This window comes from Shewanella sp. 1311 (genome assembly GCF_059338235.1).
This window is the reverse complement of the sequence record NZ_CM181686.1, coordinates 1,382,585-1,843,957: the sequence shown is the minus strand read 5'-3', so window position 1 is coordinate 1,843,957 and position 461,373 is coordinate 1,382,585. Positions and strand designations below refer to the sequence as shown.

406 protein-coding genes, 1 tRNA gene, 1 other RNA gene, 10 pseudogenes and 2 riboswitches (2 of these 420 only partly in view) are annotated in these 461,373 nt (G+C 46.2%); of the genes and pseudogenes, 227 read left to right on the top strand and 191 right to left on the bottom strand.

Annotated features, from left to right (window positions below):
- Together ggt and AC5YB3_RS08355 are read left to right on the top strand one after the other, a co-directional pair.
- Positions 1-1,125 carry the 3' portion of a gamma-glutamyltransferase gene (ggt, locus tag AC5YB3_RS08360; RefSeq protein ID WP_494526935.1) on the top strand. 588 nt of this gene lie to the left of the window's left edge, so only the last 1,125 of its 1,713 coding nucleotides appear in the window; its start codon lies beyond the left edge, outside the window; it ends in the stop codon at positions 1,123-1,125.
- 246 nt (positions 1,126-1,371) lie between these two features.
- Positions 1,372-2,307: a Dyp-type peroxidase gene (locus AC5YB3_RS08355; protein ID WP_011845757.1), complete on the top strand. Its 936-nt coding sequence runs from the start codon at positions 1,372-1,374 to the stop codon at positions 2,305-2,307.
- Positions 2,308-2,379: 72 nt separating this feature from the next.
- Here AC5YB3_RS08355 and AC5YB3_RS08350 read toward each other — a convergent pair whose 3' ends face one another.
- Complete coding sequence (locus AC5YB3_RS08350; RefSeq protein ID WP_220591134.1) at positions 2,380-3,282, bottom strand: LysR family transcriptional regulator; 903 nt, start codon at positions 3,280-3,282, stop codon at positions 2,380-2,382.
- A gap of 106 nt (positions 3,283-3,388) precedes the next feature.
- On the opposite strand from AC5YB3_RS08350, the gene AC5YB3_RS08345 reads away from it, so the two are divergent.
- A complete protein-coding gene (locus AC5YB3_RS08345; RefSeq protein WP_006084142.1) occupies positions 3,389-4,021 on the top strand; it encodes an NAD(P)-dependent oxidoreductase in 633 nt (210 codons plus the stop codon).
- A gap of 140 nt (positions 4,022-4,161) precedes the next feature.
- Here the strand turns inward: AC5YB3_RS08345 and argR are convergent, their stop codons facing one another.
- A complete protein-coding gene (argR, locus tag AC5YB3_RS08340; protein ID WP_006080175.1) occupies positions 4,162-4,632 on the bottom strand; it encodes a transcriptional regulator ArgR in 471 nt (156 codons plus the stop codon).
- Between the two features lie 294 nt (positions 4,633-4,926).
- Here argR and mdh point away from each other — a divergent pair, with 294 nt between their 5' ends.
- Positions 4,927-5,862 carry a malate dehydrogenase gene (gene mdh, locus AC5YB3_RS08335; protein ID WP_494526934.1) on the top strand — a complete coding sequence of 312 codons (936 nt, stop codon included), beginning with the start codon at positions 4,927-4,929 and terminating at the stop codon, positions 5,860-5,862.
- Between the two features lie 96 nt (positions 5,863-5,958).
- Here mdh and AC5YB3_RS08330 read toward each other — a convergent pair whose 3' ends face one another.
- Positions 5,959-6,357: a thiol-disulfide oxidoreductase DCC family protein gene (locus tag AC5YB3_RS08330; protein ID WP_107403709.1), complete on the bottom strand. Its 399-nt coding sequence runs from the start codon at positions 6,355-6,357 to the stop codon at positions 5,959-5,961.
- A 284-nt stretch (positions 6,358-6,641) separates the two neighbouring features.
- Between AC5YB3_RS08330 and folM the strand changes: the two genes are divergently transcribed.
- The gene (gene folM, locus AC5YB3_RS08325) at positions 6,642-7,388 is read left to right on the top strand and encodes a dihydromonapterin reductase (protein WP_494526933.1); all 747 of its coding nucleotides are present in this window, start codon (positions 6,642-6,644) and stop codon (positions 7,386-7,388) included.
- A 31-nt stretch (positions 7,389-7,419) separates the two neighbouring features.
- Here the strand turns inward: folM and AC5YB3_RS08320 are convergent.
- From AC5YB3_RS08320 to AC5YB3_RS08310, 3 genes and pseudogenes are all read right to left on the bottom strand, one after another.
- Positions 7,420-8,128 (bottom strand): annotated as a pseudogene (locus AC5YB3_RS08320) (5-formyltetrahydrofolate cyclo-ligase).
- A gap of 8 nt (positions 8,129-8,136) precedes the next feature.
- Positions 8,137-8,317: non-coding RNA, 6S RNA (ssrS, locus tag AC5YB3_RS08315), on the bottom strand.
- A 117-nt stretch (positions 8,318-8,434) separates the two neighbouring features.
- A complete protein-coding gene (locus AC5YB3_RS08310; RefSeq protein WP_006080182.1) occupies positions 8,435-8,737 on the bottom strand; it encodes a cell division protein ZapA in 303 nt (100 codons plus the stop codon).
- Between the two features lie 235 nt (positions 8,738-8,972).
- Here AC5YB3_RS08310 and AC5YB3_RS08305 point away from each other — a divergent pair, with 235 nt between their 5' ends.
- The 6 genes from AC5YB3_RS08305 to gcvP all read left to right on the top strand — a co-directional run bounded on the left by AC5YB3_RS08305 (position 8,973) and on the right by gcvP (position 17,255).
- On the top strand, positions 8,973-9,548 hold the full coding sequence (locus AC5YB3_RS08305) for a UPF0149 family protein (RefSeq protein ID WP_006080183.1): 576 nt from the start codon (positions 8,973-8,975) through the stop codon (positions 9,546-9,548).
- 256 nt (positions 9,549-9,804) lie between these two features.
- Positions 9,805-11,031: a 2-octaprenyl-6-methoxyphenyl hydroxylase gene (gene ubiH / locus AC5YB3_RS08300; RefSeq protein ID WP_494526932.1), complete on the top strand. Its 1,227-nt coding sequence runs from the start codon at positions 9,805-9,807 to the stop codon at positions 11,029-11,031.
- 44 nt (positions 11,032-11,075) lie between these two features.
- A complete protein-coding gene (locus tag AC5YB3_RS08295; RefSeq protein WP_259563378.1) occupies positions 11,076-12,284 on the top strand; it encodes an FAD-dependent monooxygenase in 1,209 nt (402 codons plus the stop codon).
- Between the two features lie 450 nt (positions 12,285-12,734).
- Positions 12,735-13,829 carry a glycine cleavage system aminomethyltransferase GcvT gene (gene gcvT / locus AC5YB3_RS08290; RefSeq protein ID WP_494526931.1) on the top strand — a complete coding sequence of 365 codons (1,095 nt, stop codon included), beginning with the start codon at positions 12,735-12,737 and terminating at the stop codon, positions 13,827-13,829.
- A 25-nt stretch (positions 13,830-13,854) separates the two neighbouring features.
- Positions 13,855-14,244, top strand: a complete 390-nt coding sequence (gene gcvH / locus AC5YB3_RS08285; protein ID WP_494526930.1) for a glycine cleavage system protein GcvH — start codon at positions 13,855-13,857, stop codon at positions 14,242-14,244.
- A 122-nt stretch (positions 14,245-14,366) separates the two neighbouring features.
- Positions 14,367-17,255 (top strand): aminomethyl-transferring glycine dehydrogenase, encoded by a 2,889-nt coding sequence (gene gcvP, locus AC5YB3_RS08280; protein ID WP_494526929.1) that lies wholly within the window; start codon positions 14,367-14,369, stop codon positions 17,253-17,255.
- 374 nt (positions 17,256-17,629) lie between these two features.
- On the opposite strand, the gene AC5YB3_RS08275 is transcribed toward gcvP, so the two are convergent.
- Together AC5YB3_RS08275 and AC5YB3_RS08270 are read right to left on the bottom strand one after the other, a co-directional pair.
- On the bottom strand, positions 17,630-20,701 hold the full coding sequence (locus AC5YB3_RS08275; RefSeq protein WP_494526928.1) for a TrlF family AAA-like ATPase: 3,072 nt from the start codon (positions 20,699-20,701) through the stop codon (positions 17,630-17,632).
- Positions 20,702-20,868: 167 nt separating this feature from the next.
- A pseudogene (locus AC5YB3_RS08270) lies at positions 20,869-21,783 on the bottom strand (nuclease-related domain-containing protein).
- A gap of 332 nt (positions 21,784-22,115) precedes the next feature.
- Between AC5YB3_RS08270 and AC5YB3_RS08265 the strand changes: the two are divergent.
- Complete coding sequence (locus AC5YB3_RS08265) at positions 22,116-22,931, top strand: substrate-binding periplasmic protein (protein WP_311890187.1); 816 nt, start codon at positions 22,116-22,118, stop codon at positions 22,929-22,931.
- 61 nt (positions 22,932-22,992) lie between these two features.
- Here AC5YB3_RS08265 and AC5YB3_RS08260 read toward each other — a convergent pair.
- Positions 22,993-23,061 (bottom strand): annotated as a pseudogene (locus AC5YB3_RS08260) (DUF3297 family protein); the annotation flags it as partial.
- 222 nt (positions 23,062-23,283) lie between these two features.
- Here AC5YB3_RS08260 and thrS point away from each other — a divergent pair.
- Complete coding sequence (gene thrS, locus AC5YB3_RS08255; RefSeq protein WP_494527174.1) at positions 23,284-24,537, top strand: threonine--tRNA ligase; 1,254 nt, start codon at positions 23,284-23,286, stop codon at positions 24,535-24,537.
- A gap of 91 nt (positions 24,538-24,628) precedes the next feature.
- On the opposite strand, the gene AC5YB3_RS08250 is transcribed toward thrS, so the two are convergent.
- Positions 24,629-24,874: a DUF3297 family protein gene (locus tag AC5YB3_RS08250; protein ID WP_006080205.1), complete on the bottom strand. Its 246-nt coding sequence runs from the start codon at positions 24,872-24,874 to the stop codon at positions 24,629-24,631.
- Between the two features lie 137 nt (positions 24,875-25,011).
- The gene (locus AC5YB3_RS08245; RefSeq protein ID WP_342899208.1) at positions 25,012-25,638 is read right to left on the bottom strand and encodes a short chain dehydrogenase; all 627 of its coding nucleotides are present in this window, start codon (positions 25,636-25,638) and stop codon (positions 25,012-25,014) included.
- 99 nt (positions 25,639-25,737) lie between these two features.
- On the opposite strand from AC5YB3_RS08245, the gene AC5YB3_RS08240 reads away from it, so the two are divergent.
- Both AC5YB3_RS08240 and AC5YB3_RS08235 read left to right on the top strand, forming a co-directional pair.
- Entirely contained in the window at positions 25,738-26,625 is an 888-nt protein-coding gene (locus AC5YB3_RS08240; RefSeq protein ID WP_342899207.1) for a LysR family transcriptional regulator, read from the top strand.
- A gap of 168 nt (positions 26,626-26,793) precedes the next feature.
- Positions 26,794-27,210, top strand: coding sequence for a ribosome recycling factor family protein (locus AC5YB3_RS08235; protein WP_259569401.1), 417 nt, complete (start codon positions 26,794-26,796; stop codon positions 27,208-27,210).
- A gap of 31 nt (positions 27,211-27,241) precedes the next feature.
- Here AC5YB3_RS08235 and AC5YB3_RS08230 read toward each other — a convergent pair whose 3' ends face one another.
- Positions 27,242-27,421, bottom strand: coding sequence for a DUF6435 family protein (locus AC5YB3_RS08230; RefSeq protein WP_126492738.1), 180 nt, complete (start codon positions 27,419-27,421; stop codon positions 27,242-27,244).
- 249 nt (positions 27,422-27,670) lie between these two features.
- Complete coding sequence (locus tag AC5YB3_RS08225) at positions 27,671-29,335, bottom strand: methyl-accepting chemotaxis protein (protein WP_494526927.1); 1,665 nt, start codon at positions 29,333-29,335, stop codon at positions 27,671-27,673.
- Positions 29,336-29,644: 309 nt separating this feature from the next.
- On the opposite strand from AC5YB3_RS08225, the gene AC5YB3_RS08220 reads away from it, so the two are divergent.
- Complete coding sequence (locus AC5YB3_RS08220) at positions 29,645-29,875, top strand: hypothetical protein (protein ID WP_259577923.1); 231 nt, start codon at positions 29,645-29,647, stop codon at positions 29,873-29,875.
- 259 nt (positions 29,876-30,134) lie between these two features.
- Complete coding sequence (locus tag AC5YB3_RS08215) at positions 30,135-32,324, top strand: OsmC domain/YcaO domain-containing protein (RefSeq protein WP_494526926.1); 2,190 nt, start codon at positions 30,135-30,137, stop codon at positions 32,322-32,324.
- A gap of 161 nt (positions 32,325-32,485) precedes the next feature.
- On the opposite strand, the gene AC5YB3_RS08210 is transcribed toward AC5YB3_RS08215, so the two are convergent.
- Positions 32,486-33,394, bottom strand: coding sequence for a GGDEF domain-containing protein (locus AC5YB3_RS08210; protein WP_071939913.1), 909 nt, complete (start codon positions 33,392-33,394; stop codon positions 32,486-32,488).
- A gap of 378 nt (positions 33,395-33,772) precedes the next feature.
- On the opposite strand from AC5YB3_RS08210, the gene AC5YB3_RS08205 reads away from it, so the two are divergent.
- Positions 33,773-34,243: a cupin domain-containing protein gene (locus AC5YB3_RS08205; protein WP_006084120.1), complete on the top strand. Its 471-nt coding sequence runs from the start codon at positions 33,773-33,775 to the stop codon at positions 34,241-34,243.
- Between the two features lie 226 nt (positions 34,244-34,469).
- Positions 34,470-35,249: a prolipoprotein diacylglyceryl transferase gene (lgt, locus tag AC5YB3_RS08200; protein WP_494526925.1), complete on the top strand. Its 780-nt coding sequence runs from the start codon at positions 34,470-34,472 to the stop codon at positions 35,247-35,249.
- Between the two features lie 83 nt (positions 35,250-35,332).
- Here lgt and AC5YB3_RS08195 read toward each other — a convergent pair whose 3' ends face one another.
- Positions 35,333-36,250: an alpha/beta hydrolase gene (locus AC5YB3_RS08195; RefSeq protein WP_494526924.1), complete on the bottom strand. Its 918-nt coding sequence runs from the start codon at positions 36,248-36,250 to the stop codon at positions 35,333-35,335.
- Positions 36,251-36,637: 387 nt separating this feature from the next.
- Between AC5YB3_RS08195 and AC5YB3_RS08190 the strand changes: the two genes are divergently transcribed.
- Entirely contained in the window at positions 36,638-37,999 is a 1,362-nt protein-coding gene (locus AC5YB3_RS08190; RefSeq protein ID WP_494526923.1) for an MATE family efflux transporter, read from the top strand.
- A gap of 58 nt (positions 38,000-38,057) precedes the next feature.
- Here the strand turns inward: AC5YB3_RS08190 and AC5YB3_RS08185 are convergent, their stop codons facing one another.
- Positions 38,058-38,483 carry a CBS domain-containing protein gene (locus AC5YB3_RS08185; RefSeq protein ID WP_445782281.1) on the bottom strand — a complete coding sequence of 142 codons (426 nt, stop codon included), beginning with the start codon at positions 38,481-38,483 and terminating at the stop codon, positions 38,058-38,060.
- A 255-nt stretch (positions 38,484-38,738) separates the two neighbouring features.
- On the opposite strand from AC5YB3_RS08185, the gene AC5YB3_RS08180 reads away from it, so the two are divergent.
- Positions 38,739-40,505, top strand: a complete 1,767-nt coding sequence (locus AC5YB3_RS08180) for an alkaline phosphatase D family protein (protein WP_259483001.1) — start codon at positions 38,739-38,741, stop codon at positions 40,503-40,505.
- A gap of 285 nt (positions 40,506-40,790) precedes the next feature.
- Positions 40,791-41,357, top strand: a complete 567-nt coding sequence (locus AC5YB3_RS08175; RefSeq protein WP_006080219.1) for a phosphoribosyltransferase — start codon at positions 40,791-40,793, stop codon at positions 41,355-41,357.
- A 91-nt stretch (positions 41,358-41,448) separates the two neighbouring features.
- On the opposite strand, the gene AC5YB3_RS08170 is transcribed toward AC5YB3_RS08175, so the two are convergent.
- Positions 41,449-42,726 (bottom strand): glycerophosphodiester phosphodiesterase family protein, encoded by a 1,278-nt coding sequence (locus AC5YB3_RS08170; RefSeq protein ID WP_494526922.1) that lies wholly within the window; start codon positions 42,724-42,726, stop codon positions 41,449-41,451.
- A 370-nt stretch (positions 42,727-43,096) separates the two neighbouring features.
- Here AC5YB3_RS08170 and AC5YB3_RS08165 point away from each other — a divergent pair, with 370 nt between their 5' ends.
- Entirely contained in the window at positions 43,097-43,399 is a 303-nt protein-coding gene (locus AC5YB3_RS08165; RefSeq protein ID WP_006080221.1) for a DUF3622 domain-containing protein, read from the top strand.
- 366 nt (positions 43,400-43,765) lie between these two features.
- Positions 43,766-44,950 carry a DUF3103 domain-containing protein gene (locus AC5YB3_RS08160; RefSeq protein ID WP_268649770.1) on the top strand — a complete coding sequence of 395 codons (1,185 nt, stop codon included), beginning with the start codon at positions 43,766-43,768 and terminating at the stop codon, positions 44,948-44,950.
- Positions 44,951-45,049: 99 nt separating this feature from the next.
- Here the strand turns inward: AC5YB3_RS08160 and azu are convergent, their stop codons facing one another.
- From azu to rihA, 3 genes are all read right to left on the bottom strand, one after another.
- Positions 45,050-45,526: an azurin gene (gene azu, locus AC5YB3_RS08155; protein WP_006080224.1), complete on the bottom strand. Its 477-nt coding sequence runs from the start codon at positions 45,524-45,526 to the stop codon at positions 45,050-45,052.
- Positions 45,527-45,853: 327 nt separating this feature from the next.
- On the bottom strand, positions 45,854-46,765 hold the full coding sequence (gene rbsK, locus AC5YB3_RS08150) for a ribokinase (RefSeq protein ID WP_494526921.1): 912 nt from the start codon (positions 46,763-46,765) through the stop codon (positions 45,854-45,856).
- Positions 46,766-46,784: 19 nt separating this feature from the next.
- Positions 46,785-47,741, bottom strand: coding sequence for a pyrimidine-specific ribonucleoside hydrolase RihA (rihA, locus tag AC5YB3_RS08145; RefSeq protein WP_494526920.1), 957 nt, complete (start codon positions 47,739-47,741; stop codon positions 46,785-46,787).
- A gap of 301 nt (positions 47,742-48,042) precedes the next feature.
- Here rihA and AC5YB3_RS08140 point away from each other — a divergent pair.
- The 3 genes and pseudogenes from AC5YB3_RS08140 to AC5YB3_RS08130 all read left to right on the top strand — a co-directional run.
- Positions 48,043-48,441, top strand: a pseudogene (locus AC5YB3_RS08140) (RCC1 domain-containing protein); the annotation flags it as partial.
- A 215-nt stretch (positions 48,442-48,656) separates the two neighbouring features.
- Positions 48,657-49,325 (top strand): hypothetical protein, encoded by a 669-nt coding sequence (locus AC5YB3_RS08135; protein WP_226058182.1) that lies wholly within the window; start codon positions 48,657-48,659, stop codon positions 49,323-49,325.
- A gap of 136 nt (positions 49,326-49,461) precedes the next feature.
- Positions 49,462-49,695: riboswitch (cobalamin riboswitch) on the top strand.
- A gap of 109 nt (positions 49,696-49,804) precedes the next feature.
- The gene (locus AC5YB3_RS08130; RefSeq protein WP_494526919.1) at positions 49,805-51,766 is read left to right on the top strand and encodes a TonB-dependent receptor; all 1,962 of its coding nucleotides are present in this window, start codon (positions 49,805-49,807) and stop codon (positions 51,764-51,766) included.
- A 62-nt stretch (positions 51,767-51,828) separates the two neighbouring features.
- Here AC5YB3_RS08130 and AC5YB3_RS08125 read toward each other — a convergent pair whose 3' ends face one another.
- The gene (locus AC5YB3_RS08125) at positions 51,829-53,043 is read right to left on the bottom strand and encodes a hypothetical protein (protein WP_012588534.1); all 1,215 of its coding nucleotides are present in this window, start codon (positions 53,041-53,043) and stop codon (positions 51,829-51,831) included.
- 688 nt (positions 53,044-53,731) lie between these two features.
- On the opposite strand from AC5YB3_RS08125, the gene AC5YB3_RS08120 reads away from it, so the two are divergent.
- The gene (locus AC5YB3_RS08120; protein ID WP_006084102.1) at positions 53,732-54,460 is read left to right on the top strand and encodes an HDOD domain-containing protein; all 729 of its coding nucleotides are present in this window, start codon (positions 53,732-53,734) and stop codon (positions 54,458-54,460) included.
- 100 nt (positions 54,461-54,560) lie between these two features.
- Here AC5YB3_RS08120 and AC5YB3_RS08115 read toward each other — a convergent pair whose 3' ends face one another.
- Positions 54,561-55,466, bottom strand: coding sequence for a LysR family transcriptional regulator (locus AC5YB3_RS08115; RefSeq protein ID WP_494526918.1), 906 nt, complete (start codon positions 55,464-55,466; stop codon positions 54,561-54,563).
- 200 nt (positions 55,467-55,666) lie between these two features.
- On the opposite strand from AC5YB3_RS08115, the gene metE reads away from it, so the two are divergent.
- Positions 55,667-57,937, top strand: coding sequence for a 5-methyltetrahydropteroyltriglutamate--homocysteine S-methyltransferase (gene metE, locus AC5YB3_RS08110; RefSeq protein WP_494526917.1), 2,271 nt, complete (start codon positions 55,667-55,669; stop codon positions 57,935-57,937).
- A 216-nt stretch (positions 57,938-58,153) separates the two neighbouring features.
- On the opposite strand, the gene queG is transcribed toward metE, so the two are convergent.
- A complete protein-coding gene (gene queG / locus AC5YB3_RS08105) occupies positions 58,154-59,356 on the bottom strand; it encodes a tRNA epoxyqueuosine(34) reductase QueG (protein ID WP_259569392.1) in 1,203 nt (400 codons plus the stop codon).
- Between the two features lie 175 nt (positions 59,357-59,531).
- Here queG and AC5YB3_RS08100 point away from each other — a divergent pair, with 175 nt between their 5' ends.
- Positions 59,532-60,329 carry a substrate-binding periplasmic protein gene (locus AC5YB3_RS08100; RefSeq protein ID WP_494526916.1) on the top strand — a complete coding sequence of 266 codons (798 nt, stop codon included), beginning with the start codon at positions 59,532-59,534 and terminating at the stop codon, positions 60,327-60,329.
- On the opposite strand, the gene AC5YB3_RS08095 is transcribed toward AC5YB3_RS08100, so the two are convergent.
- Positions 60,326-62,248, bottom strand: a complete 1,923-nt coding sequence (locus AC5YB3_RS08095; RefSeq protein WP_494526915.1) for a tetratricopeptide repeat-containing diguanylate cyclase — start codon at positions 62,246-62,248, stop codon at positions 60,326-60,328. The genes AC5YB3_RS08100 and AC5YB3_RS08095 overlap by 4 nt on opposite strands.
- A 155-nt stretch (positions 62,249-62,403) precedes the next feature.
- Here AC5YB3_RS08095 and AC5YB3_RS08090 point away from each other — a divergent pair, with 155 nt between their 5' ends.
- Both AC5YB3_RS08090 and AC5YB3_RS08085 read left to right on the top strand, forming a co-directional pair.
- On the top strand, positions 62,404-62,928 hold the full coding sequence (locus AC5YB3_RS08090) for a phosphatase PAP2 family protein (protein WP_106651592.1): 525 nt from the start codon (positions 62,404-62,406) through the stop codon (positions 62,926-62,928).
- Between the two features lie 36 nt (positions 62,929-62,964).
- Positions 62,965-63,399 (top strand): DUF3069 domain-containing protein, encoded by a 435-nt coding sequence (locus AC5YB3_RS08085; protein ID WP_006084096.1) that lies wholly within the window; start codon positions 62,965-62,967, stop codon positions 63,397-63,399.
- Positions 63,400-63,527: 128 nt separating this feature from the next.
- Here AC5YB3_RS08085 and AC5YB3_RS08080 read toward each other — a convergent pair whose 3' ends face one another.
- The 4 genes from AC5YB3_RS08080 to AC5YB3_RS08065 all read right to left on the bottom strand — a co-directional run bounded on the left by AC5YB3_RS08080 (position 63,528) and on the right by AC5YB3_RS08065 (position 68,074).
- Complete coding sequence (locus tag AC5YB3_RS08080) at positions 63,528-65,216, bottom strand: NAD-dependent malic enzyme (RefSeq protein ID WP_006084095.1); 1,689 nt, start codon at positions 65,214-65,216, stop codon at positions 63,528-63,530.
- Between the two features lie 275 nt (positions 65,217-65,491).
- The gene (locus tag AC5YB3_RS08075; RefSeq protein WP_006080239.1) at positions 65,492-65,956 is read right to left on the bottom strand and encodes a YehS family protein; all 465 of its coding nucleotides are present in this window, start codon (positions 65,954-65,956) and stop codon (positions 65,492-65,494) included.
- Positions 65,957-66,108: 152 nt separating this feature from the next.
- Positions 66,109-67,383, bottom strand: a complete 1,275-nt coding sequence (locus AC5YB3_RS08070; RefSeq protein WP_494526914.1) for an Nramp family divalent metal transporter — start codon at positions 67,381-67,383, stop codon at positions 66,109-66,111.
- 151 nt (positions 67,384-67,534) lie between these two features.
- Positions 67,535-68,074, bottom strand: coding sequence for a PH domain-containing protein (locus tag AC5YB3_RS08065; protein WP_310801807.1), 540 nt, complete (start codon positions 68,072-68,074; stop codon positions 67,535-67,537).
- Between the two features lie 243 nt (positions 68,075-68,317).
- Between AC5YB3_RS08065 and AC5YB3_RS08060 the strand changes: the two genes are divergently transcribed.
- Positions 68,318-70,903 (top strand): TonB-dependent receptor, encoded by a 2,586-nt coding sequence (locus tag AC5YB3_RS08060; RefSeq protein ID WP_006084091.1) that lies wholly within the window; start codon positions 68,318-68,320, stop codon positions 70,901-70,903.
- Positions 70,904-71,047: 144 nt separating this feature from the next.
- Positions 71,048-71,680 (top strand): glutathione S-transferase family protein, encoded by a 633-nt coding sequence (locus AC5YB3_RS08055; protein WP_006084090.1) that lies wholly within the window; start codon positions 71,048-71,050, stop codon positions 71,678-71,680.
- Positions 71,681-72,090: 410 nt separating this feature from the next.
- On the opposite strand, the gene AC5YB3_RS08050 is transcribed toward AC5YB3_RS08055, so the two are convergent.
- From AC5YB3_RS08050 to AC5YB3_RS08030, 5 genes are all read right to left on the bottom strand, one after another.
- Positions 72,091-72,591, bottom strand: a complete 501-nt coding sequence (locus AC5YB3_RS08050) for a DUF4447 family protein (RefSeq protein ID WP_006084089.1) — start codon at positions 72,589-72,591, stop codon at positions 72,091-72,093.
- A gap of 30 nt (positions 72,592-72,621) precedes the next feature.
- Positions 72,622-73,029 carry an SMI1/KNR4 family protein gene (locus AC5YB3_RS08045; RefSeq protein ID WP_011845817.1) on the bottom strand — a complete coding sequence of 136 codons (408 nt, stop codon included), beginning with the start codon at positions 73,027-73,029 and terminating at the stop codon, positions 72,622-72,624.
- Positions 73,030-73,203: 174 nt separating this feature from the next.
- Positions 73,204-73,989, bottom strand: a complete 786-nt coding sequence (locus AC5YB3_RS08040; protein WP_259522501.1) for a RelA/SpoT domain-containing protein — start codon at positions 73,987-73,989, stop codon at positions 73,204-73,206.
- A 226-nt stretch (positions 73,990-74,215) separates the two neighbouring features.
- Positions 74,216-76,300, bottom strand: a complete 2,085-nt coding sequence (locus AC5YB3_RS08035) for a M13 family metallopeptidase (RefSeq protein ID WP_342899191.1) — start codon at positions 76,298-76,300, stop codon at positions 74,216-74,218.
- Positions 76,301-76,551: 251 nt separating this feature from the next.
- The gene (locus tag AC5YB3_RS08030) at positions 76,552-77,106 is read right to left on the bottom strand and encodes a sugar O-acetyltransferase (RefSeq protein ID WP_126492718.1); all 555 of its coding nucleotides are present in this window, start codon (positions 77,104-77,106) and stop codon (positions 76,552-76,554) included.
- Positions 77,107-77,183: 77 nt separating this feature from the next.
- Between AC5YB3_RS08030 and rsuA the strand changes: the two genes are divergently transcribed.
- Entirely contained in the window at positions 77,184-77,936 is a 753-nt protein-coding gene (gene rsuA / locus AC5YB3_RS08025; protein ID WP_172599642.1) for a 16S rRNA pseudouridine(516) synthase RsuA, read from the top strand.
- 76 nt (positions 77,937-78,012) lie between these two features.
- Here rsuA and AC5YB3_RS08020 read toward each other — a convergent pair whose 3' ends face one another.
- From AC5YB3_RS08020 to AC5YB3_RS08010, 3 genes are read right to left on the bottom strand one after another with little or no spacing between them, the layout of a single operon-like run.
- Positions 78,013-78,969: a DUF4097 family beta strand repeat-containing protein gene (locus AC5YB3_RS08020; RefSeq protein ID WP_494526913.1), complete on the bottom strand. Its 957-nt coding sequence runs from the start codon at positions 78,967-78,969 to the stop codon at positions 78,013-78,015.
- The gene (locus AC5YB3_RS08015; RefSeq protein ID WP_432358725.1) at positions 78,966-79,550 is read right to left on the bottom strand and encodes an anti-sigma factor; all 585 of its coding nucleotides are present in this window, start codon (positions 79,548-79,550) and stop codon (positions 78,966-78,968) included. The genes AC5YB3_RS08020 and AC5YB3_RS08015 overlap by 4 nt, the downstream gene beginning before the upstream one ends.
- Positions 79,550-80,083 (bottom strand): RNA polymerase sigma factor, encoded by a 534-nt coding sequence (locus tag AC5YB3_RS08010; RefSeq protein ID WP_071938775.1) that lies wholly within the window; start codon positions 80,081-80,083, stop codon positions 79,550-79,552. Before AC5YB3_RS08010 ends, AC5YB3_RS08015 begins: the two co-directional genes overlap by 1 nt.
- A gap of 438 nt (positions 80,084-80,521) precedes the next feature.
- Between AC5YB3_RS08010 and AC5YB3_RS08005 the strand changes: the two genes are divergently transcribed.
- Entirely contained in the window at positions 80,522-82,384 is a 1,863-nt protein-coding gene (locus AC5YB3_RS08005) for a methyl-accepting chemotaxis protein (protein ID WP_494526912.1), read from the top strand.
- 198 nt (positions 82,385-82,582) lie between these two features.
- Here the strand turns inward: AC5YB3_RS08005 and AC5YB3_RS08000 are convergent, their stop codons facing one another.
- The 3 genes from AC5YB3_RS08000 to lolB form a co-directional block, all read right to left on the bottom strand.
- On the bottom strand, positions 82,583-83,530 hold the full coding sequence (locus AC5YB3_RS08000; RefSeq protein WP_006080255.1) for a ribose-phosphate pyrophosphokinase: 948 nt from the start codon (positions 83,528-83,530) through the stop codon (positions 82,583-82,585).
- A 112-nt stretch (positions 83,531-83,642) separates the two neighbouring features.
- The gene (gene ispE / locus AC5YB3_RS07995) at positions 83,643-84,497 is read right to left on the bottom strand and encodes a 4-(cytidine 5'-diphospho)-2-C-methyl-D-erythritol kinase (protein ID WP_006080256.1); all 855 of its coding nucleotides are present in this window, start codon (positions 84,495-84,497) and stop codon (positions 83,643-83,645) included.
- 1 nt (position 84,498) lies between these two features.
- On the bottom strand, positions 84,499-85,143 hold the full coding sequence (lolB, locus tag AC5YB3_RS07990; RefSeq protein ID WP_494526911.1) for a lipoprotein insertase outer membrane protein LolB: 645 nt from the start codon (positions 85,141-85,143) through the stop codon (positions 84,499-84,501).
- 253 nt (positions 85,144-85,396) lie between these two features.
- Between lolB and hemA the strand changes: the two genes are divergently transcribed.
- The 3 genes from hemA to prmC are packed head-to-tail and all read left to right on the top strand — an operon-like array spanning position 85,397 to position 88,604.
- The gene (gene hemA / locus AC5YB3_RS07985) at positions 85,397-86,647 is read left to right on the top strand and encodes a glutamyl-tRNA reductase (RefSeq protein ID WP_012090153.1); all 1,251 of its coding nucleotides are present in this window, start codon (positions 85,397-85,399) and stop codon (positions 86,645-86,647) included.
- Between the two features lie 14 nt (positions 86,648-86,661).
- Positions 86,662-87,753: a peptide chain release factor 1 gene (gene prfA, locus AC5YB3_RS07980; protein ID WP_012090152.1), complete on the top strand. Its 1,092-nt coding sequence runs from the start codon at positions 86,662-86,664 to the stop codon at positions 87,751-87,753.
- Positions 87,754-87,755: 2 nt separating this feature from the next.
- A complete protein-coding gene (prmC, locus tag AC5YB3_RS07975; protein ID WP_259582250.1) occupies positions 87,756-88,604 on the top strand; it encodes a peptide chain release factor N(5)-glutamine methyltransferase in 849 nt (282 codons plus the stop codon).
- 134 nt (positions 88,605-88,738) lie between these two features.
- Here prmC and AC5YB3_RS07970 read toward each other — a convergent pair whose 3' ends face one another.
- Entirely contained in the window at positions 88,739-89,152 is a 414-nt protein-coding gene (locus AC5YB3_RS07970; protein WP_311987346.1) for a GNAT family N-acetyltransferase, read from the bottom strand.
- 118 nt (positions 89,153-89,270) lie between these two features.
- Between AC5YB3_RS07970 and AC5YB3_RS07965 the strand changes: the two genes are divergently transcribed.
- The 6 genes from AC5YB3_RS07965 (at position 89,271) to AC5YB3_RS07940 (ending at position 95,531) form a co-directional block, all read left to right on the top strand.
- The gene (locus AC5YB3_RS07965) at positions 89,271-89,666 is read left to right on the top strand and encodes a SirB2 family protein (RefSeq protein WP_006080263.1); all 396 of its coding nucleotides are present in this window, start codon (positions 89,271-89,273) and stop codon (positions 89,664-89,666) included.
- Positions 89,666-90,454, top strand: a complete 789-nt coding sequence (locus AC5YB3_RS07960) for a SirB1 family protein (protein ID WP_006080264.1) — start codon at positions 89,666-89,668, stop codon at positions 90,452-90,454. The genes AC5YB3_RS07965 and AC5YB3_RS07960 overlap by 1 nt, the downstream gene beginning before the upstream one ends.
- A gap of 154 nt (positions 90,455-90,608) precedes the next feature.
- Positions 90,609-91,856 (top strand): DUF819 family protein, encoded by a 1,248-nt coding sequence (locus AC5YB3_RS07955; protein ID WP_494526910.1) that lies wholly within the window; start codon positions 90,609-90,611, stop codon positions 91,854-91,856.
- A 64-nt stretch (positions 91,857-91,920) separates the two neighbouring features.
- Entirely contained in the window at positions 91,921-92,769 is an 849-nt protein-coding gene (gene kdsA, locus AC5YB3_RS07950; RefSeq protein WP_006080266.1) for a 3-deoxy-8-phosphooctulonate synthase, read from the top strand.
- Positions 92,770-92,964: 195 nt separating this feature from the next.
- On the top strand, positions 92,965-93,837 hold the full coding sequence (locus tag AC5YB3_RS07945; RefSeq protein WP_494526909.1) for a DMT family transporter: 873 nt from the start codon (positions 92,965-92,967) through the stop codon (positions 93,835-93,837).
- Between the two features lie 173 nt (positions 93,838-94,010).
- Complete coding sequence (locus AC5YB3_RS07940) at positions 94,011-95,531, top strand: EAL domain-containing protein (RefSeq protein ID WP_494526908.1); 1,521 nt, start codon at positions 94,011-94,013, stop codon at positions 95,529-95,531.
- Positions 95,532-95,698: 167 nt separating this feature from the next.
- On the opposite strand, the gene AC5YB3_RS07935 is transcribed toward AC5YB3_RS07940, so the two are convergent.
- The 4 genes from AC5YB3_RS07935 to AC5YB3_RS07920 form a co-directional block, all read right to left on the bottom strand.
- The gene (locus tag AC5YB3_RS07935; protein ID WP_259582246.1) at positions 95,699-97,012 is read right to left on the bottom strand and encodes an ammonium transporter; all 1,314 of its coding nucleotides are present in this window, start codon (positions 97,010-97,012) and stop codon (positions 95,699-95,701) included.
- Positions 97,009-97,347, bottom strand: a complete 339-nt coding sequence (locus AC5YB3_RS07930) for a P-II family nitrogen regulator (RefSeq protein WP_006080270.1) — start codon at positions 97,345-97,347, stop codon at positions 97,009-97,011. The genes AC5YB3_RS07935 and AC5YB3_RS07930 overlap by 4 nt, the downstream gene beginning before the upstream one ends.
- 351 nt (positions 97,348-97,698) lie before the next feature.
- Entirely contained in the window at positions 97,699-98,634 is a 936-nt protein-coding gene (locus AC5YB3_RS07925; protein WP_494526907.1) for a ketopantoate reductase family protein, read from the bottom strand.
- A gap of 49 nt (positions 98,635-98,683) precedes the next feature.
- Positions 98,684-99,046, bottom strand: a complete 363-nt coding sequence (locus AC5YB3_RS07920) for a VanZ family protein (protein WP_494526906.1) — start codon at positions 99,044-99,046, stop codon at positions 98,684-98,686.
- A 155-nt stretch (positions 99,047-99,201) separates the two neighbouring features.
- Here AC5YB3_RS07920 and AC5YB3_RS07915 point away from each other — a divergent pair, with 155 nt between their 5' ends.
- Positions 99,202-99,687, top strand: a complete 486-nt coding sequence (locus AC5YB3_RS07915; RefSeq protein WP_006080274.1) for a YajQ family cyclic di-GMP-binding protein — start codon at positions 99,202-99,204, stop codon at positions 99,685-99,687.
- A 120-nt stretch (positions 99,688-99,807) separates the two neighbouring features.
- Here the strand turns inward: AC5YB3_RS07915 and AC5YB3_RS07910 are convergent, their stop codons facing one another.
- From AC5YB3_RS07910 to AC5YB3_RS07895, 4 genes are all read right to left on the bottom strand, one after another.
- Positions 99,808-101,223: an AmpG family muropeptide MFS transporter gene (locus AC5YB3_RS07910; protein ID WP_259519873.1), complete on the bottom strand. Its 1,416-nt coding sequence runs from the start codon at positions 101,221-101,223 to the stop codon at positions 99,808-99,810.
- Positions 101,224-101,532: 309 nt separating this feature from the next.
- Complete coding sequence (locus tag AC5YB3_RS07905; RefSeq protein WP_006080276.1) at positions 101,533-101,853, bottom strand: hypothetical protein; 321 nt, start codon at positions 101,851-101,853, stop codon at positions 101,533-101,535.
- 73 nt (positions 101,854-101,926) lie between these two features.
- On the bottom strand, positions 101,927-102,511 hold the full coding sequence (locus tag AC5YB3_RS07900; protein WP_494526905.1) for a peptidylprolyl isomerase: 585 nt from the start codon (positions 102,509-102,511) through the stop codon (positions 101,927-101,929).
- 29 nt (positions 102,512-102,540) lie between these two features.
- A complete protein-coding gene (locus tag AC5YB3_RS07895; protein ID WP_006080278.1) occupies positions 102,541-103,107 on the bottom strand; it encodes a YajG family lipoprotein in 567 nt (188 codons plus the stop codon).
- A gap of 146 nt (positions 103,108-103,253) precedes the next feature.
- On the opposite strand from AC5YB3_RS07895, the gene AC5YB3_RS07890 reads away from it, so the two are divergent.
- The 9 genes from AC5YB3_RS07890 to AC5YB3_RS07850 all read left to right on the top strand — a co-directional run bounded on the left by AC5YB3_RS07890 (position 103,254) and on the right by AC5YB3_RS07850 (position 111,575).
- Positions 103,254-103,817, top strand: coding sequence for a porin family protein (locus AC5YB3_RS07890; RefSeq protein WP_494526904.1), 564 nt, complete (start codon positions 103,254-103,256; stop codon positions 103,815-103,817).
- Positions 103,818-104,039: 222 nt separating this feature from the next.
- The gene (locus AC5YB3_RS07885; protein WP_268649751.1) at positions 104,040-105,071 is read left to right on the top strand and encodes a DUF2804 domain-containing protein; all 1,032 of its coding nucleotides are present in this window, start codon (positions 104,040-104,042) and stop codon (positions 105,069-105,071) included.
- A gap of 143 nt (positions 105,072-105,214) precedes the next feature.
- Positions 105,215-106,081, top strand: coding sequence for a sterol desaturase family protein (locus AC5YB3_RS07880; protein WP_494526903.1), 867 nt, complete (start codon positions 105,215-105,217; stop codon positions 106,079-106,081).
- 169 nt (positions 106,082-106,250) lie between these two features.
- Complete coding sequence (locus AC5YB3_RS07875) at positions 106,251-106,874, top strand: hypothetical protein (RefSeq protein ID WP_494526902.1); 624 nt, start codon at positions 106,251-106,253, stop codon at positions 106,872-106,874.
- 198 nt (positions 106,875-107,072) lie between these two features.
- Positions 107,073-108,464 carry a UDP-N-acetylmuramate:L-alanyl-gamma-D-glutamyl-meso-diaminopimelate ligase gene (gene mpl, locus AC5YB3_RS07870; protein ID WP_494526901.1) on the top strand — a complete coding sequence of 464 codons (1,392 nt, stop codon included), beginning with the start codon at positions 107,073-107,075 and terminating at the stop codon, positions 108,462-108,464.
- Between the two features lies 1 nt (position 108,465).
- Positions 108,466-109,125 (top strand): flavin prenyltransferase UbiX, encoded by a 660-nt coding sequence (locus tag AC5YB3_RS07865; RefSeq protein WP_006080284.1) that lies wholly within the window; start codon positions 108,466-108,468, stop codon positions 109,123-109,125.
- A gap of 7 nt (positions 109,126-109,132) precedes the next feature.
- Positions 109,133-109,663, top strand: a complete 531-nt coding sequence (hpt, locus tag AC5YB3_RS07860) for a hypoxanthine phosphoribosyltransferase (protein ID WP_011845844.1) — start codon at positions 109,133-109,135, stop codon at positions 109,661-109,663.
- 206 nt (positions 109,664-109,869) lie between these two features.
- Positions 109,870-110,808 carry an ABC transporter ATP-binding protein gene (locus tag AC5YB3_RS07855; protein ID WP_006080286.1) on the top strand — a complete coding sequence of 313 codons (939 nt, stop codon included), beginning with the start codon at positions 109,870-109,872 and terminating at the stop codon, positions 110,806-110,808.
- Complete coding sequence (locus AC5YB3_RS07850; protein ID WP_006080287.1) at positions 110,805-111,575, top strand: ABC transporter permease; 771 nt, start codon at positions 110,805-110,807, stop codon at positions 111,573-111,575. Before AC5YB3_RS07855 ends, AC5YB3_RS07850 begins: the two co-directional genes overlap by 4 nt.
- Before the next feature lie 66 nt (positions 111,576-111,641).
- On the opposite strand, the gene AC5YB3_RS07845 is transcribed toward AC5YB3_RS07850, so the two are convergent.
- The 3 genes from AC5YB3_RS07845 to rluA form a co-directional block, all read right to left on the bottom strand.
- Positions 111,642-115,520, bottom strand: coding sequence for a S8 family serine peptidase (locus tag AC5YB3_RS07845; RefSeq protein WP_494526900.1), 3,879 nt, complete (start codon positions 115,518-115,520; stop codon positions 111,642-111,644).
- A gap of 204 nt (positions 115,521-115,724) precedes the next feature.
- Positions 115,725-116,186 (bottom strand): transcriptional regulator AsnC, encoded by a 462-nt coding sequence (gene asnC / locus AC5YB3_RS07840; RefSeq protein ID WP_006080290.1) that lies wholly within the window; start codon positions 116,184-116,186, stop codon positions 115,725-115,727.
- 95 nt (positions 116,187-116,281) lie between these two features.
- Positions 116,282-116,959, bottom strand: a complete 678-nt coding sequence (rluA, locus tag AC5YB3_RS07835; RefSeq protein WP_494526899.1) for a bifunctional tRNA pseudouridine(32) synthase/23S rRNA pseudouridine(746) synthase RluA — start codon at positions 116,957-116,959, stop codon at positions 116,282-116,284.
- A 216-nt stretch (positions 116,960-117,175) separates the two neighbouring features.
- On the opposite strand from rluA, the gene AC5YB3_RS07830 reads away from it, so the two are divergent.
- The 3 genes and pseudogenes from AC5YB3_RS07830 to AC5YB3_RS07820 all read left to right on the top strand — a co-directional run bounded on the left by AC5YB3_RS07830 (position 117,176) and on the right by AC5YB3_RS07820 (position 120,465).
- Positions 117,176-119,092, top strand: a complete 1,917-nt coding sequence (locus tag AC5YB3_RS07830) for a peptidase U32 family protein (RefSeq protein ID WP_494526898.1) — start codon at positions 117,176-117,178, stop codon at positions 119,090-119,092.
- A 198-nt stretch (positions 119,093-119,290) separates the two neighbouring features.
- Positions 119,291-119,665 (top strand): annotated as a pseudogene (locus AC5YB3_RS07825) (PH domain-containing protein).
- A 32-nt stretch (positions 119,666-119,697) separates the two neighbouring features.
- Positions 119,698-120,465 carry a CPBP family intramembrane glutamic endopeptidase gene (locus AC5YB3_RS07820; protein ID WP_014615380.1) on the top strand — a complete coding sequence of 256 codons (768 nt, stop codon included), beginning with the start codon at positions 119,698-119,700 and terminating at the stop codon, positions 120,463-120,465.
- A gap of 3 nt (positions 120,466-120,468) precedes the next feature.
- Here the strand turns inward: AC5YB3_RS07820 and AC5YB3_RS07815 are convergent, their stop codons facing one another.
- On the bottom strand, positions 120,469-122,985 hold the full coding sequence (locus AC5YB3_RS07815; RefSeq protein WP_494526897.1) for a toxin-antitoxin system YwqK family antitoxin: 2,517 nt from the start codon (positions 122,983-122,985) through the stop codon (positions 120,469-120,471).
- A gap of 180 nt (positions 122,986-123,165) precedes the next feature.
- Here AC5YB3_RS07815 and AC5YB3_RS07810 point away from each other — a divergent pair, with 180 nt between their 5' ends.
- Complete coding sequence (locus AC5YB3_RS07810) at positions 123,166-123,483, top strand: cupin domain-containing protein (RefSeq protein ID WP_494526896.1); 318 nt, start codon at positions 123,166-123,168, stop codon at positions 123,481-123,483.
- A 27-nt stretch (positions 123,484-123,510) separates the two neighbouring features.
- On the opposite strand, the gene AC5YB3_RS07805 is transcribed toward AC5YB3_RS07810, so the two are convergent.
- The 4 genes from AC5YB3_RS07805 to AC5YB3_RS07790 all read right to left on the bottom strand — a co-directional run bounded on the left by AC5YB3_RS07805 (position 123,511) and on the right by AC5YB3_RS07790 (position 128,018).
- Positions 123,511-124,683, bottom strand: coding sequence for an AAA family ATPase (locus AC5YB3_RS07805; RefSeq protein ID WP_494526895.1), 1,173 nt, complete (start codon positions 124,681-124,683; stop codon positions 123,511-123,513).
- Between the two features lie 83 nt (positions 124,684-124,766).
- Positions 124,767-125,933, bottom strand: coding sequence for a membrane dipeptidase (locus tag AC5YB3_RS07800; RefSeq protein ID WP_413494575.1), 1,167 nt, complete (start codon positions 125,931-125,933; stop codon positions 124,767-124,769).
- A gap of 187 nt (positions 125,934-126,120) precedes the next feature.
- Positions 126,121-126,567, bottom strand: a complete 447-nt coding sequence (locus tag AC5YB3_RS07795; protein ID WP_494526894.1) for a SufE family protein — start codon at positions 126,565-126,567, stop codon at positions 126,121-126,123.
- A 113-nt stretch (positions 126,568-126,680) separates the two neighbouring features.
- Complete coding sequence (locus AC5YB3_RS07790) at positions 126,681-128,018, bottom strand: cysteine desulfurase (protein ID WP_494526893.1); 1,338 nt, start codon at positions 128,016-128,018, stop codon at positions 126,681-126,683.
- A 347-nt stretch (positions 128,019-128,365) separates the two neighbouring features.
- Between AC5YB3_RS07790 and AC5YB3_RS07785 the strand changes: the two genes are divergently transcribed.
- Positions 128,366-130,066 (top strand): methyl-accepting chemotaxis protein, encoded by a 1,701-nt coding sequence (locus AC5YB3_RS07785; RefSeq protein ID WP_494526892.1) that lies wholly within the window; start codon positions 128,366-128,368, stop codon positions 130,064-130,066.
- A gap of 58 nt (positions 130,067-130,124) precedes the next feature.
- Here AC5YB3_RS07785 and AC5YB3_RS07780 read toward each other — a convergent pair whose 3' ends face one another.
- Positions 130,125-130,454 (bottom strand): ClpXP protease specificity-enhancing factor SspB, encoded by a 330-nt coding sequence (locus AC5YB3_RS07780; RefSeq protein WP_494526891.1) that lies wholly within the window; start codon positions 130,452-130,454, stop codon positions 130,125-130,127.
- A gap of 457 nt (positions 130,455-130,911) precedes the next feature.
- Between AC5YB3_RS07780 and AC5YB3_RS07775 the strand changes: the two genes are divergently transcribed.
- Entirely contained in the window at positions 130,912-131,355 is a 444-nt protein-coding gene (locus AC5YB3_RS07775) for a hypothetical protein (protein WP_014358102.1), read from the top strand.
- A 406-nt stretch (positions 131,356-131,761) separates the two neighbouring features.
- Here AC5YB3_RS07775 and AC5YB3_RS07770 read toward each other — a convergent pair whose 3' ends face one another.
- On the bottom strand, positions 131,762-134,038 hold the full coding sequence (locus AC5YB3_RS07770) for a TonB-dependent receptor (protein WP_494526890.1): 2,277 nt from the start codon (positions 134,036-134,038) through the stop codon (positions 131,762-131,764).
- 54 nt (positions 134,039-134,092) lie between these two features.
- Positions 134,093-134,389, bottom strand: coding sequence for a hypothetical protein (locus AC5YB3_RS07765; RefSeq protein ID WP_012197631.1), 297 nt, complete (start codon positions 134,387-134,389; stop codon positions 134,093-134,095).
- Between the two features lie 458 nt (positions 134,390-134,847).
- Between AC5YB3_RS07765 and AC5YB3_RS07760 the strand changes: the two genes are divergently transcribed.
- Genes AC5YB3_RS07760 through AC5YB3_RS07745 form a run of 4 tightly spaced genes read left to right on the top strand, consistent with a single transcriptional unit; the run spans position 134,848 to position 138,076 of the window.
- Entirely contained in the window at positions 134,848-135,687 is an 840-nt protein-coding gene (locus AC5YB3_RS07760) for a MipA/OmpV family protein (RefSeq protein WP_494527173.1), read from the top strand.
- Positions 135,688-135,697: 10 nt separating this feature from the next.
- Positions 135,698-136,081, top strand: coding sequence for a DUF3019 domain-containing protein (locus tag AC5YB3_RS07755; RefSeq protein ID WP_006080305.1), 384 nt, complete (start codon positions 135,698-135,700; stop codon positions 136,079-136,081).
- A gap of 1 nt (position 136,082) precedes the next feature.
- Complete coding sequence (locus AC5YB3_RS07750) at positions 136,083-136,787, top strand: response regulator (protein WP_006080306.1); 705 nt, start codon at positions 136,083-136,085, stop codon at positions 136,785-136,787.
- The gene (locus AC5YB3_RS07745) at positions 136,784-138,076 is read left to right on the top strand and encodes an ATP-binding protein (RefSeq protein ID WP_494526889.1); all 1,293 of its coding nucleotides are present in this window, start codon (positions 136,784-136,786) and stop codon (positions 138,074-138,076) included. Before AC5YB3_RS07750 ends, AC5YB3_RS07745 begins: the two co-directional genes overlap by 4 nt.
- A gap of 210 nt (positions 138,077-138,286) precedes the next feature.
- On the opposite strand, the gene AC5YB3_RS07740 is transcribed toward AC5YB3_RS07745, so the two are convergent.
- From AC5YB3_RS07740 to AC5YB3_RS07730, 3 genes are all read right to left on the bottom strand, one after another.
- The gene (locus AC5YB3_RS07740; protein WP_006080308.1) at positions 138,287-138,745 is read right to left on the bottom strand and encodes a CC0125/CC1285 family lipoprotein; all 459 of its coding nucleotides are present in this window, start codon (positions 138,743-138,745) and stop codon (positions 138,287-138,289) included.
- 21 nt (positions 138,746-138,766) lie between these two features.
- The gene (ompV, locus tag AC5YB3_RS07735; protein ID WP_012090121.1) at positions 138,767-139,540 is read right to left on the bottom strand and encodes an outer membrane protein OmpV; all 774 of its coding nucleotides are present in this window, start codon (positions 139,538-139,540) and stop codon (positions 138,767-138,769) included.
- Between the two features lie 362 nt (positions 139,541-139,902).
- Positions 139,903-140,943: an NADP(H)-dependent aldo-keto reductase gene (locus tag AC5YB3_RS07730; protein ID WP_494526888.1), complete on the bottom strand. Its 1,041-nt coding sequence runs from the start codon at positions 140,941-140,943 to the stop codon at positions 139,903-139,905.
- A 454-nt stretch (positions 140,944-141,397) separates the two neighbouring features.
- On the opposite strand from AC5YB3_RS07730, the gene AC5YB3_RS07725 reads away from it, so the two are divergent.
- The 6 genes from AC5YB3_RS07725 to nqrF (AC5YB3_RS07700) all read left to right on the top strand — a co-directional run bounded on the left by AC5YB3_RS07725 (position 141,398) and on the right by nqrF (AC5YB3_RS07700) (position 147,329).
- Positions 141,398-142,771 carry a Na(+)-translocating NADH-quinone reductase subunit A gene (locus AC5YB3_RS07725; RefSeq protein WP_259508160.1) on the top strand — a complete coding sequence of 458 codons (1,374 nt, stop codon included), beginning with the start codon at positions 141,398-141,400 and terminating at the stop codon, positions 142,769-142,771.
- Complete coding sequence (locus tag AC5YB3_RS07720) at positions 142,771-144,003, top strand: NADH:ubiquinone reductase (Na(+)-transporting) subunit B (protein ID WP_494526887.1); 1,233 nt, start codon at positions 142,771-142,773, stop codon at positions 144,001-144,003. Before AC5YB3_RS07725 ends, AC5YB3_RS07720 begins: the two co-directional genes overlap by 1 nt.
- On the top strand, positions 143,993-144,799 hold the full coding sequence (locus AC5YB3_RS07715; RefSeq protein ID WP_494526886.1) for a Na(+)-translocating NADH-quinone reductase subunit C: 807 nt from the start codon (positions 143,993-143,995) through the stop codon (positions 144,797-144,799). Before AC5YB3_RS07720 ends, AC5YB3_RS07715 begins: the two co-directional genes overlap by 11 nt.
- On the top strand, positions 144,796-145,416 hold the full coding sequence (locus AC5YB3_RS07710) for an NADH:ubiquinone reductase (Na(+)-transporting) subunit D (protein WP_006080314.1): 621 nt from the start codon (positions 144,796-144,798) through the stop codon (positions 145,414-145,416). Before AC5YB3_RS07715 ends, AC5YB3_RS07710 begins: the two co-directional genes overlap by 4 nt.
- Before the next feature lie 9 nt (positions 145,417-145,425).
- Complete coding sequence (gene nqrE, locus AC5YB3_RS07705) at positions 145,426-146,034, top strand: NADH:ubiquinone reductase (Na(+)-transporting) subunit E (protein WP_105250116.1); 609 nt, start codon at positions 145,426-145,428, stop codon at positions 146,032-146,034.
- 77 nt (positions 146,035-146,111) lie between these two features.
- Positions 146,112-147,329 carry an NADH:ubiquinone reductase (Na(+)-transporting) subunit F gene (gene nqrF / locus AC5YB3_RS07700; RefSeq protein WP_413494589.1) on the top strand — a complete coding sequence of 406 codons (1,218 nt, stop codon included), beginning with the start codon at positions 146,112-146,114 and terminating at the stop codon, positions 147,327-147,329.
- A 96-nt stretch (positions 147,330-147,425) separates the two neighbouring features.
- Here the strand turns inward: nqrF (AC5YB3_RS07700) and AC5YB3_RS07695 are convergent, their stop codons facing one another.
- Complete coding sequence (locus AC5YB3_RS07695; protein ID WP_071938528.1) at positions 147,426-147,821, bottom strand: hypothetical protein; 396 nt, start codon at positions 147,819-147,821, stop codon at positions 147,426-147,428.
- Between the two features lie 1,164 nt (positions 147,822-148,985).
- Here AC5YB3_RS07695 and AC5YB3_RS07690 point away from each other — a divergent pair.
- The 4 genes and pseudogenes from AC5YB3_RS07690 (at position 148,986) to AC5YB3_RS07675 (ending at position 154,877) form a co-directional block, all read left to right on the top strand.
- Entirely contained in the window at positions 148,986-150,233 is a 1,248-nt protein-coding gene (locus AC5YB3_RS07690) for a beta-barrel domain-containing protein (RefSeq protein WP_494526885.1), read from the top strand.
- Complete coding sequence (locus AC5YB3_RS07685; protein ID WP_494526884.1) at positions 150,233-152,410, top strand: peptidase domain-containing ABC transporter; 2,178 nt, start codon at positions 150,233-150,235, stop codon at positions 152,408-152,410. The genes AC5YB3_RS07690 and AC5YB3_RS07685 overlap by 1 nt, the downstream gene beginning before the upstream one ends.
- A 582-nt stretch (positions 152,411-152,992) precedes the next feature.
- A complete protein-coding gene (locus AC5YB3_RS07680; RefSeq protein WP_494526883.1) occupies positions 152,993-153,562 on the top strand; it encodes a hypothetical protein in 570 nt (189 codons plus the stop codon).
- 192 nt (positions 153,563-153,754) lie between these two features.
- Positions 153,755-154,877, top strand: a pseudogene (locus tag AC5YB3_RS07675) (IS3 family transposase).
- A 507-nt stretch (positions 154,878-155,384) separates the two neighbouring features.
- Here the strand turns inward: AC5YB3_RS07675 and AC5YB3_RS07670 are convergent.
- Complete coding sequence (locus tag AC5YB3_RS07670) at positions 155,385-156,434, bottom strand: bifunctional helix-turn-helix transcriptional regulator/GNAT family N-acetyltransferase (RefSeq protein ID WP_494526882.1); 1,050 nt, start codon at positions 156,432-156,434, stop codon at positions 155,385-155,387.
- Between the two features lie 4 nt (positions 156,435-156,438).
- A complete protein-coding gene (gene yjjX / locus AC5YB3_RS07665; protein ID WP_494526881.1) occupies positions 156,439-156,999 on the bottom strand; it encodes an inosine/xanthosine triphosphatase in 561 nt (186 codons plus the stop codon).
- Between the two features lie 244 nt (positions 157,000-157,243).
- Between yjjX and AC5YB3_RS07660 the strand changes: the two genes are divergently transcribed.
- Together AC5YB3_RS07660 and AC5YB3_RS07655 are read left to right on the top strand one after the other, a co-directional pair.
- Positions 157,244-159,808 carry an acylase gene (locus AC5YB3_RS07660; RefSeq protein WP_494526880.1) on the top strand — a complete coding sequence of 855 codons (2,565 nt, stop codon included), beginning with the start codon at positions 157,244-157,246 and terminating at the stop codon, positions 159,806-159,808.
- 449 nt (positions 159,809-160,257) lie between these two features.
- Positions 160,258-161,553, top strand: coding sequence for an SLC5/6 family protein (locus AC5YB3_RS07655; RefSeq protein ID WP_006080322.1), 1,296 nt, complete (start codon positions 160,258-160,260; stop codon positions 161,551-161,553).
- A gap of 127 nt (positions 161,554-161,680) precedes the next feature.
- On the opposite strand, the gene AC5YB3_RS07650 is transcribed toward AC5YB3_RS07655, so the two are convergent.
- Positions 161,681-162,124, bottom strand: a complete 444-nt coding sequence (locus tag AC5YB3_RS07650; protein WP_006084032.1) for a GNAT family N-acetyltransferase — start codon at positions 162,122-162,124, stop codon at positions 161,681-161,683.
- Between the two features lie 216 nt (positions 162,125-162,340).
- Between AC5YB3_RS07650 and AC5YB3_RS07645 the strand changes: the two genes are divergently transcribed.
- Complete coding sequence (locus AC5YB3_RS07645) at positions 162,341-162,637, top strand: hypothetical protein (protein WP_126493531.1); 297 nt, start codon at positions 162,341-162,343, stop codon at positions 162,635-162,637.
- Positions 162,638-162,846: 209 nt separating this feature from the next.
- On the top strand, positions 162,847-164,181 hold the full coding sequence (locus AC5YB3_RS07640) for a dicarboxylate/amino acid:cation symporter (RefSeq protein WP_259575998.1): 1,335 nt from the start codon (positions 162,847-162,849) through the stop codon (positions 164,179-164,181).
- A gap of 109 nt (positions 164,182-164,290) precedes the next feature.
- On the opposite strand, the gene AC5YB3_RS07635 is transcribed toward AC5YB3_RS07640, so the two are convergent.
- Positions 164,291-164,707: an META domain-containing protein gene (locus AC5YB3_RS07635; protein WP_006080326.1), complete on the bottom strand. Its 417-nt coding sequence runs from the start codon at positions 164,705-164,707 to the stop codon at positions 164,291-164,293.
- Positions 164,708-164,778: 71 nt separating this feature from the next.
- On the opposite strand from AC5YB3_RS07635, the gene AC5YB3_RS07630 reads away from it, so the two are divergent.
- Complete coding sequence (locus AC5YB3_RS07630; RefSeq protein WP_006080327.1) at positions 164,779-165,009, top strand: hypothetical protein; 231 nt, start codon at positions 164,779-164,781, stop codon at positions 165,007-165,009.
- Between the two features lie 100 nt (positions 165,010-165,109).
- On the opposite strand, the gene AC5YB3_RS07625 is transcribed toward AC5YB3_RS07630, so the two are convergent.
- Entirely contained in the window at positions 165,110-166,126 is a 1,017-nt protein-coding gene (locus AC5YB3_RS07625; RefSeq protein WP_494526879.1) for a GGDEF domain-containing protein, read from the bottom strand.
- 168 nt (positions 166,127-166,294) lie between these two features.
- Between AC5YB3_RS07625 and AC5YB3_RS07620 the strand changes: the two genes are divergently transcribed.
- Complete coding sequence (locus AC5YB3_RS07620) at positions 166,295-166,837, top strand: GNAT family N-acetyltransferase (protein ID WP_311989897.1); 543 nt, start codon at positions 166,295-166,297, stop codon at positions 166,835-166,837.
- Positions 166,838-166,917: 80 nt separating this feature from the next.
- Positions 166,918-167,268, top strand: a complete 351-nt coding sequence (locus tag AC5YB3_RS07615) for a hypothetical protein (RefSeq protein WP_494526878.1) — start codon at positions 166,918-166,920, stop codon at positions 167,266-167,268.
- Positions 167,269-167,306: 38 nt separating this feature from the next.
- Here the strand turns inward: AC5YB3_RS07615 and AC5YB3_RS07610 are convergent, their stop codons facing one another.
- The 4 genes from AC5YB3_RS07610 to metK all read right to left on the bottom strand — a co-directional run bounded on the left by AC5YB3_RS07610 (position 167,307) and on the right by metK (position 171,499).
- Entirely contained in the window at positions 167,307-167,711 is a 405-nt protein-coding gene (locus tag AC5YB3_RS07610) for a GNAT family N-acetyltransferase (protein WP_259565902.1), read from the bottom strand.
- 713 nt (positions 167,712-168,424) lie between these two features.
- Positions 168,425-169,066, bottom strand: coding sequence for a hypothetical protein (locus AC5YB3_RS07605; protein WP_107948990.1), 642 nt, complete (start codon positions 169,064-169,066; stop codon positions 168,425-168,427).
- Between the two features lie 122 nt (positions 169,067-169,188).
- Positions 169,189-169,416 carry a hypothetical protein gene (locus AC5YB3_RS07600; protein WP_107948988.1) on the bottom strand — a complete coding sequence of 76 codons (228 nt, stop codon included), beginning with the start codon at positions 169,414-169,416 and terminating at the stop codon, positions 169,189-169,191.
- Between the two features lie 931 nt (positions 169,417-170,347).
- Positions 170,348-171,499, bottom strand: a complete 1,152-nt coding sequence (gene metK, locus AC5YB3_RS07595; RefSeq protein WP_006080333.1) for a methionine adenosyltransferase — start codon at positions 171,497-171,499, stop codon at positions 170,348-170,350.
- Between the two features lie 400 nt (positions 171,500-171,899).
- Between metK and tkt the strand changes: the two genes are divergently transcribed.
- The 9 genes from tkt to AC5YB3_RS07550 all read left to right on the top strand — a co-directional run bounded on the left by tkt (position 171,900) and on the right by AC5YB3_RS07550 (position 183,274).
- A complete protein-coding gene (gene tkt / locus AC5YB3_RS07590; protein WP_006080334.1) occupies positions 171,900-173,894 on the top strand; it encodes a transketolase in 1,995 nt (664 codons plus the stop codon).
- Positions 173,895-174,010: 116 nt separating this feature from the next.
- Positions 174,011-175,027 carry an erythrose-4-phosphate dehydrogenase gene (gene epd, locus AC5YB3_RS07585; protein ID WP_011845920.1) on the top strand — a complete coding sequence of 339 codons (1,017 nt, stop codon included), beginning with the start codon at positions 174,011-174,013 and terminating at the stop codon, positions 175,025-175,027.
- A 137-nt stretch (positions 175,028-175,164) separates the two neighbouring features.
- On the top strand, positions 175,165-176,340 hold the full coding sequence (locus AC5YB3_RS07580; protein WP_006084021.1) for a phosphoglycerate kinase: 1,176 nt from the start codon (positions 175,165-175,167) through the stop codon (positions 176,338-176,340).
- Between the two features lie 251 nt (positions 176,341-176,591).
- Positions 176,592-177,659: a class II fructose-bisphosphate aldolase gene (gene fba / locus AC5YB3_RS07575; RefSeq protein WP_006084020.1), complete on the top strand. Its 1,068-nt coding sequence runs from the start codon at positions 176,592-176,594 to the stop codon at positions 177,657-177,659.
- A 205-nt stretch (positions 177,660-177,864) separates the two neighbouring features.
- The gene (locus AC5YB3_RS07570) at positions 177,865-178,602 is read left to right on the top strand and encodes a DUF481 domain-containing protein (protein WP_012090103.1); all 738 of its coding nucleotides are present in this window, start codon (positions 177,865-177,867) and stop codon (positions 178,600-178,602) included.
- Between the two features lie 242 nt (positions 178,603-178,844).
- Complete coding sequence (gene nhaD, locus AC5YB3_RS07565) at positions 178,845-180,314, top strand: sodium:proton antiporter NhaD (RefSeq protein ID WP_226059532.1); 1,470 nt, start codon at positions 178,845-178,847, stop codon at positions 180,312-180,314.
- A 166-nt stretch (positions 180,315-180,480) separates the two neighbouring features.
- Positions 180,481-181,230 (top strand): winged helix-turn-helix domain-containing protein, encoded by a 750-nt coding sequence (locus AC5YB3_RS07560; protein WP_310796199.1) that lies wholly within the window; start codon positions 180,481-180,483, stop codon positions 181,228-181,230.
- Positions 181,223-181,777 carry a hypothetical protein gene (locus AC5YB3_RS07555; protein WP_494526877.1) on the top strand — a complete coding sequence of 185 codons (555 nt, stop codon included), beginning with the start codon at positions 181,223-181,225 and terminating at the stop codon, positions 181,775-181,777. Before AC5YB3_RS07560 ends, AC5YB3_RS07555 begins: the two co-directional genes overlap by 8 nt.
- A 93-nt stretch (positions 181,778-181,870) precedes the next feature.
- Positions 181,871-183,274, top strand: a complete 1,404-nt coding sequence (locus AC5YB3_RS07550) for a hypothetical protein (protein WP_012090100.1) — start codon at positions 181,871-181,873, stop codon at positions 183,272-183,274.
- On the opposite strand, the gene AC5YB3_RS07545 is transcribed toward AC5YB3_RS07550, so the two are convergent.
- From AC5YB3_RS07545 to AC5YB3_RS07520, 6 genes are all read right to left on the bottom strand, one after another.
- Positions 183,255-185,492 (bottom strand): PAS domain-containing protein, encoded by a 2,238-nt coding sequence (locus AC5YB3_RS07545; protein ID WP_494526876.1) that lies wholly within the window; start codon positions 185,490-185,492, stop codon positions 183,255-183,257. The two genes, AC5YB3_RS07550 and AC5YB3_RS07545, sit on opposite strands and share 20 nt — an antisense overlap.
- A 190-nt stretch (positions 185,493-185,682) precedes the next feature.
- Entirely contained in the window at positions 185,683-186,390 is a 708-nt protein-coding gene (locus AC5YB3_RS07540; protein WP_071938513.1) for a TatD family nuclease-associated radical SAM protein, read from the bottom strand.
- A gap of 249 nt (positions 186,391-186,639) precedes the next feature.
- Positions 186,640-189,831 (bottom strand): efflux RND transporter permease subunit, encoded by a 3,192-nt coding sequence (locus tag AC5YB3_RS07535; RefSeq protein WP_494526875.1) that lies wholly within the window; start codon positions 189,829-189,831, stop codon positions 186,640-186,642.
- Positions 189,831-191,042: an efflux RND transporter periplasmic adaptor subunit gene (locus AC5YB3_RS07530; protein ID WP_494526874.1), complete on the bottom strand. Its 1,212-nt coding sequence runs from the start codon at positions 191,040-191,042 to the stop codon at positions 189,831-189,833. The genes AC5YB3_RS07535 and AC5YB3_RS07530 overlap by 1 nt, the downstream gene beginning before the upstream one ends.
- Positions 191,043-191,405: 363 nt before the next feature.
- Positions 191,406-192,665 carry an ATP-dependent RNA helicase SrmB gene (gene srmB, locus AC5YB3_RS07525; RefSeq protein WP_006080348.1) on the bottom strand — a complete coding sequence of 420 codons (1,260 nt, stop codon included), beginning with the start codon at positions 192,663-192,665 and terminating at the stop codon, positions 191,406-191,408.
- A gap of 236 nt (positions 192,666-192,901) precedes the next feature.
- Positions 192,902-193,618, bottom strand: a complete 717-nt coding sequence (locus AC5YB3_RS07520; protein ID WP_494526873.1) for a tRNA1(Val) (adenine(37)-N6)-methyltransferase — start codon at positions 193,616-193,618, stop codon at positions 192,902-192,904.
- A 528-nt stretch (positions 193,619-194,146) separates the two neighbouring features.
- Here AC5YB3_RS07520 and brnQ point away from each other — a divergent pair.
- From brnQ to AC5YB3_RS07490, 6 genes are all read left to right on the top strand, one after another.
- Positions 194,147-195,559, top strand: coding sequence for a branched-chain amino acid transport system II carrier protein (gene brnQ / locus AC5YB3_RS07515; protein ID WP_006084009.1), 1,413 nt, complete (start codon positions 194,147-194,149; stop codon positions 195,557-195,559).
- A 114-nt stretch (positions 195,560-195,673) separates the two neighbouring features.
- Positions 195,674-196,576, top strand: coding sequence for a site-specific tyrosine recombinase XerD (gene xerD / locus AC5YB3_RS07510; protein WP_006080351.1), 903 nt, complete (start codon positions 195,674-195,676; stop codon positions 196,574-196,576).
- 140 nt (positions 196,577-196,716) lie between these two features.
- Positions 196,717-197,442 (top strand): bifunctional protein-disulfide isomerase/oxidoreductase DsbC, encoded by a 726-nt coding sequence (gene dsbC / locus AC5YB3_RS07505; RefSeq protein WP_006080352.1) that lies wholly within the window; start codon positions 196,717-196,719, stop codon positions 197,440-197,442.
- Positions 197,443-197,536: 94 nt separating this feature from the next.
- Positions 197,537-199,261, top strand: a complete 1,725-nt coding sequence (gene recJ / locus AC5YB3_RS07500) for a single-stranded-DNA-specific exonuclease RecJ (protein WP_041411287.1) — start codon at positions 197,537-197,539, stop codon at positions 199,259-199,261.
- A gap of 83 nt (positions 199,262-199,344) precedes the next feature.
- The gene (locus tag AC5YB3_RS07495; protein ID WP_006080355.1) at positions 199,345-199,767 is read left to right on the top strand and encodes a GNAT family N-acetyltransferase; all 423 of its coding nucleotides are present in this window, start codon (positions 199,345-199,347) and stop codon (positions 199,765-199,767) included.
- Positions 199,768-199,819: 52 nt separating this feature from the next.
- The gene (locus AC5YB3_RS07490) at positions 199,820-200,062 is read left to right on the top strand and encodes a DUF4287 domain-containing protein (protein WP_432370077.1); all 243 of its coding nucleotides are present in this window, start codon (positions 199,820-199,822) and stop codon (positions 200,060-200,062) included.
- 262 nt (positions 200,063-200,324) lie between these two features.
- Here the strand turns inward: AC5YB3_RS07490 and ahpF are convergent, their stop codons facing one another.
- The 4 genes from ahpF to AC5YB3_RS07470 all read right to left on the bottom strand — a co-directional run bounded on the left by ahpF (position 200,325) and on the right by AC5YB3_RS07470 (position 205,601).
- On the bottom strand, positions 200,325-201,911 hold the full coding sequence (gene ahpF, locus AC5YB3_RS07485; protein WP_494526872.1) for an alkyl hydroperoxide reductase subunit F: 1,587 nt from the start codon (positions 201,909-201,911) through the stop codon (positions 200,325-200,327).
- A gap of 161 nt (positions 201,912-202,072) precedes the next feature.
- Positions 202,073-202,642: an alkyl hydroperoxide reductase subunit C gene (gene ahpC, locus AC5YB3_RS07480; RefSeq protein ID WP_006080359.1), complete on the bottom strand. Its 570-nt coding sequence runs from the start codon at positions 202,640-202,642 to the stop codon at positions 202,073-202,075.
- Between the two features lie 593 nt (positions 202,643-203,235).
- A complete protein-coding gene (locus AC5YB3_RS07475; protein ID WP_259569339.1) occupies positions 203,236-204,768 on the bottom strand; it encodes a leucyl aminopeptidase in 1,533 nt (510 codons plus the stop codon).
- Between the two features lie 89 nt (positions 204,769-204,857).
- A complete protein-coding gene (locus tag AC5YB3_RS07470) occupies positions 204,858-205,601 on the bottom strand; it encodes a spermidine synthase (RefSeq protein ID WP_037390879.1) in 744 nt (247 codons plus the stop codon).
- A 106-nt stretch (positions 205,602-205,707) separates the two neighbouring features.
- On the opposite strand from AC5YB3_RS07470, the gene AC5YB3_RS07465 reads away from it, so the two are divergent.
- Entirely contained in the window at positions 205,708-206,253 is a 546-nt protein-coding gene (locus AC5YB3_RS07465) for a mechanosensitive ion channel family protein (protein WP_006080363.1), read from the top strand.
- Positions 206,254-206,481: 228 nt separating this feature from the next.
- Here AC5YB3_RS07465 and AC5YB3_RS07460 read toward each other — a convergent pair whose 3' ends face one another.
- The 3 genes from AC5YB3_RS07460 to AC5YB3_RS07450 all read right to left on the bottom strand — a co-directional run bounded on the left by AC5YB3_RS07460 (position 206,482) and on the right by AC5YB3_RS07450 (position 210,772).
- A complete protein-coding gene (locus AC5YB3_RS07460; protein ID WP_494526871.1) occupies positions 206,482-207,258 on the bottom strand; it encodes a PepSY domain-containing protein in 777 nt (258 codons plus the stop codon).
- Positions 207,255-207,920, bottom strand: a complete 666-nt coding sequence (locus AC5YB3_RS07455) for a peptidase (protein ID WP_494527172.1) — start codon at positions 207,918-207,920, stop codon at positions 207,255-207,257. Before AC5YB3_RS07455 ends, AC5YB3_RS07460 begins: the two co-directional genes overlap by 4 nt.
- Before the next feature lie 137 nt (positions 207,921-208,057).
- Positions 208,058-210,772, bottom strand: coding sequence for a TonB-dependent receptor (locus AC5YB3_RS07450; RefSeq protein WP_494526870.1), 2,715 nt, complete (start codon positions 210,770-210,772; stop codon positions 208,058-208,060).
- Between the two features lie 241 nt (positions 210,773-211,013).
- On the opposite strand from AC5YB3_RS07450, the gene AC5YB3_RS07445 reads away from it, so the two are divergent.
- Positions 211,014-211,418, top strand: a complete 405-nt coding sequence (locus AC5YB3_RS07445; RefSeq protein WP_220591020.1) for a DUF1801 domain-containing protein — start codon at positions 211,014-211,016, stop codon at positions 211,416-211,418.
- A 218-nt stretch (positions 211,419-211,636) separates the two neighbouring features.
- Here AC5YB3_RS07445 and AC5YB3_RS07440 read toward each other — a convergent pair whose 3' ends face one another.
- From AC5YB3_RS07440 to fccA, 3 genes are all read right to left on the bottom strand, one after another.
- Positions 211,637-212,374 (bottom strand): dienelactone hydrolase family protein, encoded by a 738-nt coding sequence (locus tag AC5YB3_RS07440; RefSeq protein ID WP_494526869.1) that lies wholly within the window; start codon positions 212,372-212,374, stop codon positions 211,637-211,639.
- A gap of 68 nt (positions 212,375-212,442) precedes the next feature.
- Positions 212,443-213,432, bottom strand: a complete 990-nt coding sequence (locus AC5YB3_RS07435; RefSeq protein WP_063884133.1) for a 2-hydroxyacid dehydrogenase — start codon at positions 213,430-213,432, stop codon at positions 212,443-212,445.
- A 266-nt stretch (positions 213,433-213,698) separates the two neighbouring features.
- Positions 213,699-215,489 (bottom strand): fumarate reductase flavoprotein subunit FccA, encoded by a 1,791-nt coding sequence (gene fccA, locus AC5YB3_RS07430; protein WP_259509530.1) that lies wholly within the window; start codon positions 215,487-215,489, stop codon positions 213,699-213,701.
- A gap of 498 nt (positions 215,490-215,987) precedes the next feature.
- Here fccA and AC5YB3_RS07425 point away from each other — a divergent pair, with 498 nt between their 5' ends.
- The 3 genes from AC5YB3_RS07425 to AC5YB3_RS07415 are packed head-to-tail and all read left to right on the top strand — an operon-like array spanning position 215,988 to position 217,271.
- The gene (locus tag AC5YB3_RS07425) at positions 215,988-216,398 is read left to right on the top strand and encodes a hypothetical protein (protein WP_006080374.1); all 411 of its coding nucleotides are present in this window, start codon (positions 215,988-215,990) and stop codon (positions 216,396-216,398) included.
- Between the two features lie 5 nt (positions 216,399-216,403).
- The gene (locus AC5YB3_RS07420; protein ID WP_411356855.1) at positions 216,404-216,949 is read left to right on the top strand and encodes a class I SAM-dependent methyltransferase; all 546 of its coding nucleotides are present in this window, start codon (positions 216,404-216,406) and stop codon (positions 216,947-216,949) included.
- Between the two features lie 31 nt (positions 216,950-216,980).
- Positions 216,981-217,271, top strand: coding sequence for a hypothetical protein (locus AC5YB3_RS07415; protein ID WP_012090084.1), 291 nt, complete (start codon positions 216,981-216,983; stop codon positions 217,269-217,271).
- An 86-nt stretch (positions 217,272-217,357) separates the two neighbouring features.
- Here AC5YB3_RS07415 and AC5YB3_RS07410 read toward each other — a convergent pair whose 3' ends face one another.
- The 3 genes from AC5YB3_RS07410 to ohr form a co-directional block, all read right to left on the bottom strand.
- Positions 217,358-217,543, bottom strand: a complete 186-nt coding sequence (locus tag AC5YB3_RS07410; protein ID WP_006080378.1) for a hypothetical protein — start codon at positions 217,541-217,543, stop codon at positions 217,358-217,360.
- A 122-nt stretch (positions 217,544-217,665) separates the two neighbouring features.
- Positions 217,666-219,111, bottom strand: coding sequence for a cytochrome C biosynthesis protein (locus tag AC5YB3_RS07405; protein ID WP_411356856.1), 1,446 nt, complete (start codon positions 219,109-219,111; stop codon positions 217,666-217,668).
- A 492-nt stretch (positions 219,112-219,603) separates the two neighbouring features.
- Positions 219,604-220,029, bottom strand: coding sequence for an organic hydroperoxide reductase Ohr (gene ohr, locus AC5YB3_RS07400; protein ID WP_006080380.1), 426 nt, complete (start codon positions 220,027-220,029; stop codon positions 219,604-219,606).
- A 138-nt stretch (positions 220,030-220,167) separates the two neighbouring features.
- Here ohr and ohrR point away from each other — a divergent pair, with 138 nt between their 5' ends.
- From ohrR to AC5YB3_RS07375, 5 genes are all read left to right on the top strand, one after another.
- Entirely contained in the window at positions 220,168-220,665 is a 498-nt protein-coding gene (ohrR, locus tag AC5YB3_RS07395) for a transcriptional regulator OhrR (RefSeq protein ID WP_012090082.1), read from the top strand.
- 133 nt (positions 220,666-220,798) lie between these two features.
- Positions 220,799-221,974, top strand: a complete 1,176-nt coding sequence (locus AC5YB3_RS07390; RefSeq protein ID WP_012090081.1) for a glycerol-3-phosphate dehydrogenase/oxidase — start codon at positions 220,799-220,801, stop codon at positions 221,972-221,974.
- Between the two features lie 107 nt (positions 221,975-222,081).
- On the top strand, positions 222,082-223,254 hold the full coding sequence (rlmC, locus tag AC5YB3_RS07385) for a 23S rRNA (uracil(747)-C(5))-methyltransferase RlmC (RefSeq protein WP_012090080.1): 1,173 nt from the start codon (positions 222,082-222,084) through the stop codon (positions 223,252-223,254).
- Between the two features lie 200 nt (positions 223,255-223,454).
- Positions 223,455-224,603: a chromate efflux transporter gene (gene chrA, locus AC5YB3_RS07380; RefSeq protein ID WP_494526868.1), complete on the top strand. Its 1,149-nt coding sequence runs from the start codon at positions 223,455-223,457 to the stop codon at positions 224,601-224,603.
- A gap of 126 nt (positions 224,604-224,729) precedes the next feature.
- On the top strand, positions 224,730-226,394 hold the full coding sequence (locus tag AC5YB3_RS07375; protein WP_259524386.1) for a methyl-accepting chemotaxis protein: 1,665 nt from the start codon (positions 224,730-224,732) through the stop codon (positions 226,392-226,394).
- A gap of 176 nt (positions 226,395-226,570) precedes the next feature.
- Here AC5YB3_RS07375 and fdhF read toward each other — a convergent pair whose 3' ends face one another.
- Positions 226,571-230,848, bottom strand: a complete 4,278-nt coding sequence (fdhF, locus tag AC5YB3_RS07370) for a formate dehydrogenase subunit alpha (protein WP_494526867.1) — start codon at positions 230,846-230,848, stop codon at positions 226,571-226,573.
- A gap of 538 nt (positions 230,849-231,386) precedes the next feature.
- Here fdhF and prfB point away from each other — a divergent pair.
- From prfB to AC5YB3_RS07340, 6 genes are all read left to right on the top strand, one after another.
- Positions 231,387-232,485, top strand: a protein-coding gene (gene prfB / locus AC5YB3_RS07365) for a peptide chain release factor 2 (protein ID WP_006080387.1) whose coding sequence is annotated in 2 segments (ribosomal slippage) — positions 231,387-231,461 and positions 231,463-232,485 — 1,098 coding nt in all. Because the reading frame shifts where the segments join, the coding sequence is not laid out codon by codon here.
- Between the two features lie 28 nt (positions 232,486-232,513).
- Positions 232,514-234,016, top strand: coding sequence for a lysine--tRNA ligase (gene lysS, locus AC5YB3_RS07360; protein WP_006080389.1), 1,503 nt, complete (start codon positions 232,514-232,516; stop codon positions 234,014-234,016).
- Positions 234,017-234,707: 691 nt separating this feature from the next.
- Positions 234,708-236,180, top strand: coding sequence for a carbon starvation CstA family protein (locus AC5YB3_RS07355; RefSeq protein ID WP_411356863.1), 1,473 nt, complete (start codon positions 234,708-234,710; stop codon positions 236,178-236,180).
- 311 nt (positions 236,181-236,491) lie between these two features.
- Complete coding sequence (katG, locus tag AC5YB3_RS07350) at positions 236,492-238,657, top strand: catalase/peroxidase HPI (protein WP_494526866.1); 2,166 nt, start codon at positions 236,492-236,494, stop codon at positions 238,655-238,657.
- A 184-nt stretch (positions 238,658-238,841) separates the two neighbouring features.
- Complete coding sequence (locus tag AC5YB3_RS07345) at positions 238,842-239,276, top strand: PaaI family thioesterase (RefSeq protein WP_012090074.1); 435 nt, start codon at positions 238,842-238,844, stop codon at positions 239,274-239,276.
- A gap of 450 nt (positions 239,277-239,726) precedes the next feature.
- Positions 239,727-241,415: an OpgD/OpgG family glucan biosynthesis protein gene (locus AC5YB3_RS07340; RefSeq protein ID WP_494526865.1), complete on the top strand. Its 1,689-nt coding sequence runs from the start codon at positions 239,727-239,729 to the stop codon at positions 241,413-241,415.
- Positions 241,416-241,512: 97 nt separating this feature from the next.
- Here the strand turns inward: AC5YB3_RS07340 and AC5YB3_RS07335 are convergent, their stop codons facing one another.
- The gene (locus tag AC5YB3_RS07335) at positions 241,513-242,229 is read right to left on the bottom strand and encodes a type 1 glutamine amidotransferase (protein ID WP_494526864.1); all 717 of its coding nucleotides are present in this window, start codon (positions 242,227-242,229) and stop codon (positions 241,513-241,515) included.
- An 84-nt stretch (positions 242,230-242,313) separates the two neighbouring features.
- Here AC5YB3_RS07335 and AC5YB3_RS07330 point away from each other — a divergent pair, with 84 nt between their 5' ends.
- The 3 genes from AC5YB3_RS07330 (at position 242,314) to AC5YB3_RS07320 (ending at position 245,830) form a co-directional block, all read left to right on the top strand.
- Positions 242,314-243,129 carry an AraC family transcriptional regulator gene (locus AC5YB3_RS07330; RefSeq protein ID WP_006080397.1) on the top strand — a complete coding sequence of 272 codons (816 nt, stop codon included), beginning with the start codon at positions 242,314-242,316 and terminating at the stop codon, positions 243,127-243,129.
- Positions 243,130-243,377: 248 nt separating this feature from the next.
- Positions 243,378-244,847 carry an inorganic phosphate transporter gene (locus AC5YB3_RS07325; protein WP_126493529.1) on the top strand — a complete coding sequence of 490 codons (1,470 nt, stop codon included), beginning with the start codon at positions 243,378-243,380 and terminating at the stop codon, positions 244,845-244,847.
- Positions 244,848-244,981: 134 nt separating this feature from the next.
- Positions 244,982-245,830 carry an isocitrate lyase/PEP mutase family protein gene (locus tag AC5YB3_RS07320; RefSeq protein ID WP_012197605.1) on the top strand — a complete coding sequence of 283 codons (849 nt, stop codon included), beginning with the start codon at positions 244,982-244,984 and terminating at the stop codon, positions 245,828-245,830.
- 73 nt (positions 245,831-245,903) lie between these two features.
- Here the strand turns inward: AC5YB3_RS07320 and AC5YB3_RS07315 are convergent, their stop codons facing one another.
- A complete protein-coding gene (locus tag AC5YB3_RS07315; protein ID WP_494526863.1) occupies positions 245,904-246,857 on the bottom strand; it encodes a DUF72 domain-containing protein in 954 nt (317 codons plus the stop codon).
- Positions 246,858-247,151: 294 nt separating this feature from the next.
- Here AC5YB3_RS07315 and AC5YB3_RS07310 point away from each other — a divergent pair, with 294 nt between their 5' ends.
- On the top strand, positions 247,152-248,618 hold the full coding sequence (locus tag AC5YB3_RS07310; RefSeq protein ID WP_259569324.1) for a GGDEF domain-containing protein: 1,467 nt from the start codon (positions 247,152-247,154) through the stop codon (positions 248,616-248,618).
- Positions 248,619-248,755: 137 nt separating this feature from the next.
- Here the strand turns inward: AC5YB3_RS07310 and AC5YB3_RS07305 are convergent, their stop codons facing one another.
- The 7 genes from AC5YB3_RS07305 to AC5YB3_RS07275 form a co-directional block, all read right to left on the bottom strand.
- Positions 248,756-250,648 carry a methyl-accepting chemotaxis protein gene (locus AC5YB3_RS07305; protein ID WP_494526862.1) on the bottom strand — a complete coding sequence of 631 codons (1,893 nt, stop codon included), beginning with the start codon at positions 250,646-250,648 and terminating at the stop codon, positions 248,756-248,758.
- Between the two features lie 480 nt (positions 250,649-251,128).
- Complete coding sequence (pepN, locus tag AC5YB3_RS07300) at positions 251,129-253,762, bottom strand: aminopeptidase N (protein ID WP_014358096.1); 2,634 nt, start codon at positions 253,760-253,762, stop codon at positions 251,129-251,131.
- Positions 253,763-254,016: 254 nt separating this feature from the next.
- Positions 254,017-254,610, bottom strand: coding sequence for a penicillin-binding protein activator LpoB (lpoB, locus tag AC5YB3_RS07295; protein WP_006080406.1), 594 nt, complete (start codon positions 254,608-254,610; stop codon positions 254,017-254,019).
- Positions 254,611-254,679: 69 nt separating this feature from the next.
- On the bottom strand, positions 254,680-256,083 hold the full coding sequence (locus AC5YB3_RS07290) for a COG3014 family protein (RefSeq protein WP_494526861.1): 1,404 nt from the start codon (positions 256,081-256,083) through the stop codon (positions 254,680-254,682).
- Positions 256,083-256,640, bottom strand: coding sequence for a peptide deformylase (def, locus tag AC5YB3_RS07285; protein ID WP_494526860.1), 558 nt, complete (start codon positions 256,638-256,640; stop codon positions 256,083-256,085). Before def ends, AC5YB3_RS07290 begins: the two co-directional genes overlap by 1 nt.
- 64 nt (positions 256,641-256,704) lie before the next feature.
- A complete protein-coding gene (locus AC5YB3_RS07280; protein ID WP_006080410.1) occupies positions 256,705-256,917 on the bottom strand; it encodes a SlyX family protein in 213 nt (70 codons plus the stop codon).
- Between the two features lie 9 nt (positions 256,918-256,926).
- The gene (locus AC5YB3_RS07275) at positions 256,927-257,877 is read right to left on the bottom strand and encodes a WD40 repeat domain-containing protein (RefSeq protein ID WP_012090064.1); all 951 of its coding nucleotides are present in this window, start codon (positions 257,875-257,877) and stop codon (positions 256,927-256,929) included.
- Positions 257,878-258,031: 154 nt separating this feature from the next.
- On the opposite strand from AC5YB3_RS07275, the gene fkpA reads away from it, so the two are divergent.
- From fkpA to katB, 6 genes are all read left to right on the top strand, one after another.
- Entirely contained in the window at positions 258,032-258,805 is a 774-nt protein-coding gene (gene fkpA / locus AC5YB3_RS07270) for an FKBP-type peptidyl-prolyl cis-trans isomerase (RefSeq protein ID WP_006080412.1), read from the top strand.
- Between the two features lie 619 nt (positions 258,806-259,424).
- The gene (gene exeM / locus AC5YB3_RS07265) at positions 259,425-262,037 is read left to right on the top strand and encodes an extracellular exonuclease ExeM (protein WP_494526859.1); all 2,613 of its coding nucleotides are present in this window, start codon (positions 259,425-259,427) and stop codon (positions 262,035-262,037) included.
- A gap of 110 nt (positions 262,038-262,147) precedes the next feature.
- The gene (locus AC5YB3_RS07260; RefSeq protein ID WP_172481140.1) at positions 262,148-262,603 is read left to right on the top strand and encodes a hypothetical protein; all 456 of its coding nucleotides are present in this window, start codon (positions 262,148-262,150) and stop codon (positions 262,601-262,603) included.
- A gap of 105 nt (positions 262,604-262,708) precedes the next feature.
- Entirely contained in the window at positions 262,709-263,146 is a 438-nt protein-coding gene (locus AC5YB3_RS07255) for a PaaI family thioesterase (RefSeq protein WP_006080418.1), read from the top strand.
- Between the two features lie 101 nt (positions 263,147-263,247).
- Positions 263,248-263,490: a YgjV family protein gene (locus tag AC5YB3_RS07250; protein WP_006080419.1), complete on the top strand. Its 243-nt coding sequence runs from the start codon at positions 263,248-263,250 to the stop codon at positions 263,488-263,490.
- 339 nt (positions 263,491-263,829) lie between these two features.
- Positions 263,830-265,305 (top strand): catalase KatB, encoded by a 1,476-nt coding sequence (gene katB, locus AC5YB3_RS07245; RefSeq protein WP_494526858.1) that lies wholly within the window; start codon positions 263,830-263,832, stop codon positions 265,303-265,305.
- 406 nt (positions 265,306-265,711) lie between these two features.
- Here katB and AC5YB3_RS07240 read toward each other — a convergent pair whose 3' ends face one another.
- Positions 265,712-266,266, bottom strand: a complete 555-nt coding sequence (locus AC5YB3_RS07240; RefSeq protein WP_006080423.1) for a TMEM165/GDT1 family protein — start codon at positions 266,264-266,266, stop codon at positions 265,712-265,714.
- A 411-nt stretch (positions 266,267-266,677) separates the two neighbouring features.
- A riboswitch (cyclic di-GMP riboswitch) is annotated at positions 266,678-266,777 on the top strand.
- Positions 266,778-266,899: 122 nt separating this feature from the next.
- Here AC5YB3_RS07240 and gbpA point away from each other — a divergent pair.
- The 3 genes from gbpA (at position 266,900) to AC5YB3_RS07225 (ending at position 272,538) form a co-directional block, all read left to right on the top strand.
- Positions 266,900-268,345, top strand: coding sequence for an N-acetylglucosamine-binding protein GbpA (gene gbpA, locus AC5YB3_RS07235; protein ID WP_494526857.1), 1,446 nt, complete (start codon positions 266,900-266,902; stop codon positions 268,343-268,345).
- Positions 268,346-268,910: 565 nt separating this feature from the next.
- Positions 268,911-270,086, top strand: coding sequence for an aromatic amino acid transport family protein (locus tag AC5YB3_RS07230; RefSeq protein ID WP_494527171.1), 1,176 nt, complete (start codon positions 268,911-268,913; stop codon positions 270,084-270,086).
- Positions 270,087-270,381: 295 nt separating this feature from the next.
- Positions 270,382-272,538, top strand: coding sequence for a S46 family peptidase (locus AC5YB3_RS07225; protein ID WP_494526856.1), 2,157 nt, complete (start codon positions 270,382-270,384; stop codon positions 272,536-272,538).
- A gap of 826 nt (positions 272,539-273,364) precedes the next feature.
- Here AC5YB3_RS07225 and AC5YB3_RS07220 read toward each other — a convergent pair.
- Complete coding sequence (locus tag AC5YB3_RS07220; protein WP_107948879.1) at positions 273,365-273,832, bottom strand: hypothetical protein; 468 nt, start codon at positions 273,830-273,832, stop codon at positions 273,365-273,367.
- 145 nt (positions 273,833-273,977) lie between these two features.
- Positions 273,978-274,445, bottom strand: a complete 468-nt coding sequence (locus AC5YB3_RS07215; protein ID WP_107948877.1) for a hypothetical protein — start codon at positions 274,443-274,445, stop codon at positions 273,978-273,980.
- A gap of 779 nt (positions 274,446-275,224) precedes the next feature.
- Between AC5YB3_RS07215 and AC5YB3_RS07210 the strand changes: the two genes are divergently transcribed.
- Positions 275,225-276,682 carry an OmpA family protein gene (locus AC5YB3_RS07210; RefSeq protein WP_494526855.1) on the top strand — a complete coding sequence of 486 codons (1,458 nt, stop codon included), beginning with the start codon at positions 275,225-275,227 and terminating at the stop codon, positions 276,680-276,682.
- Positions 276,683-276,844: 162 nt separating this feature from the next.
- Here AC5YB3_RS07210 and AC5YB3_RS07205 read toward each other — a convergent pair whose 3' ends face one another.
- Both AC5YB3_RS07205 and AC5YB3_RS07200 read right to left on the bottom strand, forming a co-directional pair.
- Positions 276,845-277,555 (bottom strand): 23S rRNA pseudouridine(2604) synthase RluF, encoded by a 711-nt coding sequence (locus tag AC5YB3_RS07205; RefSeq protein WP_494526854.1) that lies wholly within the window; start codon positions 277,553-277,555, stop codon positions 276,845-276,847.
- 130 nt (positions 277,556-277,685) lie between these two features.
- The gene (locus tag AC5YB3_RS07200; protein ID WP_494526853.1) at positions 277,686-279,020 is read right to left on the bottom strand and encodes a Na+/H+ antiporter NhaC family protein; all 1,335 of its coding nucleotides are present in this window, start codon (positions 279,018-279,020) and stop codon (positions 277,686-277,688) included.
- A gap of 724 nt (positions 279,021-279,744) precedes the next feature.
- Here AC5YB3_RS07200 and AC5YB3_RS07195 point away from each other — a divergent pair.
- Entirely contained in the window at positions 279,745-280,590 is an 846-nt protein-coding gene (locus AC5YB3_RS07195) for an FAD:protein FMN transferase (RefSeq protein ID WP_432333693.1), read from the top strand.
- Positions 280,591-280,932: 342 nt separating this feature from the next.
- Here the strand turns inward: AC5YB3_RS07195 and AC5YB3_RS07190 are convergent, their stop codons facing one another.
- Positions 280,933-282,564, bottom strand: a complete 1,632-nt coding sequence (locus AC5YB3_RS07190) for a methyl-accepting chemotaxis protein (RefSeq protein ID WP_494526852.1) — start codon at positions 282,562-282,564, stop codon at positions 280,933-280,935.
- Positions 282,565-282,728: 164 nt separating this feature from the next.
- Complete coding sequence (locus AC5YB3_RS07185; RefSeq protein ID WP_494526851.1) at positions 282,729-283,619, bottom strand: DMT family transporter; 891 nt, start codon at positions 283,617-283,619, stop codon at positions 282,729-282,731.
- 380 nt (positions 283,620-283,999) lie between these two features.
- Here AC5YB3_RS07185 and AC5YB3_RS07180 point away from each other — a divergent pair, with 380 nt between their 5' ends.
- Both AC5YB3_RS07180 and AC5YB3_RS07175 read left to right on the top strand, forming a co-directional pair.
- On the top strand, positions 284,000-284,776 hold the full coding sequence (locus tag AC5YB3_RS07180) for an AraC family transcriptional regulator (protein WP_011845984.1): 777 nt from the start codon (positions 284,000-284,002) through the stop codon (positions 284,774-284,776).
- Positions 284,777-285,122: 346 nt separating this feature from the next.
- Positions 285,123-286,084: pseudogene (locus tag AC5YB3_RS07175) on the top strand (IS5 family transposase).
- Between the two features lie 516 nt (positions 286,085-286,600).
- Here AC5YB3_RS07175 and AC5YB3_RS07170 read toward each other — a convergent pair.
- From AC5YB3_RS07170 to AC5YB3_RS07155, 4 genes are all read right to left on the bottom strand, one after another.
- Entirely contained in the window at positions 286,601-287,002 is a 402-nt protein-coding gene (locus AC5YB3_RS07170; protein WP_011845985.1) for a GreA/GreB family elongation factor, read from the bottom strand.
- A 735-nt stretch (positions 287,003-287,737) separates the two neighbouring features.
- The gene (locus tag AC5YB3_RS07165; RefSeq protein WP_494526850.1) at positions 287,738-287,872 is read right to left on the bottom strand and encodes a DUF2474 domain-containing protein; all 135 of its coding nucleotides are present in this window, start codon (positions 287,870-287,872) and stop codon (positions 287,738-287,740) included.
- Between the two features lie 181 nt (positions 287,873-288,053).
- Entirely contained in the window at positions 288,054-289,061 is a 1,008-nt protein-coding gene (cydB, locus tag AC5YB3_RS07160) for a cytochrome d ubiquinol oxidase subunit II (protein ID WP_107403925.1), read from the bottom strand.
- A gap of 60 nt (positions 289,062-289,121) precedes the next feature.
- Positions 289,122-290,456: a cytochrome ubiquinol oxidase subunit I gene (locus AC5YB3_RS07155; RefSeq protein WP_413489314.1), complete on the bottom strand. Its 1,335-nt coding sequence runs from the start codon at positions 290,454-290,456 to the stop codon at positions 289,122-289,124.
- A gap of 157 nt (positions 290,457-290,613) precedes the next feature.
- On the opposite strand from AC5YB3_RS07155, the gene AC5YB3_RS07150 reads away from it, so the two are divergent.
- Positions 290,614-292,026 carry an aminotransferase-like domain-containing protein gene (locus tag AC5YB3_RS07150; RefSeq protein WP_494526849.1) on the top strand — a complete coding sequence of 471 codons (1,413 nt, stop codon included), beginning with the start codon at positions 290,614-290,616 and terminating at the stop codon, positions 292,024-292,026.
- 222 nt (positions 292,027-292,248) lie between these two features.
- On the top strand, positions 292,249-293,547 hold the full coding sequence (locus AC5YB3_RS07145; protein WP_012090043.1) for an O-acetylhomoserine aminocarboxypropyltransferase/cysteine synthase family protein: 1,299 nt from the start codon (positions 292,249-292,251) through the stop codon (positions 293,545-293,547).
- Positions 293,548-293,667: 120 nt separating this feature from the next.
- On the opposite strand, the gene AC5YB3_RS07140 is transcribed toward AC5YB3_RS07145, so the two are convergent.
- Positions 293,668-296,880 carry a DUF2339 domain-containing protein gene (locus AC5YB3_RS07140; protein WP_494526848.1) on the bottom strand — a complete coding sequence of 1,071 codons (3,213 nt, stop codon included), beginning with the start codon at positions 296,878-296,880 and terminating at the stop codon, positions 293,668-293,670.
- 330 nt (positions 296,881-297,210) lie between these two features.
- On the bottom strand, positions 297,211-298,347 hold the full coding sequence (locus AC5YB3_RS07135) for a methyltransferase (protein WP_494526847.1): 1,137 nt from the start codon (positions 298,345-298,347) through the stop codon (positions 297,211-297,213).
- Positions 298,348-298,531: 184 nt separating this feature from the next.
- Here AC5YB3_RS07135 and AC5YB3_RS07130 point away from each other — a divergent pair, with 184 nt between their 5' ends.
- The 17 genes and pseudogenes from AC5YB3_RS07130 to dinB all read left to right on the top strand — a co-directional run bounded on the left by AC5YB3_RS07130 (position 298,532) and on the right by dinB (position 316,473).
- Positions 298,532-299,257 carry an alpha-ketoglutarate-dependent dioxygenase AlkB family protein gene (locus AC5YB3_RS07130; protein WP_494526846.1) on the top strand — a complete coding sequence of 242 codons (726 nt, stop codon included), beginning with the start codon at positions 298,532-298,534 and terminating at the stop codon, positions 299,255-299,257.
- 170 nt (positions 299,258-299,427) lie between these two features.
- A complete protein-coding gene (locus AC5YB3_RS07125; protein WP_107948851.1) occupies positions 299,428-299,748 on the top strand; it encodes a BolA family protein in 321 nt (106 codons plus the stop codon).
- 286 nt (positions 299,749-300,034) lie between these two features.
- A pseudogene (locus AC5YB3_RS07120) lies at positions 300,035-301,149 on the top strand (TRAP transporter substrate-binding protein).
- Positions 301,150-301,316: 167 nt separating this feature from the next.
- The gene (gene luxS, locus AC5YB3_RS07115) at positions 301,317-301,826 is read left to right on the top strand and encodes an S-ribosylhomocysteine lyase (protein WP_006080460.1); all 510 of its coding nucleotides are present in this window, start codon (positions 301,317-301,319) and stop codon (positions 301,824-301,826) included.
- A gap of 165 nt (positions 301,827-301,991) precedes the next feature.
- On the top strand, positions 301,992-304,046 hold the full coding sequence (locus AC5YB3_RS07110) for a TonB-dependent receptor domain-containing protein (protein WP_413471941.1): 2,055 nt from the start codon (positions 301,992-301,994) through the stop codon (positions 304,044-304,046).
- 401 nt (positions 304,047-304,447) lie between these two features.
- Positions 304,448-305,782 carry a Na(+)-translocating NADH-quinone reductase subunit A gene (locus AC5YB3_RS07105; RefSeq protein WP_006080462.1) on the top strand — a complete coding sequence of 445 codons (1,335 nt, stop codon included), beginning with the start codon at positions 304,448-304,450 and terminating at the stop codon, positions 305,780-305,782.
- Entirely contained in the window at positions 305,782-306,981 is a 1,200-nt protein-coding gene (locus tag AC5YB3_RS07100) for an NADH:ubiquinone reductase (Na(+)-transporting) subunit B (RefSeq protein WP_006080463.1), read from the top strand. Before AC5YB3_RS07105 ends, AC5YB3_RS07100 begins: the two co-directional genes overlap by 1 nt.
- Entirely contained in the window at positions 306,974-307,762 is a 789-nt protein-coding gene (locus tag AC5YB3_RS07095) for a Na(+)-translocating NADH-quinone reductase subunit C (RefSeq protein WP_006080465.1), read from the top strand. Before AC5YB3_RS07100 ends, AC5YB3_RS07095 begins: the two co-directional genes overlap by 8 nt.
- On the top strand, positions 307,762-308,394 hold the full coding sequence (locus tag AC5YB3_RS07090) for an NADH:ubiquinone reductase (Na(+)-transporting) subunit D (RefSeq protein WP_006080467.1): 633 nt from the start codon (positions 307,762-307,764) through the stop codon (positions 308,392-308,394). Before AC5YB3_RS07095 ends, AC5YB3_RS07090 begins: the two co-directional genes overlap by 1 nt.
- A 5-nt stretch (positions 308,395-308,399) precedes the next feature.
- Entirely contained in the window at positions 308,400-309,008 is a 609-nt protein-coding gene (gene nqrE, locus AC5YB3_RS07085) for an NADH:ubiquinone reductase (Na(+)-transporting) subunit E (protein WP_006080469.1), read from the top strand.
- A gap of 46 nt (positions 309,009-309,054) precedes the next feature.
- Positions 309,055-310,311: an NADH:ubiquinone reductase (Na(+)-transporting) subunit F gene (gene nqrF / locus AC5YB3_RS07080; protein ID WP_006080471.1), complete on the top strand. Its 1,257-nt coding sequence runs from the start codon at positions 309,055-309,057 to the stop codon at positions 310,309-310,311.
- A gap of 98 nt (positions 310,312-310,409) precedes the next feature.
- On the top strand, positions 310,410-311,456 hold the full coding sequence (locus AC5YB3_RS07075; protein WP_006080472.1) for an FAD:protein FMN transferase: 1,047 nt from the start codon (positions 310,410-310,412) through the stop codon (positions 311,454-311,456).
- A 15-nt stretch (positions 311,457-311,471) separates the two neighbouring features.
- Positions 311,472-311,696: a (Na+)-NQR maturation NqrM gene (nqrM, locus tag AC5YB3_RS07070; RefSeq protein WP_006080474.1), complete on the top strand. Its 225-nt coding sequence runs from the start codon at positions 311,472-311,474 to the stop codon at positions 311,694-311,696.
- Positions 311,697-311,956: 260 nt separating this feature from the next.
- Entirely contained in the window at positions 311,957-312,430 is a 474-nt protein-coding gene (gene bfr, locus AC5YB3_RS07065; protein WP_006080475.1) for a bacterioferritin, read from the top strand.
- A gap of 9 nt (positions 312,431-312,439) precedes the next feature.
- Positions 312,440-312,907, top strand: coding sequence for a bacterioferritin (gene bfr, locus AC5YB3_RS07060; protein ID WP_006080476.1), 468 nt, complete (start codon positions 312,440-312,442; stop codon positions 312,905-312,907).
- Positions 312,908-313,203: 296 nt separating this feature from the next.
- Positions 313,204-315,207 (top strand): methyl-accepting chemotaxis protein, encoded by a 2,004-nt coding sequence (locus AC5YB3_RS07055; protein ID WP_259569303.1) that lies wholly within the window; start codon positions 313,204-313,206, stop codon positions 315,205-315,207.
- A 189-nt stretch (positions 315,208-315,396) separates the two neighbouring features.
- Positions 315,397-316,473, top strand: a complete 1,077-nt coding sequence (dinB, locus tag AC5YB3_RS07050; RefSeq protein ID WP_494526845.1) for a DNA polymerase IV — start codon at positions 315,397-315,399, stop codon at positions 316,471-316,473.
- 43 nt (positions 316,474-316,516) lie between these two features.
- Here the strand turns inward: dinB and AC5YB3_RS07045 are convergent, their stop codons facing one another.
- Positions 316,517-317,416 (bottom strand): LysR family transcriptional regulator, encoded by a 900-nt coding sequence (locus AC5YB3_RS07045; RefSeq protein WP_063884093.1) that lies wholly within the window; start codon positions 317,414-317,416, stop codon positions 316,517-316,519.
- A gap of 92 nt (positions 317,417-317,508) precedes the next feature.
- Here AC5YB3_RS07045 and AC5YB3_RS07040 point away from each other — a divergent pair, with 92 nt between their 5' ends.
- Positions 317,509-318,441 (top strand): DMT family transporter, encoded by a 933-nt coding sequence (locus AC5YB3_RS07040; RefSeq protein WP_494526844.1) that lies wholly within the window; start codon positions 317,509-317,511, stop codon positions 318,439-318,441.
- A gap of 137 nt (positions 318,442-318,578) precedes the next feature.
- Here the strand turns inward: AC5YB3_RS07040 and AC5YB3_RS07035 are convergent, their stop codons facing one another.
- The 3 genes from AC5YB3_RS07035 to AC5YB3_RS07025 form a co-directional block, all read right to left on the bottom strand.
- Positions 318,579-320,225, bottom strand: a complete 1,647-nt coding sequence (locus AC5YB3_RS07035) for a methyl-accepting chemotaxis protein (RefSeq protein ID WP_494526843.1) — start codon at positions 320,223-320,225, stop codon at positions 318,579-318,581.
- Between the two features lie 95 nt (positions 320,226-320,320).
- Positions 320,321-320,875 (bottom strand): cache domain-containing protein, encoded by a 555-nt coding sequence (locus tag AC5YB3_RS07030; RefSeq protein ID WP_006080485.1) that lies wholly within the window; start codon positions 320,873-320,875, stop codon positions 320,321-320,323.
- A gap of 257 nt (positions 320,876-321,132) precedes the next feature.
- Positions 321,133-322,593 (bottom strand): aminoacyl-histidine dipeptidase, encoded by a 1,461-nt coding sequence (locus AC5YB3_RS07025; protein WP_259590246.1) that lies wholly within the window; start codon positions 322,591-322,593, stop codon positions 321,133-321,135.
- 219 nt (positions 322,594-322,812) lie between these two features.
- On the opposite strand from AC5YB3_RS07025, the gene AC5YB3_RS07020 reads away from it, so the two are divergent.
- From AC5YB3_RS07020 to AC5YB3_RS06985, 8 genes are all read left to right on the top strand, one after another.
- A complete protein-coding gene (locus tag AC5YB3_RS07020; protein WP_494526842.1) occupies positions 322,813-324,351 on the top strand; it encodes a M17 family metallopeptidase in 1,539 nt (512 codons plus the stop codon).
- A gap of 1,399 nt (positions 324,352-325,750) precedes the next feature.
- Positions 325,751-326,734, top strand: coding sequence for an alpha/beta hydrolase (locus AC5YB3_RS07015; protein ID WP_494526841.1), 984 nt, complete (start codon positions 325,751-325,753; stop codon positions 326,732-326,734).
- A gap of 298 nt (positions 326,735-327,032) precedes the next feature.
- Positions 327,033-327,518: a hypothetical protein gene (locus AC5YB3_RS07010; RefSeq protein ID WP_494526840.1), complete on the top strand. Its 486-nt coding sequence runs from the start codon at positions 327,033-327,035 to the stop codon at positions 327,516-327,518.
- On the top strand, positions 327,481-327,741 hold the full coding sequence (locus AC5YB3_RS07005; RefSeq protein ID WP_494526839.1) for a hypothetical protein: 261 nt from the start codon (positions 327,481-327,483) through the stop codon (positions 327,739-327,741). Before AC5YB3_RS07010 ends, AC5YB3_RS07005 begins: the two co-directional genes overlap by 38 nt.
- A 117-nt stretch (positions 327,742-327,858) precedes the next feature.
- Positions 327,859-328,047 (top strand): hypothetical protein, encoded by a 189-nt coding sequence (locus AC5YB3_RS07000; RefSeq protein WP_259576141.1) that lies wholly within the window; start codon positions 327,859-327,861, stop codon positions 328,045-328,047.
- A gap of 148 nt (positions 328,048-328,195) precedes the next feature.
- A complete protein-coding gene (locus AC5YB3_RS06995) occupies positions 328,196-329,485 on the top strand; it encodes an NCS2 family permease (protein ID WP_006082801.1) in 1,290 nt (429 codons plus the stop codon).
- Positions 329,486-329,695: 210 nt separating this feature from the next.
- Complete coding sequence (gene proB, locus AC5YB3_RS06990; RefSeq protein ID WP_006082800.1) at positions 329,696-330,814, top strand: glutamate 5-kinase; 1,119 nt, start codon at positions 329,696-329,698, stop codon at positions 330,812-330,814.
- Positions 330,815-330,826: 12 nt separating this feature from the next.
- Complete coding sequence (locus AC5YB3_RS06985) at positions 330,827-332,104, top strand: glutamate-5-semialdehyde dehydrogenase (RefSeq protein WP_494526838.1); 1,278 nt, start codon at positions 330,827-330,829, stop codon at positions 332,102-332,104.
- 109 nt (positions 332,105-332,213) lie between these two features.
- Here the strand turns inward: AC5YB3_RS06985 and AC5YB3_RS06980 are convergent, their stop codons facing one another.
- The 3 genes from AC5YB3_RS06980 to AC5YB3_RS06970 all read right to left on the bottom strand — a co-directional run bounded on the left by AC5YB3_RS06980 (position 332,214) and on the right by AC5YB3_RS06970 (position 334,294).
- Positions 332,214-332,516, bottom strand: coding sequence for a hypothetical protein (locus AC5YB3_RS06980; protein WP_006083921.1), 303 nt, complete (start codon positions 332,514-332,516; stop codon positions 332,214-332,216).
- A 210-nt stretch (positions 332,517-332,726) separates the two neighbouring features.
- Positions 332,727-333,203, bottom strand: coding sequence for a Cys-tRNA(Pro) deacylase (gene ybaK / locus AC5YB3_RS06975; RefSeq protein WP_011847568.1), 477 nt, complete (start codon positions 333,201-333,203; stop codon positions 332,727-332,729).
- A 164-nt stretch (positions 333,204-333,367) separates the two neighbouring features.
- Positions 333,368-334,294, bottom strand: a complete 927-nt coding sequence (locus tag AC5YB3_RS06970; RefSeq protein ID WP_494526837.1) for a DMT family transporter — start codon at positions 334,292-334,294, stop codon at positions 333,368-333,370.
- Between the two features lie 288 nt (positions 334,295-334,582).
- Between AC5YB3_RS06970 and dnaK the strand changes: the two genes are divergently transcribed.
- A complete protein-coding gene (gene dnaK, locus AC5YB3_RS06965; RefSeq protein ID WP_011847566.1) occupies positions 334,583-336,502 on the top strand; it encodes a molecular chaperone DnaK in 1,920 nt (639 codons plus the stop codon).
- A gap of 110 nt (positions 336,503-336,612) precedes the next feature.
- Positions 336,613-337,746: a molecular chaperone DnaJ gene (gene dnaJ / locus AC5YB3_RS06960; protein WP_006082793.1), complete on the top strand. Its 1,134-nt coding sequence runs from the start codon at positions 336,613-336,615 to the stop codon at positions 337,744-337,746.
- Positions 337,747-337,767: 21 nt separating this feature from the next.
- Here dnaJ and AC5YB3_RS06955 read toward each other — a convergent pair whose 3' ends face one another.
- From AC5YB3_RS06955 to AC5YB3_RS06925, 7 genes and pseudogenes are all read right to left on the bottom strand, one after another.
- Positions 337,768-337,965, bottom strand: a complete 198-nt coding sequence (locus AC5YB3_RS06955; RefSeq protein ID WP_494526836.1) for a ubiquitin family protein — start codon at positions 337,963-337,965, stop codon at positions 337,768-337,770.
- A 62-nt stretch (positions 337,966-338,027) separates the two neighbouring features.
- Positions 338,028-338,378: pseudogene (locus AC5YB3_RS06950) on the bottom strand (IS110 family transposase); the annotation flags it as partial.
- 84 nt (positions 338,379-338,462) lie between these two features.
- A protein-coding gene (locus tag AC5YB3_RS06945; RefSeq protein ID WP_173244624.1) for an IS3-like element ISSba5 family transposase occupies positions 338,463-339,640 on the bottom strand; the annotation gives its coding sequence in 2 pieces (ribosomal slippage) (positions 338,463-339,382 and positions 339,382-339,640; 1,179 coding nt in all).
- Positions 339,641-340,417: 777 nt separating this feature from the next.
- The gene (locus AC5YB3_RS06940; RefSeq protein ID WP_203432103.1) at positions 340,418-340,672 is read right to left on the bottom strand and encodes a hypothetical protein; all 255 of its coding nucleotides are present in this window, start codon (positions 340,670-340,672) and stop codon (positions 340,418-340,420) included.
- An 835-nt stretch (positions 340,673-341,507) separates the two neighbouring features.
- Positions 341,508-342,518 (bottom strand): sugar-binding protein, encoded by a 1,011-nt coding sequence (locus tag AC5YB3_RS06935; protein ID WP_494526835.1) that lies wholly within the window; start codon positions 342,516-342,518, stop codon positions 341,508-341,510.
- A gap of 343 nt (positions 342,519-342,861) precedes the next feature.
- The gene (locus AC5YB3_RS06930; protein WP_006082790.1) at positions 342,862-343,140 is read right to left on the bottom strand and encodes a hypothetical protein; all 279 of its coding nucleotides are present in this window, start codon (positions 343,138-343,140) and stop codon (positions 342,862-342,864) included.
- A 415-nt stretch (positions 343,141-343,555) separates the two neighbouring features.
- A complete protein-coding gene (locus AC5YB3_RS06925) occupies positions 343,556-343,681 on the bottom strand; it encodes a hypothetical protein (RefSeq protein ID WP_311987123.1) in 126 nt (41 codons plus the stop codon).
- Between the two features lie 49 nt (positions 343,682-343,730).
- On the opposite strand from AC5YB3_RS06925, the gene AC5YB3_RS06920 reads away from it, so the two are divergent.
- The 8 genes from AC5YB3_RS06920 (at position 343,731) to AC5YB3_RS06885 (ending at position 354,423) form a co-directional block, all read left to right on the top strand.
- On the top strand, positions 343,731-345,062 hold the full coding sequence (locus AC5YB3_RS06920) for a DEAD/DEAH box helicase (protein ID WP_494526834.1): 1,332 nt from the start codon (positions 343,731-343,733) through the stop codon (positions 345,060-345,062).
- A 137-nt stretch (positions 345,063-345,199) separates the two neighbouring features.
- Positions 345,200-345,784: a GNAT family N-acetyltransferase gene (locus tag AC5YB3_RS06915; protein WP_494526833.1), complete on the top strand. Its 585-nt coding sequence runs from the start codon at positions 345,200-345,202 to the stop codon at positions 345,782-345,784.
- A gap of 586 nt (positions 345,785-346,370) precedes the next feature.
- Positions 346,371-347,180 carry a M48 family metallopeptidase gene (locus AC5YB3_RS06910; protein ID WP_494526832.1) on the top strand — a complete coding sequence of 270 codons (810 nt, stop codon included), beginning with the start codon at positions 346,371-346,373 and terminating at the stop codon, positions 347,178-347,180.
- A 217-nt stretch (positions 347,181-347,397) separates the two neighbouring features.
- The gene (bamJ, locus tag AC5YB3_RS06905; protein ID WP_006083907.1) at positions 347,398-348,015 is read left to right on the top strand and encodes a BamJ family beta-barrel-assembly machinery protein; all 618 of its coding nucleotides are present in this window, start codon (positions 347,398-347,400) and stop codon (positions 348,013-348,015) included.
- Positions 348,016-348,086: 71 nt separating this feature from the next.
- Positions 348,087-348,899: a 4-hydroxy-tetrahydrodipicolinate reductase gene (gene dapB, locus AC5YB3_RS06900; RefSeq protein ID WP_006082785.1), complete on the top strand. Its 813-nt coding sequence runs from the start codon at positions 348,087-348,089 to the stop codon at positions 348,897-348,899.
- 168 nt (positions 348,900-349,067) lie between these two features.
- Positions 349,068-350,228, top strand: a complete 1,161-nt coding sequence (gene carA / locus AC5YB3_RS06895; protein WP_126492600.1) for a glutamine-hydrolyzing carbamoyl-phosphate synthase small subunit — start codon at positions 349,068-349,070, stop codon at positions 350,226-350,228.
- Positions 350,229-350,255: 27 nt separating this feature from the next.
- Positions 350,256-353,480: a carbamoyl-phosphate synthase large subunit gene (carB, locus tag AC5YB3_RS06890; protein ID WP_494526831.1), complete on the top strand. Its 3,225-nt coding sequence runs from the start codon at positions 350,256-350,258 to the stop codon at positions 353,478-353,480.
- Between the two features lie 208 nt (positions 353,481-353,688).
- Positions 353,689-354,423, top strand: coding sequence for an RluA family pseudouridine synthase (locus AC5YB3_RS06885; protein ID WP_311990777.1), 735 nt, complete (start codon positions 353,689-353,691; stop codon positions 354,421-354,423).
- 80 nt (positions 354,424-354,503) lie between these two features.
- Here AC5YB3_RS06885 and AC5YB3_RS06880 read toward each other — a convergent pair whose 3' ends face one another.
- From AC5YB3_RS06880 to AC5YB3_RS06865, 4 genes are all read right to left on the bottom strand, one after another.
- Positions 354,504-355,277: a substrate-binding periplasmic protein gene (locus AC5YB3_RS06880; protein ID WP_011847556.1), complete on the bottom strand. Its 774-nt coding sequence runs from the start codon at positions 355,275-355,277 to the stop codon at positions 354,504-354,506.
- A 215-nt stretch (positions 355,278-355,492) separates the two neighbouring features.
- Positions 355,493-356,581, bottom strand: coding sequence for a methyl-accepting chemotaxis protein (locus AC5YB3_RS06875; protein WP_494526830.1), 1,089 nt, complete (start codon positions 356,579-356,581; stop codon positions 355,493-355,495).
- A gap of 293 nt (positions 356,582-356,874) precedes the next feature.
- Entirely contained in the window at positions 356,875-358,248 is a 1,374-nt protein-coding gene (gene mgtE, locus AC5YB3_RS06870) for a magnesium transporter (protein ID WP_494526829.1), read from the bottom strand.
- 19 nt (positions 358,249-358,267) lie between these two features.
- Positions 358,268-358,975, bottom strand: a complete 708-nt coding sequence (locus AC5YB3_RS06865) for a hypothetical protein (protein WP_494526828.1) — start codon at positions 358,973-358,975, stop codon at positions 358,268-358,270.
- A 785-nt stretch (positions 358,976-359,760) separates the two neighbouring features.
- Between AC5YB3_RS06865 and AC5YB3_RS06860 the strand changes: the two genes are divergently transcribed.
- On the top strand, positions 359,761-360,972 hold the full coding sequence (locus AC5YB3_RS06860) for an endonuclease/exonuclease/phosphatase family protein (protein ID WP_494526827.1): 1,212 nt from the start codon (positions 359,761-359,763) through the stop codon (positions 360,970-360,972).
- Positions 360,973-361,083: 111 nt separating this feature from the next.
- Here the strand turns inward: AC5YB3_RS06860 and AC5YB3_RS06855 are convergent, their stop codons facing one another.
- The 3 genes from AC5YB3_RS06855 to bufA2 all read right to left on the bottom strand — a co-directional run bounded on the left by AC5YB3_RS06855 (position 361,084) and on the right by bufA2 (position 363,349).
- Positions 361,084-361,896, bottom strand: a complete 813-nt coding sequence (locus AC5YB3_RS06855) for an HvfC/BufC family peptide modification chaperone (RefSeq protein ID WP_494526826.1) — start codon at positions 361,894-361,896, stop codon at positions 361,084-361,086.
- Positions 361,893-362,792 carry an MNIO family bufferin maturase gene (gene bufB, locus AC5YB3_RS06850; protein WP_494526825.1) on the bottom strand — a complete coding sequence of 300 codons (900 nt, stop codon included), beginning with the start codon at positions 362,790-362,792 and terminating at the stop codon, positions 361,893-361,895. The genes AC5YB3_RS06855 and bufB overlap by 4 nt, the downstream gene beginning before the upstream one ends.
- A gap of 104 nt (positions 362,793-362,896) precedes the next feature.
- Positions 362,897-363,349, bottom strand: a complete 453-nt coding sequence (gene bufA2, locus AC5YB3_RS06845) for a BufA2 family periplasmic bufferin-type metallophore (protein ID WP_006083895.1) — start codon at positions 363,347-363,349, stop codon at positions 362,897-362,899.
- Between the two features lie 505 nt (positions 363,350-363,854).
- On the opposite strand from bufA2, the gene AC5YB3_RS06840 reads away from it, so the two are divergent.
- Positions 363,855-365,045 carry a class I SAM-dependent rRNA methyltransferase gene (locus AC5YB3_RS06840; protein WP_006083894.1) on the top strand — a complete coding sequence of 397 codons (1,191 nt, stop codon included), beginning with the start codon at positions 363,855-363,857 and terminating at the stop codon, positions 365,043-365,045.
- Between the two features lie 256 nt (positions 365,046-365,301).
- Here the strand turns inward: AC5YB3_RS06840 and rpiA are convergent, their stop codons facing one another.
- A complete protein-coding gene (gene rpiA / locus AC5YB3_RS06835; protein WP_006082772.1) occupies positions 365,302-365,964 on the bottom strand; it encodes a ribose-5-phosphate isomerase RpiA in 663 nt (220 codons plus the stop codon).
- A gap of 251 nt (positions 365,965-366,215) precedes the next feature.
- Here rpiA and AC5YB3_RS06830 point away from each other — a divergent pair, with 251 nt between their 5' ends.
- The 4 genes from AC5YB3_RS06830 to AC5YB3_RS06815 are packed head-to-tail and all read left to right on the top strand — an operon-like array spanning position 366,216 to position 369,313.
- Positions 366,216-367,151, top strand: coding sequence for a DUF808 domain-containing protein (locus AC5YB3_RS06830; protein ID WP_494526824.1), 936 nt, complete (start codon positions 366,216-366,218; stop codon positions 367,149-367,151).
- A gap of 48 nt (positions 367,152-367,199) precedes the next feature.
- Positions 367,200-368,150: a 3'-5' exonuclease gene (locus tag AC5YB3_RS06825; protein WP_494526823.1), complete on the top strand. Its 951-nt coding sequence runs from the start codon at positions 367,200-367,202 to the stop codon at positions 368,148-368,150.
- Positions 368,147-368,305, top strand: a complete 159-nt coding sequence (locus AC5YB3_RS06820; RefSeq protein WP_226059909.1) for a hypothetical protein — start codon at positions 368,147-368,149, stop codon at positions 368,303-368,305. Before AC5YB3_RS06825 ends, AC5YB3_RS06820 begins: the two co-directional genes overlap by 4 nt.
- Before the next feature lie 48 nt (positions 368,306-368,353).
- Entirely contained in the window at positions 368,354-369,313 is a 960-nt protein-coding gene (locus AC5YB3_RS06815; protein WP_494526822.1) for a hypothetical protein, read from the top strand.
- A 111-nt stretch (positions 369,314-369,424) separates the two neighbouring features.
- Here AC5YB3_RS06815 and AC5YB3_RS06810 read toward each other — a convergent pair whose 3' ends face one another.
- A complete protein-coding gene (locus tag AC5YB3_RS06810; RefSeq protein ID WP_006083889.1) occupies positions 369,425-369,763 on the bottom strand; it encodes a PBPRA1643 family SWIM/SEC-C metal-binding motif protein in 339 nt (112 codons plus the stop codon).
- Between the two features lie 367 nt (positions 369,764-370,130).
- Here AC5YB3_RS06810 and AC5YB3_RS06805 point away from each other — a divergent pair.
- A tRNA-Trp gene (locus tag AC5YB3_RS06805) sits at positions 370,131-370,207 on the top strand.
- Positions 370,208-370,299: 92 nt separating this feature from the next.
- Here the strand turns inward: AC5YB3_RS06805 and AC5YB3_RS06800 are convergent.
- Positions 370,300-371,316 carry a tyrosine-type recombinase/integrase gene (locus AC5YB3_RS06800; RefSeq protein ID WP_259566037.1) on the bottom strand — a complete coding sequence of 339 codons (1,017 nt, stop codon included), beginning with the start codon at positions 371,314-371,316 and terminating at the stop codon, positions 370,300-370,302.
- Positions 371,309-371,536, bottom strand: a complete 228-nt coding sequence (locus tag AC5YB3_RS06795; protein ID WP_011625439.1) for a DUF4224 domain-containing protein — start codon at positions 371,534-371,536, stop codon at positions 371,309-371,311. The genes AC5YB3_RS06800 and AC5YB3_RS06795 overlap by 8 nt, the downstream gene beginning before the upstream one ends.
- 316 nt (positions 371,537-371,852) lie before the next feature.
- Between AC5YB3_RS06795 and AC5YB3_RS06790 the strand changes: the two genes are divergently transcribed.
- Positions 371,853-371,993, top strand: a complete 141-nt coding sequence (locus AC5YB3_RS06790; RefSeq protein ID WP_259566039.1) for a hypothetical protein — start codon at positions 371,853-371,855, stop codon at positions 371,991-371,993.
- A gap of 401 nt (positions 371,994-372,394) precedes the next feature.
- On the opposite strand, the gene AC5YB3_RS06785 is transcribed toward AC5YB3_RS06790, so the two are convergent.
- Positions 372,395-372,967 carry a hypothetical protein gene (locus tag AC5YB3_RS06785; protein ID WP_494526821.1) on the bottom strand — a complete coding sequence of 191 codons (573 nt, stop codon included), beginning with the start codon at positions 372,965-372,967 and terminating at the stop codon, positions 372,395-372,397.
- Positions 372,968-373,045: 78 nt separating this feature from the next.
- A complete protein-coding gene (locus AC5YB3_RS06780) occupies positions 373,046-373,360 on the bottom strand; it encodes a hypothetical protein (protein WP_494526820.1) in 315 nt (104 codons plus the stop codon).
- A 617-nt stretch (positions 373,361-373,977) separates the two neighbouring features.
- Here AC5YB3_RS06780 and ltrA point away from each other — a divergent pair.
- Positions 373,978-375,327 carry a group II intron reverse transcriptase/maturase gene (gene ltrA, locus AC5YB3_RS06775; protein ID WP_494526090.1) on the top strand — a complete coding sequence of 450 codons (1,350 nt, stop codon included), beginning with the start codon at positions 373,978-373,980 and terminating at the stop codon, positions 375,325-375,327.
- Positions 375,328-375,417: 90 nt separating this feature from the next.
- Here the strand turns inward: ltrA and AC5YB3_RS06770 are convergent, their stop codons facing one another.
- Together AC5YB3_RS06770 and AC5YB3_RS06765 are read right to left on the bottom strand one after the other, a co-directional pair.
- Positions 375,418-375,909 carry a hypothetical protein gene (locus AC5YB3_RS06770; RefSeq protein ID WP_494526819.1) on the bottom strand — a complete coding sequence of 164 codons (492 nt, stop codon included), beginning with the start codon at positions 375,907-375,909 and terminating at the stop codon, positions 375,418-375,420.
- Entirely contained in the window at positions 375,906-376,886 is a 981-nt protein-coding gene (locus AC5YB3_RS06765) for a hypothetical protein (RefSeq protein ID WP_494526818.1), read from the bottom strand. The genes AC5YB3_RS06770 and AC5YB3_RS06765 overlap by 4 nt, the downstream gene beginning before the upstream one ends.
- A gap of 353 nt (positions 376,887-377,239) precedes the next feature.
- Here AC5YB3_RS06765 and AC5YB3_RS06760 point away from each other — a divergent pair, with 353 nt between their 5' ends.
- Entirely contained in the window at positions 377,240-378,196 is a 957-nt protein-coding gene (locus AC5YB3_RS06760) for an IS1595-like element ISSod11 family transposase (RefSeq protein ID WP_311899235.1), read from the top strand.
- A 364-nt stretch (positions 378,197-378,560) separates the two neighbouring features.
- Here AC5YB3_RS06760 and AC5YB3_RS06755 read toward each other — a convergent pair whose 3' ends face one another.
- The 3 genes from AC5YB3_RS06755 to AC5YB3_RS06745 form a co-directional block, all read right to left on the bottom strand.
- Positions 378,561-380,654 (bottom strand): hypothetical protein, encoded by a 2,094-nt coding sequence (locus AC5YB3_RS06755; protein ID WP_494526817.1) that lies wholly within the window; start codon positions 380,652-380,654, stop codon positions 378,561-378,563.
- Positions 380,654-381,025: a hypothetical protein gene (locus AC5YB3_RS06750; protein ID WP_494526816.1), complete on the bottom strand. Its 372-nt coding sequence runs from the start codon at positions 381,023-381,025 to the stop codon at positions 380,654-380,656. The genes AC5YB3_RS06755 and AC5YB3_RS06750 overlap by 1 nt, the downstream gene beginning before the upstream one ends.
- 61 nt (positions 381,026-381,086) lie before the next feature.
- Positions 381,087-381,674 (bottom strand): hypothetical protein, encoded by a 588-nt coding sequence (locus AC5YB3_RS06745; protein WP_494526815.1) that lies wholly within the window; start codon positions 381,672-381,674, stop codon positions 381,087-381,089.
- A 422-nt stretch (positions 381,675-382,096) separates the two neighbouring features.
- On the opposite strand from AC5YB3_RS06745, the gene AC5YB3_RS06740 reads away from it, so the two are divergent.
- The 5 genes from AC5YB3_RS06740 to AC5YB3_RS06720 all read left to right on the top strand — a co-directional run bounded on the left by AC5YB3_RS06740 (position 382,097) and on the right by AC5YB3_RS06720 (position 385,267).
- Positions 382,097-382,663, top strand: a complete 567-nt coding sequence (locus tag AC5YB3_RS06740) for a hypothetical protein (protein WP_494526814.1) — start codon at positions 382,097-382,099, stop codon at positions 382,661-382,663.
- An 11-nt stretch (positions 382,664-382,674) separates the two neighbouring features.
- Positions 382,675-382,800, top strand: coding sequence for a hypothetical protein (locus tag AC5YB3_RS06735; RefSeq protein WP_259566045.1), 126 nt, complete (start codon positions 382,675-382,677; stop codon positions 382,798-382,800).
- A gap of 243 nt (positions 382,801-383,043) precedes the next feature.
- Positions 383,044-383,277, top strand: a complete 234-nt coding sequence (locus tag AC5YB3_RS06730) for a hypothetical protein (protein ID WP_259566047.1) — start codon at positions 383,044-383,046, stop codon at positions 383,275-383,277.
- A complete protein-coding gene (locus AC5YB3_RS06725; protein WP_494526813.1) occupies positions 383,274-384,095 on the top strand; it encodes a hypothetical protein in 822 nt (273 codons plus the stop codon). The genes AC5YB3_RS06730 and AC5YB3_RS06725 overlap by 4 nt, the downstream gene beginning before the upstream one ends.
- Before the next feature lie 815 nt (positions 384,096-384,910).
- A complete protein-coding gene (locus AC5YB3_RS06720; RefSeq protein WP_169547499.1) occupies positions 384,911-385,267 on the top strand; it encodes a hypothetical protein in 357 nt (118 codons plus the stop codon).
- Between the two features lie 396 nt (positions 385,268-385,663).
- Here the strand turns inward: AC5YB3_RS06720 and AC5YB3_RS06715 are convergent.
- Together AC5YB3_RS06715 and AC5YB3_RS06710 are read right to left on the bottom strand one after the other, a co-directional pair.
- Positions 385,664-386,841 (bottom strand): IS3-like element ISSba5 family transposase gene (locus tag AC5YB3_RS06715; RefSeq protein WP_086010626.1). Its coding sequence is split into 2 segments (ribosomal slippage): positions 385,664-386,583 and positions 386,583-386,841, totalling 1,179 coding nucleotides; the frame shifts between segments, so codons are not numbered across the junction.
- 58 nt (positions 386,842-386,899) lie between these two features.
- On the bottom strand, positions 386,900-387,274 hold the full coding sequence (locus tag AC5YB3_RS06710) for a hypothetical protein (RefSeq protein WP_494526812.1): 375 nt from the start codon (positions 387,272-387,274) through the stop codon (positions 386,900-386,902).
- Between the two features lie 106 nt (positions 387,275-387,380).
- On the opposite strand from AC5YB3_RS06710, the gene AC5YB3_RS06705 reads away from it, so the two are divergent.
- Together AC5YB3_RS06705 and AC5YB3_RS06700 are read left to right on the top strand one after the other, a co-directional pair.
- Positions 387,381-389,207: a hypothetical protein gene (locus tag AC5YB3_RS06705; RefSeq protein ID WP_494526811.1), complete on the top strand. Its 1,827-nt coding sequence runs from the start codon at positions 387,381-387,383 to the stop codon at positions 389,205-389,207.
- A gap of 729 nt (positions 389,208-389,936) precedes the next feature.
- Positions 389,937-390,398, top strand: coding sequence for a hypothetical protein (locus AC5YB3_RS06700; protein WP_494526810.1), 462 nt, complete (start codon positions 389,937-389,939; stop codon positions 390,396-390,398).
- Positions 390,399-390,818: 420 nt separating this feature from the next.
- Here the strand turns inward: AC5YB3_RS06700 and AC5YB3_RS06695 are convergent, their stop codons facing one another.
- Together AC5YB3_RS06695 and AC5YB3_RS06690 are read right to left on the bottom strand one after the other, a co-directional pair.
- On the bottom strand, positions 390,819-391,766 hold the full coding sequence (locus AC5YB3_RS06695) for a retron St85 family RNA-directed DNA polymerase (protein WP_494526809.1): 948 nt from the start codon (positions 391,764-391,766) through the stop codon (positions 390,819-390,821).
- A complete protein-coding gene (locus AC5YB3_RS06690) occupies positions 391,757-392,785 on the bottom strand; it encodes a retron St85 family effector protein (RefSeq protein WP_494526808.1) in 1,029 nt (342 codons plus the stop codon). The genes AC5YB3_RS06695 and AC5YB3_RS06690 overlap by 10 nt, the downstream gene beginning before the upstream one ends.
- A 1,292-nt stretch (positions 392,786-394,077) precedes the next feature.
- On the opposite strand from AC5YB3_RS06690, the gene AC5YB3_RS06685 reads away from it, so the two are divergent.
- From AC5YB3_RS06685 to AC5YB3_RS06675, 3 genes are all read left to right on the top strand, one after another.
- Positions 394,078-394,368, top strand: coding sequence for a DUF2607 family protein (locus tag AC5YB3_RS06685; RefSeq protein WP_071938423.1), 291 nt, complete (start codon positions 394,078-394,080; stop codon positions 394,366-394,368).
- A gap of 85 nt (positions 394,369-394,453) precedes the next feature.
- Positions 394,454-396,601 carry a TonB-dependent siderophore receptor gene (locus AC5YB3_RS06680; RefSeq protein WP_494526807.1) on the top strand — a complete coding sequence of 716 codons (2,148 nt, stop codon included), beginning with the start codon at positions 394,454-394,456 and terminating at the stop codon, positions 396,599-396,601.
- Positions 396,591-397,901 (top strand): acetyltransferase domain-containing protein, encoded by a 1,311-nt coding sequence (locus AC5YB3_RS06675; RefSeq protein WP_494526806.1) that lies wholly within the window; start codon positions 396,591-396,593, stop codon positions 397,899-397,901. Before AC5YB3_RS06680 ends, AC5YB3_RS06675 begins: the two co-directional genes overlap by 11 nt.
- A 140-nt stretch (positions 397,902-398,041) precedes the next feature.
- On the opposite strand, the gene dpsA is transcribed toward AC5YB3_RS06675, so the two are convergent.
- Positions 398,042-398,509 (bottom strand): DNA starvation/stationary phase protection protein DpsA, encoded by a 468-nt coding sequence (dpsA, locus tag AC5YB3_RS06670; RefSeq protein ID WP_006086968.1) that lies wholly within the window; start codon positions 398,507-398,509, stop codon positions 398,042-398,044.
- A gap of 253 nt (positions 398,510-398,762) precedes the next feature.
- Between dpsA and AC5YB3_RS06665 the strand changes: the two genes are divergently transcribed.
- The gene (locus AC5YB3_RS06665; RefSeq protein ID WP_494526805.1) at positions 398,763-399,128 is read left to right on the top strand and encodes a hypothetical protein; all 366 of its coding nucleotides are present in this window, start codon (positions 398,763-398,765) and stop codon (positions 399,126-399,128) included.
- Between the two features lie 90 nt (positions 399,129-399,218).
- Positions 399,219-399,782, top strand: a complete 564-nt coding sequence (locus AC5YB3_RS06660) for a GNAT family N-acetyltransferase (protein ID WP_494526804.1) — start codon at positions 399,219-399,221, stop codon at positions 399,780-399,782.
- Positions 399,783-399,975: 193 nt separating this feature from the next.
- On the opposite strand, the gene lipA is transcribed toward AC5YB3_RS06660, so the two are convergent.
- The 14 genes from lipA to leuS all read right to left on the bottom strand — a co-directional run bounded on the left by lipA (position 399,976) and on the right by leuS (position 414,188).
- On the bottom strand, positions 399,976-400,941 hold the full coding sequence (lipA, locus tag AC5YB3_RS06655) for a lipoyl synthase (RefSeq protein ID WP_063883372.1): 966 nt from the start codon (positions 400,939-400,941) through the stop codon (positions 399,976-399,978).
- Positions 400,938-401,591, bottom strand: coding sequence for a lipoyl(octanoyl) transferase LipB (lipB, locus tag AC5YB3_RS06650; RefSeq protein WP_063883405.1), 654 nt, complete (start codon positions 401,589-401,591; stop codon positions 400,938-400,940). Before lipB ends, lipA begins: the two co-directional genes overlap by 4 nt.
- A gap of 92 nt (positions 401,592-401,683) precedes the next feature.
- Positions 401,684-401,950 carry a DUF493 family protein YbeD gene (gene ybeD / locus AC5YB3_RS06645; protein ID WP_006082758.1) on the bottom strand — a complete coding sequence of 89 codons (267 nt, stop codon included), beginning with the start codon at positions 401,948-401,950 and terminating at the stop codon, positions 401,684-401,686.
- A gap of 121 nt (positions 401,951-402,071) precedes the next feature.
- Complete coding sequence (locus tag AC5YB3_RS06640) at positions 402,072-403,247, bottom strand: serine hydrolase (RefSeq protein WP_012089944.1); 1,176 nt, start codon at positions 403,245-403,247, stop codon at positions 402,072-402,074.
- Positions 403,248-403,388: 141 nt separating this feature from the next.
- Entirely contained in the window at positions 403,389-404,222 is an 834-nt protein-coding gene (locus AC5YB3_RS06635; protein ID WP_259213394.1) for a septal ring lytic transglycosylase RlpA family protein, read from the bottom strand.
- The gene (gene mltB, locus AC5YB3_RS06630; RefSeq protein ID WP_494526803.1) at positions 404,206-405,276 is read right to left on the bottom strand and encodes a lytic murein transglycosylase B; all 1,071 of its coding nucleotides are present in this window, start codon (positions 405,274-405,276) and stop codon (positions 404,206-404,208) included. Before mltB ends, AC5YB3_RS06635 begins: the two co-directional genes overlap by 17 nt.
- A 16-nt stretch (positions 405,277-405,292) precedes the next feature.
- A complete protein-coding gene (gene rodA, locus AC5YB3_RS06625; protein ID WP_006082754.1) occupies positions 405,293-406,399 on the bottom strand; it encodes a rod shape-determining protein RodA in 1,107 nt (368 codons plus the stop codon).
- Complete coding sequence (mrdA, locus tag AC5YB3_RS06620; RefSeq protein ID WP_006082753.1) at positions 406,396-408,252, bottom strand: penicillin-binding protein 2; 1,857 nt, start codon at positions 408,250-408,252, stop codon at positions 406,396-406,398. The genes rodA and mrdA overlap by 4 nt, the downstream gene beginning before the upstream one ends.
- Positions 408,253-408,313: 61 nt before the next feature.
- Positions 408,314-408,784 (bottom strand): 23S rRNA (pseudouridine(1915)-N(3))-methyltransferase RlmH, encoded by a 471-nt coding sequence (gene rlmH / locus AC5YB3_RS06615; protein WP_494526802.1) that lies wholly within the window; start codon positions 408,782-408,784, stop codon positions 408,314-408,316.
- Complete coding sequence (gene rsfS, locus AC5YB3_RS06610; RefSeq protein ID WP_006082751.1) at positions 408,784-409,113, bottom strand: ribosome silencing factor; 330 nt, start codon at positions 409,111-409,113, stop codon at positions 408,784-408,786. The genes rlmH and rsfS overlap by 1 nt, the downstream gene beginning before the upstream one ends.
- 107 nt (positions 409,114-409,220) lie before the next feature.
- On the bottom strand, positions 409,221-409,871 hold the full coding sequence (gene nadD / locus AC5YB3_RS06605; RefSeq protein WP_494526801.1) for a nicotinate-nucleotide adenylyltransferase: 651 nt from the start codon (positions 409,869-409,871) through the stop codon (positions 409,221-409,223).
- Positions 409,872-409,895: 24 nt separating this feature from the next.
- Positions 409,896-410,927 (bottom strand): DNA polymerase III subunit delta, encoded by a 1,032-nt coding sequence (gene holA / locus AC5YB3_RS06600; protein ID WP_494526800.1) that lies wholly within the window; start codon positions 410,925-410,927, stop codon positions 409,896-409,898.
- A 17-nt stretch (positions 410,928-410,944) separates the two neighbouring features.
- A complete protein-coding gene (locus tag AC5YB3_RS06595) occupies positions 410,945-411,439 on the bottom strand; it encodes an LPS-assembly lipoprotein LptE (RefSeq protein WP_494526799.1) in 495 nt (164 codons plus the stop codon).
- A 169-nt stretch (positions 411,440-411,608) separates the two neighbouring features.
- The gene (gene leuS / locus AC5YB3_RS06590) at positions 411,609-414,188 is read right to left on the bottom strand and encodes a leucine--tRNA ligase (RefSeq protein ID WP_006082747.1); all 2,580 of its coding nucleotides are present in this window, start codon (positions 414,186-414,188) and stop codon (positions 411,609-411,611) included.
- A gap of 121 nt (positions 414,189-414,309) precedes the next feature.
- Between leuS and AC5YB3_RS06585 the strand changes: the two genes are divergently transcribed.
- Positions 414,310-414,810, top strand: a complete 501-nt coding sequence (locus tag AC5YB3_RS06585; RefSeq protein WP_006082746.1) for a zinc ribbon-containing protein — start codon at positions 414,310-414,312, stop codon at positions 414,808-414,810.
- A 99-nt stretch (positions 414,811-414,909) separates the two neighbouring features.
- On the opposite strand, the gene AC5YB3_RS06580 is transcribed toward AC5YB3_RS06585, so the two are convergent.
- The 8 genes from AC5YB3_RS06580 to AC5YB3_RS06545 form a co-directional block, all read right to left on the bottom strand.
- A complete protein-coding gene (locus AC5YB3_RS06580) occupies positions 414,910-415,569 on the bottom strand; it encodes a class I SAM-dependent methyltransferase (protein WP_006082745.1) in 660 nt (219 codons plus the stop codon).
- 198 nt (positions 415,570-415,767) lie between these two features.
- Entirely contained in the window at positions 415,768-416,271 is a 504-nt protein-coding gene (locus AC5YB3_RS06575; RefSeq protein WP_494526798.1) for a pilus assembly FimT family protein, read from the bottom strand.
- Positions 416,272-416,281: 10 nt separating this feature from the next.
- Entirely contained in the window at positions 416,282-417,856 is a 1,575-nt protein-coding gene (gene lnt / locus AC5YB3_RS06570) for an apolipoprotein N-acyltransferase (protein WP_014358084.1), read from the bottom strand.
- Between the two features lie 6 nt (positions 417,857-417,862).
- Entirely contained in the window at positions 417,863-418,738 is an 876-nt protein-coding gene (corC, locus tag AC5YB3_RS06565; RefSeq protein ID WP_006082742.1) for a CNNM family magnesium/cobalt transport protein CorC, read from the bottom strand.
- 40 nt (positions 418,739-418,778) lie between these two features.
- Positions 418,779-419,240, bottom strand: a complete 462-nt coding sequence (gene ybeY, locus AC5YB3_RS06560; RefSeq protein ID WP_012197522.1) for an rRNA maturation RNase YbeY — start codon at positions 419,238-419,240, stop codon at positions 418,779-418,781.
- Positions 419,230-420,276, bottom strand: coding sequence for a PhoH family protein (locus tag AC5YB3_RS06555; protein WP_006082740.1), 1,047 nt, complete (start codon positions 420,274-420,276; stop codon positions 419,230-419,232). The genes ybeY and AC5YB3_RS06555 overlap by 11 nt, the downstream gene beginning before the upstream one ends.
- Positions 420,277-420,478: 202 nt before the next feature.
- Entirely contained in the window at positions 420,479-421,903 is a 1,425-nt protein-coding gene (gene miaB, locus AC5YB3_RS06550) for a tRNA (N6-isopentenyl adenosine(37)-C2)-methylthiotransferase MiaB (protein ID WP_006082739.1), read from the bottom strand.
- Positions 421,904-421,988: 85 nt separating this feature from the next.
- Positions 421,989-422,396 carry a hypothetical protein gene (locus tag AC5YB3_RS06545; protein ID WP_413489277.1) on the bottom strand — a complete coding sequence of 136 codons (408 nt, stop codon included), beginning with the start codon at positions 422,394-422,396 and terminating at the stop codon, positions 421,989-421,991.
- Positions 422,397-422,590: 194 nt separating this feature from the next.
- Between AC5YB3_RS06545 and AC5YB3_RS06540 the strand changes: the two genes are divergently transcribed.
- A complete protein-coding gene (locus AC5YB3_RS06540; protein ID WP_494526797.1) occupies positions 422,591-423,079 on the top strand; it encodes a hypothetical protein in 489 nt (162 codons plus the stop codon).
- A gap of 32 nt (positions 423,080-423,111) precedes the next feature.
- Here the strand turns inward: AC5YB3_RS06540 and AC5YB3_RS06535 are convergent, their stop codons facing one another.
- The 17 genes and pseudogenes from AC5YB3_RS06535 to AC5YB3_RS06455 all read right to left on the bottom strand — a co-directional run bounded on the left by AC5YB3_RS06535 (position 423,112) and on the right by AC5YB3_RS06455 (position 431,590).
- Entirely contained in the window at positions 423,112-423,363 is a 252-nt protein-coding gene (locus AC5YB3_RS06535; RefSeq protein ID WP_263169155.1) for a SigE family RNA polymerase sigma factor, read from the bottom strand.
- On the bottom strand, positions 423,360-423,539 hold the full coding sequence (locus tag AC5YB3_RS06530) for a hypothetical protein (protein ID WP_494526796.1): 180 nt from the start codon (positions 423,537-423,539) through the stop codon (positions 423,360-423,362). Before AC5YB3_RS06530 ends, AC5YB3_RS06535 begins: the two co-directional genes overlap by 4 nt.
- Positions 423,536-423,709 carry a hypothetical protein gene (locus AC5YB3_RS06525; RefSeq protein WP_494526795.1) on the bottom strand — a complete coding sequence of 58 codons (174 nt, stop codon included), beginning with the start codon at positions 423,707-423,709 and terminating at the stop codon, positions 423,536-423,538. The genes AC5YB3_RS06530 and AC5YB3_RS06525 overlap by 4 nt, the downstream gene beginning before the upstream one ends.
- A gap of 2 nt (positions 423,710-423,711) precedes the next feature.
- Positions 423,712-424,533 carry a hypothetical protein gene (locus AC5YB3_RS06520; protein WP_494526794.1) on the bottom strand — a complete coding sequence of 274 codons (822 nt, stop codon included), beginning with the start codon at positions 424,531-424,533 and terminating at the stop codon, positions 423,712-423,714.
- Positions 424,533-424,658 (bottom strand): hypothetical protein, encoded by a 126-nt coding sequence (locus AC5YB3_RS06515; protein WP_012587972.1) that lies wholly within the window; start codon positions 424,656-424,658, stop codon positions 424,533-424,535. Before AC5YB3_RS06515 ends, AC5YB3_RS06520 begins: the two co-directional genes overlap by 1 nt.
- A complete protein-coding gene (locus AC5YB3_RS06510) occupies positions 424,655-424,987 on the bottom strand; it encodes a hypothetical protein (RefSeq protein ID WP_115334963.1) in 333 nt (110 codons plus the stop codon). Before AC5YB3_RS06510 ends, AC5YB3_RS06515 begins: the two co-directional genes overlap by 4 nt.
- A gap of 8 nt (positions 424,988-424,995) precedes the next feature.
- Positions 424,996-426,753 (bottom strand): DNA cytosine methyltransferase, encoded by a 1,758-nt coding sequence (locus AC5YB3_RS06505; RefSeq protein ID WP_494526793.1) that lies wholly within the window; start codon positions 426,751-426,753, stop codon positions 424,996-424,998.
- On the bottom strand, positions 426,750-427,247 hold the full coding sequence (locus tag AC5YB3_RS06500; protein ID WP_494526792.1) for a hypothetical protein: 498 nt from the start codon (positions 427,245-427,247) through the stop codon (positions 426,750-426,752). The genes AC5YB3_RS06505 and AC5YB3_RS06500 overlap by 4 nt, the downstream gene beginning before the upstream one ends.
- Complete coding sequence (locus AC5YB3_RS06495; protein WP_494526791.1) at positions 427,244-428,215, bottom strand: phage N-6-adenine-methyltransferase; 972 nt, start codon at positions 428,213-428,215, stop codon at positions 427,244-427,246. Before AC5YB3_RS06495 ends, AC5YB3_RS06500 begins: the two co-directional genes overlap by 4 nt.
- Positions 428,216-428,358: 143 nt before the next feature.
- Positions 428,359-428,598, bottom strand: a pseudogene (locus AC5YB3_RS06490) (hypothetical protein); the annotation flags it as partial.
- Positions 428,595-429,299, bottom strand: a complete 705-nt coding sequence (locus AC5YB3_RS06485) for a hypothetical protein (protein WP_494526790.1) — start codon at positions 429,297-429,299, stop codon at positions 428,595-428,597. The pseudogene AC5YB3_RS06490 and the gene AC5YB3_RS06485, both read right to left, overlap by 4 nt.
- On the bottom strand, positions 429,296-429,880 hold the full coding sequence (locus AC5YB3_RS06480) for an ead/Ea22-like family protein (RefSeq protein WP_494526789.1): 585 nt from the start codon (positions 429,878-429,880) through the stop codon (positions 429,296-429,298). The genes AC5YB3_RS06485 and AC5YB3_RS06480 overlap by 4 nt, the downstream gene beginning before the upstream one ends.
- Positions 429,877-430,401: a Mu-Gp12 family protein gene (locus AC5YB3_RS06475; protein WP_494526788.1), complete on the bottom strand. Its 525-nt coding sequence runs from the start codon at positions 430,399-430,401 to the stop codon at positions 429,877-429,879. The genes AC5YB3_RS06480 and AC5YB3_RS06475 overlap by 4 nt, the downstream gene beginning before the upstream one ends.
- Before the next feature lie 42 nt (positions 430,402-430,443).
- Positions 430,444-430,791: a hypothetical protein gene (locus tag AC5YB3_RS06470; RefSeq protein ID WP_494526787.1), complete on the bottom strand. Its 348-nt coding sequence runs from the start codon at positions 430,789-430,791 to the stop codon at positions 430,444-430,446.
- A gap of 27 nt (positions 430,792-430,818) precedes the next feature.
- Entirely contained in the window at positions 430,819-431,076 is a 258-nt protein-coding gene (locus AC5YB3_RS06465; RefSeq protein WP_259213832.1) for a pyocin activator PrtN family protein, read from the bottom strand.
- A gap of 1 nt (position 431,077) precedes the next feature.
- Positions 431,078-431,248 (bottom strand): hypothetical protein, encoded by a 171-nt coding sequence (locus AC5YB3_RS06460; RefSeq protein WP_259544839.1) that lies wholly within the window; start codon positions 431,246-431,248, stop codon positions 431,078-431,080.
- Positions 431,249-431,590 (bottom strand): hypothetical protein, encoded by a 342-nt coding sequence (locus AC5YB3_RS06455; protein ID WP_494526786.1) that lies wholly within the window; start codon positions 431,588-431,590, stop codon positions 431,249-431,251.
- A 186-nt stretch (positions 431,591-431,776) separates the two neighbouring features.
- Here AC5YB3_RS06455 and AC5YB3_RS06450 point away from each other — a divergent pair, with 186 nt between their 5' ends.
- Positions 431,777-432,667 carry a BRCT domain-containing protein gene (locus tag AC5YB3_RS06450; protein WP_494526785.1) on the top strand — a complete coding sequence of 297 codons (891 nt, stop codon included), beginning with the start codon at positions 431,777-431,779 and terminating at the stop codon, positions 432,665-432,667.
- Between the two features lie 66 nt (positions 432,668-432,733).
- Entirely contained in the window at positions 432,734-433,054 is a 321-nt protein-coding gene (locus AC5YB3_RS06445) for a hypothetical protein (RefSeq protein ID WP_494526784.1), read from the top strand.
- 10 nt (positions 433,055-433,064) lie between these two features.
- Here the strand turns inward: AC5YB3_RS06445 and AC5YB3_RS06440 are convergent, their stop codons facing one another.
- Positions 433,065-433,754, bottom strand: coding sequence for a S24 family peptidase (locus tag AC5YB3_RS06440; RefSeq protein ID WP_494526783.1), 690 nt, complete (start codon positions 433,752-433,754; stop codon positions 433,065-433,067).
- 105 nt (positions 433,755-433,859) lie between these two features.
- Here AC5YB3_RS06440 and AC5YB3_RS06435 point away from each other — a divergent pair, with 105 nt between their 5' ends.
- From AC5YB3_RS06435 to AC5YB3_RS06275, 33 genes are all read left to right on the top strand, one after another.
- On the top strand, positions 433,860-434,054 hold the full coding sequence (locus tag AC5YB3_RS06435; protein ID WP_494526782.1) for a Cro/CI family transcriptional regulator: 195 nt from the start codon (positions 433,860-433,862) through the stop codon (positions 434,052-434,054).
- A 34-nt stretch (positions 434,055-434,088) separates the two neighbouring features.
- Complete coding sequence (locus AC5YB3_RS06430) at positions 434,089-434,709, top strand: toxin YdaT family protein (protein ID WP_494526781.1); 621 nt, start codon at positions 434,089-434,091, stop codon at positions 434,707-434,709.
- Positions 434,709-434,906 (top strand): hypothetical protein, encoded by a 198-nt coding sequence (locus AC5YB3_RS06425; protein ID WP_263265886.1) that lies wholly within the window; start codon positions 434,709-434,711, stop codon positions 434,904-434,906. The genes AC5YB3_RS06430 and AC5YB3_RS06425 overlap by 1 nt, the downstream gene beginning before the upstream one ends.
- Positions 434,903-435,229, top strand: a complete 327-nt coding sequence (locus AC5YB3_RS06420) for a hypothetical protein (RefSeq protein WP_494526780.1) — start codon at positions 434,903-434,905, stop codon at positions 435,227-435,229. Before AC5YB3_RS06425 ends, AC5YB3_RS06420 begins: the two co-directional genes overlap by 4 nt.
- A 122-nt stretch (positions 435,230-435,351) precedes the next feature.
- Positions 435,352-436,128 carry a helix-turn-helix domain-containing protein gene (locus AC5YB3_RS06415; RefSeq protein ID WP_413486275.1) on the top strand — a complete coding sequence of 259 codons (777 nt, stop codon included), beginning with the start codon at positions 435,352-435,354 and terminating at the stop codon, positions 436,126-436,128.
- 2 nt (positions 436,129-436,130) lie between these two features.
- Positions 436,131-436,868 carry an ATP-binding protein gene (locus AC5YB3_RS06410; protein ID WP_494526779.1) on the top strand — a complete coding sequence of 246 codons (738 nt, stop codon included), beginning with the start codon at positions 436,131-436,133 and terminating at the stop codon, positions 436,866-436,868.
- A 2-nt stretch (positions 436,869-436,870) separates the two neighbouring features.
- Positions 436,871-437,095 carry a hypothetical protein gene (locus AC5YB3_RS06405; RefSeq protein WP_494526778.1) on the top strand — a complete coding sequence of 75 codons (225 nt, stop codon included), beginning with the start codon at positions 436,871-436,873 and terminating at the stop codon, positions 437,093-437,095.
- Positions 437,095-438,360, top strand: coding sequence for a tyrosine-type recombinase/integrase (locus tag AC5YB3_RS06400; protein ID WP_494526777.1), 1,266 nt, complete (start codon positions 437,095-437,097; stop codon positions 438,358-438,360). Before AC5YB3_RS06405 ends, AC5YB3_RS06400 begins: the two co-directional genes overlap by 1 nt.
- 55 nt (positions 438,361-438,415) lie before the next feature.
- Positions 438,416-438,634 (top strand): helix-turn-helix transcriptional regulator, encoded by a 219-nt coding sequence (locus AC5YB3_RS06395; RefSeq protein WP_115335513.1) that lies wholly within the window; start codon positions 438,416-438,418, stop codon positions 438,632-438,634.
- A complete protein-coding gene (locus AC5YB3_RS06390) occupies positions 438,621-438,998 on the top strand; it encodes a hypothetical protein (protein WP_494526776.1) in 378 nt (125 codons plus the stop codon). The genes AC5YB3_RS06395 and AC5YB3_RS06390 overlap by 14 nt, the downstream gene beginning before the upstream one ends.
- An 8-nt stretch (positions 438,999-439,006) precedes the next feature.
- A complete protein-coding gene (gene orn / locus AC5YB3_RS06385) occupies positions 439,007-439,621 on the top strand; it encodes an oligoribonuclease (RefSeq protein WP_259576816.1) in 615 nt (204 codons plus the stop codon).
- A 695-nt stretch (positions 439,622-440,316) separates the two neighbouring features.
- Positions 440,317-440,676, top strand: coding sequence for a DUF4406 domain-containing protein (locus AC5YB3_RS06380; RefSeq protein WP_311988450.1), 360 nt, complete (start codon positions 440,317-440,319; stop codon positions 440,674-440,676).
- 189 nt (positions 440,677-440,865) lie between these two features.
- Complete coding sequence (locus AC5YB3_RS06375; RefSeq protein ID WP_259213798.1) at positions 440,866-441,057, top strand: hypothetical protein; 192 nt, start codon at positions 440,866-440,868, stop codon at positions 441,055-441,057.
- 199 nt (positions 441,058-441,256) lie between these two features.
- Positions 441,257-441,790 carry a lysozyme gene (locus AC5YB3_RS06370; RefSeq protein ID WP_494526775.1) on the top strand — a complete coding sequence of 178 codons (534 nt, stop codon included), beginning with the start codon at positions 441,257-441,259 and terminating at the stop codon, positions 441,788-441,790.
- Complete coding sequence (locus AC5YB3_RS06365; protein WP_494526774.1) at positions 441,771-442,274, top strand: hypothetical protein; 504 nt, start codon at positions 441,771-441,773, stop codon at positions 442,272-442,274. The genes AC5YB3_RS06370 and AC5YB3_RS06365 overlap by 20 nt, the downstream gene beginning before the upstream one ends.
- Positions 442,156-442,404, top strand: a complete 249-nt coding sequence (gene lysC, locus AC5YB3_RS06360) for an Rz1-like lysis system protein LysC (protein ID WP_227257123.1) — start codon at positions 442,156-442,158, stop codon at positions 442,402-442,404. Before AC5YB3_RS06365 ends, lysC begins: the two co-directional genes overlap by 119 nt.
- Entirely contained in the window at positions 442,385-442,720 is a 336-nt protein-coding gene (locus AC5YB3_RS06355; RefSeq protein ID WP_012586805.1) for an HP1 family phage holin, read from the top strand. Before lysC ends, AC5YB3_RS06355 begins: the two co-directional genes overlap by 20 nt.
- A complete protein-coding gene (locus AC5YB3_RS06350; RefSeq protein ID WP_494526773.1) occupies positions 442,674-443,207 on the top strand; it encodes a terminase small subunit in 534 nt (177 codons plus the stop codon). The genes AC5YB3_RS06355 and AC5YB3_RS06350 overlap by 47 nt, the downstream gene beginning before the upstream one ends.
- Entirely contained in the window at positions 443,182-445,179 is a 1,998-nt protein-coding gene (locus AC5YB3_RS06345) for a phage terminase large subunit family protein (protein WP_494526772.1), read from the top strand. The genes AC5YB3_RS06350 and AC5YB3_RS06345 overlap by 26 nt, the downstream gene beginning before the upstream one ends.
- A 29-nt stretch (positions 445,180-445,208) precedes the next feature.
- Positions 445,209-445,418 (top strand): DUF6148 family protein, encoded by a 210-nt coding sequence (locus tag AC5YB3_RS06340; RefSeq protein ID WP_494526771.1) that lies wholly within the window; start codon positions 445,209-445,211, stop codon positions 445,416-445,418.
- A 46-nt stretch (positions 445,419-445,464) separates the two neighbouring features.
- Positions 445,465-447,039 carry a phage portal protein gene (locus AC5YB3_RS06335; protein ID WP_012196682.1) on the top strand — a complete coding sequence of 525 codons (1,575 nt, stop codon included), beginning with the start codon at positions 445,465-445,467 and terminating at the stop codon, positions 447,037-447,039.
- On the top strand, positions 446,948-449,017 hold the full coding sequence (locus AC5YB3_RS06330) for a ClpP-like prohead protease/major capsid protein fusion protein (protein ID WP_494526770.1): 2,070 nt from the start codon (positions 446,948-446,950) through the stop codon (positions 449,015-449,017). Before AC5YB3_RS06335 ends, AC5YB3_RS06330 begins: the two co-directional genes overlap by 92 nt.
- A gap of 80 nt (positions 449,018-449,097) precedes the next feature.
- On the top strand, positions 449,098-449,421 hold the full coding sequence (locus tag AC5YB3_RS06325) for a DUF2190 family protein (RefSeq protein ID WP_494526769.1): 324 nt from the start codon (positions 449,098-449,100) through the stop codon (positions 449,419-449,421).
- A complete protein-coding gene (locus tag AC5YB3_RS06320) occupies positions 449,414-449,752 on the top strand; it encodes a hypothetical protein (RefSeq protein ID WP_494526768.1) in 339 nt (112 codons plus the stop codon). Before AC5YB3_RS06325 ends, AC5YB3_RS06320 begins: the two co-directional genes overlap by 8 nt.
- Positions 449,753-449,771: 19 nt before the next feature.
- Positions 449,772-450,329 carry a hypothetical protein gene (locus AC5YB3_RS06315; RefSeq protein WP_494526767.1) on the top strand — a complete coding sequence of 186 codons (558 nt, stop codon included), beginning with the start codon at positions 449,772-449,774 and terminating at the stop codon, positions 450,327-450,329.
- A 16-nt stretch (positions 450,330-450,345) separates the two neighbouring features.
- On the top strand, positions 450,346-450,771 hold the full coding sequence (locus AC5YB3_RS06310; RefSeq protein WP_494526766.1) for a hypothetical protein: 426 nt from the start codon (positions 450,346-450,348) through the stop codon (positions 450,769-450,771).
- The gene (locus AC5YB3_RS06305; protein ID WP_106649474.1) at positions 450,768-451,487 is read left to right on the top strand and encodes a phage tail tube protein; all 720 of its coding nucleotides are present in this window, start codon (positions 450,768-450,770) and stop codon (positions 451,485-451,487) included. Before AC5YB3_RS06310 ends, AC5YB3_RS06305 begins: the two co-directional genes overlap by 4 nt.
- A 92-nt stretch (positions 451,488-451,579) precedes the next feature.
- Positions 451,580-455,860, top strand: coding sequence for a phage tail tape measure protein (locus AC5YB3_RS06300; RefSeq protein WP_494526765.1), 4,281 nt, complete (start codon positions 451,580-451,582; stop codon positions 455,858-455,860).
- A gap of 38 nt (positions 455,861-455,898) precedes the next feature.
- A complete protein-coding gene (locus AC5YB3_RS06295; protein ID WP_494526764.1) occupies positions 455,899-456,270 on the top strand; it encodes a hypothetical protein in 372 nt (123 codons plus the stop codon).
- Between the two features lie 7 nt (positions 456,271-456,277).
- A complete protein-coding gene (locus AC5YB3_RS06290; RefSeq protein ID WP_494526763.1) occupies positions 456,278-458,716 on the top strand; it encodes a hypothetical protein in 2,439 nt (812 codons plus the stop codon).
- A gap of 12 nt (positions 458,717-458,728) precedes the next feature.
- Positions 458,729-459,730: a hypothetical protein gene (locus tag AC5YB3_RS06285; RefSeq protein WP_494526762.1), complete on the top strand. Its 1,002-nt coding sequence runs from the start codon at positions 458,729-458,731 to the stop codon at positions 459,728-459,730.
- 1 nt (position 459,731) lies between these two features.
- Entirely contained in the window at positions 459,732-460,016 is a 285-nt protein-coding gene (locus AC5YB3_RS06280) for a hypothetical protein (RefSeq protein ID WP_494526761.1), read from the top strand.
- Positions 460,013-461,373 carry the 5' portion of a hypothetical protein gene (locus AC5YB3_RS06275; protein WP_494526760.1) on the top strand. The gene runs 400 nt beyond the window's last position, so 1,361 of the gene's 1,761 nt are visible here — the first part of the coding sequence; its start codon is at positions 460,013-460,015; its stop codon lies off the right edge, out of view. Before AC5YB3_RS06280 ends, AC5YB3_RS06275 begins: the two co-directional genes overlap by 4 nt.

Below are 461,373 nucleotides of genomic sequence, written 5' to 3'. Positions count from 1 at the left end.
GGTTTTAAAGAAACTTATATGCCTAATGGCAAGATGCCAGCGGTGGGCGAAATCTTTAAAAACCCAGCGCTTGCTAATACCTATGAGAAAATTGCCAAAGGTGGCCGCGATGCTTTCTATAAAGGCGATATCGCCAAAAGTATCGATAAGTACATGAAATCCCAAGGTGGTTATTTAAGTTATGATGACTTAGCGAGCCATACTAGCGACTGGATAGATCCGGTTTCGGTGAACTACCGTGGTTACGATGTATGGGAGTTGCCGCCCAATGGTCAAGGGATTGCGGCGCTACAAATCTTAAAAACCATGGAACCCTTTAATGTGGCTGCGATGGGCTTTAATAGCCCCGAATATGTGCATTTATTTGTCGAAGCCAAAAAACTCGCCTTTGCCGACAGAGCTAAGTTTTATGCCGACATGGCCTTTAACAAAGTGCCAGTTAAAGAGCTGATTTCGCAGCAATACAACTACGACCGTGCCAAGCTCATCGACTTAAACAAGGCGGCTAAGAGTGTCGATGCGGGTAATCCTGCGTTGCAACGTGGCGATACTGTGTACCTGACCACCGCCGATAAAGACGGCAACATGGTGTCACTCATTCAAAGTAACTACCGTGGTATGGGGTCGGGCATGACACCGCCAGATCTCGGTTTCGTGCTGCAAGACCGTGGGCAAATGTTTGATTTAACTGAGGGGCGTTTTAATACCTACGCACCGGGCAAGCGTCCATTTCATACTATTATTCCTGCTTTTGTGACCAAAGACGGTAAACCTTGGCTCAGCTTTGGGGTGATGGGCGGCGCGACTCAACCACAAATGCACGCGCAGATTGTATTGAACCTGATTGATTTTCAAATGAACTTGCAAGAAGCGGGCGATGCCCCCAGAATTTTGCATATGGGTTCAACTGAGCCCACCGGCGAAGTGATGAATGATGGCGGCTACGTCAGTCTGGAATCGGGCTTCCCTGTGGAAACTCGCCGCGAGCTTATCAAGAAAGGTCATGTGCTGCGTGACGGCCTTGGCGATTTTGGCGGCTATCAAGCCATTGGATTTAATGCTGAAACGGGCGTGTATCGTGGCGCTTCTGAGAGCCGTAAAGATGGTCATGCCGCGGGTTATTAACTTCAGCGCCACGCTAAGGTAAGCTTGAGGCAGAGTAAGCTTTGCTTCATTTATTCGATTAAACTGATTGACGAGACTTTTACAGTCTCGTCAATTTTTATATTTAGGGATCTTGGGCGCGATAACGCTGCGTAATGAGCATTATCATGATAAACCAGAACAAACTGTGCGTTAGTTAATGTCATTTTCAGGTAAAGTTGCGGATAATATTGCCGAAAATGAATTTAGAAAAAGGGTGATAACCAAATGGATATACAAAATATGCCGCGTGAACAGTTGGGTGTGTGTGCAGAGGGGAACTTACACAGTGTCTATTTGATGTTTAATGCCAATGACAATGTAGAGTCACAATTACGTCCCTGTCTTGCCAACGTTGCGCAGTATATTTATGAGCTGACAGATCAATACTCTGACAGTGCATTCAATGGTTTTGTGGGGATTGGCGCTAATTATTGGGATAGCCTCTACCCCAATGCTCGCCCTGAAATGCTCAAGCCTTTTCCTGCTATGCAAGTCGGCAGCCGCGAAGCGCCGGCCATTGAATATGATTTGTTCGTGCATATCCGCTGCGACCGTTACGATATTCTGCATTTAGTCGCTAATGAAATCAGCCAAATGTTTGAAGACTTAGTGGAACTAGTCGATGAAGAACGTGGCTTTCGATTTATGGATAGCCGCGATTTAACCGGCTTTGTCGATGGCACTGAAAACCCTAAGGGGCGTCACCGTCAGGAAGTCGCTCTGGTTGGCGATGAAGATCCAGAGTTTAGGGGCGGCAGCTATATTCATGTGCAAAAGTATGCCCATAACCTGAGTAAATGGCATAGATTACCGGTTAAAAAACAAGAAGATATTATCGGTCGCACTAAGCAAGATAATATCGAATATGAGTCAGAAGATAAGCCACTGACCAGCCATATCAAGCGGGTGAATCTTAAAGATGCGAATGGTCAGTCGATGGAAATCCTGCGCCAGAGCATGCCCTATGGTTCACTAAAAGAGCAGGGATTGATGTTTATTTCTAACTGCCGCACGCCTGAGCATTTTGAAAAGATGCTGCATAGCATGATGTTTGGTGATGGCGAAGGTAACCATGATCACTTGATGCATTTTACCAAAGCGATGACAGGCTCATCCTTCTTTGCCCCCGCATTGGATTTTATGCTGCAATTCGACGAATAAGCTTTCAATATTTGAGCAGATTCAGCATCAATGAAACGCACTTACGCTAACGCCTGAGTGCGTTTTTTTATGCTAATGCGCAGGGAGCCATTTTTTGATATCGAGTTGCCATTGCTGTGCGGTGTAATCGATAAAGGCGCGCACCAGATTTTGCTGATAACTGCGGGACAAGTACACAGCCCACAGGGTTTGGCCTGGCGTCGTAAAGTCGGGCAACACTTCTTTGAGCTGACCGCTAGCAAGGTATTGATTTGCTAAGTCGCAGGGCAAACGCACTATGCCATGTCCCCGCAGCGCAGCACTCACCAGCACGCCCATGTCGTTAGCTTTAAGATTACCTGTGACTTTTACATGCTCGGCTTGCAGCTCTTTCAGGAAAGGCCAATTTTGTTGCGCCGAGTGTATCAGGCAGTTGTGAGCCAGCAGATCTATCGGCTCGACAAGTGGTGTGTTGCTATCAAGGTAGCTTGGCGCAGCGCAGATCACGGCATCTATAGTCATTAAACGCCGCGCAATCAAATTATCATCCGGCTGCTCGGTATAGCGCAATGCCACATCGACTCGCTCATCCACCAATTGCGCAAAACTGTCCGACATCACCAGCTGAATACTGACCTTAGGGTGAATTTTAATAAAGCGATCGACAACATCGAACAGGCTGTGCTGTCCAAGGCCAATTGGTGTGGCGATACGAATACTGCCCACCAGTTCACTGTTATGGCTGTGGGCGCGGCTTTCCATGGCGGCTACTTCACTTAATATCCGCTGGCAAAATTGTAGCGCTTCTTCGCCTTGTAAGGTCAGGCTGACGCTGCGGGTGGTACGGTGGAGTAAGCGTAAACTCAACCACTGCTCAATTTCTTGAATATGGCGGGACACCTGCAGGCGGCTGAGGTCTAAATGCTCGGCAGCTTTGGTAAAGCTGCCACAGTTTGCCACTTCGACGAAACTGCGTATTGCGGCAATTTTATCCATATTAGTACCTCAAACTGAAACAATCATGCTCATTTATTGATGTTTATCACGGGAACCACTGCAAGTAAACTGGCTTCAATGTAAATCATCAGAGAGAGTTAACGAAATGAAAATCGCAATTTTAGGTGCAACAGGTTGGATTGGTGGTGCAATTTTAAAAGAAGCATTGAGCCGTGGGCACCAAGTAACAGCGCTAGTGCGTGATCCGAGCAAGTTATCCGCTACTGATGTGGCTGTGCATGCTGTGGATTTAGAGCAGCCATTAGTTGCGCAAACCTTTGCTGGCGTAGATGTTGTCATTGCCGCTGTTGGTGGCCGCGCACAACAAAATCATGACCTAGTGGCGAGTACGGTTCAGCATTTACTGGATGTGCTGCCTAACGCTAAGGTGCCACGTTTATTGTGGGTTGGTGGCGCAGGGAGCTTAGAAGTGGCACCGGGTGTGACTCTGGTTTCTAGCCCAGATTTCCCCGCTGCATATAAAGATGAGGCGTTAGCTCAGGGTGAAGCTTTGCAGGTATTCCGTGCGGCGCAAACTGCAATTAATTGGACCTTTGTGAGCCCCGCCGCTGAGATTTATCCTGGCGAGAGTGAAGGCCCATATCGCCTTGGTGGCGACAGCTTCTTTACCGATGCTAATGGTCGCAGCCGCATTTCTGTTACGGATTACGCTAAAGCCATGTTAGATGAGGCCGAACAGGGCACTCACGCAAATCAGCGCATCAGTGTGGCTTACTGACCTTAGCGTATAAACATCGGTGCGCGCGAGATTGGCTTAAATGTGTAACGTAATCGGGACAATGGCCAAATAATCAGCGCAAGATTGGACAGAAATGCGTACAGATGAAATAGAACAGGTCAGCAAGCTGACCTGTTTTTTTATTCTGCGTAATTGAATAAAGATTTGATGGTTTCTAAGGTATCGGCGATATCTTGGATGCTCGATGGACAAATAAAGATAGTGTCATCACCGGCAATCGTGCCCAAAATGCCTTCTGGTTTACCGATAGAATCCAATAAACGGGCAATCAGCTGCGCGGCACCTGGGCTAGTTCGCACGACAATCATTGCTTGGTTATGATCGACGTCGAGTACCAAATTCTTCAGCGGGCTACCCGCGGTGGGTACGCCTAATTCGGCCGGCAAGCAATACACCATCTCTTGCTTAGCGTTGCGAGTCCGCACTGCGCCGAACTTGCTGAGCATGCGTGATACTTTTGATTGGTTAATATTACCAAAGCCTTCAGCTTGCAAGGCGGTGACGATTTCACTTTGAGAGCCAAAGCGCTCTTCTTTTAAAATCGACTTAAAAATTCTAACAAGGTCATCCTGATTCTTGGTCGTTTGCATAATATTATTATTCGTTATTCAAAAAAACAGGCCCATTTTGAATATTTTTAGAAAAATTGTCAACAAATAACCAGATTGGTTGAATAAAAATTCACTAATCCCCTGTGGTTAAGCGTTTGCTGGGGGCTTAAAAATACCAATTTGAGTAATTGTTCTACATTGCTTCTAAGTTATTCCGGAATTCTTTTGTCCCACGACTAAGGGATAATTGAAATTGTTGTGACATTCCAGTAATGTGACGCCAACGTAAATTAGATCCATGTCACACATATCCGAGAAATAACGGAGATAACTATGAAAGTTGCTGTACTTGGTGCTGCTGGTGGTATCGGCCAGGCTCTTGCCCTACTGTTAAAAACTCAACTGCCTGCGGGTTCACATTTGTCTCTATATGATATCGCACCGGTTACTCCGGGTGTTGCGGTTGACTTGAGCCACATCCCTACTGCTGTTGAAATCAAAGGTTTTGCTGGTGAAGATCCAACGCCTGCCCTAGTGGGTGCTGACGTTGTTCTAATTTCTGCTGGTGTTGCGCGTAAGCCTGGTATGGATCGTTCAGATCTGTTCAATATCAATGCTGGTATCGTTCGCAACCTGATCGAAAAAGTAGCGGCAACTTGCCCTACGGCTTTGGTTGGCATTATCACTAACCCAGTCAACACTACTGTCGCTATCGCTGCAGAAGTGATGAAAAAAGCGGGTGTTTACGATAAGAACCGTCTGTTCGGTATCACGACATTAGACGTGATCCGCTCTGAAACCTTCATCGCTGAATTAAAAGGCCTGAATGTTGCTGACGTTAAAGTCAATGTGATCGGCGGCCACAGCGGCGTGACCATTCTGCCATTACTGTCTCAAGTAGAAGGCGTGATTTTCACTGACGAAGAAGTGGCAAGTCTGACTACTCGCATCCAAAACGCGGGTACAGAAGTGGTTGAAGCTAAAGCCGGTGGCGGAAGCGCGACTCTGTCTATGGGTCAAGCGGCTTGCCGTTTCGGTCTGTCTTTGGTTCGTGGTCTGCAAGGCGAAGCTAACATCGTTGAATGCGCCTATGTTGACGGCGGCAGCGAGCACGCAGAGTTCTTCGCACAACCTGTGCTGTTAGGCAAAAACGGTATTGAAAAAGTACTGCCTTACGGTGAAGTGAGTGCATTCGAAGCTAACGCTCGTGATTCTATGTTAGATACGCTGAAAGGCGATATCAAACTAGGCGTTGATTTCGTTAAATAATCTTTCGGATAATCTTTTTAGATTATGACGAATTAAAAAACGGAGCCATTGAGCTCCGTTTTTTTATGCCTGCGTTTTACACTTTCTAAAGCTCATTCAGCGGCGTTTGGTGGGAATTTGGCAGTTATCGTCGCAGCGGGCTTTGCCCGTCAGTAAATAGGAGATGCGGTATCTGTGTTTAGCAAAGCGCAGGTAAGTCCAATCGGCGACAGTTTTAATCACGGGCAGGCGTAACAGTTGGATCCAAGCGCGCGTCCCTGTCAGTGCCCACGCTTTACACGTGACATCTAACCCGAGTAACACTTCGCCCGTTGCGGTTTCACCGTGAAGAATAGTATTGGCGTAGTCTCTATCGATATGGCTGAAACGCTCGCTAAAGTCGGATGCATTTAAATCCTCAAGCGCAATCAAGTTGTTGGGATCGCGCGCTTTCAGTTGACGCATTTCGGCGCTACATAATGGGCAGTTACCATCATAAAAAATCCGCAGTTCCATCGGGTCCACCTCTGATGACTTGATCACAATACTTGGTCTAAGCTCTTGGCTTGTGCACTTAAGCTTGGTTTCTTATAGCCTATACGCAGAATAAAGGGTTTTAGATCGCAGCTGATTTTAGATCAACGCTGATTTTAAATTGAATCCGCGCCTCATTTGGCTTTTTGTTAGGTTAAATTCAAATGAGTGCAGTAACATCTTGGTTATTCATCAGTTTAACTTGATTGCTGATTTTTAAGTGAACAAGGTAAAGCCTGACAAATAACCGACTCAAAAGGATAGGTATGACATCTCCCATCATAATCACAGGCGTGGGTAAACGCATAGGTTACGCCTTAGCCAAACATTTTCTCGCCCAAGGTCAGCAGGTGATTGGTACTTATCGCAGCCATTACGATAGCATCGATGAGCTGAACGCTTTAGGCGCGACTCTGTATCCCTGCGATTTTTATGACGATGCCCAAGTGCAAGCCTTAATTGATGAGTTAACTCAACTGCCTCAAATTCGCGCCATTATTCACAATGCTTCGGACTGGCTGCCTGATCCTGTTCTTACAAAGAATGAGCCTTTAAAGAGTACTTCTTTTACACCGAGCCAAGTGCTGCAGCGGATGATGCAAGTGCATGTGAGCGTGCCCTATCAGCTGAACTTGGCCTTAGAGGTGCAGCTACGTGCCGCTGCTGGCGATGAAATCGGCGGCAGTGATGTGATTCATATTACCGACTACGTGGCAGAGAAGGGCAGTCAGAAGCACATAGCCTATGCCGCCAGTAAAGCCGCGCTGCACAATATGACGCTATCCTTTGCCGCCAAATTCGCGCCCGAGGTGAAAGTCAATTCGATTGCACCAGCGATGATCCTATTTAATACGGGTGATGACGCCGCCTATCAGCAAAAAACCTTAGCCAAAGCGCTGTTGCCGAAAGAGGCGGGGAATGCGGAGATTATCGAACTAGTGGACTACCTGCTTAATAGCCGTTACGTCACCGGTCGTTGCCATAATGTCGACGGCGGTCGCCAGTTAAAATAGTCATTTGATTTTTCGAGCAACAGCTAATGGCTTAAAACGTCAGTACGCGACTTGGGGTGATGATGAATGGCAAAGGCACATCCCAATGCTCGCAGGGTAAACTCACCACTTGCTGGCAGTCGTGGGCGTAACCCATAGGCAAAGGTTTACCTTTAAGCTGCCAGTTTGCCAGCGTCCTATCGTAATAACCGCCGCCCATGCCCATGCGATTCCCCATTAAATCAAACGCCACCAAGGGCGTGATAACCACATCTAGCTCAGTTACTGGGATAATGGCGCGCACATCTAACTTAGGCTCTAAGATGCCGAATTGATTCGCCTGCATCGGCGTGTCAGCACTGTAATGCAGGAATAACAGTTGCCCTGCATTGAAGGGATGCAACCTTGGCAGATAGGTGTGAATGCCCAATTGCCACAGCGCAGCGATCAGCGGCGGCGTGGCGAGTTCGCCATCGTGGGTGAGATACAGCGCCACATGTTGCGCATTTTGGGCCTGCAATGCATCGAGCATTCGTTGACTGGCGCTTAAGCTTGCTTGGATTTGCTCGGTTTCCTGAAAGAGATTTGCGGGCGGTGCGAATGCTTTTGCGTAACTGATTGCGGTTTTCTTGCGTATGAATGGCGATAACTGCCGCATGGCTTGCGACATCAGTCATTTCACCAACAGTAGCAACCTCTACGGCAAGGTGCGCCGTGTCGCTTTGGGTATTCAAATGAGAAAGTTTGGAGGATGTAGACATAAATTAAGATGCTCCCCAGAATGCCGCTACCGGTGTAGCCCTTGAACCGTAGGTTCAAGGCGGGTAAATGATTACCTCCTAAGGCTTCTCGGTACAAGCCGAGCATGCACAATGTCAGTAAAGCATTCACCCTGAGATAAAAATTATCGGCACAGGGACATTACCAGTTGGCATGCATCCCAGGGAGCAAAACGGTATTGAATCGCTAAAGCATTGGTTTATGTAGATAATCCAGTTTAGCCATTCACTGTGCGTCAGTCGGTTTAACTCAAATGGTGTTAAATCACCAAGGCGCACAGTTTAAATCTATTTAGTTGAACGCTCAACTAAGGCATTTTCGAGGGTAGACTGCAGCAAGCTGATCCTGTCGTCCATCTGTTGCATATAATGCTTATTTTTTTGCTTTTCTTGGAACAACTCGTGTCCAATATTCAGCGCCGCCATAATGGCAATTTCTTCGCGGCTTAGGCTATTGGTTCGGGTTTTTAACGCTGTGAGTTGTTGTTCAACTCCCAACGCTACCGTACGTAAGGCATCCTCTTGACCTTTCGGGCAAGCGATAGAGTAGGTGCGCCCAAGTAGGGTAATTTCAACAGCACTGTTACTCATGTCGCGGGTGATCCTTTCGTTAGCCTCTTAGGGCGGACTATATAGGGCTGATATTAAAAGTGCAAGGTAAGCCGCAAATGGATTGGTCTTTGGCGGTTTTGTTTGCTGTTTGTGTGAGCAGTTGGATAATTTTTTATCAGGGTGTGGCCGATTTCGCCATTATTGGGATTCAGTATTGGTTCAAGTCTTTATCTCTGCTAGCATTGCTGCTGGAAAAATCTTATTGGGATCTGACATGGCAACCCCTCCTTCGTTACGTATCGACAGCTTAAAACTCGCCTTAGATGCGGCTGAAATCGGCCAACATCCGGTAGAAGTTCACGGTGCTTTAGTCGGTTTAATTTGCGGTGGTGTAGCGCAAACTGGCGACACTTGGATCAAGCCTTTATTTGACTTGATGAACGATGGTCAACCTTTGCCAGCGCAGTTGCACCAATTAGTGTGTGATTTGTTTAATGATTCTGTCGCGCGTTTAGTGGATTTTGAATTTGGTTTCATGCCGCTGTTGCCCGAAGAAGAAGAGCCGCTCAGCCAACGAGTTGAAGCCTTGTCCCTTTGGACCCAAAGCTTTTTGACTGGCATGGCAATTATTCAGCCGAAACTGAATCAAGCCTCGGCAGAAGTGCGTGAAGTGATCAAAGATTTGGCAGAAATTGCTCAAGTGGAATTTGATGTTGCCGACGATGAAGAATCCGAAGCCGCTTACACTGAACTACTCGAGTTTGTGCGTATTGCCGCCATTATGTGTTATTCGGAGTTTGGCCCTGAGATCCCGCTGGGCGAGACCGACGATACTGCGGTGGTGCATTAATTTACCGCGATTGTTTAGCGCTTAAGTTAGTGCTTAGGTTTAATGCTTAGGTTAAATGCTTAGGTTAAATGCTTAGGTTAAATGCTTAGGTTAAATGCTTAATAAGTTAACGCAGTAGTGGCTTCATTTGATATCAAAGGCGGGCAAACCTGCCTTTGAATCCATAGCACTGGTGTTTTTGAGTGCATAGCACTGATGTTTACATCTCTTATGTTTACATGCTTTAGTGCCATGCCAAAGCTTGAATGAGATCCCCATGACGGCCACAAATCACATGGATACTTCAGTTCAACACGTCGACATCGCGATTGTAGGCGGTGCGATGGCGGGGGCGACTCTCGCGTTGGCTCTCGCGCGTCTTTCTTTATCCGCAGCTAGGCCGCTTTCTATCGCCTTAATCGAGGCGCACCTTCCCGATAAACAACACCCCGGATTCGATGCTCGCTCCATCGCTATCGCCCACGGCTCAATTTTCGAATTGTCCCGTTTAGGCCTCTGGCCAAAGCTCGCCCATTTGGGCACGGCGATTGAAAATATCCATGTATCGGATCGCGGCCACTTTGGCATGACAGAACTCAATGCCGCGCAGTTTCATTTAGAGGCCTTAGGCCAAGTGGTCGAGCTTGAGCGTGTCGGCCAAGTGTTGTTTAACGAGTTGAATAAGAGCGAGGTAAAACTCTATTGCCCCGCCAAGCTTGCCCAAGTGGAACCCGCCGTTGAAGGCCACACCTTAGTGCTCGACACGGGCGAGCGCCTTCAAGCCAAACTCGTGGTCGCCGCCGATGGTCTGCAATCCAAAGTGCGCAGCAGTTTTGCTTTGCCCGTGACCCAAGTGGCCTTCGAGCAAACCGCGATTATTGCCAATATTCAAACCGACAAGCCGCATCAACATTTGGCCTATGAGCGTTTTACCCAAACGGGTCCCTTAGCGTTATTGCCTATGGGCGATAGCCAAGGTCAACCTCGTTTATCCCTGGTGTGGGCGCTCGATGATGCACGGGCTAAACAGATACAAACCGCGCCTAAAGCGGAATTTTTAGCGGCGCTGCAACAGGCCTTTGGTTATCGAGCAGGCACGTTTATCGATGTCAGCGCGCGCCATGCGTATCCGCTTAATTTGTCGTATATGCCAAGGCCAATCCATCACAGATGTGTGTTTATCGGCAATGCGGCGCAGACGCTGCATCCTATTGCGGGGCAAGGATTTAACTTAGGGCTGCGGGATGTAGTGAGCTTGCTTGAGGTGCTCAAAAAGGCGCTAGTGCAGGGTGATGATATCGGCTCCGCCGCCGTGACCCATGCTTATCTCAATGCCCGCGAGCACGACAGAAACAGCACTATCCGGAATATCGAATTTTTAGTCCGTGGCTTTTCAAACCAATACTGGCCGATGGCGCTGGGTCGTAACTTAGGCTTGCGCTTATTATCTTGGTTTCCGCCACTTAAAACCCCCGTTGCTCAAAAGGCGATGGGCTGGAAATAACTCGCTTTTCATTACTGGTATCGCAACGCGAAAAGGATGTACCCATGTTAAGTTCACAAGCCTATGACATCGCCATTGTGGGTGGCGGCATGGTGGGACTCGCCACCGCGATTGGATTGGCACAGGCCAATCTTAATGTCGTCGTTATCGATGCGGGCCACACGGATGCCGTTGTCGGCGAGCCGCGTTTACGGGTGAGCGCCATCAATAAGGCGAGTCAGCGCTTGTTAGAAAACTTAGGTGCATGGACTTATTTAGACACTTCCCGCGCCACGCCTTATCAAAAAATGGCGGTGTGGGATAAAGACGGTTTCGGCAAAATTGCCTTTGACGCCAACAGCATCAGCGAAACCAGTCTTGGCGCGATTATCGAAAACGATGCCATTAGCTTTGCGCTGGCGAAACGCGTCGCTGAGTTTGACAATATCACTCATATTGAAAACCAACGCTTAGAACGCATTGCCTTTGGTGAGCGCGAAGCTTGGCTGACCCTCGCCAATGGCGACAACGTCAGTGCTGCCTTGGTGATCGCCGCCGATGGCGCCAACTCTTGGGTGCGCGAGCAATGCAAGATCCCGCTGACATTTTGGGATTACGGCCACCACGCAATTGTCGCGACGATCCGCACCGAAATGCCGCACCTTGCCACCGCCCGCCAAGTGTTTTTAAAGGACGGCCCGTTAGCATTTTTACCCCTGTATGAAGACAATCTCTGCTCCATCGTCTGGTCGGTGCCGCCCGAGCGCGCCAATGAATTATTGGCGATGGACAAAGTGCAATTCGAGCGCAATTTAACCGCGGCTTTCGACGGTCGTTTGGGGATTTGCCAGCTGGAAAGCGAGCGCCAAGCCTTTCCATTACGGATGCGCTACGCCCGCCATTTTGCCCGCCACCGTTTAGTGTTGGCAGGCGATGCCGCCCACACTATCCATCCGCTGGCTGGCCAAGGGGTGAACCTTGGCTTTTTAGATGCGGCCAGCATCATCGAAGTCATCAGCGAATTACAGCAAGCGGGTAAAGATATCGGCGATTATGCCCAGCTGCGCGCACTGGAACGTTGGCGTAAAGCCGATGCAATGGAGATGATTGCGGCGATGGAAGGCTTTAAACGCTTATTCGAAGGGACGAATCCGCTGAAAAAAGCGATCCGCGATCTGGGCTTAAATCTGGTTGATAATGTCGCTGGGCTGAAAACAGTGTTCATACAACAGGCCATGGGCAATAAGTCGGCGCTGCCTAAGTTATGTCGTTAGCCTCGGTTGCGCTAATGTGATCAGAATTGCCGCTAATATCAGCATATTGACTGCAAGCTGCGCAAATCTGGTCTTCGCATGTAAAAAAATTACATGTTAAAGATGAGAAAATCTAATGACACTGACTTCGGATTAGAAAAATCTCCTGTATACAAATTTGTGACGCAAGGTATAATTTCGCCGCATTTTAGACCCTAGTATTTATAACAATCACGATAAATATCTGATTAGTTCAGAGCCAATCAGGCGTTTCAATTCAAGACGCATTGATGCAGAAAGGGTCAATTCCTTTCAAGCAAATGCAACGCAGAAGTGAAATGTGTGAGTTGCTCCCGAAGGGCGGCTAATGGTAAACATTGGCAAATCGCTGCAATAGCCAGATATTTAACCGGATTGATATTACCCTACACTAGGCAGAGACCTGAAAAAGGCCGCAAAAAAGGGATAACAATGGCTAACAAAACTATTCTGTTTAACAAGCACTTAGAATCAAACGCTAAGATGGTCGACTTCCACGGTTGGGATATGCCCCTCAACTATGGTTCACAAATCGAAGAACACAATGCCGTGCGTCAAGACGCGGGTATGTTCGACGTTTCCCACATGACTGTGGTTGATGTGATTGGTAACGACGCTTGTACATTTCTGCGTAAGTTGCTGGCAAACGATGTGGCTAAGCTTAAAGTTCCAGGTAAAGCCTTATACGGCGGCATGTTAGACGAAAATGCTGGCGTCATCGACGACCTCATCACTTACTATCTCACTGACACTAACTACCGCGTGGTAGTGAACTCAGCGACCCGCGAAAAAGATCTCGCTTGGATCGCCAAGCAATCCCAAGGTTTTGATGTCACTGTGACTGAGCGTCCAGAACTGGCGATGATCGCCGTTCAAGGTCCTAACGCTAAAGCGAAAGCCGCTGCCGTGCTCAGTGCCGAGCAAAACGCCGCCATCGAAGGCATGAAACCTTTCTTCGGTAAGCAAGCCGGTTCTCTGTTTATTGCGACTACGGGTTACACTGGCGAAGCAGGCTACGAAATTATCGTCCCAGAAGACGAAGCCCAAGCTATGTGGCAAGCATTGTTAGATCAAGGTGTTAAACCTTGTGGTCTCGGTGCCCGTGACACACTGCGTCTTGAAGCCGGTATGAATCTCTACGGCTTAGATATGGACGAAACCATCAACCCATTGGCCGCCAACATGGGCTGGACCATCGCATGGGAACCAAGCGACCGTGACTTCATCGGCCGTAAAGCCCTCGAAACACTTCGCGATGCCGGAACCGACAAACTTGTTGGTCTAGTGATGGAAGAAAAGGGCGTGTTACGCCATGATATGCCAGTATTTTTCACCGACTCAGCCGGTGTTGAGCACCAAGGCGTGATTACCAGCGGTACTTTCTCGCCAACATTGGGCTATTCTATTGCGATGGCGCGTGTTCCTAACTCGATTGGGGATACGGCGGAAGTCGAAATGCGTAAAAAACGTGTGGCTGTTAGAGTAGTAGCGCCAAACTTTGTGCGCAACGGTAAACAAGCATTTTAAAAAAACGGAACAAGGAACAAGAACAATGAGCAATATTCCGACAGAACTGAAATACGCCTCTTCACACGAATGGATCCGCAAGGAAGAAGACGGCAGCTACACAGTTGGTATCACTGAGCACGCCCAAGAGCTGTTAGGTGACATGGTTTTCGTTGAACTCCCAGAAGTTGGCGACACTGTAACTGCGGGTGAAGACTGTGCTGTAGCTGAATCAGTAAAAGCGGCGTCTGACATTTATGCCCCAATTTCTGGCGAAGTGATTGCCGTGAACGAAGCGCTGGAAGATTCTCCAGAACTCGTTAACAGCAGCGCTTACGGCGAAGGCTGGTTCTTCCGCGTAATGCCTTCTGACGAATTAGAAGTCGACGCCCTGCTGGATGCCGAAGGCTACCAAGCTGTAATCGACGAAGATTAATCGTCGACGCTAACGAAGCCCTGAGGGGCTTCGTTTGTTTTAGCGCAAGATTGACATAACAACAGCCCGTTAATCAGTACCCTACAGTTCTGAATTTCGGCAAATCTGGAACAAGGTTTATCATGACCAAGCAAACCCTCACTCAGTTAGAACAGCACGATTTATTCTTACGTCGTCATATCGGCCCAGATAGCAACCAACAGCAAGCGATGCTGAATTTTGTTGGTGCTGAGTCACTGGAAGATCTGACCGCGCAAATCGTGCCTGAGTCGATCCGTTTAAGCCAAGACCTGAGCATTGGTGATTCCTGCGGCGAAGCCGAAGGCATTGCCTACATTCGTGGTTTAGCGGACCAAAACCAAGTATTTAAGAGCTACATAGGTATGGGTTACTACGGCACTCAAGTGCCAAACGTGATCCTGCGTAACGTATTTGAAAACCCAGGTTGGTACACGGCTTACACGCCATATCAGCCAGAAATCGCCCAAGGCCGTTTAGAAGCCATTCTAAACTTCCAACAAGTGTCGATGGATTTAACGGGTTTAGATTTGGCTTCTGCTTCTTTGTTAGATGAAGCAACCGCTGCTGCCGAAGCGATGGCGCTGGCAAAGCGTGTTTCTAAAGCGAAAAAAGCCAATATCTTCTTCGTTGCCGATGATGTGTTCCCGCAAACCTTAGACGTAGTAAAAACCCGCGCTGAGTGTTTTGGTTTTGAAGTGGTGGTTGGCCCTGCAAGCGAAGCCGTTAACTACGAGCTGTTTGGTGCTTTGTTCCAATATACTAACCGTTTCGGTCAAATCACTGACTTCACCGAATTATTCGCAACCCTGCGTGCGAAGAATGTGATTGTGACTGTGGCCGCCGACATTATGTCCTTGGTATTACTGAAATCACCGGGCTCTATGGGCGCCGATGTGGTATTTGGTAGTGCACAGCGTTTTGGCGTGCCAATGGGCTTTGGTGGTCCACACGCGGCTTTCTTCGTTGCCCGTGACGAACACAAACGTTCTATGCCTGGCCGTATCATTGGTGTGTCAAAAGACGCCCGTGGTAACCGCGCACTGCGTATGGCGATGCAAACTCGCGAGCAACATATCCGCCGCGAAAAAGCCAACTCAAACATTTGTACTGCACAAATTTTGTTAGCGAACATGGCGTCTTTCTACGCCGTATTCCACGGCCCAGATGGCCTGAAAACTATCGCATCACGCATTAACCGTTTTGCCGATATTTTAGCGGCTGGTTTGCAAGCGAAGGGCGTGAGTTTAGTTAACAGCACTTGGTTTGATACCATCAGCATCAAAGGCTTAGATGTCGCAGCTGTTAATGCACGTGCACTGGCTGCTGAAATGAACCTACGTTTCGATGCCGACGGCACTGTGGGCGTGAGCTTAGATGAAACCACATTGCGCACAGATATCGACGCGCTGTTTGATGTGATCTTAGGCGCTGGCCATGGTTTAGATGTTGCCGCGTTAGACGCGCAAATCGTGAGCCAAGGTAGCCAATCGATTCCTGCTGCACTCGTGCGCCAAGATGCGATTTTAAGCCACCCAACCTTCAATCGCTATCAAAGCGAAACCGAGATGATGCGTTATATCAAACGTCTCGAAAGCAAAGACTTAGCACTTAACTACTCGATGATTTCACTGGGCTCATGCACCATGAAGTTAAACGCAGCGGTTGAAATGCTCCCTGTGAGCTGGCCAGAATTTGCCAACATGCACCCATTCAGCCCACTGGATCAAGCCAAAGGCTACACCCAGTTGATTGAAGAGTTGTCGACTTGGTTAGTGAACATCACAGGCTACGACGCTGTGTGTATCCAACCTAACTCAGGCGCTCAAGGTGAATACGCTGGCTTGTTAGCCATCAAGAAATACCATGAGTCACGCGGCGATGCGCACAGAAACATCTGTTTGATCCCGCAATCTGCCCACGGTACTAACCCAGCATCGGCGCAATTAGCCGGTATGCAAGTGGTGGTGACGGCGTGTGACAAGCAAGGTAACGTCGATTTAGACGATCTGAAGACCAAAGCCGCCGAAGTGGCTGAAAACCTGTCTTGCATCATGATCACTTACCCATCGACCCACGGTGTGTATGAAGAATCTATCCGCGAAATCTGCGACATAGTGCATCAGCACGGCGGTCAAGTGTACTTAGACGGCGCCAATATGAACGCGCAGGTTGGCTTAACGTCTCCTGGCTTTATCGGTGCCGACGTATCACACCTTAACCTACACAAAACCTTCGCGATTCCACACGGCGGCGGTGGTCCAGGTATGGGCCCAATCGGTGTGAAATCACACTTAGCTCCATTTGTTGCGGGTCACGTTGTGGTTAAACCGGGTCGTGAAAGTGACCACAACGGCGCTGTATCTGCTGCACCTTACGGTAGCGCTGGTATTCTGCCCATCAGCTGGATGTACATTAAGCTGTTAGGTTCACAAGGCCTGAAAAAGTCGACCCAAACTGCGCTGTTAAACGCTAACTACGTGATGAAGAAGCTGTCTGAACACTACCCAGTATTGTTCCGTGGCCGTAACGATCGCGTCGCGCACGAATGTATTATCGACCTACGCCCACTGAAAGAAGCCTCAGGCGTGACCGAAATGGATATCGCTAAGCGTTTGAATGACTACGGTTTCCACGCACCAACCATGAGCTTCCCTGTTGCGGGAACCCTGATGATTGAGCCGACGGAATCTGAGTCTAAGGTGGAACTCGATCGTTTCATCGACGCTATGGTGTCAATCCGCGCTGAAATCGCCAAAGTGGAATCAGGTGAATGGCCAGTGGACAACAACCCGCTGCACAACGCACCGCACACTATGGCCGATATCATGGACCCAGAGTTTGATACGCGTCCATACAGCCGCGAAGTGGCCGTGTTCCCAAGTGCAGCAGTGCGCACTAACAAGTTCTGGCCAACTGTGAATCGTATTGATGATGTCTACGGCGACCGCAACCTAATGTGTAGTTGTGCGCCGATGGAAGACTACGAGTAATTGCTGGTTTGGGCTTGCGACAGCAAGCCCTTATTGGGAGTTAGCTTCGGCTGCAATGCGATTATGAACGTTAAAAAGCGACCTTAGGGTCGCTTTTTTGTTTTATGCGTATTCTCTCTGGCGAGCTTAGTGGTGCGAATGGGCCAATTTTGTGGCTTCTGGCAACTGTACTTCCTAATTGCCTGCCGCAGGCTCTCGCACTGTTACACCAGTGACTCGCTGTAAATACATCCCTGTAAGCTCTGCTAAAACATCCATGTTTTAGAAGGTCACTGGTGCAACAATGCTGTATTTGGTGCAACTTTTGACTAATGTGTAATTTTTAGCTCAGATTTCCATATCAATAAGTTAGGCCAATTACAGACAAAATAGCATTACAAATACTTCATTCTTCTGTTATTGAATGCTGGCATCGTGCCTTCGAGAACATCAACGACTTTACTATTGATTGCGCTACATTCTATTGCACCTGAAGTATATTTGATTTTATGGCCATTTGTTCGGTCGAACTCACTATGAATAATCTGCTCAGCATCACAGACAACAGCAAGGTTAGGGTTATGCGTGACCATTATAATTTGTCTTTTTTGTTTAGCTTCAGTCAATACAGGGACAAGCAAGCTAACAATTGTTTCATTGTCTAAATTTTCTTCGGGTTGATCTAAGATAATAGGTGTGTCACCTTTATCAACAAGTAGATAGAAAATTAAAAGTAATGCTCCTCTCTGTCCTGGTGATAACTGCTCTATTTGTGCATCTTGAAACATTAAAGTATATCGAGGTTCAATGTATTCTAAGCCATAAATTAGGTCATAAACTTCATCAGCAGTCCGATCTTTTCTTAGCAATGAAGATATTCCAACTTGATTTTTTGATGCAATCTCTAACTTTTTATGTAATTCTTCAGTGAAACTTAGCATAGATTCAACATCATTCAGATCATGCTTATCCATTAAATCTTTTATGACAGATATACTTTCTAGCTCACCTCTAAACTCTCCTGATGCTTGCTTTACTAAAGAGAATAATTTGTTTGATATGAGGTCGCTAGTTGTACTTAGCTCAGCTCGAAATTGTAATTTATATTCATTACGTATAAGGGCATTACTTTGAATTAGGGATTGAACCGGAGAAAAAAGTGCTTCTCGGTAAGCTTTTTGCTCTTCGAGGGCGCTAAAGATCTGACGAGTCAAATCTAGTCTCTGTTCATGCAAAATTTTTCGTTGATTAGGTAGTTGTTCCAATTGAATTTTTCTATGTCTTAGCCCCTCAAGAGTATCAGGATCTTCATTTGTTCCTAGCAGTGCGCTTTTCTTTTCATTCCAAGATTTAAGTTGATCTTGATATTGCTGAAAAGCTTGTTGCGGAGCATTCAATTGAGCACTTAATGGAACTTTTCTTTCTATCAGTTCCAGTTTTTCAGTGTTCAGTCTAAGCTGGGCTTCTTTTAGTTCACTGTCCCTATTGATATTTTGAATTTCAATAGAAGTAATTGGTTTTTCATCTACTTCTATTTTTACTAGCTGATCAATTTGTAAGCCAAGAGTTGTTGCGTCAGATAAATAATCAGAGTGAAATTGGTCAATTGCTCGTTTTAAAATTTCAAAACCTGTTTTTATATTCTTACATGCTTTGTTTTTAACTGCTAAATTGGTCAATTCAATTTTATTTAATTCATGTTTATTATTTATTTCTTCCAGTTCTTGATTGATAGCAGCAAGTTGATTAGATACTTGTTGTTGTTCTGGACTAAGATCTGTATTTGGTTCTGGCACATCTTCAGGTTTAGTGTTGGCTAACTCATCTAGCAGTCTTTGCTTTTCAGATAATAGTTCTTCTAATGTTTTCCGTACTTCATCAGTTAACTGATTTTCTATGAATGCAGTTTGCTCATTTATTTTGTGCAGTTGACTACTACAACTTTCAATTTGGCTGCGTAATGAACTTTCTTGCTGCTCTATTAATTGCTCAAAATCGAAGGCACCCAATCTTATTGAGTCATCAGCATGTGAGAAAATAACAGCTCTAAGCTCATTTTCGAATGCGTCGGATTGACCTGAAACATGTGCATTACAAAGTTCTTCAAAATGGCCTTGAGGAATATACTTTACTAGTTCTACATTTTCTGTAGCAGGATTTTCATTTAGGTTTTTAGCCAGTTCTTTTGTATCCCCCCATGTTACTTTTGCATTGAAGTGGATTGCTGGTTCGCCAGTTTTCCCTCTAAATCTGTTTGCTTTTAAGAAGGAAAAATGATGGCTTTGTTTGGAGTTACCTAGTAATGCGACAATATCTGCCAAAGCACTTTTTCCACTGCCTTTGTTACCAATAATGGCGACTAAGTCATGGTTTAATTGAAGCTTTGTTTTATCAAGCCAAGAGTCTGCAAATGTTGAGTTTTCAGTTTTATTCACTTCTAAAGTTTCGATAAAACGACTTCGATTTTCATTTACTAGCTGTATCTTCGATGGTGTTTTTCCTATAAACGAACGCTTTGCAGGTTCTTTTATAGCTTGTTTAAGTCCTTCGAATGTTGGATTTGCTTTGATCCAAGTAGCTTTTTCAGAGGGATAGTCACCATATCCTCTGCAATCGTTATTACCTTTGACACCTACAAATCTATGAGCATCACTACCTGAAACTGCAAGTCTAGGTATATTACTTAAAGCAGCTTGAAAATTACTGAACCAATGTGAGTTTGTCTCTGTTTCGATACCAGTAAATGCAGCCCATAGATCAGGATTTCTAGTCTCGAATATTGGCGATGAATCGAACAGACCAAGAACGTAGGAATAATGTTCTTTCCACTTTACTTCAGCTAAACCATCGCTAGTATCAAATGGCATGAAGCCAAGCGCCATTTGATTTGGAACATTTCGTATTGCTTTCTGGTAACTGTCACAGGTGATCTCTGCAATAGTAGAACCCGCTCTAAGAGCGCTCTCATCATTCTGGTCAACATCATTTTTGCTGAATCCTTTTTCTCTTAGTAAATCTGCACCGACATGCCGTGCTAGGAATTTTAATGAGTGATCAGATAGAGGCCGGTTAATAAGCGCAACATTTAGTCCAGTTTTAAAATCCTGTAAATCTTGGTCATCAATTTTATCTGAAAACAAAACATGAGCATTCAAACGCCCTTCCATAGGTGCGACTAATCTCAATTCAATTCCTGGAAAAACGGTTTTTTTTAATTTTGGTGCATCAGGTTGTGCTAGGCGTTTCTTTAAAGCAAACCATCCATCAAAAGTCCAATAGTCCATAATGGCGAATACAGCAGGCTCTGCTTCATTCAAGGTCTTAATCATTTCGTCAATAAGTCGAGTGTTTTCAGGTGAATTGGGATCGGCGTTAAATTTTTGTCCATCCCAGTGAAATGATGCTGGTGAGTGAATATGTAGATCCCATTTACGCCACTCTGAGCCTCGGGGGTATATATTAGCCATTTACACTTCCTTATTATTTTGAAGTTAACGCCTATACCCTACTGGCGAGTATAGAAATATTACTATTCGAGTTGCTTCCATGACCATACACTTATAACTATTTAGATATTCAAGATGAAAGCCTCAGATTAATTTCAATTAATAGTGTTAGAAACATTCCATGGATTTCATTTCCTCGCCTCGCTTTTACTTAGGCATCTTTGGGCGACTTGGTAGATGATGGTGTCGACCTGTTGCTGGGTAAGATCTTGGGTTTTCAGTTTCGGGATCGTTCCGACTCATTGTTTGTGGTTGAGGATCGGAAACGGTGGTTTCGATTGACTTGTGACATACCAGCCGGGGAATACTAGGACTGGGGTTGATGATACTGATGTCCCTGTAGCCTTGGTTAACCATTGGCTGACCCACTTGGCTTGGCGCTGCGCTTGTTCGATTGGTTTGGTTTCTGTCCACGAGGGGAAGTTTAAGCGCCCGTCTTTGTAAAATACTTGTTAGCCTTTTTTACCAGAGCTTGAGCCATTTCCATTGGTTTGGAGTAGGTCTTTGTTCCGTTTATGGCGGCCTTTGGTTTCAATGGCGAATACACCATTTTTGCCTACGACAAGATGGTCGATGTTAAAGCCGTCGGCTTGGATATCGTGAAATACTTGATAACCCAATGCTTGTAAGCCTATGAGCTCATTGGCTGTGGCGATTTCTGCGGTATGGCCGAGGCGTAATTTGATTAGTTTGGAAAAGAGTTTCCAGGTTTTAATGCCGAAGTAAATTACTCCTATTAAACCTGTTAAGGCGAACAACCAAGGGAATTTTCCGACTGTGATATGCGCTTGGATGCTGCTGGCGGCAAATGGAAGGCAAACAATCAATAGTCCCATCATCATGCAGCCGATTAAATCTAATTGCAGATCATGGATTTGCTCTTGTAAGCCATAGGCGGGGATACGGGTCAGTTGCTCACGATCAACGGGCAACTTGACGGTTGCATCGCGATGTTTGAGCAACACATACATCACACCCACTGTGACAAGAAGGCCAGAGAGAAGTATCCCGTAGGATAAAAGAATGCTGCTGAAATCGGTCATTTACGTCCCTGAAGTAATGCGAGTCAATAGTTAACCCGATGACATAACCCGCTAATAAAATGTACTTATTATTTTGGAAAGTGGTGGCAGACTTGTCTGCTTAGAGTTTGGGCGCACATTGCTGATTTGCTTCTTCTTCCCTAAATGGCGTGCTCGATGATTGAGTTCGAGTTTGCCCTGCATTTTCCTTAAGTGGTCACACTTTAACCCGCTCTGTGCAGTTTAATCAATGCGCTTTATCACAATTACAGGCTGGGCCTATGTTTTATGCACTTTAGTTTTCGATTTTTTGAGTTATGCTAAATGCAACATATAAATTCGCGGGCATCTCTATGTATTTTAAAAGTATCCTTGTTTCGTTGCCTTCTGTTTACGCAATTTTGTGTGTGCTTGGTTGTGGTTTTTTCGCGGACATCATTGTCGCCGCTGAGCTGCAATCGGCTCCTTTTTCTAAAGTGCTGCGTGCCGATTTTCGGCATCGTCCTCCTGAGATGGTGCTTGATGAGCAGACTAATACTATGACGAGTCCATTAAAGGATATTCTTGAGGAAGCGGCGGCTAAGGTCGGTTATCGCGTCGAATGGAGCGCGCGTCCTTTTGCACGCAGCATTCATGAGTTGCGGGTCGGAACGGTCGATATTGTGCCGCGCACCATACGAGACGATGAACGAGAGGCATTTGTACGGTTTCTTGGTCCTATCGCCACGCAAACTCGTGATATTTTGTTTCTCGTAAAAGCCGGCGAGGAAGGACGGATTAAGTCCTATGAGGATTTGTATCAGGTTACTGTAGGGGTTAAACGGGGCACAGTTTATTTTGAGCGTTTTAATACAGATCCCGCGCTACGTAAAATTGAGTCTACCGATGATGAAAACATGGCTCGCATGTTTATCATGGGGCGTTTTGACACTATGGTGGTGCTCGATCGTGCCGCCATTGAGAATGCCTTCAAGCAGCTCGGTTACGATCGTTTTAGCTATGCCGATTACCGTCAGTCGAATCGGATCGAACATTATTTTGGTATGTCCCGTAACTCTACCCATGCTGCTATTTTCGATGAACTTAATCGGGCGCTGCTTGATATGGCTGCATCGGGCCGTGTAAAACAGATTTACCAGGCCTATGGTTTAGCCGCAGAAGTAGAATAGGCAAACAAAAACGGCCAATATTAATTGGCCGTTGTTATGATCCCGCTCTTTGCGCTAAAGCTTAACGATAAAAGGCTTCAACTGTGCCTTTTACTGTGAGCAAAAGAGGTTGGCCGCGACGGTCCAATAATTCATTATGGATGGCCATTTATTTTGTCTTTATTTTGTCTGTCATTTATTTTTTTATAAACAAAATGCTTGCTGCGATAGGGATGATTTGTTATTACTGACGCATGAACAAAATATACGTAAGCGCAATTAACACCACCACTACCACCACGAGAATACTCGGGGGGTAGTTTTTTGCGTCTTAAAAAAAACCCTCTGAGCGACATCGCCAGAGGGTTTTTTTATACCTTGGTTTTGTATTTCGCTCAGATATTACTCAGATATAACTCAGGAGAGCATGATGAAAACACATCGCGAAATTGCAGAACAACTTGACCTATTTCACTCTGAACCACAGGCGCCAGGTATGATTTTTTGGCACCCGAATGGTTGGGCGTTATTCCGAGAGATTCAACAGCACATAAGGCATGTGTACCGCCGCAATGGGTTTGAAGAGGTAAATACACCTGTGTTTATGAAGAAGGAGTTATGGCAGACTTCTGGGCACATGGACATGTTCGCAGAGAACATGTTTTTCGGTGGCGGAAAAGAAAACATGGATGAATATGTTTTAAAACCTATGTCTTGTCCTGCCCATATTTTGCTGTTTAAGCGCGGGGTACATAGCCATAGAGATTTGCCACTGCGACTATTTGAGTTTGGCTTGGTGCACCGTAATGAATCCTCAGGCTCGTTAAATGGTTGCCTGCGCGCACGCCAGTTCACTCAGGATGATGCCCATGTTTTTTGCTGTTGGTCTCAGGCAGAGGAGGAGATACGTGGTTTTCTTCAACGGGCAAAGCAGGTTTATGGTGATTACGGCTACCATAATTTAGACGTAAAAATATCGACTAAACCTGAGAAGGCATTAGGCAGCGATGAGCAATGGTGCCGAGCACAAAAGCTACTGGATTCAGCCTGTCAGATTGAGGGCTTTGATGCCGAGTATCAAGCTGGCGAAGGGGCTTTTTATGGTCCCAAAATTGAATTGTCACTGACAGATTCTATGGGAAGACGCTGGCAGTGTGGCACTATCCAGTTTGATTTTAATTTGTCTGAAAGGTTCGATGTTCAGTACGCAAATGAGCAAGGTGAATTCGAACGGCCAGTGATTATGCATCAAGCTATGTATGGGTCTATCGAGCGTTGGTTGGGGATTCTCTTGGAAGTCTCACAGGGTAACCTGCCGGATTGGTTGCATCCCGTGCCTGTTGCTATCGCTTCAGTGAATGAGTCAAACAGCCAATTTGTCCGTCAGTTAGCCGCACTATGTTTAGCACGAGACATGCGAGTGTTGATTGATATCAGTCAAAACTCAGTTGCCCGCAAAATGAAACGTTTTCACAAGCAAAAAGTGCCTTATATCTTAACGGTTGGGGATAAGGAGGAGGCTGAAAATAGGGTTTCAGTTAAGTGCCGCAAAGACGGTGTGATGACACACATCCCTCTTTTTGAATTAGCTGACTATCTTGCGGATAAACTAGTTAGAAAACAATAATATAAGGGGGTGGTGTTTGCTATTTAAGGCTAGCTAGGGTTCCCACGGCTAGCCTTTACTCATTCTATGATCCCGCTCTTTGCGCTAAGGCTTAACGATAAAAGGCTTCAACTGTGCCTTTTACTGTGAGCAAAAGAGGTTGGCCGCGACGGTCTAAGGATTTGCTTGGTACTTTTACCCAACCTTCACTGATGCAATATTCTTCGACATCAAAACGCTCTTTGCCGTTGAGCTTAATACCGATATCGTGCTCGAAAATTTCTGCCACATGGTGTGGGCTGCGTGGGTTAACGGAAAGGCGATCCGGTAAAGCGGGTAATGATGTTGTGTCGGTCATGGTCGTGATCTGTCATTGTCTATAGTGAAAAAGCGTGCGCTATTGTAGGCAATCCCAGCGCAACGCTCAAGACTTTAACTGTGACTGATTACGCGCCTTGCGTTACAAGGTTAGGTTGTCCTGTTAGGACACTGCTGTTAGGGCAACACTGTGCCGCAGCTGGAAAAGGCTTTCAGCACTCGGCCGTTTTCTCTGCCCATGACTGAGCGCAAATAAACCTTGGCTAATGTGTCGGCATTGATTGCACTAAAACCGGGGAAATAGTCCTGATAGCTCGCTAACGACTCGCTTAATACCGTTGGGCTGACAATGTTTATTCGCTGCTGTGCAGGTAATTCTCCCGCGACGGCGGTAACAAAATGCTCAAGTGCGCCATTGATTGTGGCGGCACTGATGCCATCTTTTACTGGGACATCGGCAATAATGCCACTGGTTAGCGTAAAACTGCCCCCAGCGTTGAGGTATTGGCTACCTATTCGCACTAACTGTATTTGCCCCAATAACTTACTTTGGAGCCCTGTGTACCAGTCTGCTTGGGTCATAGCGTTGAAGGGTTTAAACACGACGTCACCCATGGCCGAAATAATTGCATCGACTTTACCGATTTTTTCTAGCCCTTGATGGAGTGAATGTTCATCCCGAATGTCTATCAGGACATCCCCCGTTGTTCGCCCTACCTGAATAACTTCATGCTGAGTTGAATGAAATAAGCTGACTATGGCTTGTCCGATTGTGCCTGATGCACCTACTACGACTATTTTCATGACATGCTCCTAAATTGAGTACGAATTGAGGATAGTCTGGTTAATTAAATAGAAAAAGCGCATATAATCACCACATTGTTTCGTTAATGGATTTAATTGATGAATCTCACCCATCTGCAGTCATTTATGCTGGTTGCCAAAATGCACAGTTTTAGCGCTGCGTCTGAACAACTCGGCGCTTCTAAAGGCTTGGTGTCGCGCCATGTTAAATCCCTTGAAGATGAAATGGGTTGTCAATTACTCCACCGAACCACTCGGCGAGTATCAATGACCGAAGCAGGGCAAGCGTTATATGGTAAAGCCTGCGAAATCGAGAGGCTGGCCAATGAAGCAGGGCGTTTAGTGCAGGATTTAACGCAGGACTCCTGTGGCGCTTTAAAATTTACCGCCCCAACGGAACTGGGCAAAAAATTGCTGAGTCCTATGCTGCTTCAGTTTATTGCTGCGTATCCTCAAGTGAAACTCGAACTGTGTTTTGAGCAGAATATTCAAGATGTTGAGTTCGGCAAGTTTGATCTCGCCTTAAGAACAAGCATTGCGCACAGCGATAATCTGATCGCCAAATATCTTGGCAGAATTCGCCATGTCTTAGTGGTTTCGCCCGCACATCCCGCAGCCGCAGAAGTTCGTCACCCTGATGATTTACGCCATTATCGTCTATTGTCTTCGGGCGAAACACAGTGGGTGTTTGAACCACTCGCGGGGGACAGTCTCACGCTCACTTTTGAGCCTGCACTGTGCAGTTCAAACTATGCCACTACACATCTTCTTACTTTGAGTGGTACAGGTATCGCTAGCCTGCCTTATTATTTGGTAGAGGAGGATATCGCTCAGCACAAACTCACTTTGCTCGTTCCCCAATGGCAATGCTATCCACATGAGTTGTATATGGTTTATGCCAAGCAGAGCCATTACCCAAAGAAGCTGCGCGATTTACAACATAAGCTACAAACTTGGTGCGAAACTCACTCAAAATATGTGGGTTAATGAGTAAAAGCATAATCGCATCAAATCTTATCCGGCAGGTGGCGGAGCTTTTAGAATAAAGTGAGGCAGAGTACACTGCCGCGCATTGAATTTTTGTATTTGAATGTAAAGTCGAGCAGGCTTTTCCCTTTATCCATGCAGGCATCAAAGAGCGGTTAACCAAGCGTTATGAACGACGACATTAGTATCTCGCTGCCTTCGCTTATTCATCGAATTGGGCGGGAGGCGGTTAAACAAGCTCAAGCGATTGCAACCCAATATGATTGCGAGCTTAAGCGTGTGCGACGTTCGAGGAATTGGTGCATGGTGGGCGGGGCGATTAAGATCCAATCCTGCAGTGCGCATTTACAAGCAGAGTCGTTGCTAGCGAAGCAGTTAAAGGCTAAAAATGGCCAGTTTGGTTATCTTATCAAAAAGTTGGAAACTGCCTTGCTGCAACATGCGGATAAGCTAGAGCCCTTAGACGCTAAGTTGATTCGGCTTATCACAGACAATCCCGCGATCACTTTAGGTGAGTTGATGCAACTGACCCAATGCACTATCACAGAGGCCAGATTGGCACGTTTTCAAGCCGACTCTTGGTAGTTTGCTTGCTTCGCGTTCTCGCTATGCGCCTCTATTGCTGGGTTGCTTTTTCTAACACTTTTATTTGATTTTCGATTTGCTCGGCTTCAGCGGTCAGCATTGAGTAGGATCGAATATCGCCTTTTCTCTGTGCAAGCATCGCTTCTTCAAGCTTGGCATTGTATTGCTGAGTTAACTTTTTTAAAGGGTTTTTCTTAAAGATTGAAAACATGGCCACTTCTACTGAGTTGAGTATTTTGGTTATATACGTAGGTAACGGGATTTAAGTTTTACTTTTTTAAATTAAAAGCAGTGCCTCCAATTCTTAATCAATAATCAATAATCAACAATCAACAATCAACAATCAACAATCAACAATCCACAGCCATCGGCCTCAGCAAGGCTGGGACGTAATCCCACATTTTCAGAAAATGAATGGGTTGCTATGTCTTATTTAACTTGCAACCCATTGAAAATAAGCTTAAATCTTAAACTGGCCGACGAGTTTGCCGAGGTTAATCCCTTCTTGCGATACGGTTTGGCTAACTCTGGCAGCATCTTCACTGGAATGAAGTAACTCATTCACAATCTCTTGGATGGCGAACACGTTGCGGTTGATTTCTTCGGTCACAGAGCTTTGTTCCGTAGCCGCCGTTGCAATTTGGGTGCTCATGTCGTTGATTGCCGTTACCGCCGATGTCACTGAGCCAAGGCTTTCGGAGATTGCGCGAGAAGAGTCTACCGAGCGTACGCAGCTTTGCTGACTTTCTTCCATCGTTTTCACCGCTAGCGCCACAAGCTTGTGCAGTTCTGATAGCATCTCGTTGATTTCTAGCGTGCTTGATTGAGTTCGGCTCGCTAAGTTGCGCACTTCATCGGCCACCACGGCAAAGCCTCGGCCCTGTTCTCCGGCGCGAGCGGCTTCGATGGCGGCATTTAATGCTAATAGGTTAGTTTGCTCGGCGATGCCGCCAATAACAGATAGCACGTTATTGATTTTCTTCGACTGTTCGCTCAAGGATTGAATATTGCCAGCCGCATTGTTGATTTGTGCCATGAGCGCGGATATTTCTTCTAAAGAAGCATCGACGCAACGCTGGGCATTGGCCACATCGCCTGTTGCGGCATGGGTCGCTTCGGCCACTTGCGTGGTATTTTGCGCTACTTCGCTGGCGGTGGCTGACATTTCAGTAATAGCGGTAACCACTTGATCGGTTTCATTGTTATGGCTGATGAGCTGGCTCGACATGACTTTGGTTTGATCGTGAATCGCGTTGGCCGCGCTTTTAACTTTAGCGGTCGCGTTTGCCACATCGCCTATGATGGTTTGGAGCTTATCGACAAACAGGTTAAAGGATCGACCTAGTTGTGCAATTTCATCTTCACCTTTCACAGTGAGGCGTTTAGTTAAATCGCCTTCGCCTTTGGCGATATCGTTTAAGTTGTCCGCCATATTTTTAATCGGTGCCACCATGCGCTGGGCGGTGGCGAGAATAACGACGGCAGTCATCGCAGCGAGTAACAGTGCAATTAACAGAATGGCATAGGACTTATCGATCATTTGCTCAGTGACAGTTGCACGATAATCCTCAACGACAGCGTCGATATCATCGATATAAGCTCCTGTGCCTAGCATCCAATCTGTGCCAGGGATCATCATGGAGTAACCGATTTTCTCAATTTGCTCATTGGTATTGGGTTTTTGGAAATAGAACGAGAAGTTACCGTCACCCTTTTTAGCTGCATCGAGTAAACCAACAATGATTTTTGTGCCGCGGGGATCTGTCATATCAATTTTATTTTGCCCTTCGAGGTTGGGCATGACGGCATGGAATAGGTTTTTGCCTTGGGAGTCGTAGATAAAGAAGTAGCCTGAACTGCCAAAACGGATATCACGGAGCGCTTGGTTCACATTACCATTTTCTTTTAAAGACAACTGATATTGCACTATGCCAGCGGCAATTTCGGTGGCTTCTTTTATTTGGGTTTTACGTTCACCGATAAGCTTAGTTCTAAACGTTGTGACTTCGTCGGCAAGGGCGCTTTGTTCGACGTAGTAAGAAACTGTCATGAGTATGCACAGGGTCAAGATTAACGGGAACAGCGATAACAGCAGCAATTTGTTACGTAAACTGAAATTAGACATGCTTGATGACTCCGTGATGAACATCCTTTTATTGCAGGGCAGTATAGCTAATTCCCCATATTCTTAAGTGCTTAAGTTAACAAAAATATAATGTAAATGACAAAAAGCACGCTTTTTTCTTATGCCTTATGGGTTAAGTTGGGTCACTTTGGTTGATCTTAATCAAGGCCCTATGTGGAAAATGCGTTCACTATATTAGTTAAACTTGATGCAAATGGCGGCTAGACATTCGCGAACCTTGAGCAGGTATCTAAACTTGCAGCGGGTCGGCAGCAAAGCTACATAGCGGCGAAGGGTAAGGGCGAAACAGTGACGAATGAAAAGCTGATTTTAACGCTGAAAATCTGCATTAGTGTGGGTATTTGTCTTATTGCGCTGGGTATTTATCTGCATAACTTTAATGAAACCGTTGAGGCGATGGGCGTGCAGGGGATTATTCTCAGTGCTATGTGTGTCGCCTTTGGCATGGCGTTGTCATTACCGACTAAGATGTATTTAACCTTTATGTTGGTTAAGCGAGAGACTGAAAAACATCAATAATTTGTTCTTGTACTTGGTTTTACTCTGCGATCAATTGGCTTACTTGGCCTTCCTGTTATTCAATCTCAGTTCAAAGTCAAACCTGCTATTCAACCCACTAAGCTAAGCCGCAAATGCCCCGATTGTGGTTTTTAACATAATTAACCCAAGACTAATGGGCTAAAAACACCGATAATTCCCCCTTAATGACTCATTACCAATGACGCGACTTGGTCGATGAGCTGCTACAGACTCGCATATTTAGTGGAAATCATATTCAATGGAAATCAAAGTTAATTTTCTCGACAATCTTAGACTTGAAGCCAAGTTTGATGATTTTACCGTTACCGCCGATCAGCCGATCCGCTACAAAGGTGATGGTTCTGCTCCTAGTCCGTTTGATTATTTCTTAGCGTCGTCAGCCCTGTGTGCGGCCTATTTCGTGAAGGTGTATTGCAAAGCCCGCGATATTCCAACGGATAACATCAGACTGTCGCAGAACAATATTGTCGATCCTGAAGATCGCTACAACCAGATTTTCCAAATTCAGGTTGAATTGCCAGAAGATATTTCCGATAAAGATCGCGAAGGTATTTTGCGTTCAATTGACCGTTGTACCGTTAAAAAAGTGGTGCAAACGGGACCAGAATTTAAGATTGAAACCGTTGAAAACCTAGACGCAGACGCCAATGCCATGCTGATGGGCCAGCCTAATGGCGCATCGAGCACCTTTATTCTGGGTAAAGATCTGCCACTGGAGCAGACCATTGCCAATATGACGGGCATGCTCGCCGATCTTGGAATGAAGATTGAGATCTCATCATGGCGTAACATAGTGCCGAACGTGTGGTCACTGCATATTCGTGATGCCGCTTCGCCAATGTGTTTTACCAATGGTAAAGGCGCGACCAAGGAAAGCGCGCTGTGTTCAGCGCTCGGCGAGTTTATTGAGCGTTTAAATAACAACTTTTTCTATAATGATCAATTCTTTGGGACTGAAATCGCTAATAGCGAATTTGTGCATTATCCCAATGAAAAGTGGTTTGCGTTAGAGGAAGACGATGCGTTGCCTGCGGGTATTCTGGATGACTATTGTTTAGAGATTTATAACCCAGACGACGAGCTGTGCGGTTCGCACTTGATTGATACTAACTCGGGCAATATTAAGCGCGGCATTTGTGCGATTCCTTACACCCGTAAATCTGACGGTGAAACGGTTTACTTCCCATCGAACCTGATTGAAAACCTGTTCTTAAGTAATGGCATGAGCGCGGGCAATAACCTGCAAGAAGCGCATGTGCAGTGTTTGTCAGAGATTTTTGAGCGTGCCGTTAAACGCCAAATCATTGAGCAAGAAATTGTTCTGCCAGATGTGCCAATGCAGGTACTTGAAAAATATCCAAGTATCCTCGCGGGTATTAACGGCTTAGAAGAGCAAGGTTTTCCGGTTGTGGTCAAAGACGCTTCACTCGGCGGTCAATTCCCTGTGATGTGCGTGACCCTGATGAACCCGAAAACCGGCGGCGTGTTCGCCTCATTTGGCGCGCACCCAAGCTTTGAAGTGGCATTAGAACGTAGCTTAACTGAGCTGTTGCAAGGTCGCAGTTTCGAAGGCTTAAACGATGTGCCAAAACCGACCTTTAACAGCATGGCGGTCAGCGAGCCAGAAAACTTTGTTGAGCACTTTATTGATTCAACAGGGGTAATTTCATGGCGCTTCTTTAGCAGTAAATTCGATTATGAATTCTGCGAATGGGATTTCTCTGGCACCAGTGAAGAAGAGGCCAGCGGTCTGTTTGGCATCTTAGAAGAGTTAGGTAAAGAGGTGTATATCGCTGAATTTACCGATTTAGGCGCATCGGCATGCCGTATTTTAGTACCTGATTATTCTGAAATTTATCCAGTTGATGACTTGATTTGGGATAACACCAACAAGGCGCTGGCATACCGTGAAGATATCCTAAATCTGCATTCGTTAAGCACTAAGCAATTGGCTAATTTGGTTAATCGTTTAGAAGAAAGCCAACTCGATAACTACACGGATATCCGCACCTTAATCGGCATTGTATTCGATGAAAATACCGTTTGGGGTCAGCTCACGATTATCGAGCTTAAGATCCTGATTTATTTGGCACTCGGTGCACATGAAGACGCGATTGAGCTAGTCGGTGAGTTCCTGCAGTTTAACGACAATACCGTTAAACGCGGCCTGTTTTACCAAGCCATGAATGCTGTGCTGGAAGTGACCTTAGATGAAGAGTTAGAACTTAATGATTTTATCCACAACTTCAATCGCATGTTCGGTAAAGAAGTGATGGACAATGTCGTTGGCTCAGTCAAAGGTAAAGTGCGTTTTTATGGACTGACTAAGACCAGCATGCAGCTCGAAGGCATTGAGCCGCACTTAAGATTGATTGAAAGCTATAAAAAACTGCATCAAGCCCGTAAAGCTGCGAAAGACGCGAATTAATTCTGTTATTTGGCATTAGCTTAATGTGTTTAAAAGCGAACCTTAGGGTTCGCTTTTTTGTTGGCTGCCGTTGTTATCCGATCTTGTGATAAGTATTTGTAAATATTGTTTATTCAGAGAAATTGTCATTGCCGCTGCTAGTTTTAACGACTTAAATCCGCTTAGGCTGTATTTGATATAACTCGATTTTTGCCATTACGTTTAGCTTGATACAGGGCCGCATCGGCCCGCTTAAGCGTGTCTTCATAGGAGGTATCCAATGCTTCTATGCTGGCAACCCCGATACTTACGGTGGCAAACAAGCCGTTAACCGCATGTTGTTGCAGTGCCGAGTAAAAACAATCGCAGAGGTATTCTGCAAATTTAACCGCCTGAGACTGTTCGACACCGGGCAGGGCAATCACAAATTCATCCCCACCAAAACGATACGCGCTATCGGTTTTTCTAAATTGAGTGCGACAGGTTTCGGCAACGGCGATGATAATTTTATCGCCAGCATGGTGGCCTAACTGGTCATTGATAGACTTTAAGTGGTCTAAATCGAGGATCAAGATTGAGGTGGGCGTACGGTGGCGCTGAAAAGTGTCGAATTGAACGGTTAAGTCGCGTTCTAATCGGCGGCGATTATATAATCCTGTGAGCTGATCGGTATCGCTGAGCTGACGCAGCTGCAGTTCAAGCTCATGTCGCTGTGAGATATTACTGGCGACCCAGAGCACCACAGGCTCATCATTGACGAGAAAGTCTAGCGCTTGAATTCGTCCCTCAAACCAAATGGGTCGATCTGGGCCCGCGTCAGGTAAGCCTTTGACATCTTTATTACTGAGTTCATATTCTTCAATCAGTAATGCTCGGCTAGCTAAGGCTTGTTCGATAATGCCTAAGAAGTAATTTGTTTTATCGGGGTTTAATACATCAGCAATGTACAAACCGACTAAGCCACTGCCATCGTGGTAATAACGCCCATCTTTACCGCCGAATACAGCCACGTACCGACCACTTTTTGACAATATTAAGGCAGGATCTGGCAGTGCATCGAGGATTAACGCCATCTGTTCAATATTGATCATCAATTAAGATCCCTGTGGAAAATCACTTAACTTTATGTCTGCGTGTCCAAGTCATCATTACGAGCCGCTCTTTGGAGCTTTAGCCGCCAATGAATCCCGCTAACTCATAATAATCTAGCCGCTTTTGGTGGGAACAACAAACCATAACGACACGCCGTACAATTTATTTGTCGTCACGATTTTGCCAAGTCGCTAGCGCGATTGATGCCACAAGCCATAACTCTCTCTTTCCTATTGTAACGAGTCAAAAGTGATATGTTGAACTTTGGCGTGTGTGCTTATGTTCAAAAAGCTAAACTGCAATGCTTAGTGAGCAGATGTTTTTCGAGTAGACTCTAGAACCTGAATTGTGGTTTTAATTTTACCCAGGGATTTATAATGCATACAGCCGATGATTTTATTGAACATTTAGCACTAGAACAGCATGTAGAAGGCGGCTATTACCGTTCATCCTATCGTTCTGAAACGCCGTTTGATCAGACTCGGGCATTATGGAGCAGCATCTATTTTTTACTGCGCACGGGTGAAGTTTCCCACTTTCACCGCCTAACCGCCGATGAAATGTGGTACTTCCATGCAGGACAATCGCTCACCATTTATATGATTGCCCCTGATGGCGTGTTAACCACGGCGCAATTGGGACTCGATTTAGCGGCGGGCGAGCGACCACAATTTTTGGTGCCTAAGGGCTGTATCTTTGGTTCGGCGATGAATCAACCCGGCTTTTCGCTCGTGGGCTGCATGGTGTCCCCTGGTTTTACCTTCGATGATTTCGAGTTATTTAGCCAAAAAACATTACTAGCCCACTATCCGCAGCACAGCGAAATCATCAAGCGTCTGAGCCGATAGTGGTATAAAAAAAGCGCGTTCATTAGAGCGTGAATTAACCCATTAATGAGTGAGAGTTCGATTCGGTCGAAATAACATCATTCGGCTAAATCAATGCTACTCAGTGTCGTTAAATTTGGCTCAATAGTAAGATATCCCCGCGACAAGGCTTGTCTATTGGCGTTTAACCACGTAAAACAGGCTTTTTGGCGTACCTCTATGTACCAAGTGTTAGGAGTAATTGAATTTGGAACACTTAGTGTGGGAGCTCGATCCTGTATTAATCTCGTTTATGGGACTAAAAATACATTGGTATGGAGTCTTGTTTGCTGTTGCTATCACTGCCGGTTTTCAGGTGATGAAGCGGATTTATATCAAGGAAAACCTCGATGTCGAGTCCCTTGATAATCTACTGATTTATTGTGTGGTTGGCATCATAGTGGGCGCGCGTTTGGCCCATTGTATTTTTTATGATCCGGCTTATTACTTTGCCCATCCGCTGAAGATTTTGGCGATTTGGGAAGGTGGGCTCGCCAGCCACGGTGGGGGTTTAGGGGCGATTCTGGCGCTGTATTATTACCAACGCAAAGTGAAGCTGCCCTTCCTGTTTTTGTTGGATAGACTCGCGATCGCCACCGCCATTTTTGGCTTTTTTGTGCGTATGGCGAACTTTGCCAACTCAGAGATTTTAGGCGATCCAACGACTCAACCTTGGGGCATTATATTTGCCCGTGTTGATATGTTGCCAAGGCATCCGGCACAGCTTTATGAGGCTTTTGCCTATTTGGCTATCTTTGTCGCGCTTTATGCTCTGTATCAATTTACGCAGATTAAACAACGGCATGGAGCGATTTTCGGCTTGTTTCTGGTGTCGGTATTTAGTGCGCGAATTGCGATTGAATCGATTAAAGTCAGCCAAGCGGCTTACTCTGAATTAGTGCTAAGTGCGGGACAACTTCTTAGCTTACCGTTTTTAGCCGTTGGCATAGTCTTGTTGTTTTTGGCGTATCGAAAGAAAGCCGTTTAAGTCTGAATATCAAACGGTTTAAAAAGGCTTTCTATCTAGATAGAAAGCCTTTTTTATGAAGGAATTAATCATCAAGGATGACGTTAGGCTGTCTTCACTATATTACTCACTTGCACCATGGCATCCCGAGCGGAACGGCTCACTCCCGAGAGTTGGAAGAAGCCATGGATGACCCCAAGATAGCGGCGGCAGTGGGCATTCACGCCAGCCTCTAATAGATGCCTAAATAGCTGTTCTCCTTCATCGACGAGCGGATCAAATTCAGCTGTGATGATATGGGTTTCGGGCAGTCCCGCTAAGTCAGTGCTTCGCAGCGGACTGGCTTCGGCATCGGTTCTGGGGTGCCAATCTAAATACAGATCAAATCCAGTGAGTAAGGTGTCGCGGGTGATGATGTATTTCTCGCCATTGTCGCTATAGCTTTGGCTTTTAGCGGTGGCATCGAGCATTGGATAGATAAGTACTTGCTTTTGTGGCAACCATTGCCCTTTGGCTTTTAAACGTAGGCAAGTGACTAGGGCTAAATGGCCGCCAGCGCTGTCGCCCATCAGGGTAATCTTGTCCTTATCGCCACCCCATTGTTGGCAATGCGCATATATGACCTCGGCGGCATTGCAGGCATCGTCGTGGGCGGCGGGGTAAACATGTTCAGGGGCGAGACGATAGCTAACGGCAATCACCAGTGCGCCAGCATCATTAGCGAGTTTACGCAGTTGTTGATTGTGGGTTTCAACGCCGCCACTGACAAAACAGCCGCCATGGTAGTAAATGACAACGGGTAAATCGTTTGCCGCCGAAGGTTTGAACAGGGTCAAGTCTGCGCCATCGATGGAAACTGCGCGCACCTCGAACACGTCTTCCGCTTCACCTGCGAGTACCGTGCTGGCGATATAACCTTGCCTACGTTGCTCAATGGTTTGCTCTCGCACCGATGGGCAACCCGCCGCGATAAACTCGCTAACCAATTGTTTAATTCCCTCTTCTAAATAGAGTTGGCTCATTTAATACTCCCTCAATGTTCAGTGTGCTTAGCAGTTCTGCAATGGGCTGAGTTTATCGGCAGTTTAATTGAAATGGTAGCCGCAGTGATGAGTCCTGTTTTTAGCTCTGCCATCAACTCAGTAATGAATACGGTTGCAGTCGGCATATTTTCATTAATACAGATTGAGTTGTATGGTGACTTGTAAGAAAATTACCAACTCAATTGACCATTAGGCGGAATGCGCTTAAATTTCCGCCTGATTGTGTGTTGGTTAGCACTAGGTTGTCTATTTGTGAAAGTTGCTTTCAGTATCTTGGCTAAAATATAGGTTGCCAAGATACCGTTTGAGCGACACATTGAGCCAGCGCTCACATCGTTATCCGTACTCTATTTGCAGGAATTCTCCGTGGCTAAAGCACCCAAAACATTGCAACAACGCATGAGCATAGTCGCCCTCACTTGGCCGATTTTTGTCGAGACCTTGCTGCAATCACTGCTTGGGATCAGCGACATTTTTATGCTCAGCCATTATTCCGATAACGCGGTTGCAGCGGTGGGACTCACGACTCAGCTGATGTTCTTCATGATGGTTATGTCGATGATGGTGAGCACAGGTGCGAGCATTTTGATTAGCCAGAACAATGGCGCAGGCCAGTCGCAACAGGCTGTCGATATCGGGGTGGCAAGTGTCGCATTGAGTTTAGGACTCGCCTTGATCATGGGCGCCTCTATGTTCTTCGGCGCGAAGGGGATTATCGGCCTATTTGCACTTGAACACGATGTGGCAGGCTTTGGATATGACTACTTAGTGATTTGCGGCAGCTTGAGTATAGGCTTGGTCATGAACATTGCTTTTGCCGCGATTTTAAGGAGTTACGGCTTTACTCGCTCGGCCATGTTAGTTACTTCAAGCACAGGCTTGATGAACGTCATCGGTAACTATATTGCCCTGTATTCTCCCTTTGACTTGCCTGTTTATGGGGTAACAGGGGTGGCAATTTCCACCGTCACCAGCCAGATCATCGGCGCTGTGATCATGCTGATGGTGATCCGCTATAAAAAGATCCCGCTGCCACTGCAACGGCTTAAATTATTACCGCGCAGCACCTATTGGAGTGTGATGCGTATCGGTCTACTCAATGCCGGTGAGATGTTGTCTTACAATGTGGCGCAGATGACCATCATCTATTTTATCAGTCAAATGGGGACTTTATCGCTCACGGCTTATACCTATGGCCTAAACATCAGCCGGTTTATTTATTGTTTTGCGGTGGCGCTCGGGCAGGCGACGCAAATTCAGACCGGATACTATGTCGGCAAACAATGGTTCGATGAAATCACTGCGAGAGTGCAACGCTACTGTCTGGTGGGTTTTATCACTTCGCTGGTCATAGTGTTAGTCTTCTACTGGCAGCGATTCACTATTGTTGGCTGGTTAAGTGAGAACGAGGAAGTCATCCAACTGACGGCGTTATTACTGGCAGGTTCTATCGCGCTTGAAACGGGGCGGGTGTTTAATCTGGTGATTATTTCGGCATTAAAAGGCGCGGGTGATGTGGCGTTCCCTGTGCGGGTTGGCCTCTTTAGCATGTGGGGCATTGGCGTGCTATTGGCATGGTTCTTTGGATTGCATTTAGGTTACGGCGTGCTTGCAGCATGGCTTGCCGTTGCGGCAGATGAATGGATCCGCGGCCTGATTATGGTGTATCGCTGGCGCTCGTGCCGCTGGCAGCGTTTTACTCGAATACCGCCTGCGACTGCAGTGTAGTTTTGGTGAGATGAATGGAAGCGCAGCAAATATTGGCCGCGCTTTTTGCTCGATAAGCTTAACTTTGCTGTTGCAGCAGGGTACGACACAGCTTAATAAAGTCCGATGAGGTGACGATACCGAGTACCTTTTTATCAACATCGACAACGGGCAAGCAGCCGAGTTTGTTTTCGATAAAATATTCCACCACCACAGTTAAGGGCTCGTCGGCGGTAAGATGCTGATAGTCTTGGTCCATCACAGTTGTGATCGGCGTGTATCGTTCTTTGCGCTCGAGCGCGCCTTGGCCGTACTTGTTCAACATAGTCATCACGCTGGCGATCATCTTTTTATGGGTGAGTACGCCAACGAGGGTGCCATCAATTTCAGAAATCACGGGTAAGTGGCGTACGGCACGGGTTTGCATCAGATGGTGGGCATCTTTCAAACTGGCGCCATCGCTGATGCAGATGACTTGATCACTCATAATATCGCTGACTTTCATTGTTAAATTCCTTTTCTTGCCATTCTTAGGCGTGCATTTAACACGCTGCGTTAGCCTGCACCGATGTTAGCAGCTTCCTTGTTCGCTGCGCCAGCCCTGCTTAAATAAAGTACGCCATTCAGTATAAGTATTTGAATTGATAGAAATCATAAAAGGCTGACAAAGATGTCACAAATGTGTAACAGTGATGTCTCACAATCGGGGTCTCATTAGACCTCATACCAGTGAAGCCTTATCTAACAAGGAATAATAATAATGAATCGTACCGTAACTCGTCGTGACTTTTTGGCTATGTCGGCCAAAGGTGTTGGCGTTGCTGTGATCTCTTACGGCTTGATGGGCTGTAGCGATAGTAATGATGATAATTCTGTACCTGCGCAATTTTTACATGGGATTGCCAGTGGCGATCCTGCGATTGATGCTGTGATCCTTTGGACCCGTGTCACGCCTGAATCTGAGGGCGATGTAAAAGTGAGTTGGCAAGTGGCAAGCGATGCGGCCTTTAGTCAATTAGTGACCACGGGTGAGATGGTCACTAATGCAAGCCGTGACTACACGGTTAAGATTGATGCCCGCGGCTTACGTGCTGGCCAAAACTATTTTTACCGCTTTATGACAGGTGACAAAACCTCTGTCGTGGGTAAAACCCGTACTCTGCCTGAAGGCGATGTGAGTTCTGTCAAACTGGCGGTGATGTCCTGTGCGAACTTTCCAGCTGGATATTTTAACGTCTATGAGTTAGCGGCGGCGCAGGATGACTTAGATGCTGTGGTGCATTTAGGCGATTACATCTATGAATATGCCCGTGGCGGTTATGCCAGTGAGCATGCTGCAGAGCTTGGCCGTGAAGTATTACCGGCCACTGAGTTGCTGACATTGGGCGATTATCGCACCCGTTATGGGCAGTACCATACCGATGCGAGTCTGCAAAAGTTACACGCGAAAGTGCCTTTTATCACAGTGTGGGATGACCACGAAGTGGCCAACGATACTTGGCGTGATGGCGCTGAGAATCATAATGAAGGCGAAGGCGATTTTGCCGTCCGCAAAGAAGCGGCACTGCAAGCTTATTTCGAATGGTTGCCTATTCGTCCATGGCGCGAAGGGAACCATGAAGAGATTTACCGCAGCTTCAGTTACGGCAATCTTGTCGACCTGCACATGCTCGATACCCGCGTATTGGCCCGTGATAAACAGCTCGATTATGCCGATTATATGGATCCGACAACGGGTTCGTTTGCGGGCGAACGTTTCCTTGCCGATGTGACTTCGACCACTCGCACTATGCTGGGTCTGACGCAATTGTTATGGCTGCAGGGCACTCTGCTGCAAGCAACGGGCAAGTGGCAGGTGTTAGGGCAACAGATTTTGATGGGCAAGATGTCATTGCCGGCGGCGATTGCGACGCAGCAGATGAGCATTCCCCAATATGCCATGTTAGGCGCGTTAGCTAAGTTAGCGGCGCGTGCGGCGGCAAATGATCCCACGCTGACCGCCCAAGAGTTGCAATATCTTCAGGCTAATCAAGCCTTATTAACCCCAGAAGTTATCGCACTGCTGCAATTACCTGCCATTCCATACAACTTAGATGCTTGGGACGGTTATGCCTATGAGCGTGAGGTGATTTTAGGTACGGCTAAATCGAAAAACCTCAACCTAGTCGTGATCGCGGGTGATACCCATAATGCCTGGGCTAACGAACTTAAAGACGTGAATGGCGATACCGTTGGGGTGGAGTTTGCGACCAGCTCAGTGTCTTCACCAGGTCTTGAGTACTATTTGAATCTGCCCGCTGAGCAGATCCCTGCGACTGAGGCGGCGATCGTCGAGTTAGTGCCAGATCTTAAGTACGCTAACTTAAGAGATCGCGGCTTTATGACGCTCACTTTCACCGCTGATGAGGTGCGCAGCGACTGGCATTATGTGGATACCATTCTATCGAAGGATTTCCAAGCGGCAACGGCACGTGGTTATAGTGCCAAGGCAAAAGTGGGCGAGCATGTGATTACCCCTATCGTTTAACGCAGGTATTTATTCGCTGTTTTTAGGCCACCTTAGGGTGGCCTTTTTGTTGCTTTTTGCCTAAAAAGGTAAAATAAATGTCTGTTGTCACGCAAGTTCTTACTATTACTGCAGCACATCGCATTTTTTTGGTATAAAATTCGCTCCCAAAATTCGGCGGCTGCCTACACTTGCTAAGGCCAAGCTGTTTTAGTGTTTTGGGAACCTTTACCCGCCGAACAGACCTTACAGGGGTCATAAGCTTTAACGACCTAAGAATAAAATCAATGTGATGGGGACTGTGTCATGTCAGAAAAGTATTTTGTTACCGCGCAGCAATTGCTGGAAGATTCATTTTTATTAGCTTCGCAAGTGTATGAGAGTGGCTTTCGTCCGCAGTTTATCGTGGGTATTTGGCGTGGCGGCGCTCCAATCGGGATCGCGGTACAGGAATTTTTCGACTTTAAACAAGTAGAAACCGATCACATTGCCGTGCGTACTTCTTCCTATTATGGGATTGGTACCGACAAGCAAAGCAAAGAAATCAAAGTTCACGGCCTGCATTACATCGTTGAAAATGCGAACGCAAGCGACGGTTTATTGATTGTGGATGATGTGTTTGACTCTGGCCGCAGTATCCATGCATTAAAAGAAAAACTCGGTCAGTTGATGCGTCTGAATATGCCAACCGATATCCGTATCGCTTGCCCTTATTACAAGCCAAAAAATACCGCAGTGCCTTTAAAGCCTGACTATTACATCCATGCCTCTGAAGACTGGTTAGTGTTCCCGCATGAAGTCACAGGTTTAACACCGGAAGAAATTGCCGAAGGCAAGGGCGATTTAAAGAATATCCAGCACCTGTTTAAATAGCTTGCTCGCGGCGAAATATAGACTATTTTCGCAATAAAAAATGCGTTAACGATTAATCGTTAACGCATTTTTTGTTTTCTATATCGACGACTTATAAATCCATACAGTTCGCATAGTAAGTCACAGTGGCGGGCCAGTCGGAGAATACTCCAATCACACCGACATCTTTAGCTAACACATCGAGTAATTCAAAGGTATCGCCTTCGTTATCTATGGCTTCGGTAATGCTTTGATAATAAAAGCCGCCGCCATTTTTTAATAAACCAGAACGTTCCAGCGACCAAGTGATGATCTTAAGCCCAGCGCCTTTGGCGGCCTTAGCGTATTCCGAAGGAATGATTTTCTTATCCGCATCTAAGGCGACTAAAACCCAGAGTGGCGGCGCAATAATTTCGACACCTTGGGTCTTCAAATCCGCCATTGATGGTGACCAAGTGGCAGAGTTTTGTGGATCGAAGGCGCTGTTATAATCGTATCTGTCATCGAGAAAAACGGCTTGTTTCGCAAACTCAGGTGCGTTGGCGACCCAATATTTAATGTCATCTAAGATAAATGATTGAGGGAATACTTGCGAAGCATCGACGCCAGCCGCCGTGTATTCATCTAACATTTTTTGAGCGTAATCCTGCTGAGTAAAACCATCGAATGGCATAGATACGCTGGCGGCTTTGAGCTCTGGCGTCATCTTCACGCCAGCTTTTTTAAACATTTCAATACTTTCAGCATGGGTCATCAAGGTGCCATTGCCAGCGTAGAGATCGGTGCGCCAGCTTGGAGTGCCATTGATGAATTCGGCCGCAGTGGTCGCTTTAGGATTGCTGCCTTCCATCTTACCCTTGAGGGTTTTAAATTCGGCGAGGGTGATATCGCTGGTGCAACAGGTCGCCGATGCGTTGACGCCATTGGCTGCATCAGCCGGAGTGAATGGGCTCGAACATTTATTGGCCAGTTCAGGCACGGCTAAAATGTTGGTCGTGCTGGCAAGATCGCACTGTGAGTGGCGGCACACTAAGGCTTTATCGGCGGTGAAGGTGACATCACATTCAACTATGCCAGCGCCCGAATCGATAGCCGCTTGGTAGGATTCCTTTGTATGCTCAGGAAATTGCATTGGTGCGCCACGGTGGCCGATGGAAAACTCGCTGCGATAAAAATTGTCAGTGGTGCATTGTTCTAAGCGGGTTTTAAGTGTGCTGTCTTGCATTTGACGCACGAGGAATAAAGGTCTTTCTCCCACTTGAGCCGGAACAGGTTTGCTGGCAGGTGGCGTGACTTCTGTGTTGTTATCGTCACTATTGCAACCAGCTAATAAAGCGCTGGTGGCAATTAACAGGCCGAGTGAGAGCGACGAAATAGGGCGTAGTTTCATCAGATTTACCTATGAGTAATGATGTAAATTATTAATATTAATCAGAAACTCTAAAGTGTTAATGTGACTAAAAAAGCCTATTTTTATGACATAAACAAGAATATATACCGTTTGCACGACGATTATCTAAAGCACGCTAGCTCGCGATAAACAGCCATCAATAGAGGGTGAGCGGGATATATGCGCAGTGTTGTTTTAGACTTGAGAATTGACTCCACTGGGCGAGTCGATGAAACTGGCATGAATATTTTCATCTGGGCGATCTTTCTGGGCCGAAATCAAGTACACTGCGCTCCTTTTGTTTTATGATGAGCGTTTGGTTCGCTTGATAAGACAAACGTGACAAGCATCATTTAGGAAATAGAGCAGAATGAGCAAGGGCAAAAAATACGATTTTCGCGTGACACAGGGCGACAAAGGTTGGAAAACTGAAATCACTCGTCGCATGACATCAACTAAAACGGTTGTGTCTAAGAGCCATGATGGTTTTGCGACCGAAGCTGAAGCGCAAGCTTGGGGCTTGACTGAATTACAAGTGTTTTTAGGTACGTTAACTGAGCGCAACAAACGTCGTTCAGAGAAACAAGCTAAAGCAAAATTAGCCGCAGCATTAGCGGCTGAAGCGGCAACTGATGCCGAAGATCTTGATGAAGATGATTTCGACGAAGAGTAACACTCACTCGTTTAGTATTGTCTTATCAAGCTAGTGTGACTGTTAGGGCGCGCATGACGCGTTATGAAACGTCACTCTGGCTATAAATAACAAAAGGCGGATCTTAGGATACGCCTTTTGTGTTTTTGTCGCTCAACCTCTTTGAGCTTATCAACTCATTTTTTCCTGTTCACTCCGCACGTTTTGGTCGATTGAGAGCCGTTATCGCTATAGTCTTGTTTTTAGAGAGTTTCAGCGCTATTGCGTATTCTATACCATTAATAAATAACGATAATTATTATCGTTTGGTTTACTTGGATTCGGGTCTGTGCTCATATGTAGAGAATTCGAACACACGTTTAATTTTATTAAGGTAAGGGAACTCCTATGAAACTACTTCAATCCAGTTTATTACTGTGTTTGTCGGCTTCGGCAACCATGAGTTATGGCCAAGCCTTAGATGGAGAGGCGTTACGCTTGCTACAGGCGTCGCTAAAGGATTCGACTTTAGATGCACAAGCTCAGTTAACCAATACTAAGCGGGCATTGGCGTTAGATTTGAGCCATCAATATGCGCAGCTTGCGCCTATCTTACAGACTGAAATAAACCAGTATCAGTTGGCAGTAAATGCCGATGACATTCTGTCTCAGCATAGGCTCAATGATAATGTGATCACCAAAGCCGATGCGTCGATTCGTCGAGTGAAGGGCCTAAGTGCCAAAGCAGATTCTCTGGTGCAAGTGCGTCTAGCAGATGAAACCATGTTAACCCCATGGCAGCAAGGTGAGTCTCCTTTATTTGCCTATGAGCCCGATGGTGACGAGAGTCAGTGGGATTATATTGAAGCCTTTGATATTCATGGGCAAGTTCATCAATTAGACGTGTATAACCTACCGCAGCAGCCGGTATTTGTGGTCGGTATCGATAGTAAAAAAGCCTTTGTGGCTGGCTTAGAGGTGATGCGGGCGACATTTGCCGAAGCACAATCGGCGAAAAAAAATGGTGCGCTACTGAGCCGTGCGCAAACACAGGCGGTGGCAGACAAGCCTATTTCCACCACAGTGATCAAACAAATATCCTTGAAGGATGATCATGAGCCGTGGATTTCTGGTCGTGCCGAGATTTACGGCATAGTGACAGGGATTGACCCGAGCCGTGAAGAACCTGTGCTCGATATCGTCGAAATGCCCTATTTAGATTATGCGGATACGACCTATTACCCGAATCAAATCATCATCCATTGGGAGCGTTATCGTTGGGCGGCTGCGGACATGATCCTAATGGAGCATGACGATGGCACTAACTATAAAGTGTTGGCCACTAAGTTGTTGGAAGCGGCGGAGCAGATCTTAAAGTCGATCCCCGATCCTGAAGCTCAGGGTTATGCGCTGATCCCGCAAATCACCAATGGTATTTTAAGTGTGATGCCGGATGCTTGGTTCACCAATGACGATGACTTTGTCGACGTGTATTACACCTTACAGGAAGGGGTTGAATACCCTAACTTGAACGGGGCTAACGGTAATGCGATGACGAGCTTTGCGCCATTAGTCATCCAACCAAGACCCTGATGAATCATAGCGGCTAAATGCAATGGCTGGAATGTAAAAGCGGATCCTAAGATCCGCTTTTTTGTTTTTATCACTTAACGTTAGGCTAAGCCATTCACCTTAAGCTTTTAGCTTGAAACTACCTTGCATAATCGCCCAGTGGCCTGGGAAGCTACAGAAGAATTGGTAGGCTTCAGTAGCGCTCATGCCAGCAGTGCTAAAGGTGATAGACGTTGATTCGCCGCCGCCCACTAATGGCGTGTGAGCGATAACGCGAGTATCACCTGCTTTGACATAGGCAGCATCAGGACCGGCACTCATACCTTCGGTCGCTACGGCTGACATATCGGCTGCCTTAGTTAATACCCAGTTGTGGCCCATAGCTGCTTTTGGCAAAGTGCCTGAGTGGGTTAAGGTTAAGGTCACTTCTTTACAGCTTGCAGGTACAGACAGCTCTTTAGTGTCAAATTGCATTGCATCAGTGGCGGCAATTTTCAGTTCACATTCGTTGGCACTCGCTTGGCTAGCGAATAATAATCCGAGGCCGATTAGGCTAGTGCTTGTCACGTTACGTAAAGCTGTGCTTTTTGCTTTCATCTGGTACTTCCTTATTTGAACAAGGGTAGCCGAGTCCTTTTGACTCGGACATGCGCCTGCCAGCATAAGCAATCTTTATTAAATGGGAATGAAATCAGCGTGTAAATTATGTATATTCAACTTTCGTTTGAGTGCTTCATTCTCAGTGACTGCAAAATTCTGTAACGGCAAAATCGCTAGCGGTAAACATAGACGAGCGAGTACTTAGCTGGAACCAACTAAATACTCGCGGATTATCATTAATGGCTTTGATTTATAACTTTGATTTATAAATGATAATTTAGAAAGTCTGACTCCGGGCGTCTAACTCAAAGTCGCTTACTTTTTTTAGTACGAAAGCTCCTGTCGATAGGGGATAGCACGCTGTGCGCCTTGGCGAGTCACAGTAATGGCACTGGCCGCATTAGCAAATCCAACGGCGGCGGCAATCGACATGCCTTCGCTCAAGCCAACGACTAAGGCGCCGTTGAAAGTATCTCCTGCGGCGACTGTGTCTATGGCTTGCACTTCAAGCGCGGGCACTAGCCCGGTAAAACCTGGGCTGCTGATATATGCGCCGCGACTGCCTAAAGTGATCACCACAATCCCTACACCTTGCTGGTGGAGGAGCTGCGCAGCCATTTGGGCATCATCGAGATGATTAATTTCAACGCCTGTTAAGGCTTCTGCTTCTGTCTCATTAGGCGTAATAACATCGACCCACTTGAGTACATCGTGCCCAAGGGCGGTCGCTGGAGCGGGATTTAATACCGTAGTCACGCCAAAGGTTTTGGCCATTTGTAATGCTTTTTCCACTGTGGCAGCAGGCGTTTCTAGTTGAATTAAAAGGAATTGAGCACGGGAAAAAAGAGCATAGTGATTTTCTAAATCATCGGGTGAAAGAGTGGCGTTGGCACCCGCAGCAACACCAATGGTATTTTCACCGTTGTCACCGATAAAAATCATCGCGGTACCGGTACTCTGCTCCGCTACTTGGCTAATTCCTTCTGTACTTATGCCATCTTTAATCCAGCTTTGACGCATATCATCGCCGATACTGTCTTGGCCGAGGTGGCAGATAAAGTCAGTGCGGGTGCCTGATTTAGCTAAGCGTGCGCAGGCGACCGCTTGGTTGGCTCCTTTACCTCCCTGTTCGAGTCGATAGTCTCGGCTCATCAAGGTTTGCCCTGCTGCGGGCAGGTACTCAAATTTCATCACATGGTCGGCATTCGCACTGCCGATAACGAGTATCTGGCTCATAGAAAACTCACTGTTATTTTCATCTGCGATTGAGATAAGTTGGATCATAGACACGTAAACTGTCTACCAGTAAATCGACAAAACCGAGTCTGTCGAGCCCAAACAGCACAGTCGCATTGGCGGGTTTGCCAGTGAGTTGATAGCGATCAACCACTGTCATGCCTAAGGTCAGCTCGCTTTGGGTTTCAATCCCGACCCAACAATCTTGTGCTTCAAACAGTTCAGGTTTGAGCAACCAAGCGATAGTGCAGGGGTCGTGCAGAGGTGCACCAATAAAGCCCCATTTAGGATCTCTGTGGTAAATCATAAAGAAATCCAATAACTCGGCGACGCACTGAGCAATTGGATTTGGGATGGCGCGAATCCGTTCTATGTCTGCATCCATGATTTGCGCTTGATGGGTTACATCGAGCCCGCACATAGTGATGGGAATGCCTGACTTAAAGACAATATCGGCGGCTTCGGGATCGACAAAAATATTAAACTCGGCAGCTGGGGTCCAATTACCGACACCCGCAGCGCCGCCCATCAGCACAATGCGCTCTATTTTAGGGTGTAGCTCGCTATGACTCGCCAGTAAAAGAGCAATGTTCGTCAGCGGCCCAGTGGGCACTAAAGTCACTGGCTGAGTGCTTTGGCGGATTTGCTGCGCCATCAGTTCAACGGCCGTTATGGCTTGTGGGTTGAAGCTCGGTTCGGGCAATGCGGGGCCATCGAGGCCTGTCTCGCCATGAACATTGTCAGCGATAATCAGTTCACGTGTTAGCGGCTTAGTGGCACCGCCCGCGACGGGGATATCACCACGGTTTAACAGGGTTAAGATCCGCAGTGCGTTGTTGAGGGTTTTATCTGGGGTTTGATTGCCTGCGCTAGTCGTGACGGCAAGGGGAACAAGGTCTGGGTGAGCTAAGGCTAAGATCAGCGCGATAGCATCGTCATGGCCGGGATCGCAATCAAGAATGATGTGACGAGTCATACTGTTACTCCTTTAAACAGCGGTACTGGATGCTTAGAATAGCATGCCATCAGTTAGGCGCTAGCCTGTGGAGGGTACTTGCAGAGCAAACTGTGAGCGTTTTCGTCTTTTTATCAACAAGCTGCTAGAATTCTGCCCGTTTTTGACACTAGGCGATGTTAGGTAAATCCATTCTCGCTCTGTCCGCTGCACAACATTGAATGACATATCCAAGCAAATACAAGGAAATAAGTAATGCTCACTCATCGAATCACTTGGCCTAAGGCTTTACTCGCGGGCATGGTTGTCATGCAGATCTCTGGCTGTAGCGATCCTCAATCGATATTGGCAGGAGGGAAGCAAAATAATCATAGGTTCAGCATCATTTGTATTCACCCGTCCTGACGGCAAAGTCGTGCCAGTAGGCTATAGGGCTAACCTAGAAAATGTCGAGAAGCTCATAGAACGCATCCCGCGATTAACTTGGTTAGCGAGGGCGGGTGAGGGTTATGTCGGGATCAGTGAAAAGGGGGAATGGGTCTCTTGGTCGATGAATAACGAGATGCTCGCCAAATCTCCGCTGCAGCCAGCCGATTCGTTGGTGATTAAGCCGCTGGATTTTGCCCCTGTTGCCCAATGCGAAACGCCAGAGCAACGGCAGGCGATTCTGAGTCAGGAAAGGCCTAAACCTGAAGTAAAAATGTGGTTGTTTAGCGAATAGCACTAACCTCTTTTACCATCACGGCGCAGATAAACGGAGTATTTCTCTGTTATTTACGCCGTGACAGTGATTATTTCTTTTAAAGTGGCAGTTAATCTAGGCTTTTGACTGTTTTCAATCTGGGTTATTAGCTAGAATGCTGGGTGTTTTCTGTTCAATTTCATGATGTCGTATTAATTAGTATTAGTTATAAGTGCGATACAAGGATGATAAGTATGAAATTAGCATTGTGTTCACCTATTGGATTATTTCAAGGTGCCAGTGTGTTGTTACTCTGTAGTTTAATTGGCTCAGAGCCTGTTCAAGCCACATTAGATATGCCCCGGAGCGAAAGCGGCGCTGCTCATACCCATGTATTGCCCGTATTTGGTCAGCAATTAGGGTTCAATCTGCCAGCGGGCTGGAAGCAGGCTTATCATGAGGAGCAAGCAGGCATGTTTATGGCAGAGTTTGTGCCAGAGCAGGAAGCATTAACCCAGTGGAGTGCGCTATTTTGCGTGCAGGGCTTTAAGGATATGGCCGAGAGTATTAGCCCTGAGCGTTTTTTAGATGCGATGGCCGAGACCTATAAATCGACCTGTGACGGCGAAGTGGTGTACCAGAAGCTCGGTGACAACGAAGTCGATGGGCACGCTGGATTTCATGCGATTCTAGGCTGTACAGCCATGCCCAATATGCACGGTGTGACGGCACTGAATTCCAAAGCCTATGCTTCAACTCCTCAAGGGGAAATTGGCTACTATACGGTTGTTAGTGGCAATAAAGATTTGTATCTGTTGCATAAGTCGATGCGAGGTGCCGTTTTTTCTGCCGATAAACCGCCGCTGCAGGCGGATAATAGCCAAGATTTTATCTCCACTTTAGTCCCATTCTCCTTGAAGTAGGCTGTAGACGCTCGCTTGAGTTTGATGGACTTTCATCCGTATAGACGTCTATAATGCGCGCGCTCAGGCTCTATAATGTGCTGAGCCTTAAGGGAGTATCGCTGTTTTATTGATGGCTGTACCCTATGAATCAAATTTTTAGTCAACCTTCTGAGGTGCTTGCGTGCGAAAGCCGCGAGATAATCGGGAAGCCAGTGGAATTCTGGCACTGCCCCCGCAACGGTAAAAGGTGAGAGAAGACCGCGTTTGATTGGTGAGTTCAAGACTGAACCCGATAGTCAGAATGTCAAAGGTCAGTCTCGCGTTAATCCCATTTTTAAGGGATTAACATAGCCTAAGTCCGGAGACCGGCCCTAAAGGTGTTTTTGAGATTTCGGTGGGCAGATCTCAAAATGCGATAGTCACTGTCAGTATCTTTTACTGAATGAACAGTATCGTGGCGCTAATGCCCCGTTTTCCTTGCAGGAGTTAAAGGTAAAATGGGAACAAATCCAACAAAAATCGCGCTGCTGATCGGTAGCCTTTGCAGTTTTTCCGTTATCGCGCCCGCTATGGCGGCTGACGCTACCAGCACAGCGAAAGTCGACGAGCATCTTGTCGTGATCGGCCGCTCTGACAATACCCCGTTAAATATTGCCGCGAATGTGAATGTGATTGACGCTGCGGCGATTGAAATGAGCGGTGCCACTAGTGTGACTGAAGTTTTACGCGGTCAAAGCGGTATTCAAATTTCGGATAATAACATCGGTACTAGTTTTGCGATGCGTGGCTTTAGCGCCAGCACTGCCGTTAATAACACGCTGATTTTACTTGATGGTCGTCGCCTCAATAATATCGATATCGCTGCTCCTAGTCTTAATGCCATACCGCTTAACCAAGTCGAGCGCATCGAAATTTTATCGGGTAGTGCGGGTGTGCTCTATGGCGATCAAGCGGTAGGCGGCGTGATCAATATTGTCACTAAATCTCCTGAAAATACTGGTGGTAGCGTGCAGTTATCCGGCGGCAGCTTTGATACCTATGAAGGTCGTGGTGATGTGTCTGGCGCGATCAACAAGGATTGGCGTTACTTTTTCACTGGTAGCTATAACCAAGGTGACAACTACCGCAAGCATAATGCCAATGAAACAGGGTCGATTTTAGGTCGCATTCAATATAAAACGGCCACAGATTCGTTCTTTATTGAAACCAGCTATTACGACGATGACCGTGAAAATCCTGGCTCATTGACAGAAGAACAGTTCAATAAAGACCCACGCCAATCTTTCAAGAGCAGCGAATATGTCCATGAGATGACCACTGCGGCGCGCACGGGTTATCAGCATCAGCTTAATCAAAATTGGGCTTTAGCAGCGGATTTAGATTATAGCGATACCTTAGTGTCTTCTTTTAATTGGGGGGCGAACAGCCATAACACGCGCTCACTGTTGATGTTTAGCCCTAAAGCGTTAGCGAACTACAGTACCCGTCAAGGTGAGCTAAATCTAGTCACAGGCTTAGACATCAGCCGTGGTAAGGCTGATTTTGACACTATGGCGCGGAGTAATGTACAACAAATGCAAAGCGCCTATCTACAAGCCACTGTGCCATTAAGCCATACCCTAAGTTATGTTGTGGGTGGGCGATATGCGCGGGTGACCGACGAGTTAGTCGATGGTAATGTCTATCCTAATGGCATGGATTTAGATGAAGATGCGACAGCATTCGAGTTTGGTCTGAACTACCGTCCTAGTACAGAGCACAGATTCTATCTACGTGGCGATGAAAACTTCCGTTTTGCGAAAGTGGATGAGCAAGCTTATACCTCTAAAAATGTGTTTGGCTTAAAGCCGCAGACGGGCCGCTCCTACGAAGCGGGTTGGGATTGGACTCTTGCGAGCCAAACTTTACGAGTAAGCCTATACCGTCTCGATTTGGAAGATGAAATTGTCTTCGACCCAAGTGCGGAAAAACCTGAACTTGGCAGTTTCCAAGGTGCGAACGTTAATGCCGACGCTTCTCGTCGTTATGGCGCGAGTGCCGATTGGGATTGGCAGGTGACTCAAGCAATGCAACTCGGGTTAGAGTATAACTATATTGATGCTGAATTTACTGACGGTATCAATGATGGCAAGGAGCTGTCTTGGGTGGCAAAACACACAGGACGCGGTTATGTCAGCATGGATTTTGCTGAGCATTTCCAAGTATTTGCCGAAGCAATTTATACTGGTAACCGCTTTATCGAAGGCGATAACGCTAACGAAGGTGATAAGCTGGCCAGTTACGTGCTCGGCAATTTAGCCTTGAACTACAATCGTGATGCCTGGCTTGCCAGCCTGCGTATCGATAACCTATTTGATAAAGACTATGTTAGCGCAGGCTATTATGGTGGTGGAATATATAATGGTTATTACTCAGGCCGTGGTCGCGATATTCGTTTAACCCTTGGTTATCGTTTTTAATATCTGACTAAATGAGCTAATTTAGCAGCCTTTAACTGAATATAAAGGCTGCTTGTTTGCAATTATTTACTCTTAAATTGTTTATCTTGTTCTTCTTTATTTAGCGGTTTAATACCAAGATAATATTCATAGCTATTTTTATCGCTGTTATCGACAGTCGTCTCATTTTTTATATTAATTTCTTTCGATGTACTGTCTTCTTTATTTGCATACATAGTTAATTTAGGCTTAGTCTGATTAGGCTTAGTCTCATCAGCAGTTGACTTATTCGCTATGCTCTTAATTTCTTCATTATCAGTAGCGGATTTATCTTCTACCTTGCCAAATTTATAGTTAAAAATTGCATTGGTTTCTACTGTTTCAATGGTTGATTTTTTCATGGTTTTGTATGATGCAACAATGCCATGCTTACCTAAGGTAACTTCGGGGTAAATTTTCTTACCTGTACCAACCTTAGCACCATCGACATACCAGTCTGCATCAACGTTACTCGTAAGGGTAATGACTGTGGACTTCAGGCCCAGTTTTTCATTGAGTAATGATTCTATTTTGTTGTTATATGACGGTTTAAACGTCATATTGACTCTGTAATGCAGTTCACCATTCATATTCATACTTGCATCAATAACCTTGTATGATAGCAGTACACTTTTATCACTAAGGAATGGATCTGAATTAATCGTGTTTTTAACTGTATACTTTTCGGTATCTTTTAAACAATCATTTATAGATTGAAATTTAGAACAGGTCATGGAGCTTTCTAGGTCAACTAACTTAACACTATCAACACTAGATAACTCAGCAACAATACGATTAACAATTTCTTTTTTTAATGCAAAAAGCTGTGCGCTTCTTTGGGTGCGTTGACTATTAACAACTTCGTATTGTTTTAATATATCTTGATAGTTTTCTTTATTTTTAACTTCGTCATCGACTGATTTCTTTTCAAGTGAATCAATGTTTTTTACTAAGGTTTCGATTCCTTTGAAGTAATTGCTCGGGTCACTTTCTGTTAAAATAGCATTGGGTAATGCCAATATTGCCTTGTTATAATTCTCTTTCTCGTTTTTGATGTTTGTTAATAGTGATTCATAATCATATTCACTTTTCTTATGATTAGATAAACGATCATTTATAGATATTAACAAGTTATCAATATCAAACTTTTGTTCGATTTGGTTTACTGTTTGGTTTTCAGTTGCTGTTATCAACTCTAAGGCGTACGAGTTACTTGCACACAAGCACAACAAAGCAATGGTAAATTTACTGTATCTCACGTTTCTCTCCGATATTTTATCTGAAACAGTCAAAACTGCTTACTATTTCCGTGCTTTGAGCAAAAAACTCTACGTTTTGACCATGATACTTAAGTTGATTTTTCTTTTCAAATGGATTGTTTGTTTGCTAATTTCAAACGAAGACATTTCCACTTTGATATCAGTTTGAGGCTGAATTGTACCCCCTTTGATTGTGTCACCTTATATTGGCAAGATTCACGAGGTCTTGATACTAAATGATGGCCATGACAGAAGAAGTGCAGCTAAAACTGTGACATCTGGCTGATGAGTAGTAATGAGCCAAAAAGTCTACTATATAGCGGGAATGCTATGCTTCAATACTTATGTTGAACTGGCAATGTAATGGAAGGCATATTGCAATGAAATGCGAATAGGAATTGTTGAGTGTGGCTCACCCGCGTTGAAGAAATAGAGATAAATCATTAGACGGGATTGTTCGCGACTACTAAAGAATGGAAATGTTAAAATTGTTTTAAAACATGTGATTATAACTCCATATCCTGCACTTTATTTGCTTCGCCATTTGACGTTACATATAAGGTAGTCATTTTTTTATTATTTTCGTTAGGCTATTGTGCGACTTAGTACTGAAATTCTTTAAATTTTGGGTATGATGTGAAGAGTAACCGAATCATCTTATTGCTAATAAACAGGTGCAAAGTGTCTTATGACAGATCTTGAGCAACAGGTTTTTACTCAAGTTAGAGCTATCATAGCGAATGAAGAGCAAGTGATTGGCCGCCGAGGGATTTTAATTCCACTCAAAAAAGCGATCCTCGCTGAAGGCGACATTCGTAACGTGATCGACATTATCTCGAGCGATCCCGCATTAGCGGCGCACATGTTAATGCGCAGTAATTCCGCACAGGCATCTGGGGTGATTAACCCTAAGACGCGCTCTTTGAAAGAAGCTTTGGTCCGCTTAGGTCAAGTTAATATTTATCGCTACGCCTTTACGTTCTATTTAAAAGAACGCCTCGATGAACTACCACAGCCCTATAAAAAGTTGGTCCAAGGTTATTGGAAGCTGACTGAAGATATTGCAACTGATGCGGTGGATAGTTTAGCGGAGATGGAAGGTGTGGAGGTTGATGCTGACGAAGTACAAACCTTAGCTCTGTTCAGTGTGTTCGGGCAAATTATCGCACTTACGGCCTTTGCCTATTTAAATGCTAATGCCGAACAGTCATTTCCTTTAAGTGTGATTAAGTCATTGATTGATAATCAACAACAGACCTTAACCATCGAAGCGTTCGAGGCGTTAGATCTCGATCAGGATCTGCGTCAAGAATTTATGATCGCCCATAATTTGCGTCAGACCCGTAATCCTAATTCATCAGGGTTGATACTGCGCCGTGTCTTGTCTATGCGTGGATTGTTGATGAATCCGCTGTAATTTTGAGATTCGCTAAACAGCTGCTTGATCCTATGAAATAATCATACAATTCAATAAGAAAGCCTGCATCAGCAGGCTTTTTTGTTAGGTTTCACCTGTGTTAATTTGTCTTCTGCTGGCGGGATAAACCTTCACTCGCCACCAGTTGTAACCAATTTTGGATCAATGTTGAGTTACCACTATGGCGGCGATAGGCGCCAAATAGAGGCCGTTTTAAGCCTTCTTGTCCTAGCTTTACCGTAGTAAGGCTTAAGCCGTGACCTTCATTTATCGACCAGTTCGGCAGGGCAGCGATACCATCTTTGCAGGCGATACGTTGCAATAACATCATGGTCAAATCACAGGTTTTTTGCTCACCCGCTTCTATGCCCGCAGGTTCTAAAAAGTGGCGATAAATGTCTAAACGCGTCAGCGGTACGGGATAGCTAATTATCGGTAAACGCGCTAATTGCTTAGGGCTGACATAGGCTTCTTTTGCTAGAGGATGATCTTTAGCAACCACTAACTTCACTTCAAAATCAAACAAATGCTGATAAGCGAGTGAATGCCCAGGTACAGGATCTGAGGTCAGCACTATATCCAGTTCACCCATTTCCAAGGCATTGAGCGAGTCGAACAAGTGACGGCTCGACAGATCTAACTCCGCTTGGGGATAGTCTTGTCTAAATTGCTCCATCACAGGCATTAACCAGCGAAAACAGCTGTGGCACTCAATGCCGACACGCAACTGATTGGTTTCGGTTTCAAGGCCATTCTTAAGATCTGTCTCGGTTTCTAACACCTTAGGCAAAATCTCTTCCGCGAGATGAAGCAGGCGTGCACCTTCTTGGGTGAATGACAGCGGCTTACTCTTACGCACAAAAATAGGCGAGTTAATCCTTTGCTCCAACTCCTTAATTTGGTGGGAGAGTGCGGATTGAGTGACAAAACGTTTTTTGGCTGCGCCCGCCAAACTGCCACTTTCCTTCAGGGCCATTAAGGTTCGCAGATGTCTTAGTTCGATCATGTTCACTCCAGGTGAAATTCGCTCATGTTGTGCTTGAAATCAATTCGGTTGCTGGAATAGAGACTAACACAATAAACTTCTAGACGTCCAGACGCCCATTGTTGTTTATCAAGGCGGAAATGTTGAAAAGTGCCAAGAGAACACAATCTGGTGGGTGCAAGTGCCGAATTTGGCTTATCTCAAATAAAGGAAGATAGGGTATGCAATTAAATAGTCTTGGGTTTCCCCGCATCGGGCGTCGTCGTGAATTGAAATTTGCCTTAGAAAAATACTGGCGTGGTGAGATCACTCAAGCTGAACTGCGTGAAGTGGCGAGCGAACTGCGCCGTACCCATTGGCAGTGGCAAACCGCAGCGGGCATTGAGCAAGTGCCCGTGGGGGATTTTGCCTTTTACGATCAAGTACTGACCCTAAGTGCGACCTTAAATGCCATTCCTGATCGCCACCGCGGCGAAGGCGCTATCGATCTCGATACTCTATTCCGTGTTGCCCGCGGCAGAGCGCCAACGGGCCAAGATGCGCCAGCTTCTGAAATGACCAAGTATTTTAATACTAACTATCATTATCTGGTGCCTGAGCTGACGCAAAACCAAGAGTTTTCGATTGCTTACGAGCAGTTTTTTGATGAAGTCAGCGAAGCGCAAGCGCTAGGCTATAAAGCCAAACCTGTTCTACTCGGCCCAGTCAGTTACTTATACCTTGCTAAAACCGTCGGCCAAGAGTTCGATAAGTTAAGTTTATTACCGAATTTATTAACGGCTTATGCTGACATTCTGGCGCGTTTCGCCGCCCAAGGTGTGGAATGGGTACAGTTAGATGAGCCTGTGCTGGCATTAGAATTAGACCTGCATTGGCAAGCGGCGATGACTCAGACTTATCAAGCATTAAGCACTGCTAACGTTAAGGTTCTCTTAGCGAGTTATTATGGCGGTATTACGCATCATCAAGCCCTCGTATCTGCCTTGCCTGTTGCTGGTTTGCACTTAGATTTAGTTACAGCGCCAGAACAACTGGCTGTGTTTGCAAATGCGTTGCGCAGTGAGCAAATTTTGTCGGCGGGTGTGGTCAATGGCCGTAATGTGTGGGCGGCAGAAATCGATTTGATTGCCGAGCGTATTGGCGCTGTGGCGCGTGATTTAGGCGATCGTTTGTGGATTGGCACATCATGTTCATTGCTGCACAGCCCAGTCGATTTAGATGTTGAAGCCAAACTATTACCTGTGCTGCGCAAGCAGTTGGCCTTTGCTAAGCAGAAACTGTTGGAATTGAGCAAAATTCGCCAATTATTGTTGGCGCCTAGCTCGGATGAAGCACAGAAAATCAGTGCTTTTTGTATCGCTCGTCGCCAAGCCAAAGCGCAGGCTGCAGATAAACAAGTGATTGATCGCGTTGCCGCATTAACTGCTGCGGATTATGAGCGGGCAAATGATTTCAGTGTGCGCCAAAGCGTGCAGCAGCAAAAATACCATTTACCTCTGTTACCCACCACGACCATAGGTTCGTTCCCACAAACACCGGCAATCCGCGGACTACGCAGCCGCTGGCGCAAGGGTGAGCTTAACGATGCTCAGTATAATGAGCAGTTACAGCAAGTGACCCGCGATACTATCGATCGCCAACTCAAACTGGGTATCGACGTACTTGTGCACGGTGAAGCCGAACGTAACGACATGGTGGAGTACTTTGGCGAGCAGTTAGCCGGCGTTGGTTTTAGTAAAAATGGCTGGGTACAAAGCTATGGCTCACGTTGTGTTAAGCCACCCTTGATTTACGGCGATGTGAGTCGTCCAAAAGCCATGACGGTCGATTGGGCTGAGTTTGCCCAGAGTCTCACCGACAAGCCCGTAAAAGGCATGTTGACGGGGCCAGTGACGATTTTGCATTGGTCATTTGCCCGTGAAGATATCAGCCGCGAAGCTATTGCGACACAACTGGCGCTGGCTATTCGTGATGAAGTGGTCGATTTACAAAATGCGGGGATTGGCATTATTCAAATCGATGAACCTGCCTTCCGTGAAGGTCTGCCATTGAAGCAAAGTGAGTGGCAAACCTATTTAGATTGGGCGGTGAATGCCTTTAAACTCAGCGCTGCTGGCGTGACTGATGAGACTCAAATCCACACTCACATGTGTTACAGCGAGTTTAACGACACGATTGGCGCGATTGCTGCCATGGATGCCGATGTGATCACTATCGAGACTTCGCGTTCACGGATGGAGTTACTCAACGCCTTTGAAGATTTTGAATATCCAAATGAAATTGGCCCCGGTGTATATGACATCCACTCACCAAACACCCCAAGTGTGGAGGCCATGGTGCACTTAATCGAGAAAGCCGCGCAGAAAGTACCTGTGCGTCAACTGTGGGTCAACCCAGATTGTGGCCTAAAAACCCGTACTTGGGATGAAGTCGAACCTGCATTGAAAAACATGGTCGATGCTACCCGCGAACTGCGTCGCCGCCTTGGCTAATATTTATGCTTGAGTGAGAGTTTTAAACTGAGCTTAATGAGTAAAAAGACAACGGATGCCTATGCATCCGTTGTCTTTTATCACTTGCGAATAAGGCAAACTCGAAGGTCGATTGGTAATGTTTAATATCAAGGTTCAATTGGCGTGCTGAGCAAATAACGACTCTAGCTTTATGATGATGAATCAGTGGCATCGGTATTGATTGGCGAGGACATCTTAAGCATCTCGAGGTAAACCCTTTTCAACAATACGCACCATGCGTTCGGTTTTGCGGCGCGCTTTTTGTTGCTCAGTTGCAGCGGTGTCGGCAAGGCGCGATTGCTGAGCATTGAGCGCCCATTCGATATGTTCACGCACTATCTCATCGATATCTTCGTTGTCATTGCGAGCGTTAAGCGCGGCAATAATGCTTGGGCTTGCGGGGGCGTTACCCAGCGCGACTGCGATATTACGTAGCCAGCGTTTATGGCCAATTCGGCGAATGGCGCTGCCTTCGGTTTGCTTTAGAAATTCGGCCTCGCTCCAAGCAAAAAGACTGAGAAGGTCAGGCTGCTTTAACTGCGGGCGAATATGGAAGTCGGTTTCGGCAGTGAGCGGCGCTTGGCGATTGATGGGGCACACGAGCTGACAATCATCGCAGCCATAGATGCGATTGCCCATGAGTGGCCTAAATTCTTCAGGAATGGCGCCTTGCAGCTCGATGGTGAGATAGGAAATACAGCGTCTGCCATCAACCACATAGGGTTCTACGATTGCACCTGTTGGGCAGGAGGTGATGCAGGCGACGCAACTGTTGCAGCCTTCTTGAATGGGAATATCCACAGGCAGAGGCAAATTGATCAGCAGCTCACCTAAAAAGAACCAACTACCCGCCTCATGGTTGAGTATGAGTGAGTGCTTACCTGTCCAGCCGATACCGGCTTTTTCGGCTAATGGGCGCTCGAGCACGGGCGCTGAGTCGACGAAGGGACGGAAATCGGCGGCATCGAAACCGAGAGCAACTAACTCTGCACTGATTTGATCCCCCAGTTTTTTAAGCCGAGCGCGGATCAACTTGTGATAGTCGCGGCCCCCTGCATAACGGGAGATATAACCTAAGTTGGGATCCGTGAGATTAGTGGCAAAGCCTGCTTCGGGTGGTAAATAGTCCATCCGTACGGATATCACTCGCACTGTGCCCGGATGCAATTCTTGCGGTCGAGCGCGCATCATCCCGTGGGTGGCCATATACGCCATTTCGCCATGAAATCCTTTGTCTAGCCATGCTTGGAGTTTGGCTTCCTCGGCCGTTAAATTTGTATCGCAAATGCCAACTTGTGCAAATCCGAGTGCTTTTCCCCACGTTTTTATTTGCAACGCGAGCCGCGACAGTGTGCTGGCATAGGATTGGTTGGGGATTTGATTGGCTAAAGTCGACATGGATTCATTGCAGTGAGGCTCTTGGCTAGGTGGCAATATGATAGCAAGTTTTCACTTGTTACGGACGAGTTTGCTCAGTGAGCGTGAATGAGAGGCTATTTTCTTTGGGCATATGTTTATTTGCAGCAGGGATTGAGTCTATGATTAGGTTTAATGTTTCCCGTTTGGTATCCGTATGCTGAGTGCGTTTCCCCTTAGGGCGTGTTTTCTTGCGATGAGCTTACTAGGCCTGATGCCTAATCTTGTTTTTGCGGCGCCTGATAAGTTGAAATTGGTGACCGAAGCTTGGCCTCCCATGAGTTACGAGCAAGATGGCGTTCCCCAAGGTTTTGCGGTGGACTTAGTCAATATCTTGCAATCGAGACTGGGCCAGAGTGAAAAAATTGATGTGTTACCTTGGGCACGGGCGTATTCGATTGCTAATACTTTGGCGAATGTCTTACTTTTTGCGACGTCTATTAATGACGAGCGTGAAGATCATTTCGATTTTATCGGCCCGATTGCAACCAGCAAAATTGCTTTGTATGCGAGGGCGGCAGATCCCATTGCACTCGATCAACTTGCCGAACTTCAATCTAAAGATATTGTGGGGGTTTATCGAGAATCTGCAGGGGCGCAGCTGTTACAACAAGCGGGCGTGGATAATTTGCTGGTGGCGAGTTTTCCGCAGCAATCGGCGAAGCAATTACTGTTCTCTCGAATTCGTTTCTGGTGCCAAGCGGATCTTGCGGTAAAGCAGATACTCGAAGAAGTGGGCGCGAGTGAGGCCGATATACGCCAAGTGTATGTAGTATCTGAGATTAATCTGTATTTAGCCTTTTCTAAAGGGACGTCGGCGGCCACGGTCACGAGTTGGCAAACTGAGCTTGAGAAAATGAAAGACTCAGGGGAGTTTAGTCGTTTATATCAGACATGGTTTGGTGCTCTGCCACCGCCCTTACAGCATCAAGTGTTTTGGCATAAAGCTGTTTAACTCTCGCACGTAGCCTCATTTTTGGCAGCTTTAACACAATTCCTTCCCGCATTTTTAGCCTCATAAAGGGCATCGTCGGCACGTTTCAGTAGGCTGGCAAAGTCTCTGTCTTGATAAGTATTTTCAGTATTTGGTTGCGGCGCTAAGGTTGCGACTCCTGCGCTAACGGTCAATTTGAGTTCAGCGGGTAAATCCTCTGCACCTAGGCGGCTAATATGAGCTTGCAACTGATGGGCAAGTTCACAAGCACGTTCAGCATCCGTGTTGGGTAAGAGAATTAAAAACTCTTCACCACCGATACGGCCAATAAGATCTTTATTACCTGTTAGGGCTTTACCTGCGCTTGCGATCGTCAGTAAGGCGCGATCGCCCAGTTCATGGCCGAAGTTATCGTTAATTTTCTTGAAGTGGTCCGCATCAAAGATTATCACCGAAAAAGGGCTTTGTTGTTTTAAGGCTTGCTGAAAATACTGCGCGGCTTGGGCATAAATATGCCGACGATTAGGGAGTTTGGTGAGGTAATCTGTGAGGGCGATGACCTGCAGTTGGCGATTTCTCTGTACTTGTTTATACGCAAATATCGACACTATTGTCAGGATAAAGCCCGTCAATAATAAAATAATGTGTTGTAATGATTTATTCTTCTCGAGTAGCGCGAGTTCTTGTTCTTTAAGGTTTTGGTTTTCAATCAAACGTTGATTTTCAGATTCAATCCTAGTGGTATCAAACTTCACTTTTAATTCTGTGGTTTGATGTGAGAAGGAGTTGTCGTCGATCTTTTTGGTGAGGGCGACAAATTCCTGCAATGCGCCATAGGCCGCAGGTAAATTATTCATGGCCGCATAGACGTCACTTTTTAGCTGTAATAGTTGAGTGAGTCCCCGATCATTTTGCAGGGTTCGAAAGGCTTTTTCCCCTTGTTCGAGTTCGGTAAGCGCTTCTTTATAACGTGCTTGCTGAAACTTGATATTGCCCATAAAGAGCTTCATAAAGCTATAAGCGGCATGATCTTTTTCGTTAATCACAGCTGCGGCTTCAGTTAAATATTTTTCCGCTTCATTAAGACGATGGAGTTTGATTAAGCTAAAGGCAATATCCGTCGCCATAGTGGCGGCCACTTTTTCCAGCTGATGTTCCTTAAAGTATTGGTAGCTTAGCAAGAAGTGATCAATAGCTTGTTGATGTTCACCTAGTTCATCTAAGGCCAGGCCTATCTCTGAGGTGACATTCATTGCCTGTTCTTGGTTATTGTTCTTTAAATAAACTGCTTTAAGTTTAGTGTAATAACGGATCGCACTTTGGGGATCGCCATAACGTCTAAAGCTGGTGGCCATATCGGCAAGATTGATGTTAGCCCAGCCGGTTAAATTCAGTGACTCGTAGAGATCTTGTGCAGTTATCAGATCGTCTAATGCCGCAGAAAAATCGCCAATATAGGAATACAGAGCGCCGCGAAGGCTGCGTGAGTCGGCAATGAGTTTAAGATCCTCATGCTCATAGGCACGCTTAACGCTGAGGTTATAGCCTTCCATTGCGCTATCTACATCACCATTTAACTGCAAAAACCAAGAATGACAAAGCATGAGGTCGGTGATGAAATGCGCGGAAGCCGTTGGTGGAATAAGGGTGAGTGTTTGACTCGTATTCTTAACTGCCTGTGCTATGTCTGTATCCGTTTCGGCACTTTGATCCCAGCATTTTAGTAGCTGTAGCTTTTCATTGCGGAGTACATCGTCGGTTGCAATCAGTTTGCTTAATAATGCTAGATTGCTTTCGATTTCTTCACGGGTCATGGGTTCACCGCTTTCAAATCTCTCAAATATTTTATCAACCTGAGTCTGTTCTTCTGCCATAGCGAGACTGAGCGGCAGTAAGAGCAGCAACAAGGTACATGATAAGTATCGGAATGGACGTAGCAAAAAAGGTTTCCTGTTCGCATTAAAATCAATAGCTAATAATGAGCTTAGCATAACTTGTTTGTTCATTTTGAATATAGATGTATCGCAATTTTGCATTCGGCTAGTGATCAAGGTATAAACTTCGCCTTGAAAATTATTCTAAAAAGGAATCACCCTTGAAAAAATTACTTTGTGCTGCCCTACTTATGATAAGCAGCAATAGTTGGGCGGGTTCAGATTTAGAAACCTCGGGCGATGTATTGCATTTATTGCTCCCCGCAACGGCAATGGGCGCGACGTTATTTTATGAAGACGGTTACGACGGTAGTTGGCAGTTAATTCAGGCGGCAGTATCGAGTCGATTAATTGTTGAAGGCCTAAAATATGGCGTGAGTAAAGACAGACCCGACGGTAGTGGCGATGATTCGTTCCCATCGGGTCATACCTCTGACAGCTTTATGGCGGCGACGTTTATTCAGCAACGTTATGGCTGGCAGTATGGTTTACCCGCCTATGTCGCGGCATCGTATGTTGGCTATACCCGAGTGGCGAGCGATCAACATTACCTAGAAGACGTGTTAGCGGGTGCTGCAATTGGCGCACTAGCGGGTTGGTATTTTACTCAGCCATATGAAGGAATTACTGTCACACCGATAGCAGGTAACGGCGTTTATGGTTTATATGTGAGTGGTCAGTTTTAAGTCTATTTTTTGAATGAATGTTAATCGAGATTTTTTATGAGTGAATTATCAGCTGTTTACCGTGAAACTGCCGAGCAGATTTCTTACAATGTTGCGAATAAAGTGCTGCCAATGGCAAAACTTCCGGATGGATTATTGGCTGCATATCAAAGCCTGTGCGCTGAACTGTTGGAAGACAGAGAGGGCAAATTTAGCCAAGCTTGGGCATCTTTGCCTGCTAGCGCGCGTAATCTTATGGAGCAAGCCGCATTCCACGGTTTTTATATTGCGAATGCTTGGTTGCAGTTGAGCCGTGTTGCCCAAGAGATTTCTGAGCAGGCTGATACAGATGGTGAAATCCAAGAGCAAGAATATAACGGTATCTTCACCCGTTTAGCCGATGAGTCGCTCAAAGAAAGTCTACGCAAATTGAAAAAAGCACGTACCGATCGCTCTATGCTCAATAGCTTTAAACAGGTGATGGCGCCTTAGTTTTTATTGAAATAAGCGCTGAGTCTGAAAATCAAAAAGCCCGTCACTTTGCAGTGACGGGCTTTTTGCTGGCACAAACCCTTAGCTAAAGCTGCGTTGCCACGACTTAAGTCGCGGCAACGTTATGCTTAGAACGAAGTGCGTTTGTAGCGGCGATATTCTGGACTCCAGAAATTGCCTTCAATTGATTGTTGTAAGATTTCATCGCTCATTGGCAGCGTTAAACCTTGTTCAACTGCGACTTTACCTACGGCGAAAGCAATGTGCTTGCTGACCGCGTGGATATCTTCCAGTTTCGGCAATAATGGGCCGCTACCGTCGATTGCCAGTGGCGAGCATTCTGCAAGTGCGCGGCTTGAGGCCATTAACATGGCATCGGAAACGTGGCGGGCACCAGAGGCTAAAACACCTAAGCCAATACCTGGGAAGATAAAGCTGTTGTTACACTGGGCAATCTCATAGGTTTCACCATCGACCACAACGGGCTCGAACGGACTACCCGTGGCGACGAGTGCTTGACCTGAGGTCCAATGCAAAATGTCCTTTGGCGTCGCTTCAACACGGCTGGTTGGGTTCGACAGTGGGAAAATAATCGGGCGGGCACAATGGCTGTGCATAGCGCGAATAATTTCTTCGGTGAACAGACCCGGTACGCCGGACACGCCAATCAGCACGGTTGGCTTAGCGTTGTTAACCACATCCAATAACGAAATATTGTCGCTGAAATTACTCCAGTTTTGGATATTGGTGCATTTCTGCGCCAATTTTTGCTGGAATGGCAACAGGTTAGGCATGTTGTCTAGCAATAAGCCCCAACGGTCAACCATGCACACTTGAGTGCGAGCTTGCTCGTCGCTGATCCCTTCGGACACCATTTGCGCCACGATAGCTTCGGCGATACCGCAACCCGCGCTACCCGCACCAAGGAAGGCAATACGTTGTTGATTTAATTCAGTACCTGCAGCTTTACAAGCGGCTAGCAATGAACCGACGGCAACGGCAGCGGTACCTTGAATATCATCGTTAAAGCAGCAATAGCGATCTTTATAACGCTCTAAGATCGGCATGGCGTTCTTTTGGGCGAAGTCTTCGAATTGGATCAAAGTGTCTGGCCAACGCACATGTACAGCTTGCATAAAGGCTTCGATAAACTCGGCGTATTCTTCGCCACCGATGCGCGGATGGCGCCAGCCCATATACATAGGATCTTCTAATAACTGCGGATTATCTGTGCCTACGTCTAATGTAATAGGCAGAGTATAAGCCGGACTGATGCCACCACAGCTAGTGTAGAGTGACAACTTACCGATAGGGATCCCCATGCCGCCAATACCTTGATCGCCAAGACCTAAAATACGTTCACCGTCGGTAACAACGATGATTTTAACTTTTTGGCGAGTCGAGTTATTGAGAATGTCATCGATCCTATCTTTGTTCGGATAAGAGATAAACAAACCACGGTTGCGGCGATAGTTTTTCGAGAAACGTTCACAAGCCAAACCTACCGTCGGCGTATAGATGATAGGCATCATCTCGCTGATGTTATTTTGCACTAAACGATAAAATAAGGTCTCGTTAGTGTCTTGGATATTACGTAGGTAAATATGCTTGTCTAAGTCGTTGTTGAAACTTCTAAATTGATCGTAGGCGCGGGAAGCCTGCTCCTCAATCGTTTCAATGGCATAGGGAACTAAGCCTTCGAGGTTAAAGAAAATACGCTCTTCTTCAGAAAATGCACTGCCCTTGTTAATCAGTGGGGCTTCAAGAATGGCAGGTCCTGCAAACGGAAGATAGAGGGGGCGTTTATTATCGTCCATGGGTAACCTTTTGAGTTATTGTTTAAGTGGTCAATACGTGCTGTAAGTCACGTAAGGTTATCATGAAATGTGATCTTTGTTGTCCGTGGGACGAGGTATTTGTGGTTTTTTTTGCAGCAGTAAAAAAGTCAGCTGTTTTAAACAGGATTTATGAGGTACTTCAGATGGAATTGTTATGCTGTTGTTTATGCCTAAGCAACTTTAGGTATAGCTTAAATTGGATATAAAAAAACGCAGCCTAAGCTGCGTTTGATGTGACAAACTTATGTTTTGCGTTATTCACCACGATACTTAAGTGATAAGCCGCGAATAAAGTTACGCAGGATTTGATCGCCACACTCTTTAAAATTCTTATGATCCGGATTGCGGAACAGCGCGCTCAGTTCTGATTTTGACATTTGAACTTCGGCTAGAGCCAAGGCTGCAACTATGTCTTCTTCACGCATTTCGAGGGCAACTCTGAGCTTTTTGAAGATTAAGTTATTGTTTAAACGCGATACTGGCGCTGGGATTTCTGCACCTTCACGTAGGCCACGCTTTTCGATGATAAGGCCGTCTAGGAACTGACATAAAGTGGTGTCATTACAGGCTTTGTAACCTTCTTCCTCTTCTTTGTGCAGTAGAGCAATGATCTCTTCTGTCGGCACTTCTCTTCCAGCTTTGGCAAAAATTTTAATCATTTTGGCATTGTTGAAATCAAACACGAAGCGCAAACGGCGCAAAATATCATTATTAATCATGGTCATCTCTTGGCGCGGCTGCGCTGTCTGGTTTAAGAGGCGGTATTATATACCCAAACCGCCTCAAAAGCAGAATTTAGCCGGAATTTAACGCAGCGTAGCGAATGCTATTTATGATTCTGGCATAAATAGCTGTCATGACATCTTAGCAATCAACCTTTAATGACGTTGTACCAATAGATAAACAGTGCCGCGAAAATCAGCAGATAACTTATGCCAAACCAAGAGAGTAGCTTCATCTTAGTGCCATACCTATCGGCTTCGGGGAGCTGTTTGCTGGTCATTAAGCGGTAGTTTAACCAAGCAAAAATGACAGTGGTCATAAAGGCCAAAATCATCACAAACTCAAGTAGCGGCAACAGTGCGCCTTTAAAGAAGAGGATCAGCAATAAGCCAAAGGCACTGATGGCGAGCATGATCCCTGTGAGGCGTTTGTCTGAACTGGCCTTTGAGGTGAGTAATTGCCAGCCCATATCTAAGGTGCGGCTGTAGCCATCGATAACGGTTACTGTGGTGCTAAAAATACAGAGAAAAGCCACAATCCCAATAAGATAACGACTTTCACCACCCATCACTTGGCTGTAAAGGTTGATCAATTGATTAGCAAATTGTGCGCCTGAATCAGAAAAGTGCTCACCACTGCCGTGCATCACTAAGGCGCCCAAGGACAGAAACACGATCGCGAGGATCGCGGTGATGATGTAGCCTAAGTTAAAGTCGAGCAGCGCCTGCGCTTTTGTGACCGTCTGGCTTTTTTGTTTTTCGAGCAACCAGAGGGAGTTCCAAGCGCTCACTTCAATCGGTGCCGGCATCCAGCCCATCATGGCGACCAAAAATCCCACATGGGCCCATTGCCAAGGTGAGGGAGAAACAAAATTGCTCGCTAATGGCTGAGCATGATCCCAAGCTAAGGCCACAGCAATCAAGGTAGTAAGGGTTAGGGCGAACATGATGATCTTAGTAAGTCTATCGAGTAGTTGATAATGGCCTAAGATCAGCAAAGCCAATGAACTCAGCAATACCAGCAGGGCTAACCAATCGATGGGAAGCGGAATAAATTGGGTCAACATAGCGGCGGTGAGCATGCAAACACCCGCTGTGCTGGCGACTGCGGCAATCACATTCAGTCCGGTAAATAGCAGCAAATAACCTCGGCCCTGTTTGAGGTAACCGTGCAGTAAACTCTCCCCTGTGGCGGCGGTGTAGCGTGCGCCAGCGGCAAAGAAGGGATACTTAAGTAAATTCACCCCTAAAATGACCCAAGCCAATTGCCAGCCAAATTCGGCGCCAGCCCGAGTCGAGGCAACTAAATGCGATGCACCAATCGCCGCTGCGGCCATAAGCACACCGGGCCCCATAGCTTTAATGCCAAGCGTCAGGTGTGCCATCCAAGAAGATGAAGGGGAGGTTGTCGAGGATTCAGTCATGTCGTTATTAAAATTACCTGTTGAAAATTAATCTGGGGAATCGAACAAGCCCTTATGTTAAGGCTGCGCTCATGCTAAAGCTGTGCTAACGCTAAGTGAGTGGCTCAACATTAAAGGGAAAGTGATTGAACTGAAAGTCGTTTTATTCAATTTATCTATTTAATTTTTGGCTGAGCAAGGCTTCAATTCGTTTTAGGCTTGCTGCCATCTCGACTACGTTTTGTAATAACGCATCATCAGGTTGTACAGATGGACTCGCTGGATGTGGGCGCTGAGTAAGACGCTCTTTTTGTTCTAATACGCGGGTTCTAAATTGAGGCGCATTAACTATGCCGACTAAGCTTATCAAGGCACCTGCGCCCGATTGCCCTGCGGTTTCTACCGTGAGTTTATGCAGACCAAATAGGCGCATAATTGGGCCTTGGATCAATGCCATATCGGTAATTTTGTCCAAAGGCACTGTATTTTCGGTACGAGTTAATATTCCGCGGCGCACAATCAACTTATTACTGGTGAGCTCGGCACTCATATTACGAATATAGCGGCGAGTTCCCCACAGCCCGATTGGAAACCAAAGCAATAACAAGGGAATGCCGACTATGCTGAGGCTGAAATAGGCGGCCCCTGAAAGCAACCAATACAAACCTAGATTGGACTCAAACTCTGCTTGATGAATGATCTTGTCTTCCATGTTTCTTCCTTAAATTCTGATATTCAAGTACCACGATTTGTCTCGTTAGTTGAATTTTCTAGTGCCTAGACCTTTTTGATTCTCGCAGAAGGAAAGCATATTGTCTCAACATGTAACAAAAGTTTAACTTTCATTATGATCCCATTGACTTTGGTTTGTAACTCATTACCTTGTGTATTGTTAATTTATGGTTTTCTAATGGTTAATGTAATTTTAATAAAATAGATAAAACAAGGGATATGTATGAACAGACCTCAGATTCTACCCAGTGCTTGTGCCATCGCTATTGCTTTAGCATTTGCGCCAACAATAGCCCATGCTGCCGATAAAGGCGCAGAAAAAGTTGAACGTATTGAAGTGACGGGTTCTCGTATTAAACGTACAGATATCGAAGGCCCTTCCCCGATCCAATCGATCAGCAAAGACGATATTGCTAATATGGGATTCGATAACCTACAGCAATTGCTCGAACGTATGCCTGCGAACGGTGCTGGTGCGTTTTCTACCCGTGGTAATAGCCAAGATTCAACTGCCAACGGTGGCGCGTCTATCAGTTTGCGTGGTTTAGGTCCTGATGCGACCTTAGTGTTGATTAACGGTCGTCGGGTTGCTGCGAGTGCTTTTGCTGAAGGTATTACTAATTCTTTCGTTGATATCAATAATATCCCTGTTTCAGCGATCGAACGTATCGACATACTCAAGGACGGTGCATCGGCTATTTATGGCTCTGATGCGATTGCCGGTGTGGTCAACATTATCCTGAAGAAAGACATTGAGGGTATTGAAGTCAATCTCGGCTACGGTGATGCTTCAGGTACGGGTTACGATGAAACCACTGCGAACATGGTTTGGGGGATGAAGTCTGATAAGGGCAGTGCCTCCGTTATTCTCGATTATTTTAAAAATGGTACCTTAGCTGCGACTGATTTAGGCCGTTTCGGCAGTGCAGATCAGACTCCTTATGGCGGTGAGGATTTCCGTTCTTCCCGTGGTTTTCCTGGTTATTTTTATGTTGATGGGGTGAAAACCATAGATCCAGCCTGTCCACCTGATCGGGCGACGCCAAGCGGCAGCTGTGTATTTGATTATGGGCCATATAACCTTGTTATTCCTTCTGCAGAACGAGTGGGAGCTATTGGGCAATTCGAATATCATTTCAATGATGATTTAACTGCTTTCCTTGAATTAGCTGCCCAGCACAACACGTCGGAAGCGGGCGGTGCACCAACACCTCTTGATGAGGATGCAGGCTTAACCGTACCAGGAACTCACCCAAATAACCCTTGGGGGAAAGATATTGAAATTGGTCGCTTCCGCACCGTTGATGCGGGTGCGCGTCGTTGGGATATCGAGTCTGATACTCTTCGTTTAGTCGCAGGTTTGCGTGGCGTAGTTAAAGATTGGGACTGGGAAGCTTCGGTGCAAAAAGGTCGCAGTGAGTCCACTCAAACGGGGGATCGCAGCCAAGGTTGGGTCAGAACCGATTATTTACAACGTGAAATCGATGCGGGTCGCTATAATCCTTTCGGTGGCACCATGAACTCCCAAGATGTCATTGATGACATTACCACTAGTTTAGTGCGCCAAGGTTTGTCAAACATGACTTCCTATGCAGCTAACATTTCAGGTCAAGCATTTACCCTTGCTGGTCGCGATATTATGATGGCGGCTGGAGCTGAATATCGTGAAGAAGATGTCAGCGATGTGCCCGATGAACAGTTCCAACGTGGATTGATTTTTGGTACTGAAGCAGTCTCTGCGGCGGCATCACGTGAGCAATATGCAGCTTATGTTGAATTATCTATTCCGGTAACGGATAACTTCGAGCTACAACTTGCTGGTCGTTATGATCACTATAGTGATTTTGGTTCAACGACTAACCCTAAAGTTGCCTTCCAATGGGGAGTGACTGACGAGATAACGGCGCGTGCTTCTTGGTCTACGGGTTTCCGTGCACCTTCTTTAGCACAAATAGGTCTTGGTCCATCGCGTGAAAGTAGTTTCTTCATTGATACTTACCGCTGCGCTGCTGATAGTGTTGATTGTGAAGCTTTAGATTACAACACTGAATTTGAAGGCAACTCGGAGCTGGATGCTGAGGAATCCGAAACTTGGAACGTCGGTATGATTTGGGCGCCAAGCCAGAAATTCGATGTTGGTTTTGATATCTATAGCATTACACAAGATAACAAAATCGATAAACAGCCGTTAGGCGATATCTATACCGCAAATTGTAATGATCAAAACAGCACTGTATGTGAGCGTTTAGCTCCACAGGTGGGTCAGACTTTAGGTCCAATCAGTATCATCCATTCAAGCTTTATCAACCTAAGCTCACAAGATGTGCAAGGGATGGATGTTTCGAGTCATTATGGCGTTGAGTTGGATAGCTATGGTGATCTGAAATTTGGACTTGAGTACAGTTATTTACATAGTTTCGAAAAAGATGGCCTAGATTACACCGGTGAGTACAAGTTCCCTCAACATCGCTGGTTACTTACTACTAACTGGACTATGGATAACTTTGCCGCCAACATTAATCTGAGTTATATCGGCGAGTTTGAAGATACACCAGATATCAATTTTGATGGCGTCCTCGACTTCGAAAGCAACAAGTCTCGTATGGTTGATGCTCAAATCTTAGTCGACATGTCAGGTACTTATCGCTTCAATGAAATGTTCAAACTGACATTGGGTGTAAACAACGTATTTGACGAAGAGCCACCATTTGCGATCGGTGACGGTGATACCGACCTTTACGGCTATGTTATTTCAGTACATAACCCTATGGGTCGCTACATCTACACTAAACTCACTATGAACTTCTAATATTAAGCCTACGTGCTTTATATCAAAGTGTAGTGAAATCGAAACGGCGCATTAAGCGCCGTTTTTTATGGGCAGATTTGCACTAACGCAAACTCAGTGTATCTTCGTTAGGACACGAATTAACCGGACTAAAAGGACGTTGCAATGATCACTTTATATGGCACACCGCGCAGTCGCGCATTACGAGTTGCTTGGGTGTTGGAAGAGTTGGGCGTTGATTGGGATTTTTCCTTTGTGGATATGACCAAAGGTGCGCATCGCAGCGCGGCATTTTTAGCGATAAACCCCTGCGGTAAAGTGCCTGTGCTAACTGATGATGAGCTAGTGTTATCCGAATCTGCGGCGATTTGCCTTTATCTAGCAGAAAAGTATGGCGGGGGTAAGTTGTTGCCACCCGCGGGGAGTAACGCATCGGGTTTGCACCATCAATGGGTGAGCTTCATCATTACTGAGCTTGAGCAGCCGCTTTGGACTTTGGGTAAGCATAAGTTTGCTTTACCGGAGGAGCAGCGTCATCCGCAGATCATGCCTTGTGCGGTATGGGAGTTTGATAAGGCGGCTGCATTGGCCGAAGCCATGTTGCCTGAAAGTGATTTTTTGCTCGGTGATGACGTTTCGGTGGCGGATATTTTATTGGCCCATACCTTAATGTGGGGCACATTGTTTGAACAAGCCATTCCACCTAAACTCGCCGCTTATCGCGATAGGTTGTCTGCGCTGCCGTCGCGTCAATCGGCTTTGCAGAAGATGGATGCTGTGGTGGCTGCTAAGGGTTAATCAGGCAGAGTAGCTGATTATTTTAGCCTTGAATGATTCAGGTGCATTCCCACCATTATCTGAAAATCATTATGAGAATACCAATCACATTAAATATCTAACCAGTTCAGAGCCTCACAGGCATCTCAATCCAAGGCGCATTGACGCAGAAATGGTTATTCCCTTTTAAGTCAATGCAACACCGGAGTGGGATGCCTGTGAGGCTCCCGAAGGGCGGGTTTCAACGCGCTTTATACTGCGTTTAAGGCTTTCGACAGAGCACCACTATGCCTTCAAGCCTTCGTCTTGTCTAAAGCGCGTTGAACTCCCGCTGAATGAACAGATATTTAATACGATTGGTATAAAAAAGGGCAGATAGTGATATCTGCCCTTGCTGTTAATGCGAGTACTAAGCTTCTGGATTTACACGCTTATAGCTGAGTCGCGGCCCATTTAGCACGGCTTTCACGGCTTTCGCTCATTTTGGTCGGTTCACGGAAGGCTTTATAGGCTTCCACGTCCAGTGCGACTAAGCTGACGTCGACTTCTAGGACCAGTTTGCACTCTTTCTTGATGCGCCAAGCTGCCGTGTTGTACAGCTCAGTAAAAGGCAATGAACTTAAAAATTCGGGGTTGTATTGAGTGTAAGTGGCTTGAGTGGGGTACACCACGAAAGCTAAATGACGCTTAGGTTCTTTTTTAAATAATTCTTCAATGCCATCGCAGGTGTTAAGTACTTGCATCTCAATGATGTCATCAATATCGAGCAGTTTCTTTTGCGCCAGCTCAGGTGCCGCTTGTTCGCCACTTTCCCAGGCTAATACATCGGCTTCGCTATGGTTAGTTAGCGTGCCAACTTGAGCCGCACTTAAGCTCAATGATTGGCGTAAGTAGCTCATTTCGATGGCATTCAAGCCAATGTTTTTAGACATAATCGTGTTCTCAATGCAGTGAAAGTAAAATTAGTATTTAATCTTTAGCCAGATTTCTTCAACCCATTCCCAGAACGACTCCCAATAGATATCGGTAAAGCCGCCGTTTTTCCAGAAATGCACTTGGCCATCTTGGTCGATACAGTAAAAGGCATCGCCCTGCTGACAAATGGCAATCATGTCCCTTGGCATGCCGATAGACCAAGCATAACAAGTGACTTCAGGCAGATAGGTGTGTGAGTAGGGATCCGATGCAGTTACTGGCTCTATCGTGCCGTAAATCACATCACTGGCATACAGCAGGTATTCTTTTAGCTCCCGCGGCAATGAAATCAGGATTTGCTCTTCGACTTCGACGAGCTGCTCAAATGTGGGTAATTCGAGTGGTACAGGAACAGTTTCGCTGCGTTCTTGGAGTTGCTCAATGATGTCGTGCATGGCGTTTCCTGCTGATAGGGCTATGGCGCGGGATTATATACTTAAAAAGACGTTCGATGCGAGAGAGTGCTTTTTTCAGCTTATTTTTAATATGGTTTTTCAGGCGCTGTAAAATATTAATAAAGCGCTGGCACCTTTGCAGGATACCAGCGCAACAGTGGAAGTGGTTGTGGGTTAAGCGACTGAGACTCTTAATAAACTGGCTTCATCGACCCTTTTATAGTTAAGCCATGCTTTGTGGTACAGCTTGTGTGATTCTTGGCGTAATTTAGCAATCTGCGCGAGTTCAAACTCACTGAGTAACCTTTGCTGTTTACGGGCATTAGCTTCAATCGTCTGCACTTTTTCATATACCTTGTGCTCTGGGCCGTTTTTGATATCGGCGATATCCTGCAAATGCAATTGCACCTCGGCAATCATGCCCGATTGGGGTAAACGCACCAGCAAGTTGAGATCGCGATAGCCAGATGCTTTGGGCTCAGCAAAGCGGTTTTTCTGTTTCACCACTTGGGTCTGTTCGTTCAAGGCTTGGTAAGCCTGCATCAGATCTTGAATGCTGTCGGTCACGATACTTGCCCTTGCCAGGTCGGTAATTTGGCTGGCGTCACCGTTAAATTTTGTCGCCACTTTATCTGCAGCTCTTTGATAACTCTTCACAGGAGGAATAATCACTTGCGTCTGTGAATGATGGGCAATTCGGGTAAGCAACTGAGCCAGCTCAGCTTGAGCATCATAGGCTTGGTGATAGAGAACGGATAAGTCATTCGAGGTTTGACGAGGCGCATCAAAGGTCTGACTGCTGAGTGCGTATAGACCTTGTAGATCGTGGCTTTGTGCCTGTCTTGCACTGTAATTACCACGTTCTGTTTTTGTGTCACTGACGTCAAGAGAATTTGCTACACCAGCGCGGCTCGATAATAAGAGTAGAAAAATAAAAAAGGTACGAAATAACTTAGTCATGCGGCCTACTTCCTTATGGGTGAGTTGTACAGGTCACCCATCCACCATAGGCTTCTTTTGCTTAATTAAAGCTGAATCAATCATTAAGACTTGTTCATCTTGCGCATGGGTTTACATTCATCACTCAGGATTGAGGAGTTTAGCCAAAAAAAATGGCGCCACCTGTGACAGTGAGCGCCATTGTTGTTGCTCAGCTTATGCAGCCGAGCGGCGATTTAAATCTGGCTTACCAAATTTTTACGCGTTTTTCTGGTGCGATATACATAGCATCACCGGGTTTCACATCATATGTGGTGTAGAACTCAGGCATGTTAGACAGAGCACCCAGAGCACGGAATTCCGCAGGTGAGTGTGGATCGGTCGCTACGCGGTTACGCATCGCTTCTTCTTTGGCCTTCGCGCGCCAAATTTGAGTGAAACCGATGAAGAAACGTTGATCGCCCGTTAAGCCATCGATGACCGGCGCTTCTTGACCATTGAGTGATTTCTTATAGGCGCGGTATGCGATAGTCACACCTGATAAGTCACCAATGTTCTCACCTAGCGTTAAACCACCGTTGACGTGCAAATCGTCAAACACAAAGTAACCGTCGTATTGTGCAATCAGCGCTTGGCCGCGGGCAGAGAACTCTTTCAAGTCTTGCTCAGTCCACCAGTCACGCATGTTGCCTTCGCCATCGAACTTAGCACCTTGGTCGTCGAAACCATGGCCCATTTCGTGACCGATAACGGCACCAATACCACCGTAGTTGACTGCATCATCAGCCGCCAAATTGAAGAATGGCGGTTGCAGAATGGCCGCAGGGAAGACGATTTCGTTCATGGTTGGGTTGTAGTAAGCATTAACCGTTTGTGGGGTCATGTGCCATTCGTCTTTGTCGATTGGCGCGCCCAGTTTGGCTAATGATTTAGCATGTTCAACTTCGCTGGCACGAACAGCGTTACCGATTAAGTCGTCAGCTTTAATGCTCAGCTTGCTGTAATCTTCCCACTTGTTCGGATAACCGATTTTCGGGTTGAATTTTGCTAACTTATCCGCCGCAGCCACTTTAGTGCTGTCGCTCATCCAGGTTAAATCTTTGATGCTGTCGCCGTAAGCGCCACGAAGATTTTCCACCAGTGCTTGCATGCGGTCTTTGGCTTCAGGCGTAAAGTGACGTTTAACGTACACTTTGCCGACAACTTCACCCAGCATACCGTTAACAGAGGCTACGCCGCGTTTCCAACGTGGTTCTTGCTCTTCTTGACCGTTTAAGGTTTTAGAGAAGAAATCGAAGTTTTCGTTGTCTAGCGCTTCACTCAAATAGTTCGCTGCATGCGTCAGCACTTGCCATTGCATGTAGGTTTTCCAAGTAGCTAAATCGGTCGTTTTTAACACCTCGTTCAGACCTTGGATATAGCTAGGCTGGTTAACAATGATGTCGGTTTGCTTATCCGCACCCAGCGCTGTTAAGTAAACAGTCCAATCGATATCCGGTGCCAATGTTGGCAGATCTTTCACTTGATATAGATTGTAAGTTTTCGTGCTATCGCGGTTTTCAACCACATCCCAATGCTTAGAGGCAATGGCCGTTTCTAGGGCAAGAATAGACTCAGCGCTGGCTTTAGGATTAGCAAGACCCGCAAGAGTAAACATCTTTTCTATGTGGGCTAGGTAAGCCTTACGGATATTAACGAAGCGTTCTGACTCGTTAAAGTAGTAGTCTTTTTCTGGTAGGCTTAGGCCATATTGATAGAGATGAGTCGCGTAACGGCTAGAGTTTTTCGCATCGATATCGATATAAAATGCCATAGGTGTACCCGCACCAGCGATTTGGCTGTGGGCGAAGTACTTCACCAATTCATTCTTATCTTTTAAGGCGTTAATAGCATCGAACTCACCTTGGATTGGTGTCACGCCCAGTTTGTTGAGCGTGTCAGTATCCATAAATGATCGATATAAATCGGCCACTTTTTGCTCGTCTGTGCCAGTGGCCAGATTGGGCGTTGCTGCCACTTCTTCGATAATGGCTTTTACGTCGTCACGTGATTTTTCACGTAAATCGTAGAAAGCGCCAATGCTAGTACGATCGGCTGGGATCTCAGTGTTTTTCAGCCAAGTGCCGTTAACATATTTGTAGAAATCGTCCTGTGGGCGAACCGCTTTATCAAAATTAGCGAATTCAATACCAGAGCCCAGTACCTGAGTCACAGCAACTGCGGTGGCTGTTTTAGCGGTTTCAGGTGCTTTAACTTCGGCTGGCTTGTCATTACAGGCAGTCAGGCCTGCGATAAGTGAGGCACACAGTCCCCCAATGAGTACTTTTCTCATGTCGTTTCCTTCGAGTTTATTATTGTGCCCATTATTGGGGCTGTTATTTTTTGCAAAATGGGATTGCTTCAGGCGCAATGAACTATGTTAATGCCTTACTAGGAATCTAAACAAGGTCATTACAGTTTTTATCTTGAGTCATATGTAACTAAAGGTTACCAATTACAGTCTTAAGCTCATTAGCGGCAAAGTTACCGTATGCAAGCCTTTTCAGGTAAGCGAGCACTTAGCTTTCGCTTTTTTACACGCAATCAAATTAGCTGCCGGATCGGCTTTGCGGGGTTACCTGCGACCACGGTTTTTGCGGCTACATTTTTTGTAACTACGGCGCCAGCGCCTATGATGGCGTCATCACCAATAATGACGCCTGGCATTATGATAGCGCCGCCACCAATCCATACCCGTTTACCGACCTTAATTGCTTTAGCGGTTTCTAAACCTGAGCAACGCAGCTCGGCATCGAGTGGGTGACTCGAGGTATAAAACTGTGCATTGGGGCCGACCATAGTCTGCTCATCAATAGAAATAGGCGCATTATCCTGCAAGGTGACATTCACATTGATAAACACTTTGTCAGCAAGGGATAGGTTGGCGCCATAACTGATAAAAATCGGCGTGGATATCGTTGCGGCTGGTGATTTATGGGGAATGAGCTGCTGACTGAGTTGGCTGTACTCTGGGGTATCTTGGTCAATTATTTGATTTAATTGTCGATTCAGCCGTTGCTGTTGAGCTCGTAAACTTAATAGTTCGCTGGCAAGGCAATCATATTCTTGGCCAGCGATCATCTTTTGGAATTCAGTCATGTCATCTTTCCCTAGGGTGACTGTCGTAAATGCGTAAGGGCTAAATAGAAACACATCGCTTGCTGAGCAGCAATTCTTTGCCCTTTGAAGTGGTCGGCCTCATAATATGGCAGTTTTCTTTATTGAAGTTGAGTATTAACGTGCGTTTAGACAAATTTATCTGTGAGAGTACCCCACTGACTCGCTCATTAGCGAAAAAAGCCCTGCATCGCGGTGACATCACTTGCGATGGCATAGTCGTCAAAGACTCGGGCTTTAAAGTGACTGAAGGTATGCGTGTTTGTCTCCAAGGCGAGCCTATTGCCTTAGTGGGCGTACGTTATTTAATGCTCAACAAACCGGTCGACACCATTTGTTCAACGATTGATGAAACCTATCCATCGGTATTGAGCTTAGTGGATGTGCCCAAGCCTGAAACCTTGCACATTGCTGGTCGTTTAGATGCTGATACCACAGGGCTAGTGCTGATCACTACCGACGGCCAGTGGTCGCATAAAATCACTTCACCGAAGAAAGAATGCGGTAAACGCTATTTAGTGCAACTCGCCGATCCTGTGGATGCCGGCTTGATTGCAATATTTGCCGCTGGCGTTGAATTACGCGGTGAAGATGGCTTAACTAAGCCTGCATTGCTGGAGATTATTGAGCCGCAATTAGTGCGACTCACCATCACTGAAGGTAAGTACCATCAAGTGAAACGTATGTTTGCTGCTGTGGGCAACCACGTGCAAGGGTTACACCGTGAAAGTGTGGGCCAAATTGAATTAGATCCCGCCTTAGCGCTGGGTGAATGGCGTTATTTGACCGCCGAAGAAATAGCATCAGTTTAACTCAAGGAATCTACAGAAATGCCGCCCGAGTTTGACTCGTGGCGGCATTTTTATTGGTGCGATAAAATCTGACTGATTACTGCTTCTTTAAAACCAAATCACCGCTGATAGTGTTCATTTTTACACTGGCTGCACCCGAACCGGTTTGGAATGACAGCTCGGCGCGTGGCACGTATTTCTGCTTTTTAGGTTCATCTTGGGTTAAGGTATTTTTGATCTTGCCACCTGGGCCGCCGTCTAAGTCAAAGCTGGCATCTGGCATATCGGCAAAAGTCACTATGATATCGCCACTCACACTTTCTAAATTGGCTCTGTTGAAGTTTTTTGCCAGTGACACTTTTGAGTCACCGCTGACGGTTCTGAGTATGATTTCCTTAGCGAGGCTAAAGTTAGCATTCACTTCGCCAGAAACTTGTTCAACCATCACTTTTTCGGCCTGAGTTTGACTTATTAAGTCACCACTTACGAGGCGATAGTTCATTTCCCCTTTACTGTCAGTGTCTTGAATCGTGCCTGATACTGTCTCTAATTTCACTTTACCATCGAGTGCTTGAGTGATGATGTCGCCTGAGACTGTGTGTAACTCAGGTTTACCACTAAGGTTGTTAGCTTTGATATCGCCACTGACGGTATTCAAATCGAGTTCACCTTGGGCTTCTGCGACTTGCAGATTCGCTGAAATAGTATCCGCACTGAGTTTTACTGTCTTTGGCACTTTAATGGTGAGCTGCGAGCCTTTGTCATTACTGCCATTGTAGTGGCGGGGCATTTTGTCTTCGATATTGAGGCTGTTTCCCTGTTGCTCGAACACAAAGCCTTCGCTCAATTCATCGAGTGTACCTGTGACGCTGACTTCACTCTTATCCCAGGTTTGAATCGTCACATCGCCGCGCTGTACTTTGATCTGCAGTTGGGTGTCGCTACTAATATTAAGCTGTTTATCAACACTTTGCGCTGCGAACACATTGCCCATCAAACCTAAATAGAGTGTCGAAAGCAATAGACTGGCTTTAGTGAGATTGAGGTTACTCATAGGGTGTTTCCTTGTGTCGAGTTTCTAATGGGTAGTTTTTGGCCCTGTTGCAATAGGTCGAGCTCACGTTGCTGCACCCAAAGCCAGAGTTGCCAAAGTTGTTTATCGGTTGGATTTGCTTGTAAAGCTTGGTAAATCTGGGTTGCCGCGCGTCTTAGTTCCGCCAAACCTTGCTCAACGGGCGCGCTGAAACTGCTGGTCTGCCAAGCTAGCGCATTCGTTGTCTGCTCTAGGTTATCCACTTGCGCTTGGTGCGATGCCGCGATTTGGGTTAACAGTAACTGTAAGGCCGCATCCCCTTGTTGCTCTGGCATAGCTGAGTTTTGGGCAAGCTCTGGCTGCTGTGTGGTTAATTGATTGAAATAAGGCAATTGGCTATATCCCAATGCCACTAGCATGATAAAAGAGGCTGCTATCGCCCACTGTCGGCCGCTCTGGGATTGGCGTGTTTGGGAAACCAGCGGTTTGTCCATACGCTTTTCAATGCCTTGCCACAGATCATGGGTGGGCGGCATTGCGTTGGGAGCACTATTGATCAGTTGCTCAAGCTGTTGTTCACGGGAAAGCGGCGTTAACGTCATTACAGCATCTCCTGTAGTAGTTGCTTAGCTCTATGGTATTGGGTCTTGCTAGTGCCGACGGCAATGCCAAGCAAGTCAGCGATTTCATCGTGTTGATAACCTTCGATGGCGCAGAGTACGAACACCATGCGTGCCCGCTGCGGCAGTTTGAAAATCAACTTATCTAATCCGCTATAACTTTCATCTGAACTCATAGGTTCAGTCTCATTTTCCAGTGGGATAAATCGTGCCCAGAATGATTGTTGTTTACGAATACTGCTCAAGGCTTGATTGACACAAATGCTGTGTAACCAAGTGGAAAACTGACTCTCACCTCGAAATTGCGGCAACTTCTGCCACACTAAAATAAAACACTCTTGGGTAATTTCTTCCGCCATAGTTTTATGGCCGCAAAGGCGCAGTGATAGGGCATAAATACGTTGGTGATGGCTCTGATACAGCAGTTTAAATGCGGCTCTGTTGCCTTGGCTGGCTAAGGTGGCCAGTTCAAAGTCAGACATTGCGCTATTGAGTGGGAGTATCCCTGCCGTCACTGTCATTCCCTGCCATAATTATTAAGTGTTGTAGTTTTGACGCACTGAATGCAGCAAAAGGTTTGGAACTGTAAAAAATATATTTTATTAAGATTCATTATCCAGCGTAACATTTTTGTAATCTGTAGTAGAATCCGCCCGAAAATATACAGTTAAGCTAATGAAGTTATTCATTTTATACCAATTGGTATGGTGACATTTATATCAGCGTTGAGACGGTATATTTAACAAAATTAACACGCATTACTTTGAAAAATATGTCGGCATCATCTTGATGAACTAAGCTAAAAATAATGAGGTGCTCACGATATGAGAGCTTAAATCCACAGATTGTCAGAGTATTTGATATGAACTTTTCATGTATTGCTACACTTGCGCTGTTAAAGGCTTAATTTGCAGCTATCTTTTTAAGATAGATTATTTATTCGGGGACTTTCTATGCTAATCCGCTCAAAGTTGTTACTCAGCGCAGCTGTGTCTATCTCGGCATTAGTTGCCATGTTTGGATTACAACTCCATTCAAATTCGGTTAAGTCGGAGCTCTCCCATGCCGTTCAAAATGTGCTTGAGTTAGAGCGCGATGTCTTAATTCTGCGTAAAAACGAAAAGGATTTCTTCGCGCGTAAGGATTTAAAATATGCCGAGCTACATAAGCAAAGCCACATGGCAATCGACGGTATTGTCCCAGAATTAGAGAAAGTCTTTAAAGAATACGGTGTGTCCAAGGCATCGCTTGAAAGTTTTGATAGTAATTTAAATCAGTATCAAGCTGCTTTTTCTGAAGTGGTGCAGCTACAGCAGGAAATTGGCTTAACGCCTAAAACAGGTTTGTACGGCACATTGCGTACGGCGGTGCATAATGTTGAAACGCTGCTGAAGCAATACAATCAGCTCGAACTCGAAGTGGCTATGCTGCAACTGAGGCGTAACGAAAAAGATTTTATGCTGCGTCGAGAGCTAAGTTATGTTGAAACCTTTGATGCCAACATTGGCAAGTTTAATGACAAGCTACGTTCATCGAGCTTAGATGCCGATACCCAAAATAAAATTGCAGAGCTTATTACTCAGTATCAGAAAGATTTTAAAAGCTTAACCAATAAAGAGCAGCAACTCGGTTTGACCGAGAAAGATGGCACTATGGCGCGTCTTGTCGCTGCCAACCTACAAATTGAAAGTAGCGCGAATGACTTACATAACCTAGCGCTTAAGGCGATTGATGATGCTGAGAGCAGCAGCGTTAATGTAGGTATTGCTGTGTTTATCTTTATCACGTTGCTGCTATCTATCATTACCTATTTGATCATCCGCAGTATTATCGCCCCGGTTGAGCGTATCACGCAGATCATTGCTCGTATCGAAGTGAGTAAAGATCTGACCTTGAGATGCGATGCATCAACGCAAGATGAACTTGGCGAAATTGCACAGCACTTCAATAGTATGGTGAGTAGCTTCCAGCAACTGATTGAGCAAGTGATAGAGTCGGTCGCGACAATTAACACCTCCTGTAAGCGCGTATCCGAAAATGCCATGCTTGCCTCTGAAGGCGTAGGTCAACAGCTCAATGAGACTGACATGGTTGCAACGGCGATCACTGAAATGGGCGCAACCATTGACGAAATTGCTAAAACAACTGAGTTAGCGGCATCAAAAGCGGGCCAGACCCACGATAATGCGCAAAGTGGCCAATTAGAAGTTGAGCAAACGATTCATAAAATCCAGTCACTTGCTGAGCAGCTCAATAGCTCGGCTGCGGTCGTTAATGAGCTGGAACGTGACAGCGAGACAATCGGTAGCGTGTTAGATGTGATCCGCGGTATTGCTGAGCAGACCAACCTCTTGGCCTTGAATGCGGCGATTGAAGCGGCGCGTGCGGGTGAGCAGGGCCGTGGTTTTGCCGTGGTTGCCGATGAGGTGCGTAACTTAGCGATGCGGACTCAATCGTCAACCCAAGAGATTGCGAACATTATTCAGACCTTACAGACGCGTACTCGCTCGATTGTGCAATTGATGGAATCGAGTCAAAAACAAGGTGTTGAGAGTGCGGAGCAAGCGGCGAGTGCCGGTGCGTTACTCAAGCTTATTAATACTGATGTGCGTAACATCATGGACATGAGTACTCAAATTGCCGCGGCGATTGAAGAGCAAAGCATGGTGGCGGCAGAAGTGAACAAGAACGTGGTGGTGATCCGCGATATCGCCGAAGAATCCTCCCATGCGGCAGATGCCAATGCGTCGGCATCGGATGAGCTGAAAGCGCAGGCTGAATTCTTATTCCGTGCGGTCAGTAATTTTAAAATCTAATATTTAAAAGCCAACTCTAATCTAATGAGCAGAAGCTAGCTTAGAAAATACACTAACAAAAACGCACTCCGAGGAGTGCGTTTTTATGTCTGAGTGATTAGCTCTGCAAGCTTAGTGATTCGTTAAAACAGCACACTGTGCATTGGAACCACTCAGATTAGTCAGAACGTTCAGTGACTATAATGATTGACAGAACTATTAGTGACGGAACATGGCAGAGATAGACTCTTCGTTGCTTACGCGACGAATTGCCTCAGCCAGTACCGCAGACATAGTTAACTGAGTCACTTTAGCCACTTTCAACATTTCTGGGCTTAAAGGAACAGTGTCAGTCACAATCACTTCATCAATCACTGAGTTAGCGATATTTTCAGCCGCTTTGCCAGAGAACACTGGGTGAGTTGCGTAAGCAAATACGCGGTTCGCACCATGTTCTTTTAAGGCTTCAGCCGCTTTACACAGAGTGCCGCCTGTGTCGATCATATCGTCAACGATAATGCAGTCACGACCTTGAACATCACCAATGATGTGCATAACTTGAGCAACGTTCGCTTGTGGGCGACGTTTATCAATGATCGCTAAATCAGAATCATCCAACAGTTTTGCTACTGCGCGAGCGCGAACAACACCACCGATGTCTGGAGAAACAACGACTGGATTATCTAAGTTCTTCGCTAACATATCTTCTAGCAGCACTGGGCTACCGAATACGTTATCAACAGGAACGTCGAAGAAACCTTGGATTTGCTCAGCGTGCAGGTCACAGGTCAGAACGCGGTCAACACCCACGCTAGACAGGAAATCGGCAACGACTTTTGCAGTAATCGGTACACGGGCGCTACGAACGCGACGGTCTTGACGAGCATAACCAAAGTAAGGAATAACGGCTGTGATACGGCCAGCAGATGCACGGCGCAGCGCGTCAACCATCACGATGAGTTCCATCAGGTTGTCGTTTGTCGGCGCGCAAGTGGATTGGATGATGAACACATCGGCACCACGTACATTTTCGTTAATTTGGACACTGATTTCACCATCGCTGAAACGACCAACCACTGCGTCTCCGAGTTTGCAAAATAGACGATCGGCTATCTTTTTAGCGAGACTGGGGGTGGCGTTCCCAGCAAAGAGCTTGATGTCGGGCACTGTATGAACCTCAGGCGTTTGCTTTATATTTTAGTGGCTAGAGTAACGACGATATAGGGACGGGAGGAACCCGAGGCGTTATCGTTAAGTGGTTACTCTAGAAGAAAGTAGTTTAAGGGTGACTGAGTCGCGTGATGAGCGGCGAAAGATTCATCCCTTGTGCAACAAATCCTTGCATTTCAGACGGTAATTTCGCCAAGGCTGCGAGAGCTTGCTGCTGTTGTGTGAATTCCCCGAACACGCATGCGCCTGTTCCTGTCATTCTCGACGGCGCATATTCTAGCAGCCAGCCTAATGCCTTGGCAACTTGAGGGTATTTAGAAACGACTAGTTTTTGACAATCATTTGCCCAAGGTTGGCTCATTAAGGTATCTATGGCCAGTTTCGGGGTATCACGCGGTAAAAGTGGATCTTGGAATACGTCTGCGGTGGAAACATGGGCATCGGGTGCTATGACTAAGTACCAAGGCTCACTCGGATTTACTGCTTGTAAGCGTTCACCCACACCTTCGGCAAAAGCGGCGAAACCATGAATAAAAACAGGAATATCGGCACCCAATTTAAGGCCGATTTTAGCCAATTCTTCGGTCGATAATTGGGTGTGCCATAACTTGTTCAATGCCACTAATGTGGTCGCTGCATCGGACGAGCCGCCGCCTAAACCGCCGCCCATGGGCAGGCGTTTATCCAGCCAGATCTCTGCGCCACCGTTAAAGCCCGTGGTTTGCTGTAATGATTTTGCGGCTCGCAGAATTAAGTTATCGCTGTCAGCGACAACGCCCGACATATTGGAGTGCAAAATCAGTTCAGGGGTTTCAGTGACCTTAAAATCGAGCATGTCGCAGCAATCGATAAACTGAAACAAGGTTTGCAGTTCGTGGTAACCGTCGGCGCGGCGGCCATTAATGTGTAAAAACAAGTTGAGCTTGGCTGGCGCAGGCCAATTGCGGGAAATTGCAGCGGGCATGTTAAGGTTGTTCTCCGACTAAGATCGCGGGCTTGCCAAGAGCTTGCCATTGATTCAGTTGTAGTTTGAGTTGTAAATCACCACGTTCAAGCTTTAATTGATGGGGCACACTGGCGCCGCTCTGGGATTGCCAACTTAAAAATGCGACCTGCCAAGGTGGCGGGGTTTGAGTATTGGTTAGCTGTTTAGGTTTGCCTTGGCTATCACGTGCGATGACCTGATCATTGGGGCCAACTTGGCCAGTGATCCACAAAGGTAAATCGGCCAAGGGGATGGACCAACCGCTGACACGCTCGAGTAAACGTTGGGCATTATCGTCGCGAAAGTCTTTGTCATCGATATGCAAATGGGCCGAGTTCGGGGTTGAGTTAAGCGTCAACACAGTCGTACCTAGCATAGTGGTGAGTGTCAGTTCGTCGCGATCTTCACTGTGGCGCCAGTAGATATTAGCGCTGAGCTTATCGTCAGGAGTTTTTATCGCCAGTTTACCCTGTAATTCCCAAGCGGTTGCTTGGCGCGCATCCGTGACTGTGATTGGGCTTAGGTCAGTCATCGGCGGCAAGGTTTCACACCCCGCCAGCAAGAGTAGGGCGCTTAAGGTAAAACAAGAGAAAATGGTTTTTGTGAGGCGCTTCAAATTATTCATCTATGACTGATATACCAAAGTCCTTATGATACGAGGGCTTGGAAAGAATACCAATGCCAAACGTAAAATTTCCATCGGCGGTCACTTAGATTTGTTCCTTCGGGGCAAATCCAGCCTTACCTATCATTGATAGAAAATTTAGGTAAGAAGTTAGACCTTTATTCGGTTTTGTTAAGCGTATTCTGTTTTTAGTTGGGCCGATTCAGTAGAATGCCCTTATTAAGAGAGTCGCCAAGAATCTAGAAAGAGTCAGATGAGCCTTGTAGCAATCGGTATTAACCATAAAACAGCCACGGTAGACCTGCGCGAGAAAGTTGCCTTCTCTCCGGACAAAATTCATGACGCTATGAAGAGTCTGGCCAGTCGTACACGCTCGGGTGAAGCCGTTATTGTCTCGACCTGTAATCGCACTGAGTTGTATTGCAACAACGGCGATGAGGCCGACATTATTGCGTGGCTTGAAGAATATCACGGCCTTGATCATAAGGACGTCGCGCCTTGTCTCTATAATTATCACGGTCAGGATGCCGTCAGGCATTTGATGCGTGTGGCCTCTGGGCTCGATTCGTTGATCTTGGGTGAGCCGCAAATTCTCGGCCAAGTAAAACAAGCATTTGTTAAGGCCAAAGAGGCTGGTACGGTTGCGCTAACCATAGATAGACTCTTTCAAAATACCTTTTCTGTCGCCAAAAAAGTCCGTACCGATACTGAAATCGGCGCCGCCGCAGTGTCTGTGGCATTTGCCGCGGTTAGCATGGCGAAACATATTTTCTCGTCGATATCGACCACGAAAGTGCTGTTGATTGGCGCGGGTGAAACCATAGAGTTGGTTGCTAAGCATCTTAAAGACAACGGCGTGGCGTCTATGGTCGTAGCAAACCGGACTCTTGAACGTGCCCAAGGCATGTGTGAAGAGTTTGGCGCAACAGCAATTACACTGGCACAGATACCAGATTATCTCCCAAAAGCCGATATCGTGATATCCTCTACCGCCAGCCCTCTGCCTATCCTAGGTAAAGGCATGGTCGAAAAAGCGCTAAAGCAGCGTCGCCATCAACCTATGTTATTGGTTGATATAGCAGTTCCCCGGGATATTGAGCCGGAAGTCGCCGATTTGGATGACGCGTTTCTGTATACAGTGGACGACCTGCATAGCATTATTGAACAGAATATGGCTTCTCGAAAAGAAGCCGCCGAGCAAGCTGAAGTAATTACTGAAGAACAATCTTTCCTATTTATGGATTGGATCCGTTCTTTAGAGTCGGTCGACAGTATTCGCGAGTATCGCAGCCAGAGCATGGCGGTAAAAGATGAGTTAGTGGAACGCGCCCTGAATAAATTAGCCCAGGGCTCAGACACTGAGCAGGTATTGATTGAACTAGCCAATCGCCTGACCAATAAACTTATCCACGCACCGACACAGGCCCTCACGGCAGCGAGTCGTCAGGGCGATTTGAATACTCTCGGTCAGTTAAGATCAGCGCTTGGATTAGATAAACACTAAGGTTAGCGAGTTAAATGAAGGAATCCGTTATCCGCAAGCTGGAAGGCTTGCTCGAGCGCAATGAAGAAGTCATGGCTTTGCTGGGTGATGCTAGCGTCATTTCGGATCAAGACAGGTTTCGCGCGTTATCGAAAGAATATGCCCAGTTAGAAGACGTTGTTGCTGGCTTTAAAGCCTATCAGCAAGCGCAGGCTGATCTCGATTCTGCCAAAGAAATGCTGGAAGAAGACGATGCTGAAATGCGTGAAATGGCGCAGGAAGAGATGAAAGCCGCTAAGGCCAAACTCGAGCATCTTGAAGATGAACTGCAAATTCTTTTACTGCCAAAAGATCCCGACGACGATAAAAACGCCTTCGTTGAGATCCGCGCAGGTGCAGGCGGTGATGAAGCCGCGATTTTCGCGGGCGATTTGTTCCGTATGTACAGCCGTTATGCCGAAGCAAATCGCTGGCAGATCGAAATCATGAGCTGTAACGAAGGTGAACATGGTGGCTTTAAAGAAGTGATCATGAAGGTGAGCGGTGAAGGTGTATACGGCAAACTTAAGTTTGAATCCGGCGGTCACCGCGTACAACGTGTGCCAGAAACCGAATCCCAAGGTCGTGTGCATACTTCTGCGGTGACTGTGGTTGTACTGCATGAAGTGCCTGAAGCTGAAGCGATTTCAATCAATCCTGCCGATCTGAAAGTTGATACTTTCCGCTCATCGGGTGCGGGTGGTCAGCACGTTAACAAAACTGATTCTGCCATTCGTATTACCCACATTCCAACAGGGATAGTGGTGGAATGCCAAGATCAACGTTCGCAACACAAGAACCGTGCCCAAGCCATGAGTGTACTGGCCGCACGTATTCAAGCTGTTGAAGACGAAAAACGCCGTAGCGCCGAAGAATCGACCCGTCGTAGTCTGGTTGCCAGTGGTGATCGCTCCGAACGTGTACGTACTTACAACTTCCCGCAAGGCCGCGTGAGCGAACATCGCATCAACTTGACTTTATATCGCTTGAACGAAGTGATGGAAGGCGATCTCGATGCCATTTTATTGCCTCTGATGCAAGAGCATCAAGCCGATCAGTTAGCCGCACTGGCTGACGAGCAGGGGTAGTTTTGTCAGATCAATCTAGCATAGCCGAAGCCCTGCAATGGGCTTATGTGCAGTTAGCATCAACCTCTGAATCCGCCCATCTGGATGCAGAGGTTTTGCTGTTATATTGCCTCAATAAAAGTCGCAGCTATTTATACACTTGGCCTGAAAAATCCCTGACGGTTGAGCAGTGGAAACGCTTCCAGCAAATGGTACAGAAACGTCAAAAGGGCATGCCTGTGGCACATATTGTTGGTGAGCGTGAATTTTGGTCGCTGCCTTTTATCGTTAACGACACGACTTTGATCCCGCGTCCTGACACGGAAATTCTGGTCGAAACCGCTTTGAACCTGCCGCTTTCAACCTATGCCAAAGTGCTCGACTTAGGTACTGGCACTGGGGCTATTGCGTTGGCGTTAGCGTCTGAGCGTGAGTCATGGCAAATCACCGCGGTCGATAAAGTCGATGATGCCGTGGCTTTGGCTATCGCGAACCGTGAGAATTTAAAGCTGCCGCAGGTCGACATTCTTCAAAGCGATTGGTTTAGCGCGGTAAAGTCGCGTGACTTTGACTTAATCGTCTCAAACCCACCTTATATTGATGAAGCAGACGAACATTTGCACCAAGGTGATGTGCGTTTCGAGCCCCAAAGCGCGTTAACCGCCGCCGAGGAAGGCTTTGCCGATCTTTACTATATTGCCAACACTGCTCGAGATTACTTAAAGCCTAACGGCTATATCCTGCTCGAACATGGTTTTGAACAGGCGGTAAGACTCAGAGCTAAGCTTATCGAACTGGGCTATGAAAATGTCGCCACAGTGCGAGACTTTGGCAGCAATGACAGATGCACTATGGGTAAATGGGCAGAATAACGCGTTGCTTTAAGTGAAGGTATTTACCCTGTTATACCGATTTATCGAACGCCATTGGTTATTGCCAATGGCGTTTTTGTTTTCTAAAGAGTCAGTTTAAGCAGATGTAAGGTTAAAATCGCCAACCTCAAACATTACAACACTTTCACCATAAAGAATTTACTGCCGGTTTCTGGGTAGGCTTGTTGTATCCACTGTACGCGATAGCCGTGGCGCTCATAGAAGGGCTTAGCTTGAAAATCTAAGGTATCGAGCAGGGCAAATTGGCAGCCGCGCGCTTTTGCTTGGCTTTCTGCCTCTAATAGCAAGCGCGTGCCGATTTTTTGGTGTCTTAGGGTACCATCGACCCACAGGTAATCAATTAACAACCAATTGCCGAAGGTTTTGCCGCTTATTCCCGCTAACAGTTTACCTTCGGTATCTTGTAATTTGAGGCCGAGATTTTTACGGCTAAGCCCTTGCCATTGGACTTGGTTGAACTCGATGATTTTTTGTTTTATGGCATCGGCGAACTCGGTTGATTCATCGTTAATTAAGCTTAAATTCATCGTCTATTCTCGTTTGATTTTTTATGTTGTTAGCTCTGACTATCAGGCTGATAGGCATTGGTATGCCGTCACGGATTAGGGTAAACTAGCGCCTTTGTCACTGACCATAAGTATCGTAATGGAAACTTTTTACAGTCTATATCCTGCGGTTAAACATCTGCATTTTACCTTTATCGCGTTGAGCGTGTTGCTGCTTACCGTGCGCTTTGTTCTGCATCTGCGCCAATCAGCTTTGATGGAGAAGAAACTGCTCAAGATAGCGCCCCATGTTATCGACACTTTCTTATTGCTGTCGGGTTTAACCCTGTGTTTTATGATCCAACAATTTCCTTTTGTGGATCCTTGGATGACCGAAAAAATCGGTGCTGTAGTTGCTTACATTGTCCTAGGTGCGATTGCCATAAAGGCAAACAGAAACAAGTTGTTCAAAGTATTTGCTTACTTAGGCGCGATAGGCTGGTTGGTTTATGCTGCTAAATTGGCTCATTTTAAACAAGCGGTCTTATTGGGTTAATGGGTAACTACACTCTGCAAGATGGCATTTCATTGCCCGAGTCGGCATTGGATGTAGGTGCGCACCTTGGATTTTCTAAACTAGAAGCCGCTAAATGGGCTTGGTTTGAAATGGCGGGAGCCGTATTAAGTCATTACTTGGTTGACCAACAACAGCGTTTTAATGCGCTGTTGCATTGGTTTTACGAGGATTTAGGCTTTTGTGTCCGCGATAATTACTTTAGTACTGAGGCAGCGGATTTAGGCACTTGCTTGATTAGCCGCCAAGGGAATAGCACTACGCTGGCAACTGTCTTGATGTTACTGGCGAAGCAGTTAGATCTTGAGCTTGAACCAATATTGCTACCCGGCAATACGGTGCTGCGTTGCAAGATTGCCGGTGAAGTGAGTTATCTGGACCCTTTGACGGGCAAGGAGCTCAGCCGTCACCAGTTGCATGTGCTAGTGCGCGGCGAGTTAGGCAATGCGGCCGAGCTTAAGGCGAGTTACTTAAAACCTGCAACGGTGAAAAAACTGCTGACGCGTATGCTGCATGAGCTAAAAGCCGGTTGCATAGTGTCGCATCAATTTGAGGCGGCGATGGAATGTTGCAGTCTCCTGTTGCAATGGCATAGCGATGATGTGCACCTCAATCGTGAGCGAGCCTTTATCGCGCAGCAGCTGGGTTGTATCAATGTGGCAGCTGCTGATTTGCAGCATTTTGTCGATAACAGCCCCCACGATCCCGTGATCGAAATCGTGAAGATGCAGCTCAAAGAATTAAACGAGCATGCCGAGATTTACCATTAAAGCAGAGCCTTTCGGGGCTCTTCTTATTTATCAACTGTTCAATCCAATCAGCAAAAATAATAATACTGGGCAGATGGAAGTTTGACCCAGGGACTTAAAGGTTAAGTCTCTAATAAAAATAAAATAATAACTGTATTAACAGGGAGAAATTAGCATGACAAGCACGGCCTTAGTGACGAACGATGCCACGGCGTTAGGGATACTCGCGACAATTCTAGGTTTTGTATTTTATACCAGCAGCAGTAGTCATCCTTTTTGGCAGAAGTTTTATCGTTTTATTCCCGCCCTTTTGTTGTGCTATTTCTTGCCATCATTATTGAATACCTTTGGGGTGATCGACGGTAATACCTCACAACTGTATTTTGTGGCGTCACGTTATTTACTGCCAGCGTGTTTAGTCTTATTAATTTTAAGCGTTGATTTAAAAGCTATTTTAAGTTTAGGGCCGAAAGCCTTAATCATGTTTTTAACCGGCACTGTCGGCATTGTCATCGGTGGCCCGATTGCTTTGCTATTAGTGTCTGTTATCGAGCCTTCTTTGATCGGGGTAGATGGTCCCGATGCAGTATGGCGCGGTATGACGACTTTAGCTGGAAGCTGGATTGGTGGCGGCGCAAACCAAGCGGCGATGAAAGAAATCTATGCGGTAGGTGGCAATATTTTCTCTGTGATGGTGACAGTCGATGTGATTGTCGCCAATATCTGGATGGCCGTGTTGCTATTTATGGCCTCAAAGGCGAAAGAAATCGATGCCAGAACGGGTGCCGATACCTCAGCAATTGAAGCGTTAAAAGAAAAAGTTGAAAAGTATCACGCTGAAAATGCACGCATTCCTAATCTGCGCGATCTTATGCTGATTGTCGCCGTTGGCTTTGGGATCACAGGTATCGCCCACATGGCCGCCGATTTTCTTGGGCCATTTTTTGAAGCGAACTACCCTTGGACCGAAGATTACAGCTTAACTTCTAAGTTTTTCTGGTTAGTGGTGATAGTCACAACCATTGGTTTGGCGATGTCCTTCAGCCCAGTACGCCATTTAGAGGCGGCGGGGGCATCGAAAGTGGCGTCGGCCTTCCTTTACATCCTAGTGGCGACGATTGGTCTGCATATGGATGTGAGTAAAGTGCTCGACACACCTTTGTACTTTTTAATCGGTATTGTGTGGATGATAGTGCATGCTGGCTTTATGTTATTGGTGGCTAAGTTGATAAAAGCGCCGCTGTTTTACATGGCCGTGGGTAGTCAAGCAAATGTCGGCGGTGCGGCATCTGCCCCTGTTGTTGCTGCGGCATTTCACCCCGCTTTAGCGCCTGTTGGTGTGTTGTTAGCCGTATTTGGTTATGCGTTAGGGACTTACATGGCGTGGCTCTGTGGTCAACTTTTACAGCTAGTTGCAGCATAGCGGTCTTAGCCCTATATTCAGTTCATCGCTGGGAAAGGTTCCAGCATTTTAGAGAGAAGTTGCGATGAGTAATAAAATCATAAACCTAGGTTCAATCGAGATTGCTAACGATAAACCTTTCGTGTTGTTTGGTGGCATGAACGTGCTTGAGTCTCGCGATCTCGCTATGTCGATTGCTGAAACCTACGCCGAAGTGACCCAAAAACTGGGTATTCCTTATGTGTTTAAGGCGTCCTTTGATAAGGCGAATCGCTCTTCAATCAACTCTTACCGTGGCCCTGGCATGGAAGAAGGTTTGAAGATTTTTGAAGAAATTAAAAAGACCTTTAACTTACCTTTGATCACTGACGTGCATGAAGTGCACCAGTGTGCGCCTGTTGCTGAAGTGGTTGATATCATTCAGTTGCCAGCATTCTTAGCCCGCCAGACTGATCTGGTTGTCGCTATGGCAAAAACCGGCGCTATCATCAACGTGAAGAAGCCACAGTTTTTAGCGCCGCACGAAATGCGCCATATCATCACTAAGTTTAATGAAGCGGGTAATGACGAGATCATCCTATGTGAACGTGGTTCAAGCTTTGGTTATAACAACTTAGTCGTTGATATGTTGGGCATGGATGAGATGAAGCAATCTGGCTACCCAGTGATTTTCGATGCGACCCATGCGCTGCAACGTCCTGGTGGCCGTGCCGATTCTGCTGGTGGACGTCGTGCACAGGCGACCGAGTTAGCGCGCAGCGGTATGGCGCTGGGTTTAGCGGGTCTATTCATTGAAGCCCATCCCGATCCTGATAACGCTAAGTGCGACGGCCCATGTGCCTTACCTTTGCATCAGTTAGAAAATTATCTGAAGCAGATGAAAGCGATTGACGATTTGGTTAAATCTTTCGAGCCAATCGATACCAGCAAGTAATCGCAAGCTAAGACTTAATGAATTAGTGACTTAATGATTTAATCCCAAAGCCTCGACTCGTTCGGGGCTTTTGTTTTTCAGCTGAAATAATCCGATGGCTATAACCCTGTAGCTATCTGAAACATTAATGTTTTATGATGAGGTTTGCCTAACCCTCGTCTTTATTGCCGACCTCATTCTTTACGGAATACCTTCATGTGGATCTTACTAACTTTGCTGGCGGCATTTATGCAGGCTTGGCGTAATGCGTTTCAAAGCCAGCTGAGTAAAGAGGTGAGTGTTGCGGGCGTGACCTTAGCGCGTTTTATTTGGGCTGGGCCCATTGCCGCCGTGTATCTGGTAGGTTTATATCTTTGGCAGGATGTCGGAGTCCCCGATTTTAGCGGCCGTTTTATCGGTTTTATCTTAGGCGCCTCGGCGATGCAAATCCTCGCGACGGGTTTGATGGTGAAACTGTTTAAGCTGCAGAATTTTGCTATTGGGGCTGGGCTGGCTAAGAGTGAAGCTGTGGTTGCGGCGATATTAGGCACAGTGTTTTTTGGCACTCATTTATCACCATTAGGTTGGTCGGGTGTATTACTGGGTGGTGTGGCGATTTTTCTGATGAGTGCCAAACAAGGCCTGCGAAGTCTGTCGCTCAATACAGCATTGATTGGTTTAGCCTGTGGTACTTCGTTTGCGCTGACATCGCTCTGGGTGCGGGAGGCGAGTTTGTGTTTGAATATCGGCTTCCCCCATAGCGCCGCTTGGGTGCTGTTATTCGTGATTAGTCTACAGACCTTAGTGTTAGTCAGTTATCTGTTACTTAAGGATAAATCCACACTGGCCGCGTTATGGCAGCGACCTAAGCTAACCTTACTCACTAGTACCGCCAGTTGTTTAGGTTCTATCGGCTGGTTTAGTGCTATGTCGTTGCAGGCTGTGCCTTATGTAAAAACCTTAGGTCAAGTTGAAGTCTTCTTTATGATCTTAATTGCCACCTTTTGGCTGAAGGAAAAAGTGAAGATAAAAGATATGCTTGGATTAATCCTTATTGCTATCGCCGCCATTTTAGTGATGTGGGAATAGTTTCAAACTCATTGATACCATGTCGATTTTTTATACTAGAATAAAATGCGATTTAGCCAGTTTATATCAAGCTGATATGAACTGAGATACAAACATATACATACCTTGCAGCTTAGATTTTGATACCATTTTTAACCGAGTGCTGTGCGAGTTAAGGAACTAAACAGAGAACTATGCGAAGAAAAATAGCAAAATTAAATCTGCCATTGTGGCAATGGCTGGCAGTGATATTGTTTCCCATTGGGGTTGCTGTGGTCGCAAGTTATCTCTTAGCACAGAATTTTTTGGAAGATAAAGCCAAAAGTATGGGGGCTATTTATGTCGGCCACATTGATACTTTGATCTCACATGCAAATGAGATAAACCATTATGCCTTGGCGCTGAAGGAGACTGAATGCAGAGAGTTATACAACTATATGTTGTTCCAACCTTACTTTCGCTCGGCTTTAATATTTGATCCGCAACGTTTTTATTGTTCATCTAAAAGAGGTGATATCGATGTTCCTTTAGGTAGACTTAGTACTACTGAAAATTTTGAAATATCTAGCCAGTTTATTGTTGGCAGCACGCCTTATATGCCTGAGGTACCAGCGATAGTGACATTAGACTGGGAACCGATATCTAAGCACGGCGCCGCTGTGATTATTGAAGGGCAATATTTATTAGACTCCTTTGCACAGCCCAATGTGTTTCCCAGCGCAGTGATCAATGTCGCTTTATCTATAAATGGTAAAACGATTCCTGAGTCACCCGAATTTAAACAAAATGAGGTGATGACGCTCGATTCTGATAAGCACAATTTTTCAGTGTTATTAGCAATGTCACCTGCCTTTTTCTGGCATTTCTTCTGGATATTTTTGGCCATTTCTTTGCCCGTTAGCATAGTCTTGATTACGGGTACTATCCTATTTGTGCTCTATTCAAGGGTTACTCGCCATTCCCTTGCCGATGACATTCGCAGTGGGATAGAAAACGAAGAGTTTTTCTTAGTTTATCAGCCTGTGATTTGTGCCGAGGATGGTAAGGTCAAAGGCGTTGAAGCATTAGTGCGTTGGCAGCATCCTCAAATGGGCTTAGTGCGGCCTGATTTGTTTATTCCCATTGCCGAAGAGGGCAAGTTAATTGTCCCATTGACCAACTATATTTTTGAGCGGGCATTAAAAGATTTTGCCGATATGAAGGTCGAACCGGGCTTTAGAGTTGCGTTTAACGTGGCGCCAGAACACTTTACGCAGGATGATATCGAGTCGAAATTTATTCATCTGCGGGATTCCCTGGAGCGTATTGGCGTTAAGCCCTTGATTGAAATCACCGAACGGCAATTGTTAACGCCGGATATTTGCCAGTGTATTGAAAGCTTGCGACAGTTAGGAATTCTTGTGGCAATCGATGACTTTGGTACTGGGCAAACCACTTTATCCCTGCTGCAAACGATGCCGTTAGACTATCTGAAAATTGATAAATGCTTTATCGATACCATAGGGCAAGATTCTGTCACTTCCCATGTGCTCGATACTATTATCGAGCTCTCCCACAAGATGAACTATATCGTGGTGGCAGAGGGGGTTGAGACGCAGGAGCAGGCGGATTATTTAACCAGTCGCCAAGTGCATTTTCTGCAAGGGTATCTCTTTGCTAAGCCGATGAAACTCGCTGATTTAAAGCTATGGTTAGTCGAGCATTTTAAACGTTAGCATCATAAAATCAGTCAGCAATAAGGGCACTTAGGTGCCCTTATTGCTGTTCAAGCGTTATAGCTAAAAGTGCGTGCTAAAGGCTTTGGTTTAAGCCTCTGGTTGAAAGCTTAGCGTTAAAGTCTCTTTTTAAAGTTTCTGGTTAACAGCTCTGGCTAGAGGCTTAATCAAAGACTATAGCCAGTTTCTTCATGTTCCGATAAATCTAAGCCGTTAACTTCTTGTTCTGTGCTGACACGAAGGCCGCCAAGTAGTTTACGGATGATCACGAACAGTAACCAAGTGACCACAGCTGTATAAGTGAATGTTGCCGCGACCCCGATAATCTGTACCCCAAGTTGGTCTATCATGGTTTCGTTCACGGCCGCAAAACCGTAGCCGCTAAAGACGCCTAATTGGGTCGAGCTAAACACACCGGCCAAAAGGGTTCCGAGAATACCGCCGACCCCGTGCACGGGGAAAACGTCTAAGGAGTCATCGATCTTAAGTTTCTGTTTGATATAAACCGTTGAGTAAAAACACACGATCCCGCCGAGTAAACCAATTACTAAGGCACCCGCTGGGCCAACATAACCAGACGCCGGCGTGATAGTGCCTAAGCCTGCTACCATGCCTGTGACTATGCCAAGGGCGCTGGGTTTGCCAAACTTAATCCACTCGATTGCTGCCCAAGTCATCGCGCCCATAGAAGCGGCGAGATGAGTTGCTAGAATCGCCATGGCTGCAGTGCCATTGGCGCCAAGCGCGCTACCACCATTAAAACCGAACCAACCGACCCACAGCATGCCCGCACCTGTGACTGTCATGGTGAGGTTGTGTGGCATAATCGCTGAGTTTAAAAATCCCTTGCGCGGACCTAGTACTTTAGCGGCCACGAGTGCTGCAACCCCGGCGGTAATATGTACTACGGTTCCGCCCGCGAAATCATATAGTCCTAGCTGGGCTAACCAGCCTCCGCCCCACACCCAGTGGGTGATCGGCGCATAAACCAATAATAACCAAGCCCCTGAAAAGATGAGCACAGCTGAGAATTTCATTCGCTCGGCAAAGCCACCGATGATTAAAGCTGGCGTTATGATGGCAAAGGTCATTTGAAATAGCATAAACAGGGGCTCAGGAATATCCCCGCTGAGACTATCTCGGCCAATGCCAGACAGTAATGCTTTATTTAAGCCACCGATAAATCCATTGCCCGCATCGAAGGCGAGCGAATAACCTATGGCAAACCATAAAACTGAGACAAGGGCGGCGATAGAGAAGCATTGCATCAATATCGAGAGTACGTTTTTACTGCGTACTAAACCGCCGTAAAATAAGGCTAATCCGGGTAAGGTCATCAACAACACCAGCGCGGATGAGCTTAAGATCCACGCAGTATTCGCGGCGCTGAACTGACCCTCATCGGCGACAGCATTGGTCGCCAACATACTGAATAATATCAATAGATATTTAAAACTAAGTCTGAAGTTCGCTAGTATCATAGGGCATCCACTCCTTCTTCCGAAGTGCGAATGCGCACGACTTGTTGGAGTTCGGTCACAAAGATTTTGCCATCGCCCACTTTGCCTGTATGGGCCGCGGCAATAATGGCTTCGATAACGGCTTCTTCTTGATCGGAGTGAATGGCGACTTCGAGCTTCATCTTAGGCAAAAAGTCCACTGCGTATTCGGCGCCACGATACAATTCTGTATGGCCCTTTTGGCGGCCAAAGCCGCGCACTTCAGTGACAGTCATGCCATGGACGTTGAGCTGAGTTAAGGCTTCACGTACATCGTCTAATTTGAACGGTTTAATGATTGCGGTGACCAGTTTCAATTTTCTCTCCAACAAACTTCAGACTCAATTTATTGGAATAAAGCAGGAATCAGGCCATATAAACAAAGCATTTATTATCATTGCGTTAACATTCAGTCGCACCGAAATAGCATCAAGAATTGATGCAAAACGGTGCAAAACAGAATCAAATCGCCCTGATTTGGTGCGTTTTATTGGTGCAAGATGAGTTCTGCTGGCAAGTATCAGTGCAGATAGTGTCGAGTGGATATAAAGCGAGGGGAGTCAGCGTTTTAATACGCTGCATGAGTGCGGGAAATTAAATCGCGATTTACAGGTTATCCTTATTAATCAATTTATTGCCTTTAACTTAACTAGGCTGGTTGTGCTCGCTTAAACTGCTAGCTGTTTGACTCGCGCCCAAAGCTCGGCATTGACTGGCGCACTTAAACCGTGCGCTTGTGCACGCTCACAGATATAGCCGTTAATTTGGTCTATCTCGGTTCGCCTTTGATGCGCAATATCTTGGTGCATCGACGAGAAGTTCCCCGCAGTGAGGCGGATCACTTGGTAGACCCTGTCGTGCAAAAATGATTGATCAAGCGACACGCCATCATGTGCGGCAACCATGACCAACTCATCGAGAATACCCTTAATCATTTCACTAAAATCTGGCTCAGCTAGTTTGCCATTGGGGCATTGATATAGCGCCGTGAGCGGATTGATGGCGGCATTGACTGCGAGTTTTTGCCACAGGCAAGGCACAATCGCATCGACCCATTCACTGCTCGGAATGGCAGCCAGCAAAGCGTTGCGATAATGCTCCGTCAGTTCAGCGCCTGTGAAATGCCCCAGCTGAGTCAGCCCTTGTCCGGTTTGCTTAATCAGCCAAGGGGCTTGGCGTAACACCCCTTGGGACGTTGTCCCTAGGCTTAGCCCTCTGCCATTGGCTTGCGCATTAATCAGCGGTGCCAGCGCTAAATGAGGTCCCATGCCATTGTGTAATAACAAAATATGGCATTGGCTAGGCAGTTGCTTGAGCAAGGGAGAGAGCGCATTGAGCACTTGATAGGCTTTAACGCAGACAATCACCAGACGGATATTGTCGAGCGCATCGGCAGTTAAGATAGGCACCGAATACGGGATAGCTTGTATCTGTTGATGGTCATCTGCAGACGCTAATGGGGTGAAACTCAGTACTTGCTGGCCAGATTCGAGGGCATTACGGCCGATAAAACCGACATTCATGCCCGCAACTGTCAATTGGCGACAGATCAGTTGCCCAACGGCACCTGCACCTAAAATGGCAATATCCACAGCATGAGTCATATTCGCAGCCTTAAGGTTTCTGTATCAGTGCCAATTGAAAGCGTTCGGATTAATCTTCCCGCAACTGCGCCGCACGGAAGTATTTGCCATAGGCCCAATTACAAAAGTAGAACAGCGCTATGCCCGCAAAGTCGGCAATGACATCCGCCACAGAGGCGCTACGGTAGGGTAAACGCGATTGCACTAGCTCAATTAAAATGGCATAGCTTGCCAATGTGAGCGATAGCCAATACCACTTAGGTTTGAAAGCGAGGTAGGAGAGATAGGAGAGGCAAAAAAAGCTCCCAAGATGGCCTACCTTGTCGATATTCGGAATACTTTGCGAATAGGTTGGTCTGGAAAATACCAGATAACTGATCACGACAAAGGCTACGGCTAAAGGCAGCTTAAATAGGGTATTTTTAGTTATCACAAATATGTTTGCATTAGCTTAGAGTGGGGCAATGATAGGAAAATCCACCACTAAAGTCATCCATGATTACGCTTTTATTCTAGGCTTTACCTTCAACTTAGGCCTGTGTGTGGGTAAACTAGCTGCATATTAATTTGATATGGGACATAAAAACTATGCCTTCAATGGATATTGTGTCAGAAGTGAATGAAGTTGAACTGCGTAATGCGGTTGATAATACTAAGCGTGAGCTGGCGACACGTTTCGATTTTCGCGGTAAAACGGCTGACGTGGAATATAAGGATCATGTGGTCACGTTAACCGCTGAAGATGACTTCCAATGCCAACAATTAGTGGACATTTTACGTATGCAACTGAGCAAACGTAATGTGGATCCGTCTTCGATGGAAGTCGATGAGAAAGCCATCCACAGCGGTAAAACCTTCTCCCTAAAAGTGAAGTTTAAAGAAGGTATAGAAACCTTAATCGCTAAAAAACTGGTCAAGCTAATTAAAGACAGCAAACTTAAAGTGCAAGCGTCTATTCAGGGCGAGAAAGTACGAGTTACAGGTAAAAAACGTGACGATTTACAAGCTGTCATGGCGTTGGCACGTGAATCTGAGTTAGGCCAGCCTTTCCAATTTGATAACTTTAAAGATTAATCGAGCAGAATTGGTTTAACGTGATGCAGTATCGCGTTAGCCATTTCGTCTTTAAATGTAAAGCCCTCACACTAAGGTGTGAGGGCTTTTTTATATTGATGGCATAAGTGCTATGAGACCTTAATCCGATTTTGCTGGTGCACTTTTTGACGAATCATCCATTAATGATGTGCTGGGGTGCGGTGCATACTTGTTGACTAAGATAACCAAAAACAACACAGGAAAACCAATCACACTGGCGGCGACAAAGAAGTTCACATAGCCAAATGCGTCGACATAAGCCCCCGAGAAGCCCGCGATAAATTTAGGGAACAGCAGCATAATCGAAGACAGTAAGGCATATTGCGTTGCACTGTAGCCGCTGCTGGTGAGACTCGATAGATAGGCGATAAAAGCCGCCGTGGCGATTCCGGCACTAAAGTTGTCTACGGAAATGGCAAAGGTTAAAAAGGGTACGTTGTAGCCAATCACTGCCTGCCACGCGAATAACAGATTGGTTACGGCAACCAACAAAGCGCCAAGGAAAAGGATCTTCATCGTGCCATAACGCGCTAACAAAACACCGCCGAAGGCTGCGCCGACTAAGGTCATGATCAGGCCATAGATCTTACTCAAATAGGCAATTTCTTCCTTAGTGAAGCCCATATCCACATAAAAGACGTTCGCCATAATGCCCATCACAATATCTGAGATCCGGTAGCAAGAAATCAGCAATAGGATGAGGATAGCGCTGCGGCCATAGCGTTTGAAAAAGTCGATAAAAGGCAAAATACTGGCCGTGTATACCCATGACATGCCAGCGGCGATAACTCTTGGATAAGTGGCGCTTAAGCGTTGCTTTAAGGCTAATTCGGTGGCATCGGCGGCGCGGGTATCGACTTCGGGCTCACGGCTAAAAAGTGTGGTCAAAATCCCCACGGACATTAATCCCGCCATAATCAGATAAGAGGTTTGCCAGGCGACTAAGTTGTATGCTGTGTTACCGGGTTCGACCCAAGCCGCTATGGTGAGTGCACCTGCGGTGGCGATAATCATGGCGCTGCGGTAACCCACTTGATAGGCGGCGGCTAATGCGGCTTGCATCTTTTCTGGGGCGGATTCAATTCGAAAGGCATCAATCACAATATCTTGGGTGGCGGAAGCAAAGGCGACCATTAACGCGAACAGTGCCAAGCGTTCGAGATCCTTGAGCGGATCGCTGAACGACATACCTAAGATAGCCCCCACCAATAACAGCTGAGCGAACAACATCCAGCTGCGGCGTCGGCCTAGAAAGCGAGTTAACAGTGGTATCGAGAGTCGATCGACTAAAGGCGACCAAGCCCATTTAAACGCATAGGCCAAGGCTATCCAGCTGAAATAACCGATTGAAGTGCGATCAACACCGGCTTCACGCAACCAAAAGGATAGCGTTGAAAATACCAGCATTAATGGTAGACCAGCGGAAAAACCCAGTAATAACAGGATCAAAACCCGCTTGTGATAATAGACACTGAGCGCATCGAGTGTACGTTGAATAAAACCTGTTGCGGACATAGGTATGAGTCTAAGTGTTTAATCCGCCTAGCTTACGGGTAAGGTGCCATAGGGTTCAAGGGCTAATGGCATTCCTTTTGTATAAGGCTCTCGTTTGGCGCATTTTGGTGATTGAATATGGCTTAAGCGTTAATCTTCTGTTGCTAAGCGTTTACAGCGGTTTTTATCGTCAGCATTAATTGTCGGCATTGATTGCCTGTATTAATACCTTGAGTAAAAGAGATCACAAAAATGAAGGGGGAGGAATTAATTGCGCGATAAAAAAGGCCCTGATAACAGGGCCATTTTCTATCGATAGGAATGCTGAACTTAAGGTCTTATCCCGACGCATCCCTGCGGCACTCGGCCGCCTAAACTCAAATAGTCACAGCAATCATTTACTTGCTTACGCAGATATTGATTACCGCGGATCACACAGTCAGGCCACCTGTTAAAGCTGTGGAGCAAGTGCCAAAACACTTTTTCAGTTTCCGTTTGCGCTTCGCCAGTCGAATTCAATTGTTGCCATTCTTCTAACGTGTCCCATAAGTAAAGTTGCACTTCATGGAAGTCGAGTTCTTCACTCAAAAACGCTTTTCCATAAAAGGCGAGTTGGGGCGCTTTATTATCGATGAACTCAGTTGCCGTCATCGTTTGCCTCCTTTCTGTTTGCTGTAACAGTATAGATGCAAAATTAGCGCTTTTGCTCGAAATTATTTTTGGATTACTGTTTAGGTAATAACTTAGCGGTTTTCAATACTATAGGTGTCACAGGGACGTCAGGCCAATTGAGCTTAGTATTCGTGCCTGTCTCAACGACAGCCATGGCTTCGAGGACAGTTTTACCTTCAATCACTTCACCAAATACGGCATAACCCCAACGGCGTTTGGATGGGTCGAGCTTAGTATTGTCGGCCACGTTGAAGTAGAACTGGCGCGTGGCTGAGTGCGGCTCGTTTTCCCGCGCCATGGCGATAGTGCCTATGCTGTTGGTGAGACCATTTCCTGATTCGTTGATTATCGGCTTGCCGTCTGGCAACTCTTCATACCTAGGGGTGAGTCCACCGCCTTGCACCACAAAGTCACTGATCACACGGTGAAATATCGTGTTGTCGTATTCGCCTTTGACGACATAAGTTAAAAAGTTATCGACAGTGATAGGTGCGCGTGTCCTATCTAGCTCGACCACTATTTTGCCTAAGCTAGTGTCAAACTCGACTCTGGGATACAAGGTATCTGCCTGAATGTCGAGTGCGAGGCTATTGTGACTCATAAAGAGAAATAAGAGGGCTGATATCCAACGGAGCATATTGATTTCCTTATAATAAACTGACGCTGTTATTGTTGTAGAAACTGATTAAGCTCAGGATCATTGAGAATTTCACCTGTGAGTTGGCCGAGTAATTTATTCATATCCAGCTCTAAGGTCGCAAAATCGGGCGTTAAAGGGCCTTTCAAGGTGCCTTTTGCCTTATAACGTTTAACCAGTTCTTGGGTTGAGTTTTTGGCTTGCACTGCGATTAACACACTGTGTTTTGCCTCATAGCCAAAAGTCTTTTTAGTGACATCCATTTGCAATTCTTCTAATTGAATTTGCACTGAATTAGTCGCGCTAGGATCGATTTGATAACCCGCTTGGCTAAAGCCGGCGCGGAATACTTCATCGAGCAGCAATTTAGGCGGTTCACTCGGGCCGACCAAACGTGTTTTTGTCCCTTCTTCAATAAAGCGCGCCACGTAATCGACGGTGCGTGTATCTACGGTTTCAAGAGAGATAGGAACACGTTGTGCAGTTTGTTGGCTGATATTGGGCACTTGGGGACTGAAAGCCATATGAGTCGGATTTTGGCTGGCACAGCCCGCGAACAGCAGGGGAAAAGTCAAAGTCAGTAATAGCCGTTTCATGGGATCTCTCGTACAAGTAAAAGTGGCTACAGCATACCAGAAATCACTTTTGATGCCACAGAACACCTCGATTCAGTTGGAGTACAGCTTTTAGTGATAATATCCAGCGTTCACTATGGGTTAGTTCATTTCTTTAGGTGCAAAATATGCCAAAACTGTCGTTAATTTCGTTCATTGTGGGCCTGACACTGGCGTCAAGCATCATGAGCACCAATGCATTCGCGGGGGATTCTGCCCATATACTCGGCGGCAGTTTAGGTTACGGTAGCCAAGAGTTTGAAACTAAGAATGGTAAATATGATGCCGGTGACACCCTGAGTGGCGACTTATATTACCGTTATATGCTCAACGAGAATTTTGGGGTTGAAGCGGGTTATTTAACGGGGACGGGTGGAGTGGCGAGTGCACTTATTAGTGGTATCAGTGAAATCAAAGATTTACATTACCAAGGTATCAGAACCACTGCTTATGGCGAATATGCGTTGTCTCGTGGTAATAGTCTGTACGCCAAGCTCGGCGCCGCTTATACCAAAGTGAGTTATGAGATGGATAAGCAAGAGATGGATTCGGATGATGTAGGATTTTACGGCGCTGTAGGTTGGCAATATCGTTTTCGCTCTGGCTTTGGACTCAATCTTGAGTACCAATATGTGCCAATGAAAGAGTTAGAGCTGCAAGGGGTCAACTTTGGCGTGAGTTATCGATTCTAACTCGCAAATATTATCAATTAGCCTCAATTAAGCGCCCTTGGCGCTTTTTTCGTTTTAGAACCTTGGATATTAGAGCTGTAAACAGAATACTCGCCCGCAACAAAGTGACAACATTTTAGCCTTGCACTCTTTTAATGCAAAGGGGGACAGGTTAGAGTAAAAATTCGATGTTTAGAATGAGAGAGCACAAATGCTCCCGCGTCCTTTCTGTAAGGCTTAGTCATGTTAACGATAGCAACGCAAATCGCCCCAGATAGCCTGATCAATCCCAAGGGCTTACCCCATTTCGGCCATTTTGATGGCATAGTTAAAACCTTAGGTTTAGTGGACTTTGCTTACTTCGATACTATGGATAAACCCGCTTCAGCGTGGGCCAAGCATTTCGATTATAAACAATTTCAGTTTGTCTCTTTGGTCACACCGCGTTATGTCCTTGGTATCGCACTTGCCGATATTGCTTACGTCGGCAGTGCGTTTTGTTATTTATACGACATAAAAACCAACACTCTCACTCAGCTTGATTGGCTAAAACCTTTAAGATTTGGCTATCAAATGACGCCATCACCCGCTGAGGGTAAAAGTCGTATTGGCCGTAAAGGGGCGCAGTTAAGCTTTGAGATTGTAGAGGGCGGTTGGCGGTTAATGATTGATACTAAAAATATTCAAGCCGATGTGACTTTGCACTCAGCACCCTTAAGTTTGCCTATGGCCATGTGTAGTCCTACTGGATATAACGGCTGGACTTACACACAAAAGCATAATGGTTTGACGGTTAAAGGTAGTTTGACTGTAGCCCATGAGCCGCAGCCGCTGAATCACGCTTTAGCTGGTTATGATTTTTCGGCGGGTTACATGCGCCGCGATACGAGTTGGCGCTGGGCGTCGATCAACGCGCGGATCCATGAGGGCATTATGGGGCTTAATTTAGCTGCGGGCGTCAATGAAACCGGCGCTACTGAAAATGTCTTTTGGATTAATGGCGAGCGTCATTTACTCGGACCAGTGCAGTTTGAATTTGATCGTCACGCCACGCTCGGCGCCGAAGTCTGGCGAGTTTACAGTCAAAATGGCCAAGTGGATCTACAGTTTGCAGCGCGTAATTGCCGCAGTGAAAAGCGTAATTTGCTCTTGCTTAAGAGCAATTTTCGCCAATTCATCGGTCATTTCAGCGGCACGATTACCGATAATCAAGGGCGCAGTTACCAGTTGAATAATGTGCTGGGACTTGCCGAAGATCACTATGCCCGCTGGTAACCGAATGCAGGTCGTCAAACGCGACTAATCGACCACTTTTGTCTGTGTTGTTGCGTTTAATGCGGATTATAAAATTCGCTCAGAATCGATATAAAAAACACTAAAAATAATCATAAAACAACAAGAGAACAGGACGACCTTATATGGATATCGCCTCGCTGATCCAGCACCCCGAAGTGTTACTGCTCGTGCTCGCGCCGTTGTTTTTCGTGTGTATTTTGCTGGAATGGTATTTTGGCGATAAAAGACAAAAGCTACCGTTAACTGCACGCTATCGCGGCCAAGAAGTGCTGTGTAATTTCAGCCTCGCGGCCATGCATCAAGGCGCCGATCTACTCACTGGCTTGTTGATCGCTAAGCTGTATCTGGCGATGTTTGGTTGGAAGTTATTCGATATTGAAATGGGCCCATTAAGCTTTATTGCTTTGATGATCGCGCAGGACTTTTGTTATTATTGGTTCCACAGGGCGAGCCATAGAGTGCGCTGGATGTGGGCGGCTCACGTGGTGCACCATAGCTCTGAGAATATGAATTTTAGCACTGCGTTTCGCCAGAGTTTAATGTATCCGTTTGCGGGCATGTGGGTGTTTTGGTTGCCGCTGGTGGTCATAGGTTTCGACCCAAACTGGGTGGTGTTTGTGGTATTACTCAATCTGGGATTGCAATTTTTTGTGCATACCCAAGCGATTAAATCACTCGGACCGCTGGAATGGGTCTTCAATACGCCGTCACATCACAGGGTGCACCACGGTCGTAATCCCCAATATATAGATAAAAACTATGCGGGTGTGCTGATTATTTGGGACAAGCTGTTTGGCACTTTTGAGCCCGAAGTGGAGACAGTGATCTACGGTATCACTAAGCCTGTGAATAGTTTTAATCCCCTTAAAGTGACGTTTAGCGAATGGCGAGACATGTTTGCTGAGGTTACCGCGGCAGGCTTGAGTGTTAAACAACGCTTACGTATCTTGTTTGCTCCGCCTAACAGCAGTTTAAAAAGTGAGGAATAACAATCCACTGTATTTTCCAAGTTAAATAGCGCAAATGGCTAATAGAGTCTTGAATTTAGCCTTGCTAGCCTATATTCCCTTTTTTGCCAGTATTTTGGTGTAAAAATGTACAACATCATACTTTGGTGGTACTTTTTGGGGGAAGGCATTTAACTTGGGAGGACTTATCATGATGGATGAACCTCGATTATCCGCGGAGGAGCTTGCTTGTTTTAGTGAACTTTTTTCGCCGACTCGTGTGGGCACTGCCTTGACCAACGATCCCCTAGTCAATCATGTACTCACAGTCACAACTGAAGTGCCGCAAGTTATCGCTTCGATTTTGGGTAAGGCAAAACTCACGTTATTGGCCGAAGTCGGGCCCTATAAACTCTGGTTTCCGCTACTGATGAAAGTGGATGACTTTGGACAGTTTCAACCTACTTTAGGTGTGCCTGAAGTGCTCGATGCCTCGGGAGTGGAACGCAGTTGGCGGTTAACCCAAGCCGATGACGTGTGGATATTCGACCACGACCAAGGTGAGCAATGGTCTGTTGTCTCGTTATCCAGTTCTGGTATGGCTATTCGCGCTAAATCACAGCAGCAATTTAAGCAATTGCTAGGCAGTAAAGAGCTGCAATTACAATTGCCTAATGGCGAGACTTTACGTATCGATATTGAGCCTATCCGTAGTGAGAAAGGTTTGGCCTTTGTTAAGTTTCAGGCCGAAACCGAAGAACGTGAAGCGTTACGTCAATTCTTATTTAGTCGTCACCGTAGCCAGCACGCTCAACTCTATCGAGACTTACGTTAGTACCTGCATTGCAACAGTTTTCGGCCTTGTGTTAGTTTTCCTGTTATCTAAAAATCTCAGTTCTGCAACTCGAATGTGAAATCCACGGATTTAAAAACTGTCATTTGCGATTGCAGTGCTTTTCCCCGATTGTTACCTGCCAATCTGTCGCCCGATGGATTAGAATGGCATTGAATTCAAAACATCAGAGCGAGCGGTATGCACGTACATATTTTAGGAATTTGTGGAACCTTCATGGGTGGTCTAGCGTTATTGGCTAGGGCAAAAGGGCACAGAGTGACGGGCTCGGATGCCAATGTCTATCCTCCAATGAGCACGCAACTAGAGGACCAAGGCATTGAGCTTATTCAAGGTTTTGATCCCAGCCAGCTGGGTGAAGCAGGGCATTATCCTGACTTAGTTGTCATTGGTAATGCCATGAGCCGTGGTAATCCTTGCGTGGAAGCCGTGTTGAACATTGGCATCCCTTATACCTCTGGCCCGCAGTTTTTAGCCGATCATATTTTGCCTGAGCGTTGGGTACTGGCAGTGTCTGGTACTCACGGTAAAACCTCGACTTCTAGTATGTTAGCTTGGATTTTAGATGATTGCGGTTATGAGCCTGGGTTCTTAATCGGTGGCGTACCGCAAAACTTTGGTGTGTCGGCGCGTTTAGGCAAGACGGCTTTTTTTGTGGTTGAGGCCGATGAATACGACAGTGCCTTCTTCGATAAACGTTCGAAATTCGTGCATTATCATCCACGTACCTTAGTGATCAACAATCTTGAGTTCGATCATGCCGATATTTTTGCCGATCTGGCCGCGATTCAAAAACAGTTTAATCATTTAGTTCGCACTGTACCTGGCGAAGGAAAGATCGTTTGGCCCGCCGATTCCCATGCTGTTAAGCAGACGATTGATATGGGTTGCTGGAGCGAGCAAGAAACCTATCATTTAGCCGAATCTGCCAACGGTTGGTATGGCAAAGCCTTAAGTGATGATTGCCATCGCTTTGAAGTGTTTTTTGATGGTGAGTCCCAAGGCATTCTCGAATGGGATTTGATTGGTCAGCACAATATTGAAAACGCCATGATGGCCATTGCTGCTGCGCGTCACGTGGGCGTTAAGCCGAGTGCTGCAATTGAAGCCTTAGCTAAGTTTATGCCACCTAAACGTCGACTCGAATTACTCGGAACCGTTAACGGCGTGAGCGTTTACGACGACTTTGCCCACCATCCAACGGCGATTGCGACCACGTTAAAAGGCATGCGGGCTAAGGTCGGTCAGAGCAAGATTACTGTGGTACTCGAGCCGCGCTCAAATACCATGAAGAGCGGTGTCCATAAAGACACTTTAGCTTTTTCTATGATGCAAGCCGACGAAGCCTTTTTATATCAAGCCGATACCATCGACTGGAATATGAAAGAAGCCATGGAAGTGGCGGTGATCCCTGTGACTGTGTTACATCAAATTGATGATGTGGTCGCCAAAGTAACGGCAACGGCCAAAGCGGGCGACACCATAGTGGTTATGAGTAATGGCGGTTTTGGCGGGTTACATAAGAAGCTGCTGGCCGCATTAGAGCAGCGTTCAACTGTAGAGTTGGTTTAAGATGAGCTACACAAAGTCGACAAAGGCAATTAGCTTAGCTTGGACGGGCGCCTCGGGCGCCCCCTATGGCCTTAAGTTGCTCGAGTGTCTGTTGGTATCGGGTTATCAAGTGTTTTTGATGATTTCCAGTGCCGCTCGCGTAGTATTAGCGACTGAACACGGTTTGCAGTTAAGCGCCAACAGCGACAAAGCCCATGCCCAGCTGTTGGCTTTGCTGCACGAAAAAGGCGTGATTATCACTGGCGAGTTAGTGGTGTTAGGCAAAGATGAGTGGTTTTCACCGCCCGCATCGGGCAGCGCCGCACCTAAACAAATGGTGATTTGCCCTTGCTCGACGGGGACGTTAGCGGCAGTGGCTACAGGAATGAGTAATAATTTACTCGAACGCGCCGCCGATGTGGTGATTAAAGAGCGCGGCCAACTTATCCTAGTGCCGAGGGAAACTCCTTTTAGTGCCATACACTTAGAGCATATGTTGAGCCTTTCTCGCCTCGGCGCGACCATTATGCCCGCCGCCCCCGGTTTTTATCACAATCCCAAATCGGTTGAAGATCTGGTAGACTTCATGGTCGCTCGAATTCTCGATCATTTGGGCGTTGACCATGCATTAACGAGTCGCTGGGGTTATGACAAACAGTCTAACCGCGACCTCGACAATTGAGACTTATATGAAACACACCACCGAAGTGATGATCTCTGCGGAAGAGATAAGCCAGAAATTGGATCAAATGGCCGAGCTAATCAATGCCCATTATGCCCACAGCGAACGTCTGCTGATGGTAGGCTTGTTAAAAGGCTCAGTGGTCTTTATGGCTGACCTGTGTCGCCGAATTAAAGGCCATGTTGAAATCGATTTTATGTCGGTTTCCAGTTATGGCAATGCTATGACCAGCTCACGGGATGTGAAAGTGCTGAAAGATGTGCAATCAGATATCGCCGGTCGCGATGTATTGATTGTGGAAGACTTGATTGACTCAGGTAACACTTTAAGCAAAGTGCGCGAGATGCTGTTACTGCGCGAGCCTAAGAGCCTTGCACTGTGCACCCTGCTGGATAAACCTGAACGTCGTGAAGTGGATGTGAAGGTCGATTTTATCGGTTTCACTATCCCTGATGAGTTTATCGTGGGTTATGGTATTGATTATGCAGAGCAATATCGCAATCTACCTTACATCGCGAAAGTCGTGCCACTCGATTAAGTGTCCGATACCGTTTAAAACTCCCGCAACAGGCGGGAGTTTTGCTTTTTACGGTTATATAAAAAATAGTATAAATAATTGAACCATTAAAGATTGGTTTTTCAATCGATTAGCTAATTTTTTGCTTTAGTTCTGCAACCCATCATTGTAATTGTGTTTTTTAGCACCATCTTATTACTTTCTAATGTGTAAGGAACGGTACAAATATGGCGAATATTACCCATGCTCTGGTACTCGAAGGGCTTAAAAAAACCTATAAAGGCGGCGTCGAAGCGGTCAAAGGCATCAGCCTCACCGTCAATCAAGGGGATTTCTTTGCCTTGCTCGGCCCCAATGGTGCGGGTAAATCCACCACGATTGGTATTATTAGCTCCTTAGTGCAGAAGAGTTCAGGTTCGGTCAAAGTCTTTGATTATGATATCGATAAGCAGCTAGAACACGCCAAGCTTTGTATTGGTCTAGTGCCGCAAGAGTTTAACTTCAACCAGTTTGAAACCGTACTGCAAATCGTGGTGAATCAAGCGGGTTACTATGGTGTGCCTAAGCCTGTTGCCCTTGAGCGCGCCAAAAAATACTTAAGCCAACTGGATTTGTGGGAAAAACGTAATAGCCAATCGCGGGAATTATCCGGCGGCATGAAGCGACGGTTAATGATCGCCCGCGCTCTGATGCACGAACCTAAGCTGTTGATTTTAGATGAGCCTACCGCAGGCGTAGATATTGAACTGCGTCGCTCTATGTGGGAGTTCCTCAAACAAATTAATCAGCAAGGCGTGACGATCATCCTGACCACCCATTACCTTGAAGAGGCTGAAATGCTTTGCCGTAATATCGGCATTATCGACAAAGGCATTTTAGTGGAATGCACTAGCATGAAGGCGCTGCTCAGTAAGCTGAATATGGAGACGTTTATTCTCGATCTGCGTCACGATACAGCAACGGCACCGGTACTCGATGGTATGACTTGTCGCTTAACTGACTCTCATACCTTAGAGGTGGATGTGGTTAAAGAGCAAAATCTCAACGATGTCTTTAGCCAATTAAGTGCGGCTAATATAGAAGTGCTATCGATGCGTAACAAGTCTAATCGCTTAGAAGAACTCTTCGTCGAACTCGTGAAGAAAACTCAGGGAGTCTCTGCATGAACCAGCTCTACTTTATCGCCTTTAAAAGCATCTTAAGCAAAGAAATCAATCGTTTTACGCGAATTTGGATCCAGACTTTAGTGCCGCCTGCGATTACCATGACCTTGTATTTTTTGATTTTTGGTAACTTAGTCGGCAGCCGAATTGGAGAGATGGGCGGCGTATCTTATATGGAGTTTATCGCCCCGGGTTTGATCATGATGTCGGTGATCACTAACTCTTACTCGAACGTGGCGAGCTCATTCTACAGTGCTAAGTTTCAGCGTAATTTAGAAGAGCTGATGGTGGCACCTGTGCCCCATTATGTGTTGATTGCTGGCTATGTTGGTGGCGGTGTGGCGCGCGGTTTGTGTGTCGGCCTAATAGTGACGCTTGTGGCCATGTTCTTCGTCGACATTAGCTTGCATCATGCCGGTTTAGTGGTAATGACAGTGTTTTTAACCTCAGTGCTATTCTCCTTAGGTGGTTTGATTAACGCTGTTTTTGCAAAAAGTTTCGACGATATCAGTATCATCCCCACTTTTGTACTTACCCCATTAACTTACCTTGGCGGGGTATTTTATTCCCTGTCACTCTTGCCCCCTTTCTGGCAAGGCGTGTCGGCACTCAACCCTGTGGTCTATATGATCAACGTGTTCCGCTATGGCTTTTTAGGCTTCGCCGACATCAGCGTGCCATTGTCCATCGCCATTATGATCGGTTTCTGCGTCGCCCTGTGGACCTTAGCGTATTACTTAGTCTCGCGCGGAATAGGGTTACGTTCGTAAACATATTTATTGAGCATATTAAAAAAGGGAGCCATTAAGGCTCCCTTTTTACTGTTTAACTTCTCGTTACTTCATACGACGACGCATTGCCGCCAGAGGTAACAACAATACAGTTAACCAACCAAGTGCACCGCCATCATCTTTTTTAACTGGAGGAGGCGTTGGTTTGGCAGTTACTTTAACAGTCACTGTACCAGGCACACTTTCTAATTCTCCATCAGATGCTGTTACAGTGAAGACCAGATCTTGTGCTCCACTAGGTGCCGTGAAACTTATAATCTCTCCACCGTTTGTGAAAGTCACTGGAGTTCCACTTGTCTGAGTCCAGGTATAAGTCAAGGCATCTTGATCTATATCTGCGCCATTAGCTTTTGCTGTTAACACAGAACCTTCAACACCCGTTGAACCGACTGGAGCGACTGTTGGTGCGTCATTCACATTTTTTACGTCAATTGTAACAATTGCTGCAGCGCCAGTATTGCCATCTTCGTCTGCTGATGTATAGCTAAGCATATCTGGACCAAAGTAATTCTCAGCAGGTGTGTAATCAATTCCACCCGTTGAATTGATGACAGCAGTGCCGTGTGTAGGTGCTTGTACAATAGCTAAGCTGCCTAATGCTCCTTTTGGCATGACATCAATAATGCGTTGGGCATTTGCCGTAATGCCATCACCTGTAATTGATACACGAGCAACCTTCATATCTGGCTTGATGTCATTTTTTAAGACATCTATAGATACTAAAGTTTCCTCATTGGTTTCTATTGCATCAGCTTGTCCAACATTGAGTGACGTAGCTGTAACATCGTAGTTAATTGTTACATTTCCAGCAGTTGTATTTTTTAACGTTAATGCATCACCAGTAGCAATACTGCCACCAGTACCATTAAAGTTATAAGTCGTCCCAATGGTTCCGCCTACGTTCTCTGCACCAATAGTGATGCTTGCAGGCATATTTGGAATATCGATATAGTTAAAGACAACCTCTTCAGTATCACCGGTCCTAATCCAAATACTGAATGTATAAGATGTACCTGATGTGTCGCCATAGAGTTGGCCTTTATTCCACTCTAATGCTAGCCACTTCACCCCAGCGCCATCTGTGAATACACCAACTGCTAAGTCACCACCGCCAGTATCGCCGACAGACTTATCGGATAGGTCGAAATCTGACCAGAAGGGGGCCAAAATATTATTTGGGTTACTGCCATCTGGTAATTGTTTATTTGCAAAAGTACCACTTGCGCTTCCGCCACCAACAATAGCTAATCCATTATCTGAAATTGTTATTTTACTGTAGCTCACACCGTTGTATTTAAAGCTAGGAACTGTAAAAGTAAAGGCTTGTTCATCACAGCCGTCAGGGCATGTAACAGGTGTTACACCTAAATCTACAATACTTGGGAATCTCTGAGCACCTTTTGTAGTGGCCATTTTAGGTAAATTTAGTTGGCCTACCCATGTCACTAAGCCTAAATCTTCATTTACCTGCAATCCATTTTGTGTCGCACCCGCTAAAGTGACTTTAACATCATCTTTTGAGGTTAGCTTAGTTCCTTTAGGTGCTTGTGCTGTTACAGTAACTGTATTTGCAAATACGTTATTATTTACAGTAGCGACCAATGGGATTACATCACTTGCTGTAATGTCTGTTTTTGTCGTCTGAGTGGAGATTAATGATGCGTTACTTGACTCTTTAGCCAAAACTGCTAGAGGTAAGTGAGCATTTTGTAATCCTTCAGTGCTGTTTATCAATACGTTACCGAAGATCCACTCACCATACGTAGCGAAAGTTGAGTCAACGGTTACAGTAAACGTGGCTGAAGCTCCTGCAGCAAGTTCTAAGGTAGAGGGGGATACTGTGATTCCTGTGCTATCGGATGAGGTTGATAAGCTCCAAGATGTTGTTGCATCGCTTTTGTTATAGACAGTTCGAGTGAAGGTACATGGACCAACGCAAGAGTCTGAAGCTATTGAAGGTTTGTCAAAGGTTAATACTGCCTTAGCTGCAGCATCTAAATCCATCCGACCTGCGCCCATGTCAAAAGGAGTTGCTGGAGTTACCGCATCATCATCGAGAATACCTTCAAACTTGGCTGTAGAGGTAAGAGCGGTTTTAATATCATTTGCACTCCACTCTGGGTGCAATTGGCTCATTAGGGCTGCAGCACCTGCAACATGGGGGCTTGCCATACTGGTGCCAGAGATCATATTGAAGTCTTCACCACCATCATCAGGAGAAAAGGCTGACAGAATGTTGGTACCAGGTGCCGCGATATCCGGTTTAAGGATATTTTGGTTGCCATCGGGACCGCGTGAACTGGTGCTATTTAGATTATCAGCAAGTTCAGAAACCATGATACGTTTAGTTTTTGCAACTATGGTGCCTGTTGTTACGGTATCTCCCATAGCTTCAATTACGGCTAAACCTGCATCTTTCGTAATCATTACAGCTGGGAATGGCTCACCAGGCATAGACATAGTAGTCGGTGCGCCTGCCGCATTGTTATAAACAACAAGGGCTTTAGCGCCTGCAGCTTTTGCGTTTGTTGCTTTTAATGAAAAGTTACATGTTCCACGAGAAATCAATGCAATACCATCTTTGAACGAATCAGCAGCAAAGGCATCACAACCATTGGCATTTTCAGCGTCTAAATTAACGGCGGCAATAACTGGAGCGGTAATATCTTCTGAAAGGACTGCATCAGAACTTGGTATAGCAAGTAAATCATCACCACCTGCATTAAAGCTATTCGCAAAAAAACGCCCAGTTGTAGTGTTAGCAACGGTAATTCCTGATTCAATACAAGCTGGACAGCCAATAGTTTGAGGGCCATTACCATCATTACCCGCAGCCGTAACGACAACAACACCCGCAGCTTCTGCAGCTTCAAACATTGTTTTGTATGGGCTGCTGGCTGGGTCGCCACCTGCGCCACCACCCCAAGAGTTGTTGATTACATCTGCGCCATCATTCACTGCATGTTCGAGGGCTTCCATCAACATAATGTTGGAACCACTACCACCAGTACAGTCAGCTTTACTATACAGAGCTTTATAAACCATTAGGTAAGCAGCTGGAGCAACACCTGATAACTCAACCGGAATTTCTTTGAAGGTTGTTGATACTTTATTACCAACAGCCGTTCCTGCTACGTGAGTACCATGACCACCAAAACCGAGTGGGCTCATATATTCATCAGCGCAAACAGGGAAGGTAGGTTGTGACCAACGCGCAACGATCAGTTTGTTATTACAGAAAGATGCATCAACAGTCGAGCAATAGTCATCCGATGGTAAATTCCCACTTGGTGCAGTAAAGCCAGCGTCAGCAAACATGGGGTTTTCAGGACGAATACCACCATCAATTACTGCGACTTTAACGCCTTTTCCGGCATTTTCCATTCCTGATACAGCATCCCACATCGCTTGCGTATTAATAATTTGATGTGATGCATCCATGCTAATTTCATACATGGTTTCTGGATAGACTGATTTAACACCTGGCATTTGAGCCAGTTTTTCAGCTGTTAATCCCTGACCAACAACAGTGACACCATTAAATAAAGTTTGGAAATGGCGTTCAACTTTGGCATTAGGTACTGTTTTAGCTAGAGCAGAAGCAAAATTGTTTTGCTCTTTTGTAAGATGATTGGCGTAGTTTTTTACTTCAGCTGACTGTACGTTAATTTTTTGACCTTCTTTTGCTGAAGCTGTCGCCGCAAATGAGCCAATACCACCTTGGTATTTAGCGAGTGCAGGAGATTCCATTTCAACAATAAAACGTTGCGGTGCACCTAAATTTGTTGTCGCCACATTAGGTTTGCTAAATTTATCGTGAGATGTGATCTCGGGTGAGTAGGGTTTAAAAGTAAATTCACTGTTAGCAATAGCTGCGCTTGATAGTAGTGCAGCGGAGATCGCGATCGATAGTTTTGTCTTCACAACTTCTTCCTTGTCAATTAATGCTTTCAGCACTTTATTGATGTGCTTGTAGCTGAATTGTTATAGTTTTTGCTGCACTCTTTGATGTCAGCAATGAAGTTGTAACACAAAAATACCGTATGGTTAACACTTTCGCGGTTAAAAAGATGTTAATCACACTTTGCCATGCGTAGTTCCGTTTGTTTGTGCTTGCTGTTTTGTAGCCTAAGGCTTAACCGCTCTGACTATTGGATTTTGTAGGCTGATTAAGGTTTCTGTTGACTGGATTTCATCAATCGATTGAATGCGATTGATGAGTACGTGCTGTAAACCATCGATGGATTGGCACATTACCTTTACGAAAATACTGTAGTTACCTGTGGTGTAATAGGCTTCGACGACTTCTTCGAGTGCGTTGAGTTTGGCTATGGCGGCAGGATAATCGCCAGCACTTTTAAGATTGATACCGATAAAACAGCAGACGTCATAACCTAAGGCTTTAGGATTTACTGTGATCTGCGCGCCTGTGATTATCCCCGCTTGCTTCATTTTTTCTACCCGAACATGGATAGTGCCAGCGCTAACGCTAAAGCGTTTAGCGAGTTCGGCAAAGGGCGTACGAGCATCCTGCATTAGGGCTTCGAGGATATGATTATCGAGTTGATCGCGCTGAAATGCGGTATCCATAAATAAACTCTCTATAACGTAATGAATTGTCATAAAGTTACGTTTTTTTATGGGGAATTGCTACCGATTTTGCCCGTCTTAGTTGATTTTAGTGATCATTGTTCGCCCAAAGGCTCACAAAAAGGTACTTCTGCGCTAAAAGTCATACTGACATCCGTGTAGGGATGTTTGATGGTGAGTTCTGCTGCATGCAGTAATAGGCGAGGGGCTAAGGATTTGGCTAATGGGTCGGCATAAAAACCATCGCCTAAGATCGGATGACCGAGCGCCATCATATGTACCCGTAATTGGTGTGAGCGGCCTGTGATTGGCGTGAGTTTCACCAGCGTCGAGCGTTTGGCACGACTTATTACTTGGTAGTGAGTCAAAGACGGTTTGCCCACAAGATGATCGACTTTCTGTTTGGGGCGATTCGGCCAGTCGCAGATCAGCGGATAATCAACACTACCCGTATCATTTTTGACATGTCCAGCGACCCTTGCAAAGTAGGTCTTGCTGGTTTCTCTATCGTGGAACTGACGTTTTAACTCACGCTCGGCGCTACGAATAAGGGCGACAACGATCACGCCTGAGGTGGCCATATCGAGGCGGTGGACGATTTGGCTATGGGGATGTTCAGCTTTTACCCGAGCATAGACACTGTCGTAATGGGCTGGATCGCGACCGGGCACAGACAACAATCCCGAAGGTTTGTTTATGACGATAATGTCTTTATCTTGATAAAGAATATCGAGCCAAGGAGTTGTCGGTGGTTGGTAAATAAAATCAGTCATAATGAGGCCTATTCGTCAATGCGCCGCAAAGATACTCTGCTAGGCTTGAGGGTGCAAGTGCGACGCCCAAAGATTGCCTGTGGCATGAACTTTTCTGAGATAACTAAAGCGCTGAAGTAAAGCGCATTAGTTGATGATTTGCTGATAGAGCTGGATTTGAGTTCTTGCTATAATTACGCTCTTTTTTGTTAATGACCCTGTTGAGCCTTTGAAGCCATGAGCCAGCCAGAGATATACACTCCCGAGAATCTTTCTCACGTCCATAACCGCCTTGAGTTATTGGCGCCTGCAAAAAATGCTGACTACGGTATTGAAGCCATACGCCATGGTGCCGATGCGGTATACATAGGGGGGCCCGCATTTGGTGCGCGGGCAACGGCAGGTAACAGTGTTGAAGATATCGCGCGACTCTGTACTTATGCTCATCAATATCATGCTCAGGTATTCGTCGCCCTCAATACCATTTTGATGGATAACGAACTGGCCGACGCCGAAAAACTCATTTGGCAATTGTACGAAGCCGGTGCCGATGCGCTGATTGTGCAGGACATGGGCGTATTGCAGCTCAATTTACCGCCGATTGCCCTGCATGCCAGTACCCAAATGGATAATCGCAGCCCAGAAAAAGTGGCATTCTTAGAGCAAGTTGGTTTTTCACAGGTGGTGCTCGCCCGCGAATTAGGCTTGAGCCAAATCCGTGATGTGGCCGCACATACGAATATGCAGCTCGAATTCTTTATCCACGGCGCTCTGTGTGTGGCTTACAGTGGTTTGTGTAACTTGAGTCATTCCTTTAGTAACCGCAGTGCTAACCGCGGCGAATGCTCGCAAATGTGCCGCTTGCCGGGCAATCTTAAAACCCGTCAAGGCGATGTGTTAGCGCAGAATGAACACTTATTGTCTTTAAAAGACAATAACCAAACCGAAAACCTCGAAGCGCTCATCGACGCGGGCATTCGCTCGTTTAAGATTGAAGGTCGCTTAAAAGATTTAAGTTACGTTAAAAACGTCACCGCGCATTATCGCCAAAAGTTGGATGCGATTATGGCGCGTCGCCCTGAGTTTAAGGCTTCGTCCCACGGCCGTTGTGAACATACTTTTATCCCCGATCCTGAAAAGACTTTTAACCGTGGCAGCACAGATTACTTTGTTAACGAACGTAGCCAAGGCATTAAAGATTTCCGCTCGCCAAAATATATCGGTGAAGAAGTCGGCAAAGTGGTCAGTATAGGCAAAGACTTTATCCAAGTGAGCTCAACCCATGAGTTTAATAACGGCGATGGCTTAGCGTTTTTCCCTGCGAATTTTGCCATGGCTAAACAATCCGATGACAAGCTGCAAGGCCTGCGGGTTAACCGTGCCGAAGGGTTAAAACTGCATATATTGCAGGTACCAAAGGATTTAAAAGTCGGCATGACTTTGTACCGTAACCATAACCAAGCCTTCGAAGCCCTGTTATCGAAAGAATCTTCTAAACGGATTATCGGCGTCGATTTACGGTTGAGCGACACCGAAGACGGACTGGCGCTGACCTTGACGGATATCTATGGCCTTACAGCCACAGTCAATTTAACGGTCGAGAAGACACCTGCGACAGATGTCGACAAAACCCTACAAAATACCCGTACTCAGCTGGGTAAGCTCGGCAGTACTGACTTTGTTGCCCGTAGCATTAGTATCGATACGGCCCAAGCTTGGTTCTTGCCAGCGTCTGTACTCAATGGTCTGCGCCGTGATGGTGTGGCCGCCTTAGAGGCTGCTCGTGTGCAAGGCTATGTGCGTCCACTGCCGTGGAAGCATAATCAAGATGCAGTCTATCCCGTCAAGCATTTGAGTTACTTAGGCAACGTTGCCAACGAAAAGGCCAAGGATTTTTATCAACGCCACGGCGTAATTGAGATCCAAGACACCTATGAGAAAAATGGCGTCACCGAAGACGTGCCATTGATGATCACTAAGCATTGTCTGCGCTTTAACTTTAATTTGTGTCCGAAGGAAGTACCAGGCATCAAGGCCGATCCTATGGTGCTTGAAATCGGTAACGATGTGCTCAAGCTGGTCTTTGACTGTCCTAAATGCGAAATGATGGTGGTCGGTGAAAACCGTCAAGTGCGAGGCCAGAAACACCTTTAACATCTGTCATTTGGAGCATTGCAGAGTGTAATGCTCCTCACACCCATTCAGCCTGCATCCGCGCGCTTAATTTGTCTACCTATATCTATGTTATCCTCACCATAGCTACTCCCATATTTTCATCAAAGCCCAATATTGCACATTCGGTTATCAGCAGATATCTTATTGAAAATAATATCAATAATAAGGGATGTTAAAATGGGACTGTTAGACGGTTTACTCGGTAATGCTGCTGAGGTTGATTTACAGTAATTAGCCGAAGAATTAAGGCCTATTATGGGCATTCAAGAAGAATTAAAACTCGCCTACAAAGTGATCCGCGATTTGTTTATTTTCACCAATAAACGTTTGATCTTAATTGATAAGCAGGGGCTTACTGGCAAGAAGGTCACCTACCATTCCATACCGTATAAATCCATTACCCATTTTGAAGTGGAAACCACTGGCCATTTTGATTTAGATGCTGAGCTCAAAATCTGGATCTCAGGCCAGAGCGAACCTTTAGTCAAAGAACTCAAGCGTGGCACGGATGTCGTCGGTATTCAAAAGACTATCGCCACTTTTGCACTTTAGTTTTTTAGCAGAGTAAATCGGAGATCGTATACATGGAAGTAAAAGTTATGAGGTTAAATCTAGCGTTATTCTTTGTTGGTTTTTTAGGGATAATGTCGGTTATCCCTTTTGTTTCACAAATTTTAGCTATGCAGCAAGGGGAATTACCCATGCCCTTATTTTTGCTGAAAATTATTTCGGTAGCGCAGTCGTCGCTGATGTTACTTTTGATGGTTTTTATGGGTTCTATTTTTGCTAAAAAAGTGGGATTAACCGCTCCTGTGATTTCGGCTATGGTTCATTCAAATAGTATTTACACAGCATTAAGGCCTCAGCTTATTCCTGCTTTAGTGGGTGGAGTTCTCGGAGGGGTCTTTATCCTTGTTTTTCTGGGGATGCTATCGGGTTATCTTCCTGCAGATTTTATTCAAGCAGGAGCAAAATTAGCACCTCCTTGGTATACAAAAGTATTGTACGGCGGCATTACAGAAGAGCTCCTGATCCGCTGGGGATTGATGTCATTTCTTGTATGGTGTAGTTATCGCCTTACCCAAAGAAAGGGAGCTGACATTAAGGTGCATAATTATGTTTTAGCTATTATTCTTTCTGGAATTATATTTGGTGTTGGGCATCTTCCGGTCGCTTTTGCTTTAACTTCAGAAGCCACTATACCCTTAGTTCTGTACATTATTTTAGGTAATGCAGGCTTTGGATTTATTGCTGGATACCTATATTGGAAGTACGGTTTAGAGTGTGCAATGGGAGCGCATATGCTCGCACATGTGACCATGATTATTTGTGCACTGCTTGTTCCGCTATAGCACCTAGTTCAACAATATCGCATTCGTGCTGGTGGTGTGCTCTATCGGCTCTCCTGCCATAGTGTAGGTTTCGGAGAGTTTGAGCTTACCTTGCTCGTCGTATTGATTGTGGATACCGACCCAGAGTTGTTCTTCTCCTTGGATCTGTAAATTACCTTCTTCGGCAATATGGCTATTGGGATGATAGCGCTTCATTGAATAAAGCTTACTTTCGTCGTCAAATTTTAAGTGGTAAGACAATATCGGCTCTTTGGTGTCGACATCCGCTGCGGCTTGTGTTTGTGCTTGTTTCGCTGTGGTATCGCCATTGAGTCTGTGATACTTGTTGCGGGACAAATATGCGCTATTGCTACTATGGCTAGCGCTATGTTCACGGTTATCTGAACGCTGGTTTAGCCCGTCATTTTCCCAATCAGCACGATCATAATCAAAGTCATCGCTCTCGTCTTCGCTTTCATCATAGTCACTGATGTCGCAACAATCGTAGCCATCATTAAGGGGCTCTGCGTTATCCCACTCTGCTTCGTCATTATTTTGAGTCGATAGAGGCTGATTAACATCAAAGTAGTGACGACTTTCTATAAGTTGGCCTTCTTCATCTAGCCAAACTTCACGATACACTTGTCCCTGGGGCGTAAAACGCTGCCAATGGCCAACATCGAGGTAACGGCCATCGGTAATTTGGATTGTGCCAGTTTCTAAAATTAAACCTTGAGGTGATAAGGATTTAGAGCTAAATAAATCCCCTTGCGTACGGGTGAGTAACCAGCGAATGGCGCCATCTTCGTAGTATTCGATGCGAGTGTCGGCAATACCGTCTTGATAGTATTCCCTTTGATTATTCTCAAGATGATAGCCGCAGCGGGTATTCGAGTGGCTCTGATAGGATTCGAGGATCCCCTTTTTGTTATAAAAGCTGGATTCTCTGAGGTAGCCTTGGCCGTCGCGCACTTCATATTCTGAGATAGTGCGTATCGTGCCATCTTCATAAAACCAGCGAGCCGTGCCGTCACGGTTGCCTTGGGTGTGCGGTAAATACATTTGAACTTGCTGGTTTTCGTAATATTCGATAAAGGGCGCTACCGAGAGATTATTTTGGTATTGGCCTTCTCCCGAAAGCACGCCGCTTTGGTAATAGCTTTTAAACAGACCTTCTCTAAGTCCCTTTTCAAGGTAGATCTCAAGGGCGAGTTGGCCATTATCATGGTACCAATAGGCAGTGCCTTGTTCTTTGCCATTCTCGAAGGGGATTTTCTCTTCGAGCTGACCATTGGCATACCACTTTTCTCGATCGCCGTGGGCAATACCGTTAGTGAAGTTGAGTTGTTTGGCGAGCTTTCCATTTGGATGCCATTCTTTACGCTCCCCTTCAATCAAACCTTCAGCATTGAACTGCTCTCGCCATGCGATATGACCGCTTTCGTAGAAGGTTTCGACGCTTTTACCCATGTCATTAATGAAGATAGTTTGCTTGATCAAGCCATTGGTGTGAAACCAAAACTCTTGCACTATATGGCCATGCTCATGAGTAATTTCGGCTTGTAGGGCGCCACATTCGTAGTACATATATTCAATGCCGTGGATTTTATTCGCCACCATAGGGCGGTTAAGCCATAAATTTCCCGATTCGTAAAAACGCGCCAAGTTGTTGATATAGCTGCCACTGCGGTCGAGTTCGGCGGTTTCTCTTATTTTACCATTCGTATGATAACGGGTGACATACATGCCATTCGCGTGGCGATCTTCACTTTGCGTTTTCTTGCCCTCATGGTCGTACCATGTTTGTTTGCCGAGTTGTAGGTCATTAACAAAGTGGCCTTCAAAAAGCAGTGTCCCTAGGGCGTCGAATTGGCGCGAAATCCCATTACGCTCGCCAAAGTAATTTGAATCGACGGCTTGGGTGAGTCCTGGGCTTTGGGTGATAATTCTCAGCATACCCGCGCCGTCTTCAGAATGGAGTTGATGGTAAGTGCGATGCAGTTGGCCCGTTAAACTGGCGTAATCTTGAATGTCGCCTTGTACTATATTGTCTGCATCGAGCGTAAAGTGGCTTATCAATAAAGCCTCTAGATTATTAAGTTCAACCTGCCACAACTCTTTTACTAAGTCGCTCTTTTTGGGGATGATACTGCAGACTTTTTCTTTGCCGAGCCAAAAGTGTTGCTCGGGAAAAGGGGATTGATTGCCGATTTCGAGGCGGTCGAATTCGGCTTGGTGAAAGTCGCAGCATTCATTGGCATTTTCCCAGCCTAAGAGTTCTATGACTTGGGGCGTATCGTAGTAATAGAGAGTTAAGCCGTGGTTGGCATTTTCTTCACAAGCGGTAGCGTCTGCCTTTGTCGCATGGATTTTTAAGCTGAAGTGACGCTGGAATAGCGGCGCAGCGACTAACGGCTCCTGCGTTTGCTCTTGTGCTTGGCTGGGGGCTTGTGGTTCAGTTTGAAGATGAATGTCTTTTGGATCGCGGCTAGTTTGGCTTGAGGGAAATAATTTGGCTTTTAGTGCGCGAAACAACGACATTGGGGGAAATCTCCATATCCATATGTAAAACAATAAGCTTATCTGATGGATACTCATGGCCCTTGAGTATTTCAGTGCGCATATCATAGCGGTTAATGGTTTCGTTTCTCAATGTTTGATTGTTAAAAATACAGTTTAATCAGCAGAGAGAGCGAATAAAAGCAGAGGAATAAACACAAAATGCTTGATAACTTTTTTGCAAAATTACCCACTGATTTATCGGTGGAAGTGTTTGAAAAACTGGCGGGTAATGACACTGTGACCATAGATCGCATCGTTTCCAATGGGCAAGCTACGCCCGACGGTCAATGGTACGATCAAACTCAGCATGAATGGGTGATGTTACTTAAAGGGGAGGCGACGCTCGAATTTGAACAAGGTGAATCCGTTACGTTAACCCCGGGTGATTACTTAACGATTGTGCCCCATCAAAAACACCGCGTCGCTTCGACTTCTAAAAGTTCAGAAACCCTATGGCTCGCGGTATTTTACGATTGATGAGGGCAATCGCGTTAACACCGCCGACTAACGATTCTGCCATAGCCAACTGGGCGTATTGAGCAAGTCTTGGCCTTGGATCTGCGTTTGTCCTAAGGTCTTGTCTAAGGCCAAGGTATTGCAGTGTTCAAATTGGCTTAAGGCATTGATAAGCCGATTGGCGTGGGATACCACCCACAGCTGACACTCCTCTGATACCTTAGCAATTAAGCGTGCCAGCGCGGGCAATAAATCTGGATGCAGACTGGTTTCTGGCTCATTTAACACCATAAGCTCTGGCGGTCTTGGGGTCAGTAGGGCGGCGATTAACAGCAAATAACGCAGGGTGCCGTCCGACAATTCACTGGCATTGAGTGGCCTTAATAAACCATGCTGATGAAATGCGAGCACTAAAATGCCGCCCTCTTGAGGCTCGATTCGAACCTTAGCACCGGGAAACGCATCGCTGACCGCATGATCGAAAGCGGTTTTATCACCAATCTCAAAAATGGTTTGAATTGCCGAGGCTAAATCACGGCCATCGTGGTGCAATACTGGTGTGGCCGTGCCTAATTGTGGGCGCCGTGCAGGGGCTTCGGCATCGGTTCTGAAGTGATCGTAAAAGCGCCATGCGCGAATACTGTCGCGAAGCTTGAGCACTTCTGGGCAGCGCTCGGGATCGGCAAGCTCGGTAAAAATACTGTCGCCAGTTTGCAGGTGGGCGCCTAAGATTATCCAGCCTTTTCCATCAGCACTGCGGCTTTTCACCATAGGACCACGGCGCTCGACTAACACTGTAGAGGGGCGATACTTAGGTCCGTTCCAAATGGCTTCGCGCTTGATTTGTGGATCTAAGCCAAACAGCGTAGTGGCGTCGGGTTCAGGTAAACCGAGTTCAATAAGATAGCTAAAGTCCTCGCCGGCAAAGCCGAGCTTTAAGCGTTTTGGCGCTTGCCTGACGGTGGCTTCAATGGCTGTGTCGCCCGCTAACATGCTTTTGGTGAAGTTTTCTGGCCCCGCCCAAAAGCTGGAGTCGAGTCCGCCTTCTTGGGCTAATGCGTTGACGACGCCGCCTTGTGCCGTTTGTGCCAGTAAACGTAGCGCCTTGTATAGATTCGATTTACCACTGCCATTTGCCCCTGTGATCAAATTGAGTTGCCCTAGGGGCAAGACGATTTCACGCAGAGAGCGATAATTGAAAATGGCGAGTGTGGTCAGCATAGAATATCCAAGACTGAAGCGAGCAGATAAGCCCGTAAATTTATCGACAACGTAAATTAAATAGGGCGATAAAACAATGCTATTTACAGTAGTACTTTATTGAGCACGCGTTGCCAGTTGCCACCCATAAAGCGGTCGCGGTCGGTGGCTTTAAAGCGTGCCTTGGCTAAGGCATCGTCGATACGGCTCATGCGATCGATATGATTTAGCTCGGGGATCACGACATGCCTTGGCTCTGCATCAAAACCTAGCACGCCTTTTGCCCTCAGGCTGTACCACCATTCTTGATATTCTTTAATGCCTTGGGCGTTATTGTTATCAAGAGCCAGTAAGTTTTCTTGGCCACGCAGTGGGAAGTCGTTGGCGATTGCCACACTATCCACACCGCCGACACGCGACACATATTCCAGTTGGCGAATATAGTCATCGATCGTGGGCACGGCATTATTGGTGAGCCAGAAGCTCATCATAAATACGCCGAATACGCCGCCGCTATCGCCGATGGCGCGGATCACTTCATCGGGTGAACAACGGGCATGGTTAACTATGCCGCGCGCTGCACCGTGACTCTGCACTATGGGAGACTTCGTGATCTTAGCGACATCTAAAGCGGTTTGGGCGCTGGAGTGACTCACATCGACCAAGATATTGGCATGATTGAGTTTGGCGATAAGTTCGCGTCCATGGGCGGTGAGCGGCTTGTTGAGTCCGCCATTGGCATCACTGTCTAAGGCGCCGCCGGCGAAGGTGTTGCCATAGTGGTGGGTGAGCTGTAATACGCGCAGCCCTTGTTGATGGAATTCATCCACCCGTGCCCACTGATTAGCTTCACTGTCTTCTTCGACACAATCTGCGCCTTGGATTTGAAAGAACACCGCAGTGCGTTGGCTGTCGCGGGCACGTTGAATATCGCGCCCCCTCAGGCCTTGCAGTAAAATATCGGGATGATCGCTCACTCGTTTAGCGGCCTGCTTAATGCTTTCCATGCAAGCTTTATAGGTGCGTTTGTAGTTTTGAGTGCCATCGGCTTGTTCTATGGTCTCAATCGCCGAAATATCGCATATATAAGCATCGAGTTTAGAGGCGGTTACATCACTTAAGTCATCGGGAAGGAAGGATAAACCATCGACATATATCCGCCTTGGTTTGGCGGCAAAGCTTGGCATACTGGCGAGTGGACTTAATAGTGTTGCTGCGCCAAGACCTTTAAGAAGAGTACGACGGTGGTGATTGACTGCCTTGATGGGCATGCTCGGTTCCTATCAATAACTCAAATGTAACTTCTTTATACCTTTTTAGGGCGTAGAAGTCTTTGATTAAATCCCTTTTTTGGCCTTTATCCCCGAGCTGGAGTTGTGATGATTTGTTATTGCCAAGCGGTTTCAATTATCGCTGGTCGCAGTAAATGAAAACCCTTGGCCTGTGGCTATCGTGAAGCTATAGAGTGGCTTCAAGCATAGCTTTTGCGAGTGAATTAAGGCCGTTGGTGCGTGATGGGCTGAGCTGACCTTCTAACCCCAATTGTTTGAAGTAAGCTGTAGGATCAAATGCTTGGATCTCAGCGCGACTTTTGCCATGGCAGGCGCCAAGCAATAATCCGATCAATCCCTTAACAATGCGGGCATCGCTGTCGGCTAAATAATAGTGCTTCCCAGCCTGTTCGAGATGATAAATCCACGCATCACTTTCACAGCCTTTTACCTGAGCGGCTTCGACGCGAAGTTCTGGGCTTAAACTCGGTAAGTCTTTCCCTAACAACATAATTTGGCGATATCTTTCCTGCCAGTTTGCTGCCTTGGTAAAGCGCGCCAGCAAGGTCTCGGCATCTTGCACTGAATAGTGAAAGTCGGCCTCATTTGGCATAGGGCTAGTTGAATCTGTCATAGGGCTAAATCCTGTCTCACTTATTTGAGCGTAACTTGTCTTGAGCGTAACTTATCTGGGACGTAACTTATTTTGAGCACATGAGTCGCGTGGTTCAGTGGCTAAAGACTGGATCACAGCAGCAAGTCTTTTACCGAGACCAACGCGGCAACAAAACGGTCGATATCGTCTTTATTGCTGTAGATACCGATAGAGGCGCGGCAACAGCCCTTAAGATTCAAACTCTGCATTAATGGCATGGCACAATGATGGCCGCAGCGCACGGCAACCCCTTGTTGGTCCAGCAAAATCCCCACATCTTGATGATGTTCATCGGCAAGATTAAAGGCGACGACACCGATATTGTCATCAAAAGCGCCGTATAAATGCACTTCACCGAGCGCGCGCAATTGGCTTTGTAAATAGTTAACCAGTTCAGCTTCATAAGCTTGAGCCTGCGGTGTGAGCTCGGTTTGTAAAAATGTAATGGCCGCGCCTAAACCTATGACTTCGGCAATCGGCGGTGTGCCCGCTTCTAAGCGATTCGGTAGGCTGCCAAATTCTGTCGCCTCAAAACTCACGCGTTTAATCATCTCACCGCCAGTTAATAATGGCGCGAGATTATCTAACACGTCGAAACGGCCGTAAAGCACGCCAACGCCAGTGGGGCCATACATTTTATGCCCCGAAAAAACGTAAAAATCACAATCGATTTCAGCCACATCCAGCGTTAAATGCGCCACTGCCTGCGCACCATCGACTAAGGTTATTGCACCTTGGGCTTTCGCTAACTGAACTAACTGAGCCACGGGATTGACTGTGCCTAGGGCGTTGGAAACATGGCAAAGCGCGACGATTTTTGGCTTTAACTCGAGCAAGGTTTTATAGGCGCTGACATCTAAGCGGCAAGCTTGATCGAGAGGGATTGGCTTAATCACAGCGCCCGTGCGTTTTGCCAGCTCCTGCCAAGGTACGATATTGGCGTGGTGGGCGGCGGCGTCGATTAATATCACATCACCTGCGCTTACGTGTGCAGTGAGTCCAAAGGCGACTAAGTTGATTGATTCTGTGGTGCCGTGGGTAAAGATGATTTCTTCGCGGCGTTCGGCCTTTAAAAATAGCTGCAGTTGATCGCGCACTTTTTCATAACTTAAGGTCGATCGCGCCGATAACTGGTGCGCCGCGCGGTGTACATTAGCATTGTCGTTAGCGTAAAACTGCGCCATGGCATCTAACACCATTTGCGGTTTCTGGCTGGTGGCTGCGGTGTCGAGATAACACAAGGGATAGCCATCAAGCATTTGATGTAACGCTGGGAATTGCGACCTAATTTTAGCATTGCGCTGCTCCGCTTCTAATGAACAAAGAACCGCAGTGGCATCAGGCGCGGCACTTGCCGAAGGATTTGAGGCAACAGTATTCGTCGCTGTATGAGTCACAGTATTTGGCGTAGGCGATGCAGGTTGAGTCATAGATGAGGCTAAAGGCAATGAAAAAGGCCAAGGGATCTTCTGTGATCTGCCATGTTAATGCAAGTTTTAGCGGTTTGTTGAGGCGTTGACATCGGAAGGCGGTATTGAGCGTCTAATTACACTAACGTTTGTTCAAACTTCCGCCCTCTGGTATTTCGCGCGCCTTAAACGGGTTTTGACTTTCTAACATGTCATCGAGCTTAGCTATAATGCGATTTTTCTAATGTTTAAGTTTTTCTTTTAAATTCAGCTAATACTTTACGCTCAATTCAACCACCCAAAGTGAAAACTGCGACTATTCTAAATGGGACGTCCTTTGATATCGGTGTTTGTTGGAGACCCGTTTTATGGTGCAGTTTTTAAAAGATTTACGGATTAAACATAAGATGATCGCCCTCGTTGGGGTGATGTTAGTGCTGATCCTGATTTTGTCTGGTTTTAGTTTGTTGAAAATGCAGCGAGTTTCTGAGGAAATCCAAGGCATTGCAAAGGAAAATATTCCATTAGTGAGATTATCAACCGACGTCACCATTAAGCAGCTCGAAAGCTCGGTCATTTTAGAAAAAGCGTTTCGTGCGGCGGACATTGAAGCCGCATCGAGTCAGCCCATTTTAGCGGCGTTTATTGCGGATGTGATTCAGCATAAAGAAGACATTAATAAGGAGTTACTCTCGACTCAGTCTATGCTCAGTGAGGCATTAAAAGAGGCTAAAAATCCGCAATTACATGAAAAAACGCAGCAGTTAAATCAAGATATTGGCACGATTATTCAACGTTTTGGTGACTATGAAGCTTTACTTGCCACTGTCATCACTGGAATCCAGCAAAAAGAAGAACCAGCCGCCTTAGCTAAGCGGGTTGAATCCTTAGAGGTCACGCAAAATGAATTTAATACTGAGCTAAGTCAGTTCGTTGAGCGTTTAGAGCAAATGACCCAAACCGCGGTTTCTGTGACTGAGGACGAAGAGCTTAGGGCGATTTATGGCTTAACGATTATTTCTATCGTGTCTTTAGTCATAGGCTTATTGATTGGCATCGCTTGCAGTCAATACATGGTCAAATCTATCAATCGGTTACGTAATTCTGCCGCTAAGATGGAACAGGGTAACTTTAACCAAGAGCTGCGCGTCGATTCTAAGGATGAACTGGGCGAACTCACCGTCAGTATGAATCAAATGGCGTGGACCTTAAGTAAAACTGTCGGCCAAGTGATTGCTCGAAGTGAAGAAATTGCCTCTATGGTGACCGAGCTTAATGCGGTGGCCGAGAACAATCGTGAGGCCATGTTAAGGCAGCAGGATAATACAGATCAAGTCGCCGCCTCTATGACCCAAATGGCGGCAACGATCACTGAAGTGGCGAGCAGTGCCGAAACCGCTTCGTACTCAGCGGGACAAGCCGAGCATAAGGTGAAAGAAAGTTGCGAGGTTGTCGATGCGAGCGAAAAAATTTCCAAACAGTTAGTCGCCAGCGCCCAGTATTCGAATCAACTTATTCAACAGGTTCAAGCGAGTACCGGAAAAATCCTCAACTTTGTCTCTGTAGTCGATGCGATAGCGGGGCAGACGAACTTGTTGGCCTTGAATGCATCGATTGAAGCGGCGCGGGCGGGAGATCAAGGACGTGGGTTTGCTGTGGTCGCCGAAGAAGTGCGGGCGCTGGCAACTCGTAGCCAAACCGCCACGCAGGAGATCAGCGATCTTATCCAAATACTCGTGAAAGATGCTAAGTCCTCAGTCGAATCCTTCGCTAATAACGACAAGCAAATCAGTGAGTCGTCACTGCTCGTTAATCAAGCCAAGCAGCACCTATTTGAGATTTTAGATGCCTTAACTGAACTGACTCAGGCCAATTCTCAAGTCGCGACCGCAAGCGAGGAGCAAGCCGTCACCGCTGAGGATATCAGTGAGCGTATTAATGCGATTCGAGATTCAGGGGAATTGGTACTTGGCAGCGCCAATGAAACTGCAAAAGCCAGTGAGTCACTGTCTCAGCAGGCCAATTCACTAAGGGAAACCATGCAGCAGTTTAAGGTACGCGCTGTTTAGTCATATGATATAAAAAGGTAATTCTCTTAATCCTAATTCTCTTTCTTATATTGGAGAGTTAATGTGAGTTATCTTCACCGAATTCGATACCTATCCCATCTTCTTTGGCGTACAAGGCTTTGATCGCGGTAATTGGCACAATGACTTCTGTACTTATTTTATCAAAGGTTGCATAAAATTTGAGCGCATTTTTTTGATAGTGAGCTCTCCTTATCGCGGCAGTGTGTATGCCCAGTGTTATTTCATCTCTCAAATAATCTATTTTCGATTCAGGTACCGAAACACCATAATGATTTGTATCGATAATAATATAAGGCGTTTTGCTGGCTTTAATGATATCAGAATAAATTAGATAGAATTTTCTGGCATTATCAGTACCTTTTAACATATCTCTCATTCGGTATAAGTTAAGGTGTGTTGACCAGGGAAAGAATCGATTCCGTTTATAAAAAATAATCATGAACTGCAGTATTAACAAAGTGATTAAAATTAGTTCCATTAAATTTTATCCTGCATTTTTCGCTTTTATGTTCACAGTGAGATATTTTTTTATCGTTTTGTTCTTCAGCGCCCATGGCACCAAGTCATTGAACTTTAGGCGTTACTATCTGAAAAATAGTCTTTTAATAGGTATGTTGAGTTAACTTAAGTGTTCCACTATCGACATTTAATGCCGCTAGATGCTCATATACAAACTAACGTATTAGCTGATTTTTTCGCTGCTCATGTATGATAAGAAGATTCAGAAGGGAAGAAAAGTTTAGTTGCTGATAATCGACGTTGGTGAACTGACTTTACTCTGGTATTTGAACATTAATTGCCAGTTTTTTAAACGGAGATTTATCATGGCAGGAAAAAATAAAGCATCTTTGAAAAGTCTGTTCAAGATTGAGACTCAAGAACAGTGTCAGTCTGCAATTAAAAATGGTTGGATAGTGACATTAATCTCACTCAGCATAACATTAGTTTTTAGTACCATTGGTTTCTTTACCCAAACTGAAAACGCGACGCTGAATTATTTCCTTGATCCATTTCTTATGATCGATGTCGTGCTAATGGCAGTGATGGCTTTTTTTATCTATAGAAAATCGAGAATAGCAGCCACTTTGATGTTCTTTTATTTTGTGTTATCTAAGATTCTTCAATGGAGCGATCTGGGTAATGTTCAAGGTCTTCCGTTAGCCATCGTTTTTATGTTCTTCTATTTTAATGCCATGCGCGCGACTTTTGTATGGCACTCAAAATATAAAATAGTTGATGAATCGTTATCCCTCGATACTGACATTTAACCAGATCATACCTTGCAATCTAGTGGCTTATATTGCGTGGTGCATTCTATAGTATTGATTAATATTACTTATTTTTATGTTTCCATGGCGATGATGTTAAATGTAGCGTTATAACGACCTAACGGGTCTCAACGTTAACGGTTATTGCCAGAGAAACGTATTTTGGACAGTTCATTGAAGTTGTTTATTGGCCGTGTCTGGCTGGTTACTTGTCGATAATCTGATTTGGTCTAAATTGATGTAAACTTTTTGCTAAATCAGCCTCGCGATAATAGCCGCTGTGATTTGCTGCTGATGTGAATATGCCTGTAGCAACTTGTCTTACTGTAGTGACCAATAGAAAAATAAAAGCGAAGTCTAGGACTTCGCTTTGAGCTTAATTTATTGTCTTTTACAACTACTTTTTTTAGAAGTTATAGGTGACACCTAACATAAAGTTGCGTCCCATCAGTGGGGCGTAATCTTTGAGTAACGAGGTGTGTGGCCGCGCGTCTTGGTCGAGTAGATTTGTGCCTTTGACATAGAACAGCATGTCACCCGCAGAAGTATATAAACGGTAGGTGACGGCGGCATTCACTAGCGCATAGCCTGCTGTTTCGGTTTCATTTTCGGCGGTATCCGTTTGTTTAGCATAGCCAATTGCGCCGACTTCAGCGTGCCATTGTTGTTGGTCAAAGTTTAAAGTTGAACCGATACGCATGGGCGAAATGAGTGGCAAGTTACCACCATCGACCAACTTGCCGCGGGTGTAATCGCTGAACATATCCAATGACCAAGTATCGTTGAACGGGATACTGGCTTGGGCCTCGAGGGAATAAAGCTCGGCATCGCCTTGGGTGTATTGGTAAACCGGTAAATCACCTTCAGCATCGCCGTTGACTATATCAGAGGCGATTAAGCCCGTATTTTTCTCGTAATAGAAATTATTGACTCGGTTGTAGGCCATGCTCAACGAGCCTGTCCACGCACCCTCTAATTTGCGCAGGGTTAAGTCGATATTATTGGCGACCTCTTTATCGTTATTGCCACTATTAGTGATGATTTGACCATTTTCAACGCTGAACTGCGAACCAAGCTCGAAACTTTGGGTGGCATCGTGGGGACCATAGCTGTAAAGCTCTTCGGCGGTGGCCGAACGTTGGGCGCGGGTGAGCGACAGTCCCAAGTTATAGGCGGGAGCGAAGTCCCACACCATGCCCGCCGATACGGTGAGATCATTATCGACTAGGTCTTCGGCTTGGTAGGTTTGTTCGCCATTTAGTGTGTCTAACGTCATGCTGTCTGGCGCTAAGCGGTAATGCTCTAAGCGGCCGCCAAGCTCGAAGCGAAAATCTCCGACCTTACGTTCTTGCACGATAAAGGCGGCTAAGGTATCGGTTTTGCTGTCTGGTGTCAGCGCTTCTTCGCCTTCAACGGCAAAATCACGGTGTACAGCATGCAGCCCCATAGTGCCTTGCCACTCACCCCAAGGACGATTGTTAAGGCTTAAGCGCGCTTCACTTTGCTTGTTAAAGAAAGTCGTGCCGGCAACCCCATCTTCTTCCTCAGCATGTTGATAATCGGTATAGCCCGCATCAAAACGCAGTTTACTGAAGCCAGCAAATGGATCTAACAAACCACTGTGCAGCTGCCATGCGGTTTTCTTTAAATCTATGGTGATATCGGGCGCATCGGCTTCGCCGCGGCCGGGAATACCGTAATTCGATTCAGTGCGCGCGCCGGATACGCTGACAAATCCCGTGTCACCGGTATAGCCAACACCTGCGGCATAGTCGTCGAGTTTTTGGTTACTGTTCGCCAGTTTTCCATGGGTTTCGGGCAGATTGGCAATGGCATTTCCCGGAATATCGACATCGTCGGTGATGCGGTGGGTGCCATCTACATGCCAATTGAACTGACCATTGCCGCCATCGATATTACCGTTAAAGGTACGGCCATTACTGGCTGTGTCGTAGCGAGTGCCAAATTGCCCCGACAGCTCATCGACTGGGCTCTCGTGGTAGCGCTTATCCACCACATTGATCACACCGCCAATGGCGCCGTTCCCGTAAAGCAATGTGCCTGGGCCGCGCAGGATCTCAATTTGCTGCGCCGAGGCGGCTTCTGCTGTTACCGCGTGATCGGCCGATACCGTCGATGCATCACCAACAGACAGGCCATTTTCAAGCACTTGTACTCGAGGACCGCCCATGCCGCGAATGATGGGGCGACTCGCCCCCGCGCCAAAGTGGGAGGCTTGAACGCCGGGCAATTTTTCTAAGGTGTCACCTAGCGTCGGCTCGATATTGAGCTTGAGTTGATCTTCGGTTAACACACTGATTGGCGTCGTGCTTTCGAGCGCAGAGCGGGCGAGCGGCGATGCGGTCACGACAATGTTTTCCATCGCCGTTTTGGTTAGTGAAATATCCTGGGTCATCGCGCCAGTGGTTATCTGCAAATCCCTATCAACATGCTTAAACTCGGCATCGCTAATGTGGAGATGGATATGACTATTGTCGGCGACAGTTAACTGATACTGGCCCTGTGGATTTGTGCTTGTGCTCGTCCCACCGTCGATGCTGACAAGGGCGCCAGCGATAGGTGCGCCTTGCAGATCGGTCACTTGACCTTGTAATTGAGCGGCCATAACCGGTGAACACACGCCAGCCACTGCTAGCGCTATTGAAGATAGTGCAAGTTTCATTGTGCCTTTCCTTTAGATAAGCAAAAAATAGATTTTTTAAATGATTGAATTTGCTTAAAACAGTAAGGGCGGTGCGCGCACGTTGAAGTGACGTAACCAAGGTAAACTCGGTTGTTGATAAGGTTTCTGCGGGATGCTTTCTGCTTGCTGCAATCCCATCGGCGGCATAAGCACTGACGATGGACCTGCATTTTGCTCATGACCAAAATCGCACAGGAAACAGTGGGCATGCTCATGTTCCAAACTGTGTTCAGCAGAATGCGACAGCGCAACCGATTGGATGACAATCAGCCACACGCCGAGCAGTAGCCAAAGCCACTTTCTGTGAGTTGGGGAACTTGAGTGAGTCATTATTCTTCTATGGGTCAGAGTTATCTTAGCGTCGTACAAGTCGAACGTGAGATACAGTTGATCCTAATTTGTGACCCGACCCTACTTGAATTGTCAGTCTTGGGTCTAGTTAACTTTTGTTAACCAAGAATGTTTAATCGGTTTCGATGATGGGATGATTTAAGCTATTAACTTGTTTTTATTATTGATTTTAATCATTTCAATTTATGTGGATTGACGAATATGAAGGTTTTAAGACCCTAGTTACATCCTCAATTGATTCAGCTGATAAGCGTATTGGGCGCGAAGTTTCCCCCCTTGCTTAGGTTCACTTCCTTGCGCTTTGCTGACAGTTCTTGCTATCTGACGATTTTATCGTCGCAAAAAAGTCACTGCTTGTGCAGTGGCGGATAAAAAGACTAACAAACTGTTGTAATATGTAGCGCTAAATAACGACTAGAAATGTGGATTAAATGGGCATGCGTATTCTTTGGTTTTTTGTGTTAACGCTCAGCATTCTTCCCGGTACCGCTGCCGCATCTGATATTGCTAGCAGTGTCAACGGAGGTTCAAATCGCCTTGCCGACGGCGGTGATTTTGAACTGGGTATGAGTGTTTACGGGATCAATCAAATTGATGTTCGGCAAACCGGTTCCGGCACTGCGCAGTTGTCGTTGTTGATTAGTGGCATGTATCAGTACAAAGGCATGTTTGTTGAGATGATCCACCAATCTCAGGATGGGGTTAATCTTGGGGTGAATCTTTGGAGTTCAGAGGATTGGTCCTTTGATCTGTTATTGGCGAACTTACAAGGTTCATGGTCTCGTCCAGATGTGGACCCCAGCACACTCGATGAAGCTGGTCGCAATGCTTATCTACTATCGGAAGATTCGCTCTATATTGGCGCAGGTTTTCGTGCCACGCGTTACTGGGGCGATAACTACGTTTTCCAGTACAGATTAGTATCTGATTATTATGATGATCAGGGTATTCAGAGTTCCGCCAGATTGGGTAAGTCCTGGCAGGTACGTAATTGGAATTTTCACGTATTGGGGAGCGTGGGCTACTCATCAGCCACCTTGAATCGTTATCTTTTTGGTGTCAGCAAAGAAGAAGCAACTGAACTCTTTCCCGAATATCACCCTAGCAGTTCTTTTAGTTACGGCATGGAGCTCGGTGTTGCCTATCCGCTGAGCGAGAGTTTTGTGTTTCGGGCCATGTATCGCTTCAATGTATTATCCAAAGAAGTGACCGATAGTCCCTTTAATCAAGCCGGATATGCATCGTTTTTTAATGCCTCTATCAGCTATGTGTTTTAGGGGCGTGGGCATGAAGCGATTTTATTTATGGCTAGTGTTACTGAATGCGCCTTTTTTTGCTTGGGGTCAGGACGATTCGGTAATTTTTACTGCGACCCCAGAGCGCTGCATTGCGCTCCATAAAGGGCAAACTTGCTATCAAGATGTGTTGTTTCGATGGCAAACACCGACGAGCGGCGAGTACTGCCTCATACTGACTGACCGCCAGCACCAGCTAATCTGCTGGAGCGGCAAAGCCATGCAAGAATACCAATATAGTTTTGAAGGCGATAAAACGGCGACCTTTAGTTTGATCCGTAATGATGATGTGCAACCGCTGGCGCAGGTCAAAGTGGTGGTGACTTGGGTTTATAAGGCCCCTAAACAGAGTCAGTCAGGTTGGAGGTTATTCTAATATGTCAGTTGAAAAGCACATCTTAGTGGTCGAAGACGATATCTCGCTGGCAGAGTGGATCAGTGATTATTTACTGGATCACGGTTACGAAGTCACGGTTGCCAGCCAAGGCGATTTTGCCTTAGAGATGATAGCCGAAGAGATACCTGATTTAGTGTTACTCGACGTGATGTTACCCGTTAAGAATGGTTTCGATGTCTGTAAGGAAGCGAGGGCATTTTATGCTGGGCCCATTCTATTTATGACGGCTTGTGTTGAGGATGGGGATGAGATCCGCGGATTAGATGTCGGGGCAGATGATTACCTGACTAAGCCGATCCGGCCACAGGTGTTGTTAGCGCGGATAAAAGCCCTGTTACGCCGTGTGGGTGATGAGGAACAAAAACAGCAATTAGTATTTGATTCTCTGGTACTCAATGCGACGGCAAAATCGGTCACTATCGATAAACAGCCGCTGGATTTGAATGCCAATGAGTTCGATGTGTTGTGGCTGCTGGCATTGAAGGCGGGCACGATAGTGAGTCGTAATGAACTGGTGGCTCAGCTTCGAGGCATTGAATACGATGGCCTAGATCGTTCAGTTGATATTCGCATATCGCGTTTACGCAAGAAATTGCAGGAAGCCTTGAGTCAGCCCTATAAAGTGAAAACCATTCGTGGCAAGGGATACCTTTTTTGCCGCGACGAGGGTGAGCAAGCTTTATGAAGAAGTTGATGACTTCTCTGGTGTTGGTGGTGCTGGTGGCCATTGCGAGCCTAGGCTGGTCGATAAGCGAGTTTGCAACCCTTCTGGACTCTGAAAAAGAAACACCCAGTCCTGCCACTCACCTCGCCGCATTAAAACTACTGGGCGGCACACTGGCGCAAACGCTCGATAACGATAGCGTTAACAATCAAAGTTTTATCGCAAACTGGAACCAGCTTAATTCAGAGCAATTGTCTTTAGCGAGTGAAGCCGATTTCGTTTTACCCTCAGCCCTAAAAACCGCATTTTATGCCGGGGAATCACTGCTGCTGGAGTCCGATGACGGCATCTCCTTGCATTATTTACTGCCAAAAACGGGGCAGGTATTGAACATTAACACCGATATCGTCACGCCCACCGATGTCAGCTTTGACTTGAATAAGCTGTATACCATGCTTTTTTATGGCGGCGTGGTGCTGATTTTGTTGGTGTGGGTATCACCCTTGATCCGTCAGCTGGTTAATCTCAGTAAGGCGACCCAAGCGTTTGGCATGGGGGAGTTGCAGCAGAGAATTCCTGTTAGAAAAACGTCGTACATAGGCACTATTGAAAGCGAATTCAACCGCATGGCGGATCGTATTCAGCAATTGATCGATGACAACAAACTGCTCAGTCGAGCTGTTTCTCACGATTTAAAAACCCCGATTGCACGGCTAAGATTTGGCATTGAGGCGCTGGAAGAAACCCAAAGCGAACAGCTTAGAGTGAAGTATTTCCAGCGCTTGAACCGCGATCTAGACACTATGGAAGACTTGGTGATGACGCTGCTGAGTTATGCCCGCCTCGATGAAGCGAATATCCAGCCCGATTGGCAGTCGATTGAGCTCAATGCTTGGCTACTCGAAAAGTATCAAGGCCAAGTGTACCCCGATTTTTCAGTTGAACTGGTTCCCTATCCCACAGCACTCAAGATCAAGACAGACCCTAAGTACTTATCAATGCAGGTGAATAATTTGCTCAATAATGCGCTGCGTTTTGGTAAGGCAAAGATTCGGCTGACGTTGGCAGTCGAGGAGGGCGCGACCTGGTTACACGTTGACGATGACGGTCCAGGCATAGACGAACTGGAGTCTGCGCAGGTGATTAAGCCTTTTGTGCGTGGTCAGCACAGTCGTGGAAATTCCGGTCATGGCATGGGATTGGCGATTGTCGACAGAATTGGTTGTTGGATGAATACCCCATTACGTATTGGACGCTCCCCTGAGCTCGGTGGCGCTCGCATGTCACTAAAATTTAAGGCTGAAGTTTAACGCTGAGTTTAAGGCTGAAGTTTCGGACTGGAGATTTAGACCGGAATTTAAGGCTGAATTTTAAAGCGGAGTTTAAGGCAAGAGTTTAAGGCAAGAGTTTAAGACTGGATTTTAACGCTGCATAACCATCAGACAAAGCGAGCAATGTCATGATGTAGCGATAAAACAGCACCAGCCTAGGAGCTAGGCTGGTGCTCGTTTGATTCGCAATTAACCTTTCACATCGACATTGTTAAGTATGTAATCCGTGTCGTAGATACGTGAGTTCGTATTTTCTGGTTTGCTGTGTAAACCTGTGACTTCGACCATGACAGAAGTTTCTTGATTCATCGTAGAACTCCCCCACAAAATGTCGTTACTGCTGTTCTTTCCTACCCCAAATTGGCCCACTGCGTCACGATCGGTTTGTTCGCGAGTGAAAGTGAAGTAGCTATAACCAGCCTGTTTGCATAACTCAGCCGATTTACGCATGACGTACTTTCGGGCCAATGCGCGGTCAGTGTTGGTATTGCCAACAAAGCTAATCTGCCAGCTATCGGGTGCAATCTGTGCGGTTTCAAAGCCTTTACCGAAAGACCAAAATTGTTTTTCGGTATCGTATGAAGTGGCGCAAGCTGAAAGCATCAGGGCTAATCCAGCACATAAAAACGTTTTTTTGATCGATGTCATGGTCTCGTCTCGTCAGGTTGGTTAGAAGCTATAGCTCACGCCAAGAGTAGTAACCCACTGGTTGCTACTGTCGATTAGCGGAGAGTCAGCCATGTTGGCAGCTATGTGCGAGTAACCAGTGGCTTGAGTAATGTCTAAATGCTTAGTGACTGGAATAACCAAAGCGTAACCTAGCTTATATGCGAAGGTGCCGTCGGCTTGATAAGCAGGGCGCTGCGCAGTGGCTTCAGATGACGTCACACCAGTGTAGTAGTTTGCGAAGTCTTTACTGAAATAGTGCACACCCGCATAAGGCACCAGATCCCCAAAGCCCAGATTTATTGGATGGTAGTAGGTGATATCAGCTTGAAAACCATCATAAACATTTGTCACATCGTGTTGGAATTTGGTTGATAACGTGCCTGTGCCTAAATGAATGTCGGCGTTTAAACCCAGATCGCCACTGAATTTACGATCCTTCATGCCAGTTAAAATATCGGCGTCATTGGCATCAAAGCCGGGATTGGCAACCACAAAAATGCTGAAGTTAACGGCACTGTCGTTGGTGCCTAAAAAGCGGTAGTTGATACCGGACAGATCGGCGTTGAAGTCCTCACCGTGGTAGCCGCCATTGAGGTAGATACCTGTCTGGTGATCTTGACCCTTATAAAACTGACTGCCAGTAGCAACACCTGCGCCAGCAAAGAACTGATCTTGATGACTATAGATATTACCATTACGAATGTAGGTATTGCTTTCAGCAAGCGCGTGGCTCGACATCAAAACACTTGTGATTACAAAGCAAAGTTTTTTCATTTTTTGATCCTTAAGACATCTGTCTAGTGACTGTGACGCCACTATATTTCAGTTCTTAACAGGACTCTGTATCCGAATGTAACCTGAAGCATTTTGCCAGAGGAGCGTCGAAGGGTATCGGGCTGAGTATGCTGCTGCGAGTTTAACGGGGGTAATACGATAGCTTTGTGTTTGGTCAGTACAAGAGAGTTTGGGGCTGATGGCTACCCGTTAACCCAAAGCGAGGTGCGACAAGGAGGCGGTATTTAGAATGGGAAAGCGACGTTGAGCTGAATGAAATCAATAGCATCAGGTGTATTTACCTGATGCTATTGGTAATTCAAACGACTCGCCGACTAAGCCTAGGGGCTGAGATTCGGGGGCTAAGGGCAAGGTAATCTGAATTTATCGGACAGTTCGTTTAATCGCACTAATAGCTCGGGCGATAAGGTGACTTTCAGGCTGTCGATATTTTCTTTAAGTTGATACAAGTCGGTGGCACCAATGATATTTGAGCCAACAAATTTACGTGAGTTAACAAAAGCTAACGCCATTTGCGCTGGCGAGAGTTTGAACTCGCGGGCCAAATCGACGTAGGCTTGTGTGGCCTCCAGTGCCAGTTGCGAACCCGTGTAGCGGGCGAAACGCTTAAACAAGGTCAGGCGCGCACCTTCGGGCCATTGGTCGTTGCAATATTTGCCGGTTAGGGCACCAAAGGCTAGGGGCGAGTAAGCGAGCAGCGGCAGGTTTTCACGGTGGCTGATTTCGCTCATGCCGACTTCGAAGCTGCGATTGAGCAAGTTATAAGGGTTTTGCACACTCACAATACGCGGCAAGCCGTGTTTTTCGGCCAGTTGCAGGTACTTCATCAAGCCCCAAGGCGTTTCGTTCGACACACCGATATAGCGCACTTTACCTTGGCGAATGACTTCGGCGAGGGCTTCTAGGGTTTCGAGGATCGGCGTTTGATGTTCTTGATCCTGTTGATCGTAAAACAGTTCACCAAAGAAGTTGGTATTTCGGTCGGGCCAATGGATTTGATAAAGATCGATAGTGTCGATTTGGAGGCGTGCTAAGGAGGCATCGACCGCTTGATGGATGTTGTTCCAGTCCAGCGCCATATTCTTGCGAATATAATCACTCTTACCACCCGGTGCGGCAATTTTAGTGGCAATCACTAGGTCGTCACGGTTGCCGTGTGCCTTGATATATTGCCCCAGAATACGCTCGGTTTCCCCTTGGGTTTCGGGCTTAGGTGGGACGGGATACATTTCCGCCGTATCGATAAAGTTGATGCCATTTCCTATGGCGTAGTCCAGCTGTGCAAATGCTTCGGCTTGGGTATTTTGTTCGCCCCAAGTCATAGTGCCCAAACAGATTTTGCTGACCTCGAGATTAGAATGCGGTATGCGTCTGTATTCCATCTATTTCTCCTACGAAAACTCTCTTAGTTTGAGGCTACCAAGCTTTTGCTGTAAAGCAAAGGTTAAACCATAGGTTGAAATGTTAGTGCGCTAAAAATAGCCAGCCCGCTAAAGGGTATTGCGCCCTGTTGAGGCATGCCATTGGTTGAAGTTTGTTCTCTGAGTCGCGCTTTTAACGGTTTTATCGCTTTGCTGCACTGAGATGGGGATTTTGGCTTATTTTTGTAAACCTTAGGTATGACTAAATCAGTAATAACGTATTTATGAATAAATTGTTATAAAACTACATTTATAGATCGCGGCGAGTTTGGAAGTGAACCTGCGTCACAAAACGGCGTAAATTTACGTATCTAACTTACGAATTTACGGCGGAATGTGACGCCAATATCGGAAACTGGGTTAACAAATCTCTACCCTGAATTTATCTAAAAATTTTTCATGGTTGATATTTGTGATGGCAGATTTTTCAAACCAAATTGTAACGATCAAAAAAGGCCTCGACTTGCCGATTGCTGGCGAGCCGCGACAGGTCATTGAACTCGGTGCTAAGCCATCCCAAGTGGCTGTTCTGGGTGAAGAATTCGTTGGGCTTAAGCCGACGATGTTGGTCGAAGAGGGCGATTGGGTTCAAAAGGGCCAAGCCCTGTTTGAAGATAAAAAAACACCGGGCGTGTTGTTCACTGCACCCGCTAGTGGCCAAGTCGTAGCAATTAACCGCGGCGAGCGCCGAATTCTACAATCGGTTGTCATTCGTTGTGATGACGGCGAAAACCGCGATGGACAGATTTCTTTCGAGATCCATCAAGACATCGCCGCTTTAGCAAGGTCAACCGTTCAGGCGCAATTAGTGAAAAGCGGTCTATGGACTGCACTGCGTACGCGGCCTTTCTCGCGCGTGCCTGCGCTCGATAGCACGCCCGCAGGGATTTTTGTTACCGCAATTGATACTAATCCACTGGCCGCCGATCCGCGTTTGATCATCGCCGAGCAAACCGAGGCTTTTAAAGCTGGCTTGCTGGTGTTGAGCCGCTTAACCGAGGGCAAGGTTTACCTGTGTCAGGATAAGGGCGAAGCGATTGTGAAAGAGGCATTGCCGCAACTTGAGCTGCGCCGCTTTGATGGGGTTCATCCAGCTGGTTTAGTCGGCACTCATATTCACTTTACTTTACCCGTGAGTTTAGAGCGTCAGGTATGGCATATCGGCTATCAAGACGTGATTGCCTACGGCAAGTTATTCCAAACCGGTGAGTTATATACCGACCGCATCGTCGCCTTAGGTGGCCCGAGCGTGCTAAATCCGCGTTTACTGCGCACTCAGTTGGGCGCCGAGTTAAGTCCTTTAGTCAGTGATGACATCAAACCCGGCCAAAACCGCGTGGTATCGGGCTCAGTGTTATCAGGCCATACGGCGGTTGGTGTGCATGACTTTTTAGGCCGATTCCACAACCAAGTGTCAGTGTTGAGTGAAGATGCGCAGCACCATGTGCTTTCTTGGGTACGGGGTGGCTCGGATAAATTCTCTATTACCCGCGCGGTGACATCACGTTTGTTTGGTGCCACTAAGTTGTTCGAATTTACCACCCATCAGGGCGGCTCAGCTCGCGCCATGATGGCCTTTGGTCAGCTAGATCGCGTGATGCCACTGGATATTTTACCCACCTTGCTCGTTCGAGACTTAGTGGTGCGTGATACCGATGAGGCGCAGGCCTTAGGTGCATTGGAGTTAGATGAAGAAGATCTGGCGCTGTGTACTTTTGTGTGTCCCGGCAAATATGACTTTGGTAAAGAATTACGTGCCTGTCTAGATGTTATCGAGAGGGAAGGTTAATGACTAAGCAAGTTAAAAAACCTGAATTACAGCAAGCCCCAGATTTACAAGAAGAATACTACGCGACGGGTAAGTCGATGAAGGGCTTTTTGCGTTCACTCGTCATTGCCAGTGGCCACAGCACTAAGGGTAAAGTGCATGTGCGTGACGCGATTGACGTGAAACGTACCATGACGCTAGTCGGTTTGTGTTTACTGCCCGCCATTTTATTCGGTCTATATAACATTGGCCTACAGGCACAGCTTGCGCTTGCGGGTGGCTTATCGACCCCAGATGTTTGGAAGTTGGAAATCTTTAATACCCTGTTCGGCGGCCTTAGCCAAGACACTGGGATATTAGGTTTATTCCTCTATGGTCTTAGTTTTTATTTGCCGATTTACCTGACAGCGCTACTCACCAGTTTGTTCTGGGAAGTGGTATTTGCGCGGGTTCGCGGCCAAGAGTTGCACGAAGGCTTCTTCGTGACGGCGCTGCTGTTTACCTTAATCTTGCCAGTATCGACTCCGCTGTGGCTGGTGGCCATGGGGATTTCCTTCGGTGTGGTTGTGGCTAAAGAGCTGTTTGGCGGCATGGGATATAACTTCCTTAACCCTGCGCTGGCGGGCTTGGCTTTTATTTATTTCGCCTATCCCTCTGAAGTTGCAACCATTAAACAGCTGGTTGCCGTTGATGGTTTCTCTGGTGCGACTGCACTGGCGCAAACCGCAGCGGGTAAGCTGAGCTTTGCCGATTACGCTTGGTTTAGCGCCTTTAGCGACCCTAATTGGTGGAATAACTTTTTTGGCTTCACCGTGGGCGCAATTGGTGAAACCAGCACCTTAGCCATTTTGATCGGCGGTTCATTACTGCTGATCAGCCGCTTAGCCGACTGGCGCATTGTGCTCGGTGTGCTGCTGGGCATGATAGCGACTGCAACGCTGTGTAATTACATCGGTTCTAGCAGTAATGACATGATGGCAATGCCGTGGACTTGGCATCTAGTCACTGGTGGTTTTGCGCTAGCGATGATGTTTATGGCCACCGATCCTGTGACCACTTCCTACACTCGCCAAGGCAAATTTGCCTACGGTGCTTTGATTGGTTTTATGACAGTGCTTATCCGTGTCGCTAACCCCAAAATGCCTGAGGGCGTGATGTTAGCCATTCTGTTCGCCAACCTTTGGGCGCCGCTGTTCGATTATCTGGTGGCCCGCGCCAACATCAAACGGAGATTAAAACGTCATGGTCTTTAAGAAAGATACTGTGGTGGGGACCATGATCTTCACCATCACGCTCTGCCTCCTGTGCTCGTTTATGATCACAGGCACAGCAGGCATATTGAAAGAACGTAAAGTCGCCAAAAAACGTGACGAAGTGAAGCGTTATGTGTTGATGGCAGCCGATGTGAACTTAGGTCAGGAATCTGATTTTAGAGAGATTTTCGCTAAATCGGTTAAGCCATTATTGATCAACCTAGACACAGGTAAGGTGGATTCAGACGCTAACGTGCTCGATTTCGATGAGCGTATGGCGGCGATTAATCCTGAGACCTCTAGCGCACCGAAAAAGGATATCGCCAAGATTAAAACCCGTGCTAACGATGCCCGCGTATTCAAAGTGCTCGATGCCGATGGCAAGTTAGACAGTGTGGTTGTGCCTTTCTACGGTAAAGGTCTGTGGTCGATGATCTACGGCTATGTGGCGGTTGAACCCGATTTCAACACCATTAAAGGGCTAGTGGTGTACGAGCACGGTGAAACCCCAGGTATCGGTGACTTTGTGACGGATCCCCATTGGTTATCGCTGTGGAAGGGTAAGCAATTATTTGATGAAAAAGGCAAATTTGCTATGCGCCTCGTTAAAGGCGGCGCTAAAGAAGGCGATGTCCACGGTGTCGATGCTGTGAGTGGCGCGACCATGACAGGCCGCGGCGTGCAGCGCGCAATGGAGTTTTGGTTTGGGGTTGAGGGTTTTCAAACCTTCTTCAATCAGCTGAAAGCGACGGCCGCGCAGGGTGAATTGCAAGGTGAGATGGGAGAGGCAAAATGAGCAACACTTTATCCATGCGTGACATGTTAACGGGGCCAGTGTTTGCCAATAACCCCGTCGCGATGCAAGTGCTGGGCGTATGTTCGGCGCTGGCGGTCAGTAATTCAATGCAAACCGCTGTGGTGATGACGCTGGCAGTGACCTTTGTGTTGGTATTTTCCAACCTGATTATCTCTGCCATTCGTAACTTTATCCCAACCAGTGTGCGGATTATCGCGCAGATGACGGTTATCGCCTCTTTGGTGATTATCGTCGATATGGTACTGCAGGATGTGGCTTACGAGTTATCTAAACAACTTTCTGTATTCGTTGGGTTAATTATCACTAACTGTATCATCATGGGCCGCGCAGAAGCCTTCGCCATGAAGTATCCACCGCATTTAGCGGTCGTTGATGCGCTCGGTAATGCGACAGGTTATGGCTTGATTTTGATCAGCGTTGCCTTTGTACGCGAGCTGTTAGGAACGGGCAATTTATTCGGTCATAGCGTGTTTACCACCATTGAAAATGGCGGCTGGTACTTGCCAAACGAAATGTTCAAGTTACCACCGAGCGCCTTCTTCCTGATTGGCGTGCTGATCTGGACTATCAATGTGATCCAGCGGAAACGGGGTTAAGGAGCAGATATGGAACACTATATAAACCTATTTTTGCAGGCCACTTTTATCGACAACATGGCGCTGTCGTTCTTCTTAGGCATGTGTACTTTCTTGGCCGTGTCTAAAAAGGTGTCAACCGCCTTTGGTCTAGGCGTCGCCGTGATTGTGGTCATGACCTTAGCCGTGCCGTTAAACCAGCTGATTTACGTCAAAGTACTCGCACCTGGTGCATTGTCTTGGGCGGGATTACCCGGTATCGATTTAAGTTACCTGCAGCTGATCACTTTCATCGGTGTGATTGCGGCGTTAGTGCAAATCCTTGAAATGTTTTTGGATAAGTACATTCCTAGTCTGTATGACTCCCTTGGGATCTTCTTACCTTTGCTCACAGTGAACTGCGCGATTTTTGCTGGGGTGATCTTTATGGCGAACCGTGATTACAACTTCGGTGAGTCAGTGGTGTTTGCTATGGGCTCGGGTCTTGGCTGGGCGGTGGCGATTGTGCTGCTGGCGGGACTGCGCGAAAGAATGAAATTCAACGCGATTCCCGAAGGCTTACAAGGTATTGGTATCACCTTTATCACAACAGGCTTGATGGCGCTGGGCTTTATGTCTTTCTCGGGTATCTCGCTGTAAAGCTACAGTAGGCGAGCCAAGAGTTGAGAAAGTGAATCCAGATTCTTTTTAGAAAAGAGCTAGAAAAGGGTAATACGATGGAAATGGCAATTGGCATAGGTATGTTCACGCTAGTGGTCTGTCTATTGGTGATAGTGATTCTAATCGCCAAAAAGCAATTAGTGGCTACGGGTGAAGTGACGATCAGCATCAACGAAGATGCCGAAAAAAGCATTCAAGTTGCGGCGGGTGACAAGTTACTCGGCGCCTTGGCGAGTCAGAGTATTTTTATTCCGTCAGCCTGTGGTGGCGGCGGAACCTGCGGTCAGTGCCGAGTGAAAATCAAAGCGGGCGGCGGTGATATTCTGCCGACTGAAATGGGCCATATCACCAAGAAAGAGGCTAAAGAAGGTTGTCGTCTCGCCTGCCAAGTCTCAGTGAAAACCGATATGGAACTTGAGCTCGACGAAGAAATCTTTGGGGTGAAAAAGTGGCAATGTCAGGTGATCTCTAATGATAATAAGGCGACTTTTATCAAGGAGTTATTGCTTGAGTTACCGGCAGGTGAAGATGTTCGCTTTAAAGCGGGGGGTTATATTCAAATTGAAGCGCCAGCCCATGTGGTGAAATACGCTGACTTTGATATTCCTGAAAAATACCGTGGCGATTGGGACAAATACGGCCTGTTTGATATAGTCTCGACCGTCAATGAAGAAGTATTGCGCGCTTACTCTATGGCCAACTATCCCGATGAAAAGGGCCGCATTATGCTGAACGTGCGGATTGCGACGCCGCCATCGGCCAATGTGCCAGCGGGCAAGATGTCATCTTACATCTTCAACCTGAAAGCGGGCGATACAGTGACGATTTCTGGGCCATTCGGTGAGTTCTTTGTGAAGGAAACCGATGCGGAAATGGTGTTCATCGGCGGCGGTGCGGGCATGGCACCTATGCGTTCACACATTTTCGATCAGCTTAAGAGTAAGAAAACCACACGTAAAATGAGCTTCTGGTACGGCGCACGTTCGACCCGTGAAGTGTTTTACCAAGCGGATTTCGATGCCCTAGCGGCCGAGAATGACAACTTCGTTTGGCATGTGGCGTTATCTGAGCCATTGCCTGAGGATAATTGGACTGGCTACACTGGCTTTATTCATAATGTGATTTATGAGAATTATCTTAAAAATCATAAGGCACCAGAAGACTGCGAGTACTACATGTGTGGTCCTCCAATCATGAACTCTTCAGTGATTAAGATGCTCGAAAGCCTAGGCGTTGAGCCAGAAAACATCCTACTCGATGACTTTGGTGATTAGCAGTTAAACTTAAGCTAGAGCTTAATCAGAGCTTCAATTAGCGGTTAAAGCTTGAAACTCATAACTCGCGTTAAGGCAACTTAACGCGAGTTTTGTTTATTGCTTGTTAGCGTTTTTAAGTTCAAAGCCTCTAACAATGACATATGCGATAAGGGCAAATATGAATACGATAAGGTACATCCATGCGATACTTTGCAAAGTTTCAATAATTGTTCGATATATCTCAATAGTCCAACGCTCTAGTGTTAGCTGTAGAATTTCTACATCTTTATGTCGAGCGGAAATGTAGCGCTCTAAATCATAAATCCTAACCCCACCAGAAATGCCCACAACGTATGTGGCAAAAATAATATATTTTTGCCAAGCGGCACTGATTGAATCTTGAATTATTCGAGAAAATATTTCTCCCAGTGGTTTTTTGAAAATCGAAACAACTAGAAATGAAACGGTTATAGATAGTGCAAATGTAATAAACAGTAATGTAAAAAACATGCTCTCTCCTTAGAACAGATAATCAAATTGAAAACTTTACCAGCCATTTAAAATCAACAACATAATCTGCTTTCGGCTTACGTCCAAGCGAATAGTCATTGAGGTTGCTTTAAGGATTGGGGTCAAAGTTACTTCCACATTACTCCTGAATAGGCTCGCCATGGCATTGGCTTATCGACACGGTGAATAGAAACCTAGGGTTTCTGATCTTATGAACGAGAGCCATGGACGGCGAACTGGCAGTTAAACAGGGATGTTGTTCAAGTCCGTCCTTGGATGCTCGACCGCCCCGTCCATGGGGCGGACGGTCGCCTCGCCAATCACCATGGCGCACCTTTCGAACATTCGCGTAATCTGTAGATTTACAAGACATACGCAACATATTTTGGGACAAAACCTTGTTAAATAATTCACCCTTATTAGCCAGATTTGGATTAGCTATTCTATTAGTAATGCTTCGTTTGGCTACAAACTAATCAACGTTCGATATAACCCAGTCGGAATAGGCATAACAGGGACATAAATCAGTTCTCTAGAGATTTGATTCATCTTAAGGGAAAAAACCGCCCCAGAATAGCCGCAAATGAGGCGCTAGAGCGGGTTTTAGAGGTTAGCGTGAATCAGTCTGGTGTAGAGTGATTCACGGGCTCACTTTTGGAACTGAATGAATTAAGCAAAGTAATCCAATTTAGGAATAAATTCACATGTGATATCGCATTGATGTGCGTAACCTTCCAATTCACAATTCCAGCGCGTTCTTCGAATCTTCGCCATCGTATCAACGAACTTTTCTGGGCACTCAAGCATCGGAGTGTGAGATACACCTTTTAACTCTATCAACCTGAGTGTGCCACTATACAAAGCAGAAGCCACCAACGAAAATATAATTAAATGAAACAAATAAGAAACCAAAAAAAAACAACAAATTCAGCAAATAAAATAACAAAATAAAACAATTTGCACATAATAAAAAAACAATATGGCCGCGAAATATATTTATTTATTATTGGATAGTAATAAATTTAAGTCATAAAAAAGAATTGGCACTAAAGTATTATTTCAATTTGATACATTTGAAACTAATGTGATTCAAATGTTCAACGTGTAACACCATTGCAACTGCTAATTATTCAAGCCAAAATGATGCAATTTTAAAGGGAGCTTATGTCAAATTTATTTCGTCAGCAGGTTGTAGACGAACAAAAAAAACGGCTTTATGGAGATATATCTTTAGCTCAACCTCTTTCAATATATACCGTATCCCTATCTATATTATTAATAGTTACTGCGATTATTTTATTTTTATATTTTTCACATTATGCTCGAAAGGAAACGGTTCGCGGATATTTAGTTCCAGATAAAGGTGTGATAAAAACCTACGTTAATCGCAGTGGCAATGTGGATATCTTGCACGTAAAGGAAGGTAGTGATGTCAATACGGGAGATCCATTAGTAACAGTCATAATAAGAAGCAGCATGGCATCTGGTTTTGAGTTAAGCGAAACACTGATAAGTGAGTTAAAACAACAGCAAAGTATTTTAAGTGAAGAGTTAGATAATAATGTAGAACTGAATACAGCCGAGACTCTTAGGCTCGAAAAAAGGTTGTCTGACTTATCAGAATCGATGAAGGTATTATCTAGACAAAAACAGTTGTTAGCAGAAAAATTAAACATACAAGTTGCACAGAAAAAACAACACGACAAGCTCTACAAAGATGGTTATTTATCAGAGCTTGATTATCAGCTTCAATTATCAAAATTAATTGAAGTAAAGCAAGAAGTGGAAAACTTAGAGTCGAACAAAATATCGATTGACCGCGAGTTAAATCAAACTCACTCTGAATTAGTGAGCTTACCGTTCCAATTTAATTTAAAACAGTCAGATGTTCATAAGCGCCAATCTGATATTCAAAGACAATTAAATGAAGCGGAGAATAGTTACAAATTTGTTATACGCGCTCAAGAATCAGGTACTGTGGCGGCAGTAAGTGTTGTTGAGGGCGAGTTTATTGCAAGTAATCGTCCATTAATGAGCATTATCCCCAAAGGCTCTTCATTGGTAGCAGAGTTACTATTGCCGACAAGAAGTGCAGGATTTGTTAAGCAGGGTGATGAGGCTAGATTACGCTTTGATGCATTTCCTTATCAACGGTTTGGTTTTCTGCACAGTGAGGTATTGCGTGTAGATAAAGCATTACTACTCGATGGCGAAGCCGATTTACCCGTTAAGTTATCAGAGCCTGTTTACCGTATAAGAACAACCTTATCCGCGCAAGACATGCAGGCTTATGGTGAAGCATTCCCCCTTAAAAGCGGTATGCTCTTAGAGGCTGACATCGTTCTAGACAGACGCACGTTGCTCGATTGGCTACTTGACCCAATTTACAGCCTGCGTGGAAGGATGAGTTAATGGCAATTGCAACTGACAAACATGCCGCCTTGATGGCAAGCGAGAGCAATAGTCCCGTTGACTTACTTGAGTTCTCTGGCAATAAGCGTGTGCCACTTATTTTACAAGCTGAAATGGCTGAATGTGGCCTTGCCTGTATGGCGATGATAGCAAGCTTCAACGGTCACAAGTTAGACATGGGGGCGTTACGCAAGCGCTTCACCGCTAATTTAAAAGGGATGAATTTACAGCAGTTAATTGCGCTAGGTGATTCCATTGGCCTTTCAAGCCGAGCGCTGAAATGCCCACTTGAAGACATAGGGAAATTAGCTTTACCTTGTGTCCTTCACTGGGATATGAACCACTTTGTTGTACTGACAGGTGTAACCAAGAAGAACATCAGCGTAAACGATCCTGCTGTAGGCAAGCGCACTTTATCGCTACAAGAGTTTGCCAAGCATTTTACGGGTATTGCGCTTGAACTGACACCGACGAAGGCATTTGTAAAGCAAGATGAGCGCCAACAAATGCGCTTAAGCCAATTGTGGACCAAAATCAGCGGTGTAAATGCTGCATTAGTTACGCTATTTGTGCTGTCAGTGCTGCTACAAGTATTTTCTTTAGTCACACCTTATTACATGCAATGGGTGGTTGATGAGGTATTAGTAAGCCAAGACCAGCCTTTGCTTATTGTACTGGCAATTGGGTTTAGCCTACTGGTGGTCATTAATGTATTTACCACCAGTGTGCGTAGCTGGTTAGTGTTGAGAGTATCGAGTCTACTGAATATGCAAATGGGGGTAAATTTACTGCGCCGCCTCCTGCGCTTACCCATGAGCTATTTTGAAAAACGTCATATTGGTGATTTAGTGTCTCGTTTTGGCTCGCTGGCACAAGTGCGAGAACGGCTAACGACGGGTCTAGTTGAAACGGTTGTTGATGGTGTGATGTCAATTGCGGTTTTGGTAATGATGCTGATTTACAGCGTAAAGCTGACACTGGTCGTTATAGCTGCAGTGGCATTATACGCCTTGATGCGTTTTGCATTATATCGCCCACTACACAGAGCAACCGAAGAGTCGATTCAAGCGCAAGCTAAGGAGCAAAGTAATTTTTTAGAAAATATCAGGGGTATTCAAACAATTAAGCTGTTTACCTGCGAGAGTGCGAGACAAGGTATTTGGCAAAATCGTTACAGTGAAGTCATTAACGCAGATATTCGTTTAGGTAGGCTAAAAATCAGCTTCGATGCGATGAACAAACTGTTGTTCGGTATTGAAAATATCATTGTGATTTACTTGGCGGCAATGATTGTCATGAACGGTGACCTCACAATCGGCATGGTATTAGCCTTTATCGCTTACAAAAATCAAATGACTGAGCGAGTGGCAAGTTTAATTGAACAGTTAATTATGTTTCGTATGTTGCGATTACACCTTGACCGTATTTCTGATATCGCTCTTCATGAACAAGAGGCGCATCAAGAGAGCTTTACACAGCTCAACATCGTTAAAGGACGCTTAAGTTTAGAGAATGTCAGCTTTAGTTACGGAATGAATGAACCTGAAGTAATTAGCAACCTCAGCCTTGATATTCAGGCCGGTGAATCGGTAGCTATTGTGGGGGCCTCAGGTTGCGGCAAGACTACCTTAGTGAAGCTGATGCTGGGCTTGTTAATACCAACGAATGGACGTGTTTTGCTCGATGGTCAAGACATAAACCATATTGGCTTAACCCAGTATAGGCAACAAATCGCAGCAGTTATGCAGGACGATACCCTACTATCAGGCTCAATTGCTGACAATATTACGTTTTTTGACCCAGAGCCTCATTACGTGAAGATGCAACAATGCGCGCAGCATGCAGCGATAGATATGGATATTGCACGTATGCCAATGGGATATAACAGTTTAGTGGGCGATATGGGTAACCAATTTTCCGGTGGGCAAGTGCAGCGCTTATTGCTTGCGAGAGCCTTATATCAGTCACCCTCGATTTTGTTTATGGATGAAGCAACAAGTCATCTGGACATTATTAATGAAGCAAAAATCAGTGAGCAGATAAAAGCACTGAGCATGACGCGCATCATCATTGCCCATAGACCAGAAACCATTAAGCAGGCAGATAGAGTGGTTGTTATGCATCAGGGTAAAATGATGAGTGCAGAAGAATTACAGCAAGCCCAGTCGGCATCGTAAATGCCCAGAGAATGGTTTTAAGATAGAAAAGACAATAATTTTAGACTGTTAGATTGCGTTTAATATCGGAATTTAGCAGGTTAAAACAAAGGCTCGGTGACTTTTGCCGGAAACCGAGCCTTTGGAAAGCCGCTAAGCGGTTAGACCGACTTAGCAAACATAACTATGAAATTGTAATGGAAGGAAATCATTATGCAAGAATTAACAATGAAAGAAATTGAGCAAGTGAATGGCGGTTGGGTAGTTCCAGTTGCAAGAGGCCTATTTCTTTTAGGTTGCCTGCTGTACGCTTCTGAAGTCCAGTAACACTCTAAATTTAAGTGAGTTTAACAAGCGAGAAATCAATCTCGCTTGTTATTTTCGACATTATAATCGAGAGATACATTAAATAAAATGACGGTTAATAACATATACTTGTTACCATTTAAAAAGAAGTGTGTAGGCATACTTGGCATAATTTTCCCGCTGCCGAGCAGAAATAAAACCTTCATTAGTAACATACGTTCTTTACTGGAATTTTGCTTTAGTGTTTTCATCATAATTTATCTATTGCTGTTTATTTATACACCTTACTCAGTTAGTGTGAATGCATGTGAAAGTGAGTATTTCTCTGAAAAAAAAAGACAATTTAAATGCGAGGATGTTGATGTCAAAATTGTTGAAAGCTTACCTGTATTTTTGATTGTTAGCTTAAGTTTTAATGAGGACGTTTTAGGTATCAATAGCTTTTTCAACACTATTTTTATAAATAAAAACAGTGTTGAAAAGTTTAACCAGAAAATTAGTGACATTCTAAAACATGAGTTAGAGCATAGTAACCAAAGAATGGAACTGGGTTTGATAGGTTTCTATCTGACACCGAAATGGTTAATTGAAGGTTCCGCAGATTACATCAGAGGAAAACCTACAATTGGCTATTGTCGTGGCATTGCTTCTTGGGGAGATGGTTCCAGTAAGCAATTTTATTTTGAATCTTGGGCTAAGGTATTTTATCTTTTACAATTCCAAGGTGTCAGTTATGATGAATTATATAAAAAGGATATTATTTTACAAGTGAGTGATAATGAAATAAAAAACAAATTGGCAGATTTTTTTTGCTTAAATGAAGAAAGTACTTATGATACTAGTGCCCATAACTTTAATATTCGTTAACATATTTGCCATTGCGATATGCTTGCGAAAAAAAAGTAAAACACTTGCACTTTATGCAGTGCTTGAATTGTATTTTTCAGTAGTTGTAGTTGCCTCGTATTTACAAAGTAAATAGGTACATTGTCAACTGATCCGTACCAGCAATTTTGGACATCTTGATAAGTGAGAAAAATCATTTAACGAGGTGAAACCATGTCAACACACAAAATACGTAAAATCCATACCGCTGAATTTAAAGTAGAAGCATTAAGGCTCGCCGATAAAATTGGGGTGGCCGCAGTGGCCAGAGAACTAAAGTTATATAACTGGCGCAGTGCATCAGAACATAAAACAACTTCCTGTGAACGTGAAGCTGAGTTGGCCGCAGAAGTTGCCCGCTTAAAACGTCAATTAGCAGAACAAACGGAGGATTTAGCCATCTTAAAAAGGCGGCTACCTATTTCGCGAAGAATCAAAAATAGCCAGATTTGAGTTTATCCTTGAGCATCAGCACCTGTTCACTCTTAAGCGAATGGTGCTGGTACTTCAGGTATCGCGTAATGGGTATTATGCTTGGCGTAAGGGGGCTCAGACTCAGAGTTCAAGGGCACTGAAGTGCTCTGAAGGTGATAGTAAGATAAAGGCGGCATTTTGGGCGTCGAAGGAACGCTATTGTGCGAGGCGTATTTAAGCTGATTTAGCAGAGCAAGGTGACAAGCTTGACATAAAAACAATACGCAAGGGCATGAAGCGTCAAGGGTTAGTATCTAAGGCTACCCGTAAGTTTTAGGTCACGACGGACAGTAATCACTCGTCCCCAATCGCTCCCAATGTGCTTGAGCAAGACTTTACCACGACAAGCTCAAATCAAAAGTGGGTCGGTGATATTACCTACTTGATGACGAGTGAAGGCTGGTTGTATTTGGCGATAATTATTGACCTACATTCACGTGCAGTTATCGGCTGGTCAATGAACAGTAGAATGACAGCTGAACTGGTTTGTGATGCGCTTAAAATGGCATTATTCCGCCGAGGCTTCCCGAAAAAGTGATTCTTCATAGTGATCGTGGCAGCCAATACTGCTCGCATGATTATGGGTATTTGATAAAAAAATATTAGCTGATACAAAGCATGAGTCGTAAAGGAAATGGCTGGGATAATGCCTGTGCAGAGAGTTTCTTTCATTCACTGAAAGTGGAAGCGTTGCAGGGTGAGCCGATCATGACGAGAGAAAGCATGCGCCAGCGTGTATTTGGTTGATTACAACAAAACGAGAAGGCATAGTTCGCTTGGCTATCTTAGTCCTGAGAACTTTGAATTAAAGAATAGTGCTTAGCAAAGTGTCCATTGCTACTGGTACAGATCATGTCAATTAGCACCGTTAACCATATATATCCATCATCGTTCCATCACCTTTCATACTCACCTAATAATGTTACTCGTGAATTTTATGCGTCAGTAGGTATATGCATAACTCACTTTTGGGCAAAAATTTGTTAGCCCAAAGCTCATGAAAAATGATCGCGTTCAGCGCGTGAATCAGACTAGGCAAGTCTGATTCACAGTAACGATTTTTGACCCCCTCATGGTCAGGTCATACTTTTGGGTATTCATTACTTTATGTATCTCAAACTATCAGACTAAGCAAGAGCTAGCCTTCGAGGTGTGACACTTTGGGCAATAGCTTTTTAGCTAAACGAGCAGCGAGAGGGTTAGTTAAAATTGGCATTGTTGCAGCAGTGACCGTTGGCGACATGGATGTCGCCGTCGAGCCTCAGGGATGCTTCTTTTAAAAGAAATAGACGGCGAGTCACTGAGAGAGTAATGACAATGAATACAACAACTAACGATGCAGTTCTAGCAGCATTGGCATTTCGCAGGCGTCGTGGCCTGTGTTGCCTAGGGGAGCGGATAGATGTACAAAGCCCAATTTCTCATAGAGTTTTACGGCTTCATTTAACGCGGCTGTGGTTTCTAAATAGCAGCTTCGATAACCCGTTTCGCGGGCGAAATCGAGTGCCATTAGCGCTACACGTGTTGCGAGTCCTTTACCGCGAATTTCGGGCATAAAGTACATTTTCTGCAATTCACAAACACCCTCATTGTTGGCTAACGGCGCAATGCCGGCGCCGCCTAGAATGCGACCCTCTAATTCAATAATCCAATAGTTGGCGCCCGCTTGGGAGTAAATCTGGCTGAGGCAATCTAAGGTCGGGTCGGCCACGCTATAACCTTTATCTGCGGTTAAGCCGTATTCGGCCGAGACATCGCGGATGACTTTGGCAATCGCGGCATCATCTTGGGCTGTGGCTTGGCGAATGTGGCAGCCACTTTGGTGTTTGGCGTTATGTACGGCTTGGTTATATAACATGAGTGCCTCTTCAATTTGTGAGGTTTGTGTCGGAGTCAGTTGGGCTAAGATCTCTTGAAATAATTGATTTTGCTGAGTATCTAATTTCAGGAGTAACTTCTTCCCCGCGGGCGTGAGTTGTACGACTAAACAGCGACTGTCCCGTGGGTGTATTTGACTCTGGGCAAGATTTTTATCAATCAGATGCTTAATGGCTCGGCTCGCATTGGACTTATCTATGCTGAGTTTGCAGGCCAGCTCTTTGATGGTCAGCGGCTGCTTGCCTATCTCAAACAAGGCGTGGGCTTGCACTGGCGAGAGGGGCAAATCTCCAAAGGCGGCGTTGAGCATGCCTAAATTCCTCACCAGATAGCGAGATAAGTGCCTGAGTTGGGCGGATGAGCCTGACTCCGCCGTTTGCTTAGCGTGAGTCAGAGGCTTAGCTGGATCTGGAGTCGGTGGTGCGTCTGTTTGAGCCATAGTCGAATGGGTTTGGTTGCATGTCACAACTAAGTTAGCGGGCTTCAACTGCGCTTGCAACATGTTACTAACAAGTTTGTGCGTAAATATCGGGATTTAATAGCGGCGCCATGGCGAGAATAATCGCTTGGGTGTAATTACTTTCACGGGTCGCGTGGCCGTGGGTGAGCAAACCTATGGCACCGCCTTTTTGTTTGATATTGACGGTATTGAACAATCTATCCATCACATGCCCGAGTTCTTCACCTGCTTCTAATGCCCGATAAACCTGCATTGGCAGAGGCAAAATTGCGCTGCGGCCAATGGCAAGTTGGTCTTTATGCCCAATGGCGATATAGGCGAATGTGGCTGGGCCAAAGTCGAAACAATCGACACCGCCTTCCATCGCAAAATAGTAGTCGGCTTGAGTATCTTGTTGATCCTGTTGTTGACAGTAGCGCACCCGATTAATCGCCCCTTGGCGAGTGTCTTTATCTGTCATTGGCTGCGCCGCAACACCTGAAGGTGCATCCATACCGCTGGCTTCTATGATGCTGTCAGGGAACAGTTGTGCCATCGCTTTGGTTGCCGCGTTGATTTTTACTGGGTTTTTAGAACCCACTTTTATCTTGATAATGTTTTGTTGCATATAAGTTGTTTATTTCAGCTTTTAATGTGGACGCTCGTTTGAATCATTGCTTAAATGGTTTGAGGTGTCTAAGCGTTTGGGTTTTCTATTCTGCCACAGTCGTCGGCGAAGCTCAGTAAAAAGCCAACAGTAGGGGAGGCAATAGCCAGCCTTAGGGACTAGGAAGCGACATATGACTATTGCTCCTTCAGTTATGTAGGCTGGGATAGGCAATTGAAGGAACCAAAACCAAGAGATAATAATAATGAAATTCAACAAACTCGTGATCGCTATGGGGATGGCCTGCGGTGTAATACTCGCCGGCTGTAACGATAGCGAAGATAGCACTACGCCCACCGAACCCGAAACTCAACTGCAAGCTTTTGCTCCCAACGGTTTACTCAAAGCCAATATTCGCCGCACCACCTACGGCGTGCCACATATCCAAGCCGATAACTTAGAAAGCTTAGGTTTTGGTAGTGGTTATGCGCAGGCACAGGACAATTTATGTGTGTTAGCCGATGGCTTTATTAAGGCTAACTCGCAGCGTTCCATGTACTTTGGCCCCCATGCGTCGATTGACTTCACTACGGGCCAACCCACAGCGGAAGATAACGGCAACTTGATCTCTGACTTTGCCTACAAAGCGTTAAAGATCAGAGCGCAAGCCGAAGAGAAATGGCCACAGTTTAGTGAAAACTCTCGGGCGCTGATCCAAGGTTTTACCTCTGGTTATAACCAATATCTTGCCGATGTCGAAGCGGGTAAACAAACGGCAGAACCTTTCTGTGGCGGTCAGCCTTGGGTCAAACCTATAGTGCCAGAGGATGTGGTGACTTATCTGTTTTCAATCGCTTTGTTACCGGGCGCAGCTAACTTTCTCGATTTGATTTTTTACGCAAACCCGGGAGATGCGCAGGAATATATGCCGCGTATCGTAGGGCCTGCGCCCAGCCAAGACCAAACCGCATTTGTGGCCGATATGCAGTCTAAGTTGATTGCCCGCGCGGCCCGCATCACCACGCCAGAGACCAATCCCCGAGGATTAGGCTCTAATGGTTGGGGTTTAGGTAAAGATAAAACCGAAAACGGTAAAGGCATGGTGCTCGGCAATCCGCATTTCCCACACACGGGTAACCTGCGTTTTTGGCAATCCCATATTACGATCCCTGGGCATTTAGACATGATGGGCGGCTCGCTTGTGGGTATGCCAGGGCCGATTAATATCGGTTTTAACAAAGATTTAGCGTGGACTCATACCTTCTCAACCGCCGAACATTTTGTGATGTATAACTTAGAGTTAGTCTCGGGCGATCGGATGCAATATCTGTTCGATGGTAAACCTATGCCGATCACCAAAGAGACGGTATCGATTCTGGTGAATGCTGGTCCTGCCGGCATGTTAGTGGCCGAGAAGGATATTTACACCACGGCAAAAGGCCCTATGGTTGAAGCGCCACCTGCTTTAGCACCTTTTGGTTGGGATGATGGCAGCGCCTTTATGATCCAAGACGCCAACATGGGCAATATGGACCCCGTTGACCATTGGTTAGCGATGGACATGGCGACCAATAAAGAAGAGTTCCAACAGGCCTTCAAGGATTACGACGGCGTTATCTTCAATAACACTATGTACGCCGATAAAGAGGGCAATGCTTTCTACATCGACGACTCGACAGTCCCAGGATTGTCTGAATCGGCAGTGGTGTTGTTAAAAACCTCGCCAGACATTAAAGCGGCTAAGGCGCAGGCCGGATTTACGATTTTACCCGGCAACACATCGCTGTTTAGTTTCGATGGCCCAACACCCTATGCCCGCGCGCCAAAGCTTGAGCGTACTGACTTTGTGCAAAACTCCAATGACTCATTCTGGTCGACTAACTTGAATGAACCGCTGACTTATTTCTCGCCCATGTATGGACCAGAAGCAGGGCAATTGTCGCTGCGAACGCGTATGGGCTTGAGCTTAATGCAGGATGCGGCTGGGGCAGATGGCAAGTTTAGCTTGGAAGAACTCGAAGCGGCGGTGTTGTCTAATCGCAGTTATCTTGCTGAGTTAGTGCTGCCTGATTTGATTGCCCAGTGTGATGCCCAAGGCAGCACGCCTGTTGTGGTGTCGGCGAGTTTATCTAAGGATGTCACTTCGGCGTGCACGGCGTTAAAAGCGTGGAATGGTAAGCAAGATAACGACAGCAAAGGCGGTGCTTTACTGCGTGAGTTTGCCCACCAATTCAACCAAACGACCATGTTGACCCAAGGATTCGATCCCGCCAATGCGGCAACGACACCTAAAACCTTGACCACAGATGGCAGCGCCTTAGTGGCTTTAGCCCACAGCGCACTGAATCTTGAGGCAGCAGGTTTTGCCTTAGATGCGCCATTGGGTGAGGTGCAATTCGTGGAGAAATCGCTGCCGGACGGTACGCCAAGCGGGTCGCGTTTACCTTGGCCGGGTAACCACAATGCCGAGGGTGGATTCAACGTGTTCTCGACCAGTCTGTCGGGTGACGACACTTTAATCCCGCAGCACAAGTACGCACCTGTGATGGACGTGGTTACTGGTAAGGCGATGAGTTCTGGCTTAACGGCGAAGGGATACCAAGTGCGTTACGGTTCGAGCTGGATGATGGCTGTGAACTTTACTGACGAAGGGCCAGTGGCGCGGGGAATTTTAACTTACTCTGAGTCGAGTAATATCCTAACGCCTGCGTTTGCCGATCAAAGCATCTTGTACTCAAGCGAGAAAAGTTTCCGTCCGTTGTTGTTCAAAGAGGCCGATATAGCGCCAGCCGTGGTGTCGACCACTGAGCTTATGCTACAGAAACCTTAAGTCTGATTTTGCGCTAATCGTTAACGGCTCACTTCGGCGTTGGTTCCGCAGTGAGCCGTTTTTTAAGGCGTTTGCGACTGATAGCGATTTGTAAAAATTTAACATTAGCGGATGTGATCTTGATCGACTTTAGCTGTCGATATGCGGCATTGGGTCTCGTTTTATGGCTTTTTGTGATCCAGATCCAATCCGGTGTTTTTCTCGGCGCTTATGCTATGTCACTGGTTTTGGTTTGAGGTAAAAATATTGTGTCTTTAGGTGGTTTTTCATGTGCTTTTTTTGCTGCTGTATTGAAAACTTATTACATTAAATCAGCGATCTAGATCTCAATATCAGTTTATTATGAAATTCCCTTACATAAAGCCGAGTCAGATCAACTTTTATGGGCTTTTTTTGGTTATCCTTACGACGAATTTATTATGCTAGTCACACCGTAAGGTAACTTTTATATGCAAAAAGATGCGACCAGTGTTCTTGGAACACCTCAAAGCACACAGAATCTAGATTCAACGAAACACTTACCTTGGACTCGCCAAGATACGACTTGGATGTTGAGTTTATTTGGCACAGCCGTTGGCGCTGGAATTTTATTTTTACCCATCAATGCGGGCATGGGCGGCTTTTGGCCTCTCGTACTAATGGCAGTGATCATCGGTCCTATGACCTATCTTGCCCACCGCGGTTTATCTCGTTTTGTTTGTTCATCAAGCATTCCCGGCAGCGACATCACCCAAGTAGTAGAAGAACATTTTGGTGTGGGTGCGGGTAAAGCCATTACCATACTGTATTTCTTCGCCATCTATCCGATTGTATTAATTTACGGTGTGGGTATTACCAACACAGTCGATAGCTTTATCGTCAATCAGTTGGGCATGGCATCGCCACCACGCTTTATTTTATCGGGTGTATTGATCCTCGGTATGATGGCTGTGATGGTTGCGGGCGAGAAATTCATGCTGAAAGTGACACAATTGCTGGTATATCCGCTGGTGGGTATTTTGGCCTTTATGTCGTTCTACCTGATCCCAGAATGGAAAATGGATGCCTTGCAAGTTGTGCCAGAAGCGGGTGCATTTTTAGGCACAGTGTGGTTGACGATCCCAGTATTGGTGTTCGCCTTTAACCATTCTCCTGCGATTTCACAGTTTTCAGTGTCACTGAAACGTGACCACGGCGCCAATGCTTCTCGTAAAGCTGACGTGATTTTACGTAACACTTCGATGATGTTAGTGGGCTTTGTGATGTTGTTTGTGTTCTCTTGTGTGCTGTCGTTATCGCCAGCCCAATTGGCAGAAGCGAAAGCGCAGAACTTACCGATTCTGTCTTACTTAGCTAACGTGCATTCAAGTGGTTTTGTGAGCTACTTTGGTCCGTTAATCGCCTTTATCGCGATTGTGTCCTCTTTCTTCGGCCATTACATGGGCGCGACAGAAGGCATGAAAGGCGTGATCGTTAAGCAGTTACGCTCAAGCGGCAAATCAGTCACGGATGCTAAGATCAACAAGTTCATCCTAGGCTTTATGTTTGTCACTATCTGGGCTGTAGCTGTGATCAACCCAAGTATCTTAGGCATGATTGAAGCCTTAGGTGGCCCAATTATCGCGGCTATCCTGTACTTGATGCCTATGTATGCCGTGTATAAAGTGCCAGCGTTAAAAGCCTATCGTGGCCGTATCAGCAATATCTTCGTGATCATTGCAGGTTTACTGGCGATGACGGCGATTCTGTTTGGTTTCTTCCGTTAAGTTTTACGAGTGCAGTGAAGCTTAACGAGGAGTTAGCGTTAGGTTTTTAATCTGAATCGTGACTCGTAAAAAAAGGATCGTGCCATTGGCCCGATCCTTTTTTATTGCGAATAAGCAATTGAGGGACTTATTTTTCTTCGTACATTAAGTAGTAACTCTGCTTCATCCCTAATGCTTGATAGGTCTGCTGGGCGGCGAGGTTTTCTTGCTCAACATATAAACGGAAGCTGGCGGCACCACCATTGGCTTCGGCCAGTTGTTTGACTTCACTGTAGAGCTTGCCATAAATGCCTTGGCGACGATTTTGCGGGCGAATATACACACTCTGGATCCAGTAATAATCCTTGGCGCGCCAATCGCTCCATTCAAATGTCACCATAAGCGAGCCGACTATTTCACCTTCAATTTCGGCGACGAGGTAAAACCCTTTTTGTGGACTTTCAAGTAGCGTGCCTACGCCGCGGGTTAGTGTTGCTTCATCTAAGGCTAAGCCTTCGGTTTCTTGGGCCATCGCCTGATTAAATTGGACTAAGGCACTGAGGTCCTGAGCCTTAGCTTTACGGATCAACATACAACAACTCCTAGGCGGTTATTGAGTAATACCGCTCTTGTTTAGTGAACAACCATTTTGTGGCTCACTTTAGCATGGAACATTGTGGGATAACGAGTTCGACAGTCGCGGTTTTGGCGGAGTGAGCTTAATTGATACTGCGGATTTTTGTACGACTAAAGTCTTGTCTGCTAGGCTTGTCTTTAGTGCCCTTTTTCTGAACTAAGTGAGCCTATGATGGGATTCGTTAAGTCGACACGCCGCTATAAACTTAAGGTGTTGCCCGTTGTTGATCTGATTGCTGATGAGCAAATAAACCATCGGCTGCATTTTATCTTAACTTTGTTGAGTTTTGGTTTGTGGGGACTCGTTTGGTGGTGGTTGATCCTAAAAGCCAAGGGTAAATCGGACTTTATTTTCAGTGGTTTTGATGACGATTACTGGAGTTATTTGATTGAACGTGAGCAACCGCCAGCAGCGCTTTATCGTCAGCAAATTGCGCCAAACAAAGTCACAGAATATTTTGATGCTTAAGCAGAGAAACTAACATTTAAGCGGCAAATTTAACAAAGTCAGTTTGGTTAATGTTACTGATTTTAAGACAGTTTAGCTCAACGTGACCCAGATCATCCCTCGATTAAAACCCCTCTGCTAGACTCGGCGATTGCCTCATGTAGACTGAGAAACTAGTGCGCTAGTTTTGGTCTTTGCCCCATCATAGTTTCGAATTCAAGGTTATGAATATGACAAAACCTAAGTCGTCGGCATTAGGCCGTGTTTGGTCTCGCTGGATGTCAGTGCCGCTGTGGCTGCAAATTGTTATTGGTATGGTGCTAGGCATTATTGTCGGCGTTATTTTTGGTGAGCAAGCCACTTGCCTAAAGCCGCTCGGCACCTTGTTTGTTAATGCCATAAAGATGCTGATCGTGCCACTGGTGTTTTGCTCGCTGATCGTGGGCGTTACATCGATGCAAGACACGGGCAAGATGGGGCGAATCGGCATTAAATCCTTTGGGTTTTATCTGTTTACTACTGCTATCGCGATCAGTATCGGCCTGCTTGTTGGTTATGTGCTGCAACCCGGCGCTGGCTTAGGATTAACGCTGGCAGAAGGCGCGACTCAAACCGCCAAAGCTGTGCCTTCATTAGTCGATACCTTGGTTGATATAGTGCCGACAAATCCGATTGCGGCCATGGCAAGCGGCCAAATTTTGCAAGTCATCGTATTTGCCATCGCCTTAGGCATCGCGTTAGTACTGATTGGCGAGCACGGTAAACCTGCGATTAAAGTGTTCGAAAGCCTCGCCGAAGCCATGTACAAACTGGCTGACATGGTGATGAAACTCGCGCCCTACGGCGTCTTTGGGCTAATGGCTTGGGTGGCGGGGGAGTATGGTATTGATATGCTTTGGCCCCTGATCAAAGTCATCATTGCCGTATACCTTGGTTGTATTATCCACGTGCTGGGTTTCTATAGTTTTTTACTGCGCGGATTTGCGAAGTTAAGTCCGCTGCAGTTTTTTAAAGGCATCAGCAATGCCATGTTAGTGGCGTTTACCACGTCGAGCTCTGCGGGTACGCTCCCTGCAAGCATGAAGTGCGCGAGTGAAAACCTAGGCGTTCATAAGAAGATTTCTAGCTTCGTGTTACCGCTGGGCACTACCATCAATATGGACGGCACTGCATTGTACCAAGGCGTTACTGTGTTGTTTGTGGCGCAGGCGTTTGGCATCGACCTGACTGTTGTCGATTATCTCACCATTATTTTAACCGCGACTTTGGCTTCTATTGGCACTGCTGGTGTGCCCGGTGCGGGTTTAGTGATGCTGACGTTAGTGCTGACAACCGTAGGGCTGCCCTTAGAAGGGGTGGCATTGATAGCGGGAATTGACCGTATTTTAGATATGGTGCGTACTGTGGTGAACGTCTCCGGTGACTTAGTGGCGACAACTGTGATTGCTAAGTCTGAAGATGAGCTGGATATGGCGCATTACAATGCCGACACGGAGCAAAGCGCCGTACTCGCCGAGCAAAATATCGCCCTTGAAACGGCGGCTGAGAATAGCGCCAAAGTCTAGTTGGCTTCGTCTAGTTGGCTTCAGTTGCTGGCTGTGGAACTAAAAAACCGCCATTGGCGGTTTTTTTATGCGGACAAATTTTACTTTGCGGAAGCTTACTTCACTGGGTTTACTTCAGTTGGCTCAAGATTAGCACTGGCTTGTCGTCGCTGTTGAGTAGCGTCAAGCGACCTTGCACTAGCTTAGCTTTAGCCACTAATGGCATTGCTTGCATCACTTTGTGCTCTTGCTGCATTAGCGCATCAACACAGGCTTTCATTGTGCTACCGGCAGGAGATAGCTTAAGCTCTTGGCCTTGCTGAGTATATTGACCGAAAAAGTTATTACAGCTGTTGTTGCCGTGTAATTTGCCTTCGGCCTCAAAGGTGATTTGTGCTGGGCTGTAATCGATAGTCGGTTGGCCTTGAACCATCTCAATATGCCAGCTGCCCTCTAATGGAATGGTCTCATTTTGGGCGACATCGGTACTTTGGCAGGCGGTGAGTCCCAACAGTAGCGCACCTAAGATGAATGTTTGTTTTAACATCGTTACAGTTCCTTTTTCCATGGTTATGGTCATAGTGTGACAAGTTTTACTCAAGATCTAAAGAGGTTTATATGACGGACTCATTTAAAAGTACTATGAATTTGTTGAAGTTTTTACATTGGTTAGGTGTATTGATGCTAGTTTGTGGACTTGGGTTCTATATGTTGACGCAATGGAGTCTAGAGATAAGCGGCATGTTACTGATCTCAAGCCTGATTGGCTTAGGGTTGGTTCTAATGTCACCCTATCCCGTGGTGCTGTTTATCCAGTGGGCGAAGCGTCAGGATGAGCAATCGAAGTGATTTCTTGCTGCGTAATTAAACCCAAAACTCGTTAACTCGCCACTTCGTTAAATCAAAGCTCGGTTAACCTATCGCTTCGTTAAATCAATGCTTCATTAACTTAAAGCGCTGCCGAATCTGCGGCGGGATTATCGTATAAGCTTGAGTCTATGGCGGGCTTAACTGGCGCGTCTTCAACCTCTGGCTTTGGTGGTTGCATTGAATCGAGTTTGCCCCGCGCGAGTTCCATCATGGGCGCGAGTTTGGCGCTGGATTCCGGGGTGAAAAAACTGTAGCTCGCATCGAGTTTAAGCTGGTGGTTTTGCTGTTCTAACTGTTTTTCTACCCGCTTCATAATATGTTGAATATCCCGCTCACCATCCACAAAAGCCAGTACCACAAATTGCGTGGTGTTGTAGTGGGCGGCTACGTCGGCGGTCCGTATCGTATCTTGGATCAACTTGCCTAACAGCCTGTGGTGATTATCTTCGAGGGGGATGGGCGTGTTATCCGGACTCAGTAATTCAAAGAAAATGATGCCTGCATGGGCACCAAAGCGGCGGCCTAAATTGAGTTGTCTTGGCGCCATCATCAAAAAACCATAATGATTGAGCATGCCGGTTTCTTGGTCGCGCATCGAAAGGGATTCAATGCGATGGTTCTGGCACAGCAGAGATAATTCCTGTTGCAGCAATATCTGAAACGGTTCGAGCATAGCGGCATTGGCTAGCGGCTCTGCCATATGTGGGTTGAGTACGCACAGGGCGCCAAATTGGCTGCCATCGGGCCAAGCGATTGGGCGCGAGAGAATGTGCTGAATGCCATCAAAATCCCGTGGTAAATCATCCAACATAAAGCTGCCGAGGTTTTGATATAAACCGTCGGGTTGGCTATTTTGTATCTGTTGAAAAAGTTCGAGTTCTGCGGAGTACAAAGTGCCCGCAGTAAATTGTGGTGTTTCAGTGATTGCGCTGACAATGATCTCAAATCCTGCGCTGGTCTTTTGGAATATAAAAACCGTGTTAGCGTTGTAATAGCTGTTGATTAGCTCACATTGGTGCATCCAGCGAGTGAGATTCACTTGTTGATTGTCGCTATCAAGTAAACTCAAGTTGGGATTAATGGTTTCGGGCAACATACAAACGCCTAACTAGGGCTAAATATTCATTAAGTTTGGGAAATAAAAGGGGATTTAGCAAATCAAGGCACTAAATAATACCTTGTTCTAGCTGTGCCTATTAATCCAACCGAGTATACTGACGGCCTTAAATTGGGCCTAAAGCCAAGATGATGCCGTGAGAACACTGTGAAGATTAGATTAGCCTTACCCCAAGATGTTGATTTATTAGCGATGCTAGAGAAAAAACATCTTAATGACGAATTAGCCTCCGCCAATATGGGACTGCAAGGGCAAGCTTTTTCCCACAGTGAATTGAGCGAATTAGTGCAGCATCATTGGGTCGTAGTGGCGCAGGTTGAGCAGCAGATCGTCGGTTATGTGATTGCCGGCCGCTGGGGATTTTTCGAACATTGGCCCATTTACCGCACTTTGTTGAATCGTTTGCCACAACTCGATTGGGATGGACCAAAATTAACTAAGGCCAACTCTTGCCAATACGGGCCGATTTGGGTACAGCAAGCCTACCGTGGACAAGGGATTTTTGAGGCATTAGTCAGTGAAATTCGTCGCCAAGTTGCCCCGCATTTTAGCTATATGTTGACCTTTATCGCCGAAGATAATGAACGTTCCTTTGCCGCCCACTCGGGAAAAGCGCACATGCAGGTAGTGGATTTTTTCACCGTCTCAGCGCGGGATTACTATTTAATGGCGGCAGCGACCCAAGCTTAGTTGTTCGATGATAGAAATTAAGGATTTAATCTCTACTGTGTAAATAACCCGAGTTCAGGTTAAATAACGGAGATAAATACATGAATGTACAATTTGTTGAGTCACTATTAACGGCCTATGCCGAAGTCAATTTATCGGCTTGGGACAACTTGAGATTGGTCTTATCTGAATGCTCCCACCATGAATATGAGGCGAGGGGATTTGAAGTCGAGTTTGTCTTAGACTCAGGGCAAGCGCAGCATTATTGGGTACAAGTGGGGAATATTTGGCTCGATTGTGGCCGAACCAATACCTATTCGGCGACGATAACGCAACTGAGCGATGAACAAGTCAGCCGCGCGAATACAAAAAAGGCGCTGGAGTGCGCCATTTTATCCCAAGAGCAGATTGGTCTACTGTGCATGCAAAACGCCCATTTCGACCATTGCTAAGTGCGCTTACTCAGTCCGTTTCTCAATCGCTTTTTTGATCAATACTTCTTCATCAGAAAGATGCGCTGAGGGGTAGTGGTGACTGTACCTATGATCTCAAACCCTTGTTTTTCATAAAACACAGGGGCTTGAATCGATAAGGTATCCACTTGAGCTACTAGGCAACCGCGTTGTTTCGCCTCCGCTTCGGCAAGCGCCATCAGTTTATGCCCAAGCCCTGTGCCTCTGGTTTGGTCATCAACCCAGACAACATTGATTAAGAAGTTTTTATAGATAGTCCGTCCACCCACACCCCCTATCAACTTGCCCGTTTCATCACGTGCTATGACAGTCAAAGGCACTGATTTCTCAGGCCCTAATAGCCCAGCATTAAATTGCCTAACGCCGTCTACCAGCGCATCCACAATTGCGTTATTTTCTTCATGAATAACTTCAAATTTCACTTAAATTTTTTCCTTAAAAATATTTTTTTGCTTTTAAATCATATAGCAACTATCAGTAAACTCAATGTTGGACAGAAATGTGTTGGAAAGTAGTGTCGGGGGAACTGTCACTTTAGTTGTTAGCAGTTTAGCGTTTGCTGATATCCACTCACACAGGCTTGCCATGGCATTCACTCGTCAGTCCTTGGATACTCAACCGCCCCGTCCATGGGGCGGACGGTCGTCTTGCTATCACCATGGCTCACTTTTTTGGTATTAGCGGAACCTGTGGATTGAAAAGATTACACAACATACTTTTGGACAGAAATGTGTTGGAAAGTAGTGTTTTGGGAGCAGTAATTTCAGTTGTTAGAAGTTTAGCGTTTACGGGTATCCACTCACACAGGCTTGCCATGGCATTCGCTCAACGACACGCAGCAAGTCCGTCCTTGGATGCTCGACCGCCCCGTCCATGGGGCGGACGGTCGTCTCGCAAATCACCATGGCTCACCTTTTTGGCATTACTGTAACATGCGAGTTTGAAGGAGATACCCAGCACGCTTTTAGACATTTTTGAGTTAGTTTGTTTACTCTATCAAATGAGTTCAGGATAAAAATTTCTATGGATTATCGCCCCGTTCACCCTACTGAGAGCGTTTTTGTGTAAAGTGGTGCACAGCGACACATAAAAACGAACGTAGCTGTATGTGTCGGCGTGCAGCGGTTTGTTAGGTTTATTTTTTGTCTGTAATTGCTTTTACGCCCTTAATTGACAACTTCCGCGAGTATAAAGGAGATTTATGATATGCAGGGCTAATTTTTTGTGCAGAAGAGATAAGGTTACGCATAGCCTCTTCTAGACCTTCTTCTTTATAAGCAGTCGATGGCTCACTTTGATATGGTAGATCTGGATTGTTTGTTACGCATGGAACTGAAGGATGATTTATTTCTTCCAAGTAGCTATAAAATGCATCTTTTGATATTACAGTACCGAACATTCTCCAAGCGTATTTTTTACCCCAATAGTAACCATCTTTTGCTTTGTATGTAACACGCTGGTCATTCTTAGCTTTTTCTGCAGGTTTATTTTCCCGAGCAATTTGTTGTGCAAATGCATAGCTAAAAAAGGGGTTAACCTCAGCTGTTTTCGAAAGAGCAGACAACTCAATTACATTTCTTCCGTTTTTATCTGTAGAAAACCCAATATTATAACGCTGACCTTCCTCGATAACGGGAGCACTATTGGCCTCAAATTCATACAAAGTATTCGTCGTTTTAGGAGTGAAACTATGAAGAAATTTACCGTTTGGAAGTTGGCTTATTTTATAATTGCTAGCAATCAGATCGTGTATTGTAAAAAGGTCTCTTGATTTCATATTCTTCCCTTGTGTGTGCTGATTCCGAGTAAACGTAACGCCGCGCAGCACGCGCGGCTTTGTAGTGAAGGCGCAGCCGCAACGAAAAAGCTATCTCTGCGACTGCGATTATTAATGGCTACTTACCTGATTTTCCTAGCATATCCCTTTTTTACTACTCTACCGATATAGCTATTTAAGCCTTGCCCAGCTCTTGCCAGCTTATGCATTTCGTTGATGCTGGCTGCACCAGCACTTTGATTCGTGTAAAGGTAGACTGAACCATCTCCGAACTGAACGGTGATTTCGCCTGCTCCAATTTCGTATGCAACCACATTCGAGTTACCACCCAAATTTTTATAACGTTCCATCATCACTTCCTTTTTAGTTGATACTACTTTGATTTGGAGCTAAAGCCCCTTAACGTCTTAGTATTTATGCGCTGCGCTGTTTGCAGGGCATAAATCGTTTGTTGACTAAATCTCAAATATGGCCGCAGCTACATCCGTGTAAATGGGTATAAATGATGCTATAGGAATTTACTTTTTTGCGGTAGCTATTTTTTATACAGCTTTGACACTAATCACTTGATATCGTTTTAGCTTTCTCATTTTTAGCGCTTATTTTTTGCTGATGAATCGCTATCTAACGACTCAAAACTTCAAGGAATACACCTCCCCTCGGAGTTGCCGCAGGGCGAATAGACAAATTGCGTGAGTTCGGTCATGGATGACCGACTAGCTTTCGCAGGTGCAGGGACGCATCCTTCGGAAGCGATAGCAAATTTGTCAATGAGCACAAGGGGCTTTCAACTCCGTTGGGGGCGTCTTGGAGCATCCAAGGAGGATAGGACGAGCAGTCCTCCTTGGTCGGGTGTGGGGTGAAGCCCCACGACTTTGATTTTGATTAAAGCACTCAAGCTACGAAAAGATGGGATACTTAACTTCTAAGTCGAACCATCAACTTTTCTATAGGCAAAGCTTTACTTGGCCAATTCCTCTTTTGAACTGCGAAACACACTTTGGGGCAATAGCTTTTTAGTTAAGCTATCAGCGAAAAGGTTGGCAAAGATTGGTATTGTTGCACCTGTGACCTTCTAAAACAGGATCTTTTAGTTGAGCCCTCAGGGACGCTTTTTGTTAAACAAAGAGGTGGTGAGTCATAGGGGAAACAATGACAATGAATGCTGCACAACTGAAGATACCATTATCTTGCTTTGGGGAACCAAATTGCAGGCATAAAAAAACCGCTGGGTAGCGGTTTTTATATTTTGCAATCTTAACGGGTTTTAATCGAAACCGATTATAGACCCGCGTCAGCGCGCAGTGCTTCAGCTTTGTCCGTCGCTTCCCATGGGAATTCATTACGACCAAAGTGGCCATAAGCGGCGGTCGCTTGATAAATCGGACGAGCTAAATCTAGCATGGCCGTTAAACCGTATGGACGCAGTTCGAAGTGTTGACGTACTAACTTGATCAACAAATCTTCAGACACTTTACCCGTACCGAAGGTTTCGATGCTGATAGAAGTCGGCTCTGCCACACCAATAGCGTAAGACACTTGGATTTCACAGCGATCAGCAAGACCTGCTGCAACGATGTTTTTTGCCACATAACGGGCAGCGTATGCCGCGCTACGGTCAACTTTTGATGGATCTTTACCAGAGAATGCGCCACCACCATGACGGGCCATGCCGCCGTAGGTATCAACGATGATCTTACGACCGGTTAAGCCGCAATCGCCTACTGGACCACCGATAACAAAACGACCAGTTGGGTTGATAAAGAACTTAGTGTCTTTGTTTAGCCATTGAGCCGGTAATACTGGCTTGATGATGGTTTCCATCACGCCTTCAATTAAGTCGGCTTGTGAAACGTCATCTCTGTGCTGAGTCGACAATACGACAGCATCGATACCGACAATTTTGCCATCATCATAGGCAAATGTGACTTGGCTTTTCGCATCTGGGCGTAACCAAGGCAGGGTGCCGTTTTTACGCACTTCAGACTGACGCTTCACTAATGCGTGGGCATAAGTGATAGGCGCTGGCATGAGGACGTCGGTTTCGTTGTTGGCATAGCCAAACATTAACCCTTGGTCGCCTGCACCTTGCTCAGCAGGGTCAGCACGGTCTACACCTTGATTGATATCAGGTGATTGCTTACCAATGGCGTTTAATACCGCACACGAGTCTGCATCAAAACCCATATCTGAGTGGGTATAACCAATTTCACGCACCGTTTTACGGGTGATTTCTTCAATATCAACCCAAGCAGAAGTCGTGACTTCGCCACCGACTAATACCATGCCAGTTTTGACATAAGTTTCACACGCCACGCGTGCTTTTGGATCTTGAGCCAGAATTGCATCTAGCACAGCATCAGAAATCTGATCTGCAATCTTATCGGGATGACCTTCTGAGACCGACTCAGAAGTAAACAAGTGCTTTGCCATAGTAGGAAAATCTCGTCGTTAGCATTCAAACGTGTAGAAGCATCTACATCTAGACGGCTATTTTAGTTTAAATCCGATTGCCGATCACCCCCAGTGAGAAAAAATCCTCTCAGATTGTGACCTGAAAACGACTATGTTCAGTCTTGAAATGGTTATTTTACTTATATTTCATAGCATTAAGTTTACTCTTTTTTTGAGAAATTTATTTCTCCATTACAAGTGATCCTTGCGAGGCCGACTCAAGTAAACGCCAGTAAAGTGACTAGTTTGTTTCTGCGAGTTTACGATTCGGCCATCTTTTGCTGAGTGAATGATAATTTTAGTTTGCGTCACACTGGCATGTAGGGGAAAATATGCATCCAAATTGCCCGCTAGACCCCACAAACAAGCAGGAGAGAGCATGTCTTCCCGTAAAGTACTCGCAAACGCAATCCGTGCGTTAAGTATGGATGCAGTTCAAAAAGCAAATTCAGGCCATCCCGGCGCCCCAATGGGTATGGCAGATATTGCTGAAGTGCTGTGGAATGATTTCCTTAAGCACAACCCGACCAATCCTAAATGGGTAGATAGAGACCGTTTCGTCCTTTCTAACGGTCACGGTTCAATGCTGATCTACTCTTTACTTCACCTGACAGGTTATGAATTACCAATCGAAGAACTGAAACAGTTCCGTCAATTGCATTCAAAAACCCCGGGTCACCCAGAATACGGTTACACCCCAGGTGTTGAAACCACAACGGGTCCACTCGGCGCGGGCATCAGCAATGCAGTCGGTATGGCGATTGCTGAAAAAACCTTAGCGGCACAGTTTAACCGTGATGGTCACGATATCGTTGATCACTACACTTACTGCTTCGTCGGCGACGGCTGTTTGATGGAAGGTATTTCCCACGAAGCCTGTTCATTAGCCGGTACTTTAGGTCTAGGCAAACTGGTCGCATTTTGGGATGACAACGGTATTTCTATCGATGGCCATGTTGAAGGCTGGTTCACCGATGATACGCCAAAGCGTTTTGAAGCTTACGGCTGGCATGTGATTGCCGGTGTTGACGGTCATGATAGCGCGGCAATCCGTGCTGCTATCGAAGCGGCTAAAGCGGTGACCGATAAACCAACCATGATTTGCTGCAAAACAATTATCGGTTTTGGTTCACCCAACAAATCTGGCAGCCACGATTGCCACGGCGCGCCATTAGGCGATGCGGAAATCGCAGCAGCCCGTGAATTCCTTGGCTGGCCATACGCACCGTTTGAAATCCCTGCTGACGTTTATGCCGGTTGGGATGCCAAAGAAGCCGGTGCTGCCCGTGAAGCAGCATGGAACGAGAAGTTTGCGGCTTATAGCGCAGCTCACCCAGAACTGGCTGCTGAATATGAGCGCCGTGTACTAAAAGGTGAATTACCTGCTGATTTTGAAGAAAAAGCGCAGGCATTCGTGCAAGCATCACAGGACAAAGCCGAAGGTATTGCGAGCCGTAAAGCCTCACAAAATGCCATCGGTGCTTTCGGTGCTATGTTACCTGAACTGTTAGGCGGCTCTGCTGACTTAGCGGGTTCTAACTTGACACTGTGGTCAGGTTCTAAAGGTATTCAAGACGATCCAGCTGGTAACTACATTTACTACGGCGTGCGTGAATTCGGCATGAGCGGCATTATGAACGGTGCTTCGCTGCATGGTGGTTTCATCAACTACGGCGCAACTTTCATGATGTTCATGGAATACGCCCGTAACGCAGTTCGTATGTCGGCGCTGATGGGCATTCAAAACATCTTCGTTTATACCCATGACTCTATCGGTCAAGGTGAAGATGGTCCAACGCATCAGCCAGTTGAGCAATTAGCTAACCTGCGTATGACGCCAAATATGGCTGTATGGCGCCCATGTGATGCGGCAGAAACGGCGGTTTCTTGGAAAGCTGCGATTCAACGTCGCAATGCGCCAACGTCACTGATTTTCAGCCGTCAAAACCTCAAAGCCCAAGCGCGTACCGCTGAGCAATTAGCTAACGTGGCTAAAGGTGCTTATGTACTGCAAGACTGTGCGGGTACACCAGAACTGATCCTGATCGCAACCGGTAGCGAAGTACAATTGGCGATGGATTCTGCGGCTGCATTAACTGAGCAAGGTAAACAAGTTCGCGTAGTCTCTATGCCATCGACAACTGAGTTCGATAAGCAAGATGCCGCTTATAAAGAATCGGTATTACCACGCGCTGTGACTAAACGTGTGGCTATCGAAGCGGCGCATACCGATTTCTGGTACAAGTACGTCGGTTTTGAAGGCACTGTTGTTGGCATGACCACTTTTGGTGAGTCAGCGCCGGGTAACGTGTTATTGAATCACTTCGGTTTCACCGTTGAAAATGTGCTGAATGCTGCAAAATCATTGGGCTAATCGCTCAAGGGATTAGATTCAATACAAAAGGTTAAACTTTTTAAGTGTTAATCTGTATAATGCGGCCTGCAATCTTTTGCAGGCCGTTTTTGTATTTAGAGGAAATTGAGACCTCAATGATCCGAGTCGCTATCAATGGTTATGGCCGTATCGGCCGCTCTATTCTTCGTGCTTTGTACGAGTCAGGAAAACGGCAGCAAATACAGATTGTCGCGATTAATGAATTAGCTAAACCTGAAGCCATTATTCATCTGACCCAGTACGACACCACCCACGGTCGGTTTGCGCACAAAGTGAAACTCGTCGATGATCACATGCTGATTGGCGACGATGCGATAAAAATTCTCCACGAGCCCGATCCCACAAAACTCCCTTGGCATGAAATGGACATAGACATTGTCTATGAGGCAACTGGTGTATTACTCGATCGTCAAAGCTGCGAAGCCCATATTCATGCTGGCGCTAAGCAAGTGCTGATAAGCCATCCATCCTCAGCCGATGTCGATGGCACGATTGTCTATGGTGTGAATCACGATTTACTCCGCGCCGAACACACAGTGGTTTCCAACGCATCTTGTACGACTAACTGTATCGTGCCAGTGATCGACGTACTCGATCGCCATTTCGGCGTTAAAAGCGGTGCCATTACCACTATTCATTCGGCGATGAACGATCAGCAAGTGATTGATGCTTATCATGATGATTTGCGTCGTACCCGCGCCGCTGGTCAATCGATTATCCCTGTAGACACTAAGCTTGCCCGCGGTATTGAGCGGATTTTGCCGCACATGAAAGATAAATTTGAAGCGATTTCGGTGCGCGTACCGACCATCAACGTGACCGCAATCGATTTGTCTGTGACGCTTGAGAAAACCGTCGATATTGCCACTGTGAATCATGTGCTGGAGTCGGCCGCCAATGGGCGATTTAACGGCATTTTGGGTTATACTGATGAGCCCTTGGTTTCATGTGATTTCAACCATGATCCGCGATCCAGTATTGTTGACGGTACCCAGACCCGTGTCAGCGCCGGTCAGCTGGTGAAGTTACTGTTGTGGTGCGATAACGAGTGGGGTTTTGCCAACCGTATGTTAGATACGAGTTTGGCGATGATCGCGGCCAAGCGAGGCTGATAAAAAGTAGATTATTCACCGGTGGGTCACTCAGTTATATGCCAATTCGACGGGATGTCGAGCGCCTAGCGGCAGTAAACTGATACCGGCCATGTGTGAAACCAGTTTGTTTTTTGATTATAAAAGGAAGCGTTACTATGGCAATTATCAATATGTCAGATTTGGATCTACAAGGTAAGCGCGTGCTTATCCGTGAAGATCTCAATGTGCCTGTTAGCAACGGCGTCGTCACCAGTGATGCACGTCTGCGCGCCTCTCTACCGACTATCGAGTTGGCCCTTGCTAAAGGCGCCGCTGTGATGGTGATGTCGCACTTAGGTCGTCCGACCGAAGGTGAATACAATCCCGAATATTCTATGCAACCTGTGGTTGACTACTTGGCTAAAGCCTTGTCGTGCCCTGTACGTTTAGCGACGGATTATTTAGACGGCGTCGACGTAGCCGTCGGTGAAGTGGTTGTGTTCGAAAACGTGCGTTTCAACGTGGGCGAAGGCAAGAACAATGAAGCCTTATCGAAAAAAATGGCGGCGCTGTGTGATGTCTATGTTATGGACGCCTTTGGTACTGCACATCGCGCCCAAGCATCGACCCACGGCGTTGGCATGTTTGCCCCCATCGCCTGTGCTGGTCCATTACTGGCGCAAGAATTAGATGCCTTAGGCAAGGCATTAGATAACCCTGCGCGTCCTATGGTGGCGATTGTCGGTGGCTCTAAAGTATCAACTAAGCTGACTGTGCTAGAAAGCCTTTCAGGCATAGTCGATCAGTTAGTGGTTGGCGGCGGTATTGCCAATACTTTCATTGCAGCGGCGGGCTACAATGTCGGGAAATCGCTGTATGAAGCGGATTTGATCGACGAAGCTAAGCGTTTAGTGGCTAATGCTAAGAGTCGTGGCGCCGATATTCCTGTGCCGACCGATGTAGTAGTGGCAGGCGAGTTTAGCCCAACGGCAGCGGCAACCTTAAAATCAGTTAGCGAAGTTGCTGATGGCGAAATGATTTTTGATATTGGTCCAGATAGCGCTGAAGCTCTAGCTAAAATCATCGAATCTGCAGGCACTATCGTGTGGAACGGCCCTGTTGGCGTGTTTGAATTCGACCAATTTGGTGAAGGTACTAAGCGTATCGCCCAAGCGATTGCCGATTCAAAAGCCTTCTCTATCGCAGGCGGTGGTGACACTTTGGCTGCGGTTGATAAGTACGGTATTGCCGATAAAGTGTCTTACATTTCGACTGGCGGCGGCGCTTTCCTCGAGTTCCTCGAAGGTAAAGAATTACCGGCTGTGGCTATGTTAGAAAAGCGCGGCGCTTAATCATTAAGTTTTAAAATACGCGGCGCATAAGACGCCGCGATAAGCTCTGATATCATCAAAGCTTGATAATAAATAAAAGAATTATAAAAAAACCGCCCGTGTTTATTTTAGATATTTTTTCAGGTACTTATTTTAGGTGCTTGTTTAAGGTATCTATCTGAATACGGGTATAAAAATCCATCCAAACGATAGTGACCTCGGTGACCAAGCGTTGCAGAATGTGACAGTCACCCTATTATTGGAGTTAAAAAATGGCGTTAATTTCCCTACGACAACTACTCGACCACGCGGCAGAACATGGATACGGTGTGCCTGCGTTCAACGTTAACAACTTAGAGCAGATGCGTGCCATCATGCAGGCCGCTGAAGCAACAGACAGCCCTGTTATTGTGCAAGCTTCTGCTGGTGCGCGTAAATATGCTCGCCCACAGTTCTTAAAATATCTGATGGCAGCGGCCCTTGAGCAGTACCCAGATATTCCTGTGTGTATTCACCAAGACCACGGTACCGATCCTGATATCTGTCAGCGTTCTATCCAATTAGGCATGTCATCAGTGATGATGGATGGCTCTTTGATGGCTGATGGCAAAACCCCTGCATCGTATGACTACAACGTCGATGTCACCCGTCGCACAGTGGCATTTGCCCATGCGTGTGGTGTGTCAGTTGAAGGCGAAATCGGCTGTTTAGGCAGTTTAGAAACTGGCCAAGCAGGCGAAGAAGACGGTATTGGTGCAGTGGGTACATTAAGCATGGATCAAATGTTGACTACTCCTGATGAAGCGGCGCGTTTCGTTGCCGATACTCATGTTGATGCATTAGCCATCGCTATCGGTACTAGCCACGGTGCTTACAAGTTCAGCCGTAAACCTACGGGCGATGTACTGCGTATCGACCGCATCAAAGAAATCCATGCGCGTATTCCTAATACTCACTTAGTGATGCACGGTTCATCTTCAGTGCCACAAGAATGGTTACAGATCATCAACCAATACGGTGGTCAGATCCCTGAAACCTACGGCGTGCCATTAGAAGAAATCGTTGAAGGTATCAAGCACGGTGTGCGTAAGGTGAATATCGATACTGACTTACGTTTAGCATCAACAGGTGCGGTACGTAAGTTCTTAGCGGAACACCCAAGTGAATTTGACCCACGTAAATTCTTGAAAGCGTCAATGGAAGCCATGGCAGACATCTGTACTGTTCGCTACGAAGCTTTCGGTTGTGCTGGTCAAGCATCTAAGATTAAACCATTGTCTTTACAAGCAATGTACAAAGCGTACCAGTCTGGTGCCTTAGATCCTAAGATCAACATGTAAGCGTTATCGTTAAGGCAAAAACCCGCTGATGCGGGTTTTTTTATGGATGAAATAGCGGTCGTTTTCATTTTTTAAGCGCAAATGTTAATATTGCGCGGATTTTCAGGGGAAAAAACTAACCCATATTAATATGTGCTTATTCAGCTTCGCTGGGACGAACAGATATTTATAGGGATTGGATTTAACGGAACAGGAACGATTAAACATGAAAAAAGTACTGACCGCAGCACTATTAATGACTGCACCTTTTATGGCGACAGCAGGGGCCGATTTTGTAAAAGGCGACAAGACATTCGCTGGTGAAGCTGAGTTAGGTGCCACCTTAACCACAGGTAACACTGAAACCTCATCATTTAAGGGACGTTTAAATCTTAAGCATGAGCTTGGCGATTGGGAAAATCAGTACTTACTAGAAGGTTTATACAAAGAAGATACCGGTTCTGTCACCGCGAAACGCTATTTAGCAGGCGCACAGGGTAACTACAAGATGACAGACCGTAGCTACCTGTTTGCGAATGCCAGTTATGAAGTCGACCCGTTTACCGGTTATGACTACACCCTATCTGGCGCAGCGGGTTATGGTCATAGACTGTATGACACCAGCAAGACCTTTTTAGATGTTGAAGTGGGTCCCGGTTATATCTATCAACGTCTCGATACTGAGCAAGCGCTTATCGAAGGTTATGACACCAACGACAGCGTTGTTGCCCACGGTGTGATCAACTTCGAAACTGAAATCACTGAGACCTCTAAATTCCAACAGCGTTTCGTTGCCGATTACGGTGACAAGTTAGATGCCCGTTCTGAAACCTCATTAACGGCAAATATTATCGGCGCATTGGCGATGAAGTTTGCCATTATTGTGCGTTACAACAGCGAGCCGCTTGATGATAAGAAAAGCACAGATACCGAAACCAATATGACCTTGTTATATGCTTTCTAATGCTGTGACACTGATTTAAAACAAAAAAGCACCTTCGAGGTGCTTTTTTATTGGCTGTTTTTGGACTAAGTTGAATATACGTTAAGCTTTTCTTTATTAGTAACATCTGTAGTTATACGAAAATTAATGTTTTAAATGCCTTTGGTTATAGGGTAATGCATAGAAAGTTGCGTTTTATCAACATTTGCTATGCCGAAGCTATGGTAATTTTCGACTAATTTCCTACGTAGAGATGAACTTTAATGAAATTACAGCGGTTGTTTAAAGGCAGTGGAATGGCGTTGTGGAGTCTATTCTGCGTTGCAATATTGAGCGGATTCTCACCTGCAGCATGGGCTATGACAGAAGGGGCAGATCGGCTTAATTTAACCGCCGCGAGCGTGGGTTATGTCGCCGTCTGTGTGTTTGTGCTGGCTTATATACTTGTGATGGCGGAGGAGACATTACACTTACGCAAGTCGAAACCTGTGCTCGTTGCGGCAGGGATCATCTGGGGCATGATAGGTTTTGTCTATATGCAAAACGGCATGTCCGAAGTGTCGGAAGCGGCATTCAAGCAAAACTTGCTCGAATACGCCGAGCTACTGCTCTTCTTGCTGGTGGCGATGACCTATATCAATGCCATGGAAGAACGTAATCTGTTCGATGCGATCCGCGGCTGGCTAGTGGGCCGTGGTTTTAGCCTGCGAACCGTATTTTGGTTAACGGGCTTTATGGCGTTTTTCATCTCGCCAGTAGCCGATAACTTAACCACTGCTTTACTGATGTGCGCTGTGGTGATGAAGGTTGGGGCAGGGCAACGCAAGTTTATTACCCTTGCCTGTATCAACATTGTCGTTGCCGCCAACGCGGGTGGCGCGTTCAGCCCCTTTGGTGACATCACGACCTTAATGGTATGGCAAAAGGGCCTAGTGCACTTTGGCGATTTCTTTAATCTGTTCATTCCCGCCCTCGTTAACTTTGCCTTACCCGCCGCCATTATGAGTGTGTTCATCCCGCATTTTGTGCCTGAGCCTGAAAAAGAGCATGTGTACACTAAGCCCGGTGCTAAGCGTATTGTAGGGCTGTTTTTACTCACTATTGCTACGGCAGTGTGTGCCCATTCCTTCTTAGGTATGCCGCCTGTACTGGGTATGATGACGGGATTAGGCTTCCTGCAATTCTTTGGTTTTTACCTGCGTAAAACCTTCAATCGTTCCGTTGCTCGCGAACGTGAAAAGGCGGAATTAAGACAAGACAAATTACGCCTGCAGCAACTTGGTAGTGTGGTGCCATTTGATGTGTTCAGCCGCATTTCCCGCGCCGAGTGGGATACTTTGCTGTTCTTTTATGGCGTAGTGTTATGCGTCGGCGGCCTAGGTTTTATGGGATATTTGAGCTTAGTGTCTGAGGCCATGTACTCGCACTGGGATGTCACCTATGCCAACGTTGCCGTGGGTTTACTCTCGTCAGTGATTGATAATATTCCTGTGATGTTTGCGGTATTGACCATGAATCCCGATATGGCATTGGGACAGTGGTTATTGGTTACCCTGACAGCGGGAGTGGGCGGCAGTTTGCTCTCGATTGGCAGTGCGGCAGGAGTTGCCCTGATGGGGCAAGCGCGCGGCATTTACACCTTTGGGGCACATCTACGGTGGACACCTGTGATTGCCTTAGGTTATGTGGCGAGCATTTTAGTGCACATGTGGTTAAATGCCGCGATGTTCTAACACTGCGTTAGCTTGATTGTCGTTTATCGAGACATGCCGTTTATCGAGACAGGCTTGCGGCTTGTCTCACGAAAATTAACTATTTGCTGGCTTGGGTTAGCAAGATCACATTAATCATTGGTTGGCTTGCATAGACTTAACTCCGTGTTTTTATGGAGTTGAGTTAATGTGTATGCAATTGGGAGACTGCAGGTTTGATCGAGAACGAGGCATGCTGATTGAATTGTCTCGCGATGAATCTTGGCATCTTTCTCGGGCCGAGTTACAAGTGCTCACGTTATTGCTTGCACACCAAGGTCAGTTAGTTTCAAAGCACATGCTAAAAACGGGGGATGGACAAGGTCCGCCATTAACCGATGCCTCTGTGTCCCGCGCTATATCCACGCTCCGCTCCTTTCTAGGGCCTCAGCACGAGGGCTTGATCGAAACCGTTAAAGGCCAAGGTTATTTGTTGCGGCCATCAAACGGCAGCGAATATCGAGGCGTCAATTACCTCAGACTACACACTGTGCCTTTGTGGAGTGCCTTAGTGTTATTCGGGGTGATGTTGGCGTTTTCGGTGTTTTATTTGAAACACACAGATCACAGCAAGCCTACCCAAGCTTTGATGACGTCGATACTGTCGTTAGCCTCGGGTCAGCAAGTGCGCTTGAACTTATATGCCGACTCCAGTGCGAGTAACACCTTACTGTTCGAAATGGGCGAGCGCTTAAGTGCGGGCCTCATTGCCTGTGGCAAGAGCGATTGGGCGGATGTTTATGCGTCTTTATCCCATGATAAACAGGTGTTAAATATGACGTTTCGCGGTGAAAAACTCGACCAGTCAGTGCTCCGCAATATTAGTATCAGCGATTTTTCTCGCCCCAAAGCATTCATCGACTCAGCCTGGCTACGCGAGGTGGATATCTGTGGCTAAATGGCTCAAGTGGACCATCAATATTGTTATTTTGTCGGCCTTGATTGCGGCTTGCGGGGGGATTTATAAACAGTCGGCAACGAGCCGGACCATGATGTTGAGTTGCAGTTCAGAATTGTTTGATCGCCACTCGAGTGCGAATCCAAGTGTCAGCGCCAGTGCTGGCAGTGACAATAAATTTTACCTGCTTGTGGACGTATTGATTGCCGCCGACAAAGCGCAAATTAACTACCGTTACTTTAATTTTGATGGCACCAGTGCGGGCCATATTTCGATGCGTGGCAAGGTCGACAGCATTGAGGCCAATAGCATGACCTATAGGGTGGCGGTGGAGACTAAAACGGAATCGGAAATGGAAAAGCAAAAAAATTGGCCAGAACACATGAAATATCTATCTAACATCAGCAGTTTACCGTTTCGCGATTCTGGGGTGAATAATTTCAGTATTGAAGTGTTAGATATGGATGACACTAAGGATTATGCCGTGGTGTTATTCCAACCCAGCAATACGATTTGTGGATGCCGAATCGTAAATAGTCGAATTTAATCAGTGAATTTGAGTTTATTTCAGTTAAGATTAGTGCTCATTGATTTATGTCTACTGCGATGAGTCTCTGTGAGGGCTCATGAAAAGGGTGTTGTGTCTAAGATACGTGTAAAGCAAGAAGAATCCCTGTCGATTAAGTTCAGCCACCAGATGGAAAAGGGCGATAATCGTCAGCTCGATCTCTATTTCTTTTTACCAAAGGAAATGGGCATAGGCTCGCACACGCTCAATGAAGAAGAGTACTACTACAGCGCGATTGTCGGCCGTCGTTCTTACTATTCAGAAGGCTTGCACTTACCTTTGGTACAGGGCCGCTTTGCTAGTTTAAATCGCCGCACCGTTGAAGAATTCAGATTGTACTTGAATCTGTTCGCCTATCAGTTTGCCGTTGCAGTCGAAAACGACGTTAAAGAACTCAATCAAATCACAGATGTAACCCATTTCTATTTTGCCCTCGACGAATTACGCGAACAAGTTGGCCAGTTGCTGAAAAAGTTTCGCCGTAACGAACCGGGCGATCCTAAATGGAAATCCTACTTCGAAAATGCCGACAACTACCTGTCTTGGTTCTGCGAGCAGCAGTTACTAAAAGTGCTCGCCCATGCTACACGAACCAGTGATTTCAACGATATCCAAGAACGGGTGCTAACACTGTGTCGCAATGAGTGTGCCTATCGGGATGAGCATAACTACAACTCGGCGCAAACTAAGCAAGATCCTAACCGCATCTCAAACAAGATGTTGTTGTTACGACGTTTAATCCAACAAGGTGTGGTACTCAAAGAAGAGTTAAAACCCTTAGGGATTGGCCTTAAAAAGTTCACGACGGGACTGGCGACGGCGTTAGTGATGTTGGTGGTGTCGGCGTTGATAATTCAAGCGCAGGGCGCCTTCAGCGGCTTTACCATTGCCTTAGTGCTGACCTTGGCGGTGATTTACGGTTTCAGGGAAATCTTTAAGGATGACGTGCGTAATGCCATGTGGCGTTTTATTCAGCGGGGCAGGCCACGCTGGAGCCGGATTTTGCGTGATACCACTAGTCAGGCGGTGATTGCTAAGCAGTTGGTATGGCTTGAGTTTATGCGCCAGCAAGATCTGCCCGATAAAGTCAGCGAAATTTTAAAGCACAGGCATAGCCAAAATAAGGTCGATGCGGAAATCCTGCACTATAAAATTGCCACTAAGGTGAATCAGAGCGAGTTCCAAGCGGGATACTCCACCATTCAAGAGCAAGTTAACTTTAGTTTAGTGCCCTTTGCCCGCTACTTAGAGCGGGGTAAGGCGAAGATTTATAAGGAAGTTGAAGGCAAAATCAGTCACGAATCGGTTGAGCGGCGCTATCAAGTTAACTTGATTTTAGTGCTACGCGATGGCCGCGAAGCCCCGCAGTATATTCGCTACAAAATCACCATGAACCGCTCGACGATTATTGAGATTACCCAGAGCCAATTGCCCGATTCGGTCAACATGCCCGAATCTACGATTGATGACGAGTAAAGGCCTGACCGATATTTTGATCGTTATTCTGTTTCGCCCGTTTTAGGGCGACTTCGGCATTATTTAGATACTGCTCAAGTGTTTGGCCTTCTTGATAACCCGCAATCCCGATACTGATCCCTTCGCCTAAGCCATTGCCATTGAGCTTTTCCATCATATTGAGGGCAAAGTTGTGCGCATGGGTCGCATCTGTGTCAGGTAACATCACAATCAGTTTCCCGAGTTGCCAATGCAAAATCTGATAATTAGCAGGAATTTCAAGTAGTAATTGAACTTCGACTTCCTGCTGGCGGTTTGCCAGTTGATCGATATCACTCATGTGGCTCAGCAAACCTTCGGGGTTGATATCCATTAGCAGTAAGCTTGAACTCAGGCGGCTTGGCGGTGGCAGCGAGTTAAAGTAACGCTCTAAATCAACTAAGCTCAGCAGAATCGTGCTGCGATGGGGCACAAGGCTGCGTTTCTCTGTGCCTCGGCCGCGTTCGGCGGCTTGTTCTAAGGTACAGACGATATAATCAATCTCACCATCGGCGGCCACATGGCCCTTTAAGGTGGCTTGTAAACAATTGGAGTGCGCCTGTTTAGGTGAGCACAGAATTTGCCCCTGCCACTGACCTTGCATGGCGATTTGAGCACTAATTCTTTGCCATTGATTATCTAAATCGTTGGCGAGCAGCGAGGCTAAATCTTGATTTAAATCGCCATTGAGTTGCATTAGCGCATCAAATACGGGGTTGATTTTAATCAGTTTACCATTGGCATCAGTCAGCGCTGTCGCCACAGTGCTATCGCATAAAAGCTCACTGAGAAATGCTTGTTCTTTACTGCTGACTAATTCACTGATGTCTTCAAGGGTGATCAATAGATGCGGTGACCCTCGGCTCGCCCTTGGCGCTTGGCGGATATGCACCCGCAGCGTTGGGCCATTGATACTTTCTAGGCTGATTTCACCAGACCATTGACCGGTTTTATGCACTTGCTCCATCAGCTCGGCATAGGTTCTGTCATCGAGGCATAAGGTGCGTTGTAGACTGCGGTCTGTGAGTTCATCCAGTGGCACTAAGGTCGCTTCTGCTGCCTTGGTGTTGGCGCTGATCACTCTGGCGTTTTCGTTGACCATCATAAAGCCTATATCACTGTTAAATAAGCCATTGGCGACATCGATACTGTATTGGCGTGAACGCTGTTGTAAGCGATACATGTGGCTGAGTAGCACAACCCAAGCGGCGAGTACGGTTAAGATTAGCGATGCCACTATGACAATGTTTTGCCACTGGGAAAAACGTGCGGCTATGTCGGAGTTACGCACATAGGAGAGTAAAAAGTATTCTCTGCGGGTTTCTGGCTGGGCTGTAAGCTCGATCTTAAGGTAAACAAAGGTGGCTTCTTCACCGTGGAATTGACCAAAATTACTCATGGACATATCACGCCACAGAGCGGGATAACTTTGTCTTAAACTTGCCCCTAAGGTTTCTGGCATATTGCTTAACGGGGCGAGATCGCTCGCGCCAGCATAGAGTAATCCCTGCGTGTCGAGCACTAACATAGGCGATTTGTTACTCGAAAAAGCCGGCTTGATGGCTTCGAGCATTTGCACCATAGAGTTGTATGTCACTAGATAACCCATAGAACTCTGATCGGGCTTTTCGAGCCACGCCATTTGATACATATAAGGTTCTAGCATGCCTTCAATTGGAACAAACTCCAGTGGAGAGGTGTAAACCTCTTTACCGCCCATATTACGACTCGCGCCAAGCAAGGTCGGCGGTAAGGCATCTTTACTGAAATTAGAAGGGGTAGAGAACTTATAATTGCCTTGGGGATCGTACAGCGCAATGCCGAGCAGTTCAGGAATATGCTTCACCAGATCTAGCCAAGCTTCCTGTAATTTGAGTTGCTGCTTGGCGGTCGGATTGCTCAAGTACTGCTTTAGCAGCTCACCATTGGCAAAAATTTGGGTGCGAAATTGCTGGAAAGACACTTTATCTGTGATCAGTGTGCCTATGGTTTGCAGTTCACTGTATCTCTGCGTCGCCCATTCTTCCTGTAGACGTCGCTCACCTAAAGTAATGATTAAGTTGGTTAAAATGATCATGCCAATCACCAGCATAGAGAGCTGGCTTGCAACGGCTAATAAGCGTTGATGCGACCAATGGATCCCTTGAGTTAAAGAGAGCAGTGGCGCTAGGGGATACGTGCTTGGGTTATTCTTCAGCATGAACCGATTATGAGTGGGTGATCTGTTAATTTCGCTATGTTAACACGAAAGAATTGTTACGACAGTGCCAAGTTACTAAGCAAGATTTCCTTAGTAAAGTTAAGACAGGTTTACATCTCTACTCATTCGCTCAATGGCGAGTTATTGCGGCTCAGTGCTTCAGTCGATTTTGGCAGTATTGGAATGGTGTTTAGCCTAGAGCGCCTAATACACGATGCTTAAATTCACAGCCGTAGGACTCCACTTGTTCACGGCAAATATCGATATCGACGCCCGCTAATCCTTCGATGGCAGAGACTTGTACTGTTTCAATATAGTGTGGTGCCAAGGCGATAAAGGCATGCACGGCGGCGTAGGAACCCGCGAGTTTTGGGCGGCAGTGTTCAATATAGGCGGCTTCATTATCCGCATTGAGTGAAATCGATAAGCTATCAACGCAGTCGGCAAGCTCTGGTAGAATATTGCGTCTATGGACCAGATTGCCTAAACCATCGGTATTAATCCGTACTCGTCCGCCTCTGCGTTTGATCTCTTTTGCCACAGTGAGTAGCGTTGGAAGATTTAAAGTGGGCTCGCCATAACCGCAAAACACGTATTCTTCGAAGTCTTTTACATCGCCAAGCAGAGGGATAATTTCCTCTGGCTTAGGTTGATGGCACAGGGCAAGTTGGTATTCGTGGATTTGTTTACTGCCATTATGTTTTGGGCAGAAAGCGCAGCGCAGGGTGCAGCGACCTGTGATATTGAGGTAACGACTGCGGCGAATATCATAGACTAGCGTTTCGGTTGCACAGGTTTCATTCGTGCAAACTTCATCTGTGATGTGACCGTTCGCTAGGGTTTCAGTGGTGACAACGTGCGGGTTATCAAGGTGTTGCTTATGCAGATGCTCAGACATAATGATAGGTTCATTCTAACGATAACTGACGACTTGGGCACAGTGTAGCGAAAGCCCGATGGTATAACTGTCAGCTAGATCGCAACTTGAAAGCTCAAACCCACTCACGGCATAGTGACTTTGATGCTGATGTGGAATTGAGTGAACACAGGCAATAAAAAAGAGAGCCTAAGCTCTCTTTTTAAGGATAAGACATTGATTAACTGTCTATCGCTAACTGCCTATCGCTAACTGTCTGTCGTTAACAGCCTATAAATAGTCTTTCTTATAGTCAGTCGTGACAGCTTGCTCAAAATCCGGATGCTTAACGTCCTCATCATTGGTTTTTTTAGGCTGCCACCACCAGTTGAAGAAGCGGCTGCTAGAGCGGCTAACATCGTCGAGTATGATGTACAGCAGCGGCACTAAGATCAGCGTCACTACGGTCGAGAACAGGATACCGAAGGCGAGGGACGTCGCCATAGGGATCACAATTTGCGCCTGCAAACTGCGCTCGAGAATAATAGGCACTAAGCCGACAAAGGTAGTGAGTGACGTTAAGATGATCGCCCTAAAGCGATAACAGCCCGAATCCACTGCCGCCTGTCTAACCGATTGGCCTTGTTCCCGCGCACGGTTAACAAAGTCGACCAAAATCAAAGAGTCGTTTACCACCACACCCGCGAGTGCCACTATGCCGCAGAGACTTAACACGCTCATCGCGAGTCCCTGAATCAAGTGACCGAACAGTGCGCCGATAATCCCGAAGGGGATCACCGACATGATGATCAACGGCTGACTGTAGGATTTTAGCGGGATTGCCATCAGTGCATAAATGGTAAACAGCGCAAAGAAGAAACCTTGCATCAAACCGACCATAGCATTCTGTTCATCCAAACTGCCGCCATCTAACGCGGTTTGGATTTTAGGATACTTGGCCTGTAATTGTGGCAGGTAATCTTTTTGGATTTCCTGTACCACTTTTGAAGGTTCGACTATGTTTTTGTTGGCATTTGCCGTGATGGTGATCGCCCGCTTACCGTCAACACGGGTAATTGAGGCGTAGGATTCGCCTTTCTCAATTTGTGCCACAGTCGAGAAGGGAACCGAGGTGCCCGTTGGCGTGCGGATCAACATGTTTTCCAGATAACCCACAGTGCGGCGCTGCTCTAATGGATAGCGCACCATTACCTTGATTTCTTCTTTATTACGTAAAATACGTTGGGCTTCATAACCATAGAAACCGTAACGCACTTGGCGGGCTAAATCGGAAAGGGTCAGGCCAAGGGCTTCAGCCTCTGGACGTATCTTCAGGCGAATTTCATGGCTGCCCGAGGAGAAGTTGTCGGCAATATCGTACACGCCTTCGTAGCTGGCGAGTTTTTGCTTCAACTCTTTAGAGGCAGCGGATAGTTCATCGAGATCGCTTGAGGTCAACCTGAAGGAAATATCGCCACCGGCATCATTGGTGCTCGCGTTAAAGCTGAGTTTTTTGACCGATAAAAGCTCGGGCAATTGTTCACGCCACGCGGCAGCAATCGTCACACCGTCGACTTCGCGGTCTTCGCCTTTCGTCAGTTCGGCAAAAATAAAGGCAGAGGTGCGGGAGCTCATATTGATAAAGCTGTGCTTCACCACTTGATAGCCGTTATCTTGCTCCATTTTGTCATTCATCTTGTACAGGGCTTCTTCTATGCTCTGCACCACTTTCAAAGTGTTCTCTTCCGAGCTGCCTTCGTCCATCTCCAGCTGAACTTGAATGAAGTCTGAGGGAATATCAGGGAAGAATACCCAACGCACTTTGCCACTGGCGACTAAGGCAATGGAGAGGATCAACACACCGATAAAGGCCGCGACCACGTTGTATCTTTGCTTGATACAGCGCTCGAGGAAGTTACGATAACTGTGGTGAATAAAGTGCTGCACTCTGTCGTTAAAGTTGGCTTTGAGGCGACCAAAGAATCCCCTTGGCGCACTGGGCTTTTTAAACTTCATGTGCGCTAAATGCGCCGGCAGGATGAACTTAGATTCGACCAGCGAGAAGGCCAAACAGAGGATGACTACCATGCCGATGGATTTCCAGATAATCCCCATAGGGCCAGAAACCATTAACATGGGAATAAAGGCCGCAATCGTGGTTAATACCCCGAAGGTCGCGGGCATTGCCACCTTTTGCGCGCCGCGGATCACGTTTTCTACCGAGTGACCGTGGCGTTCGACTTCTGTGTAGGCGCTTTCGCCGATGACAATCGCATCGTCCACCACTATCCCGAGCACTAAGATAAAGGCGAACAGGGTCAACATGTTGATCGTCATCGAGAAAGGTTCGAGCGGCATGATCAGCATAGTGCCGAGGAAGCACACCGGCAGACCCATCATGACCCAAAACGCCAACTTAAGATCGAGGAACATAGCTAGGATGATAAACACCAACAAGGCACCGTAAAACATGTTCGACATCATCATGTTTAAGCGGCCCTTGAGGTAGTGAGTCATATCACCCCAAGTATCGAGTTGCGCGTTGGCAGGAAGCGTCGCGCGGCGATCCTCGACGTATTGTTTTACTTGAGCGGCAATGTCTAAGGCATTTTGATCATCAACACTGGTGACTTCGATAATCGCGGCTGGTTTACCGTTAAAGCGGGTGTATTCCAACCGTTCTTCAAAGTCATCTTTGATAGTCGCCACTTGCGGCAACATCACCCGGCTACCGTCGGGGCGAGTGGTGACGACGATATTGGCAAAGTCATCACCCGTGTAGGCTTGGCCTTTGGTGCGCAGCAGGATGTCGCCATCTTGGGCGCGAATCGAACCGCCGGGTAAGTCAAAAGAAGAGTTTTGCACCGCTAACGCGACCTGTGTAAATGTTAGGCCGTATTCGCGTAGTTTATCTTCTGATACTTCGATGGCGATTTCATAATCGCGCACCCCAGTCACCTTGGCACGGGTCACGGCTGGCAGTTGGGTTAAATCGTCACGCACCGACTTAGCCAACTCCTTCATATCGTGCAGTGTCATATCGCCATAGACAGACACCCAAATGACGTTATTTTCAGGTTTAATCTGATAGATATTGGGTTTTTCGATGTTCACTGGGAAGGTCGAAATCGCATCCAATCGCAGTTTGGCTTCATCGAGCACGGTTTGCACTTCGTAACCGTCTTCGACTTCAACCGTAATCGAGCCTACCCCTTCACTAGCCACTGACGTGACCTTCTTGATACCGTTGATATCTTGGATGGCTTCTTCAATCTTGATGTTGATGCCTTCTTCGATTTCCTGTGGCGCCGCGCCTGGATAGGCGACGGAAATATTCAGTAAATTGAGTTCGAAAGAAGGAAAAACCTCTTTATTGATCAAGACAGTGCTGAACAAACCGCCGACGAGTAATGCCCACATTAACAGGTTCGCGGCCACACTGTTGCGGGCGAACCAGGCTAAGATCCCTTTTTGAGTGTCCATTATTTCACTCCAGTGGCCGCAAGACTCGACTCAGGCGTGTCTTCTTTTGGTGTCTTAGTCGGCAATGCCGCTTCACCTAAGACCTTGACCAGTTGACCGTTTGCCATGCTGTTGAAGTGAGTGGTGGCGACGCGCTCGCCCGTTTTTAGACTGTCCTTGATATACACATTGTCGAGATCGCTACGAACGATATTTACATAGCGCATTTCAACAATATTTTTGTCATTCACTAAGGCGACGTGATCGTTACGAACCACATGGCGGGGTAGTTTAACTATGCCATCGACGGTGCGACCTTTGATGACTGCATTGACGAAGCTGCCATATTTAAGCGGCAAGCTGCCAGCAACTTTATTAGCGCGCAGGTAAGGGTCTTTGATTTCAGCGACTAAATACACCATGCGATTTTCAGCATCGATCACGCCTTCGCTGCGGATAATATTGCCATCCCAAGTATTTTCCTTACCCGCCAAAGAGGCGCTCAGCGTTACTTGAGTATCAGGATTATCGACCGACTCTAGATAGGCTAGATCGTCATTGGAAATCGGTAAGCGGATCTCAGCAACACTAGTGTCGTAGAGTTCTCCTAGATTTGTACCTAAGCTAACATACTGACCTAAATCGACATTGCGACCTTTGATTATGCCATCGAACGGCGCGCGGATAACCGTGCGCTCAAGGTTACGTTGGGCACGCGCCAGTGCTGCCTGCGCATATTTAACGTTGGCTTGCTCTTTTTTAAGCTGTGGAATACGCAGACCTAACTCTGGGGGTAAGCCTTTGTCGTAGCCTTTGAATTCGATTTTTGCGACTTCACCGCGGGCAATTTCTTCGTTCAGTGCAGCGGTGGCTTGGGCCAGTGTCGCTTCGGCTTGCATTAAATCAGCCTCGTAATCTGAGGGCTCGATCTGCGCGAGTTGTTCGCCTTTCTTAACTATGCCGCCCGCAACAAAATTAGGGGAAATGGTCAGCATTCTGCCCTGAACTTCGGTTACCAGTTGGGTTTTATATTTTGGATTAACCACACCGTAGGAAGGTAAGTTTAGCGATACCGTTTGCTGAGTCACTTGCGTCACATCAACGATAGGAATCGGCATCTCTTCAGGTTTTTGTTCTGGCGCTTCCTTGGTTTGCATTAATATTTTTGCGCCTAAGCCAAATAGCAGCAAAATTAATAAAGGAGATGTTCTCCTCAGTAGAGTCTTCATCATATTATTGTTACATCCATGCTAATCGCGTAATGGGGTTAAAGTAGCAGAGTCGGCCGCGCCAATAAATTTATTTTTGTAAATTAAATGTGTCTAAAAGTGATGTTTTGACACATGTGCTCACTAGGTACCGACATTTTGGCGAAAATTAGAGCAGGAAAATGATGAAAGGTTCACTTAGGTGATTGGAATATATTGAAATAATAATGAATACGTTTGTGAGTTTGTAGATCTAAATTGGCCGTATTTCATGTTCTATATTTTATGATTAGCTTTTACTCGCCAGTTGATTTATTGCATTGAGTTAAATTTAGGTAATAAAAAAGCCGCATATAGCGGCTTTAGTTGGATTATTTCAAGCTGAGGTTACTTCTTCTTGCGGGCGATTTTACTCGCTTTCTTTGCCGCTTCTTTCTTGCTGGTTTTCTTCGCTGCTTCTTTCGCTTTCACTTTGGCTTTTTTCTTACCCGGTGTCCGCGCTTCTTTGTTCTTAGGGCGTAGCTCTTCGATCACGCGGCGTTTCAAAGGTTGCTCGATATAACGCTCAATTTTACCGACGATACGCATATCGTGTGCTTCGGCCAACGAAATCGCAGTACCTTTTGCGCCAGCGCGGCCAGTACGACCGATACGGTGAATATAGGTATCGGCAGAGCGTGGCATGTCGAAGTTGATCACATGGGTGATATCGTCGATATCGATACCGCGTGCAGCCACATCGGTTGCCAGCAAGACGTTCACTTCACCTTTGGTAAAGCGGCTCAAAGCTTGGAAACGTTTTTTCTGTTCCATATCGCCACGCATGAAAGCGCAGGCAATACCGACTTTAAGTAACTGGCCTTCTAAGCTAGAAACGATGTCGCGGGTTTTTACAAACACGATAGTTCGTTTAACATCTTCTTGGCGCAGCAGATGACATAGCAGGGCAAATTTATGCTCTTTATCATCGGCTAAGTGGATCCATTGGTGGATCTTGGCTTTTTCGCTGCGAGGTGCTTCAACATCGATTTCAATCGGGTCGTTTAACACTTCACGGGCAAAACGTTGAACACCGCCGCCTTCTAAGGTGGCAGAGAACAGCATGTTCTGTTTGCGGCCTTGGGCTTCGATAGCAATCGCTTGCACCACAGAAGAGAAGCCCATGTCTAGCATGCGGTCGGCTTCGTCGATAATTAAGATATCGACTTCTTGGGCGTTGAAATTGCCTTTGTCTAAATATTCCATTAGGCGGCCAGGGGTCGCGACCAGAATATCGACGTTGCCCGCTAAGGCTTCTTCTTGTGGTCCGTAAGGCACACCACCGGTCACGATCGCTATGTCTAAACCTTGGCCTGTGGCTAAGTGACACGCATAACGGTGGATTTGGCTGGCTAACTCACGGGTTGGCGTGAGGATCAGGATACGTGCTTGCCCTGCAAAACGGCGGGGGAAGTCGATTAAATGTTGCAGCGATGGCAGTAAAAAGCTCGCTGTTTTACCTGTTCCTGTCGGGGCGCGCGCGAGAATATCTCTTTGCTCTAGGGCATAAGGGATAGTTTCTTGCTGAATAGTGGTGGGTGAATGATGCCCCATGGCATTAAGCGACTCTAATAAGCTAGGGTCAAGCTGGAAATCTTCAAATTGCATGCGCAGCGTCTCGACGGATAATAGCGAAGCATTATAAAGGTTATGGCGGTTAACTTAAATAACTTATCTAGATCTCCGGTGTTTATCTTCTTAGCCGGTAAAGTTTTATGGTAATAGGCATAAGTTAATTACTTTAAGGTCAATGTATTAGCATTTAATTTTAGGGGAATTGGCCCCTTCGTTACCTTTGCCAAACTTAGCGGCCTTTACTTAACGTGTCAGGGCTGGGCTCGATATCAGTATTTAAGGTAAAAATCTCGGATCAATTGCACCATGGTTTGGGTGTATTGGCCTGAAAGTTCTCGAATAGTGATATCACTGATCTTCGTGGCAATTTGAGGGTGAGTCTTGTGTGCGAGTACGCAGAGTACTCTATTAGCGCTTTTCCCTACGATGCTAATAAGGTTAGTTATTTCTATCAAACTAAGCTGTGAATGCGCCAAAATCTCATTGAAACGCTCCATGCTCTGCATTGGTAATATGAGGCTTGCGTTTCCTTGCGGTGTTAGGCACACATGAATGGCATCGAGTAGCGCGGTAAAACTTAAGCTATCTGTGTGACGGGCCATAGCGCGCTGGGATTGTATCGCTTGTGTGCCTTGCTCAAAATAGGGCGGATTACAAATGATGTGATCAAAATACTCTTGATACTCAATCTGTTGGCAAAAGTCTTGGATGCTGCTGTTGACTAAAGTGAGTCGATTCGCCCACGGACTATTGTGGAAGTTATGCTGGCAAGCCTCGGCTGCACTTGTGTCTAGTTCGACACTGGTAATGTGTGCTTGGCTGCGCTGCGCTGCCATTAAACTGAGTAAGCCGCTGCCAGCACCAATATCTAAAACTGTTTTTGCTGCGGTCAGTTGAGCCCACGCGCCTAGGACGACACTGTCTGTGCCTACGGCCATGCCGCAATTCATATCATCGATATGAAATTGTTTAAAAGTGAATGCCATGGAGAGTTAATTTTTGCCGTTCTAAGGTGGTTAGGCCCAATATTGGGCGGGCAGTATTCTAATTCTAGCCCTTGTTTTTAGCCAATGCTTTTAAACAGAAGATGTTGCGCTAGATGTATGAATTTGTGTCGGCATAAGATTTTATTTTTTACGGCGCAATACAGATTTTACTTAATTAACGCTTTATTTTATTGCATTAGAAACCTTTTCTTAGCAGTTAATTAGCATTATTTCGCTTTTTTTATCCTAACGGTCTTGTTGTCTTGTATTAGCACTTTAAGTCTGGTATTAGTTTCGCCCCCATTTTTAATCACTTTTATGATTAACGGATAGGTAAACGAGTTTGGTGGTGAATTAGTAGTCAGTGTGGCTGCGCAAAAGTTTGTCATAGATTATAAACTCGACAGATATCGAACATATTTACCACGGAATTGTGTAAACAAAGATTTGCACTCCGGATGGGCTTTGTTTTAGCTATGGCTAATCGACACATAATCACTTAAGTTTGTAAAAAAACAATAAGACAAGATGGGGCTTCCAGTGCAAGACAATCAGATGAGTATCGCAGATACATTGGGCTTAGGTTTTATGACCTTCGCATTCTTTTTAGGGGCAGGTAACCTAATTTTTCCACCGTTCGCGGGAATGTTAGCGGGCGGTAATATGCCCCTCGCCATGTTGGGTTTTTTGATTACCGCCGTAGGTTTACCTTTAGTTGGACTGATTGCTGTCGCTAAGGCTCAAGGTAAGGTTATGGCTATGCTGCCAGTATTTGCAGCAACGACATTGGCTATCGCGATTTATATCATTATCGGCCCTGCGTTTGCTGCGCCGCGTACCGGTTTAGTGGCTTACGAGATTGGCGCTAAGCCCTTTATCGATGACACCACGGCCACATTTTTACTGGGCAGTTTAGAACTGAACCTGTCGCAACTGCTATACACCATGTGTTTCTTCACTGTCACTATGTTATTGGCGCTTTTCCCTGGCAAGCTGCTCGATAGCGTAGGTAAAGTATTAACGCCTATTTTATTGATCTTGTTAGTTGGATTGGCTGCATCTGTGATGTTTTTACCCGCATCCGAAGTCGGCCAAGCCGTAGGCGATTATCAAAACCATCCGCTGACCAAAGGTATTTTGGAAGGCTACAACACTATGGATACGTTAGCGTCCTTGATGTTTGGTATGCTGATTATCGATATCCTGCGCAAAAAGGGGATTGATCAACCGAGTGCTCAAACTAAATATCTGATCCGCGCCGCCTTTATCGCTGCCGCTGGTTTAGCCTTTGTGTATGTGTCGCTTTTCTTTTTAGGTGCGACCGCAGGCGATATCGCCATCGGTGCTAAAAATGGCGGCGAGATTTTAACGAACTATGTGACCCGTGAATTTGGTGATTTAGGCTCTGTCTTACTGTCATCGGTTGTGACTTTAGCTTGTTTAACCACAGCGGTAGGCCTTGTAAGTGCATGTTCTGAGTTCTTCAATGAGCTGATGCCTAAACTGTCTTACCGTTTCCTAGTGATCTTCTTAAGCGTGATTTGTGCCGTGATCGCTAACGTGGGCCTTACGCAGCTTATCGCCATCAGTATTCCTGTGTTGATGACGATTTATCCTGTGGCAATCGCCTTAGTGGTCATCACTTTCTTGACCGCTTACTTTGCGAATCCGCAGTTTGCACACCGTGCAGTACTGAGCGTGGCACTGTTTTTCGGCATCTTCGATGGCCTTAAAGTGGCGGCGAGCAGCCTGACTGGCGCTGATGGTCAAGCGGTGAATGGCTTAGCGCAGGGCTTTATCCATGTCGTGGATGTGATGTCTCCCGTGTTATCTAAGCTGCCACTCTATGAAGAAGGCATGGCTTGGTTACTGCCAACGATTGCAACCATAGTACTGTGTTTAGTGTTTGGTCGTGGTCGTGATCAAACGGCTGCTGCTTAAGCCTTGTGCTCGCGTTTTTACGCGGGACTCAGTTAAGCTGATGTAGGCTTGAATGTAGTTAAGTTAATATCAACGGCGTATCATTTGATGACGCCGTTTTTTTATGGAGTTTTTGTGCCTAAGACATATCAGCCCGACCCGCTCATTGATGTTTTTCTTGATGATCTCTGGTCGAGCAAGGGACTGAGTGACAACACGTTATCGGCCTATCGCACCGATCTGCGCCATTTTGATCGTTATCAAGCTCAGCAAGGGGTAACGCTGCTTGCGGTTTCTCAGGCCGATGTCAGAGCGTATTTAGCCTTTAGAGTCGAGCAGGATTTTGCGCGCACCAGTAGTGCTCGGCTGCTCAGTAGTTTGCGGCGTTTCTATACCTATTTAGTGCAGACCAAGCAGATTTCAGCCGATCCTATGGCCCTAGTCGAGTCGCCTAAATTAACCCGCCATTTACCCGATTCATTGAGTGAATCACAGGTCGATCGCTTGTTGTCTGAGCCCAATGTGGAAGATGCCGTCGAATGTCGTGACAAAGCCATGCTAGAGCTGTTGTATGCCACAGGCCTGAGGGTGAGCGAGCTCGTTGGCCTAACGATGGAGCAGATGAGCCTGCGCCAAGGCTTAGTGCGCATTGTGGGTAAGGGCGGCAAAGAGCGTCTCGTGCCACTGGGTGAATTAGCGATTACCGAAGTCGAGAGCTACATGAAGTTTGCCCGCCAAGAGTTGCTTGGCAATAAACAATCCGATGTGGTGTTTCCGTCAAAACGCGGGCAGATGATGACGCGGCAAACCTTTTGGCATCGAATTAAGTTGTATGCCCTTCGTGCGGGGATTGAAACCGCATTATCACCGCACACATTACGCCATGCTTTTGCTACCCATTTGCTCAATCACGGTGCCGATCTGCGGGTAGTGCAATTGCTGTTAGGCCATAGCGACCTGTCGACCACGCAGATTTATACCCATGTGGCGCGGGCAAGGTTGCAGGAATTGCATCAACAGCATCATCCAAGAGGCTGAAAAAGGATTTAGTTACAGCATAAATTTGCTTTCCGCGCGGCTTGTCTGTAACTTTTTGCCACCATACGGGGTCTATTAAGTATATCGCGTTTGAACGACCCCAAAATCTCCTCGTCGAGACCCAATTTATAGGATGTCCCATGAAGTTAACCCGAGCATTATCTTTAATTTTTGCCCTTGTTGTAGCTCCTCTTGCTCACGCCGCAACAGCGACCTCGCCAGATACCGCTGCTATTAAGCAAAAACTGACTGAGATGTTGGATGTTGAAGTCATTTCTATGCAGGATTCGCCGATTGAGGGTTTGTATCAAGCCATGACCAACCGCGGCGTGCTCTATATTAGTCGTGATGGTTCAAAACTGTTCCACGGCAGTTTGTATGACCTAGATAAAGGCATGAAAAACCTAACGGAAGCGGCATTAGCTGGCCCACGTTTAGAAATGATGAAGCCGCTTGAAGACCATATGTTGGTTTACAAAGCCAAAAATGAAAAACACGTGGTCACTGTATTTACCGACGTCAGCTGTGGTTATTGCCGTAAATTGCACAGCCAAATGGCCGATTACAACAAGCTTGGCATTACCGTGCGTTACTTAGCCTTCCCGCGTGCGGGCGTGCCGTCAGCCAACGCCGACGAAATGCAAGCCATCTGGTGTGCTAAAGATCCATTAAAAGCCATGACAGACGCTAAAGCGGGCAGCAAAGTGGCCGCAGCAACATGCGATGCTAAAATTGCCGAGCAATATGCTTTAGGCACCACCTTTGGTGTGAATGGTACGCCTGCAATCGTGTTAGAAGATGGCAATATGATCCCAGGTTATCAACCCCCTGCGGACTTATTACGCACCTTAGAAGCGCGTCAGTAACAGTCAAAATAGTAAAATTTATCCCACGAAAGGTGAGCTTAAGGCTCACCTTTTTGTTATCTTATCGCCACGATTTCATGAGAGTTTGAGTCCCTTGATCCATAAGATTGTCCGTCGCCCAACCGTTGATGATAGCCATTTACCTGCTCATCTTTCGCCGCTATTGAAGCAGCTTTACGCTCGCCGCGGTGCGCTCACCCACGAATGCGAACTTGTCCTTAAGGGTCTATTAAGACCTGAAACCATGAAAGGCCTGCCCGAAGCTGCGGCGCTAATTGCCGATGCCATGCAGGCGAATAAGTCGATTTTGATCGTCGGTGATTTTGATGCCGATGGCGCGACCTCAACCAGCGTATGTATGCTGGCGCTACGGATGATGGGCGCAGTTAAAGTGGACTATTTGATCCCCAATCGCTTCGATTACGGTTACGGCTTAAGCCCTGAAATTGTTGCGGTTGCGGCGTCTAAACAGGCTGAAATGCTGATCACTGTCGATAACGGTATTTCATCGATTGATGGCGTTGCTGCGGCCAAAGCCTTTGGCATGCAAGTGGTGATTACCGACCATCATTTACCCGGCCATGAGTTACCTGCTGCCGATGCGATAGTGAATCCGAATCAACCCGATTGCCCCTTTGCGAGTAAATCGATTGCCGGTGTCGGTGTCGCCTTTTATTTGATGACAGCATTAAGGGCTGAACTGCGAACGCGAAACTGGTATCAAACGCGCGGTATTGCTGAGCCTAATTTAGGGACGCTGCTCGATATCGTTGCCCTCGGCACAGTCGCCGATGTGGTATCGCTAGATGCCAATAATCGCATTTTAGTCGAAGCAGGTTTGCAGCGCGTGCGAGCGGGTCGTTGCCGTGTGGGGATTACCGCGCTGCTTGAAGTCGCGAAGCGAAATCCTGCGCGTATTGTTGCATCCGACTTTGGTTTTGCCGTGGGCCCAAGGCTTAATGCCGCAGGCCGGCTGGATGAAATGGCGCTTGGGGTCGAAACCTTACTCTGTGAAGACATGATGTACGCGCGGCGTATGGCGGCCGAGCTCGATGGGTTAAACCAAGAGCGTCGTGAGCTGGAAGTCGGCATGCAGCAGGAAGCCTTAAAAAGCCTTGAGCACTTAAAGCTCAACGAAGACGAGTTACCTTGGGGTATCGCGCTATTTCAAGAAGATTGGCACCAAGGCGTCATTGGTATTTTGGCCTCGCGCATTAAAGACAAATACCACAGACCCGTGATCGCCTTTGCCGATGCCGGCAATGGTCAAATTAAAGGCTCGGCGCGTTCAATCAAAGGCTTGCATATGCGCGACTTGCTCGAGCTGGTCAACACGCGCCACCCAGGACTGATTATCAAGTTTGGCGGTCATGCGATGGCGGCGGGCTTATCACTCAAAGCTGGCAGTTTTGCGACATTTGCCAAAGCCTATGATGATGCGGTGCGTGAACTGCTCAAACCTGAACTGCTAACTGGCGAGCTGTGGTCCGATGGTGAACTCACTCCCACGGAACTGAATCTTGAGATGGCCCAGTTACTGCGCAATGCTGGGCCTTGGGGACAAGCCTTTGAAGAGCCACTGTTTGATGGCTATTTTACGATAGTGCAGCAACGCCTCGTCGGCGAGCGCCATCTTAAGCTCGTGCTCGAAACCCAGTGCGGCACTGTGATGCTCGATGCGATTGCTTTTAATGTGGATTTACACACTTGGCCCGATGCGACCATTCACCATGCTCGTATCGTTTATAAGCTTGATGTGAATGAGTATCGCGGTAATTTCTCGCTGCAACTCATGGTTGAGCAGATTGAAGCTATGTAGTTGCTGTAATGAATAACGTGGTTATAGCCTAGATATTGAATGCCAAATGCTGCACTTAATTGGTGATAAAAGGGAGTTGAGTCATGCCGACATATAGTGTGAGTTGTGATCAAGCGGAAATGGATTTTGAGGTTATTCATGGTTTTATCAGTAACAGCTATTGGGCGCAGGGCATGCCAAAGGCATTGTTGCGCAAAGCGCTAGCCAATAGCCTGTGTTTTGCTGTGCTTGATAGTGAAGCTAAACAAGTGGCTTTTGGCCGCTTAATCACAGATAAAGCCACCTTTGCCTATCTTGCCGATGTGTTTGTACTTGAGTCGCACCGTGGCTTAGGCTTAAGTAAGTTAATGATGACATCAATTATGGAACATCCTGATTTACAGGGATTAAGGCGCATAATGCTCGCCACCCGCGATGCCCATGGACTCTACGCCCAGTTTGGTTTCAACGCTGTCGATACGCCTGAAACCTTAATGCAAATTCGGCTTGAGAATCCCTACCTTTAGGCTAGATTTTATTGACGTAAATTCTATAAATATCAAGATAAGGACATCTGTTATGACAGGAAAAAATCACCCAACGACAGTAGCAGATAGCGTAAAAGTGAAAGGCCCCGCATCTTATTTCCCTTCTATCGAGAAAACCTATGGTCAGCCGATCGCCCACTGGCTAACGCTTTTGCAAGGTCTCGAAGGCAAAAAGCATATGGAAATGGTGGCTTGGCTTAAGCGTGAGCATCAACTTGGTCATGGGCATGCCAATGCGCTGGTGGCGTATTTTATTAACGAAAAAAGTCGATAGCGGTACCTAGCATGACACAATTACAATATGCCTATCTTGCCAGTTTTTCTGTTTCGTCTGCCTTTCTTAATTGGTTACTTGATGGGCAAGTGCCTTGGGTGAGGCTGCTTTGCTTAATCTTGTTGCTTTCAACCATGGGATTTGCCTGTTTGTACCATAGTTTAAAGCGTTCGATAAACTCACCAGACTCGAAATAAATCCTATTAAAAACAAGAAGCCAGCGTGCGCTGGCTTCTTAGCTTATGCGGTTAATTTTTAACGATTAGGCCGCTTTCGTATCTGTGGTTTTCGTCTCGGCGATTTCTTCATCGCTGTGACGAATTAAGTAATCAAATGCGCCCAGTGATGCACTCGCGCCGCTGCCCATGGCAATGATAATTTGCTTGAACGGCGTGTCAGTGACATCGCCTGCCGCAAATACTCCAGGGATGGATGTTTGACCGCGGGCATCGACAACGATTTCCCCACGTGGTGTCAGTTCAACCACACCTTTTAGCCACTCGGTATTCGGCACTAGCCCAATCTGTACGAAGATACCTGCAAGTGCGACATGGTGACTCTCGCCTGTTGCTCTGTCTGTGTAGTTCAGGCCATTAACCCGAGTACCATCGCCAGTCACTTCTGTGGTCATGGCTTGGGTAATAATCTTGATGTTACCCATAGACGCTGCTTTACGTTGTAGCACATCGTCGGCGCGTAGGGTTTTATCAAACTCCAGCACAGTCACATGTTCTACTATGTTGGCGAGATCGATAGCCGCTTCGATACCTGAGTTACCGCCGCCAATTACCGCCACACGCTTGCCTTTAAATAACGGGCCATCGCAATGTGGGCAGTATGCGACACCTTTACCACGGTATTCTTTCTCGCCGGGGACGTTCATTTCACGCCAGCGTGCCCCTGTGGCTAACAATACGGTGCGGCTTCGTAATTTAGCGCCGCTAGCCAGTTCAAGCTCGAACAAGCCATCTGTGCCTAACGACACGGCTTTTTGGTTGTCCATTATGTCGACTTCGTAGTCTCGTACATGGGCTTCAAGGTTTGCCACTAGCTTGGGACCTTCGGTCGCTTTGACCGAAATAAAGTTCTCGATACCAACGGTTTCAGCCACTTGGCCGCCAAACTTATCGGCAACAATACCAGTGCGAAGGCCTTTACGTGCGGCATAAATAGCTGCCGCTGCGCCCGCTGGGCCGCCGCCCACCACTAAGACTTCAAATGGCGCTTTTTCATTAATTTCATCGGCTTTGCGGCTTGCGGCATTGGTATCCAGTTTATTGAGGATCTCGCCAATGCTGATACGACCGGCTGCAAACACTTCGCCATTTAAGTAGACAGAAGGCACGGCCATAATGTTACGGCTCGCCACTTCGTCTTGGAACAGGGCGCCGTCGATCATCACGTTGGTGATATTCGGGTTAATCGCCGCCATCATGTTCAGTGCCTGTACTACGTCTGGGCAGTTTTGGCAGGTCAGTGAGACGTAAGTTTCAAAGACATATTTGCCCGGCAGATTGCGGATCTGCTCGATAATGTCATCGCTGAGTTTGATTGGGTGTCCACCCGTGTGCAGTAAGGCCAACACAAGTGAGGTAAATTCGTGACCCATAGGCAGACCAGCAAAGCTGATTTGCGTATTAAGTTGTGGGTTTATCACTGTCATCGCCGGGGTGCGTTCGCCCTGAGTTTCTTTCAGGCTCACCAGAGAAGATAGGCTGACAATGTCTTGCGCTAAACTTTTTAATTCTTGAGACTTTTTGCTCTCATCTGCAGACACGACAAGTTCAACTGGTCTCTTGAGGTTTTGCAGATAGGTTTGCAGTTGATTTTTTAAATTCGCATCTAACATGTGATGACTCCAAAATCGCGTAAAAGGGAGAGATAAGGGGGCCAGTCTAGGCCCTTGCAGGGGCGGGCTTAATCCTTTGCTGCGTGGCGCTACAACTGTGTTGGCTGTAACGCCAATCAGCTTGGGACGCTAGACTGGCGGGGTTGACGCTTTGGGCTAAATTAGATTTTGCCAACTAGGTCTAAAGACGGTGCTAATGTGTCGTCACCTGGTTGCCATTTAGCTGGACAAACTTCGCCATCGTGAGTTGCAACATATTGAGCTGCTTGAATTTTACGAACTAGCTCTTGAGCGCTACGGCCGATGCCTAAATCGTGAACTTCGCTGACCTTGATTTGGCCTTCTGGGTTAATCACGAAAGTACCACGCAGTGCTAAACCGTCTTCTTCAATCATCACGCCGAAGTTACGGCTGATAGTGCCTGTTGGGTCAGCCAGCATTGGGAAGTTGATCTTCTTGATGGTGTCTGACGTGTCATGCCAAGCTTTGTGAGTGAAGTGAGTGTCGGTTGATACTGAGTAAACTTCAACTCCCATGCCTTTCAGTTGCTCGTAGTAATCAGCCATGTCGCCTAATTCAGTTGGGCAAACAAAGGTGAAGTCAGCAGGGTAGAAGAATACAACTGACCATTTACCTAACAGGTCTTGTTCCGTTACTGGAACGAACTCACCATTGTGATACGCAGTGGCTTTGAATGGTTTGATTGTGCTGTTGATAATTGATTGAGTCATTTTATGCTTCCATTTAGTTGATGATTGCTTAAGTTCATAACAGGACATTTGCTTACGTCCTGTCGATGTGAAGCATATTACCGACTCGCTTAAAATTAAGATAACGGATAAAAACTATTATCCTAATCGATTTAATCGAATTCTAATGCGATTCGGTCGGACTCAATCGGTTTTTCCACGGTTGCTGCGGGTTGGCGTGCTTGGGATTGGATCTGGATTGTATGCGATGACTTTTCAGTGGATAGATTGAGCTAAATCTCAGGCATAAAAAAGGGATATCAATGATATCCCTTAAATATAAATTCAATTAAAACAAGGCCGCGTTGCGAATGCCGAGGTGTTCGGCAAGTGAGCTGTGATTACTTAACCTGAACTCGGGATAACGAGTGTCGAAAAATCTAAATTTAACAAAACTAAATCAATGCTATAAATGATTAGTTTGAAAAGAAAATCTATTTCCTGACTGAATGCGCAGATTTTTGCGCATATCAAGGCGCTCTGTCGTACGCCATAGCGAGCTATGGTTAGACAGAGCAACGCAGAGAGGCCCGAAAAGATGCCTATTCAGCGGCTCTGCTTATCCCGAGCTCAGGTTACTTAGCTTTAGGTTGAGTTAACCAAGTGCTGAGCAAGCGCACGCCGTAACCTGTGGCGCCCGCAGGCACAACGGCGGTATCGGTGGCGGTTAAGGCATTACCCGCGATATCGAGATGTGCCCAAGGCTGTTCGCCCGCAAAGCGTTTTAAGAACATGGCCGCAGAGGAAGCGCCCGCGCTGCCTTCTTTACCTGTGTTTTTCAGATCTGCGATAGTGGATTTAAGCTCATCATCGTAGGCTTGATCTAAGGGTAGACGCCATACTTTCTCGCCAACCTGTTGTCCCGCATAGGTTAACTGCTGAACCAAGGTCTCAGAGTCGGTAAACAATCCCGCATATACGCTGCCGAGTGCGCCGACTTTAGATCCCGTTAAGGTCGCGACATCCACTATGATGGAAGGCTTATAGTTTTCTCTGGCATACCAGAGGCCATCGGCCAGCACTAAGCGACCTTCGGCATCGGTATTAAGCACTTCAACGGTGAGCCCTTGGGCAGTTTTAATCACATCCCCTGGGATCATTGCGTGGCCAGAGATCATGTTCTCCGCCATCGGCATAATCGCGACTACGTTGACTGGTGCCTTTTGGAGTGCCATGGCTTTGATGGTGCCAAGCACAGTGGCTGCGCCCGCCATGTCTGACTTCATCCGTGCGATAGAAGTGCCCGTCGCCTTAATGTTGTAACCGCCAGAGTCGAAGGTGATACCTTTACCGACCAGTGCGATTGGCGCATCTTTGCTGCCCGGCCAATGGGCGACCACTAACTTAGGTGGGCGTTCGCTGCCTTTACCTACTGCCGCCAAGGCGCCCAGTTGTAGGCGTTCGATATCTTTAGCTTCTAATACTGTGACTTTAACGCCGAGGGATTTGAGTTTTCTCGCCTCATTGGCAAAGCTGTCGGGATACATAATGCCCGCGGGCGCATTGGTGAGATCGCGTGCTAAAAACACTCCAGCTTCAACCGCTTGCAGGTTTTTATGGTGTTTCTGGTTGCCACTTAAATCATCGACGGCGATTTGGTAGTTCTTCTCGGCATGGGTACTCGCCTTGAACTGAGTGTAGCGATAACTGCGCAGTTCAATACCGTGGGCCAGCTCTGAGGCAAATAACGGCGCGGCCGTTAAACCTTGGGTGAGTACGCGTACTGTAGCTTGGGGAACAGTATCGAGTTTGGCAGCAACATTACCGCCGATTGTATTGATATCACCGGGCGTTAGGTTTTTTGCATCGCCAATGCCGACCAGTAAGACCCGCTTAGCATCGATTTCGCTGGGCACTAAAATCTCGAGGATTTCACCTTGTTTACCGGAAAAGCTGTTATCTGCCGTCGCTAGGTTTAATTGGTCTTGGGTTGACTGAGGTAAAAAATCGATCCCATAGGTAGTAGTATCAGCGCTTTGGAATAGCACTAATGTATCTGAATTCAGTGAGCTACGAGTGTCAAAACTAAAAATCTCGGCGTTAGCATTGAGAGAGTTAAGGCACGCCAGAGCCATAACGCTTAACATAAATTTGTGCTTATTTTTCATGGTGACAGCTCATATCATAGGAGTGTGAGAAGAATATCAAAGCTCAGCCTTAGGGTTAACTAATTTAAGCTATTTTGCTGATATTAATATTAAATCCAAGGCCCAAAGCGTGTCAGTGATCGCTCAAGGGCAAAACCTAATTGTTGCGACAAAGATTGAGCCTGACTTTTTAGGGCCGACGTGCCTAAAAGCTGTGGCGATTGGCTTGCAAATATCACCCAATTACCGCCGCCAGTGAGACAAGCATTCACATGGGCAAAGTGCTGTTGTAAGTCGGCTAATAATTCGCGATTTTGGCTATGCTCTTTCCAACAGTTCAGCACTAAATAACCGTTGGGTTTAATGAGGTTAGTGCATTGCTCAAGGAATACTGGCGAAAGCTGTCCCGTTTCAACGCCTTTGGCTGTGTAGATATCGGCAAAAATCACATCGACTTTTTTATGATCGCCTGCGGCCAAAAAGGCGATGGCATCATCATTGATAAGATTCAGTTTTTTACCTATCGGCAGTTGAAAATAGCGCTTAGCTAACTCAATCACCGCGGGGCGTAATTCCACCGCCGTTAACTTTATTGCCGCGTCGAAATTGCGCAGAGAATGGATAATCGAGCCGCCGCCTAAACCTAATACGATGGCGCTCTTGGGCTTACAAAACAGCAAAACCAACAACATGGCTTGCACATAAGTGTGCTGGGGAATGTGGGGCGCAGCCTTGAGTATTTTACTCTGCTCGTCGTTATCCCCAAAGGACAGGATCCGTGAGTCGTCGTAATCGATTACGCGGATAGGGCCTAGTGCGTCTTGGGTTTCATGTAAGAGGGTAGAGTCGGCCATATTGGATTTATTACTCGGTTTAGCTGTTTGGCTCGCTTGCACAGGCTATAACTGCTCGCGCAAAAAAGTTAGAATTCAGACAGTTTTAGTTAATTGAGCCGCTATTATGACAAATCAAATCCTGCTTGCCTGTATTTATCTTGCAGTGTTTCTCTTTTTACAGCGCGCCTTAACCCATTGGGTGAGAAAACTGGCGCAAATGAAGCAAGTGAGTGTGGCGCGGACCAGTTTAGTGACCCGTTTTATTTCCTATGTGATGTTTTTTATTACCTTGTCACTGATGGCTGTATCGCTTGGGCTGGGCTATCAAGATGTGTCGCTATTCGTGTCATCTGCCTTCGCTGTAATGGGCGTGGCATTAGTCGCCCAGTGGTCGATATTGAGTAACTTAACCGCAGGCGTGCTGATCTTTTTCGTGTTTCCTTACCGTATCGGCGAGCGTATTCGAGTGGTTGATAAGGATGAAGATATTAGCGGCGTGATCATCGAAATCGCGTTATTCCATGTGCTGATCCATCGCGATAATGGCGATACCATTACTTATCCCAATAACTTGATGCTGCAAAAGGCAGTGTTAAAGCTAGCCGATCAGACTCCCTTAGCCGAACGTCAGGCGTTACTCGAAGGCAAGAAGAAGTTTGATCCTGAGTAGTGCATATAACGACGCAGCTGTGTATTGATTATCGAGCTGTGCTGAGTGCTCGCGGGCGCTCTCAGTCCTATTATCGTCTCATTAGGTGTGTTTGCTTACGTACTATTGATGAACAAATAGCAACTGACTAACCTGTAGCGGCGCACGATGAGATGAATAAAATCGCTATTGCCGTTCTAGTCACTCAACTAGCTCCCAGCTAACACTTAACTAACAACTAAATAAGACTCAACTCAGGCTTAATCGATAGCGCTTGAGTACAAGATTATCAACAACCCAATACAGGCCAGATAGGGATAGCAACAAGGTCAGTATGCCCAGCAGCCAGCTAAAGGGGTTGTTGAAGCTGCCTTGATTGAGGTAATCCATAAAGTGCAATTTAAACATCAAGTCGGCGATATCTGTGTGGTCATTTTTATGGCCAACTAATTCGCCATTAACCGCATTGATGTAAATCCGCGTCGACAGCTCATCATCCATACCTATTTGCCACAGTGAATTGCACTGGGTTGGCCATTCGCTAATGGGGGCTGAGATTTGCTTAACTTGGGTAATCTTGCCTGGGCCGGTGTAACTTTCAAGCGCCAGTTGTTGTGCGCTTTGTTTATCAATGAGTAAGACATTGCCTGTATAAGCATCAATCAAGGTTTGCTGCTGGCACTGGTGTGCATAGCGCTGCACCTTGGCATCGAGTAAATATACGGGTTGACCTGCGAGCGCCATTAATGTCAGGCTTTCTACTTGAGTGTGCTTAGCTAGCAAGGGAGTTATATCTACAAGCTTTTGTGGCTCAAACGCTTGCCTTTGCGGCTTAGGATGATGGCTCAGCTGGTACTCCATTCCCTTGAGTTCATCATGGGGCGTCAAATTGAAATAGACCCCAGTAACCAGCCAAAGTAGCAGTTGAATGCTAACTATGGCACCGAGCCAATAGTGAGCGATTTTGACCCAGCGTTTGAAGCGTTTACTTTGAGGCTTAGGCTTAAGTTTAAGATTCGGTATCATCTCAGATACCTCCTTCTGCGCTGCCAAAGTAAAACGAAGCCAGCTAATACAGCCACAATAGAGACTAGAGCCGTGCTCAGTAGTAGAAGATTGTCGATGGCTTCACCTTCGTCGTAATCCATAATGTGCCATTTCCAAAAGAGATCGAATAAACGCCAATAGTCATGTCTACGCGTGACTAACTCTCCCGTTGTCGCTGATAGGTAAAGGCTTGTAGCAGTGCTATCGTTAAAATCCATTCTCCAAACTGGCAAGTATCGCGGCGCTAATTCTGCAGGGGCGATATCGGTGAACAGGGTTGCACTAACAAGCTTAGCCTCGACGGCTAAAGACCCGTGATGCTGATAGTTTGAAGCTATCATTCGGGCTTGTTTCTCCGTTATTGAAGGCAATAACTTACCCGAATCTGCGTTCACGAGAATGGACTTATCGTTCAGTTTAATCCGGTAGTAGAGGCTATCAGTAACTGAGGTTAACGTGATTGCTTGAGCCTTGGGGAAACGTTCATAAACCGCTGCCATTGGGTAATGGATCTGGCTGGGATCGATATGCTGGGAGTCTTGCTCTTTAATATGATCGCCACGGATAAACCCAAGATCCATTAAGACGAAATAGCTGCCGGTGACTGACCAGATCCCAATCGGCAGTACCAGCAATAGCATCAACCATCTGTGCAGAAAGTGCGCCGATGAGACTCGTTTAAGTGTGTTAACCCGCTTCAAGTTGATGACTCACCTTTTATTTTGATAACTAATTTAGCCTGCTTGCTTAAGAGGGGCAGCCCCTTAAGCTCAAAGCACTACAGAGCCCATTTCATCCCGACATAGTAACGACGTCCCATTAGGTCGTACGTCATAGTGTTGGTATTACCGTCGGTATAGCTTTGATGATATGGCGCTTGCTTGTCGAACAGATTATCGATACCTGCTGTGAACGCAATATTGTTGTCCATTTGATAATGAACCTGTGCGTTATGGTAAGTGATCGCATCAACTGAGTCGCCTATCTCTCCGGCATTGGCATATTGATCATCCGCCGCGCCGATATATTGAATGTTGTAGCTAAAGCGCCAATTGTCATTAGTGACATCAAAATAGAGGTTTGAGCGCCATTTGGTATAGCTACCATCATAACCAATGGTGCCTGCTCGAGATTCAACGGGGGCGCCGGCGTAGGTTTGCAGATCGTATTGATCTAAATAGCTCAGCTCCCAAGTCGTATTAGTCACAACGCTGCCCATCTCTTTCTGGTAAAACATTGCCATATCAATACCTGAAACCACTTCGTTGGCGGCGTTGCCCAGTTGTGTTTGTAAATAGGTGATGTTGCCTGTCATTGCGTCTCGCACAAAGTGCTCGTCGCTACAGAAAGGATGTGTCATCCCTTTGCTGTCGTAACAGGCGGCTAATTTGCTCGAACCATTGACTGAGTTAATGGCGTTATCAATCTCAATTTTGTAGTAATCGAGCGTGATATTGAGCCCTTCAATAAACCCCAAATCCCAAACAATACCGGCTGTAAAGGTATTGGCTTCTTCTGGTTCAAGTTCAGCATTGCCACCACGGTCGGTTAATATTGTGCCTTCTTGTTTATAATTCGTTGGCACGTTTGATGCCATACAATTAGCGTATCGATTCGAGCTAGGGTCGAGCTTGGTCCACTCGCTACAAGGATCTGTGGTATTCATGGAACCTTGATCTATGCCGCCAAACAACTCAGGAATATTCGGTACTCTGAATGCCGTTGATTGGGTGGCCCGCAGCGTCACTGCGTCATTGATGACCCACAGCAGCCCCATTTTATAATTGGTATCGCCACCGAAGGTATCAAAATAGGAATATCGCAACGCCGCAGTTAATTCGACCGACTTGGCAAAGAGCAGGCCGCTTAACATAGGTAACAAGGCTTCAAGATAGATTTCGTCGGCAGTATAACGACCATCAATCGGATCTTGCTGGGCAGTGTTTGCTTCACCACTGATTTTAAGTGGGTCAGGATTATTCCATCCTTTCTCGTTTCTGTGTTCTAGTCCTGCGGCAAAACTCATCATGCCCGCGGGTAACTGCCATAGATCGCCCGTGATATTCGTTGTTAGGCTAAACTGCTCATTGCCGCCGCTATCACGCATATTAAACAGAAAATAGTCCAGCATTTCAGGTGTGAGTGAGCCTGCTCCCCAAAAGTCTGCGCAGGGGACATTGGGATCAAGATGACAACTGCTATAGTCTGTCGCCTCGGCAAGACGAGCCTTATTAATGACATTGGTCACTTCATAGGAACCACGGTTACTGCCGAAGTTAACCGCAGCATCCCATTGCCAACCGTTGTCTAAATCCCCTCTAAAACCTGTCACTAAGCGCCAAGTATCCGCTTGAATATTAAATTGTCGGGGCGCTTCAGCCAGTCTGCGACTCTGGAGCAGAAAGTCTGCATCGGTCGGATTTGACTCATGCCAAGCAGGAATGACTATTCCTGACACCGATTGCGGGGTTGCGGGTAATTGTGAGCTACGGTGAGTGTACATGGCCTCAGCAAACACTTGGCTGCTCGCCGTTAAGTCATATTCACCGTAGGCAAACAGATTGACTCGCTCGTTAGGTTGAACCGCATTAAAATACTGATAAGTATTATCTTTATGGCTACTTGTGTATGGGGCGCTTCCCGTTGGCAACAGCATTAACGGATCGCCGATTGGATTACCATTGGTATCAATGAAATGGCCTCTGCCTCCCGGCAGCGCCGAGCTACCGCCACACACTAGCTCACCATTAACCTCCTCAAGCGGACAAGGTGCGCGACTCAGCATATCGACGGCTTGGGTTTTATCGTAACTCATCGCCACATATGCACTGCCACGCTCACCTATATGACCGAGGGCAAGGTCGAGCTTGTACTGTTCACCATCATTTTGCTCGGTTATGCCCGTTCGTGCTTGAAACTCAACCCCTTCGATTTGTTGCCGAGTGATAATATTGACCACGCCTGCAACCGCGTCGGCACCATAAATGGCGGATGCGCCATCTTTTAAGACCTCGATTCGTTCAACCACGCTAATGGGAATAGTATTAAGATCAACGGAGGAGTTTGCCCCAGAGCCACTGTTCAGCATACGTCGACCATTGAGCAGTACGAGTGTGCGATTCACCCCTAATCCACGCAGATTAACTTGGGTTGAACCATAGCCACCTTCAGTCCAATAGGCATTTGTTTGATTACCCGCAAACCCCGCAGAGGCCGTCATTCTTTGCAGCAATACCTCAACTGAGGTGGCACCGGTTTTCTCGATATCTTGCGCGGTAAAAACGGTCATAGGCGCGGTGGAAGCCATCTCTTCCCTTTGAATTCGACTCCCTGTAATGGCTATTCTTTCGATAGCCGTGGGAGTCGATACTTGAGGTTTAATTGCAGATGCTGGCAACATTGCTTCAGTTTCGGCTTCGGCTGCTATCCCTGAAAACGTGGCCATGCTGGCTAGGGTTATTGCCATTGAAGTCATTACTGCGGAGCGGGTCATAATAAGCCTATGAAAGGTCTGTTTAAATAATGGTATGTTTTATATAGGATTAAGTGGGTATCTCAATAAAAACTCAACGACCTGCGACACTGTGTCACACCCCTAATGCGCGGTTTATAATAAAGTGCTGATATAATCGCCGCTCACTAAAGGTTTGGAAGTTCAACCATGTGGGCCCGCAGCGTGTTTTTTGTTTTACAGATATGATGATTCGGCATGGCGTAAATGGGAGGATAAGAGCATGCAAGCGCAAGTACAGAACAAGTTTGAACGCTATCCTGAGCATATAACACCCTTGCTATTACGGATCCGAACTTTGGTTTTTGCGATTGCTGAAGCGCAGGATTTAGGTGCGGTGGAAGAAAGCTTAAAATGGGGCGAGCCGAGTTATTCAGTTAAAAATGGCAGCACAGTAAGATTTGATTGGAAGCCTAAATATCCCGAACAATACTGCCTATTCTTTAATTGTAAAACTAAGCTGGTTGATACATTTCGAGAGCTACATTCCCATGCGCTGCAGTTTGAAGGGAATCGAGCCATAGTGTTAAGTATCCATGATCCCTTGCCAATAACCGCAATTTCTCAATGTATTGAATTATCGTTGAAATACAAAAGTATCAAACATCTACCTTTACTAGGTGCTTAGTTTCATTAAATAAAAAGATGATGAATCACTAAAACCATAATGTTTATTAAGGTTTTAGCTTGCTTCAGTGAGCGTGTTTTAGTGGTTTATTAAACGTAAATAGTGCGGCGAGTTAAGTCTTTTCGGACAACCCGCCACACTATTTGAGCGATACAATAAAGGTTTAACGATGTAATTAAAGATTGCTGACTTTTTGTGGTAAGCCGTTTCAAAGCTAATTATCGCAGCACCCTGTGAAAAAACGCTACCGCTTGCAGGTACATTTGCAGCGCGAGTGCGGGATCGTAGCGTTCGCCTTCATCACGCATAAAGGCGTGTTGGGCGTTGACTTCAAGCCAAGTGAAGTTACGGTTCAGCGCCATTAATTGCTGGTGGATTAACACTCGGCCTTCCGCTGATACATGGGGATCTTGCTTACCAAACACTAACACTAATTCCCCTTGAATATCACCGCTGCGGCTCAGAGAGCCATTGCCGTAGGCGCAGGGCAGGGTGTTGGAGTGAATGTCAGTCGGATAGAGACAAAATGCACCTAAAATAGCGGGGTTGAGTGCGGCGCGGTAGGCTAAGTGGCCGCCGATACACACGCCCATGCTGCCCACTTTGCCATTGCAGTAGGCTTGTTGATTGGCAAAGTCGATGAGCGCTTGGGTGTCGCTGTCGTGGTGTTCTAAAGGTTTCGCAAATTTATCGGCGTTGCCTTTGTCTTTACCCGGTTCATCGTAGGCGAGCACTGTGCCTAAAGGATTGAGTTCATGGAACACTTCCGGCACAAACACGACAAAACCGTGGCCAGCAAGAATTGTCGCAGTGCGCGCAATAGGTGCCGTTTGCTGAAATATCTCGGAATAAAAGATGATGCTTGGGAATTGCCCCTGTGCTTCTGGGCGGTAGATATAGGTGCGCATTAGCCCTGAAGGCGTGGAGATATCCTGAGTTTCCTGAGTGACTAACATATTTAGTTCTCTCTGTGAGGCTTCAAACGTTGAAGCCTCACTTTAGCAGTCAGGATTTTATCTGTCAGTTAAAACAATTCGTTACCTGAGCGTTCCCCTGCACATAGCGCTTTTACATTGCTCAAGGTTGTTTGGGCGATGGCGCCTAAGGCTTCTTCGGTGAGGAAGGCTTGGTGACCGGTAAAAATCACGTTATGGCAGGCAGATAATCGACGGAATACATCGTCTTGAATGATCTCATTCGATTTGTCTTCGAAGAATAAGCCTTTTTCGTTTTCGTACACATCGAGTCCGAGTGAACCTATTTGGCCGAGTTTTAAGGCTTCCATCGCATCAAAGGCATTGAGTAAACCACCGCGACTGGTGTTGATCACCATGACGCCGGGTTTCATCTTGGCGAAGCTGGCTTGGTTGAGTAAATGGCGGTTATCGGCCGTGAGCGGGCAATGCAAGCTGATGATATCGCTGTTGGCATAAATCGCATCGAGATCTTGATATTCAACATCTAGCGCAACAACCGCTGGATTGATAAAGGGATCGTAGGCGATGACTTTACAGCCAAAACCGAGCAAGACTTTAATGGTGGCCACGCCGATTTTACCCGTACCAATTACGCCGACGGTTTTGCCGAACATGTTAAAGCCGACTAACCCCTCGAGGGAGAAGTTGGCATCGCGGGTGCGTTGGTAGGCTTTGTGGATTTTGCGATTCAGCGTCAACATCAGCGCGACTGTGTGTTCGGCCACGGATTCAGGAGAATAAGCGGGCACATTGACGACTTGCATGCCTAAGCGTTTAGCGGCAACTAAATCGACGTTGTTAAAGCCAGCGCAGCGCATGGCGATAATTTTTGTGCCACCCTTAGCGAGTTCGACAAGGACTTCTTCACAGAGTGAATCGTTAACGAAGGCACAAACGATTTCAAACCCTTCAGCAAGTTTCACTGTTTGCATGCAAAGGCGATAATCGAAATACTCAATTTGTGCACCAAACGCGGCATTTGTGCGGTTAAAATGCTGCATGTCGTAATGTTTTGCGCTAAAGAATCCAATTCTCATTTCAGTCACCTAACGGATTTTGATGTAGTTATCAGCCAAAGAGTGTAAGTGAGTTAGGGCTTTTTGTCCTTAGCCTTAGAAAATTGACTATTAAAAGAGTGAGCTTTGTCATCAATTAGCTAAAACGCTTGATAAAAAAAGCGAGCCCTGATGACTCGCTTATGGATTGACTAGCAGTGCTTGAGTTATTCAAGCTAGGGCTCTCATATTTAAAACCGTGCTTTGAGAGTCAAGGGTTAGTCCGTTAACCCTTATACGGTTTGTGACTAGTGATCTTTAGCGAATTTAGCCGCTTCAGCACCGGCGATACGGCCGTAGGTCACAATGTCAGATACTGCGTTACCGCCTAGACGGTTAGCACCGTGAACACCGCCAGTCACTTCACCTGCGGCATATAAGCCTTGGATTGGTTTACCGGTTTTTTCGCTCTTCACTTCGGCTTTAGTATCAATCACAACGCCACCCATAGTGTGGTGAACAGCGGGTGCGATTTCTAATGCGTAGAAAGGTGCAACTGCTAATTCGCGTGGTAGGTTTGGACGTTCAAATTGCGCATCCTTACCTGATTTCACGAAACCGTTGTATGCCGTGATGGTTTTAGCCAGTTCAGCGGCGGGCACATCGATTTGTTTTGCTAACTCTTCGACAGTTTTGCCTTCTTTAACAATGTTCAGATGCACATAACCTTCAATCGCTTTTAAGCTCTTACGGATTGAGTCATCGAACACTAGATAAGCACTTTCGCCTTTTTGTTGCAGAATCGCGGCAGACGCTTTATCACGGGTAGTGATTTCGTTCATAAAGCGGTTACCTTCACGGTTAACCACGATAGCACCGTTACCACGTACCGCTTCGGTGATCATCACGCCACCTGCTGGTGAGTAAGTTGGGTGAGCTTGAATGAACTCTAAATCGCGAGTTGCTGCGCCAGCTTGTTGTGCTACGTCTAAGCCATCACCGGTTGCACCTGGGTGGTTAGTGGCTTTAAAGCCTTTTAACTTAGGATCGTATTTAGCTACGCGGTCGTTGTTTTTCGCAAAACCACCGGCAGCAATAACCACTGCATCGGCTTTGATTATGTAGTAGCCAGTGTATTCGCCTTTAACGAGTACGCCAGTCACATTGCCTTTCGCATCTTCAAGAATACGGACAACACGGCTGTTTAAGCGGATGTCAGTACCACGTTTTACTGCGTTGTCCCACAGTACTTGCGCTACGTGTGCACCTACGCCAGCACCACCGGTTGGGCGGTGACTACGGTTAACACTTGCACCACCCATACGGCCCACGTCAGTCATGTCGGCACCCATAGAGGTTAACCAATCGATAGAGTCAGATGAGTTATTTGCAAGCACTTTCACTAATTCAGGATCGTTAATGTTACGGCCACCTTTCATGGTGTCGTCGATCATGATTTGTTTCTTATCTTCAATACCTAACTTAGTTTGCGCCTTCGTTTCGGCAGCGTTCATACCGCCAGCGGCCAACTTAGTGTTACCACCTGGGACAGGTTCTTTTTCGAGCAGAATCACTTTCGCGCCAGCATCACGGGCAGAGACGGCAGCAGCAAGGCCTGCACCACCTGAACCGATAACAACCACATCAGTGGTTTCTTTTACGCCAGCAGCAATGGCTTTATCCTGTGCTGCTTTGTCTGCATCAACAGGAACAAACTTACGTTCCCATTTACCGCCGTAAGGCATATCGAAGCCGAAGCTGTGGCAAGCATCGCAATAGGCGACTGATTTTTCATGACCTTTATGGCAGCTCGTACAAGCAATTTCGCCAATCAAGTGAGATTTATGGGGTGAGACTTTGTCTTTAGGTGCGGCGGCGGCCAGTTCTTTTAAATCGCCGTGGCAGCTAACGCATTGGGCATTTTCATGGCTAAGGTTGTCATCACTGACGCCACCTTTGTCTGAGACGTGGCAGCTGTCGCAACTGCCCATTTCACCGTGAAAATCGGCTAGCACTTCTGGTGCAGCATAGGCAGTTCCTGCCATTGCGCCAGAGATCAGCATGGCTAGTGCTGTTTTTTGAATCTTTCTTGTGAACATGGTAGTTCCTCCGCCGTACATTCATCTACTTAATAAGGGTTATTCATCGTGGCGTGATATTTATTTTTTACGTCATTCACGCACTGTTAGAGCATTCTCCATTTGCAAATTTATCACTATCTAAAGAGGTATATATGTGTTCAGGTCACATAACCTTTGTTACAACGGAAATAACATATTTAAAATGTGCAATAGTGCGGAAAATATGAATCAAGTTGAAGCTAATCACTGATTGAATGCGGTATAACTTGCGCGAGTTAACATGTTGAATGGATTGGATTTAACTTTATGAAATAAAAGTGGTATTGATTGTGGGTTTTGCGAGGTATTTTATCTATTTGTATTTTATAGATATTATAATGTGACTTTGCATATTAATAATTTCAATTATTTATTTTTGAGTATTCTATAAATAATGTTATTTATCCAGCCTTTATTGTATAGAATTATATTATTAGTTTAGTTAAATGTTACGTAGTTGATTCTTAAGGGGATGTAATGCAGAAACAAGGCATATCAGAAAAACGTTTTTGGATTCAACGTTTGAGTAAAACCAGTTTAAGGGCATTGCATATTTTAGGAATAGTCGGTGTTGGCGGTGGCATTTTATTAAGTGTAGATAAAACGCAATGGCTGAATTATTGGTATCTCGCCATGACGACGGGCAGCATATTAATGTTGTGGGAAATTGTGCGTGATTGGCGTTGGTTAATTCAGCTTAAGGGTGTGTTAACCTTAGTAAAAGTAGGCTTACTTGGTCTGTTTGTACCCTTGGCTAATTTCAAGCCTGAGCTGTTAATTGTGATACTCTTTTTGTCCGTGATTGTGTCCCATGGTCCTGCTGGACTGAGGCATTATTCTATTGTGCATCGTCGGCAAATCGACTCGAAAAAAGAAATTAAGGGCTAATTCTAATGTCTGTAATCCATGCGCCAATCGTGACACCCGCAGCCTTAATCACTGAGTTTGCTTGGCCTGTTTCTCGCTTCGATGGACTTAAAGTGCTCGATCTTGCCTGCGGCTCTGGGCGTAATGGCTTGTGGTTTTTAGCGCAAGGGGCTGAGGTGACATTTATCGACAGAGATTTGTCTGCCATGTCGCACATTGAGCATGTGAACGCCCGCAAATATCAATGGGATTTAGAAGCCGAGGCTGCGCCATCGCTACCGATTGAAGAGTACGACATAGTGTTAGTATTCAATTATCTGCATCGGCCATTATTGCCGCAAATTGCCAAGGCGGTTAAGACTACAGGCCTTACCGTCTATGAAACCTTTACCACACAACAGGCTGAGAGTGGGCGGCCACGTAACCCCGATTTCTTACTCACTGAAAATGAACTCAAATCAGTGTTTGCTAACTGGCAACCTTTACATTACTTTGAAGGTCGATTATGTGATCCGCAGTCCACTCACAGCAGTTATAAAGCACAGTTGATTGCGCGAAAACCTAAAACGTAAGTTTACCGATTGAGACTCAAGAGGTCGTAGGATGTTTCCCTATCCAGAGCAATATCGCATTGCAACACCACCGCTAACGACCGCTGTCATGGTGGCTTGGGCTTTATTAAGTCATAGCCTGTTTTCCGATGCCAGCCCTGTCGCTCTGTATCCGCTATTAGCCCTGTTCCCGCTGGTAATTGGATTACACTTGTATTTGATTTGGTTAGCAAAAGGAATGGGACGACTCGATCAGTTTTTCTATGCCTTAGTGCATATCCCACTGGCGTTCGTGGTGTGGACATTTACAATTATGCATGTGAATGGCAACGCTTTTTCTTAAATTCGCCTGACGTTTTATAGAAAAATAACAAAAAAAAAGCGCCCTGATAATCAGAGGCGCTTTTTTAAATGCTGTATTGCTAACAATTAGGCCGTAGTGTTGATGTTGTGGCCTGCATTACCTACCGGTTTTGGCGCCGCAGCTGCAATTAAATCTACCGCGATTTTACCTTCGGCTTTTTGCTGCTCTTTGGCTAATTGAGCAACCTTAACGCCAACTGCACCATTTTCTAGATTAGGTGCGATAGCTTGGGTGTTCAGTGAAATAGACATAACTAACCTCGATTGTAAGCTGGATCCCTTTATCGGCAAACCCAAGGTTAACTTTAGTCGTTAGCCATAAATTTGCCAATCATCCATTATTTCACCAATTATTTAGCCAATTGTTTCGCCAATTACTTAGCCTTGGCCGAGAACAGTTTGCGGCCGATGACAATAATGGCTGTAATCCCCAATGAGCCTAAGATCAACCCCAGTGCCAGCGCCACATTTTGCAGTGCGGTAGGGTCGATAACCAGCGCGATACCCATACCCAACATCATCACACCTGACATGAGTTTTAGGGCTTGGCCTTCTTTTTCAGTCAGTTTACGTTTACCTAAGGTCGCGCTGAAGACGATAACGATAATCGCCAGCGGGATCACGTAAACAATGTTATATAAAACCAAATACATATAGCGTTCAATGTCTGGCAGATTGTGCATAGAGAGCACGCTGGTGTAGATCATCGGGAAGCCCGCGGTGCAGAGCAGTTCATAGGCGTTGGCGAGGACTGCTAGTACGGTCGATCCAATAAGTAAGGCACCTAAGCTACTCGAATTTGACAGTTTACCCATGCGCTTTATCAAGCTCGTCCGGTTTTCTGCCGACATCGACAGCGTCACTTCCCCCTTAGTAAAGAAGTAATCTTTGATGTTGATGACTCCAGCGATTAAGGCTAAACAACCCGCCGCTAAGATGATCATGCCGCCATCACTGCCTGCGCCCAACAGCTGGAAGATGTTCAGCCATGCGGTCATAAATAGGAAATAGATAAAGCCAGAGAAGAACACGAAAATCCCGCCGACGAGTAACATGCGGCTGCGACTCTTAGCATTAACCATGATCGACAATAAAAACAGTAAAACGAAGAAAGCGCAGGGGTTAAAGGCATCCACGCCTGCGAGCACTAAGGTGAGCAGCGGCAAAGACATAGTCTCAGGTGTCACTACGCCCACTAAAGGTAACTCAACGGGCTGCACTTCAGATTGCACTGGTGATGCTTTTCTAGCGTCACCCAAGCTGGTGGCATCGCAGGTGCCTTCGCCAGTATCTGTGCCGCAGGTGCCAAATAGCGGCGCATCGGTTTCTGTACTCGCGCTCGTACTGACAACGCCTTTGGTGGGCAAGTCCGCTTCGCTGAGTTTACCGCCAAGGGATAAATAGCAATTTTTCAGTCGATTGACGAGAAACTCGCCGGTGACTGCTTCGCTCGAATAGCCCACCACGGCTTTTTCGCAGCTGGCCATATAGGGCACAGAACGCGCCTCTGTCGTAGTTTTTGCGGCGATAGTTTGCCAAATATCCTGCACGCCTGGAGCTGACACCATATGGGATTCGAGTTCAATCCAAGGGTATTTTTGCGGTAATGAATCAATAAAAGGATGGGCCTCTGCACAATGTGGGCAGGTTTTGGACCAGAAGAAATACAGTTTAATTTTGAGCTCACCCTGAGCATTCACATAATGCCAAGTTTGATCCGCTGAGCTTGCTGGCGCTGTTTCGGCCCAGCTCGGGATGGAAAAGGCAAAAAGGAATAATAGGGAGCAAAACAGCGAGATTTTAGATAGATATTTTGTCATAGCGCCTCCCACTGAGAGTGGGTTTAAGTATCGTCAAACGGTTCGATTAACTCTTACTCTACTTAAATCAATCATTTTGATTAAATTAGATATTAAGAAGTGTTAGTTAACTCGCGAATAACAATTTTTTGGGAACTGAAACAAGTTTATCTTTGGTAAACGTTTAGCTAGGGCAGAAATTCTAGGGCAGAAAGAAATTTAGGGCAGAATTAGGGTAGAATTAGGGTAGAAATAGTGCGGTGCACACTTTGGCTCATCATGCTTTAGCGGGTCACATTCTGGGCCTCGAACTTGGGTTTACTATTATTAGGTTTGCCACTCTCAGGCTGATTCTGAACTGCGGTTAGCCGCTTTCACAACGACTTACACAGCGGCTCTCATATAGGCTTTTACAATCTGAGTAGTACTGACTCTGCCAGAATCGTTATTGATTAATAAAGATAAAGCACCCTATATAACATAAGGTGCTTTATTGCTGGCTCGATGATGGGGTTAACCTAACGCTACGCCATTTACGCTCAGTTTCACGTCGATATTATTACGTGTAGCGTTCGAGTATGGACAAACTTGATGCGCATGACGCACTAATGCTTCAGCGGCTTCTTGCGGTAAATCTAAGCTAACTTCTAAAGCAACCGCTAATGCAAAACCGCCGGCATCATTGGCACCTATGCCAACAACCGCACTGACTGGCGCTTCGGTAATATCCACTTTGCCGATTTTAGCGACATGCAAAACGGCGTTTGAGAAACAGGCAGCATAACCTGCGGCAAACAGTTGTTCTGGGTTAGTGGCAAGTCCGCTACCGCCCATGGCTTTTGGATAGGCTAACGCCACATCCAGTAAACCATCATCAGTGCTAACTTGACCCTGACGACCCGCTTTTGCTGTGGCACGTGTTTCATAAAGTGTTTTCATAATATTGACCTTCTTAGATTAAGGATTAAGTAAATTGATTTGAATTGTGCGCAATTCAATTGTGATAAACTATAATTCGATCTTTGGTGTGAATGCAAGTATATTGTGCACAATATATTTAATTTGTCGGATCTTCCTATGGCAACAACTCAACCCAACATGCGTGTTAATCCTGTCGATATGGCCGAAAATACCAGTGCAGATAATGCCTTATGCCTTGAAAACCAAGTGTGCTTCTCACTTTACAGCGCCGCGAATGCTATGGTGCGAGCCTATCGCCCTTTGTTAGATAAATTGGATCTAACCTATCCGCAATACTTGGTCATGCTAGTGTTATGGGAAGAGCAGGGCATTAGTGTCAAAACCTTAGGGGATAAACTCTTCCTCGATTCAGGCACGTTAACGCCATTGCTAAAGCGGTTAGAATCCAAGGGATTAGTGACTCGTGGTCGCAGCGAACAGGATGAGCGCGTGAGAGTGCTCGCGTTAACGGCCGCAGGAATTGCCCTCAAAACGCAGGCAAGTGAAATCCCTCACTTGATGCGTTGCAAAGTCGGCGGTGAGGCGAGCGAGTTACAAGCCTTAAAGGCCATGTGCGATCAAGCACTTAAACAATTACATGCCAGTATTGATTAAACTCTTATCGTCGAGATTTGATCTAAGACTAACTTATTGACATATTAACGCTTATTAGCTGTTCGACTGAGCTTGATTGAATGCATAAGGCTCAGTAGGTCGGTCGTCTATGGAACGTTAGCGAGAGTGAGTTATGGCCAGTTTCGATATAGCCATTATTGGCGGTGGGATCAGCGGTGTCGGCATTGCCCAATATGCGGCAGCGGCGGGCTATTCCACCTTGCTGATTGAAAAGGGCGAAATTGGCGGCCAAACCTCGGCTAATTCCAGCAAGCTTATCCATGGCGGCTTACGCTATTTAGAAACGGGGCAAATCAATTTAGTCCGTAAGTCCTTGCTTGAACGGCGCCATTTACTCAATCTTGCGCCCACTCTGGTTAAAGCTGTGCCTTTTTATATTCCAGTGTATGACAACAGTCAGCGCAGTCCCTGGACTATTCGCGCGGGCTTAAGCATGTATGCGCTGCTGAGTGAGTTTGATCCCTTGGGCCAATTTGTGTCTGTGCCTGCCGTGCATTGGCATCGTTTTAAAGGATTGAAACTCAAAGGATTAAAGGCGGTGTTTCAGTATTGGGATGCGCAGACCGACGATAAGTTGTTAACTCAAGCGGTGGCGCGCAGCGCGCAGGCACTGGGCGCCGAAGTCTATGCCGAGGCTGAATTTTTTGAGCTGGAACATAGGCGCGAAACTTGTGAGCTGAGTTTTAGCCACGGGGGCGAAATCCATAAAGCCGAAGCGAGTCTAGTGATCAATGCTGCCGGCCCTTGGGTGAATGCGGTTTTAAGCAAAGTCTTGCCTCCACTAGCTGGTGTTGAACTCGATTGGGTGCAAGGCGCCCATGTGCTACTGGATATTCCTGCGCCCGATGGCATCTTGTATTTAGAGTCTTGCTTCGATAAGCGGGTCATATTTGTGATGCCTTGGTATGGGCAAACTTTGGTTGGCACCACAGAAACGGAACTGGCTTCTTTAGATAAACCACCCGAAGCGACTGAGTCTGAAATTAATTATCTGCTTGGTATTTATAAGCATTACTTCCCGCTAACGCCGGAGATTGATGAGCTTAAGACAAAGATAACTCAAACCTTCTGCGGCATTCGGGTTTTACCAAAGCAAAATAGCCAAGCCTTTGAGCGCCCGCGGGATACCTTGATGAAAACATCAATTTCCCATCCGCGCATCCTCAGTTTATACGGCGGTAAGTTAACGACGTTTCGCAGCACCTCGGCAGAAGTACTTGAATGGATTGAAACGGCCCTTGGTAAGCGCGAGGCGATTGCCGATGTTGATAAACTCAGCTTGTCTTGAATAAACCTAAAATTGCGCCCTTGGTACTGGTTGAGTGCGTTTCGAGATGATTTTTACCCGTAAAACCGCTACAGTGTGGCGCTTTTTTACTGAATCTAGGATCTGTCGTGAGTGCTGCTATTGTGAATGCCGTTAAGCAATGTGGTTATTTTAATCAAGGTCAGTGCCTTTCTTGCCGGCATATTCAGCAGCCTCTAGCGCAGCAAGTAGCGGTTAAAACCCAAACGTTACAGCAATTACTCGCGCCTTTTATTCCCGCAAATTCGGCAGAACTTTTTCTGCCTCCCATTACTGGCGATGACAGCGGCTTTCGTAATAAAGCCAAAATGGTAGTACTCGGCGCCGCCCATGAACCCGTGTTAGGGATTGTAAGCCCAAGTGGTGAGGCGGTAGATCTTTGCGACTGCCTGTTATATCCCGGTGATATGCAAGCCTTGTTGCACCGTTTAACCCGCTTTGTGCAGCAGGCGGGGCTTCCTCCCTATCGGGTTGATAAAGCCAAGGGCGAGCTTAAGTTTATTCTGCTGACACGCAGCCAAGTGCGCGGCGAATATCTGCTGCGTTTTGTGCTGCGATCACACAATGGCATTGAACGTATCGAACGCGAATTACCAGCATTATTGGCGGAATATCCGCAAATAAAAGTCGTGTCAGTCAATATTCAACCGATTCATATGGCGATACTTGAGGGCGATGAAGAGATTTTTTTAACTGAGAATACCCGTCTCGAAGAACGTTTTAATCATGTGCCTTTGTTCATTCGGCCTAAGAGTTTTTTCCAGACCAATCCGCAGGTTGCGGCTCAGTTATATCAAACCGCCCGTGATTGGGTTGCCGAGTTTTCTCCTCGCTCGTTATGGGATCTGTTTTGTGGCGTCGGCGGTTTCGGACTGCACTGCGCATCCAATGACATTACACTCACAGGGATTGAAATTGAAGCCGAGGCGATTGCCTGCGCGCAAATGTCAGCGCAAATGATGGGGCTCGAAAACGTGCAATTTATGGCGCTCGATTCCACCGACTTTGCCAAGGGCAAAAGTGCTGCCGATAAGCCGGATTTGATCATTGTTAATCCGCCAAGGCGTGGCATTGGCGAGGCTTTATGCCAGTCATTAAGCGAGTTTGCGCCTAAGGCGATTCTCTATTCCAGCTGTAATCCCAAAACCTTAGCGAAAGATCTTGAGCATATTCAAGGTTATCACTTAACCAAGGTGCAGCTATTTGATTTGTTTCCCCATACGGATCATTTTGAAGTCTTAGCTATGTTGGTGAAGGATTAATCTTTTAGCCCATCAATTTATCAGTAAGAATTTGTTCTTACTCGCTTTATTATTCTTGAAATCCGCTCAAACTATCTTAAGGGCTCTGCTGTGTGGGGCCCTTGTTATGCTTTTATCTGCGTTGCTCGCGTGAAACTTCATCAAAATGTCTTTTTAGTGGCATAATCTTCAGCACTTTATGCATTGAATGGCGGCGATTTATGCTACAGATTTTCCTACGCTTTTTTACCTTAGGCTTGATGAGTTTTGGCGGACCTGCGGCGCACATTGGTTATTTTCGCCAGACCTTTGTTAATGAACTCGGTTGGCTCGATGATAAGCGTTACGCCAGTCTCGTCGCCTTAAGCCAATTTATGCCGGGGCCAGGGTCGAGCCAAGTGGGCTTTGCCATTGGTTATCAAAGAGGCGGGCTGGTGGGTGCGCTTGCAGCCTTTACTGGTTTTACGCTACCTTCCTTTATTTTGATGTACTTACTGGCGGTAACAACGTCGGCGTGGCTCGCTAATTATTATGTTCAAGGGATGATTTATGGGCTTAAGTTAATGGCCGTCGTTGTGGTTGCCGATGCCGTTTTTGCCATGTTTAAACAATACTGCCAACGCAAATCCGCCCGTTTGCTGATGCTCGTCAGTGCTGCGGCGATTTTGATTGCGCCATTTATGTGGACGCAAATCCTGCTGTTACTCGGCGCTGCGACTATCGGTATTTATAAATTGAGTGCGACGCAAGATGACACTGCGCCGCTTGCACCGATTCGCTTGAATTATCTCTATTTACTGCTCTTTTTCGTGCTGCTCATCGGCAGTTTTTTTATGGTGGATTTCGGACCTGAGGCTTGGATCTTCAGCGAGTTTTACCGCGTAGGGAGTTTAGTGTTCGGTGGCGGTCATGTTGTGCTACCTCTGCTAGAAACAGCAGTGGGCGATACCATAGGCGGCGATCGTTTTCTGACGGGTTATGCCTTTGCCCAAGCTGTGCCTGGGCCTATGTTCACATTCGCGACCTTTTTAGGCGCCGAAGTCATGCTAGATAAACCTTTCATGGGGGCTTGCATCGCGACTGCGGCCATTTTTTTACCCGGATTTCTCCTTATGCTGGTGGGCCTGAAAAGTTGGCATGCGATTGCGGCAAGACCGAAAATTGCTGGTGCGATAGCTGGCGTCAATGCCTGCGTTGTTGGCTTACTCGCGGCTGCACTTTACCAACCGGTTTTTTCTCAGGCGGTATTCTCGGGCAAAGATATGGCCTTGGTATTGCTCGGTTTTGGTGCATTGAAGTTATTTAAACCACCCATGCTGGTGCTGGTTTTAGGCTTTAGCTTGTGTGGGATCTTGCTAAATGTATTTTGAACTGAGGGCGATTAATTGCAGATTTCTTGAGCAAGATTAAGATTTTGTTACTTTAAGCGCATAGAGAAATAACAATGTTAGCTATACTCCAAAGATACAAGTTGTATTCCTTTGGAGCATTCAAGCATGTCTAAGTTGAGTTTACGCAATAAATTACTATTGCTATCGCTGTTCCCTTTGATCCTCGCATTACTCATATTGATGTCGGTTTCCTATTATGTCGAACAAGATGCACTTGCCGCTGAAGTGGTCACTTTTAAAACTAAGCTCGTCGGTGAGCGTAAACAACAAATTAAAGAAGCCACCGAAATTGCCGCAGGCATAGTGAATTATCAATTATCACTAAAAGAGCAAGGCAATGTGAATCAAGCACTCAGAGACATACGTTTCGGTAGCGCAGGTTACTTTTTCATGTATGACTCTCAAGGTAAAAATATCTTTCATGCCCTAATCCCAAGTTTAGAAGGGCAAAATAAGATTGATATGACAGATCCCCGCGGCACTAAAATTATCGTCGGCCTGCTCGACGCCGCTAAACGTGGCGATGGTAGTTTCTCCTACTACTATCAAAAACCTAATACCAATGAGCAGATTGAGAAGATCAGCTACGCCATGATGATCCCAGGCACAGACTGGATGTTAGGTACTGGGGCCTATATCGATGATATCGATGCCGTTGTTGAGGAATATCGCGCCACAGTGACAGAACAAATGGCAGATAAATCCTTCGCCATTTTACTGATAGCACTGTTCCTTACGGGTATTACTGGCTTTATCATCATGATCGCTGCCCACCGTATGGTCGTGCCAATCAAGAATATGGCTGATAACTTGAATGATATCGCTAAGGGCGAAGGGGATTTAACCAAACGACTCGCCGTAAAAGGGGAGGACGAAATCGCTCAACTTGGACGTTCCTTTAACCTCTTTGTCGATAAGCTGCAAAATATCATCGGCGATGTGGCGACGGCGACCGCTAAAGTGAAAACAGCGGCTAATGCGATTCATGCGCAAACTAAAGTTATGTCGAGTCAGTTAGTCAGTCATAACAATGAAACCGATCAGGTGGTGACGGCGATTACTGAGATGTCGTCCACCGCTAACGAAGTGGCAAAAAATACCACTCAAGTGGCTGAGGCGACCCACGCAGCAACGGGCGATGTGGCTAATGCCCAGCGCTGTGTTGATGCTTCGCTTGAGGAGATTGCGTCTTTAATGTCGCAAATCAATAATGCGGCGGGCAGTATCAAATCACTCAGCGAGCAATCCCAGAAAATCAACAGCGTACTGTCAGTGATTGGTGGTATTGCCGAGCAGACCAACCTATTGGCATTAAACGCCGCCATCGAAGCGGCCCGTGCCGGTGAACAGGGCCGAGGTTTTGCTGTGGTCGCCGATGAGGTGCGTAACTTAGCCAGCCGCACTCAAGCCAGTACGTTAGAAATCAATGAGATGTTATCGGCATTACATAAGCTAGTGACCCAAGCCGTGAAAGCGATGGAAGAGAGTCAACAAAGCTGCGTGCGTTCGGTGGATTCTTCTCGCACGATTTCCGACAGTCTGGGTTCAGTGACTTCGGCTGTGACTGCGATTAACGACATGAGTACCCAAATTGCGGCAGCGGCGACAGAGCAAAGCTCAGTGACCGAAGAAATTAACCGTAACGTGTATGCCATCCAAGAGATTGTGAATGAGCTACTGCACTCCAGTGAAGATGCGGCCAGAGTGAGTCTGACGGTATCAGAGGAAGGTATTAACTTAGGTAAATTAGTGGGACAGTTTAGGATTTAATTACATCAATCTAAATAAAAAACGGGAGACTTAAGGTCTCCCGTTTTTTATTTGGCTCGTTTATTTTTTAAAGCGTTAACCGTTAATTCAGTTTAGTTAATTCATCCAAGCTAACTCGTGTTAGCCAATCCACTTTAGCCAATGCACGTTAACCCATTCACCTTAGCTCACTTCCTTTAATCAATCTTCTCGGCAACCCGTTCTACCCTCACCGAGCAGACCTTATATTCTGGGATAAAGGCCACAGGATCGAGCGCATTGATGGTGAGTTTATTCGCAGCAGCCTCAACAAAATGGAAGGGCAGGAATAGCACGCCTGCTTGGGCTCTTTTCGTCACAAAGGCGTCGATTTCAATTTCGCCGCGACGGGTAGTGAGTTTGATTTTATCGCCATTGCCTATCCCGAGTTGCTCAGCGTCATAGACTGAAATCATCACTTTAGGCGAGCCGAGTAAGTCGAGCCCCGCTGTTTTACGGGTTAAGGTGCCTGTGTGGAACTGTTCCAGTAAACGTCCGGTTGAGAGGGTGAGCGGGTACTCACTGCAGGGCATTTCTGCGGGTAAGCGATAACTCACAGGCGTGAACTTACCTAAGCCGCGGGTGAATTGATTTTGGTGCATGATAGGCGTTCCCGGATGGGTTGCATCTGGACAAGGCCATTGAATGCCTTGGGGAATTTTGCCGTCATCTCCAGTGTTTAATCGCTGCCAAGTAATGCCACGATATTGTGGTGTCAGCTCATTGATTTCCTGCCAAATCGCTTCTTCATTGGGGTAATCCCAAGCGGCGCCCATCGCATTGGCAATGGCTTGGACAATTTGCCAATCGGGCAGGGCTTCGCCTGGCGGTAACAGGGCCTGTTCGAGTCGCTGCACTCGCCGTTCTGTGTTAGTGAAATGACCGCGTTTTTCGACAAACGCGGCGGCGGGCAGAACCACATCGGCAAGCTCGGCAGTTTCGGTGAGGAAGATGTCCTGCACCACTAAAAAGTCGATAGCGTTAAGGGCCCTAAGCACATGGGCTTGGTCAGGATCGCTTAATACGGGGTTTTCGCCCATCACATACAAAGCTTTGATTTTCCCTTTGGAAATATCATGCATCATGTGGGTTGCTGTTACGCCAATCTCCCCCGATAACGGCGTTTGCCAATGTGCCTCGAAACGCATTCTTGCATGAATGTCGGTGACTTTTTGGTAACCACTAAAGAAGTTGGGCAGAGCGCCCATGTCGCAGGCACCTTGCACATTACTTTGTCCACGAAGTGGGTTAATCCCCGCACCTTCAACCCCAATATTGCCGCACAGAAGTTGTAGATTGGATATGGCGGTGACATTATCGTGTCCCGTCGTGTGCTGAGTAATGCCCATGGCATAGTAGATTGCGGTTTTATCGGCCGTGCCTATGGTGCGGGCGATACAGGCTATATCTTCGGCTGTAACGCCAGTTATCAAGGCCGCGTTTTTTAGACTGTAATCTGCTTTTGCGAGTTCAGCGTAGAGGGCATCCACGCCTTCGGTGCGTGCGGCAATGTAGCTTTTATCCTGCCAGTCGTTGCGGATGATTTCCGCCATAATCGCATTGAGTAGCATGACGTCAGTGCCGGGTCTGTGGGCGACATAGAGCTGTGCACTGTCGGCAATGGCGACACGTTTAGGATCGGCCACCATTAATTTTGCACCATGCAAAGCCACGGCTTGTTTGATTTTCGAGGCAATGATCGGGTGGGCGCTGCTGGTGTCTGAGCCTATGATAAAAATCACATCCGATGCTTGAATGCTCGGAATGTCATTGGTCATAGCGCCACTACCAATACTCTGCTGCAGGCCTGTGACAGTGGATGAATGACACAGACGAGCGCAGTGGTCGATGTTATTGGTGCCGAGTATGCTTCTGACAAATTTTTGCAGCAGGAAGTTTTCTTCATTGGTGGCTTTTGCCGAGGCCAAACTTGCCAGTGCATTGCTGCCATGTTGCTGTTTTATTTGCTGTAAATGTTCGGCCACATAGGCGATGGCTTCAGGCCAACTACTTGGCGTGAGCTGGCCATTTTTACGAATGAGTGGCGTGGTGAGGCGTTTTTCACTGTGAATAAAATCGAAACCAAACCGGCCTTTCACACATAACATGCCTTGGTTAACCACAGACTCTTTATTGCCTTCGATATGTCGGATCTGATTCGTGCTGGCATTGATTTTAAGGTCGAGCCGACAGCCTACGCCGCAATAGGTACAAATCGTTGAGGCGGTTTTGAGTGGCGTTTCATCGCCTTGGCGTTTATCCCGCGCATCGACGAGTGCACCCGTTGGACAAACTTGTACACAGTTGCCGCATTGCACACATTTGCTGTCGGCCATGCTGGCGCTAAAGCCGACTCTCGGTGCGCGGCGCGTGGCGGTTTCGCTTAGGTCTTGCGGCAGTGCTTGATAGGAATCATGGGCAAATTGAATCGCACAATGGCCACTCTGCAACTGGCAAATATCGACGCACTTACCGCAGCTAATACAACGATTTGCATCAAATTGAATGAACGGACTCGATTTATCGACCGAAAACTTGCGCGCGCTTTGAGTGTTGAGTGACTTAGGTTCGACATGGTAGTCGGTCGCATAGTCCCTTAATTTACAATCAGTATTGGCTTGGCAGGCGCATTCGAGGCATCGCGCGGCCTCTTGCATGGCGGCATCGGGAGCAAAGCCTAGCTCGACTTTGCCGTAGTTCAGTAAACGCTGCACCGCACTCAGCTCGGGCATGGTTAAACGGGCTTTACGCGGTACGGCGGGATAAAGATCGGTTGCGGGCAAGCCTTGTGTTACCGCTTTGCTGATGGCTTTAGCGGAATTAAATGCATTGGCATGCAGCTCGCAACTTAGGCCTTTTTTGAGTAATTTATCTATGGCTATGGCGGCTTTATAGCCATCACCTATGGCGGCAACTGCGGTGGCAGGACCACGGCGCGCATCCCCCACCACAAAGAGTTTTTCAACCCCGGATGACATAGTGTGCTCGCAGCCAATGAAGGTATTCCAGCGGCTAAGGGCAAGTGTGCCTTGGCTTAAAGGACTCGCGGGATCTTGCATAAAACTCATGTCGGGAGTTTGCGATACTGCGGCTATCACAGTATCAAAATCCTGAGTAAAGGTTTCACCGGTATCAACGGGAGCGCGTCTGCCAGAGGTATCGGCTTCGCCGAGCGCCATTTTGGCAAAGGTGACGGCGTGGACTCTGCCTTGCTCATCGCTATGGTTTTCAAGCGGATTGGTTAAAAAATGAAACTTCACCCCTTCAACTTCGGCCTCGTGTACTTCGTAAGCTTCTGCGGGCATTTCTGCGCGGGTGCGACGGTAAATTAAGGTGACATCGCAGCCTTCACGCACCGCAGTGCGGGCGCAATCAATAGCCGTATTGCCGCCACCAATGACGGCGACTTTTTCGCCCAGTACGAGTGTCTTGTCGAGGCAATGATCTTTTAAATAATCAACGCCTAAGTAACAACCTTTGAGCGTGCTGCCGGGATAATCCATAGGCACGGCTTTTTGGGCGCCAATAGCAAGACAGACGGCATCGAAATCTTCAACTAATTGATTTAAATGCACCTCATGGCCGAGGCGCGTTTCTGTGTGTATGGTTAAGCCGTTATGGCACAAGAGTGCGATTTCTTTATCGAGTATCGCCTTAGGTAAACGATATTCAGGAATGCCATAGCGCAGCCAGCCACCTGCCTGTGGCATAGCTTCGAATATCTCAACGCTATGGCCTTGGTTTGATAAGTAATATCCTGCACTTAATCCTGCTGGGCCCGCCCCAATAATCGCGACTTTTTTGCCCGTGTCGGCTTGGCGTGGCGGCACATAACTCGTGCCGCCTTTTTCGCCATCGGCGAGATCGAGATCGGCTGCGTGGCGTTTGAGTTGACGAATGGCGATGGGCTCATCGACCAGTCCGCGGCGACATTGCGCCTCACAAAAAGCGGGGCAAACTCGGCCAATAGATAGCGGCAGTGGCAAGGTTTGTTTAATGACTTTTACGGCTTCATTATGGTTGCCTTGGGCGATGTGATACAGGTAACTCTGCACATCGACGCCCGCAGGGCATGCCTGTTGGCAGGGGGCTTCGCAATCGGCAAAATGATCGCTCAAGATCGCTGTCAGTGCTTGTTTGCGTGTTTGGCTTAAGAATTCAGACTGAGTTATGACTCGCATGCCGACGGTGGCGGACGTTTCACAGGCGCGTACGCAGCGCAAACTGGCATCGGCATTTTCAATTTGGACGACACACAAATTGCAGGCTTGCTTGTCTGCTTGTGCGTGAGTGTGTGCATGAGTGCCTAATTGCTGCGAGGCCGCGCTGGGATCACATAAGCTGGGTATGGCTATGCCCGCGGCATGTGCCACTTGCAGTAGGTTATCGGTCGGGTTAACCGACAACACTTGGTCATCAATTCGAAGTTCTATCATCCCATGGCCTTTTTATATGTAGGGTGCTTAGCTGCTATAGCGCGGGGCTGCAGGCTTAGGTTGCTTCGAGTATACCTAGACAGCTTTAGAAGACGCTTATGGGCGAGGGAAGTTTGCAACAGAATTGCAGCTTGAATCACAAACCTAGTGCAGACTGTGCGCTGATGAATGTTTGTTCGAATTTAGCCGTGATTAGGTTGGTGGTATTTGGGCTTTTTAGTGGTAATTTCATTGATATTACGAATGTTTTCTTGGCAGGTAAGTGGTACTTTGGGCCGCGTTTGGCCTACTGAATCACTTGGCTTGGCTAAATTTAAGTAAGATCACAGTCTTAACTCTGCGCTTTTTGTTAGTCTCGGCTGTGGCAATGTGGTCTTTTAGGCCGGAAAATAATCCTTGTTATCCCATTTAATGAACAGTGCCCCCCTAGGTTTACCAGCCTGGTTAGGTTAAAATGCGCGGTTGCAAATACTGTTAATCATCGCCTCTTTTAGTGGAAGATCAATTAAAGCGGCCAAATAAAGAAAGTTGAAAATTCATGTTTGAAGTTAATCCAGTAAAATTCAAAATTAAGGAGCTTGCCGAGCGCACGCAGCTTCTTAGGGGGTATCTTTGACTACGATGCCAAAAATGAGCGTCTAGAAGAAGTTACCCGTGAGCTTGAAAGTTCAGAAGTGTGGAACGACCCAGAGCGCGCCCAAGCCTTAGGCAAAGAGCGCGCCAGCCTAGAAGCTGTGGTCAAAACCATAGACGATATGGACTCAGGTCTTGAAGATGTTGAAGGCTTACTCGAGCTGGCTATTGAAGAGGAAGACGAAGACACGTTCAACGAAACCAGTAAAGAGCTGGATTATCTAGAAAGCCGCCTTGCCGATCTCGAATTCCGCCGTATGTTCTCCGGCCCGCAAGATGCGTCAAACTGTTATTTAGACATTCAGTCTGGCAGTGGTGGTACCGAAGCCCAAGATTGGGCCAACATGGTGCTGCGTATGTACCTGCGTTGGGGCGAAGCCCATGGTTTTAGCCCAGAGTTGATGGAAGTGACCGATGGTGACGTGGCCGGTATTAAAGGCGCGACCATTAAGTTCACTGGCGAATATGCGTTTGGTTGGTTACGTACCGAAACGGGCGTGCACCGCTTAGTGCGTAAGTCGCCATTCGACTCATCGGGTCGTCGTCATACGTCATTCTGCTCTGTGTTCGTTTATCCAGAAATCGACGACGATATCACAATCGATATCAACCCATCGGATCTGCGTATCGACACTTACCGCGCTTCGGGCGCGGGTGGTCAGCACGTTAACAAAACAGAATCGGCGATTCGTATTACCCACTTACCGACTAACACAGTCGTGCAGTGTCAGAACGACCGTTCACAGCACAAGAACAAAGATGCTGCGATGAAGCAGCTGAAAGCAAAACTGTTTGAGTTAGAAATGCTCAAGCAAAATGCCGACAAACAGGCCGCTGAAGACGCTAAGTCTGATATCGGCTGGGGCAGTCAAATTCGCTCTTATGTATTAGACGATGCCCGCATTAAAGACTTACGCACAGGCGTTGAAAACCGTAGCACTCAAGCGGTACTCGATGGCGATCTGGATAAGTTTATCGAAGCCAGTTTGAAATCTGGGCTGTAATTAATTCAAGGTATAGACGAGAAATAAGATGACTGAACAAGTAATTGATGAGAACAAACTGATCGCCGAGCGCCGTGCCAAGCTAGAAAGCATCCGCCCAAACTGTAGTGCTAATGCGCATCCAAATACCTTCCGTCGCACCCATAAAGCGGCTGAACTGCAAGCACAGTATGGTCAAAACACTAAAGAAGAACTTGAAGCCTTAGGTTTTAAGACCAGCATTGCTGGCCGCATCATGGCAAAACGTGGTCCTTTCTTAGTGATCCAAGACGTGTCTGGCCGTATTCAAGCCTATGCTGAAAAAAGCGTACAAGCTGATTTGAAAGAGCGTTTTCAAGGTCTGGATATCGGTGACATTATCGGTGTAACCGGTCAGCTGCACTTGTCTGGCAAAGGCGACTTATACGTCAACATGGAGCAGTACGAGCTACTGACCAAAGCACTGCGTCCATTGCCTGCGGACTATTATGGTCTCGCCGATCAAGAAATGCGCTACCGTCAACGTTACGTGGATCTGATCGTTAACGAAGATTCACGCAATGCTTTCATCATGCGTTCTAAAGTGGTTTCTGCAATCCGTAACTTCATGATCAAAAAAGAGTTCATGGAAGTTGAAACCCCTATGATGCACGTGATCCCAGGTGGTGCTTCGGCCCGTCCTTTCATCACTCATCACAACGCCTTAGACATGCCAATGTACCTGCGTATCGCGCCAGAATTATACCTGAAGCGTTTAGTGGTTGGTGGTTTTGAGCGTGTGTTCGAAATCAACCGTAACTTCCGTAACGAAGGTCTGTCGCCACGTCATAACCCAGAATTCACTATGATGGAATTCTATATGGCTTATGCAGACTACAAAGATCTAATGGACCTCACCGAAGAAATGCTCAGCTCGATTGCTATCGAACTGCTCGGCAGTGCGCAAATGCCATACGGTGAGCACACAGTCGATTTCGGCGGCCCATACGCACGTTTAAGCATGTTAGAAGCGATTCAGAAGTACAATCCTGATAACGCCACTATCCAAGCGATGACCTATGAGCAAGTGAAAGATGTTGAATTCATGCGTGATTTAGCGAAAAGCTTAGGCATGAAGATTGAGAAGTTCTGGACTTGTGGTCAGCTGCTTGAAGAAATCTTCGGTGAAACTGCTGAATGGCAATTGATGCAACCAACGTTCATCACTGGCTACCCAGCGGACATTTCACCATTGGCACGTCGTAATGATGACAACCATTTCATCACTGACCGTTTCGAATTCTTCATCGGTGGCCGCGAAGTGGCTAACGGCTTTAGCGAGCTGAACGATGCTGAAGATCAAGACAACCGCTTTAAAGCACAGGTTGACGCGAAAGATGCCGGCGACGATGAAGCTATGTTCTACGATGCAGACTATATCACTGCACTAGAGCACGGTTTGCCACCCACGGCAGGTCAAGGTATTGGTATCGACCGTTTAGTGATGTTGTTCACTAACACTCATACTATCCGTGACGTGATCCTGTTCCCAGCGATGCGCCCACAGGCGTAATGCAGTCGAACCAGGCATTTCGTCGTATATCTTCTTGCATTAGCTCTTAGCCACGCGACTTTTAGTAAGTCGTAACAGGTTAAGTTTGCAGTGATTGATTTAGGTATAACCAAACCATCACAGTGATGAATGCCCCCTAAAAGAACCAGCCATTTGGCTGGTTTTTTGTTTTCTAAAATAGCTAAAAATGATGCGTGCTAGAGTCGAGCTATTAGTGACCTAAAAATAGGTTAGATGAACATCATCAAGTGGCATGTGAGTTTCAGGTTGTGACTATCGATTGTAGTGTAGATTGCGGGTTTAGTTTGTGAGTGTCGATTGTGGCTTTAACTTGGGGTTTCATATTGCGATGTCAGGAAACACTCGCCAAGCTGCGGGCATCCAGTCACCAGTTACACACGATATTGGCTGTGTTCATTTCATTATTGGTAGAGAATATTTACGTGAAGACCTAGATGAAGGGGTTAAGACGCGGCAATCAGTGAATGCCAAAATAGCAGGCTGCATCACTGACGTTATAAACAGTACGATGAACTATTTTCAAACGCATTTATTCAGCTATACCCACTCCTGTGGCTGTTTCAGATAATCAACCCGACATTAGTCTAATAGTGTGTTGCTTGACCTCAGTAGCTAACTCAATGAAACTCTCCATTAAATCACCTCCTACTAAAGTATGGATAATTAAATAATGTTAATTTTCTTTATTTGTATCGCACTCTTAGTGCTTGCATACAAGTTTTATAGCCCCTTTGTTGAACGTCAAGCGGGTATCGATCCTAAAGCTAAGACGCCACAGGCAAAATTCGAAGATGGTGTTGATTATGTGCCTGTTCATCCAGCTAAAGCGTTTCTGATCCAATTCCTCAATGTTGCGGGTGTGGGGCCTATTTTTGGTCCGATCCTCGGTGCCTTGTACGGTCCCATTGCCTTAGTGTGGATTGTGTTGGGGAACATTATTGGCGGCGCGGTGCACGATTATTTTTCTGGCGTGCTCAGCATTAAAGAAGACGGTAAGAGTTTGCCTGAGATCGCTGGTCACTACTTTAACATCTACTTTAAAGGCGTGATGTTGCTGTTTACCGCCATGCTACTGTTTTTTGTGGGCGTGGTCTTTATCATGAGCCCAGCAGGTTTGCTGAGTAATCTCGATTATTTCAAAGACACCATCTTTGGCAATAACACCTTCTGGGTGTTAGTGATTTTAGCCTATTACTTTTTGGCGACTATGCTGCCGATCGATAAAATCATCACTAAACTGTATCCCGCATTTGGTTTGTTGATGATAGTGATGACGGTTTCTATCGCAGTTGCCCTGATGCTCAATGCGCCGCAGTTACCTGAAATGGGTGATGTGTTTGCTTATTTTGATCACAGCCACTACAACAACGAGTTACTTGAGCCAAATCCAGACGGCTTACCAGTATGGCCACTGTTGTTTGTGACTATTACCTGTGGTGCGATTAGTGGTTTCCACTCGACCCAAGCGCCTATCATGGCCCGTTGTTTGACCAACGAGAAGTATGTGCGTCCCGTGTACTATGGCGCTATGGTTGCTGAAGGTATTGTTGCTTGTGTATGGGCAACGGCCGGTATTGCGGCTTTCCCTGGTGGTTATGTTGAGCTTAAGAGTCTGCTCGACCAAGGTGGCCCAGGTTTAGTGGTTAACCAAGTGGCGACGACTTATCTCGGTGTGGTGGGCGGCATTATGGCGATTGTGGCCGTGGCTATCTTCCCGATCACCTCTGGTGATACCGCGTTCCGTTCGTTGCGACTGACGATTATCGACGCCTTCCATATTCCGCAAAGCATGCGTAATCGTTTACTTGTCGCGGTACCTATTCTCACGATTGCGTACTTTATGACGAAGATCGATTTCTCCTTGATTTGGCGCTACTTTGCCTTCTCAAATATGCTGCTATCAACCAGTGTATTGTGGTTAGCGACTAAGTATTTGTTCGATCGCGGGACCTTCCATTGGATTGTCAGCCTGCCAGCCATTGGTGGCACCAGTGTCACAGTTTCTTACATTATGACTGCGGGTATTGGTCTTGGTTTACCACAACCTTTGAGCCAGCCTGTGGGTATCGCAGTCGGGGTTATCTGTTTAATTGCGCTGATCATTGCGCACAACCGCCGCAAACTTGTGGCAGACGTGAAATAGTCCGTTACGCTTAGTTGGACCCGATAGACACAAGGGCTGCATTTTGCAGCCCTTGTTTTTTTATGATCCGCAGTAACTTGACTATCCTTTAATATCATAATTTATAAAGGGGAATGTTTGCTGAACATTATTTAATGGGATGATTCATCGCGTTTCATCTAGAGGTAAGGTAAGGTCGTTAGACTGGTTTTTGTTTCTCTATTGAAACGATTAGTCGGTGATAGAGAACGTTATGCAGTACAAACATGCAGCAAAAGTCATTTAGTTTTTATTTATTTGAATATTTTTTGCGAACAGAAGGAGAGCACGTTATGTCTGAGAACAAATGTCCTATGCATCATTCTGCTGGTGGCACCACGAATCGAGATTGGTGGCCTAAACAGCTGCGGCTCGATATTCTGCACCAGCACTCTTCCTTGTCGAATCCTATGGGTGATGACTTCAATTATGCTGAAGCCTTTAAATCCCTCGATTTGGCCGCGGTAAAGCAAGACCTCCTCGCATTAATGACTGATTCACAGGACTGGTGGCCAGCGGACTTTGGCCACTATGGACCACTATTTATTCGTATGGCTTGGCACAGCGCTGGCACCTATCGCACTGGTGATGGGCGCGGCGGAGCGGGCAGTGGTAATCAACGTTTCGCGCCGTTAAATAGCTGGCCTGACAACGTCAGCCTCGATAAAGCCCGCAGGCTTATCTGGCCGATAAAGCAAAAATATGGCAATAAAATCTCCTGGGCCGATTTGATAATCCTCACGGGCAATGTCGCGCTGGAATCTATGGGATTCAAAACCTTAGGTTTTGCCGGTGGGCGGGTGGATATTTGGGAACCCGAAGCCGATATCTACTGGGGAGCCGAAGATAAGTGGTTAGACGATAAGCGTTATTCTGGTGAACGGGATCTTGAAGATCCCCTCGCCGCAGTGCAAATGGGGCTGATTTACGTCAACCCAGAAGGACCCAATGGCGATCCCGATCCCTTCGCTGCCGCCGTTGATATTCGCGAAACCTTTGCCCGTATGGCGATGAATGATGAAGAAACTGTGGCGCTGATTGCCGGTGGCCATACTTTCGGTAAAACCCATGGGGCTGGTGACGCGGCATTAGTCGGGCCTGAGCCTGAAGCCGCTAGTATTGAGCAGCAAGGGCTAGGCTGGAAGAGTAGCTACAAAAGCGGTAAAGGTGGCGATGCTATTTCCAGTGGTCTTGAAGTGACTTGGACCTCAACGCCAACCCAATGGAGTAATAATTTCTTTGAAAATCTATTCGGTTATGAATGGGAACTGACTAAGAGCCCTGCGGGCGCCCATCAGTGGATACCTAAAAATGGTGCGGGTAAAGGGGTGATTCCCGATGCGCACGACGCCTCAAAACGCCATGTGCCGGCCATGTTAACCACTGACCTTGCACTGATCTTCGACCCTGATTACGAGAAAATATCGCGTCGACTCTTTGAAAATCCTGATGAGTTTGCTGAGATCTTTGCAAAGGCTTGGTACAAGCTGACGCACAGGGATATGGGGCCATGTACACGCTATTTGGGTCCTGAAGTGCCAGCAGAAGCGTTTCTTTGGCAAGATCCCATCCCAGCGGTTGATCATCCCTTGGTTGATGAGCAGGATATAACGGATCTTAAACTTAAGATTATTGGCTCTGGATTAACGATTTCAGAAGTAGTATCAACTGCTTGGGCCTCTGCTTCGACCTACCGTGGTTCTGATATGCGCGGTGGTGCGAACGGGGCCCGAATTCGCCTCGCGCCGCAAAAAGATTGGCCAGTGAACCAGCCTGAACAACTTGCTAAGGTGCTGAAAGTACTTGAGAGTATTCAGTCTGAGTTCAACAAAGGCGGTAAAAAAATCTCCCTTGCTGATTTGATTGTGCTGGCAGGTTGTGTCGGTATTGACCAAGCGGCCAGAAATGCGGGGGTTGAAGTGACCATTCCATTTGCGCCAGGTCGTATGGATGCCACGCAAGCGCAAACGGATGTGGAATCTTTTGCGGTACTGGAACCGGTCGCCGATGGCTTTAGAAATTATCATCCCACTCAATTTTCGGTATCTGCGGAGGAGTTATTGGTCGATAGGGCACAATTACTGACCTTAACTGCACCGGAAATGACGGTACTCATCGGTGGATTGCGGGTGTTAGATACTAACGCTGATCAATCTAAAACGGGTGTATTGACCGCGCGTCCTGAGTTTTTGACCAACGACTTTTTCGTTAACTTACTGGATATGGGCACGACGTGGAAACCCACCTCAAAAGCGGAAGATAGGTTTGAGGGCGTGGATCGCGTTAGCGGCCAGCCCAAATGGACGGCGTCGCGGGTTGATTTGATCTTTGGTTCTAACTCGCAGCTACGTGCGCTTGCAGAAGTGTACGCGAGCAGCGATGCACAGCTGCGATTTATCGATGACTTTATCGCGGCTTGGACTAAGGTGATGAACTTAGACAGGTTTGATCTCCGCTGAGCCTAGCTTTAACTGATATTGTTAGTCTTATTTTAGTGGTTAATGGATCCAATTTCAGCCTTGTCGTGTTGAAGGTTGGCTTAGCGCTTAAGTGGATTGTCAGTCAAATGATCGCCTAACCCTCTGTGGTTACGCGGTCATTTTTATTAATCTGTAATGGTGTTTATCAATTTAGGATAGGAATATGAACATTCAGCAAATGTCGGGTTTAGCTATTTTACAGGCGATGGCAAAGGGCGAACTGCCCGCACCTTCGATCACCCAGACTATGCCTATGTCCTTGGTTCAAGCCGAAGAAGGTTCAGTGCTGTTTCATGCGACAGCCGATGATAAGCATCTGAATCCGCTGGGCGGCGTTCATGGTGGTTTCGCTGCCACTGTACTGGATTCGGTTACAGGTTGCGCCGTGCATACATTGCTTGAAGCGGGTGTGGGTTACGGTACTATCGATTTGAATATTAAAATGATTCGACCTGTGCCTAAGCATCAAGTGTTAGTGGCCGAGGGCAGAGTGATTAATCTGTCTAAGTCCTTAGGGATTTCGGAAGGCACGCTAAAAACGCAGGATGGAAAATTACTGGCTACCGCCACGGCGACTTGCATGATTTTAAGGCCGTAAACCGATTCAATACGCTCATGCAATCTTATCTGTGTTGCACTTTGCCTTGGCTTTTCCATCGCGTGCTGCGGCGATACGGCCTCTTCGAGTTTAAGCCATGGATTGATTAGTTAACTCATGCCGAATCTGAGCGCTAGCATCTGCAATCAAACATCGCGCTAGCACCAGCAATCAAATCGGTAATTGCCTTGTTAGCTGTAAGGATTTATATAGATGTTAATTCAGTAAATAACGGAATTTTTTAATCATATTTTCATAAATAGGTTTCAAGATTGAAAATAGCTAGCATGCGATATTCCATTCGACAGAAAGTATGCTAGATTCTGGCGAATTGTTGCTGATCGCTGTATTGTTACCTCTGTCATCAACAGTTCTCCACAGGGCCATCACTGCAATTTGGTTAGATTTGCAGGGAAGTGTCAGGAAGTTACACCAATTCAGAGTCTGCTTATGCAATCCAATTTATTTCCCGAACAAAGAAACGTTTACCAACAATCGATGGTGACAGTACCTTCGATTGAAGCCCAATCCTCCTCTCGTCGCGGCCGTTTGCAGCGCATGGTTGGCAGCGTATTGTTAACCTGTAGCGTATTGCTGAGTCTTTCGGCGTGTGCGGCGGGTAAGCAGGCGTCACCACAAGAAGGTGAAGAGTTCAGTTACGCTTGGCTTAAGGGCTATGCCCGTACTATGGCTGCACAACCCTATGAAAGCCATAAAGGCGAATTGCCTAAAAGCCTTCAGGGCATGAGCTGGGATGATTACCAACAATTCCACTTCAAGAAGAAAGCCGCACTGTGGCGCGATCAGGACTCGGAGTTTCGTGCCGAGCTGTTCCACCTAGGGCTGTATTTCGACACGCCAATTCACATCTATGAGTTGAATGAAGGCAAGGCTAAGTTAATCGACTATTCGCCTTCTATGTTCGATTACGGCAAGTCAAAGGTGAAAGGCAGTCAGTTGCCTAAGGATCTTGGCTTTGCGGGTTTCCGTATGCAGTTCAATACCGATTGGGAACGTGACGTTGTCGCTTTCCTTGGCGCCAGCTATTTCCGCGCTGTGGGTCATGAGATGCAATACGGCCTGTCGGCTCGTGGTTTAGCAGTGGATACTGCGCTGCCAAAACCTGAAGAGTTTCCAATGTTCACCGACTTCTGGTTAGAAAAACCTAAACCAGGATCGAACATCACGACTGTGTATGCCTTATTAGACTCTCCGAGTGTGACAGGTGCTTACCGTTTCGATATCGAGCCGGGTGAGCGTTTAAAAATGAAGGTGGATGTGGCTGTTTATCCACGTAAAGCGATTGAACGTTTAGGCGTAGCGCCATTGACCAGTATGTTTATGGTGGGTGAGAACGATCGCCGCACCGGTTACGACTGGCGTCCAGAAATCCATGATACCGATGGCTTAGCCATGCACACGGGTAATGGTGAATGGATTTGGCGTCCGCTAGGTAACCCAGAAAACCTGCGATTCAACGCCTATAGCGATGAAAATCCAAAAGGTTTTGGTTTACTGCAACGTGACCGTAACTTCGATCACTATCAGGATGACGGCGTGTTTTACGATAAACGCCCAAGCCTGTGGATTGAACCAACCAGCAGTTGGGGCAAAGGTTCGGTGCAGTTAGTTGAAATTCCAACACTGGATGAAACCTTCGATAACATAGTGGCTTTCTGGAATCCTGCTGAGCCGATTGTTCCGGGTCAAGAGCTGTTGTATAGCTACAACATGTATTGGGGCGGCATTCCACCGGTTCAATCACCCCGTGCTCGCGTTGTTGATACCTTCACCGGGATTGGCGGCGTAGTTGGCCAGAAACGCAAATACTACAGTAAGCGTTTTGTGGTGGATTTCGCGGGCGGCACTTTGCCTATGATAGGCAAAGACACCCAAGTAAAAGCTGTGATCACTGCATCTGAAGGCAAAGTCGAAATTGAATCTGCCCGTCCTCTAGCGTCCATTAATGGTTACCGCGCTATGTTTGACGTAGTGCCACCCGGAGACGGCACTGAGCCGATTAACCTGAGAGTCTATTTAGAAGTCGATGGCCAGCCATTGTCTGAAACTTGGATGTATCAGTGGAATCCGCCTGCAAAGGATGATCGTGAATTGCATAATGCGGGTCATCTGCAATAAGCGATTTGTGAGTTATTAATCTAAAACGCCAGCTAAGTTAGCTGGCGTTTTTGTTTTGGCTTAGCTCACTTAATCCTGCCTCTGCAGGTTTTTGGGTTTATACGGCTTGATAGGCTAAGACTAGATTATCTAAAAAATGCCCCAGCAACTGATTCATTCGAGTCGTTGATTGCCCCAGTATGAACTCAGGGCTTTGAATATAGGGTATTTTCTGTGTGCTAGAAAAAGCACTTTCTTGGGCAATTAATGGTGTTAATTGGCTACTGATAAATTCAAGATGGCATTGAAATCCAAAAACTAAATGTGTGTAACGTATAATTTGCCGTGGGCAAGCTTCACTTGTGGCGAGCACTTCGCAATCGGGAGTGAGGCCTGGCATGTCGTTATGCCAGTGGCCGACCACTTCAGTTGTCGAAAATGACTTAAGGCTAATATCACTTCTTCCTGCCGCAGTTAGTTCAATGGGGAAGTAACCAATCTCGGCATGTGGACTCTTTTGATAACGGGCACCTAATGCTTCGCCTATTAACTGTGCCCCAAGACAAACCCCCACAACGGCTTTATTTGTCTGGATAGCTTGCCTGATAAGTCTTTGTTCTGCTTGGCTATCAAAATATGGACAATCACTTTGGCATGTCGCGGGAGACTGGGGGCCACCGAGGATAATTAACAGATCAAAACCATCACTATTGTCGGGTAAAGCTTCACCTAGATAGACTCTGCTAAAGCTCATTTTGTAGTTTTTACTTGCGGCCCAATCGCTAAAATAGCCTGGACCTTCATAGCTTTCATGGATAATGCAATGAATCTGCATTGAGTTTTCCTGTGTCATTTATGGGATAACGCTATGCTACAATCCTTTTTATTTGGCTGAATAACGTTATATGGACAAGTAATAATGCTAAGTCGCCAACTCGATTCGATTAACGCCATTATTGAGCAAGCGCCTAATATGCCTTCTTTTGTAAAAACGATTGAGATGCAGAAGGGTTATGTGGATGTTTTACACCAGCACTGTTGGCATCAGCTTATTTTTCCACTTCAAGGCCTGTTACAGACAGAGGCAGATGGCGCACTGTTTTTAGTTCCCCATACCACAGCGCTTTTTGTGCCAGCAGGGGTGATACATGAGTCTGTTGCGATTACAGATACCTGCTTTATTGGCGTCTATCTGAATCCTATGTATGGTCGAGATTATGGTGCCATGATTAAACCCGTCGCTATGAGTGCTTTTCTAAGGGAGTTAGTGTTAACACTCAGAAAACAATGTGCTTTTAATACCCCAATAAATGTTGAGCCAATGGTTCAGGCGCCAATACTGCGTTTGCTTGAGGTGCTATACGATCAAATTAATAGTGCGGGAGGACAGACTTTTAAGTTACTGATACCCCAAGATAGGCGCTTAAAATTGATTTTTGAGCATTTAACCCAAACGCCAGCTTTAGATTTCTCTTTAGTGAAATGGGGAGAGAGGGTTGGGGCATCGGAACGAACATTGTCGAGGCTATTTGTGAGGGAGTTTGGTTCTTCATTCGTATTATGGCGTCAACATTTGCGGCTGATCTATTCGCTGTCGTTATTGGCTACTGACCTATCAATACAAAATGTGGCCCACCAAATCGGTTATCAAAATGATTCATCCTATATCAAAGCTTTCAAGGAGCGTTTTGGGATGACGCCACAGCGATTTCGGTTAGGCGATCATGGGATATAACCCTGTTACGATTTATGGCGTTTAACACTATTTTTAGTTTGATTATTTAACATTTAATCAATGCTTTACACCTTTTAGCAGCACAGATATTCATTTGGCCGAATAAAATCAAGCCAGTGTTAATTGCAAGCATGCTACTGAGTTATTGAGGACTAATTCACTTTTTGACAATCTAAATAATTTTTCACTGTAAAAGAGGCCAAACTTGGGCGTAATCTGTGGGCGTTCTCGCCATGGGTCAGTATTTTATGTTTGAAATGTTCACAACGTTAGGCTTTGCTTGGTCTGTGGGTTTAGTGCTTGCGATACTGTTTGTATTGGCATATGAATTCATTAATGGCTTCCACGATACGGCCAATGCGGTGGCTACGGTTATCTATACCAAGGCTATGCCAGCCAATCTTGCAGTTGTTACTTCTGCGCTCTTTAACTTTGCGGGTGTGCTACTAGGTGGCTTAGGTGTGGCCTATGCGATAGTGCATTTGTTGCCCGTAGATTCCTTGCTCGGCATGGATTCGACCCAAGGTTTGTTGATGGTCTTTTCCCTGCTGTTTTCGGCAATTATCTGGAACTTAGGCACTTGGTATTTTGGTATACCGGCATCGAGTTCCCATACCTTGATTGGCTCGATAATGGGCGTAGGCGGCGCGTTCGCTTGGATGAATCATCAGCCTATCTTGCAGGGTATTAATGTCTCTAAAGCCTCGCAGATCATGTTGTCCTTAATCATTTCGCCGACCTTAGGCTTTGTGATGGCGGGGATTTTTCTACTCATCATGAAATACGTCTGGCAGAAACATAAAATTCACCGCACTCCCGATGAGCAGATGCAGATTAATGGCAAAAAACACCCGCCATTTTGGGCAAGGGCGAGTTTAATTGTCTCTGCTATGGGGGTGAGTTTTGCCCATGGTTCGAACGATGGCCAGAAGGGTATAGGTCTAGTGATGCTAGTGCTGATTTGTATGGCTCCGGCGTATTTTGCCTTGGACATGGGCAGTCAACCCTATGATTTGGAACGAACTCAAGATGCCAATCGGCGCATTATGGCGATTTACGATCGTAACCAAGCCGTGATCGCGGATGTGATCGACTTTAGCGCTTCAGCAAACGTCCCCGAATATATGCTGGCGCATTGCTCATCTGAAAATGTATTACCTGCGATGTCGCTACTTGACCGCCGCTTGGCAAAAGTCTCGACTTACAAAGACATGGATGTACAAGAGCGGCGCGAGGTGCGACGATTACTCCTGTGTATCGATGATACTGCTCGCCAAGTGGCGAAGTTAGAGCTCCCCGCGAAAGATCTAACCTCATTGGCTAAATGGCGCAAGGATCTCACCCGCACCACTGAATATGCGCCTCTTTGGGTGATTATTGCCATTGCGACTGCGCTGGGTTGCGGCACGTTAGTGGGCTGGCGACGGATTGTGTATACCGTGGGGGAGAAAATTGGTTCATCGAGTATGACCTACAGCCAAGGCATTGCCGCACAGGTCACCGCTGCCGTATCGATTGGGATTGCCAGTATGACGGGCATGCCTGTGTCGACGACTCATATTTTATCTTCCGCCGTTGCGGGCACTATGGTGGCTAATCGTTCGGGGCTACAGATCCAAACAATTAAGCAAATCATGCTCGCTTGGCTGCTGACGCTTCCTATTACTATGTTGCTCTCTGCGTGCGTGTTTATCCTTGCCAATGCACTTTGGGGTTAGCCAAGAATACCCAAGTTGAATACTCACATAGCCAAGCCTTGAGCGCTTGGCTTTTAGGTTCAGTGCCGTTTTCCGCGATAATGACCTAAGCCATCTTGTTAGAGTTGAGTTTTCAACACCAACAAGGACATAAGATGGCTGAGCAATTGAGAATACTTTTCAAAGCACTACACCAACAATCAGAGCCGCTGATATTAACCAATGTTTGGGATGCCGCCAGTGCGGCCATCATCCAAGCATCGGGCGCTCGTGCGATTGCGACCAGTAGCGCGGCATTGGCTTGGTCGCTCGGTTATCCCGATGGCCAAGCGCTACCTAAAGCGGCCTTATTGGACGCAGTGAACAATATCCTACGGCTGAGCCGAGTGCCAGTGACGATAGATATTGAATCTGGTTATAGCCAAGATCCCGATGAGGTTGCTGCTTTTGTTGCACAGCTCGCTGAGCTTGGCGTAGCAGGGATTAATATTGAGGATGGCAGTGCAGGTGTTGCTGAGATGGTGGCAAAAATTAAAGCTATTCGCGCCCATCCTCGTTGCCAAGGATTATTTATTAATGCGCGAACCGATGTGTATTTACTGGGCTTAGCCAGTGGTGATGCCGCTGTCGCTATGACAATCGATAGGTTAACTCAATATCAGGCTGCGGGCGCTGATGGCGGCTTTATCCCTGGCGCTAATCAGGTCGAGACCGCCAAGCGCTTGTCTGCCGCTGTGGATATGCCACTGAATTTTATGCTATTGAATGAGCAGATGGATATCGACGAGTTATTTGGTGCAGGTGTGCAGCGTTTTTCCACCGGTCCGGTTTCATTTTTACAAGCCTATGACACTTTGCTTAATCCAATTTTGTTAAATTCAATTAAGGCAAAGCCGTTTCAGCAACAGCCAAAAGATGCGGTTATTGCTGCTGATAATGGCTTCATATATAAAGTCATTGCCCTTGATTTTGAACGAATGAATAACTTATTTATCCCGAGTTAAAGCTGTTTTTAATCTATACCCACGGCGAGCTTGCCGTGGGTTCCTTCTTACGTCCGTTTTACCTCGCGCCCTTTTACCAAGCAAGTCCCATCTGCGTACTTGTCTCCTCAGGTATCTTCTCAAGTAGGCTTAGCTCGGCGAGTTGAATGTGCGCTGCAATTTGGCTGCGCAATGTTTGATAGAGACGGATGGCCAGTTCAGGCGCGGTTTCATTATCGGGAGTATGAATAAACAGATAGGGCTCTCGACCTTCTGCGAGCCATAGCGGGAGTTGGGTGAGCCAATTATCAAAAAAGGCATCGTTATCCTTAGGCAAAGCGCTTACGCCTTGCTGCGCGAGTTGTGCTACGGCATCGTCTGGTTGGCCGATAAAGCGCACCACAGGATTGTTGGCGGTGGCAATCGCATGCACTGGCACCCGCGGTTTTTTCTTGTGGGCGTCGATAATGGCGGCGTTGCTGGGCGGCAGGGCAAACAAGGGTCTGCTATCCATGATGATGCGATTCACTTTTTTATCGATAAGTAATCGATTAAGTGCACGCTCGGCTTCTCCCTTCGCAAAAAACGCTGCATGCCTGACTTCAACGCCATAGGTTAATCCTTGGGGGACTTGATTGAGAAATTGCGCTAACACAGGTAAGTTTTCTGGGCCGAAATGGGCGGGAAGTTGAATTTTCCAGATCCCCGTTTTATCGATTAATGGCGCCATTACTTGGAAGAAATCCTTCAACTCTTGGCCGCAGTGTTGCAATAGTCTTTGGTGAGTAATGGTTTGCGGCAGCTTGAAAGTAAAGCGAAAATCATCGGGCGTGGCACTGTGCCAGTTCATCACGGTTTGCAGTGCAGGCGTCGCGTAGAAGCTGGTATTACCTTCGACAGTGTTGAATATTGTGGCGTAACGGGCGAGTCGCTCCGCTTGTTTAATCCCATGGCCATAAACACTCTCTTGCCAATTCGAGTGTGACCACATGGCTAGGCCAAGGCGAAAATGGCTGGGTTTATCTAACCCAGAACGCAACTCATCCAAAAATAAATTCCTTAAATTTTATTCACATTTGCCCCCAAACCCTAGCCTTATGTAGGCTAGGGTTTGGGGGCATTGTGCCGATACTAATAGTCTAGAGTCAAATCGAGCCGCTGATGGCTTGAGGTATTGTATTTGATTTTGTTGTGCATTTAATCCTGTAAAAGCTGGACTTAACTTGGCCAACTCTGGAATGACATTGAAAATTAACCTACTCTAATAGTGCGTTATTACTATTTTTATGCTTATGATCGAATTTAAGACTTAGCCAAAGACAGACGTTTATTGGAGAACTGCGTGAATAATGATGGCTACACTTCCCTAAGCAATTTTATCGACCTTCTCTTGGATGCTATTTGCGTCGTCGATAAAGCTGGGCGGTTTGAATTTGTCAGTGCCGGGGCAGAACGCATTTTTGGCTATACCCCAGAAGAAATGATTGGCATGCAGATGCTCGATCTTGTTATTCCTGAGGATAGAGAGCGCACACTCGCAACCGCCAATGAGATTATGACTGGCCGCTATAAGGTCGATTTCGAAAACCGTTATGTGCGTAAAGACGGCGTCATTGTCGATATTTTGTGGTCCGCACGCTGGTCCGATGCTTACCAACAACGCGTCGCGGTCGCCAGAGATATCTCTAAGAGTAAAAACGCCGAACGCAGACAAGCTGCACTGTATGAGATTTCTGAAGCTGTGCATGTCGCTGAGGACTTGCTAGCCCTATATCGCCGTATCCATGAAATCATTGCTAAATTGCTGCCCGCGGCAAACTTTGCCATCGCATTGTACGATCAAGATTTAAATGAACTCAGTTTCCCTTACAAAGCCGCTGCGGGTGATAATTCACTGGTCGATATTGCAAGTTTCAGCCTGTTCACCGAACAAGTGATCCACAGTGCAGAATCTTTACTCCTGTGTCCCGTGACCTTATCTGAGTATCCCCAAGCCATTCGTGAAGAGCTGGGTAATGGCAATTTAAGTTGGCTGGGTGTGCCGCTAAAGCTGCAAAAAGGCGTTATCGGTGCCTTGATGATGCATAGCTTGCCTACTTCGGCTTCTTATACGCACCAAGACCGTGAGCTATTGGAGTTTGTTTCTACGCAAATTGCCTTTGCGATTGAACGCCGACAAATGCTTGCGCGATTAGAGCATATTGCGCTGTATGATCAGCTAACCCTGTTGCCCAATCGTGAGCTTTTTTACGACAGGTTTCAAAAGGCACTATCCCGAGCCCATAGGGAATCAAGTTATTTCTCTTTACTTTATTTAGACTTAGATAAGTTTAAGTGGGTGAACGATAACTTTGGTCATAGTGTGGGTGATTTATTGCTGCAAGTGACAGCACAACGTATTGTCAGCTGTGTAAGGGGCTCTGATACCGTAGCGCGTTTCGGGGGCGACGAGTTTGTCATCTTACTTGAGCGCGTTGATTCGGCACAAAATACCCTGTTGGCTGCGCAAAAAATATTACAAGTGCTCAATCAACCCTTTGAGCTTACCGATCAGCAAATCCATATTTTACCGAGTATCGGTATTGCCCTGTATCCAGAGCACGGCACGGACGAAAAACAGTTACTTTCCTGTGCGGATGCAGCCATGTATAAGGCCAAGAAGAATGGGGGCAATCGCATTGAAATGGGTTATCAAGGGCTAAGAAACCTGCATGCAGATCCTTTGACAGCGGCTCCTGAGTTAAAGAGCACTGAGTTAGAAGACACTGAGTTAAATAACCTTGAAAACAAGGCGACTAAGATAGTGTGAGTTTGATTGAGACGTTCAAGCGCAAGAGTTTGAATTACTGGAATGTGTAAAGAAATGCCCGCGAATGTCAGTGACATTCGCGGGCATTATTGTATGTAGCGGTTTTACGGCATCAGGGTATAGAGTCCGTGATGACTCTACAGTTTGAAGCGATTCACTTCCTGCTGTAATGACGCGGCTAAGTGGGCGAGTTCCTGCGCTTGCACCATAGAGGTTTGCGCCTCAATCGACAGATTCTCCGACACTTCACGAATCGACTCCGTATTGCGGTTGATTTCGCTGGTGACTGAAGTTTGCTCTTCAGCTGCCGTGGCAATTTGGCTCGCCATATCTGAAATATCATTAATGGCTTTACTGATCAGCAACAGACTTTCGCTGGCGGAATTGGCGTCGGCCACACTGGTTTCTGCCATTTCATGACTCTGGGTCATAGATTTAACGGCTTTACCGGCGGTTTGTTGGAGGGTTTCGATCATCGCTTGAATTTCTTGGGTCGATGAATGGGTTCGTTGTGACAGTACTCGAACTTCATCGGCAACCACAGCAAAACCGCGGCCCTGTTCACCCGCGCGCGCGGCTTCAATGGCCGCGTTGAGTGCGAGTAAGTTGGTTTGTTCGGCGATGCCACTGATTGTTAACAGAATACTGTTGATCTTCTGTGAGTGCTCATTCAGTTCACCGATAATTCGCCCTGCAGTTTCAACTTCACTGGCTAAATTACGGATAGATTGCTGACTCTGGGCGACTTGTTTGTGGCCATGATTCGAAAGCCCGACTGCATTTTGCGCCGTTTGTGCTGTGTGCTCGGCGTTGCTGGCAATCTCTTCGGTGGCACTGGCCATTTCGGTGACAGCCGTGGCGACCATAGTCACTTCATCTTGTTGGACTTCAATGCGTTGGCTGTTGTCTGTGGCCGAAGCGCTGCTGCCTTGAGCTTGATGCTCCAATTGACCTGCAATCTTGTGCATACGGGAAATCATGCCATGGAGACGTTCCACAAAGCGGTTAAAGCCCGATGCCAACATACCAATTTCATCGTGACTGTTGGCAGTATGAATGCGTACCGTTAGGTCGCCATCACCTTCGGCGATATCATTGAGTGCTTGGGCAACGCGTTCGAGATCTTTGAATTGGATTTTGAAAATCGCGATTAAAATCAAGCCAAATAGCACTAATAGGGCGACACCTACGGCCGACATCCACCAGGCAAGATCGGTTGCCTGTGACATGATTTCTTTTTTATCCATCACGAAAATCAGCGCCCAGTCTGTCGAGGGAATTGCCGCCACATAAACTAACTTAGTGGCGCCATCGAGGGTGCGTTCTTCCATGGTATTGGCATTGGTGCGCTGTGATAACCAGCTATTACTAAAATCACTATCAATTTTCGTGAGTTGTTGGGTATTGAGCTGGCTATTGGGATGACTGATGATGAGTCCTGCATTATCGACCATCAAGGTATAACCTTCGCCCGGCACTTCGAGGCGCTGCACCGCATCGGTCAATTGATCTATGGTTAAGTTCGCTGCTGCCACGCCTATCAGCTGGCCCGAACTCATTACAGGTTCTGCAATTGTCACAACTTGTTTTTTCAGTGTGGCGCTGACGTAGGGCGCTGTCATGATCATTTTACCGGCAGCTTTAGCGTCCATATACCAAGGGCGAACGCGGGGATCATAATTCGCGGTATTCAGAGACGGATCTTGACGATACATGTTGCCTTGCTCGTCGCCATAATAGGTGAGGCCAAAGTCAACCGCTGTATGCGCTTGCAGCAAATGAGGGGTAACGTTTGTGCTCGGATCGGCTTCAATGGCTTGTTTTAGGCTGGTAATGGCCATTTTTCTGTCTTGCATCCACTGACCAATTCCGGATGAAAAGGTATTCGCCAGTTGGTCAATTTCATGTTGAGTGTTTTCTAACGCATTATTTCTAATGAAATAACTAGAGATACTTACGAGTACAGCAATAGTGATCAGTACAGCGGAAAGACTGCTGAACAGCAGCCGTGTTTTGAGTGTCGATCGCATAATCTATTCCTTTATATTCCGTTAGCTCTCTAACGTTGTTTTAGTATAGCGGCAGCAAGGGGGAAAACATTAAACCATGAGTGAATTATAGTAATAAATTTAGAAGTGACTCCCATAATTTAAAATTTTTATAATCGCATGATTTCTATGTTAATAACGATTGAGTGAGCCATTCTTTATTAATGGCTACTCGATAAAACTGAGAAGATTGAATCGAGGAGGGATGAATAATATTCTACAAATGACAAATATCATTCTTTATCGTCAGTAGACCGTTAAAATATACTCGTTCTCGCTAACGATATAATTAAATATGTTACCGTTTTACGAGTTATTATTCAGAATGACAACTTGTTTATTTGAAGGCTAAGTTTCTGTGGGGAGTCTTGTTGTTCTGCTTCGTGCTTAGGCTTCATTTATTACTGCACATAAAAAAGGAGCTCCTAGAAGCTCCTTGTTAATTCTAAAATGGCCTTAATCTCATTGGGTCATTTTATTTTTGATCAGTACACAGCGCTGTTCCATTTGACGGGTTTCTAATAGATTGCGGCGAGTGAGATTCGATAATCCAGTTTGGCTATCAAGCACTTTATCCAATGCCGCTATGCTAGTGTAGTTACAATCAGTAGGAATCAAGTTGTGAGCGTAGTTACGCATAAACACAGGGCCTTTTTTATCCATATCCCTCAAGCTCGCCAGACGTTCTTCCGCCGTAGCCGCGCTCAATAGTTTCTGCTCCGCAGGATAAAGATTTTCCATAATGATCCGTTGCTTGGAGAAAGGCAGGCTGTCTTGATGAACCTTGCTTAACCAGCGACGTTTGGCCGCCGCTTCTGGGCGGATCACTTGCGCCGCAAGCGCAGCTTTTTCGCCTGAGTCCGAATTATCCTTGGCCGCTTCTTTGGTTAAACGTTGCTGCGCGTTAGGGAAATCATAGCGATTGAGCTGGGTGATAATCGCCCAGCGTAAATCTTGATCTAAGGTTAACCCCTTAATTTTTGTTTCACCGTCAACGAGTTGCGCTAAATGGCGCAATGAATCCCTGTCGCTGGCTAAACTGACATACGCATCGAACCAAATACGTTGGAAGTCATTATCGCCTTTGCTTTCCATCGCTTTTCTAAGGCTCATCTGGCTTAAGCCTTTGATTGCATTCTCAGCGTAGTTTTGCTGAATAGGTGCGATTTGTGCGAGATACTGCTTCGAGCGCAACATGCTATCGATGATCTGACCAACAATCGTGTAGTCCGTCTCAGCAGGCGCGTTAACAAACACTGTGCTTAGGTATTGATCTAAGCTCAATTTACCTTCACGAACGCTGTCCCACAGACTTTGCCACAGCATAGAGCGCAGCAGTGGATCTGACACATTACTCAACTGCTGTTTTGCGGTGTTAAAGGATTTGTCATCTAGCTCGACTTTCACAAAGCCCCAATCATCAAAGTTTGGGTAGACTAAGTCTGGACAGCGCTCACCAATCAGTTGTTTGACTTCGGTACGCTCACCCTTGTAAGTGACTGGCACTGTGACGTCATGACGCAAATCGAAGCGGCCTTGGGTAAAGAGTGCCACTTGGACTTTTTGTTCGCGTAATGTTGGCAGCTCAGCGCTTGCAGGGAGCTGTATCAAGCTAAAGTCGCTGATACGGTTACCTTCACAGCGATATTCCGCCTTGATGGTGTTAACGCCCGCGCTGTAGAGCCATTCTTGAGTCCATGCGCTTAAATCACGACCAGCGGCTTTGCCTAGGCTATTGATAAAATCATCTAACTCGGCATTTTGATAACTATATTGTTTTAAATAATTGCTGACTCCACGGCGAAACACCATGTCGCCCAGCAAGTGGCGCAGTTGTTTCAGTGTCGATGCGCCTTTTTGATAAGTGATCGCATCGATATTGTCGAAGGCGTTTTGGGTTGTTGCCACTGGCACTTCAATTGGATGCGTAGTGACTAAGCTGTCCTGCTCATAAGCTCTTTGTTTGCCTTTGGCGTAAAAAGTGCGCCAAGCATTGGTGAATTCGGTCGCCTCCTGAGTCGCAAGCGTGCCCATAAAGGAGGCAAAGCTTTCATTGAGCCACAGGCCATTCCACCATTTCATGGTCACGAGATCGCCAAACCATTGATGCGCCATTTCATGCATGATCACGCCGGCTAGGCTTTGTTTTTGATCTGCCGTCATGGCTGCTTTATAGAGGAAATGATCTTCGGCAAAGGTCACCGCACCCGCGTTTTCCATGGCGCCATAGAGGAAATCAGGCACCAGAATTTGATCATATTTCTTAAAGGGATATGGAATGCCAAAGTAGTTATCGAAGAAGGTTAACCCTTGTTTGGTATAGTTAAACCAATCCTGCGGTGTGACTTGATTCGCCACAGATTCACGGGCGAACAGGCGCATCGGATAGCGGCCCGAGTTGTCCTGCCACATGTGGTAAGGGCCCGCGTGCATAGAAAAATTATACGGACTGAGTTTCGGCGTATCAGGGAAGGTCCAACGATTGTAAGCGCCCGCTGGAGTGATTTGGCTTTCACGCATAGTGCTAATCACTTGCCAATCTTTGGGCGCTGTGACCGTAATCTGATAGTTGGCTTTGATATCCGGTTGGTCGAATACGGCAAACATTTGCTGCGCGGCGGCGGGTTCAAAATGCGAATAGAGGTAGACCTTGCCATCGACCGGATCTTTAAAACGGTGCAAACCTTCGCCGTTGGTGCTGTGAGGGCGGGTAAACTGCACTTCAACCGTGTTTTCACCCGAGGTCAGCAGACGCGTATTTAAGCTAATGTAAGCGCCATTATAGTTTGGATATACAGCGGTGCCGTTGATGATAAAGCGTTTTATCTGTGCCTTGTTTAAATCTAAGCTCAGTTGTTTTGGTATTTCACTTAATTGAAAGGTCACTTTGGAGGTGGCGGAAAACTCGGCTTCCCCTGTGAGCTGAAAATCCAATTCATAGCGAACATCGGAAATGATCTGCGAGCGCAGCGCAGCCTGATACTGGCTAATGTAAGCACTGGCGTCACGTGGACCCGTATTAAGAGTGCTTTGGGTGGCACACGACATCAATGCGCCGCAGGCAAGGGCAACAAAACTGGCTTTAAACAAGTTCACAACTGAATCCTTCAACAATTTGTTTTGTTTTCTGCTTGGATATTTGCTTTCAATATCGGGAGTTTGGGGTTGCCTGAGTGGCAAATGATCCCTCGCGTCAGCGCCGATTTGAGCCAGTATCATTGCAGTGTATTTTGGCCGAGTACACTACCTTATTTACCTTGGATAACCAATGTTAAAAATGTAAAAAAAAGCCAGCGTTTAAGCTGGCTTCTTGGGATCTCTGTTTGGCGGTAGTAAGCGCCAATAGACAATTACATGCCTAAGAAAGACTTAGACTTCATCTTACGGATTTCTTTTTCATCAGACCATTCGATCAGGCCTGTTTCTAAATCCATTAAACGCATTGTCATCTTGTAGTACACATCTTTAGTGCTACCGTCTTGCTTAACTATGCTAGATAAATTGCCGTATAACATGTATTGCGCGCCGATTTGACGACCAAATTTGATGGCGGTTGATGGATCAACCATGCCAGTGTTGTTTTGGTAATCCAATTGCTTACGGACTGAATCTACTTTAGTCATGTCGATAAAACGGAACTTGCCTGAGCGCAATAGTTTGTTGCTGATAGAGTCAGTAACAGACTCAGTATCAATGTGCTCTGAGGTTTTGTTCTTGATGCTGTCGACAAATAAAATCGGACGGCTATTGGCTGTCATGGCCACGATAGGAGGGAAAGTCATCATGCTATCCACCATCTTGGCTGCAATAGCTTGTAGATCCGTTGAGCCAAAATTCTCATTGACGGTTTCAACTTCGGTGGCATCGCCATACTCGACTTTAGATTGACATGCAGCCAGACCCATAACGGCAGCCAGCACAAAAATCAGTTTAAATTGTTTCATAGTCAGTTCCATTTTGTGATTGTATAAACTTAATGACACTCGTCTTATTCAAATACCACAACCGCTAGGCTAAATGATTATTGAATAAATTCGGGTGTAATTACCAGTATCAATTGCCCAGACTAAGGTGGTTTTGCCTGCTGCAACGTCAATTTTTGCCGGTGGCGCTTTATCTAACTGCAAAGTGTACTCACCCGCACTTAAATAGCGCCGTCCGATCTGTGCTTGTTTAGGCAGCGTCAGCCAACTACGGCGATCCGCTTGCTCTGTTACTACGTTAAAAATCTGCATCGCAATACTGCCAATATCGGCGGCATTGTTTCCGGGTCTGCCACTCTTCTCAACCTGATAGGCCATCTCGGATTTGGCATAGACCCTTGCGACTTGGCGAACCAAGGTTGCGGGCAGATCTTCCTTGAGTGCTGTGATGGCTAAGGCATCGATATTGGCAATAGGTTCAGTTTTCAGCACTGTACCTAAACCTTGCACTTGCGTCTCTGGCACAAAAGTATTGTTTGGCATGTAAGTGGCTAGCGACACGGTTTGCCAATTGCCATGGATGGTAAAAGGCACTGTGAGGGCCTGTTTGGCCGGTACAAAACCGCGTTCAACCATCAAAATCACTTGGCCATCTTTGGGGTTAGGCAGCTTTGCATCGCCCCAACGGCGTTTAAATTCGTCATATTGTGGCATGCCAAGTTGTTTGGCGAGACGCACCAGATCTTGTTGTAAATAGGTGTTGTTTGGGGTGATTTGTGCCGCTTTACGATAATCGATATAGGCATCGTTCGGCTCACCCAGCACTTCATGTAATACGCCAGTGGTGTAATAGCTGTAAGCGTTTAAGAAAGAACTCGTCACAGTGCCTGCGGCTTGGCCTAGTTTGTTGACCTCGGCATCGATAGTCCCGTTCGCCATGGCTTGCACCGACTTTTGCGATTTTTGATAGCGCTCTTGCTCGCTGCTTTGTAACTCGTTACTGCGACGAACTTCGACTAAAGCGCCTTGGTAATCGCCACTAAACAAATAGTTAAGGGCTTGGTATTGGTGCAGCATGATGCGTTCATACCCAGGACCACGGTACGGAATCGCATTGTCGTTTAACACTAAGCTGCTGGCTGTGGCACTAATGTCGCTGACGCTGACTTTGGCCTTATCATCAAAGGCGGTGTAAGCATCGACCGCTTGTTGATAGTACTTTTTACTGGCCGCAAAATCGCCGGCGACTTGAGCAATACGGCCCGCTTCTTGAGCATAGAGTAGGCCGTCGTTACCAGTGATATTGCTGGCAAGTTTGTCGATATCGGCCAAGGGTGTTGCACTATTCAACTCTTGTTTGAGCGGTTCAATCTGTGAAGGGTAATTAATGAAAATACTGTTGTAGGCACAGCCCGATAAACTTAACACCAACCCCATTGCCAAAGCGGGAGCGATAAAAACGCGAGATAAAGGTGTAACCAAAGACAGTTTCATTATTGCGCTTCACCTTGTTCGATGGACTGGGCTGAAATCGACTGAGCCTGTTCAGGCATACGTGAGCGCTCGAGTAAGGTGATCCCTTGTAGGTGATCAAATTCGTGTTGAAAAATCCGCGCAATAAAGCCTGTTAATTCGGCCTGTTCCCACTCGCCTTGTAAATTCTGGTAGCGCACTTCAATGGCTTGATGTCTTAGTATGTTAAATCTTTGGTCGGGAACGGACAGGCAACCTTCTTCGCCGCCGACTAAGTCACTCGATGCATGAATGATTTGTGGATTAACCACGACTACAGGCGCCATATTGGGTGCGTCGGGATAACGTTCATTAGGTCGAGAAGCCATAATAAATAAAGCTAAGGGACTGTGAACCTGTGGCGCCGCGATGCCAACGCCTTTGGCGGCTTCCATGCTGGCAGACATTTGCTCTGCAAGGTGCGCGAGCTCGGCATCGAAATGATGCACTGCAATTGCACTCTGCCCTAGGATAGCTTCACCCACTAACGCTATGCGTAATAAAGGCGGGGTTTGTTTTGGCATCAAATGTTTAAACATCGCATTCCCTGGAGATTTTGCGGTAACCGTCTTTGAATCAAAGTCTTATTTTAAAGCGTCAGTATTAGTAATGTGGCGGCGGCGTTTCTTCAGCCTGAGTCGCCATATTACTCGGTTCCATGTCCTGTAACTTACCAATTAACATGTGAATTTGGTGTTGCTGGTGAGCCACAAGTCGATTCAATTTGATCACTTCTTGATTTAACTCTTCGACTGTGAGCTCTTGAAAAGCCAATTTGGTTTCTAGATCTTCAATTTGTGCTTGTACGCCTTGCATGACTAACCTCTATTGCTGCCAAGTCTCAACTAAGCCTTGGCTACTGATACTTACGACTTTATTGGTATCTCTAATTGCCACAGAGTATACAACGGCTCCTCGATTTTGGCTGTTTTTAGTGAGTGCAACCTGCCATTTTTCGATTTCTTTACCCGAATCGCGTTGCCACAATATGACTTCCCGCGCCGGCGTTCCCGTTAATATCTGGCTGTCTTGTTTGATAAACCTCACAGCAGAAAAGTTCATCTGCCGACGTGTAATATCTAACTGATTTAACAGCTTACCGCTAGTGTTATCCCAGATTTTGGCTTCATTTGTGCTGCCATTGGTAAAACTTAGTGTGCCACTGTCGTTAAGCGCCACTTTAGTGATACGGCTGCCTAAGGTCCAAGTATGAAGCGGCTGACCCGTTTGCGCCTGCCAAAGAATCGCCTGCATATCATTCGAACCCGTTAATGCTAAACGGCCATCCGCGGAGAGGGCCACGCTATTGACGCGATCTTTATGTCCCAGAAATTTGATTAAGGCACTTTGGGCTGCATTGAGCGACATAACTGAACCATCATTTAAACCAATGAGTAGCGCGCCATTATCAGCTACCGCCACGCTTTCACCGGATGAAGGCAAAGACCACCATCCTAGGGATTTTCCGTCGGCTATTCTCCACATGGCAACTGAATCTCGGCTTAACGACGCAGCAAATAGCCCGTTGGGCGAAATCGCCGTACCTGTGACGCCAGTATTGATATCGCCATGTATCCATTGGTATTTAAGTGTATGAGTACTGAGGTCCCAGCATTGGACTCCACTACTTTGGGTGGCGACTAAGGCGAATTGTCCATTGCTCGACAGACTCGCGCTATAGCTAGGTTCCGTGGTGAGAACGCTAATGTCTTCCGCTTTAGGATGGCAAGCTGTCAGAAAAATTGTGCAAATTACCAGCAGTAGATTTTTCTTCATGAACTTGCTCCCTAAGTTGCTGTCTTTAGACTTGATCAAGTGACATTAATCACTGTTAACCCATAAAGAATCTAGTTGGTATAACCGAGATAACTAGTATAAAGTTGTCTCGCTTAGGTTATTGTAACCGCTTGAGGATGCTGAGGAAGCTTTAATGAAATCGATTTATAAATTATCGTTAGTTGCATTGGCTGTTATTGGCCTATCTGCTTGTAATCAAGAAGAAAAAGCAGCTGCTGCGAGTACAAGTGTTGAATTAACGACAGAAGCTCAAAAAGAAGCTTATAGTGTAGGCGCTTCAATCGGTCGTTACATGTCTGGCCATATCAAAGAGCAAGAAGAATTAGGCCTACCAGTTGATCGCACTCTGATCGTCACTGGTTTCACTAATGGTCTGAATGACCAATTAAAATTAACCGAAGAAGAAATGCAAACCATTCTTCAAGGTCTAGATAAAAAGTTAAACGATAAACGTCAGGAACAAGCTACTGCGATTTCTGCTAAGAACATCGAAGACGGTAAAAAATTCCTTGAAGAAAATAAGGCTAAGTCTGGCGTAGTGACAACTGAGTCTGGCTTGCAATACGAAGTATTAACACCAGGTACTGGCGAAAAACCTGCCGCAGAAGACACTGTAGAAGTGGATTATGTGGGTACGTTAATCGACGGTACTGAGTTCGACAGTTCATACAAACGTGGTCAAACGGCTAAGTTCCCACTGAACCGCGTGATCCCAGGTTGGACCGAAGGCGTTCAATTAATGCCTGTTGGCGCTAAGTACAAGTTTGTTATTCCTGCAAACTTAGCCTACGGCGAGCGTGACACTGGTACTATTCCACCAAATTCCACACTGGTTTTTGAAGTTGAATTGAAATCAGTTGAGAAAGCGTCTGCAACGCCAGCCGCTGAACCAGCAGCTAAAAAGTAATGAATTAACTGCCGCGTTTAATACTCAGTAAGTGGAATACCGCTCCTAAATGGGCGGTATTTTTTTGTCTGTAAAAATCACATTATTGTTTTAATGCTTAATTTATTGCCATGCTATACAAGGTTTGCAGTCTTTAGTCATGTTTAGTTTTGTATAGCAACCATCAATATCTATCGGATATGCCAATGGATGAGATTAATCATTAAATCCAGTCCGTTTTAGCGTTGGATTTATTTCAAAATGATGAAGACTAAATTACGTTTTAATGATATCGGTCATCTGTTAAAGCGCCGCGTTCTTTATATTTTATTGGGTATCACATACTGAATAATATCATCAAAATATCACATTAAAATATTGGTTATTATTTGTTCGCGCTAGTGCTTTGGCTGAGCATATGTGTATTACTCTTACTGTTTGTTTTTATTTGGCTAATACTTTCGAATTATCACCTTGTTCTGCTAGGTGAACAGTGTCATGTCCATAATCATTTACTCATCAATGTGTTACATTGGCAATGTGCGATCTTGCCCTCTTTTTTTAAGCATTCAACTCTGAAATAATCCGCCCGCACGTTAATAGAAGTTAGCGGCAATATTATAATAATGGGGTTGATGATATGGATAATGTTAATAAGTTAACGGCGATTTCTTTAGCTGTCGCAGCAGCTTTGCCTATGATGGCAAGCGCAGATGTGATGATTACCGAATATGTTGAAGGTAGCGCAAACAATAAAGCAATTGAACTGTATAACAGCGGCGATACGGCAATTGATCTCGCGGGTTATAAACTGGTTCGTTATAAAGATGGGGCAACTGTTGCATCAGATATGGTGGCATTAGATGGCCAATCCATTGCGCCTAAAACGACTAAAGTCATTTTAAATTCTAGCGCTGTGATCACGCTTGACCAAGGTGTTGACAGTTACTCTGGCAGTTTAAGTTTTAATGGTGGTGATGCGGTCGCACTCGTTAAAGATGATGCGGTTGTCGATATTATTGGCGATGTACCAACACCAACGGGTTGGGGATTAGACGTTACCCTAAAACGTAAATTAGATGCGTTAGTGGCGAATACGGTATTTAATGCCGCCCAGTGGGAACAATTACCTAAAGATACCTTCTCAGGATTAGGTTATCTAGAAGCCCCAGCAGAGCCAGAAGTGCCGCTCTTTAGCTGCAGCGGCGCTAAAATAGTGCCGATTTATCAAGTACAAGGTGCGGGTGAATCTAGCCCTTACGTTCCAGAAGGTGCATTTGAGTCTGAAGCTGAAGTTACAGTGCGCGGTGTCGTGACTGCCCGTGGTGAAAGCTTGTTTAAAGGTTTTTATCTACAAGAAGTGAAAGGTGATAACTCACCGTATACCTCTGATGGTGTGTTTGTATTCTTAGGTGAAGCGGTACCTGAAGCGATTCAACCTGGGGTTGAAGTTTGTGTACAAGGTAAAGTGAAAGAATACTTTGGCTTAACTCAAATCGATATTAAAGCCGATAAGAAATTTGAAGTCGGCGCTAAGGGTGAAGTTCCAGTTGCCGCGCCTTTCTATGTCGCCGATGGCGAAACCTTAGCGCAAGCATTAGAGCGTTATGAAGGCATGAATGTGGCTTTAGATGCGGGCAGCGATCTTAAGATCAGCCGCACCTTCAGCTATGACTACGCTGGCCGTCGCAACAACATGTTAGTGTCTTATAAAGAACCGCTAATGAAGTCGACACAGCTTTATCCCGCACTTTCTGCTGAAGCGACTGCGTTAGTTAAATCTAACCTCGAAAACCAACTCTTTATCGAATCTGATTACAAACCTGCCGACGGTGTAATTCCATACTTCCCTGATTTCAATGTGGAAACGGGCTACATCCGTGTGGGCGACCAACTGACTAATCTGCAAGGCGTGATTGGTTACAGCTACGGTGCTTATCGTTTAGTGGCAACTAACACTATTACTGCGGGTGATTTTATCCGTGGTGATGATAGAACTGATGCCCCAAGCGTCGCCACTAAGGGCGATTTGCGCGTGGCTAGTTTTAACGTGTTGAACTTCTTTAACGATGTTGATGGTGGTGATACCAATCCATCAGGTAATAACCGTGGCGCCCTAACGCTGGAAGAAATGGTGCTACAACGTACTAAAATCGTTAGCGCTATTACTGCCATGAACGCCGATATCGTCGGTCTGATGGAAATTGCCAACAACGGTTTTGGTGAGAAGAGTGCGATTAAAAACTTAGTCGATGCACTGAACGAGAAGCAAACGCCTGAAAACGCTTATAGCTTTGTTGAAATCACCGACGCCGACAAGTATGACGGCAAGTATTTTGGCACAGATGCTATCACTGTGGGCATGTTATACCGCGGCGGCAAAGTGACCTTAGCAGGTGCTGCTCAAGCTATCGATACTCCTGAGCAACATGCCAGTGCTGGCAGCGTGACTCGTACTAAAGATGGCAAAACTGAGACAAACCCAGGTAACGATGCTTACCAACGTCACAGCTTAGCGCAAACCTTTAAAATCCATGATGAGTCGCTGACCGTAGTCGTTAACCATCTGAAATCTAAAGGCTCAGGCTGTTTAGAAGATTGGGCTAACTTCGAAGAGTCAGTCGATCCTGCCGATCAACAGGGCAAGTGTAATGCTTTCCGCGTATCTGCTGCCAAAGTCTTGGGTGAAACGCTAAAAGACGTGAAGGGCGACTTACTGATCATCGGTGATATGAATGCCTACGGCATGGAAGATCCTATCCGTGTGCTGACCGACTTTGATGCGAGCAAGTCAGATCGTGACATCATGACCGCTTCGTGGACGACGCTCGATGGCAAAGTATTTGAACGCCAAGGCAGCAAGATTGAAAAAGGCTATGGCCTGATCAACTTGAACACGAAAGCCCACGGTGCAGGCACTTACTCTTACAGCTATAACGGCGAGCTAGGCAACTTAGACCACGCTTTAGCCAATGCTAGCTTAGCCAAACGTTTAGTGGATATTGAAGATTGGCACATCAACTCAGTGGAATCTAACCTGTTTGAATACGGTAAGAAGTTCTCTGGTGATCTGGCTAAATCTGAAAATGCGTTCTCTGCATCGGACCACGATCCTGTGATCGTTGCCTTAAGCTACCCAGCGCCAGTAGTGCCACCAAAACCTGATCCAACGCCTAAAGATGATGGCGGTGCTTTGGGTTATTTAGGTTTAGCACTGATGTCCTTGTTTGGTTTACAACGTCGTCGCCGTTAACCTGTGTAACGGGTGAACTCACAAGTGTTATTTGTGAGCTAGACTGAAACGAAGGGATGGTTCGCCATCCCTTTTTTAGTTGTTTTTTTCAGTTTTTATTAGGAGTGAGTATGGATACAGTCTCAAATCCGCTGAAAACCATTAAAGCGAAAGCGCCACTGTGGTTTTACTTTGTCGCAACGCTCAGTTTATTGTGGAATATCATGGGGCTGATGGCCTTTGTGATCCAAATGACCATGACGCCGGATGCCTTGGCGCAAATGAGCCCAGATCAAATCAAACTCTATGAAACCACGCCGGCTTTCGTTGATGCGATATTTGGCTTTGCTGTGGTGTCGGGCGTTCTAGGCTGCCTATTGTTGTTTTTACGAAAATCCCTTGCCTATAAAGTGCTGGTTGCCTCGCTTATCGCGGTTTTGTTGCAAATGAGCTATGTGTTTTGCATTCAACAAGCGGCTGTGGTGCTGGGGGCTGACGCGTTAATCATGCCGAGTGTGGTGGTGATTTGGGGATTGTTTCTCGTCTGGTTTAGTCGGCTGAGTGTTACTAAACAATGGTTAGTTTGAGTCTTATTTTTGCCGAGATTGACGGGACTGGCTTAGCGCAAACTAGTTGAACTTCATCCACTTCGCAGTAAACTGCTGATTGGTTTTATTGACTAGGAAGTTGCAATGAGTATTTGGTTTAGAGCTGTCACGTTAGAGGATTGCGCGCGTTTAGATGCCGGTATGGGCGGCAAAGGCACCTTGATGCAGACCTTAGGGATTGAGATCAGTGAGATTGGCGACGATTACATGAAGGCAACTATGCCAGCCAGTCCAGCAGTACATAACCCTTTGGGGATAGTCCATGGCGGCGCGAATGTCGCGCTTGCTGAAACCGTTGCTAGCTATGCGGCAAATTTCGCGGTGGATTTTGAGCAGTACTATTGTGTCGGTCAAGAAATTAACGCTAACCACTTACGGGCTTCCCGTAATGGGCTATTAACTGCCACGGCTAAGCCTATTCATTTAGGAAAACGCAGCTCTGTATGGGAAGTGTTAATCCATAACAGCGCCGGTGAACTGACCTGTATTTCACGGATGACGGCGGCTGTCGTTAAACGCTAAATGCTAAATGCTAAGTGCTAAGTGCAATAGCCCGGCCTATTTCTTGTGGTGAATGGCGTATCAATCGTTTGATTTAAATAATATATAAATAAGGATTGGATATGGATAACGCGACAATTTGGGAATGGGTTGGTTATTTAGCGTCTGTGGTCGTCGCAATATCACTGATGATGTCGAACATCAAAAAACTGCGCTGGTGGAATCTCATCGGCGCGGCTTTATTTGTGGCCTACGGCGTGGCAATTGGGGCTTATCCTGTTGCCTTAGTGAACTTTTTTATCGTGCTGATTGACACTTATTATCTGGTTAAGCTTTACCGCGAAGCCGACTCTCCCGCCAGTTAATGGCAACGCATCATCTTTCTCCGCTTGCTTGTACCGCACTTTGCTTTACAGCACTCCGCTTCATCGCAGCGAGCAGCCATGTTGGTTTTCAACCGCATCTTAAATGATGTGAGCGAATCATTGGCTGTGAGTCCGCGCAATCGTTTATCTACTTTGCTATCTCGCTTCTAATCTTTTTTGTAGATTGCATGAATCTAGTTTAATCGTTTTATTCTTTGTTGGTAATTATCTATTCTTGCTCCATCGACAACACGTCGCAGCCAAGGAGATAAACCATGGCCACCATTTACGATTTAATTGAAACCTGGTTAACCAGCAATCAAGACTAAGGAGCAGGGCATGAGTCAACAACATCAAACAAGTCAGTACTTAACGAGCCAAAGTGGTGCCCCAGTGGCCGACGATCAAAACTCACTGTCGGCGGGTGAACGTGGTCCTTTGCTATTACAGGATTGGCATTTAATTGAAAAGTTAGCCCATTTCAACCGTGAGCGTATCCCTGAACGTATCGTGCATGCCAAAGGTACCGGTGTTTACGGCACATTTACTCTGACCAAAGATTTAAGCGATTACACCATTGCCGACCATTTCAATGGCGTTGGTAAGCAAACTGAAACCTTCATTCGTTTCTCGACCGTAGGTGGCGAAATGGGTTCAGCCGATGCTGAGCGCGATCCACGCGGTTTTGGTTTACGTTTCTATACAGCTCGCGGTAATCACGATATTGTGGGTAATAATACGCCGACTTTCTTTTTGCGTGACGGGATTAAGTTCCCAGACTTTATCCATACGCAAAAGCGTAATCCCCAGACAAACTTAAAAGATCCACAAGCCATGTGGGACTTTTGGTCATTGAACCCTGAAGCCATGCATCAAGTGACCATTTTGATGTCGGATCGCGGTATTCCGGCCAACTACCGTCAAATGCACGGTTATGGTTCACACACTTTCTCGTTGTGGAATGCTAAGGGCGAGCGTTTCTGGGTGAAGTTCCACTTTAAGTCCCAGCAAGGCGTGGTCAACTTAACCAACGAACAGGCTGATAAATTAAAGGGGATAGATCCCGATTCATCACAGCGCGATATGGTGGTGGCGATTACCGATGGCAATTTCCCGCGTTGGACTGTTAACGTGCAGATCATGCCTGAGGCGGATGCCAATATTTACCATATCAATCCATTTGATTTAACTAAGGTTTGGCCACATAGCGACTATCCATTGCTTGAGATTGGGGTGTTAGAGCTGAATCGTCTGCCACAAAACTACTTTGCCGAAGTTGAGCAAGTGGCATTGGCGCCCAGCAATTTGGTTCCCGGTGTTGGAGCTTCACCCGACAAGATGTTGCAAGCGCGTTTATTTGCCTATGCTGATGCCCAGCGTTACCGCATTGGTGCCAACTACAACCAGTTACCGGTGAACTGCCCACATGCCGCTAAGGCAAATCACCATCAACGTGCGGGCGCTATGGCGGGCACACAATGTCCTTACCATGGCAGCCAAACGGGTGCCGATGCCACGGCAAACTATGGCCCGAACAGCACTGCGGATGCTCTGGTTGAACCGGTAAACTTTACCGAGCCACCACTGCGTTTAGAAGGCGAGGCGGCGCGTTATAGCCGTTATAACCAAGACGACTACACCCAAGCGGGTAATCTGTATCGTATTTTCTCAGAAGCGGAGAAAGCACGCTTAGTGGCAACGATTTCAGGCTCACTAAGTCAAACAAGCTTAGATGTGCAGCAACGTATGCTGGCACATTTCGAACAAGCCGATGCGGATTACGGTCAACGTATTAGAACGGCATTAGGATTATAAACTGCGTTTCTAAGAAGTTAAGCTTCTAAGTCGACACTGTTTATCTCAATAAAACCGTCGTAAGTAGAAAGGCCAGTGATGTTTATCACTGGCCTTTTTGTTGCGGCAATTCAAGCTTTAAAGCATTTATACCAATCACATTAAATATCTAATCAGTTCAGAGCCTCACAGGCATTTCAATCCAAGGCGCATTGACGCAGAAATGGTTATTCCCTTTTAAGTCAATGCAACACAGGAGTGGGATGCCTGTGTTGCTCCCGAAGGGCGGCTGATGTTAACGGCATGGCAACGCGCTTTATACTGCGTTTAAGGCTTTAGACAGAGCACCACTATGCCTTCAAGCCTTCGCCTTGTCCAAAGCGCGTTGAACTCCCGCTGAATGAACAGATATTTATTACGATTGGTATTAGAACAACAGAGTGACAACGCCTAAGAGTGCGAACAATACGGCGCAGCCGCGGTGTATCCACAACATAGGTAATTTTTCGGCGCTGAAATGGCCTGCGATCACCACAGGTACGTTGGCAAGCAGCATGCCTAAGGTTGTACCTGCAACCACCATAGTTAATGAATCGTATTTTGCAGCTAACACTACCGTTGCGATTTGCGTTTTATCCCCCATCTCGGCGATGAAAAACAGGATAAAGGTGGCGAGGAAGGGGCCCATTTTATAGAAACGGCTCTCTTCAGCATCGACTTTATCTGGGATTAACACCCAAAGGGCTATCGCGAAGAATGACGCGGCAACTAAATAGCGGGCAAGATCTGGGCTGACCCAGTTAATCGCCCATTGGCCAATCCACGCGGCGGCAAAATGGTTGAATAACGTTGACAGAAAAATGCCTAAAATAATGGCGGTTTTATTTTTAAATCTTGCGGCGAGAATAAGTGCAAGTAATTGAGTTTTATCGCCAATTTCGGCAATAGCAACCGTAAAGGTTGATGCAAGTAGGGCTTCCAAGTGTGATCCTTTAGGGGTGGTTAAGACATAAGCACAATAAACCGTCCACCCCTAGGTGCAGTCATTGTGCTCAGGTCTTGCTGGGCAAATCGATGATTTGCTGTGAACACCATGGCGTGTGGCCAAGTATGTTGATGTTCACCCTAGATGACGATGGCTCGAAATCCAGTTAGCTACTCCCCCGAAGCGAGGTGGGCATTATACCTAAGTGAACTTCGGTTTCAAGCACGAGTTTATCGCAGTAGGCACGAATGGATGTTTGACAGGTGTCAGAAAAATACCGCGCAACATTCTGTAATTATCTGAATGTAAATGGGTTAATTTTTTGACAGCGTTGTCTTTTGTTGCTAATTTAGCCAAGTCATTTCTACTTGATTACATACTATTAACTCGTAGTGATTCGATGACACCTACCGTATTTGGCAAACTAATTGAAAAGTTAGGACGCAAAGCTTCCGGTCTAAGGTTGTAAATGGATTTTTTAGTGAACTAAGATAGCGGAGTTGCCGCAGAATTCGATTTCTGTGAAAGATAAACGACTGCTGTTTAATGCTGTTGTTTGCCCAAATACCACTTTTATACCTAAGCCCAAGCCAATACTGGCAAAGATGGGTGCAAATGGAGTGCATTAAAGTGGCAAATCCTACTTTTTTTTCCCCTGTTTCTAAATTGAGTTTATTGGCCGCCGCAGTGATGGCGGCAAATACATTTGTGAGTATTTCTGTACAGGCACACGGTTATGTTGTGGCGCCAGAGTCACGTTCCTATGCCTGTAAAACCGGCAATAATACCAACTGTGGCGCGGTGCAATGGGAACCGCAAAGCGTTGAAGGACCATCGGGTTTTCCTGAGTCAGGTCCTGCGGATGGCAAACTGGCGAGTGCGGGTAATGGTGCTTTCTCGCCTTTAGATGAACAGAGTCCCAGCCGTTGGTCAAAGACAGATATTAAAGCGGGCTGGAATAAGTTCAGTTGGCAGTTCACTGCCAATCATGTCACCCGCAATTGGCGTTATTATTTAACTCGCCAAGATTGGAATCAAAACCAAGCTTTAAGCCGTGCGAGCTTTGACTTAGCGCCATTCTGCGTAGTCGATGGTGGCATGGTGCAGCCGCCTAAGTTAGTGACCCATGACTGTTATGTGCCAGAAGGTCGCAGCGGTTATCAAGTGATTCTAGCCGTGTGGGAAGTGGGTGATACCACCAACAGTTTCTACAATGCTATCGATGTGAACTTAGATTCGGGTCCCGTCGTACCGGGTGAATGGCTCGATGTGGGCGACATCAATCCGTCACTCGATCTCAAGGCGGGCGATAAAGTGATGACCCGAGTGTTCGATGCCAATGGTGAGCAACCGGCTAAACAAACAGTCATTACCATTAGCGATGCGACTCAAGGTGATAAACAAAATTGGCCTTTCCTATTAGCGAGCGCGATTAATGCCCAGCAGTCTCAGTTAAAAGCGGGACAAAAAAATGCATCAGGTGTGATTGAGCCTGTGTATGGCAAAAACGACATTTTTACTGCGACGACTTCAGGTATTGAGCGTGTCGAAGTGGGATTTGATCTGGCGCCCGCACCGGGCAACAGCTTAGAAGTCACTTCACTTGCCGACGATTATCAAATTATCGACGGCGCGGCGCAGGTTCGTTTTGACGTCACCAGCAATGCTGAAATGTTAGTGTCTGCGTATTTGTTTAGCCACGATGGCACGGCTGCCGGTTTTGTCAGCCAAACCGTTAACAATACCAGCGCGAGCTTAGTGTTAGACGTGGTTGCGCCTAAAGCTGGACATTATCACTTGCAGGTTAAAGCTGAGCCTAAACAAGGTGATGTTATTCAGCAGAACTTTGATCTCTTCTTAAAGGATCAAGCACCAACGCCGGAAGCGGATTTTGTCTTCCCTGAAGGGGTGAAAGGTTACGTTGCGGGCACCACAGTGTTACAGCCTAAAAATGGCAAAGTGTATCAATGTAAGCCATTCCCCTATAGCGGCTATTGCATGCAGTGGTCGGCTTCTGCCACAGGATTTGAGCCAGGTGTTGGCGCTTCTTGGACGATGGCGTGGACTGAGCAGTAAATTAACATGTTGAGTTAATCGATTCCCAACATGATGTGATTGGGCTTAAACACAGCGAATATGTTTAAGCCCATATTCAGCGCGTTCGCGACAGTCAAAATATACGTTTTACCTCGATTCACCACAATGCGGCATCCCACGTATTTCCAACAAAGGTAGCGATTTTGTTGGCTTGTATGTTTTCGTTTACCACAGCGCTATTAAGTTGTTACCGTACAGTGCGCGACTTATCTTTGTTCACAACTGGCTTGCCCACTGGGTTTGGCTCTGTTAATGTCCCAAACTATCTATTTTACCTATGTTGTTATTAGGATTATCACAATTGAAAGTCATGCCACTTTTATGCAACCGATTTAGTTAGCCTCAATGGCTACTGGGTTGAAATATTCAAAAGCTATTGGGGCCAATTGATCTGCAGGAATGAGATCCGATTGGATGCTTTTTGAAGCTGCTTTAAGTGATGTGTTGCTTATTTCGATTTAAGACGCAAGGCTTTATCGGTTCAAATCTTACTCAAATAAAATAATAATTAATCATTGAACAGGACTATTGTGTGAATTCAAAAATGTTAGGCTCGATCGCCATCGTTGCCGGGACGGCCATTGGCGCAGGCATGTTAGCCTTACCTTTAGCCACCGCGGCTTTAGGTATTATTCCAGCGTTAGTGTTACTCGTCGTTATTTGGGGCGTATCTGCCTATACCTCATTATTGATGCTCGAAATTAACTTACGCACTGGCGTAGGTGATAACGTGCATGCCATTACGGGTAAATTGCTGGGTAAAAAAGGCCAGATAATTCAAGGCGCTTCTTTCTTAAGTTTATTATTTGCCTTGACTGCGGCTTATCTAACCGGTGGGTCATCGCTATTAGTGCTTAAAGCGAAGAACATGTTCGATATCGTACTCGATAATCAAGTCGCCGTATTGTTGTTTACCTTAGTGCTGGGTGGGTTTGCGGCGCTCGGTGTGGCTTGGGTCGATAAAGTGTCCCGCTTCCTGTTTTCGTTAATGATTTTACTGCTGGTGGTTGTGGTGTTATTTCTCCTGCCTGAAGTCAGTATTGCCAGCATGGCAACGGGCGCGATTGCCGAGTCTATGACCAGCAGTTGGATGGCGGCGATTCCAGTAGTGTTTACTTCTTTTGGTTTCCACGTTTGTATCGCCACTTTAGTGCGTTATCTGGATGGTGATGCAGTTTCACTGCGTAAGGTATTGTTAATCGGTTCGACGATTCCACTCGCTTGTTATGTGCTTTGGCTATTGGTGACCTTAGGCACAGTAGGCGGCTATGAAGTGAGTGGTTTCGAAGGTTCATTACCGTCATTGGTGACGGCATTGCAGGATATTGCCCATACGCCTTGGATCAGCAAATGTATTTCGTTATTCGCCGATTTAGCCCTAGTGACCTCATTCCTCGGGGTGACCTTAAGCCTGTATGACTTTGTCGCCGAGTTAACCCGTGCTAAAGAGACGTTTGCCGGCCGTATACAGACCTGGCTGTTGACCTTCATTCCGCCAGTATTATGTGCTCTGTATCTGCCAGAAGGCTTTGTGGCGGTACTGGGATTCGCAGCCGTGCCATTGGTGGTGATGATCATCTTCTTGCCAATCGTGATGGCATTGCGTCAACGCCAAACACAACCGGGCGGTTATCAAGTGTCGGGTGGTTCTGCGGGCTTAGTGATGGCAGGTTTGTTAGGCGCTGTGATTGTGGGCGCCCAGCTATTTGTTGCAATCTAACGGCTTGGTATTTAGCTCGCAGCTAGCGTCAGCATTGTAGCGAACACCGCGGGGTAACTTTGATGGAATGTAGCTGATGGAATGTATTTGCTTTGTAAGCGAATTTTTCTGAGTCTGTTATAAAGTGTATCCGATGTGATAAAGTCAGGCCCCGGCCTGACTTTTTGCTTTTTAGGTTTTAAAGCGAGTGATGCTGGGTTTTAATACAGTGACTTAAGATAAAAACAACACGATTAAAACGAGAACATGGCCCAGCTTGCGCGTGGCTTCATTCACATAAAACGGACTTAACACAATGAAAAAATGGTTACTCACAGTTGCCGTGGCCGCCAGTTTTGGCGCTCAGGCTGACGAAGGTATGTGGCAGCCCCATCAGCTGCCCGCTATGGCCGATGAGCTTAAAGCAAAAGGGCTAGAAATTGATGCAAAATCGATTTCAAAACTCACTGAATTCCCAATGAACGCAGTGATCAGCCTTGGTGGCTGTACCGCGTCATTCGTATCGCCAAAAGGCTTGGTGGTCACTAATCATCACTGTGCCTATGGTGCGATTCAATACAACTCCACCCCAGAAAAAAACCTGCTGCAAGATGGTTTTTTAGCTAAGACCTTCGCCGATGAATTACCTGCCACACCGGGTTCACGTGTGTACGTGACCGAAGATGTGACCAATGTGACTGAGCGCGTTAAAGGCGGGCTTGAAGGCAAAATGGGCAGTGACTTCTATCAAGGCGTTGAAAGCCAAGAAAAAGCCTTAGTGGCTGAATGTGAAAAAGAAGACGGCTACCGTTGCCAAGTGTATAGCTTCCACGGCGGTCTTGAATATTATCTGGTTAAACAACTGGAAATTCGCGACGTCCGTTTAGTCTATAACCCAGCCGCTAGCGTGGGTAAATACGGCGGCGACGTCGATAACTGGATGTGGCCACGTCACACCGGCGATTTTTCTTTCTACCGCGCTTATGTGTCTAAAGCGGGCAAACCTGCCGATTTTAGTAGCGATAACGTGCCATACGAGCCAAAAAGCTTCTTAAAAGTATCGGCTAAAGGCGTGAGCGATGGCGATTTTGTCATGGTGGCTGGCTACCCAGGTCGCACCAACCGATATCGCACCGCCAATGAAGTACAAAATCAATTCGAGTGGGCTTATCCAGAAGGTAAGTTATTGCGCGAGCGCTTTATTGAGATCATTAAAGATACCGCGCCAGAGGGCAGTGACGAGCGTATTAAGTACGAGAGTCAAATTGCTGGCCTTGCAAACTACGCGAAAAACTTCACCTCGATGATCGAGTTTTATGGCAAATCCACCATGCTGGCGGACCGTAAAGCCCGCGAAGCTGAGCTTGCAGCGTGGATCGCTAAAGACAGCAGCCGTGAAGAGAAATACGGCAAAACCTTAGCAAAATTAGACGCGTTAATTGCCAAGAGTAAAGCGCATCAAGAGCGTGACATGATCTTAAGCTACATTGGTAGCACGACTATGTTGCCAACGGCGCGCAGCTTGTATCGCTTAGCGAACGAGAAACAACTGCCGGATATGCAGCGTGAACCTGGCTTCCAAGAACGTGATATGACTCGCCTCAAAGCAAGCATGGAGCGTATCGATCGTCGTTATGCGCCAAGCGTCGATAAAGCCGTGTTGTTCGATATGCTGAAACGCTACGCCGCACTGCCAGAAGACAAACGTCTACCTGCATTGGATAAAGTCTTTGGTATCGATAAGAAGTTCAGCGAAGCTAAGCTTTCGAAAATCTTAGACAAAATGTACGCCAAAACTGAGTTAGGCAAAAAAGACGTGCGTCTGGCGTGGATGGATAAATCCGTTGCCGATTTTAAAGCCTCTAAAGATCCTTTCATTCAATTCGCCGTGGCTATGTATGACACAGATATGGCTGAAGAAAAGAAAGAAAAAGAACTGGATGGCGAGCTGATGAAAGTGCGTCCTCAGTACATGAATGCCATCATTGCTTACAATCTTGAGCAAGGTAAGCCAGTGTATGCCGATGCGAACTCAAGCCTGCGTGTCACTGTGGGTCATGTGAAAGGCTACTCGCCAAAAGACGGTTTAGTGGCTGTGCCATTCACTCGCCTTGAAGGCATAGTGCAAAAGGACACAGGTGTTGATCCTTTCGATGCGCCGAAAAAAGAGTTAGAGCTGATCAAGCAGAAGCAATACGGTGATTTCTATGTGAAAGCCATCGATTCTGTACCCGTTAACTTCCTGTCGACGTTAGACACCACCGGCGGTAACTCAGGTTCACCCACCCTAAACGGCCGCGCTGAATTAGTCGGCCTGCTGTTCGATGGTGTGTATGAAAGCATTATCGGCGACTGGGCATATGACGATAACATCAACCGTTCTATCCAAGTGGATAGCCGCTATATGTTGTGGGTAATGAAGTATTTAGATCATGCCGACAATCTATTAGCTGAGATGGAAATCGTTAAGTAATCCATTGCCGCATCAGCAATGATGCAGCCTAGCGTTATTAGGATTACTGGCATTCAAGCGCAATTTAGCGCTCTTTGAATGCAGCGATAACAAGACAATAAAATAGCGATAAACTCACTGGGTTTATCGCTATTTTTTGATGCAAGGCCTTGCTGATAGCTATTGAGATTGCAGCTTTGATAGGTGCGCCATGGCATTAGCTCAACTTTTTAGCATTAGCGTAACTTGTGGATTGAAAAATATACGCAACATATTTTGGGGGCTGAAATGTGTTGGAAAGTAGTGCCGGAGGACCTGCATCTTTAGTTTTTAGTGGGCTAGCATTGGTTGGTATCCACGTATATAGGCTTGCCATGGCATTGACTCGTCGACACGCAGCAAGTCCATCCTTGGATGCTCGACCGCCCCGTCCATGGGGCGGACGGTCGTCTCGCCAATCACCATTGCTCACCTTTTGGGCACTAGTGTAACCAGTCTGTATGAAGGAGATACCTAGCAAGCTTTGGGACAAAACCTTGTTAGATAATTCACCCTTATGAGCCAGATTCGGATTAGCTATTCTATTAGTAATGCTTCGTTTGGCTACAAACTAATCAATGCTCGATATAACCAGTCGGAATAGGCATAACAGGGACATGAATCAGTTCTCTAGAGATTTGATTCATCTTAAGGGAAAAAACCGCCCCAGAATAGCCGTAAATGGGGCGCTAGAGCGGGTTTTAGCGGTTGGCGTGAATCAGTCTGGTGTAGAGTGATTCACGGGCACGATTTATAGGCAAATTGACCATTATAACACTGGACTAAGTCGTGAATTAGTTAGCTTTTTTCAACACAATTTATGTAAGTCAGAAGCAATGAGCTCCCAAGTTTCAAATACATAGTTCAAGTTATTACCAGCCAAAGACAACTGATTTTTGTCAAATGTATACATTTCCACATGATAGTCTTCAGATCGGCCTTGAACTTTGCCTATGCTCATTTTATCGGCATCATAATTTTCAATCACACCATGGGCACATATATCTCTAACTTGTGATGTACCTTTTGTCAGTCGAATTATCTCATCGAGGTCTGATATACAAGATATATCCTTTGGTAAATTTTCTTTTATATAGTTTAATTTGTCAGCCAACTTCATTAGCTTTTTGCCATTACTTTTGGTTGACTTGATAATAACTACGCACTCATCAATTTTTCTCTCCACACTTGACCACATAACTGTAATTAAACCAATAACACACAACCATGGTTCTAACATTTCTTTATTTTCTTCTAAGCTAAATGCAGAACTCATAAACACTCACTTTAATATTGGGTGATTTGCCAGCTGATTTTTGGAAAATTTAGTTACGAAAACAATGATTTTTGACCAATATAATACAAGATGATTTCTCATGCCCTTTAACGCCGAAATCAGATTTTACATCGTACAATATATTTTAGCTCCTCATGGTAATGGCACTTATAATGACCCCTATAAATGTTATTACAGCAATAAATAATGTAATTTTTTTTGAACTATTATTTATACGAAAATTATCTATTTCACGTTGTTCTTTTCTTCCTATAGCAGCATCCTCCATACTTGAAAGCCATTGTTCAACAAATAGTTTTTCATAGTCTTTATAACTACTACATTCCAACTTTTTTTTTACTAAAGAATACCCTTCAGCCTTTAACTGCTCAAAAAAAGAACGTTTAAATTCCTTAATAGCTTCCTCTTCTACACTTGTATCTTTTATGGAAATATATCCATTTTTAATTCTTCTTAGGATTCCTGGCTGTATCTTTAAAGCCATCCACTGACGAATATCTAGCGGATTTTCACCATCATTAATGGTGATTTTTCCCTCTGACGTTTCTACTTCAGTGTCCGCTGGTGCTTTATGAATTATAGTAACCATCATCAAATGCCATCCTAAATATTTAAGTTTCTATTTTCGAAGCATACCTCAAAAAAGATTCCACCACAAACATTAACACATATAAGGCATTGAATAATAACAATAAAACGATAATGTGTTTTCGCTTCTCTTGGCGCGTATTCATTAGGGCCAATATTGCTGGAAGATTAAATCTAAGTTCAGGTGTGATTAAAGTGGTTTCTAGATATAGCATTAGCCTAGCTATGCAGAATGCCGCAGAACATTTGTCTTAAGTGATTTTGGAGCAAAAATTGGTTAGCCCGACGCTCATGAAAAATGATCGCGTTCACGCGTGAACCAGACTAGACAAGTCTGATTCAGTGCAATGATTTTTGTAATCCCTCATGGTCAGGTCTTACTTTTGGGTGCCCATTACTTTATGTATCTCAAATTATCAGACAGCAAAGAGCTGACCTTCGAACCGTGGCAAGCTTTGGGGCAATAGCTTTTTAGCTGAACGAGCAGCGATAGGGTTAGTGAGGATTGGCATTGTTGCAACTGTGACCGTTAGCGGCAGAGCTGCTCTTTCATATTCGTATGATCGCGGCATCTCCACTTCTGTGTGCTATTGAAAGATGGGGGGCTTTATATTTCTCTCTTTATTTCTTCGGTGTATTTTCTGTATTTCCTTTTCAATAAAAAGTATTACTTTTATGCCGTTTAATACCTAGGTAAAAATTTTTATCGTATTATCCCATCACTATTTCTCTATCTATCTAGTTGGTTCGCGAAAGCTAGATTCCCCACAGAAAAGGATTTTTATGGGACATAAGACGTTATTGAGTGCTATATTTTTGACCGCGACCTGCGGTATCGCCACTTTTGCGGTGAATGCTGAATCGCTGTTTACTCCCTTCCCTGACTCCAAATCTCCTGAAGAAAAGCGTATCCACTTTACGCCCTTTGAGCTCATCACCGCAGTGAATGGTGACAAATTCACCGCGTTGCCAGTGTCTGGGCGGTTGACCCGACAAAGCGTTGAGCTTCCCGAGAGTTATAGTCCTGAGCATGTTATCAATAATTATTTGGCACAGCTAAAAAAGCTGAATGCTGAAGTGTTATTTAGTTGTCAGGCCGTCACCTGCGGTGATGGTCAAGCCATGCAAACTCAGCTAAAGCCGCTTAAAAGCGTGAATGCCGACTATCACAGTGCTTACGTGGCGGCAAAACTGAAAGGTACTCGCGGTGAGGTTTACACCAGTATCTATGTCGTCAATCGCGAGGACAGATATACCTATCTGCAAGTCGATATCCTCGACGCTATTCCTGAGCCGCTGGACTTAATCCAAGCGAATAGTGACTTTTTACAGCAGGCGCCGAAGAACATTGAGATTAAAGATAGGCGTAGTGACGATGCTCAAGGCTCGACAGACCATCCTTTGCTGGGACGTATGCCCGGCAGTTATATTACAAGTTACAAACAAACTAACTTTACCCAAGTGCCTGTATTAGTGGGGATCTCGGGCGCAAATTATCAAACCAAATCGCTGGACGCCAAGCTTACCCAAATAAGTTATCAGATGCCTGAAAGCTATTCGTTGTTTGAAATCAACAGCAATTATGCCGCAGCCGCACAAAAGCTGGCAGCAGAGCGGGTATTCCATTGCAAAGGCACGGCTTGCGGCGACGATGATAGCCTGATTAATGCCATCAAATTAATCAAGGACGATAAAGAGGACGAATGGCAGGAGTATCAGCTGTTTAAGCTTAGTCACGCAAAGGGCGATGTTTACTTCGATATCTATTCCCAAGGATATTTCGATGGCACACCTGCCGATACTACCCTCAGGGTAATGGAACTCTCTACTCTGAAGGATGATCGAGTGGCGATTGACCTCAATGCTTTGACCGATGCGATTAGCCAAACTGGCAAGGCGACGTTGGAGGGATTGCTGTTTGATTATGACAGTGAGCGTATGTTGCCTGAGTCCAAACCTGTACTCGACGTACTCGCAAGCTATCTTAAGCAGCATCCGGCACTGAGTTTCTATGTGGTCGGACATACCGATGACAAGGGCGAGCGGAGTTACAATCAAAGCCTGTCGGAGCGCCGCGCCGCAGCTGTGATTAAGCAGTTGAGTGACGGGTTTCAAATTCCGTCGGCCCAATTAACCGCCCACGGTAACGGGGAATATAGCCCTGTCGCCAGCAATACTAATGACGCCGGACAAAAACTGAATCGCAGAGTGGAGTTAGTACTTCGTTCCGATAAAAAGTAGCTCATATTAATAAGCTTGAAAGGGGAGCTTAGTTTTATAGAAACGCCTGAGTCATCTCAGGCGTTTCTATCTTCATTGGAGTTCATTGGAAGATATTGTTCGCGCGGGCATTTGTCTAAAATTGAGGTTAGTAGCTTGAGTGTATTCACCACTTGTCTTTCTCTAAATTGTCACTGCGGCTTTAAGCACTGCAACTTCCTTTGGGGTGAGTGGCCGCATCGCTCCTTCGGCTAAGGATTTTAGCGTTAATGTCATTAATGTGACGCGCTGTAAGTCAATCACCTTATAGCCTAAGGCGCTGGACATACGCCGAATTTGTCGATTTAGTCCCTGAGTCAGCACGATTTCAAAGCTGTCCGAACTGAGACGGCGGACTTGGCAGGGCAGGGTTTGTAGGTCTTTATAACGTACTCCACTGGCCATTTGTTCAACAAACTCATCAGTGAATGGCCGGTTGAGGCGCACATGGTAGGTTTTGCTGTGGGCAAAACTGGGGTGCATGAGTTTATGGGTCAGCTCACCATCATTAGTTAACAGCAGTAGGCCGCGGGAATCTTTATCGAGCCTGCCGACGGGATAGAGTCTTGGCGCTTTGGGAAGCAAGTGTACAAGACTCGTTTCATCCTGCTCCAGCAGGCGGCAATCTGTACCTACGGCTTTGTTCAATATCCAGTAGGCGAGGGTTTCGGTTTTTGTGATGGGTGCGCCATCAAGCTCAATACTGTCGAGGCAGTTTAATGACTCGTCCAAACGGATGGGATCTGTGTGGCGGGCGATATGGCCATTGAGTGTAATGCGTCCGGCCTCAATTAAACGGCAGGCTTCACGGCGTGAGCCAATGCCACATTGGGCGAGGTATTTTGCGAGGCGCATATCAATCCAAGGTTGATGAATTTAAACATAAAAAAAGGAGCCGAATTCGGCTCCTTCAATTGTACTTATCAGCATCTTAATTAGCTATTTCAACCTGCTGTTTAACACGCGATAAATACAGTGCGACTTATTAATGACGTTTACGGAAAATCACAATCGCAACGGCTACTACGGCTAAAATCATACAGTACCAAGCGTGTGATACCGCAGCCAATGGGGTGATGCTAAAGGTCGATGCGATCAGTAGGGCTTGTGCGCCATACGGGATCAAACCTTGGATAATACAGGCGAAAATATCGAGGACGCTGGCGGCACGTTTGGGGCTCACGCCATGTTTCTCGGCTAAGTCTTTGGCAATATCACCGGTCACAACGATAGAAACCGTGTTGTTAGCCACACAAGTGTTAGTCACTGCGACTATGCCAGCCATCCCCAGTTCTGCGGCGCGGCATGATGCTTCACCTTGTGCCTTTGAAAAACGCGTGATCAGCTTTTCAATCTGTTTGCTCACAAAGGCAAGACCACCTTGTTGCTGCATAAGTGCCGCTAAACCACCGACCAGCATAGACAGAATGAAAATCTCCTGCATATTGCTAAAGCCAGCATAAATATCTTTACCAAATTGGATCACGCCGTAATCCATAGTAAACAGACCCGTAGCGCCTGCTAATAAGATACCTAAGGTTAAGACCACAAATACGTTCAGACCCGCCACAGCTAAGATCAAAATGGTCAGATAAGGAATGACCTTAATGAGATCGATGTTCTGCGTCGCTAATTCCGCTTGGCCTTGGCCTGCAAATACAAAGGCTAACAAGGTAAGCAGTGATGCTGGGATAGCGAAAATCAGGTTTTCACGGAATTTATCTTTCATATCACACCCTTGAGTACGGGTGGCTGCAATCGTGGTATCTGAAATAATCGATAAGTTGTCACCGAATAGTGCACCAGACATTACCGCACCTGCCATCAGGGCGTAGTCGATTTGCGCTTGGTCGGCCACGCCGAGGGCGATGGGGGCGACAGCAGCTATGGTGCCCATTGAAGTCCCCATGGCTGTTGCTATAAAGGCCGCAATCACAAAGAAACCGGGTAACAACAAGTTTGATGGGATCAGTGATAAACCCAGAGCAACGGTGGCATCGACGCCGCCTGTGGCTTTAGCGACCGCCGCAAAGGCGCCTGCTAATAGATAAATCAAACACATCGCAATAATGTTGCTGTGACCAATACCGCCAATAAAGGTATCAATCGATTGATTCAATTTCTGCTTTGATAAAATCAACGCCAGAATAATCGCAGGTAAAATGGCGATAACGCTCGGTAATTGATAGAAGGCGAAGTCGACACCTTGGCTTTGGAAATACACACCCGCGCCAATGAAAAGACCAAGGAAAACAAATAATGGCAACAGGGCAATGAAAGATGCCGGACTGTGCTGTGTTGCTGGTTTTGGATTGCTCAAATGTTATCTCTCTTTCGCTTAGAGTTCTTTCCGCTGGATCCTTAGCAGTCAAACTCGCTTAAATTTAGTGTCGCTTCGGCATCGTATCTTAGCAACTTGAGGCAAAGCATATTTGATCCCCGCCAACCTGTCAATTTAGACGTCTAGATGTTTTTACTTCCGTTGTGATCGCTAGGTTATTAATAGGTTGTATAAGATGAAGATCAGTCTACATTTGAATTTATAATCAATGTGTTATCAGTTTGCATTCAGGTTAAGTTAGCGGGTTTTTATCTGATTTAGAGTGTATTGCGACTGAATGGAATAGCGTAAAATTTAAACTGTGGCCCGGGGTGATGGGATAAGTTGGCTATTTATCGCCCCATTGAGCTTGAGTCATTGATGGGTAAGTCAGCATAAATAACGTAAATGATGAGTGGCATTAATCAATAGGGCTCATTTGAGGACGTATTGACTGAGTTCGCTTGTACAGCGTTGCCATAGCAATGGCACGTCAAATAACTTTAACAAAGCCTTAATAAGCAATCTATTGTTTTTAAATGTAAAACGGTGTTAACCATCTAAAATCCCCATAAAAAATAATGATAACAATTTGTATTGAAGTAGAGACTTTACTAGAATCCGCACAAATTATGTTAATTCCTCTTAGTGCTTTGTTTAAATTTAACTGGATGAAGCGTTTATTGCTGATCCCTCAGATCTTACTACCACAGTAGGTATTATCATGATACGTCGCGCTAAGCCATTACTCGGGACGCTGGTGGAAATCGCTGCCGAGTCACTGCCACATCAAGGCGGTGAGGCACAACTTAAAGATAAAGCCTTGGAAACTGCTATAAGCGCGGCTTTTTCGCGTGTGACGCATATTGGTCGGTTACTGAGTTTTCATCAGCAAGACAGTGAGTTAAATCAACTAAATCGCCAGCCGGGGACATGGATTCGTGTAAGCCAAGACAGTTTACGAGTGCTCAAGTTAGCTAAGTGGCTAGGCAAGGCGAGCAACAACTTGTTCAATTGTACCGTCGGCGGGGAAATGATGTCCCGCGGCGCTTTGCCTGCCTATCTTGGTATGCCTTTGTTATTGCAAGGCGAGTGGCAAGATATTGAAATAAAAGATAATCAAGTGCGATTAGCTAGACCACTCATTTTGACCTTAGATGGCATAGCCAAAGGTTATGCGGTCGATATGGCGGTGAGTGAGCTGCGCCGTGCGGGTGTCGGCGGTGGTTGGGTGAATGCCGGTGGCGATTTAAAAGTCTTTGGCAGTGCCTCTTTAAATGTGCTCTGCCGTGGCCCATTGGGATTGAGCCAAAAGATCTGCGTGAGCAATATGGCGCTGGCGAGTTCGCGAGTGTCACAAACTTTAAGCCATGATTATCCGGCGTTATTACTGCCAACGGGCAATGTTACTGATGTGAATATCGATACTGAACGTGAACGTATTGTCAGTGTGAGTGCGCCCTTTGCTTGGCGCGCCGATGCGTTGACTAAGGTTGCGGGTTACCTAAGCTCTGACTCCGCCGCTGACAAAATTGCTCACTTAGGTGGTCGATTAGTCAGTTTTGATTGATGTATCTTTTGGTTGTTTTTTGCCAGTGTTTTTAATTATAAATTAAACAGTTACCGTAAGTTAGTATTAAAGGTTCGTACCGTTATTCGCGTTTTTATTGGGTGAAGCTATATCACTTGGGCTTGGTATCGTTATGGGCCTAGTATTGTTACAGTTATTCGTAAGATGCATACGGCAGTGGCGCTTGTGTTATTTTCAGGCTTTGTTTCGCATGATTCCTATTAAATTATTTCTATTAAAAAGAGTGCCTTATTGGGCACTCTTTTCGTTTTAGCTGTTTGTTGCTAGTGGCTTGTCATTAACCGCTTGTCGCTAACTATGTGTCGTTAGCAATCAGTCAGTTTAGGCGACTTTAAATCGCGCCACTTCTTTTTGTAGGTTACTGCAAATAGCCTTAGTGTTGACGACGATTTGTTGGGTCTCTTGAATGACTAAGTTGCAGTATCTTGTTTTATCGGATAATTCAGTCAAGTTACGGTTAATTTCTTCGGTTACATGGGTCTGTTCTTCGGTCGCCGTTGCCGTTTGAGTGGACATCTCACTGACCTTAGAGGTGGAGTTTAGGATTTCATCCAATGCATCTTGGGTTTGGCTGGCGAGGGTGACGGTTGATGTGGTCAGGCTGGCGCCCGATTCAATGCTTTTAACTGCATCATTTACGCCGCGTTGTAACTCTTCAATCATACGCTGAATATCTTGGGTCGAGGTTTCGGTGCGACTCGCCAGTGTACGCACTTCGTCGGCGACCACGGCAAAGCCGCGGCCCTGTTCGCCAGCGCGCGCCGCTTCAATGGCCGCGTTAAGGGCGAGTAGGTTAGTTTGCTCGGCAATAGAGCGGATCACATCGAGCACTGAGGCAATATTGGCTGAATTGACTGAGAGCTTTTCGATAACCGTTACGGCATTCTTAACCGATTCAGACAGTTGCTGAATATGATTAACGGACTGGGATAGGATATTTTTGCCTTCCACCGTTTGGTCGTTCACCTTAGTGATTTCGGTCGCCGTGTGCAGGGCATTGCTGGCGACTTCTCTTACGGCCGCACTCATTTCATTGACTGCTGTGACTATGGTATCCACAAACTGCTCTTGTTCATGGCTGATGTTGATTGTGGTGGTGGACTTAGTCGCAAGGCTTTCAACGGTGTGGCTTACATCCTTGGTTTGACCAATAATCGAGATAACCATCTGCTGCAGTTGTTCTACAAACAAGTTAAAGGCATGGGCAAGCTCACCGATTTCATCCTGTCGTTTGATGGGGATCCGCTGAGTTAAGTTACCGTCACCATCAACAATGTCATTGATCCTGCTGGTGATATCTTTAATAGCATTAACGATGATTTTAGGACCGAAGTAGGCAATCAACAGGGCGACTATGGCCACTAAGCTGGCTATGGTGAGGGATATTTGGGTTTGGGTGGTTGCCTGTTCAGTTGCTTGTAAGTCCAGCTCTTTTACGCGGTTATCGGCCGCTTCCCCAGCCGCATTGTAGATGCTTCTTAAGGCCTTAAACTCTTGCTTGGATTTGGTCTCGTGAAGCTGTTTCGCCCGCGCAAAGTCGTTACTTTTGACTGCGTTAATGACTTCAGATGAGGCTTGATACCAAAGGGAAAATTGCGCTTCAAAGCCATTGGTGGATTGCAGTACGAGCAGGTGATCTTTAAGGATTTTTTTAAACTCGCCCATTCTGTCACGGGCTTGGTCGACGTTTTCTTGCCAGTTATCAATTTCACTCTTGCGATTCTCGGCTGATAATTCTTCCCTCAATAACACTTCTTCACTGAGCTGTGCTTGGTAAAGATCGCGGTCTGCATTGAGAATTGCCGAAATCGCAGGATTAAATAACTGACTGAACTCTTGCATCTGCTTTACCGTCGCACGGCTTTGCATGGCGTCTGTGACGGCCATAACAATGAGCGCTGTCGCCATAATGGCAAACATCAACGAAAACTTAACGCGAATACTGTTAAACATAGGAACATCTCCATTAATAACTTAATAAATAGCTTAGCCGTTATTTATGAAATTGCTTTTACATGCAGTAAATTGCGGTGGGATTCAGTGCGAAGTTTTGTGCCCATTTAAAGAAGATGAATCGCCCCGACTTTGCAGCCAGGGCTTTGATATTTTAGCTTATGTTATTCGGGGCAAGCTAAGGTGGGTATGGCTTTTGGCTTAGGCTTTATCTGCACTAGCATGACGCCCATGATGACCATAGAGCCGCCAATGTAATGATAAATGGCCAAGGTTTCATCTAGAATAATGGTCGCCAGTATCGCCGCAATAATCGGCATTAAATTAAAGAACACGCTGGTGCGATCGGCGCCGAGTTTGCTGATGCCATTGATCCAAGCCCACGGTGCGAGCAGCGAGGCCGCAACTGCCGCATACAGTATCAGTGGTGCCGATTGCGTGCTGATCGCCATACTCGGGCTACTGAACAGCAGCGGTGTCAGCATAAATACAGCTATGAGTCCTTGAATATAAACCGATTCCCAAGTGGGTAGTGGTAATTGCCAGCGTTTCAGTAATACACCATAGAGTGCATATACAAAGGCGCTGATCAGCAATAACAAATCACCTTGGGTGACGCCGATGGCAAGATTCATCATATCGCCGTAGCTCAACATAAAAATTAAGCCAACGAGGGAGATCAGCGTGCCACCAAAGGTTAATGGCGACAGCTTCTGCTTGAGTAAGGGCACGGCTAAAAACAGGCTGATCATGGGCACGAGTGAGGTGATCAATGCCATATTCGTCGCCGTGGTGGTGGCCGCCGCAAAATAAGCCAGACTCTGGTTGAGCACCATACCTAGCATGGCCAAAGTCGCGAATTTAGGTAACAGCGGCAGTATCATTTGGCGCTTTTGCCACACACGACCCGCGACAAAGGGCGTTAATAGCAACATAGCGAAAAACCAACGGTAAAACGCTATGGCTTCAGGATCGATAATCCCAAATGAGAGTTTGTTAACTATCGAGTTACCTGCCCAAATTAATACGGCCAACAGGGGAAACAAATACAACATGATCTTGCCTTTCGATACTGGCTTACGTGGCTGGGCATGAATGACTGAACATAAGCGACTGAGTCTACATGGCTAACTCTAAATGACTGAGCATGAGTGACTTAGAATTAGTGACTGAGAATGAGAAATTCTGCTTATGACCTAGCACTTATGCATCCAGATAATAATTGCTGGCAATTATCCATGGTCGGTTATGATATAGATATCGCTTATCAGACAAGGTCAGTTCCCCGGCGGACAGAGTGCTATGGGATAGTAAAATCGCTTGAGCGCGATTAAACCAGTGCTATTAAATCAGGATTGCTTGAGAGCTATTAAACCAGTTGAGCACTATTAAACGAGAGAATGTATTGAGCTAGAAGGCTTTGAGGACAGACAAAATGCGTACGGTTTACCATCCCCTCACGGCAGAGCAAGGGCCAGTTGCGGATATCTTCTTTAACTATGAAGCTTTCCTGCCTAATACGGTGACGCCTAAGCATCAACACTCATGGGGACAATTGCAGTTAATCAGCGGTGGCATCATGGAATTACATGCCGCTGGGCAACGGTTTTTATCGCCGTCGCAATATGCGATTTGGGTTCCTGCGGGGATAGAGCATGAAAGTTATACTCGGCGCAGTATCCATTATTGTTCGATGAATATCGTTGCCGAGCGAGCTGCGGCGTTTCCCCTAGAGACCTGTTTGTTAGCTGTGACTCCTATTGCCCAATCGATCGTTAACGATCTGCGAGAGCGGCAAGTTCGAGTGGCAAACTCGGCGGCGGATAAGCGCCTCGTTGAGGTTTTGCTCGATCAGCTCACTATCGGCCAAGCCCTGCCGCAATTTTTGCCCACAGTTTCAGATAAACTGTTACAGCCGCTGTTGCTGGCACTCGAAGCCGATCCCGCAAGTCCTAAGACCTTTAAATCTTGGGCAAGTGAATTACATACCACAGAGCGTACCTTAGCCCGTCGTTGCCAAGAAGCGCTGGGGATGAGTTTTACCGAGTTAAGGCAAAGGCATAAGTTTATCTATTCATTACAATTGCTGCGTCAGGGACTGGCTATAAAAGAGGTGGCATTAACGCTCGGCTACAACCAAACCTCACCTTATATCGTGATGTTTAAAAAGTATGCCCAGTGCTCGCCAGAGCAGTATCGCCGTCGATTGTGATGGCGCATAGGTTTGTGTTGCAAAATGACAGTGTGTTAAGTCGAACGCTAGTCGGTGTTGTGAAGCGATAAGCTGATAAAACCGAGAAATAAAATAGGGTGCCAAAGCATTTAGCACCCTATTCTCGGCCTATTTAAAGAGAGGATTTAAGGGATTTTTACATTGTTGGATAAATTAGTCGGATGCTTTTTGGCGGTTCCGTTTATCCTGACGCTTCTCTTTTAAGGTTTTCATTGGCGATTTTTTGTTTTTTTCTTTACTCATAGATATGGCGTTGTTGCACAAATCAGTGAACTAATCGGTGTTGCCATGATCAGATCTCCTGACTCACCTTCAGGACGGCAACATGGGCAAATCAATACGTAAAATCGTTAATTGGAAGCAATACAACCAAGCGTTAGTGAACCGTGGTTCGCTCACCTTCTGGGTGGATGAAGCTGCAGTAAAAGCGTGGTACTGCCATGAGCATCATGGCGGGCGTGGACGCGGGTTTAGCTATAGTGATGTGGCGATTGAAACCGCGTTGATGGTCAAAGGCATCTTTAATTTATCGTTGCGTGCGCTAGAAGGCTTTCTCAACTCATTATTTACATTGATGAATGTTCCACTAACATCACCTGATTACACCTCTATCAGTAAACGCGCTAAGACAATCAATATCAAGTACCGCAACCCCAGTCGCGGACCGATAACGCATGTGGTTGTCGATGCCACGGGCCTGAAAGTGTTTGGTGAAGGGGAATGGAAAACGCGCAAGCATGGCAGCGAAAAACGCCGCACATGGCGCAAGTTGCACTTAGCCATAGATGCAAGCACTCACGAAGTCGTTGCAGCTGAAGTCAGTCTTGTGTCAGTAGGCGATAATGAAGTATTGCCGACCTTGCTCAATCCTTTACGGCGAAAGATAACGCAGGTATCGGCAGATGGGGCTTATGATACAAAGGGTTGTTATCAATTACTGCGACGTAAAGGCTGTAAAGCTACCATCCCACCGCGCTCAAATGCGGGGTTATGGGAAAAGGGGCATCCACGTAATGAAGCGGTAGAAGCACTGAAAGCGGGTCAGCTGAAACAATGGAAAATCGATAACGGCTATCACCAGCGCTCTCTAGCAGAGACCGCCATGGGCCGATATAAACAGTTGAATAGTCCAATGCTAAGTTTACGTGATTACAATGGGCAAGTTGCAGAGGCGTTGGCTGGTGTGAAGGCGATGAACAAAGTCATTAGACTGGGTATGCCCGTTCGCCAGCAAGTTGCTTAATCGGCAGAAGTCTTGGAACGATTACGTTCTATGAAATGATTTAATCAACAACGCCCATAGATATAGACTCCAAAGTGAAGGTCACTATCCGAATCCGCGCCGCAATTCGGTTTCGATAGTTGGGCTCAATTTTTATTTCAGGCTTAAATTGAGTCGGTTTATTTATAAAGGACACATAAAAATGAATTTAACGATTGAGGCGCCGAACCTAAACCTCTTAACCCTTTTGCTGTTTTACCTTAAAGCGCTGCCATGACTTAGTGTAAATAGTGGCAAAAGGCGTTAATTACGGTGTCAAATTCATTTAATAGCTGTCTTTAATAAATAACGCGGCCAGTTAATGACTTCAAAATAACATTCCTTCTTATTGTATTCTGTTGAAAATACCGCTAGAAGCCGCCGCTAATAGCGAGTTGAAGCATGTTGTCACGGAGTTGAACACACTTTATCTTTAAAATACGTCATCTAAAAATGGCTTAACACTTGAACGAACTTCGGAGTTGAATTCGGGCATAAGCTGCTAAATGGCCATTAAAAATAACGCTACTTGAATCAGCTGGCTACTTAGCTTTTTTAGGTTTTTTCGCTAGGCTGACATCTTTAATCATAAATAGCACCGGCTTGCCTAAAATACTCACTTCAGCCAGTTCGCCCTTTGACCGCCCAAGTAAGCTGACGCCTAAATCGGATATAACAGAGAAGCGTCCTGCACTGGGTTTGTGCTTTGGTGGATACACGAGTTCAATTTGATACTCTTGCTGATCCTGCAGATTAACTAAGCGGATCTCGCGCCCTACAGTCACTTTATCATTCGCCGTATCATGCTTGAGCTGCTCAAGCTTGCTAATCACCCCAGCCAAAGCTGTTGGGCGCAGGGAGGCATTAAAACTGTTCTGTAAATAATAGGTTTCGGTTTTTAGAATAAAATTCTGAAATAGACCGCTAAAAAATGAATATGTCATTCCTGCCTCTGAAATAACCAAGTAAAAGTACAAGCAAAGAATTTTAAAAGAGTGATAACTGTATTCAGTGCTTATTTAACAAGAGTATTAAAGTTCTGCCGAGCGCGAGTGACGCTCGGCTTAGACTGGGAATTTGAGAGAGAAACGGAATGATTTAGCCAAACAGCACGTTGAGCTAAGAGTGCTAGCTAATACATGGGAAAATAGTGATGAAAATGCAGTGACAAACATAGTTTTACATCTCCAGTCAAAAAGTGTGTGCGATGAATTGCTTTTTTAATCGTTCAATATGGCGAATAACTTAAACTTAAAGTGTTAACTAAATAAGCCATGTTTACTTGCTTGATACCATAGGCCAAGTGAAAAAATAATGCAAGCCTAACCAAGTTTATATTGCTGAGTATACTTATCTACAGTAAATGTTTTACTTAACACTAAATTAACTATTTTGATGTTAACGCTAACCTTAGTCAATTTAATCCTGGCACGCGTAAAATAAATCGAGCACTGTGAGCTTAGCGATAAAATACGCATTAAGTAAATAGCACACTAATTAACTCAAATAGCTCACTAAAATAGCTGACTCAAATAATGCACTCACTCACAATGTACGCTCGAATAATACCTTAGCTCGGTGATTGTGATGCTTAAGTATATTTTAACGCTATGCTATGCAAGCTAACTGAATTAAGCCTTAATATTCGCTTTTAAAGTTGTAAAGTACTGAGTATCCACTTAGGTGGTTAATTCCGCACCTTTCAACAGTATTTTAATGCACATGGAGACGAGGAACAGGCAGCTGACGCTCGTGCACCAAATGAGCACTAACCAGCCGAGTCGATAGCTGAGAGATTTAGTTGGGGTCGTCATGTTTATCTCCTAGGTGTTCGCCAGTGTTTCAATTCAACCTGTGTCTGAATTGAACCAGTGTTTGAATTGAAGTCTTAATCGAATTTATTGCCTAAAGTGAACTCGCCGTTTAAATAGAGTCCGCTGCCTAGGCCGAGTCGCTTCGGCAGCATTTTGAGGTCATGTTTTACCAGAACAATCGTTAGTGATAGCCTGCATCTTTAGTGACTTTGCCGCGGAACACGTAGTAGCTCCAAAAGGTGTAAACCAAAATCAGCGGGATGATCATCAGCGCGCCGACGAGCATAAAGCTCAAGCTGCTATCGGGTGCTGCCGCCTGCCAAAGGCTGATATTGGGGGGAATAATGTGTGGCCAAATACTGATCCCTAGTCCACTAAAACCTAAAAAAACTAGGCATAAGGTGAGTAGAAATGGCTGATAGTTATCATCGCGGCGCAAGGATTTCATCAAGGCCCAGCCACAGGCTAATACCAGTATGGGCACTGGGGCGAAATAGAATAAATTCGGCAAACTAAACCAGCGCAGGGCAATATTAGGTTGCACAAAAGGCGTCCATAAACTGACTAAACCTATGGTCATAAGTAAGCATAAGGTCAGTGCTCTGCCGAGTTGTTGCATGGTCGTTTTAAGCTCGCCTTGGCATTTTTTTACCAGCCAAGTCGCGCCTAGCAAAGCATAGGCCAGCATAAGGCCAAATCCACAGAAGAGTGAGAAGGGCGTTAACCAATCGAAACTTCCTCCGCTAAATTGCTGCTCGCTGACCGAAATGCCTGAGATAAACGCCCCCAGTACTACGCCCTGTGAAAACGTGGCCGTGATAGATCCGAACATAAAAGCTTTATCCCAAAAGGGTTTAGCTTCTGCGCCCGACTTAAATCTAAACTCAAATGCCACGCCGCGAAAAATCAGTGCCAGCAGCATGATGAGCAGCGGTATGGTCAGTGCTTCGAGCACTATGGCATAGGCGAGGGGAAAGGCACCGAGCAGGCTGGCGCCGCCGAGCACTAACCAGGTTTCGTTACCATCCCAAACGGGGGCGACGGTATTAACCATAATGTCCCTGTCGTCCTCGTCGTGAATAAAGGGAAACAGTATGCCTATGCCGAGATCAAAGCCATCCATCACTATATACATTAAGGTGGCAAAAATGATGATCCCGAACCAAATCAAGGGTAGATCGAATTCCATGGTGAGCCCTTAAATATGTTTAAGATTGAATAAGTAAAACTAGATTTATTTACTTTAAAATTAATAACTTTTCGCCGCGATATCTGGCCCTTTGCGGATGAGTCGCATCATATAGCTATAACCCACGCCGAAGATGCCGCAGTAACTGACGATGAAAATCCCTAGGCTGATACTCAGGTGGGTAACGCTGTGGGAAGACACGGCATCCTGAGTGCGCATCAATCCTTGGATCACCCAAGGCTGGCGGCCAAGTTCAGTCGTGAACCAGCCTGCCAGTGTCGCGAGCAGTCCGGCTGGGCCGAGCAGCAACACAAAACGCAGAAAGTGTTTATTGCTGTAGAGTTTGTCTTTGTGTCTGAGATAAGCGCTCCACAGTCCGGCAAAAATCATCAATAGGCCTAAGCCGACCATGACCCTAAAACTCCAAAACACTAACAACACATTGGGTCTGTCCTCGGCGGGATACTCAGTCAAGGCTGGTACTTGCTTGCTTAAATCGTGCTTTAAAATCAGGCTCGCCAGCCCTGGGATTTCGAGGCTGAAGTGGTTTTTCTCTGCGTCCATGTCAGGAATGGCAAACAAGATCAGCGGTGTGGGTTTATCGCCCTCATTACGCCAATGGCCTTCCATCGCCGCTACTTTTACAGGTTGATATTCAAGGGTATTTAAACCATGGAAATCACCAATCACAGCTTGCAGCGGCGCGACAATTAACGCCATCCACATCGCCATAGACAACATCTTACGGATTGCTGGCGTGTCGTTACCTTTGAGTAAATGCCACGCCGCCGATGCGCCCACAAAGAAAGCCGACGAAATAAACGCCGCCACTGTCATATGGGCTAAACGATAGGGAAATGAAGGGTTAAACACTATCTGAAACCAATCCACTGGAATGACGCGATTGTTTACAATTTCAAAACCTTGGGGCGTCTGCATCCAACTGTTTGAAGCTAAGATCCAGAAGGTCGAGATAATCGTGCCTGTGGCGACCATGCAAGTGGCGAAGAAATGTAGGTTTTTGCCGACCTTCTGCTGACCAAATAGCATGACCCCCAGAAAACCCGCTTCGAGGAAGAAGGCGGTAAGCACTTCATAGGTGAGTAGCGGCCCAGTTACGCTGCCCGCGAAGGCAGAAAATGCGCTCCAATGGGTACCAAATTGGTAGGCCATAACAATGCCAGAGACCACGCCCATGCCGAAGTTAATAGCAAAAATCTTCGACCAAAATTGATAGAGTTGTTGGTACACCTGATTCGCCGTTTTCAACCATAAGCCTTCTAATACCGCTAAATAAGTGGCGAGGCCGATAGTGATGGCGGGGAAAATAATGTGAAAAGAGATAGTAAAAGCGAATTGGATCCTAGCAAGTACAGTGGCATCAAAATCAAACATAATTTCCTCGAGAGATAATAGTCTCGTTACAAAGGCATTCATTAATGCAGTGTCCACTGAACCTAATATTGGCCCAGCGGTGAAAGCTTGTGTGCCATTAGAGCATGGGATAAGCTGGCTATAACAGACACAGAATATATTGATTTGGCTATAACAGATGGCGAAATATGAACAGTTAGCGCAGGAATTAAAGACACGAATAGCCCAAGGCGTCTGGCAGGCGGGGGACAAGTTGCCGTCGCTGCGCCAAACGGTGGCTGATTCGGGTTTGAGTCTGATGACAGTGCTTAATGCCTATCAGCTATTGGAAAGCCAAGGCGTGATTACGGCGCAGGAAAAATCGGGTTATTTAGTGGCGCCGCAGCCAGAAACCTTTCGCTATCCCGACCGTCAGCGGCAGATTTATCTCTCTGATAAAGTGGATATTAACGAGTTCGTCTTCTCTGTTTTACAGGCGTCAAAACAGGCGGGCATAGTGCCCTTTGGCTCAGGTTTTCCCGATCCCAGTTTATTCCCGCAGCAAGCGTTGGCTCGCTCGTTAGTTAAGGTCACTCGGCACATGTCACCGTCTTTTGCTGCCGATAATTTACCGCCGGGGAATGCGGGGCTGCGTAAGGCGATTTCCCAACGTTATGCCAAATTGGGCATGAGCATTTCACCCGATGAAATCATTATTACCTCGGGGGCCATGGAGGCGCTGAACTTGAGTTTAGCGACCCTAACTCAAGCGGGGGATTGGGTAGTCATTGAATCCCCGACCTTTTATGGCGCGATGCAGGCGATTGAGCGGCTTAAACTTAAGGCCATTGCGGTCGTGACGGATCCACAACTGGGGATTGATCTCGAGGCGCTAGCGGAAGTGTTAAAAACCTACCCAGTGAAAGCCTGCTGGTTGATGAGTCAACATCAAAATCCCCTAGGCTGTAGCTTGTCGGATACTAAAAAACAGGTGCTTTATCAGTTACTAAACGAGCATAAGGTCAGTCTGATTGAGGATGATGTTTATCAAGAGCTTTATGTCGGCTCCAGTGCGCCAAGGCCTGTAAAAGCCTTCGATACCGAAGGACGGGTGCTGCACTGTGGCTCATTTTCTAAGTCTTTGATTGCAGGTTATCGTGTCGGCTGGGTGGCGGCGGGACTGCATGCGCCGAAGCTACAGCGCTTGCAAGTTATGTCGACGCTATCGACCAGCGCGCCCATGCAGCTTGCTATCGCCGATTTTATTCAGTCGGCACAATATGAGCGCCATTTGAAGCAGTTACGTAAAAAGTTAGCCGATCGCAAATTGGCCATGTATCAGCTATTGCGCGCGCATCTGCCCGAGTCTGTGGGAGTTAACTTTGCACAAGGCGGCTATTTTCTCTGGTTAGCGCTGCCTGCACACATGGATGCCACACAAATTTATTCTGAGGCGATTGAGCGTGGGATCAGTATTGCTCCCGGAAATCTCTTTAGTAATCAGGTCGAGTTCCGCCATTTTATGCGCTTGAATGCCTCATACGAGTGCTCGCCAGAGATCGTCTCTGCTGTCGTAGCGCTGGCCGAACTTATCCGCAACTATTCGCACTAGCTCATTATGCTAGCTCGTTATATGAGCCTGTTATGTTAGCTTGTTAGGTTAGTCCGCGAGGTTAGCCCGCTTTGTTGTTTGAGGTATGGGGACAGAAGTTAAATGCTGAGGTAAAAAGTTTTAGACTTCCAGATGTCTATCTGTTAGCTTGTTGAGTATGCACAAATCTTGTGCAATCCTTTGGGTTGGATCAAGGACAGCACTCTGTTGAAGGAAGGTTAAATGAAGCTTGAATCACTGGCATTACACTACGGTTATGAGTCAGAAGCGACCACGAAAGCGGCCGCGGTACCTATCTATCAAACCACCTCTTATACCTTCGATGATACCCAGCATGGTGCTGATTTATTTGACTTGAAAGTCGCAGGTAACATTTATACGCGGATCATGAATCCCACGACTAGCGTGCTAGAGCAGCGTCTCGCAGCTATAGAAGGCGGCATAGGTGCACTGGCCGTGGCATCGGGTATGGCGGCGATTACCTATGCTATTCAAGCCTTGACTCAAGTTGGCGATAATATTGTCAGCACCAGTCAGCTTTATGGTGGCACTTACAATCTGTTTGCCCATACGCTGCCGCGCCAAGGCGTAGAAGTGCGTATGGCGGCCTTCGATGATTTTGAAGGCCTCGATGAGCTGATCGACGACAAAACTAAGGCCTTGTTCTGCGAATCGATTGGTAATCCGGCGGGCAATATTGTTGATTTACAACGTTTAGCTGAGATTGCCCATAAGCATGGCGTGCCTTTAATTGTCGATAATACGGTCGCAACCCCAGTGTTATGTCGCCCGTTTGAGCATGGCGCCGATATCGTTATCCACTCTTTAACCAAATACATTGGTGGCCATGGCACAACGATTGGCGGGGTGATTATCGATTCAGGCAAGTTTGATTGGGTCGCGAATAAGGAAAGATTTGCCTTACTCAACCAAGCCGATCCTTCTTACCATGGCGTGGTTTATACCGAAGCCTTTGGCCCTGCGGCGTTTATTGGTCGCTGCCGCGTGGTACCGCTACGTAATACTGGCGCCGCGCTTTCACCGCACAGCGCATTCTTACTGTTGCAAGGCCTTGAAACCTTAAGCCTTAGAATGGAGCGCCATTGCTCGAACGCGCTAGCATTAGCCGAATATTTGGTGTTGCATCCGGCGGTGAGTTGGGTGAACTACGGCGCGTTGCCAAGCAGCCCTTATCAGGATAATTGCCACAAGATCACTGGCGGAAAAGCCTCTGGGATCATTAGCTTTGGGATTAAAGCGGCCACGCCTGAAGAAGGTAAAATTGCCGGTGGACGTTTTATCGATGCGCTGCAGATGATCCTGCGTTTAGTGAACATCGGCGATGCGAAATCCTTAGCCTGTCACCCTGCGAGTACCACGCACAGACAGCTCGATGCCGATGAACTGGCAAGGGCGGGCGTGTCAGAAGATCTTATCCGTATCTCGGTTGGGATTGAGCATATCGACGACATCATTAACGATGTGGCGCAGGCGCTCGATAAGGCACTGGTTAGCAAGTAGTTCTTATTAAGTAGCCCATGTCGAATAGCTGATACCCCATCGATTTATTAAATCATTAACAGTAAAAAGCCGCCATCGATTCAATTCGATGGCGGTTTTTTTAGTGCTTTAAAAACGATGTTAATCTTGCTGCAATCGATTTCTCGCCTTCTGATAGAAGTAAGACACTGTCAGCAAAATAACCCCGATCAGCATAAAAGCAATGACCTTTTGCACTAGCTCGAAGGACGCCATATCCAGTAATAGCACCTTGAGCGTCGATAGGATAAATAGCCCTGCGGCGAGGCGGATCATATCGGCATTTTGTGGTTTTAAGCTGATAAACATCAACACACTGCCATGGATAACTAATAAAATCGCGCTGAGTGGGGCGGCAATCATGTTATCGAAACTATAACTCCACATGAAGTAACTCAAGGCAAGTAACAGATGCCAACCCCACTTAAGTCCTTGTAATGGCATGATACGTCTATGCAAGCGTATTGCTGCGCCGTGCTGCAAGATAAGCCTTGCTAGGAGTGCCAGCGATAAAAACTCGATTAACACAAACGAGGCATTATCACGATTAAGCCCGAGTGTTAGTTCAAAATGCAACATGATGGGCAACAGGGCTAAGCCTAACGTTAGGCCGTAGGCGAGATGGTAGCTTTCCTTTATTGCGGCTTGAATTTCGGCTACTGGGGTTAATTTCATGCTATGTGAGGCTTGGCCTTCAGCTCTTTTTCTTAAACTTTTTTGGATAAGCAATGCAAAATAACCACTTAAGGCTAATGCTGTCATCGCTATTCCTACTAGCTCTGAATGATTAAAACCATAAACGATTACGGCCAATACCAGTGCAAAGTAATAAGGGCTCAGTTGCCATTGTAGCTGCAGCAAGGGGCGCCATGTCTCGGGTAATTGGCGATAACTAAGCAGGGTGAAGCCCATAAACAGGGCGCCAACGGTCAGCGCCGCGAGTCCTTGCCAAGCGTGAATAAGACATAGCGAGGCTGTCATCATAACCGCTAGCCAAGTGAGGATTTTGGCCTCTATGTTCAAACTCTTATGCTTAACAAAATAGGCTAAACCTAGGCTCATAAAGGTGCTCAGCCAGAGGGCGATAGCGGTATATTCCCAATAGTTGCGGATAACTTTGGGCAGCAGAATAAGCGGCAGCAGCAAATAACAGCAGATTTGCATGCTATAAGCGGCTTTGGCAAATAGGGCATCTTTATAGTGGCGGCGATACCAATAATGGGTCAAGAGTAAGGTGGTAAATAACTCAATTCGTGCCAGTTTGGCCATAAGCGGCTGGGCGCTAAAGCTAAAACTGTCCGCGAGCGTTATGCCTTCAACGACCTTAAAGAGCAGCGGTAATAGCAAGATCCAAGCGGCAAATTCGCTGATAACGAGTTTGTCCTTTGCGCTTAAATACAGCAGTAATAGGCTGACCAGTGGCAAAATGGCGAGGTAGTAATCGCTGCTCAAAAGGTAAGCCGCGAGGATAATTGTCGCCACATAAAAACCGCTTAATAGTTCTTTTAGTATTCTACAAAGCTGATGTTCTAACGCAGAAAGTGGCGCATTTGTGAATGTTAATAGTCGAATGGCAAAGACTAAGGCGGCGCAACTTAAGGCCAGCGCTATCAGCGAAAAGCCAAAGGCCGATAAAGGTGAAATCGCTAAGGCATCTAATATGCTGGATTCTAACAGTGCCATGCTATCTAGCACGCTAAACGCATTTAGCCCTAATCCCATTAGCAGTAATAAATAGGCTTCGGCGCGCACTGAAACCAGCTCTTCCTTGGTGCCAATCCATAACAGTAATAAGGCTTCGAGCAGTAAGACTAAGCCGAGGAAATCATGGCTTAGTAAATACAGCGCCGCGAATCCGGCAAAACTTCCTGCAAAGACTAACAATAAGCCGCTGCGGGCTTTTTCTAAGCGGCTTTTTAGCTGCCAATAGAGGGCTGCACAAATCAGCGCGTTGACTGCAAAAATTTCCCCTGCTAACTCAGTAAATTGCGTTAATTCGAATAGCACAAAGGCGAGCAATGCTATCGGAAGGGCGAGTATGCGATGGCTTAGCGTATTACTTGGTTGTTTATCTTGATGGGTAAATTGATGGGGAAATATTAGGCCGGTGATGCCGTAGAGATAAAAGGTCGCATTAATACTGATAAGCGCCAGCAGACTGCCGCCGCCAAAGTCGGTGAGTGGCAATGGCACAAAATAACTAAAGGCTTCGATGCAGCCAATGTGCAGCAGGGCGGTGATTTCCACTAATAGCGGCCACTTTAACTTACGACTCTGGGCAAGGGCGCCTGCACCAATAAGAAGTAAATAAGGAAGATACAGTAGCGGCGCATAGCTTTGGGATAACAGCATCATAGGCGCGGTCGAGCCGCCGACTAAGGCAATGACGGCAATGACTTTGGCATCTAAGCGCATTGAAAGGCCATAACCTGCCAAAGTGATCAATAACAGTAAGATAAAACTCGCGCTATTGGGGATGATTTCAAAATATGGCCCAATAAAGTAAGCGCAGAGAAAGTTTAGGATAAGGCCTAATCCGACTATCCCTGAGCCAAAGTCCGCCATGCCCGCGCGTTTTTGGCGAATAAAAATCCCGCCGGCTATGATAGCGTTCGCACTGGCAAACCCGAGTAGGGCTTTGCCCAGTTCAGAGAACCAATGGTTGATGGAATATTGCAGTAAATAACCCAAGCCTAAGGTCAGGGTGATGATCCCTGCAACTGTCATCAAGAAGACTGGCCCTAATCCCTTAGCTTGATAATGATGGTAGAAGGATTTGATTTGTTCGGTAATTGCGCCAAAGGGCGCCATGATGGCCGCTAATCCTTGGGATAGCAGATCATCAAATTGACTCGCCACTTGCACGCTTGCCTGTAATTTAACTTCATCACTCAGTTGTTGACCCTGTGCGTGGCGTTCGGTTTTAGCGACTTGTTCTGCCGAGGTATTTTTTGTGTTTCTTTGCCAAGGGTCTCCTTGCACAGCGTTTTGCTGCCATGGGTTGGGTTCTGCAGGAACTGGCGCTACGGGAGCGGACTCAAGGATTGGTGTGTGTATCGCATAGGTTAATGTGGGCGCGTTATCGGCGGCGGGAACCACTGCCGCAATCGATGCAGCACCCGCTGTCATACTATCTGCCGCCATACTAAGACTGGTATCAGAGGCATCTTCAGTCGCAATTTGCTGACTTAAGGTATCGAGCTTAGTTGAAAATTCTGCCAATTGACGGCTGAGCGAAGATTGCTGCGATAAATGCAGCGACTGTAATTGTGCCAGCTCAGCTTTTAGTTGGGCGACGTCATCCTTTAACGGCATATCTCAATCCTAGTTAAGTGCCTAATTGCTGTAGAAGCTTAGTGTTTAACCATTAGTGCTTAAGAATTCGTGCTTAAGAATCTAATTGCTAGAAAACAAACAGCTTAAAAACTAATAGCTTAAAAAAATTTAGCGCTTAAGAATTTAAGTACTTAAGCACCTTTGCAATAGGATTGTACTTGCGGCAGGGGATTTCGGCTAGCCATAGCGAGTGTCACAAAGTGCTGATAGTGGAGTAGATCAAAATGTTAGCGGGTGCAGTTTAACAAAGAGCCAGACATTGCTGGCCCTGATTAAAGTACTCATTAGTGGCAGGAATTAGCGGCAGAATTATTTCTTTTGCGCCTGCAGGATCACAAATTTACCGTTGGAGGCGACTGTGGTGCAGTTTTTAAATAAGCGCTGCAATTTCACATGGTAAGCTAGATGGCGGTTGCCGACGATATGTAAAATGCCGCCGTCTTTTAAGCGACGGCGAGCGTCTAAAAACATCTGCCACGCGATATGATCGGTAATGGCTTCACCTTGATGGAAGGGAGGATTACACAGCACCAGATCCGGTTGCACTTCTTCTGGCAGATGCGTCATGCAGTCGTCCCAATAGAAGTGGCCTTTATCTGCAGGTAATTGATTACGTGCCCAGTTTGCCTTGGCGGATGCGACCGCCATTTCGGAATCGTCGATAAAGTGGATATCAGCTTCAGGGAATAACTGAGCGGTTCGCAGTCCCAGCACGCCATTGCCACAGCCGAGATCGACAATCGACTTGAAATCCCCTTTCGGCAAATTTTCGAGCATGATGCGTGCGCCAATATCGAGTTTGTTGGCGGCAAACACATTACTTAAGTTGCTGATCTCAAGTTGATATTCAGGTACGGTCCAAGTCACTTCTTTGGCTAATGGTCTGGGTTTACCATCACTGACACAGGTAATTACTCGCGTGTTTTTCCACGCTAAACTAGCGCTTGCTGGGCCTAAATGCTTAGCAAAGACATCGAGCAAGTCGCCATTAATCGATTTGGCTTTGGCTGCCACTAATATGCGAGTGCCAGTGGGTAACACTTGCGATAAGCGTGTTAGCTGGTGGGCAAAGTAGCTTAAGTTCTTAGGCAACTTCATCAATACTAAGGCTAAGTTTTCTGGCAAGGTATCGCGGCTGGTAAACCATTGCAGGTTATCCAGCGGCAACTGATTGCGGCCATGGTTTTGCTCTGTGCCTAAAAAGCTGGTTCTGGCATCGGTTTCAACACACAGTGGCCAACTTGGATTCAGTTTTGATACACCACAGCTTAAGGCGCCGAAACTGTCGTTGATAATGGCGGTTGGCACGGCGGCTTGCTCTGACTCAATAAGGCTTTTGAGTAAGTGTTCATCGGCGGCATCCCAAGCTTGAAGATTAGATTCCTGCTGAGCTGGATACCGTAAAAGTTCGAGTTCAACACCCGCTACTGAAAATTGTGTTGTCATGTGCCACACTGCGCCAATAAATTAAGGCGCAGATTATCGCAGATTTCATGGCGCAGTGCGACGGCTCTGCATTAAGGATGCCTAGCCCTGATATATAGGCCTAATGTATCGTCCTAAATGCAGCCCTGCTGTGGACGAAGCGGTAATTAAACTGCCGGATAGGAGAGGGTGCTGAACAAGCAAGATGATGACTAAAGATAATGATCTGACTAACAACCAAGGTGGCGGCCAAAGGGTTGACTTGTTTTCTGAACTTGAGCTTGAGTTTGATGCAGCGTCGGATCCTGATTTGCAGTTAAGTTTGAGCATGGTCGAACAAGGTTCGAAAAAAGCTGGGCAACCCATACCGCCCATCACCTTAGTGCGGGGTTATCTTAATGCTGAGCAGCAAGCTGCGCTGATGAAAGAAGCGCAGACTTACCCCTTAAGTCGCCCCGAAATCCAAGTATTCGGTCAGTTTCACGCGATTCCCCGCCAGCAAGTGTGGTTTGGCGACTCGGGCTGCGACTATTTATATTCAGGACTGTTTATCCGCGCCTTACCTTGGCCTAAATATGCCCATAAGTTGAGGGAAAAGTTAACGCGGGATTATGGATTGACCAGCAATGGGGTATTAGTCAATCGCTACGCAGATGGTAAAGATTGCATGGGAGCCCACAGCGATGATGAACCAGAAATTGCCCATGGTAGCCATATTGCGTCTATTACCTTAGGCGCCACGCGGGATTTTGTGCTTAAGCATAAACACAGCCAAACCAAGTACAACATCAGTTTGCACAGCGGCGATCTGCTGATCATGCATTGGCCCATGCAAAACGACTGGTTACACAGCTTACCTAAACGCTTGAAAATAAAAGAGCCCCGCTGGAACTACACCTTTAGACAACTCATCGTTAATTTCCATGGCTAAATGCCCGTTGTTAAATGCCTACTGTTAACTGTTTGTGGCTGCGGACTGCCTGCCAAATAAGGTGAGATATAATGTGGTCGTAGATCAGCAAACTGAATAAGTGAATTTGATCTTTTCCACCTGAAGCAGTACTCTGCGGCCACTGGATTTCCCCATTCTGAGACTCGAATATGTCCAATACTCATGCCCAGGGCACAGTGGCTAACACTATCACGCAGAAGTTAACCGAAGGCTTCTCGCCGACGCACTTAGAAGTGATTAACGAAAGTAATCGTCACCATGTGCCCCCGAATTCAGAAACCCATTTCAAAGTTGTGCTCGTGAGCGATCAGTTTGATGGTTTACGCCTCTTGGCCCGTCATCGATTGGTTAACACTCACTTAGCCCATGAGCTAGCTAATGGCGTGCATGCCTTGTCAATTCACACTTTCACTCAAAGTGAATGGGATGCGAATGCACAAGTGCCTAATACGCCAAATTGTCGCGGTTAATTAAAAATTATTGCAGTTAATCAATAGACTAATTAATCCGCTCTACAAAGTTAATTAGTTTAGAACCCAAGGCCACTCCTCATCGAGTGGCTTTTTGTTTTAGGTCAAACTAAGGCCATTTTCTGGTTTCCTTGCCCGAGTTTCTGGTTTCCCTATAGGCGTTTCTGTGTTAACAATATGTTTTATTTTAAGGGTTTGGGTGATGCGATTGCGGAGCTCTGTCCTGAGAGCATGTTCACGTCTGTTAGAACCATGGGCTCGTTAGATGTCAGGGAGAGTATTAAAAATGCGTAAGTTTGGGAGTGTCCTCATCTTAATGCTGCTGATGGGGCTGAGCGGTTGTAACCCCGCAGCCAGTGACGCGCAAAGCGTAGCCGTTTCCCATGCCGCAACGGATGACCCCCAAGCTATTCCCGTTATTGAATGGCGCCTTGCGACCTCTTGGCCCAAAAACTTCCCCGGTTTAGGTATGGCTCCAGAACGCTTTGCCCATTTAGTGAATGACATGTCTAACGGTCGGTTAAAGATCCAGGTTTATGGCGCGGGTGAGTTAATGCCAGCGTTTGCCGTATTTGATGGTGTGAGTCAGGGTAAAATTCAAATGGCCCATGCCGCTTCTTATTATTGGAAAGGCAAGGCACCCGCGGCGCAGTTTTTTTCATCGATTCCCTTTGGTATGACGGCGCAGGAAATGAACGGCTGGCTTCACTACGGCGGTGGCATGGCGTTGTGGGATGAAGTGTATCGCCCCTTTGGCATCATTCCCCTCGCGGGTGGCAATACGGGCATGCAAATGGGCGGCTGGTTCAATAAACCGATTAATACGATTGCCGATTTTAAGGGATTGAAGATCCGTATGCCGGGCTTGGGTGGCGAAGTATTAAAGCGTGTCGGCGCTATTCCTGTGAATATGGCGGGGCGTGAACTCTATGGTGCACTGCAAACGGGCTCGATTGATGCGGCTGAGTGGGGCCATTGAACGACCTTGCCTTCGGTCTACATAAAGTGGCGAAGTACTACTATTATCCTGGTTGGCATGAGCCGGGTTCTAATATGGAATTCTTGATTAATAAAGCCGCCTTCGAGAGTTTACCTCAAGATTTACAAGCCATAGTTAAAGTCGCGGCGAGAGCCATTAATCAAGATATGCTCGATGAATACACGACCCGAAACGTTGCCGCCCTTGAAACCTTAGTGAATGATGAAGGGGTGGTGCTTAAGGCGTTTCCACCGAAAGTGTTGTTGGAACTTGAGAAAATCTCGAAAAAAGTGATTGAAGAGCAAGCTAATCAAGATCCCTTAATGCGCAAAGTGTACGCCGCCTATCACGCCTACGAGCAAGGTGTGCGCCAGTATCATAAAATATCTGAGGATGCTTACAGCCAACAGCGCCAACACTAAATGCGTGCTGTTTTTAGCACTCACTGTCACATTAACAGCTGATTTATATGAGATGATTTCATCTTAAATTATCTTGTTATCTGCTTAATTCATTTGGTGTTATGCTTGCAAGCCATAAATAGACAGTTACAGTGCGTTGATGTCGCCCTGAGAATTTGGAGATCCCTATGCCATTACTTGATAGCTTTACCGTCGATCATACTCGAATGAATGCCCCAGCAGTTCGTGTTGCTAAGCACATGAGCACGCCAAAGGGCGATGCGATTACGGTATTTGATCTACGTTTTTGCGCACCGAATAAAGATATTCTCAGTGAGCGTGGTATTCACACTCTGGAGCATTTATTCGCTGGCTTTATGCGTGACCATTTAAATGGTAGCAATGTTGAGATCATCGATATTTCGCCAATGGGATGCCGTACCGGCTTTTATATGAGTTTGATTGGTGAGCCGACTGAGCGCCAAGTGGCCGATGCGTGGTTAGCTGCGATGGAAGATGTGCTTAAAGTGGTTGAGCAGTCTGAAATCCCTGAGCTGAACGAATACCAATGTGGTACGTATGAGATGCATTCGTTAGAGCAGGCACAAGATATCGCCCGTAATATTATTGCGGCTGGCGTGAGTGTGAATCGCAATGATGATTTGAAATTAAGCGACGAAATTCTAGGTAATCTGTAACGGTTTGCACTCTTAGTTGTATAAGAGTGCCTAGCCAGTAAATTCAGTTTCCTGAAGTTAATGAGAGAAAGCGACGAGAGTCGCTTTTTTTTTCAAACAAATTCAGCTATTTTACAAGTTAATAACAAAAACACCGTACGCTAACAAAATTTTTGGGAGCTTGGTATGCCTAGTCGTTACTTCACAGTATCACTCTGTGCAATTTCTGTATCTCTTGCCTGTTCTAACACAACGTTCGCCGATGATTTCCACAGTCAAATGCTTGAACTGAACCAGCTCAATGACACATTCCACTCCACTGCTGACAGTTTAGCGTTAGGCCAGTTAACGGCTTTGACGGTTTTACCTGCGGATCTTAACGGAAATCCAGCAAGCATTAGTATGCGCAGCGCGAGTCAAGGCGTGGCCGTATTGCAAGATAGAGTGTATTTCTCACCTGCGCCTTATTCTGCACCGCAATTACAACTATTACCCAATCTGCTGCAACAACAGAGTGTCACTGTCACGCCAATGGCGAATATGGCTGTCGGTGGGCAAGGGGCGTTTGGGGTGGTGAGTTATCAAACCTTACCTGTAGCCGAGCAAGCGGAAAACAGTAAAGTGACACTCGAAGGCAATACGGATGCTGACTACAGTGTCGATGTGAATTGGGGCGTGAAGCAAAAAGAATACGGCATGATACTCGCGGTTAACTACAGCGATGGTAGCGGCGCCGAGCACTTGCTCAATGGCCAAGATACTGACCGTCAAACCACTGATATCTTATTTAAAATCAACGCCGCGAGTTTACTCGGCGCCAGAAGTCCACAGGTGACTGAGTTTACCTACCAGTTCCTCGATGATGATAGCTATCGCTCCCAACTCGGCTTAACGCAGGCCGATTGGCAACAAGACCCGGCGAGTTTGTATTCGGCCACGGCTGGAGATAAGCATCAAGGGCGACACCATAAGTATCAACTGTCGCACCAAGTTGCGCTTAGTGGTGGGCATAAGGTCATCACGGACTTTTACTATCAATCCTATTCGCAGCAATTAAATCAACTCAATCAATTTGATGGGCAAATGCTCGATGCCCAGAGTTTCGCTGCGCTGGCCGCATTTGAACGGCAGCCGACAGTCGATGGCGTCGCGGTCACCTCGTTACAACAAGACAATGATTTCAGCTCCTTTGGGGTACAAACTGAGTCCGTGAATCAGTATGGTGCTCATCAAATTAGCTTGAGTGCCCGTTACCATACAGATAAAGCCGAGATGCATCTTGGCGATCAGCAGAGTCTATGGCAGCAGGACTTGAGTGTAGTGAGTGATGTACCCAATGCGCTGTTGGCTTATACCGATGATGCGACGGCATTCACTTCGGCCATCGACTCCTTGTTTAATTGGGATGGATTGCAGCTCAAACTCGCGCTCGCCTATGAAAAAGTGGATGTTAATCGCAAGGTCAATTTAGCTTACGCCGGACTCGAAGCGGCAGATTTTTCCGACAGCGATTGGATGCCACAACTTGGCGTTTTATATCATGCTGGAGATTGGCGCTTTAGTACGGATATTCGACGTTCATGGACCGCCGCGAGTGCGGGGAATCTTGAGCAAGAGGCGCAAGTGTCGCTGCAATATCAAGTCAGCGCCCAATATGCCAGCGAGCATTTTAGTGCTGACATCAAAACCTACGTCCAAGATTTTGATAATCTGCATGTCAATTGCGATGCGTATACCCAATGTGCCGACAGTCGTTTGTGGGGTCAAGGCAATGTCGTGGATGTGCTGACCAAAGGGGTTGAGCTGAATCTTGGCTATCAATGGGAACTGGGCAGTGTGCAGTTACCTTTAGCGTTAAATTATCAGTATTCAAATGCCGAGTATCAAACCAATAGCTGCAACGAAATCCAAGGCTGTGTTGTGGCTGGCGATAGGGTGGCTTGGTTACCCGAGCAGCAACTGCAGTTGAGTGCTGGGATGAAATACGCAGAATATGAACTGCATGCGAATGTCTTTTATCAATCGGAGCGCGAAATGGGCCAATTTGGCGCCCAATTACAGCCTGTCGCCGCACAATGGCGGGTAGATTTAGCGGCGAATTATCATTTTAACCGTCACCATGAGATTTATTTTCGGATAGAAAACCTCTTAGATGAGACATTAGTCACAACAGCATCAAATAGCGGAATTCGATCGGAAAATGGACGTATTAGCTATTTAGGTTATCAATGGCGCTTTTAAGTTGAATTTTATTTCGTTTGAATTTAAATCAATTGAAACAAATAAGATCGATTTAAGCCGTGTTTAGTAGATGTTTCGACTTTTTGCTAAATTAAATCTTTAATTATTAATGCTATAGTACCCAGTGGCCGTAATATTCTCTCTTTCTGATCAGTCACTAGGTCGGAAGGTGAACGCCGTAGCGCATGATTCTTTTCAATTCGTATTTTAGGTTTGAAATCACCTATAATTTTCGTGGCGATGCCAAGTCAATTGGGGTAAAATGCGCGCGACCAGCGTGATTGCGATCGCATTTCTGTGATAAATCTGCGCTAGCTCAATGCAGTAGGTTTTGTTTAAAACCTAAGTATTTAGCAGGAACGCGGCGCATTGTCTTTCCTTCAAACGTAGTGCTTGTGGATATGATTACAATTAAGAAAGGATTGGAACTGCCTATAGCAGGCGGACCAGAGCAAGTTATCCATAATGGCCCAGCCATTAAACATGTAGCTACTTTGGGTGAAGAGTATATTGGCTTACGTCCAACGATGAAAATCAAAGTGGGCGATAAAGTACAAAAAGGCCAGGTTCTTTTTGAAGATAAGAAGAATTTAGGCGTTAAATATACGGCTTTAGCCAGTGGTACTATATTAGACATTAACCGGGGCGCCCAGCGTGTTCTGCAGTCTGTTGTCATTGAAGTGGAAGGAAACGAAAGCGTTGCCTTTGCTAAATATGATGCCACTGCACTCGATACGCTCGACTCGCAGTTAGTCCGTGACAATCTGATCGAATCAGGTTTATGGACTGCTTTGCGTACTCGTCCTTTTAGCAAAGTTCCTGCTGTAGACTCTTCTGCTGCTGGTATTTTTGTAACCGCAATAGATACTCAACCTCTTGCCGCTGATCCCGTTGTGGTGATCCGTGAGCATAAAGAAGATTTTGCTAATGGTCTTAAGGTCTTAGCAAGACTTACTGACGGTAAAGTTTACCTTTGTAAAGCGCCTGGCGCTGATATTCCTGCCGCAAACGCCCAAGTTGAAGAATTTGCCGGTGTGCACCCTGCAGGATTAGTCGGTACTCATATTCACTTCTTATTGTCTGCCTCTGCAAAACGTACCGTTTGGCATATTGGTTACCAAGATGTAATAGCAATTGGTCAGCTATTTACGACGGGTGAACTCAATACCGAACGTGTTATTGCGATCGCAGGCCCTAAAGCGGCTAAGCCAAGACTCGTACGCACTGTTGTGGGCGCGAGCATGACTGAATTAACCGCAGGTGAAGCCTTAGATGGCAATGTTCGTCTGATTTCAGGATCTGTTCTGAATGGTCGTACAGCCGTTGGCCCACAAGGGTATTTAGGTCGTTACCATGTTCAAGTAAGTCTGTTAGAAGAAGGTACAGAGAAAGAGTTTTTAGGCTGGGTATTACCAGGCTCAGACAAATATTCTATCACTCGTGCATTCTTAGGACATCTTGCTCCTTCTCGTCTGTTCAGTATGACGACCAGTACAGGTGGTTCAGACCGCGCTATGGTGCCAATTGGTAACTATGAGCGTGTAATGCCATTGGACATTCTTCCTACTATGTTGTTGCGTGACTTGATTTCAGGTGACTTTGACGGTGCTGCTACGTTAGGCGCGTTAGAGTTAGATGAAGAAGATCTCGCACTGTGTACGTTCGTATGTCCAGGCAAGTATGACTACGGTTCATATCTGCGTGACTGTTTAGATACGATCGAGAGGGAAGGCTAATGAGCTTGAAAGATTTTTTCGAACGTATTGAACCCGACTTTGAAAAAGGCGGTAAATACGAAAAGTTTTATGCCCTATTCGAAGCGGCATACACAATTTTTTATACCCCAGGTAAAGTGAACAAGGGCAAAACCCACGTTCGCGATAACCTCGACCTAAAACGTATGATGATTACGGTTTGGGCTTGTGCTTTCCCAGCGATGTTCGTGGGTATGTACAACGTAGGTTTACAAGCTCAATTAGCTTTAGTGGCTGGTTTTGCTACCCCTGACGTATGGCAAGTGAGCTTGTTCAGCATGTTCGGTACCGAACTGACGGCAAACTCTGGCTGGCCTGCGCTAATGTGGTATGGCGCCTGTTTCTTCCTACCTATCTACGCGGTGACCTTCGCCGTCGGTGGTATCTGGGAAGTGCTGTTTGCCTCTATCCGTGGCCATGAAGTCAACGAAGGTTTCTTCGTTACCTCTATCCTGTTCGCTTTAACGCTGCCAGCAACTATCCCATTATGGATGGTGGCGCTGGGTATCACCTTCGGTGTGGTCGTGGCGAAAGAAGTGTTCGGTGGTACAGGGCGTAACTTCTTAAACCCAGCACTAGCGGGTCGTGCCTTCCTGTTCTTCGCTTATCCGTTGAACATGTCGGGTGATACCTCATGGGTTGTGGCTGACGGCTACTCAGGTGCGACTGCACTGAGCCAAGCTGCTGCGGGCACATTAGATTACGCAATTAACCAAAACTGGTGGGATTCGTTCTTCGGTTTCATTCCAGGTTCTGTTGGTGAAGTGTCTACATTAGCGATTCTGTTAGGTGGTTTGGTCATCATCTACACGCGTATCGCTTCATGGCGCATCGTTGGCGGTGTAATGGTAGGTATGATTGCCATTTCTACTCTGCTGAACGTTGTCGGTAGCGACACTAACCCAATGTTTGCAATGCCTTGGTACTGGCACTTAGTGTTAGGTGGTTTTGCGTTTGGCATGATGTTTATGGCGACAGACCCTGTGTCAGCGTCATTCACTAACCAAGCTAAATGGGCATACGGTATCTTGATCGGTGCAATGGCTGTGTTTATCCGCGTGATTAACCCTGCATTCCCTGAAGGCATGATGTTGGCAATTTTGTTTGCTAACTTGTTCGCGCCATTGTTCGACCACTTCGTGGTTCAGGCAAATATCAAGCGGAGGATTGCCCGTGGCTAGTAATAAAGATTCGTTCGGCAGAACCTTATTTATCGTCGTTGGCCTATGTCTAATTTGTGCGATATTTGTGTCTACTGCAGCAGTGTTACTGAGACCGACTCAAGCAGAAAATAAACTGCTCGATAAGCAAAAGTACATTCTGGAAGCCGCTGGTCTTATCGATACTAAAGCTGGCAAGGTCACCAAAGCGCAAATTCTGGATACATACGGCAAACACATCGAAGCTAAACTGGTCGATTTGAAAACGGGTGCTTGGGTTGATGGTGTTGATGCTGACACTTATGATCAACGTAAAGCGTCTCGTGATGTGAAAACCTCATTTGTACCTGAGAACGACATTGCTTCTGTGAAACGCGTAGCGGATAACGCTGTGGTTTATCTCGTTCGTGATGAACAAGGTAAATTGACCAGTGTGATTCTGCCAATCCATGGTTATGGCCTTTGGTCTACTATGTATGCCTTCCTTGCTATGGATGCTGACCTAAACACAGTGCAAAGCTTAGTCTACTACGAGCAAGGCGAAACGCCGGGCTTAGGTGGCGAAGTGCAAAATGCTCAGTGGAAAGCGAAATGGCATGGCAAAAAGTTATTTGATGAGCAAGGTAAACTCGCTATCAGCGTAACGAAAAACCCAGCTGTTGCTAGCACTGAATACGGTGTAGACGCATTATCTGGCGCAACCTTAACGAGTAACGGTGTGCAACATTCACTGACATTCTGGTTAGGGAAAGAAGGTTTTGCGAGTTTCATTGAAAAAGCACGCAATGGAGGTCTCAACTAATGTCTGACGCTAAAGAACTGAAACAGGTTCTGACCGGACCTATAGTCAACAACAACCCGATTGCTTTACAAGTACTTGGTGTATGTAGTGCATTAGCGGTAACGAGCAAGCTCGAAACTGCATTGGTAATGGCGTTGGCGTTAACTGCGGTAACAGCGTTTTCGAACCTGTTTATCTCAATGATCCGTAATCATATTCCAAGCAGTGTGCGTATTATCGTACAGATGACCATTATTGCCTCTTTGGTAATCGTGGTTGACCAATTGCTGCAGGCTTATGCTTATCAGATCTCTAAGCAGCTGTCGGTATTCGTGGGCTTAATCATTACGAACTGTATCGTAATGGGTCGCGCCGAAGCCTACGCGATGAAAACACCGCCAATGATGAGCTTTATGGATGGTATCGGTAACGGTTTAGGTTACGGTGCAATTCTGTTAGCTGTTGGCTTCGTACGTGAACTGTTTGGTAACGGTTCTCTGTTCGGTGTTGAAATCCTGCACAAGATCTCTGATGGCGGCTGGTACCAACCAAACGGTCTGCTACTACTGCCTCCGAGTGCGTTCTTCCTGATCGGTGTTTTGATTTGGATTATTCGTACCTATAAGCCAGAGCAAGTTGAAGCAAAAGGGTAAGTGCGATGGAACATTATATTAGCCTGTTAATTCGCTCTGTTTTCATTGAAAACATGGCACTGGCCTTCTTCCTAGGTATGTGTACTTTCTTGGCTGTGTCTAAGAAAGTCACCACAGCCATGGGCCTAGGGATTGCGGTAGTTGTAGTGTTAACTATCTCTGTCCCAGCAAACCAAGTTATCTATCAAGGGCTGCTAGCTCCTGGTGCACTTGCTTGGGCTGGCGCACCTGAAGCTGACTTAAGCTTCTTGAAATTCATTACCTTTATCGGTGTGATTGCGGCTTTGGTTCAAATTCTGGAAATGGCACTGGACAAGTACTTTCCACCTTTGTACAACGCATTAGGTATTTTCTTACCTTTGATCACAGTGAACTGCGCGATTTTTGGTGCGGTATCATTCATGGTTGAGCGTGACTATAAGTTAGGTGAGAGTGTGGTGTTTGGTTTCGGCTCAGGAGTGGGTTGGGCATTAGCTATCGTATTGATGGCCGGTATCCGTGAGAAGCTGAAGTATGCCGACGTGCCTAACGGCCTACGTGGTTTAGGTATTACCTTTATCACTGCTGGTTTGATGGCCTTAGGTTTCATGTCGTTTTCTGGTGTGTCTCTGTAAGAGACACATAACGGCTTCTTGAATTGGACCTTCTAAGGATAAGTTAATGGATATTCTTGGTATTTTTAAATCTACTCCGCTCGAGGTTTACCTCGGTGTGAGTATGTTTACTGCTATCGTCCTCATCTTGGTATTAGTGATTTTATTCGCTAAGTCTAAGTTAGTGGCTAGCGGTGACATCACGATCGGCATTAATGACGATCCTGAAAAAGCAATTACAACCGGTGCTGGCGGTAAGTTGTTAGGCGTTTTGGCTAACAGCGGTATCTTCGTATCGAGTGCGTGTGGTGGCGGTGGCTCATGTGGCCAATGTCGCGTGGTGATTAAGTCTGGCGGCGGCGATATTCTGCCAACAGAACTTGACCACATTAGCAAAGGTGATGCCCGTAAAGGCTGTCGTCTTTCTTGTCAGGTTAACGTTAAGAACGATATGGAAATCGAGCTTGACGAAGAAATCTTCGGTATCAAGAAATGGGAATGTGAAGTTATCTCTAACGATAACAAAGCCACTTTCATTAAAGAACTGAAGCTGCAAATTCCTGATGGCGAATCTGTACCATTCCGTGCTGGCGGTTATATTCAAATCGAAGCACCTGCTCACCATGTTAAATATGCAGATTTCGATGTACCTGCACAATACCGTGGCGACTGGGAACACTTCGGTTTCTTCAATCTTGAATCTAAGGTTGATGAAGAAACTATCCGTGCATACTCAATGGCTAACTATCCAGAAGAGTTCGGTATTATCATGCTGAACGTGCGTATTGCTACGCCTCCACCACGTAACCTGACACTGCCTTGCGGTAAGATGTCATCTTACATTTGGAGCTTAAAAGCTGGCGATAAAGTGACAATTTCTGGTCCATTCGGTGAATTCTTCGCGAAAGATACCGATGCAGAAATGGTGTTTATCGGCGGTGGTGCGGGTATGGCGCCAATGCGTTCGCACATCTTCGACCAACTGAAGCGTCTTCAGTCTAAACGTAAGATGAGCTTCTGGTACGGTGCACGTTCTAAGCGTGAAATGTTCTACGTAGAAGATTTCGACGGCCTCGCGGCTGAGAATGATAACTTCGTATGGCATGTGGCACTTTCAGATCCTCAACCAGAGGATAACTGGGATGGTTACACAGGTTTTATTCATAACGTATTGTATGAAAACTATCTGAAAAACCATGATGCACCAGAAGATTGTGAGTTCTACATGTGTGGACCTCCAATGATGAACGCTGCCGTAATTGGTATGTTGAAAAATCTTGGTGTCGAAGACGAAAACATCTTGTTGGATGACTTCGGCGGCTAATGTTCATTAGTCCTAGATAGAAAAGTTGCAGATGTTGAGGATAATCTCTCATCTGCAACTTTTGCATTTAAGGGCCCAAATAAGAGTAGTAGGTCACTATGTTTCAGACCTTAAAGATCAATACCTCAGCACTAAAGCATTCATTTAACTGGCTAGTCCTCGTAGGGCTGGCCTTTTTTGTTTCAGCCTGTTCTAAGCAGAACGAAGTCATTTCGTTAGCGGGCAGCACTATGGGGACGACTTACCATATTAAAGTCGTGCCGAATGAGCAGATGCCGACAGCGCAGTTACTTCAAGCGGAAATTGATTTAGCCCTTGAGCTTGTCAATGACCAGATGTCGACCTATCGCCCTGATTCAGAATTATCCCGTTTCAACCAGTTGCCATTGGAGCAAAGCGTTGAAGTCTCACCGGATACCATCAAAGTGGTGCAAGAGGGAGTACGTTTATATCAAGTGACGGATAAGGCACTTGATATTACCTTAGGTCCTTTAGTTAACCTGTGGGGATTTGGGCCAGATAAGCGTCCAACAAAGGTCCCTAGCCAGGCCGATATTGATGCGGCAAAAGCCAAAACCGGTATTAGTGAACTTTCCATTGAAGGTAACCGTCTAACTAAGCACAACGCCCATTTATACGTAGACCTATCGTCGATTGCCAAAGGGTTTGGGGTTGATAAAGTGGCTTCCATTCTTGATAAATATCACGCGACTGGGTATTTAGTTGAAATTGGTGGTGAGCTCAGCATTAAAGGTGCTAAAGGCGATGGTAGCTCTTGGCGCGTTGCCATAGAGCAACCAACAGATGACGGTTCTGAAGCCGTACAGCAGGTTATCTCACCAGGTACTATGGCGATGGCGACCTCGGGCGATTATCGTAATTATTATGAGGAAGACGGCCAACGTTTTACCCATATAATTGATCCGCGTACCGGTTTGCCAATCAATCATAAGCTAGCATCCGTGACCGTATTGCATCAAAATTGTATGACGGCCGACGGTTTTGCGACGGCTATGATGGTTTTGGGCACAGAAGCATCATTGGAGCTTGCCAAGAAGGAACACTTGGCGATAATGCTTATCGAAAAGCAAGGCGACGGATTTAAGGTCTACTATAGTGACGCCTTCAAGCCTTTCCTTATTTAGTTTTTGGAGTAAACCATGACCTCTTTTATCGCGGCATTTGTGATTTTGTTATTATTTTTTTTGCTCATGTCGATTGGTTATCTCATCAAGCGCAAAGCCGTTGAAGGAAGTTGTGGCGGTTTAGGTGTTCTAGGGATTGAGAAAGCGTGCGATTGTGATGACCCTTGTGACAAACGTAAACGTCGTATGGCCGCTGAAGAAGCGCGTCGTGAGAAGTTAACAAAAGACCGTATTATCTAACATTCTCTACATCGTCTGTTTCGACAATAGCCTCCCATCTGGAGGCTATTTTTTTGCCTGAAACTTATCAGCCTAGATGATTCACTTAAATTTATCCTTGGGATATGAGGGAGATAGCGCGCTAATCTAAGCGGAAATGAGAATGGTTGTTATCATTAAGTAGGTGAAATATAAAGATAATTTGAGTTGGCTGCTGAATTGTACTAGGCTAGAAGCTTGATTTAGATCAATCTTTTCACGCTTACCAAGGATAGTAACTTATGAAAGGTCATCCTAAAGTGGTTGGGCAACTGAATCGGGTGCTTACCTGTGAGTTGACCGCCATCAATCAATATTTTCTCCATGCCCGCATGTTTAAGCACTGGGGCCTTGAGAAGCTAAATCACGTCGAATACAAAAAATCCATCCAAGATATGAAGCATGCCGATAAGCTCATCGAGCGCGTACTGTTTTTGGAAGGCCTGCCAAATCTGCAGCAACTCGAGAAACTTCGTATTGGTGAACATAGCCAAGAAATGCTCGACTGCGATCTGGCCATGGTGCAAGAGCAGCTTACATTGCTGCGTGATGCGATTAGCCTATGTGAAGCCGAGCAAGACTATGTGAGCCGCGATCTGCTGGAAGACATTCTCGAAGATGAGGAAGAGCATTTAGATTGGCTCGAGTCGCAGCAAGAGCTCATTACGCTAACCGGTATTCAAAATTATCTTCAATCGCAGATTAGCGACCAATAGGAGCGGGATATGAAAGGCGATAAAGACGTCATCGATGCGTTAAATCGACTCCTAACGGGAGAACTCTCGGCAATGGATCAATATTTTGTCCATGCCCATATGTACGAAGATTGGGGCTTGAATGAACTCTATGAGCGTATCGCCCATGAGTCAGATGATGAGAAAGCCCATGCGGCCAAATTAGTACAGCGCATTTTATTCCTCGAAGGAACGCCTAATGTTGCCGCCCGTGAGGCGTTGAACATAGGTAAAGATGTGGAAGAGATGCTGCGTAATGATCTCGCCTACGAGTACAAGGTCGCGGACGATTTACGCCAAGTGATTGCCCTGTGTGAGCAGAAGCAAGATTACCAAACCCGCGAAATCCTCGAAGTGTTACTCGACGATACTGAGTCGGACCACATGTATTGGCTCGAAAAACAACTCGGACTTATCGACCGTGTCGGGCTGCAAAACTACCTGCAAACTAAGATGTAATCGCTAAATCAAGATCAGCGAGGCTAACTCGCTGATCTTATTTCTACCGCTTCCTATTTTTCGAATCCCTATATAGTCTATATGACTGTAAAACTTTGCCTCTACAAACTCATCCTCTGCAATCCGCCTTAAATTTAGCGAATCCTGTTATACGTTCAATATCCTTTCTTTACAAATACTTATTTACGTTTTTTATGTCGATTTCATCTGTTGTTAACAGGTAAAAATTGTTACCGTGTAAAACTATTTTTGCGAGCCATATTGTTAAGTTGTTGGTCAGCCAGACGGGAAGATTGATGGGATATATGAAACGTTCTCTAAGTTTGCAGTTAGTGGTTACTATCGTTGGTGCGCTTGCAGTACTGCTTACCTTAGTCGCCGCTTTGTTGGTGACGAAAGAAAGTGATAACACGCGAAAGCAGGTCGATGCGGATATTTCGGCGTTAGTTGCCTTAAAAGCCAATGAGATTAGCGGTTACTTTATTGCTAAGGGCCAAGTGATCCATTCAGTGTTTGCCGAGCCGGGTTTAGTGAAGTGGTTTACTCAGTATCACGCCCGTGGCAGTCACCTCGCGGCTGATCGCCAGTACCAAGACATTATTGGTTACTTTAAGTCTTTCTCTGATCGCGATAGTGATGTTAAATCGGTGTTTTTTGGCTCGGCCAATACCTTCGAGTACTTTGACCTTAATGGCCGTTTTGATGGCGATCCAGATTACTACACCAACAAACGACCTTGGTGGCAGGAAGCGATCGATCAAGCCGGGCTCTTTGTTGGCGATCCAGCGGTCGATGCGAACGATGGTTCAATTTCTGCCACGGTTAAAACCCCCGTTTATGCGGCGAATGGTGAGCTGATTGGTATCGGCGGCATGGATATCTTGATTGATACTATTGGAAAATCCCTGCTGGCACCGATTAAATACCGTGATTTTGGCCAAGCTTTCTTAATGACAGACGAAGGCAAGCTAGTGTATTTCCCTGGTTTTTCCGAGCGTTTCCCGCCGGGCTCCTTGGCGAATCAAGTGGATACTCAGTTTAAGGACACATCAGGATTTTCCGCCTTAAGACAACAGATGCAAAGAGAAGCGCAAGGGTTTGCTAATGTTACATTTAATGGCGTTCCCCAGCGGGTGAGCTTTGTGACTGTGGGCGGCGATTATCCCAAACAAAAGTGGCACTTAGCCTTTATGTTGCCTCACGAAGTGATTGAAGCACCAGTGACCGCCGCGTTCTGGAATGCCAGTATGGTTGCCATAGGTATCATGCTGCTAATGGGCGTGACCGTGTGGTTGATGTTGCTGCCCTTTAGACGCCAGTTAGCTAAGTTATTGGATGCGATGGAAGATATCGCCGAAGGTGACAGTGATTTATCAAAACGTATTCTAATGGATCGAGAAGATGAGTTAGGTAAACTTGGCGATGCTTTTAACCGCTTTGCCGAGAAAGTGCAGCATATGTTGTTGGATACACGCAGCTTAACCCAAGAGGTTGGCACGGGCGTTATCGATGCGCGGCAAATCTGCGACTTAGCCGTGTCGTCGGTCTCATCGCAAAAGCAGCAGATAGATTCGGTTGCCACCGCCGCAACGCAAATGGCGCAAACCAGTCAAGAAATGGCTGTCAGTGCCCAGCGGGCGAATGATTTTGCCCAGAAGGCGCAGACTCAAGCCCACGATGGTACACAGATTGTTTCCCGTGCGACCGAAGGGATGAAGGCACTGTCGCAACAAGTGATTGCGGCGGCGAAAGTGATTAAACACTTACGCAATAGCTCAGAGCAAATCGGTGAAGTCTTGAGCGTGATCCGTAACATTGCCGAACAAACCAATCTATTGGCATTGAATGCGGCGATTGAAGCGGCGCGTGCGGGTGAGCAAGGTCGCGGCTTTGCTGTGGTGGCCGACGAAGTGCGCACGTTGGCATCGCGTACCCAAGATTCTACCGCTAACATTCAAGGCATTATCCAAACCTTGCAACAAAGCGCATTGCAGGCTGAGCAAGTGATGGAATCGGGCGTTGAGCAAGCGAAAGCGGGGCAAGAGCTAACGACTCAGGTCGAAGCGGCACTGAATGATATTGCGACGGCGATTATGTCAATCCAACAGCAAACGGTTGAAATAACCGTAGCAATCGATCAGCAAGCCGTGGCAGCCGAGGAAGTGGCGCTCAATGTCGATAATGTGCGGGGGTTGTCGGATCAGTCTTTGCTTTCGAGTCAGGACTTGTCGCAAAGCTTGCAAGGCTTTGAAGATATGACCCGCGCACTTACTCGCAATATCGGCCAATTTAAGATTTAAGCCTGAGCTGGTCAGTGAACTATTCGCTCACTGATCATCAGCTCAATCACGGCATCACTCATAGTGCACTCACAAAAGGAGCTTAGGCTCCTTTTTATTTTAGGTTTCCCGCCCGATCCTCGCTAAATTGATGACGAACACTTGATTACTGTTTTTATATACAGTATTTTGGCGTTGGAGGAATTCAACGTGCGAAAAATTATTCACATCGATATGGACTGCTATTTTGCGGCAGTGGAAATGCGCGACTTTCCCGAATACCGTGGCAAGCCTTTAGCTGTGGGCGGCAGCAGCGATCGTCGTGGTGTTATTAGCACTTGCAGTTATGAGGCACGTAAATTCGGTGTGCGTTCGGCGATGGCGACCGCTTATGCCTTTAAGTTGTGTCCCGATCTCATTTTGGTTCCTGGGCGGATGCAGGTTTATAAAGATGTGTCGCTGCAAATTCGTGAAATCTTCTCCCGTTATACCCCATTGATTGAGCCGTTGTCCTTAGATGAAGCCTATTTAGACGTGAGTGAGTGCCAACAATATAAGGGCTCGGCGACCTTGATTGCGCAGGCCATTCGCAGCGATATCTTAGCCGAAACTGGGTTAACCGCTTCGGCAGGCATAGCACCGGTGAAGTTTTTGGCTAAAGTTGCCTCGGATTTGAATAAGCCAAACGGCCAATATGTGATTACTCCAGAGACACTTCCTGATTTTGTTAAAACCTTATCGCTGCGTAAAATTCCCGGTGTCGGCAAAGTCACCGCCGAAAAGCTCTCCTCGCTTGGGCTCAATACCTGTGGTGATGTGCAAGCCTATTCTAAACCTGAGTTATTGGCGCGATTCGGCAAGTTTGGTGGCGTCTTGATTGAGCGTTCCCAAGGCATCGATGAGCGGGGCATTTCCGCTGACAGGGAACGTAAATCAGTGGGTGTTGAAACCACGCTGGCGAAGGATATTTATAGCCTAGAGCAGTGCCAACAAGTGATGCCGGGATTGATCCAAGAATTAGCCCTACGTTTGAGCCGCAGCGCTAAAGAGCGCAAAATTCACAAGCAAGTGGTCAAGCTCAAGTTTAATGATTTCAAGCAAACCACCATTGAGCATCGTAGTGATGAAGTCTCGATTGTGATGTTTTATGATCTACTCGCACAGGCGATGGCAAGGCAAGAGGGGCGCGGCATTCGTCTATTGGGTATTTCGGTAGGACTCGCCGATTCTATCCTCGCAGTGCCCGAAATCCCAAATGCCCAGACTCAGCTTGATTTAGCGCTCTAGCTGTTTACTGAGTCGATACGCCGCAGACTCATGCCTGAATGGCTCAATAAGCCTCGGGTGGATTCGCCAACATAAAATCAATTAACAGTCTGACCCGCAAGGGTAAATTGTCCCGATCGCGATACATCAAGTAGGCGGTGCGCGGAATACCTTGCCATTCTGGCAGTATTTGAACGAGCTTGCCGCTTTGTATCTGTTCACTCGCCATGCTGATGGGTAATAGCCCAATACCGAGTCCCGCCACTACAGCCTGACTGGCGATCGCCATATCATCGACGGCTAATTTGATATTCCCCCTCGGCTCAAACTCGAAATCTTGTCCTGTGATATTGTGTTGTAAGCGCCATGTTTTTACGGGCTTTGCGATGATAACCGGATGTTGTTCGAGTGCTTCTATGGCTTGCAGTGTATGCCACTGGGTTGCCGATGTGCTGGCGCAAAGCACAAAGCTAATCGTGGTGAGCGGCCTTGCAATCCAATCGGGATCTTTAGGTTCACCCACTCGAAAGGCGATATCGATGGCGTTTTCACTGACATCGATATTCATGTTCGACAGGCTTAAATCGATGTCGATATTGGGATAATGCCGTTGGAAGGCGTTGAGTGATTCACCTAGCCAGCGATAGGTTGTATTGATAGGCGCCGAGATCCGCAGTTTGCCAACCGCTTGATGTTTATCCGCATGCAACTCACCGGATACCTGGTTTAACTCGATAAACAGCGGGCCACAGCGTTCGAGATAACGCTGACCTGTGGCGGTAAGGTTGACTCTATGGGCGTCTCTGTGCAGTAAACGCAGGCCTAATGATTGTTCTAACAGATTGATTCGACGGCTTAAGGTTGAAGGTGGAATGCCTAAGTGTTGCGCCGCGAGCTTAAAGCTCCCTTGTTGTGCCACCACCCAAAATAAGCGCATATCGTCTAAGGAATAATTAAGTTTCATATTTGGAATTTAAGCTCTCAATCTTGTAGGTTTTAATAATATATGAAACTTATAAACTAAGCTCAATCCCAATTATCTCCCTAGAGTCCGATATGAAATCCCATACACCTTACATGACATTCGTTTGTCTACTTATTTGCGTTTTTAGCTGGGGCAGCGTGTTTCCCATAGCTAAGCGAGTGCTGGAGGATATGTCAGGTGAATCCCTCGTATTCTGGCGTTTTACCATTGCGGCGGTGACTCTGGCGTTATATATCGTTTTCACTCGTCAAGCTTGGCCCAAATTGAGTTTGGCACAATACACTGTCATAGCGCTGGTGGGCGTGATTGGTGTGGGCGGCTTAAATCTGGCGTTATTTAATGGGCTGCAGCACACCTCTGCCGCCAATGGCGCCTTGATTATGGCGCTCAGCCCGCTAGTGACTTCAATCGTCAACGCGCTATTACAGCGTGAATGGCTCAGCAGACAACAAGTGTTCAGCTTAGTCGGTGGTTTGGCGGGCGTACTGCTAGTGATCACCAATGGCAGTGTGCAGCAGTTGCTCAACTTTAGTTTTAACCAAGGTGATGTGATGATTGCCGCCGGCATGTTGGCGTGGAGTGGTTATACCATTTGTTCGCAACGGGTCGGCCATTGGTTGCCTGTGTTGCCATTTACCTTGCTGAGTATGATAGCTGCTAGTGTGTCTATGTCCGTTGTTGGGCTAGGCCGTGGTGAGTTTCACGCTTGGCAGGAGTTGATGGGGCTGTCGACGATGGCTTTGTCTAGCGTGCTCTACATAGGTTTATTCGCTACTGTGCTCGGTTATCTGTTTTGGATTAACGGCGTTAAAGCGCTTGGCCCCGCTAAGGCATCGATCTTTTTTAATCTCGTGCCCGTTTTTGCAGCATTAACGGCGTTAGCTATGGGGCAGGCGGTAACGGAAATTCAATTGGTAGGGATGCTGATAGTAATCCTTGCGTTGATGTTACCTATGTTAGTCAACCTACGCGCGGCAAGAGGCTTAGTGGTTAAGCGCTGCTAATCGATGCTAGCTTTGCTGTTTAAATATAAGGGAGCACCTGAATTCAGATAATCACTGCGACAGGTTTATGCTCCCTTATTCGTTGGATGCTACTTAATTAAAACGTCACATATTTGCAAGCTTCCACTTTCAACAACTTACAGTTTAAAACGACTGACTAGCGCCGTGAGGTTACCCGCCATTGACGAGAGTTGTACGCTTGCTGCGTAGATTTCATCAGTGTTGCGTAAACTGTCCTCCGACTGTTCGGCAATGTGTTGAATATTTTGATGACTCTCATTGGCCATAGTGGTTTGCGCTTTGGCAGCGAGGGCGATTTGATTATTCATTTCGCTGATCTGACTCACCATTTCTGCAATATGCGCTAAGGCTTCACCGGCATTACTGGCGGCTTCGACGCTCGAAATCGCTTTTTCATTACCAATATTAATTGCCGCCACAGCGCTTTGGGTGCCATTTTGCACATTGGCGATCATCAATTTAATTTCTTCGGTGGATTGGTGGGTCTTAGAGGCGAGGGAGCGCACTTCATCGGCAACCACAGCAAAGCCGCGTCCTTGCTCGCCCGCTCGCGCCGCTTCAATCGCTGCGTTAAGGGCTAATAGATTGGTCTGTTCGGCAATAGATTGGATCACCTCAAGTACGCGGCCGATATGTTGGCCTTCTTGTTCGAGTTTGTTGATTTGCATTTCTGCCGAGCCTACATCCCCCGCGAGTTCTCGAATTACATTGATGGTTTTTTTCACTCTTTCTTGGCCATCGGCGGTAAAGACATCGGCTTGTTTGGCGGCATCGGCGGCATGACTGGCACTGACTGACACTTCTTGCACAGAGGCAGCAATGTGATCACTGGCATCGGCGATTCTGTGGGTGGCTGCCTGTTGATCCATCAAGGTATGTTTTGCCGTGGCGCTGGTTTTTGCTAGCCCTTCGGCGGCGACATTAAGCTCCGAAGTAGATTGTTTAAACTGCGAGATAATGCCATGTAAGTTATCGAGAAAATGATTGAATGCCTTGGCGAGATCACCAAGCTCGTCCTTAGAGGTTAGCTGGACTCGCTCGGTCAAATCACCATCACCATCGGTAATGTCGTGGATTTTCGCCAGCAAAACTGCGAGCGGCTTACTGATGAGTTTAGGCAAGGCAACGATGAACAGAATGCAGATCAGGATACTAATCGTTAAAGCAATTAACTGCATCTGCTGCCCACGATAGGCGTCATCATCCACTTGGGTGACAGCTGCTGCCGTGTTGCTGTTTAAGTCATCGATCAGCTGATTAATATTTTGATGCAGCTGCTCGAATTGCGTCGCTGCTTGACCAAAACTCAGATCAATTGCTGTCGTGCGACCGTTACGGCCATTTTGGGTGCGCTGATTGCTGATTTCAGAGGTGGTGGTTCGCCATACCTCGAAACTGCGATTTAATTCATTGAGTTTTTCTTTTGCGAGGGGACTTGTGGTCACATCGGCAAACTGATTAAGGTGTTCTTTGACCAGAGATATACTATTAGTATGCTGTTTTAGAAGGCTATTATAGGAGTCCGTGCCCACGTTAACGAACATCAGGCTACGTTCGGCGACTTGCGCTTGGTAAAGCTCTTTATCAGCTTGCAGTAGTTCAGATTGGCTCGGTAAGTATTCGAGTGCGAGCGTATTTGCGCTGCTATTTAATGCTTTAAGCCCTAAGATGCCAGTTGAAGAGGCGAAGATGACTACGCCAGCGAGTAGCAGACTCGGGTAAGTCAGTTTCTGGTTAACGGAAAGATCTTTATACCATTCCATAGTCACGCCCTCCTTGATTGATGCATTGAAAGGTGAGGGCCGCGATAACCACTGAATAAAAGCGGATGCGGCCCATCACTGGCGTTCTCTGGCAATTAGAGTCCGAATTGATCTAGGTTGATCCCGATGGTGATAGCACCAATTGCGGCATCGCCATCCATGACGGGTATCGAAATTTGTACCAGATAAGCTTGGGAGCTAGTGTCAAATTTGACTGGACCTATGTGCTTATCGCCTTTGCCATTGGCAAAGGATTTTTGCCATTTATCCTCGTCACCCTGCCAGTAGTCTGAGGTTTTACTGGTCATGGCGACGTTCGCACCTTGATTATCCATGAGGAAAATTTCTTGGTAGTAAGGTTGGCTGGCTTCGAAGGTGGTGAGAAACTTGGCCGCTTCGTTGTTCATCAAGGACGACATAAAGTCATCAATCCCTGCGGTGGCGATCCATTTTTCATCTAATGTTTTGATCGAATCTAAACTTTTGCCTTGAGCATTTTGCGCTTTAACGGCATTCACCAGCACCACTTCTTTACCTAATGGCATCAGTGAATCGGCTAGATCGATAACGGCTTGGGGGACTTCTTCTGCGAAACTGAGGTTACTGCTGAGCAGTAGTGCGGCGGCTGACAAGATTTTACCAAATTTCATGATCTCTATTCCTTAAGGTCACAGTATTGAAGGGGAAAGCGGCTATCTCTAAAAGCGCGACAAGCAAAAATACGTTCGAGTTAGACAGAACAACTATAGTAGAAAATTCAAGTTATTCAGTTCTTTCATAAAAATTTTATCAATGGCATTTCTGCACACAAATAGAAGGCGCGATAAAAAATAAGGCCACATCTGACTTGAGCAGATGTGGCCTTGAATTAAGTGCCAATTGAGTGAGCTAGGCTATCATTCGGGCGTTACGCCTTAACTGGAATACGCTCGAGTACGGCTAATAATAAGGTCCAGTATTGGCCGACTGTGGTGATGTTCACCATCTCGTCTGGTCCGTGCGGATAACGAATCGTAGGACCAATCGAGACCATATCCATATCTGGATAAGGTTTCTTGAATAGACCACACTCAAGACCCGCATGGATCACCATGATCACTGGCTCTTTTTGGTAAATGTCTTGATAGGTTTCGCGTACTATCGCCATCACAGGTGAGCTGTTATCTGGTTTCCAACCTGGGTAAGCGCCGCTTAAATCGATATCGGCTCCGGCTAAGTTAGTTAATGCAGTTAACATGCCTTCGACTTGAGTTCGGCCAGAATCAATCAGTGAGCGAATAAGACACAGGATAGTGACTTGTTCATCGTCAGTGCTGATGACGCCTACGTTGAGCGAGGTTTCAGTCACACCTTCGACTTCATCACTCATGCGGATCACGCCGTTCGGGCACACATGCAGCAAATCGATCAGGGTATTTTGGCTGTTTTCGCTCATCACACGTTTTGGCGTGGGGATAGTGTTTAACACTAAACGCATATCAGGATCGGCAATGGCGAGTTCAGTGCGGATAAGCGCTTCAAACTCAGCGACTTTTTCGTTTAAGGCACCGACGTTTTCTTCTGGCAACATAAAGCTGATGTTGGCTTCACGTGGGATCGCATTACGCAATGAACCGCCGCTAAATTGTGTCAGCTCTAACGCTAAATCATCTGCATTTTCAAATAGGAAACGCGCCAATAACTTATTGGCATTGCCGCGACCTAAGTGAATGTTCACTCCAGAGTGACCGCCTTTTAAGCCAGATAAATGCAGGCTAAAGGCAGAGTAACTTTGCTCAGACGCTTGCCAAACCATAGGCAGGGTGATTTGAGCATCGACGCCACCGGCGCAGCCCATGTAAATTTCACCTTCTTGCTCAGAATCAGTGTTGATCAGGATCTCTGCATCTAACATGCCCGCCTGTAAACCGAAGGCGCCCGTCATGCCCGCCTCTTCATCGATGGTCAGCAGCACTTCTAATGGACCGTGCTTGATGTCATCAGAGCCCAAAATGGCCAGCGCCGATGCCATACCAATACCGTTATCTGAACCTAAGGTCGTGCCTTTGGCTTTAACCCAATCACCATCGACATAAGCTTCGATAGGATCTTGGGTGAAGTCGTGTACTTTGTCGGCATTCTTCTGCGGCACCATATCGATATGGGCTTGAATGACCACGATTTTACGATCTTCCATTCCAGGCGTAGCCGGTTTGCGGATGATCAAGTTGCCAACGGCATCTTCAACGACGGCAAGTTGTTTGCTTTTTGCCCACGCTTGAATGTGCTGGCTTAAGGCTTGCTCATGCTTAGATGGGTGGGGAATAGCGCAGATTTGTTCAAACCATTGCCATAATGGCTGTGGGTATAACTGACTTAAAGCTGTCACAGAAGTGTCCCTCATAAGGTCTTGTGGGTATAGGGCAAATTTGCGGCCATTCTACCACATTCTGCGCAGCCAATTAATCTCAGCATCACAGGCTTTTGTTACGCTGGCAGCCAAAGTTTCCAGTTGGGATTTTTCAGAGGGTCTCGATACCACTTTTAGATTGGTAATTAGGCGATAGAGCGGGAATAATGCAGACACAATAATGAAAAAGGATGGGTCATGTTTCAAGTTAACTTCGTTGATGTAAAAGCAGAAAATGCCATTTTTGATGGTGAAGGTTGGGATGCAGTTGTGGTGGTAACGCCAGATCTGGATACCATAGGTTTTGATGAGATCAGTTTATTGGCTCAGCACGGTGCCCACGTGGATAAGCGCGTAGGTAAGAGCCCTACATTACTGTTTGCCCCGGGTCTGGCAGGAGGCCGCTTGATCATTGCGCCTGTCACCCAAGTGAACGACGAGTATGTAGATGTGCGTGTATATGCTGATGCCGCAAGGGCGGCGATTGCCATTGCAAAAGAGGCGGGCGCCAAACGTCCGTTGTTATATGTGGTGCCATCGAAGGATTTGCGTTTTGGTTTTGCCTCTGAAGTCGCGGCGTTAGCCTGCGGTCAAGAACTGTGGCAAACCTTAGAGCTGCGTGAAGCGACGGGCTTAACGCCTACATTTGAGGCCATAGGGTTATTATCTTCATCAACCCATAACAGCAATTTACTCAATGCGTTAGAAGCGGGCCGCGTATTAGCGCGGGATTTATGTGGTACAGAACCTGAGCGCATGTCGGCTAAAGCCTTTGCTGACTATTGTCTACAATCCTTAGCGGGCAGCGTGATCAAAACCGCAGTGGTAGAAGACAGAGATATTTTAGAGCGTGACTATCCGCTGCTCAGTGCAGTAGCGCGTTCCTCTTTTGCCGTCGGTCGTCATCAACCTCGGGTGGTGAAATTAGAATATCTGCCAGAGGGTGAAGTGACTCGCACTTTCCTGTTCGCGGGTAAGGGCGTGATTTACGATACCGGCGGCGCCGATCTGAAAGTCGGCGGTTCTATGGCGGGCATGAGCCGTGATAAAGGCGGCGCTTCAGCTGTGGCGGGGCTATTCAAAACCCTGTCAATGCTCAAGCCTAAGGGCATTCGAGTGATTGCCGAGTTAGGTTTAGTGCGTAACAGCATAGGCAGCGAAGCCTTCGTGACCGATGAAATCATTACCAGTCATGCGGGTGTACGAGTACGGATTGGTAATACGGATGCCGAAGGGCGCTTAGTGCTGGCAGATTTACTGAGTCATTTACGCATCAAAGCCGTGTCGGCGGTGAAGCCTGAAATGTTTTCGGTAGCAACACTCACGGGTCACGTAGTGCGCTGTTATGGCAGTTATCCTGCGGCGGTGGAAAACTCAGTGGCGAGTTCGCAGCAATGCGCTGTCACTTTACAACAGCAGGCGACTCAATGGGGCGAACCCTTTGAAGTGTCTACATTGCGACCTGAAGACTTCGCGAAGATCCGCGATGTGTCGGGCGCTGCTGAAATGTTATCTTCAAATAATGCCCCATCATCGATTACCGCGCGCGGACATCAATATCCGGCGGCGTTTTTACTGAAAGCGTCGGGGCTATTTGACCATGGTGTAACCGCCCCGATTCCCTTAGCTTATATGCACTTAGATATCGCAGGCAGTGCGACAGAAGGCGATCCGCTCTACGGTAAACCTACGGCCAGTCCGCTGGTGGGCTTGTATCAATATCTGATCAATCGCTAACGGGTAGGGCGTGTTGACGTTTCAGGGTTATTTTTGCAGCGAGTTGGCTGGCTTTTATGCAAGGTAAAGCCCGTGCGGTGTCGTTATTCTACATAAACGGGCGATAACGCAGCAGAAATGCCAGCCAAACGCTGCCCGAAGGGTTCGTCTGGCAAGCTCTTGCTCTTTGTCACTCGTCATTTGAGTAGAATAACTACACGTCACTCCTCGTTTCGCGATCACGAGCTTGCCAGAGCGAACAAAATTTAATCTCGAAACGTCAACACGCCCTAGTAACAAAAAGAAATAATTCTGTAATATCTTACTTATTAGATGCTTACAGGATTATTTCTGTTTTTATGTGAAGCAGATCGCCATTAACCCTACTATAATTGTGTAATTTAATTACATTAAAAAGCCTTAATTAAAAAAATTACAAATAAAGGTTGTAATAAAACTACAAAACCATATAATTGCTTTCGTGGATTAGGCGCTATGCCTTTCCTCTCTAGTCTATCCAGGATGGATATTTTTCTCCAAGGACCTGAGTGACAAGTCGTCTCAACGGATATGAGAATCTCTAGTTCCAGGGAACCGAGCCAAGCTTCACTAGAGTACTTAATCACAACTAATTTAGGAGTATTGACTATGTCTTATACAGGCAACAACCATTTTTATTGGCAGAACACTTGGTTTAACACTGATGTTTTGCGTGGCGGTTTATTCGCCATGAGCTTTAAGGCTTAACCCTCCTTAAAGTTTAGTTTCCATCATCCATCAACCTTTGTATCGCCTTTTTTGGCGTGTTTAGACTCAAGTAGTATATCGATGTTTTTGCATGGATATGCCAGGTTTTTCCCGCTAGCGCGGTAATGTACTTCCCCGAAAGGGACGCTTGAAATATGTCTTTGCCTGCTCATTGAGCAGGCTTTTTTTTGCCTTTTTTTTATCTAAACCTTACCTAAGTGATCAACTGAGTTAATAACATTTTGACTCACATCTTACTGATATATCGCCGTCGATTTGTATTTATCAAAAGCTAAACAGAATACGAGATGCTGAACCAATGGTATTGATTTGGCGGTTTTATTGATTCAACTACTGATGAGTGGGAGTGGATGCCGTGGGTGTACAAATCTGAGTTTAACGCCGAACACGATGAGTTAGATTCTAAGCCTGTCAAAATTAGGTGTCATTGGAGGTACAAGCTGAAACGATATCAAGTGATGACTGCCTTAGCTGTATACATAGCTATATAAAAACTGCTACCCCATAAAAGCAAATGTCTATAGCATGAAAATACCGTTTCTATTATTCGAGAGATAGGAATGGGTAGCGGTCATTCGTGAAAAATAAGTCAATCCACGACTTATGCCTTGCAGACAACCAGCGCATAAATACTAAGACGATAGGTATCAAAATGACAATGACGCTCCTTACATCATTATTGGCTATACCCTTTTGCTACTTAGCGCTTGCATCATTATTGGTATGTATACCCGTTAGAAAACAGCCTGTCGTTGATAGTCTAGATTTTGATGTTTTAAATGGTAAAGCAGATAACCTTCAACTAAGTGAGCAAACGTATGCTTCGCGTAGCGGAAGTGAGTTGTTTTACAGATTTATCGCCGGCAAGACGAATACGATTCTGGTTCTATTACATGGTTCTGGAGCGGAAGGTCGGTATTTGCTGCACCCAGCTCAAAAATTATCCATTGCAACTGAGATCAGTGTGGTTATTCCAGATCTGCGTGGCCATGGTCGATCAGCACAAAAGACATTGGGAGATATCGATTATATAGGACAGTATGAGGATGACTTGGAGGATCTTAGGCTGCATCTTAGTCAACAATACCCTAATTCATCTATCATTCTCGGAGGACACTCATCCGGTGGCGGCTTAGCGATAAAATATGCAGGAGGAGATCATGTCGCATTTGATGGATATCTGCTCCTCGCTCCTTATCTTGGCTATCGGGCACCAACTGTAAGGCCAAATTCGGGAGGATGGGTTCAGGTATCGACTAGACGTTATATAGGATTGACGATGTTAAATAATGTTGGAATTAAGCTGTTTAACTCTCTACCTGTGCTATTTTTTAACCGCCCAAAAGAATGGAGCGACCCATTACAGGCTGAAAGCTACTCTTACAGGTTAAATGAATCTTTTTCACCTCAAGCGTATGAAAAGAATCTGCAAAAAAATAATAAACCTGTATTAGTCTTAGTGGGTGCAGATGATGAAGCATTTTACGCAGAAAAGTTCGAAGCCGTTTTTAGTAAAAATGCTCCTCATGCGCTCGTCAAAATCATCCCAAAGGTAAAGCATTTAAACCTGCCAAATAATGACGATACGATCAACATTATGAGTAGCTGGATAAATAGTACCTATCAAGGGCATTGAGAGTACGCGCAAAGTGGCGATGTTCACTTCCCAACCTTTAACGTCATAGTTTTAGCTTCTATTACTGCCAAAATGTCTATGTACCTAAGTTCGTTTAGGCAATTAATCCCGTTTTAGGCATACATGTATACCCACGAAAACAATTTTGACCTTCTTGCTTTTATTCAGACTAACTGCTTATTGTCATAACTGGTCGCTGCCAGTAAATTGCTGAATAAAATGTTATTTATTTTCATTGGTTTAAGTGTAGTTGTCAGGACTATCGTTGATAGACTGTTGTATGCCAAAAGGAATCGGTATGGCTAAGTTTTTAAATCTATTTTCTTTAAGTTTGATTTTTACCAGCACATTTTGCTACGCAAATGAGCCTACTCAAGTGTTCTTAGACGGTGATAAGATTCACTATCAAGGAGGGTTAGCAAAAGAAGCCAATGAAATGGTGTTTGAAATATTTAAGAAAAATACTTCAAAAATAAAATGGCTAGCCATTAAGAGTGTTGGTGGTGAAGTTAATTTAGGCCTTGATTTAGCCGAGTTTATCAACAAGAACAGCTTAAACGTTGAGGTGACTGAGTATTGTTTATCTTCATGTGCTAACTACGTTTTCCCTGCTGCACATGAAAAAAGAATCACGAACCATGCATTGATAGGCTTTCATGGTGGAACTTCTGGCATGGCTGCTGGAGTCGCTGAATTTATCAAAACCTTACCTGAATCTGAGCGTGAGGCCACTCAAAAACACTTTGATGAATATGGTGAAAAAAACGCTGGCAAGAGAAGCTGAATTCTTTCAAAAATTAGGCATTAATTCTAACATCACCACACTTGGCCAAAGTTATGAGTACAAGAAATATGAAGATGCGGGTAGTTATGTCGGTTGGTATTACGCCATCAGCGATCTGAATAAACTTGGCGTCAAGAACATATCGGTACTGAATCCACCTTGGGTATTTAAACAGCTTTCAGAAAAGAGTCGGTTTTATAAAGTTGAAGTTATCGGAAGTTAATATCTAAATTCAACTCCAAAGTGCCACTTTCGCTATTTAAGCTACTAATTGATTACCGCTTCGGTCACGCATATTTCACGCTATTGGTGCCATGCATTAGGACTTAAAAGGATCTGTATGAAAGCACTATTTAAATTAAAAAATCCTTTAAAAATTGCATCCTTGGTCTTTTTTATGGGGGCAATATACAACGCGTATTCAATGGATATCATCGGTCTGGTGTGCTTTCTCGTCGCTGCTTTGGTGTTCTTCGTCCTAAGTATTTTCCGTACTGGTAAAAAAGCTACAGCAAGCAAGATTAGTTAACATTTCCCCTCATTATTTTTCCGTACGACAGCCTCTCCTCTGGCCTGACCAGCCTAAACTCCCTATAATCGGCTGCAAATGTCATCACGTTACATAGTGTTTACATCTAACTACCCTACATACTTAAAATAAAAAGGAACCTTGTTCCATGTTAGAAAAACTGTTCAAACTGAAACAAAATCAAACGAGCCTCAAGCAGGAAGCGGTCGCAGGTTTGACAACATTTATGACGATGGCCTACATCATTTTTGTGAATCCAATGATGTTAGCCGATGCGGGCATGGACCATGGGGCTGTATTCGTCGCGACTTGTTTGGCTGCGGCTGTCGGCTGTTTAGTTATGGGCTTGATGGCGAATTATCCTATCGCACTTGCACCCGGCATGGGGCTGAACGCCTTCTTTACCTACACAGTTGTGGGCGAAATGGGTTACAGCTGGGAGACAGCACTTGGCGCGGTATTCCTGTCGGGTATTTGCTTTTTAATCTTATCTTTAGTGCGCATTCGAGAGTGGATTGTAAATAGCATTCCCATGTCGCTGCGTATTGGTATTGCCGCTGGTATTGGTCTGTTCCTTGCGCTGATTGGCCTTAAGAGTGCCGGTATTGTGGTGGCAAGCCCTGCAACCTTAGTGACCTTAGGCGATATCACTGCATTTCCGGCGGTGATGGCTGTGTTAGGCTTTTTCCTGATCATTGCTATGGTGCAACGTGGAATGAAGTCGGCGGTTATCCTAAGTATCTTGATTATCACAGCGCTGGGATTAGTGTTTGGCGATGTGCAGTATCACGGCATTGTGTCTATGCCGCCGTCGATCATGCCAACATTTTTGAAGATGGATTTATCCCAAGTCTTTGAAGTCAGCATGTTATCTGTGGTGTTTGCCTTCTTATTCGTCGATCTTTTCGATACCTCTGGCACTTTAGTGGCGGTTGCGCAGCGCGGTGGTTTCCTCGATGAGAAGGGACGTTTACCGCGATTAAACCGTGCCTTAACCGCCGACAGTTTAGCGACTATTGCGGGCGCCGCTTTTGGTACGTCGACGACCACAAGTTATATCGAAAGTACGGCGGGTGTGAGCGCGGGTGGTCGTACTGGTTTGACGGCAGTTGTCGTGGGATTACTCTTTATTGCTGCGTTATTCCTGTCGCCTTTGGCGGGCATGATCCCAGCCTATGCGACGGCGGGTACACTGTTTTATGTGGCGATTCTGATGATGTCAGGACTCGTGCATGTCGAATGGGAAGATTTGACTGAAGCCGCACCGGTAGTCGTTGTGTGTATTTTAATGCCGCTGACGTTTTCTATCGCCACAGGCATCGCCTTTGGGATGATCTCTTACGCCGCAATTAAATTACTCACAGGTCGTTTTAGCGATCTCAATGTGGGCATTGTCGTCTTGGCTGCGCTGTTTGTAGCTAAGTTTATCTATGGCTAAGGCTGTCGATTAGTGGCTCGTGTAGTGCGAGCTCACAACGTAGATTGTCTACAATAGACAATATTTTTTGAGGGTCATCTCATCGATGGCCCTTTTTCATGCGTGATTCCAAGCAAAATCGAAAATTTATCTCGAGTTAATAACTCCTTGCTACCAATTACCCAACGGATTAGGTATAAGGATTGTTCGGTTATTTTTTACAAATGAATAATGAACTTAAGTGAGATTGCGTATCGCCGCGTAGTAGTGAAATTGGGGACGAGTGTGCTGACTTCTGGCAGTAAACAGCTAGATAAAGCTCACATGGTTGAGCTTGCTCGTCAAATGGCCGCACTGATGAAGTCAGGGGTCGAAGTCGTATTATGCACCTCTGGGGCCATTGCTGCTGGGCGTGAACATCTCCAATACCCGACACTGCCCGACACTATGGCCAATAAGCAATTGTTAGCCGCTGTCGGGCAAAGTCAGTTGATCCTCGCTTGGTCACAACTCTTTAGTATTTATGGGCTGCATGTCGGCCAATTGCTGCTGACCCGTGCCGATTTGCAGGATAGGGAGCGTTACCTCAACGCCCGTGACACGCTCAATGCCTTGCTGGCGAATAATATTGTGCCGATCATCAATGAAAATGATGCTGTTGCCACTAATGAAATCAAAGTCGGTGATAACGACAATCTGTCGGCCCGTGCCGCACTGCTGTGTGATGCCGATTTATTGATTTTATTGACGGATCAAAAGGGCTTATTCGATGCCGATCCGCGCACGAACCCGAATGCTAAGTTGATCTCCCAAGTCGTCAAGATTGACGACAGCCTACGTATGTTGGCGGGCGGATCTGTATCGGGTTTAGGTACGGGCGGAATGTCGACTAAATTGGAAGCGGCGGATATTGCTCGCCGTGCAGGCATCGAAGTGGTTATCGCTTCTGGCCATCACCCCGATGTGATCAAAAAAGTGGTGAGCAAGGAATCGGTTGGGACACATTTTAGTGCCATCGAAAACCCGCTCGAAAGCCGTAAACAGTGGATTTTAGCCGGCCCTGCGACTCAAGGTTCTTTAGTGCTCGATGCCGGTGCGGTCAAAGCAGTGACAGACAAGGGCCGCAGCCTATTGTCTAAAGGTATCGTCGGCGTTAAAGGCCAGTTTGAGCGCGGCGCAACGCTGCAATTAGTTGATCAACAGGGTAAAGTGATTGCTAAAGGGATGACACGATACTGCGGCCAAGCCCTCAGTTTGATCGCGGGCAAGCATTCCGACGAGATCGAGTCTTTACTCGGTTACGATTATGGTGACGCAATCGTGCACCGCAACGACATGGTTGTCTTATAAGCGAGGTCTGTTTTGAGTCAAATTAATCAAGATCAGTATTTACAGCAACTTGGTAATAATGCCAAACAAGCAAGTTATGCCTTAGCTAACTTAACGGCGAGCCAAAAGGCCGATTTGCTTGAAGCCATCGCCGATGCGCTGACAGAAAACGCCGCCGCCATTTTAGCCGCGAATGCTAAAGATGTTGCCGCTGCTAAAGCCGATGGATTAACGGATGCGATGATCGACAGATTGTTGCTCGATGATGCGCGTCTGGCGGGCATTATTGGCGATATTAGCGATGTGATTCGCCTTGCTGACCCGGTAGGCGAAGAATTTGGCAGTAAATTATTAGATAACGGTTTAAGGCTGACTCGCCGCCGAGTACCACTTGGGGTTATCGGGGTGATTTACGAAGCTCGGCCCAATGTGACTGTTGATATCGCGGTACTTGCCCTTAAAACCGGTAATGCGGTGATCCTCCGTGGCGGTAAAGAAACCCTTGAATCGAATAAGCTTATTAGTGACGTGATCCGCGGCGCGATTGTCGCTCAAGGTTTACCGATAGATGCGGTGCAATTTATTGATTCTTCAGACAGAGCTTTAGTAACTGGTTTACTTAAGCTCGATCAATATGTCGACATGATAGTGCCCCGTGGCGGTCAAGCACTGCAGCGCTTATGTGCTGAACAGGCGACCATTCCGGTGATTTTGGGCGGCATAGGTATTTGCCATTTATATGTCGATAAAAATGCCAATCTTGAACGGGCTCTCGAGGTGATCGCTAACGCCAAAGTGCAGCGTCCAACTGTGTGTAATGCGCTTGATACCTTGCTTGTGGATGAGCGCGTGGCGAGCACATTTGTGCCGCAAATTGCCGAGTATCTGCATCGTTTAGGCGTGCGTTTTTCAGTTTGTGACACAAGCTTTAGTCTGCTTGATGGTTTAGGGTTTGATGTGACGCTCGCCAAGGCTGAGGATTTTGGCATCGAATGGTTGTCGTTAACCTTAGGCATTAAAGTGGTGAGCGATATCGATGCCGCCGTTAGTCATATTCGCCAATATTCTAGCGGCCATTCGGAAGCGATTTTGACCGATGACATTCACGCAGCGGCGCACTTTATGAACGAAGTGAACTCAGCGGCTGTGTATGTCAATGCCAGCACGCGTTTTACCGATGGCGGTCAGTTTGGCCTTGGCGCCGAAGTTGCTGTGAGCACGCAAAAACTCCATGCTCGCGGCCCAATGGGGCTTGAGGCATTAACCACATATAAGTGGTTAGCATGGGGTGATTACACTAGCCGTGTTTAGCGGTTAAAAACCATAAAATTAAAGCCGTTAACACACTGTGTTGACGGCTTTTTTGTTCGCAGTGTTTGATTGTAAGTGCCAATTTGCAGAGTTTATTGATGGCAGTGCTTCAATGGAGAAGCGGCGTATAGGTGGCAAGTAACCAGATACAGAAGAATAGCGTCGACATGACGGTAGTGAACTTACGAAAGGCCTTGATGTATTCCAAGGTATAAATAAAGTACTTTTCCTGCACTCTGCGGGTGAGTAATACCGAGGGCAGCATAAAACTGCAATAGAGCATGACCACCATAGTGGTAAAACTGTTTCCCCAGAAATGCTCATAAATAAATAAGGCGATGCAGAGTAGCATAGCGCACCAGCTTAGTGGGCTGATGCTATTTTCCGGGGCCCATTGGGTTGATTTTTCCATCTGACTATCCTTAGTCGATTTGTACCTCAGTACAATTTATAGACGCAAGTCTAGGCATTATCAAACGCTTTCTACTGTAGACCCAGTTCGCAGAGGCTAATTTGTTGTTGCTAGGGTCTTGTTTGCGAGTTATCCAACATGAGCGCGTGCTATTTAATGGAGTGGATTACTTAACGTCGAATGACTTGTGCTTAATGTGGTCGATGTGGCTTAAAGCGTCTTGATATCGGCAAATTCGCCTTTGCAAAGCTGGGCTAAGTCAGTGGCCGCTAAGCTTATCTCCAAACCGCGTCTGCCCGCGCTGACATAAATCCTCTCGAAGCCTTGAGCGCTGTCATCAATTAAGGTCGGTAACTGTTTTTTCTGCGCTAGCGGGCTAATGCCGCCAACCAGATAGCCCGATGATTTTTGCGCGAGTTCGGCATCGGCCATTTGCAGTTTCTTTTGTCCTAGGCATTTTGCCACGGCTTTTAGATTGAGCTGATGATCGACGGGTACGAGGGCGACGGCAATTGGCGCATGGGCTTTGTCGATGGCAACTAAAAGGGTTTTAAACACTTGTGCGGGTTCGAGTCCTAAGGTGTTGGCAGCTTCTTCGCCGTAGGCGGCGCAGTGTGGATCATGACTGTACTCTAGGATATCAAACGTAATTTTGGCTTTTTTCGCCAATCGAACGGCCGGGGTCATTCTATACTCCTTCACAAAATGGGTGATATTAGCGCTTAATTTTGATGTAAAACGTTAGCCACTTCGGTTTTTACGTTCTTTAATTGGCTCATTGCAGTGAGCCAAGTTTATTTCAGGCGACGATTCAGTGATGACTCTGCCATCACTCAGCTATCTCTCAACCATCATTCAGCGAGTTTTGGCTTTGGGCCTATTTTACTTTTGCGCTCGGTATAACGGGGCCAAAGTTGTTGCAACATCATCCCTGACAGAATAAACGCCAGACCGAGATAGGTCGCCATCGCAATTGTTTCCTGCAAAATCCACGCGATAAAACCAATCGACATTACAGGGGATAAAAACACCATAGTGCTGATGTTCGCGGTGCGAGTGGCGGTTTTCAGCGCCATTAACCAAAGCACGAAGGTAATGCCCATCTCGAACAAGCCCACATACATACCTGCAAATATCGCCTTAAGACTAAAGCTGGGTAGGGTATCTGTCAGCACTAAAGTGACGGCGATAAAAGGTAAGCCGATAAGAAAACTCAATAATAAACTCACCACGGGATCGCCTTGATCTTTAGTGTTGACGATCCAATATAGGCACCAGAGTAAGGTGCTGGTGAGGGCAAGGCCGATCCCGAGCGGGCTATCAAAACTAAAGCCGCTGATATCGCCGCCGGTGGCAATGATAAATACCCCAGTGTAGGCAATCAGCGCCGCAGCAATGTCGCTCTTACGCAAATGTTGCTTTAACAAAGGCGCAGCCAATAACGGCAGCAATACCGCCCAAGTGTAATTGAGTGACAAAGCTTGCTGCGCTGGTAGTAAGGAATACGCCTTAAACAGCACCACATAGTAAAGGAAGGGATTGATGAGCCCTGTAACTAAATAAAATGCAGGGCGGCGTAAAAACTGTTGCTTGAGTAAGGAAAGCTTCTTTTGCCAGGCGAGAATACCGCCAAGGGCAATAATCGACGTGAGCACGGCAACAAACACCAGTTGCAGTGGCGTGTAGTAACTCAAGGCAATCTTAAAGGCCGTGGCTACTGTAGACCAGAGGAAGACCGCCGCCATGCCATACACGTACGCTAAATTCGAAGACTTCACTCTGCTACCTTACCTGGATAAACATCCGCCAAATGTGGGCAGATTGAATAACAGCTTGGGTTGATAAGCAAGACTATTTTATGTGCTTGGATATTTTATCCCGTAGCGGATGCGAGAAAGATAAATCAGAAAATTTTTTTGTTCGCCCTTGTAATTAAATTCCCTGTCCCAATATAGGTATCAAGGCAGAGAAGGTGGCCAACGATGGACTTGATATTTTAACCGTCTAGCCCCATATCAAAACCAACTAAACAAATTTAGATTGAATGAAATTTTTCGGAGGACCTCATGGGTAAAATTATTGGTATCGACTTAGGCACAACAAACTCTTGTGTAGCTGTCCTCGATGGTGGCAAAGCACGTGTGTTAGAAAACGCTGAAGGCGATCGCACAACCCCGTCAATCATCGCTTATACAGATGATGAGACCATTGTCGGTTCGCCAGCAAAACGTCAAGCTGTGACTAACCCGACTAACACATTCTTCGCGATTAAGCGTTTGATCGGTCGTCGCTTTAAAGATGACGAAGTCCAACGTGACGTGAACATCATGCCATTCAAAATCATTGCAGCCGACAACGGTGACGCATGGGTTGAATCGCGTGGCAACAAGATGGCTCCACCACAAGTTTCTGCAGAAATCTTGAAAAAGATGAAGAAAACCGCAGAAGACTTTTTAGGTGAAGAAGTAACAGAAGCGGTTATTACTGTTCCTGCTTACTTCAACGATTCACAACGTCAAGCGACTAAAGATGCGGGTCGTATCGCAGGTCTTGATGTTAAGCGTATTATCAACGAACCAACGGCAGCAGCATTAGCCTACGGTATTGATAAGAAACAAGGTGACAACATTGTTGCGGTATACGATTTAGGTGGTGGTACATTCGATATCTCTATCATCGAAATCGACAGCAACGATGGCGACCAAACATTTGAAGTGTTGGCAACCAACGGTGACACCCACTTAGGTGGTGAAGACTTTGACAACCGTTTGATCAACTACTTAGCTGATGAATTCAAGAAAGAGCAAGGCTTAGATCTGCGTAAAGATCCATTAGCAATGCAACGTCTGAAAGAAGCAGCAGAAAAAGCGAAAATTGAACTTTCAAGCACCAACCACACTGAAGTGAACCTGCCATACATCACGGCAGACGCAACAGGTCCTAAGCATTTAGTGATTAAAATCACTCGTGCTAAATTGGAATCACTGGTTGAAGACTTGATTCTCCGTACATTAGAGCCACTGAAAGTTGCCCTGGCTGATGCAGATTTATCTGTAACAGACATCAACGAAGTGATTCTAGTGGGTGGTCAAACACGTATGCCTAAGGTTCAAGAAGCAGTGACAAACTTCTTCGGCAAAGAACCTCGTAAAGACGTGAACCCAGACGAAGCGGTAGCCGTAGGTGCTGCAATTCAAGCGGGTGTTCTGTCAGGCGACGTGAAAGACGTATTACTGTTAGACGTAACACCACTGTCTCTTGGTATCGAAACCATGGGCAGCGTGATGACTAAGTTGATTGAGAAGAACACCACTATTCCTACTAAGGCGCAGCAAGTGTTCTCAACAGCCGATGACAACCAAAGTGCAGTGACCATTCACGTACTGCAAGGTGAGCGTAAGCAAGCGAGCGCGAACAAGTCATTAGGTCAGTTCAACTTAGACGGTATTGAGCCAGCGCAACGTGGCCAGCCACAAATTGAAGTGATGTTCGACATCGATGCCGACGGTATTCTGCATGTGTCTGCTACAGACAAGAAAACCGGCAAGAAACAAAACATCACCATCAAAGCATCTTCTGGCTTAAGCGAAGAAGAAGTGGCGCAAATGGTACGTGATGCCGAAGCTCATGCAGATGAAGACAAGAAGTTTGAAGAGTTAGTGCAATCACGCAACCAAGCTGACGGCTTAGTTCACGCAACTAAGAAACAAGTTGAAGAAGCGGGCGATGCACTGCCAAGCGAAGATAAAGAGAAAATCCAAGCTGCGATGGATGCTGTTGACACTGCTATCAAAGGCAATGACAAAGAAGCCATTGAAAAGGCAACTCAAGAACTGATCGAAGCATCTGCTAAGCTGATGGAAATCGCTCAAGCTAAGTCTCAAGCTCAAGGCGGCGACAATGCCGACGCGGGCAAACAGGCTAACGCTACTGCCGATGACGTTGTCGATGCTGAATTCGAAGAAGTGAAAGACGACAAGAAATAATGACTTGTTTTCAATCGAATAGATTGATTTCAAAGCGTTAATTTCTAGGCGGGCGTTACGGGGCAACCCTAACGCCCGTTTGTTCAACACCAGCTGAGAAGCATGAGATTATGTCAAAGCGAGATTATTACGAAGTATTAGGTGTCAGTCGTGACACTAGCGAACGTGAAATTAAAAAGGCCTACAAACGTCTGGCCATGAAATTTCACCCAGATCGCAACCCAGGCGACAAAACCGCAGAAGCTAACTTTAAAGAAATTAAAGAAGCCTACGAGATCCTAACCGACGCCGACAAAAAAGCGGCCTACGACCAATTTGGTCATGCGGGTGTGGATCCTAATCGCGGTGGCGGTGGTTACGGTGGTGGTCAAGGCGATTTCGGCGATATTTTCGGTGATGTCTTTGGCGATATTTTCGGCGGTGGACGTCGTGGCGGTCAACGCCAAGCGGCCCGCGGCTCAGATTTACGTTACAACCTAGAGTTATCACTGGAAGAAGCCGTAAAAGGCTTAACCAAAGAACTGCGGATTCCAACACTGGCGACTTGCGATCTGTGTGAAGGCAGCGGCGCGAAAAAAGGCACCTCTGCAACCACCTGTGGCACCTGTCACGGCCAAGGCCAAGTGCAAATGCGCCAAGGTTTCTTTGCGGTGCAACAGCCTTGTCCAACCTGTCATGGCCGCGGCAAGATCATCAAAGATCCTTGCACTAAGTGTCATGGCGATGGCCGTGTTGAAAAGAGCAAAACCTTATCGGTTAAGATCCCAGCCGGCGTTGATACGGGCGACCGTATTCGTTTAGCGGGTGAAGGTGAAGCGGGTGAGTTTGGCGCGCCAGCAGGGGATTTATACGTTCAGGTCAGTGTGCGTGAGCATGCGATTTTTGTCCGTGATGGCAACAACCTTTACTGCGAAGTGCCGATATCCTTCAGTAAAGCGGCTTTAGGCGGTGAGATTGAAGTGCCAACACTGGATGGTAAAGTCAGCCTGAAGATCCCAGCCGAAACGCAAACGGGCCGTATGTTCCGTTTACGTGGCAAAGGCGTCAAGTCGGTTCGCAGCCATGCGGTAGGCGATTTGCTCTGCAAAGTGGTTATGGAAACCCCAGTTAACTTAAACGATCGTCAAAAAGAACTGTTACGCGAATTTGAAGCCACCTTAACTGGTGAGTCGAAAAAACACAGCCCAAAGGCTGAGGGCTTTTTCGATGGCGTGAAAAAGTTCTTTCAAGATCTGAATAGCTAACTTGTTTTGATGGCGCTGCTGTTATGTTAGCAGCGCGTTAGATGAATAAAGCCCCGTAGTGTTTAGCGCTAGCGGGGCTTTTTTATGTTCGATTGAATGCTCAGATTTTGAGAGAGTAGTGCGCAGTAACTGATTAAGCACTGTCATTCCAGTGACTCGCCATGAACTCATCCCTGAGGGCTCGACGACGGCATCCATGCCGTCAACGGTCACTTCCATGACAGTGCTTAATTCCTTTTAAGTCCTGCGTATACCTGATAAATGTTATGCCTGTCCGATCTTTCCCTTTGCGTGACGCCTTTGGGTTTTACAAACCGCATGTTGGGTCGCTGCGCAGCTTCAGCGATGGCTAAGGCATCGTTGTAGTCATTTTTATTACCTTGCCGAAAAGGCACCACAAATTGAGGTGCGATTAGCTTGACGTTATGGCCCAACAGCTCAAATTCTCTGGCCCAGTAATTTGCCCCACCACAGGCTTCCATCACAATCAGACACGGTTCAATTTGGGCGACAAAGGGGAGCAAGTCCTTACGTTTAAGCATTTTCTTTTTGAGTAACTTACCCGTTTTATCGACACCAACAAGATGAAAAACAGACTTTGCGATATCTAAACCGATTGTAGTAATCTTCATAGGTGGACCCGTCCTCTTTCTGATGAGTTTTAGCGACTACATCGTGGCCCATTGCGAGGCCGATTTAAAGTGGATGTGTAGTGGTCAAGTAAAATTGGCCACGGTTTTAGAGTCATTCCAATATAAACGTTCTGACTCATTTGGCGTTAACCCACCATTATATTGATGGGGTCTTGTCTCACTGTAATATCCAGTGATGTAATTTGTGATCTCTTTATCTGCTTCTGTAAAATTCCCATAACCACTGGCAGGTATCCACTCAGATTTCAAACTTCTAAAGAAACGCTCCATTGGTGCGTTATCCCAACAATTCCCGCGGCGACTCATACTTTGCTCAATCTGAAGACGCCATATTAATTGTCTGAATTTCAAGCTTGTGTAATGCGAACCTTGATCGCTGTGATATATCACATTCTCAGGCTTACCCCTTAACTCAAATGCCATTTTCAAAGCTTTACAGGTCAGCGCACTATCTGGTGATAATGACAAAGCCCATCCAACAGGTTTGCGGGAAAATAAGTCTAAAACAACGGCTAGATAGGCCCAGCGATTACCGACCCAAACATACGTCACGTCGCCACACCACACTTGATCTGGTTGAGTTACTGCAAACTGTCGATTAAGCGTATTGGGGATTGCAACATGCTCTTGTGTCGCTTTCCTATAAGAATGCTTAGGCTGCTGACAGCTTAATAACCCAAGTTTTTTCATTAGATTACGGGCTCGATAACGACTGAGACCAATCCCTTTGTTAGTCACTAATTGCGCTATCGTTCGCGCACCGGCAGAGCCATGACTAATACGATGTGCGGCCTTCACTTCACTGCATAAAATAGTAAAGTCTGTATCAATATGTTCTTTTCTTTTTAGCCAATACTTATAGCTACTTCGATGCACTTTGAATGCATTACAAATTGTGAGAATAGAGTGGCTCTGCTTGAGTGCGCTGATTAGCGTAAATTGTTCATCGAGTCTGACATCAAGAGAGCGGTAGCCTTTTTTAGGATAAGATTGTGCTCCTCAAGACGAGCTATTTGCTTCTTCAGCTCACGGATTTCAATTTGTTCAGGGGTAATCGGAGATGCTTTTGGTGTGCCACCCTGGCGTTCTAGTTTTAACTGTCTCACCCATTTATCCATAGTGGACTTACCTACGTTCATCGCCTTTGCAGCTTCGATGATGCTATGGTTTTTATCGAGGACTAATTGGGCTGCTTCAAGTTTGAATTCAGCACTAAATGTTTTTCTGGTTGTCGATCTCATGTTTTCACCTAAAGTCATCTACGAGGTAATAATATCACCTCTATTTAGGTGGCCAAAATTAGTGTGCCACTACAATGGGTCCATTCCATTATCCATGGCAAGACTCACGCAATTTGTCTATTCGCCCTGCGGCAACTCCGAGGCGATGGTGTATTCTTTAGACTTTGGTGTGATCGGTAAATTGTTCAGGTATAAAAGCTATGCCTGTCCGGCCTTTTGTGCTTGGCTTGGCAGTCAAAGCTGCTGATAAAGCAACGTAATGTGCTCTAAAACCAATTTATAGGTTTGAGAGTCTATAAAGATAGGCATTTAAACCTGCTGAAGTTTGACTGGCTAGTAGGAATAAAGACGCTGTAAGATTTAATCAGGAAGCTACAAGCATACTATTAAATTCGTGGGGGCTCTCAGACTCTAATCCCACTTATTTATGCCCCAAAAGATCACTTTAGGTAAGAAAAAGCCCCAACAGAATGAGGCTGTTAGCACAAAGTGTTATGCTTGTCCTGAAAGAAAGAGATATTTAAAGTACAGTACTAATATTCATCAAGATTATGAGTACATACTATTTAGTTATTAACTAGTTTTGTTCATCGGACAATTGCGGGCATCATGATTCCGGCCATTACAAATGCTACATCGTCTAGCATCAGGGCAAGTTTGAGCATTATGTCCAGACTTGCCACAAACTGAACACCTATTAACATTTGGACAATTTCGCGCAGTGTGATTACCTGCACCACAATTACTACAAGACAAAAGAGTACTCCTCAAATAGTTTTATCGATTCATTTGCATGTGGGTACGTAATTCATCTTCAGTGTAGCCACGATTTAACAACTCTCTCCTTGCCGCACCAGCTTTTAATGGGGAATGTTTAAAATCTCGCACCATAATGTTTTTTAGTGAGCTATCTGATTCACCTTGCATCTGTTCTTTATATTCATTAGCACGCTGACCTGCTGCTTTAGCTTCACTTGCTACTGCACTACCAGCTTTCATTGCTAGATCACCAACGGATTTCCAAAAACTCATGCTTTGCTCCTTTTTAAGCGTTTATGTTTTTAGTAAAAATCAATGTACGATAACTAACACTATAGAGGGAATTGTTTTGATACTCGCTCCATGAGTTTGATGCATATTTTTTAAAGGTTTTAATCCCATATATTAATGGGAAATACAATCTCTTACCGTATAGAGAAATAACATACTCGATTTTAAAGTATTAGTAAATAAATCCCCACAATAAGAAAAAGAAAGGATATATATGGTCACCTCGGGTTTAGCAAGGTCAATGTCCTACTTTGAGTAGTGTTCAAATTTCTGTGTCATTTCTTTAAGCTATACCAAAAATTTGATTAAACAACTTAAAAGAAGAACAGGCAGATTTCTTTTGAGACTAACAGCTAAGACTGCAACTACAGGAGTTCGCTTTTCCCTGCGAAGTTGTCGAAATATGGAGATAGTTCTTAGTTGTTTGGGTGGGGCCGTGGCGACATCATGGATGATGGCGCAGGCTCGGGGACACATGGATGTGCCATCTAAGCCGTTAGGCTATTTTTGTTGGAGTATGAGACTACTAACTAATGCATGTAACTTCGCTAGGGTGAGTGCTGCGTAGCAGCGTTTCGAACGAGAGCCTGGGATGGCGAACTGGCAGTTAGACATGGACGTTGTTCGCCGCGGGATTTCCAAAAGGGGAACAGGCGCTTTTTCCCTTTTGGTAGGGTGTGGGGTGAAGCCCCACGACTTTGATGTAGATTTTGATTTAAAAATCCAAACGAAGTTTGGAAATGGGGTATGCGTGAGCCATCAATTATAATCAATGGCTCCTTTGAGATGTGTACTGGCTTAATCCATCATTTTGGCGTCACATTCCGGTACGCTTATCGCAGGTATCAACGTTCTGAGGAGTACAAAACGTAACAGGTGTGTAGATTGTTTCTTCATACTTTTGTTTTGTGACAATTTTATAAAGCGTCAAAATTGCCTGTCTTCCCATTTCATATGGATTTTGGCCCACATTGACATGAGCAAGACCATCTTTCAGCATAGTTAACTGCTCTGGAGATGTATCGGTAATAATAATGACGATTTCTTTGTTATTAATTTTTTCTTGGTATGGAGTAATCATTTCACGATAGAGCGCATCATTATTTTGCGCCCAACCACCAACTGCGATAAAAGAGTCTGCTTTCACAGGCTTACCTTTCATTACTGATTCCATTTGTTTAACGGCTTGACTAAGCTGATCAAAGTTAAACAAAGGTTCTCTAACTTCTGTCCAGCCTAAATCGCCATCGAGTAATTCGCCAGGAGGAGCATCGTATTTTTTTCCTGATAAGGCGGAGCGTACACCCATAAGTCTTAAATTCAGATTGGGAGAATCTGGCCGCCCAGAATGCATTATTAACGTTCCGCCATTTGGCCGTAGTTTTTTTAACTGTTCACCCAATGACTTACCCAGTTCAAAATTGTCTGTGCCTATATAAGCTAGGCGTAAATTCTTAGGTTCTTCTTTGATAGAAGCATCAAAATCAGAGTCATAAGTAACAACCGGAATTCCGGCTTCTTTGGCTCTTTTTAGGCTATTTTCAACGAGGTATTTAGATTGTGTAACAGCGACAGCGATACCATCGATACCTTCATCAATCAGTTGATTTATTACCTGATCTTGCAATCTAACACTGCTAATTTCAGGTCCTCGATATACACATTCTACGCCTTCTATTTGTGCAGCAGCATCTATACAGCCCGTTTTGCTTTGATCAAAAAAAACACTATAAAATTTTGGCACTACGGCAAATTTCAGTTCTTTTCCATAGACTGATGTTATTAGTAATTGGCTTAATGCAATGAACAACAAAAATAATCTGATCACACTTCCTCCTAAAAAATAATCAGACAGCAACTTAACGCTTTACAATCGAATGTAGCAAAGGAATAGATTTAAAGATATGAGATACATCCGTGTTATTGAACATTATTGTTCAGAATCAGTAGTTCACAATACAATGGCGAACAGGCAGTTAGACATGGAGGTTGTTCGTCAAGGGAGCATCTAAGGAGGATAGGACGAGCAGTCCTCCTTGGTCGATTCTCTAATAAAAATCAGGGGTGAAGCCCCACGACGTTGATTTTGATTTGGATTTAAAAATTCAAACGAAGTTTGGAAATGGGGTATGCGTGAGCCATCAATTATAATCAATGGCTCTTTTGAGAGGTTACTCTTCTGGAACAGTAAATGCGGCTTCGGCTTTCTCTAACTCTTGCTCGGTTTTAAGCTGAAACGCTTGCTGCTTTTTAAGTTTGGCTTCTTCTTCAAGTGCGGCTTCTCTTTGTTTAAATTCGTGCCTCTCTGGTTTAGTCAGAAACTTAAACGCGAGCTTGTTGCCCAGCACGTAGGCGACCACGTCTTCGCCTTTTGTGCGGCGTTCATCGACACGTTGTGAAAAACGGGCGTTATCGCGGGCTTTACGTTCTTCGGCATTTAACTTACTCATAATCTGTTCTCCTCATTTAGTTAATCACGGTAGTGTTCCACTACGTTCAGTTAAACAAATGAGTTGTGTTGCACATTCATAAAGCTGATTGGGCGGGATTCTACCATAAGCGCTCACGAAAGCTGTGGGATTAAAATCTACCATCCCATCACCTGCGTTAACTTTGCGCACATAAGAAAGATGCGGCTGGAGTCTCTTTTAAGATACACCACGAACACCGAAGCCACCGGAATTAGCCTATTCCTGCGAACTGGCCGTTAGATATGGACCTTGTCGGCAAGGGAGAGCCAAGAGCGGATTACAGTTGAGCCTCTCTTGGTCGACTCTTGATTTAACATCTGGGGGGGAAGCCCCACGACTTTGATGTCGATTTTGATTTGATATTCGGTTTAGCAAATTCAAACGAAGTTTAAAACTAGACTTTCTTAACGGCGTAACGTAAATGCCGTAGCAGTATTGTTGCAAACAGTACCGTGGTAAAGAGTACCGTCGCAAACTGTACCAAGGCTTGCGTAAAAGCCGAAACAACATTGGTATTCACTGCCAACTCTCAGTAAACTTTCGCTCCCATGTTTTGATCCGGTGCTGTGATGACCTTTCCCGAGCTTTCTTCTTCCCCTGAGTCGTTAACTTTTGCTGAGCTTGGCTTAAATTCGGCGTTACTTAAGGCTTTGCCTGCAAGTCTTAAACATCCGACAAAGGTGCAGCAATTGGCGATTCCGGCCATTCTTGCGGGACGGGATTTGTTAGCCTTAGCACAAACCGGTAGCGGGAAAACCTTAGCTTTTGGTTTGCCACTTCTACAACAACTTTTGTTGCAACAGCAAACACAGTTGCAGGGTGCCAAGTCGGTGCAGGCCCTAAATGCTCTGGCGTTAGTGCTGGTGCCTACGCGGGAATTAGCGCTGCAAGTGACTGAAGCGTTGCAAGCGGTGGCAAGTCCGTTATCGGCTTCGTTGAACATTCAGCTTCTGTGTGGTGGCGTCCCCTTGGAAGACCAATTAGTAGAACTTGCAACCAAGCCGCAGGTATTAGTGGCAACCCCTGGGCGTTTACTGGATTTATGCAAACAGTCCCACGTCAGCCTCGATTCGATAAAACATCTCGTGCTGGATGAAGCTGACCGCCTGCTGGAAATGGGATTTTGGCCCGATGTGCAAAAGCTGATGGCGTTCATGCCTAAACTTAAGCAAACCTCGTTGTTTTCTGCCACTTTGCCCGAGGCGTTGGATACATTAGCGGGCAAGCTGCTGGTGAATGAGCCGTTACGGGTCGAAGCCCACAAAGTGAATTCAGTGGCTGCTGAAATCGAAGAACAACTCTATTTAGTCAACAAGGGCAGTAAAGCACAGGCACTGATTGCGCTGTTAAAACAATATCAATGGCCGCAGGTGCTGGTGTTTATCAGCGCCCGTGATGATGCCGATGCCGTCGCTAAACGGCTCGCCAAAGCGGGGATGAAAGTCGCCGCGCTGCACGGTGAAAAAGATCAAGCCGTGCGCAGCCAAACCTTGGCCGACTTTAAAGCTAATCGCATTCAAGTATTAGTGGCGACTGACTTGATGGCGCGCGGCATTCATGTCGATGCTTTGCCAGTCGTTATCAATTTGGATTTGCCCATGAGTGCGCCTGTGTACGTGCACCGCATTGGCCGCACCGCGCGCGCTGGCGAAAAAGGGCTGGCGATTTCCCTCGTGTGCCACGGTGAAATGGCGACCTTAACGGCGATCCGCAGTTTGACTGCGCGGGAGTTACCGCTGGCATTATTGGCTGACTTTCCAGTAACGGATAAGCCGAGTGAAAATACCAGCGATGGCACCGCAGATAGCAAGGTTGAGCGTAAGCGACCACCGCGGGATAAACAGGCGAATCGCCGTAGCATCAATAAGCACAGCGCCAAAGAGTTTAAAGGTAAGCGCTGAGCTTGAAGCTATTCATAGCGTTCAAGCTTGGCGTGCCATAATCACTAAACAGATAACAGAATAAAGCGCATTGGCTGCTGTTAACGCTTTCGCTCTGGGTGTAACTTAGTGACTTATTTACATTAAGGAGCTAAGTTATGGCATCGACATTGGCGTTAAGCAAAGCACTTCATAAAGTGGTGAGTAACGGTTTAACGACCGAGCACTTTGTACTTAGGCCATTCCAGCGAGCGGATCTCGAGGCCTTTACCGCCTATCGAGCCGACCCTAAGGTCGCTAAATATCAAAGCTGGACGGATTACCGCTATAGCGATGCAGTCGCGCTGTTCGACAATATGGATTACGCACAATTTGGTGCGGCGGATACGTGGTTTCAACTTGCGATTGTCACTGCCACGTCGGGAGCAACACCGACCGCGCTCGTTGGCGATCTGGCGCTGCACTTTATTGATGAGCAGCAGGTGGAAATCGGCTTTACGATTGCGCCTGAGCATCAAGGTAAACAGGTTGCTTTTGAGGCGGTCAACGCATTGCTGGATTACCTCTTTATTGAATTACATAAGCATCGCGTTATTGCGATCACAGACGCACAAAATCTTGCCAGCTGTCGCTTACTCGAAAAACTCCATTTTAGGCGCGAAGCCCATTATGTGAAAAACATCTTCTTTAAAGGCGCGTGGGGCGATGAGTATCTCTACGCTTTGTTAAAAGAAGAGTATTAATAAACTAAGGCAAAAACAAAACCGCATAAAAGAATAACGGCACAAAGGTAGCTAATGCGTTTTTCATTTCGGGTAAATTGACTAAGCCTTGGATCATCTTGTGTAGAGAGAAAGCCATGTTGTAGTGACTCGTGAATGTAGGCACTTCTGGCTGTTCTGAGTCGGGTTTTCATCGGATTCGCCGAAGCTTTATGCCATTCTTCTGGATAATACTTTTCAACGTGGCGCTGGATGTTAGCAAAATTTTTAAATTGAACGACTAACAGAATAGTTATACATAGGTTCGCTATTACGATGAAATACATGATGGTAAAGAGTTTATTTAATAAAGACAGATAGCTAACTTAATCTAATACAGGCTTAAAAATCTAGCCGTAACGGTTTAGGTCGTTAAAGTCCGACTTTTGCATGAGCCATATATGAGCCATTGACCTGCGGGTTTTGTACTTGGTGTAGAGTATGAAGCCAAGCAGAATGCTCAATCCCATTTTGCTTATCTTGTCTATCTCAGTAAAATCTTTCCATTAGTTGAGCCTTTGTTGGCTCAAGGATCTTCACGTCCGTCATGGGATTTAAGGAGTGCCACATGAAATCAATGCGTTTAGGCTTAGTGGGTTTGGTGGTCGGGCTCGGATTATCGGCCTGCGCGACCACGCAATCGCCAACGGGGCGGGGGCAGACTTTGCTCTTTTCAGCGGCGCAGATGCAGCAGATGGGTGATGCTTCTTTTGAAGAGATGAAAAAGCAGCAAAAGGTGAGTAGCGATAAAAAGCTGACGCAATACGTGAATTGTGTCGCTAATCGGGTGACGGCAGTGCTGCCGGATCAAACCCAGCGCTGGGATGTCGTCTTGTTTGACTCTGAACAAGTTAACGCCTTTGCACTGCCGGGCGGCCACATTGGTGTCTATAGCGGCTTACTTAAGGTCGCCAATGGTCCTGATCAGCTTGCCACTGTGCTCGGTCACGAAGTGGCGCACGTGTTGGCGCAACATGGTAACGAGCAGGTTTCTCGCGGACAGTTAACGGGCGTCGGTATGCAAATAGCCGATGCGGCGTTGGGGGCGAGTGGTGTGTCGAATCGCGACTTATATATGTCGGCCTTGGGACTCGGTGCTCAGGTTGGGGTGATTCTGCCCTTTGGCCGCGCTCAAGAGAGCGAGGCCGATGTGATGGGCTTAGAGCTGATGGCGCGAGCCGGTTTCGATCCGGCGCAAAGTGTGACCTTATGGCAGAACATGTCGAAGGTGGGCGGCAGTCAAGGGCCAGAATTATTATCGACTCATCCATCGAACAGTAATCGCATCGCTCAGTTGCAACAACTGCAAGGGCAGATGCAGCCACTCTATGCCAGTGCTAAAACCCAAGTGAAGAACCAATGTGTGGCGCCGAAATAAGCTGCACGCTGCATAGCGAAGTGCCACTTAGCTGAGTGTTAGCGGTTGTTTTCTGGCCGATATGCGTCCTTAGCCTATTTACGCTTTTGGATAAATACGCAATAAGTGTGTAAAAAAGCCGCCTTAGTTAAATAAGCAGTCAGTTTATCAGCATAGATGGCGGAACTATGGTAAACTGGCGCGCAAAATTCCACTGATAAATTGAGAGTCGTTAATTATGTCTGATAAATTCAGTACTGTTGAACAGCAAGCAAGCTACGGTGTAGGCCGTCAAATGGGTGAGCAACTGGCCGCCAATTCTTTTGATGGTGTGGATATTCCAGCCGTTCAAGCGGGTTTAGCCGATGCGTTTGCCGGTTTAGAAAGTGCTGTGTCTATGCAAGATCTGCAAGTTGCTTTCACTGAAATCAGCGGTCGTATTCAAGCTGCTCAAGAGCAAGCTGCTGCAGCTGCGTCTGCTGAAGGCGATGCGTTCTTAGCTGAAAATGCTAAGCGTGATGGCGTGACTGTGACTGACTCTGGTCTGCAGTTCGAAGTATTAGTCCAAGGTGACGGTGCTACTCCAACTTACGAAGATACAGTGCGTACTCACTACCATGGTTCTTTCATCAATGGTGATGTGTTCGATAGCTCTGTAGTTCGTGGCCAACCCGCTGAGTTCCCAGTATCTGGCGTTATCGCTGGCTGGACTGAAGCACTGCAACTGATGCCAGTAGGCACTAAGTTGAAATTATTTGTTCCACATCACCTAGCTTACGGTGAGCGTGGCGCGGGGGCATCGATTCCTCCTTATTCAACTTTGGTATTCGAAGTTGAATTATTAGATATCATCTAATATTGATAAAACGCCTAAGCCTGTCTTAGGCGTTTTCTTATGGAAGACAAAGAAAGATTGAGGAGATTGAAATGAGTGGACAAGTGAGAGTGGCAATCGTCGGTGCCGGTGGTCGTATGGGACGCACTCTTATTGAAGCGGCTTACAATCACGACCATATATTGCTGGGTGCCGCTATTGAGCGCGCTGGTTCTAGTTTAGTGGGCGTGGATGCGGGTGAGCTAGCTGGTGTGGGTAAATTAAAGGTCATGATCATGGATTCGCTGGATTACGCGACCGATGATTTTGATGTCTTGATTGATTTCACTGCGCCAGACGCCAGTATTGTCCATTTAGATTGGTGTGTGCGCCATAAGAAAGCCATGGTGATTGGCACAACCGGTTTCAATCATGCTCAAAAAGAACAGATCAATGCTTTTGCCGAGCAAACGCCGGTAGTGATGGCGCCGAATATGTCTGTGGGTGTCAACCTGATGTGGAAATTGCTCGAACTGGCTGCCGAAGTCATGGGTGATTACACCGATATCGAAATTATCGAAGGTCACCACAGACACAAAAAAGATGCGCCGTCGGGCACTGCCCTGAAAATGGGTGAAGTGATTGCTAAGACCTTAGGTCGCGATCTTGAGAAATGTGCCGTGTATGGCCGCGAAGGGATCACGGGTGAACGCGATCGTGAAACCATAGGTTTTGCGACTATTCGTGCCGGTGACTTAGTCGGTGAACATACGGCCATGTTTGCCGATATCGGTGAGCGTTTAGAGATCACCCATAAAGCCTCGAGTCGTATGACCTTTGCTAACGGCGCTATGCGCGCCGCCCACTGGCTAGTGGAGCAAAAACCGGGCTTGTATGATATGCAGCAGGTTTTAGGTTTGCATTAATATTAAAAACGCCGATATGGCGTTTTTTTTTGCACCCAGATACCAATGGGTGGACGGTTTCGTGTTTTTCCTGTAAACTCGCTGGAATTTGTCAAAATTTCGTAAATTAGCGGAAATTGGTATCTTAACATAACATAAAAACATTATATTTCAGTGGCTTGGCTCTTTATGGAGGTCGCGTTGACAAAGTCTGCCTTACTCGTACTCGAAGATGGAACTGTATTCTCTGGCACAGCAATTGGTGCCGATGGTCTCTCTGTTGGTGAAGTTGTTTTTAACACTTCCATGACAGGTTACCAAGAAATTTTAACTGATCCATCCTACTCACGCCAGATTGTAACATTAACCTACCCACACATAGGCAACACTGGTACCAATGATGAAGATGTTGAATCCGATGGGGTTCACGCTTGTGGTCTTATCATTCGTGATCTTCCGCTCATCGCAAGTAGTTTCCGCAATCAACAAAGCTTAAGTGATTATCTCAAAGCGAATAATGTCGTTGGCATAGCAGATATCGATACCCGCAAGTTAACTCGTATTCTCCGTGAAAAAGGTGCACAAGCCGGTTGTATTATGGCTGGTGCAGACTTAGACGAAGCAAAAGCGCTCGCCGCTGCCAAAGCCTTCCCCGGTTTAAAAGGCATGGATCTCGCTAAAGAAGTCACAACTAAAGCTGCCTATCCATGGCGCAAAGGTAGTTGGCGTTTAGTGGGCGGTTTACCTGCAGATACGCCAGCAAATGAGCTTAAATACAAAGTAGTAGCCTACGACTACGGCGTTAAGCAAAACATTCTGCGTATGTTAGTGGACCGCGGTTGCGACGTCACCGTAGTGCCAGCTAAAACCTCTGCCGCCGACGTGCTGGCGATGAATCCCGATGGTGTGTTCCTTTCGAACGGCCCTGGCGATCCAGAACCATGCGATTACGCGATTGAAGCGATTCAACAGATCCTGAAAACTGACACACCGATTTTTGGTATCTGTTTAGGTCATCAGTTGTTGGCTCTGGCCTCAGGTGCAAAAACCTTAAAGATGAAGTTTGGTCACCACGGTGCAAACCACCCAGTGAGCAACATCGAGAAAGGTAACGTGATGATCACCAGCCAAAACCACGGTTTTGCTGCCGATGAAACCACGCTACCCGCCAACATTAAGGTGACGCATAAGTCGCTGTTTGATGGTTCACTGCAAGGTATCCATCTTACGGACAAACCTGCGTTCAGCTTCCAAGGTCACCCTGAAGCGAGCCCAGGCCCGAACGATGCCGCCCCGCTGTTCGATCACTTTATCGAGCTAATCGACATATACCGTCAGAACGCCAAGTAGTACGCTAGCTAGGAGAAGAGAGAAGCAATGCCAAAACGTACAGATATAAAGAGTATTCTTATCCTAGGCGCCGGCCCAATCGTGATTGGTCAGGCATGTGAATTTGACTATTCTGGCGCACAGGCGTGTAAAGCGCTGCGTGAAGAAGGCTACCGTGTCATTCTGGTGAACTCTAACCCTGCCACCATTATGACTGACCCAGAAATGGCCGATGCTACTTATATCGAGCCGATTCACTGGGAAGTGGTCCGTAATATTATTGCTAAAGAACGCCCAGATGCGATTCTGCCAACCATGGGCGGCCAAACCGCACTGAACTGCGCATTAGAACTCGAAGCTAAAGGCGTACTGAAAGAATTTAACGTCGAGATGATTGGCGCGACCGCCGATGCCATCGATAAAGCTGAAGACCGTAGCCGCTTTGATAAAGCGATGAAAAGTATCGGTCTTGACTGTCCACGTGCGGGCATTGCCCACAACATGGAAGAAGCTTACGGCGTACTCGATCAAGTGGGTTTCCCTTGTATTATCCGTCCATCCTTTACTATGGGTGGCTCGGGCGGCGGTATCGCCTACAACAAGGAAGAGTTCGAAGAGATCTGTTCACAGGGCTTAGAGTTATCGCCAACAAGTGAACTGCTGATCGACGAATCACTGATCGGTTGGAAAGAATACGAGATGGAAGTGGTACGTGACCGCAACGATAACTGCATTATCGTCTGTGCCATCGAAAACTTCGATCCTATGGGTGTACACACTGGCGACTCTATTACCGTTGCGCCAGCGCAAACCCTGACTGACAAAGAATACCAAATCATGCGTAACGCCTCTATGGCCGTACTGCGTGAGATTGGTGTTGAGACAGGCGGTTCGAACGTACAGTTTGGTATCAACCCGAAAGATGGCCGTATGGTTATCATCGAGATGAACCCACGTGTATCGCGCTCTTCAGCATTGGCATCAAAGGCAACAGGTTTCCCGATTGCGAAAATCGCCGCTAAGTTAGCGGTTGGTTTCACCCTTGATGAGCTGATGAACGACATCACTGGCGGTCGCACGCCAGCGTCATTCGAGCCTGCTATCGATTACGTTGTGACTAAAGTGCCACGCTTTAACTTTGAAAAGTTTGCTGGCGCCAATGATCGCTTAACCACACAGATGAAGTCTGTGGGTGAAGTGATGGCGATTGGCCGTACTTTCCAAGAGTCACTGCAAAAAGCTTTACGTGGTTTAGAGGTTAGCCGTAACGGTTTGGACCCTATCACTGACATGTCTAAGCCTGAAGCGATGGCGCGTATTCGCCTTGAACTGAAAGAGCCTGGTTGCGACCGTATTTGGTACATAGCCGATGCGATGCGTGCGGGGCTGAGCTTAGATGAGATCTTTAAGCTGACCAATATCGACCCTTGGTTCCTCGTGCAAATCGAAGAGCTGGTTCAGCTTGAAGGCGTATTAGCTGACGCGGGTCTGGCGGGTCTGGATATCGACTTACTGCGCAAACTGAAACGTAAAGGTTTTGCTGATGCGCGTCTGGCCGATGTATTAGGTGTGAACGAAGCCGAACTGCGTAAGCTGCGTGATAAGTTCGACCTGCACCCAGTCTACAAGCGTGTGGATACTTGTGCGGCAGAGTTTGCAACAGACACAGCTTACATGTACTCAACGTACGAAGAAGAATGTGAAGCTAACCCATCGACCCGTGACAAAATCATGGTGTTAGGTGGCGGGCCAAACCGTATCGGTCAAGGTATCGAGTTCGATTATTGCTGTGTGCACGCGGCGTTAGCGCTACGTGAAGACGGTTATGAAACCATCATGGTGAACTGTAACCCTGAAACCGTTTCAACCGACTACGACACTTCAGACCGTCTGTACTTCGAACCCGTCACACTGGAAGACGTACTAGAAATCGTCCGTATCGAGAAGCCAAAAGGCGTTATCGTGCAGTACGGTGGCCAAACGCCATTGAAATTGGCCCGAGCCTTAGAAGCCGCTGGCGTACCTGTCATTGGTACTAGCCCAGATGCAATCGACCGCGCCGAAGACCGTGAGCGTTTCCAGCAAGCGATTCAACGCTTAGAGATGAAGCAGCCTGAAAATGATACCGTGACTACGGTTGAAGGTGCAGTGATTGCCGCTGAGCGTATCGGTTATCCGCTAGTTGTGCGTCCATCCTATGTACTGGGCGGCCGCGCGATGGAAATCGTCTACGACAAGCAAGATTTGCTGCGTTACTTCAACGAAGCCGTCAGCGTATCGAATGCGTCGCCAGTACTGCTCGATCGCTTCTTAGATGATGCGATTGAAGTGGATATTGATGCAGTATGTGACGGTGAAATCGTGGTAATTGGCGCGATTATGGAGCATATCGAACAAGCGGGTGTTCACTCAGGTGACTCAGGTTGTTCGCTGCCGCCATACACGCTAAGCCAAGAAATCCAAGATCGCATGCGCGTTCAAGTCGGCAAGTTGGCGATGGAACTCGGTGTTGTCGGCCTGATGAACGTACAGTTTGCCGTGAAAGATAACGAAATCTATATGATTGAAGTTAACCCACGTGCTGCCCGTACTGTGCCATTTGTGTCTAAAGCAACGGGTGTGCCTTTAGCTAAGATTGCCGCGCGTGTGATGGCGGGTCAAAGCTTAACGTCGCAAAACTTCACTAAAGAAGTGATCCCACCTTTCTACTCAGTGAAAGAAGTGGTATTGCCATTTAACAAGTTCCCGGGTGTTGACCCACTGTTAGGCCCAGAAATGCGCTCTACCGGTGAAGTCATGGGCGTGGGCGATACGTTCGCCGAAGCCTATGCCAAGGCGCAGTTAGGGGCCACTTCTGAAGTGCCTAAGTCGGGTCGTGCATTATTGTCTGTGCGTAACAGCGATAAGAAACGCGTTGCCGATTTAGCGGCTAAGTTAATCGAGCTCGGTTACCAAATCGATGCCACTCACGGTACTGCGATTATCCTTGGCGAAGCGGGTATCAACCCACGTCTAGTGAACAAGGTACACGAAGGTCGTCCACACATTCTCGATCGCATCAAGAATGGTGAATACACTTATATCGTGAACACTACCGAAGGTCGCCAAGCGATTGAAGATTCTCGTCAATTGCGCCGCGGTGCACTGCGTTACAAAGTTAACTACACGACGACCATGAACGCTGCATTCGCCACTTGTATGGCCCATGCCGCTGATGACCGTACTAACGTGACGTCAGTACAAGAACTGCATTTACGCGTACTGGCTAAATAAGCCACAGCGTTAATGCCGTGAATTAGAGGGCCGCATAACTTAGGTTATGCGGCCTTATTATTTAGGCCCGTGTCTGTTTTTCTAAGTTAATGAGTCTGTTTTATCGAATTATTGGGTCTATTTTATTTAGCCTGTTTTATTGAGTTGTGCAGTTTGTTTTGAGTATGACTTCACTCATTTTATTGCCCATTTAGGTAGCCTGAAAACTATGTCTGCTCCTGCCGATAGCCCTGCCAAAGTTGATACTTTTATTGCGCCGCCTTGCCTCGGGCAAATACGCGTGCTTTATCAAGATAGCGACATTCTGCTGATTGATAAGCCGAGCGGATTATTGAGTCTGTCGGGGAAGAATCCGCTCAATCTCGATTCAGTGCATTATCGCTTAGTGCAGGATTTTCCGACGGCCACTTTGCTGCACAGGCTCGATTTTGGCACTTCGGGCATCATGCTGGTGGCGCTGAATAAAAGCGTGAATGGCTTGCTGACCAAGCAGTTTCAGGCGCGCACGGTCGAGAAGCGTTATACCGCCTTGCTGCACGGACATATCGCCGCTGACAGCGGGGTGATTAATCTGCCGATCGCTAAAGATTGTGACCATTTCCCACTACAAAAGATTTGCCACAGCACAGGTAAACCTGCGATCAGCGAATATCGGGTGCTGGAACGGTTAACCGACCCTTTCGCCACGCGGGTCGAATTTACTCCGGTTTCTGGCCGAACCCATCAACTGCGGATCCACAGTCAGCAATTTGGTCACTCAATTCTGGGGTGCGATCTCTATGGTGGCGTAGGTGAGAGTGTGGCTGATAACGCTGCTGCACCTGAACCAGACATCACTAAGATGACGAATAACAGCAGATTAATGCTGCATGCGACCCGCTTAGCGTTTGATCATCCTATCACGGGTGAGCGTATCGACTGGATTTGCGAGTGTCCTTTCTAAGAGTTTGCTAAAGAGTGATAGAGTTTTGCACTTAGCACTTAGAAATCAAAACTTAGCACTTAAAACGTAGAACAATCGATTTAGTTGCCCAGCCCGATACGTTCGGTCTGCATTGGCGGCGCATCGTTGGGGAGCCAAGTATGGTAAATCGTTGCGAAGGTGCCATCCGCTTTTATCGCTTCTAGGGCGCTTTTCCACTGCTCGATCACCTCATTGGGCGTGCCTTGTGAGAAGGCAATGTAGAGATGATTAGCGCTAATCGTGAAGAGGGACTCTACATCATCAATACTCGCGCCCGCATCCGACAAAATACTTGGCGCGGTGAGATTGGCATTACACCAAAGGTCGATGCGGTGCTTCATCAATTGTTTCGCACTCAACAAGGGCGTTGATGAGGCGGCGACATTGGTAAAGCCGTGTTCGGTAAGCAAGCGCTCTTCCACTGAGGCACGATAGACACCAATCGCCTTCGCCGTTTTAGCATCTTCTATCGAGGTAATTTTTATGCCGCTATTTTTTAAGGCATAAAAATTGGTCGTACCGACAGCAACGGGTCCTATCATAGTAAACATCTGTTCCCTTTCTGCGGTGCGCGTCATAGTGAACAACACAGTATTGGGCTGCTCGGTCAGCATTTTCCAGCCGCGAGCCCAAGGTACGACTTTAATTGGATCTGGGTTCTTGATGCGTTTTTGAATTTCTTCTACGACTTGTACCGCTAAACCAGCAGGTTTGCCATCGATAGAGAAACTGATCGGTGACCATTCTTCTGTATAGATGTTTAGCGGCTGTGCGCGCAGGGGAAAAGCGCCGCAGAAGATAAGTGATAGCAAAAAGCTTGTGACTAGTTTCATTAATAACCCTAAAAATTAGAATGTTATAATTGAGTCTCACTGCTTGCTCTTGAAACGATTAAAGATGAACGCTGTGTTCAAATCAAGTATAGCTAGGGGTTCATTTTCTAAGAGTAAATTTAATATACCGTTTTGAACGATAAAAAAAGAGCGCGAGTATGGCGCTCTTAGGTGGGTATTTTTATCAATGCTGACTTAAGCCTGTTCGATAAACATCAGGCTCGATAAACGTCACGCATCAGATTATCAATGCAGTGGACAACACGCATACTGGCGTCTTCCATCGAATGCAGTTGTTTAACCATTTCAGGCAGATTACCTTTTTGCCTGGCATTGAGCGCAGCTTTACCCGCTTCGTGCACCGCTTTATGTGGTGCATCTAAGGCTTTGAAGTTACTCAAATGCTGATAATTCTCAGCGCCAAAACCTTTGAAGTACCATTGTCCGAGACGGCACTCAGTGTGTGAGTTTACACTGTGGTTATGCTGTGGTTTTTCAATTAATTGATAAACGCTGCTTTTCCAGACTGCGTGGTCGAGCTTAGTGGTATTTAAGAATGACGCGGTAGCAGCGTTATGGATAACCTGCTGCATTTGCTTTGAGCGATGCAGTACATCTTCAACCACTTGGCCGATTTGGGTAGAAGAGCTGGCAACATCGATAGCGCTGCTTTGATTGTTATGGACAATTTCTTTAATTTCAGCTGCTTGAATGACGATTTGTTTCACGAGTTTTTCAATGTGGCTACTGGCTTCGTGGGCTTTACTGGCAAGTTGGCGCACTTCATCGGCAACTACTGCAAAACCGCGTCCTGCTTCACCTGCGCGGGCGGCTTCAATGGCGGCATTCAATGCCAGCAAGTTCGTCTGTTCTGAGATACCTTGAATTGCGGCAACAAACTGGTTGATTGAAGAGGTCGTCGCATCTAGCTCAGTAACGGCTTTCATGCTGCTCGACGCTTGCTCATTAATATAAGTCGCCCGAGTGCCTAAACTTGCCACGGCGATGCGGGTTTGATCAAAAATCTTATCAAGTTCTGACAGTGAATCCTGTTCGGAGGTCAGTAATTCGGCGCTGTTGGCTAAACCTTCGCGCACCGCATTGAGCATTTCTCCACCTTGGTTTTGGCAGGCTATCACCTCAGTGTAGTGATCCGCATTTTGCCGCGATTGCTGCTGCATAGTCTCATTTTCATGGATCATGCCACGCAGTTCGTCGATTTCATTTTGGCGTTGTTGTTCTAGTTGGATAAGCCGCTCTTTAAGCGCCTTATTTTCAGCTTTGAGCTGGGAATTAAACCACATAAAAAGACCTCTAGCGTCGCAAGGACTATGGCTATTGCTTATCGACTTACAGTGACTAGGCTCAGCGGTAAATACTGCAATGTTAATAAGAAGTAAAACTATTCAGGTGTTGAAATATTAACTGATCCTTTGGTTTTATTCTTAATTTTTTTGAGGTTATTGTCGCTTTTATGCGTTGGCGCAAATTAACCTTATTTTTCGAGTGAAAAGTGAACCAAGCTAAGGCTACATCTGGGCCAAGTTAGCTGGTTCACTTTGAGGTTTTCGGCTATTGATTAGCGCTATGTCAGGCTCTATGGCATAGGTAAGTCGAGCACCACAGTGGCTATGCTGAAATACACGAGTACACCTATGATATCGGCGATGGAGGTGATGAGTGGCGCACTCGCCGCTGCAGGATCCATCTTCAATTTGCTCAGTAAGAAGGGCAGAGACATACCAATCAAGCTGCCAATAATCACCACGATTTGCATAGTGAGCGCGACAACCAGTGCGATTTCAGGCCCGCCACGCCAAAATCCTAATAAGGACACTGCCGCCGCCATGCTGGCACCTAATAATCCGGCGACAAATAACTCACGGCCTAACATAGATAGCCAGTCCTTGAGTACCACTTCCCCTGTGGCTAAACCGCGTACCATTAAGGTCGCCGATTGTGATCCCGCATTACCGCCGCTATCGATCAGTAGTGGCAGGAAGAAGACTAAGGACACATAACTGGCGATGGTATCTTCGAAAAACGCGATACCCGCTCCTGAGAAGATATTACCAAACACCAAAATCACCAGCCAAACCACGCGCTTGCGGTAGAGTAAGCCTATGCTGGCTGTCTTAAGGTTATGGTCAATATTGCCGATGGCCGCTGTTTTCGTGAACTCAAGATCCGCCTGTGAGCTGGCAATATCCATAGCATCATCATAGGTGACGATACCGACAAGCTGGCCTTTGCCATTGACTACAGGCAGTGCCATCAAGTCGTAATGGGCGATCATCTGCACCGCTTCTTCGCGAAATGCATTGGCATCGAGCGCGACGGGATCGGGTTTCATAAAGTCGACCACTCGCTCGTGCGGCTGCGCCAGTAATAGCTGCCTTAGCGATACAGTTCCTATTAAGCGGCCTAACATGTCCACCACATAGGTTTGATAAATGGTTTCCTTATCGGCGGCCTCAGTGCGTAGGGTATCAATGGCTTCTGCCGCAGTATGGCGGCTATTGAGCAAGGTGTAATCCGAAGTCATGACCGCGCCGACCTTCGCTTTGTCATAGGCGGCGAGGGTGCGCATATCTTCCCGTTTGGCCAATGCGAGCGCAGGTAAAATGGCCGCTTGCTGTGTTTCATCGAGCAGATTGTAAAGGTCGGCACGTTCATCGGCCGCCATGTGCACGAGCAGCGCAGAAAGCGTGGTTTTGTCTAGCTGCTGAACTAAGCTCGCCTGCAATTCGTCGGTCAGGTAGCGAAATAGATTGGCGCAAACCTTAGGTGATGCAAGTTGCAACAATAGGACTTGTTGATCTTGATTAAAGACGTTAAATACGGCTGCAATATCGGCAGGATGGCGCTTTTCGGCTAATTCAGCCATGGCGCTAACACTGCGTTGTTCGATAATCATTTGCAGGTTATGGATGATTTTTTTAGTGTTGTTTGTGCTGTTATTCATGTTCATAGTTCATTCTCTCAACGATCTAGTGACCAAAGTAAAAGGTGATGTCTGCGCCAAGTTGCAGCGCGTTACCACTAAGGGCATTGCCTAAGCTCAATTCCAGCTGTAGCTGTCGTTGCGGCGTGTGTTGATAGGCGAACTGATAGGCCGCCTCACTTAACTCTTTTTGGTAAAGCTCGGCTATCAGGCGATGGTGACTAGTGAGTTCATAGGCCGCCGCGATGCCCGCAAGTAATTGGGTCGATTCATTAAACTCATGGGTGAAACCTAAGTTGGCATACAGGCTGACATCGGAATCGCCTAAGGTTTTGCCAACAATGCCGAAGGCTTCGGTGGCAAATCCGTTGCCGTTATCGAGGTTTTTCTGCAAGTTGATCACCACTGCGCTGTGCCAATCATCCTGTTGTCTATCTGAATCGGAATGGGAGTTTACGTTGAGCGGTAGCTTGATACCGACTTCAGCTTGCTCCTCACGAATAGCGTCATTGGCATTGGACGCTAATCCTAAATGCCATTCCCATTGATTGCGGCTACAAGTCGTGGTTGTGTTAAATTGTGGGCGAGCATGATCCGACCTAGGTTGTTGCCAGCCGAGTTCTAATTCGCAGTGTTCTGCGAGGGCAGGATCATCCACTTCAAGATGGGATGCTGCCGCACTCATGCTGTAGTACAAGCTGAAACTTGCACAGGATAAAGACCGCAAAATTGCTGCGTTGTTTATGTAAGCCATGTTAAGGCTCCTCAGGTGTAAACCCTTAGGTGTTAATCCATCGGGTAAACGGAGGGTACTGAGGCAAAAACTTGCTTTGAGATGCAAAAAATACACATAACTGAACCCCAGCGAATATGCTGGAATTGCTAAAGCGCAGCCATAGGCTCAGGCTTTATGGTTTGTGATTGATATTTTGGGGGAGGCGGAGTGAAGAATGGTTCACACTACTACCCTGCTTAGCAGGTAGCAGCAAAATATTGCGGGCTAGTGCTAGGCGTTAAATCCTGTCTTTTGGACAGGGCATCTACTGTCGCTTATGTGTGTGCCCACAGTGGGTCTCCGCAATGATTAAAAGTCGCCATCATTCTAATGGGCCAAAAGTTAAAGTCAACCGCACAAGTCGTTACCTATGTTTTTGTTTAAATTTAGATTTTAATTAAATGTTAACATTATGATGCTGCTTAGGTCTGTGTATGGTTATTGGACTGCTTGATGAATTTATGTGCAGTGGCTTGTTGTTGATTTGTTTGTTTTATGGGCGTTGGCTGTAATGCTGCCTCTATGAGGTGTCTTTTAGTGGTATCGGATATCGGATATCGGGCATTGGGTATTGATATATCGGGGCTCGGATATTGATGCGTCGATTAAGTTTGGCTAACACCTTATCTCAAATGGATTATTTGGCATTGATGCGCATCGGGTATACCCTTGTAGTGTCTGTACCTGTGAGTCAAGGTGATCATTCAGACAGGTTCAGACAGGTTCAGACAGGTCGCCGTATTCAGATTTGGAGGTATTAAGCTGTGGCACACAATATCGATGTTGATGAGTTGGACTCCATAGCTGTGGCTGTTGAGCATAATGATATCGCCCAGATGAGAGTCGCCAATATCAAGATCGCCAGTATCAATCTGTTTAACTTTATTGAACCGCCTTTGGCTTACTACGACTTTGAAAATATCTATAGCCATGGTCAGTGGCAGAAAAAGTGCCAATGGCTGAGTGAGTTTCTCGCCCATCGTCAGCCCGATATTGTCGGATTTCAAGAAGTGTTTAGCCCTGAACCACTCAAACGAATCGCCAGCGAGCAAGGGCTAGTGCATTTTGCTGTCATTGATGCGCCAACTCTTATCAGTGATTACATTTATCGTAGCCCAGTGGTCGCGCTTGCCTCCCGTTATCCCATAGTGGAAATCAGCAGTGTCGAACCTGATGCGCGCTTAGTGGCGGCGATGGGATTATCGAGTGAATTTACCTTTAGCCGTAAGGTGCTGCGCGCAACCATTGAGGTGCCGCACATTGGTAAGTGTGATTTTTATGTGGTGCACTTTAAATCAAAACGCGCTGGATTAGCGCTCGAGCCTAAGCTAATTGAACCTAAGCGATTTGAAAATCAGCCACTTGGTTTAGATAACTCGGCGCCCGCAGCGAGCATGAAACTGCATTCAGAAACCCAATTACTCACCGAGCAAGCCTTAGGCCGCTGGGCATCAACCATGCAGCGCGGCGCGGAAGCTGCGTTATTATTCAATGGCATATTAGTACGCAGGCAAGCATCTAAACATCCCGTCATAGTGATGGGTGACTTTAATGACAGTCTGACGATGGGCGCTTTAGATGCGCTAACGATACAGGGCGAGAGCCTTCACAGTAATGATATTAAAGCCGCTGGCCTTGGGCATTTATCGGATGCGGCGTTAGCGGCGGTGTTTGCTCAATATCAACTTAAAGATGCCTATGAGTTATTTATTGAAGCGAACTTGAGGGACAGTTTGACGGGCAATACCGCTTACCATAGGGATCACAGAGCGGCGACCCATTACTATGGCCCCAAAGGTTCTGTGCTGGATTATATTTTGCTTTCGAGCGAGTTCGATGCGAGCCATGGCCGCAGTTTGGCTCAAGTGGTGGATTATCAAACCTGCGACAGGCACTTAGTCAGACCCGAATATGAGCGCGATGCCTACAGTACAGATCATGCGCCAGTGATTGTTGAGTTGGCGCTGCGGAGTTAATTACTCATTCAGTTGAGCTCGCTAAATCAAGCCAAATAAAACAACTTAAACTGACTCAAGTTAATTCACTTTAAATCTGGCTAACACTCAATCTCCAAACCGATTTGCGCATCAGGCGATGTCGCGGATAAGCCCCATTTGAAACCAAGCTTGCAGTGCCTGCAGCACTTGCATCGGCGCCTGCGCGTCGCTAAAAAATGCCAACATCATTTCGCATTGTTCGGCAAAGGTGGCACCGCCAATAAATCCCAGCAGCAGCGCGAGTTGATATTCGGATAGGGAAATAAACTCAGTTAATCGGCTTTCGCCGCGCCAAAGTAACCAAGCTCGTTTGCCTTGATAATCGGGACTTGGCGGTGATTCTTGCTGTTTTAATGCTTGCCAAGTTTCAACCGCATTACTGTTGCATTGGAATAGCTGCACGCTGGGGTGAAAACGCAGTTGGCAACCCGGCCATTGCTCGGCAGGCAGTGCTTGCAGGCGGGCAAAAGTGGCGCGCTCGGTATCAAAAGCATCGAAGGCATTCAATAAACGCCGCTCGAAGCGGGCAATATCGGCAATGATCGGATACTGACTGAAAAACGCATCTTGAGTTAAATAGTCGGGCAGGGCATCGGCAAAACTGCGCAGTGAGGTAAACGTCGATGGCTGACTGGCAATATAACCTTTGGCCATACGCTCGAAGAGTTCATCACCCAGATAGATGCCCAGCATTTCGTGGTCGGTTTCGAGGGTTTCGGTTAAACGAATGCGATAAGCATTGGCATAGATCTGCATCCGAATATCAGCATTAATGCCGCCTTGCTCGGCAATCTTATCTTTGAAGGTTTGCGTGGTTTGCGCAAGGGTTGACGGCGTATCGACCGCCGCGCTCGCCAGCAGATAATCCATAAATGCGTGTTGTAGCTGCTGAAGTTGGCTCATGCGATAACCTTTCCTTCCTGCATGTTCTTTCTACCTTTGGCGGCGTTGAGTGGATGTGCCTCACCTAAGGTATCGCGGGCGATATTTCTGGCAATCGTAAGCTCGGCTTCGATGGCGGAAAACTCGGGGATATTGGCGTCGCGTTCTATCATAGTGCTGATACCGCCAAAACGCTTCAGTGCTGCGCGGTAGAGATCCCACACGCTGCTTGGTACATCATGGTCGTGTGTGTCTATCACATAGTCGCCATAGTCGCTGTGTCCGGCGAGGTGGAATTGCTGCACCCGTTTGGGATTGATTTTATTTAAATAGTCCAACGGGTTGAAATTATGATTGCGAGCACTGACATAAATATTATTGATGTCTAACAAGATTAAACAGTCTGCCGCCTCGGCAACGGCATTAACGAACTCCCATTCGTCCATGCTGGAATCTTGATAGGACAAATAGCTAGAAACGTTCTCCATCAGAATGCGGCGGCCTAAAAAATCTTGGACGGTTTTAATCCGCTGCGCCACATGCTTAACGGTTTCTTCGGTATAGGGCAGTGGCAGGAGATCATGGCTGTTCACCCCGTGAATTGAGGTCCAGCAGATATGATCGGAAATCCATTGGGGCTGCACATCGTTGGCGAGCTGCTTTAAGGCTTTAAGGTAATCCATATTGAGCGGATCGGTACTGCCAATCGACAGGGAAACACCGTGCATGACTAAGGGATAACGCTCGCCAATTTCCTTGAGGTAATAGCGGGGTTTGCCGCCAGCGACCATGTAGTTTTCCGAGAGCACTTCAAACCAATCGATATCGGGCTCGGTATTGAGCACGGCATCAAAATGCTGTGTCCTAAGACCTAAGCCAAAACCTAATGGTGCTTGGGTGATGACATCTTGCGCCACATTGACTCCTTATCCTTAAGTCTTCTGCTGAATGTGTGGTAAACAGGGGGATAAACGTGACCAGCACTAAGCTGGTCACGATTTTGTAATCAGCATATTGGCGTTTAAGCGCCTGCTTTGCCGCCGATATCACCGCAGGATTTTGCAGGTGCTGCGACAAAACCACTGCCTTTACAGCTGGCGTGGCCCGCACAGGCATTGTCGGCAGTTTTACAATCGTTATGGCCTTTACAGGTGTTAACGCCATAGCAGTGAACCAATTCGGCGTTGGCAATTTTGCCCACCCAATCATCAGCGACTTTACCGCCGACATCACCACAGCTTTTTGATGGCATAGCCACAAAACCACTGCCTTTGCAGCTGGCGTGTCCGGCACAGGCGTTATCGGCGGTTTTGCAATCGTTATGGCCTTTACAGGCATTCACACCATAACAATGTACGAGATCGGTACTGTCGGCGCCAGCCATAGGTTCGGCGGCATTGGCGTAACCCGCCATGCTTGCCATTGCCATCGCTAATGCGGCGCCCGTCAGTGCAGTTTGTGTTTTCTTATTCATGGTTCTAATCCTTTTGAGTGTGACTGCTAATGAGTAATCTTGATTTGGTTGCTTTGATAACGACTGCTGTAAATCGACGACTTATAAAGCATTGACTAATAAACACAGGAGTAAGCCTAGTTGTTATCGAGCGATTCGTTTGAATATCTTGTGCGCGGGCTAAACGAGCCTTTCGAATGCGCAGAGCTTTTTCCTGTTGCGTTAATGAGACCCGCACTCAGACCAATATCTTTCAACTAAAGTTAAAATGATGTTGTGAAAATCGAGGCCCGCGCGATCGAGAGAGCAGAGATATTGCCCAATTTATGGAAAAAATGGCGTTTCATGCGCAGGTTTAGTGGCGCAAATAAGGTATGATCGGCAACCCGTGGATGATGGCAAATAAGCGCTGCGGCGCGTTCGGTACTCGCACTCAGGTGACATTGGGTATATCATCCGTTTCCCATTTTTAGACTGCAGCCCTTTTTTAGTGGCGGCACTATTTTACAGGTTTACAGGCAGCACTATGGCTATCAGAATCAAACTTAAACCCGGCCGCGAGAAGTCGCTCGAGCGTCGCCATCCTTGGGTATTTTCCAATGCTATTCATAACATTAAGGGAAAACCTGAAGCGGGTGAGACGGTCGATGTGGTCGCGCATGATGGTCATTGGTTAGGTCGTGGTGCTTGGTCGCCTGAGTCGCAAATCCAAGTGCGGATTTGGACTTTCGATCGAGAAGAAGAAATTGATCGCGAGTTTTTTGCCAGACGTTTACAGCGGGCACAAATTGGCCGTAATGATTTAATCCGCGAACAAGGCTTAACGGGTTATCGATTAGTGGCTGCTGAGTCCGATGGTTTACCTGGGATCACCATCGACAGATATGCCAATGTGTTGGTGTGTCAGTTACTGAGCACAGGTGCTGATTTATGGCGCGATACCTTAGTTGAGTTATTGGCTGAGCAATATCCTGATTGCGCTATCTATGAGCGTTCCGATGTGGATTCGCGTAAGAAAGAAGGCCTGCTGCCTGTTACCGGTTTACTGCACGGTACGCTGCCAGAAATGCCGGTGATTATCGAAGAAAACGGCATCAAGATCGCCGTCGATGTGATTAAAGGCCATAAAACAGGTTTCTATCTCGATCAACGTGATAACCGCGCCATTGCCGCCCGTTTTGTGAAAGATAAATCGGTATTGAACTGTTTCTGCTACACAGGCACCTTTGGTTTGTACGCCGCGAAAGCAGGCGCTGCCAGCATAGAAAACGTCGATGTGTCTTCTTTAGCATTAGCGACGGCGCGTCTAAACATGCAAGTGAACGGTTTGAGTGATGACAATGTGCATTACAATGAAGCCGATGTGTTTAAGTTGTTGCGCTTATACCGTGATGAAGGTAAAACCTTCGATGTGATCGTGCTCGACCCGCCTAAGTTTGCCGATAACAAGGCACAGTTAAACGGGGCATGCCGTGGTTATAAAGACATCAACATGATTGCATTGCAGTTGTTGAATCCGGGCGGGGTGTTATTGACCTTCTCTTGTTCAGGATTAATGCCTGCGGATCTGTTCCAAAAAATCGTGGCCGATGCGGCGTTGGACGCAAAACGCGAAATCCAGTTCATCGAACGCTTAAGCCAAGCAAGTGATCACCCAATAGGTAGCGCCTTCCCAGAAGGATTCTACTTAAAAGGCTTAGTTGCAAGAGCTTGGTAAGAGCCGCCAGAGCTTGGTAGATAGTCGCTAGAGCTTAAGCCAAGTGCTTGATATAAGCTGCCTGCGACGTGAGTTTAGTTAGAGAATAGGCCGTTTAGTCAGAGAATAGATGGCTTAGTCAGATAACATTTAACCCCAAAAAGAACCATAAAAAATGCCAGCCCTTGAATAAAGTGGCTGGCATTTTGTCGCGTATTTTTACCGTGTTGTTTACATCTGCAGCCTTGTGACTGGGATGTAAGTGTTAACGCTTAACTTATTCGGCGGTAAAGGTTTTTACGCCATCAGGTGTACCGACTAACAACACATCTGCGCCGCGTTTAGCGAACAGACCGTTAGTGACGACACCGACGATCTCATTGATCTGACTTTCCAATTCTTTTGGATTAAGGATCTTAAGATTGTACACATCGAGGATCACGTTGCCGTTATCGGTCACAACGCCTTCACGGTACACAGGATCGCCGCCTAGCTTAACTAACTGACGTGCCACATAAGAGCGCGCCATAGGAATGACTTCAACTGGCAGTGGGAATTCACCTAGGATGTCGACTTGCTTAGTGTTATCCACGATACAGATAAACTTTTCAGCCACAGCCGCAACAATTTTCTCGCGAGTTAACGCCGCTCCGCCGCCTTTGATCATATCCATACGGTCGTTGATTTCATCGGCACCGTCCACATAGACAGATAAACGATCGACGCTGTTTAAGTCATAAACGGGAATACCCAGCGCTTTCATTTTCTGAGTTGATGCCTCAGAGCTAGAGACTGCGCCTTCGATATCAGCTTTCATGGTCGCCAGTGCATCAATAAAGTGATTCACAGTCGAACCAGTACCAACACCAACAATACTGTCTCTTTCAACGTACTTGAGTGCGGCCCAACCGGCAGCTTTTTTCATTTCATCTTGAGTCATGTTGACATCCTGTAACGGCAAATGAGTAAAAAATTCTGCGCTTAGTATACTCTTTTCCGATAAATAATGTGGCGCAATTCCGCCTTAGGTGTGATCTAGATTGCAGGCTTGTCGACATGAGTCAGTGATCCCAATAACCTAAGTAACTGAAGCAGTTAAGTTAGAAAGCATTTCGCTATACGCCACTAATCTAACTAAGCTACTATGGCAAAAGCAGAATGGTTTATAGATGATTGGTAGAGGGATTTAGCATGGCTGGCGCAAGTTTATTAACCTTACTTGACGATATAGCATCGATTTTGGATGACGTAGCGGTAATGAGTAAAGTGGCGGCAAAGAAAACCGCGGGTGTGCTTGGGGACGATTTAGCCCTCAATGCCCAGCAAGTCACTGGCGTGAGTGCCGAGCGTGAATTACCTGTCGTTTGGGCGGTAGCTAAGGGATCGTTTCGTAATAAATGCATTTTAGTGCCCGCAGCCCTGCTGATCAGCGCCTTTATTCCTTGGGCGGTAACACCGTTATTGATGTTTGGTGGACTGTTTTTATGTTACGAAGGGTTCGAAAAGCTGCACCACAGCTATAGCCACAGAAAAGGTCAACCACACAGCGAAACGCAAGAGGAAAGCGAGCTCCCAGACATCAAAGATTTAGCCGCTTACGAGGCTGAAAAAGTCAAAGGCGCGATTCGTACCGACTTTGTGTTATCGGCGGAGATTATCGCGATTACCTTAGGCATAGTGGCGGACAAATCCCTATCGACGCAGTTTTTCACCTTATCCGTTATCGGGATCATCATGACCATAGGTGTGTATGGTTTAGTGGCCGCGATTGTGAAAATGGACGATGCGGGTTTGTACTTGAGTCAACGTGAAGGCGAGTCGGTATTAACGCAAATGAACCGTAAACTGGGTTTTGGTTTATTGAGCGCCGCACCTGTGCTGATGAAAAGTTTAACCATTATCGGCACTGCGGCCATGTTTATGGTGGGCGGCGGGATTTTAACCCATGGCTTACATATGATTGGCGAGCAAATTCACCATGCTGAGCAAGCCGTCGCGGCGATGAGTTTTGTCGGACCTGTGCTTGCCGTGCTGACACCAAGTGTGCTCAATGGCCTATTTGGCGTCGTTGCTGGCGCAGTCGCACTTACTGTGATGACAGGGATACAGAAACTGCGTGGCGAGTGAGGTGCGCGCATCGAAAATCGAGGATTAACTCAACAAGGAAGGGCGACGATGAAGTTAATGAAATACTGTATCTCCCCGAGTAAGTTGGCTTGGTTACGCAAAGAATTGGGTAAAGATGCCAACGGCTTGATTGCGGCAATGGATGCTGCGGGCACTGCTTATCTCGATAAGCTCAATGTATCGACCGAGGCGTTAGAGGGAGAGCCGTTAGAAGGTGAGGTGGCGGCCGAGACTGATACGCCCACCAATGCGAAGGCTCAGACTCAGCGGCAAGCGCAGCGTCATTTGGCGTATTTGTGGTTGCAGCAGCGGATTGCCTTAGCGACTCGTATCGATGATGCTGATATGGCGGCATTAGCGGCCTTTGAATTTCAACAGATCCACATTGAAGTGGTTCAACCATCGGAGTTCGATGCGGTTGTCGCGCGATTACAGGCTGAGCAAGTCTTAGGTTTTGATACTGAAACCCGTGCGAGTTTTGAGCGCGGCGTACAACATCCCCTGAGCCTTATCCAAATCGCGACAGCGGACGCTTGTTATCTATTTCAACATGCCATTTTAGGTGAGCAATTCACCCAGTTAAAAACCGTATTAGAAGATGAAAATATACTCAAAGTCGGCGTTGGTTTACGCAGTGATGCGCAGGCTCTCAAGCGGCAATGGGGCATCAATGTCGCTTCAAAGTTAGATTTAAACTGGGCACTGGCGCAACTTGGGGCGGAGAAAGAAATGGGGACGCGCCAGTTGGTGGCGACTCTGCTGGGCACTCGTATCGATAAACCGAAAAAAATCACCCTATCGAATTGGCAGCATGTGCCATTATCTGGCGCGCAAATCAATTATGCCGCCGCTGATGCCTTGGCTGCACTCATGTGTTTCAATGCGTTAATCACTCAGCTGACGCCTTTTTATCATGCATCGAGTGCCACAAAAGCCGCGCCGTTAATCCCTTTGAGTCTAGCGGCGCCATTGGCGAAATATTTTAAGGATGTTGCATGAAGCGCAAAACCCAAGATGCCGCAAAGGAAAACATCAGGCCATCACACTCGGATATGAGCTCGCAGGGCACCAGTACCTTAGGTTTGATTTACCGCGTGCTGGGCATGTTGATCCTGTTAGCGATGATCACCCTTGGGGTAAATGCCTGGGCTTAGTGATTTTGTGATCATCAGTGCCAGCAGGCAAAAATAAAGGAGAACGCTATGTTAGATGCCATTTGTGAACTCGAAACAGAGGATCATTTAACAGCGATAACCACTTACAGTGTTTTTAAGTTTCAACAATTGTCTGATGACGATATTGAGCGTTTGCGACAATGGTTAATTTGCCCCGCGTGCGGCGGTAAAGCGTATTTTCGTAAAGCTTCAAAGGATGGCAAAGCCGCCTGTTTCGGCTCGCGTTATCACCAAGCCGATTGCATTGAATTTAAACCCTCGGCGCAAAAGTCCCGCGAGGAGCAAGATGCCATCGAAGTGCATCAGCAGCTGGTGGACGCCGATGCGTTAATGATCGATTTCAGTCGCAAGCCCCGCCGCCATTCTCCCGCAAACAAAGCGCCAACTGGGCCATCCGAAAGTAAAACAGCGCCAACGTCTAAGTCGTCTTCTATATCTGAGTCATCTGCTATATCTGAGTCGTCACCAGTACCTGTTGCATCGTCAATGGATGCTCAAGTGCAAGAGTCGAAAACAGACTATCAAGTTAACACTGCTGCGCGCACAACCGAGAAACGGGTGCCAAGCCAAGGGCTCGAAAAGTTACTGCACAGTTTATTGCGTGGTACTGATCTGGCGAAATCTGATCTCTGGGTATATACAGACAGTGAGTGCAAATATCGTTGGCGGGCGAAGAACCTGTTCGTCAACTTTGCCGATGCCGACCCGCTTGATAACAAACCCCACATGTATTGGGGCACAATATCCCATACAGACCCGACCATGAGCTGGCTTAATCCCGCCGACAGTAAAGATATCGGCATTCCTATCGATGGGATAAAACTGCCATTATTAGCGCAATTTGAAATAGAAGATAAACGCGATCTAGAAGGTGCGGGATTGATTTTATTTGGCAAATGTTTTTGGAATAAAGAAAAGACCCGCAAAATTATTCAGCTGTGGAATAACGATTTGCAGCGGATTTTTATCTCGAAGCTGGAAGATTAGCTTTGGGCAGAAACTAGAATTGGGGAGAGAAAAGGGGCTATTCCCGACGTACAAAAACGTCACAGCAAAAGTCCCTATCTATTTTATTACTCATAACGCTGATTAAAGCGTTTACTTGCCGCAGCACTTCTTGAATTTTTGACCGCTACCACAAGCGCAAGGCTCGTTACGATTCGGTTTTTTCTCGAACGTCGTGGTCTTAGGCTTATTCAATAAACCTTCTAACTCAAGGATATCTTCAGCAACGTCGGCATTGACTTCGATATTAGCAAACAGTTGGTGTTCGGCAACAATCGCAGCAACTTCGAGTTTACGCGTTTCATCGGCAACGATTAATTGCAGAGGTAAGGCTTCTGTACCCGGTTTAGCGGCACGCTTAGTGTTGTAGCCAAAGCTCTCATGCTTTGGCTTAGGTGTTTTACGACCTTTGAAGAAAAATTTGTCTGACATCTTGGTTCCGTCGAGCTGTGTATGAAATTGACGATGCTTATACTATAAAACGCCGATTTTATAAATCGAACTCAGATCTTTTTTCGATAAATGCGTGGCTTTTACCCTTAAGCGGCCCAAAACTTGCCGAAACAGCCATATCCGTCGAATTTATCGCAGCGATTTGCCTTGGAGCATTTGGGCGCTAACTCTCTTGATAATGTATCCATTAAAACATTAAGCCCAATATGCGGCGGCTTTTTAATCGCTGTGGCACTTAATTCAACAGTAACTGGCTAACTTGTTTGAAAAACCTTCAGTTAATGAGTTTTGTCATAAAAAGTACTTTACCTTTGGAAGTGCTTTTAGCATAATGCCCCACGTCAACAGGGGTGTAGTTCCAATTGGTAGAACAGCGGTCTCCAAAACCGATGGTTGCGGGTTCGAGTCCTGCCACCCCTGCCAAATAAAACAACGGCTTGCATAGAAATATGCGAGCCGTTTTATTTTGTTAGAAAAGTTGTTAGAAATGTCTAATCAGCTTTTTGAATAACGATTCACTTCTTAATACTGCCGATCGTTGGCACTATCTCAGTTCTGCGGTCATAAACGTTCACTTGGCCAACGGTTTTATGCCCACTAAATTGCTGCTTGTCGTGAATGTTTCCATCAAAGTCAGAGATGCCTTTCGCTTTGATGTCGTGAAATGTGAACGTTCGTTCAATGTCTGGATATTGTAATGCTAGTTTGTCTATCGCTCTGCGCCAACTGCTGCGCAGACCATCTGCTGTTAACCTGCCTCCACCTGTTTTGTTGATTACAAAGACGCTGGCAATACCTTTGCGTAATGTTTTCGTTTCATTAATGAGTTCATGCAAGCGTGGCGACCAAGCCTTGATCTGTTTCTTGCCAGTTTTACCCTGCTGAATAAAAATCCCTTCATCCATCACTTGTGACCACTTCAGTGATAGCACATCGGCTTGTCGCGCAGCACATAGATAACTGATCTCACAAGCAATTTTTAGCCGCTGTTCGCAGCACTCAAGCAGTGCGTTAAACTCATAGTCAGTGATGTACCGATCACGTGATTTATTCTTGAATTTCTTAACGCCTTTAGCTGGGTTTTCTTTGCAATGACCGCGCTCGTATCCCCAGCCGAAGACTACACTACATGCTGATAATTCGTGATTTGCCTGAGTACGACTTGTGTTCCCTCTAATATCCATGTATTGACGAATGTGGTGTGGCTTAATTGTGTCGGGTTCCATTTCGCCAAAGACTTTATTAAACATCGCTAGCTCCCGTTCCCTATCGCGTTGCGAGCGAGGTGCTAGTTCTTTGAATGTTGCCGATGCCTGGTATTCGTCAGCCATGCGTTTGAATGTGTACTTGGTCAGTGACTTCTCAATAGCGGTTTCGTATGCTGTCCAAACCTCTGCGCGTGTTGAAGATGCCGAGCACAAGGTAATTGTGCGCTTGCCATTTTTCATTATGTAGCTGGTAGCCTTACCGCGAACTTTATGCAGGTATACGCCTTTTGGCATCCATGCATCTTCTGGTTTGCGTTTAGCCATTGCTTATTGCTCCAAAATTAGGAACATTGTCATTTGCTACCGCTCGATGTGTAAATGGGTAGTTTACCGCGGTCCACGTTACTACTGGCTTACCGTCACTTCGTAAGTGATAATGTATTCCTTGTAACTTTAGTTGCTTGATTTGGGCGCTCGCTTTCGTATAGCCGGTTAGCTCTATTAATTGTTGCTCTGTTAGCATTTCGTTTAAAATGGTCGCCATATTAGTTATCCATAATGCTTGAGCAAAGAATTATTAATCCTTTCGCTCCAATATATTTGCGACTATTTTCTCATTCATTTTTTCAAGTTATGAACTCTCAAACTGCCCAATACGGACACATAAAGCCTTTTTTATGGTGATTAAAATTGGAGTTAACGTCTATCCCGCTTGTTGTAAAGATACAAGCTTCCGAAAGTCACCACTGTGAAGAAAACGAATAATCCCAGTAATCCCCATATTAACGGCGTCATCGCTCATCCCTCTCGTTATTTAACATCTATTGTTTATAATAGCTTGGACTTGGGAGGAGGGCATTATGGCAAGAACGTTAGAGCAGATTCTGGAGCAGGAAAAACCAGGGGTGGTTTTGCAAGCCAATGAGAAGGCTGCGGAAATTCTAAAGGATATTGATGGAAAGGATGACCCTTCAGCCGCTAGCGATCAATCAGGCGGCTGAAGACGAAGTGGATGCAAAAACTTTCACATGTGAAAGTTTATCTGCCTCAGCATGATTCAACTGAAGGTAAATAAACTGTGGGAGAGGAATAAAGTTTCATACTAAACAGTCAAGTAGCCCTGTTTGTACCGTTTTAGATTAAACGTGACCAGAAATATAGATTCATACTGATTGCTATTTGCTAGTCTAAATCGAGCTACACCTGAGCATTAAAGTATCATACGGTTTGTAACTCATTTTGGGACAATTCCGAGTTAGGCCATTAGCCCAAATTAGTAAGTTTCAAATTAAAATTTCTATGGGCAAACGCCCGGCTCACTGAGCAAATTTTTGATGGCGGCTTTTTGCCACGCAAAAAAGTGACAGCGGAAATTTGTCCGGTGGAGCCGCTTGTTAAGCCTTTATTGCAACAACGAACGTAATAATGGTGCACGATAATCATTGTCTTTCTCGTTGAACTCTAGCTCTTTTGCAACAGTATCAATGTTTATAAAAACCTCAGAGTAAAGATCTTCCTCACCGTCGGGATTAAAAAAGAACTTCATTTTGCATGGCAATTCATCAATCTTTTCGGGATTACAGGCAAGCCCAACAACTTGGGCATATACCTTTTCCGGAACAGATACATCGTTTACAGTTGCGCCGTATAAAGTAGCCAGTGACTTTATAAAATTTTCAGATTCAGAACCAGTGCTTCTGAAGAATGCCTCCCCCCAATAGAAGGCATCGTCAATGCCTTCCACCGCTTGCGGGTTCCAAGAGGGCAAAATCTCTATTGCAAACCCAACCTTATCGCCCTTCAGGTTGCCTTTTACGACAACCTGATATGAGCCAGATTCGAGTTTTTTTGAATTTGAGATCGTAAAGGTAAGATCAACAAAACCATCTTCCTCACCCACAATTACTTCTGGATAGTCTTTAGCGGAAGAGAAAACACTCCAAATCATTATTAGAATTCCTAAAAGGTATTTCATGTGTACGCCTAGAGGCTTAACGCTTAAAGCATGGGCGCGGCTTTATCGCGTCCAATGCCTTTACTTGTTAACTGCTGATTACGAGAACTGTTTTTCATAAGCTTCTCGATGGTGTTTAAAATACTTATCATATTCCTCATAAGAATCTATAAGAGCTGTGACTTCAAGGCACGTTTCTCCCATTTCCTTAGTAAGGTCTTCAAAAGAAATAGACTCACATTTGATTTCGGTATCTCGGCCCTGCTCATATAGCTCAGCTTTCACCACACCAGATAAAAACTCATAGTTTTCAGTTGGAGTGACACTGCCAAATACGAACCCCATCGGCGGATCACTACCTTCTAAGTTGGTAGTACCAATTACTACACCATTAATTCGAATTTCGTAGATCACTCAAACCTCTAAGTGCAGTTAACGCCTTTATAACCGGCAGCCGAGTGCGAAGCACGCTTTAGGCTGTCCAGCCACGAAGTGGCGATGGTTGATAAACTTGTGTACGCCCAGCATGGGCATGAACTAATGAGGTGAAAGTCCTCTGTAGGAAGGTCACCGTTCAATAACATGCTGTTATTAAACGTTAACTACTAGCGAATGGCAAGGGCTTATCCGCGAGGATTGGTCTGAAGGAAGCCGCTAGCAAATTTGCGAGCTGATGAACAAGAACATCATATGAGGCGTAGGCTAGAGGTGAGTTGGCACAAGACGACGAAACCACGTGATCTAATGGCCACCGTAAATGATGCAGCAGTGCAAAGAAAGTTCATGTTCTTATCTGGGGAGATCTGCTTAACACGCGATCGGTCAATAACCAGTAAGGCTCTGGTCTATTAAGTGCCTTGGCTTTTCAATCTCATCGACTGAAAAGAGCGAACCAGATGAAAACCGATAGCGCATGACGGGGTAACTCGGTATGTGATTAAGCAGAAGTCAGCAGACGGCATAGTAGCCCAACGCCCATCGTAATGGTTGGGATATGGTGAAGGCCTGAACATTTAGAAGAAGGAGGAGTCTTGTCAAACTTGTCGATACCCACTACGTCGCCAGACGATTACTATCGGCAGCGTATTGATATGCAACCGGCCTTCAACAGCGATTTATTCCAACAACTACTCGAACCTGAAAATCTACACCGAGCTTGGCGTCAAGTTAAAGCCAATAAAGGCGCGGCTGGCATCGATGGCATGACTATCGAAGCCTTCCCGCTTTGGATGCAACAAGGCGGTTGGCAACGGTGTAAATCTCTACTGGAACGAGGTGAATATAACCCTTCAGCAGTCAGACGCGTAGAGATCGACAAACCCGATGGCGATAAACGCAAACTGGGTATCCCTAACGTCATTGATCGTGTGATACAGCAAGCTATTGCTCAAATTCTCACGCCGTTGTTTGACCCTTTCTTCTCGGCTAATAGCTTCGGCTTTAGACCGAATAGGAATGCCAAACAAGCGGTCTTGCAAGTCAGAGATATCATCAAACAGAAGCGCAAATTTGCCGTCGATGTTGATCTGTCCAAGTTCTTTGATCGAGTAAATCACGACCTGTTGATGACTCAATTGAGGATCAAGGTACAGGATAAGCGTCTGCTGGCGCTTATTGGTAAATACCTGCGAGCTGGTGTGATGGTCAACGACCAATTTGAAGCAAGCTTCGAAGGCGTGCCTCAAGGCGGCCCACTCTCGCCATTACTCTCTAACATTATGTTGGACAGTCTTGATAAAGAGCTGGAAAGCCGAGGGCACAAATTCGCCCGCTACGCGGACGACTTTATCATTTTGGTAAAGTCTATTCGAGCGGGAGAGCGGGTACTCAAGAGTATTACTCGCTACCTTGCCACTAAGCTAAAACTGGTTGTTAATGAACAGAAAAGCCAAGTGGTAGAGGTAGGTCAAAGCAAGTTCCTCGGTTTTACCTTTAACCGCGGGAAGATCCAGTGGCATGCTAAAACATTACACATTTTTAAACAAAAGATGAAACGCCTGACGAACCGAAATTGGGGCGTTAGCATGGGATATCAATTGTTTAAAGTACGGCAATACATGCAAGGCTGGATCAACTACTTTGGCATAGCCAACGCTTATCAAGGGTGTGTCGATTTAGACCATTGGATCCGTCGTCGAGTGCGTATGTGCTACTGGCGTCAGTGGCGAAAACCGCGGACTAAGGTACAAAACTTACTTAAACGTGGCGTCAGGATCCAAGCTGCCGTTGCTTGTGGGATCACAAGTAAAGGCCCATGGCGGAGCTCGAAAACACCAGGAATACAGCAAGCGCTGAGTAATGAGTATCTTAAGAAAGCAGGATTGTATTCACTGAGAGATGGATGGATCGCGGTTCACTATCCGAACCAGAAAACAGGTTAGGCGTTCTAAATGAACCGCCCTGTGCGGAGCCGCATGCAGGGTGGTGTGGGGGCTGGAGGCTAGATACCTCCGGCTACCCGATTATACGCTTTAATCCTCTATACCTTCTTTTTTTCTCCGTTCAGTTATCTCGTGTTCTATTCGCTCTTGCTGCAACTCTATCAAAGCACTAGGAAGTTTGAACGAAAGAAAACAAGATATTGTTGCAAAAAACATATATCCGTACTCAAGGATCAACTGAACTGTCGGGTATTTATTTTTAATGACAATGGAGACAAATATCAAAAATAGAGTTACTAAATATGCTTTAAATAACCACTTATGCCGAATAAGACGATTATATGTTAAATCACTACCTAATCTTGCGACCTGCCAGCCCCCAGCGGGTAAAGACTTAGGATCACCAACCAATGTAATGACTGCGACCAAAAAACCAGCAAGAATTGAAAAGACTGTAACAATTACGTTTATTGCATCTTGATTACCATGAATTAGAGGTTGACAAAAATAAGAGCCTAAACCGCCCCAAAGCACAAGGCATATGGCCAGTTTGATTTTATCTTTATCAATTTCTCTGCTCATTGCTTGAATACACCATCAGCATCTAGTCTGTCGTGATACTCTTTTAGCTTAGTCCAAGCTGCGCTTTTACTAAGCGATTTCCCAAGAGTTTCAACTCTAAATGAGTCAGACACACGAATTTCATCAGAAGTAATTCTATTGCCTGCACCGGTTACAATGACAAAGCCATTTTCATGCTCCTCATCAAACTCAGCAATAACTTGTTCAGCGGTTTTTTCAAGTCGCTTTTTGCCTGCCTTTCCGAATTCAGGGTCTTTTGAATTTCGCCTTGCTTCCATACCGTCAAACTTGATAGTCACCTTAACATTAAGGTTTTCTTTTTCAGTTATATCTTTTAAATCCTTATCTTTACTGAAAACAGCAGAAAGCTGATTCGCCAATGCTTTTTTCCAACCAGAAACTTTAGGGTTTTTCTGATCCATATGGATCAAGCTAGCCTCATAAAGTGAGGTGTTTAAATCAATTTCTTTAACACCCTCATCCTTGATCATTCGAAGCTTGTTGGTTTTTGCAACTTTATCTAACTCAAACGTCTTAGCAATTTCTTTCTTTTCAATAGCTCTTAAAACGTGCCAGACATATGTTTCAACGACGGTTTCCCGAACGCCAGAAGGGCATAAAATTACGTGATTCCCTTTGATATAAACAAAAACCTCACCATCAAGATAGTCCTTTCCTTCAGGAGCGGTCTGTGCAGTAACGTTTGATTGTTTTGCTCTCTTGCTCTTGTCGATAATTGAGGTCGACTCACCCGGTACATATGAGGCTATTTGTAGGTATAACCCGCCATCATCGTTAAAGCTCGCGCCCCTAATTTCAGCACCAGAGCTAACCTCAAAAGTTCTTTTCCCAACAGTATCAAGCAATTTATGAGCATCTATCAAAAGTGACTCAAGTGATTGCTTACCTTGATCATCCCATTTTGCTCTTCTGTAGTAGAACTTCTTATTCTTAAAGTTTGGTTTTTTCCCTGCCATTTTTAACTCCTAAAGGGCGAAAAGGTAATTGCGTATAACATTTTATTAGTGCGCATGCGCGTTTACCTCATTAGACCAGTAAAAACGCGCACTGTTAATTACTTGTAATAAAAGGAACTTATCAGCTTTTTTTAAAATACACCATCTGGAAAAACGCACATGCGCGTTTCCCAAACCTATTATCTGCTTAATGAAAAGTATAAGTAATTAATTTTAATGCTATTTATTTTAAAAAAAATGAGAAAACGCGCACGAATACAGGATGAAAATCGTTCAAAAATCCTTATAATTTGAATACGACTGTATAATTATAAGGGCTATCCATTTAGCGCCACCAGTGTCAATATGTAGTAATGAAAACTTCATCGTATCTATTAAAAGCTGGCGTCGATTACCCTACAAATTGGGACGAATTTGTTGATTGGTTTCATGATGAACAATCTTGCACCAGCTACCTTTATGCACTTCGTTGGCCAAACGGATTCATTTGCCCAAGCTGTTCGAGCCATCAATCACCTTATCAGTTAAGTAATGGCAAGTTAAAATGTCATGCTTGCCGTTCTCAGTGTTCAGTAACATCAAGTACACTTTTTGACAAAACAAGAACCCCCATGAAAAGTTGGTTTGCAGCTGTCTGGTTTATTACAAATCAAAAGAATGGGGTCAGCGCTCTTGGGATCCAAAGGCTATTAGGTCTTGGGAGTTATCAAACTGCTTGGTCTTTAATGCACAAGTTAAGATATGCCATGGTTGATCCTGAAAGAGATAAACTGTCCGGCATCGTAGAGGTTGACGAAACATTAATCGGTGGTGTCATTCCAAAATCATCTATTAAAAATCAACAGGGTAAGCGTAAAACTGTAGTTTTGGTTGCTGTTGAGCTGCTATCACCCTCTGGATTTGGGCGGATACGTTTAAGGCAAGTAGAAAGTGCAACTAAAGAACATATCCATCAATTCATTCAAGATGTAATAGAACCTGGTAGCACAATTTGTAGTGATGGTTCTCAAGCATACAAACAAATAGACAAAAAAGGATATGAGCATAATCGGATAGTGCATTTAGGTTCATCTGTACCTGCACATGAAACAATGGCTGGGGTGCATCGAGTCTCATCATTATGTAAAAGATGGCTTTTAGGTACGTATCAAGGTGCGGTAAAGGCTAAGCAACTTGATTATTATTTAGATGAGTTTACATTTCGCTTCAACAGAAGAAAGTCAGATTCACGGGGATTATTATTCTACAGATTGCTTGAGCAAGCTGTGCGTTCTAAGCCGATAACGTACCAATCAATTAAAAATCGATAACCACAATATATAGTGGTTGGTCGTGCTAAGTGGATAGCCCTTATAATTATCCAGTTTTTGATGGGTAGTAATGAATTACATCACACGGGTGTAATGATGAAAATGTCTAAGACAGAAAGTCCGTTTGTTACTGATCTACTGACAACTTGTTAACTCGTTTTGGGGCAGCTTAGAAACAAAGCTGGCGGCTAGCATCCAACTAAAACCGCCATATCAGTATGATACTTTAGTACTCTTCTACAGTTGCGTAGAGTGAAACGCATTTTTCTTGAATTGATGGTGACGCTGCGGGCACGTAGGCGTGTTTTATGTGTTGGGTATTGTGTATCAGCAAGCGGATGGTAACTTTCACATGTGAAAGTTTTTAGCCGGGGGTTGCCTCAGGTTGTTCCACAACCTTGACCTTGCGCCCAGATGGAGCATAAAACAGATACCATCCCCCAAATTCAGTCGTTTGTTCCGCCAGAACATTTCCCGTTTCTGTGTCAACAAGAGCAACTCTAATTCCATCTCGCTCAAGCTGGCCTTCAACTTCACGAATTTCAGTTAACGGTAAACGCAACCTATTTACTCCGCCTCTAATCAATCTTGTTGATTCCACCGCTTTGTAACGAGGGGACAAGTTGAAGCCGTTACCGACCTGAATTGTGTAACATTGATAAGGTGTGAGTGAATTAACGATGGCTGGTGTTACAACTTCTCTTTCTGCCACTGTTGCAGTGATACCTTCAACTTCTGGCTCAGTTGGTTCACAGATTCCGTTGAGGTTTAAATCCTTACACGCTGATAGCTCCAATTGGGCTTGGTTGCGTTGAAGGGCTCTTGATAATCCAGTTCGGCCAAAACTCCCGCTAACAGATAGAGCAATATTATTGTCCCCTTTAGATGATCGATTAAGGGACATTGATACTGTTGCTAAATCCCAGTTCCATATATCTGCACGTAAACTTTGTTGTTGCGTTTCCCACCCATGACCAAAATTGTTAGCCATGTAGCGGTAGGTGAGCCGTCCCAAGCTGAATCGTTTTGACACCTCTCCATTGAAACGTTCTATATCTTTAATACCATCAAGGTCTTTACTTTCACGCTCATAGGACGCCAAAACCTGCCAACCTTCTGCTATGTTAGCCAGTATTCGCCCTCCAAAGATATTGGATCTGACACCATTGGTTAAACGATTGGAGTAGTATGGAGATAGCGAAACTGATGTGTTCAGTGCCTCAATATGAGTGCTGTGATATGTGCGTAACGTCGTTTCCTGAGTTTCATAACCATCGTGTGTGCGGGAAAGGTACTGGAGAGTTGGTTGAAACAGAGAGTGGGATGAAACACTAATAGAGCGCAATTGATAGTTATCTAAATCACTTAATTGCCCAAAGATCGCAAGATTGTCATCCTGCCAAGAGCCGTTCAGAGCGTACCCACTGCTGCCAAACCAAGCTGGCTCAAATGAAAAGTCATCTCTTGAGTATAAAGCGGAAAAATAATGTCTTTCCTGTTCATCCTGACCAGCGAAAAGCGACAATTTGTTAGTCACTCCGTAGGCTACGCGTCCAATTAACTTGCTTTCATCTGAGATAGGGGACACGCCTACAGCTACCTGGTAGTTTAGCCTTCCTACTGGCGCAAGCCGCCCCGAAATGGCTCTTTCTACCGTTTTAGCGTCCGTTGTGCCGTCAGGTAATACTGCGTCGAATTTATATCGATTGTTGCTGTAATCCAACTCGATTTTGTAAGAGAACGGCTCACTATCCAGAACTAGTGATTCGACATAAGTTCCGTTTCGATATACATCTACCCTTGTTCCGACAGGCCAGTACCACTCTATCTGGTCACTAGAGAATGAACCTGTAGCCAAATAGTTCTCGTTGGTTGCAGCAAAGCCATCCAAGCCATATCGCTGAACTCGTCCCAGCTCAACGTCTTTTATATAGCGATTTTCTTCGCTATGCCATTGTGATGAGAAATATGACTCTTGCCCTCCTAGTCCTGCTCTAACATCAACATCGAGATCTGCTACGCGGCCTGTTCCCGTGATGTTACCCGCAATATCACCTTTGTTTTGATAGGTGAGAAAGTAGTCAAAGGATTTCACATCCAGCTTAGATACAACTGGTTCAATTTTAACCTCTGGTTTGGCTGTCTTGGGTCTGATCGTGCTATTACGTGTGTAAAAGTAGATGGTTTGTTCTGACCAAACAATTTTGACGTGACCAAGGTTGTTTAACCTTTCCAAGGGAAGTGATGCGGTGGTGTTTACACCTGCAGCTTGCCATAGCCCTGGCTCAGCTGGGGTACTATCTACTTCACGAGAAACAAGGTATTCCCCCTTGTTTTGTCCGTTCATGACAAACTTCATCAGGTAGTCATCCGCACGTGTTGGTGAGGCTGTAAGTGTGAAAGCTGCGGCCAAGATAGAGGGCACAAAAAATTTCACATGTGAAAGTTTTTGCTTCATCACTCAGACTCCTCTCTGACAGGTAGTCTTAGTGTGATTCTTGAGTTAAACCCTTGTTTTCCTTCGCCTATTACGGCATAAGAAAATGCCATCTTAGCGTTTGGCTTTAATACTTTCCCATCACTCTCACGGGCTTTTACTACTTGCCGCTCTCCAGGGAGAAGTTGGAAGCGTCGTGGAAATACTTGTACCCCATCTGGTGGGGTGATTTTCACGATTATTGGCGAATTTAGGGTATTTGATACTGGGATTTCAGTCGCTGACTTACGACTAATCTCCACGTCATGGAGCTTAAGTTGAAATGCCGCCGTAGGTGCAGAGATGAAAGCTGCTAGCGTCACTATCATGATTGAATTAATAAGGGACTTCATAGGGACCTCAGTTAATAGCAATGGTCAGGGCCAACGTTTTGCTGGCCCCGACGCTCTGGAATTATTGGTAATCGACGGTGAGATCGACTGTTCCAGAAAAGATCCCTTCTTCCCACGCGCTGAGCTGCATGAATCCTGATGAGGCTGTGGCGGGTTGGCGATACGACCAGGCGATATAAAGCTCGCCCGAAGAGGAGGTGGTTGCTGAAACTGGTGCTGCGTTTATACCAACGCCAGCACTTGTTTTAGATATGGCGTCCGCGCAATCAATTGTTGAAGTGGTTAGATTAACCTTTGGTGTTCCTGAAAAACTCAACGTTGCCCCTCCAGGCGCAGCAGGATTTGACAGGTTAGTAATTGTAATGCCAACGTTCTTCGCCACATCTCCTTGCACTTTTAAACACCCTGGTTGCGCGGTGTCTTCTGGATTATGTGCCAGATGAGTTGACCAGCTTTTTAATGAGAAGCCACTTGTAGGTGATGCTCCTGCCTTTCGTTCAAGCGTCATTTTGTATGGCTGAATCTCGACTATTGAAAGAGCTGGCGGTGTTGCTGAAATTTGAGAAGTTCCGGTGCCTGTACCAGCAAAAGCGGCTGTGGACGACAGGGTAATAACTGCTACGACAGCGGCATTTTTAAATGTTTGCATTGATTGCATCTCCATGTGAATGAAATAGTTGTGCGTTATTCGCATGGATAATTTTGAAGGCTATTACCTGATATCTTGGCACGCCAAATTGCCCTTTTTGGACAAAGTGGCGTAATGATTAGGGTTACGATAATTACGGTATTATCGTAATTATGATAATTACAGTAATCGAAATTTGTCCTGGTGTGACAAAGTTAACTGAATGAAATAATTGACTAATTTTGTTTTTTAGAGTTATTGACAACTCCCTCCGACTTGCTATTATTTAAATAACGGTAGCTGGCCTTTAAATAGCATATTCATTCGCGTAAGGATTAATTCCTTCGCACATCAAATAGCCCATTCATGATTTGTGTTTGGGACACCAAGTAAGGCATGGGGCCTCGCTTGTTCATTGTTTTAAACTTTGAACAGGGGGCTTTATGCGTTCCAATGTATTCAAACCGCTACCATTCCTGCCAGATAACCATCACCTCAATAGATGGGCGTTTGGCTACTATTTGGTCAAAATTGGCTTTTCGAATTCAATCGTTCAGAAGGAAACTTCTTTCAGCTATAAACAAGTCAGAAAAATAAGAGAGGACCTTTCCATTCGTGAGCGTCGGTGCGCAACGTATGGGCAAAATATTTTGGCAAAGACAGACTGGATTAGCTATTCATCTGCAATACAAATTTACAGTGAACTACACGAGAAACTAACTCATCTAGAATCAGTTCTTGAAGCATATACATGGCTCAAAAGTAAAAAAGATTTTGATATTTCAGGTTTCTACAAAGCCTGTGAGGAAATCAGCACGGGTGAGGCTTTTTTTGCTGGATGCGTACATTGTGAAAATGAAGTTTTCAGTGGGCCGGGATTGAGAGATAAAGTTGTTAGCTGCCGCTGTCCTGCATGCGGTAAAACTAATTGGGAGCGGCCACAAACAGAGCATCGTATTGGTCACATTGCAACATTACCTAGGTTGAATTATCAACAATCATTATTTTAAGGAGCCCTGTTATGTGCCAACAAATTACCAAGATTGAAATGCTCATCGCTAGCGTAGTGATCGTGAGTTTGTTTGGAGTGGACATAATCAAAATCGCCAGCAAGATTTTTACTTCAATCTTGATGGCAAGCTTTTAATGAAGGGAGGTAGCTGGCCTCTCTAAAAAAACAGCATACTAATTGATTTGGTTAGCAGAAAACTTTCACATGTGAAAGTTCCAATGCGAGTTCAGGGCTAAGTCCAGAGCGGCCTTGTAGGTTCAGACCTACCTGGTTAAAGTGTCTCGCCATAACCCCCCATTTAATCAGGCGCGAATGGGATGGAGTGCTGTTTTAACAGCCGCGAGCGCAGTGCCTCAACTTTAATCGTTGAGGTTTGTTATGAACGTACAAATTCACCCTTCTTATTTCCGCAAGATTGTATTGTCGGAGCCATTTTCACTGATGATCGATGTGGCCGCAGCGAGTGGCTCAAAAGCTCATCACGTTTATGTGTTATTAGCGCTTGCTCGTGTAACAAAACTGCCCACAGCATGTGTAAATGCAGCCGTTGACGATGAGATTAATCGTCGCTCAATTGTGCATTCTGCTCGTGTCTCTGGAGGTGTTGTATGAGTGTGATCCGTCGTGCGCAAGAGGGCAACTTCACTATCATGCCCAACGCAACTATCCGAGATCCACGGCTTTCAATTGATGCGCTTGGGTTATTGTTGAGGCTGGTCAGTCTTCCACCAAACTGGGAAGTTCACCCTGAAAAGGTCCAAGAGGAGTCTAAGATCGGAGATTCCAGATGGCGTCGGATTTCAAAAGAATTAATTGACGCTGGATACCTTACCAGATCGAAAGAGCGGCAGGAGAATGGGCAGTGGGATTGGGTTTTCACTGTTTACCAAGAATCCCAAGTTCCTCTATCTCCTAAAATTCAGCAAGTTGACTCCACTCGTGGATTGTCCACGGATGGTTCATCCACTCTTGGAACAACCGCGCACGGAGCAGCCACGCGCGGAAAATCGACGGATATAACAAAGAAAGATTTAACAAAGAAAGATTTAATAAAAAAAGGTCTACAAAAACAAAAAAAGAGAGAGGACTCTCACTCGCAAAATTTTACACGTAGCGATTTAGTTATAACTGATGAAATGCAAAATTGGGCAGCATCAGTGACGCCGCTCGTCAATCTTGAATGGGAAAGTCAGATCTTTATTGACCACCCCAGTGGGCAGTCGCTAAGGTTTAATTCCAAGGAGGCTCTCATAGGCGCATGGCGCACTTGGATGATGCGCGGCCAAAAGTATGCTGAACGTCAAATCCAAACCGAAAAGAGTCACATCCCCAAAGCACTCCCTGAGCAACCAGCCCCAAGGCCGGTAGACCCTGAAGTAGCCAAACAGCATTTAGAACGGCTGAAAAAGATGTTTAAGGGCGGTAAGTAACCGCCTTTAAATGACAATAAAGAGACAATTCCAAGTTACGTTTCTTACAAATTTAGCAAGTGAAGGATTCGCTCAGGTATACAAGAACCTTCTTCAATAACTCAGGCAACACGGGCTGTAAGTGGACATTCGTTATGAAAAATTAGCTTCAGATAAACTCTCCAATCCAATCAGCAAAAACTCGTACAGCTGGAGATAGAAAGCGCTGAAACACCACCAATAGGTAGCTTTTCGATGAATGCTTAGGAGCCTAGTGGTTGTCCAAATCAAAAAGCTATCAACAGGTGACTTTTGAGTGACACCTGCCATTTTTCCAAGTGGCCGATTTGTCCAAATTGGGCACTTTGACGTGCCGGGATTTACACACCTAAAGGCCAGAATCTCTCCTGAAATTCATCAATCAGGAGATAACGAATGAAACTTCACCCTCGGCAGTGCCAGCATTGTTCTGGCGCTTCAATTCTCGCAATTCTTGAGACTGCATCGAATTCAAAATCTGTAGAGCAAGCTATCACATCGATCGCCAATAGTCTGATGTGTAGGGCAAGGAAATACCATGAGTATGAGACACGTAAATTGGCAATTTCTTTCCAGCTAATGGCTGAAACAATTCACCCCGCTCTATCGAGCAGGGACCCCATCCCAGAACAAGAAAACTCCGAGCTTCGCCCGGATTTTTCTCCACACCCCACTCACCGCGAGTGGTCTGTCTCATCCGGCGCAGTAGCGCCTTCTGAGGGGACTCCCTGCGCCTCTGCACATGCAGAGTTGCAAGGGAGTTACACACAAGAGAATCAGGGATAAGGGGGACTGCAATGGGAGTTTCTAAGGCGTACCGCGTACAAATATATCCACCGAGACAAGTTCATATTTTGTTGAAGGAATTAGCTAAAGAATCGGGACAAACGGTTAGTAAAACTGCGGTGTCTTTGATCGAGCAGGCGTTAAATAATGACTCAACACTGCACGAAATCAGAAACGTACAAGTGGATCAGAAGGAGATTTATCAGCAGCTAATTAACCTGCTATCGATAAATGTGGCAACCACAGATTTTCTGCTCAAAAAGACCTGCTCAGAGGATGAATTGGCTGAGGCTAAACAGGTCATTTCAGCGCGCACAAATGCTCTGCGTACTCACTTTATTGGAGGGGACGATAATGGCAACAATTAGAAAAGGCCGTATAGGGGATTTTGTTCGCGGAGCGGATACATGGCTTCACAGTCAGCAGATGTTGTTATTCAGCGGAATTTGGTTCTTTCTGCCTGGTGTTTTGTTAGCGATTGTCGGTGGTCTGCTATATATCTGGATAGACGCCGATAAATGTGTCTTGCAAAACGCTAGTACTTATCTTTTGGCACAACTGAAGGGACTAGTTCAACCATTTTCAAGCGTGACTATAGGAACTTGTGTTGCCCTAGATGGGCGCGAATCTCTGCCATCCTCTATGGTGATAAATGAACCGCTATTCAAAGATGCTGCTGTTAAGCTTCTCAGTTCCTTTGGATGGGCTTTGACTTTGTTTTTTGTATTGTACTGTCCTGTTGGTTTTTATCTGGTTTGTAGTGGTCAAGTAAAATTGGCCACGGTTTTAGAGTCATTCCAATATAAACGTTCTGACTCATTTGGCGTTAACCCACCATTATATTGATGGGGTCTGGTCTCACTGTAATATCCAGTGATGTAATTTGTGATCTCTTTATCTGCTTCTGTAAAATTCCCATAACCACTGGCGGGTATCCACTCAGATTTCAAACTTCTAAAGAAACGCTCCATTGGTGCGTTATCCCAACAATTCCCGCGACGACTCATACTTTGCTCAATCTGAAGACGCCATATTAATTGTCTGAATTTCAAGCTCGTGTAATGTGAACCTTGATCGCTGTGATATATCACATTCTCAGGCTTACCCCTTAACTCAAATGCCATTTTCAAAGCTTTACAGGTCAGCTCACTATCTGGTGATAATGACAAAGCCCATCCAACAGGTTTGCGGGAAAATAAGTCTAAAACAACGGCTAGATAGGCCCAGCGATTACCGACCCAAACATACGTCACGTCGCCACACCACACTTGATCTGGTTGAGTTACTGCAAACTGTCGATTAAGCGTATTGGGGATTGCAACATGCTCTTGTGTCGCTTTCCGATAAGAATGCTTAGGCTGCTGACAGCTTAATAACCCAAGCTTTTTCATTAGATTACGGGCTCGATAACGACTGAGACCAATCCCTTTGTTAGTCACTAATTGCGCTATCGTTCGCGCACCGGCAGAGCCATGACTAATGCGATGTGCGGCCTTCACTTCACTGCATAAAATAGTAAAGTCTGCATCAATATGTTCTTTTCTTTTTAGCCAATACTTATAGCTACTTCGATGCACTTTGAATGCATTACAAATTGTGAGAATAGAGTGGCTCTGCTTGAGTGCGCTGATTAGCGTAAATTGTTCATCGAGTCTGACATCAAGAGAGCGGTAGCCTTTTTTAGGATAAGATTGTGCTCCTCAAGACGAGCTATTTGCTTCTTCAGCTCACGGATTTCAATTTGTTCAGGGGTAATCGGAGATGCTTTTGGTGTGCCACCCTGGCGTTCTAGTTTTAACTGTCTCACCCATTTATCCATAGTGGACTTACCTACGTTCATCGCCTTTGCAGCTTCGATGATACTATGGTTTTTATCGAGGACTAATTGGGCTGCTTCAAGTTTGAATTCAGCACTAAATGTTTTTCTGGTTGTCGATCTCATGTGTTCACCTAAAGTCATCTACGAGGTAATAATATCACCTCTATTTAGGTGGCCAATATTAGTGTGCCACTACAATCTCTATCATATGAATTCGAAAGCTCCTGGTAGTTGAATCATAACGAGCAATAAGGCCTGCCCATTTTGAAACTATTCCAGCAATATGCCGCTCTACCTGATTGCTTTCCATCGCGGTTTCATAATGTCTCTCTTCATATGCCACCAACATATTGAACTGCAACTTACGCCATTTTGTACCATCGTAGATGCTAGCTAAGAAGTATCCTGAATAACCATAATTACTGTGACGTCCTTGACGGTTCTTAGAACCGTTACGATCGTCCTGTCGATAGATATAGATATCGCCCTCCGTTGCAAAAAATTTATCTCGGGTAACCCGGCCTGAGACGGTGATTGTTTCGATTATATTAGTCATAGATACCTCGTAACGTCAGACAAAACGGAGCCTGATTGCTCCATGTGTTGTATATTACTGGTGGCTTACTTTCGCCATTAACCCATAACGTGAGGAAACGCGTGTCATGTCGGGATATTTTGATGCGATGGATTATATTCTTGGTTTAGCTAAGGTTCTTGGCAGTTATCAATCCATGAATGAGGAAGAAGGTAAGCCTAAGGCGGGAGGCGAGAAAAAAGAGATATCTCGCAGTAGTAAACTAGGAAAGAAAGATACCCGGACCCTAACAAAGCAGCAGCTGGCTTTTGAACGGTTAGAGGCATATCTTCAAAAAAACCTTGGTGAACATATGCTGGAAATATTCAGTAATTACACCCAAAACGGTTTTTTCTTCCTCAAGACGATGAATTCCTTCCCTGACTTCACTAAGTCTGCTGAGGAGGTTGTGGTAGAGCCAGAAACTGTTGAAGATGCCGTGTGGAATACGCTCTTAGCACCTCAAATTGCTCTGGTGTTGGCTGAATGTGTTAAAGTGAGTGAAATTCTTAGAATCAAACAAAAAGTCCCTACATCGACGTTTGAAGTACTTGCTCAACTGATAGTCAATTGGCAACCTGGGTTGTACAAAGATGGTAAGCACGGCAAAGTCATTATCAAGACACACCTTAACCAAGCTGGAAGGGTGCATGCCCCTGGGTTCATCGCTGCGATAAATAAACGGGGAATCAAGGGCACCGGCTATCGTACAATTAAGGAGCACTTGGAAATACTCGAGGCTGAATTGCCCCGGCATGATTCCGACCGTATCGAAGAAACACTTTTCCGGGTGGCATCTTGTTATCATGCATCTGTTATTATGTATCGACTAGAAACCATGACTAATGGTGAAAAACGACTAGACGCTATCAAATACTACCTCGATGATGCCATGGTTCTGCAGGAAAAGGGCTTTACTGGAATCTATACCCTTGCTGATATTCCTGAAGGCATTCGTGAGAAACCTTACCTTATTCGCAATTTTGATCTTTTCAACGAACTTGCTTATCGAACTCCAGAGCAGACTGCGTTTGATATTTTTACAACTAAATTTGGTCCCGATTCACCTGGCACTCCAATGCAGCAATTTGCACAAGATCGTTTGATTGAGTTCTACTCAGATATTGGAATTGATATCCGGGAATGGATGAGCACTGTTTGGCCACGAGAGGGGAGTGTTTTTTGGCCAGACGCGAATAGCCCCATACCTGGCAGCACAAATATGAAGGATCTATCTGATTACTGGGCACTGTATTACTGCATGTATTACTATGCTGATATTGGCAATTACCCTAAAGCTTACAGGTATTGTGAACAGGTACTTCAGTTCGGAGAGAAGTTTCATGTAGGTGAATACCATGCTGCTGCTTTGATTCATATGGTGGTTATTTCCACCAGGTTAGAAGAGCTGAATGCCCCCCAAATTGATGTGAAACTGAATAAAAACAAAGTTGATGGCCTTCTGGCTGAATTAGCTTATCTGCTGCCTGATGGCGCTGAGATTAATATCGTACTGAATGAGAAGATTGCTGATGTCATTCATGGGTCTGCTGAAGAGCTCCTATATTCATTGGCCTTCCGAAAATACAATCAAGCGCACAGAGAAAAAGTATCACCTTTCAGACGTCTTGAACGTCTTTGCCAGGCTGCGTTAGAAGTTATACGGGACAATTCTGAAGCTGATCTTGATCAGAGAGTTAAATCGTATAGAAAAACTCTCAGAGAAGGAGAACCTCGGATAACCGTTTCAACCTTATTACTTAACTACAGCGCACGCCTTGATCCCGATGTCTTTGTCGATGGTATTCTGGATTTAGCTGGGTTCTATGGCGTAACACCAGAAGTTTTTTTCTTATTTAATAACAATGACGAAGCGAAAGAGCTGTTCCATGCCTTTTATGGGGTAGGACTGTAGGTGGCCTAATAAAACAGGATGTCATTTTAGGTAGCAAGATTACCAAGTTAGTAGAGTGTAAAAGATCATCCAAAGTTACCAACAGGTTTATTTGAACTTTACCACTCGCAGTTCTTATTAAAGTCAAAAAACATTGTGTATTTGTTTTTGTTTGCGGCCAGAGTCTGCTCTTGGCACTCTGCTACCGTTGAAGGTGTTGAAAATTTGGCATTTAGGCTTCTGCTGGAACAAGCCGAGTTAGATATAGCTTATTCCAGAACTGCTTCTTCAAAAGAGCTTAGAACTGGTTTATCACAATTGGTTAAAACCGATGAAAAACTTATGCACGCAGATGAATGAAAGGGGGATTGTCGGTCTGCGGACTCAACTCATTTTTGAGACCGGCTCGTAAACCCGAAACTTACGCACTAGCTTGCCCTATAAACTCTCATTCATTAATGCTGTTTTTAGCGTTGCATCATAAGTGTCTTAAACTGGAAGGTATACAGCCGTATTTTTTTGAGCGCTTTAAAGTCAATTTATGTGCGTGTTATCTCAATCATCAACGTATACAATCATTTCAAATTAATAGCTTAAGTAAAATGGAGTTTAGGTAATGGATTTGTGGTACACGCATACTAAATTACTGTGTGGTGTATTTAAATATAAGCTGATAAGTTGATTAAAATACAGTTTGTTAACAATGACTCGCTAGTCAAATTTTAGATATTTTGAGTGGTCTTTTAATTTATGAGTACAGAAGTAGAAAACTATAAAAGGTTTGGGGAAATGTTCTCAAAACGGAAGCAGTTGTTCCGATTAGTCGAGCTATCATGCATCCCAAAGGGCTTGTTTGAATATCCGGATGCAGCACATAGAATTTTAGCTGATATGGAAAAATGCTATTGTGCTAAGGCTTATTACGCGGCGATTTGTCTCGCAACGAGTTCAATCGAAATATTTCTTGAGCAAACAGAAAAAGTTAAAGGTAGGAACTTTAAACAACTATTGGAAAACTCCGGCCTTCTAGAAGAGGTCGACGAGTTTCGCACTCTTAGGAACGATATTATGCACGGTAATGAAAATGACCTTATTCAATATGATGCATTCGATCCAGATGGTAAACTGGAACTCGAGTTAGAAATCTTATGCTTAAAGGTATTTAAGTTAGTTCATTCTTTGCCGCATAGATTGTTGCAGGAAAATGCCTAACAAAATGCTAAACTTGCACCCAGTCGTCGCGGCGATATAAACACGAATTGCCGCCGCACTATTTATGGCATACGCGTTTTGCCCCAAAGTGAGTTTCATAGTTCAAAAGGTAAATAGGGTGAGTAAAGTTTTGTCCATAGGAAAGCTAATCTGAAAGAGTTTGATAATCTAAAAAGGTTATTCCTATCCTATCTTTTTAGCATTTAAGACAACTTCAGTGCACGAATTAAAAATGCTTATTCTTTTCTATTATTTATCATGATTTTATAGCATATTAAATGTGGTGCTCTGAGACCAAATGAGTCTTAGCGAAGATATTGTAAAATTCCAAAGCCGTGGCCAGTTTTACTTGGCCACTATAATCATGCCTAAGATGACACTTTGAGGCAGCATAACTAATCCTTGTATATGCTTAACAAGTTATTTCTTTGTGTTTTTACTGATCATATATGACTGCTTAGCCAGTCGCTTAAATAACTCTTCTCCATGAATAGTAAGCATATTTGAAAAAAAATCTGGCTCTACATTTCTGATATGAGATGTCATTCCATGAAGGTACGGTATGTCTGCTTGCTTCAAAGACTTTCTAGAATATAGATGCAACATCCCCCTAATCCTTTTCCTTAAAGTACGACCTACGGAGACACCTCCATCTTGCGTTAACACTACACCGGTAACCCTCTGGGACCGGCCTTTGCCAACTATATGCGTTTTCTTCTCATTAATAGCTAAACGAGGTGATTCACACCTTTCGACTAGCTTCACAACAAACTCTTTGACACGTTGCAAATCAGAATAGCTATCAGAGGAAAAAGTTAAATCATCCGCATATCTTGTATAAGGAATCGATAAGCTCTTACTAAACGTTTCCAACTCAATATCAAAATTTTTCATGACGATATTAGAAACCATGGGAGATGAAGGTGCGCCAACAGATAATTCTAGGGCTAGACCTACACGTCTAAATAAATAGTTTACTAGAATATTTTTCTCAAGAGTTGTAAAGCAATGTGAACTACCTTCAATCAAATTGATTAAATCCATTGGCTTTATTGACGGAAAGAAATCCTTAAAGTCCATTTTTAAAATAAATGCATGACCGGCATGCACCTTGGCATTGTCAACAATTGAAATACCTTTCACATAGGCCATTGTGGAAGCGGAATGCTCAAATTTGGACAAACAAACGTCACAAATACCTCTTTGAATTAGTTTAACAAAAGGCGTCGGCTGCGCAACAACTCTATTACCGCCGCTTCTTTTATTGATAATGAAAACTTTATAAGACTTAGGTGCGAGACTCATATTTTCAACTAACTCTGACACGCTAAGGTCAAGATGTTCAGTGAGAGTATTGATCAAATCCATGATGGCCTCCTAGTATCAATAGCAGTTTCAAATCTAAGCGGTTCTTTATCATTATAGAAAGCGAGTACCCGTCCTCGAACTTCAGCAATATTTTTACAGCCTGTTTCTTTGAAAATATCTTCACTATATGAATATTTTAAAAAACCTATATTTTTAGGTGTTGGAACGTAAAAAGTATCACCATTTGGCACTTTGCAAATAAATTCAAATGATTCCAAAATATATAAGCAACTTTTAACAAAGGAATCCGAAGAATTTTTTATACAAAAATAATCTTTTAAGTAGTCAACTATTTCCCTAAGCTTTAAAGCTCCAAAATTGTAAATTAAGTCACCAATAACAAAGCAAATATGCCCATCTCTAGACATGTCAATGCTGGGGCTCGTGTGAGACATAGCTTCAGAAAGCTCATCGATTACAGCTGCTATACCAGTGGCTTTTCTTAAAACATCATCAACAGAGCCATTCAACAACGTCTTCAAGCTACTTTTATTTCGAACGTCAACGATGTATTCTGAGTTCCAATGAAACCTCTTTACTATTCTGTCCGTTTCCTCTAAATATTTAATTGGCCCTAAACTAATATATGAGTCACCAGCAATCATTTTTTCATTTACGATTAAAATCAGTTTCTTTGCTAATTGGTCCAAGACACTAAAACTCCCCAACTCCGCATATGCTCCTGGTGCTTCTAGAATCAACACAATAGCACTAGCCATATCAGCAATAGCTAATTCAAAGTCAATAAGGCTTCTGACCGTCCCGTGAGCTGCCCAGTCTTGATACGATTCAGCCAATATGATTTTTTTAGCTAAATTGGGATGGGAGGTATGGCATACATCATAAATTGCTTTTCTCATTGACTGGTAGAGCTCTGGGTTACCTTCTATTGTTGTACTTTTCAACCTTGCAGTTGTCCCACCGCAAAGAAAAACAAAATTAGGGAGGTTTCGTAATCTAATTTTTTTCAGATTTAGACAATATAAAAAATTTTCCCTTATATCTTTTATTTCATTCATTTAGAGTTACTTAATAAAAAGCCCAGCAATGCTGGGCTTGAGCTTTACCTTAAAGGGCACGGACGCCGAGACAAATCGCGAAGCGATTTTCGAGGTGGCCGTGATCAGAAAAAACCACAATCTAACAGTTCCAGTGATACACCAGATGAAGCTGGTCACGCTTCTAACGCGTAAAGGCTGAAGCAATTAAAGCAATTGTAGGTGCTTTAGTCAAGCAGTTAAAATTGTTCCACATCAACAAGATAATAGAAAAAACAAGTCCTCATATCAAAATGGCTATTTCCCTTTGTATGTAGCAACCTTTACTTGTTCAAATCTATACAAAACACCAAAAATTGGCCCCACAAACAATTTATCAAGCCAGCCATGATAAAAGAAAGCCTCATCATCACAAGGCACTATAATAACCAGTAATGATAAATTAATAGGAATACATTGATTTAATTTCAATTACAAAAGAGTCCGGGCAGTCATAACTTCCTGCAAGGCTCCCATTTAAGACTTTGCTTTTATCTTCTCCGTGCTCTCTGCCTCCGTCGTGGAGATTTGATTTAGCTTGATTCTTAACGAAAACAAACAGCATTTTTACCATGGAGAACGCGGAGGTAAAGATTTACAAGAACAGTGTTTAGATTTCTTCTCAGTGACCTCCGTGATGAATAGCTTTAGCTTGGTTTTTAGCTATTTGCAGATAAAGGGGTCAGAGCAAATTAAGACCTTCGTATAAACTAAGATACTTTTTCTCATCAGATCCATCAGTGTTAGTGCAAATAACCTAGCTCGCTTCTGTCCCAAAATGAGCAAGAGTATATTTAGGTTAATAGTCTAATCCTATAAGAGTGTGATAGCTAAGTGAGTGCGAATAAATATCCTTTTCTGTGATTAAAATAGTTAGAAATTTATAATGTAAAACATCAAAAATCATGTGCTTATTAGATGTTTTTTCGAGTTTAACGTTCTAAAAAATTTCTTATCTGATTGATTTTTATGTTTTAAAATACTATCTCCAAAACCGATGGTTGCGGGTTCGAGTCCTGCCACCCCTGCCAAATAAAACAACGGCTTGCATAGAAATATGCGAGCCGTTTTATTTTGTCTGCCATTTAGCCTCAATATATTCAGCGCCCTCTCTATTCATTCGCGGTTATCGCCTTTTCTCACAAATACTGTTTCTCACAAAACTGTCGTATACCTCTTGTAACATTTAAGCCCTGCGGCTTAGGTAAATCGGTTTGCAACTTTAGTTGTGCTTAACATACAATCGCCTGCCAAATTATTTGAGGAAGTATGGTTTGAATAGTGTGATGCAAACAAGACGCACCCTAGCGATATGGCTTGCTGCCATGTTGGTGCTATTGTCTGTGGCCATTGCTGTTCACAGTATTTCCCATGCCAATGAAGACCCTAAGTCCCATTGTTCGCTGTGCTTACATCAGCACCAGTTGCAACATGCGATAACCAGTACGCCCTTTCATTTTCAATTGGCTCAGCAGAGTTATATCTCGGTTGAGTTCCAAGCCATTTCCTTTAAGCGACCTTTTAGTCGTTTCTTCAATAGTCGTGCTCCGCCCTTAACAGCATAAGTTACTGTTTATTCAGTTTATCTTAATTAACTTTGAGCGCCTTGGCTTAGCTAAGGCGCCGATGCTGTTTATTTTCGGAGTGAAAATGACCCCTTTTTATATTCCCAAGCGCGCTGCGCTTTTGCTGGGCGCCTTGTTTGCGCTCAATCCTATTTCAATGTTGTTGGCTGCGGAGGATGCTCAATCTGGTAATGCTATTTTAGAGACTGACATTGAGCGTTTAAGTATCCACTATCGCCAAGCTTACCGTGGCAATGTGTCTGCAACTGAACTTCCGCAAGCGATAAGTGTGTTAGACGAGCAATTGATAAAAGATGCGGGACTGACGCGGTTTCAAGATGTACTGGATTATTCCGCCAGTGTGGCGCGGCAAAACAATGGCGGCGGTTTGTGGGATAGCTTTTCCCTGCGCGGCTTTCCGGGCAACGAAAACATGCCATCGGGCTATTTAATCAATGGCTTTAATGGTGGTCGAGGTTTTAGTGGTCATAGAGATTTATCGAATGTGGCCTATGTTGAGATTTTAAAAGGCCCAGGTTCGGCGCTTTATGGCCGCTCTGAGCCCGGCGGTACAGTCAATATTGTGACTAAGAAACCTCAGTATCAAACCAGTGGTTATTTAAAGGCATCGGCAGGGAGTTTCGATCAATATCGATTAGAGGGAGATGTGACTTCCGGCTTGACCGACAATGTGGCATTTCGAATTAACGGCGCGTGGCAGGAACACGATAGTTTTCGCGATTATGTGTTCAGCGATAAAAAAATCGTCACGCCGTCAGTGCATTGGCAGATTTCCGATAAAGCCTCGCTACTCTATGAAATGGAATACCTCAAGCAGGAACAGTTATTCGATCGCGGCATTATTGTGCTCAACAATGATTTCAATACTGTGCCACTCTCACGTTATTTAGGTGAGCCTAATGATGGCGCAACTGTGGTGAATGCCACTGGGCACCAGCTGACCTATGACTATGAATTAAATGATGATTGGTCATTAACCGCGGGCTATAACTATCGCGATTCTAGCTTGAAGGGCTATTCGTCCGATGCCGAGTTGGCAAAGGGTCGGCAATCACTATTTGATGATGGTCGCACGCTCACCCGGCAGCACAGATACCGAGATTATGCCTCCGAGGATAATTCACTGCGTCTAGAGTTAAGTGGCCATGTGGATACGGGTTTTATTCGCCACAATTTGCTGCTCGGCGCCGATGCCTATCACTACAGTTTAAAGACAGGATTGTATCGCTATCGCGGCAAAAAGGGCGAATATGCCATTGATATTTATGAGCCGCAATATGGCGGACCTCAGCCAGAGGTGAGTTTGTTGTATGAGAATAACGAAACCCAAAAGGCGTGGGGCACATACCTGCAAGATCAAATGGATCTCACTGAAAAGTGGAAGTTGCACCTTGGGTTAAGGTTCGATAGCTATCAGCAAGATATCAGTGAAGTCGCTAAAAATACGTTATCAGAGCAAAACGATAGCAGGGTTAGCCCTAAAGTGGGTCTGGTGTATTTATGGTCCGATGCCTTAAGTTTCTATAGTTCTTATTCTGAAGGCTTTTTACCCCTTTCTGGAACCGACTTTGCGGGTAAACCCTTCGAAGCCGAAGAGAGCAAATCGGTTGAACTAGGAATAAAGTTTAATGGTACTTGGCTAAACGATCTTCCTATAAACGGTAGTTTAGCCGTGTTCGATGCGCAAAAGAGCAATATTTTGACCTCAGATCCGCTCAATGTCGGATTTTCCGCCACCTTAGGTAAAGCAAAAAGTAGCGGCGTTGAACTCGATTTAGTTGCCGAGCTGACGGAGGATTTGCAGGCCAAATTATCCTACGCCTATTTGAATACCCGCACAGCCAACGACAGCTTGAATCCCGACTGGGGCGTGCTTATTCCTGCGGGAAGTCCTCTGGTTAATGTGCCAAAACATACTGCGAGCGTGATGCTGAAGCGGGATTTGAATGCATTTTCTATTGATGGACATTTAGGCATGAGTTGGCGTTATGTGGATTCTCGTCTGGGTGATTCTGCCGATCCGAGTTTCCAATTACCGTCGTATCAGTTGCTTGGAGTGTTTATGAATACGCACTTGAGCGACAACTTTATCCTTGGCGTCAATCTGGACAACTTATTGGATGAGCACTATATCGCCAGCAGTTATTCGGCACTTTGGGCGGTACCGGGTGAGCCACGTAGCATTAAAGTGAGTGTCAGCTATGAGTTCTAACATTAGCAGTTCTAATATCAGTTCTAATATCTGCTCGAATATAAACACAAGTCCTGAATTACCGTCAGGTTTTGCCGAGCAAGAATCGACTCCAGCTATCGTCCGAACTGGTATCAAGAGTCGTATCAATAGTATCGATATGATGCGCGGCCTGGTGATGCTTATCATGCTGCTCGACCATGTGCGGGAAAGGTTTTTCCTGCATATGCAGGTGAGCGATCCCATGGATTTGAGTTCGACCTCTTGGGGACTGTTTCTAAGCCGCTTTGCCGCGCATTTTTGTGCGCCAGTGTTTGTGTTTTTAACAGGGGTTTCTGCATGGCTTTATGCCAATCGCAGTCATGGACAGCCGCGTTCAGCGCGGGCGTTTTTGATTAAACGTGGCATATTTTTAATCGCGCTCGAAATCTTAGTGATCAACATCTCTTGGATGGGCAACTACCACACGCTTTGGTTGCAGGTCATTTGGGTGATCGGCCTGAGCATGTTAACGCTGGCGGCGCTGATAAATCTGCCTAGACCTTGGATGGCCTTTTTAGGATTAGCGATTGTCTTTGGTCATAATCTGTTGACGCCAATTGGTTTTCAGCCGAGTGAATGGGCTTACGGTCTGTGGAACATATTGCACGACCGTGGATATCTGATTAGCGAAGGTGCGCTTAAGATCAAAGTAAGTTATCCCGCGCTGCCTTGGATGGGCGTGATTTTACTGGGTTATGTCGCTGGGCCCATTTTCAGTCAGAAACCGAATGCTAACCCGCTTGAAGTATCGCAGCGCCAGCAAACACTGCTGAAGTTAGGGATAAGCTGTTGGGTACTTTTTGCGTTGCTGCGCGGGTTTAACATCTATGGCGAAACCTTGCCTTGGCAGGCGGGGGCACATTTGGGTGAAACCTTAATGTCGGTACTCAACTTAACCAAATACCCGCCATCATTAAGCTTTTTACTGGTGACCTTAGGTGGCATGTTCTTCTGCTTGGTGGTGTTTGAGCGACACTTTTCATCAGCAGGAAAAGCGGGCGAGAGTGGTAGTGAGAGATTAGCGCGAGTCGGCCATGGGTTGTCTGTGTTTGGCTCAGTCCCTATGTTCTTCTATATCTTACATTTGTACGTGCTGTTACTGCTCTATACTTTGGCGAAATTCATTTTTGGCGCAAACCATGGTGAGTACTTTGGCGTGAGCAACATGGGATGGGTTTGGTTTATCGCGGGCGTGTTAGTCATCGCGCTGTATTATCCCGTTAAGCGATTTAGCGAGTATAAAAAACACAGCACTCAGGCTTGGATTAAGTACCTCTAAATTTAAGTGCTTCTAAATCTAAGCGCCTCTAAATCTAAGCACTTCTAAACTTGAGTCATGTCGCTTTAAAGAAAAAGTCGCCAAGCGTAACCGCTTGGCGACTTTTTTGTTTTGACTAGCGCAATAATACGGTTAGCGAATTATTCCGTTAATAAGCTGCGTAGCATCCAGGCATTTTTCTCATGCAGCTGAATACGTTGGGTAAGCAGATCCGCAGTCGCTTCGTCATTGGCTTGATTCACCAGTGGATACAGGGCTCTGGCATTACGGATCACTAACTCTTGATCGTTTAATAGTTCGCGGATCATGGTTTCGGCTTTGGTGACGCCCTGATCTTCTTTTATTTCGGTCAGCGCGGCATAGGCCGAATAGGACCCTAGCGCTCTGGCACCTAATGCACGTACCCGCTCTGCGATAAGGTCAACCGCAAGGGCAAGTTCGGTATACTGCTGTTCAAATAGCAAATGCAGGCTAGTGAACATGGGGCCGGTAACGTTCCAGTGAAAGCTGTGGGTTTTAAGATACAGGCTGTAGCTGTCTGCCAAGAGTTGGTTAAGGCCAGCGGCGATTTCTTCTCTGTTGGCTTGATTGATACCTATGTTTATCATGGCGTTCTCCTGCTATTGTCTTACTGAGTGCGTTCAGTCTAATCTTCTGATATTAAATGTAAAATGAGTAAATTAGATTTTATACATCTATAAATCCGATTGAACATTCCTGCGTTAAACGCCGTAATGGTGCTGTCATTAATCGGCTTGATATCAGCTCCATTAGCCGCGTGGCAGTAACAATGCCTAGGCAGAACTGCTATCCTAGCGGCATATTGTGAGTCGATACTTGAATTGAATAAAACTGACCCTAATGAATAAATCAGCCTATTTAACCGCCATGAATGTGACAACTTGGCGAGTGCGCGACACTAAGGTGAAACCTTATTTAGTGATTTGGGATGAAAACGGTGAGTTACCCGAGGCTGAACCGCTTATCGACGCTGTGCTAAAGCTTATCGACGTCAAACGCGAAGAATGTGATTTTGATTGTGAGCCCCATACGGGTAAACAGATTGTCTGGGATTTGCGCCGCCATAAAGTCAGGCCACGCACCGCATGGTTAGTGTCTGAACCCTTAGCCGATTTATTAGTGGGTTGGCAGGCTAAAAGCGCGCTCTGGCAGCAGGTTTACCAATGGCGCGAGCAAGTTAGCGGCCAAGCTGTGGTTAAGTCATAGCTCATATCTTATAAAGCATATTGAAGTCAGTCTTAAATAAGTCTCCCGAACACAGAACAGTTTAATAACGAATATTTTGGAATAGATGCTTTGAACACCCCTTCAGTCGATAGCCCATTTGCAGCGCAACTTGCCACACAACTCACCTTAGGTTTGCCTGTGGAACTGGTCGCGCTGACATCAACCTATGTTCCGCAAATGGCGCAGCTTGAATCTATGGCCCATAGCCACCCCATGAGTGCGGGGAACCTTGCCGATTGTTTCGGGCATTTGTACCGTGTTTTAGGTTTAAAGCTGAGTGCAGGATCAGATGCTAATACTAACGCGGCTTCAGATCCGGATTCTGTCGATGGACTTTTAGGCTTTGCAATAGTGCAGCAAATTGTCGATGAAGTGACTTTATTGGATATTTGCCTATTACCAAGCCAGCAGGGTAAAGGCTACGGCAAGTTATTACTGAATGCTGTGGTGGCTTCGGCCAAGGCATCAGCCGCCGTGGTGCTTATGCTAGAAGTGCGAGAATCCAATCTTGCCGCCCGTGCTTTATATCAAAAGGCTGGCTTTATTGAATCGGGACGTCGCAAAGGTTACTACCCAATAGCAGGCGGTAAAGAAGACGCTATCTTGATGGATTTAGTGATAACCCAAGAATAAGCTGAGCATTAGCGTTCATGTCGTAAAACGATAGCAATGTGAACGATTGTGATAAGTCGCTATCACAAAACAATGCCATAAAAAAACAGCGCTTAAGCGCTGTTTTTTTATTTGGATAACCCTAACTCTATATCACTTAAACTCAGCATCACCTGAAGTGTGCATCAAGGTTATCCGTATCTAAGTAAGAAGGTTATTTGACTTCTTTACCTTGGGCTTGCAAGTCTGCATGGTAGCTTGAGCGCACTAATGGGCCACAGGCTGCATGGGTAAAACCTAACTCATCGGCTAAGGCTTTAAGCTCGTCAAACTCTGCTGGTGGCACATAACGTTCAACCGGCAAGTGGAACTTAGACGGTTGTAGATACTGGCCTAAAGTCAGCATTTCAACGTTGTGGGCGCGCAAGTCACGTAATACTTGAGCGATTTCTTCGTTGGTTTCACCCAGTCCCATCATCAGGCCAGATTTAGTTGGCACATTAGGATGACGTTCTTTAAAGCGTTTGAGCAGATCGAGCGACCATTGGTAATTCGCACCTGGGCGTGCTTTACGATAATGCATTGGCGCCGTTTCTAAGTTGTGGTTGAACACATCAGGCGGCTCAGTCGATAAAATATCTAAGGCAGCATCGATACGACCACGGAAATCAGGCACTAAGGTTTCGATCTTGATATCTGGATTCAGTTTACGAATTTCGCGGATACAATCGGCAAAATGCTGGGCGCCACCATCACGTAAATCGTCACGATCTACCGAAGTGATAACCACGTATTTCAGCTTCATATCGCGGATTGTTTGCGCTAATTTAACCGGCTCTTCGGCGTCAGGCTTAAGCGGACGACCATGGGCTACGTCGCAGAATGGACAACGACGGGTACAAATCGCACCCAAAATCATAAAGGTCGCTGTGCCGTGGTTAAAGCATTCGGCGAGGTTAGGGCAAGAAGCCTCTTCACAGACCGAGTGCAGGCCATTTTTACGCAGCGCTTGCTTGATATCTAAAATGCGTTGATTCGATGCCGGCAGTTTAACCCGTAACCAATCGGGTTTACGCAACATAGTGTCGCGCTCTGAGGGGACGATTTTGACCGGAATACGAGACACTTTATCGGCATCTCTTAATTTTACTCCGGGTTGTAAACGTTCAGGCCTATTCATGACGCTGCTAATCCTTGATGATGAACTAGGTGTTGATAGCCCAGTAATTGGCTAAAAGTAATGGTGAGTTGCTCGCCTGCTTCAATCACGGTTTGTGGTCCGCCAAGCGCTTTGCATTGCACCATTTCAAGACCGGCATAACCACAAGGGTTGATGCGGCGAAATGGCGCCAGATCCATGTCGACATTGAGGGCTAATCCATGGAATGAACAGCCTTTACGAATGCGTAATCCTAGGGAGGCGATTTTGCGTTCATCCACATATACGCCCGGCGCATCGGCCTTGGCATAAGCGTTAATGCCGTACTTGGCGAGCATATCGACAATGCTTTGCTCTATATGGGTGACGAGTTGACGTACGCCGACTTTACTACGTTTTATATCGAGAAGAGGATATACCACTAGTTGGCCTGGGCCGTGGTAAGTGACTTGACCGCCACGGTCCACTTGGATAACCGGAATATCGCCAGCATTTAAAATATGCTCGCTTTTGCCGGCTTGGCCTTGGGTAAACACGGGCGGATGCTCGACAATCCACAGTTCATCATGGCTTTCGCTGTCGCGCGTATCAGTGTAATGCTGCATCGCATGCCACACTGATTCGTAATCTTGTTTTCCAAGATGTCGAATGTGCAAAGTCGTGTCTTGCAAGGGCAACCTCTCCCCTTAGAAATGAGTGGGCTATTATACGCTTATTGGCCATAAATGTAAGACAGATCACATTTCATGGCCTTGAGGAATATTTATAGTACGCGGCGTACACCTTCGATGGCGGCAAGTTCAGTGTACAAAATCTCGATATGATCTTTGCTGGTGACTGTCACGCGAATCGTGATGGAGTGATAGCTGCCTTTGCTCGACGTTTTGGTCGACGGAGAGTAATCACCTGGTGCATGTTTCTGTACCACAGCCACAACTTTGTCAGTTAACGTTTCATGGGCTTCACCGACGACCTTAAAAGGAAATGCGCAGGGAAAATCCATCAGTTCATCAAATTTAGTGTCTAACATACTCAGTACTCTTAGCGGCTATATTGGGATATATATGGTGACGATTATACCCGATTCAAGGGCGATGCACTCCCCAAAAAAATAAAGCCACCCGAAGGTGGCTTTATTTATGTGACTTAGCTTAGCTAAACCATCCAGAAAACATCTGTTTAAAGTAATCTACTAATTTACTAAACCAGCTGCCTTCGTTGACTTCTTGCAACGTCACCAGTGGGAACTGGGCGATGTCTTTACCATCAAGTTGGAAGAATAGACGGCCAACAGTTTCACCTTTTTTCAACGGTGCATCTAATGGCTTAGTCAGCTCGAAGTTAGCTTTCAAGTCTTTACCACGGCCACGGCTGATGGTGATAGGTGTGTCAGTTGCCACGCCTAAATCAACCGTGCTCTTGTCGCCGTACCAAATTTGCTGAGTGATAAAGCTATCGCCCGCCTTGTATGGTGTTACGGTTTCGAAGAAACGGAAGCCATAGGTCAGTAATTTCTTACTTTCAGCTTTACGGGCAGATTCACTTTGAGTGCCCATCACCACTGAAATTAAACGCATTCCGTCTTTGGTTGCCGATGCCACTAAGTTGTAGCCCGCACCTGAGGTGTGACCGGTTTTGATACCGTCCACGTTCATGCTGTTATCCCACAATAAACCATTACGGTTGTATTGTTTGATACCATTGAATGTATAGAATTTTTCGCTATAGATGTGGTATTCATCTGGCACGTCGCGGATTAACGCTGCGCCCAGTAATGCCATATCATAGGCGGTTGATTTGTGGTTTTCTGCATCTAAACCGTGGGCGTTTTCGAAGTAGCTATCACGCATTCCCAGTTGCTTCGCCCATGAGTTCATCATGTCAACGAAGGCGCCTTCAGTACCGGCAATGTGCTCGGCCATCGCCACACACGCATCGTTACCCGATTGAATGATGATACCGCGGTTTAGATCGCCCACTTTAACCGTGGTGCCCACTTCAATGAACATCTTAGAAGAGTCTGAGAAGTTTTTAGACCAAGCATTTTTACTGATAGTCACATCATCATCAACGGAGACATTGCCCGCTTTGATTTCTTGACCGATCACGTAACTGGTCATCATCTTAGTCAAACTGGCTGGGTTAAGGCTTTCATAAGCGTTACTTTCAGCGATAATCTGACCCGAATTATAATCCATCAATACGAACGCCTTGGCGGCTACTGAAGGTGCATCAGGTGTAATAATAGGCTGCGCAGCATAAACGGGGAGAGAGGCACTGGAAATTAGCAGCAATGTTTTAATGGGACTTTTTACAAAATTCATCATTAACTTGGCACGTCTTTTAGTTGTATGAAATGGAAAGGATTCGAGAAGATCTTCAACAGTGTACCACTTTCCGACAGTGGGTTTTAGTGAAGGTTCCTTCATCTCTATTTTTAAATCAATTCTGATCAGAGCAAACGGTTATTATTCATGGACGATATAGCCCTCAGGAAAACCATTTTGCTTGACGTTATTGAGTAGCTTGTCGGCTAACTCTGGCTGGCCTATGGGGCCGAGCTGTAGTCTAAACATATTGTTTGCCGCTTGTACACGGGTCTTGACCTGATATTTCTGTTCAAGATCTTTCGCCATGGCATTGAGTTTGGCCCTATCTTTGGAGGCCACTAACTGAATGTAATGATTGCCCGTATCTTGCGCGCTGACTACGCCCGAATTAGTGGCGGCAACACTGCCAACATAAACCACATCCAGTTTGATCCGTGCTGTGCCTTTGCCGAGCATACCGAGTTTATAGGCGGCGGCGTAGGAGACATCGAGAATACGATCTGAGTGGAATGGTCCACGGTCGTTGATGCGAATGATCACTTGCTTATTGTTATCTAAGTTAGTGATCCGAGCGTAACTCGGCAGTGGCAGTGTCTTATGGGCACCCGACATGGAATACATGTCATAGGGCTCGCCATTAGAGGTCTCGTAGCCATGGAATTTCTCTCCATACCAAGAGGCGCGGCCGGTTTCACTAAAGCCTTGGCCCGTGTTCATCACAGTATAAGACTCGCCATAAACCGTATAGGGCTTGTTGCCACGGCGGCTATAGGGCTCGTACTTAGGCGTCGCGTTCGGCACATTATCCACATTCGGTGGATTCAGCGGCAGCTTGTCATTCTTCAGCGAATAACGGCCCTTGTTCGGGTCCATGTTTTTCTTGCTGGCGTTGTTTGGGCTTGAAGAACACGCCGCAAGGGCGAAGCACATAACCAAGGCGGCAAGCTGTAAAAGATTATTTTTTAGAGGCATGCTGTTCTTTTAATTGTTGGCTAAATTGATAAACGGCCATTGAATACAAAGGGCTACGATTATAGCGAGTGATCACATAAAAGTTATTTAAGCCAAGCCAGTAGTCACTGTGATCCGCTTGTTCAAGCTCAATCAGTAAGGCTTTTTGCGAAACATCTAAGTCCCGCGCATCGGCTAAGGCTAAGGTCGGCGTTAAAATATCTGCAACTTTATAGTTCAGCTTTTCACCTGCCCACACTTTCGCTTTAGGTGCTGTTTTGCTGTTATTCACTAACGGTAAAGCGACCGGCGCATTGGCTTGCCAACCGTGTTCGTGGAAATAATTGGCCACACTGCCGATGGCATCCTCAGGACTTTGTAATAAATCGCGGTTGCCGCTGCCATCGAAATCAACCGCGTAATGGCGGTAACTTGAGGGGATAAACTGGCCATAACCCATAGCGCCTGCGTAGGAGCCCTTGAGGGTATCTATATCTAAATGTTCTTCTTTCACTAACTTCATCAATTCGCCAAATTCCTTACGGAAAAAGGTGGCGCGCGGCGGATAGTGAAACCCTAAGGTATAGAGGGCATCAATCACAGGATAATTGCCCGTGTATTGGCCGTAGAAGGTTTCAATACCGATAATGGCGACAATAATCTGTGGGTCAACTTTGTACTTGGCCGCGGCTTTTGCGATGGTTTTCTCGTGTTTTTTCCAAAAGGCGAGACCAGCGTCGAGGCGTTTCTCGGTTAAGAAGATGGGATAATACACATGCCAAGGTTTTGCTTCCCATGGACGGGTCATCGCATCGATAACCCCTTGGTTGTATTTTGCCTTGTCGAGAAAAGCGAGCACTTCTGCACGAGTAAAACCTTGTTTAACTTGAGCTTGGATAAACTCTTCTTTGAGTTCAGCGGGAATTGTGGGCGCGACTTCAGCGGCCGGAGCCACTGGCGTGCTTGGAACGGGTGCCTGCGCGGGTGTCGGTTCGTTCGCCGTGGAACAGGCGACTAACAAAGAGCTAAAACACAGTAAACCGAGTGGAGCTAGAAAAGCTCGGAGAGTAGGCATGAAAAGTCCCTAAAAATTATCTATCTACGAAACGTCTATGGGTATGAATGCTCATAAGAATGCCAAACCCTGTCATCAATGTCAGCATGGAGGTTCCACCATAACTGACAAGGGGCAGTGGTACACCTACCACGGGCAGGATACCTGAAACCATGCCAATATTCACAAAAACATAAACGAAAAAAGTCAGCGTGATACTACCGGCCAGTAGTCGAGCGAAACTGGTTTGGGCGCGTGAAGCAATGACTAAGCCGCGACCAATAATATAAAGATACATAATTAACAGTAAGATACTGCCAATTAAGCCAAATTCTTCACCGATCACCGCAAAGATAAAATCGGTATGACGTTCAGGGATAAATTCAAGCTGTGACTGAGTGCCGTCGAGCCAACCTTTGCCCCAGAGTCCGCCAGAGCCGATAGCGATTTTCGACTGAATAATGTGGTAACCCGCGCCGAGGGGATCTTGCTCAGGATCGAGCAGGGTCAATACCCGTGTTCTTTGGTAATCGTGCATCAAGAAATACCAAAGGATAGGCAGGAAGGCGAGCACTGCGGCGATAAAACCACCAACAATGAGCCAGCTCATGCCGGATAAAAAAAGCACGAAAATCCCCGATGCGGCCACCAAAATCGATGTGCCAAGGTCGGGTTGTTTCGCGATAAGTAGAGTCGGCACCAGCAAGATCACCGCCGCACCCGCAAGATAGCGTTTCTTCGGCGGCAGAGGGAACTTACTGATATACCAAGCCATAGTGATGGGAAAGGCAAGCTTAATCAGTTCTGAGGGTTGAAACTCCATAAAGCCTAAGTTCAACCAGCGTTGTGCGCCTTTGTTAATTTCACCGAAAAAATGTACCCCGAGCAGCAAGACAATCCCCGCCAGATAAATGGGTAGGGCCCAGCGTTTTAGCGCCTCAGGATTGATCTGAGCCATAGTGAACATAATGCCGAGCGATAACACCATACGGAACAGCTGCCGCTCCATCATCTCTAAATCTTCGCCGCTGGCAGAATAGATGACGAACAGGCCAAAGCCCATCACAGCCAATAGGCCGAGCAATAATGGTAAGTCTATGTGCAAGCGTTGCCAGATGTTTTGATATTGGCTATGGGTACTCATGGTTGCGGTTTCCAAGTATCTCTAAGCATATATTCATCGAGCATGGCGCGAGCGACGGGGCCAGCATTTGCGCCACCCCAACCAGCGTTTTCCATCACGACGGCGAGGACGATTTTAGGATCTTCGAAGGGCGCATAGGCCACAACTAAGGCATTATCGCGGAAATGTTCGGCAATTTTACTCGCATCGTATTTGGTATTTTCTGCTACGCCAATAACCTGCGCCGTACCGGTTTTCATCGCGGCGGTGTAAGTGGCATCGGTAAAGCGTGATTTATTCGCCGTCTGGCGCATCGCTTCGTTGATGATATTCCAGTTACGGGGACTATTAAGCTCAATCGGCGGTAACTCATTAATCGGTGAGTCAATCTTGGCCGTATTGTCTTTAATGGACTTCAGCAGATGCGGTGGAAAACGACGGCCTTTGTTAGCCATGATCCCAACGGCATTCGCCAGTTGTAATGGGGTTGCAGTCCAATAACCTTGGCCAATACCGACGGAAATGGTATCGCCTATGTACCAAGCTTGATTGTACTTTAAGCGTTTCCATTCTTTGGATGGCATGTTGCCAGAAGATTCTTCAAAGATATCGATTCCGGTATTTTGACCAAAGCCAAATTGCTCCATAAAGCGAGCAATATGGTCTACCCCAACTTTGTAGGCGAGTTCGTAGAAGAAGGTATCGCAGGATTCGGTAATGGCACTGTAAACGTTAACCCAGCCGTGTCCCCAGCGTCTCCAGTCACGGTACTTACGTTCGACACCGGGAATTTGCCAAAAACCAGGGTCCCACACACGGGTGCTCTCGGTAATGACTTTTTCATCTAAACCTAAGAGTGCGAGATGGGGCTTGATGGTTGATGCGGGCGCATATTGGCCTTGGGTCGCGCGGTTGATCAAGGGGCGTGATTTATCGTTGAGTAAGGCGCTGTAATCTTTGTTATTAATCCCTTGCACAAATTGGTTTGGATCGTAGCTTGGGCTCGACACCATAGCTAAAACGCCACCGTCACGGGGATCGATTGCAACAATAGAACCGCGCAGACCTGTGAGTAGCTCAACTGCTTTTTGCTGCAGCTTGAGATCTAACGTCAGGTAAATATCTTGCCCCGGCTCTGGCGGCACAATTTTTAAGGTGCGAATCGCGCGGCCGCGGTTGTTCACTTCTTCTTCTAAGTGACCCGGTTTGCCATGCAGTAGGGATTCATAAAATTTTTCAATGCCTTGCTTACCAATGTCTTTGGTCGCCGCATAGTTTTTCCACAGATCGCTGCGCTCTAACTGGGCGCGATCTCGGGTGTTAATCTTGCCAACATAACCCAGCACATGGGTGATTTGCGCGCCATAGGGATAATTACGCTTCAGGCCCGCTTCGACTGAAATGCCTGGAAATTTATGTTGGTTAACACTGAAAATCGCCACTTGCTCTTCGGTCAGCTGGTTTTTCAGCGTCAGTGGTTTGAAGCGGCGATGAAATTTCAGCGCTTCGGTAAAGGTTTCACGCTCATCCTCACTGATCTCAATTAACTTGCCGAGCTCATCTAGGGTCTCTGACATGTTACTGATTTTTTCGGGAACTAGATCGAGGGAATAAAAGGGTAAGTTTTCAGCTAATAGCACGCCGTTACGATCGTAAATGAGACCACGGCTCGGGGCAATTGGGACAACGCGGATACGGTTATCGTTCGAGCGAGTTTCATAATCCTTATAGGATTCAACCTGTAAATGATAAAGGTTGGTAACTAACACGCTTAATAGGGCGAAAACGCAAAAAAAGGTGAATAGCGCTCGGCGCTTAAAAAGAGACGCCTCGGCGGCGTGATCATGCATTGTTATCCGCTTTTTTGGCGACACTTATGCTATCTCCGGCTGATCCCATGACGGGTGGTTGACACTCGTTAACATCAAGATCCCGCTATTCTCTATGGTAGGGGTGATTCGTGTTCACGCTCCACGCGCGGTACAAACTTTCGGCGACCACAACCCGTACTAGGGTATGAGGTAAGGTTAATGCCGACAGGCACCAACTTTGGTTTGCCGCTTCTTTGCAAGCTGGCGCTAATCCTTCCGGTCCGCCAATCAGTAAACTGACATCGCGACCATCCAGTTGCCATTTAGTCAACGCGGTTGCTAGCTCGGGGGTCGTCCAGTTTTTGCCGGGGAGATCTAAGCTAACAATATGATTGCCTTTGGGAATAGCCGCCAACATTTGTTCGCCTTCCTTTTGAAGGATCCGGACAATGTCGGCATTTTTCCCCCGCTTTCCAGCGGGTATTTCGATGAGCTCCAGCGCCATATCACGGGGAAAACGGCGCTGGTATTCTTCGAAACCACGGGTAACCCAATCGGGCATCCGTGTTCCTACTGCGATGAGCTGTAACTTCATCAGTCTTGCTTTTCTGACCAGAGCTTTTCAAGCTGGTAGAAATCACGGGTTTGATCTTGCATAACGTGCAGGATCACATCGCCCATGTCCACAAGAACCCACTCGCTGCTTTCGCGGCCTTCAACACCTAAAGGTGGAATACCGGCTTTTTTCGCTTCAACCACAAGGTTTTCGGCGATAGCTTTAACGTGAGTCTTTGATGTACCTGAACATATGACCATGTAGTCAGTGATGTTAGATTGCTTGCTGACATCCAGAACAACAACGTCTCTGGCTTTCAAGTCGTCGATCTTGTCGACAACAAACTGTTTTAATTCCGCGCTCTGCACGCTGGCGTACCTCATTAATTTTAAATAGCGCGGTAGTATACCAGTGTTGCTGCTGGGAATACATTGCCATTGGCAGTTGAGTGGGCGATATCTGCTTACGGTTCGAGCTAAGGTAAGTAAAGTTGTTGATTTTGGATGTAATCTAGGGTGACGGGCATGAGTAAATCGACGGGAATTTCGCCTTTTGCCAGTTGTTCGCGGATTTGAGTCGAGGAAATATCCTGTGGCGTAATTGTCACAGGGAAAATCTGCCCACTGTTTTTATGGGTATTTTTAGCATGCCCTTCGTGTGTTTCTTGGTGCGCGTGACTGCGGGCCGTCAATATCTGCTGCATAGGATGCGCAGCATCGAGCTGCCAACCGGGGCGCTGGCAGACAACGAGGTGGGCAAAGTCGAATAGGCGTTGCCACTCATACCAGCTTTTTAATTGGAGGAAAGAGTCCATCCCCATGATAAAAAACAGCTCATGTTCAGGATGTAAGCTTTTCAGTTGCTCAAGGGTGACCACTGTGTAGGAAGGCGTGTCGCGTTTAGCTTCGATGTCACATAGCTCAAAGCCATCAAGCTGCGAGCAGACATCGGCAACCATCTTGAGGCGCTGCGCTGTGGTTAAGTTAGGCTGCTGTTTATGGGGCGGAATATGGTTCGGCATCAGCAGGATTTTATCCAAGGCTAATGCGTGTTTCACTTCCATCGCCGGACGGATATGACCATAGTGTATCGGGTCGAAAGTGCCGCCTAAAATACCAATGCGCATATCAACTCTTTGGTTAACTTATGATTAGTCTATGGCTATATGTGCCAGATGCCGATGGGCTCTAGGATCAAATAACAGACACAGGTGGCTCAGCCCAGTCCAATCCTCTTTACCCTGCTGCTTTAAATTGAGCTCAAGTTTCGAAGCGAGGGCGAGCATATGTTCGAGTTGTTCAAGGCTAAGTCGTTGCAGCGCCGCTTGATACAGTGGCTTACGCTTATCCCAAATACGATGCTTACCCCAGAGTGCACTCAGTGCAACGCCTTGGGCTTGCTCGCATTTTAAATTGAATAACAAGCCGAGCTCTTTAAACAAGGCCCACAGCAGGATAGGTAAGGCTGTGCCTTCGCCATTGAGCTGGGCCAGCATGTGCTGCGCGCTATCCTGTTTATTATTCAGTAATGCATCCGTGAGTTGAAATACAGTGAAGCGCGATTGATCTTCAAAATAGTGGCTCAGTTCATCGGCACTGACGGGATTTGTTGGGCTTAGGAGTTGCAGCAACTGCATGGCTTGATCGGCAGCCAGTAAATTGCCTTCATACAGCGAATGCAGCATAGCACGCGCATCCGGCTGCAGATTGAGCTTAAAGTGCTTGATGCGGCCATCGAGCCAGCGCATAAACTGCTCGCCCTCTGGCGTGGCGCAGGGCAGATACATGCCATGGGCATCTAAGGTCTTAAACCATTTACTGTTGGTTTGCTCTGTGGCGAGCTTTGGCCCTTCGATAATCAACAGCATATCGTGATTGGGTGTCTGCAATAGGGCTTGCAGTGTGCTAGAACCTTCGGCGCCGGGCTTAGCGTGGGGAAGCGTTAGCTCAATTAAGCGTTTACTGGAAAACAGGCTCATGGCCTGCCATTCCTGAGTCAGGTCGTTCCAATTAAAGCCCGTCTCTTGAATGAGTTGGACTTTTTCATCGAATCCCTGACGCTTGGCGAATTGGCGGATCTGATCTTTGGTGGTTTCAATCAACCAAGGATCATCACCAAAAATCAGATAACAAGGAAATAACTGGTTAAGGTGGCGGGAGAGTTGGTCTGGATAGACTCTCATTTAATGATAGCCCCGCATTAATTCACCTCAGTACTGGCCATTGCTTGCAGAATACGATCGGCAGCTTGGATACGCATTTCCTTCGTCAGCAATTCCATTTCACGACTCTTTGCCAATGCGGTACGTGGATCGTCTAAGTAGTCGCGGCGAATTTCAACCTTGAAAGGCTGCGCTTCTTTGCCCGGCAGTGCCACAGCAAATTCGACTAAATAAATTAGCTCATACTCGGCGACGTTACCTGTGGGGTACAAAGATAATGTCGAGCGTTCAAGGGAGTCGGTGATTAACCTTAATACTGGAACATTATCTGCGGCGTCGACAACTTGGATATTGTTCAAGCGCAGGCGTTCACGCACCAAACGGGTGAGTTCGCTGTATTCATCCGCGCTGCTCAAACTCAAATGATTGAGGACATCGGGGATTTGATAACTGCGTTGAAGCTTAAAACCGCAACCGGCGCTGGCCATAATCACTAGCGCCATGATTGCGAAGCATATGCGTTTGATTAGCATAGATTTCGCGGTTTCCTATTCGTTGTATACCTGCTGGTTTGAAGCGGCAGCTTTGTTGGCGGCTTTCAAGTAACCCAATCACTTAGAATACTTAAGCTCATGGGCTGTTCTTAATTGCCGCCTTGCTGCAACTTCATTGGCTTTGAGTATAGCGAGTTATTAGCAGCCGTTAATTGGCCACTATGCTGAGCAGTTTGCCCGGCACATAGATCACTTTACGTACTGTCAGGCCGTCTAGGTATTTGATCACGTGTTCATCACTCATGCCTAAGGCTTCTACTGATTCTTTATCAGCATCGGCAGCCACTGTGATTTTGGCGCGAACTTTACCGTTAACTTGCACAACGATGAGTTTGCTGTCTTCAACTAGCGCAGCTTCATCAACGACTGGCCATTGGCTGTCTTCGATGTTGCTTGCATTGCCTAACTCGTTCCACAGGTTAAAGCTCACATGCGGAATGATAGGGTACAGCAAACGCACTATGGCCGATAAGGCTTCGCCGATAATGGCGTTGTCTTGACCTGTGGTTTGTGGCGCTTTTTGCAGATGGTTCATCAGTTCCATCACGGCGGCAACCGCAGTGTTGAACATCTGACGGCGGCCGATATCGTCGGTCACTTTAGCGATAGTCTTGTGGACTTCACGGCGCAGCGCTTTTTGGTCGCTTGTTAACGTGCTGACATCTAAGGCTTCGCTGTTATCTTGGTTCACATGCTCGTTTGCCAGTTTCCACAGACGCTTAATGAAGCGGTGTGCGCCTTCAACGCCAGACTCTTGCCATTCCAGAGTTAATTCTGGTGGTGAGGCGAACATCATAAATAGGCGAACGGTATCGGCGCCGTATTTTTCAACCATGACTTGAGGATCGATACCGTTGTTTTTCGACTTAGACATCTTGCTCATGCCAGTATAAACCAGCTCGTTGCCGTCTTTGTCGATAGCTTTAGTAATGCGGCCCTTGTCGTCTTTTTCTGTGGTCGCTACATCTAAAGGAGAAACCCAAACACGGGCGCCTTTTTCGTTGATGTAGTAGAAAGCATCGGCCAACACCATACCTTGGGTCAGCAGTTGTTTGGCTGGCTCGTTAGAGTTAACCAGACCTGCATCACGCAGCAACTTATGGAAGAAGCGGAAATATAACAAATGCATACACGCATGTTCGATACCGCCAATGTATTGATCCACGGGTAGCCAGTAGTTGGCTTTAGCGGGATCTAACATTTCGTCCGCATGCGGGCTGCAGTAACGGGCGTAATACCAAGACGATTCCATAAAGGTATCGAAGGTATCGGTTTCGCGCAGCGCATCTTGACCGTTGACTTGGGTTTTTGCCCATTCTTTATCGGCCTTGATTGGGCTTTGAATCCCGTCCATCACCACATCTTCTGGCAGTAATACTGGCAGTTGATCTGCTGGCGTTGGGATCACAGTGCCGTCGGCTAAGGTCACCATAGGGATTGGTGCGCCCCAGTAACGCTGACGTGAAACACCCCAATCGCGCAGGCGATAGTTGACTTGGCGCTTGCCTTTACCTTCGGCGACTAACTTGTTTGCGATGGCATTAAAGCCTGCTTCAAAGTCTAAACCGTCGAACTCACCCGAGTTAAACAGTACACCTTTTTCGGTATAAGCGGCTTCGCTAATGTCGACGTCGCCATCAACTGGCTTGATCACAGCTTCAATCGCCAGACCGTATTTTTTCGCAAATTCGAAGTCACGTTGATCGTGGCCTGGAACTGACATCACAGCGCCTGTGCCATAGTTCATCAACACAAAGTTCGCTGCCCAAATCGGGACTTGCTTGCCAGTGATAGGATGAATGGCGAAAAGCCCTGTAGCGACACCGCGTTTTTCCATGGTCGCGAGTTCGGCTTCTGATGTTGTGCTGTTTTTGCACTCATCGATAAAGGCGGCAAGCTCAGGATTGGTGTGCGCGGCTATTTCAGCCAATGGATGACCTGCAGCAATCGCCACATAAGTCACGCCCATTAAGGTATCAGGACGCGTGGTATAGATATCGAAGCTTTTATCGTGGCCTGCGACGCCGAAGGTCATTTCTACGCCTTCGCTGCGACCAATCCAGTTACGTTGCATGGTTTTGACCTGATCAGGCCAACCATCTAAGGTATCGATATCGTTTAATAATTCTTCTGCATAGGCAGTGATCTTAATGAACCACTGTGGAATTTCTTTTTGTTCCACAGGGGTATCACAGCGCCAGCAGCAACCGTCTTGAACTTGCTCGTTCGCCAGTACGGTTTCATCATTTGGACACCAGTTGACCGAAGCAGTCTTTTTGTAGACTAGGCCTTTCTCGTACAACTTAGTGAAGAACCATTGTTCCCAGCGATAATATTCTGGGGTACAAGTGGCGATTTCACGGCTCCAATCGTAACCAAAACCCAGCAGTTTCAGCTGGTTCTTCATGTACTCTATGTTTTCATAGGTCCATGGCGCAGGCGCAGTCTTGTTGTTAATCGCGGCATTTTCTGCGGGCAGACCAAATGAGTCCCAACCGATAGGCTGGAGCACGTTTTTGCCTTGAAGACGTTGAAAGCGTGCAACTACGTCACCTATGGTATAGTTGCGTACGTGTCCCATGTGGAGTCTGCCAGAAGGGTACGGAAACATCGAAAGGCAATAAAACTTTTCTTTGTTTGCGTCTTCAGTGACTTCGAAGGTTTTGTTGTCATGCCAGTGCTTTTGCACTAAGGCTTCAATTTCTGAGGGATTATATTGCTCTTGCATCACTCTATTTCCGGCAGTGCCGCCTATTATTTGATCTAACGCCATATCAGCGCGAGTAAGATCTGCATAGAATAAACTAGAAGCGATGCATTAAAAAGGTTCGTATGAAGGAGTATTGGTTATGAATGATAGAAGTAACGTGTTACTAGGACTGTATCAAGCCTTAATTACCGAAGTGAAAGCTCAATTTGCAGAAGATAACACGCTGACTGTAAAGAACTTATTTAACTCTGTCACTCAAGGTAAGGAGTTTTTACGTCTTAAACAACAGGCTGGAGAAGATGAGCTCGCTTTAGTAGAACAATTCTTAAAACGTGATATTACCAGTTTTCTTCGCGAGCAGAACGCCGATAGTCTGAGCCACAGCCAAACTGTGATTACTTTGGAGAATACGCTTTGGCATTGGTTGGGTGAAATAACCGATCGCAGCCAAGTGGAATGGCATGAATTAACGCAAGATTTTAAGCAAAATGGTTATTACAAAAGTGGCGACATAGTAAGTCAGGGCATCATGGTATGCACTAACTGTGGCAATGAAATGAGTATTGAATTTCCGAGTCCCATCCCTGATTGCCCAGAGTGTGATCACGAAGAATTTACCCGCGAGCCGCTAACGCCTTAGTCGCGTTAACGATCTTATTTCGTTAAAACGACGCATCTGCGTCGTTTTTTTTTGCTCAATTAAACCGAAATCACCGCTATCTTGGTTAATCAGACAATATCAGCTGTTCGTACGACAGTAACTGAGGATTTGGCCACCGAAAGGCGCCAATAAGAATTCAGTGTGAATGGGTTTATGTTGTGTGTGTTCGTAACCTAAGGTGACCATACGTTTACTGAATTTGGCATGATTACCACGACCGGGATCGACCAAGACCACATCGCAAACCGGTTTAGCATGCTGCTCAATAAATTGTGACAACAGATCGGCATGTTCTTGTTCGTACAAGAGATCGCTACCAATGATCAGATCAAATAAGCCTAAATTCGTTTCTGCATCAGCCCAGCCAGTGCGCACAAACGGGATCGCCCGACCATGATTTAAATCGACATTCTGCTTAAGGAAATTTCCTGATTCTGGGTGATAGTCGGTTGCTGTGATATCGGCGTGTCTATGGTTGAGCACTAGACTCGCTAGCCCAATGCCACAGCCCACTTCAAGAATACGTTTATTGCCAATTTTGTAGTCTGCCATGTGGTGCGAGAGCACTTGGCTCGATGGCCAGACTATGCCAAATAACGGCCAAGTTGCGGAGGAAATACCGAGCTTTTCGGCTTCACCATCGATGTCGTCAAATTCCTGATTGTCTCTTAGGGTTCTGACATGAATATCGAGATCGCCAAACTCGTGGGTTTGGTAGCGCACGCGAAGCAGTGCCATAGAGTTGCCTTGATGTGTACCTTAGTTAAGGAACGAGGTAATGGTACCAATCTATTAGCTATGCAGACACAGTAACAGCAACAGTAACTATGATTGGTATAAGGCCACGTCTAATCGTTCACCTTAACGTGTAACGCGCAATCAGCCTAATCTATTCGCAGATAATTGTGGGATAACACAGGTTAACTGAGTGTCAGCCTAACAACCTTGGGACTTGATATCATATTGCGGCGCAGTGCTGGCGTCGCTAGCTTGGGTGTAGCGGAAATAACATTGATCGTCATTCACTAAGGTGTCACCGTTAAGATCATATCCTATGTAAGTGATATCAACGCCTTGATATTGAATGATGAGCTTTTCATCTGAGGTGATCCATTTTTCCACGTCGGTATTATCGAGATAACCCCATTTTAATCTGGTATCTGGCGTGCCATCGCCATTGAGGTCGATATCAATAATATCGTCGCGGCCTGCAACGGCTTGGCTTCGCAGGCTGGGCATTTGGGTTTTTGAGTCGGCCAGTGTGTTGGCGGTTTTTACGCTGGCCTGTAATTGGCTCAGGGTTTGTACCCGAGCCTCTTTACTCAAACCGATAAATTTAGGCGCGGCAATCACAGCCAAGATCCCAAGCACAATAATGACCACGACCAGTTCAATCAAGGTAAAGCCAGCCGCATCTTGTTTATTGATTGGGTAATGCATGGTCTCGATCCTATTGCGCTTTTACACGTCGGCCAAAGCCGAGTAATACCAGTAAGCCACAGAGCAGCAGCAGGGGTGTTTGACCTAATTTTGCGAACCAAGTTTGGCCTGTCACCAAGGGAATGGTTGCGCTTAGCACACCTGTTTCAAACTGGGGTAAGGATGCTGTGATATTGCCCTGTTCATCGACTACCGCAGTCACGCCATTGTTGGTTGCCCGCAATAAAGGGCGCCCCAATTCAACTGCGCGCATTTGGGCGATTTCCATATGTTGTAATGGGCCGTTTGAACTACCAAACCAAGCGTCATTTGAGACAGTTAACAGTATATCTGTCCCTTGATTAACGCTGTCGCGTAATTGCTCTGGGAAGGCAATTTCATAACAAATCGCGGGCGCGATTTTATGGCCTAGGGCACTTAGATTTGGCTGTTGATATTCGCCTCTAGCAAAGGAGGACATAGGCAAATTAAAGAAAGGCGCAATCGGGCGCAGCAGCGCTTCAAAGGGCACAAACTCGCCAATCGGCAACAGATGATGTTTCTTAAATTGATTGCTGCCATCACCCTCATAGTCAGGGCCAGCTTGTTGTTTCTGATTATGATTACCAAGCACAATCAATGAATTATAAAACTCATTATTTTGATGGCTAATAATGCCAGTGATGATTGAGGTATGGTTTAGATTGGCGACTTTATTGGCGTTATCTAAAAAGTCCTGCACCATAGATTCTGGCGCCGGAATCGCCGCTTCTGGCCAAATAATGATATCGGCATCAAAATGTTCGCGGGATAAATCCATGTATTTTAATAGGGTAGGCCACAGGGCGTCGGGTTCCCACTTCATGCTTTGGGGAATATTGCCTTGCACCAGTGCCACTTTAACATTTTCACCCGTAGGATGAATGTCGGAAACCTTAGGTGCAGCCCAAACAGCCAGAATACTGAGTGGCAATAAAAGCAGTAAACTCTTATAACGCTTAGTAAAACAAAGGGCTAATGCACCTGCTAGCATGGCCAGCACAAAGCTTAACCCGAGTGCGCCTATGATACTGGCAAGGGGTTTAAGCGGCCCTTGGGTTTGAGAGTAACCTGCCCATAACCAGGGGAAACCTGTCATCACCCAGCCACGAGCCCATTCGGTCAAGGTCCACAGGGCGGGGAAGAGGGCGAGATTACGCCAAAGGCTAAACGTGGTTTCGCCATTTTTACAGAGTGTTTTAGTTAACCAAGCCAGCGCTAAACCTGTTAGTGCCGGATATAAGGCTAAGTACAAAGCCAACAAGGCCATCAAGCCAACAGAGGCGATGAGCGGCATACCACCAAAGGTATCCATACTCACATGTACCCAACTGATCCCTACGGCAAAACAGCCAAACCCAAAGCTTAACCAATAGTAAAAGCTCGCCTTAGCGTCAAGCGCTCGGCTATGCCAGAGGGCAATCGCCATGGCAAACGGATAGATTATCCAAATGGAATAGGGCGCAAATGAAAGCGCCGTACTGGCGCCAAGGGCAAATGCCAGTACGAGTCTCAAAGCACTAGGTCGGGACTTTTGTTGGGCAAAAGCCCGGATTTGTTTTAGCACGAGTGATTATTCTACGTCTTCGCCAGTATTAGGATCGGGGAGTTTAACTCTGAGTTGGATTAAACGCCTTGTGTCAGCATTGATCACTTTAAATTCGATGCCTTCAATGATGATGCTCTCGTTGCGTTCTGGCAGATGGCCAAAGGCGTGTGAGACTAAGCCACCGACAGTATCAAACTCTTCATCGCTGAATTCAGTATTGAATTCTTCGTTGAAATCTTCGATTGGCGTCAAGGCCTTAACCATATAAACCGTGTTGCCGACTTTGCGGATCTCGGTTTCTTCCGTGCTATCGTGGTCGAATTCGTCTTCAATCTCACCGACAATTTCTTCCAAAATATCTTCGATAGTCACCAGACCTGACACACCGCCGTATTCATCGACCACAATCGCCATATGGTAGCGCTGTGAGCGAAATTCTTTTAGCAATACATCAACGCGTTTGCTTTCGGGTACAACCACAGCAGGACGGATCACGCGGTCCAGTGAGAAGGGCTCATCACTGTTGGAGAAACCGTAAGGGATCAAATCTTTAGCAAGCAAAATGCCTTCGATATGGTCTTTATCTTCGTTAACGACGGGGAAGCGCGAGTGACCTGAACCGATCACAGTGGCGAGTAATTCTTCGACCGAGTTGTCTATCTGTAGGGCGACAATTTGAGCTCTTGGGATCATGATATCCCGAACACGCATATCAGAAACGTCTAATACACCTTTTATCATCTCGCGGGTGTCTTGAGTGATCAGATCGCGCTGTTCTGCACCATCAATCACATCGACTAAATCTTCGCGATTTTGAGGTTCGCCCTGAAATAGCTGACTTACTCTATCAAACCAACCTTTCTTGTGGGCGTTCGTACTCGGGGGGATATCGTCACTCATAGTTTTCTCATTAGCTTTTGATAGGGATTATCTTAGCTAACTATTGTTCCTTATATGGGTCAGTAAAGCCTAAGCCTTCAATGAGTTGGGTCTCTAACGACTCCATCTCTTCAGCTTCTTCATCTTCGATGTGATCATACCCTAGCAGATGCAAGCAACCATGTACAACCATGTGTGCCCAGTGCGCTTCTAAGGTTTTTTGTTGCTCACGGGCTTCATTTTCAACGACTGCCGCGCAAATGACAAGATCTCCTAGTAAAGGAAGTTCAATTTCTGGCGGTGCCTCAAAGGGAAATGACAACACATTGGTCGGTTTGTCTTTGCCGCGGTAGGTGCTATTGAGCATCTGACTCTCGCGGCTGTCGACTATACGTATAGTTAATTCAGCTTCATTCATGCTATTGCCAATCGCGTTCGTGACCCAAAGGGCGAATTGCTCGTCCGTTGGCAACCAGTCGCAGGTGGTGGCATGTTGAATATCTAAGGCTAAATCAAGACTCATGTGCTGCGGCTTCCTGTTGTTTCTGGTATTGGCTTTCTTTCTTGGCCTTTAAGGTTTGCTCTTTTAAATCAAAAGCCTCATAGGCTTCGACGATGCGAGCAACCACAGGATGGCGCACGACGTCTTGGGAGACGAAAAAGTTAAAGCTGATTTCTTCTACTTGGCTTAACACTTCAATCGCGTGGCGTAGGCCGGACTTTTGATGTTTAGGCAAGTCGGTTTGGGTGATGTCGCCTGTGATCACCGCACGGGAATTAAAGCCGATACGGGTGAGGAACATCTTCATTTGCTCGATTGTGGTGTTTTGGCTTTCATCGAGAATAATAAAGGCATCGTTCAAGGTACGACCGCGCATATAGGCAAGCGGTGCCACTTCGATGACGTTTTTCTCAATTAAGCGTTCCACTTTTTCAAAGCCGAGCATTTCGAATAGTGCGTCATAAAGTGGACGTAAATAAGGATCGACCTTTTGACTCAAATCACCGGGTAAGAAACCAAGTTTTTCACCCGCTTCTACCGCTGGGCGAGTCAGCAAAATTCGGCGTACTTCTTGGCGTTCTAACGCATCTACTGCCGCTGCTACCGCAAGGTAGGTTTTGCCGGTTCCCGCAGGGCCGATACCAAAGGTAATGTCGTGGCGAACAATATTGGCCACATATAAGCTTTGGTTTGGATTGCGTGGCTTAATAACGCCGCGGCGAGTTTTGATATTAATGCTGCTGTCGTCGCTCGCGTCTTCTTGCTCTAGGGCGATGGCTTCTTGAATGGCGATATGGACTTGTTCAGGCTCAAGATCGGGCGTGCTGCCTTTGACCGTTTGGGTCTCGATATAGAGTTCTTTGAGTAAGTTGTTGGCGCTTAAACAATTGCGTGGCAGTCCGGTGATCTGGAAATGATTGTTCTTGCGGACGATTTCAACGCCAACGCGACGTTCTATCTGCTTGATATTGTCATCGAATGGACCGCACAGTGAAGCCAAACGGCGTGTTTCTGCGGGTTCGAGATACAGATTCATTGTAGTTAATTTACTGGACAAATAGCACTCCCAATAGCGAATAAGAAAGCAAGGTTTATGACGCTAAACCGTTGCAAGATAAGTTCAGTTTACGAGCCATAGCCGATAATTGCTAACGGAAAATAGCAATTGCCTCGGTAGACTTAAACAAAAGTGCGTGAAAGCAAAAAGGGCGACTAAGTCGCCCTTTTCTATATAGGTACTGTTTAAGCCGATTTAAAGCTTATGGCTTAAATTGAGTCACACCCAGTTCATCATCTTGTTTGCGCTTGGCCAGAATTTCAGCCGGACGCAGGCTACGACGTAGATCCATTTCATCTTCGCCGCGGATAAAGACACCGCGCAGTGAGTTAGTGTATACGTCGACGATTTCGACATCTACGAAAGTACCAATGTGTTTTGGCTGACCTTCGAAGTTCACCACTCGGTTGTTCTCAGTACGGCCACGCAGTTCCATTGGGTTTTTCACCGATGGACCTTCAACCAGAATACGTTGCACTGTGCCCATCATGTGGCGGCTGTAGCGCATGGCTTGCTGGGTGATGCGGTCTTGCAGAATCGCGAGACGTTGCTTTTTCTCTTCCATATCGACGTTATCGGGTAAATCCGCCGCTGGCGTGCCCGGACGTGCGCTATAGATAAAGCTAAAGCTGTGGTCGAAACCTATGTCTTCAATTAATTTCATAGTATCGGCAAAGTCTTCTTTGGTTTCGCCTGGGAAGCCAATGATAAAGTCTGAGCTGATTTGAATGCCTTCACGGGCTTTACGCAGGCGGCGGATAATTGACTTATATTCAATCGCCATGTGGCCGCGCTTCATCGCCGTGAGAATACGGTCAGAACCCGATTGCACTGGCAAGTGTAAGAAGCTCACTAGCTCTGGGGTATCTTCGTAAACGTCGATAATATCTTGTGTAAATTCAATCGGGTGACTGGTCGTGAAGCGGATACGGTCAATACCGTCGATGGCTGCCACGAAGCGCAGTAATTCCGCAAAAGTACAGATAGCGCCATCGTGAGTTGCGCCGCGATAGGCATTCACGTTTTGACCTAGCAGGTTCACTTCGCGCACACCTTGCTCCGCCAATTGGGCGATTTCAAGGATGATGTCGTCCGATGGACGGCTGACTTCTTCACCGCGAGTATAAGGTACCACACAGAACGAGCAGTACTTGCTGCAACCTTCCATGATAGATACAAACGCGGTTGGACCTTCGGCACGGGGCTCTGGCAGACGGTCAAATTTTTCGATTTCAGGGAAGCTGATATCGATAACCGCTTTGTCACCACGGCGCACTTGCTCGATCATCTCGGGCAGACGGTGCAACGTTTGTGGGCCAAAAATAATGTCGACACATTGGGCTCTGTCTTTAATCGCTTTGCCTTCTTGTGAAGCAACGCAGCCGCCCACGCCAATAATCAAATTGGGATTTTTATCTTTAAGCGTCTTCCAGCGTCCTAGCTGATGGAACACTTTTTCCTGCGCTTTTTCACGGATTGAACAAGTGTTCAGCAGGAGAATGTCTGCCTCAGACGCTTCTTCCGTCAAGGTATAACCTTGGTATTCGCCTAACAGATCAGCCATCTTGGATGAGTCATACTCATTCATTTGACAGCCCCAAGTCTTGATATGGAGTTTCTTACTCATCAGTTGTGTCGCCCTAAGATGACCAATAAAAATAGCGCGACATTTTACCTGCTGTTATGGCTGCTGACCAGCTTTGTCCTCACTTTTACCTGTTGGCTTTTGCCGAGGGTGATACCCATACAAATGCTAGGTTTTTATTACTGGCTTGTACTTTGGCGAGGTTAAGACGGTTAACATGCTGAGCTTTGGCCATTTCCATCAAGCTATTACGTGCTTGAATGCCGATGTCTTCACGAATTTCGAGTCGAAATGCGCTCAACATTTCCGTGGTATGTTGATATAAGGCATAATCGAGTGGGTCGCGATAGGTCACTGTGATGGTTTCAATGTTTGGGCTCGCGGCAGAGTTAGTTGCTGAGCTAGCCGCGATGGCTTGGCCTAGCGGTGCAATGCCTAATATGAGTGCAGTGCCCAATGTAAATGCTGTGCCTTGTGTAAGTGCGCTGCAAATTAATAAGCGACTGGCTATGGGTAAAAGAGTCAGTGTTTTCATGACATCCTCGCTAATCTATACGGTGGATTCACTTGTTAACTCGTCCAATACGGCTTAGGTGTTGTATTTTTTTAAGTTATTGTATTTTAATTTATATTGTTTTTCGTGGTTCCCTATAGGTTCCCTGTGGTAAATTTTAATTCTTATGGTTCCCTTTTGGTGGTATTGTTTATTTATCAATATTGAGGTGATCTATGGATAGAAAAACTTTAATAATACTCGCGGTGATGTTAACGGTCTGTCCTACTTTTTCGGCTAATGCTGAAGTCTATAAATGTGCTGATGGAAAGTATCAAGCCGATCCCTGTGATGAAACAAGCAAGCCTGTTGATTTAAGTGGGGTAGGTAGCTTCATTAAAAGTGGGGATACTTATACTCAATCAAGCTCGGCGTCAGTTGTTCCAATTTCTGATAAGAAAAAAGAAATCAGTACCTATCTCGAGAAGCAACGTATTACTCGTGAAATCACTCGGCTTGAGGGTGATCGTAAGCGGGTGATTGCTGCTCGTGATCAGCGGTTGCGTAACCTCCGCGAAAGTAGACAGTACGCGAATAACAACTTAGCCGGTGCAACGTGGCAGCAAAGCTTAGCTCAGGAACAAGTGGCCGCAGCTCAAGAGGCTGACACGCAAGTGTCATCTATCGATAGACAAATTGAGCAGCTTAAAAATGAGATAAAATAAAAGGGCCGTTTGGCCCTTTTGTTCATTTGGTTTTAATGCGACCTAGAAAGCGGTTTAAACAACTGGTTTGCTTTTATATAGAGCGCTGACTCTTTCTTTTCTAACTTGTCGAGATAGCCATCATTGCGCGTCTCTTTACGTTTTGACATGCTGATCGCTAACTTACGCGGTCTGCTAATACCTTGTTTCCGCAATGTACTACGGACTATCCACATAGATATTCCAGTTTCTGCTGAAACTTCTTCAATGCTCATGCCTGATAAGTACAGTTCAGATATGTTCATTTCATCCCCATCCTATCTAATCGAGCAATCACTGCTTGCTCACGGCCTTGAACAGTTGATAGATCAAACTCAGGACGCTTGCTAAGGGTTGCCACTTGTTGCTCAAGCTCGGTAATTCTGGCTTTAAGCTCGGCGTTCTCTGCGATAGCTAGGTTAAGTCTGTCATTCATCTTCATGCTGCACCTGCCTTTTCAATTAAATGCAAATCACTATCTAACAGCTCGCACCAAATAACTCCAACTTCGCCTTTAAGCTCAAATTGATGCCAGCTGCCGTAGTCACCAACATAAATAATCTGTTCACGACTGCCTTTAAATTGGTACGTATCGCCTAGAGTCAGAGCCATCACTAATCACCCTTATCTATTCTAGAAATGGGAAGCCACCCAACTGGATTTTTTTCGTACTCATTTTCAAAGTACATATCGTGACCTTCGCCGTCATTGCAGTTAATTGCCGCGTAAACCCAGCATTGTTCTGTTTCGTTCCAGTGTCCTGCTGTTAAAAATCCTAATCCGGCATCAAGCATAATCATGTCTGATTTAGGCGCGGTGGATATTGGCTGCAATTCAGTTCTCACTGCCGTTGCGTCATCGTCATCCCATGGCTGTGTGTCATAGCCATAGTTAGCTTTAACGTGGTTACGTGCCGACTGATAAACGTCATAGACGGTTAGCTCAGCAGTGACGAAGCCGCTTAAATAAGCTCCGCGTGGTACTTCTGCAAAGTTCATTACTGCCTCGGCGCGGATATCAGCAATTGATTTTGAATAGCGGTGTTCTGACTCATGGTGTTCAGACCATTCAAGAACATCACTATCATTGACAGTATCAATATCAAAGCGCTCGTTGCTTACATCCTTTTTGCAAGCTAAATACCCGTCATACCAGCCATCACCGAGTGCATCGACGTGCATAGCTTTAAGTTCTTCTGCCTGTGCCGCCAACTGATCGCGATCGGCTGTCACGGTCTTAAGCGTGGCGGCTGTTTTAACTGCAATGCCAAGATCAACTTTCATCGCGTTTACTTGGTCTTTCAATTGCTGAATCTCGGTACCCAGTTTTTGTTTAACATCGAGTAGATCGGTAGCAGGAACGTAAGCACCAAGACCTTCAACATTGATTTGTCTTGAACCGTTGCCGTCTAAAAACACTCTGCGTTTAGTTGTCATCACTTACCTTCCTTTGCCAATTCCTCGGCGAGTCGTTTTAAAAACTGTTGGCAGCTGCCAGCTTGTTCGCGTGGCATTGCGTACCAACGCTTAAGCGCTTCGCGGATTGCTTTAGATTGCTTCATGCTGCTTCCTTGGTGCGTTCTACAGCCCACCAAGCAACTGGGCCATCTTCGGTATCGTGAATTGATAAAAGAATGGCATCTGCACTAGGCGCTTCTGGATTCCACTCACCAAAACCAGCATCACCATCTTCAAAGTAATGAATCCATGCCGGATGATCTTCGGTGACTTCGGTATCCATGCGGTTAATAACTAACTGAAAATCCATTTCAGCTTGCCACTGCTCAATGACATCCTTAGAAATGCATTCGGCACCGTCAAAATTTGGAAGTTGTGAGTGCTGATAATCACCATACCCATCACGACCAACTGTTTCTGTATTGAATTTCATGCTGACTCCTATGCCGCTTCGGCGGTTTGAGTGCAAAGCTCGGGGAGATTTGCGCGGGTGAGTGCTTCGGCAAATTGCGGCGGTACGCTGTTGCCCACACGGGCGACTTGCTGCTTTTTGGTCGATTTGCCGTTGTAGTTGTTGATGATGTAGTCAGGGGTGAAACCTTGGCAGGCGAATAGCTCATGGGGTTCGAGCATGCGCATGCCGATATCAATTATTTGATAGGGTTCACCCTTGATCATCACTAGGCCAAAGCGGTCATTGGTGGTGATGGTGTGCAGTGGTTCGTTACATGCCACGCCGTCTTGTTCGTTGCCGTAGTATTTGATGAAGAACGCGCGCACTTCGCCGAGGTGTAAGCCGCCTGCGGTGATCGTGTGTGCGGGTTCGTCCATTGCAAAGCCGAGGTTAGTGCCACGTAATTTAATCATGTGGCTGGTGATCAGCGCATTGTGATCAACCGTTGTCACTGTTGGCAAAGGGTTGTTTAGGTCATCACCTGGTCCCGTGTAATTGCCGCCGTAATGCTTGCAGATATTGGCGGCGGTGCGTGGCTCAAGTAATTCATCATCTCCGTAAAGCTTTACGTATTCCTCATAGCTACCACCAAAATTCTTCGTTTTGGCAAACCATTCTGTGAAGGTTGGGATGGTTTCGTTAACTTTCTCGATCACAGGTTGCACCACAGCAAAGTGACCGCCTTTGACTTGGGCACAGATGGTACGCAATGGCTCGTTGACTGCCATATTGCGTTGATTGCTGGCGTTAGCGTGCTCAGTAATGAATGGCGCTAGTGTTGGTACCACAATCCCATGCGCTTCATGTGCAGCCGTAATGGTGTTGAATGGCTTATCTAAACCTTGACCGCGAAACCCATCACCGCCGTGATTGCAAGTGACAATAAACGGCTCTTTTGCATCAATCACAAAACGCTGAATACCTTTAGCAATACGGCGCATGGTGTTTTCAGCCAGTGGCTTTTTACGGCCAAAGATTGATTTGCAGGGCAGTGACCAGTCTATGCATTCGGCGGCTGTGCGCCACGGTAGCAGCTTGCCCGATTTAACCGCTTCGCTATCCGGTGCGCCGTGGGTTGGCTCAGGCCAAACGATTGGCTGACCATCACAACGGGCGATCATGAATAAGCGTTTACGGATAGTTGGGGCGCCATAGTCACAGGCCCGTAACTCGCGCCACTCGACCTTATAACCCAGCCCTTTAATCAATTTAGCGGTATCGAGCAAGCCTAAGGTTTCAACACATTCAGCTAGTGCGGGGTGATCTGCATCTATGCCAGTGCTTAACATGCTGACAAAGGCGTTAAAGGTTTCGCCTTTGCGCTCAGGACAGGGGTGCATTGCATCCGTAACCTGGCATTGAATTAACGGCCCCCACGTTTTAAATTCCTCGACATTCTCAAGCATCATCACGCGAGGGCGTACCTTCATCGCCCAGCGAACCGTTACCCACGCTAAGCCGCGAATCTCTTTATTGACTGGCTTGCTACCTTTGGCTTTGCTGAAGTGTTTGCAGTCAGGCGAGAACCATGCCAGTGCAACCGGCTTACCTGCCGTCGCTTGTACTGGGTCGATATCAAATACCGACTCGCAATAGTGCAGGGTGTCAGGGTGATTAACTGAGTGCATCGCAATGGCGTCAGGGTCGTGATTGATAGCGATATCAACGCTGCGACCGATTGCCCAGCCCATGCCAGTGGAAGCACCGCCACCGCCAGCAAAGTTATCTATGATTAAGCCTCTCATGCCATCACTCCTATTTCGCGGTAGCGTGCTTCAAACTTTAAAACTCGGCATAGATGGCTTATTTCAATTTCCATCTTTTCGGCGATTTGGAACGGACGTAAACCTTCTTCATGCAGCTGGCGACACAGTTCAATATCGTGATTTGAGTGCTTAGCTAATGGGCTATGCTCGCCAACTTTCATAAAGTGGATGCCAAGTGAGTAGGCTTTCCCCTTAACTGAGTGCTCCGTTCTGCCGAGTCTCTGCGCTATTGCTGCTGATGTATGCGTGACTGATAAAACATGTAGCTGCCTGATTTCTTGATCTGTCCATGGCTTTTTAGTCGCTACGGGTTTATCAAATGCCAGTGATATGCCCCTGTATCTGGCTGCTGCTCTTATCTGTTTTTCACTTATGCCGTACTGAGTGCAAATGTCTTTTACTGACATTTCACCTGCATGCTTAAGCGCCAGAGCATTAACAGGATTCAGCTTGAATTGAGTAGTTGATTTCATGCTGCATCCTCCACGAGCTCGCAACGAGTGAGCATGCTGTTAAGCTCGGCGATAATGTCGTGTTTAAGGACGTTATTGAGTAAGCGCTGGTTTACTCGCTCGCATAGCATTTGCTGGCGCAACTCAGTTTTAGTGTTAGGGTTTGCGCTGAATGCTTGCTCAACTAAAGTGATCACTTCAATCGGCCATACGCTATTAGCTGGATCAGCTATCACCTTCGCTATCTGTTCCTCGATATCAATCTGCGCACTGACTTGAGGCGCAATGATCAGCTCGCCTTGTTCGGCAGTATCTGGGCGAGTTTCAATGGTGCCAGTGATATAGGTTGCGGCTTTTTTCTCGGCGGCTGCTTCAATCATATCGAGCAGCTTTTTACCTTGAGCGCGGAGGCTGTCGCGGTGAATGTAGCTGATAGGACCGCCGCGCCACTCTTTATCAAAAATGACAATGGCACCAGCGAAGCCGGCACTGCTGGCTTTTTGTTTGTCATTGGCTGGTATAAACCAATCAGGTAGTTTGAAACCCACACGACCTTTGATGAAACAGATGTGATCTGCTTGCTCTGGCCACCATGTTTCGGACGGCACGCCACGGATTAAGAACGCCAGTTTTGCCCCTTGGTCGCGCTCAGCTTTGGCTTTGTTCATGATGGTGATCATGCCCGTCATGTCGTTGCCATCTTCGTCTTTGCATGGGCGAGAGTAAGGTGGGTTGGCAAAGCCTTTGCCGCCGTTTAGGTCTGCCGTCCAATCTTGGGTGAGCGCGTTATCTTCAGCGGTGTAGTAGCGCGCACAGTGGGCGTTATCTCCGTCTGTAAATAGGTCCATGTCGAATGGGCCAAAGACAGCATTAATCCCCCAAAACAAATCTTCGGGTGTGCGCCATTGATCACCGACTTCTTCAAGCAAGTGGGCTTGTTTGGTTTTGAGTTCGCGCAGGGCGCTGGCGTATTGGCTGTTGACGCTCATGCAACTTGCTCCTTTGAATCTGTGATTGCAGCCCTAAGGTGCTGTTCAAGTAATTCATTCCCATTCATATAGCTTGCTGCCATGCTGACCAACTGCTCTAGTTCAACGATCCGCACATTGGCCGAGGCTAACTTGGCAAGATGCTTTTCCCAGTCTATGGCCTTGATTGCCTCGACTGTGGCCGCGATTTGCTCTAACTTCTTTTGCCCGCGCATAAAGTTCGACAGTTCAATACCGTGGCGAGCGGCCGCGCGTTCGGCGGGTAGGGCGCTGGTGTAATGCAGCGTTAACGCGGTAATTACCTCGGGTGAACTAATGCGTGTAAGCGACAGCAGTAACTCAACGCGCTGCTTTGATTCAAAGCCAGGGAGTAAGTGGTTCATGCTGCTTTTCTCCTTGCCTTGTTCGCTTTCAATTCTTCGCAGGTATCCGACACAACAAAGCTAAGGCCATTGCGTTTGCTGTATTGCTCAGCGCAGCTATAGTTTTTGTAAGGATTAAACCCCCAAGTGATACAGCCGCAATGTGGGCAGTTACCGCGAGTTTTACCTGTGGTTTGGCGAGTGCGTGGGCGCTTAGGTTTGCGAATACCAGCAGCGGTGATCATGCTGCGCTCATTGATGTTGGCGGCTTGAAAAGTGCGGCGCGCGATGGCATCGATATCCGGCTTGGCGTAGATAGTGGTTTTAATGCCAACTCCAAGCGACTGAATATCTAGTGCATCTTGATAACTAAATATTGTCGCTGTGTTGTAGTTAATATCTCTAAAGCCAAATTGAGATAGCCAATAAACATCGTTGCCATCCCATTCGCCATTAATACAAATAACGTACTCATCACAGCCAGTCTTTGTTCCATCATCGACTAGGTACTGATGATCAACGCGCACGGTTGCCAATTCATCCACAAGCTCTTTGCAAAGCGGGACGTCAGTGTGACGGATTTTGAAGAGGCGCTGAGCTTCTTCAAGCGTAAAAACTTCAGCAAGATCGAGGTTACTGGTGTAGCCGCCTCGGTCTGCCCAAAACATGCAAGTACTGCCAACGTTAGAGCGCGAGTCGCGCAGGTAGAATAATTGGCTCATGCTGCCACCTCTGGTTTAGTCAGTGACATGATCCAGTTGCGTAGCTCAATCATTTGAGGGCAAAACACCATTGATTCGACGTAGGTGTAAAGCTTTGGATAGTCGTGTTGCTTGCGCGCAATAAAGGCCAGTGCATCGGCTTCTGTCAGGCAGGTTTTTACGACTTCTTCAGTTTCTTGCAGGTGAAACTTTTTAAGCTGTTCAGGCAATTCGTCATAGTTATCTTCAACATCGAAATCTTCGATAAATGCTTGAGTGAATACCTCGTCGAATGATTTAACTACATCATGATAAATTTCGATTATGTCGTTATCTAATAACCACGTTTTGCACCATTCGTGGTCATTATCGGCCAACCAATCAGCCAGCGCCGTCTTGTCACAAACCAGCGAGTGATAAAGGATGTCGCCATCCTCAGTATCGACAATCTCCCAGTGATGGTCGTTGTAACCTTCTTCAGTGATTAGGTCTTTTTTAAACCTTACTTGCCACATTGGTTCGGCGGTACAGCGGCTTGGCTGCTGGTGCAATTGCTGTGACATTTCAAGCAGGAATGCGGGGACTTCGATTAGCTGGATCATGCTTTCACCTCAACTTTTGCGGCGTCATAAGCGCTTTTTACGGCGTAATAGTCACTGCCCAACATCTCGGTTGCATCGATAAGGCTAAGGCGGGTATTGAGATAAATAACGTCATCGTGCAGGAACAGCGAAAGTGGGGAGAATAAGCAATCACCCCAATTTGTACTAATCGCCGCTAGAAGAGGTATGCGTGAAACTTCTACTGGCATCATGGCATTGTATTTAGCTGTGATAGCTTCTAACGCTTCACGATCTGCGGCTTTCGGTTTGCCGCATTTTGGTGATGAAGCAAAGCAATTGGCCGCTTTAGGCTTGAACCATAAATGATTGTTTTCAAGCTGGTTGAAGTTGTGAAAGTTAATGCCAGCACACGAAATACTTTCAACGCGATTGCTAAAAATAGGTTTGCCACCGAAGTGGTCGGCTAATTTAGTCGCTTGCTCAATCAAGTTTGCTTTAGCTGCATCAAAGGCTTTGAATGCTTGCACTGCGTTTGCATTGGTAATTTTGTAGTAACTCATATCGATTCTCTCTGCTCTTTTTTACTGCACGTCAGGGTTGCGTTACGCGGCGATTTCGCCGTTGTAGACCACCCAACTGACAATCTCTTTTTTGGTCTTGGGGTTAACCTTGCCCGTGGGTTTGCGGTAACGAACGTGAAGGTCGCGGCAGTCACCTGATCGCTTAGCCAGTTCGATGTACTCTTTGCAGAGCGAAGGCGTTGAGAGCGAATGCGACAGCTTTTGTGGCTTCATGGTTTCAAACTTGGCCTTTGCCATTTCATCTAGCTTGGCTTGGTATTCCGCGGGTCTGAGTTCGCGACGCTTCGGCTGTACGCCTTCGTATAGGCTGCACTTTTTAGCCGCTTCTTTTTTAGCTATGGTCATGGACACGCCGTATACGAAGAACATGGTTAACTCCCTCTTTTTGTTCGCTGCTTACGCTGCGCGGTTGTTTACTTGGTCTTTTGCTGCTGCGTCGCGTTGCTTGTCGAGGTAGGCGGCAAGGTCGTTGACGTTGACTAGCCAAGGGGCTTTGTTACCTTCGCCGCCACGAAATGCAGGGACGGGCAAACGGCCTGCTTTGGCGTAGTTCTGGGCGGTGCGTGGCTCAAGGGCAAAGTATTCCTTACTGATTTGATCCAGTGGCACGATGACTTTGTTGAACTGGGCCATGAGTAAAAATGCTGTGTTCATGCTATTTGCTCCGCTGTGTTGCTTGCTTTGGGGCTCGCACTTGCAGTTGTTGTTTGGTGCGCTGCCAGCCGTTGATCAGTCGATTTAAGACGGCGGTTTCTTGTGGATAGATGCTGCGCAACTGTTCACATTCAGCGATTTGCTTGTCGCAATGTTCCATGGCCGCGTTCATTTAAGCTCTGCTCAAACTGAGTTGGTGCACGTTGGTTGGGGCAGTTTCATTGCTCCAAACCATCACTGAGCCGTATAGGCCTTGCTTTGGTTCGGTGAAGCGCAAGCAAAAGCTGGGGCCGAGTTCGCCAGCGTTGCCGATGAACTGGCTGTGAAAGGCTGGGCTAGGGTGGTTGTAAGCAAAGTGCTTAGTGAGCTCTGCGCAGCGCGCTTGCACCCGTGGGCAATCCATGGGGTCGGTGTGGCCCTTGGCCAGTGCCATCAAGCAGGCAAAACGTATCGCAACCAGTAGACGAAACTCATCGCGTTGCTTAGGTGTGGTGTGAACTTTCGCTAGAATCATTTCCTTGTCCTCGGTAGTGGGTACAGGTATAAAGTTAAGATAACTTGACTAAATGGTCAAGTGGCAAAGTTTAAAAAACTTGACTTATTTTTGATTATTTTTGATTTGATGATTTTTAAAGCAAGGGGTGATATAAATTAAGGTATTGAACTAAGGAGTTTTAATTGCTAATGGAGTTATAAATAAATGCATTCAGATCATTTGCCTTACTACATGAAAACCACCCGTTCTAGGATGGATAAGTCGATTAATTCTTTGCTTGGGCTTTTTGAAGGCGTTGCCATTGATGGCAGGGTTAATCAATCCGAAATTGATTTTCTTAACTTATGGCTTGCTGAATACAAAGATGTACAAGCAAGGCACCCATTTAATGAGTTGATTCCCATCATAGAAACGGTGATAAGTGACGGATGCCTATCTGTAGATGAAAGGCAAGATGTGAAATGGGTTTGTGAGAATCTCACCTCAGTAAAATATTTCAACATCATCACTGCCGACTTGCAAAGGCTGCATGCAATTATGGGTGGGATAGTTGCTGACGGCATTATCAGTGAAGAAGAACTAATGGGCTTAGCTGAATGGATTGGTGAACATGATCATCTTCGTGCGTGTTGGCCATATGATGAAGTAGATAGTTTGATTACATCAGTCATGGCGGATCATAAAATTGATGCACAAGAGCATCAAATGCTGATGAATTTTTTCTCTGAGTTTATTCTCTCATTTGATGAAAACACTATCACCAATCCGCTAAGTGAAGAACAGAAAACCTTAGTCGGCATTTGTGCCGCTTGCCCTGATATTACTTTTGAAGGTTCAACTTTTTGTTTTACTGGTGCGTCAAATAAATACACCAGATTAGGGTTCAATACCCTTATTGAACAACTAGGTGGTAGGTCTGCAAAGCATGTATCAAAGAAAGTTAATTATCTTGTTATTGGGGCTGAAGGCAACCCTTGTTGGGCTTATGCTTGCTATGGGCGTAAAGTTGAGGATGCAGTTAAACTGCGAAAAGAAGGTGTTACTTTGCTTATAGTGCATGAGCATGACTTTCATGATGCGGTGGCTGATATTTGAATAAAAAGTATTAAAATTTCACGATAATTTTAAAGTTAATTGTCATTATTAAATAAGGAGGTTTCTATGGCTTTAATCAAATGTGGTGAGTGTTCACATGATGTTTCCAATAAAGCGGCATCATGTCCAAAATGCGGGGCACCGATTTTATCTGTTAATGAAACTTTGGCTGCTGGGGTTAACATACAAACGATTCAGGAAACTAGCAAAAAGTTTAAGCTACAACAGATAATAGCTATATCATTATTTATTATTGGTTTTACAATGAGCATTTCTAGAGTAAGCGATCCGAATTATGAACCTAGTGCATGGCCTGGTATGTTCATGCTAGTTGGTTTGGTTTGGTATGTGATAAATAGATTTAGAATATGGTGGCATCATAAATAAAATTATCTATCTAAATCAATACCGAGTACCAAAACACTTTACCGATGATCTTGATGTGTTTTAACTTTTCAGTGTCCAGATGTTCGTCTGGCCATTCTTCTGTGTTGTAGCTACGTAGGCGCAAGCCGCCACCTGGTAACTTATAAAGCATTTTTACGCGCAACATGCCGTCGTGGTTAATGGCGTACATTTTGCCGTCGGTAATTTCAGTGTGTGATGTGTCAACGCCTACGGTCGAACCGTGGGGCAATACCGGTTCCATGCTGTTACCTGCCACTTTTACGCAGGCGGCATGGCTGGCATTAACGCCTTGGCGTTTTAGGGTAGATTTGGCAAAGCGTAGCTTGGGGCCAAAGTATTCACGTGCTTCTGCTATTCCTGCACCTGCGGCAAGTTCTACCTCCATGTAAAAGGGTATCTCCACTTCATCATCACCTAATGGGCTATCACTGTCCCACGTTTCAAAGCCACCCGCCCATTCAGCATTTGACTCAGGTTTTTTTGCTGTTTCCCCATAAAGAAGATATTCAGGCGTGCAATTAAGCACCTTAGCTAAGGCGTGCAAATTCTCACCTTTAGGGGAAGTTGATCCTGATTCCCAAAGTGAAACCGTGGCTTTAGTTAAGCCAATTGCTTTCGCAACAGCAGGCTGAGTTAAACCTAGCTCTTTGCGTCTTTGTTTCATGCGTTCATTCATCATAGTAAAGCTATCTTAACTTAACGTTGGTTAAGTTACCTTTTCTTTTGTTGACAAAATGGTTGAGTTTTCTTAACCTCAACTAAAGTCACTTGTCGGAGTTAATTGATGAAAACGAAAGATGCAATTTCGCACTTTGGTAACAAGTTAAAACTGGCGAAAGCGTTGAACGTATCTAAGTCAGCTATTAGCCAATGGGGTGATGACGTTCCTGAGCTTCGCGCTTTTCAAATTGAGCGTTTAACGGATGGTCAGCTTAAGGCGACTGCGTTGCAGTTAGCCAATCCAGAGCAGGCCGCTTAACTTATTTTACATTAGCAGAGAGAGGGTATTTAGCATGAAAACCAATTCACGTATTAATGTTAGTCGTTTGAATCTATTAATGAAGTCTATTCACCGCGTGTTAGAACTGCCGAAAATGAATCGGTTTGCGTTGGCGATGGATTTTGTGGCTGCGGTTGAAAGACTTGGCTTGAATGAGGTGTTAGCCACTGAGGGCATTAGCTTTGCTCACACTGATGATGTGCACAACGATGCCCGGGTTAATGCGCAAAAGCTGTTCCGTTGGTTGGGGCAGTACGAAGGGCAACATCCACAAGCTGAGCGCTTGTTTCATGTTGAACAGGCGTTAGTGGCGGCATTACCTGAACATTTACGGGTGCAGTATTTGAATGATGTGTTTGGTTGTACTGGTGTGACTGTGATTGCTGACTCTATGCGTGATGGTCATGTGCTTAAAGTGGTTGATATGGCTGCTATTTTGACTAAGGAAAACAGCGAGGCACAAGTGGCAGTGATTCATTTAGGGACTGAGCCAAGCCGTGAGCAGTTAGTGGTGGCGCACCGTGAGTTAAAAGAGTCGGCGGCGACAACTCAGATGAGCATGGCGGCACTTGAGTTGGCTTATCCATTTTTGGCGCCAAAAGTAGAGTTACGCAAAAACGAGCAGGTGGGCTGATGTCGGATAACGTTGATGATGCAAACAAGTTGGCCGATTTGCATTTGAATATTGCATTGGCTAAGCGTGATTTGCCTGCGCCTAGAGCCGTTACTGGCATGTGCCATTGGTGTGAGGCTCCGGTTGATGGCGTGGTGTTTTGTGATGCCGATTGCCGTGATGATTTTGAACGTGAACAGCGGAGAGCTAAACGATGAAAGCCTTTGATCCTGTTATTTCCGTAGAGGTTAAATCAAATCGGTTAACTGATAAGTGCGCGAGTGATAAAGCCGCTATTCCTGATGTGGGTGCTAAACCAAAGTTTCCTAATTGGAATGCGTTAAATCAGTTAACTGATAAGTGCGCTGATATTCCTCATACACCTGAAGAAGATGCTGAGTTTGAACGCATTGAGCGTAATCAAGAGATTGCATTGATGGCTAATGTGATTCGTTCGGCACCGACTACGAGTGCTGAGGGTGTTGCTGCGCGTATGTTCGCTGCGGGTTATCGGTTTGATAGTTCGAAGGTTGAAGTTTAAGAAAGCCCGCTAAAGTTTGGCGACCGGATGCGGGCTTAATACCAGAGAGGCATGATCATGTTACGTATACATGGGTTTTTAGTCAATTACGTGCGCGTTTTGCTTGCATTGGAGTGTTGCGCATGAGTAGAAAAGCTACCGACTGGGCATGGGACCAGTTAATTAAACCAGCAAGTTTAAAAATACTGCTGTTATCCATGGCTGATAGAGCAGATGAATACCACCTTTGCTACCCAAGTATTGCACGTTTAACTCAAGATACTTCATTAGATAAGAAAACCGTTCAGTCAGGTATTTTGAAATTAATAGAGATAGGTTTAGTGCAAGATACGGGTAAAAAAAGAGGCCCTACTCAACGAGTACGAGTGTTAAAACTCAACTTAGAAACCTTCATTTTAAACGAACCAAAAAACGGGAACATTCCCAAAAACGGTAATATTCCCGAAAACGGGACTTTGAATGATCCCAAAAACGGGACTTTGAATGATCCCGAAAACGGGATCCGTAACCAGTCATTAGAACCAGTCAATGAATCTTTAAAAGACTCTTGTCCTACAACGAGTGCTAAGTCGGTTTTCAATGCGTTTTTCAAAGCATATCCAGCCCACCGCAAAGGCGGTTCGGATGCTGCTGCGTGGAAAGCGTGGAAGTCTGAAAAGCTGACTGACCAAGATTGTGTTTTGGCGGTTGAGTGGCTAAAGAACGCTGCAGCTGTTGATTCGAGTTGGGGATTTAGTGCTAACGGCCAGTTTGTGTTGGGTATTACCAAGTTCATCCGCGAACGCCATTGGCTAACACCGTTGCCTAAGGCTGCTTGTGCGCATTTGGGTATTGCGGTGCACAGTGAGACTGGCGGGCGTTTTGATTCGATTGGCGACTTTTTTAATACGGAGCTGTGACGATGATGGATATGAGCAGCGAAGTGAGTAAGTTATTAAAAAGATTAGGGGCACCTAAGCATATTCAGCCTGATCCGCCTGAGGTTCATCGTCAAAAAATCCGCGAGTTACAACGCCGTGATGAGGTTATTAAGTCGAATGAGCATCGTAGTCGTTTGAATAACGCTTTGTTTGGCAAGAGTGGCTTAAATGCGCATTTTTTAAGTTGTTCCTTTGAAAATTATAAGGTTGAACGTGCTGACCAGCGTAAGGCGCTTGATGTGGCTAAGCGGTTTGTGGAGAAGTTTGTTGAGTTGTCGGCGGTTGGTAAGGGTTTTTTGTTTATTGGTACGCCTGGCACGGGGAAAAACCATTTGGCTGCGGCGATCGCCAATGCGTTGATGGCAAGGCATCACTCTGTTGTGTTGTTGAGTGTGATGGATTTATTTGCTCGGGTACGTGAGAGCTATAACGACCGTTCGCTGAGTGAAGAACGTTTGATTGCTGAATTTATGCGTCCTGAGTTGTTGATCATCGATGAGATTGGATTACAGCGCGGCAGTGTTGACGAAATGCTGTGGTTAACGCGGATCATCGATAAGCGCTTATACGGCCTTAAATCTACGGGTTTTATCACTAATTTGGACATGAGTGAGTTGCAATCGATGCTGGGTGAGCGCGCGTATGAGCGTTTGAAGGATGCGGCGACTGTGGCCGTTAAGTTTGATTGGCCGAGTTATCGCGGCAATAAGGGGGCTTAATTATGTCAACTAAACCATTAACTCAGTTGCAACGGTTGCAGAAGATCATCACGGGTAATCGTTATTGGACCTTGTTTGAGATTCAACAGGAATGTTTTAGCCGGTTCGGGTCGCGCGATAGTGAGACTGCTTTGAGTGCCCGCTTTCGTGGTATGCCATTGAATAAGCGGGTTAAGCGCTTGCGCGAAGGCACTACGCATACGTTTGAATATCGGTTGGAGGCGTGATGATGGTTAAGCCAGCGAGCGGGGTTGAGGTGGGTAAGTTGAACGATGCATCGCTGCGCCGTTGGTTACGTGGCGGTTTGACGCGGGATTTTCGTGATCCGCAGTTTCCTGAGCTGCGTTTACGGGCAACGGCTGATAGGTCTAAGGCGAGCGTGCATTTGGTGATCAATGAGGGCGATAAAACGGTTTGGAAGAAGCAAGGCGTGTGGCCGAGTATGTGCATTAAGACGTTTTTAGCGGATTTACCTGTGATGTTGGCTAAGCGCAGTGCGGGCGCCGATGTGTTGCGCGGTGAGTTTGCGACTGTGACTGATTTACTGGTCTGGTACCGCAATCATTTAGAGGGTAATACGACCTTAAGCCTGAGTTGGCGCGATAACTGTAAGTCGATTATGAGTAAGCAGCTGTTGCCTAAATTGGGTGATCTGGCCTTGACTGAGTTGTCGTTTTTGCTGGTCGATTGTGCGTTGGTGAAGGTGATGCTGAATGAGGGTTATGCCCCGCATTACATCCGTTTGTGTGTGAATGTGCTTAAGCGGGCCTTGAGTTTGGCTGCTGATTTTAGGTTGTTATTGCTTAATCCTTTGATGGGGTATCGAGTGACGATGAGTTTAACCATATCACCTAAGCCTGATACGCGGTTGATGGAGTCTGACTTAGGCCCGTTGTTCATCGCTTTGCGTGATGCGCTGATGCCTGTTGCGATGCTGTTTATGCTGATGCTGATGTTCGGTACCCGCATTGGTGAAACCCGTTTGGCACGATGGGAGCATTTTGCGGGTGAGTATTGGTTTATTCCTGCGGCGAACGCGAAGAACCGCCAAGAGCACCGGCTACCGTTAACGCCTACGGCTAAGGCGCTTATTCAGCATTATTTGCAGTGGCAGCTTAAAAATGTGGGTAAGCGGGCGTTTTTGTTTGCGGGTGATGTTGGCGCTATTAGCCAGCGCACTGCGCATTATTGGAGTGAGACGATTCGGTTTAAGGAGTTTACCTCGCATGATTTGCGCAAGCTTTGCCGCACGATTATTCAAGACATGGGCGTAGATACTATGGTCGGTGAGCGGTTGCTTAATCATGCTCTGCCTGTGCTTTTGCGTACCTATGTTCATTCGACGTTGGATAAGGGCATGTTGAGTGCGCTTGATGCGTATCACGCGCATTTAATTTCGCTCGGTTTTAGTGAGGTTGCGCCCGAGATAATCCCTAGATCGTCTGAGAATGTTGGGAGTGCTCAAACCCTTGGTGCGAGTGGGTGGCTGTGATGATCGTTGCATCAGCCTCAGAAGAGTATGCAATGGCACAAATTAAGGTGGTTTTATGAGCAATCGGTCAGCAATCATTCTAAAAACTGGGCGTGGTATTCGGGGCTTTAGTCAGCATGAAGTGGCTGAGATTTACGGAGTTGATCGACGTACTTATCAGCGATGGGAGAGCGGCAAAAGCAATGTTCCTTCTAACCATTTTCTTGCCATCTTGGATGATGTTTTTCATTTATCGATTGAGCAGATCACGGAGGTAGCGAATGAGGCCATCTAATTTAAGAGTGACATTGGTTGCCGATGGGCGTGATGACTTGGTCAACATGAAAGCCCTTCGTGCTGGGCTCAATGCTTGGGGGCGTTATTGGGCGTTCCAAGAACTCGGTAAAGGTTTCACTAATCGCAGTGCTTGCGATAAGTTAGGTGAGGTGCAAGTTTATGGATGTGCGTTGGTTAGGGAGTTGAGCGTTCCTAAGCATGTGGTCCAGTTCGATAGGATGATTGAGTGTTTATCGCCAAACTGTATTCGGGCGATTCGCACCTGCTACGTGTGCAAAGGCCAGTGGGCATTGATGGGGTTCGACAGCAAGAAGTCGTATGTGTATTGGCTGAGAAGGGCAGAGATTCAATTAGTAAAGTGAGGTGAGTGATGGAGCAATTCTTTTTGTTTGGTGATTTAGAAACGGGTGGACTGAACGGCCGCTTAGACAATGGGATGCTGGGTATGGAGTATTACCCTATCTTTGAGCTGGCCTTTATCGTGACTGATAGTGAGCTAAACCAAGTGGGTGAAGCGCTGCACGTTGTTGTGCATCAAGACGATGAACACATTGCAAGGTCACATGAGTGGGCGATAGATGTGCATACCAAGAGTGGGTTGTTAGCTGCTGTTCGTGCCTCATCAGTATCGTTAGCACAGGCTGAGCAGATGGTACTCGAACACCTGAAAGCACTGGGAATACCTAAGCATGACCGTAAAGCTAAGACTGGTGTGGTGTTTGCTGGTAACTCAATCATGCTTGATCGTTCGTTTATCATGTGCCAAATGCCTGAGCTTCATGAGTACATGCATTACAGGCAGCTAGACATATCAGCACTAGGGCTCGCAGCTAGAGCTTGGGCGCCTGAGGTTGAGCGTAATGCGATTAAGGCTAAGCAGTATCAGCATGAAGCCTTAGCTGATATTCGGGAGTCGATAGCGGAACTCAAGTACTATCGCGACGAGTTGTTTGGTTGTGAAATATCATCTTTGTCAATAGGTTAGGCGCGGCCTACTCAAATGAGAATGGCTATCATCAGAGCTAGATGCGACCTATTATCATCACGGGTCCTTCCGGCTGCCTTCACTGCGGGGGCAGTGACGCGCAATGCTTCACTACATATGAGAATTTTGGGGAGGTTGGTTGTTGTTTTATGAGCCACCTAAAATCTAAAGAAATTCAAGTAACAAAATGTTAACCTATCATTTTGATTTATCTTAATTTTATTAAGTGTGTGCCTAGTGATGTTTGATGGTCATTTTTGCCGCCGAATATAACAACTTTGTCAGATCGTTTTTTGATCCTTCGATCATCCTATTTCCCCTTATCTGAATTTTTTACGTGGTGACCATTTTCTTGGCGTTGGGAATATGGTTCTCATGGTTCGTGTTGCCTACCGCTGAAAATAGCTAAATCAGTTAAGTGATAAGTAAAATGTAAATTCAGCTAATTGCTTTTATCACTCAAATCACTTAAGCGATAAGTAAAATGATAAATCCTCTGTGATTAAGTTTTCACGTATCACATATTTACAAATTCCGAAACGGCACTTTTGTCGCTTTATGCGGCACATTTGCCGCTTTCAAGGCCCTTAAAATCGAGTACATTTGTATACGCTTGCTAAGGTTACATTTATTCAGTCGCACGTTATTTGTCTGCCAAGGGCTCCTTTTAGGGGCCCTTTTTATTTGGTGTTTTTATGGCTCGTGTCTCTTTGCGTAAAAAGGTTTATATCGCTGGCCCTATGTCTGGGTTGATTGATTGCAATCGCCCTGAGTTTCATTTGGCTGCCGATATTCAACGGGCGCTTGGGCATATAGTGTTAAATCCGGCGACGCTGCCTGATGGTTTAACGCAGGCCGAATACATGTCGATTTGTTTGCCGATGTTGATGTGTTGCGAGCGAATCTATTTGCTAGACAACTGGGCTAGTTCTGACGGTGCCAAAGCTGAGTATGCGTTAGCTAAAAAACTGAGCTTAGAGATTGTCTTTCAAGAGGGGATTGATCATGAAGTAGCGCTGATTGGTTTGCGTGGTAATGGCGAGGACCATTACTAAGCCGCCTGATTTCTCACAGGTGTAACCGCAAAAGAGAGTTCGCATTGCAACGCAGTCAGCGAAAGGTGGCCGATCTTGAAAAGATAACGGCATGACGCAGGTCGGGTTCGCGCCCCGTTAGTGCATCAGTAGCGCATGAATTATACGGTTTACAGGCTCTAGTATCGACTATGGCTTTTGGAGAGGATTATGACTAAACGTATTCGAGTTGAAAATGCTGATACCAGTGATCACAAGGTAGTCGTTCAGATTTGGGATAAAGGAATTGATTCAGCGCCTGACAATTTAGTAGAAGAATTTGAACTTTATCAAGTTCAGTTGAAAGAACTTACTATTTGGGATTCACGTTACATCGTTATTAAAGAAGTCCCTAAAGCTTAATTAATCTAGCCAACCCCTGCTGAACAAAAGCGGCCGCTGCAATGGTGGTCGTGGTGGGTATGTGTTGCCGTGGTGTTCGACATTGCCGCTACGGACGTTGAAAGACACTAAAAACATCAGCAGTTAGAGGCGGCTACCTCACCGTTGACCTAACCGTTGGCCGCGCTAAGGCTAACCTCATTTTAAAGGAGACTGACCTATGTCATTAAAGCAAAAGCTCGTGGCACTGGGGCTTTCTTCTGCTGTCGCGCTGGCTGGGGCTAATTTGATAGCTCCCACCGAAGCGCCGAACGGCGAGCCCATTCTGCACACCTATCTTGATCCGGTGGAAGTTATCACCGCTTGCTTAGGGCACACTGGCCCCGAGCTTGAGATCAACCAGTTTTTTAGCGAGCAGCAATGCATTGAAATGTTCGCCAAGGATTTAGGTAAAGCCGATCGCCAGCTGCGGCGGCTAACGTATCCGGTGCAACTTACCGAAGGTGAGCACGCTGCTTATCTCAGTCTGATTTATAACTTTGGCGCGGGTAACTTTCAAAACTCCACCTTGCGCAAGCTGTTACTGCGCGGCGAACGGGTGGCCGCTTGTCACCAGCTCACCGATGCATGCGGTAAACACGGCTGTAATGGTTTTGTCTATGCCGCTGATATCAAGTTGCCTGGCTTAGTCGAACGCCGCAAAAAAGAACGTAAAATCTGCTTAAAGGATTTATATGTGGAACAAAATCATTAATGCCACGGGCTCGCTGCACCTGTATTTAATCGCAGCGCTCATCATAGTGATAACGCTACTTGGCCTTAGCCTTACCGCCGTTAAAGCTGATCTCGCGTTAAAAAACTCGCAGATTGAAACTGCCGCCGTTAACCAGCGCATGCTGCAAGATGATCTCACGGTTGTCACCGATGAACTGCAAGCGCAGGCCATCGAACGTGACAGGCTTGCTAAGGATTACGCCTTTGTCTTAGCGCTCAATGAACAAACCGCTAAAGCCAAGGCTGAGATTGATCGCCAGCTTGCTGATCAGCGAGCCGCCATTAAAAAACTAAGGACCTCAGCCAATGAACAAACCCGAAGTTGGGCTAATACTGCTGTGCCTGATGATGTTAAGCGGCTGCTCAAGCACGCCGCCTATTGCGCGCACCGTAGTCACCAAGCAGACCCAATATGTGTTACCGCCGCAATCATTAATGAGCCAGTGCCTGCCAGCCGAATGTAGTTCAGATGCTAATGCCGATCTGCCCGATTGCATCATTCAACTCTTAGCCGTGATCGCCAAGTGTGATACCGATTGGCAGAAACTCGAAACATGGCGAATGGAAAAACAGCATGAACAATCCATACATTAATGATGTGACCACTCAAAAATCGCTGACGTTTAGCGCTTATGTATCGTCGCTCATGAGCACAATTGGAGGTGCGTTTACGTTGAATGAAATCGCCATTTTGCTCGGGATATTCTTCGCGCTCGTCACCCTATTAGCCAACGTTTTTTATCAGGAGTTGCGCCGCCGCCGTGAGCAACGTCAAACAGATAAGGACGAACTACGCGCCCAAGAGTTACACCGAGCGGAGATGCAGCTGAAAGCAGCACTGTTAAAACAGGTAGATGAACACCATGGCACGCATTCAACCATCACCACCCGAGCCTGTTCTACTGAGTAAAACCGACCTATGCAAAAGCCTTGAGATCAGCACCCAAGCGTTTGATAAGTGGGACGTGCCAGTGCACAGCAAGCTCGGTCGCGTGTGTTTATACAAAATGGCCGATGTGGTTGGTAACAGAGTTGCCAACGAGCGCAAAAAAACCATCACTAAACCCGATGAAGATGATCCCGATAAGCCAGATATGGACTACGAACGCTGGCGCTTAACTCGGGCACAAGCAATTGGGCAAGAGATTAAAAACGAAAAAGACCTCAAAGAAGTGGTCGAAGTTAGTTTTGCCACCTTTGTGCTAAATCGCATTGCGGCGCAAATTGCCCCAGTGCTCGATCAAATACATATACGGGTAAAACGCAAATTCCCCGACATTCCAGAACGCACAATCGACGCTATCAAAGCGGAGGTAATTAAAAGCCAAAACACCGCCGCCGATCTCGCGGAGGGCATTGAGGGTTTATTAGATGAGTATATCGGCCGCGCAGATTAAAAATCTGAAAGCCGCCGTTGCTGCTGGGCTGCGTTCGTTCTATCGCCCACCCATGCTCACCTGTTCACAATACGCCGACGAGCACTTTTACATGTCGTCGGAGTCCTCTTACACCGAGGGTAAGTGGGAAAGTTTACCGTTTCAAATTGGCATTCTTAATGCCATGGGTAACGACCAAATCAGCACGCTTAACTTAATGAAGTCAGCGCGTGTCGGTTACACCAAAATGCTGATGGCTAACGCTGCTTACAAGATTGAACACAAAAAGCGCAACGTGCTGATCTATCAGCCTCGTGATGGTCAAGCCAAAACCTTCATGAAAAAGCACGTTGAAACGGCGATTCGTGACATTCCCGTTTGGCGCGCGCTTGCACCTTGGATGGGCCGCAAACATAAAGACAGCACGCTAGAAGATAAGATTTTCACCAACGGTAAAACGCTGATGGTGCGCGGTGGTACCGCTGCTGCTAACTATCGCGAAATCTCCACTGATGATGTGATCTACGACGAACTAGCGGGTTTTGATGAATCCATCGAGCACGAAGGTAACGCCACATCGCTTGGTGATACTCGTATCGAACTGTCGATGTTCCCCAAGTCGATTCGCGGTTCAACGCCTAAAGTGCTCGGTACCTGCCAGATTGAAAAAGCCTGTAGCGAATCACCGCACTATTTTAAGTTCAGCTTGCCTTGCCCACACTGTGACGAACTGCAGGATTTAAAGTGGGGTGGCCCTGAAGAAGCCTTTGGCATTAAGTGGAATAAAAACGCCAAGGGAGAACATGACCCAAGCACAGCCTATTATCTGTGTGAGCACTGTGGTTGCTGTATCGAAAACAATCAGCTCGATGATATGGAGCTGCACACAAGCGCGATCTGGATATGCGAAAACACCGGCATCCGCACTAAAGACTTTTTAGACTTTTATGATGCCGACGGAAACGATATCACCACGCCGCCCAATATCTCGATTCATATCTGGTCGGCCTATAACTCGCTCAACAGCTGGGCGAAACTGGTTACTGAGTTCTTTAAAGCTAAAGGCGATAAAGAAAAGCTGCAGACTTTCGTCAACACTAAGCTAGGCCAACCGTGGGATAACGACAACGGCGAGCGCTTAGAGTGGGAAGAATTAGCGAAGCGCCGCGAAATGTACCCGAGTGGCAAAGTGCCTAATTGGGTAGTGTATTTAACGGCAGGTATCGACACCCAAGATAACCGTTACGAAGGCCGTGTTTGGGGTTGGGGTGCGGGTAAAGAGGCGGCGCTAATTGACCGCTTTATTCTCCATGGTGATCCCGCTGATCAAGTTCTTAAAGACAAAGTGGCTGAGCGTATTGCGCAAAGCTATGCCCGTGCCGATGGTGTTGTGCTCAATATTGGCGTAGTGGGTTGGGACTCAGGCGGCCACTATACCGATGACGTTTACGCCATGAGTAAAAAGCTTGGACTAATGCGGGTTATACCCATTAGAGGTGCCAACGTTTACGGCAAGCCGATCGCCAACTTCCCCCGTAAGCGAACCGCCAAAGGCGTGTACTTAACGGAGGTCGGTACCGACAACGCCAAAGAGTTGTTGATGTCGATGTTGCGGATTGCCCCTGATGTGGATGTGCGCAAGCCTGGTGCGATTCACTTTCCGCTAAACGAAGCGGTATGTGATGACGTTGAGCTGCAACAGCTCACCAGCGAACGCAAGGTGCCGGTGCGCCAAAACGGGCGGGTCATCTATAAATGGGACAACCAAAAGCGCCGCAACGAGGCGTTAGATTGTTTCGTTTACGCCTTGGCCGCGTTGTATATCGCGATAGAGAAATTCGGCATTAACCTCGACAAACTTTCACAAGTTACCCCGATCGCCATATCAAGCGACCAACCCAAAGAACCTAAACCCAAAGCCGCAAAACAGGCCAATGCGAATGCTGCTTACCTAAACGGTGGCGGTGGTGGCAGTTCTGGCGGTTGGCTGTAGTTAATGCCAATAAAGCCAAGGATAACAGCATGACCCAAACCCAATGCCAACAGATGATCGATGCGTACTTTAATGCCGAGCTTGATGTGTTAGCAGGCAAGCAAACCACGATCAACGGCAAGACGATGACCACAGAGGACCTAGGCGAAATCCGCAAAGGTCGGCTTGAGTGGGAGCGCCGATTAAATTCCTTTAGTCGGCCACAGGGCGGGGTTAAGTACGCCAGTTTCAACAACTAAAGCCGCATTAATAGGGCACTTATAAAGATATAAGTCGGAGCAACACATGAGCATTATCAATGATGCGCTGGCGATATTTGCCCCGCGTTTAGCATTACAGCGTGAAGCGGCCGCGATGAGCTACCGTAACTTGAAAGGGTATGAAGCCGCCAGCCCAAGCCGCACGCATCGCGCTAAAAAGGAAAGTCGCGGGGCAAACCAAGCGGTATTTGCTGCAGGTAAAAGCCTGCGTGAGCAAGCGCGCTGGCTGGATGAAAATCATGATCTCAGTATCGGTATTCTCGACCGCATGGAAGAACGGGTGATCGGTGCCCAAGGGATTGTGGTTGAACCGCAGCCGCGCAGTATTAGCGGTGAAATCCTTGATGACTTAGCCAACGATATTCAACGCCGTTTCGGTGCATGGTCGCTTAAGTGTGACGTTACTGGCCGCTTTAGTCGCCCTGAATTAGAGCGTTTGGTGTTACGTAGCGCCCTGCGTGATGGTGATGTGTTCGGCCAGCATGTGATGGGTAAAGTGGCTAAGTTCGGCCACCCAAACGAGCAAGGCACTCAATACAGCATTGAAGCGTTAGAGGCCGACTTTATCCCCTACGAGTTAAACGAACCAGCAAAGCGGGTACGCCAAGGGCTAGAGGTTAACGGCTGGGGCCAAGTGGTTAACTATCACGTATTGCTCGATCACCCTGCGGATCAAGTCGGCTTTCGCTACAAAACCAAAGTGATACCCGCATCGAGCATGATGCACTTAGGCTTATTTAAACGCTTGCACCAGCTGCGTGGCGCTTCTTTATTCCACGGCATTTTAACCCGCCTTGGCGATATTAAAGACTATGAGGAATCTGAGCGCGTAGCGGCTCGGATTGCGGCCGCGCTGGCGTTCTACATCAAGCGCGGCGATGCCGCCATGTTTGTTCCTGACTCAAGTGGTGAATCGTCAAGCCGCGAAATCCCCATTGCACCTGGCATGACCTTCGATGATCTCAAGCCCGGTGAAGATGTTGGCATGATTGAATCCAATCGGCCTAATGTGCACTTAGTTGATTTTCGTAATGGCCAATTAAAAGCCGCCGCAGCTGGTACCCGTGGCAGCTATTCCAGCATTGCCCGTGACTACAAAGGCAGTTATTCAAGCCAGCGCCAAGAGCTGGTTGAGCAAGACGAATCCAACCGCATTATGCAGCAGTGGTTTTGTGCTGGCTGGTCGCGGCCTGTGTTCCGCAATTTTCTCAAAATGGAAATGCACAACAAGCAGGACCCATTAGTGCTACCGCCTGATCTCGACATGCGCACCTTATTTGATGCCGTGTACTACGGGCCCACCATGCCATGGATTGACCCACGCAAAGAGGCCGAAGGCTGGGAAATGATGATCGCTGCCAACGTCGCAACCGAGGCCGATTGGACTCGCGCCCGTGGCCGTAATCCTGCAGAAGTAAAACGCCAGCGTAAGCGTGAGGTGGATTACAACCGCGAAAACAACATGGTCACGGCCAATGACCCCGACCCCTCGCTAGGAGATCCTAACAGTGAAAAAGACCCCAATAGCATCAGCAATGCTAAGCGCAATGCTGCCAAGCGGAGCGCTGAGCGTGCCCGTCGCAACGCTGAACCAGAGTAATAAACCCGCCAATAGCTGGTATAGCCTCAAAGCCCAAAACGGTAATGCCGAGTTAATGATCTATGACGAGATTGGCGGCTGGGGCATTAGTGCGCAACAGTTCGCCCGTGATCTACAGGGCCTAGGCAAAGTGGGCACCATTACCGCCCGTATTCATTCGCCAGGCGGCGATGTATTCGAAGGCATGGCGATTTACAACATGATCAAAGGCCACCCAGCGCACAAAGTTTGCTACATCGATGGCCTTGCAGCTTCGATGGCCAGTGTGATTGCCATGGCTTTTGATGAAGTCATCATGCCTGAAAACGCCATGATGATGGTGCATAAGCCTTGGGGCGGAACTCTCGGTGATGCCGAAGATATGCGCAAATACGCCGACTTGCTCGATAAGGTTGAAGGCAATTTAGTGGGCGCCTACCAACACAAAACAGGCTTGTCAGAAGATGAACTCCACGCTCTGTTAGCCGCTGAAACTTGGCTAACTGGGCGCGAAGCAGTGGAAAAAGGTTTTGCCAACACCCTCACCGATCCGCTGCAAATGGCGGCATCACTTAATTCAAAACGTCTTAAGGATTTTACTAATATGCCTGAAGCTCTCAAAAACCTGTTTGCACCGCAGGGTAACAGTGCTCCCAACCCACTCGTGCCAGCACCAGCAGCACCTAATGCTCAGTTGCCTGCGCCTGCAGCAACACAACCTGATACCACAGCTATTCAAGCGGCTGCGATTGCGTTTAATACTGAGCGTATGAACGGTATCAATGCGGCATTTACTTTCTTTCCTGAGTTAGCAGAGTTACGTAATCAGTGTATTGCCGATGCCAACATCAATGCTGATAAAGCCAAAGACATGATCTTGGCAAAGTTGGGTGAGAACACTACGCCGTGCGCCGTGCAGCCTAAAAGTGTCATTATTCATGCCAGCAACGGTAACATCGTGGGTGATTCAATTCGTGCTCAGTTAATGGCGCGTTCCGGCCATACAAAAGCTGAAGCTAGCAACAACTATTCGAGCTACTCCATGCTTGAGTTGGCACGCGCTTCACTGTTGGATCGCGGCATTGGTTGCGCTGGATTTAACAAAATGGAGATGGTCGGCTTAGCCTTTACCCACAGTTCAAGCGACTTTGGCAATATCCTGTTAGATGTCGCTAATAAGTCAGTGTTAATGGGCTGGGAAACCGCCGAAGAAACCTTCGAGCGTTGGACCAAAAAAGGTCAACTAGGCAACTTTAATATCGCCAAACGTATCGGCCTTGGTGACTTTAATAGCCTGCGCCAAGTGCGTGAAGGTGCGGAATACAAGTACGTCACCGTTGGCGACCATGCGCAACAAATCGCGCTGGCTACCTATGGCGAGTTGTTCAGCATTACCCGTCAGGCCATTATCAACGACGATATGAGTATGTTGACTGATATCCCAATGAAAATGGGCTTTGCCGCCAAAGGCACCATTGGCGATTTGGTATATGCGGTATTAACCAAAAACCCCGCAATGGCTGATGGCAAAACGCTGTTCCATAATGAACACGGCAACTTAGGTTCCGGTGCGCCAAGTGTGGCGGCCCTCGATGCCAATCGCATGTTAATGCGTAAGCAAAAATCGGGTAATCGCCACCTGAATATTCGCCCTGAGTTTGTACTGTGCCCTGTAGCGCTTGAAACTACGTTTAACCAGATCATTAAGTCCAGTTCTGTTAAAGGTGCCGATGTGAATTCAGGTATTGCTAACCCAATTCAAAACTTTGCCGAAGTGATTGCTGAGCCTCGTTTAGATGATAACAGCGCGGTGCAGTGGTTCCTTTCTGCGGGCCAAGGCCGTGACACTATCGAGGTGGCTTACCTCGACGGTATCGATACACCTTACATCGAGCAGCAACAGGGCTTCACTATCGACGGCGTAGCCACCAAAGTGCGCATCGATGCGGGTGTGGCGCCGCTTGATTATCGTGGCTTGGTGAAATCAACAGGCGTGTAAACAGCGCTAAACCGACATAAATGGGCTATCAAACGATGGCCCTTTTTTATTCAGTTTTGTTTTTAAGCAGGAACACTCTCATGAAAAATTATGTGCAAGATGGCAAGACCATCAGCTTTACGCCCACCGCCGCAGTTGCCAGTGGTGAAGCGGTATTACTGGCCACATTGTTAGTTGTGGCGATTGGCGCCATTGCCGCCGATACCGAAGGTACAGGCGTCACCGAAGGCGTGTTTGAGCTACCTAAAAAATCCACAGATGTGCTCGCAGTTGGCGCAGCCGTGTATTGGGACGACACCGCTAACGAAATCACATCACTCGACACGGGTAACACCTTAGCTGGCAAAGTATGGGCTGCTGCGGCAAATCCATCTACCAGCGTCTGGGTGAAAATCAATGCCTAACGTTGGCAACCACTTTGCCGATCGCGTGCGGGGTAAAATGGTGCGGCTGTTTCAGCGTTTGGCTGATCCGTGCCTTTTTACCCCAAGCGATGGCTCTGCGCCATATACTCGTCTGGTGAGTTTGGATGATAACGGTGCTGAAATTGCGGCCTCGTCTAATGAATATATTCCCGAGCTAATCAGTCGTGCCGAGTTTTTACAATCCGAAGGGGCGGTAAATTCTGGTGATGAGTTTGCGATAGGTGAGGGCATTAGCGCCCAGCAAGGACGGCTCACCCAAAGGGTAAGCATGGATTCAGTCAGCGTGACCTTTATCTATATTCCACTTTAGCGATCATCGGAGCTCAGCTATGGCAAAAATAAAAATTGAAGGGCTTAAAGAAGTCACCAATGAGCTAAACCGCATCCGCAATCAGATGACGCCCAATATCAACAAGGCGCTTGAAGAGACGGGGCCATTTGCCAAAAAGTTAGCTGTAAATGCGATTTTCAAAAAGTATGGTTATAAATCTAGGGACTACATTGATGAGAGAGTAACAGTCAGTGTTCATCCTCATGATTTAAATGTATTTATATCAGCTCGTTATGAAGCTAGTTCATTGTCACGCTTTGGCTTGAAAATGAATAAAGGCTTTATGGTCAACACCATAAGAACGCAAAAGATATGGTTTAAAGGCGCCTTTACTATCATCGGCAAAAATGGCAACACGGTGATGTTCACTCGTAAACGCGGCGATAACTCTTGGCGTTTTCTTGATAAAGATAGAGCGGAAGAAGCAGGTACAGCAATTCCTAAACCCAAATACGGCCCTTCAGTCGCGGGTAGTTTTAAAAGTGTGTTACCAGACATTGAAGCGCCAATTATTAAGCATCTACGCGAACGCTACGGCCACCACGCTAGCCGTTAACTAAGAGACAACCCCAATGATCCAAGCAATCTTAGACCGCCTCGCGCTGGTTGACGGCGCAACTGTACGTGAAGGTTTTTATGTGCAGTCCATTGCCAAAGAAAGAAAGTTCATCTTTTTGCAGCCTTATACCGATGCCTTTGACGCTAAAAATGGCATTGATAAATATAAGGATGATCTGGTGCTGCAAGTGGTTGCTGGCGTAAAGCTCGCTAAAAATCCGCAACCAACCAGTGAGCTAATCAACCTCGTTCGCGCTATTCGTGAAGCCTTCTATAAAGATGAACGCTTTACAGAGAAACCTAGCTGGTTGCCCTCGGTGATTAGCTTTAAAGAGTCAGAGCCCTGCAAGTACATCATGCCCGAAGCCCATGAAGAACACGGCCTAGCGGTGTTCACCTTATCCCTTGTTAATACCGTTAAATTTGGAGACTCACTATGAGTGAAATAGTAACCGAAAGTTACATCGGCTCAGCGATCGTCTATATCGATGGCCGTGACTGTGGCAACGTGAGCGGCGTAAAGCTCGCTATCGAACAAGAAACCAAATCCTTGCCCAATTACCGTGGTGGCGGAGGTTATGCCGATGAAGTCACGTTGATTAAATCCGTAAAATTAAGTGCGACCTTTTACGATTTTAACAACGAGAACTTAGCGCTAGCTATGCGCGGTAAGATTGATGTATTAACTGCAACACCCGTCGCAGATGAAGAAATTATCGCTGTGCTCGATGGCTTAGCGCAAACCGCAAAAATGATTGATACCAGTATCGCCCCTGTTGTTAAAAATGAAGCGGGTGATGTGACTTATGTACTTGATGAAGATTATGTTGTCAGTGCCGCAGGTATCCGCGCGTTATCGACTGGCGCCATTACAGCAGGCCAAACATTAACCATTGGCTACACCAGCCAAGCGGGTAATGCGTTGCAGGCATTAACGGAATCAGGCAAAACGGTCAGTGTGGTTGTTGACGGTATTAACGACTCAACCGGTAAACCGTGGATGCTGAAGTTTTATAAGTGGAAGCCCACACCCACATCAGGCTTAGACTTGATCGGTACCGATTACGGTAGCTTCGATATTGAAGGTGCTGTACTCGCTGACAGCTCAATTGTTGCCACGGGTAAGTCTAAGTTCTTCGTCCGTAGCGCAGCATAAGTCGAAAGATTGTTCCCAATAGCCCACAGCATGTGATCCATGTGCTGTGGGCTTTTATTTTGGTTTGTTAATTCCTATCAATCGGTGATGCCATGAGTTTTAAAGATCAAGAAGTGAATTTAATTATTCAAGGCAAAGATCTGTTTTCTGCTGAGGCCAAAAAGTCTGAGCAAGCGTTGCAGGAGTTGGGGCGCGAAAGCGAAAAGCTCAATGAGCAACTTGATGATTTAAAACGCCAGCAAGAGGCGATTAAGGCGATCGATTCGCTTACTGAGTCTATCAATAAGGGCGAACGCGCCTATGTTGATAACGCCCAAGCGCTCGATAAGTTAAAGAAAGAGCAGAAGCAGGCTAATACTGAGGCAAAAAACCTTGAGAAATCGCAGCAAGATGCGGCTGCCTCAACGGCTAAGCTTGAAACTGAATACAGCCAAACTGCGGCGCAGTTGGCTAGCTATGATAGCCAACTTGCCTCCGCTCGCGCCGAAGTTGAGCGTTTAACCACGACTCAAAATAAAGGTGCACAGGCCAGCCAAGCACAAGCAAAGGCATTATCCGCGGCTAAAACAGATTTGCAGCAGCTTGAAGCGGTCCAAAAAAATACCGCCACCAGTGCGACCAAGTTGGCAAACGAGCTTGAGCAAGAACGTAGCGAATTAACGCGCTTAGGTACCGAAGTTGAAAAGGCTGGCCGTTATAAAGCCGAATATGCACTTAAAGTTAAAACGGCCAGCAATGAGCTAACTAACCTTGGCAGAAGCCTTGGCAGCAATAAAGCGCAATTAGATAAACAGCAAGCTGTGCTGAATAAAGCCGGTATTGATATGGGTAAGCTGGCCGATGCCAGTCAAGAATTAAAAACCAAACAAGCTGGCGCAGAAGCCGCGCTTAAAGGGGTTAACGATAAATTAGCGCAGCACGATAGGTTATTGGTTGAGTCTAAAAACTCGGCCAAGGTCGCCAATGCGCAAACTGACCTCACCACCAAGGCGGTGAGCACGCTGGCTAAGGCTTATGCGGTATTGCTGTCGGCACAGCAGGCGGTGCAAACGGTAAAAAGTGGCGTTGAAAACTACGGTGAGTTAGAAGCCGCCATTACTAAGGTTGAAAAAACCACCAACCTTGCCCGTGATACTGTGGTGAAAATGGCCGATGAGCTTAAAAACCTCAGCGAAAACGTCACCCCTACCAGCACGAATGAGCTGCTGCGCATGGCGGAAGTGGCGGGCCAGTTAGGCACTAAATCGACTGAAGATATTCTCAGCTTGGTGGCTGCGGCTGATGCGTTGGGGTTATCAACCAACTTAGCCGGCGATGAAGCGGCAACCATGCTGGCCAGAATTTTAGGGATGACTCAAGAAGGTATCCCTGAGATCCATAATTTATCCTCGGCTGTGGTAGCGCTTGGTAACGACTTTGCGATTACCGAAGCTGATATTGTGCAGATGACCAAGGAGATTGTTTCTGGTACCCGTGAAATTAACTTGGGTTCTGCTGCGGCTGCGGCATTTGGTACTACGCTGGCAGAGTTAGGCCAACCAGCTGAACGTTCGCGAACGGCTATGCAACGCCTTGGCGCTGAGATTAACGAAGCGAGCAAAAAAGGCGGCGATTCACTTGAGCGATTAACTAAGATTACCGGGCTAACTGCTAAGCAGATTGAGCAAGATCTCGGTGACGCGCCTGAAAAGGTATTGGTTAAATTCCTTGAAGGCTTACAAAAGGTTAAGGCCGAAGGCGGATTAGTCTCTGATGCCCTTAAATCGATGGGCATTGATGGCACTGAGGCTACAGGCGTTCTCAGTGTATTAGCGGATGGTACAGATCGTTTAAAAGTTGCATTAGAGCTTAGCAATAAAGCCTATGCCGCTGGCGATTACCACATGAAGGAAGCGATTAAAGCTTACTCTACACAAGAATCAGCATTAGGTCGTCTATCTAACAAATTCCACACCCTAACTACCGATATCGGTGAAGCATTTTCGTATGATACTGATCTTGCTATTCGTGGTACAGGTGATGCCATCGATAAGGTGCGGGAGGATGTTGTTAATTTGGTAGAGAGACTACCAGAATTAGTTAGCGGTTTTGTGGAGCTCGCGAAGGCAGCCAATGATTTTGTGGAGACGTTCTCTGACGACAAGGTAGGCCTATTTGAAAAAGCATTCGATAGAATAAAGCTCGGTATTAATTCGCTGTCTTTATCATTCAAGGTGGTAACTCTTAGTGCGCAGCAAGCATTATTAGATGTCGTAAGTATTAAAAATAAAGTTGCTGAATTTGGCGGTTTAAAAATAGACACCACATTTATCGATAATCTTCGAATCAAAATGAGGGAAACCGAAAAAAGCATAGAACAAGATCATAAAGATATGGCTGCCGCTGCCGCTCGTATGGCAGGTGAATCTTCAATTGCGTATGAAAAACTGCTAGATGCATCAGATAAATATAAAGGTGCAATTAATAAATTAAGTACAGAACAGCAAGCTAGTTTAAAAAATATCATTGATAGTAATAAATATAATGCTGATTCTGAAAAAATATACCGTGATTTAACTTCGGCTATTGTACTTGCCAATCGTGAGCTTGAACTTGAGGCCGAGTTTAAAAATAACGCTGCTGAGGCCAGTAAGAAAAAGGCAGAGGCAGATAAGCAAGGTGCTGAGGCTGCGAGTGCGCTTGCCGTTAGTCAGTCAAAGATGAATACCTCTACTGAACAGTATTCTGTCACAGTGAAGGAGGCAATGGCTCGGCAAGCTGAACTAAATCAGCTACATGATAAAGGGCTTATTTCAACAGAAACATTGAATAACATGACCAAGCTGCTCAATGCATCGGTCAAGGATTACAACGTAGAAGTTGATAAAAGTAATACTAAAACCCTCACTCAAACTGATTTAACTAATGCATTTCTTATTCAGCGCAAAGCGCTACAAGCGCAGTACGAAAAGGGTTTGCTGACCGAAAAAGAACTGAATATTTCACTGCAAGAGTTAGCTGCATCACACACTAAAGCCGTTGAGCAGTCGAACAAATCCATTGCTGCGACAGGGTTGTTGTCTGATGCCCAGCTAGACTTGCAAGAAAAAATATTAAGGACCGAGAAAGAGGTTCGTGATCTTGAAGCGGCTTTAAAAGATGACAGTAAGGCCTCGGCTGAACTGACTATCATCAAGGCTAAGTTGGCTAAGGAAGAAGCCAACTTAGCTGATCTGAAGCGCGAGTCTGTTGAGCTATCCAAGATAGAGAACGCGACCTATGTTGAACTGTTGATATTGCAGCGTGACTATGAAGCGCAGCTTGAAGCATTGGATCGAAATTTCAGGGCGGGTTTATTAACTAAGCAAGAGTACGATGCTCAATCACAAATACTCAAAGGGACGTTGAGTGAAGTTAATAAAGTGGTGGGTGAAAGCAGTAAAAAGACAGATGAAAATACCGAGGCAACGAAGGAAAACACTAAGGCCACTAAGGATAATACTGCCGCTGGTATTGAAAATGCTAAAGTTATCGCGGAACAATTAAGTACGATTGATAACTTTAGGGGAAGTGCTGCCGCCACTCGTGATGTGATTGTTTCGCTGAATACCGAATATGATTACTCAAATGCCACTATCCAAGCAATGACCGAAAGGTTAGCGCAATTGGATAATCAAATTGCGGGTGCTGATCAAAAACGCGAACGACGTGAAATCAATAATGCCATTCGGATGCGTGATTGGGTCACTCAAATCGAGAGTGGCTCACTCAGCTTGCAAGAGCTAGGTGAACTTGCTGATCTCGCTAATAACTCTGTTGTAAGGCTTTCTGACAATCAGCTTGTTCCGCTCAACAAAGCGATCGATGAAGCCCGTTCACGCTTTAGAGAATTGGCCGATGAAATTAATAAAACCACAATGGATATTCAAGACCGGCTCGATACCGCTTTGGGCAACCAGAAGGATATTGCTGAGCGTAAATTTGCTAATGAGCTAAAGGAAGTGAACGATTTAATCACCACAGCTCAAGCATACGGTGATAGTCAGCTCATCAATAAACTGCAAAAAAGTCTTAGTGATCTTAAGCAGGCACAAGACTTAGAACGTAAGGCCCTGCAGGCCCAGCAAGCAACCGATAAGCAAAGCGCTGCCGAGGCGAAGAAGCAAGCCGAAGCCAGTGCCGCGACTGCTAAAACTACCGCTCAAAATCAAGCAACCGCTACCGTTAACACGCAAGCCAATACCCAAACCAGCACGCAATCTGTCGCTAACACTTCAGATATGCAAGTGCTGCAACTGCAGGTTGGCAATAGCACCTTTAATGCCCAAATGAAGCGCAGCTTAGTGACTGAATTATTAGCCGAAGTTAAACGCCTGCAATCTGTTGGCGGTTAGCCAATCCTGTTATTCGCCCCAATTAATCAAAGGTCCCTATGACAACCATCGATAGCATCGATATCGCGGTGGATTTGCTGTGGCTAAACCGCGACAACACACCCCGCGTGGCGGCCAATATGAAGCGCGCCTTAAACGGTGCGCCATTGGTGCAGCAAACCATTATCCCAGCCGGTATTGCCATGGAGTTAGGCACCAAATCGGGATGGATGCTGCGCACTGAGTTTGAACAACTAAAAGCCCATGCCGCCACCACATTAGCTGCCTTCACGTTGGCCTATGAAGGCACCAGTTATAACGTGGTTTGGGATAACACTGCAGGCTCGCCCACAACGGGTGAGGATTTATTTGACGAAGTTGGCGGGTTTGAAAAGCTCACTAACGTGGTTCTTAAGTTTCTGACTTTATAGGCTATCTATGGAAATCTCTCGCGCTGATTTAAAAGTATTCAAACCAGAGCAATTGGGCTCAAGCGATGATGCGGGTGGACAACGTACCAAGCTGGCGGTTGAGTCTGGCAAGCTAAACGAACTGTTTCGCGCTATTTCTGACATAGATCACGCGCAATCAGCGGTTGATATTGTGAAGTGTTACCCTGCACTCGATACCCCTGATACATCGATTTTGCTCGATGGTCATGTGTTCATTAGCCAAAAGCCAACCGATGATCTAGTCAGTTTATTGATCGCAGAGGCAGCCACATTAGACGATGCTGACCGCATGACAGATATGGTTGAGATTCTGGAATCATCTGTTCGTGCTGGCCAGTTGATCCGCAATCGACTGATTGGCTTTCTTGAAGGGCAAGACACCTTTCCTAAGTCGTATCTGCAATCTAGTTATATGTTTAATGGGACTGAGTATTGGTCGAACGTCACATTACTGCAGGGACAAACCGTTGTTATTTCTGTTGAGTACCCTGGTGCCGAAAGTGCTCTTTATCCACGGTTTGAGCATTTCTGCCAAATTCAAGAAACGGTTACTGGCGGTCCCACAGGCATAGTGAAGTTTAAGCCTGCCATTCCGTTTATCACTCCTAATTACGATATAACAATCAACGGTGAGTCAGGCTGTACCAAGTTGCGTTACACCAGTGATAACGATGGAATTAAATATCATGGCGTAACCAAACTTACTGCGGCCTCAACAACCAACACTTTGGCTGTTGAATCGACTCAAACTGAATTGCTACCAAAAGTAAAAACGGTTAATCCACTGACAGGTAAAAGTATTGTTGAGAGTGGTAATGGTGATGTGCCCAGTACCGTTATCAAAAACAATGTTTCACAGCCTTATATTTACGGTCAATTTACCTATATTTTTGAAGTGCCTGATATTTTAAATAATGACTTTGTTAATGAGGTTTTGGGTTTTAAGCCAAGAATAACGGCGGCAAATTTTTCCTATTGGAATATCAGCATTACAGGGACAACTATCACAGCTAATACATCTGGCCTTATGCCTGGTCTAGACTCGCTGACAATTGAATATATCTCCGCTGCAAAATATGGCTTGTATGGCAGCGCAAGCGTATTCCCTGATTTTAAAAAGATATCACTTGGTACCACTAAAATGGTGCTGACATTCTTAAACTCTGCCCATGGCAGCGTCAGCATGATAGAAACGTCTAGCGGTAACTTCGTCAGTGGTGGTGTGCGTTTGGCACAGCTTGATTACCATACTGGCGCAGTAACTAAGTTCCTTGATGCCCGTGGTGACTTCACTGTGCATTATGACTGTTTGATTGAGGAGTCGACTTCCTCTGCCAATACCGTCAGCTTTGCACTCGCCACCGACAGCCCTATTTATGACACCTTTTATGTCACCATTAGCAACGCTGCAGGTGACACCCTGCTATCGGGCTCAAGTGACAACTCAGGTGTGATCACCGGCTTAGGTATTACTGGCAATATCACAGATGCAAATGTGCAGCTTACTTTTAGCCAAGCCGTGGACTTAACCACGCTACGCTATGACATTAGTGAGACTGTCACACTTTCACCACCACCCGAGTTATACGGCCTTAATCCATTGCGGATTAAGAACGGCGGGGTGGTGAATGCATTCACCGCATGGAACACGATTTCGGTGCAACAGACTGAAATACAGGTATTGAGCAGCCCAGCGCCAGCCCAAACCTATAACGCTCGCGCCAATGCACGCTTTGTTGATATTACCGATGCTGAGGGTAAATCACTTTGGACGCTGGCCAATAACCATTACACATGGGTTAAGGCGACAGGTGTTGTCACTCTCAATAGCGATTTTACGGGCTTTACCGCGCCATTCATTCTCACCGATACCATTGGCGAAATTGCGCTAGTAACAGACGTACAAGAGCAAGCCTTAATCCTTGCTTCCCCTCTGAGTCAAAGCTATCCCATTGGTGCCAATGTATCGAGTGTGCAAAATTTGGGAGACTTACAGGCCCGTATCGGCACTGTGCGGGATATGACGGCATGGGCTAACAATTGGGACCTAGATGGTTCACCCGCCACAGGCAACATGAATACCGTTGATTTCCCCATCGAGGTTCGTAACGACACTGCAGTAAACGAGGACTGGGTATTGATCTTCACCAGTGCAACCGCATTCCGCTGTGTTGGTCGTCGCCTCGGTCAAATTGCGACTGGCGACACACTTAATGACTTTGCACCTGTCAACCCGCTAACCCTGCAGCCGTACTTCATTATTCGTTCTGGCGCATTTGGTGGTGGCTGGCAAGCGGGCGAGGCCATTCGTTTTATGAGTTATGCCGCAAGTAAACCCGTCATGCTATTGCGCACAGTGCAAAGCGGTCACAGTCAAATCACCACCGACCGCGCCGTGCTCGCGTTCCGTGGCAATGAATCTTAATAGGGGTATGCAATGGGATTACCAGTAACTGTTTATCGATGGGATGATGCGGGGGCACCGCAATTAACAACTTCGCGCAAGCCGTCTGAGATCATCAATATTCTTAATAAATGCTTAGTTGATGGTTATGGGAGTAAATTGCCACTAGGTTGGACCAAAGAGTTTGAAGATGTTGTGAATCAAAAAGTGGCATTTAGGAACTCACCAACTGCAGGTAGTGGTGGTTTTGTAAGATTTGCCAGTTTGGGTGGGAGTGATGCTGCTGCAACATTTATGACAATTCGTGCAGGTATGTCAATGAGTGATATTGATACTTTTTTTAAGGAAACATCATATCAACGTGGAATTACTGTCAGCGCATTTACTTCGATACACTGGTTTTTAATTGGTACATCTAGTGCATTCTATTTCATGCTCTCAAATTCGACATATACCTTATTAGCACAAAATGGTTACTCATTAGAAAGGGGTTGTTTTGTTGGTGATTTCAAATCTTATTTACCCGCAGACCAGTGCACATTCATAGCACTTGGTGACTATATCAATGGTGATCAAACAAGCAACGCGGGAGGTGCGGCGTCTGCGTTTTATGGTCACTTTTATAGCGTTTATGCTATTACTCAACCTGGTGATAGTACATATCAAAGTAAGATTTATGGTGCTGATGGTAGTAACAACAGTATGAACTATGGTGTTAGATTAACATGTATGTGTATTAGTAATTCATCATATACACAAAGTCTTAACAATATGGGTTTATATGCGAGTGCGCATTTAGCGGTATCGTCCCAAAGCTCGCAAACTACGGTTGTAGATGTCGATGGTGTAAACATTAGGAATAGCGTTATAACACCCTTAGTCAGGGGAGAATTACCGGGGATTAAAGTTGAATTAATGCAACGATATAATAATCAATCGTGGCCTAAAATTGAATTGATAGATGGTAAAAATCATTGGTTATTGAGAGCAGCATTTTATACTGCTGGTGTGTGGATAAATATGGAGGAATGGTAGCATGATGCTGATAACACATGTAAAAAGTGATATGTCGCCATTCAACATTGCACAACTTGTATTAGATTTAGATCCACTTGCTGAAAGGTATATCGTTGCAAATCGTTGGTCTGGGGAGGTTTTAGTAAACCAACGTATTGATAAAAATACAACGTTATGTCCATTAAAATATGCAACAAAAAATGATTTATTTGTTGTTATTTTTGATGATGATAACGACTATAATGCTGCAATTGCAGATGGTGTAAAACTTGAAATAGTTGAAGCAATCGCGGCGGGTTTATGACCAGTGTCATTTTGCGATTTACCAAGCCTTGGCAAAACTATACATCACCCGTCAGACTTAGGTTTGTTGACACACCCATTGTTGTTGATAATTCATTTGGTATCGAGTGTGGATTCAGTTGGTTTACGCTCGATGTTGTCGAACAAGCGTTAATATTGGCTGAGTTCTCAAGTGATATTGAATCTAAAATTGAATCACCGTGGGATAATTACAACGCAGATGAGATTAAGTTTGATTCAATATGGTCATCTAATATTGCCAACGATTCGACCTTATCAATGGTTTGGTTATTTAATCCAGATATCAGAAATGACACCAGCGTTAATTGGTCGCTGCCTATTGACCACCAAATTACATTAAGCGTTAACTGGGTTGTGCCCGATGAGCATCAAATACAATCATCAATTAACTGGCTGAATATTGCCGCGCACCAGTTGCAGACTGCAGTCGTGTGGATAGACGGTCAAGACCAAGAAAGCCTATTGATTATTCAGTACCGTGGTTTTGTGGTCGATGATGAAAAGTCGATTAAATGGGGCTTCCACGAACCGCGCTGGGTATGTTCTACCAAGTATCGCCCACCCGTTGGCAAGGTCACACTTCGATTCAATGAACCATTATCTACACAACCAAACCCGATTGTTTTACGGTTCACGGCCTCACCGAACTATTGCTACTGGGACGATGGCGGCGGCCTCATTGATGCTAACCCACCATTACCCAATATCGATTTTAAAATCCCGATTGAACCACAAATCCGCAGGTACTACTTAATGCAGCCAACGATCACATGCGTGCGAGTATCAGACAGTTTACCGATTGTGATCACCAGTGTGAGCATTAGCCAAAGCCGTGGACAGTGGGCGAGGTCGGTTAGCCTTGAGTTCTCAAGCCGTATCGATGCGCAGCGCGCCCATAATGAGCTGTTGTTGATCACCATCAACGGTTATGAGTTTTATGCCATTGCCGAGCAGCCAAGCGCCAGCAAAGCCTTTGGTATTGAAACCCACAGCAGCACAGGCCGATCACGCACCGCAGAGCTGTCATCGCCTTATCGTTTGCCAATCAGCTACACCAACACTGTCTTGCGTAGCCTTGGCGGTATTATTGGTGATCTGTTGCAAAACACAGGCTGGACTGCAGAGCTAAGTGGGATACCAGATTTTAGCGTACCAGCAGGCGCATTTAGCGTGGGTAATAAGTCACCGATCGACGCGATTAATGAAGCCGCAAGCCAATTGGGTTGCATGATCTTAGCGGATGATGCAGCCCGTAAATTGACTATCATCCCACGCTGGCCAACAGTGCCATGGGAAATGGCAACAGCAGTACCGGACCTAACAGTGCACGATGCCGT

What these genes read in the sequence shown, in the direction of transcription:
- orn (WP_259576816.1), top strand. Translation starts at nt 439,007, where the DNA reads ATGGAGCAATTCTTTTTGTTTGGTGATTTAGAAACGGGTGGACTGAAC.
- bfr (WP_006080475.1), top strand. Translation starts at nt 311,957, where the DNA reads ATGAAAGGTCATCCTAAAGTGGTTGGGCAACTGAATCGGGTGCTTACC.
- hemA (WP_012090153.1), top strand. Translation starts at nt 85,397, where the DNA reads ATGAGCCTTGTAGCAATCGGTATTAACCATAAAACAGCCACGGTAGAC.
- AC5YB3_RS08015 (WP_432358725.1), bottom strand. Translation starts at nt 79,550, where the DNA reads ATGACGTTAACGCCGCTTTCCCGTGAACAACAGCTTGAGCAACTGATC.
- AC5YB3_RS07425 (WP_006080374.1), top strand. Translation starts at nt 215,988, where the DNA reads ATGCAGAAACAAGGCATATCAGAAAAACGTTTTTGGATTCAACGTTTG.
- AC5YB3_RS07330 (WP_006080397.1), top strand. Translation starts at nt 242,314, where the DNA reads ATGCTAAGTCGCCAACTCGATTCGATTAACGCCATTATTGAGCAAGCG.
- AC5YB3_RS07110 (WP_413471941.1), top strand. Translation starts at nt 301,992, where the DNA reads ATGCCTAGTCGTTACTTCACAGTATCACTCTGTGCAATTTCTGTATCT.
- AC5YB3_RS06395 (WP_115335513.1), top strand. Translation starts at nt 438,416, where the DNA reads ATGAGCAATCGGTCAGCAATCATTCTAAAAACTGGGCGTGGTATTCGG.
- AC5YB3_RS08060 (WP_006084091.1), top strand. Translation starts at nt 68,318, where the DNA reads ATGAACAGACCTCAGATTCTACCCAGTGCTTGTGCCATCGCTATTGCT.
- AC5YB3_RS08115 (WP_494526918.1), bottom strand. Translation starts at nt 55,466, where the DNA reads ATGATCGAACTAAGACATCTGCGAACCTTAATGGCCCTGAAGGAAAGT.
- gcvP (WP_494526929.1), top strand. Translation starts at nt 14,367, where the DNA reads ATGACCAAGCAAACCCTCACTCAGTTAGAACAGCACGATTTATTCTTA.
- bufA2 (WP_006083895.1), bottom strand. Translation starts at nt 363,349, where the DNA reads ATGAATAAGAAAACACAAACTGCACTGACGGGCGCCGCATTAGCGATG.
- AC5YB3_RS06980 (WP_006083921.1), bottom strand. Translation starts at nt 332,516, where the DNA reads ATGGAAAAATCAACCCAATGGGCCCCGGAAAATAGCATCAGCCCACTA.
- AC5YB3_RS06995 (WP_006082801.1), top strand. Translation starts at nt 328,196, where the DNA reads ATGTTAGAAAAACTGTTCAAACTGAAACAAAATCAAACGAGCCTCAAG.
- AC5YB3_RS07040 (WP_494526844.1), top strand. Translation starts at nt 317,509, where the DNA reads ATGAAATCCCATACACCTTACATGACATTCGTTTGTCTACTTATTTGC.
- AC5YB3_RS08250 (WP_006080205.1), bottom strand. Translation starts at nt 24,874, where the DNA reads ATGACCGACACAACATCATTACCCGCTTTACCGGATCGCCTTTCCGTT.
- AC5YB3_RS07670 (WP_494526882.1), bottom strand. Translation starts at nt 156,434, where the DNA reads ATGTTGCAAGCGCAGTTGAAGCCCGCTAACTTAGTTGTGACATGCAAC.
- AC5YB3_RS07905 (WP_006080276.1), bottom strand. Translation starts at nt 101,853, where the DNA reads ATGACGGCAACTGAGTTCATCGATAATAAAGCGCCCCAACTCGCCTTT.
- AC5YB3_RS07830 (WP_494526898.1), top strand. Translation starts at nt 117,176, where the DNA reads ATGAGCCAGCCAGAGATATACACTCCCGAGAATCTTTCTCACGTCCAT.
- AC5YB3_RS06760 (WP_311899235.1), top strand. Translation starts at nt 377,240, where the DNA reads ATGAAAACTTCATCGTATCTATTAAAAGCTGGCGTCGATTACCCTACA.
- AC5YB3_RS07150 (WP_494526849.1), top strand. Translation starts at nt 290,614, where the DNA reads ATGGCGAAATATGAACAGTTAGCGCAGGAATTAAAGACACGAATAGCC.
- AC5YB3_RS07875 (WP_494526902.1), top strand. Translation starts at nt 106,251, where the DNA reads ATGATGGATGAACCTCGATTATCCGCGGAGGAGCTTGCTTGTTTTAGT.
- AC5YB3_RS07970 (WP_311987346.1), bottom strand. Translation starts at nt 89,152, where the DNA reads ATGAATTTAAGCTTAATTAACGATGAATCAACCGAGTTCGCCGATGCC.
- AC5YB3_RS06535 (WP_263169155.1), bottom strand. Translation starts at nt 423,363, where the DNA reads ATGAACATATCTGAACTGTACTTATCAGGCATGAGCATTGAAGAAGTT.
- AC5YB3_RS08065 (WP_310801807.1), bottom strand. Translation starts at nt 68,074, where the DNA reads ATGGAAGACAAGATCATTCATCAAGCAGAGTTTGAGTCCAATCTAGGT.
- AC5YB3_RS06520 (WP_494526794.1), bottom strand. Translation starts at nt 424,533, where the DNA reads ATGACAACTAAACGCAGAGTGTTTTTAGACGGCAACGGTTCAAGACAA.
- AC5YB3_RS06680 (WP_494526807.1), top strand. Translation starts at nt 394,454, where the DNA reads ATGACCCCTTTTTATATTCCCAAGCGCGCTGCGCTTTTGCTGGGCGCC.
- AC5YB3_RS08080 (WP_006084095.1), bottom strand. Translation starts at nt 65,216, where the DNA reads ATGGACGATAATAAACGCCCCCTCTATCTTCCGTTTGCAGGACCTGCC.
- AC5YB3_RS08085 (WP_006084096.1), top strand. Translation starts at nt 62,965, where the DNA reads ATGAGTGAATTATCAGCTGTTTACCGTGAAACTGCCGAGCAGATTTCT.
- AC5YB3_RS08225 (WP_494526927.1), bottom strand. Translation starts at nt 29,335, where the DNA reads ATGTCTAATTTCAGTTTACGTAACAAATTGCTGCTGTTATCGCTGTTC.
- AC5YB3_RS07075 (WP_006080472.1), top strand. Translation starts at nt 310,410, where the DNA reads ATGTTTCAGACCTTAAAGATCAATACCTCAGCACTAAAGCATTCATTT.
- dpsA (WP_006086968.1), bottom strand. Translation starts at nt 398,509, where the DNA reads ATGATAAACATAGGTATCAATCAAGCCAACAGAGAAGAAATCGCCGCT.
- AC5YB3_RS07765 (WP_012197631.1), bottom strand. Translation starts at nt 134,389, where the DNA reads ATGACTCACTCAAGTTCCCCAACTCACAGAAAGTGGCTTTGGCTACTG.
- AC5YB3_RS07955 (WP_494526910.1), top strand. Translation starts at nt 90,609, where the DNA reads ATGACAAGCACGGCCTTAGTGACGAACGATGCCACGGCGTTAGGGATA.
- AC5YB3_RS07740 (WP_006080308.1), bottom strand. Translation starts at nt 138,745, where the DNA reads ATGACATCGATCAAAAAAACGTTTTTATGTGCTGGATTAGCCCTGATG.
- AC5YB3_RS07435 (WP_063884133.1), bottom strand. Translation starts at nt 213,432, where the DNA reads ATGAGAATTGGATTCTTTAGCGCAAAACATTACGACATGCAGCATTTT.
- AC5YB3_RS07755 (WP_006080305.1), top strand. Translation starts at nt 135,698, where the DNA reads ATGAAGCGATTTTATTTATGGCTAGTGTTACTGAATGCGCCTTTTTTT.
- corC (WP_006082742.1), bottom strand. Translation starts at nt 418,738, where the DNA reads ATGAGTGACGATATCCCCCCGAGTACGAACGCCCACAAGAAAGGTTGG.
- AC5YB3_RS07335 (WP_494526864.1), bottom strand. Translation starts at nt 242,229, where the DNA reads ATGCAGATTCATTGCATTATCCATGAAAGCTATGAAGGTCCAGGCTAT.
- AC5YB3_RS07125 (WP_107948851.1), top strand. Translation starts at nt 299,428, where the DNA reads ATGTCCAATACTCATGCCCAGGGCACAGTGGCTAACACTATCACGCAG.
- AC5YB3_RS06825 (WP_494526823.1), top strand. Translation starts at nt 367,200, where the DNA reads ATGAAGTTAATGAAATACTGTATCTCCCCGAGTAAGTTGGCTTGGTTA.
- AC5YB3_RS07250 (WP_006080419.1), top strand. Translation starts at nt 263,248, where the DNA reads ATGGATAACGCGACAATTTGGGAATGGGTTGGTTATTTAGCGTCTGTG.
- AC5YB3_RS08295 (WP_259563378.1), top strand. Translation starts at nt 11,076, where the DNA reads ATGTTAAGTTCACAAGCCTATGACATCGCCATTGTGGGTGGCGGCATG.
- AC5YB3_RS08045 (WP_011845817.1), bottom strand. Translation starts at nt 73,029, where the DNA reads ATGCACGACATCATTGAGCAACTCCAAGAACGCAGCGAAACTGTTCCT.
- ybeY (WP_012197522.1), bottom strand. Translation starts at nt 419,240, where the DNA reads ATGAGTCTTGATTTAGCCTTAGATATTCAACATGCCACCACCTGCGAC.
- AC5YB3_RS06390 (WP_494526776.1), top strand. Translation starts at nt 438,621, where the DNA reads ATGAGGCCATCTAATTTAAGAGTGACATTGGTTGCCGATGGGCGTGAT.
- AC5YB3_RS06375 (WP_259213798.1), top strand. Translation starts at nt 440,866, where the DNA reads ATGACTAAACGTATTCGAGTTGAAAATGCTGATACCAGTGATCACAAG.
- AC5YB3_RS08040 (WP_259522501.1), bottom strand. Translation starts at nt 73,989, where the DNA reads ATGACTAAGTTATTTCGTACCTTTTTTATTTTTCTACTCTTATTATCG.
- AC5YB3_RS07145 (WP_012090043.1), top strand. Translation starts at nt 292,249, where the DNA reads ATGAAGCTTGAATCACTGGCATTACACTACGGTTATGAGTCAGAAGCG.
- AC5YB3_RS07225 (WP_494526856.1), top strand. Translation starts at nt 270,382, where the DNA reads ATGAAAAAATGGTTACTCACAGTTGCCGTGGCCGCCAGTTTTGGCGCT.
- nadD (WP_494526801.1), bottom strand. Translation starts at nt 409,871, where the DNA reads ATGCGCATTGGTATTTTAGGCGGCACTTTCGACCCGATACACTATGGT.
- AC5YB3_RS07260 (WP_172481140.1), top strand. Translation starts at nt 262,148, where the DNA reads ATGGATACAGTCTCAAATCCGCTGAAAACCATTAAAGCGAAAGCGCCA.
- AC5YB3_RS06955 (WP_494526836.1), bottom strand. Translation starts at nt 337,965, where the DNA reads ATGGAAGTGACCGTTGACGGCATGGATGCCGTCGTCGAGCCCTCAGGG.
- mpl (WP_494526901.1), top strand. Translation starts at nt 107,073, where the DNA reads ATGCACGTACATATTTTAGGAATTTGTGGAACCTTCATGGGTGGTCTA.
- AC5YB3_RS08310 (WP_006080182.1), bottom strand. Translation starts at nt 8,737, where the DNA reads ATGAGTAACAGTGCTGTTGAAATTACCCTACTTGGGCGCACCTACTCT.
- AC5YB3_RS07410 (WP_006080378.1), bottom strand. Translation starts at nt 217,543, where the DNA reads ATGTCTATTTCACTGAACACCCAAGCTATCGCACCTAATCTAGAAAAT.
- AC5YB3_RS06700 (WP_494526810.1), top strand. Translation starts at nt 389,937, where the DNA reads ATGAGTACAGAAGTAGAAAACTATAAAAGGTTTGGGGAAATGTTCTCA.
- AC5YB3_RS06320 (WP_494526768.1), top strand. Translation starts at nt 449,414, where the DNA reads ATGCCTAACGTTGGCAACCACTTTGCCGATCGCGTGCGGGGTAAAATG.
- bfr (WP_006080476.1), top strand. Translation starts at nt 312,440, where the DNA reads ATGAAAGGCGATAAAGACGTCATCGATGCGTTAAATCGACTCCTAACG.
- AC5YB3_RS08165 (WP_006080221.1), top strand. Translation starts at nt 43,097, where the DNA reads ATGAGCAAGGGCAAAAAATACGATTTTCGCGTGACACAGGGCGACAAA.
- AC5YB3_RS06915 (WP_494526833.1), top strand. Translation starts at nt 345,200, where the DNA reads ATGGCATCGACATTGGCGTTAAGCAAAGCACTTCATAAAGTGGTGAGT.
- fccA (WP_259509530.1), bottom strand. Translation starts at nt 215,489, where the DNA reads ATGTTCACAAGAAAGATTCAAAAAACAGCACTAGCCATGCTGATCTCT.
- AC5YB3_RS07005 (WP_494526839.1), top strand. Translation starts at nt 327,481, where the DNA reads ATGAATATGGTGAAAAAAACGCTGGCAAGAGAAGCTGAATTCTTTCAA.
- AC5YB3_RS06345 (WP_494526772.1), top strand. Translation starts at nt 443,182, where the DNA reads ATGAGTATATCGGCCGCGCAGATTAAAAATCTGAAAGCCGCCGTTGCT.
- AC5YB3_RS06440 (WP_494526783.1), bottom strand. Translation starts at nt 433,754, where the DNA reads ATGATGAATGAACGCATGAAACAAAGACGCAAAGAGCTAGGTTTAACT.
- AC5YB3_RS07460 (WP_494526871.1), bottom strand. Translation starts at nt 207,258, where the DNA reads ATGATACCGAATCTTAAACTTAAGCCTAAGCCTCAAAGTAAACGCTTC.
- AC5YB3_RS07795 (WP_494526894.1), bottom strand. Translation starts at nt 126,567, where the DNA reads ATGACAGATTCAACTAGCCCTATGCCAAATGAGGCCGACTTTCACTAT.
- AC5YB3_RS06315 (WP_494526767.1), top strand. Translation starts at nt 449,772, where the DNA reads ATGGCAAAAATAAAAATTGAAGGGCTTAAAGAAGTCACCAATGAGCTA.
- holA (WP_494526800.1), bottom strand. Translation starts at nt 410,927, where the DNA reads ATGAGAGTCTATCCAGACCAACTCTCCCGCCACCTTAACCAGTTATTT.
- dnaJ (WP_006082793.1), top strand. Translation starts at nt 336,613, where the DNA reads ATGTCAAAGCGAGATTATTACGAAGTATTAGGTGTCAGTCGTGACACT.
- AC5YB3_RS06350 (WP_494526773.1), top strand. Translation starts at nt 442,674, where the DNA reads ATGGCACGCATTCAACCATCACCACCCGAGCCTGTTCTACTGAGTAAA.
- exeM (WP_494526859.1), top strand. Translation starts at nt 259,425, where the DNA reads ATGGATAATGTTAATAAGTTAACGGCGATTTCTTTAGCTGTCGCAGCA.
- AC5YB3_RS08265 (WP_311890187.1), top strand. Translation starts at nt 22,116, where the DNA reads ATGTATTTTAAAAGTATCCTTGTTTCGTTGCCTTCTGTTTACGCAATT.
- AC5YB3_RS07090 (WP_006080467.1), top strand. Translation starts at nt 307,762, where the DNA reads ATGTCTGACGCTAAAGAACTGAAACAGGTTCTGACCGGACCTATAGTC.
- AC5YB3_RS07100 (WP_006080463.1), top strand. Translation starts at nt 305,782, where the DNA reads ATGAGCTTGAAAGATTTTTTCGAACGTATTGAACCCGACTTTGAAAAA.
- AC5YB3_RS07405 (WP_411356856.1), bottom strand. Translation starts at nt 219,111, where the DNA reads ATGACAAAATATCTATCTAAAATCTCGCTGTTTTGCTCCCTATTATTC.
- rihA (WP_494526920.1), bottom strand. Translation starts at nt 47,741, where the DNA reads ATGACTCGTCACATCATTCTTGATTGCGATCCCGGCCATGACGATGCT.
- AC5YB3_RS07650 (WP_006084032.1), bottom strand. Translation starts at nt 162,124, where the DNA reads ATGTTGATCCGTAAAGCTAAGGCTCAGGACCTCAGTGCCTTAGTCCAA.
- AC5YB3_RS07890 (WP_494526904.1), top strand. Translation starts at nt 103,254, where the DNA reads ATGCCAAAACTGTCGTTAATTTCGTTCATTGTGGGCCTGACACTGGCG.
- argR (WP_006080175.1), bottom strand. Translation starts at nt 4,632, where the DNA reads ATGCAAACGACCAAGAATCAGGATGACCTTGTTAGAATTTTTAAGTCG.
- AC5YB3_RS07230 (WP_494527171.1), top strand. Translation starts at nt 268,911, where the DNA reads ATGTTAGGCTCGATCGCCATCGTTGCCGGGACGGCCATTGGCGCAGGC.
- katG (WP_494526866.1), top strand. Translation starts at nt 236,492, where the DNA reads ATGTCTGAGAACAAATGTCCTATGCATCATTCTGCTGGTGGCACCACG.
- AC5YB3_RS07470 (WP_037390879.1), bottom strand. Translation starts at nt 205,601, where the DNA reads ATGGCCGACTCTACCCTCTTACATGAAACCCAAGACGCACTAGGCCCT.
- AC5YB3_RS06415 (WP_413486275.1), top strand. Translation starts at nt 435,352, where the DNA reads ATGAGTAGAAAAGCTACCGACTGGGCATGGGACCAGTTAATTAAACCA.
- AC5YB3_RS06325 (WP_494526769.1), top strand. Translation starts at nt 449,098, where the DNA reads ATGAAAAATTATGTGCAAGATGGCAAGACCATCAGCTTTACGCCCACC.
- AC5YB3_RS06785 (WP_494526821.1), bottom strand. Translation starts at nt 372,967, where the DNA reads ATGAAATACCTTTTAGGAATTCTAATAATGATTTGGAGTGTTTTCTCT.
- ahpF (WP_494526872.1), bottom strand. Translation starts at nt 201,911, where the DNA reads ATGTTAGATGCGAATTTAAAAAATCAACTGCAAACCTATCTGCAAAAC.
- AC5YB3_RS07135 (WP_494526847.1), bottom strand. Translation starts at nt 298,347, where the DNA reads ATGACAACACAATTTTCAGTAGCGGGTGTTGAACTCGAACTTTTACGG.
- AC5YB3_RS07445 (WP_220591020.1), top strand. Translation starts at nt 211,014, where the DNA reads ATGCAAGCGCAAGTACAGAACAAGTTTGAACGCTATCCTGAGCATATA.
- AC5YB3_RS06585 (WP_006082746.1), top strand. Translation starts at nt 414,310, where the DNA reads ATGAATGATAGAAGTAACGTGTTACTAGGACTGTATCAAGCCTTAATT.
- AC5YB3_RS07190 (WP_494526852.1), bottom strand. Translation starts at nt 282,564, where the DNA reads ATGTTTAACAGTATTCGCGTTAAGTTTTCGTTGATGTTTGCCATTATG.
- AC5YB3_RS07255 (WP_006080418.1), top strand. Translation starts at nt 262,709, where the DNA reads ATGAGTATTTGGTTTAGAGCTGTCACGTTAGAGGATTGCGCGCGTTTA.
- AC5YB3_RS07440 (WP_494526869.1), bottom strand. Translation starts at nt 212,374, where the DNA reads ATGTTAGTCACTCAGGAAACTCAGGATATCTCCACGCCTTCAGGGCTA.
- AC5YB3_RS07020 (WP_494526842.1), top strand. Translation starts at nt 322,813, where the DNA reads ATGTTTCAAGTTAACTTCGTTGATGTAAAAGCAGAAAATGCCATTTTT.
- AC5YB3_RS06310 (WP_494526766.1), top strand. Translation starts at nt 450,346, where the DNA reads ATGATCCAAGCAATCTTAGACCGCCTCGCGCTGGTTGACGGCGCAACT.
- AC5YB3_RS08235 (WP_259569401.1), top strand. Translation starts at nt 26,794, where the DNA reads ATGAACGACGACATTAGTATCTCGCTGCCTTCGCTTATTCATCGAATT.
- AC5YB3_RS07015 (WP_494526841.1), top strand. Translation starts at nt 325,751, where the DNA reads ATGACAATGACGCTCCTTACATCATTATTGGCTATACCCTTTTGCTAC.
- AC5YB3_RS08240 (WP_342899207.1), top strand. Translation starts at nt 25,738, where the DNA reads ATGAATCTCACCCATCTGCAGTCATTTATGCTGGTTGCCAAAATGCAC.
- AC5YB3_RS06750 (WP_494526816.1), bottom strand. Translation starts at nt 381,025, where the DNA reads ATGAAGTCCCTTATTAATTCAATCATGATAGTGACGCTAGCAGCTTTC.
- AC5YB3_RS07715 (WP_494526886.1), top strand. Translation starts at nt 143,993, where the DNA reads ATGGTCTTTAAGAAAGATACTGTGGTGGGGACCATGATCTTCACCATC.
- AC5YB3_RS07900 (WP_494526905.1), bottom strand. Translation starts at nt 102,511, where the DNA reads ATGCTCCGTTGGATATCAGCCCTCTTATTTCTCTTTATGAGTCACAAT.
- AC5YB3_RS06640 (WP_012089944.1), bottom strand. Translation starts at nt 403,247, where the DNA reads ATGATGAATTTTGTAAAAAGTCCCATTAAAACATTGCTGCTAATTTCC.
- ispE (WP_006080256.1), bottom strand. Translation starts at nt 84,497, where the DNA reads ATGCCCGCTGCAATTTCCCGCAATTGGCCTGCGCCAGCCAAGCTCAAC.
- AC5YB3_RS07105 (WP_006080462.1), top strand. Translation starts at nt 304,448, where the DNA reads ATGATTACAATTAAGAAAGGATTGGAACTGCCTATAGCAGGCGGACCA.
- katB (WP_494526858.1), top strand. Translation starts at nt 263,830, where the DNA reads ATGAGTCAACAACATCAAACAAGTCAGTACTTAACGAGCCAAAGTGGT.
- AC5YB3_RS07935 (WP_259582246.1), bottom strand. Translation starts at nt 97,012, where the DNA reads ATGATACTAGCGAACTTCAGACTTAGTTTTAAATATCTATTGATATTA.
- AC5YB3_RS06795 (WP_011625439.1), bottom strand. Translation starts at nt 371,536, where the DNA reads ATGGCGACCATTTTAAACGAAATGCTAACAGAGCAACAATTAATAGAG.
- AC5YB3_RS06765 (WP_494526818.1), bottom strand. Translation starts at nt 376,886, where the DNA reads ATGGCAGGGAAAAAACCAAACTTTAAGAATAAGAAGTTCTACTACAGA.
- nhaD (WP_226059532.1), top strand. Translation starts at nt 178,845, where the DNA reads ATGAAATTACAGCGGTTGTTTAAAGGCAGTGGAATGGCGTTGTGGAGT.
- rpiA (WP_006082772.1), bottom strand. Translation starts at nt 365,964, where the DNA reads ATGACTCAAGATGAAATGAAAAAAGCTGCCGGTTGGGCCGCACTCAAG.
- AC5YB3_RS06305 (WP_106649474.1), top strand. Translation starts at nt 450,768, where the DNA reads ATGAGTGAAATAGTAACCGAAAGTTACATCGGCTCAGCGATCGTCTAT.
- miaB (WP_006082739.1), bottom strand. Translation starts at nt 421,903, where the DNA reads ATGAGTAAGAAACTCCATATCAAGACTTGGGGCTGTCAAATGAATGAG.
- AC5YB3_RS06730 (WP_259566047.1), top strand. Translation starts at nt 383,044, where the DNA reads ATGAACGTACAAATTCACCCTTCTTATTTCCGCAAGATTGTATTGTCG.
- AC5YB3_RS06340 (WP_494526771.1), top strand. Translation starts at nt 445,209, where the DNA reads ATGACCCAAACCCAATGCCAACAGATGATCGATGCGTACTTTAATGCC.
- AC5YB3_RS07820 (WP_014615380.1), top strand. Translation starts at nt 119,698, where the DNA reads ATGGAAGTAAAAGTTATGAGGTTAAATCTAGCGTTATTCTTTGTTGGT.
- AC5YB3_RS06800 (WP_259566037.1), bottom strand. Translation starts at nt 371,316, where the DNA reads ATGGCTAAACGCAAACCAGAAGATGCATGGATGCCAAAAGGCGTATAC.
- AC5YB3_RS06480 (WP_494526789.1), bottom strand. Translation starts at nt 429,880, where the DNA reads ATGATCCAGCTAATCGAAGTCCCCGCATTCCTGCTTGAAATGTCACAG.
- kdsA (WP_006080266.1), top strand. Translation starts at nt 91,921, where the DNA reads ATGAGTAATAAAATCATAAACCTAGGTTCAATCGAGATTGCTAACGAT.
- AC5YB3_RS07710 (WP_006080314.1), top strand. Translation starts at nt 144,796, where the DNA reads ATGAGCAACACTTTATCCATGCGTGACATGTTAACGGGGCCAGTGTTT.
- AC5YB3_RS07690 (WP_494526885.1), top strand. Translation starts at nt 148,986, where the DNA reads ATGTCAAATTTATTTCGTCAGCAGGTTGTAGACGAACAAAAAAAACGG.
- AC5YB3_RS06285 (WP_494526762.1), top strand. Translation starts at nt 458,729, where the DNA reads ATGGGATTACCAGTAACTGTTTATCGATGGGATGATGCGGGGGCACCG.
- AC5YB3_RS07000 (WP_259576141.1), top strand. Translation starts at nt 327,859, where the DNA reads ATGAAAGCACTATTTAAATTAAAAAATCCTTTAAAAATTGCATCCTTG.
- asnC (WP_006080290.1), bottom strand. Translation starts at nt 116,186, where the DNA reads ATGGATACCGCATTTCAGCGCGATCAACTCGATAATCATATCCTCGAA.
- AC5YB3_RS08135 (WP_226058182.1), top strand. Translation starts at nt 48,657, where the DNA reads ATGAAATTAGCATTGTGTTCACCTATTGGATTATTTCAAGGTGCCAGT.
- AC5YB3_RS07885 (WP_268649751.1), top strand. Translation starts at nt 104,040, where the DNA reads ATGTTAACGATAGCAACGCAAATCGCCCCAGATAGCCTGATCAATCCC.
- mgtE (WP_494526829.1), bottom strand. Translation starts at nt 358,248, where the DNA reads ATGAACATGAATAACAGCACAAACAACACTAAAAAAATCATCCATAAC.
- AC5YB3_RS07880 (WP_494526903.1), top strand. Translation starts at nt 105,215, where the DNA reads ATGGATATCGCCTCGCTGATCCAGCACCCCGAAGTGTTACTGCTCGTG.
- carB (WP_494526831.1), top strand. Translation starts at nt 350,256, where the DNA reads ATGCCAAAACGTACAGATATAAAGAGTATTCTTATCCTAGGCGCCGGC.
- AC5YB3_RS07945 (WP_494526909.1), top strand. Translation starts at nt 92,965, where the DNA reads ATGTGGATCTTACTAACTTTGCTGGCGGCATTTATGCAGGCTTGGCGT.
- AC5YB3_RS07645 (WP_126493531.1), top strand. Translation starts at nt 162,341, where the DNA reads ATGGGATTCGTTAAGTCGACACGCCGCTATAAACTTAAGGTGTTGCCC.
- AC5YB3_RS06540 (WP_494526797.1), top strand. Translation starts at nt 422,591, where the DNA reads ATGGATAGAAAAACTTTAATAATACTCGCGGTGATGTTAACGGTCTGT.
- carA (WP_126492600.1), top strand. Translation starts at nt 349,068, where the DNA reads ATGGAGGTCGCGTTGACAAAGTCTGCCTTACTCGTACTCGAAGATGGA.
- AC5YB3_RS07910 (WP_259519873.1), bottom strand. Translation starts at nt 101,223, where the DNA reads ATGTCCGCAACAGGTTTTATTCAACGTACACTCGATGCGCTCAGTGTC.
- AC5YB3_RS07660 (WP_494526880.1), top strand. Translation starts at nt 157,244, where the DNA reads ATGAAATTCAACAAACTCGTGATCGCTATGGGGATGGCCTGCGGTGTA.
- AC5YB3_RS07570 (WP_012090103.1), top strand. Translation starts at nt 177,865, where the DNA reads ATGAAAAAAGTACTGACCGCAGCACTATTAATGACTGCACCTTTTATG.
- AC5YB3_RS07355 (WP_411356863.1), top strand. Translation starts at nt 234,708, where the DNA reads ATGTTAATTTTCTTTATTTGTATCGCACTCTTAGTGCTTGCATACAAG.
- AC5YB3_RS08205 (WP_006084120.1), top strand. Translation starts at nt 33,773, where the DNA reads ATGCATACAGCCGATGATTTTATTGAACATTTAGCACTAGAACAGCAT.
- AC5YB3_RS07800 (WP_413494575.1), bottom strand. Translation starts at nt 125,933, where the DNA reads ATGCCCATCAAGGCAGTCAATCACCACCGTCGTACTCTTCTTAAAGGT.
- AC5YB3_RS07155 (WP_413489314.1), bottom strand. Translation starts at nt 290,456, where the DNA reads ATGTTTGATTTTGATGCCACTGTACTTGCTAGGATCCAATTCGCTTTT.
- AC5YB3_RS06430 (WP_494526781.1), top strand. Translation starts at nt 434,089, where the DNA reads ATGAAAACCAATTCACGTATTAATGTTAGTCGTTTGAATCTATTAATG.
- AC5YB3_RS07925 (WP_494526907.1), bottom strand. Translation starts at nt 98,634, where the DNA reads ATGACTCATGCTGTGGATATTGCCATTTTAGGTGCAGGTGCCGTTGGG.
- AC5YB3_RS07850 (WP_006080287.1), top strand. Translation starts at nt 110,805, where the DNA reads ATGAACCAGCTCTACTTTATCGCCTTTAAAAGCATCTTAAGCAAAGAA.
- def (WP_494526860.1), bottom strand. Translation starts at nt 256,640, where the DNA reads ATGTTTAAACATTTGATGCCAAAACAAACCCCGCCTTTATTACGCATA.
- AC5YB3_RS07205 (WP_494526854.1), bottom strand. Translation starts at nt 277,555, where the DNA reads ATGCGCCTCGCAAAATACCTCGCCCAATGTGGCATTGGCTCACGCCGT.
- AC5YB3_RS06635 (WP_259213394.1), bottom strand. Translation starts at nt 404,222, where the DNA reads ATGCCTCTAAAAAATAATCTTTTACAGCTTGCCGCCTTGGTTATGTGC.
- ybeD (WP_006082758.1), bottom strand. Translation starts at nt 401,950, where the DNA reads ATGTTAGACACTAAATTTGATGAACTGATGGATTTTCCCTGCGCATTT.
- leuS (WP_006082747.1), bottom strand. Translation starts at nt 414,188, where the DNA reads ATGCAAGAGCAATATAATCCCTCAGAAATTGAAGCCTTAGTGCAAAAG.
- AC5YB3_RS07895 (WP_006080278.1), bottom strand. Translation starts at nt 103,107, where the DNA reads ATGAAACGGCTATTACTGACTTTGACTTTTCCCCTGCTGTTCGCGGGC.
- AC5YB3_RS07790 (WP_494526893.1), bottom strand. Translation starts at nt 128,018, where the DNA reads ATGACTCAACCTGCATCGCCTACGCCAAATACTGTGACTCATACAGCG.
- AC5YB3_RS08075 (WP_006080239.1), bottom strand. Translation starts at nt 65,956, where the DNA reads ATGATTAATAATGATATTTTGCGCCGTTTGCGCTTCGTGTTTGATTTC.
- fdhF (WP_494526867.1), bottom strand. Translation starts at nt 230,848, where the DNA reads ATGATAGAACTTCGAATTGATGACCAAGTGTTGTCGGTTAACCCGACC.
- AC5YB3_RS07805 (WP_494526895.1), bottom strand. Translation starts at nt 124,683, where the DNA reads ATGCTGACCACACTCGCCATTTTCAATTATCGCTCTCTGCGTGAAATC.
- AC5YB3_RS07340 (WP_494526865.1), top strand. Translation starts at nt 239,727, where the DNA reads ATGCAATCCAATTTATTTCCCGAACAAAGAAACGTTTACCAACAATCG.
- AC5YB3_RS06930 (WP_006082790.1), bottom strand. Translation starts at nt 343,140, where the DNA reads ATGAGTAAGTTAAATGCCGAAGAACGTAAAGCCCGCGATAACGCCCGT.
- nqrM (WP_006080474.1), top strand. Translation starts at nt 311,472, where the DNA reads ATGACCTCTTTTATCGCGGCATTTGTGATTTTGTTATTATTTTTTTTG.
- AC5YB3_RS07640 (WP_259575998.1), top strand. Translation starts at nt 162,847, where the DNA reads ATGACAAAACCTAAGTCGTCGGCATTAGGCCGTGTTTGGTCTCGCTGG.
- AC5YB3_RS07415 (WP_012090084.1), top strand. Translation starts at nt 216,981, where the DNA reads ATGTTTCCCTATCCAGAGCAATATCGCATTGCAACACCACCGCTAACG.
- AC5YB3_RS07750 (WP_006080306.1), top strand. Translation starts at nt 136,083, where the DNA reads ATGTCAGTTGAAAAGCACATCTTAGTGGTCGAAGACGATATCTCGCTG.
- AC5YB3_RS06485 (WP_494526790.1), bottom strand. Translation starts at nt 429,299, where the DNA reads ATGAGCCAATTATTCTACCTGCGCGACTCGCGCTCTAACGTTGGCAGT.
- dsbC (WP_006080352.1), top strand. Translation starts at nt 196,717, where the DNA reads ATGAAGTTAACCCGAGCATTATCTTTAATTTTTGCCCTTGTTGTAGCT.
- AC5YB3_RS06515 (WP_012587972.1), bottom strand. Translation starts at nt 424,658, where the DNA reads ATGAAGCAATCTAAAGCAATCCGCGAAGCGCTTAAGCGTTGGTACGCA.
- AC5YB3_RS08055 (WP_006084090.1), top strand. Translation starts at nt 71,048, where the DNA reads ATGATCACTTTATATGGCACACCGCGCAGTCGCGCATTACGAGTTGCT.
- AC5YB3_RS08120 (WP_006084102.1), top strand. Translation starts at nt 53,732, where the DNA reads ATGACAGATCTTGAGCAACAGGTTTTTACTCAAGTTAGAGCTATCATA.
- AC5YB3_RS08210 (WP_071939913.1), bottom strand. Translation starts at nt 33,394, where the DNA reads ATGATCAATATTGAACAGATGGCGTTAATCCTCGATGCACTGCCAGAT.
- AC5YB3_RS06495 (WP_494526791.1), bottom strand. Translation starts at nt 428,215, where the DNA reads ATGAGCGTCAACAGCCAATACGCCAGCGCCCTGCGCGAACTCAAAACC.
- AC5YB3_RS07720 (WP_494526887.1), top strand. Translation starts at nt 142,771, where the DNA reads ATGACTAAGCAAGTTAAAAAACCTGAATTACAGCAAGCCCCAGATTTA.
- AC5YB3_RS07965 (WP_006080263.1), top strand. Translation starts at nt 89,271, where the DNA reads ATGGAAACTTTTTACAGTCTATATCCTGCGGTTAAACATCTGCATTTT.
- bamJ (WP_006083907.1), top strand. Translation starts at nt 347,398, where the DNA reads ATGTCTGATAAATTCAGTACTGTTGAACAGCAAGCAAGCTACGGTGTA.
- AC5YB3_RS08175 (WP_006080219.1), top strand. Translation starts at nt 40,791, where the DNA reads ATGTCAGAAAAGTATTTTGTTACCGCGCAGCAATTGCTGGAAGATTCA.
- AC5YB3_RS08050 (WP_006084089.1), bottom strand. Translation starts at nt 72,591, where the DNA reads ATGTCTAAAAACATTGGCTTGAATGCCATCGAAATGAGCTACTTACGC.
- metE (WP_494526917.1), top strand. Translation starts at nt 55,667, where the DNA reads ATGCAATTAAATAGTCTTGGGTTTCCCCGCATCGGGCGTCGTCGTGAA.
- AC5YB3_RS07390 (WP_012090081.1), top strand. Translation starts at nt 220,799, where the DNA reads ATGGCCAGTTTCGATATAGCCATTATTGGCGGTGGGATCAGCGGTGTC.
- AC5YB3_RS06400 (WP_494526777.1), top strand. Translation starts at nt 437,095, where the DNA reads ATGATGGTTAAGCCAGCGAGCGGGGTTGAGGTGGGTAAGTTGAACGAT.
- AC5YB3_RS07605 (WP_107948990.1), bottom strand. Translation starts at nt 169,066, where the DNA reads ATGAAATCAAGAGACCTTTTTACAATACACGATCTGATTGCTAGCAAT.
- AC5YB3_RS07045 (WP_063884093.1), bottom strand. Translation starts at nt 317,416, where the DNA reads ATGAAACTTAATTATTCCTTAGACGATATGCGCTTATTTTGGGTGGTG.
- queG (WP_259569392.1), bottom strand. Translation starts at nt 59,356, where the DNA reads ATGTCGACTTTAGCCAATCAAATCCCCAACCAATCCTATGCCAGCACA.
- AC5YB3_RS08355 (WP_011845757.1), top strand. Translation starts at nt 1,372, where the DNA reads ATGGATATACAAAATATGCCGCGTGAACAGTTGGGTGTGTGTGCAGAG.
- lysS (WP_006080389.1), top strand. Translation starts at nt 232,514, where the DNA reads ATGACTGAACAAGTAATTGATGAGAACAAACTGATCGCCGAGCGCCGT.
- AC5YB3_RS08185 (WP_445782281.1), bottom strand. Translation starts at nt 38,483, where the DNA reads ATGAAAGTCAGCGATATTATGAGTGATCAAGTCATCTGCATCAGCGAT.
- gcvH (WP_494526930.1), top strand. Translation starts at nt 13,855, where the DNA reads ATGAGCAATATTCCGACAGAACTGAAATACGCCTCTTCACACGAATGG.
- AC5YB3_RS06720 (WP_169547499.1), top strand. Translation starts at nt 384,911, where the DNA reads ATGGGAGTTTCTAAGGCGTACCGCGTACAAATATATCCACCGAGACAA.
- AC5YB3_RS06740 (WP_494526814.1), top strand. Translation starts at nt 382,097, where the DNA reads ATGCGTTCCAATGTATTCAAACCGCTACCATTCCTGCCAGATAACCAT.
- brnQ (WP_006084009.1), top strand. Translation starts at nt 194,147, where the DNA reads ATGGGGCTTCCAGTGCAAGACAATCAGATGAGTATCGCAGATACATTG.
- AC5YB3_RS06450 (WP_494526785.1), top strand. Translation starts at nt 431,777, where the DNA reads ATGCATTCAGATCATTTGCCTTACTACATGAAAACCACCCGTTCTAGG.
- AC5YB3_RS07865 (WP_006080284.1), top strand. Translation starts at nt 108,466, where the DNA reads ATGAGCTACACAAAGTCGACAAAGGCAATTAGCTTAGCTTGGACGGGC.
- AC5YB3_RS06510 (WP_115334963.1), bottom strand. Translation starts at nt 424,987, where the DNA reads ATGAAATTCAATACAGAAACAGTTGGTCGTGATGGGTATGGTGATTAT.
- AC5YB3_RS07495 (WP_006080355.1), top strand. Translation starts at nt 199,345, where the DNA reads ATGCCGACATATAGTGTGAGTTGTGATCAAGCGGAAATGGATTTTGAG.
- AC5YB3_RS06575 (WP_494526798.1), bottom strand. Translation starts at nt 416,271, where the DNA reads ATGCATTACCCAATCAATAAACAAGATGCGGCTGGCTTTACCTTGATT.
- AC5YB3_RS06470 (WP_494526787.1), bottom strand. Translation starts at nt 430,791, where the DNA reads ATGTTCTTCGTATACGGCGTGTCCATGACCATAGCTAAAAAAGAAGCG.
- AC5YB3_RS08305 (WP_006080183.1), top strand. Translation starts at nt 8,973, where the DNA reads ATGGCAACCCCTCCTTCGTTACGTATCGACAGCTTAAAACTCGCCTTA.
- AC5YB3_RS06445 (WP_494526784.1), top strand. Translation starts at nt 432,734, where the DNA reads ATGGCTTTAATCAAATGTGGTGAGTGTTCACATGATGTTTCCAATAAA.
- AC5YB3_RS06885 (WP_311990777.1), top strand. Translation starts at nt 353,689, where the DNA reads ATGTCTGCTCCTGCCGATAGCCCTGCCAAAGTTGATACTTTTATTGCG.
- AC5YB3_RS07030 (WP_006080485.1), bottom strand. Translation starts at nt 320,875, where the DNA reads ATGAAATTTGGTAAAATCTTGTCAGCCGCCGCACTACTGCTCAGCAGT.
- AC5YB3_RS07325 (WP_126493529.1), top strand. Translation starts at nt 243,378, where the DNA reads ATGTTTGAAATGTTCACAACGTTAGGCTTTGCTTGGTCTGTGGGTTTA.
- AC5YB3_RS07345 (WP_012090074.1), top strand. Translation starts at nt 238,842, where the DNA reads ATGAACATTCAGCAAATGTCGGGTTTAGCTATTTTACAGGCGATGGCA.
- AC5YB3_RS08100 (WP_494526916.1), top strand. Translation starts at nt 59,532, where the DNA reads ATGCTGAGTGCGTTTCCCCTTAGGGCGTGTTTTCTTGCGATGAGCTTA.
- AC5YB3_RS08245 (WP_342899208.1), bottom strand. Translation starts at nt 25,638, where the DNA reads ATGAAAATAGTCGTAGTAGGTGCATCAGGCACAATCGGACAAGCCATA.
- AC5YB3_RS07960 (WP_006080264.1), top strand. Translation starts at nt 89,666, where the DNA reads ATGGGTAACTACACTCTGCAAGATGGCATTTCATTGCCCGAGTCGGCA.
- AC5YB3_RS08130 (WP_494526919.1), top strand. Translation starts at nt 49,805, where the DNA reads ATGGGAACAAATCCAACAAAAATCGCGCTGCTGATCGGTAGCCTTTGC.
- AC5YB3_RS06710 (WP_494526812.1), bottom strand. Translation starts at nt 387,274, where the DNA reads ATGACTAATATAATCGAAACAATCACCGTCTCAGGCCGGGTTACCCGA.
- AC5YB3_RS06380 (WP_311988450.1), top strand. Translation starts at nt 440,317, where the DNA reads ATGGCTCGTGTCTCTTTGCGTAAAAAGGTTTATATCGCTGGCCCTATG.
- AC5YB3_RS06410 (WP_494526779.1), top strand. Translation starts at nt 436,131, where the DNA reads ATGATGGATATGAGCAGCGAAGTGAGTAAGTTATTAAAAAGATTAGGG.
- tkt (WP_006080334.1), top strand. Translation starts at nt 171,900, where the DNA reads ATGTCTTCCCGTAAAGTACTCGCAAACGCAATCCGTGCGTTAAGTATG.
- AC5YB3_RS06940 (WP_203432103.1), bottom strand. Translation starts at nt 340,672, where the DNA reads ATGAGTTTTTGGAAATCCGTTGGTGATCTAGCAATGAAAGCTGGTAGT.
- AC5YB3_RS06405 (WP_494526778.1), top strand. Translation starts at nt 436,871, where the DNA reads ATGTCAACTAAACCATTAACTCAGTTGCAACGGTTGCAGAAGATCATC.
- AC5YB3_RS07420 (WP_411356855.1), top strand. Translation starts at nt 216,404, where the DNA reads ATGTCTGTAATCCATGCGCCAATCGTGACACCCGCAGCCTTAATCACT.
- AC5YB3_RS06335 (WP_012196682.1), top strand. Translation starts at nt 445,465, where the DNA reads ATGAGCATTATCAATGATGCGCTGGCGATATTTGCCCCGCGTTTAGCA.
- AC5YB3_RS06810 (WP_006083889.1), bottom strand. Translation starts at nt 369,763, where the DNA reads ATGTCAGACAAATTTTTCTTCAAAGGTCGTAAAACACCTAAGCCAAAG.
- AC5YB3_RS07630 (WP_006080327.1), top strand. Translation starts at nt 164,779, where the DNA reads ATGACGGACTCATTTAAAAGTACTATGAATTTGTTGAAGTTTTTACAT.
- AC5YB3_RS06280 (WP_494526761.1), top strand. Translation starts at nt 459,732, where the DNA reads ATGATGCTGATAACACATGTAAAAAGTGATATGTCGCCATTCAACATT.
- AC5YB3_RS08230 (WP_126492738.1), bottom strand. Translation starts at nt 27,421, where the DNA reads ATGTTTTCAATCTTTAAGAAAAACCCTTTAAAAAAGTTAACTCAGCAA.
- AC5YB3_RS07455 (WP_494527172.1), bottom strand. Translation starts at nt 207,920, where the DNA reads ATGCTATTGCTGGTACTGCCGATTGGGATCTGGTCAGTCACCGGCAGC.
- AC5YB3_RS06370 (WP_494526775.1), top strand. Translation starts at nt 441,257, where the DNA reads ATGTCATTAAAGCAAAAGCTCGTGGCACTGGGGCTTTCTTCTGCTGTC.
- AC5YB3_RS08005 (WP_494526912.1), top strand. Translation starts at nt 80,522, where the DNA reads ATGCTAATCCGCTCAAAGTTGTTACTCAGCGCAGCTGTGTCTATCTCG.
- AC5YB3_RS06875 (WP_494526830.1), bottom strand. Translation starts at nt 356,581, where the DNA reads ATGTGGTTTAATTCCCAGCTCAAAGCTGAAAATAAGGCGCTTAAAGAG.
- AC5YB3_RS08030 (WP_126492718.1), bottom strand. Translation starts at nt 77,106, where the DNA reads ATGACTGAATTCCAAAAGATGATCGCTGGCCAAGAATATGATTGCCTT.
- fkpA (WP_006080412.1), top strand. Translation starts at nt 258,032, where the DNA reads ATGAAATCGATTTATAAATTATCGTTAGTTGCATTGGCTGTTATTGGC.
- AC5YB3_RS07770 (WP_494526890.1), bottom strand. Translation starts at nt 134,038, where the DNA reads ATGAAACTTGCACTATCTTCAATAGCGCTAGCAGTGGCTGGCGTGTGT.
- rluA (WP_494526899.1), bottom strand. Translation starts at nt 116,959, where the DNA reads ATGACTGATTTTATTTACCAACCACCGACAACTCCTTGGCTCGATATT.
- AC5YB3_RS06790 (WP_259566039.1), top strand. Translation starts at nt 371,853, where the DNA reads ATGGCAAGAACGTTAGAGCAGATTCTGGAGCAGGAAAAACCAGGGGTG.
- AC5YB3_RS06705 (WP_494526811.1), top strand. Translation starts at nt 387,381, where the DNA reads ATGTCGGGATATTTTGATGCGATGGATTATATTCTTGGTTTAGCTAAG.
- AC5YB3_RS07580 (WP_006084021.1), top strand. Translation starts at nt 175,165, where the DNA reads ATGGCAATTATCAATATGTCAGATTTGGATCTACAAGGTAAGCGCGTG.
- azu (WP_006080224.1), bottom strand. Translation starts at nt 45,526, where the DNA reads ATGAAAGCAAAAAGCACAGCTTTACGTAACGTGACAAGCACTAGCCTA.
- AC5YB3_RS08350 (WP_220591134.1), bottom strand. Translation starts at nt 3,282, where the DNA reads ATGGATAAAATTGCCGCAATACGCAGTTTCGTCGAAGTGGCAAACTGT.
- AC5YB3_RS07170 (WP_011845985.1), bottom strand. Translation starts at nt 287,002, where the DNA reads ATGACATATTCATTTTTTAGCGGTCTATTTCAGAATTTTATTCTAAAA.
- AC5YB3_RS06465 (WP_259213832.1), bottom strand. Translation starts at nt 431,076, where the DNA reads ATGAACACAGCATTTTTACTCATGGCCCAGTTCAACAAAGTCATCGTG.
- nqrF (WP_006080471.1), top strand. Translation starts at nt 309,055, where the DNA reads ATGGATATTCTTGGTATTTTTAAATCTACTCCGCTCGAGGTTTACCTC.
- AC5YB3_RS08070 (WP_494526914.1), bottom strand. Translation starts at nt 67,383, where the DNA reads ATGACTGAATCCTCGACAACCTCCCCTTCATCTTCTTGGATGGCACAC.
- AC5YB3_RS06365 (WP_494526774.1), top strand. Translation starts at nt 441,771, where the DNA reads ATGTGGAACAAAATCATTAATGCCACGGGCTCGCTGCACCTGTATTTA.
- AC5YB3_RS08180 (WP_259483001.1), top strand. Translation starts at nt 38,739, where the DNA reads ATGAATCGTACCGTAACTCGTCGTGACTTTTTGGCTATGTCGGCCAAA.
- AC5YB3_RS06545 (WP_413489277.1), bottom strand. Translation starts at nt 422,396, where the DNA reads ATGAAAACACTGACTCTTTTACCCATAGCCAGTCGCTTATTAATTTGC.
- nqrE (WP_006080469.1), top strand. Translation starts at nt 308,400, where the DNA reads ATGGAACATTATATTAGCCTGTTAATTCGCTCTGTTTTCATTGAAAAC.
- AC5YB3_RS07290 (WP_494526861.1), bottom strand. Translation starts at nt 256,083, where the DNA reads ATGAAACTGTCTTTGGTTACACCTTTATCTCGCGTTTTTATCGCTCCC.
- AC5YB3_RS07320 (WP_012197605.1), top strand. Translation starts at nt 244,982, where the DNA reads ATGGCTGAGCAATTGAGAATACTTTTCAAAGCACTACACCAACAATCA.
- AC5YB3_RS07140 (WP_494526848.1), bottom strand. Translation starts at nt 296,880, where the DNA reads ATGCCGTTAAAGGATGACGTCGCCCAACTAAAAGCTGAGCTGGCACAA.
- AC5YB3_RS07780 (WP_494526891.1), bottom strand. Translation starts at nt 130,454, where the DNA reads ATGTTAAAAGGTACTGATAATGCCAGAAAATTCTATCTAATTTATTCT.
- AC5YB3_RS08215 (WP_494526926.1), top strand. Translation starts at nt 30,135, where the DNA reads ATGGAAATCAAAGTTAATTTTCTCGACAATCTTAGACTTGAAGCCAAG.
- AC5YB3_RS08195 (WP_494526924.1), bottom strand. Translation starts at nt 36,250, where the DNA reads ATGAGCCAACTCTATTTAGAAGAGGGAATTAAACAATTGGTTAGCGAG.
- AC5YB3_RS06840 (WP_006083894.1), top strand. Translation starts at nt 363,855, where the DNA reads ATGGCTATCAGAATCAAACTTAAACCCGGCCGCGAGAAGTCGCTCGAG.
- AC5YB3_RS08345 (WP_006084142.1), top strand. Translation starts at nt 3,389, where the DNA reads ATGAAAATCGCAATTTTAGGTGCAACAGGTTGGATTGGTGGTGCAATT.
- AC5YB3_RS07815 (WP_494526897.1), bottom strand. Translation starts at nt 122,985, where the DNA reads ATGTCGTTGTTTCGCGCACTAAAAGCCAAATTATTTCCCTCAAGCCAA.
- AC5YB3_RS06665 (WP_494526805.1), top strand. Translation starts at nt 398,763, where the DNA reads ATGAATAAATCAGCCTATTTAACCGCCATGAATGTGACAACTTGGCGA.
- mdh (WP_494526934.1), top strand. Translation starts at nt 4,927, where the DNA reads ATGAAAGTTGCTGTACTTGGTGCTGCTGGTGGTATCGGCCAGGCTCTT.
- hpt (WP_011845844.1), top strand. Translation starts at nt 109,133, where the DNA reads ATGAAACACACCACCGAAGTGATGATCTCTGCGGAAGAGATAAGCCAG.
- lysC (WP_227257123.1), top strand. Translation starts at nt 442,156, where the DNA reads ATGATGTTAAGCGGCTGCTCAAGCACGCCGCCTATTGCGCGCACCGTA.
- AC5YB3_RS06745 (WP_494526815.1), bottom strand. Translation starts at nt 381,674, where the DNA reads ATGCAAACATTTAAAAATGCCGCTGTCGTAGCAGTTATTACCCTGTCG.
- AC5YB3_RS07530 (WP_494526874.1), bottom strand. Translation starts at nt 191,042, where the DNA reads ATGATGAAGACTCTACTGAGGAGAACATCTCCTTTATTAATTTTGCTG.
- AC5YB3_RS06695 (WP_494526809.1), bottom strand. Translation starts at nt 391,766, where the DNA reads ATGGATTTGATCAATACTCTCACTGAACATCTTGACCTTAGCGTGTCA.
- AC5YB3_RS07655 (WP_006080322.1), top strand. Translation starts at nt 160,258, where the DNA reads ATGCAAAAAGATGCGACCAGTGTTCTTGGAACACCTCAAAGCACACAG.
- ompV (WP_012090121.1), bottom strand. Translation starts at nt 139,540, where the DNA reads ATGAAAAAACTTTGCTTTGTAATCACAAGTGTTTTGATGTCGAGCCAC.
- AC5YB3_RS06770 (WP_494526819.1), bottom strand. Translation starts at nt 375,909, where the DNA reads ATGAGCAGAGAAATTGATAAAGATAAAATCAAACTGGCCATATGCCTT.
- AC5YB3_RS06735 (WP_259566045.1), top strand. Translation starts at nt 382,675, where the DNA reads ATGTGCCAACAAATTACCAAGATTGAAATGCTCATCGCTAGCGTAGTG.
- AC5YB3_RS06435 (WP_494526782.1), top strand. Translation starts at nt 433,860, where the DNA reads ATGAAAACGAAAGATGCAATTTCGCACTTTGGTAACAAGTTAAAACTG.
- AC5YB3_RS07375 (WP_259524386.1), top strand. Translation starts at nt 224,730, where the DNA reads ATGTCTAAGTTGAGTTTACGCAATAAATTACTATTGCTATCGCTGTTC.
- AC5YB3_RS06530 (WP_494526796.1), bottom strand. Translation starts at nt 423,539, where the DNA reads ATGAAGATGAATGACAGACTTAACCTAGCTATCGCAGAGAACGCCGAG.
- AC5YB3_RS07450 (WP_494526870.1), bottom strand. Translation starts at nt 210,772, where the DNA reads ATGACCCGCTCCGCAGTAATGACTTCAATGGCAATAACCCTAGCCAGC.
- AC5YB3_RS06675 (WP_494526806.1), top strand. Translation starts at nt 396,591, where the DNA reads ATGAGTTCTAACATTAGCAGTTCTAATATCAGTTCTAATATCTGCTCG.
- AC5YB3_RS08020 (WP_494526913.1), bottom strand. Translation starts at nt 78,969, where the DNA reads ATGAGTAACCTCAATCTCACTAAAGCCAGTCTATTGCTTTCGACACTC.
- AC5YB3_RS07055 (WP_259569303.1), top strand. Translation starts at nt 313,204, where the DNA reads ATGGGATATATGAAACGTTCTCTAAGTTTGCAGTTAGTGGTTACTATC.
- AC5YB3_RS07195 (WP_432333693.1), top strand. Translation starts at nt 279,745, where the DNA reads ATGATACGTCGCGCTAAGCCATTACTCGGGACGCTGGTGGAAATCGCT.
- nqrE (WP_105250116.1), top strand. Translation starts at nt 145,426, where the DNA reads ATGGAACACTATATAAACCTATTTTTGCAGGCCACTTTTATCGACAAC.
- AC5YB3_RS07280 (WP_006080410.1), bottom strand. Translation starts at nt 256,917, where the DNA reads ATGCAAGGCGTACAAGCACAAATTGAAGATCTAGAAACCAAATTGGCT.
- lpoB (WP_006080406.1), bottom strand. Translation starts at nt 254,610, where the DNA reads ATGAAACAATTTAAACTGATTTTTGTGCTGGCTGCCGTTATGGGTCTG.
- AC5YB3_RS07635 (WP_006080326.1), bottom strand. Translation starts at nt 164,707, where the DNA reads ATGTTAAAACAAACATTCATCTTAGGTGCGCTACTGTTGGGACTCACC.
- ohr (WP_006080380.1), bottom strand. Translation starts at nt 220,029, where the DNA reads ATGAAAACACTTTATGAAACACGTGCCACAGCAAAAGCGGGTCGTCAG.
- luxS (WP_006080460.1), top strand. Translation starts at nt 301,317, where the DNA reads ATGCCATTACTTGATAGCTTTACCGTCGATCATACTCGAATGAATGCC.
- rodA (WP_006082754.1), bottom strand. Translation starts at nt 406,399, where the DNA reads ATGAGTACCCATAGCCAATATCAAAACATCTGGCAACGCTTGCACATA.
- rbsK (WP_494526921.1), bottom strand. Translation starts at nt 46,765, where the DNA reads ATGAGCCAGATACTCGTTATCGGCAGTGCGAATGCCGACCATGTGATG.
- AC5YB3_RS07185 (WP_494526851.1), bottom strand. Translation starts at nt 283,619, where the DNA reads ATGTTGTATTTGTTTCCCCTGTTGGCCGTATTAATTTGGGCAGGTAAC.
- AC5YB3_RS07130 (WP_494526846.1), top strand. Translation starts at nt 298,532, where the DNA reads ATGATGACTAAAGATAATGATCTGACTAACAACCAAGGTGGCGGCCAA.
- rlmH (WP_494526802.1), bottom strand. Translation starts at nt 408,784, where the DNA reads ATGAAGTTACAGCTCATCGCAGTAGGAACACGGATGCCCGATTGGGTT.
- AC5YB3_RS08275 (WP_494526928.1), bottom strand. Translation starts at nt 20,701, where the DNA reads ATGGCTAATATATACCCCCGAGGCTCAGAGTGGCGTAAATGGGATCTA.
- AC5YB3_RS06855 (WP_494526826.1), bottom strand. Translation starts at nt 361,896, where the DNA reads ATGAGCCAACTTCAGCAGCTACAACACGCATTTATGGATTATCTGCTG.
- lipA (WP_063883372.1), bottom strand. Translation starts at nt 400,941, where the DNA reads ATGAATAGGCCTGAACGTTTACAACCCGGAGTAAAATTAAGAGATGCC.
- ohrR (WP_012090082.1), top strand. Translation starts at nt 220,168, where the DNA reads ATGGCAACAACTCAACCCAACATGCGTGTTAATCCTGTCGATATGGCC.
- metK (WP_006080333.1), bottom strand. Translation starts at nt 171,499, where the DNA reads ATGGCAAAGCACTTGTTTACTTCTGAGTCGGTCTCAGAAGGTCATCCC.
- AC5YB3_RS06580 (WP_006082745.1), bottom strand. Translation starts at nt 415,569, where the DNA reads ATGGCACTGCTTCGCGTGCGCTACCAAACCCACGAGTTTGGCGATCTC.
- AC5YB3_RS07165 (WP_494526850.1), bottom strand. Translation starts at nt 287,872, where the DNA reads ATGACGACCCCAACTAAATCTCTCAGCTATCGACTCGGCTGGTTAGTG.
- ahpC (WP_006080359.1), bottom strand. Translation starts at nt 202,642, where the DNA reads ATGACTCAATCAATTATCAACAGCACAATCAAACCATTCAAAGCCACT.
- lolB (WP_494526911.1), bottom strand. Translation starts at nt 85,143, where the DNA reads ATGAATAATTTGAAGCGCCTCACAAAAACCATTTTCTCTTGTTTTACC.
- AC5YB3_RS07695 (WP_071938528.1), bottom strand. Translation starts at nt 147,821, where the DNA reads ATGTTTTTTACATTACTGTTTATTACATTTGCACTATCTATAACCGTT.
- AC5YB3_RS07540 (WP_071938513.1), bottom strand. Translation starts at nt 186,390, where the DNA reads ATGTCTGAGCATCTGCATAAGCAACACCTTGATAACCCGCACGTTGTC.
- AC5YB3_RS06355 (WP_012586805.1), top strand. Translation starts at nt 442,385, where the DNA reads ATGAACAATCCATACATTAATGATGTGACCACTCAAAAATCGCTGACG.
- AC5YB3_RS07775 (WP_014358102.1), top strand. Translation starts at nt 130,912, where the DNA reads ATGGCAGGAAAAAATAAAGCATCTTTGAAAAGTCTGTTCAAGATTGAG.
- AC5YB3_RS07475 (WP_259569339.1), bottom strand. Translation starts at nt 204,768, where the DNA reads ATGAAAAATAAGCACAAATTTATGTTAAGCGTTATGGCTCTGGCGTGC.
- AC5YB3_RS07275 (WP_012090064.1), bottom strand. Translation starts at nt 257,877, where the DNA reads ATGAAGAAAAATCTACTGCTGGTAATTTGCACAATTTTTCTGACAGCT.
- yjjX (WP_494526881.1), bottom strand. Translation starts at nt 156,999, where the DNA reads ATGCAACAAAACATTATCAAGATAAAAGTGGGTTCTAAAAACCCAGTA.
- AC5YB3_RS07600 (WP_107948988.1), bottom strand. Translation starts at nt 169,416, where the DNA reads ATGGAACGTTATAAAAATTTGGGTGGTAACTCGAATGTGGTTGCATAC.
- AC5YB3_RS08330 (WP_107403709.1), bottom strand. Translation starts at nt 6,357, where the DNA reads ATGGAACTGCGGATTTTTTATGATGGTAACTGCCCATTATGTAGCGCC.
- fba (WP_006084020.1), top strand. Translation starts at nt 176,592, where the DNA reads ATGGCGTTAATTTCCCTACGACAACTACTCGACCACGCGGCAGAACAT.
- AC5YB3_RS06910 (WP_494526832.1), top strand. Translation starts at nt 346,371, where the DNA reads ATGAAATCAATGCGTTTAGGCTTAGTGGGTTTGGTGGTCGGGCTCGGA.
- cydB (WP_107403925.1), bottom strand. Translation starts at nt 289,061, where the DNA reads ATGGAATTCGATCTACCCTTGATTTGGTTCGGGATCATCATTTTTGCC.
- mltB (WP_494526803.1), bottom strand. Translation starts at nt 405,276, where the DNA reads ATGCCTACTCTCCGAGCTTTTCTAGCTCCACTCGGTTTACTGTGTTTT.
- AC5YB3_RS07785 (WP_494526892.1), top strand. Translation starts at nt 128,366, where the DNA reads ATGGTGCAGTTTTTAAAAGATTTACGGATTAAACATAAGATGATCGCC.
- AC5YB3_RS07940 (WP_494526908.1), top strand. Translation starts at nt 94,011, where the DNA reads ATGCGAAGAAAAATAGCAAAATTAAATCTGCCATTGTGGCAATGGCTG.
- proB (WP_006082800.1), top strand. Translation starts at nt 329,696, where the DNA reads ATGAACTTAAGTGAGATTGCGTATCGCCGCGTAGTAGTGAAATTGGGG.
- AC5YB3_RS07615 (WP_494526878.1), top strand. Translation starts at nt 166,918, where the DNA reads ATGAATGTACAATTTGTTGAGTCACTATTAACGGCCTATGCCGAAGTC.
- dnaK (WP_011847566.1), top strand. Translation starts at nt 334,583, where the DNA reads ATGGGTAAAATTATTGGTATCGACTTAGGCACAACAAACTCTTGTGTA.
- AC5YB3_RS07520 (WP_494526873.1), bottom strand. Translation starts at nt 193,618, where the DNA reads ATGGCATTCACTTTTAAACAATTTCATATCGATGATATGAATTGCGGC.
- AC5YB3_RS08170 (WP_494526922.1), bottom strand. Translation starts at nt 42,726, where the DNA reads ATGAAACTACGCCCTATTTCGTCGCTCTCACTCGGCCTGTTAATTGCC.
- AC5YB3_RS06595 (WP_494526799.1), bottom strand. Translation starts at nt 411,439, where the DNA reads ATGCTAATCAAACGCATATGCTTCGCAATCATGGCGCTAGTGATTATG.
- AC5YB3_RS07215 (WP_107948877.1), bottom strand. Translation starts at nt 274,445, where the DNA reads ATGATGGTTACTATAATTCATAAAGCACCAGCGGACACTGAAGTAGAA.
- gcvT (WP_494526931.1), top strand. Translation starts at nt 12,735, where the DNA reads ATGGCTAACAAAACTATTCTGTTTAACAAGCACTTAGAATCAAACGCT.
- AC5YB3_RS06525 (WP_494526795.1), bottom strand. Translation starts at nt 423,709, where the DNA reads ATGGCTCTGACTCTAGGCGATACGTACCAATTTAAAGGCAGTCGTGAA.
- AC5YB3_RS06880 (WP_011847556.1), bottom strand. Translation starts at nt 355,277, where the DNA reads ATGAAACTAGTCACAAGCTTTTTGCTATCACTTATCTTCTGCGGCGCT.
- AC5YB3_RS06815 (WP_494526822.1), top strand. Translation starts at nt 368,354, where the DNA reads ATGTTAGATGCCATTTGTGAACTCGAAACAGAGGATCATTTAACAGCG.
- AC5YB3_RS06300 (WP_494526765.1), top strand. Translation starts at nt 451,580, where the DNA reads ATGAGTTTTAAAGATCAAGAAGTGAATTTAATTATTCAAGGCAAAGAT.
- AC5YB3_RS06455 (WP_494526786.1), bottom strand. Translation starts at nt 431,590, where the DNA reads ATGATTCTAGCGAAAGTTCACACCACACCTAAGCAACGCGATGAGTTT.
- AC5YB3_RS06475 (WP_494526788.1), bottom strand. Translation starts at nt 430,401, where the DNA reads ATGAGTTACTACAAAATTACCAATGCAAACGCAGTGCAAGCATTCAAA.
- AC5YB3_RS07725 (WP_259508160.1), top strand. Translation starts at nt 141,398, where the DNA reads ATGGCAGATTTTTCAAACCAAATTGTAACGATCAAAAAAGGCCTCGAC.
- AC5YB3_RS06865 (WP_494526828.1), bottom strand. Translation starts at nt 358,975, where the DNA reads ATGGCTTACATAAACAACGCAGCAATTTTGCGGTCTTTATCCTGTGCA.
- AC5YB3_RS06820 (WP_226059909.1), top strand. Translation starts at nt 368,147, where the DNA reads ATGAAGCGCAAAACCCAAGATGCCGCAAAGGAAAACATCAGGCCATCA.
- AC5YB3_RS06755 (WP_494526817.1), bottom strand. Translation starts at nt 380,654, where the DNA reads ATGAAGCAAAAACTTTCACATGTGAAATTTTTTGTGCCCTCTATCTTG.
- AC5YB3_RS07915 (WP_006080274.1), top strand. Translation starts at nt 99,202, where the DNA reads ATGCCTTCAATGGATATTGTGTCAGAAGTGAATGAAGTTGAACTGCGT.
- AC5YB3_RS06500 (WP_494526792.1), bottom strand. Translation starts at nt 427,247, where the DNA reads ATGAAATCAACTACTCAATTCAAGCTGAATCCTGTTAATGCTCTGGCG.
- folM (WP_494526933.1), top strand. Translation starts at nt 6,642, where the DNA reads ATGACATCTCCCATCATAATCACAGGCGTGGGTAAACGCATAGGTTAC.
- AC5YB3_RS07010 (WP_494526840.1), top strand. Translation starts at nt 327,033, where the DNA reads ATGGCTAAGTTTTTAAATCTATTTTCTTTAAGTTTGATTTTTACCAGC.
- AC5YB3_RS07625 (WP_494526879.1), bottom strand. Translation starts at nt 166,126, where the DNA reads ATGTTGCCCGAAACCATTAATCCCAACTTGAGTTTACTTGATAGCGAC.
- AC5YB3_RS06920 (WP_494526834.1), top strand. Translation starts at nt 343,731, where the DNA reads ATGACCTTTCCCGAGCTTTCTTCTTCCCCTGAGTCGTTAACTTTTGCT.
- AC5YB3_RS07035 (WP_494526843.1), bottom strand. Translation starts at nt 320,225, where the DNA reads ATGGAATGGTATAAAGATCTTTCCGTTAACCAGAAACTGACTTACCCG.
- AC5YB3_RS08160 (WP_268649770.1), top strand. Translation starts at nt 43,766, where the DNA reads ATGAAACTACTTCAATCCAGTTTATTACTGTGTTTGTCGGCTTCGGCA.
- ubiH (WP_494526932.1), top strand. Translation starts at nt 9,805, where the DNA reads ATGACGGCCACAAATCACATGGATACTTCAGTTCAACACGTCGACATC.
- AC5YB3_RS06830 (WP_494526824.1), top strand. Translation starts at nt 366,216, where the DNA reads ATGGCTGGCGCAAGTTTATTAACCTTACTTGACGATATAGCATCGATT.
- AC5YB3_RS07560 (WP_310796199.1), top strand. Translation starts at nt 180,481, where the DNA reads ATGTGTATGCAATTGGGAGACTGCAGGTTTGATCGAGAACGAGGCATG.
- nqrF (WP_413494589.1), top strand. Translation starts at nt 146,112, where the DNA reads ATGGAAATGGCAATTGGCATAGGTATGTTCACGCTAGTGGTCTGTCTA.
- AC5YB3_RS07210 (WP_494526855.1), top strand. Translation starts at nt 275,225, where the DNA reads ATGGGACATAAGACGTTATTGAGTGCTATATTTTTGACCGCGACCTGC.
- AC5YB3_RS06420 (WP_494526780.1), top strand. Translation starts at nt 434,903, where the DNA reads ATGAAAGCCTTTGATCCTGTTATTTCCGTAGAGGTTAAATCAAATCGG.
- AC5YB3_RS08035 (WP_342899191.1), bottom strand. Translation starts at nt 76,300, where the DNA reads ATGAGAAAAGTACTCATTGGGGGACTGTGTGCCTCACTTATCGCAGGC.
- AC5YB3_RS06460 (WP_259544839.1), bottom strand. Translation starts at nt 431,248, where the DNA reads ATGAACGCGGCCATGGAACATTGCGACAAGCAAATCGCTGAATGTGAA.
- AC5YB3_RS07545 (WP_494526876.1), bottom strand. Translation starts at nt 185,492, where the DNA reads ATGCTGAAGAATAACCCAAGCACGTATCCCCTAGCGCCACTGCTCTCT.
- chrA (WP_494526868.1), top strand. Translation starts at nt 223,455, where the DNA reads ATGCTACAGATTTTCCTACGCTTTTTTACCTTAGGCTTGATGAGTTTT.
- AC5YB3_RS06725 (WP_494526813.1), top strand. Translation starts at nt 383,274, where the DNA reads ATGAGTGTGATCCGTCGTGCGCAAGAGGGCAACTTCACTATCATGCCC.
- AC5YB3_RS07220 (WP_107948879.1), bottom strand. Translation starts at nt 273,832, where the DNA reads ATGAGTTCTGCATTTAGCTTAGAAGAAAATAAAGAAATGTTAGAACCA.
- ybaK (WP_011847568.1), bottom strand. Translation starts at nt 333,203, where the DNA reads ATGACCCCGGCCGTTCGATTGGCGAAAAAAGCCAAAATTACGTTTGAT.
- AC5YB3_RS06505 (WP_494526793.1), bottom strand. Translation starts at nt 426,753, where the DNA reads ATGAGAGGCTTAATCATAGATAACTTTGCTGGCGGTGGCGGTGCTTCC.
- AC5YB3_RS06290 (WP_494526763.1), top strand. Translation starts at nt 456,278, where the DNA reads ATGGAAATCTCTCGCGCTGATTTAAAAGTATTCAAACCAGAGCAATTG.
- AC5YB3_RS06690 (WP_494526808.1), bottom strand. Translation starts at nt 392,785, where the DNA reads ATGAATGAAATAAAAGATATAAGGGAAAATTTTTTATATTGTCTAAAT.
- srmB (WP_006080348.1), bottom strand. Translation starts at nt 192,665, where the DNA reads ATGCAATTTGAAGATTTCCAGCTTGACCCTAGCTTATTAGAGTCGCTT.
- AC5YB3_RS07535 (WP_494526875.1), bottom strand. Translation starts at nt 189,831, where the DNA reads ATGGACACTCAAAAAGGGATCTTAGCCTGGTTCGCCCGCAACAGTGTG.
- AC5YB3_RS07465 (WP_006080363.1), top strand. Translation starts at nt 205,708, where the DNA reads ATGACAAATCAAATCCTGCTTGCCTGTATTTATCTTGCAGTGTTTCTC.
- AC5YB3_RS07305 (WP_494526862.1), bottom strand. Translation starts at nt 250,648, where the DNA reads ATGCGATCGACACTCAAAACACGGCTGCTGTTCAGCAGTCTTTCCGCT.
- epd (WP_011845920.1), top strand. Translation starts at nt 174,011, where the DNA reads ATGATCCGAGTCGCTATCAATGGTTATGGCCGTATCGGCCGCTCTATT.
- AC5YB3_RS07730 (WP_494526888.1), bottom strand. Translation starts at nt 140,943, where the DNA reads ATGGAATACAGACGCATACCGCATTCTAATCTCGAGGTCAGCAAAATC.
- AC5YB3_RS07810 (WP_494526896.1), top strand. Translation starts at nt 123,166, where the DNA reads ATGCTTGATAACTTTTTTGCAAAATTACCCACTGATTTATCGGTGGAA.
- AC5YB3_RS06425 (WP_263265886.1), top strand. Translation starts at nt 434,709, where the DNA reads ATGTCGGATAACGTTGATGATGCAAACAAGTTGGCCGATTTGCATTTG.
- dapB (WP_006082785.1), top strand. Translation starts at nt 348,087, where the DNA reads ATGAGTGGACAAGTGAGAGTGGCAATCGTCGGTGCCGGTGGTCGTATG.
- prfA (WP_012090152.1), top strand. Translation starts at nt 86,662, where the DNA reads ATGAAGGAATCCGTTATCCGCAAGCTGGAAGGCTTGCTCGAGCGCAAT.
- AC5YB3_RS07180 (WP_011845984.1), top strand. Translation starts at nt 284,000, where the DNA reads ATGCGTACGGTTTACCATCCCCTCACGGCAGAGCAAGGGCCAGTTGCG.
- AC5YB3_RS07745 (WP_494526889.1), top strand. Translation starts at nt 136,784, where the DNA reads ATGAAGAAGTTGATGACTTCTCTGGTGTTGGTGGTGCTGGTGGCCATT.
- AC5YB3_RS07760 (WP_494527173.1), top strand. Translation starts at nt 134,848, where the DNA reads ATGCGTATTCTTTGGTTTTTTGTGTTAACGCTCAGCATTCTTCCCGGT.
- AC5YB3_RS07490 (WP_432370077.1), top strand. Translation starts at nt 199,820, where the DNA reads ATGACAGGAAAAAATCACCCAACGACAGTAGCAGATAGCGTAAAAGTG.
- AC5YB3_RS06295 (WP_494526764.1), top strand. Translation starts at nt 455,899, where the DNA reads ATGACAACCATCGATAGCATCGATATCGCGGTGGATTTGCTGTGGCTA.
- AC5YB3_RS07685 (WP_494526884.1), top strand. Translation starts at nt 150,233, where the DNA reads ATGGCAATTGCAACTGACAAACATGCCGCCTTGATGGCAAGCGAGAGC.
- AC5YB3_RS07855 (WP_006080286.1), top strand. Translation starts at nt 109,870, where the DNA reads ATGGCGAATATTACCCATGCTCTGGTACTCGAAGGGCTTAAAAAAACC.